The sequence below is a fragment of the Caulobacter sp. GW821-FHT09B08 genome (assembly GCF_059418225.1).
On sequence record NZ_JBWKPL010000002.1, the window covers coordinates 177,686 to 634,750 of the forward strand.

Consider the following 457,065-nt stretch of genomic DNA (forward strand, 5'->3'; position numbering starts at 1 on the left):
CACGGTGTGATCGCGCGGCACGGCGACGGCGGCCGGAGCGCTGATCAGCATGACGAGGGCGGCGACCGCGCCGCCGATCTTCAGGGCCTTCGAGAAATGGGTCATGTAGCCTCCAGGTTGTGACGCTGGAGGTTGCTGGCCGTCGTCGATTCTCGTCAAGCGATCCTGATGGCGGCAAGCTCGCCTTTTCGGATCTTGCCGTCCTAGCCGGCCGAGCGGTCGTTGCTGGCGGTCTCGCCGTCGATGCGGCGCCAGGTCTGGGCCTTGCAGATCAGGCCGCCCAGGACGCAGCCCTTGGCCTTCATGGTGCGCGAGTCGACGAATTCGGCCGTGCCGTTCAGGGTGACCTTCAGGGTCGGCACATAGACCTTGCCGCGCATGTTGCCGTGACCGGTCGGCTCGAAGTCGCGCAGCAGCTGCTGACCGACCAGGGTCTTCAGGCCGCTCTTGCGCGCGTCGGCCTCGGCCTTGGGGCTGGCATAGACCACCGTGCCGCAAGTGCTGTCGCCGCAGTCGCGGATCGCGACACGGACATTGTCCTTGGGACCGGTCCACACGCCGAGATCGGCGGCCTGGGCCGGAACGGACACAAGGGTGAACAGCGCCGCGAGCGCGGCGAAAGCAGCAGTGAACTTACGCATGACGAAAATACGACGCCTCCGATAGGCGCCATCTGATACCGGGCAAGTGGCCGATCAAGGGCGGTGCGGCATTTGGTTCCCGCTTTTGTTGCGATGCGACATTCAAAATCATCGGGTGAGGTATGATTGACACAGTCGGTGGGGCGGGGCAGGTCAGCCGCTAAAGATTGATGAAGGGGCTTAGTTTGCTCCTCGGGGAGGTTTTGGCGCATGGATTTCGCTCTCAGTGACGATCAGATTGCCATCCAGGACATGGCCTCGAGCTTCGCGGCGGAACGTCTTGCCCCCAAGTCCGCCGAATGGGACGAGAAGAAGCACTTTCCCGTCGATGTGCTGAGGGAAGCCGCCGCCCTGGGTTTCGCCGGCATCTATGTCCGGGACGACGTCGGGGGCAGCGCGCTGTCGCGCCTCGACGCCTCGATCATCTTCGAGGCGCTCAGCTACGGCGACGTGTCCAGCGCGGCCTTCGTCAGCATCCACAACATGGCCTCGTGGATGATCGACCGGTTCGGCTCCGACGACCTGCGCCAACGCTATCTGCCGCGCCTGACGACCATGGAGCTGATCGCCAGCTACTGCCTGACCGAACCGGGCGCTGGGTCGGATGCGGCCAACATGCGCACCACGGCCCGCCTGGACGGCGACCACTATGTGCTGAACGGCGGCAAGGCCTTCATCTCGGGCGGCGGGGTGTCGGACGCCTATGTCGTCATGGCCCGCACGGGCGGCGACGGCGCCAAGGGCGTCTCGGCCTTCGTGGTCGAGAAAGGCGCGCCGGGCCTCAGCTTCGGCGCCAACGAGCGCAAGATGGGCTGGAACAGCCAGCCGACCGCCCAGGTGAACTTCGACGACTGCCGGGTGCCGGTCGAAAACCGCATCGGCGACGAGGGCGACGGCTTCCGCTTCGCCATGATGGGCCTGGACGGTGGGCGGCTGAACATCGCTTCGTGCTCGCTGGGCGGGGCGGCCTTCGCGCTCGATACGGCCAAGGCGTATCTGGAGACCCGCAAGCAGTTCGGAAAGCCGCTGAAGGACTTCCAGGCCCTGCAATTCAAGCTGGCCGATATGGCCACCGAGCTGGAGGCCGCTCGCCTGATGGTGCGCCGCGCCGCCCACGCGCTGGACAACAAGGACCCGGCCGCCACCAAGCTCTGCGCCATGGCCAAGCGCTTCGCCACCGACGCCGGCTTCCAGATCGCCAACGACGCCTTGCAGCTGCACGGCGGCTACGGCTACCTGCAGGACTATCCGCTGGAGCGCATCGTGCGCGACCTGCGGGTGCACCAGATCCTGGAAGGCACCAACGAGATCATGCGTGTGATCATCGCGCGCGAGATGTTCCGGGCGTAGCAGCGTCGTGATAGTCTGACCATATGTGGTCAGAACGGGAGCCTTTCCATGCGTGAAGTCGGCGTGCTCGAAGCCAAAACCCATCTGTCGGCGCTGCTGGACGCTGTCGAGCGAGATGGGGAGACCGTAACCATCACCCGCCACGGGCGTGCGGTGGCCCGATTGTCGCCTACTCGGACGAGCAATGTCTCGCGGACCCATCGACGTTCGGGCAAGGACCTCGTGGCGGAATTCGAGCGTCTGCGCGCGAGCATAGCGGCTGAAAACCCCGAAACAAATGACCTGACCTGGGAAGAGCTGAAGCGCATGGCGCGCGAATGACCTCGGTCGTCCTTGACGCCTCTGTTGCTCTGGCTTGGATGCTCAAATCGCAATCAACACCCGCCGCGACGGCGTTTCTGAGCAATGGCGACGATCGAACGTTCCAGGTTCCCGCCATTTTCGAATGGGAAGTGCACAACGTCCTGCTTTCGCTGGAGCGCCGCGGCGCTTTGCCGGAGGCAGACTACCGACAGGCCCAATCGATCTATGATCGCTTGGACTTGAACTTCAACGAGCTAGCCATCGACCTGCGGGACCTTGCCGATTTGGCTCGAAGAGCGGGTCTCAGCCTGTTCGACGCCGCCTATCTGGCTTTGGCGCTTGACGAAAGATGGCCGCTTGCGTCTCGCGACGCAGCGCTTCTAAGAGCCGCCGCCTCGGCCGGTCTCGAATGTTTCGACCTGCGAGCAGGAAACTAGATGAACGACCAACCCGAAGTCCTCGTCCGCGTCGAGAAGAACGTCGGCCGCCTGACCCTCAACCGGCCCCAGGCGCTGCACGCCCTGACCCAGACCATGTGCGAGATCATGATCGGCGCCCTGCTGGACTGGCAGGAAGACCCCGAGATCTACATGGTCATCATCGACCACACCGGCGAACGCGGGTTCTGCGCGGGCGGCGACATCCGCATGCTGGCCCACAGCGGGGCGGGCGACGGCAAGGAGGCGCGGGCCTTCTTCCACACCGAATACCAGCTGAACCATCTGCTGTTCACCTACGACACTCCAGTGGTGGCGATCCTGGACGGCGTGGTGATGGGCGGCGGCGTGGGCATCTCGATGCCGGCCCACTACCGCATCGCCACCGAGCGCACGACCTTCGCCATGCCCGAGACCGGCATCGGCCTGTTTCCCGACGTCGGCGGCGGCTGGTACCTGCCGCGCCTGCCGGGCAAGGCGGGGCTGTGGCTGGCCCTGACGGGCGCGCGGATCAAGGGGGCGGACTGCCTGCGCCTGGGCATCGCCACCCACTTCGTCGAGTTCGGCGCCGTCGAGGGGCTGAAGAAGGCCATCGTCGCCGATCCGCGCCGCATCGAGGAAACCCTGAAGAAGTACCGCGCCGACGCCGGCAAGGCGCCGCTGGTCAGCTTCGAGCAGGATCTGAACCGCCTGTTCGTCGGCGAGAGCGTCGAGCAGATCTTCGAATTCCTGGAGGCCGACAGCAGCGACTGGGGCAAGGCCCAGCTGGCGACCATGAAGACCAAGTCGCCCCAGACCCTGAAGGTGGCCTTCCGTCAGCTGGAGGCCGGGGCGGCGATGACCGACTTCGCCGACAACATGACGATGGAGTACCGGATCGGCGCGCGGGTGGTTCAGAAGCACGATTTCATCGAGGGCGTGCGGGCCGTGATCATCGACAAGGACAACGCGCCCCGGTGGGATCCGGCCAAGCTTGAAGACGTTACGGACGCGATGCTGGACGAGATTTTCGCGCCTCTGCCGGCTGATCAGGAATGGTCGCCGCTGACGTAGCGTGATTGCTGCGCTAGCTTGCCGCCAACGAGAAGACGTCGTCGGAAGGATTATCATGCGTAAGCCGCTACTCAGCCTCGTCGCCGCGCTCGCCCTTGCGGGCTGCGCCACCACGCCGATGGGGCCCGTCGCGCCGCCGCCGCCTCCGCCGCCGTCCGATGCGCCTGCCGCGATTCCCGCCAACATCGCCGCGGCCCTGTCCGATCCGGCGCGTCCGGCCGCCGACATGGTGCGCGACGAGAACCGCCTGCCGGGCCAGACCCTGGCCTTCGCCGGCGTGAAGCCGGGCGCCAAGGTCGCCGACCTGATCCCGGGCAGCGGCTATTTCACCCGCATCTTCTCCAAGGCGGTGGGGCCCAAGGGCCACGTCTACGCCTATGTGCCGGATGAACTGACCAAGCTGGCCAAGCGCGAGCCGGCCGTGAAGGCCATCGCCGCCGACCCCAACTACAAGAACGTGTCGGTGATCCTGAACACCCTGCCCAACTTCACCGCCCCGGAGAAGCTGGACCTGGTGTTCACCGCCCAGAACTATCACGACATGCACGACAAGTTCATGGGCCCGGCCGACCTGTCGGTGGTCAACCGCCAGGTGTTCAAGGCCCTGAAGCCGGGCGGCGTCTATCTGGTGCTGGATCACTCGGCCGAGCCGGGTTCGGGCCTGCGCGACACCGAGACCCTGCACCGCATCGACGCCGAGGCCGTGAAGCGGGAAGTCACCGCCGCCGGCTTCATCTTCGAGGGTGAGAGCCGCGTGCTGCGCGATCCGTCCGACACCCGCAAACAGAGCGTCTTCGACCCGTCGATCCGCGGCAAGACCGACCAGTTCATCTTCAAGTTCCGCAAGCCGGCCGGGGCACGCTAAGACTGGGCGCATCGGGACAAAACAGATCGTAATCCCGGACCAGCGCGCCGCGCCCAGGTCCGGTAACGACCATAAGAGCCGCGCCCCACGAGGCGCGGTTCGCATTTTGGGAGCAGGGGCATGACCCGCATCGCCTTCATCGGCCTGGGCAACATGGGCGGCGGCATGGCCGCCAACCAGGCCAAGGCCCAGCACCATGTCAGCGCCTTCGACCTGTCGGCGGCGGCGGTCGAGAAGGCCGTGGCGGCGGGCTGCCACGCGGCGGCCTCGGTGGCCGAGGCGGTCAAGGACGCCGAAGTGGTGATCACCATGCTGCCGGCCGGTCCGCACGTGCGGAGCGTCTATGGCGAGCAGATCCTGGCCGCCGCGCCCAAGGACGCCCTGCTGATCGATTGCTCGACCATCGACGTGGAGAGCGCCCGGGCCGTGGCCGGGCAGGCGAGGGCGGCGGGCTTCCGCTTCGCCGACGCGCCGGTGTCGGGCGGCATTATGGCCGCCGAGGCTGGTACGCTGGCCTTCATGGTCGGCTGCGACGCGGACGATTTCGCGCAGGTCGAGGCGGCCCTGGCGCCGATGTCGCGCGTGACCATCCACGCCGGCGACCACGGGGCGGGGCAGGCGGCCAAGATCTGCAACAACATGCTGCTGGGCGTCTCGATGCTGGGCACGTGCGAGGCCTTCGCCCTGGCCGAGAAGCTGGGCCTGGGCGCCGACCGATTCTTCGAGATCGCCGGCAAGTCGTCGGGCCAGTGCTGGTCGGTCTCGACCTATTGCCCGGTGCCGGGCGTGGGACCCTCGACTCCCGCTGACCGGAACTACGAAGGCGGCTTCGCCACGGCGATGATGCTGAAAGATCTGAAACTGGCCCAGGAGGCGGCCGCCAAGGCCGGGGCCTCGACCCCGATGGGCGCACAGGCCGAGGCGCTCTACGCCCTGTTCGACGCCAACGGCTTTGGGAACAAGGACTTCTCGGCCGTTCTGCAACTACTGCGGGGCCGCATCGGCGAACTCAACTGATGCGTTCCAGGCGCGAACCGCTCGCAAGTGGCCGTGTTCATTGGCGAAGTCGGGGTGTCCGTTCGCGCGGATGGCGCCATTAGGTATACGCCCCTATGTGGACAGGGGGGCTGGTGAGTGCGAAAAGCCGAGCCTTGAGAAGGGAACCGATCGGACCCGTCCGGCCCGTCGGATAAAAAGACCATGGACTACAAAGCCGCGTTCCAGAGCGCCGTCGACCAGATCCGCGACGAAGGCCGCTACCGGGTGTTCGCCGATGTGAAGCGCCATCGCGGCGCCTTCCCGCGCGCCACCTGGACCCGTCCGGACGGCGGCGAGAGCGAGATCGTGGTCTGGTGCTCGAACGACTATCTGGGCCAGGGCCAGAACCCTGTGGTGCTGGACGCCATGCACCAGGCGATCGACGACCACGGCTCCGGCTCGGGCGGCACCCGCAACATCTCGGGCACCAATCACCACCATGTCGAGCTGGAGGCCGAGCTGGCCGACCTGCACGGCAAGGAAGCCGCGCTGCTGTTCACCTCGGGCTACGTTTCGAACGAGGCCAGCCTGTCGGCGCTGCAGAAGATCCTGCCAGGCCTGATCATCTTCTCCGACGCCCAGAACCATGCCTCGATGATCGCCGGCATCCGCAACGGCGGCTGCCAGCGGCACATCTTCAAGCACAACGACCTGGCGCACCTGGAAGAGCTGCTGATCGCCGCCCCGGCCGACGCGCCCAAGCTGATCGCCTTCGAGAGCGTCTATTCCATGGACGGCGACATCGCCGACATGGCCGGCACCGTGGCCCTGGCCAAGAAGTACGGCGCCATGACCTATCTGGACGAGGTCCACGCGGTCGGCATGTACGGCCCGCGCGGCGGCGGCGTCGCCGAGCGCGACGGCCTGATGGACCAGATCGACATCATCGAAGGCACGCTGGGCAAGGCCTTCGGCGTGATGGGCGGTTACATCACCGGCGACGCGGTGGTGGTGGACGCCATCCGCCTGGTGGCCTCGGGCTTCATCTTCACCACCTCGCTGCCGCCCGCCCTGACGGCCGGCGCCCTGGCTAGCGTGAAGTACCTCAAGCAGCACCCGGAGGTCCGCGAGGCCCATCAGGAACGCGCCGCGACCCTGAAGGCCATGATGAAGGCCGCCGGCCTGCCGGTCATGGAGAACGACAGCCACATCGTGCCGGTGCTGGTGGGCGATCCCGTGCACACCAAGCTGATCAGCGACATGTTGCTGGCCGACCATGGCGTCTATGTGCAGCCGATCAACTACCCCACCGTGCCCCGCGGCACCGAGCGCCTGCGCTTCACCCCCACGCCGTTCCATACCGACGACATGATGCGCAAGCTGGTCGGGGCGATGGAAAAGCTGTGGGCGCACTGCAATGTCGCCCGCATGGGCGGCCACGCGGCTTAGGTCGTTTCCTAAAGACTTGCCCCCACCTGGCGGCTGCGCCGCCTGTCCGCCCCCGTAGGGGGCGGAGTTCGCGCTAGATGGGCGGCCTCGCTGACGGAATTCTTCCCCCTATGGGGGAAGACGATCGCGAAGCGATCCGTAGGGGGCAAGTGGCAGTAAGCTACCGACCCCGCATCTTCCCCTTGCCCAGCCCGATCGACTTGGCGAAGTCCGAGCGCCGCTCGGCATAGGCCGGGGCCACCATCGGATAGTCGCCGGGCAGCGACCACTTCCGCCGGTATTCCTCGGGGCTCATGTCGTAGTGGGTGCGCAGGTAGCGCTTGAGCATCTTCAGCTTCTTGCCGTCTTCCAGGCAGACGATGTAGTCGCGCTGCACCGAGCGGGCGACCGGTACGGCCGGCTTGGCGCGCTCGGCGGCGGGCGCGGCCTCGGACGAACCCAGGGCCGACAGGGCGCCATGCACCGAGCGGATCAGGTCCGGAATGGCGGTGCGGGCCACGGTGTTCTGCGCCACATAGGCGGCCACGATGCTGGCGCTGAGACCCAGGATGTCGACGTCGTCTTCGGTTTCCGCCTCGCCGTACGCCATTGCCATGCCTGCTCCATCCATCCGTCGCTCGGCTTGGAAGTCACCAAGTCGGCCGGCGCGCCGGTCACACCGGCGCCGTTTCCAGCGCAACGCATCGTCCCGCCGCGTGGTTCCCGGATTGATCGTGGCGCGAAGGGGGGTAAAGAGAGCGCGACCGACTCCCGCCGAGTCCGACCCCATCAGTCTCCCAGCTCCAGGAGAGCGCCCATGACCGCACCGGCCAACAACATCACCGCCGACAAGAGCGCCTTCTTCGGCGCCGATCTGGCCGCCGCCGACCGCGACATCTTCGACCGCATCGGCCTGGAGCTGAACCGCCAGCAGAACCAGATCGAGCTGATCGCTTCGGAGAACATCGTCAGCCGCGCGGTGCTGGAGGCCCAGGGCTCGATCCTGACCAACAAGTACGCCGAGGGCTATCCGGGCAAGCGCTACTACGGCGGCTGCGAATATGTCGACGAGATCGAGACCATCGCCATCGAGCGCGCCAAGCAGCTGTTCGGCGCCGGCTTCGCCAACGTCCAGCCGCACTCGGGCTCGCAGGCCAACCAGTCGGTGTTCATGTCGCTGCTGCAGCCGGGCGACACCTTCCTGGGCATGGACCTGGCCGCCGGCGGCCACCTGACCCACGGCTCGCCCGCCAACCAATCGGGTAAGTGGTTCAAGCCGATCTCCTACACCGTGCGCCAGCAGGACCAGCTGATCGACTACGACGCGGTGGAAGAGATCGCCAAGGCCAACAAGCCCAAGCTGATCATCGCCGGCGGCAGCGCCTACAGCCGCCAGATCGACTTCGCCCGCTTCCGCCAGATCGCCGACGAGATCGGCGCCTATCTGATGGTCGACATGGCCCACTTCGCGGGCCTAGTGGCCGGCGGCGTGTTCCCCAGCCCCATCCCGCACGCCCACGTCGTGACCACCACCACCCACAAGACCCTGCGCGGTCCGCGCGGCGGCATGGTGCTGACCAACGACGAGGCCATCATCAAGAAGGTCAATTCGGCGGTGTTCCCCGGCCTGCAGGGCGGTCCGCTGGAGCACGTGATCGCCGCCAAGGCCGTGGCCTTCGGCGAGGCGCTGCAGCCGGCCTTCAAGGCCTATGCCCAGCAGATCATCGATAACGCCCAGGCGCTTTCGACCGCGCTGCAGACCCAGGGCGTCAACATCGTCTCGGGCGGCACCGACAGCCACCTGATGCTGGTGGACCTGCGTCCCAAGGGCGTGACCGGCCGCGACGCCGAGCACAGCCTCGAGCGCGCCCACATGACCTGCAACAAGAACGGCGTGCCGTTCGACACCGCGCCGTTCACCGTCACCTCGGGCATTCGCCTGGGCACCCCGGCGGGCACCACCCGCGGCTTCGGCACGGCCGAGTTCACTCGCGTGGGCCAGCTGATCGGCGAGGTCGTCAACGGCCTGGCCGCCAACGGCCCGGACGGCAACGCCGAGGTCGAGGCCAAGGTGCGCGAGGAAGTCCTGGCCTTGACGGCCCGGTTCCCGATCTACAACTAATAGGCCTGCATCAGGCGGGAGGGCCTAGATCATGCGCTGCCCGTTCTGCGGCCACATGGAAAGCCAGGTGAAGGACAGCCGCCCGTCGGAAGACGGGGCGGCCATCCGTCGTCGTCGGCTGTGCCCGGAGTGCGGCGGTCGCTTCACCACCTTCGAGCGGGTGCAGCTGCGCGAGCTGACCATCGTCAAGCGTTCGGGCCGGCGTTCGCCGTTCGACCGCGAGAAGCTGGTCCGCTCGATCTCGCTGGCCATGCAGAAGCGTCCGGTCGATTCCGAGCGCATCGAGCGCATGGTCAACGGCATCGTCCGCCAGCTGGAAAGCCAGGGCGAGACCGAGCTGCAGTCGTCCACCGTGGGCGAAATGGTGATGAAGGCGCTGAAGGCGCTCGATGACGTGGCCTATGTCCGCTACGCCTCGGTCTATCGCGATTTCCGGGAAACCAGCGATTTCGCGAAGTTTCTGGGGCAAGAAGGCTTGAGCGACGTCGCCGAAGACGAGCTATAGGCGCATTCTACGATTCGTTTTTGCGGCGCCGCTGTCCGGCGCCCAGTGACCGGCCCCGCCGGGGAGATTTCAAAGGACTATGGTGGAAGAGAAGATTCGCCTGCTGATCGTGGAGGCCCGACGCTATTCGGGGCTTTCCGACGCCTTGCTGCAAGGCGCGGCTCAGGCGATCGACGCCCAGGGCGCCGAGTACGACGTGATCACCGTGTCCGAGGCGATGCAGATCCCGACCGCCGTCGCCCTGGCCGAGGAGGCCGGTCACCGGCCCGTCGGCGTGCGCTACGATGGCTTCGTGGCGCTGGGCGTGATCATCAGCGGCGAGACCTATCACTCCCAGATCATGGCCAACGAGACCGCGCGCGGCCTCAACGACCTGTCTTTCGGCAAGCGCCTGGCCATTGGTTACGGCGTGGTGACGGTTGAAGAGGAAGATCAGGCCTGGGTCCGGGCTCGGCCGTCCGAGGGGGATCGCGGCGGCAAGGCCGCTCAGGAGTGTCTGGAGATCATCGGATTGAAGCGTCAACTGCTGGGGCAAGCGCGATGAGCCGGGGCGATCGCGTCCAGCCGCGCTCGGTGGCCCGCCTGGCCGCCGTGCAGGCCCTGTACCAGATGGAAGTGTCGGGCGTCGGCGTCGACGCCGTCGTGCGCGAGTTCTCCGAGCACCGCTTCGACCGCGACGTCGACGGTCCGGAAGGCGATCGCCTGGCCCAGGCCGACGAGACCTTCTTCGCCGAACTGGCCAAGGGCGTCGTCGCCCACCAGGCCGCCGTCGACCAGGCCATCGTCAAGCGCCTGGCCTCGGGCTGGAAGCTGGAGCGCCTGGACGCCACGGCCCGCGCCGTGCTGCGCGCCGGGGCCTACGAGCTGATGCATCGCCCCGACGTGCCCAAAGAGGTCGTGATCGACGAATATGTCGAGATCGCCAAATCCTTCTTCGAGGGGCCGGAATCCGGCTTCATCAACGGCGCCCTGGACGCCATCGCGCGTGACGCCAGAAGCTGACGACGACTGGTTCGACGACGAGCCGACGGCCGAAGCGCCGGCGGTCGACGACGCATGGTTCGACGAGGCCGCCACGCCCGCCGCCGCGCCGCCCGTCGACGAGTTCGGCCTGATCGAGCGCCTGCTGCGGCCGCTGACCCGCGACGACGACGCGGCGCTGAAGCTGCTGGACGACGCGGCCGTGCTGCCGTCGCGTCCGGGCTACGACCTGGTGATCACCAAGGACGCCATGGTGGCCGGGGTTCACTTCCTGGCCGGCGAGGACCTGGACGTGGTGGCCAAGCGGCTGCTGCGCACCAACCTGTCGGACCTGGCCGCCAAGGGCGCGGTTCCGTACGGCTACTTCCTGGCCGTGGGCTGGCCCTCGGGCACCACCCTGACCGACCGCGAGACCTTCGCCCAGGGCCTGGCCGAGGACGGCGAGCTCTACGACATCAGCCTGCTGGGCGGCGACACGGTCACCACCTCGGGCCCCATGGTGGTCTCTGGCACATTCCTGGGCTGGGTCCCCAGCGGCGACGCAGTGCTGCGCAAGGGCGCGCGGGCCGGCGACCGTCTGATGGTGTCGGGCACCATCGGCGACGGCTGGCTGGGCCTGCTGGCCCACTGGGGCGAGGTCGAGGATCCCGACGGTGGCCTGGTGCGCCGCTATCGCCTGCCGCCGCCGCGCCTGGCCATCCGCGACCCGCTGCGGGCCTATGCCCGCGCCGCCGCCGACGTGTCGGACGGCCTGCTGGCCGACGCCGGCCATATCGCCAAGGCCAGCGGCCTGCGGGTCAAGGTCGACCTGGACCGCCTGCCGCTGTCGCCTGGCGCCCGCAACTGGCTGGGCGCCCAGCCCGAAGCCGGCGAGGCGCGCATGTCGCTGGCCTCGGGCGGCGACGACTACGAGATTGTCTGCGCCATCGACCCGGGCGACGTCGCCGCCTTCCAGGCCGCTTCCGTGGCCGCGGGCGTGCCCGTGCGCGACATCGGCGAGTTCGTGGAAGGCGAGGGCGTCTGCGCCCTGTTCAAGGGCAAGGACATCACGCCCGAACGGCTGGGCTGGCTGCACGGGTAGGGTGTTTCTACGCTTCCTTGGGTTGAGTTTCTCGGTGGCTTCACAACTACGGTGAAGCTATACGAGCTTCATGAAACCGCCGATCATGTACAAGGCGCCGCGGCCTCCGTTGCTCTTGAAAAGCGCGCCTCGGTTCTCCGAAGTCTATTGGTGCGATTTCGCCATCTCGAACATCCTGCCGGAGTTCGATGATCGGCATCCCGCGATCATAGTCCGCTCAGGCGGCAAGCTGACCAATCCCCATATCGTCGTGCCGCTCACCAGTCGCGACCACGAAGGCGACGTTTTCGCGCACAGGCTTTCAGTCAATCCGATAACGGGTAGAGACGGCAAAGCCTCGTGGGCGATCTGCAATCATCTCTACACCGTGGCTAGCGAACGGTTGGCGCCCGTGATGCATCCGAAGCATCGCCATTCTGTCTATCCCAAGGTCGGGGCGGAGGACATGCGCGCGATCAGTCTGCTGGTACGCCGGGCGCTGCACACGCTCTTGCTTGCTGGTCTTTCGTGAACGCGCCGATCTACGGATTGTTGAAATTTCCACCTTTTCGAACTATCTACCTTCTACGGCCCTGAGGCCGCGGGACTTCGGTCCGCGCTCCCGAAAGGGAGCAAGTCATAAAAGCCGGGCACTTTCGGGTGCTCGGCTTTTTTGTTTCGGGCGACCTGACGATGTTGGTGCAGCCCGCCCCGGGGCCTGCCCGGAAACCAAACCTCAAGCCTTCTTGGTTAAAGGCTCGGGCATGACCCGTCCGTCGTCCATCGCTCGCCGCGCCGTTCTGGCCGCTTCGCTCGCCCTGCTGACGGCGACGCCCGCCTTCGCCGGTCACGGCAAGAAGGAAGGCGAGGGCGAGGCGAAGGCCGATCCGGTCATCAAGCTGCAGTCGATGGCTTTGCCGATCATCGCCGACGGCCAGTTGGTGAACTACGTCTTCGTGCAGTCGACCATCACCCTCAAGCCCGAGGTGCTGGTCACGGTGTTCGAGGGCAAGGAGCCCCTGCTGCGCGACGCCATCGTGCGCGAGGCCCACACCAAGCCGTTCGTCCGCCCCGACAGCTACGTCGCCCTGGACGAAGGGCGTCTGAAGGGCTCGATCCTGCGCGAGACCAACCGGCTGATCGGGCCGGGCAAGGTGGCCCTGGTGACGATCGTCAAGCAGACCCCGCGCAACTTCGTGCCGCCTCCGGCCAAGCCCGGGACGCAGGCGAGGCCGACGCCGCGGCCTCAGCCCGCCGGCGACGCCAACCTCGTTCCCTAGGCCTCAGCGCGCCTTTCGCCGCCGAAACTCGCTGAACGCCGTTCCCGCAAGCGGTTGACACCCTGCGGCCATTTGGCACTGTCGTCGTCTTGGCGCCGGTGTCGGCGTCATCAGGGAGCATCGAGGGGGCAAGAGGCCATAGGCCCGCCCGCCGTGCGCGGCTGGGGCCGGTCTTTCGCGACCGTATCCCGCCGAAACGGCGACCCTCTCGTGATGGAAACGCGAAAGAGGGCGAGATACCGATGAGTTCTTGGCTTTATGTGGCCATTGGGGCCGGGCTGCTGGCGGTGCTGTACGGCGCCGTGCAGACGGCGTCGTTGATGCGGGCGTCGCCCGGTAACGCGAAAATGCAAGAGATCGCCTCGGCGATCCAGGAAGGGGCCCAGGCCTATCTGAACCGCCAGTACACGACGATCGGCATCGTCGGCGTGGTGGTGATCGCCCTCCTGGGCTTCTTCTTCAAGTCGTGGGAACAGCCGGTCGGCTTCGCCCTGGGCGCGATCCTGTCGGGCGCGGCCGGCTTCGCGGGCATGCTGATCTCGGTGCGCGCCAACGTCCGCACCGCTCAGGCCTCGTCCGAGAGCCTGGGGGCGGGCCTGAAGATGGCCTTCACCTCCGGCGCCGTGACCGGCATGCTGGTGGCGGGCTTCGCCCTGATCGGCGTGGCCGGCTACTACGCCGTGCTGCTGCAGACCGGCCACGGCGGCACCGACCGCGTGGTGGTCGACTCGCTGGTGGCCCTGGGCTTCGGCGCCAGCTTGATCTCGATTTTCGCCCGGCTGGGCGGCGGCATCTTCACCAAGGGCGCCGACGTGGGCGGCGACCTGGTGGGCAAGGTGGAGGCCGGCATTCCCGAGGATGACCCCCGCAACGCCGCGACCATCGCCGACAACGTGGGCGACAACGTCGGCGACTGCGCCGGCATGGCCGCCGACCTGTTCGAGACCTATGCGGTGACCACGGTGGCCACCATGGTGCTGGCGGCGATCTTCTTCCGGGGCACCGAGGCGGTGACCTCGATGATGCTGCTGCCGCTGGCCATCTGCGCCGTCTGCATCGTGACCTCGATCATCGGCTCGTTCGCCGTGCGCCTGGGCAAGAAGCAGAACATCATGGGCGCCCTCTATCAGGGCCTGATCGTCACCGGCGTGCTGTCGATCCCGGCGGTCTATTTCGTGATCCACCAGCTGGTGCCGACCGCCGTGACGGTGGGAACGCGCACCTTCGACGCCAACAGCCTGTTCCACTGCGGTCTGGTGGGCCTGATCGTCACCGCCGCCATCGTGGTGATCACCGAGTACTACACCGGCACCAACTTCCGCCCGGTGAAGTCGGTGGCCCAGGCTTCGGTCTCGGGTCACGGCACCAACGTGATCCAGGGCCTGGCCATGTCGCTGGAGTCCACGGCCCTGCCGGCCCTGACCATCATCGTCGGCATCCTGGTGACCTATAACCTGGCGGGCCTGTTCGGCATCGCCATCGCCACCACCACCATGCTGTCCCTGGCCGGCTTCATCGTCGCCCTGGACGCCTTCGGCCCCGTCACCGACAACGCCGGCGGCATCGCCGAAATGGCCGGCTTGCCGCCGGAAGTCCGCGTCACCACCGACGCCCTGGACGCCGTGGGCAACACCACCAAGGCCGTCACCAAGGGCTACGCCATCGGTTCGGCCGGCCTGGGGGCTCTCGTGCTGTTCGCCGCCTATACCGAAGACCTGAAGTTCTTCTCGGCCCACGCCGAGCCGGGCAGCTTCTTCGACGGCATGGGCGCCGTGACCTTCGACCTGTCCAACCCCTATGTGGTGGTCGGCCTGCTGTTCGGGGGGCTGCTGCCCTTCCTGTTCGGCGGCATGTCGATGACGGCCGTGGGCCGGGCGGCCGAGTCGGTCGTGGCCGAGGTGCGCCGCCAGTTCCGCGAGAACCCGGGCATCATGACCTACCAGACCAAGCCCGAGTACGGCAAGGCCGTGGACATCCTGACCAAGGCCGCCATCCGCGAGATGATCGTGCCGTCGCTGCTGCCGGTGGTCTCGCCGGTGGTGCTGTTCTTCGTGATCCAGGCCATCGCCGGCAAGGTCGACGCGTTCGCCGCGCTGGGCGCCATGCTGATGGGCGTGATCGTCACCGGCCTGTTCGTCGCCATCTCGATGACCAGCGGCGGCGGCGCCTGGGACAACGCCAAGAAGGTGATCGAGGAAGGCTTCACCGACAAGGACGGCGTCCTGCACAAGAAGGGCGGCGACACCCACAAGGCCGCCGTGACCGGCGACACTGTCGGCGACCCCTACAAGGACACCTCGGGTCCCGCCGTGAACCCGATGATCAAGATCACCAACATCGTGGCCCTGCTGCTGCTGGCGGTCCTGGCCCACGGCTGATCCGGAAAGATCGGTCCAGACATGACGACGCCCCGGAGGTTTCCCTCCGGGGCGTTTTCATTTGTCGCGCTGTCGCGCCGCTTAGCTGCGGCGGCCGTCGCGGTGATCCCAGCGATCGTCACGGTCGTGGCGCTGGACTTGGATCTGGCGGCTCAGACGGTCGAAGCGGGCGTCCAGGTCGGCGCGCTCGCGCATCGACAGGCCGTTGGACCGGCGATAGCTGACCTCCAGGCGGGCGATCGAGCGGAACTCGGCGCGCAGGCGGGTGGCTTCGACGCGGGTCAGCGAGCCGTTGCGGACGCCCACGTCGATGCGGCGATCCAGGTTGGCCTGGCGCTGGTTGATCGACTGCCACGGGGCGGCCTGGGCGGCCAGGGGAGCGGCGGCGACGGTGGCCAGGGCGGCGATGGCGAGAAGAGTGCGTTTCATGTTCTTGGTCTCCGACGATAATCTGTCGGGCGCCCGACGCGTCCGATGGAGGCCATAAAGCGCCACCTCACCTGAACGTTCCCGGAGCGCGCGGTTATGTTCCGTTCATGTGGCGGGATGTCGCGGGCCCAGGAGGGAAGCGCGTGAACGGAACGGCGCCGTGGCCGTTCTCCCCCTGGGGCCAAGCTTGTCGGTCCCGAGGCGGGGAGCGACGGGTGACGCTGCAACAGGGACTGTCCTTTGGCCTGATCGGCGCGACCGTTCTGTGTTTCGTCTGGGGGCGGTGGCGCTACGACCTGATCGCCCTGGGCGCTCTGGCCGTGGGCGTGGTCTTCGGCCTGATCCCCATCAAGTCGGCCTTCGACGGCTTTTCCAACGACATCGTCATCATCATCGCCAGCGCCCTGGTGCTGAGCGCCGCCATCGCCCGCTCGGGCCTCGTCGACACCCTGATGGCGCCGCTGCTGCCCCACCTGAAGGACGAGCGCACCCAGGTTCCGGTGCTGTCCACCGTCACCACCGTGCTGTCGATGGCCACCAAGAACGTCGGGGCCCTGGCGCTCATGATGCCCTCGGCCCTGCGCATCGCCCGGCGGACCGGGGTGTCGCCCAGCCGCCTGCTGATGCCGATGTCGTTCGGCTCGCTGGTGGGCGGGCTGGCGGTGTTGGTCGGCACCTCGCCCAACATCATCGTCTCCGAAGTGCGGCAGGAGGCGCTGGGCAAGCCGTTCGCCATGTTCGACTTCATGCCGGTGGGCGGGACGCTGGCGGTTCTGGCGATCGTCTATCTGTCGTTCGCCTATCGCCTGCTGCCCAAGGGGCGGGCGGCGGCCATCGACATCGACGCGGCCCTGGCCGCCAACGCCTATGTCACCGAGGTCGAGATTCCCGAGGGCTGGGTGTTCGAAAGCTCGCGGGTCGCCGACCTTCAGAAGGCCGCCGAGGACATGGTGGCCGTCGTGGCCATACTGCGCGGCCGCCAGCGGATCGCCTCGCCTCATCCCAACCGCAAGATCCTGCCGGGCGACGTGTTGCTGCTGGAGGGACAGCAGCAGCGACTGAACGAACTGATCGTCAAGGCCCGCCTCAAGCTCAGCGACGCCCAGCGGCCGGTGGTCATGGACGAGCCGACCGACGAGGTGCGGGTGGTCGAGGCGGTGATCGGCGCGGAGTCCGACCTGATCGGCCAGACCGCCCGCAGCTTGGCGCTGAACCACACCTATGGCGTCAACCTGCTGGGCGTCAGCCGGGCCGGCTACCGCATGGCGGGCCGTCTGGCGACGGTGCGGATGAAGGCCGGCGATATCCTGGTGCTGCAGGGCGCCGAGCAGCAGCTGCCGAACGCCCTGCAGGCCCTAGGCTGTCTGCCCTTGGCCGAGCGGGAGGTGCGGTTGGGCGGCTTCCGTCACGTCCTGCTGCCGACGGCCATCCTGGCGGTGGCCATGCTGCTGGTGGCGTTCGGCGTCCTGCCGGTGGCGGGCGGCTTCTTCGCCGCCGCCGTGCTGGTGGTCGCCACCGGGGCGCTGCGGATGCGCGAGGCCTACGCCGCCCTCGACGCGCCGGTCCTGGTGCTGGTGGCGGCCCTGATCCCGGTCAGCGACACGATCCAGGCCAGCGGCGGCGCCGACCTGATCTCCGCCTGGCTTTCGGGTGTGTTCCACGGCCTGCCGCCGCTGCTGACCCTGACGGCGATGATGGCGGTGGCCATGGCCGCGACCCCGTTCCTCAACAACGCCGCCACGGTGCTGATCGTCGCGCCCATCGGCCTGGGTCTGGCCAAGCATTTGGGGCTGAGCCCCGATCCGTTCCTGATGGCCGTGGCGGTGGGGGCGGGGTGCGACTTCCTCACGCCCGTGGGCCACCAGTGCAACACGCTGGTGCTGGGACCGGGCGGCTATAGGTTCGGGGACTATGCGCGGCTGGGCGCGCCGCTGACCCTGCTGATCCTGCTGGTCGCGCCGGGCCTGATCGCCCTGGTCTGGCCCTTCGCGGGCCGCTGATCAGTAGACTTCCTCGGGATTGAAAGCGCCGTCGACCGCGTCCTCGGCGCCCCGGCGCTCTTCGCCCTGGTAGTCGTAGTCGATCCTGCGCCGGCGGCAGGGACCGAAATAGGCGCCGGCCCGGATGAAGTCGCGCGGATTGTTGATCACCTCGTTGAGGCGATGCAGCACGCCCTTGGCGGTCAGCGGCTTGGCCAGGAACTCGGTCACCCCGGCCATGCGGGCCTCGTCCAGGCTGGCGCGGGTGGCGTGGCCGGTGACCATGATGATCGGGGTGTAGGGATTGCTGCTGGCCGGCGAGGTGCGCACCCAGCGGATGAAGGCCAGGCCGTCGACCGGCTGCATCATCAGGTCGGTGAAGATGATGTCGACTTCGTTCTCGGTCACGGCCTTCAGGGCCGCGACGCCGTCGGCGGCCGTGAGGATTTTCCGCACGCCGAGCGATTTCAGGATGGTGCCGATGATTTCGCGCATGGGCGCGTTGTCGTCGATGATGAGCACCGTCAAGGGACGCAGATCGGGCGCGCTCAAAACTCAAGTCCCCCAAGCAAGCTTCACGCGCGGCGTTACGCCGCGACCACCTTGCCTGAGAGGTTGCACGAGTCGTCGTTGAGAAACCGTTGATACCACGCCAGATTGTCGCGGTATTTCAGGTGCTTATGTTTAACGCGCGGTACGGCTGCGCTTGAGCGCGGCCTAGCGGCGGTCCTGCGGACGGTTGCCCGGGACGTCTTCGTCGTTGTTGGGCAGCATGCCGCCGCGACCGACGTTGCCCAGCAGCTGCTCGAGGATGGTCATCTCGCGGCCGCGGGTCGGGGTCTCGTGGCCGTTATAGGCGATGACCTTGCCGTCCTTGAGCGTGTAGGTGTCGACCGAGGCGACCTTCTCGTCGGCCGGATTGAACTTGATGGCCACCACGTCGCGCTTGATCACGCGCGGCTTGTAGAAGGCCACGCGGTCGGTGGTCTGCGAGATGTAGTACCAGGCGTTCGTGTCGAAGGTGGAGGTGGCCGAGGGCGAGCCCAGCTTCTCGGTGACCGTCGACTTGCTGTCTTCGCCGATCTTCATGTCGGCGGGCTTGGCCTCGATGGCCTGGAAACCCGAATAGCTCGTCAGCGGCGTGCAGGCCCCCGTAACGGCGGCGAGGCCGATGACGACGGCGGCGAGAACGGCGGGACGAGACATTGAGGCTCCGAAACCTTGAGCAGGCTGACTTTGACCTATCGCCCGCGCGGGCTTAGTTCAATGGTCCGCGTGGATCGAAGGCGTAACTAGTTCCGTGTCGCGGCGAAATCGAGGCGAAGTGATGTTTCTGGACCGGCTGCTCAAACCCAGGCCCGCCAAGGCGGCGGGCGCGAAACTGTATGCCTCGGCGGTGGCCCAGGCCCGCTCGGAGGTCTTCTACGCCCGGATGGGCGCGCGCGACTCGATGGAGGGGCGGTTCGAGTTGTTCACCCTGCACGTGGCGCTGCTGCTGGAGCGGATGAAGGGGCAGGACGAGTCGGTGGCCGAGGTGGCCCAGGAAACCTTCAACGCCTATACGCGCGGCCTGGACGACGCCTTCCGCGAGATCGGCGTGTCCGACACGGCGGTCGGCAAGAAGATGAAGAAGCTGGTCGGCGCCTCCTATGGCCGCCTGAAGGCGTTCGACGAGGCGGCCAAGGCCCTGCCGGACCGGTCGGTGCTGAGCGCGGCCCTGGCCCGCACGGTGTTCGAGGAGCGCGAAGGCTGCGAGGTCGAGGCCCTGACCGACTATGTGGTGGCCGCCCGCGACGGCCTGGCGGCTCAGCCGCTGGAGAGCCTGATCCAAGGAGAGGTCCAATGGCCGAAGGCGTGATCGATTCCTGGCCCAGCGAGGTCTCCCTGGGACGGGTCAGCCGCGGTCCCGTGGACCTGCGGCTCGAGCCCGACGCGGCCGCCTTGGCGGCGATCGCCAAGCAACTGGGCCTGGTGGCGGTGGAATCCCTGACCGCCGAGATCTTCCTGCGCCCCTGGATGGACGGCGCGGAAGTCTCCGGCCTGATCCGCGCCCGCGTGACCCAGGTCTGCAGCGCCACGGCCGACGAGTTCGAGGAGCCGGTCGAATCGCGGTTCAGCGTCCGGGTCCTGCCCGCCGATAGCGAATACGCGCCTCAGGACGAGGACAGCGGCGGCGAGCTGGGCATCGATCCGGAGGGCGACGACCCGCCGGACGTGCTGGAGGGCGAGATCGTCGATGTCTCCGGCTATGTGATCGAGCACCTGGCCCTGGAGCTGGATCCGTTCCCGCGCAAGCCCGGCGCGGTGTTCGTCCAGCCGCCCGAGCCTGTGGAGCTTTCGCCCTTCGCCAAGCTCAAGAGCCTGAAGATCGTCCCCGAGGCCGGCGGGGAAGGGGGCTGAAATGGCCCTTTCGTTCCGCTTGCGCGATATTCTCGCGGCTGTATCGTCCCGCCGCCTTGCCAAGCACCCCCTCGAACGGGCGGTGCGCCGCTCCAGGAGCCGATAGCGCCTCGTGCCCCAACCCGTAGTCATTTCGATCGACGCCATGGGCGGAGATCACGGCCCGTCCGTGATCGTGCCGGCCGTGGCCATGGCGGCCAAGAGCCTGCCCGACGTCCGGTTTCTGCTGCACGGCGACGAAGCCCAGCTGAACGCCCAACTGGCCAAGCACCCCGGCGCCAAGGCCGTCAGCGAGGTGCGCCACACCGACAAGGCCATCTCCATGGAGGAGAAGCCCGCCCAGGCCATGCGCCGGGGCAAGGGCTCCAGCCTGTGGAACGCGGTCGAGTCGATCCGCGCCAACGAGGCCGCCGCCGTCGTTTCGGCCGGCAACACCGGCGCCCTGATGGCGATCTCCAAGCTGATCCTGCGCATGGGGGCCAATCTGGAGCGCCCGGCGATCGTGGCCAGCTGGCCGACCATGGCCGGCGTCTCGGCGGTGCTGGATGTCGGCGCCAATGTCGAGAGCGACGCCAAGCAGCTGATCGAGTTCGCGATCATGGGCGCGGCCTTCCACCACGCCGTGCACGGTTCGCACCGTCCGACCGTGGGCCTGCTGAACGTCGGCTCCGAGGACCAGAAGGGCCATGAGGAGGTGCGCGAGGCGCACGCCATCCTCAAGGAAGCCAAGCTGGACTTCGACTATCGCGGCTTCGTCGAGGGCACCGACATCGCCAAGGGCACGGTCGACGTGGTGGTCACCGACGGCTTCACCGGCAACGTGGCCCTGAAGACCGCCGAGGGCGTGGCCCGGTTCATCTCCGCCGAGATCAAGACCACCCTGACCTCCGGCCCCCTGGCCATGCTGGGGGCGGTGATCGCTTCGGGCGCGTTGAAGAAGATGCGCCGACGCCTGGATCCGGGCCGGGTCAACGGCGGTCCGCTGCTGGGTCTGAACGGCATCGTGGTCAAGAGTCACGGCGGCGCCGACGCTCTGGGCTACGCCTCGGCGATACGCGTGGCCGTCGATCTTGCGCGCAGCGATTTTTCGGCTGAGATCGACCGCAATCTGAAACGCCTGACCGAGACCGACCTTACGGCCGGCGCGGAGGGCAAGGCCGAAAGCGTGTCGGACGCCGAAGGCCAGGGAGCTTCCGAGTGAGCGTAATTCGTAGCGCCGTCACGGGCGTCGGGGCCTATCTGCCGGAAAACGTCGTCACCAACAGCCAGTTGGCCGAGACGGTGGACACCAGCGACGAGTGGATCGTCGAGCGCACCGGCATCCGTCAGCGTCACAAGGTGGCCGACGACCAGCCCGTTTCGGACCTGGCCTGGCGCGCCGCCGTCCAGGCGCTGGAGAAGGCCGGCAAGACCGCCGCCGATGTCGACCTGATCGTCGTGGCCACCACCACGCCGGACATGACCTTCCCGGCCACCGCCACCATCGTCCAGCGCAAGCTGGGCGCGCCCATCGGCATCGCCTTCGACGTCCAGGCCGTGTGCTCGGGCTTCGTCTATGCGCTGAGCGTCGCCGACGGCTTCGTGGCCCGGGGCCACGCCAAGTGCGCCCTGGTGATCGGGGCCGAGGCCATGACCCGGCTGATGGACTGGAACGACCGAGGCACCTGCGTGCTGTTCGGCGACGGCGCCGGGGCGGTGGTGCTGGAACCGCGCGAAGGGCAGGGGACCACGGCCGACCAGGGCATGCTGGGCTTCGCCTTGCGCGCCGACGGCACCAAGCAGGAGCTGCTCTATGTCGACGGCGGCCCGTCGACGACGGGCACGGTCGGCAAGCTGCGCATGCTGGGCAACCAGGTGTTCAAGCACGCGGTGGTCAACATATCCGAGGCCATCTTCTCGGCCGCGGCGGCGGCGGGCGTCACCGTGCCCGAGGTGGACTGGTTCATTCCCCACCAGGCCAACCAGCGTATCCTGGCCGGCGTGGCCCATCGCTGCGGCATCGACGAGCACAAGGTGATCTCGACGGTGGCCCAGCACGCCAACACCTCGGCCGCCTCGATCCCGCTGGCCTGGGCGCAGGGAATCGCCGACGGTCGCATCAAGCCGGGCCAGCTGTTGCTGCTCGAGGCGATGGGCGGCGGCCTGACCTGGGGCGCCTGCGTGGTGCGCCTTTAGGCCCAAGCTTGGCCGTTTTTGCCCGCTAGCTTGCGCTATCGTCTGAAGTCCTGCCGCTCAGCCTTTGACTCCATGCGATAATCGCGGCATGCAGGCTTGAGTTGATGAGAGCGCGTTGCAGAAACACGGGGCTCGACCCTGTCGGACGCGCGCGCTCTGGGGTTTGTCAATCCAGCGTAAGGGGGCGTCATGAAAGGCGCGACATTGACCCGGGCCGATCTCTGCGAGGCGGTCCACGAGGAAGTCGGTCTGACCCGCCAGGACTGCGCGGGTCTGGTGGAACGCACCCTGGATCTGGTGGCCGAGGCCCTGGAAAAGGGTGAAACGGTCAAGCTTTCCGGCTTCGGCGTCTTCCAGGTTCGCGACAAGCGGGCCCGGATGGGACGCAATCCCAAGACCGGCGAGCCGGCCGAGATCGAGCCCCGCCGAGTGATCGGCTTTAGGGCCTCGCAGGTCATGAAGGCGCGAATCGACCGCGCCCTCGGCGGCTAAGAAGGATTCGATGCGGTGGCGAAGGGGCCCAACGCCTTCCGCACGATTTCCGAAGCCGCCGAAGAGCTGGGCGTGCCGCAGCACGTCCTGCGTTTCTGGGAAACCAAGTTCTCGTTCATTCGCCCGATGAAGCGGGCCGGCGGGCGGCGGTTCTATCGCCCGCAGGACATCGCCGTACTCAGCGGCGTGCGCGCCCTGCTGCACGCCGAGGGCTACACCATCAAGGGCGTGCAGAAGCTGCATCGCGAGCAGGGGATCACCCACGTGATCGCCGCGGGCCTGGGCGACAACGGCTCGGCCTCGCTGGACGGTCTGGTCGCGGTCGATTCGTCCGTTCCCGTCGAGCTGGCCGACGAAGCGCGCGATCGCCTGGTCCTGGCGCTCGGCGATCTGCAGGCCGTAAAGGCCCGGCTGGACGGGCTTTTGCGGGGCGCCTGAGGGGCGCTCAAAAAGCCTCAGGAATCCCATTGCCCCCGGAGAAAGCCGCACCTATAAGGGCGCTCCTTCCGGATCGGAGCGTGGCGCAGCCTGGTAGCGCACTTGACTGGGGGTCAAGGGGTCGCAGGTTCAAATCCTGTCGCTCCGACCATTCCTCCTTCGCGGGGAAGACCGGAAGAAACGGAAAGGCCGCCCCTCGGGGCGGCCTTTTTCGTTTCCCTCCGCCCCCTACGGGGGCGGGCAGACCGCGAAGCGGTCAGGTGGGGGCAAGCAGGCGCGCTACCGCCCGACCGGCTTGTCCGCCTTGCCCATCCACGACATCAGCGGCATCAGCGGCAGGCCCCAGCCCATGCCGGCGATCACGAAATAGATCAGGTGCACCGCGCGGTTGTTAGGCAGGAAGTCGTAGAGGCTGGTGAAGATCCAGATCCAGGCGGCCAGGAACACCATGATGCCGATCCCGCCGATCAGCTTGCGGACGCGGGCGGGAATGAGGGGAGCGCTCAAGCGGGTCTCCGGAAGACGCTGGATACGATGCCGAGAACGGCCAGAAAGAAGATCGCGCCCACGCTGGAGACCAGCAGACTGCCCAGGAAGCCGTCGAACTGGAAGCCCAGGCGCTGGGCGATGAAGGTTCCGATGAACGAGCCGACGACGCCGATCAAGAGCTTGGTGAAAAGCGCGTGCCGACGGGCCAGCGCGACGTCGGCGATCCAGCCGGCCAGTATGCCTATGACGACGGCCACGAAGACGCCCACGCCGCTCATTTGAATCCGCTCCGCCCCCTCGGCGCCCCTGCGCCCACGACATCATCGCACGTGAGGCCTTACGCGTCATGACCCCATGGACGCGAGCGCCAGTCGGGCGTACGGCAAGGCTTCGCCGTATTTCGGCCCCCAACTGACGTTTTTACCGGCTGTCATGACGTCCTTCTTGCGTTCCGATCGTTCCAGGCCCGTGGCCATCTGGCTGTTCGCCGTGGCCTTCCTGGTGTTCTGCATGGTGGTGGTCGGGGGCGCGACGCGCCTGACCGACTCGGGCCTCTCCATCACCCAGTGGAAGCCGATCATGGGCGCGCTGCCGCCAATGTCGGAGGCCGCCTGGCAGGCCAATTTCGAGCTCTACAAGAAGATCCCGCAGTACAAGCTGGTCAATGCCGGCATGACGCTGGAGGCCTACAAGGGCATCTTCTGGTGGGAGTGGGCGCACCGGCTGCTGGGCCGTCTGGTCGGCATGGTGTTCGCCATTCCGTTCGTGTTCTTCCTGGTGCGCCGGATGATCCCGCGCCGCCTGATCTGGCGCTGCGCGGTGCTGTTCGGCCTGGGCGGCCTGCAGGGGCTGGTCGGCTGGTGGATGGTTTCGAGCGGCCTGTCCGAGCGGGTGTCGGTGGCCCCCGAGCGTCTGGCCACGCACCTGGGCCTGGCGCTGATCCTGTTCGTCGCCCTGGTCTGGACGGCGCTGGACGCCTGGTCCGGCTCGCCGCGCATCGAGGAGCGCACCGGCTGGCGCGGCTGGGCCCTGGCCTTCCTGGGGGCGGTGTTCTTCCAAAGCCTGCTGGGCGCCCTGGTGGCCGGCAACGACGCGGGGCTGGTCTACAACGACTGGCCGCTGATGAACGGCGCCCTGATCCCGGCCGAATACGCCGGCCACGGCTTCTGGGGCACCATCGCGCACAGCGCCGGAGCGGTGCAGCTGCATCACCGGCTGATGGCCTACGCCCTGTTCGTGGCGGCCATCGTGGTGGGCGTGGCCGCGACCCGTTCGCGCCGCCTGCCGCACGAGGCCAAGCTGACGGCCTATGCGCTGGTCGGCGTGGTCTTCGTGCAGGCGGGGCTGGGGATCTGGACCCTGATGGCCGTGGTGCCCCTGACCCTGGGCGTGCTGCACCAGGCTGGAGCGGCGGTCCTGCTGGCCACGGCGACGACGTTCGCCTGGCGGGTTCGCCGGCCCTAGCGGCTTTCGAGGCGGGCGCTCAAAGAACTGTCACGAAACGCCAGCACAGGACGTCGACCGTCCCAGCTGGAGCTTTCCGTGACCCGCGCCCCCCTGTTCCTCGCCGCCGCCCTCGTCGCCCTCTCGACCTCGGCGGTCGCCGCGCCCAAGCCCAAGGCCGCCGCCAAGCCCGTCGCGGCGACCGTGATCAACGCCGCGCCGGACGACGCCTATTTCAAGGCCGGGCAGGCGGCCCTGGCCAAGGCGCTGACGATCAATCCCCGCACCGGCAAGGCCAAGAACGTCATCCTGTTCCTGGGCGACGGCATGGGCATCTCGACCGTGGTGGCCAGCCGGATCTATGAAGGCCAGCAGCGCGGCGTCGACGGCGAGAGCAACAGCCTGGCCTTCGAGAAACTGCCCTGGACGGCGCTCTCCAAGACCTACAGCCACGACACCCAGGTCACCGACAGCGCCGCCGGCATCACCGCCATCACCACCGGCGTGAAGACCCGCAACAAGATCATCGGCCTGTCGGGCGCGGCCAAGCCCGAGAGCTGCGCCAGCGAGGCCGGCACGCACGTGGAGACCATCGCCGAACTGGCCAAGGCCCACGGCCTGTCGGCGGGCGCGGTGACCACCACCCGCATCACCCATGCCACCCCGGCCGGGACCTACGCCCACACCGCCTATCGCGACTGGGAAGGCGACGGCGACATGCCTACCGAGGCCCTGGCCGCCGGTTGCAAGGACATCGCCCGCCAACTGGTCGAGGCCCCCGCGGGCATCCGCCTGGACGTGGCGCTCGGGGGAGGGCGCTCGCGCTTCCTGCCCGAGGCCCAGTCGGGCAAGCGCGCCGACGGCCGCGACCTGACCGCCGAATGGCTGAAGGCCCCGAACGCGGCCTATGTGACCACCGACGCCGAGCTGGCGGCGCTGGACCCGGCCAAGACCGGCCCGGTGCTGGGCCTGTTCGCCAACGAACACCTGCCCTACGAGGTCGAGCGGCCGGTGCTGGGGCAGGGCGTGCCCACCCTGGCGGCCATGGCGACCAAGGCCGTCGACCTGCTGTCCAAGAACCCCAAGGGCTACTTCCTGCTGGTCGAGGGCGGCAAGATCGACATGGGCAGCCACCTGAACAACGCCAAGCGGACCCTGACCGAGACGGTCGAGTTCTCCAAGGCGGTGCAGGCGGTGATCGACAAGGTGAACCTGGACGAGACCCTGATCATCGTCACCGCCGACCACAGCCACGGCCTGGTGATCTCGGGCTACGCCGCCCGTAACGCCCCGATCCTGGGCCTGGCGGGCAACGAGGGCGACCCCATCGTGGCCGGCGACGGCAAGCCCTACACCGTGCTCAGCTTCGCCACCGGCCCCGGCGGCCCGGAAGGCGAGAACCTGCGCGCCGACCCGGCCCACGAGGACATTGACGACGTCGACTACCACCAGAACGCCACGGCCTATCTGGGCAGCTCGGCCCACTCGGGCGAGGACGTGGGCGTATTCGCCGACGGCCCGGGGGCGTACCTGGTGCGCGGCGTGGTCGAGGAGAGCTACCTCTACCAGGTGATGCGCCACGCCTACGGCTTCGACGCTCAATAAGGACCGTCATCCTCGGGCTCGTCCCGAGGATCCCTCTGTCCGCTTTCACATCGGTATCGGGATGGGGCGCTGCATTCGCGGCGCCCCTTTCTGCATTTCAAGGGCGGCCGAAATAGGGGTCCTCGGAACAAGTCCGAGGATGACGGGCACAAATGAGGTATTATGATACCTCATCGAGAAATCCCTTATCGTGTAAGGGTTTGCGGAGTTTCTTGCGCGTGCATTGTTGACAGGCCGCGAACCGTCCTGTACCTGCCGCCCCTCACGCAGACGGAGCCGCTTCCTTGGCCCCCGACGCACAAGGAATACGGATCAATCCCATGCAAAAGACCACGGCTTCCCTGAAGCCCGCCGAGGTCGAGAAGAAGTGGATCGTGGTCGACGCCCAGGACGCCGTTGTCGGCCGTCTGGCGACGTTCATCGCCATGCGTCTTCGCGGCAAGCATCGTGCTGACTACACCCCGAACGTCGACTGCGGCGACTTCGTCGTCGTGATCAACGCCGACAAGGTGAAGTTCACCGGCAAGAAGATGGACGACAAGGTCTACTATCGCCACACCGGTCACCCGGGCGGCGTCAAGTCGACCACCCCGCGCAAGCTGCTGGAAGGCCGCTTCCCGGAACGCGTCCTCGAAAAGGCCGTCGAGCGCATGCTGCCCAAGGAAAGCCCCCTGGCCCGCAAGCAACTGACCCATCTGCTCATCTACAACAACGGTGAGCACCCGCACCAAGCGCAAAGCCCGGAAGTCATCGACTTCGCTGGCCGCAACGCCAAGAACACCCGGAGCGCCTAAGTCATGTCCGAAGCTCAAGGCTTTGACGCGCTGGCCAGCCTGTCCAGCAACCCGGAAGCTGCCGCTCCCGCCGAACCCAAGATCGACGCCCAAGGCCGCGCCTATGCGACCGGCAAGCGCAAGAACGCGATCGCCCGCGTCTGGATCAAGCCCGGCAAGGGTTCGATCACGATCAACGGTCGTGACCAAGAGATCTACTTCGCTCGCCCCGTGCTGCGCATGATGATCGCCCAGCCCCTGCAGGTCACCGACCGCCTGGGCCAGTTCGACGTCGTCGTCACGGTCGAAGGCTCGGGCCTGTCGGGCCAAGCCGGCGCGATCCGTCACGGCCTGTCCAAGGCCCTGACCTATTACGAGCCCGGCCTGCGCACCGCGCTGAAGCCGCACGGCTTCCTGACCCGCGACAGCCGCGTCGTCGAGCGTAAGAAGTACGGCAAGGCCAAGGCCCGCCGCAGCTTCCAGTTCTCGAAGCGCTAAGCGCGTCTTCTACGCGTTTGGAAAAGGGCGCTTCGGTTTCGACCGGAGCGCCTTTTTTCTTGTCTTGTTTTTCTGGTCTTCTCGGCCTCCAAGCGCCGGATCCCTTGTGCGGATGTGATGTCCATGACCCCGAAAGTCTTCATCGACGGCGAAGCCGGCACCACGGGCCTGCAGATCCGCGAGCGCCTGGTCGGCCGCAAGGACCTGCAGCTGGTCTCGATCGATCCGGACAAGCGCAAGGACGCCGAAGCCCGCAAGGCGATGCTGAACAGCGCCGACGTGGTGATCCTGTGCCTGCCCGACGACGCGGCCAAGGAAGCCGTCACCCTGATCGAGGACCCCAAGGTCAAGGTGATCGACGCCTCGACGGCGCACCGCACCGCCGCCGGCTGGACCTACGGCTTCCCCGAGCTCGACCGTGAGCAGCGGGGCAAGGTGGCCTGGTCGACCCGCGTCTCGAACCCCGGCTGCTACGCCACCGGCGCCATCGCCCTGGTCCGTCCGCTGGTCACGGCCGACATCATCGCCGCCGACCTGCCGCTCTCGTTCAACGCCGTCTCGGGCTACACCGGCGGCGGCAAGGCGATGATCGCCGAGTTCGAGGACGAGACCTCGCCGAACTACACCAAGGTTCCGTACCGCATCTACGCGACGGGCCTGAACCACAAGCACCTGCCCGAGATCCAGGCTCACGGCGGCCTGCTGACCCGGCCGATCTTCACCCCGGCCGTGGGGCGCTATGCCCAGGGCATGCTGGTGGAGCTGCCTCTGCACCTGGGCATGCTGAACGGCAGCGTCTCGATGACCGAGATCCACGAGGCCCTGGCCGACCACTACGCGCGCGAGCACTTCGTGGAGGTGGCGTCGCTGAACGAGGCCAAGAGCCTGGCCACCCTCGATCCGGAAGGCCTGAACAACACCAACCGCCTGAAGCTGTTCGTGTTCGGCTCGGAAAACAGCGGCCAGGTCCGCCTGGTGGCCCTGCTCGACAACCTGGGCAAGGGCGCCTCGGGCGCGGCGGTCCAGAACTTGAACCTGATGCTGGGCCTGAAGGAAGGGGCGGGGCTTTAAGCGACAGATGCTCCCCCTTTGGGGGGAGCTGTCGCGGAGCGACTGAGGGGGCTGCGGCATAGGCCGCGCGACCCCCTCCGGCCCTCTGGGCCACCTCCCCCAAAGGGGGAGGATTTAGCGCGACTTCACGCCCGCCAGCGGTAGTGCCCCACCGCCGTGTGCAGCTTGAACATCCACAGCGGCTCCTCCCGCGCGCCCCAGCCGATATTGTGGACCACGCGCGGATGTTCCGGCCCCTGGCTGACAACGCCGATGTGCGGCCGGCCGCCCCAGACGCGCCAGGTCAGGACGTCGCCGGGACGCGGGTCGTCGAAGCGGTCGCCCGGAGTCTTGGCCGGCGCGCGCCCCAGCAGGGCGCGCTGGCGGGTCAGATAGGTCTCCAGGTTCAGCACCCGGCGATGGTCGATGTTGGAATCCGGGCCCTTCAGACCCCAGGCGCGGCGCGAGGGATAGGCGTCGAAGGCCAGGCTCATGTCCTCGTGGACGCGCTGCTGCAGGTCCACGCGCCAGGCGTCACGGGCGGCGCGCACCAGCACGTCGGCGCAGACCCCCGTCGAGCGCAGGACGTCGCCGTTGGGGTAGGGGATGGCGCGGTAGCTGGGATCGTAATCCTTGGTGACGCCCACCTGGGTGCGGGCCGCCTGGGCCAGGCGCTCGCCGCTCCCGGCCGGAAGCGCCCAGGCCAAGGCTTCGCGCGCGCCCAGCATTGGCGTCGCGACCAGCATCCCTAGCGCTGTCCGGCGGTCCAGTCCCATGGCCGCAAGCTTCACCACAATCCCGGCGGGTTTTGGGCGAACATGGGTCGGCGGCGTGACTAGGCGGCCGCGTCCGACCGCACCCGCACGAAACTGCCGGGGGCGTCCTCGATCGGCTTGAGCGGTCCCTTGGCCGGATCGCGGGCCGGGACCTGCTGGCCGGACTTGGCCTTCAGCCATTCGGCCCAGTGCGGCCACCAGGAGCCCGGATGCTCGACCGCGCCGGCGCGCCAGTCCTCGGGCGAGGGGGGCAGGGCCTGGTTGGTCCAGTGCTGGTACTTGTGGGCGTCCGGGTGGTTGATGACCCCGGCGATGTGGCCCGAGCCGGCCATGGTGAAGGTCACCGGCCCGCCGAAGGCCCGCGCGCCGCGATAGACGCTGGGATAGGGGGCGATGTGGTCGTCCTTGGACGACTGGACGTAGATGGGCGTCTTCACCTTCGACAGGTCCAGCTGCTCGCCGCCCAGGGTCAGATGGCCCTGGGTCAGGGCGTTGTCCTTGTAGAAGTTGCGCAGATAGAACAGATGCAGCGACTTGGGCATGCGCGTCTGGTCGGCGTTCCAGAACAACAGGTCGAACGGCCGGGGCTCCTTGCCCATCAGGTAGTTGCTGATGAAGAACGACCAGATCAGGTCGTTGCCGCGCAGGCTGTTGAAGGTGTCGGCCATCGACTGGCTGGAGAGATAGCCGCCCGAGCGGTCGATCTGCTCCTCGATGGTCTTGATCCAGGCTTCGTCGGTGAACAGCAAGAGGTCGCCGGCCTCGGCGAAGTCCTGCTGGGCGGCGAAGAAGGTGGCCGAGTTGATCCGCTTGTCGCCCCGGGCGGCCATGTGGGCCAGGGCGCAGGACAGCAGAGTGCCGCCGATGCAGTAGCCGACGGTGTTGACCTTATCGACGCCCGTCTGGGTCATGACCTGCTGGGTGGCGTCGTAGACGCCTTCCAGCATGTAGTCCTCGAAGGTCTTGCCGGCCTGGCGGCTGTCGGGATTGACCCACGAGGCGACGAACACCGTGAAGCCCTGGCCGGTCAGCCAGCGGATCATCGAGTTCTCCGGGCGCAGGTCCAGGATGTAGAACTTGTTGATCCACGGCGGGAAGATCAGCAGCGGGATCTCGTGCACGGTCTGCGTGGTGGGCGAGAACTGCAGGAGCTGCAGGATGTCGTTCTGATAGACCACCTTGCCCGGGGCGGTGGCGACGTTCTCGCCGACCTTGAACTTGGCCAGATCCGTCTGGCTGATGGCCAGCTGGCCGCCGCCGCGCTCGAGGTCCGCGGCGAAGTTCTGCATGCCGCGCACCAGGCTCTCGCCCTTGCTCTGCATCACCTCGCGCAGGGCGGCGGGGTTGGAGATCAGGAAGTTCGACGGCGAGAAGGCGTCGGTCAGCATCTTGGTGAAGAACTCGACCCGGCGCTTGGCGGCCGGATCCACGCCCTGGGCCTGCGAGACCAGCTCGTTCAGCCAGTTCGAGGAGAGCAGGTAGGACTGCTTCATCATGTCGAACATCGGGTTGCTGGCCCAGTCGGGGTCGCTGAACCGCTTGTCGCCGCTGGCCGGGGCCACCACGGGCGCGGTGACCTCGCCGCCCATCTTGCGGGCGGCCGACTGCCACAGGTCCATGTAGCGGCTGAAGAGATCGGCCTGGGCCCGCAGCAGGCGGTCGGGCTGGGCGGCCAGGCTGGTCATCACCTCGTTGAAGGCGGGGCCGACATGGAAGGGATCGGCGCTGAGGGCGGCGGGGCGGTCGGCCTGGCGCAGGGCGGCCTCGGCGATGGCCCCCTGGGCGGTGACGGCGGCGCGGGCCAGGTTCGCCGACAGGGTCTCCAGCATCTGGCGCTGGTCGGGCGACAGGAAGGCTTCGAAGTCCGGCATGGCGTCGGCGGGCGGCGGTTCGGAGCGCTTGGCCGATTCGGCGGCCTTGGCCTCTGGAGCCGAGGCGGGATCGGGCTTGGGGGGAACCTTCGGAGCGGCTTTGGACTTGGTCTTGGCGGCGGCGGGCGCCGCATCCGCCTTGGCGGCGGGCTTTTTGCGAGGTTTGGGGGCGGTTTCGGTCTTGGCCATCGGCGTCCTTCCACCTTCTTCTCTTGGGCCATCTCGCCTTGGCGGTTCGGATGGCCTTTCGCTTGCCGCGATCATCGCATAAGACCTGAGACAACATGAACGGCGAAACCGGTAAAATCGTACGCCCTGGCGTTCTCCTGCGTGGCGCGGCCCTGATCGGGCTGCTGTCGGGCGTGGCCGCCTGCGCCTCGCCGTTCACGCCGCCGCCGGCCGATCCGTCGTCGCCGGTGGCCGCCGCCGCCGACGCCGCGGCCAAGGACTCCCGACACGCCCGCAAGCCGACCTTCGCCGAGATCCCGGCCATTCCGACCGACGTGCGCAAGCCTGTCGAGTTCAAGAAGGCCGTGGGCGACGAGAAGCTGGCCGCCGACAAGCTGAAGCGCGACACCGCGCCCAGCACCTGGACCCTGTCGGACACCGAAGGCTACGCCGCCAAGAGCCGCAAAGCGGCCAAGGCTCCCGCGCCCGCGGCCCCCACCGAAGCCGACCGCGCCGCGACCGAAGCCTTCGCAAAGGCGGCGCGCGACCGAGCTACCGCGCCTCCGTCCAAGCCCCAATAGGGCGACGGAGGCATAAAATTCCCGTAACTGGCTTGGCTATACCCCGCTCGGGGTCTATCCATGCCCGACTTCCGCTCCCGGCGCGCCGCAGCGGCGCAATGAGCAATTCATGACCTCCGATTTCCACCGCATCCGCCGCCTTCCGCCCTACGTTTTCGAAGAGGTGAACAAGATCAAGGCGCGCCTGCGCGCCGAGGGCACGGACATCATCGACTTCGGCATGGGCAATCCCGACATGCCCACGCCCAAGCACATCGTCGACAAGCTGATCGAGACGGCGCGCGATCCCAAGGCCGGCCGCTATTCGGCGTCCAAGGGCATCGCCGGCCTGCGCAAGGCCATGGCGGGCTATTACGACCGTCGTTTCGGCGTGAAGCTGAACCCCGACACCGAGGTGATCGCCACCCTGGGCTCCAAGGAAGGCTTCGCCAACCTCGCCCAGGCCCTGACCGCGCCCGGCGACGTGATCATCTGTCCGAACCCGGCCTATCCGATCCACGCCTTCGGCTTCATCATGGCCGGCGGCGTGATCCGCCACGTGCCGGCGCTCAGCCCCGAACAGTACCTGTCCAACATCAGCCGCGCGGTGAAGCACTCGGTGCCGCCGCCTAGCGTGCTGATCCTGTCCTATCCGTCCAACCCCACCGCCCAGTCGGTGGACCTGGACTTCTACAAGGACGCCGTCGCCCTGGCGAAAAAGCACGACCTGCTGGTGATCAGCGACGTGGCCTATGGCGAGATCTATTTCGAGGACAACCCGCCGCCGTCGATCCTGCAGGTCGACGGCGCCAAGGACATCGCCGTCGAGGTCAACTCGCTGTCGAAAACCTACGCCATGGCCGGCTGGCGCGTGGGCATGGTGGTGGGCAACGCCCGCATCTGCTCGGCCCTGGCCCGGGTGAAGTCCTATCTGGACTACGGCGCCTACACCCCCGTGCAGGTGGCCGCCGCCGCCGCCCTGAACGGCCCGCAGGACTGCGTCGATGAGATCCGCGGCATCTACAAGAGCCGCCGCGACACCCTGATCAAGTCGATGAAGAGCGCGGGCTGGGACATCCCCAATCCGCCGGCCTCGATGTTCGCCTGGGCCAAAATCCCGCCGCAGTTCGAGGCGGCCGGCTCGATGCTGTTCTCGCGCCTGCTGATCGAGGAGGCCGGTGTCGCCGTCGCCCCGGGCATCGGCTTCGGCGAATACGGCGAGGGCTATGTGCGCATCGGCCTGGTCGAGAACGAGCAGCGGATCAAGCAGGCGGCCCGCAACGTCAAGAAGTTCATCGCCAACGCCGACACCATCCTGGCCAAGGCGCACAACAAGATGGAACAGGCCTGAGCCGCCGGCCCCACGGGGCGCGGCTCGGTCTCTCGAACTAGGAACGCAAGCATGACTCAGAAGACCTGGCGCGTCGGCGTCGCCGGCCTCGGCACCGTTGGCGGGGGTCTGCTGCAGTTCCTGGCCGAGCAGCCGGACTTTGCCCCGGCCGGCGAGCGGGCCGTGGTGACGGCGGTCTCGGCGCGTTCGAAGTCGAGGCCGCGCACGGTCGACATCTCGGGCCTGACCTGGTTCGACGATCCGGTGGCCCTGGCCTCGTCGCCGGACGTGGACCTGTTCGTCGAACTGGTGGGCGGCAGCGACGGTCCGGCGAAAGCCGCCGTCGAGGCGGCCCTGAAGCTGGGCAAGCCGGTGGTCACCGCCAACAAGGCCCTGATCGCCGAGCACGGCGCCGAGCTGGCCGCCCTGGCCGAGGCCAATGACGTGCCGTTGCTGTTCGAGGCCGCCGTCATGGGCGGCACCCCGGCGGTGAAGATGCTGCGCGAGGCCATGGTCGGTGACGAAGTCGTGGGCGTGGCCGGCATCCTCAACGGCACCTGCAACTTCATCCTCAGCGAGATGGAGAAGACCGGCCGCGCGTTCGCCGACGTGCTGCGCGAGGCCCAGGGCCTGGGCTATGCCGAGGCCGACCCGACCATGGACGTCGGCGGTTTCGACGCCGGCCACAAGATCAGCATCCTGGCGGCGCTCGCCTTTGGCTGCGCGCCCAACTACGACGCCGCCGAAATCGAGGGGATCAGCGAGGTCGAGCTGCTGGACATCAAGCTGGCCAAGGACCTGGGCTATCGGATCAAGCTGGTCGCCGGCGCGGCCAAGGCCGCCGACGGCGTGTCGGTGAAGGTCCATCCCTCGCTGGTGCCGCTGGAGCACCCGCTGGCCCAGGCGGGCGGGGCGCTGAACGCCCTGTTCATCGAGGGCAAGCGGATCGGCCGCATCTATATCCAGGGCCCCGGCGCGGGCGCCGGCCCGACCGCAGCCGCCGTGGCCGCCGACATCGCCGACGTCATGACCAAGGCCGTGCGTCCGGTGTTCCAGGCTCCGGCTGGCCGGCTGAAGTCGTTCGTGGCCGTCGATCCGTCCAAGTCGGTGGGCAAGGCCTATCTGCGGATCATGGTCCGCGACGAGCCCGGCGCCATCGCCGCCATTTCCGAAACCCTGGCCGAATGCGGGGTGTCGATCGACAGCTTCCTGCAAAAGCCGGTCGAGGGAGCGGGGGGCGTGCCGATCGTGCTCGTCACGCACGCGACTCCCGAATCCAATCTGCTGGATGCGATTAGCCGCATCGAAAAGCTGCACGCCGTGCTAGAGCGTCCCCGCCTTTTGCGCGTCGCGCGCATCTGAGAACCGCGCCAAGCGGTCGGAATTCAAGCCTCGCATAGGCTGGGAGACGTTGATGAGTTCGAAGACCCTGGACCGCGCGCTGGTCCTGGACGCGGTCCGCGTGACCGAAGCCGCCGCCATCGCCTCATGGACCCTGGTGGGGCGAGGCGACGAGAAGGCCGCCGACCAGGCCGCCGTCGACGCCATGCGCAACGCGCTGAACGAACTCAACATCGACGGCGAGATCGTGATCGGCGAGGGCGAGCGCGACGAGGCGCCGATGCTCTATATCGGCGAGAAGGTCGGCACGGGGCAGGGGCCCGCGATCGACATCGCCCTGGACCCGCTGGAAGGCACCACCCTGACGGCGAAAGCCATGCCCAACGCCCTGGCCGTGATGGCCTGGGCCCCCAAGGGCAGCCTGCTGAACGCCCCCGACACCTATATGGACAAGATCGCCTGCGGACCGGGCCTGCCGGCCGGGGTGATCGACCTGGACAAGTCGCCGGCCGACAACATCAAGGCCGTGGCGGCCGCCAAGGGCGTGGACCCCGAGCACATCACCGTCTGCGTGCTGGACCGCCCGCGTCACGCCGAGATCATCGCCAGCATCCGCTCGGTGGGCGCGCGCGTGAACCTGATCACCGACGGCGACGTGGCCGGGGTGATCGCCACCACCGACCCGACCACCGGCATCGACCTCTATGTCGGCTCCGGCGGCGCGCCCGAGGGCGTGCTGGCTTGCGCGGCGCTGAAGTGCGTCGGCGGCCAGTTCCAGGGGCGGCTGGTGTTCCGCAACGCCGACGAGAAGTCGCGCGCGGCCAAGTGGGGTATCACCGAGCTCGACAAGAAGTACGATCTGCACGAGATCGTCCGCGCCGACGCCATCTTCGCCGCCACCGGCGTCACCTGGGGCAACCTGCTGGACGGGGTGACCTACAAGGACGGCTTCGTTCACACCCATACGCTGGTCATGAACTCGTCGACCGGTACGGTGCGCGAAGTGCGCATGAAGCGCAGGGCCTGAGGGCCTCCGGCGAGAGGCGAATGTCGCCTCGTCGCCGGAAAATGCGTCACAACAACACTCTAGAGCCGGTCGCCGATCCGTTCGGATCGGCAATTGTCCCAGGCGTGGTCTAAGGTCGCGCCGAATCCTTTCGTCGCACGAGGCCCTTCGATGACCACCCTGACCGATCTCGCCGGATGGCTCGCTGACGAACCGGCGAGCGACGAGGTGAAGGCCGTCGTCACGGTGGTGGCCGGGGCCTGCGCCCAGATTAGCAAGGTGGTGGCGTCGGGCGCGATCTCCGGCAGCCTGGGCGCGGCCGGTCACGTCAACATCCAGGACGAAGAGCAGAAGAAGCTCGACATCATCACCAACGACATCCTGCGCGACGCCCTGAACGGCTGTCCGCTGGTGGCGGGCCTGGCCTCCGAGGAACTGGACGTGATCGAGACCACTGGGGCGGTGGGCGGTTATCTGGTGACCTTCGATCCGCTGGACGGCTCCAGCAACATCGACGTCAACGTCTCGGTCGGCACCATCTTCTCGGTCCTGCCCGCGCCGGCCGGCGTCGCGCCCAGCGAGGCCGACTTCCTGCTGCCCGGCCGCCAGCAGGCGGCGGCGGGCTATGCGGTCTACGGCCCGCAGACCATGCTGGTGCTGACCCTGTCGCGCGGCGTGGTCGGCTTCACCCTGGACGCCGACGGCGCCTGGCGCCTGACCCACGAGACCGTCGCCATCTCGCCCGACACGGCCGAGTTCGCGATCAACATGTCCAACCAGCGCCACTGGGCCCCGCCGGTGCGGGCCTATATCGACGGCTGCCTGGCGGGCAAGACCGGGCCTCGGGCCAAGAACTTCAACATGCGCTGGGTCGCCTCGATGGTGGCCGACGTCCACCGCATCCTGATGCGCGGCGGCATCTTCATGTACCCCTGGGACGCCCGCGAGCCCGATAAGCCCGGCAAGCTGCGCCTGCTCTACGAAGCCAATCCCATGTCGCTGATCGTCGAGCGCGCCGGCGGCAAGTCGACCGACGGCGTGAACCCGATCCTGGACATCCAGCCGACCAAGCTGCACCAGCGCGTGCCGGTGGTGCTGGGCTCGGCCAACGAGGTGACGCTGGTGGCGGAGCTGTCGGCTTAGGCCGGAGCGGCGTCCGCTCCTGACGCACCTGCGACCTATCTTCCAGCCTCGCGCCGCACGTGGAGCGAATCCGCCGAAGGGCGTAGGCTCGGGAGATGACCACGACAGCCAAGCTCCGCATTTTCAGCCGCTTTTTCGCCAGGAAGGGCTGAGCCATGGCTGACGGGAACCCTCCGCTCACGACCGGCCACTTCCTCGACGTCTCGCGCTCGATCAGCGGCCGGGCCTGGCGCGAGCGGCCGGGCGACGCGGCCGCCGCACGCAGCCACCAGCAGGTCCATGGCCTGTCCGAGCCCCTGGCCCGGGCCCTGGCCTCGCGGGGTGTGAGCGCGGACGCCGCCGAGCACTATCTGCGGCCCACCCTGAAGGCGCTGTTCCCTGACCCGTCCAGCTTCACGGACATGGACCGGGCCGCCGAGATCCTGATCGACGCTCTGGAGGCCGGCCGCCCGACCATGGTGTTCGCCGACTACGACGTCGACGGCGCCACCAGCGCCGCCCAGCTGGTGCGCTGGTTCCGCTACATGGGCGTGGAACTGCCCATCTACATCCCCGACCGCCTGACCGAGGGCTACGGCCCCAGTCCGGCGGCGTTCAGGACCATCCGCGACACCGGCGCAGAGCTGGTCGTCACCTTGGACTGCGGCGCGGCCGCCTATGACGCCATCGCCAGCGCCGCCACCATCGGATTGGAAGTGGTGGTGATCGACCACCACCTGATGCGCGAGGACCCGCCGGCCGCCGCCGCCGTGGTCAATCCCAACCGGCCGGGCTGCCAGAGCGGGCAGGGGGTGCTGGCCGCCGCCGGCGTGACCTTCGTCCTGCTGGCCGCTCTGAACCGCGAGGCCCGCAAGCGCGGCCTGTTCACCGACGAGCGTCCGCAGCCGGACCTGCGCCAGTGGTTGGATCTCGTCGCCATGGGCGAGGTCTGCGACGTCACCCAGCTGGTCGGCTTCAACCGCGCCCTGACCACCCTGGGCCTGCGCACCATGTCCAACTGGGGCAATCCGGGCCTGAAGGCCCTGTTCGAGGTGGGCAAGGGCTCCGGCCCCGCCAGCGTGTTCCACGCCGGCTTCATCCTGGGGCCGCGCATCAACGCCGGCGGCCGCATCGGTCGCTCCGATCTCGGCGCGCGCTTGCTGTCCACCGACGATCCCGAGGAAGCCCGTGTCCTGGCCGAGGAGCTGGACGGCCTCAACACCGAGCGCAAGGCCGTGGAAGCCGCCGTGGTCGAGGAGGCCGCCGCCATTCTCGAACGCGGCAGCAACTTCAACCCCGACGCCCCGGTGATCGTGGTGGCGGGCGAGGGGTGGCACCCCGGGGTGATCGGCATCGTCGCCGGCCGCCTGCGCGAGCGCTATCGCAAGCCGGTGGTGGTGATCGGCATCGACCGCGCCGCCAATGTCGGCAAGGGCTCGGGCCGGTCCCAGCCCGGCGTCAACCTCGGCGCGGCGATCCAGGCGGCCTATGAGGCCGGCCTGCTGATGGCCGGCGGCGGCCACGCCATGGCGGCGGGCCTGTCGATCCGCCCCGACTCGATTCCCGAGTTCCGCGCCTTCCTGGAGGAACGGCTGGCCGGCGAGATGGAAGCCGTGGGCGTCGAGGGGGTCGACATCGACGCCCTGGTCCAGCCCCGCGCCGCCAATCGCGCCCTGTGGACCGAGTTTCAGCAGCTGGCGCCGTTCGGCCCCGGCAATCCCGAGCCTATGTTCGCCCTGGCCGGCGTGCGCCCCGAGCGGATGATGGCGATGAAGGGCGGCCACGTGCGAGTCGACCTCGTCGGCCCCTCCGGCGACCGAATCAAGGCGATCTCCTGGCGCTCGGCCGAGACCTCGCTGGGCGAGCGCCTGCTGTCCGGCGGCGGCGCCCTGCACGTGGTGGGCCGTCTGAAACCGGACGATTACATGGGCCGGGAAGGGGTTCAGCTGGAGATCGAGGACGTCGCCGACCCCCGCATGCGCACGACCTGAAAAAACTGCTTTTCGTCGCTTGCGCCCCGGGGGGAAGCTTTGTATATCGCCTGCTCTTCGCGGCCACGTGGTCCCTTCGTCTATCGGTTAGGACGCCAGATTTTCATTCTGGAGAGAGGGGTTCGACTCCCCTAGGGACTACCACCGCGAAGCCTACTTAGACTTTACATGCGAATACCCGCCTAATGCAGGCGACCGTGGTCCCTTCGTCTATCGGTTAGGACGCCAGATTTTCATTCTGGAGAGAGGGGTTCGACTCCCCTAGGGACTACCACCCACCACGGCCATCAGGATTATTTCGGTCTTGTGACCGCGACGAAATGTCGCGGGACGCTGAACATGGCCGTTGTATGTCAATTGGTTATTGACGGCTCTCCTCTCGCGAGAACAGTGTTATTCTGTGGTGCTCGCCCCTTGGGCTGTCTGCCTTATGGGCTGGGGCGAGCCAGAGGGGCGGAATGTCTGGTTTCGATTTCGAGGACTCGGGGTCGCACGAAGAGTTCGTGCGGATCAGCGGTCGTGTGAAGTGGTTTGACACCGGGAAGGGCTACGGATTCATCGTGCCCGACGATCCCGGGCAGACCGGTTTGAAGGACGTGCTGCTGCACGTGACCTCGCTGCGCAACTGCGGGCGCGAGACGGCGCTGGAGGGGGCGACCATCGTCTGCGACGTGGTCAAGCGTCCCAAGGGCTGGCAGGTGTCCGAGGTGGTCGACCTGGACGAAAGCGCCGCCAGCGTGGCCCTGGAGCGCCCCAAGCGCGCGTTCGGCGACGGCGGCATGGGCCTGCGTCGTGACAACGGCTTCCGTTCTGGCATCGACAGCGGCCGCCAGGCCCTGGAGCCGGTCGGGCCGGCCGAGCGGGCCAAGGTCAAGTGGTTCAACCGCACCAAGGGCTACGGCTTCGTCGTGCGCGACAACCAGCCGGGCGACATCTTCGTGCACATCGAGACCCTGCGTCGCGGCGGGCTGGAGGATCTCCAGCCGGGCGACGACGTGATGGTGCGCTTCGCCGAAGGCCCAAAGGGCCTGGTGGTCGCCGAGATCACGCCCGGCGAGGATTGAACCGGCTTTCGCCGTCCGCCTTCGACGTCGTAGGATCGGTCGTCGCGCCTCATGACGAGGGCGACTGGCGGATGATGAGGCCTGCGTGACATTCATGACGACGATCGGTCGGCGCGCTCGAGGGCTGGCCCTGGCTTTGGTCGGCGCGGCCCTGCTCGCCGGAGGCCTCGCCGCGACGCCGGCCCAGGCCTGGCAGGCCAAGCCCAAGCCCGTCGCCGCCAATGCGTCGCTCAAGCTCGACACCGTCGAGATCGTCACCATGCGCGGCCGGGCCAAGTTCACCGTCGAACTGGCCGTGACCAAGGCCGAGCAGGCGAGGGGGCTGATGTTCCGCAAGTCGCTGGCGCCCGACCGCGGCATGCTCTTCCCCTACAAGCCGCCCCAGCGGGCCGCGTTCTGGATGAAGAACACCCTGATCCCGCTGGACATCATCTATATCGGTCCCGACGGCCGGGTGCTGTCGATCGCCCGCAACGCCGTGCCGCACGACGAGACCCCGATTCCCTCGGGCGGCCCGGTCGGCGGAGTGCTGGAGATCGCCGGTGGCCGCGCCGCCCAGCTGGGAATCCTGCCCGGCGACCGGGTGCTCAACAAAATCTTCCCGAAAGGCTGAATTCTTACAGGCCCATGGTCCCGTTCCGTTTGCCCCCGGCGCCGAAGCCCTGTAGAGCAGCCGCTCGGTGTTTCGGAGCGTAGCGCAGCCTGGTAGCGCATCTGGTTTGGGACCAGAGGGTCGCAGGTTCAAATCCTGCCGCTCCGACCACCCCGAAACGACCTGGAGAGGCTGCCTTCATGCTCGCGCGCATCTATCGCCCCGCCAAGACCGCCATGCAGTCCGGCAAGGCCAAGACCAAGGACTGGGTGCTGGAGTTCGAACCGGCCTCGGCCAGACGTCCCGACCCCCTGATGGGTTGGACCCAGTCGAGCGACATGAACGGCCAGGTGCGTCTGAACTTCGAGACCCGCGACGAGGCCGTGGCCTACGCCCAGCGCCACGAGATCTCGTTCCAGCTGTTCGAGCCCAAGACGCCCAAGCGGATCATCAAGGCCTATGCCGACAACTTCGCCGCCGGCCGCCGCCAACCCTGGACGCACTAGGCTTTCAGCCGCAAGCTTCCCAAGGAACCCTCGGGGTTCGCGCCCTTAGCTCAGCTGGATAGAGCACTCGCCTTCTAAGCGAGCGGTCGCTGGTTCGAATCCAGCAGGGCGCGCCACTGGCCTTTGCGGTCCAAAAGTCGTTGAAATACAAATGCTTGCGAGGTTCCGCCGTTTGTACGACTTGGTCTCGATTCTTGGTAAGTATCTGTAATTGCTATATTAAATGTGGTTCGAATCCCTCATGGTGAAATGCCACTAAATGCATCGCGATGCGGTATTAATATACCCATCCGCGCGAACGGTTTGTCCTTCTGTGACACCGTATTCGCTTCAAGGGCGATAAGTGGCAATGCAATGGTTGTGTGCCACGACAGCTATCGTGCCAGTTCCAACTTAGAGAAAAGCGCCTCGCGTCTATCGCTTGCGCCGGCGCGGCAAAGGTTCGAGTTTGATGATAAAGGAATAGGCGTCGTCATCGGTCCAATAGATTTCATTGGATCCAAGCGATGTCTTTTTCCAGACATGTTCTTCGTTGTTTCGTCGCCATCGGGAAAGGGCGGATAGACTCTTAAAGCCCATTCTGGCCGAGAGCGACGTCAGCGTTATGCCAGGTTCAGAATACCAATCTTCAATCATCGTAAAGCGGGCATGCTTCAAGAGATCCGAATAGCTCGTCGCTTCACTCTCCAAGCTTCGATGAAGTGTGCGCCGATTCATGGAAAGGCGCTTCGCCACCGCTTGCTCGGTGCAGAATCCTGACGGCAATAGCTCGACGATCAGCGCAAGTACTTTGGCGCTGAGGCTGTCTCGAGCATGGCTGCTCGAGCCTTTTCCAGCCTTGAGACTCATGATGTCGGCCTGCCAGAACGTCTCAATAGGTCATGCCGAACGTCTCAAATCGTCAAGTGTGACGGCCTGTGCGCAATCGCTCCTACCGCCGCCTCTTCATCGCCACGGCACTGGCGTTCTCCAGACCAGCATGGTCGCCGTGGTGCTCGGCCTGACGTCCCACGACCTGGCGGGAGCCGGTGTCGGTAAAAAAATTCTCAGCGCGGTGCTGCCGAGATGTTGGCCTATATCGGCGTGATTCCGTTCGTCTTAGCTTGGCGCTCCTCTGACCTTGGGAGAGTCCGCCTTTCGGGCCTTATCGCTACGCAACAACGCTTCAAAGGGCGTCTTCGGCCGCCCATGCGCCAAGGCAGCGCATGGGCGGCCGGAGTTTTACTCGGCGTTCCGGTTTAGAAGACCTTGCGCACGAGCGGTTCGCGCGCCCAGATGCGGCCGGCCTGCGCCGCCGCGATAAAGTCGTCGATCGAAGCCTTTGGCAGGTTGATCAAGCCGGCGTCGACGTCTGGATTGGCGTCCGAGAGCCCGCCCTTGACGAACAACGGGGCGGCCGATGGCAGGTAAGCGATGACCTTCAGGTGGCCGAAGGCGTCACGCACGAAGTTGACCGCCGTGGCTTCCAGCGCCAGGGCGGCGCCGCCCTCGTCGGAGGGCAACAGCACGACGGCGTCGAACAGCACGGAGGGCCCGCCGTCCACGCGGAAGTCGGCCGCGAGCAACTCGCCGCCCGCCGTGACCACGCCGGTGATCGTCGGCGCGACGATGGCCAGCTTGGCGCCGGCCGCCGTCACCGCCTCGCGGAGCTGCGCCAGCAAGGCGTCGTCCACGCCGTCGGTCACCAGGCAACCGACCTTGCGGCCGAGTAGCCCCGGCGCGGCCTTGGCCAGGATGCTGAGTGCGGGCGACAGCTCCATCTCGACGGCCGGGACCGAAGCCGGCGCTGGCGTGATCTCGCCGCGTCGGCCAAGGCCTGTCGCGACGCGCAGGGCCAGGGTTTCGTCGATGTTGGTGAGGCGTGACAGCATCGCCTCGCGAACTGCGGCCACCTGGCAGCGGCTCAGTTCGAAGATCAGGGCCGCGACGATGTGATCCCGCTCCGGTTCGGTCTGGCTGAAGAAGAACATCCGGGCCTGGGTGTAGTGGTCGGCGAAGGTCTCGGGGCGCAGGCGAAGCTGCTCGCCCGTCTCGACGCTCGGGAAGGTGTGGTAGCCGGTCTCGAGGGACTCCCGCGCCACGTCCGCGCCCAGGTTGGAAGGCTCGTAATTCACCTGACCCTTGGGCACGTTCATCTGCATGTGGCCGTCGCGTTGCAGGTTGTGGAACGGGCACTTGGGCTGGTTGATCGGGATCTGGTGGAAGTTGGGCGAGCCCAGGCGCTTGAGCTGAGTGTCCTGATACGAGAACAGCCGGCCCTGCAGCAGCGGGTCGTTGGTGAAGTCGATGCCGGGCACAACGTGCGAGGTGCAGTAGGCGACCTGTTCGGTCTCGGCGAAGAAGTTGTCGGGGTTGCGATCCAGGACCATGCGGCCGACCACCCTTAGCGGGATAACCTCTTCGGGAATGACCTTGGTCGCGTCGAGCACGTCGAAGGGCAGAGCGTCGGCTTGCTCCTGGGTGAAGGTCTGCAGGCAGAACTCCCACTCGGGGAAGTCGCCGGTGTCGATCGCTTCCCACAGGTCGCGACGGTGGAAATCGGGATCGGCGCCGTTGATCTTGACCGCTTCATCCCAGACCACGGACTGGGCGTTGAGCTTCGGGCGCCAGTGGAACTTCACGAAGGTCGACCCGCCCGCGGCGTTGACCAGCCGGAACGTGTGAACGCCGAACCCTTCCATCATCCGGTAGGAGCGGGGGATGGTGCGGTCCGACATGATCCACATGATCATGTGCATGCTCTCGGGCGTCAGCGAGATGTAGTCCCAGAAGGTGTCGTGCGCGGTCTGGGCTTGCGGGAACTCGCGATCGGGGTCGGGCTTGGCCGCGTGGATCAGGTCCGGGAACTTGATGGCGTCCTGGATGAAGAACACAGGGATGTTGTTGCCGACGAGATCGAAATTGCCCTGCTGGGTGTAGAACTTGACCGCGAAGCCGCGAACGTCGCGGGCCAGGTCGGACGAGCCCTTGTTGCCGGCCACGGTCGAAAAGCGGGTGAAGACGGGGATGCGCTCGCCGACCCGCTGCAGGAAGTCGGCGCTGGTGACGTCGGCGGCCGAGTCCAGGCATTCGAAGAAGCCGTGCGCGGCAGAGCCGCGGGCGTGGACCACGCGCTCGGGAATGCGCTCGTGGTCGAAGTGCATGATCTTTTCGCGCAGGATGAAGTCCTGCAGCAGCACCGGTCCCCGTGCGCCCGCCTTCAGCGAGTTCTGGTTATCGGCGATGGGCACACCTTGATTGGTGGTCAGCTGGGCGGCCGGCTCGCCGGCCTGCTGGTGCAGCTCGCCGCCCGGGGCGACCAGGGTTTCACCGAGCGCGCCGTTGCGCGCCTGGTCCTTGTTCACGGGTGTCTTGGAGGGAGTCTTCGAGGGGCTCTTGGCCATGGGGTGTCCTTCGAGCGCCAGGCTCGATGCAGAGGAAATTGGGGAAGTGGCCGTCAGGCCAGGATCGGCGGGGCGGCGAGAAGGCTCACCAGCTCGGCCTTGCGGGCCGCGAGCTTGGCGCCCAGGGCTTGCAGGTCGATCTTGGTTTCGCGCACCTCGGGGAAGAGCTCTTCCTCCTCCTCCTTGACGTGATGGCGGACCTGCTCGCCCAACACCTTGATCTTGGCGTCGTAGAGCGGCTGGCCGGGCGCGCCGGCCTCGATCTGCGCGATCAGGGTCTTGGCGCCCATGTGCTCGACGATGGCTTCGTCGATCAGGTCGCCGTCGCCGGTCTCCTCGCGGGCCGGCGGATAGAAGAATTCCTCCTCGATCTGGGCATGCACCTTCAGCGCCAGGCAGATCTGGTCGGCCAACGCCTTCTTGGCCGCGTCGTCGGTGAGGGTCTCGTACTGGTCGAAATAGTCGTCCACCTCGCGGTGATCGGCGATGAGCAGCGAGATCGCGTCCAGTCCGCGGGCCTTGGGCGCCGCCGCGGCCTTGGTCGCCGCGCGCGTCGAAGTCTTCCTGGCTTTGGTTTTAGCCGTGGTGGCCATGAGAGAAGTTCCGATTGGGGTGAGGCCTGTCCAACCGGTCGCCTCGTCGCCTGTTCCGAATTCATTCCGATATGCGGCGCCGTCCGGCGCTCAGCGACGGAGCTCAAGGCTAGAGATCTGGCTACAGAGGGGCGTTTTTCGCCCGTTGAGCGATTTAGCCGCCTGTATCCGCCTACATCGAGGCACGGCGCCGTCTTGAGCAAATTGCGGCGACGAGACAGACGTCCCATCAAATGATGCTGGTGCGGCGAGGCTTACGGGCGTCCTTGCAGTTCACCGGGCCGGCTCGGCGCACTCGCTTTCGTGGCCGATGGTCGCTGCGCCGTCGCGAGGGCGGCCGACGATGCGGGCGACCGCCAGATCCGTGGTGACGTTCCCGAGCGTCCGGAAGATGTCGGGGATCGTCTCGACCGCCAGCAGGACGGGCAGGGCGTCGAGCGGAACGCCCATGGCCAGGCAGACGGGACCGATGGTCGCGAAGAACGAGACCTGGGCCGGCAAGCCGACCGCCGCCAAGCTCACGGCCGCCGCGACCAGGACGCCGATCATCAGTGTGGCGGGCGACAGCACGACGCCGTGAAGGTGGGCCAGATAGATGGCCACGGCGATGTTGGCCGCCGCGCTCGCCGCCCGGAAGATCGACACCGAGAGCGGCAGAACGACTTCGGCGGCGCCGGGCGAGGTCCTCAATGCGCCCGTCGCGGTGATCATGGCCGGAAGGCAGGCCAGCGAAGATTGCGTGCCAAGGGCGACGACCTGAACGGGAAGGGCGGCCTTGGCGAAGGCGAGGGGAGAGATCCGTCCAACGAGCGCCGACAGGACGTAGGCTGACAGGGTGACGGCCAGGCAAGCGGCGGCGACGACCAGGACGTAGTGGACGAGCGTTCCCGCCGCGCCCAGGCCCATCTTGGCGCCGACGCCGAACCCGAGCGCCATGACGCCGATCGGGCCGACGAGCAGCACCCAGTGGACGATGACCAGCATCGTCGCCACCACGGCTTCGAAGAAGGTCGTCAGCGGCGCACGCAGATGGGTCTCGATCCGACTGGCCGCGAAACCGAAGAACAGCGCGAAGACCACCAGCGGAGCCATGCTCATCTCGGCGGCGGCCTTGACGGGATTGGCGGGGATGATGCCGCTGAACCAGGCTCCGGTCGCCGCCAGGACCGGCGGACCCGAGCTCGGCGCGCGCAGGGCCATGCTGCCGGCGGGGATCGGCGTCCAGGCCAAAATCGTGGTCGTCAGCACCGCGCTGAGCGCGCAAGCCGCGACCAGCAGGATGACGAACCAGAGCATCGCCCGGGCCGCCACGCCCCCCGCCTTGGCGCTGGAGGTCGCCGAGCCGACGCCCGTCACCAGGAGACCGAACACGAGCGGCACGACCGTCATCGTCAGGGCGTCGAGCCACAGCTGTCCGACCGGAGCGGCGAGGGCGGACAACAGATCGAGCGTCGCCGACGACCGACCGCTCAGCGCCGCACCCGCCAGCAGACCCACCGCCAGTCCCAGCAGGATGCGCATGGATAGGGTGTTCCATCGCCTGGCGGTCGAGCCTGGTGTCGGCGGGATCATCATCTTGCCCTCGGTGAGCAACGCAAACGGCGCGGCGGGACAATGGCTCCGTGGAGGGCTGCACGTCAGGACGACCGTGGGCGGGAGCGGCCGGTGGGCGAACTTCATGGGCCATAAGCTTCGCCGCGATGGCCGCCTTGCTGGCCGCCGCGCGCCGCAAGTCTTTCTCGTCGCGGCAGGAACACCTGTCCCCCCGAGCGGTTGTCAGCGGACAGGAGAACCACCCCATGTCCGACGAGACCATCGCCCGCGCGCTGGAAAGCGACGCGCCGCTGACTGCCGCCGTCCATCAGCGCGACGTCGCCCACGCGGTCGCCGAGGAGCACGACTGGCATGCCGCGGCCCTGGTTGGCCGCACCGTCACGATCAACCGGCCACGCGCCGAGCTCTATGCGTTCTGGCGCGACTTCCGGAACCTGGCCCTGTTCATGGAGAACGTCGAAAGCGTCACGCCCGGCGAGGGCGGTCGCTCGCACTGGGTGGTCAAGGCTCCGGCAGGCAAGACGGTCGAATGGGACAGCATTCTCACCGAGGAAGTCGAGAACGACACCCTGGCCTGGGAGTCGGCCGAGGGCGCCGACATCAAGAACGCCGGCCGCATCGAGTTTCGCGACGCACCTCCGGGGCGCGGCACCGAAGTGACCGCGACCATCGTCTACGAGCCGCCCGGCGGCGACCTGGGCAAGCTAATCGCCAAGCTCTTCCAGAAGGAGCCGAAGATCCAGGCTCGCCGGGAGCTTCGCCGCTTCAAGCAGCTGATGGAAACCGGCGAGATCTCCACCACGAAATCCCCCGAAGCCGCGCCGCAAGGCTGAGCCGAACCCTCATTTGATAAGACGGAGACGCCCATGCGCGCCCTGACCTGGCACGGAAAACACGACGTCCGCATGGACACCGTGCCCGACCCGAAGATCATCAATCCCCGCGACGCGATCATCAAGATCACCTCGACCGCCATCTGCGGCTCGGACCTGCACCTGTACGACAGCATGATCCCCTCGATGGAGCGGGGCGACATCCTGGGCCACGAGTTCATGGGCGAGGTCGTCGAGACCGGCCCAGGCTCGACCCTGCAGAAGGGCCAGCGGGTCGTGGTCCCGTTCGTGATCGCCTGCGGCAAGTGCTTCCATTGCGAGAAGCAGCAGTTCTCGGGCTGCGAGAACTCCAATCCGGCCGAGACCCAGGACCTGGGCGAGATCGCCTACGGTACGGCCATGACGGGGCTGTTCGGCTATTCGCACATGACCGGCGGCTATGCCGGCGGCCAGGCCGAGTATGTCCGCGTGCCCTATAGCGACGTCGGCCCGATCGTCATTCCCGACGGGCTGGAGGACGACAAGGTGCTGTTCTTGTCCGACATCCTGCCCACCGGCTGGATGGCGGCCGAGAACTGCCAGATCGAGCCGGGCGACACCGTGGCGGTCTGGGGCTGCGGCCCGGTCGGCCTGTTCGCGATCCAGAGCGCCCTGATCCAGGGCGCGCACAAGGTGATCGCCATCGATCACCATCCCCACCGGCTGGACCTGGCCAAGGGGATGGGCGCCCAGGTGATCAACTATCACGACGTCAAGGTGCGCGAGGCGCTGATGGCGATGACTGGCGGCATCGGTCCCGACGCCTGCATCGACGCGGTCGGCATGGAGAGCCACGGCTTCTCGATCGACAACGTGCTCGACGCGGTCAAGGTGGCCACGCGCCTGGGCACCGACCGGCCTCACGTGCTGCGCGAGGTGATGATGGCCTGCCGATCCGGCGGCCGGATTTCGGTGCCTGGCGTCTATGGCGGGATGGGCGACAAGATGCCGATCGGCGCGATGATGGAGAAGGGCCTGCAGATCAAGACCGGCCAGACCCATGTTCACAAGTACCTGCGGCCGCTGCTCGACCTGATTGGCGAGGATGTCATCGACACCACTTTCCTGATCAGCCACCGCCTGCCGCTGGAGAGCGCCCCGGACGGCTACAAGATGTTCAAGGAAAACCAGAACGAGGTGACCAAGGTTGTCCTCAAGCCCGACTGGCAGAAGGAAGCGGCGTGATGATCGAGGAACGTCGCCCCCTGGCCGTGGTGACGGGGGCCTCGTCCGGCATCGGCTATGAACTGGCCCGGCTCGCCGCCGAGGACGGTTATGACCTGATCATCGCGGCCGATGCGATGTCGATCGCCGAGGCCCAGGTCGGTCTCGAGCACCTCGGGACCCGTGTCGAGGCGCTGCAGGTCGACCTGTCGACCACCGACGGCGTCGACAAGCTGTTGGCGCTGATCGGGGAGCGGCCCGTCGACGCCCTGATGGCCAATGCGGGTCGCGGCCTGGGCCACGCTTTCCTCGACCAGGACTGGGACGAGGCCCGGTTCGTGGTCGACACCAACGTCACCGGCACGATCTACCTGCTGCACAGGGTCGGCCGCGCCATGCGCGAGCGCGACCGTGGCAAGATCCTGATCACCGGCTCGATCGCCGGCCTGATGCCAGGTTCGTTCCAGGCCGTCTACAACGGCACCAAGGCTTTCCTCGACAGCTTCTCGTTCGCGCTGCGCAACGAGCTGAAGGACACCAACGTCACGGTCAGCTGCCTGATGCCCGGTCCGACCGACACCGAGTTCTTCGAACGCGCCGACATGCTCGACACCAAGGTCGGCGCCGATCCTAAGAAGGCCGACCCCGCCGACGTGGCCAAGATTGGGTATCGCGCCATGCTGAAGGGCGAAGGCGATGTCGTGGCCGGCTTCAAGAACAAGCTGCAGGCGGCGATGGCGGCGGTGACGCCTCAAAGCGTGCTCGCCGAACAGCATCGCAAGATGGCCGAGCCGGGGTCCGGCGCCTGATCCGGCACCAGTCTGCGTCTGATCGCGGCAACGCTTGCCGTGACACGCGCGCGAGTCGAGTAATCGACAGTGCTTTCAATCAGGGTGCTCTACATCCGATGGGTCGCTGTTAGACGCGTCTAGCCACCAGATAAGACGCGCTTGTCACGACGTGGCCTGCTCGGCTCAACCCTATTCGCAGGCACCGCAACCATGTCGAGCTCGATGCGCGGCCTTTGGGATGACAAGCGCCTGCGCTCCGCCGTGAAAGCGGCGGGGGTCGCGCTCTGGTCCTGGAACGTCGACACCGACCAGCTTGATCTCGACGATCGGGCGTTCGAACTCTGGGATCTTCCGCCGAGCGATAAGGTCTGCTTCGAGGATCTTTCCGTCCGCATCCACCCCTCCGATCGCGATCGCGTCCGCGCGGCCTTCGCCACGACCAAGGCGATTGTCGGGGCTTACGATCTGGATTTTCGGATTCTGGTCGGCGACGAAGTCCGCTGGATCTCGGCGCGGGGCACGGGCGTCGAACGCAACGCCGTGGATCGCGTCGTTCTTGGCGTCTTCCTGGATGTCACCGGTCGGAAGCAGGCCGAGGAGGGCCATGAACTGCTGGCCGGCGAAATGAGCCATCGGGTGAAGAACCTGCTGAATATCGCCACGGGCCTTACCGCGATCACGGCTCGGTCAGCGAGCACCCCGGCCCAGATGGCCGAAGAGCTGATGGAGCGCCTGACCGCCTTGGGCCGCGCCCACGACTTGGTTCGTCCGATCCCGGGGCAGCAAGGCAAGGCGGCCCTGCTCGGGGATCTCGTGACCGTTCTCCTTGCGCCTTACAACGACCTCGGCGCGTTCAAGGGGCGCATCAGGGTGTCCGTCCCTCGCATGGGCGTCGGCAACAACGGGGCGACGGCCTTGGCGCTTGTCCTCCACGAACTAGCCACCAATTCGATGAAGTACGGCGCACTGTCGGGTCCTGCAGGTTCCCTGGATGTCTCTTGCGGCGCCTCTGGCGATGACCTGGTCATCATCTGGACCGAACGCGGCGGTCCGCGCGTGACGCCGCCCTCCGCCGAGGGCTTCGGAAGCTCTTTGATCGCGCGATCCATGTCTCGCCAGCTTGGCGGCTCGCTCGACTACGCCTGGGATCCGGATGGTCTCATTGTCACGGTGACGGTGAAGGCCAACCGTCTGGCGACCTAGGCCGAATGTCGAGGGCGGCGTTACCGCCGGGACGGTCAGGCCCGGCCCGAAGCCGCGCCCTCCCAGATCCTCCGCCCCCCATCGTCTCGGACGATGATGCGCAGGATCACGTTGGCGGAGGCGGAAAGGGCACGGTCGCGCAGGATTTCCGACAGTAACAACAGGGCTTGGCGCGCGGCGGCGGCGTCGTCGGCCGCTTCGACGACTTCGAGCGTCGGCTGAACCTCGCCCGAAATATCGAAGTGGTAGGTCTTCATCGCGACGCCTCGCGCGGTCCTATCCGCCCCTGATCAAGGTCCGCCACACGGCGCCGTTCCGGGCTCGCCGCCGATAGACGGCTCAATGGCTTTCTTTCAAGGACAGCCAAGGCGCTGACCGGTCGCGCTTGCGATCAATTGATCGGACCCTGCGCATTAATCTTCCTCTCGAGGACTTTGCGTCTGGCGAGCTGCGGTGATCACCGCCCATTCGGCGGGATCCTGCTGGGGGGCTAGTCGTCCGGCGTCGAAGTCCCCCAGCACCGCGAGCCCGTCCCAGTCGTCGATCTCCAGCACCCCGTTGCGCAGCGCGGCCAAGCCATCGTCGCGCAAGCCGCGCAGCACGCGGTGGATATGCACGACCGACAGGCCCAGGGCGTCGGCGATGTCGCCTTGCACCGCCGGGAAGTCGCAACGACCGTCCCGGGCCAACTGCAGCGCCTGCTGACGCCAATAGACCTCGCACAAGAGATTGGCCGTCCTGGCGGCCGCCGAGCGGCGCCCCAGGCCAACCATCCAGTTGCGCTGCCATTGGGCCTCGGTCAGGACGGCGCGGCACAGAGCGGACAAAAGGTTCGGGTGGGCGCGCACCATCGTCCGCAACTCATGGGGCGTCGTGCTGCGCACCTCGCAAGGTCCCAGAGCCTGGACCTCGTGATCGGCGCCGACGAATAGTCCCGCCAGGTCAATCAGGTCACCGGGCGTGGCCACGCCGAAAATCTGGCGCCCGCCGTCGGCCAAGACCTGTTGCTTCACCGCCAGGCCGCGGGCCAGCAAGCGCAAGTGCGATCGCTCGCCGGCGGCCAGGATGGCTTGGCCCGCTTCGAAGCGCTCGACTGTCTGGGAGCACGACATCAGACTATCCCGAACACTGTCGCGCAAGGGACCGAACCGGTCGAGGCTTGCGATCAGCAGGCGGCTCATGCCGGCCCCTTCTCGGCGGACGGCCATTGAACCCTGACTGTTCCGCCGCGTTCGGTAGATCTGGTCGACACAACCGCCTCCGTGATCGGCGCACCCTAGGAGGCGCGGCGGAGGCGGGCGTTGATCTAGGTTAGTTCGACCTATCATTTGATGTGCGATCGATCGGCCGACCATTCGGTCTTGACCCAGAGGGGGGACGCAGCGTCCCTGAGCGCCATGTCCTCATCACCGACGATCACGCCCCTGGTTCACAAGCTGGCGCGTCGCGACGCCCTCTCGAGCGCTGAGCGCGACGCGCTCGCGACGCTGCTCGGGCCCGAACGGCATGTGCCGGCCGGGGGCCTACTGGTCGAGCCGGGGGATCGCCCCAGCTTCAGCACCCTTCTGATCAGCGGCTTCTGCGCCCGTTACAGCCTGACCGTGGATGGCGGCCGGCAATTGACCGAGGTCAACGTCCCCGGCGACTTCGTCGACCTTCACAGCCTGCTGATGCGCCAGATGGATCACGGCGTGGTGGCGCTGGGCGACTGCGTCGTCGCGCCGGCCCCCCACGCCGACCTGCGACGGCTGACCGAAAACCATCCGCACCTGACGCGCTTGCTGTGGCTCGAGACCGTGGTCGACGGCGCGATCCATCGCCAATGGCTGGTGACCATGGGCCAGCAGAACGCGGCCAGCCGCTTGGCCCATCTGGCCTGCGAACTCTATTGCCGGCTGGAAGGCGCGGGATTGGCGCGAGATCACCAGTTCAGCAACCCGATGACCCAGGCCGATCTTGGCGACGTGCTGGGCCTGACGCCCGTGCACGTCAATCGCGTCCTGGCCGACCTGCGCCAGCAGGGGCTGCTAGAATGGAAGGCGGGGCTGGTCACCATTCCCGACTGGGACAGCCTGGTGAAGCTGGGACAGTTCGATCCGGCCTATCTGCGCTTGCAGAGCGACCCGGTCTGAGCAGGCGGTCAGGCGCCGGTTTGGCTGTCCGGCGCGGCGACGGGCTTGGACTCCGGCGAATTCTTCTGCCGCAGGACGATCGACAGCACGACCAGGGCGGCCGTCGACAGGAACTCGCTTTGCCAGTTCTGGAAGGACTCGAACCACAGCTGCGGATCGCCGAGATAGGCCAGTGTGGAAACCCCGGCCTGTCCATGCTCGGCCGCCTCCTGCGCCGCGGCCTTGGCGCTGAACGTCCAGTGCAGGACGAACGAGGCCAGGAACAGCAGGCCCAGGGCGATGCCGAGCGAATGGGCGTAGAGCCAGCCGGCCGCGCCGCCGACTTGCGCCAGGCGAGGGGCCTTGGGATCCCGGCTGGGAAGGCGATCACGCTCGGGCGTGTCGGGATCCTTCGACTCCGACGAGCCGCGCTGGATCAGGAAGGCGGTCAGCACGACATAGACCGCCATCTGCAGGAACTCGCTCTCCCAGTTTTCGAACACCGTCGAGATGAACATCGGGTCTGAGAGATAGGCCCAGGGGCCGATGACGGCCTGGCCATGGCGCTGCAGGTCCTCGACGGCCACGCGCCAGCCCGTCAGCCACTGGCCGACGAAGCTGGCGGCGAACATCAGCATCAGCACGACGGTGAGGCCGTTGTTCTTGAGCCATCGGGTCATGGTCACGCTCCGGCCAGGAGGCCGTCGTCGTCCATCGTCACCACGCCGGACGCGGTGGGCCACGGTCGGCTCCACACCGTCTGGCAGAAAGCCTCGATCTGCGAGAGGTAAGCCTCATGCCGCTCGAGAAAGCCCATGTGATTGGCCTCGGCGACGACGGACAACTGGCCGCCCGGCGTGGTTCGCGAAAGGACCTGGCTCGCTGATTTCAAGGTGACGATGTCCTGGTCGCCGGCGAGGATCAGGGTGGGGATCGTCATGGCTTGCAGCGCGCCGTCGGCGTCCCAGCCGAACATCGCCAGATTGCCGCGCGCCAGCAAGGCGGGCGGGTTGCGGGTCGCCAGCAGGGTGGTGTGCTCCAGCTGGCTGCGCGTGACATGCTTGGCGAAGCCCAGGCGGTTGGCCACGTGGGCCGAACCGCTCAGATAGCCTTGCCAAGCCAAGAGCCATGCCAGGGGCTGCAGCAAAATGGCGAGCCGCAGGATGGGCTCGAGGAAGGGCCAGCGCAGGGCCTGGGCCAACGGAGACAGCGCCATGGTCTTCAGAGGATTGGTGAAGGTGGTGTTGACCAGCACCACGCCGGCCATCTGTTGGGTCGAGGCGGGATGGTCGCGCACAAGGGTCTGGATGGTCATGCCGCCGATGCTGTGGCCGATCAGCACCGCGGGCGCTCCGGCGAAGGCCATGACCGCCTGCAGGTCGCGCGCGAAGTGGGACAGGTCCACCGCCCCCTTCGCGGCGTGAGAGCGCCCCAGTCCGGCCAAGTCCCAGACGATGACTCGGTAGCGTGTCGACAGCGCGCGGCGGAGATAGAACCAGATGGTGCCGTCCAGGCCCCAGCCGTGGGTCAGGATCACGGTCGGCCCGTCGGCTGGGCCATGGACCTCCACATAGAGCCGCGAGCCCGTCGGGCTGTCGAGGAACTGGCCGTCGCCGCGCTCGGCGCGGGTGGGGTCGGTATCGCGATGGGCCAGCAGCGCCGAGGCCACCAACCGGCCCAGGAACGACCAGGCCAGCAGGCCGACGCCCAGCCACAGCCGCCAGTCGTCACGGACATGGATGGCCTGGCCCGCGACGTCGAGCGTCCAGCGACCGCCGTACCAGGACCACAGCGCATAGCCGCCCGCCGCCAGGATACCGAGGGACAGCAGCGACAGCGCGATCCGCGCGAGGATGATCAAGGGCATTGCAGGCTTTCGGGACCACGCGTTTTGCGTGCGACCCTAACCGCTGGCCCCCATGGCTGTTCCGCTCGGGCAAGCGGTGGCCGGAGGGAACGCGGGGGCGAGCTTGGGCTTAAAGGGGCGCGGCGCGGGCCCTGGCCTCGCGCCTTGACGCTCGTGCAGCCCCAGGACGGGCGGCGCTGAGGCCGAACAATCGCCGGTGGCCCGCGTCCCCGGAGTATCAAAAGATGGGGTCGCGCAGTGCGAACCCGGGAGATCGCACTTGGAAAGATCATCGGCGCTTGGCGCCCTGCTGGCGGCGTTGGACGACCAGGGCTACGATTTCGTCACGCCCACGCCTTCCGTCTGTCGCCGCGCGGCGGAGCGGAAGCCGGCGCATGATGATCCGTTGCGGGACGCCCTGGGCTGGAGTCGGGCCTTCGATCGCCAGGACCTGGAACCGGAGCTCTTCAAGCTGCTGGCGGCGGGGCAGGTGCTGACGTTCGAGGGCGAGCGATTCAGAAGCCGGGTGCGGGTGTCTCGCTTGGACGGGATGCTGTTCCTGCACTCGGCCTTTCCGGCCACGGCCAGCGACGCGGTGTTCCTGGGGCCGGACTCCTACCGCTTCGCCCGCCTGATCGCCCAGGCCACCGCCGGAGACCGCGTGGCAAACATCGCCGAGATCGGCTGTGGCGCGGGCGTGGGCGGCCTGGCGGCCGCCAGGCGCTTCCCAGACGCGCGCCTCACGCTCGGCGACATCAATCCCCGCGCCCTGGACCTGGCCTCGATCAACGCGGCCCACGCCGGGGTCGCGTTCGAAGCCCGGCTCAGCGACGGCATGGCGGCCCTGGAGGGGCCCTATGACCTGATCGTCGCCAATCCTCCCTATGTCGCCGGAGAGTCCGGGCGGGCCTACAAGGACGGCGGCGACCTGCACGGCGCGCGCCTGGCCTTGGACTGGAGCGCCCAGGCCATGGAGCGCCTCGCTCCCGGCGGCAAGTTCGTGCTCTACACCGGCAGCGCCATCCTCGATGGCGGGGTCGATGCGTTCCGCGTGGCCCTCGAGGGCTTGGTGGCGGGCTCGCCCCACCAGCTGACATACGAAGAACTCGATCCCGACATCTTCGGCGGCGAACTGCGACGCGAGGCCTATGCCGATGTCGAGCGTATCGCCGCCGTGGGGGCCATCATCCGGCGCCTGGCCTAGGTCTGCGCCGGCATCGGCGCCTGCGGCTGGCCATGCGGACGTCGCGTCGTCAGGTTCAGACCGTCGCCGCTGGCCAGGACATGCAGGCGGACGTCGAACATCGACAGGGCCCGTTCGGCGCGAGCCTCGGCAATGTTCGAGGCGCTGACGCCCTCGGCGTCCACCACATAAACCGCGCCGCTGCCGATCACCTTGAAGTCGTCACCCTCGACCACGATGGCGGTGTCCTCGTCGATGCCGACGCCCAGCACGCGCGGGCTTTGGGCCACAGCGCCCAGCAGACGTCCGATCCGGCCGCGCTCGGCGAAGTGCTGGTCGATGATGGCGTCGCGCACCAGGCCCAACCCCGGCGCCATCTGCAGGTCGCCGATCCGGTGGGTCTCGGAACTGGCGCCGCGGACCATCATGGTGTCGCTCATCACCGAGGCGCCCGCCGAGGTGCCGGCCAGCACGCCGCCGGCCCGCCAGATCTCGCGAATCCGCGCCTCGATAGGGGTGTCGCCGATCTGGCTGCTGATCCGAAGCTGGTCGCCACCGGAGAAGAATACCCCGGCCGCCCCGTCCAGCAGGGCGAGCTTGCTGGCGTCGTGGGCCTCGGCCCGGTCGTCGACATAGAGCTCCACGAGGTCGGTGACGCCCAAGGGCTCGAAGGCCTTCCTGTAGGTCTCGAAATAGCCCTCCGGCGCATGGGACGCGATCGTGGCCAGCACTAGGCGCCCGCCCTTCAGCCGTTCGGCGACGGCCTTGAGGATGATCTTGTCGCCCTCCTTGTCCTCGTGCCCCCCGATGATGATCAGCGGGCCTTCGGCGGTGGGGGAGGCGGTCATGAGGGATCTTTCTGGACGTCTTGCGCCCGATTCACGAAGGCCTTGGCGGGATGTCCCGCGCGGGCGTGGGCGACGGCGAACTGGGGGCTGTTGTGGCCCCAATCGACGCGCCCGTCGGCGTCGATGACGATCAGGCCGGCTTCGCCGCCGACCTGCGCGAGGCGGACCAGGGCGGCGGCGATGGCCTCGCCCGGAGGCAGGGCCTCCAGGCTGTGCATCAGGCGCGCGGCCAGGATGGTGCGGATCAGGCTCTCGCCGTCGCCCGACAGCGACACACCGCCGACGGCGTTGTCGGCGTAGAGGCCGCAGCCGGGCAGGGGAGAGTCGCCGATCCGGCCTTGGTGACAGCCGGTCAGGCCGCCGGTCGAGGTGCCCGCCGCCACGTTGCCGTTCATGTCCAAGGCGACGCAGCCGACGGTGTCGCAGCCGGGATCGCCCGACCGCTCGACGACCAGATCGCCGGGTTCGCACAGCTCGCCGTCGTGCTCGCGGGCGAAGCACTCCGCGCCATGGCCGATCAGTAGCACCGGCGTCTCGGGCAGCATGAGGGCGGCGACCGAGATCGGATGGCGCAGACGCTGCACGGCGGCCACGCCGCCGACCGCGAGGGTCTGGCCGTCCATGATCGCCGCGTCGCACTCGACCTCGCCCTTGGCGTTCGGTACGGCGCCGTAGCCGGCGTTGAAGGTGTGGTCGTCTTCCAGGGCCCGCACGGCCATCTCCACGGCGTCCACCGCGCTGCCGCCGGCTTCAAGGATCGCCTGGCCGGCCGCCAGGGCCAGCAGGCAGCCGTCGCGATGCTCCTGTTCCTGCTCAGGCGGGATCGCCTTGGCCCCGCCGTGCAGGATGATCGCCCAGGACGAGGGCTCAGACATGGACGACATCCTGTTGCGGGTTTGGCGAGAGAGAGGCCTGCTCCGGTTGGAAGGTCACCACCTGGTTCCAGACCGCCTCGACGGCCGTGGGAAAGAGCAAGACCAGGTCGCCCGGCCGCGCCATGCGCAGGGCGGCGTCGACGGAGCGGGACTCGCTGGAGATGCGATGCAGGCGTTCGGCGGGGAAGCCGGCCTCCAGCGCCCCCTGGGTCAGCAGGGACAGCACCGATCCGGCCGGACGTCCGCGCCCGTCGGGCCGCTCGCGGAAGATCAGGTCGTCGAACATCTCCGCGGCGATCGCGCCCATCTCCAGGATGTCCTCGTCGCGGCGATCGCCGGGAATGCTGACCGCGCCGATCACCCGGCCGACCGAGGGCCGAAGCTGAGCCACCAACTGAGCCATCGCCCGCATGGCGCCGGGATTGTGGGCGTAATCGACGATGACCCGGAAGCCGTGCGCGTCGTGGACATTGAACCGACCAGGGTTTTCCGCATGCGAGGAGGTAAAGGCCCTGAGCGCCTTGGCCATGACCTCCGGCGTGGCGCCCAGGCCATGTCCGGCGGCGACCGCCGCCAGGGCGTTGGCGGTATTGAACCGGGCCTGGCCGTTCAAGGTGGCGGGGATCTCGTCGGCCCGCACGACCGGCCAGCGTCGACCCTTGTCGTAGACGACGATGTCACCGCCGCCGATGGACGGCTCCAGCGCGACCAGCAGCCCGCCCTCAGCCTGGTGCTTTTGCAGGAACGGACTCATCGCCGGCCCGCCTTCGAGGGTGAAATAGGCGATCCGTCCGCCGGCGTGCCGCGCCATGCGCAAGGTCAGCGGATCGTCGCCGTTGAGAACGCTGACGCCACGCCGCGAAACCGACTCCGTGACGATCGACTTGACTGCGGCCAAGTCTTCCAGCGTGTCCACGCCCTTCAGGCCCAGGTGGTCGGCCGTGACGTTCAGCACCACGCCGACATCGCAGCGGTCGAAGGCCAGGCCTTCGCGCAACATGCCGCCGCGCGCGGTTTCCAGCACGGCGACGTCGACGGTGGGGTCGCGCAGCACCATGCGGGCGCTCTTGGGGCCGCTGGCGTCGGCCTCGAGAATCTTCTCGTCGTTGACATAGACGCCGGTGGTGTTGGTCAGGCCGACCGTCTTGCCCATCTCGCGGCCGATGCGGGCGACCATGCGCACCACCGTCGATTTTCCATTGGTGCCGGTGACCGCGACGATCGGGATGCGGCTGCGGGCGCCCGGTGGGAAGAGGTCAGCGATGACCGCCTTGGCCACGTCGCGTGGCTGGCCCTGGGACGGCTCCAGGTGCATGCGAAAACCTGGAGCGGCGTTGATCTCGACGATGCCGCCGCCGGTTTCGCGGACCGAGCGGGCGATGTCTGGCGCCATGAAGTCGATCCCGGCCACGTCCAGGCCCACGGTCAGGGCCGCGCGGCGGGCGATGTTCAGATTGTCGGGATGGATCTCGTCGGTGCGGTCGATCGCCGTGCCGCCGGTCGACAGGTTGGCCGTGGCGCGAAGGACCACCATCGTTCCCTGTTCCGGGACGTCGTCCAGGCCAAGGCCGACGCGGGCGAGCATCTCGCGAACCTGATCGTCGATGACAATGCGGGTCATGACCTGCTCGTGGCCGACGCCTCGCCGAGGGTCCTGGTTCACAGTCGCGATCAAGTCCGCCACGGTGGCGCGACCGTCGCCGACGACGTGGGCTGGGACCCGCTCGGCCACGGCCACCACTTGGCCGCCGACCACGAGGATCCGGTAGTCGCGGCCGACATACTGTTCCTCGACGACGACGCGGCGCCCGTGCTTGATCGCCTGCTCGTAGCCCCAGCGCACCTGCTCGGCGGTCTCCAGGCCCAGGCTGACGCCGCGACCATGGTTGCCATCGAGGGGCTTGAGCACCACAGGTCCCTTGATCCGTTCGGCCTGTGTCAGGGCCTCGCCGAGCGTGCGCACGACGCCGCCTCGGGGCACGGGCACGCCGGCGGCGGCCAGCAGGGTCTTGGTCAGCGCCTTGTCGCCCGCGGTGACCACGGCGATGTGGCTGGTCTGGCCGGTGATGCTGGCCCGGATCAGCTTTCGGCGCGCACCCCAACCCAGCTGTATCAGGCTCTGCTCGTCCAGGCGCTGGACGGGGATGCCCCGGCGGTGAGCTTCCTGCACGAGCGATCGCGTGGTTGGCCCGAGCGTCTCGCGGCGCGCGATGAGCCGCAGTTGCTCCAGGGCGCGCCGCAGGTCGAACAGCGGCGGCGTCAGGTCGCCGAAGGGCGGGGCCGCGCGGTCGAGGCCCTCCACGCCTTGCAGGTCGCGCGGCAGGAGGCTGTGGACCAGTTCTATGGCGGCGCGGCCGGCGGCCCGGCCCAGGCCTTCGCCCTCGTAGGCATAGAGAATGTTGTAGACGCCCGGGCGTCCCTTGACCGAGCGGGTCTTGCCGCGCCCCACATCCGACCCCGACAGCTTCTGCAACTCCAGAGCCACGTGCTCGATCACGTGGCCGAGCCAGGTGCCTTCGCGCATCCTCAGCAGCAGGCCGCCATGCGACTTGTAGGAACAGCCGTGAGCTTCCAGGCCGGGCAGGGCGGCCATCAAATGATCGGTGAAGCCGGGTATCCGATTGGTCGGCCAGGCCTCCAGCGCGCCGAGATCGAGCTGGATGCGGACCATCGGGCGCGCGGCGTAGAGGTGAGGCCCGCGATAGGTCGCCGTCTCGAGGACACGCATCCTAGGCGGCCTTGGCCGAAAGCTGCGAAACCCAGCCCTGATCGGGAGTCACGACGTCCCGGATCACCAGGGCCGCCGCCAGCTTGCGCGTTGCGGCTAGGCCCTGTGCGCGCAATTGGCCGTCTTCATCGAACGTCCGCCAAAGCCAGGCGCCCGAGCCGGTCGGGGCGATCGAGAACCTCAACATCGGATAGTCGTACATGTCGTCACCTGCGAGAACGGGATGCAGGAACACGCCGCCCATGGGCCGGTTCCTGGCCCACCGATCGCCGCTTGTGGGGCCCATCGGATGATGGGTTGCGGAACCCGGATCGATCGATGCGTCTTAAGCGGCCATGACCAACGCCACCGCCCACGCCCTTCGCATCCGCCCCGCCAACGCATCGTCGACCAATGACGTCGGAGCCATTGATGCGACGCTCCAGCGCCGCCTGTCGCACTGGAACCATCGTCGGCTCGACCCCACCGTGCCGGACGCCGATTGGGAGGCCGATCTCGACGAAGAGCACGCCATGCGCCGCCTGGAAGGCGCCTTCGTCGAAAGCCAGCGCCTTCTGGTCGCTGATCGCGCCGCCGCCGCGCCCAGCGATGTCGAGGGCTTCATCGCCTGGTTCGAGGCGCTGAAGGAAAATGGTCCGGGCCAGGACGATCCCCTGTTTCCTTGGCTCGAGAAGATCGCCGATCTCGAAGAGACGCGCTGGTTTCTTGAGCAGGAAGTCGCGGGCGAGGCGGGCTTCGACGACCTCGTCGCCCTGACCCAGGTGAAGATGCCCGTGCCCGCCAAGCTGGAGCTGGCGCGCAACTACTGGGACGAGATGGGGCGCGGCGCGGAGGCAGGCATGCATGGGCCGATGCTGGACCAACTGGCCAAGGCCCTGGACCTTCGACCCACGATCGAAACAACCGAGCCGGCCTCTCTGGCCTTGGGCAACACTCTGGTCGCCTTTGCAACTACCCGGCGCTACGCCTACCACGCTGTCGGCGCGCTCGGCGCGGTGGAGCTGACGGCGCCCTGGCGCGCCGATCTCGTCGCCAAGGGCCTCAAGCGCCTGGGCGTGGGTAAGACGCGAAAGTACTTCGCGCTGCACGCCACGCTCGACATCGCCCATTCCGAAGCCTGGAACGCCGAGGTGCTGCGCCCGCTGGTGGCCGCCGATCCGAGTTGCGCGCACTTCATCGCCGAAGGAGCGCTGATGCGCTTGGAGGCGGGGCGTCGTTGCTATGAGGCGTATCGCGGCCGACTGTGTATGGCGCTGGCCGCTACGGGTTGAGGGCGCCCAGCTTCGTGTCCTGCCTCAGGGCGCTCAGTAGCCCGTCGATGCAATAGGGCTTGCCGAGTAGCTGGAAGCCGTGCGTGCTTCCTCGGCCAGCACCTCGCTGTAGCCGCTGGAAGGGGGGCTGTTCAGCGGTTCGCATCGGCCGCTGAATCGATGCTCCGTTTTGCCCCAGCCTCTGCGTTGGTGAGTTCGGCCCGATAGGCCTCGTCCCTAGCCCGCAGCGCATCGTGGCGCGCTTTCAATAAGGCTCTGGCTTCCTCCGCGAAGGATAAGGGGCGGCCAGCCACCTGGCGATCCGAGAGGTCGCTGGACATAGCGACATGCTCTTCTGAGGCGAGGCTGCTGATGCATACATGGGTGTCGCTGATGGCGCTGCTGGTCGCAACGTGATTGTCGCTGGTGGCCGTCCAGGTCGCGACATGGTTGTCCGATCGCCGCGTCCATTCCCGCACTTGCGCCGATCTCTCGAGTTCCGCCTCATTGGACAGGTTGACGAACCCGCCGCCGCCCGCCCTTGCGACCGCGGTCAGTTTGGCGGCCTCGCCCGACGGCAGGTTGAAGCCGATGACATTGACGATCGCCCGCGTGCGGCCGCCGTTGATCCGACGGGCGACGGCCACGGGATCACCGCCACAGGTCTCTTCCCCGTCCGACACGACATAGATGACCTGCTCCCCGGGCGTGGCGGAGGCGGCGAGCAGCGCCTCGGCGCGATCGAGCCCGGCGGCGAGCGGCGTCCAGCCGACCGCGCGGACCTGTCCCAGCGCGGTGCGCAGGCTCCCCCGGTTTGCCGACATCGGCGCGAGCACGTCGACGGCGGAGCAGGATTTCGCCTTACCGGCCTGGCTGTTGTTTCCCTGTTGGCCGAAGACCAGCAGAGACGTCTGCACCGACGCGGGCAGCCCGCCGACAAAGCCCAGCGCCGCCTCCCGCGCCAACTCGAGCTTGGTCCGACCGCCCATTCGTCCGGCCATCGAGCCGGACCCGTCGATCATCACGATCACGCGCGTCGGCGGGACCTGTGCGCCGATGGCCCCAGCGGGGCCTTTCAGCGTCGGCTGTTGAAGCGCCACACCCTTTTTGAAGCACGCCTCCGGGTCCTTCTTCGTGAACTGGGCGACATAGGCCCGAGCCTCCGCAGAAGCTGTTTGGGCTTTTCCCTCGGCCTTGACCGGGGCGCGGTCGGCTGCGGCGTTCTGATCGCTCGAGGGGCCTCCGCAGCCGATCAGCGTAAGGGCAAGCGTACAGCTCACAAGACTATGAACAGAAACAACTTTCATCTGCGTCGCCTCTCTCATCAGCACGCGGTCGGTAGTAGGCAAGGCCTTAATAAGGGCGATGCCAGTCTTCTCGACCTTGATGCTGAACGTCCGGTTCCTGGAAGCGGTCCTATGATCGCTTCTGGCGCGCACCAGCCGTCTTGCTGAATAGGCGGCTCCTCAGCGTCACACGCCAGGAGGTCGCCGGGCGTCTCAACGTTGGCAGCCGGCACTCCGGTCACCCGTTGGCATCATCCCTGGTGGCCGATGCACAGGGCTCCAATTGCAACCACGCTGCAGGCGGCGATACGGTAGGCGCTCAGACGCTCTTTCAGGAAGAAGCGGCCGATCAGCGCGGCGAAAACCACGCTGGTCTCGCGAAGCGCCGACACTGGGCCCATGGGTCCTCTCGACATGGCGAAAATCACGATCCCATAAGCCAGCAGCGACGCCAGACCGCCCGCCGCCGCCGTCAAGTTTTCTCGCCGCGATCGGATCAGGCCGCCCCAATCGCGCACGAGGACGTAGATCAGCGGCATCATCGCGTTGCCTAGAAGAGACATCCAGATCGTGTAGCCAACGGATGTGCCCGCAAGCCGCGCGCCGATCCCATCGGTGACGCTGTAGGCGCCGATGAAGCACCCTGTGCCCAAGGCGTAGGGCAGGGCGTCCAGTCCAAGCCTGCGGCCTTGGAAAGCCAGCGAGATAATGCCGCCAGATACCAGGACGATGCCGAGCATGTTGATCGGATCAGGCAGCTCCCTTGCGAACAGCGCCGCGCCTAGAGCAACCAGCAGGGGGGATGAGCCGCGCGCGATCGGGTAGGTCTGGCCCAGGTCCCCGCCGCGATAGGTGCGGACCAAAAACAGATTGTAGCCGACGTGGAGGAGGGCGGAGAGGACAACACAGCCCCAGCTTGCGCGGGCGGGAACCGGAACGACGAAGGTCAGGCCCCCGCAGATGAGCGCTACGGCGGCGGACATCATCGTCATCGACCATAGCCGATCCGCGCCGGCGCGCAGCAGGGCGTTCCAACTGGCGTGAAGCAGGGCGGCCAATAAGACGAGGAGAATGACGCCGAGAGTCATTCAGCAGTGCGCAGCCGGGACATCATCTTGTCGTTCTGCGAGCGCTAAGGGTTGCGAGCAAGGGCCATGGCGGCTCTGGGGCCGGAATATCGGCACCGAGCATGCCGCAAGGTCACTGCACCGCCAGCATTACATCAACGTTTTGCCGGGAGTGGCGCCCCTGGCTAGGGGCAGAAATCTGCTTACCGGAGCCGACCCAAATTCGGCTGATGGCGCCACCGCAACTGCCACCGGCTGCTCGAGGCCGATGTGGGAAACCTTACCTTCGCGTGGCGGAGGAGAGGGGAGAACAGTTTCATGATCCCTGGATTTGCAGCTAGCCAAGGAGATATAGCGTCGCCGCGCTTTTACAGCATCTTTTGAAGAAAAGCCGTCAGCACCTGCTTCAACACTGCGAAGGATTCCACGCCTAAAACCAATCCAAAATACCCCCGCACTTCTCGACCACTGATCGCGAAGTTGACGTAGATGAACAGCGCGACCTGGTCCTTATTGCCGGTAAAAACATCTTCGGGTTTAGACAGTGCGACAGTCGGAATTGTGACTTCGAATTGAACCTCCAGCAGCATTCCGACAGTGCTTAGGAAACCAAGCAGGAGGACGTTGCCAATTTCGCCAAGCGCGTCGTCGACTAAGGCGTCGATCTCGGCTTCAGCCATATCCGCGCCCAGGACTGCGTGAACGAGATCCTTGTAGCTTCCCTCTGGGAATACCAGCAGGGTCTCGCCGTGAAGCAGGCCAGAGAAGCTTTGCCTCACGGCCATGATGCTTGAAAGTCCCAGCGCCTCCATTGCAGTTGCGGCGTTGGCGCCATCAACCACCGAAACCGCAGGCACGGTGAGCTTGACCTCGGCGCCGACCATCGCCCGCAGACGCACGGCCGCGCCACTCACTGCTATATTGACCAGCTCGGTCAGCGCGTCGTTCTCAATTTCCGAAAACACGTCCATTCCCCATGGGCGCAGCCGGCCGATGCTTGGCTGCGGACGCATGTCGAAGCTTCTACGATGAACCTCGACCTATAGCGAGACGGCTAGCCGATCAGCGCAAGAGCGATCGTGCAGGCCACAAGATTACGAACTGGAACGGTCGTCATCTCTGCGTCGCCTCTATCACCAGCACGGGCCGGCTCGACATCAGCTGCCGAAGCCGGGGCCTTGAGGTGGCGCTCGGCGGCCGCTCGTGGCCAAGGTCCAGTAAGCGTCGATGCCGATCTTCTCGGCCCTGATGGTGAACGTCCAATGCCTGGAAGGGGTCCAAGGAGAGCAGTTGGCGCGCTGCAGCCAGACCGCTTGGCTTTCGTCAGGTTGTTTCAACGATGGATGTTACAAACAGAGCCAATCGATCCGGCGATCCGCAATCGAACAATACCGAGCGTCAGCTTAGGAACCGAGTTCAACGCCCGCGTCTTTCTCTCCCACCTCTGGGAGATCCAAGACATGATCAAGTCAATGATGGGCGTCGCGGCCGCCGCGATGCTGTTGGCCGCGTGCGACCAGAACAACGCTGACCACGACAAGGTTGAAGGTCCGGCCGTCTCGACCGCCGAAGCTCCGACCAATGTCGCGGTCGACACTAAGCCGACCACGCAGGAGAGCGGCCCCACGCCGGGCGCCAGCTCCTACACGGCCGACCAGGCTCGGGTGGCCATCGAGAAGGCCGGCTACACCGAGCTTGGCCCGCTCAACCAGAACGCCAACGGCGTCTGGCAGGGCAACGCCACCAAGGACGGCAAGAAGGTCAGCGTCTCGATCGACTACAAGGGCGCGATCACCGCGCTCTAATGCTCGACGACAGTATTCAATCACAAAAATTCGCGGGAACATCACCATGAGCAAGACGATCACCCGGCTGTTCGACAGCCACACCCAAGCCCTGGACGCCGTCTCCGATCTGGAAGCGCGCGGCATCGATCGCGACAAGATCAGCCTCGTCGCAAACAACGCCGACAACTGGCATGACGGCGGCCGGCGCGAGGGGCCGCTGGGCGACCGCAATGGCGACGGCGAGAACGACGTGGCCGACGGCGCCGGCAAGGGCGCGGCGACCGGCGGCCTGATCGGCGGCGGCGCGGGCTTGCTGGCGGGTCTGGGCATGCTGGCCATTCCGGGCCTGGGTCCGGTCGTGGCGGCCGGCTGGCTGGCGGCCACCGCCGTCGGCGCCGCGGTCGGCGCGGCGGCGGGCGGCGCGACGGGAGGGCTGCTCGGCGCTTTAAAGGAGGCTGGCCACAGCGACGAGGAGGCCAATGTCTATTCCGAGGGCGTGCGTCGCGGCGGGACCCTGGTCAGCGTCAAGGCCCACGACGACGAGATCGCCGCTGTCGAGGCCGTCCTCAATGAGCGTCGCGGCATTGATGCGACCGTGCGCGGCGACGCCTATCGCCAAACCGGCTGGACGGGCTTTGATCCTGCCGCCACGCCCTATAGCGCCGATGAAATCGTCCGTGAGCGGACGCTGTACGGCGAGGAGCGGGCGTTTACGCCGAGCGATGACGTTGCGATCACCGACGACGAGCTGCGCCACGGCGATCGTCCGGCCGTGCCGCCGACCGCCCGTCCTTACTGATGTTGTGGCGCGTCCCTGGCCTTGGCTGGGGATGCGCCCGCATTGGACGTTAAAAGGCCAGCTTCCTGGCGTCGATCCGTATCGTGACCACAAGGCCATCTGGGTCCCAGGCGTAGTCAAGCGAGCCGCCCAGCTGGCGTGACATTGACCGCGCCACCAGTGAGCTGCCAAAGCCCTTGGACGGCGGCGGCGAGACCTGGGGGCCGCCACGTTCGGCCCAGATAATCACCACCTCATCCCTAGGCGCGTCGCACGAAACATCCAGCGAGCCGGCGTCGCTGGACAGGGCGCCATATTTCATCGCGTTGGTCGCCAGCTCATGGATGACCAGCGCCAGAGCCGTGGCGGCGCCTTCGCCCACGCCCATGCGCGGCACGGCGACCCTAATGCGTCCCTTGAAGGGGCCGATTTCATCATAAGGGGCCAGCAACACCGTGAGCAGGTCTCCCAGCAAAGCGGCCTTGCCCTGATCGCCCGGGATGGGGCGTACAAGGTCGTGAGCCCGCCCCAGGGCGGTCAGCCGCGCCATCAAGTCCTCGGCCATCTGGGTGGTGGTGGAGGCCGATCGAGCGGTGATCGCGGTCAGGCCCGAGGCGATCGTCAGGAGGTTCTTGACCCGATGGCTCATCTCGCCGGCCAGCAGTTCGTGGCCTTCCTCGGCCTGTTTGCGGCCCGTGACATCGAGAAACACGCCCAACACGATCTTGTCGTCGGCATCCTTTTGAGGGCCTTGTCCGCGGGCCGAGATCCAGCGTACGTCGTCGTCGATCAGGACCCTGAAATCCAGCTCGTAGGGTCCGACGATGGCCTTAGTCGCGGCAAACGCGGCGCTGACCCGGTCACGGTCGGCCGGATGAATGCGGCTGGAAAGATCGGCGAACGCGACATTGTCGCAGACCGGCAGACCCCAAAGAAGAAACGCCATCGCGTCCAGGTCCAGCAAATCGCTCTCGACGTTCCAAGACCACAGCGCCACGCCTGCGGCCTCCACGGCCAGTCGCAGGCGGCGCTCATCCCAGGCGCTGTGCATCGGCTTAGAGAGAGCGTCGCGCGCGCCAGTGGAGCGTGCGTCGTCTCGTGGTCGGGGCCTGGTGGTTTCGGCCATGGTGGCCTTTCCGGAGCGATCGACTGGCTCGCGGTGCGAAAGCCGAACTCAACCTGGTGTCCGCGCCATGCCATAGCCGGCGGCGGGCTCGGCCGAACCTACCACAGTGTGCAAACGCGCGCCGAGTTTCCGACGACACCCTCACCTCGGGCTTACACGGAAACCTTTCGCCGCCGTGGCGTTAATCGGTCCAGCGCCGACTCTGGCGTTTGGCGCGGTGACCCGGTTCCGTGGAAGACACCTATACCTTCATCGGCGCGGAACTTGATGGGCGGGTGCTCTTCATGGATATCGCGTGCCTAGGTAGCGAAGCTGGCGCGATCCTGCATGCGAACGGCCTGATGGACTGGCACGCCGGCGGGGCGCTCGTGGAGATTTGGCGCGGCGCAGGGCTGGTTTCCAGCGTCCCTCGGCCTAAGCCGGCCCGCTGACGAGGGCTCCTTGCCTCGTTCCGGCCAGTGCCAAGCACTTCTCGCGGCTCACTGAACGACAGCCGTGTGAACATCGTTCCGGCGAGAAAAAGACAATTCTTTGATGAGCTTAGGGATGCAACGGCTTGTGAGGCGCGGCGTTGGATTTTTCCGCACTTCACAGAGTACGCCATGAGCGACGTCATCCAGCCGACCGTAACGCTACGCGGCGATCAACCTGCCGCGTCCACCGAGCAGGGACGGATTGATCGCAAGGAGCTGGCGTTCGTCGCGGTGGAGCGTACGCGCATGCCCATGGTCATCACCGATGCGCGGCATGGGGACCATCCTATCGTCTTGGCCAACCAAGCGTTCCTGGACCTGACCGGCTACGCCGCCGAGGAAGTCGTCGGGCGCAATTGCCGGTTCCTGCAGGGGCGAGAAACCTCGAACGAGGCCATCGCCAAGGTCCGGGTCGCGGTGGCGGCGGGCCAGGAATGCGACGTTGAAATTCTGAACTACCGCAAGGACGGATCGGCGTTCTGGAACCAGTTGCACATGAGCCCGGTCCATGACGAGACCGGCCAGTTGCTCTACGTCTTCGCCTCCCAGCGCGATGTCACCGCGTTTCGAAAGGTCAAGGGGCTGGAGGCCACCGAGCACCGCCTGCTGCGTGAAGTCGATCATCGGGCGATGAACGCCTTGGCCATTGTCGAGGGCATTGTCCGTCTCACCCGCGCTGATGATCCTTCGAGGTACGCCGAGGCGATCCAGCGCCGGGTCCAGGCCTTGGCCAGCGCCCACGCGCTTCTTGGACGGGAGGGATGGCGCGATATCCCTCTGGAGCGGTTGCTCCGCGCGCAGGTCGAGCCCTACGCGGGACAGCGCCTCACCTTGCAAGGTCCGCCGGTCGAGATTGGCGCGGCCCTGGTTCAGCCGCTGGCGCTTGTGCTGCACGAAATGGCGGCCAACGCGAGCCGACATGGCGCGCTGTCGGCGCCCGATGGCGAGCTCCAGCTTGGATGGACACAAGACCCTGACGGGCGCCTTGTTATTTCATGGACGGAGATCGGCGGGCCTGCGCCCGTGGACATCCGCCCGCGTGGCTTTGGCGCGACGATGATCTCGGCAATCATCGAACGGCAACTGCGAGGTCAGGCGATCCTGGACTGGCGGCCCGAAGGCCTGGTCGCGCGACTGGTCCTGCCGTGGCTTGATCGTGTCGACGGGTTCAGACTGTCGCCGGCCAATTGAGCGTAGCGCCCGCCGGCTTATCGCTTGTCTATTAAGCAGGGGTGCGGATGTCGCCCAAGGTCGTGGCTCGGCGCATGCGGAACAAGGCGCGCGGGCAGGGGTTTGAGGAGGGCCTTGCGATCACGCGGGCGTCAATCAACGGAAAACCTGTGATGAACGACCAAGTGACCGGCGTGGCGAACCAAGGCGTGGGACGTATCCAGGACGCTGTCGGCGGCCTGACCGGCAATGCCGAGCTCCAGGCCAAGGGCAAGATCAAGGAAGCCGTCGGCACCGTTCAGCAGGCCTTCGGCCAGGCCAAGGGCGGCGTGCAGGACGCGTTCGAGGAGACGCTGGAGAGCGTCCGCGGCCAGATCCATGAACAGCTCGACGCGGTCGAGACCTACGTGGTGTCCAAGCCCTTGCCGGCCGTGGCCATTGCAGGCGCGATCGGCATCGTACTCGGCCTCCTGCTGCGCGGGCGCAGCAAGACGATCTATCTTCGCGACGCGCGCTAAAAGCCTGGCGATAGCAAGGACTTCGCCCCCGGAACCCAGTTCCGGGGGCGTTTTTTATGGGGCGAGCGCCAAGAGCAGGCGTTCGACGAGGTCGCGCCGCTCGGCGTCGGTTTCGGTCGCCTCGGTGACCACGATCTTGCCCTCGTCCAGCGAGATCTCGGCGGCCTTGCCAGAGAGGCGCCTGGCGGCCGCCTTGGCCGCGATCGGCGTCAGGATCAGGGCGGCCCCCTTCGGACCGGCCCGCACCTGGCGCACATCGGCGGCGCGCGCGAGCGCCTGCAGGCGCGCCAGCGACAGGAGCGTGGTGACCTGATCGGGGATCGCGCCGAAGCGATCTTCCAACTCCTCCTCGAAAGCGTCGATCTCATCCAAAGTCGTCATGCGCGCCAGTCGGCCATAGAGGCCGATACGAGTCACCGCGTCGGGGACATAGTCGATCGGAATGGAGCCCGCTTCGCCCAGAGCCAGATCCGGCGTCCACTCGCCAGGTTCGATCTCGCCGCGCGCCACGCGCACCGCGCGCTCCAGAAGGCGCTGATAGAGCGCCGCGCCGATCATCTTGACGTGGCCGGCCTGATCCTCACCCACCAGATCGCCGCCCCCACGAAGGTCCAGATCCCGGGCGCTGATCGCCAGGCCCGAGCCCAGGCGGTCGAACGCCTCCAGCGTCGAGAGCCGGGCGCGCGTGGCCTCGGAGAGGTCGTCGTGGGGATCGGACAGCAGATAGGCGATGCCCTGGGCGCGCCCTCGGCCCACCCGGCCCCGCAACTGATGAAGTTGCGACAAGCCGAAGCGATCGGGGCGCCAGACGATCATGGTGTTGGCGCGCGGAACGTCCAGGCCGCTTTCGATGATGTTGGTCGCCAGCAGCACGTCGCCTTTGCCGTCGGCGAATTCCACCATGACCGCGTCGGCCTCCTCGGCGGACAAGCCGCCGTGGGCGATGCGGACGGAAAGCTCCGGGGTCATTTTTTCCAGGCGCTCGGCCAGGGGCGCTATGTCTTCGATGCGGGGAACCACCACGAAGCTCTGACCGTTCCGCCGCTTCTCGCGCAGCAGGGCGGTGCGCAGGCTGGCCGCATCGAACGGCGCCAGGAAGGTGCGGATCGGACGGCGGCGGGCCGGCGGACTGGCGATCACGCTGACGTCCTGGATGCCGACCATGGCGGCCTGCAGGGTGCGGGGGATGGGCGTGGCGGTCAGGGTCAGCAGGTGACCGTCGACGGCTAGGCCGCGCAGGTGCTCCTTGAGCGCCGCGCCGAACTTCTGTTCCTCGTCGATGATCATCAGGCCCAGATTGTCGAAGGTTACGTCCTTGCCGCCCAGCGCCTGGGTGCCGATGACGATCCGCACTTCGCCGCTCTCGAGGCCCTGCTTGACCGCTCGGGCCTCGGCCGGCGTGACCAGGCGTGAAAGATGGGCCACGCCGATGCCGGTTCCGGCAAACCGGCGCTTGAAGGTCTCGACGTGCTGGCGGGCCAGCACGGTGGTCGGCGCGGCCAAGGCGACCTGCCGGCCGCTCAGCGCCACGGCGGCGGCGGCGCGCAGGGCGACTTCGGTCTTGCCGAAGCCGACATCGCCGCACACCAGACGATCCATCGGCCGGCCGGAAGCCAGGTCGGCGAGCACGGCCTCGATGGCCGCCGACTGGTCGGGTGTCTCGGGGTAGGCGAAACGCGCCGAGAATTTGCCGTACGCAGCTTTGGGCGGGACGATCGGCTCACAGGTGCGCGCTTCCCGGGCCTTGGCTAGGGCGACCAGTTGCCCGGCGGCCTCGTCGACATGCCGGCTGACCTCGGCGCGCCGCTTGATCCAGCCGTCGCCCTTGAGCCGGTCGAGCGTCACGGCGCTGGCCTCGGCGCCGTAGCGCCAGATGCGCCCAATCTCTTCGATCGGAGCCAGGAGACTCCCGCCGCCGTAATAGTCCAGTTGCAGGGTGTCGCGTTCAAGGCCGTCGATCATGACAGTCTTCAAATCGCGCAGGACGCCGACGCCATGGTCTTCGTGCAGAACGACGTCGCCGATCCGCAGATCAGGCTCGACGACCAGGTCCTGAGCGCTCGAGCTCGAGCGCGCGATCCGTCCACCCAGCACGTCGCTGGCGGAGATCACCACCAGGCCGGCGGAGGGATCGATGAAGCCGGTGTCCAGGTCGACCAACAGGCTGACGACTTGGCCCAATTCGGCCGACAGCGCTGCATCCCAATCGGCGACCGGCTCAGGCTTCAGCGCCAAGCCGCGCGCGAGGGCCTTGGCGAGCGGGCGCTGCTCGTGCTTGAGGCCCGTCAGCACCACGCGACGATGGGCGTCGCGATGGACCTGGACGAAATCGCAGAACGCCCGTCCAGGATTGCGCTGGAGCGCCAAATTCGGGACTGACTCAATCGTGTCCAGATCCAATGTGATCGCTGTCCAGCCAGCCAAAGCGGCCTGAAGGTCGAGGCCCAGCAGGTAGAGCGCGGCCGGATCGGCGGCGACGGATCCGTCCAGGCCGCCCAGGCCGCGACGGGCTTCGAAGGCTTCAAGCACATGGTCTTCGACATCGGCCAGGCGCGCGGTCGTCTTCGGGTCGATCGATACGCGAGCCTTGGGCAGGATCTCGAACAGGGTTTCCAGCACGCCATAGTGCTCGGGAAGGCCGTGCTCGAAACCGGGCGATCGAGAGTGTTGGGCCTGGATCAGGTCCTCGTCCGTGTTGATCGGCGGCAGGATGACCTCGCTGGCGGGGCCGAGCGACAGACGTTCGATGTCGCCTTCGGAGCGCTGAGACAGCGGGTCATAGGTCCGCATCTCGTGAATGAGGTCTTCCTCGGCCAACACAATCCGGACTGGGCGAGCCGCGTCCGCCGGGAAGATGTCGATGACCTCGCCCAGCAAGGCGATCTCGCCCGGCTCGTCGATGCGATCGTCGGTGACATAGCCGGCGCGGGCCGCGAAACGGACCAGGGCGTCGCGGTCGAGCCGCTGGCCTCGTTCGAGCGGCAGGAAGGCGTCGCTGAGAACCTGGCGCGGCGGCAGCTTCTGGACCAGGGCCTCGGGCGAGGTGACCAATACGCAACCGGCCCCGCCGTCTCGCGCCAGGCGCTGCAGGACGCGCATGCGCCGGCCCATGATGTCTCGCGAGGGCGAGGCGCGGTCGTAGGGCAGGCAATCCCACGGCGGCAAGACCAGCACCTCGGCGCTGGACGACAGGCCCGCCAGGGCTCGACCGATCTCCTCGGCCCGCCGTTCGCTGGACGCCACGTGGACTCTTGGAAAGCTAGCCTCGAACGGGCGGGTCAAGGCCGCGGCGATCGCGGCCGCCGGGGCCTGGACCGGCGCGCGAAGTGTGGCGAGCTCCGGCGCCGCGCCCGGCGTCAGGACCTCGCCGACGATCAGGACTTCAGGCTCTTCCGCCGGGGCCATGCGAAACTCATTGGACTGGAACGACAAAAGGGGAGGCGGGATGAGATGCCCAGGCCAGAACTCGGCGTGGCCATGGAGGTTGCAGCGCATGGCGGGCGAAGGCGCAGACCCGCGCGCCGCCCGGATGACGGGAACAGTGAAGCGCCGGGTTCGTTCTCGTCATCCACGTCTCAAACTGAGCTGTGGCTGGGGGATTGGGCCATGGCGTCAAATGAAGCGGGCAGGGCAAAAAAGGCGCCGCGTCCGTCGGAGCGCGGACCGATCCTGACACGAACGCGCAATCTGAAAATGGCGCGTTCGGCCCACGCCTATGTTCGAGGTAGCACCGTCAGGTTCTATGAGTGGCTGGAGGCCAGCGGCGGCAAGCTTCCGAAGGGGCCGCCGATCTGGATCTGCGGTGACTGTCACTTGGGAAACATGGGGCCGCTGGCCGACGCCAAGGGGCGCGTCGACATCCAAATTCGCGATCTGGACCAGACCGTGATCGGCAACCCGGCCCACGACCTGATAAGGCTGGGCCTGTCCCTGGCCTCGGCCGCGCGCGGCTCTGACCTGCCAGGCGTCATCACCGCGCGGATGCTGGAGGGCCTTGTCGAGGGCTACGAGGCCGCGCTCGCCGAAGACTTCCAAGCCAAGTCGCGCCATCCGCCGATGATCGGCGCGGTCTTGGGCGAGGCGACGCGGCGGACTTGGAAGCATCTGGCGGCCGAGCGTCTCAACGGCGTCAAGCCGGAGATCCCCATTGGCAAACGCTTCTGGCCGGTCAGTCGCGCCGAGCGTAGGGCGCTGGAAGACCTTTGCCTGAGCCAGCCGATCCGCGACCTGGTGACCGGCCTGAAGTCGCGCGACAGGAAGGCCGAGATCCGGCTCCTGGACGCGGCCTACTGGATGAAGGGCTGCAGCTCGCTGGGCCGCTTGCGCTATGCGGTCCTGCTCGAGGTCAATGGCGACGGCGCGCCGGAGATCTGCTTCCTGGATCTGAAGGAGGCCGTAAAGGCCGCCGCGCCGCGCGAGCCTGGAGCCGACATGCCGCGCGACAACGCCGAGCGCATCCTGGCCGGCGCCCGGGCCCTGTCGCCAAACCTTGGCCAGCGCATGGCGGCGTGCCGGTTGTTGGGGAAGTCGGTGATCGTGCGCGAGTTGATGCCCCAGGACATGAAGATCGAGCTGGTAGGCCTCACCCCTGACGAAGCTATGGCCTCGGCCCAGTCTCTGGCTCGGGTGGTGGGCGACGCCCATGGACGCCAGATGGACGACGCCACGCGTCTGTCCTGGCTGAACGACTTGGCGCGCAACCGTTCCGGACTTCTGGATGCGCCATCTTGGCTATGGTCGAGTGTCGTCGAATTGATCGCCGCGCATGAGGCGGCCTACCTCGAACATTGCCGGCGTCACGCCCTGGGCCTTGACCTCTGAAATAGGCACGAAGCGTTTCAGTGCGTCGCGCCGTTAATCGAGAACGTGTCGCAAGTGGTTGAAAAGGTGGAACAACGAGTAGAGCGCGCCGTTGCTCTGCCGACAGTCTCCCTGGCTGTTCATGGAGACAAAGATCATGGCCACCGCCGCCCCCAAGCTCGACGCCGTCGCTCTGCTGAAAGCCGATCATCGCAAGGTCGAGGACCTGTTCACCCAGTTCGAGGCCGCCAGGGCCGACGGCAGGAAAAAGGCCTTGGCCGAGCAGATCTGCATGGAACTGACCGTCCACACCAAGATCGAGGAGGACATCTTCTACCCGGCCTGCGAGGGCAAGGTGGAAGAGGACCTGCTGAAGGAAGCCTATGTCGAGCACGACGGCGCCAAGGTCCTGATCGCCGAGATCGAGGCGGGCGGTCCCGACGACGAATTCTATGATGCCAAGGTCAAGGTTTTGTCCGAGATGATCGAACACCACGTCAAGGAAGAGGAGCAGCGCGTCGAAGGCATGTTCAGCCAGGCCCGTAAGGCCGGCCTGGACATGGACGCCCTAGGCGAGCAGATGGCGGCCGAGAAAAAGCAGCTGATCGCGAGCTACAAGGCCGGCGGCCTGCCGGTTCCCGAAACCCCGACCTTCGAAGGCACGACGCTCGCGGCGCATTGACGAGACGTCGTTCGCGACGTTGTCGATAACAGAAAGGCGACGGGGCGACCCGTCGCCTTTTATGCGGCCGCGACCGTGCCGCTAGCGTCGTAGGGGCGTGGGTCATTCGGATCGAGCGGCGGCGGATCGGCGGGTTCGATCTCCACGCCCGGTGGATCGACGATCTCGGGAGGGGCGCCCGCCGGGTCGATTTCCGGGGGTTGCGGATCGATGGGCGGCGGTGCGGTTGGATCGGTCATCGTGTGCCTCCGAGCGTGGGAGCGACAGAACGTGTGGGGAGTCGCATGGCTCCGCCCACTGAATCGCGAGTTTGATCAACGCGGACCGGCGCGATTTCGCGCCGGCAGGCAAGGCTCCGCCGCGCACTCATCGCCGATATCGTCGACTAGGCTACAGTGCCCTGCGACGCAGGACGCTAAGCCATAGCCCCGCAAGACCGATCACCGGCCTTGAGCGCGGCTGTGGGGGGATCTTGCCAAACGTTCGCAACAGCTTCCTGAGTCTGCTTGAAGGCGATGTCGCAGCAAGGTTCGCCGCGAGATTCTCGATGATCCAGACCGCACGGGGACAGGAACTTCAGCGACCAGGTGAAGCGCTCGATTGGGTGTATTTTCCCGAATCGGCCGTGCTGTCGACGGCGGCGGAAACTCGGCGCGGGGAGAGCCTGGACGTGGTGCTGGTCGGCGCCGAGGGGGTCGTTGGCGCCTTCGAGGCTTGCGGCAGCCGCCGAGCGACCTCACGGGTCACGACACTGATCGCGGGGAGGGTGTGTCGGCTTCCTGCCGCGAGCTATCGCGAACTGTTCGACCAAAGCGCCGCCCTGCGTACGGCGATCCACAAATATGTCGAGGTCCTGCTGTTCGAGGCCCGACAGCTGGTGGCCTGCAACGCGCTCCACACAGTCGAGGCGCGGCTGAGCCGGGTGCTCCTGGACGCCCTGGATCGCAGCCGCAGCGAGACCACAGTTCAGATCACCCAGGAAGCCCTCGCCCAGATGCTGGGTGTTCAGCGCACCACAGTGGCCGCCTCGATCGCGGCGCTGCAGCGGGCCGCCTTGATCCAGTCTGGACGCGGCGCGATCACCATCAGCAATCCGCCTGGCCTGGACCGGGTTTGCTGCCAGTGTCGCGGGGCGATCGCCGCGGCTCGGGCGGAGGTCTACTCGACCGGCGGCAAGGCCTGCGACGGTTGATCCAGCGCCTCGCGCGCCGCCGCCGCCAGGCGCTCGCTGGTTTCCAACGCCGCCTGTGGTGTCAGCGACAGTCCGGTGGGGCCGCTGTCCCCCGTAAGCACGACTTCCCCGTCGATTACCTGGACATTGAGGGGATGAGTATGGGCGCCAAGCTCGGTCATATCGCGTCTCCAGGGCTGCTCAACAACGAACCCTTTTAAACGTGGTTCCTGTCGCCTAGGCGACAGATCCGACGCTCTTTTTCGCTCACGATCAGTTGCGTGGAAACAAACCAGACCTTCACTTTCGTCTGTCGACGCCAGAATGCGACATCGAGCTACGTCGACGTCCAGGTCATGGCCGCCAAGGACACGCGCGAGCATGCGCGGCGCCTGCTGGCGGATCATCATAGCGCCGACGTCGTGGAAATTTGGTGCGAGCCGACCTTAGTGGATCGGATCGTGCGATGCCGGGGGACGCCTTCGAAACTGTCAGCCGGGTGATAGACACAGTTGTGCCAGACGGGACATCAGGTCGCGCGTCCTTGCGGGCGGGCACGCCGCGCCCGATTTGAAAACCATGTCAAAGCATCCCTTGTCCACGATCGGGTACGAACGCCAGACTCAAGCGCAGGTCATCGACCGACTGACGGCGGCCGGAATCGACACCCTGATCGACGTACGCGCCGTGGCTTCCTCTCGACGCGCGGGCTTTTCCAAATCCCTGCTGGCCGCGAGTCTGGCCGAGGCTGGCATCGAATACGTCCATCTGCGCCAGCTCGGCACGCCCAAGGCCGGGCGCGACGCGGCTCGCCACGGCCGTATCGGCGAGATGACCGCGATCTTCGAAGGGCATCTGGCTGAGCCTGCCGCCCAGATCGAACTGGCGAGGGCCGAAACCATGGCTCGGGATCGGAAGGTGGCCTTGCTGTGTTTCGAACACGAGGCCGCCTGCTGCCATCGGCGGATCGTCGCCGATCGGCTGCGGGAGCGTTTGTCCTGTGAGGTGGTGGACCTCTAGTGGTCTGTCGCGCGAGCTAGTTGATGGACGCGCCCCAAACCAAGGCGACCAGCAAGACGACGATCAGCGAGAACACGACGCGAGCCCATCCGTTTCGGACGCGCCAGGCGAACAGCTCACAGATCAGTCCGCCTCCGATCAGGAGCGCGGCCGCGAAGCCGAAATCAAGAGCCGTCCATCGCACCTCGTCGGTGAAGCGCATCGCGGCCGCGGGCGCGATGAGGGTCGCGGCGACGAGCAGCCAGCCGAGCGGTCGGGCTATGGCCCAAATGCGGTCCGCCGTCTGAGTTTTGGTCATCCTGGGGCTCCGAGGTCCTGACCCGATCATAGAGCCTCAAACTCGTGCAGAACGGATGCAGTACTCTTGCGACTTCGGTCACGAAGCTACTGCCCCGCGGAGTCGTTCTGCCTCAGCCCTGTCGAGCCGCCTGAGATAGAGCAAAGCGTTTCGGCGGCGCCCAATCACGGTCGAAGCCGGACTGCAGCTCAAACCCGCCCGTCTGGAGTCGATTCACGGTCTCGTCGTCCACACCGCTGATCCACAACAGATCCTCCCAGGCTCGGAAGGGGCCCCAGAACACCAGTTGGCGCGCGACATCGGCGCCGACGCCGGCGGCGGTGATATCCTCAAGGCGGGCGCGGTTGAGATCGCTCATGGCGAGGAAGCGGTCGGCTAAGGCAAAGGTTCCGCGTTCCGCTCCTACCACGGCGTTCTGATGTCAGGAGATTTTGCGGCGTCTGAGAAACCTTGGCTTTAGCTCGCGAGTTAATGGGGCCGGGCAGAGTGCGAAGGCGCTTGCCGGCGGGGCCTTGGGCCTCGCGCCATCAGTGCCAGGAGCGCGCATGCCGATCGATCCGACAGTCACCCCGGCCGAGCCGCGCGTCGCCACCGGGGTTCCCGGGCTTGACGAAATCCTGGGCGGCGGACTGACGCGTGATCGCATCTATCTGATCGAAGGCACGCCGGGTTCGGGCAAGACCACCCTGGCGCTGCAGTTCCTGCTCAAGGGCCGCGAGCTCGGCGAAAGCGGTCTCTACATCACCCTATCGGAGACCGAGACCGAACTGCGCGCCGCCGCCGCCAGCCACGGCTGGTCGCTCGACGGCATCGATCTCTTCGAGCTGGTCAGCGAAGAGGGCCTGGACCCCGACAGCGAACAATCGGTGTTGCACCCGTCCGACGTCGAGCTGGGCGAGACCACGCGCGGGGTCATGCGTCAGGTCGAGGAGACCAAGCCGCTGCGGGTGGTGTTCGACAGCCTCTCGGAAATGCGGCTTCTGGCCCAGAACCCGCTGCGCCATCGCCGGCAAATCCTGGCGCTCAAGCACTTCTTCGCCACGCGCAACTGTACGGTGCTGCTGCTGGACGACATGACCGCCGAAGACGGCGACCTGCAATTGCACAGCATCGCCCATGGCGTCATCAGCCTGCAGCGCACGCCGCAGGAATACGGCTCCCAACGTCGTCGGCTAGAGGTCGTGAAGATGCGCGGCGTCAAGTATCGCGGCGGCTTCCATGATTTCGAGCTCGACACGGGCGGCGTCACGGTCTTCGAGCGGCTCGTGGCCGCTCACCACCATGCAGACTACCTGCAAGAGGTGGTGTCGACCGGCACGCCGGGCCTGGACGCTCTGGTCGGCGGCGGCCTGTCACGCGGCACCAATACCCTGATCAGCGGGCCCTCCGGCGTGGGCAAGACCACCACGGCGGTGCGATGCGCTCTGGCCGCCCTAGAGCGCGGCGAAAAGGTCGCCTACTACCTGTTCGACGAGGGCCTGCCGACCCTGCTGACCCGCTCCAAGTCGCTGGGCATGGACCTGCAGCCTTTCCTCGGCAATGAACAGCTGATGATCCGGGCCATCGATCCGGCCGAGCTGTCGCCGGGCGAGTTCGCCTTTCACGTCCGCGACGCGGTCGAGCAGGTCGGCGCGACCCTGATCGTCATCGACAGCCTCAACGCCTACCTGCAGGCCATGCCCGGGCAGAAGTTCCTGCTGCTGCAGATGCACGAGCTGCTGACCTATCTGAACCAGCAGGGCGTGGTCACCTTGCTGATCCTGGGCCAGCACGGATTCATCGGCGAGGTCCGCAGCGACATCGATCTCAGCTATCTGTCCGACAGCATCCTGCTGTTTCGGTTCTTCGAAGCGGCCGGCGCAATCCGCACGGCGATCTCGGCCGTCAAGAGCCGCACCACCGAGCACGAGAAGACCATCCGCGAAATCCGCCTCACCCGGCAGGGCATCGAGGTGGGTGAAGCCCTGACCGACTTCCAAGGGGTGATGTCGGGTCTGCCGTCCTATGAAGGCAAGGTCGCGATGCTCGGCCAAGGCGATGAGCCGCGCGCACATGGATGAACGCATCCTGATCCTGGCTCCGCGGGGTAGGGACGGGCCGGTGATTGCCGAGACCTTGGCCAGTCTGGGCCATCGCACTCAAATCTGCCCCGACTTGTCGGCGCTCACGGAGGCGCTGCGAGAGGACGCGGGCGCGGCGATCCTCACCGAGGAGGCGTTGGCCGCGGACGCCACCGACACCCTAACCGCTTGGCTCGCGGCGCAGCCGACCTGGTCGGACTTTCCCTTCATCGTTCTGGTCACCAAGCAGCCCGGCAAACGCACCCAGGCCGATGCGTCCCGGCTGAGCGCGATCGGCAACATCGTATTGCTGGAGCGGCCGATCAACGCCGAGACCCTGATCAGCGCGGCGTCTTCGGCCGTGCGTGCGCGTCGCCGCCAGTATCTGGCCCGGGATCATCTGGACGAGCAGGCCAAGGCCGAGGAGAAACTTCGCTTCGCCCTGGACGCCGGCCAGCTCGGGGCCTGGGACCTTGATCTCGATAGTCGCGCGATGACGGTGTCACCGATGACCAAGGCTCACTTCGGGCGTGGACCGGACGCCGATTTGACCCTGGCCGAGGTCGAGGCGGCGGTCCATCGCGATGACGCTTCGCGGCGCCAGGTCGGTCTCGAGGCCTCGATCGAGCGGGGCGAGGACTACGGCGTGGAGTATCGGGTCACCTGGCCAGATGGCTCGGTGCACTGGCTTCAGGTGCGCGGCCGGCCAGCGCCAGGCCTGCCGCGGCGGCTGTCGGGCGTGACGCTCGACATCACCGAACGCAAGGCCGCCGAGGCGGCGCTGATGGCGATGAACGAAACGCTGGAGAAGCGGGTCGCCGAGAGCGTCCATGAGCTGCAGCGCTCCAACGAGCGGCTGCTCAACGAGATCGGCGAGCGCGAGCAAGCTCAGGCCGCCCTGGTGCAGGCGCAGAAGATGGACGCCATTGGCCAGCTTACCGGCGGTATCGCCCACGACTTCAACAACCTCCTCACCGCCATCGTTGGCAATATCGACATGATCGAGCGCCGCAGCGACGATGACCGGATCAAGCGCATGGCCGCCAACGCCCGGGAGGGCGTCGAGCGGGCCACCAAGCTGACCGCACAGCTCCTGGCCTTCTCGCGCAGTCAGCAGCTGGACCTGCAGGCCGTCGAGGTCGATGTGCTCATCCTGGGCATGAACGATTTGCTGACCCGCACCCTGGGCCATACGGTCGAGGTGAGAACGGACCTGCGCGCTGGCGCCGCGCGGGCAAACGCCGATCCCAACCAGTTGGAGCTGGCGATCCTCAACCTGGCGATCAACGCTCGCGACGCGATGGGAGACGGCGGAACGGTGACCGTTTCCAGCCGCCTGGCCGACGACTGGCACGAGGGCCTGCAGCCAGGCCATCACGCGGTCATCGCCGTCAGCGACACGGGTCATGGCATACCCGCCGAGTTGCTTCCCAAGGTTTTCGATCCCTTTTTCACCACCAAGAGCGTGGGCAAGGGCACGGGCCTGGGCCTCAGCCAAGTCTATGGGATCGCCACCCAATCCGGCGGAACGGTGCGCATCGACAGCACAGTGGGCGTGGGCACGACGATCGAGATCTGGCTACCCGTCAGCGACGCAGCCGAGCGCCTTAAGTCCAGTGAAATCCCCGCTGCGGAGACGCCTCTCAGCCAGGGCGAGCGCGTCTTGGTGGTGGACGATGATCCCGGTGTGCGGCGCTTCATTGTCCAATGTCTCAAATCGCTCGGCTATCACGTGACCGAGGCGTCCGGCGGTCAGGCCGGGCTGGATCGCGTCGTCGGCGATCGACCAGACCTGATGGTAGTGGATTTTGCGATGCCGGGCGTCAACGGCGCCCAGGTCGCGGTCCAGGCCCGGCAGATTCTTCCCGCGCTCGCCGTCCTCCTTGTCACCGGTTATGCGGACGCCCAGGCGATCAAGGATCTTGTTCGGTCCGAAGCCGTGCTTCGCAAGCCCTTCAAGGTTAGCGATCTGGCGCTCGCCGTTCGGCGCACGCTGGAGGAAAACGCGTTCGTCTCGAGCTAGGCGGCCTGCGGGGTGCAAATCCGGCCGATAGCTGACGTGACATCGGGACGCCGTTGGCTAAGGTTATGCAGGCCGGAGAGCGGTCAAACCGGTTCGAGGCGCGCACCGAATTTATGTCTCGGCCGCTTCTTGCCCTTATCGCGCCGTGGCGTACGAACGGGGGGAATATCGTAGAAATAGTTCTCACGCATGTCCAACAGGGGGCGCCAATACCGCCGAAACTACGATCCGGTACGCCAGGCCCGTCGAAACTACGATTGGAGGCCTCGAAATCGTAGGAAAGCGTACAAAAGGCGGCGATTTTGATCCTATGCTTGCGAGATTGCGGCCGATCTTCGGTCGCCCATCTGACTCTTCTCGGACGTTCGGAAGGGCCGCTGATCTTGGCGCAAGATCGAGTCGCACTCCCGGTTGGGGTGCCGCGAAGATCGCGTCTGATGGCACACCAGCGCCCACAACTGGCGCGGCGACGCAATTCGTCTGGAATTCGGCGAAGGCTGGACGTTGTTGCACGTCACCTCGTTGCAGCGGCTTGGGAAGAGACTGTTCGGCCCGCCAATTGGCGCGTCCAAGCTCAGGGCGTAACACTCCGCGTGGACGTGGGCGCGACAAGTCAGCTCGTGTGTGACTTCAGTCGCTTTTCCTCGCGCATGCTGAGCGCTTACTCGTGTTCCCGCCAAGTCCTAGGGGCGTCGCGACGCCCTTATGCGGGGTGGGGAACACAGCCCCCGCTCCCAATATCTGCAACGGGTCGTAGAGCGCCATTGGCTTAGGCAAGGTGGGTTCAAAAGAGTACCAAATCTCACCTCGACTTTGAGGGGCGTGAGCCTGTCATCGCGACAGGATCCATTTTCCAGGCTGGGCGACATAGCGGGTTTTGCCGGTCGGACTGAACGCCAACATCAGGTCGTTGGAACCCCAGAGCATCACTTTCAGATCCTCGCGGCTCCAACTGCTGAGCTTTGCCGCCGCGGACTTCGGGCCGCAACCCTTGGCCGTCACCACGCCGCTTTCGCCGTCGCGCGTCCGCTTGGCCGGGCCCAGAGTGATCTGGCATGGGCGCTGGCCTTGTTGGCCGATCGACCAGACGCCGACGAGTTCCGAGGCGGGCGGGAGGTGGTCGTATCCGGTGATGCGGGGGATCAGGTAGTATTTCGGCGCGATCAGGTCGGGGCTGCTGAGCAAGGCCGTCTCGTCCTCGATGAAACGGATTTGCGGCTTGCCGTTGGCGTCGATCAACTGGGTTTCCCCATCGTCGAGCTTCCAGCCCGCGACCCTGGCCATCGCCGGGATGCTCAGCTTGCAGGTCGGGCCGGGCAGGGCGGCCATGCCGTCGCCGATGCTCTGGATCTTGAGGTCGATCGGGCAGCCCGGGCGGCCGTCGGTCGGAAGCAGCGTCCACGGCCCGACCATCGCCTCCAGAATGCCGCGGTCGATCTGGGCGGTGGCGGGTTTGGACGCGAGCAGCGCGCCCAGCACCGATAAGGCGATTAGCCCTGCGCGCCTCACGGAAGCACCTTCGCGACGGCGATGGCGCGGTCCTTGCCGGTCTCGCCGCCGGGCAAGCCCATATAGTTGATCGACACGTAGCGGGTGTCGTCGATGAAGACCTGCAGGCCCTTGGTCGTGTCGCTCCACAGCGCCGCCTTGCCTAGGCCTGGCACGTCGATCGCGGGCGGCAGGGTTCCGTCGGCGGTTCGCGATTTCTCGATCGATTCCGGCGTCGCGTCCGCGAACGGCGCCTGGCGGGTCAGGAGCATCAGCTGGCCGCCATTGGCGAGCCTGAACGTGCACATCGAGAATGCCGCACTGGTCTCCGTGCCCGTCACGACGGGCGAAAGCTCGGTCGACGTCACCGGCGAGCCGCTGATCCTCGACGCGGCGTCCTGCCCAAGGGTCGCGCAGGCGTCGAGCGGATTCCAACCTGTCCTGGTGGCGGGGGCCGCGGTTCTGGCCTCCTCGTGCTTCGCGCTCGGCGCGGCCGGATTTCCGCACGCGGCGAGCGCCAGCAGCCCGCCCGCGCCGATCATGGCGATCCTTGGTCCGATCATCGTTTCACTCCTCGATCTTGATGGAAGCTCATTTCGCCCAGTCGACGGAAACGGCCCGGTTCGCGGACATCGTGACGATGCAGTCGCCGCCGTCGATCGCGCCCGGACAGCCGCGAAGGCCCCATTCGGCGGCGGTCGGCGCGGCGCCCTGGCCGGGCGGCGTGCGCGGCGATTCCGGTTGGCGCAGTGAAAGGACGATGCGCTCGCCCGCCTTGACCCAAGCCGCGCAACGGGTGACCGGCGTCTTCTCGTCGCAAACCAGCGCCACCGCCGGGTCGGTGCGGATGGAGACGCGCACGCCGCCCGAATTGGCGGAGGTGACCGTCAACAGCTTGCCCGCATTGGAGTCCGACCCGATCGTCGACTTGCCGTTCAACACCGTCACCTGCGCCACGGCCTGGGAGGTCGCCAGGGCCAGCGCCATGGCCAGCGCCCAGGGAGCTTGAATCATCTTCCGCATGGTCTTCCTCCCGAGGCGGCATTCATCCGGGAAGACGGACGGGCGGGACGGAAGCGGACAGGCGCTAAAATATTTCTTCGGCGGTGTCCGGTCAGGCGCGTAGTCTACGTCTGGTTGGGTTTGAGGGGTGTCATGCAGGCAGTCGGCGAGCCGGATCTGGCGTTGGTTCTTGAAGCGTTCGATGCGGTGGAGCCGCTCGGTCCTGGCGCTCGGCTGGAGGCGTTCGCGCGGCTGCCGCCGTCGATCGCTGAGCGCGTGATGGCGTTGATCGAGGCCTCGACGCGCCGGGGCGTCCTCGACGCGCCGGCCCCGGCGCTGGAAGACGCCCAGCCCATGGCGCGGGCCTCGCTCCCCCCTGGAAGTCGCGTGGGCGGCTTCGAGATCGAGGCGCTGGTCGGCCGCGGCGGCATGGGCGAGGTTTATCGCGCTCGGCGCGCCGACGTTGGTTTCGAGCAGCGTGTCGCCCTAAAGCTGCTGCGGGTCGACGCCGTGCCCAACGAGGGCCTGTTCGCGCGCGAGCGCCAGATGCTGGCGCGGCTGGATCATCCCGGCATCGCCCGCCTGATCGACGGCGGCGTCACACCGGACGGCCGTCCCTGGATGGCGATGGCGTTTGTCGAGGGCCAGCCGATCGACGCGTGGGCGCGGGACAGGCGCCCGCCCCTGGAAGCCCGGCTGCGGGCCTTCCGCGACGTGTGCGGCGCGGTCGCCTACGCCCATGCCAACCTGATCGTCCACCGCGACCTGAAGCCATCCAACATCCTCGTCGACGGCGAGGGCAGGGTGCACTTGCTCGATTTCGGCATCGCCAAGCTGGTCGCGGAGAGCGGCGACGCGGTGGCCGCCACGACGACCGCCCTGATGACGCCCGACTACGCCGCGCCCGAACAGCTCGGCAACGGCATAGTGACGGTGGCCACCGACGTGCACGCGCTGGGTCTGATCCTGTACGAACTGCTGGCCGGGGCGACGCCCTGGAGCGGCGACGGCGGCACGCTGTCGATGATCGTCCGCCGCGTCGCCCAGGAAGACCCCGCGCCCCCCAGCGCCGTCGCGGCCAGGCACAACGGCGCCATCGCGCCATCGCGCCTGCGCGGCGATCTGGACGCCATCGTGCTCAAGGCGCTGCGCAAGGATCCCGCCGCGCGCTACGGCTCGGCGCCGGAGCTCGCCGAGGATATCGAACGCTTCGAAGCCTCGTTGCCGGTGCGGGCGCGAGAGGGATCGCGGCGCTACCGGTTCGGCCGCTTGCTTCGCCGCAATCGCTGGACGATCGTCGCGGTGAGCGCCGTGGTGCTTGCGCTGGCCGCCGGCGCGGGCGGCATCGCCGTGCAGGCGCATCGCGCCCAGATCCAGCGCGACAACGCGCTAGCCGAGGCGCGGCGCTCCGACTCCATCGTCCAGACGCTGACCCTGATGTTCGGGCAGGCGGGCTATTCGCGCGACCTGACCCTGAAGCAGACCCTCGACGAGTCCGCGCTGCGGATGCTGGCCACGCTCGACCGCAGCCCGCGATCTGGCGCGGCGGTCAACGCGTTGAGCGATCTCTACATCAACCTGCAGGACGCCAAGGGCAGCTACAGCCTGCTCAAGAGCGCGCTCGAGCACGGCATTGGCGGCGACAGTCCGGAAGCCACCGCCAGGATGCAGTCCAACCTCGCCGACGCCGCGATCGCGATGGGCGCGCCGGACGACGTCGAGGCCTTGCTGACCTCGGCCCATCGCGTGTTCGCGCGAAATCCGGAGCGGCATGCCGCCGACCTGCAGCAGATCGTCACCAGCCGCGCGGCCATGGCGCGCCGAAAGCGAGACTACGACACCGCGATCGCACTGCTTACCGACAGCCTACCCAATGCCGAAGCCGCCTTCGCTGCCAACGACAGCGCTTTGCTGACGCTCTACAACAATCTCCTAGTCTATCTGATCGAAGCCAATCGACTCGACGAGTTGGGGCCGGTGTTCGCGCGGGTCGACAAGGTGCTGGCCAGGCCCGGCCAGCGCGACACCGTGCAGGCCTTGGGACTGGACCAACTGCGGGGCGCCTGGCTCCTGCGGCGGGGCGATGCGGCGGGGGCCGAGCGCGTTTCGATCAGCGTGGTCGATCGCCGCCGCCGCCTGTTCGGCGACACCCCGGGCTTAGCCACCGACTTGGCGCAGCTCGCCAAGGCGCAGATGGCCAATGGCCGTTTCGCCGAGGCGCGCGTGTCGCTGCTCGAGGCGCGGCCGATGGCGGTTCGCTTCCTGGGCGCGCGATCGATCCCGGTGATCGTGCTGGACCTGGCCCTGGTGCAGGCGCTGGCGGAGCTGGGCGAGACCCAGGCCGCCGCAGCTCAACTGGCTGAAACCCGCCCCGCGATCGACGCCTTGCCCACGCCCAACCCGCTCACGCCCCAGGTGGCGATGACCGAAGCGATCCTGGCGCTGAAGCAAGGAGACAACGCCCGCGCGTCCGAGGCGCTGGCCCGCGCCCGCGCAGGCTTCGCCGCGATGGGGCCGGCGGGCGCCTATGGCGTGCAGGCCGTCGCGAGGATCGCCGCGCGGATCCCGAGGGCGGGCTAGGCGGCGGAGGCCGTCATGCGGTCGTAGATCCAGGCGCGGGCCTTCGTCCACCAGCGGCGCACCGTGCGGTCGGTCACGCCCAGGACCTTGGCGGTCTCGACCTCGTCCAGGCCGATGAAGAAGCGGCAGTCGACGACCTGGGCCAGCGACGGGTCGTGCCGCGCCAGTTCGGCCAACGCGTCGCCAAGCTGCACCAATTGCTTGTCGTCGTTTACGCCGCCAGCGATCTCAGCGAGCGCGCCGGTCAGGCTTTCGCGGGCGCCGGATCGCTTGGCGGCCAGTCGGGCGCGCGCCGCATCGACCAGGACGTGGCGCATCGCCGTCGCCGCGCAGCCCAGGAAGTGGGACTTGCTCTGCCAGCCGGCTCGGTTCTGGATCTTCAGATAGACCTCACCGACCAACGCGGTCGGTTGGAGCGTCATGGGGCTGCCGGCCCGGCGATATTCGCGCCGGGCGATCTTGTGTAGTTCGCCGTAGAGCTGGCCGATCAAATCTTCCGAAGACGCGTGGAAATCGGCTGGGACCGCGTAACTCGTCATGTCGCCCTCTACGGGTAAACCTCCGGTAGCGTAGCATGCGAACGCCTCGCAGCAAGCCGGGAAACCAAGGGTCCGCGAACGCCGTGTCCGGCTTCGGGCCCGCCCGCCGTCTACCTCCGGAGCGCTTCGCTCGAGGAGACGGGTATGAAAACGATGCATTTGATCGGGGCCGCCGCCGCGGCGCTGGGGTTTTCGGGCGTTGCGCAGGCGCAGATACCGCCGGCCAAGCCGGGGCAGGGCGCACCGGCCGTCGATCCCTCGCGCATAGCCGTGAGCCCACGCCTCGCGATCTCCGCGCCTCCGCCGGGGCCGAACGAAGGGAAGGTCGAGGTGAAGATCCTCGGCGGGGGCAAGGTCCACTTCCTAAATCTGAGCTGCCAGGTGCAGGGGAGCGAGGTGCGCCAGACCTGCTCGCGCAATGCTCTGCGCAATGCAGCCGTGGCGCTGGTCGCGGAACCGCAGCCCGGCCACCAGTTCGCGGGATGGAGCGGGGATTGCGAGGCCTCCGGCGTCAAGAAGGCGTGCGATGTTCAAGTCGATAGCGCGCTGGTCTCGATCGGAGCGAGCTTCATCAAGACGACCGGGCCGATGGTCACCCTGACCGTACGCTACTGGAAGCCGCCGCTGATGGGGCTGCGCCTGACCTTGTCGCCGGATACCGAGCTTGTCTGCACCGGCGGCGGCAAGGACGCCTCCGGGGCCCAGAAGAGCAGCACCTGCACCGCCCAGTTCGAACAGGGCAGCACGATCACGCTCAAGGCCGAGGATTCCTTCGTCGGCGTCTCGCCCATCGATCCCAAACGCTGGGGCGAGGACTGCAAGGGCGTCCAGACCGCGATCTGCAAGCTGAGCATGAGCCAGAACCGCTCGGTCCGGATCGACTACTACCCCAGCCAGTGAGCAAACGGGGCCTAGTCGTTCGGGCGATGGTCGCCGCCCAAATTAAAATCGCGCCCGCCTGTCCGGTCCGCGCGATCCCTCTCGTCTTCCGCTTCGAGACTGGAATGGGCGGCGGCGGCGTCGAGCGCGCCTCCGTCCAAGGAACTGCATCGAAAAGAGGGATCCTATGACCGTCAATCGCACCACGCGCCGCAATTTGCGTATGTTCGCCACCGTTTCCGCGGGCGCGCTCGCGCTCGTCCTCGCAGCCGGAAAGGCCCAGGCGCAGAACGTCCAGTGCCGGGACGCCGGCAACGCCTTGGTCGGCACGCTGGCCGCCGGATCGGACGACAACGCCGTCTGCGGCGACGCCACTGTCAATGGCGACTCGAACGTCGCGATCGGCGAGCAGGCGACCGTGCAGGGGCCGGGCAACACGGCCGTGTTCGGGTCCGTGGCCATCGGCTATTCGGCCGACGCCACCAGCGGCACGGCGGTGGCGATAGGCGCGGTGGCGGAGGCGACCGGCTCCAGTTCGACGGCGGTCGGCTTCGGCGCGAACGCCTCGGGCACGGAGTCGCTCTCACTGGGCCTGGTGGCCCAGGCCTCCGGAAATCAATCGATCGCGATGGGCGCCACGAGCGTCGCCGCCGGCAACTCCTCGGTGGCGGTCGGTCGCGCGGCCAACGCCCAGGGCGCCTTCTCGATCGTCATGGGCGACAACGCCGCTTCGACCCTGGGAGACAGCATCATTCTGGGGCGCAACGCGCAAGGTTCGGACTACGGCGCGATCGCGCTGGGCTACGACACCGAGGCCGGCCATCAGGCGTTGGCGGTAGGCTTCGGGGCCTCCGCGACGGGTAACACCGCGTCGTCCTATGGCCTGTTCTCCACCGCCAGTGGCGAGTCCTCAACCGCGCTGGGTGTGCAGACCTTGGCGTCCGGACCGGCGGGAGTGGCCTTGGGCTATCATTCGTCCAGCACGGGATACGGCGCGATCGCGCTGGGCTCGGTCGTCTCCAGTTCCGCCACTTTTACGACCGCGAGCGGTGACAATAGTCTCGCGATCGGCGCGGCGACCACGTCCGGCGGCGAACGCTCTATCGCGATCGGTTCGGAGAGCACGGCGGCCGGCGGCACGTCGATCGCCTTCGGGGCCACGGCCTCGGCGAGCGGGATCGACAGCATCGCCTTTGGCCACGGGGCGATCGGCAATGTCAACGGAATCGCGATCGGGGCCTTCGCTACAGCCGCGCCTCAGGGCGGCGCGACGGCGGTGGGGACCGGCGCCTTTTCCAACAACGGCTTTACGACCGCCATCGGCTCCAACACCGAGGCCACGGGCCTCAACGGCACGGCGATCGGCGCCTTCGCGGGCGCCTTTACGGCCGACTCGACGGCGCTGGGGCAGCAGGCTCGCGTCGTCGGCACGGCCACGAACGCGGTGGCGCTGGGGGCGGGATCCGTCGCCGACCGCGCCAACACCGTGTCGGTCGGAACGACCGGCGGCGAGCGGCAGATCGCCAATGTCGCCGCCGGCTCCTTGGCCACCGACGCGGTGAACGTCACTCAGCTCAACGCGGTCGCCGCCACGGCGAACACCGCGCTGGCCAATGCGGCGACGGCGCAATCGACGGCGGACAACGCCCTGGCGGCGGCGACGTCGGGCGGGGGCACGGCGAACCAGGCGCTGCTGGCGGCCAACGGCGCGCAGGGAACCGCCAACACCGCGCTGGCCAACGCGGCGACCGCCCAAGGCACGGCGGACACCGCGCTCGCCACCGCCAACACAGCGGCGACCAATGGGGCCTATTTCCGCACCAACATGTCGGGCCCCGGACCGCAAGCGACGGGCGCCAACACGATCGCGGTAGGCGCCAACTCGCTGGCGGCCGGAGATTCCTCGGTCGCGATCGGTAACGGCGCCCAGGCGATCACGGGTCAGGCGGTGTCGATCGGCGCGGGCAACAGCGCCAGCGGCGACGGCGCGGTGGCCATCGGCGATCCCAATGTCGCCACCGGGCTGGGCGCGGTGGCCCTGGGCCGTAACAACACCGCCACGGGCCAGGGCGCGATCGCTCTGGGCAACCAGAGCACCGCCAACGGCGCCTCGGCTGTGGCGCTGGGTGACGGCGCCAACGCGGGAGCGGCGGGCAGCGTCGCGATCGGCCAGGGAGCCGTGGCCACGCGCGCGGGCCAGGTGGCGCTAGGCTCGAGCGGCTCGACCTACACGATGTCGGGCATCAACTCGGCGGCCAGCCGGGCCGCGCAACAGGGCGCCCTCAGCCTCGTGACCAGCGACGCCTCGGGCAATCTCGCGACCACCTCGTTCGATGTTTCCGAGCTCATCACGATGGGAAGCCGGATCGACACCGGCATGCGTCGCGCCAACGGCGGCGTGGCGGCGGCGATGGCCTTGTCGGGCACGACGATCCCCAGCGACATGAAGGTCGCCGTCTCGCTGAACCTCTCCACCTATCGCGGCGAGCAGGGCTTTTCGGGCTCGGCGGTCGCCAGGGTCAGCGATCACGTCTGGGTCAGCGGCGGGATCGCGGGCTCGACGGTTAAGGGGTCGACGGGCGGCCGCGTAGGCATGACCTTCGGCTGGTAGTTCGACGCCGATCGGGCGCGCAGGCTGGCGCGCCCGATCACCTTCGTCGTGCCTTTCCGCACAGATGCCGTCGCGTAGTGAATTGCCAGAAATTGGAGCGTTCCTTTGGTCTGCTTCTGGCGCGACCCGGCGCCGACCTATCCAACGCTCGTCCGATGGCGCTTTCCGAGCAATGCCCCAGAAACGGCGAAGACAAGCTTGCCAGCGATCGATAGGGCGATGGTGGAGCTGAAGAAGGTGGAAATCTGTGCGAACGGCAGCATCATGCCGAAATCTATCAGGACATACAGCCCGATCGTAGCGAATGCGAACGTCGTTGGACTTCTTCCGGGATGACGACGCGCCAGCCAATAGTTGAGCGCGAAGAAGAGTATCGGGCCGAGGATATAGGATGACCATGGCGCGATCCATTTGGCGGCATGATTATAGAACGACTGCGGGTGGCCCGGCTCGATGAAAGTGGCGTAAAGAAACACCATGGGAAAGCTTGCCGCGATGGTTAGGGCCATTACGATCAACCCCACGCACGCGGCCTTCAGGTAGTCTATCGGCTTCATAGGTCCCTCGAAGAGAAATCCGCCACAGACCCCCAACGTCAGACTGTAGTTCTATCTGGGCGGGGCTCGTTCAGGCGGGCTGGATGATCAATCGGAGCTGGCAAGACGACGCCAAGTCCATGAGATCGGGCGATCGCCATTGGGTCCCTCGATGGTCGCCTCCAATGTGTCGCCTGATCCGCGATAGCGAATCCGCGTCGGATAGGAATGGGTTCGGTTCTCGAACGTCACCGATCCATGCGTCGACTCGACCTGCCGGAAGGGCGTAGCTTTTCCGCCGGATGGCGCGGCCCAGTAAATTGGGACGCCGTCAGGCCCTTCGGTAATGCGAAGAAACTCGAAGGCCTTGGCCCCGTCTTTGTCGCCCGATCGATTCGTCCCCAGCATCATCCCGCCGCGAGGCGCCAGCCAGTGCTCCTCCACCCAGGCGCCGCCCTGGTGCGCACTCCAGTCGCCCGTCATCCAAGACAGGGCTTCGACGCCGGCGGGGGGGATCGGCTTGAGTGGGGGAAGCGCAAGCAAACAGAAAAAATACGAAGGCGGACTTGAGCAAGGTTCGCATGGCGGTTGGTCTCCTCCCGCCTCGGTACCAGCGCTGTGTTTCGGCAGACTTGAACAAACGCGACAACTCGCCAGACTATCGTGATGCGCTACGATGAAAGGCCTCCTTCGGTTGCTCTGGAGGGTCTGATCAAGACCTTCTGGCGTCTGGACGTCGCCGGCGGCGAAGAAGAGTGGCTTGAAAGCGACGCCACGCCGGATGGGTCGGTTGAGATTATAGAACGGGTGCGTGGGGAGTCGTTTTGGGCCCTCGCCCAGCCCCCGGTCTTCGCCGCTGGTCTCACGACCCGTCCCGCTCGTCTGAAGATGCGAGGCGATGCGACCTTCAGAGGCGTCCGCCTGTGGCCATGGACGTGGCGTATGCTGGGTGGCCTGCCGTGTGGCGAGTTCACCGACGAGTGGACAGCTTTAAGGCCAGGGTCGAAGGAGCGCGACGTCGCCGACAGCCTTGAGAATCCACAGGCGGTCGAAGACCTTATTCTGAGTACGGTCGCCCAGGCTCCGAATGGCGAGGTCGTTAGGGCGGTCGGGCGTGCGACTCTGCAATCCTCGAGCGTCACCGATGTGGCGAAACGAACGGGGCTGTCCCACCGATCTCTACAACGCTGGGCGAGAGCTTATGTTGGCCTGCCGCTACGCACCTATCTTCGCCTGCTCCAGTTTCAGTCCGCCCTCATCGATATTCAGAGCCATTCGGAAACCCTTGCGCAATCGGCCGCGACTAACGGATACGCTGACCAGGCGCATATGGCGCGTTCGTTTCGGGAGCTCGCTGGCGGACCTCCCCAAGTCACAAGGTCGAACGCAGTTGGTCCGTTCTTGAAGGATGATCAACAACGCCGGATCAACAGAGGTGTGTGAAGCGCGACGCGCTTGTGCGGGCGCCCATCACTTGCTGTGCCCCGGGCGACGGATCGCGTCGGCAAAAGGCCGGAACTCATCGCCGCCGATCCGGTCCAATGTAACCCTGCGTAGCGGGCTTTGAGACGGGTGTCTTGGCGAACGTCGCGTTTCTGGCGGCCAGCCAATGTCAGCTCATGGCGCGAAGCTCCATCTAGAGGATGGGGACGCCAACGGCGCCCCCATTTTCCGGCGTTCGGACGGGCTTCCTAGAAGCGGAATTGGCCGAACAGGCCGACTTCGTCGTAGGTGCCCTTGTCGGACCCGCCGATCGTGCCGTTCGAGGTGGCCAGGGCGCCGTTCTCGATGCTGTCGCGCTTATAGACCAGCGAGAAGTCGACGATCTTGGCCGGGCTGTAGGTCAGGCCGATGTTGTAGTAGTTGTCCTTCTTGTTATCGACCGTTTCCTTGTTGGGCTTGACGTAGTCGTAGCGGCCGAAGGCGCTGATCTTGTCGGTGAAGCTGTAGGAACCGAACACCGAGTAGCCGTCAGACTTGTCCGAGCCGGTGGTGGTGACGTTGTTCCAATCCTCGGCCGAGAAGTATTCCACACCCAGGCGGTACTGCTTGGTGGTGTAGGCGGCCAGGGCGTTGAAGCGGTTGGCGGTGTGATAGACGTTGGTCGCGCCCTGGGTGTCCTTGCCCAGCTTGCCGGAATAGCCGCCGATGGCCAGGGTCACGTGTTCGATCGGCACGACGCTGATGCGGCCTTCGATGTCCATGCCCTTCGAACGCAGCGGGGCCTTGTAGCCTGCGCCATCGATCACCGAGACGGCGTAGTTCACCTTGCCGTCCAGGAACTTACCCGACGCGTGCACGCCCCAGTCAGCCGAGGTGCCGAACTTGGTGCGGTCGATCAGGGTGTTTTCCACGTAGCGATAGCCGTAGATGTCCTCGGCGAAGGGCACCCAGGGAAGGTCGGCCGAGCCGAGCTTGACGACCAGGGCGTCGGAGACCTTGGCCTGCAGATAGGCCTTCTTGATGTAGAGCTCGGTGGCCGAAATCGCCGACGAGTACTGGAAGTCGGTGGTGACGTTGGCCGAGAACACGTCGTTGAACTTGTGGTCGACGCCCACATAGAAGCGCTTGATGTCGAAGCCCGTACCGCTGGGCGCGGTCTTCACGCCGTTGGACTTCTGGCTGACGCTGGACAGGTCGTAGTACATGCGGCCCGAGACCACGGTGTCGTCGGTCCACGATTTCCTGGGCTTCGGCGCGGCGGCGGCGACTTCCGTCTTCACCTGGGCGGGGATGGTTTGAATCTGGGCGGTGGTCTGGGTCTGGACCTGAGCGACCTGGTCGGTGGCGGCCTGGGCTTGGACTTGCGCTTGCTGCGCCTGGTTCTGGGTCTGGGCCGTGGCGGCTTCCTGAGCGTTGAGGCGCTCGGTCAGGGCTTGGACCTGGGCCTTCAGCGCGGCCAGTTCGGCGGCCTGCGAGCTGGTGGCGGCGGCGTGCTTCTTGACGGGCTTGGCGTCGGCCGGGGCGGCGACGCCCGAGACCAGCACGACGCCCAGAGCGGCGCCCGCCAGCAGCGACAGCTTGTTTTGCATTTTGGAGAAACCCCTTGTTCCGGCCCGCTTGGTTGCGTCGGGCTCTGGGGAGGGGTGTTAGGTGAAGTTTATGACAGTTGAATGTAAGTTGAATTTAACTTGTGGCGCTGCGACGTTCGACTGGCGGGCTGTCCGCATCCTGATCGACGGACTGCAGCACGCCCTCGATGCATCGGGGCGAGCGGCGGAAGATCAGGCCGATCCGGCGTGGCGACACGCCGGCCCGTCCGAGGCGCCGGATCTCGGCGACATCGTCCGGGGACAGGACTTCAAGGGCGGCCGGCGCGATGCGCCGAGGCACGGGCTTGTCGGTTCCGGCGAACACCCGTCCCAGCCAGGACATCAGCAGGCGTTCGGCGGAAGACGCGCCGATTTCGACGACTTCGCCTTTATCGTCAAAGGTTTCCAGGACGATGCCACGTGTGACCAGGTTCGACAGCAGGGCGGTCATGTCCTTGGCCGGCCCGCAGAACATGTCCAGCGAAGAGACGCAGACATGATCGCCGGGCGCCAGGGCTTCCAGCCGCTCGCTGATCCGGCGCCGCGCCGCATCGGTAGGGGTTTCCTCGATGGCGTAGTCATCGGGACGAAGCGGCATGACCCGCAGGACCTGAGCTTCCAGCGACGGAAAGCCGCCGCCGAGCTGAACATAGGCGAGACGCATGCCCGAAAGGCTGGCGACGTGACAGTCTTAAGTCAAGTTAAACTTACAATTGACGCCAGCGCCATGCCTTCGAGCCCATTCGTCATCGAATTGTCTCGCTCTTGTCGTAAAGGCGGGCTTTCAGCTGTCGGAGCGGGAACTTGCGGGAATTGCGATTGAGCCGGGCCGGCGCCTATGCCGCGACCGTGGGCTTGGTGCTGGTCGGCCTGGCGACGCGTTGGGCGCTGGATCCCGTCTTCGCGTCCAACCACGCCTATACGGTCTTCTATCCGATCGTCATCGTCACCGCCTACTTCCTGGGCGGGCGTCCGGCGATCCTGGCGGCGGCGCTTTCGGCGGCTATCGGCTACGGGCGGTTCGACCGGCCGGCCTACGCGCTGAAGACCGATCTGGACTCTCTGACCAGCCTGGCCTTCTTCGTCATGACGTCCAGCGTGGCGATCTACTTCATCACCGGCATGGCCCGCGCCGTGGCCGAGAAGGCCGCCGCCCAGGCCAAGGCCGAGCGCCTGGCCCAAAGCCACGCCACCCTGTTCGGCGAACTGAACGAGCGGGTCACCAACCACCTGCAACTGGTCGCGGCCCTGCTGCAGCTGCAGGCCAAGGACGAACCGGACAAGGCCGTGGCCCGCGCCCTGGCCGAGGCCTCGGCCCGCACCATGCTGATCTCCAAGACCCATCGCAGCCTGGCAACGGGGAGCCTGGCCGGGGAGGGGGGCGAACTGCTGGACTTCGACGCCTTCGCCCGCCAGCTGCTGGACGCCACCTTGTCGGCCCGCAAGCATCCGCCGGTGCGGATCGAGTTCGAGGACGGCGGGCTGTGGCTGTCGTCGGAGCAGGCCACCTCGGTGGCCATCGTCCTGCTGGAATGCCTGAACCTGCGGCTGGCGGCCGACGATCCGGGCCTGATGCGCATCGCCCTGCGCGGCGACCGGGGCATGGGCAAGCTGCGGATCACCGAGGTCGAGCGCGCGTTGGCTCCGGTGGGGATCGAGCGTGGCCGGGCCTCTTTGATCGAGGCCATGGTCGAGCAACTGCGCGGCCGCTTCAGTTCGCGGACCGCAGACGAAGGGCGTGTGTCGGAGCTGACCTTCCCCCTGGAAGCGGGCGCCCATGGCGTGCGCGGCGGCCCCGCGACGGTTCACTGATGGGCCGCCGATCGCGGCGGGTCATTGTAAGTTCAACTTTCCCGGCTAGATTCGCGCCCCGATGACCGAACGTTCACCGCCTTTCACCGCCCTACGCGCCGTCGAGGCCGCCAGCCGCCATCGCAGCTTCACCGCCGCGGCGCGCGAGCTACAGATCACCCATAGCGCCGTCAGTCAGTCGATCCGTCGGCTGGAGACCGAGCTGGGCGCGCGGCTGTTCGAACGCAAGGGCGGGGCCATGGAACCGTCGGAGGCGGCTCTGCGCCTGGCTCAGACCTATTCGGAAGCCGAGGAGGCGCTGAGCCGCACCTTGCGCGAGATCCTGGGAACGCAGGGCGCGACGGCCCTTTCGGTGGTCATGCCCGCCGCGTTCGGACGCCTGTGGTTCGCCGGCAAGATCGGCCGGTTGAACGAGGCCCTGCCGGACGTCGAGGTGCAGGTGCGCACCCAGGGCGACGATCCCGAAGCCGATATCCGGCTGGCCTGGTCGCCCAAGGGCGGCAAGGACAGCTTGTGCGAGCTGGTGCATCTGCCGTTGTGCGCGCCGGATCAGGCTGGCCGTTACGACTCGGCGGCCGCGATCGTCGGTGCGCCTCTGATCGCCGACAGCGCCGGCGGCTGGAGCGCCTGGGCGGGGCGTTGGGCGCCGGGCGTCAAGCCGCCGCGCGCCCACGTCTTCGACGATGCGGGCATGGCGCTGGACGCGGCCGCGCAAGGCGGGGGCGTGGTGTTGTCCAACATCTTCGCCGCCGAATCCTATCTGGCGTCCGGTCGGCTGACGGCGCTCGGTTTCGAGGCCCCGGCCGGCGAATGGCTGGACGTGCAGGCACGGTCCGCGCCGGGCGTCGCCGACGCGGCCGAGCGCTTCGTGCTGTGGCTGCGCCTGGAGATCCGGCGCAGCCTGGCGCTGGCCCAGGGGTTGGTGAAGCGGAGCTCCACAGCAACGTAAGTTGAACTTACGATTCGTCACGGCGCTGTTATATTTTCCGTCTAAGTCCTGTCTCGGGGGCAGCCACCGGTTGGCGCCCGAGGAGATGACTTATGCTGATGAAAATCTCGGCCGCCGCCGTCGGCGTGGCCCTTCTGGCCGGCACGGCCGCTCACGCCGGCGATATCTCGGGCGCCGGCGCCACCTTCCCCGCGCCGGTCTACGCCAAGTGGGCCGAGACCTATAAGGCGCAGACGGGCGTGGGTCTGAACTACCAGGCCATCGGCTCGGGCGGCGGCATCAAGCAGATCAAGGCCAAGACCGTGGCCTTCGGCGCCTCGGACAAGCCGCTGAAGCTGGAAGACCTGGACGCCGCCGGCCTGATGCAATTCCCGATGGTCATGGGCGGGGTGGTGCCGGTCGTGAACCTGCCGGGCGTCATGCCGGGCCAGCTGCACCTGCCGGGCGCCCTGCTGGCCGACATCTATCTGGGGGCGGTCACCAAGTGGAACGACCCGCGCATCGTGGCCGTCAACAAGGGCGTCAAGCTGCCCAACCTGCCGATCACCGTCGTGCACCGCTCGGACGGCTCGGGCACCTCGTTCCTGTTCACCTCGTACCTGTCGATGAAGAATCCGGCGTGGCAGTCGAAGGTCGGCGCCAGCGACTCCGTCGAATGGCCGACCGGCCTGGGCGGCAAGGGCAACGACGGCGTCTCTGCCTTCGTCAAGCAGACGATCGGCTCGATCGGCTATGTCGAATACGCCTACGCCAAGCAGAACAAGGCGACCTACGCCCTGGTGCAGAACAAGGCCGGCCAGTATCCGGCCCCGACCGCGGCCGACTTCGCCGCCGCCGCCGCGGGCGCCGACTGGAGCAAGGCTCCGGGCAACTACCTGCTGCTGCTGGACCAGCCGGGCGCTAAGTCGTGGCCGATCACCGGGGCGACCTTCATCCTGGTCTACAAGAAGCAGGACAACGCCGCCCAGGGCGCCGACGTCCTGAAGTTCTTCGACTGGGCCTACAAGAACGGCGACGCCGCCGCCAACACGCTGGACTACGTACCCATGCCCGCCGCCGTGAAGACCATGATGCGCAAGCAGTGGGCGGCCCAGGTGAAGGGCCCGGACGGCAAGCCGGTCTACGTTTCCAAGTAAACGTACGGAACCGAGACCAGCCAGGGCGGGAGCGTGTCTCCCGCCCGTTTTCCCTTGGCGGAGCCGATGTCCGACACTCTCCCGTCCGCGCCTTCGATGAGCGCTCGGCCCGCGTCGAGGGGCGCGTGGTTCGACCCGATCTTCCAGGCGGCCTGCCTGGGCGCGGCGACCCTGTTGCTGGCCGCCCTGGGCGGCATCGTCGTGGCCCTGGCCATCGGCGGATGGCCGGCCCTGCACAAGTTCGGGCTGGGCTTTTTCACCAGCACGACCTGGAATCCGGTGACCGAGGTCTACGGCGCGGCCGGACCGATCGCCGGCACCTTGATCACCTCGTTCCTGGCCCTGGTCCTGGCCCTGCCGGTCGCCCTGGGCGTTTCGGTGTTCCTGGTCGAGTTCTGCCCCAAGCGCCTGGCCCAGCCGATCGCCATCGCGGTGGAGCTGCTGGCCGGCATCCCGTCCATCGTCTACGGCATGTGGGGCCTGTTCGTGCTGGCGCCGTGGTTCGCCCTGCACGTCCAGCTGCCGCTGATGATGACCATCCCCACGGGTTCGATCTGGGAGAAGGTGTTCTACGGCGTGCCCAACGGGGCCAACATCTTCACCGCCTCGCTGATCCTGTCGATCATGATCCTGCCCTACATGGCGGCGGTGTTCCGCGAGCTGTTCCTGACCGTACCGACCCAGGTGCGCGAGAGCGCCTACGGCATCGGCTGCACGCCCTTCGAGGTCGTCCGTTCGGTCACCGTGCCCTATGTGCGCAGCGGCATGGTCGGGGTGGTCATGCTGGGCCTGGGCCGGGCCCTGGGCGAGACCATGGCCGTGACCTTCATCATCGGCAACGCCCACGGCCTGCCGCAGTCGCTGTTCGACAGCGGCTCGACCCTGGCCTCGACCATCGCCAACGAATTCACCGAAGCCACCGGCGAGATGCACACCGCGGCGCTTACGGCCCTGGGGCTGGTGTTGTTTGTCATCACCTTCAGCGTCCTGGCCATCGCCCGCGCGCTGCTGCTTCGCCAACGCCAGGACTAGGGGACGCGCATGGCTCTTTTCGACCGCCGCGCCCGCCGCCGCATCGCCAACACCGCCTTCGTGGCCCTGTGCGGCCTGGCCACCCTGCTGGCCCTGGCGGCCCTGGGCCTGATCATGGTCTCGCTGCTCAAGCAGGGCTTCGGCGGGCTGAACGTGGCGATCTTCACCAAGGACACGCCCGCGCCCGGTTCGCTGGGCGGACTGCGCAACGCCATCGTCGGCTCGGCCATGATGTGCGCCACGGCCATGGTGCTGGCGGTGATCGTCGGCCTGCTGGCGGGCACCTGGCTGGCCGAGTACGGCGGCGACACGCCCTACGGCCACGCGGTGCGGTTCCTCAACGACGTGCTGCTGTCGGCGCCGTCGATCCTGGTGGGCCTGTTCGTCTACGAGCTGGTGGTGCGGCCGCTCCACGGCTTCTCCGGGCTGGCCGGCGGCGTCGCCCTGGCCCTGATCGCCGCTCCGGTGGTCACCCGCACCACCGAGGACATCCTGCGCCTCCAGCCCAACGCCCTTCGCGAGGCCGGCGTGGCCCTGGGCGCGGCCCGCTGGGTGACGATCCGCAAGATCATCTGGCGCGGCGCGGGGGGAGGGCTCCTGACCGGCGGCCTGCTGGCCTTCGCCCGTATCAGCGGCGAGACCGCACCGCTACTGTTCACCGCCCTGAACAACCAGTTCTTCGCCCTGGACATGACCAAGCCGATGGCCAGCCTGCCGGCCGTCATCTTCCAGTACGCGCTCAGCGCCTATGACGACTGGCGCGCCCTGGCCTGGGCCGGCGCGCTGCTGATCGCCCTGACCGTGCTCTCGATCAACATCATTGGCCGCGTGATCGTCGCGCGGGGAAACACGCGCCCATGACCGCTCAAGCCGACCTGAAAGACCTCAAGCCCTTCATCGCCGAGCCGAGCGAAGGCGTGGCCTTGCGCGCCAAGGGCCTGGACTTCTTCTACGGCAAGAACCAGGCGCTGTTCGGCGTCGACCTGCCGATCGTCCGCAACCAGGTGACCGCCCTGATCGGTCCGTCGGGCTGTGGCAAGTCGACCCTGCTGCGCACGTTCAACCGGATGTACGACCTCTATCCCGGCCAGCGCGCCGTCGGGACGATCGACCACGAGGGCGAGAACCTGCTGGCGGTCAAGGACATCGCCAAGCTGCGCTCGCGCATCGGCATGGTCTTCCAGAAGCCGACGCCGTTCCCGATGTCGATCTACGACAACGTCGCCTTCGGCGTGCGCCTTTATGAGAGCAAGTCGCGCAAGGTGATGGACGAGGTGGTCGAGAAGGCCCTACGCCGCGCGGCCCTGTGGGACGAGGTCAAGGACAAGCTGCACGCTTCGGGCCTGTCGCTGTCGGGCGGCCAGCAGCAACGCCTGTGCGTGGCGCGCGGCATCGCCGTCGAACCCGAAATCCTGTTGCTGGACGAGCCGGCCTCGGCGCTCGACCCGATCTCGACCGCCAAGCTGGAGCAGACGATCAGCGAGCTGAAGAGCGACTTCACCATCGTCATCGTCACCCACAACCTGGGCCAGGCCGCGCGGATTTCCGACAACACCGGCTTCATGTTCATGGGCCGGATGGTCGAGTTCACCCCCACCGCCGACATGTTCATGAAGCCCCAGGTCCAGCAGACTCAGGACTATATCAGCGGGCGATTTGGGTAGACCGCTGCGGCGACAAGGTCTGGTTCCTGGCGTCATTCTTGAGTCCGCTTCGGGTGCATATCGGCCCCCAATTACGGCTGGGGTCTCGGGGCTGTCGACGCAGTTATCGTTGATCGTGATTTTGGTTGAGTACGCTATGTCACAGAGATAGGTATTTTCGATATAGTGTTCAAGAAGCTCACTGCGTACTTGCTTCAACAAATCCGAATAGGTTGCGCCCTCGGATTTGAGGCGGCGACAGAATGGATCGTCGATCAATTGAAAAGCGCTTCGCGGCCGCTTCCACGGAGCAATCTCCGGTCGGAAGGAGTTCTCGCAAAATCTCGCGTACTTGCGCTTTCATGGTGGAACGAATGGTCTTTCGAGACGGGTGTGGCGGGCTGGTGACCATGGCTGCCTTCGAGCTCAATATGTCCCGAAATATCAAGTCTGACGTCCCGAAATGTTAAGCGGCCGGTCGATCGACATCTTTGAGATGCGACCGCAGCTGGCGCTCAGAGCCGGAGCGGCCATCAACGATGAGTGTTCGCGACATCTTCATCTAAACTAGCTGTCGGCCGGCAGGGAGCAACGTAAAGCTGGCGGCATGGCGGGCGATCATGCTTTCCTCGTCGGTGGGAACGACGAGAGCCTTCAGGCGACTGGTCGGTGTGGTGATCAGGCCGTCGCTCCGTCCGTTGGCGTCGGGGTCCAGCACCGCGCCTATCCAGTTCAGACGCTCGATCACCTGGGCGCGGATGTCGGCGGCGTTCTCGCCGATCCCGGCCGTGAAGACCACGCCGTCCAGCCCGCCCATGGACGCCGCCAGCGCACCGATCTCGCGGACGATGCGGAAGACGAACAGGTCGATAGCGAGCTTGGCGTGGGGATCGTCGCTGGCGGTCAGCACTCGCATGTCGCTGGACACGCCCGACACGCCCAACAAGCCCGCGCGATTGTAGAGCAGGTCCTGGACCGCCTCCACACTCAGGCCCGCCTGCTGTTGCAGATAGAGGACGACGCCGGGATCGAGGTCGCCGCAGCGGGTGCCCATCACCAGACCGTCCAGGGCGGTGAAGCCCATGGTGGTGTCGACGCTGACGCCGCCCTTGATCGCGCACAGGCTGGCCCCGTTGCCCAGATGGGCGATGATCACGCGGCCTGACGCCAAGTCCGGATCCAGCATGCGCAGGCGGCCGGCGACGTATTCGTAGGACAGGCCATGGAAGCCGTAGCGGCGCACGCCCTGCTCATGCCAGGGCGGGGGGAGGGCCAGGTGGGTGACGACCTCGGCGTGGCCGGCATGGAAGGCGGTGTCGAAACAGGCGATCTGCGGCAGACTCGGTCGCGCGGCTTGGGCGGCGCGCACGGCGGCCAGGTTGTGCGGCTGATGCAGCGGGGCCAGCGGGACCAGGACGTCCAGCTGGCGCAGAACCCCGGCATCGATCAGCACGGGCTCGCGATAGGCCAGTCCGCCGTGCACGATGCGGTGGCCGATGGCGCGCAGCGTCGCGCCGTTCAGCTGTTGGTTCGCGAGGGTCAGGACGGGTTCGAGGAAGCCTTCGTGATCGAGACCGGCGTCGGCCGGCCAGCGATGCTCGGTCAGCACCGCGCCGGCCGCGTCCTTGGCGATCAGGTGCGGCGCCGATCCTATGCCCTCGACCTGGCCGTGAACGGTTTTGTTCATCTCGTCGCCGTCCTGAGCGAACAGCGCGAACTTCAGGCTGGAGGAGCCGGCGTTGAGGGTCAGGATCGCGGATGTCATGCCAAGGCGTCGGGCTTGGCTTCCAGCGCGGCGTTGGCCATTAGCACCGCCACCGCGCAGGACGCGATACGCGCCGCCTCGGAGTCGGCGCGGCTGGTCAGGATGATCGGCACGCGGGCGCCCACCACCACGCCGGCCGTGTCGGCTCCGGCCAGGAAGGTCAACTGCTTGGCCAGGATGTTGCCGGCCACCAGGTCGGGCACGATCACGATGTCGGCCTCGCCGGCCACAGGCGAGACGATGCCCTTTTCCTTGGCGGCCTGGCGGTTGATGGCGTTGTCGAAGGCCAGGGGACCGTCCAGCACCCCGCCGGTGATCTGGCCGCGATCGGCCATCTTGCAAAGGGCGGCGGCGTCCAGGGTCGACTGGATCTTGGAATTGACCGTCTCGACCGCCGACAGGATGGCCACCTTCGGCTCGGTGATCCCCAGGATCAGCGCCAGGTCGATGACGTTCTGGACGATGTCGCGCTTGTCCTCCAGCGAGGGCGTGATGTTGATAGCCGCGTCGCTGATCAGCAGCGGACGCGGATAGCGCGGCACGTCCATCAGATAGACGTGGCTGATCCGGCGCGCCGTGCGCAGGCCCGCGGTGGCGCTCATCACCGCGTGCATCAGCTCGTCGGTGTGCAGCGAGCCCTTCATCAGCATCCGGCCCTCGCCCGTCTTGGCCAGTTCGACGGCGCGCTCGGCCGCGGCGTGGCTGTGGGGCGTGGGCTCCAGGCGGAAGGCGCCGATGTCGAGCTTGGCGGCCTCGGCGGTCGCCCGGATCTTGGCTTCGGGACCCACCAGGATCGGCGTGATCAGGCCCAGGGCCTCAGCCTGGACCGCCGCCTCCAGCGCGACGGGTTCGCACGGATGGACCACGGCCGTCGGGATCGGCGGCAGTCCCTTGCAGCGGTCGAGAAGGGTTTGTCGCCAGCCGTGGGTGTGAGGCGTGTCCGATGCGGTCGTCATGGGTCCTCACGTTCCTTCGGCGGATGGGGGCGTCCAGGCGCCCTTGAACAGGGTCCCATAGAGCCGGGCCTTCAGGCCTTGCGGCCGATCAAGGCTTAAGCGGGCGAGAGCGGGGGCGGCGTCCGGAACGGCTTGCGTCAGGCCGCGCCACAGCACGTTCCCGAGCTGGACGGGCGAGGCTTGTGCGGCTTGCAGTTTCGCCAGGGCCGGCAGCATCGATTGCTCCAAGGCGTCGAAGTCCGTGCCGAACGGGAACAGCGGCGCCAGGCCCGTGTCCTTGGCGGGCTTGAGGGCGTCGGACAGGCGTTCGGGATGGTTGTCGCGATGGGCGGCTGGGATCTCATAGCCCGCCTCGATCTTGCCTGCGTCGCGGGCGGCCTTCAGCAGGTCCGGCTGGAAGCGGGAGTCGGCGACGGCCAGCAGGGCGACGATCACGTCGCGGTCGGTCTTGCCGCGCAGGTCGGCCACGCCGTACTCGGTGATCACCACGTCGCGCAGGTGGCGCGGGATCGTGCCATGGCCATAGCACCACAGGATGTTCGAAGTCGCCTTGCGGCCGGCGCCGCGCACCGCGTCCAGGGTGATGATCGAGCGGGCGCCCTCCAGGGCGAAGGCCTGGGCCACGAAGTTGTACTGGCCGCCCACCCCGCTGACCACGCGGCCGTCCTCCAGTCCGTCGGAGATCACGGCTCCCAGCAGGGTGGCCATCATGGCGGTGTTGATGAAGCGGCCGTCGCGCCGGGCGGCGCGCTTGGCGTCCTCGTCGCCGTAGAGTTCGTTGATGTAGGAGATGGCCTTCATCTGGAACTTCGCCCGTTCGGCCTCGGGCATGTCGCGCAAAGCGGCGTAGAAGGCGTTGGGGCCCAGGAAGAAGCCGCCGTGCAGCACCGCGCCGTCGACTTCGCGCTTCAGCACGCCGGCCCGATGGAGGTCCAGCAGGCAGTCGACGAACATCTCGGTGCAGGCATAGAGGCCGGTGTCGAACGGCTCGGCGTGGCGGACAGGCTGGCCTGGCGCCAGTTGTTCGAGCGTGGCCGTGAACGCCGTCGGTCGCTGGTGCCGGACGATCAGGCCCTGGGCGACGGCGTCGCTGATCGAGCCGATGCCCATCTGCAGCGTGCCGCCGTCGGGGATCAGGGCGGCGGCGTGGAAGCCGATGGCGTAGTGTGCGTCGGTGATCGGCTCCTTGGGCGGAGCGAACAGCGGGAACTGCGTGGCCGGCCCGTCGAGCACGTGGCTGAAGGCTTCGCCCGGCAGGTCGCCGTCGCCGGGCATGAACGGCAGCTGGTCGTTGACCTGGCCGACCAGCAGGAAGTCGGCCGCGCCGGCCGCCCGGGCGGTCAGCAGATCCAGGGTGATGTCGCTGTTGCCGCTGAGGCTGAAGCGATCGCCGCGCCGGGCCACAAGCTGGGCGACGACATTGACGCCCCGGTCCAGCAGGTAGCGCGCGGCATGGGTGTAGTTGGCCGAGATGTAGCTGCGCTGGGCGCTGCCGACCGCCAGGCGCGTGCCGGCTTGGAAGAAGAACTCGTCGACCTGGATGTTGCCGGGCAGGGCGTCTGCCTTCTGGACGGCGGCGTAGGCCAGGGCGGGATAGGCGCCGAGCAGCCGATCCAGCACCGGTCCCAGGAACCGCGCCTCCAGGTCCGATTTCGGCTTGGGCGGCTCCAGGGTCAGGGCCGTGAAGATGTGCAGGTTGATCGACGGGTCGGCCATCGCCCGGGCGAACAGGGCGTTGACCACGTGATTGGCCTTGCCCAGCCCAAGGGGAAGACCCAGCACGATCTTGCGGCCGACGGCGTCGATCACCGCCTGCGCCAGGGCGTCGGGATCGCTGAAGCCGGCGGGGCTGTTGCTCATGCCGGCAGGCTATCCCACCCGGCGTCGGGCTTGAAGCGCTCGCCATGCGCCCGGGCCAGGGCTTCGAGCTTGGCCTTGATGTCGGCCGCGCCGCGTTGCCTGGCATAGTGCAAGGGTCCGCCGCGGAAGGGCGCGAAGCCGGCTCCGAAGATCATCGCGCCGTCGATGACGTCGGCGTCGTCGCTGACCCCCTCGCGCAGCAAGGCGACGCAGGTATTGACCATCGGCAGCAGCAGGCGATCGGCCATGTCGGGGTCAGGGGCGGGCGCGCCCGGCGCCTTCACGGCCTTGCCTTCCTTCCAAACGTAGAGGCCCTCGCCGGTCTTTTTGCCCAGCTTCTTCTGCTCGACCTTGTCGCGCAGCCATTGCGGGGCGTCGGGCATGGCCCAGTTCAGCTCGCGCTTGAGCATGTCGGCCACGGCCAGGCAGATATCCAGCCCCACCTGGTCGGCCAGCTCGATCGGCCCCATCGGCATGCCGAAGTCCTCGGCGGCCTTGTCGATGGTCTCCTTGGTCACGCCCTCGTCGAGCATGGCCATGGCCTCGACCAAATAGGGCGTCAGGGCGCGGTTGACGATAAAGCCCGGCGCGCTCTTGATCGGGGCTGGCAGGCGGTCGATGGCGCCGACGAAGGCGCGGGCGGCCGCCTCGACCTCCGGGGCCAAGCCGTCGTGACGCACCACCTCGACCAGTTGCATGCGCGAGACCGGGTTGAAGAAGTGCAGCCCCACCAGCCGCTCGGGCCGCGCCAGACCCTCCCTTAGCTTTTCCAGCGGGATCGACGAGGTGTTGGTGGCCAGGATCGCGCCGGGCTTCATCAGCGGCTCGACCTTGGCGTAGAGCGACTGCTTCAGTTCGATCTTTTCCGGCGCGGCTTCGATCACCAGGTCGGCGTGGCGGGCGCCTTCGCCCTTCAGATCGGGGATCAGGCGGTCCAGGGCGTCGCGAACCTTCAGCCGGCTGTCGTGGCCGATCTTACCGTAGAGGGCGGCGGCGCGCTTGATCGCGCCGCCGATCGGTTCGGGCTTCACGTCGGTGACGGTGACCCTAAGGCCGCTCCAGGCGCACCAGGCGGCGATGTCGCCGCCCATGGCTCCGGCTCCGATCACGTGGACATGGTCGATCTTGGCCTCTCCCCCGGAAACGCCGGCCAGGCCCTTCATGGTCTCGCGCAGGAAGAACACCCGGATCAGGTTCTGGGCGGTGGCCGAGACCATCAGCCGGGCGAACGAGCCGATCTCGGCGGCCTTCATCGCCTCGAAGTCGCCGCCGTGCTGCTCCCACAGATCGATCAGGGCGAAGGGCGCCGGATAGTGCGCGTGCGGCGCCTGCTTGTCGGCCTCCTCGCGCATGCGCTTGGCGGCGAACTTGCGGGCTGGGCCGCTGTCCTTCAGGCGTTCGATAAGGCTCTGGCCGTCGCCCTTCAGCTGGCCCGCAATGGCCGCGCGAACCGCCGCCTTCACATGTCGCTCGGGAACGACCGCGTCGACCAAGCCCAGCGCTTTGGCCTTCCGCGCGGCGAGGCTCTTGCCGGTCAGCATCAGGCTCATGGCCTGCAGGGGATCGATCAGGCGCGTGAAGCGCGCGGTGCCGCCCAGGCCGGGATGCAGGCCCAACTGCACCTCGGGAAAGCCGAACCGGGCGCCGTCGACGGCGATGCGGGTGTGGCAAGCCAGGGCGATCTCCAGCCCGCCGCCCAGGGCGTAGCCGTGGACCACGGCGATGGTCGGGATCGTCAGGCCGTCCAGGCGGTCGGCCACGGCGTGAGCACGGGCCATCCGCTGCTCGACCTCGCCGACGTCGTCGGCGCCGCGGAATTCGTTGACGTCGGCCCCGGCGATGAAGCCCGCCGGCTTGGCCGAGCGGATCACGAGGCCCGTCGCGGGCTCCTGCTCCAGCCGGTCCAGGATCTGGTCCAGTTCAGCCAGCACATCCTCCGACAGGGTGTTGGCGCTGGCGCCGGCCTTGTCGAGCACGGCCCAGGCGACACCGTCGGCGTCCCGGCCCAATCGCCAGTGTTTGAGCGTGGGATCGGCGGCGGGCTTGGGACCCAGTTCGAGGTCGCGCGGGATCAGCAGGGCCAGGGCGGGGTCTTGGATGGTCATGGCTCAGACCCTCTCGATCAACATGGCGCCGCCTTGGCCGCCGCCGATGCATTCGGTGGCGATCCCGCGCTTGAGGCCCAGCCGCTCCAGGGCCGTGACCAGGTGCAGGACGATACGGTTGCCGCTGGCGCCCACCGGATGGCCCAGGCTGACCGCGCCGCCGTCGACGTTCAGCCGAGCGCGGTCTATCGCGCCCGCCGCGCCGGGCAGGCCCAGCACTTGACGGCAGAAAGCTTCGTCCTCCCAGGCGGCCAGGCAGGCCAGGACCTGGGCGGCGAAGGCCTCGTTCAGCTCCCACAGCTCCACATCGGCCAGCGACAGGCCCGCGCGCTGGAGCAGAGCCGTCGACGACAGCACTGGCCCCAGGCCCATGATCGACGGGTCCAACGCCGCCCACTCGCTATCGACCAGCACGGCGCGCGGCTTGAGGTCGTGTTTCTTCACGGCGTCTTCCGAGGCCAGGATCACCCAGGACGCGCCGTCGGTGATCTGCGAGCTGTTGCCGGCCGTGACCTTGCCGAACGGCTTTTCGAACACCGGCTTCAAGGTCGCGAGCTTCTCGGCCGAACTGTCGGGGCGCACGCCGTCGTCGTGGTCGAAGACCGTTCCGTCACGGGCGAAGGCGGGCTCGACCTCGCCCGTCAACCAGCCCTCGGCCTGCGCCTTGGCCAGGCGATGGTGGCTTTCCACAGCATAGGCGTCGGCCTCTTCGCGGCCGATGTCGAAGTCATGGGCCAAGATTTCCGCTGTTTGGCCCATGCCCAGGTCGGTGATCGGATCGGTCAGGCCGCGTTCCAGCCCGACCACCGGCTGCAGCATGCCGGGGCGGAAGGCCGAGGCGGCCTTGGCCTTGTCCAAGGTGTTCTTGGCGCCCTGCAGGGCCGCCAGCCACTCGACGGCCGATTGCTTCAGGACCAGCGGCGCATGGCTCAGCGCCTCGGCGCCGCCGGCCAGGATCAGGTCCGACGAGCCTTCGCGGATGTAGCGGAAGGCCGTGTCGATCGACTGCATGCCCGAGCCGCAATTAATCGCCACCGTAAAGGCCGTCATCGCAGGGCCGCAGCCCAGGCGTAGGGCGGCCACCCGGGCCGGGTTTTGCTCGTCGGCGATGACGTTGACGCAGCCCAGGATCACCTGGTCGAAGGCGTCGGGCGCGAACGGCTGGCGCAGCAGCAGAGGGCGGCCGCACTGCACGGCCAAGTCCACCGGTGTGAACGGCCCGGGCCCTGACCGCGCCTTGAGGAACGGCGTGCGCGCGCCGTCGATGATATAGACCGCGCGGCTCATCGCGCTCCTCGCGCGAGCGTCGTCAGACCGGCAAGGATGGGGCTTTGGGGCATGCGTTCGATCTCCTCAGCCCCCTAACGCGCGGTCGAGCTAAAGGGTCTTGAAGAAATCGCTTCGGGATCGGACGCGCGGAGTCCGCGCGTGGTGGAACAAACTGCGCCGTTTCGAATTTGATATCATGCTCAAGCTTGCTGACCCGTCGGCCAAGCTTGCCTTGGCGCGGCATTGAGCGTCTTCGTGTGACGGGCTTGAACTAGCTGGACTCGGTCCGGTCGGGTCGATGGTGTGGTGTAGGCGGCCCCGGTCGCTTGGGAGGGGGCGGCATGGCTCTGGTGAAGAAATCGACCTTGGCTTCGCGCGCGAAGACGCGAGCGCCGTCTGCCGCGAAAGCCGATGAGCCATCAAGTCCCGCCGTGGCGCGTCCGGCGGTTCGCAAGACCGTGTCTCGCCGCCAAAACGCCAGCGAGCGGATCGGTGCGGCGACCCTGGAATTGGCTGGCGGCCTTGCCGAGGCGTCCGGCGCCGTCGAGGAACTGCGGCGGGCCCTGGCCCAGATCGCTAGTGGCGCCGAGGAAGCGGCCGGAGCGGCCCATGAATCCCTGGCCGCCGTTACCGCCATGAGCGCGAGCTTCGGCCAAGCCCGCGAGCGGGCCGAGACGTCGCGGCAGCGCACCGAGGTGCTTCAAACTCTGCTCACCGAGTCCGGCGCCGCCATCGACGCTTCGGTCAAGGCTGTCGGCCTCAACGCCCAGCGGCAACTGGCCAGCGTGGCCGTGATCGAGGCCCTGGAACGCCATGCGGCGCGGATCGGCGAGATCACCAGGAGCGTCGCCGACATCGCCGACCAGACCAATCTGCTGGCGCTCAACGCCGCGATCGAAGCTGCCCGTGCAGGGGACGATGGGCGCGGCTTCGCGGTCGTCGCCGACGAGGTCCGGGCCCTGGCCGAAACCTCCGAGAAGCGGTCGCAGGACGTGCAAGGGCTGGCCGAGCGCATCGCCGGCTCGGTGCGCGATGCGGCCGATCGGCTGCGGCAGGCCGCGACGACCGCCGAGGCCGAGGCTTTGGCCGGCGCTCAAGTCGGCCAGATCCTGACCGCCGTGCGGCGCGAGATGACGACGCTGGGCGAAGACAGCCAAGTGATCCTGATCGCCGCCGTCGAGGCCTCGGGCGCCGCCAACGAGGCGCGGCGGGGCGCCGAAAGCGTGTCGAGCGCGGCCGAGGAGCAGGCCGCCGCCGCCGCCGAGGCCCAGCGCGCCGTGCAGCAGCAGGGCCAGTCCCTGGAGCAGAGCCAGACGGCGTCCGACGCCCTGGCCGAGATGATCGAGATGCTGGTCGGTGGCGAAGGCGGTTCGGCGGCCGCGGAAGAGGCGTCGGCCGCCGCCGAGGAGCTGTCGGCCACGGTGCAGGAGCTGTCCGGCGCGGCCGGCGAGATCCTGGTCGCCATCGACCAGATCAGCCGCGGCGCCCAGATCCAGGCGGCGGCGACCCAACAGGCCGGCGCGGCCATGGAGGAGATCGAGAAGGCGGCCCGGCAGTCCAGCGCCAATGCGATCGCCAGCGCCGAACGTGTCGCGACCATGCAGACCATGCTCGCGGAGGGCCAGGAGGCTGTCGCCAGGCTGGCGAAGGGCGTCGCGTCGTCCGTCGATGAAAACGAAGCGGTCCTGGAGACCGTCGAGGAACTCGAGGAACTGGCCGGTTCGATCGGCAAGATCGTCGATGGCTTGGGTCTGGTGGCCGTGCAGATCACCATGCTGGCGACCAGCGGCGCGGTGGAAGCCGCGAGGGCCGGCGAGGCGGGCAGGGGCTTCGCCGTGGTGTCGGGCGACATTCGCACCCTGGCGCGCGACGCCTCGCACAACGCCGATGCGGTCAAGGACCTGGTTTCCGCCATCGTTTCCCAGATCGCCAAGGTCCGGCGCGAGGTCGATCAAATCAACGGCCTGGCCGCCGTCGAGCTCGACAAGAACCGCGCCATCGAGGCGCGGCTCGTGCAGGTCGCTCTCGACACCGCCACGCTCAAGGCCGGATCGGACGACATCGCCAAGGGCGCGGAGGACATCCTCTCGGCCAGCGCCCAGGTGCTGTCGGGGATCAGTCAGATCGCCTCGGCCGCCGAGGAGGCCAGCAGCGCCGCCGCCCAGGCCGCCGCCGCCGCCCGCCAGCAGTCGCAGAGCGCCGAGGAACTGGCCGCCGCCATCGAGGAGATCGCGCTGCTGGCCGGCGAGTTGCAGCAAGCCGCGGCGGGCTGAGGTGGTGTCCCGAGACACCCAGCGGCTGACGGTTCGCGCCGGCGGCGCACGCGTGGCCATGGCCGCCGACGGGGTCGCCGAGGTGATCCGCGCCCCGCGCGTCACCCGCATGCCGCATGGCCCGCCTGGCCTGCTGGGCGTCACCCATCTGCGTGGCCTGGTGCTGCCGGTGGTGTCGCTGGGCGCCTTGTTGGGCGACGACGGTCGCACGGACGCGACGCGGGTGGTGGTGCTGCGCCGCGATCCGCCGATCGGCCTGGCGGTGGACTCCATCGAGGCCCTGAAGGTGTCGGAAAGCGACAGCCAGGCGGAGCTCCAGCACGGTCGCCTCATGCTGGACGACGCTGGCGGCGCGCGCTGGTTCGATCTGGACGCGGCCTTGCAGGACCGGTTCTCGGCTTTCCGCGCTGCGCGGCGAGCGCCAGAGCGCGAGGTCGCCGCCAGGCCGGCGGTCGCCGCCGCGCCGGACCTGGCCTTCTTGGGGTTCGTCCTGGCCGGACAGGACTACGCCCTGCCGCTGGACGCCGTGGCCGAGGTGATGGCGGCGCCGAAGGCGTTGGTGGCCCTGCCGCGCACCGAGGCGGTTCTGATCGGCGTCTTCGAGCTGCGCGACGAGGTCTTGCCCGTCGTCTCCCTCCGGGGCCTCCTGGGCCTGGCGGAGCGGAGCGTTCAGGATGATGACCGCATCGTCGTCGTGCGCATCGGCGGCCATCGCCTGGCGCTGCTGGTCGACCGGATCAGCGTCATCCTGCGCGCGTCGCGCGATGCGGTGGGACCCGCGCCCACCCTGTTCAATCGCGCCAACGGCGAGGCGCGGATCGACTCGGTGCTGCGGCTGCCGGACGGCCGGGGCCTGGTCTCGATCCTGGCCCCGGAACGGGTGCTCGCCGACGAGCGTGTCTCGCAGTTGCTCGCCGAGACGACCGACCAAAAGGATACGGCCATGGCCAGCACGACCTCGGCGACGGCGCGCGAGCGCTTTCTGGTCATCCGCCTGGGCGAGGAGACCTATGGCCTGCCCATCGCCGCCGTCGATGAAGTGGTGCGCTTGCCCGAGACCCTGACTCGCCTGCCCAAGGCGCCGGCCTATGTCCAGGGTGTGATGAACCTGCGGGGCCAGGTGATCCCCGTGATCGACCAGCGCCAGCGCTTTTCGGTCTCCGGCGAAGCGGGCGGCGAGGCGCGCCGCGTCGTGGTGGTCACCCTGGACGGGCTGCAGGCAGGCTTCGCGGTCGACGCCGTGGCCAGGATCCTCGAGGTGGAGGCCGACGACCTGATGCCCGCGCCGGAACTGTCGAGCGATGGCGACCGCCTGTTCGACCGCGCCGCGAAGGTGGAGCGCGAGGGCGACGTCATCCTGCTCATCGATCCGCGCGCCCTGCTGGAGCGCGCCGAAGCCGACCTGCTGCGCGACCTGACGGCGAGGTCGCCCGCCTCGTGACCCGTCTGCTGATCGTCGACGATTCCGCCTTGATGCGCCGCGTGTTGGGCGATGTCTTCCAGAACGAGCCGGGGTTCGAGGTCGCCTTCGCGCGCGACGGCGTCGAGGCGCTGGCCCAGGTCCACGCCTTCAAGCCAGACGTGATCACCCTGGACGTCCAGATGCCGCGCATGGACGGGCTGAGCTGCCTGGACCGGATCATGGTCGAGCGGCCCTGTCCGGTGGTGATGGTGTCGTCGCTGACGGGCGAGGGGGCGGACGCCACCCTAGAGGCCCTGGAGCTGGGCGCGGTCGATTTCGTCGTCAAGCCGGACGGGGCGGTGTCGCTGGCGATCGACGAGTTCGCGCCGATCCTGGTCGAGAAGGTCGTGACGGCCGCGGCGTCGCGGCTGCGCCGGTCGCATCGTCTGGCCGAGCGGTTGCGAGCCCGCCACGGCGCGGTCGCCCCGTCGCAGCCGCGCGGCAAGGCGGCCACGGCCTGGAAGCCGCTGCCCGCCGGCACGCCGCCGGGGGTGGTGATCATCGGAACCTCGACGGGCGGACCGCCGGCGCTCGACGCCGTACTCAGGGAGATTCCGGCCGACTTCCCCTGGCCGATCCTGGTGGCTCAACACATGCCGGCCGCGTTCACGTCGTCCCTGGCCCAGCGGCTGGACGGCCTGTGCGCCTTGCGGGTGATCGAGGTAGCGCGTCCCACGCCGCTTGTCCCGGGCTGCGTCTATGTCGCGCGGGGCGACGCCGACATGATCGTCAGCCGCCGGGCCGCCGGCCCCGTGGTGCTGTCGACCCCGTCCAGCGCCGAGCATCGCTGGCATCCCAGCGTCGACCGCCTGGTCGACAGCGTGGTCGCGGTCATGCCGCCGGAGCGGCTGTTGGGCGTGCTGATGACCGGCATGGGCGACGACGGGGCGCGCGCCATGACCAAGCTGAGGGCGGCCGGCGGGCGCACGATCGCCGAGGCCGAGGAGACCGCCGTCGTCTGGGGCATGCCGGGCGAGCTGGTGAAGGCCGGCGGCGCGGATGTGGTGGCGCCCCTGAACGCGATCGCGGGCGAGATTCTCGACATGGTTGGGGCAGGGTGAGCCGGACCCCCACGCCCGAGCAGGCGCATCTGAGCGCCGAGGACCTGAAGAAGGTTTGCGAGTTCCTGTATCGCCAGACCGGCATGCAGTTCGGCGAGAGCAAGCGCTACTACATCGAACGGCGACTGGCCGACCGGATCGTCGCCACCCACTGCCCCGACTTCGCGGCCTATTTCGGCCAACTTCGGGCCGATCCCGTCGAACGCGAGACGTTGATCAACGCCTTCACGGTCAACGAGACCTACTTCTATCGTGAAGAGCATCAGCTGGCCTGCCTGAGCCGCTCGCTGCTGCCGGACTTGATCACCTCGCGCCGTCCGGGCGACAAGATCAGGATCTGGTCGGCGCCGTGCTCGACGGGCGAGGAAGCCTATTCGATCGCGATCTGGCTGCTCGAGAACTGGCGCATGGTGGACGCCTACAATGTCGAGATCGTCGGTTCGGACATCGACACGCGCGCCCTGCACGCCGCGCATGAGGGGCTGTACGGCGAACGCGCGCTGTCGCGCTTGCCGCCCGAGGTCGTCGAGGCCTATTTCGAACCGAGCCGCCGGCATCGCCGCAAGCTGATCAACGACCTGCGCGAGTCGGTGACCTTCACCCAGGCCAATCTGGTGGATGGGCCGAGCCTGGCGGAGCAGGGGATGTTCGACGTCATCTTCTGCCGGAACGTGCTGATCTATTTCGACGACGCCTCGCGGCTGGTGGCCGCCAGGAACCTGTATGACCGGCTGAACCCCGGCGGCTATCTGTGCCTGGGCCACACCGAGTCCATGAGCCGCATCAGCGACCGGTTCCTGGTTCGCCGGTTCGAGGATGCGGTCGTCTTCCAGCGGCCGGGGGGCGTCGCATGACCGACGACCTGATGGTCCAGTTCCTGAGCGAAGGCCGCGAGTTGGTCGCCAGCGCCGAGCACGACCTGGCCAGCCTGGCGCGCCAACCCGACGACGTCGGCGCGCTGGATAGCTGTTTCCGGGCGATCCACACGCTGAAGGGTTCGGCGGGCCTGTTCGACCTGCGGCCCATGAGCCTGATGCTGCACGCGGCCGAGGACCTGCTGACCCTGCTGCGCGCCGAGCGCACCGGCGTGGCCGAGGATTTCGAAGCCCTGTTCAGCGTGGTGGACACCGTCGATCGCTGGTTGGACGCCCTGGAACACGCCGGGGTCCTGCCGGCCGACGCTGAACGGGCGGGCGAGACCGAGACGAAGCGGCTGCGGGCCCTGGTGGCCTCGGTAAGCGCCGCGACGGAGGTGGCGGCGCGACCGGCGCAAACGACCTGGCGACCGCCCGAGACCTTCGCCGGGAAGGGCGTGACGGCGGTCCGCTATACGCCGCGCGCCGACAGCTATTTTTCCGGCGACGATCCCGTCGCCATCATCGCGGCGATCCCGGGCCTGGCGGGTCTGAAGATATCGCCGCGCGAGCCTTGGGGCGGGCTCGAGGACTATGACCCCTACACCTGCAATCTGGTGCTGGAGGCGGTGTCGACCGCTGGCCGGGCGGAGGTCGAGGCGGTCTTCCGCTTCGTAGCCGACCAGGTCGAGTTCGCCGATCTTACGGTGGACGAGACGCCGATGGCGCCCGAACAGGGCGCACGCAAGACTTTGCGCATCGACGCCGAGCGGGTGGATCGCCTGGCCGCTCTGGCCGGGGACCTGGTGATCGCCAAGAACGGATTGGCGGATTTGGCCGAGCAGGCCGAAGCGCTTCCTGGCGGCCAAGCGTTGGGCCAGGCCCTGCGCGCGCGGCAGGTCCAACTGGACCGACTGGTCGGCGACCTGCACGCGACGGTGGGCAAGGTGCGGCTGGTGGCGCTGGGCCCGCTGTTCGCGCGATTCCACCGGCTGGCGCGGGAGATCGCCCGTTCGCTGGACAAGGTCGTGTCGCTCGAGGTTGAGGGCGGCGACGTCGAGGTCGACAAGACCCTCGTCGACGGCCTGTTCGAGCCCCTGCTGCACGTTCTGCGCAACGCGATCGACCACGGGATCGAGCCGGCGCAGGCGCGCGCGCGCGCCGGCAAGCCGGCTGCCGCCTCCGTCCGGTTCACGGCCAGGGCGGTGGCGGATCAGGTAGTGATCGAAGTGCGCGACGACGGCGCGGGCATCGATCCGGCTGGGATTCGCGCCTTGGCGATCCAGCGCGGTGTGCTGGATGACGAGGCGGCAGAGCGCCTGGACGACCAGGCGTCGATCGACCTGATCTTCACCCCGGGCTTCTCCTCGGCCAGCAAGATCAGCGCGGTGTCCGGACGGGGCGTCGGCATGGATGTAGTGCGGGACGCGGCCCAGAAGCTGGGCGGCAAGGTCGTCGTCGACAGCCGGATGGGCCAAGGCACGACCGTGAGGTTCATCCTGCCGGTCACCATGGTCCTGACCAAGGTGATGGTCGTGACCTGTGGCGAGGAACGCTACGGATTGGCGCTGGACACCGTGGTTGAGACCGTCCGGGTGCCGGCCGACCGCATCGTCCCCGTGCGGGCGGGCAGGGCGTTTCAGCTGCGCGACGCGGTCGTGCCGCTGGTGTCGCTCGGCGACCTGGTGGGGGCCGCCGTGTCCGAACGCCGATCGAGCGAACGGATTGTGGTGGCGCGGGCTCGCGGCGAGCTCGTGGGCTTCGCGGTCGACGCCATCGTCGACCGGATGGACGCGACCGTGCGACCCATGACCGGCTTGTTGGCCGGCGCGCCCGGCGTCATGGGCGCCACGCTGCTGGCGGATGGCGCGGTGCTGATGGTTCTGGATCCGACGGAGCTGGTCCTGTGACGGTTTCGCGCGAAGGTCCGGCCATTCGTCTGACGGGAGTCTGTCGGGTAGAGGACGCCGAGCCGCTAACGGCTCTGCTACAAGGCGTTTCAGACTCCACCTTGGACCTCTCGGCGTGCGAAGGTCTGCACGCGGCGGTGATCCAGGCGATCCTGGCCTTCCGTCCAAGGATTGTCGGAGCTCCCGATGATCCCTTCCTGCGCGACCGGCTGCTGCCCGCCCTGATCGGCGAGCGGTCATCCGAGGCACCAGGATCATAGTTTTTACGCCGCGCCTGTGCGCGGCGGTGCGAGGAGAAGTTCATGGGGACGACCGTTCTCATCGTCGACGACAGCAAGCTGGCGCGAATCGTCCTGGGCAAGACCATCGCGGCCTTGCAGCCCGACTGGACGCGGGTCGAGGCCGGCAACGCCGACGAGGCGATCGCCGCGATCGACGCCCAGGCGATCGACGTGGCCGTCCTCGACTACAACATGCCCGGCCGGGACGGCCTGGCCCTGGCCGAGGAACTGCGCGAGCGCTTCCCGACCATGCCGATCGCCGTGGCCACCGCCAATGTCCAGGACGAGATCATCAGCCGGGCGCGCGCGGCCAACGCCACCTTCATCGCCAAGCCGGTGACGGAGGAGGGCATGCGCGGCTTCCTGTCGGGCGCCGCGCTGCGGTTGCGATCGGCGGCGCGATGACCGCGCAAACCATCCTGCTCGACGACCTGGAGCGGGACGCCCTGACCGAGCTGGTCAATATCGGAGTCAGTCGCGCGGCCGCCAACCTTCGTAAGATGGTGGGCGAGCAGGTGCTGCTGTCGGTTCCGGCGGTCGAGGTGGTCACCCGCGAGGAGGCCACGACTCTGATCCGGGAGCGCGAGAGCGGCGAATTGGTCGCCGTCCGCCAGGATTTCGACGGCGTGTTCTCGGGCCGGGCCCTGCTGATCTTCCCCCAATCCAACAGCATGGCGCTGGTTCATGCTGTGACCGGCGGCGCGCTGTCGGCCGCCGACGCCGCCGACATGGAAGACGAGGCGCTGGCCGAGACCGGCAATGTGGTGCTCAACAGCTGCTTGGCGACCATGGCCAACATGTTGCAGCGGCCGCTGACGATGTCGCTGCCGGAAGTCGTGCGCGGCGACGGCTCCAAGCTGTTCCATCTGTCGCCCGACGCCGCTCCCGACGGGGGCGTGGTGCTGTTCCTGTACATCAACTTCGCCATCAACGACCGGGACATCCGCGGCTACATCGCCATGCTGATGGACCTGCCGTCGCTTCAGGCGCTGAAGGGGCTGATCGCCGACTTCATCGAGCGCGTGGTCGGCGACGCGTGACCAGGGGTGAACCTATTGCCAAGCTTGGCGTTAGGTTCGGGTCATGACCGAGGCCGACGCCGCGATACGTCACCAGGATTCCGAGGCGGGCCGGGCGCTGGAAGCGCTGCGTGCGCTCGCCGGTCCGCTGTTCGACGCCCTGGTGAAATCAGGCGTCGCGGTCACGGTGACCGATCCCCGGCGGGAGGACGATCCCATCGTCTATGTGAATGCGGCGTTCGAGGCCCTGACGGGCTATTCGGCGCGGGAGGCTGTCGGGCGCAACTGCCGCTTCTTGCAGGACCCAGCCACCGATCGCGAGGCCGTCGCCTTGATCGCCGAAGGCTTGCGGCGCGACGGCGCGGTCACCGTCGATCTCCTGAACCGTCGACGCGACGGGGCGCCGTTCTGGAACCGTCTCAACATCACCACCCTTCGCGACGCGGACGGGGCGGCGACCTATCGCTTCGCCACCCAGGCCGACGTCACGGGCGAGTATGCCGACGAGGTCGTGGTCGAACAGCTTCGTATCAGCCGCCAGCGGCTGGCCGAGGCGCAGGAGCGGCTTCGGGTCGCCCAGGCCATCTCGGGCGCGGCCGGCGCCTGGGAATGGGATATCCCGGCGGGCACGCTGGTCGCCGACGTCCGCTTCGCCAATCTGTACGGTCTCGATCCCGTGGTGGCCGCCCAGGGATTGCCGAGCTCGGCCTTCTTCGCGTCGGTTCACGCCGATGATCGGCTTCGGCTGAAGATCGCTGTGGCGGGCGCCCTGCATGGCGCGGAGGTCTTCACCCGCGACTATCGGATCGTGCGCGACGGCGTCGTCCACTGGGTGTCGGCCCGCGGACGCACCTATCTCGACGCCGACGACCGGCCCGTTCGATTCTCCGGCGTCCTGGCCGACATCACCGACCAGAAGCGGGTCGAGGAACAGCTGCTGGTGGCCCAGACCGCCGGCGGTGTCGGATCGTTTGAGTATCTCAGCGGCTACGGCACAGCCGACGTTTCCGAGCAGTTCTGTCAGCTGCTGGGCTTGCGGCCGGCGACCAGCCTTCCCGTCCGCACCATCAACGCCCTGGTGCATCGCGACGACCCGCCGCTTATCCAGGGGCGCGACGGACAGCACGCGTTCGGGCCCGCCTTCCACGAATTTCGAATCCATAGGGCCGATACCCACGAGGAGCGCTGGCTCGTGTCGCGGGGCGAGTATCGGCCGCATGGACCGGGCGGCGTCAGCTTCATCGGCGTGATCTACGACATCACCTCGACCAAGCGCTCGGAAGAGCAGCTGCGCATGCTGACCGAGACGCTGGAGGTCCGCGTCGCGGCGCGCACGCAGGAGCGTGACCGGGTCTGGAAGCTGTCTCGCGACCTTCTTCACGTGATCGGGCCGGAGGGCTTCTATCGCGCGGTCAATCCCGCCTGGAAGACCTTGCTGGGCTATGACGAGGCCGATCTCATCGGCATGCCCGCCGGCGGCCTGGTCCACCCGGACGACCACGACGCCGCCATGGAGCGCTTCGGAACTCTGTCGCGTGGCGAGGCCATCGGCGACTTCGATTGCCGCATGCGCGCCAAGGACGGGACCTATCTGTGGGTCAACTGGACAGCCATGCCGGAAGGTGACGCCATCTACGGGATCGGCCGCGACGTCACCCAGCGCAAGGCGCTGGAGGACCAGCTGCGCCAAAGCCAGAAGATGGAGGCCGTAGGCCAGTTGACCGGCGGCCTGGCGCACGACTTCAACAACATGCTCACGGGTATCCTGGGCGGCATCGACATGGTGCGTCGGCGCATCGCCGAGGGGCGGATGGCCGATGTCGACCGCTTCCTGGACGCGGCGACGCAATCGGGACAGCGCGCCGCGGCGCTGACGCACCGCCTGCTGGCCTTCTCGCGTCGCCAGACCCTGGACAGCCGCGCGCTGGACGTGGGAACGCTGGCGGCCTCCATGGAAGATCTGCTGCGGCGAACCTTGGGCGAGCAGGTGTCGCTGCGCATCGACATCGCGCCCGACTTGTGGCCGGCCGTCGCCGACGACAACCAGCTGGAAAGCGCCATCCTGAACCTGGGCATCAACGCCCGCGACGCCATGCCGGACGGCGGCGAATTGATCATCGCCGCGCGCAACGTCCATCTCACGGACCGCGAACTGGCCGACAGCGACCACGCCGAGGCGGGCGACTACGTGGCGATCAGCGTGACCGACACCGGCACGGGCATGCCGCCCGAAGTGCTTCAGAAGGTCTTCGATCCCTTCTACACCACCAAGCCGCTGGGGCAGGGGACGGGCCTGGGCCTGTCGATGATCTACGGCTTCATCCAGCAGTCCAGGGGCCACGTCGTCATCGACAGCGTCGAGGGGCAGGGCACCACCATCCAGCTCTTTCTGCCCCGCCATGTCGGCGCCGTAGACGCGGCGGTCGTGGCCGGCGAGGAGGTCGCGCCCATCGGCGCCGGCGAGACCGTGCTGGTCATCGAAGACGACGTGGCCGTGCGGCTGCTGGTGATGCAGGTGCTGGACGAGTTGGGCTACCAGGGCATCGAGACGGCCGACGGTCGCCAGGCCGTGCCGATCCTCGAATCCTCGCGGCACATCGATCTGCTCATCAGCGACGTCGGGCTGCCGGGCCTCAATGGCCGCCAACTGGCCGAGATCGCCCGCGAGCGGCGGCCGAACCTCCCGATCCTGTTCATGACCGGCTACGCCAGGCAGGCCGCCGATCAGGCCGCCTTCCTGGAAGAGGGGATGGAGATCATCGGCAAGCCGTTCGCTATCGAACAGCTTGGGCGCCGTATCGGCGAGATCCTGAGACGCGAAGCCGGCTGACCGCTTTTCCTCAATCCATTGAAACGATGAGAGGAAAAGCGGATGCGACAGGATTGAAGATGAGACAGCCGATCTCTAGGCGTCTTGGCGCAGGCGACGATGGATGTCGGTCGCTGCGATGGCGGCCTCTGCGCTGGCCACGGCGATCTGGTTCAGACCACGCACGACGTCGCCCGCCGCGTAGAGGCGATCGATGGAGGTCTCCTGGTGGGCATTGACCAAAAGATTGCCGCTCTCGTCATGCGCCGCGCCCCACAGTACGGCGAGACGGCTCTGCATCTCGCAGCCCAGGGCCAGATAGAGGCAGTCGAACCGTCGAGACATCCCCGAAGCCAGAGTCAGGTCGACAGTCTCCTGGTTCAGCGCAACTTGGTCGAGCCCGACATCGATCACCTCGACGCCGGCGCGCTGAAGGTCCAACCGCGAGGTGAGCGCCGAAGCCGCGCCGAGATGCAGCAGCGTCACGCGCCCTGAATAGGTGGTCATGAACAGCGCCTCGCGGCCGCCCAGGTCGCCGTCGCCGAGAATGGCTATGCGCCGGTCGATCGCTTCGTAGGCGTCGCAGATCGGGCAGATGCGGACCAGGGCTTTACGGATGGCCGCTTCGATACCGGCTAGATCGGGCATCCGATCGACCACGCCAGTCGCCATCAGCACGTAGCGCGCGGCTATCGACGTTGCGGCCTCGCCAGAAAGAACCAGTTCGAAGCCGTGCTCGGTCCGGTTCAGGGTCTCGGCGCGCGCGGTCCGGATCTCGGCGCCATAGAGGCTGGCCTGCTCGCGCAGGCGCGCCAGAAGCGTCGGGCCGCCGATGCCTTGCGGGAAACCGGGCGTGTTGTGGCTCTCGGGAATCCAGTCGGCGCGGGAAGGCCCGCCGTCCAGGACGAGGACCTTGCGGCGGAACCGCCCCAGATAGGTGGCCGCCGTCAGGCCGGCGGGACCGGCCCCGACAATTACGGCGTCGAACGGCTCCACGATGGGTTCGCCCTCGTCCTAGGCCAGCATCCGCACCTTCGGCTCCCGATCCCAGAACCGCTTTGCGGCCGCCGCGATGAAGTCGGCGCCCAGGCCGACAACACCCTCGTCCGGTTCCACGCCCGCCTTGTCCAACAACGGCTTGGCCGCGTCGGTGGCGCCGATCGCCTTCAAGTGCCCGAACGCGTCCATCACGAACTGCACGGCCGCCGCCTCCTTCAGAAGCGCCGCGCAACCGGTGTCGGACAGCACCAGCGCGATGGCGTCCACCGTCACCGACGGCGTTCCGGCCAGCTGGCCATCGGCCGGGATCAGCGTCCCGTCCGCACCCTTGGCCCCGCCGATCTTCGGCGCGATGACCTTGGCCAAGGCGCCGGCTTTCTTCACAGCCGCCTTCAGTTTGTCGACCACCGCAGCGTCCGAGCCGTCGGCCACCAGGATGCCGATCACATGGCCCTTGATGTCCTTGGGTTCGCGCGGACCGTTGACGATGCGCAGAGCGGGCGAGAGGTCCAGGTCCTGGACCGGGGCGGCTGTCTTCGACGCCTTGGGCACGGGCATGTTCAAGCCGGCGCCGACCCGCTTGGCCAAGTCCGGATCGACATTGACCAGGTTCCCCATCATCCGCGTCCGCACCGTCTCGATGGCAACCTTCGACAGCTCGAACACCAGGGCCGAGGCCAGATGGGCCTGTTCGGCCGGGTCCAGCGAGCGGAAGAACATCCGCGCCTGGCTGTAGTGGTCGGCGAAGCTTTCGGGACGGATCCGCAGCTTGTCGCCCTGCTCGTCGTCGCGCCCGACCTCGCCGAAGGTCTTGAAGCCGGTCATCGGGCATTCGCGCGGCCCTCCGATCTCGCCGGCGGTCTCGGCCAGACTGTTGGGTTCGTAGTTGGCGCGGCCCTTGGGCTGCTGCATCTGCATCATGCCGTCGCGCTGGAAGTTCATCACCGGGCACTTGGGCGCGTTGATCGGGATCTGGTGGAAGTTGGCCGTGCCCAGCCGGCTCTTCTGAGTGTCAAGGTAGCTGAACAGACGCCCCTGCAGCAGCGGATCGTTGGTGAAGTCGATGCCCGACGGCACGTTGGCCGGGCAATAGGCCACCTGCTCGGTCTCGGCGAAGAAGTTGTCCGGATAGCGATCCAGCACCATCCGCCCGACGATGCGGACCGGCAGCACTTCCTCCGGAATGATCTTGGTCGGGTCGAGCACGTCGAAGGGCAGGCTGTCGGCGAAGGCTTGGTCGAAGGTCTGGATGCCCAGCTCCCACTCAGGGAAGTCGCCGCGTTCGATGGCCTCGAACAGGTCGCGGCGCTGGAAGTCCGGATCGGCGCCGGCCAGCTTCACCGCCTCGTCCCAGAGCGTCGAGGCCACACCCTGCTTGGGCTTCCAGTGGAACTTGACGAAGGTCGACTTGCCGGCGGCGTTGATGAACCGAAAGGTGTGGATGCCGAAGCCTTCCATGGTGCGCAGGGAACGCGGGATGGTGCGATCGCTCATGGCCCACATGATCATGTGGGTGGCTTCCGGCATCAGGCTGATGAAGTCCCAGAAGGTGTCGTGGGCGCTGGCGGCCTGCGGATAGCCGCGATCGGCCTCCATCTTCACCGAGTGGATCAGGTCGGGGAACTTGATGGCGTCCTGGATGAAGAAGACCGGGATGTTGTTGCCCACGAGGTCCCAGTTGCCCTCCTTCGTATAGAACTTCACCGCGAAGCCGCGCACGTCGCGGGGCGTGTCGACGCTGCCCGCGCCCCCGGCCACGGTGGAGAAGCGGGTGAACAGCGGGGTCTTCTCGCCGGCCCGCTGAAAGATGTCGGCCTTGGTCAGGTCCGACAGCGACTCGTAGAGCTCGAAGAAGCCGTGGGCGGCCGAGCCGCGGGCGTGGACGATCCGCTCGGGGATCCGCTCGTGGTCGAAATGGAAGATCTTTTCGCGAAGGACGAAGTCCTCCAGCAGCACCGGCCCGCGCTCGCCGCTCTTCAGCTGGTTCTGGTTGTCGGAAACGCGGATGCCTTGGTTGGTGGTCAGGTGGGCCTCGGCGTCGTGAGGACCCTTTTCCGGCACGTGCTGGTGGGTTTCACCACCGGCGCCGAGGTCGGTGGTGAAGGTGTCTTTCGCCGTGGCCATTTCGCAGCTCCCGCTCGACCCAAGTTCGCTGTGGGCCAAACCCGCCGTTGGAACCCTTTGTTCCTCTCCTCGATCGGTTGTCGCGGCTCTAACCTCGTGCGGTCACGGACCCTTGAGCAAAGTCGGGGCCGCGTCGCCAGGATCGAGCCGACGCCCTGACGCTAGCGTGATGGGGCGTCGTACGGGCGCGGATCACTTGGATCGAGCGGTGGCGGATCGGTGGGTTCAATCTCCACGCCCGGCGGATCGACGATCTCGGGCGGTGCGCCATCCGGGTCGATTTCCGGCGGTTGCGGATCGGAGGGAGGCGGTGCGGTAGGGTCGGTCATCGCGTGTCTCCAGATGTGGGCCCGATACAACGTGCCGGGCCGCCCAAGGGCTCCGCGTCCTTGCGGTGCGTGAACATGTCATCACCTGGGCCGGCCCCGACGGTAAGGTCAGGCGATGCCCGCGCCACCGGTGACGCCATAGACTTCTCCGGTAATGAAGCTGGCCTCCTGCGAGGCGAGCAGGACATAGACGGGGGCGATCTCGACCGGCTGGCCAGGGCGGCCGAACTGGGAGTGTTCGCCAAAGTGCTGGACCTTTTCCTGGGTTTGGCCGCCGCTGGGCTGCAATACCGTCCAGAAGGGGCCTGGCGCCACGGCGTTGACCCGCACGCCGTGGCTGATCAACTGCTTGGCAAGCGCCTTGGTGAAGGCGACGATCCCGGCCTTGGTGGTGGCGTAGTCCAGCAGGTTCTCGGACGGATCGTAGGCCTGTACCGAGGCGGTGTTGATCACCGCCGCGCCAGGCCTCAGGTGCGGCTTGGCCGCCTGGGTGATCCAGAACATCGCATAGAGGTTGGTCTTCAGGGTTTGGTCGAACTGTTGGCTGTCGATGGCGGCGATGTCGGGGCGACTGACCTGCTTGCCGGCGTTGTTGACCAGGATGTCGAGCCCGCCCAGGCCCTCGACCGCCTTGGCCACGAGGTCGCGGCAGAAGGCCTCGTCCTTGATGTCGCCGGGCAGGGCGATGGCCTTGCGACCTTCGGCCTCGATCAGGCTGATGACCTCACGCGCGTCGCTCTCCTCGCTGGGCAGGTAGCCGATGGCGACATCGGCGCCTTCGCGGGCGTAGGCGATGGCCGCCGCTCGGCCGATGCCGGAGTCCGCGCCGGTGATCAGGGCCTTGCGGCCGACGAGCTTGCCCGCACCGCGATAGCTTTCTTCGCCGTGATCCGGCTGGGGATGCATCCTCGACGCCAGGCCCGGAGCCGTCTGCGGTTGAGCCGGGAAGGGCGGCTTGGGATATTGCTCGCGCGGGTCCTGCATACGCAGCCGGTCATCCTGACCCATGATCGTCTCCTCGTTGTGGGTCGCAGTCCAACGGCGCCCGGACGAAGGACGTTCCAAGGCGAGCCAGAGGTTCCGAAGGCGGCCGGGGCTCAACCTCGATAAAGGTCCGCGTCCGGATCCTGCCCGCCCCGGATCTCGGCCGAGACGATCTGCGAGGCGATGACCGAATAGGTGATGCCGTTGCCGCCGAACCCCATCACCGCCCAGGTGTGGTCCATGCCTTCGACCCTCTGGATCGACGGCAGGCCGGTCGTGCTGGAGCCGAATGCGCCGGCCCAGCCATAGTCGATCTCGAAGGCGACGCCGGGCAACAGGATTTCGAGCTTGGCGGTCAGGGCCGCACATTTGCGCTTGAGCTTGGCGCGATCCTCGTGGGCGTCGGCGGAGGCTTCGTCCTCGCCGCCGACGATGAGCCGGCCATCGCCGCCCATGCGGAGATAAAGGTAGGGATCGGACGCTTCCCAGACCAGCATGTCGCACAGCCAAGGCGGGCGGCGCTGACGGGGCTTGGACGCCATCGCCCAGGTCGAGACGATCTCCGCGCCCGGCGTCGGCACGCCCCTGGGAAATTCATAGCCGCAGCAGAACACGACCGAACCTGCCCGCACGGCGTGGCCCGTGTCGGTCAGCAGGGTGACGCCGTCAGGATCGCTGACCACCTGCGTCACCTCGACCGGCGACCAGATCTGGGCGCCATGGCCATGAGCCCGGCGCAGCAGTCCTGCCGCCAGCCTGGCCGGATCGCCGCTGGCCGAACCGCTTGAGACGATGGCGCCGGTTCGATCGATGCCGAAGGCCTCGCGCAACTGGGCCGGCCCAAGATAGCGGCTGTCGAGGCCGATTTTCGCGCGCGCCTCGGCTTCGGCGTCCAGGGCGCGGTGGCCGTAGGCGTCGCCGGCCAGATTAAAGTGAGGACTTGGCTTTCAGTCCGCAGACGATCCGCTCCTCCGCCACGATGCGCTGCAGATGGTCGACGGCGGACCGCGATCGCAGATAGGCGCGTCGGGCCTTGGCGGGACCGATCCGTTCGGCCAGCACCGTCAGGGGCAGATCGATCTCCCATTGCAGAAGGGCGGTCGAGGCCATGGTCGAGCCCGTCAACGGCGGGCGCCGATCAAGGACGGCGACAGAATGGTCCGTTGCTAGCGCATGCGCCATGAAGGCGCCGCTGATCCCGGCACCGACGATGGCGACATCGACGCTGACGGCCTTGTCCAGCGGATGCGCGGGCACACCCAAGCCCGGACTATCGGCCCAAAGGGATCGACCGGTCCGCAGGTCACGCTTCTTCGTCGCGCCGATCATTGAGACACCACCGGAGCGTTGCTTGGCTCTTGAGGCCGGGGCGACGGAAGGTTCAGGCGAATGGCTTACGCGCGGCGCGATAGAGCTTGTGCATATCGTCGCGCCGCATTCCGCCGAGTGCTGCCGCGACGCTGGCGGAGAAGGCGCTGGTCAGGGCGCCCAGGCCCAGGAAGAGCGACAGCTGAGCGCCAATGCGCGCGGCCCGTAGCGCTTCGGCCGGCGACAGGTCGCCTTGCGGCAAGGCCGGCGCGGCGGGCGCCATCAGCGCGCTTAGAACCAAAAGCCCCACGACGCTGGCCGCCCAGGCCAGAAGGCCATGCGCGGTGTCGCGGAAGTGGACTTCGTGATCATGGACATTCAGCCACTTGGTCCGCAGGCGTCCGGCCAGGTAGCCGCCGAACATGCTCCCCACCACCTGGACGGCGACGAAGGTCGCGCCGACGATGGGCGTGAAGTCCTGCACAGCGAGGCCCGTGGGCCAGCGAGGGGAGACTTTCAGGCCAAAGCCCGCGCTGAGCGAGAGGAGCACGAACATCAAGGCGATGCTCGCCGCCGCGCCCGCCAGGATCGCGTCCCAGCTGACGGCGGATTGGTTTTCTTCCGGAATGAGGTCCGGCGCCGGAACAAGGGCTTGATCAGTCATGGCGAGGCTCCAGACCTAAAAATGGCCGGAGCAAAACGCCAAAAGCACAATGATCGGCAGCGGCACGCCGAGAAGAACCAGGAGAATCGAGCGCATCTTTAAATGGTCCCTGCAGATGGGCCTGCGACTGGGTTCGGCCCGGTAGGGTCACAACGACGCCGCTTCGGGGCAGTTCCCGGCAAGGCCTCTGGACGCGGTTCGATCTTCGGGGCGGATCGCAGCCGGAAAGTGTCCCGCCGCGCGGGCGCCTCCTATTCGTCCCCACCATTGTCGTGATCGATCATGGCAGTTCTCCTGAGTTTGCAGGAATAATCTGGAAGTGGCGGGCGTTCCTGCCAGATTGGCGCGATCAAGCTGGTGGGCCAAACACTTGTCGCCGCGGGTGATCAATTTGGGTCAGCATCGTTTGCGACCTTTGTCGGCCCGTGCAGGCTTACGGAGTAGAATAGCGTACGCATAGCGGTCGTTTTCGTCCGACATGGCGCGCCACCGCTTCTCGCGCTGAATTATCTTCTATGGGCAATAATTTGACTGAAAATCGTTTCAATTGAAACGATATTGCGATTTGCTCTCTATCTGTAAGTATCTGGCGATGGGCGTCCAGAATCCGGCTGGCGTCCGGGAAGCTTGGGCAGGCCGCTTAAGGCCGGGCGAGGAACGCCGCCATTGCTCCGCTGAGCGCGTCCGCCTATATGCGACTGGCTCGCAAGTAGTCGGGCGCGTCTTGGATCAACCGCCGTATGGGCGACGCCGCCTCCCGCCTCTACGCCGAGCATCGCGCCGAACTGGTCGACTACGCCCGCCGCATCCTGGGCGACGCCACGGCGGCCGAGGACGTGGTCCAGGACGCCTGGCTGCGGATGCGGTCGCTGGACGCCGGGCGCGTCCTTGACGAGCCGCGGGGCTATTTCTATCGGATCATCCGCAATCTGGCGCTCGATCGCCTGCGCGTGGGCCAGCGCGAACGGCGGCGCGGGGAGACCGGGGCGGTCGTGCTCGAAGACCTGGCCGCCACCGCGCCGTCGCCCGAGCGCGAGGCCGCGGCGCGCGACGAGCTGCGCGTCGTGCTGGAGAGCCTCGCGGAACTGCCCGAGCGCACCCAGACGGCGCTGCGCATGCACCGCATCGAGGGGCGCAAGCTGAAGGACATCGCCGCGCACCTGGGCGTTTCGATCGCCCTGGCCCACGGGCTGGTGGCCGAGGGCATGGCCCACTGCGCGCGACGCCTGGAGCGCCGATGAGCTTTTTTCTGAAAAAGCGCGACGCCGGATCGTTGAGCTCATGACCGCCAAACCGCCGCAGGCCGGCTCCCCGGGAGACGAGATGTCCGCATCGCCGCCAGATCTCGATCCCCGCGCGCTCCAGGACGCCATCGACTGGATGATCCTGCTGGCCGAGGACGACGGCGAGGCGGACCAGGTCGGTGACGACTTCGACGCCTGGCTGGCGGCTTCGGACGCCCACGCGGCGGCCTGGGCGCATACGGTTCGAACCTCCGGCCTGATCGGACAGACCGCCAATGTCGTGGCCTTGCCGACCGCATCCGCTCGCCAGGTCCGCGCCGCCTGGCCGAGCCGCGCCTTCGCCGGCCTGGCCGTCGCGGCGGCGGTCGCCGCCGTCGCGGTCTTCGCGCCGGGCCTGTTCTCGCGCCTGACCGCCGACCACGTGACCGGGGTGGGGCAGGAGCGGGTGGTCAGCCTGGCCGACGGCAGCACCGCGCGTCTGGCGCCGGGCAGCGTCCTGGACGTGGCCTATCGCGACGGCGAGCGCCGGGTGCGGCTGAAGGCGGGCGAGGCGTTCTTCGAAGTGCGGCGCGACCCGTCTCGGCCGTTCCGGGTCGAAGCCGGCGACACCGACGTCACCGTCCTGGGCACGGGGTTCGACGTACGGCGAGGGCGGGAGGGCGACGAGGTCGGGGTCCGCCACGGTCGGGTGCGCGTGGAGCGAGCTGACGGGGTCTCGGCCGTGCTGGCCGCTGGCGACTGGATCCGCCTGGACGCCGACGGCGCCCGGCGCGGCCAGGTCTCGCCCTCGGTGATCGGCGCCTGGTCGGCCCGGAGAGTGGTGGCCGTCGACCGACCGCTGGGAGAGGTCGCCGAGGACCTGGACCGCTCGTTTCATGGACGGGTCCTGGTCGCCGACAAGGTCCTGGCCACGCGTAGCGTGACGGGGGTTTACGACGCCGGCCATCCGGTGGACGCGCTGCGCGCCTTGGCCCAGCCCCATCACGCGGTGGTGCGCCAGGTCACGCCGTGGCTGATCGTGATCTCGGCCGGCTGAGCCTGTTTTGATCCCGCGCCAACTTTCTTCTGAAAACTCCGCCGCCCGCGTCGTTGTCTCCAGGAAGCTGTTCATAATAAGTCGCATTAGCAACTTGAACGGCCTCTTGGATCAAGCGAACCGGAGAGCTGACGTGAAGATGGGGGCGACTTCCGCCAAGGGCCGCCACGCCCTGTTGGGCGTGCTGTTGATGACGAGCGCGATGAGCGCGATGGCGCATCCTGTTCTGGCCCAGGCGGTCCAGCCGGCGGTCGAGCCGTCGTTCGACATTCCGGCCCAGCCGCTGGACAGCGCTTTGGTGACTTTCGGCCTGCAATCGGGCTTGCAGGTCTCGACCGACGGCGTGGCCATCCGAAAGGCCCGCACGCGCGGCGTGTCGGGCGTCATGCCGGCCGCCCAGGCGCTGAGCCAGCTGCTGTCCGGCACCGGATTCACCTATCGCATCGACGGACGCGTGGTGACCCTGGAGCCGGCGCCGCGCGCCGAGGCCGGTGCGATCCAACTGGGCGCCCTGCGCGTCGAGGGCGCGGCCGGCGCCGGCGCGGGGCAGGGCGGCGACGCCTTCGGCCGCAGCGGCGCCCCGGCCGACCGTCCCTACGAGACGGCCGGCGCCACCAACTATGTCTCCGCCGAGCAGATCGCCCGCTTCGGCGGCGAGACGGCCGGCGACATCTTCAAGTCGACGCCCGGCGTGATCTCGGCGTCCAACCACAACGGCGTCTCGGTGGACGTCAACATCCGGGGCATGCAGGGCCAGGGCCGCGTGCGGGTGACCATCGACGGCGCCCAGCAGTCGACCACGACCTGGCGCGGCTACCAGGGCGCCGACGAGCGGGTCTATCTGGATCCCGACCTGATCAGCGGCGTCTCGATCGCCAAGGGGCCCAGCGGCGGCGCGGCCGGGGCCGGTGTGGTCGGCGGCGTGGTCGAGGTCAGCACCCTGACGGCGGCTGACGTGGTGGCCGACGGCCAAACCTATGGCTTTCGGGTGAAGGCCGGGGTCAGCGACAACGCCGTCTCGGCGGCCGCGCCGGCGACCCTGGACCAGCGCCGGGGCGGCGCGACGCTGCTGGATCACGAGAACGGCTCGATCAGCCTGGCCGGCGGGCGCCGCACCGACCGCTTCGATCTGGTCGGCGCCTTCGCCTATCGCAAGACCGGCAACTACATGGCCGGCAGCCATGGCGACACCACCTACCGCGTCGCCGGCAACAGCTACAACTGGCCCCTGTCGTTCACCAAGCCGGGCGAGGAGGTGTTCAACACCTCGCAGGAAACTTGGTCGGCCCTGGTCAAGGGCGTGGTCCGCTGGGGCGACACCCAGGCGCTGGAACTGGGCTACACCCACTACGACGCCAAGTTCGGCGAGACCATGCAGTCGGTGCTGTTCACCCAGGACAGCAGCTTTCGCCAGGTGAAGCTGTCGAAGGCCGCGACCGACACCTACACCAGCCGCTATCGCTGGAACCCCAGCGACCTGATCGACTTCAAGGCCAACCTCTGGACCTCGCGCGTGGACGCCACCACGCGCTCGGTGGGGCCGGCCTTCTACCTGGCGCCCTGGATCACCCCGGCCACCCGGCCGCCGGCCGACGACCCCCGGCTGTCGATCACCAACACCTATGGCGGCGACGTCAGCAACCACAGCCAACTGCAGACGCCCTACGGCGCGGTCGGGCTGCGCTACGGCGGCTCTTACCTGCTGGAGGACATGGACGGCAAAGCCTATTACAGCCGGATCTATGCCAGCGACGGCCCGGTGATCATGCGCCCCAGCGTCGGCACGCGCGAGATCGCCAGCCTGTTCGGCGACGGCGAATGGCAGGCCAGGCCGTGGCTGCGCCTGGCCGGGGCGCTGCGCTACGACGGCTATCGCATCAAGGAGAAGGGCCAGGGTTCGATCGTCGGGACCTATACCGACAAGGACGGCGGACGCCTGAACCCCTCGGCCAGCGCCACCCTGATCCCGGGCGGCGGTTGGCAGGTCTACGCCCAATATGCCGAGGGCGTGCGCCCGCCCAGCCTGCGCGAGACGATCGGCAGCGACTCCCTGCTGTATCCCAACCCCGGCCTGCGCTCGGAGGTGGCCCACAACTGGGAACTGGGCGTCAACTACAAGAAGGACGGCCTGCTGACGCCCAAGGACAAGGCGCGGCTGAAGCTGTCCTATTTCGACAACCGCTATTCGGACTACATCTCGCGGGTCTTCACCACGCCCAGCATGCCCACCAACGCGGTGTTCACGACCGCCAATCTGGAGCGGGTGCGGTTCGAGGGTTTCGAGCTTTCCGGCTCCTATGACGCGGGCCGCGTGTTCGCCGAGTGGGCGGGGACCTACTATTCCGACTTCGCGTTCTGCAGGACCAAGGCCACGTGCACGTCGCTGCCGATCGGGGCCGACTACGCGGTCAACCAGATGCCGCCGGAATACACCGCCAGTCTCACCCTGGGCGCGCGGGTGTTCAAGGACCGGCTGAGCTTCGGGGCGCGGGCCAACCGGGTGGGGCCGCGGCTGGCGCCGATCACCCCGACCGAGCGCATGCGCACCGGTTACTGGCTGCCCTACACCGTCGTCGACGCCTTCGCGACGGTGGCCGTGACCAAGATCCTCAGCCTCGACCTGCGGGCCGAGAACCTGACGGACGAGTACTATGTCGACGCCCTGGATGGCTGGACGCCCGCGCCCGGCCGAACCTTGCGCGCCAGCCTGACCGCAAAGTTCTAGCCTCTGGAGTTATCGTGACGGCGACCCTCGAGATCCAACAGCATCCGGACATGAGCCGGTCTAAGCGGCTGAAGGCCAGCACCTCGGCCACCCACGACCGGCTGGACCAGAAGATCATGGCGGGCGAGCCCTTCGCCGACCGCGATCGCTATGGCCTGTTCCTGGACCTGCAGTATCGCTTCCATCGCGACATCGAGGCGCTCTACCAGCGTCCCGAACTGCTGGCCCTGCTGCCGGATCTCGAGGAGCGGCGGCGGCTGGACCTGATCGCGGCCGATCGCGCGGATCTCGGCCGGCCCGTGCTGGCCGAGGCCGACGACCTGGCCTTCGCCCCGGCCCAGGCCGTCGACATGGCCACGGCGCTGGGCTGGCTCTATGTGGCCGAGGGCTCGAACCTGGGCGCGGCCTTCCTGTTCAAGGCCGCCGCCAAGCTGGGCCTGGACGCTACGTTCGGCGCCCGCCACCTGGCCGGTCATCCCGACGGCCGGGCGGCGCACTGGCGCGGCTTCACCGCCGCGCTCGACGCGGCCGTCCTGACCTCGGCCGACGAGGACCGGGTCGTGGCCGGGGCCACGGCCGCCTTCCAGACGGTGCAGCGCTATGTCGACGACGCCTTCGGGTCCTGAGTCGAGGCCGGGAAGCGCATGGGTTCGCATCGGCTATCTCGTGGCGGGCCTGGCGTTCCTGGTCCTGGGGGTGATCGGCGCGTTCCTGCCGGTCATGCCGACCACGGTGTTCGTGATCCTGGCGGCCTGGTGCTTCGGCCGTTCCTCGCCCCGGCTGGAGGCGTGGCTGCTGAACCATCCGCGCTTCGGCCCGACCCTGCGCGCCTGGCGGGCCAACGGGGCCATTCCGAGACGGGCCAAGATCCTGGCCTGCCTGGGCATGACCGCCAGCCTGGTGGCGTTCGAGGTGCTGGCCCATCCGCCGCTGTGGGCGGCGATCGCCGTGCCGGTCATCCTGCTGGCGGCGGCCGTCTTCGTGGTGTCGCGCCCGGCGCCGCCGTCCCAGGCGGCATGAGGCGAGGGCGGGCGTCGCGGTGGATCGCCGCGGCCGTTTCCCTGGGGCTGCATGGAGCGCTGGTCCTGGCGCTCGTGCTGCGGCTGGGCGCGCCGCCCGAGCCGCTGGCCGCCCCGCCGGCTCCGATCCTGCTGTCGCTGGAGACGCTGGCCGCGCCGCCCGCGCCGGCGCCCAGCCAGGAGCCGGACAAGACGCCGTCGCCGCCCCGGGCCGCCCCGCCCGAGCCGCCGCGCATTCAGCCGCGCACGCCCCGCGAGGTCGCGGACGCGCCCTTCACCCTGCCGCCGCCGCGAACCGCGCCACCCACGCCGCCGGCCGCGCCCAGCCCGTCGGTGTCAGAGGCCGCCCCGCCCCAACGCGCGCCCGCGCCGCCCGCCGCCGTGGCCTCGGGGGTCGTGGAGGCCACCTGGCAAGGTCTGGTCCTGGCCCGCCTGGAGGCGCAACGACGCTATCCGCGCCTGGCGCGCGAGCGGCGGGCCCAGGGCGTCGTTCACGTCCGCTTCCGCATGACCCGCGACGGCAAGGTGGTGTCCAGCGTCATAGCCCGATCGTCCGGTCAGGCGGACCTGGACCGCGAGGCCCTGGCGACGGTCGCCCGGGCCCAGCCCTTGCCGCCGCCGCCGCCGGAGATCGCCGGCGCGGTGCTGGAACTGGTGGTTCCGGTGGAGTTCTTCCTGCGCTGAGGCGCGGTCGAACGTTTCAGCTTCAGCATCCCGTGGCCTGGGGCGGATGTCCCGAAGTTGACGGTTCCGTCCTCGATTTTACAATGTCGGCGATCTCGCGCGTCCGAACGCGGGCTGACTTTGGAAAGACGGGGAGGGGCCATGGCCCGCGAGCAAGCACAGCAGGCGCTGGAAACCTGGCACGACTTGCTGGAAAAGCGCGAGTTCGACCGTCTTCGGCCGCTGGCGGCCGACAACGTGGTGTTCCGCTCCCCGGCCTTTTTCTCTCCCTATCCCGGCGTCGAGGCGCTGGTGCACATCATCGCCACGGTCAACACCATCTTCGAGGACTTCGCCTATCACCGCGAGTTCTGGACCGACGGGCACGAGGCCGTGGTGCTGGAGTTCAGCGCCCGCGTCGGCGACAAGAAGCTCAAGGGCATCGACATCATCTCCTTCGACGAGACCGGCAAGATCAAGGAGTTCGAGGTGATGATCCGTCCGGCCAACGCCGCCGTGGCGCTGGGCGAGGCGATGGCCGCCAAGGCGGGCCCGCGCCTCAAGGAACTGCTGGGCAAGCCTGCCTAGGCAGCCGCCTCCCGACCCGGGTGGACGACCTCGTGATTGTATTGCGCGGCGCCGGTCTGGGGCACCTGCTCGTTGTCGCGATCGCCGATCCGGTTCCATGAGGCCTGCACCTGCTCGGCCGCGTCCGGCCGGTCGCCGACATAGACCCCCCGGGTCATGGTGATGTGGGCCTGTTCGAAGGCGCCGGCGCCGGCCAGCAGGGTCGTCCGGGTGGGGGCGTCCTCGGCGGCCAGGGCGACGACGCCGGGGCTGACCAGATCGGTGGACAGGCCGCGGAGGTCTTCGGGCGTGTAGAGGTTCTCGGTCATCTGGGTGGCGGCGCTGGGGGCCAGGCAGTTGACGTGGATGCCGTGCCTGGCGCCTTCCAGCGACAGGGTCTGCATCAGTCCGACCAGGCCCAGCTTGGCGGCCGAATAGTTCGACTGGCCGAAATTGCCGTAGAGGCCCGAGGACGAGGTGGTGAAGATCACGCGGCCGTAGTTCTGGCGACGCATGTGCGGCCAGGCGGCCTTGGTCACGATCACCGAGCCCATCAGGTGGACGTTGATCACCGCCTCGAAGTCCTCGATCTCGAGATTGGCGAAGGTGCGGTCGCGCAGGATGCCGGCGTTGTTGACCAGGATGTCGATCGAGCCCCAGCGCTCGACGGCGGTCTCGATCATGGCGGCCACCGCCTGCTTGTCCGTGACGCTGCAGACATAGGGCAGGGCCTGGCCGCCCGCCGCGACGATCTCGTCGGCCACGGCGCGGGCGCCCGCCTCGGCCATGTCGTTGACGACGACGCGCGCGCCGTAGCGGGCCAGGGCCAGGGCGTGGCTGCGGCCCAGGCCCCCGCCGGCGCCGGTCACGATCGCCACGCGGCCGCTGAGATCGATGGTCATGGTTGTCTCTCCCCGAATGGAAGGTCCGGCGCTGTGGCCGGTCCCGTTGTCGGCGCAGAACCTGCCTTGGGCGGGTCGATAGGTCAATATTCACTCACCAGTGGGTGAGGATTGACGGGGTCGCCGAATGGCGCCACGGTGATGTTCGTGGCGCCGCCAGAGCGCCGGAGGAAACATTCCAAGAGGGGAACGACCATGAGGCGGAAACTCTGGTTATCGACGTCGGCGGCCGTGCTGTTGTGGACGAGCGCGGCGCAGGCTCAGGAAGCCGACAAATCCAAGCAGGAAGCGGCGTCCGAACCGGCGGTGCTGGGCGAGGTGGTGGTCACGGCCGAGCGGCGGACCACCAATCTTCAGACCACGGCCGTCGCGGCTACGGTGCTGAGCGGCGACGACCTGCGCAACAAGGCGGTGAGCTCGCTGGACCAGCTGCAGTTCGCCGCGCCGTCGGTGACGGTGCAGAACTTCGGCCAGGGCAACTTCTTCAACGTGCGCGGCATCGGCAAGTCCGAGGCCACCACGGCGGTCGGCGTGGGCGTGATCACCTATCGCGACGGCGTGGCCTCGTTCCCGGGCTATTTCCAGACCGAGCCCTATTACGACATCGCCAGCCTGGAAGTGCTGCGCGGCCCGCAAGGCACCTTCGCCGGCGCCAACGCCACGGGCGGCGCGGTGTTCATCCGCTCGCAGGATCCCAACTTCCGGGGCGTGAACGGCTACGCCCAGGTCCAGGCCGGCAACTACAACGACTTCAAGGCCCAGGGCGCGATCAACCTGCCGATCAGCGACACCCTGGCGGCGCGCGTGGCCTTCAACCACGAGACCCGCGACAGCTTCTGGGACATCACCGGCCCCTACAAGGGTCACCCCGGCGACATCGACACCAACAGCATCCGCCTGGGCCTGCTGTGGACGCCGACCGACGCCCTGAAGGTGACGCTGAAGACCGACTACAACGACATCGACCTGGGGGGCTATCCGTCCGACCCGGCGCTGTCGACGAACGACCCGTTCAAGATCACCAGCAACGGCCCCAACTCGGCGCTCGACACCTTCGTCCGCTCGTCGCTGAACGCCAGCTACACGTTCAAGAACGGCGTGATGTTGCGCTCGATCACCGGCTACCAGAACGGCACGGCCAAGTTCTCGACGGATCTGGACGGCACCAGCCTGCTGAACAACACCTTCTACGACACGGTCAAGGAAGAGGTCTGGTCGCAGGAGTTCAACCTGCTGTCGCCCAGCGACCAGCGCCTGACCTGGCTGCTGGGCGCCTATTATCAGTATGACGAGGTCGAGTTCCCGTCCTCGGTCTATCCGGCCGGCGACTACCACATCGGCTTCCCCGAGAACGTCCTGGACATCTACCTGTGGGGCAAGACGCCCAAGGAGACGACGGCGGCGTTCGGTCAGGTCAGCTACGACATCAGCGAGCGGTTCCAGGTGCAGGTGGGCGCGCGCTATGCCCACTCGGTCTCGACCAACGACGACGTCTACCAGACCTATCCGCAGTTCGGGATCGTGCTGCTGCAGAACTCCAAGGTCGAGGACAACAAGGTCACCGGCAAGGTCACGCTGAACTACAAGCTGGACGACAACAACTTCGTCTACGGCTTCGTCGCCACGGGCCACAAGATGGGCGGGCTGAACGGTCCCAACCTCTATCAGCCGGCCAAGGCGTTCGATCCCGAGAACGTCACCGACTACGAGGCGGGCTGGAAATCGACCCTGGCCGGTGGGCGCGTGCGCACCCAGCTGGGCGCGTACTACAACGTCTACAAGGGCTTCCAGGTCAACATCGGCGATCCGCAGTTCCCGCAGATCAGCCGCATCCAGAACGTCCTGGGCGACACCAAGTTGTACGGGGTCGAGGGCTCGGCCCAGGCCCTGCTGGGAGCTGCGGCCTTCGACGTGGCGGTCTCGGTCTCGCACTCCAAGCTGGGCGACTTCTACGCCGCCGATCCGCGCCTGGGCCGTACCGGGACCTGCGCTCCGGCGACCGGCCCGGCCAGCGCCAACTGCCAGCAGCTGGGCGGAAACCGCCAGGCCTACGCGCCCAGCTTCACCTTCCACGTGGGGGCGCAGTACACCTTCGACCTGAATGGCGGGGCCACGATCACGCCGCGGCTCGACTTCGCCCACATCGGTCCGGCCTACACCTCGATCTTCAACAACGAGGCCCTGGGCGACCGGCTGAAGTCGCGCGACATCGTCAACGCCCTGCTGACCTTCAAGAAGGGCGACTGGACGCTGGCGGGCTACGCCACCAACCTGACCAACCAGACCTACATCGCCGCGATCAATTCGGGCCTGCGCTACGCCGGGCCGCCCCGGCAGTACGGCCTGAACCTGACCCGGACTTTCTAGCCTTTACCTCCCCCCTGGGCGGCGGTTCGCCGCCGCCCGTCTTCTTCGTTCGACCTTCGGCGGTTCGCCGCCGCCCTTTTTCTTCTTCGCCGGTTCGCCGGCTTTGTAACTCGAGTGGACCCGCGCTTCAGGATGACCGGATCGCTTTTCAGCCCCATGCAGGACTACGCCCTGACGGTGGACCGTTTCCTGGAGCATGGCGCCAAGTGGCATGGCGGCGCCCGGGTCGTCACGGCGGGCGAAAGCGGAGACGAGGCGACCACCTACACCCAGCTGCGCGAGCGGGCGGGGCACCTGTCGGGCGCGCTGCTGGACCTGGGCCTGCGTCCCGGCGACCGCATCGCCACCCTGGCCTGGAACAGCGCCCGGCACATGGAGGTCTGGTACGGCGCCATGGGCGTGGGCCTGGTCTGCCACACCCTCAATCCGCGCCTGACGGTGGCCCAGCTAGCGGCCATGGCGACCAAGGCCGGCGACCGCCTGCTGGCGGTCAGCGCCGACCTGATCGGGCTAGGCGAGGCCGTGATGGCTGCCTGTCCGTGCCTGGAGCGACTGCTGGTTCTGGAAGACGCCCAGGCCGGCGGCCTGGCGCTGAACCTCGACATCCTGCTGGCCGAGCGCGGCCGGCCCGCGCCGTGGGGTCGCTTCGACGAGACGGCCCTGGCCGGGCTCTGCTTCACCTCCGGCACCACGGGCGACCCCAAGGGCGTTGCCTATACCCACCGCTCCAACTACCTGCACACGATCCGCTCGCTGCAGGCCGACGCCCTGGCCCTGACCGCGAGCGACGTGGTGCTGGCGGCCGTGCCGATGTTCCACGCCAACGCCTGGGGCCTGCCCTTCGCCGCGCCTGCCGTGGGAGCCAGCCTGGTGCTGCCGGGCCGGGCGCTGGACGGCGCCAGCCTGGCGCGGCTGATCAACGACCACGGCGTCACCGTCGCGGTCGGCGTGCCGACCGTCTGGATCGCATTGCTCGATCACCTGGACGCCACGGGCGGCGAGACGCCGAGCCTCGAGCGGGTGGTGATCGGCGGCTCCAGCTGTCCTGACGTCCTGCTGCAGCGGATGGAGCAGCGGCTGGGCGCCACCGTCCAGGCCACCTGGGGCATGACCGAGCTGTCGCCCCAGGGCACGCTGTCGCCGCCCACGCGCGAGCCGGGCGCCGCACGCGGCGCGGGCCGTCCGCCCATGGGGCTGGACCTGCTGCTGACCGACGCCGAAGGGACCCCGTTGCCCGAGCAGCGCAATGTCGTGGGTCACCTGAAGGTGAGGGGCCACAGCGTGGTCCAGCGCTACTACGGCGCCGAGGCCGACGCCCTGGACGCCGACGGCTGGTTCGACACCGGCGACCTGGCCTCGATCGACGATGCGGGCAACCTCACCCTGGCCGGCCGCTCCAAGGACCTGATCAAGTCTGGCGGCGAGTGGATCAATCCGGTGGAGATCGAGGAGATCGTCGGCGGCCTGCCCAGCGTCGGTCTAGTGGCGGTGATCGCCCGCGCCGATCCCAAGTGGGGCGAACGGCCGGTGATGGTGATCGAGCCCGCTCAGGGCCAGTCGGTCGACGAGGCGGGCCTGCGCTCGGCCCTGCGTGGCCGGGTGGCGGACTGGTGGATTCCGGACCGCATCGTGCGTGTCGAGGCCATGCCGTTGGCTGCCACGGGAAAGATCAACAAGATCAAGCTTCGCGCTCTTTATGGGGGCGCCTAGTATGACCGATGTATTCGCCGCCGAGTCGGCGCGCCATGCCGAGGTCTCAAGAATGTCCGCCACGCCCCCGAGCAAGCCGCGCCGCAAGGCCGAACAGCGCGCCGAGAGCCTGGAGCAGATCCTGGACGCGGCCGAGCAGCTGTTCTCGCAGCACGGCTTCTACGGCGTGACCATCAAGGACATCGCCGAGAAGGTCGGGGTCCACAAGTCGCTGGTCCACTACTACTTCAAGGACAAGCAGGACGTGTTCGACCGCGTCATGGCCCGCCGCGCGCCGGTCACCAGCGGCCGCCGGATGGACGCCCTGGACGCCTATGACGAGGCCGCCGGCGACCATCCCACCGTCGAAGGCGCCCTGCGCGCCTTCCTCGACACGGATCTGGACACCTATTCCACCGGTGGCGAGGGCTGGCGGCATTTCGGCGCGCTCAGCGCCCAGATCAACAACACCCCGGCCTGGGGCGCGGAGGTGATGGACCGCCTCTACGACCCCGTCGTGCTGCGCCTGATCGCCATCCTCAAGAAGGCCATGCCCGGCTGTCCGGACGAGGACATCTTCTGGGGCTACCACTTCGTGACCGGCGCCCTGACCCTGACCCTGGCCCGCACGGGCCGGATCGACCGCCTGTCCAGCGGCCTGTGCAAGTCCGACGACTTCGAGGCCATCAAGGTCCGCATGGCCGCCTTCATGGCCCACGGCTTCATCGGCCTCTGCGAAGAGCGCGCGGCCGAGCGGCGTAAGGCCGCGACCCAGTAGGGACTAGGCGGCGCAAGGCCGCGACCCGATAGTACGGAGAATTCCATGAGCGACGTCTTCATCGTTTCCGGCGTGCGCACCGCCGTCGGAACCTTCGGCGGCGCGCTCAAGGACGTTCCTCCCACCGACCTGGCGGCGCGGGTCACGCGCGAAGCCATCGCCCGAGCGGGCGTGGAGGCGTCGGCGGTCGGCCACGTCGTGTTCGGCCAGGTGATCCCCACCGAGCCGCGCGACGCCTATCTGGCCCGCTGGGCGGCGCTGGAGGGCGGCTGCCCGGTCGAGACGCCGGCCTTCGGCGTCAATCGCCTGTGCGGCTCGGGCCTGCAGGCGGTGGTTTCGGCGGCCCAGGCGGTGAAGCTGGGCGAGGCCGAGATCGCCGTGGCCGGCGGCGCGGAGTCGATGAGCCGCGCGCCCTATCTGGTACCCGCCGCCCGCTTCGGCGTGAAGATGGGCGACACCCCCATGATCGACGGCCTGACCGGGGCGCTGACCGATCCCTTCAACCGCTACCACATGGGCATGACCGCCGAGAACGTGGCCGAGCGCTACGCCATCGATCGCGCCGCCCAGGACGACGCCGCCTTGGAGAGCCACAGCCGCGCCGCCCGCGCGTGGCGCGAGGACCGCTTTGCCGGTCAAGTCCTGCCCATAGAGGTGCGGGCCAAGGGCAGGACCGTGGTCTTCGACCGCGACGAACACGTCCGCCACGACGCCGTCCGGAGCGACTTCGACGGCCTGCGGCCGGTGTTCAAGAAGGACGGCTCGGTCACGGCCGGCAACGCATCGGGCATCAATGACGGCGCCGCGGCCCTGGTGCTGGCCGGCGAGGCGGCCGTCCGCGAGCGGGGCCTGAAGCCGATGGCGCGGATCGTCGCCTGGGGGCATGCGGGAGTCGACCCGGCCTATATGGGTCTGGGGCCCATCCCGGCCGTGAAGGTGGCGCTGCAGCGCGCCGGCCTCACCGTCGCCGACATGGACGTCATCGAGTCCAACGAGGCCTTCGCCGCCCAGGCCTGCGCCGTGGCCCGCGACCTGGGTTTCGATCCGCAGAAGGTCAATCCGAACGGCAGCGGCATCTCTATCGGTCACCCGGTCGGGGCGACGGGCGCGATCAATACGGTGAAGGCGGCTTACGAGCTGAAGCGGACCGGTGGGCGCTACGCGTTGGTGACCATGTGCATCGGCGGCGGGCAGGGGATCGCGGCGGTGCTGGAGCGTTGCTGAAACCGTGTTATCCGATTTCGCGTAACAAGTTTTATAAGGTCGCTTTATAAGGCGTTGCGTAATTACTGGTTTCTTGTGCTAGGAAGGGCGCGATTGCGACCCAGCGCCAGGAAACGCGATGTCCCGTTCAGCTCCCGACGCCGCCAAGGCCGCGCAGACCAAGCTCCTGCGCCAGGAGGCGGGCCGCTGGCTCAAGTCCGTGCGCGAACAGGCCGGCCTGACCCAGGCCCAGCTCTCCGAGGCCGTGGGGCTGCGCTACTACACCTTCGTCTCGCAGGTCGAGAGCGGCGTCGGCCGCCTGCCGATCGAGACCCAGGCCTCCTGGGCCAAGGCCCTGGGCCTGGACGAGGCCGAGTTCGCCAAGACGCTGCTGGCCTATTACGAGCCCGAGCTGCACCGCTTGCTGTTCGAAGCCGGCGCCGCGGCCGATCAGGCGCGCGCCTAGGCCGCCTGAACGGATTCAAGGCGTGGGCACGATCTTCTCCCTGGCCAACTGGACCCGCGAGACCGGGCCCTGGACGTCGAGCGAGCGCGAGCGCCTGGAGGCGCTGCGGGACCAGCTGTCGAGCGACAATGACGACCTGCATCTGGTGTTCGGCTCGGCGGACGACGGCGCGCCATGGTGCGCGCTGCTGAACGAGGCGGGCGACGTCGTCGTGCACGTGGCCCGACTGGCCAATCAGTTCGTCGTGCACATGGTCGCCGAGGATGTCGTGTCGCAAGGGGCCAACCTGCGTACGGCCCTGGGCCCGTGGCTGCCGACCGAGGCGGACCGGCGCGGCGTGGTGGTGCCTTTCGAGCGGTTCGCCAAGGGCCTGGACACGCTGATCGTCGTGGCGCTGGCGGCTCTGCTGGACCATCAGCTGCAAGGCTTCGGCGCCCATGCGGCCGAGGTCACGGCCTGGCCCGATCACGACATGCACGGCGACGGACCCCAGGCCTCATCGACGGTCGTGCGCGAGGTCGGCGACGCCGCGTCGCAGGACGAACAGGCCCAGGACGCTCACCACCAGGCCGAGGCGCAGGCCCCGGCGGCGTCCACGTCTTCGTCGGCAGGAACCACGGAGGCGGTCGATCTGGCGGTCTCGGTGTCGTCGGCAGACGTCGGGCCGAACCGCCCCGCCGAGACCGCGCCGACGCACGCCGCCGAGGTCGCGCCCGAGCCCGCGGCGCACCATCCGACCGCTTCGGGAAGCGAACCCCCATTGGTGGAAACCGTCGAAACCCAGGGCGATGGTGAAAAGCCGGCCTTCCTGGCCCGCGAGATCTCGGGCGGCGGTGGCGACGACATCCTGGTGGGCGGCAGCGACGCCGAGCACCTGATGGGCGGGGCGGGCGACGACACGCTGATCGGCGGCGGCGGCGCCGACCGCCTGGAAGGCGGCGACGGAAACGACCGCATCTTCCTTTCCTCTGAGGCCCAGGCCTATGGCGGGGCAGGGGCCGACACCTTCGTGATCACCGCGCCTGAGACGATGAACAAGGCCGACACCCTGCTGGGGACGATCTTCGATTTCGACGTCCGGGAAGGCGATCGGCTGGCCGTGTTCCGGGACGACCATTTCATCTTCCCGGTCAACGACCACGTGACCGAGATCGTGTCGACGAACGAGGGACAGCGGGTGTTCGTCGACCTCGACGGCAACGGTGTCGCCGACGGCTATGTCCTGCTCGCGACGCCGGCGCATGAGGTCGACCATGCTCCCATGGTCGCCGCACCGCACCCCGCCGAGGCGGGCTGGATCGACATCATCGGCTGATCCGGGCGCTCCGTCCCCGGAGCGTCACTGATGTGTATAGTAATAACTAGACAAGTAAATTATATATGTCAGAAGGGATGGGCGTCGCCGCTCCCCCCCTCACCAGGCGGCGCGATCCCTAGCGAGAGCGCCCGGTTCCGATTTTCCGGGCGCTCTCGCTTTCAAGGCGGCGGCCGCCGGCCGACCGCGGTTTGGAACCGACCCCATGAATCTGCCCTGTGAATTCGACACGACCCCGCCGGCTGGCGTCCCGCGGGTGTCGGTGGTGATCTGTACCCTGGACGAACAAGACGCGATCGGCGGCGTGCTGGACGCGGTGAGCCAGGATTTGGCCGCCGTGCCCCACGAGATCATCGTCGTGGACGACTCCATCGACGATGCGACGGCCCGCGTCGTGCTGGATCGGGGACGAGACAACCTCGCGATCCGCCTGATCCGTCGCCATGGCGCGGGCGGACTGGCTTCGGCGGCGATCGCCGGCTGGGACGCGGCGCGGGGCGATCTGCTGGCGATCATGGATGGCGACGGCCAGCACGATCCCAAGCTGATCGGCCGGATGCTGGGCCGGATGAACCGCACGCCGGTCGATATCGTGGTCGCCAGCCGCTATCTGGCCGGCCGGGGATCGGGCCTGAGCGGCTTCCGCGACTGGGGCAGCCGGGGCGGCGTGTGGGTTTCGAGCCTGTTGCTGGGTCTGCGTCTGGCCGATCCGCTGAGCGGCTGCTTCATGATGAGCCGGGCGTGGTACGAGGGCGTTCGGCCGCGCCTGTCGGGCCTCGGCTTCAAGATCCTGATCGACGTCGTCGCCTCGGACCGCCGGCGTCCCACGCTGGCGCAGATCTCGACCAGCCTGCTGCCGCGCGTGGGCGGGGTGTCCAAGCTGGATCTGCGGGTGGCGTTCGACCTTCTGGCCCTGTTGGTCGAAAAGCGGTCGGGCGGCCTGCTGTCGGCGCGGATGACCCAGTTCCTGTTCGTCGGTCTGACCGGTCTGTTCGTCCATCTGGCGGTGCTGGGCGCGGGCGGCGCGCTGGGAGCCCCTTTCTGGCTGGGCCAGAGCGTGGCCATCTTCCTGGCGATGAGCTGGAATTTCGCGTTGAACAACAGCCTGACCTTCCGGGATCGGCGCCTGCACGGGCCGGCCCTCTGGCGGGGTCTCGCGAGCTTCTACCTCGCGTGCCTCGGCGGCGCGGCCGTCAGCGAGGCGGCGGGCGCGGGCCTGCACGCCGTGGGCGCGCCCTGGTACGTCGCCGGGACGACCGGCGCCCTGCTGGGGGCGGTCTGGAACTATCGCGCGGTGCAACGCCTCACCTGGCGTCCGGCCAAGGCGGTCCGCCGCGCCCGCGCGTTCCTCGCCACCCTGGCCGGGAAGCCCGCCCAATGATCGCGGGAAGGCTGGAAGGCCTCGGCGAGCGCGGACGTTGGACCCTGGCGGCCTTCGCGCTGCTGGCCGCCGCCTTCGCGATACGCGGCGCGCTGTTCGGCGATCCGCTGATCCACGTGGACGAGAACTTCTACTTGCTGGTCGGCGACCGCATGCTGCACGGGGCGCTGCCCTATGTGGACATCTGGGACCGCAAGCCGGTGGGCCTGTTCGTGCTGTTCGCCGGCATCCGGCTGCTGGGCGGCGACGGAATCGTCCAGTACCAGGTGGTGGCCACCCTGTTCGCCGCCGGCACGGCGCTGATCATCGCCCGCATGGCCGCGCCGATGGCCGGGTGGAAGGCCGCCGTCCTGGCGGGCGTGATCTATCTGCTGATGCTGAACCTGGTCGGCGGCGCCGGCGGCCAGGCGCCGGTGTTCTACAACCTGTTCGTGGCCGGCGCGGCCTGGGCGAGCTTGGTCGCGACCACCCGGCCGGGCGTCTCGGCAAGGCGGATCCGAGGGCTGGGCGTGCTGGCCATGGGTCTGGTCGGCGTGGCGATGCAGCTCAAATACACCGCCGTCTTCGAGGGCGTGTTCATGGGGCTGGCGCTGCTCTGGGCGTCGTGGCGGGCCAGCCGCAGTCCCACGCGTCTGCTCGTCGACGCGACGATCTGGATCGCCGCCGCCTGTGCGCCGACCCTGGCCGCCTTCACGGTCTATGCCTGGCTGGGCCATGCGGAGGCCTTCGTCTACGCCAACTTCCTGTCGATCGGCCATCGGGGCGGCGCGGCGGGCGGGGAGCTGGGCCGGCGGTTGGGCAAGGCCTGGCGGCTACTGCACGTGCCGGTGTTCGTGGTGCTGCTGGCCGTGGTTCTGGAACCCTGGAAGCGGTTCGCCGCCGGGCCGTCGACCTTCCGGTTCGCCCTGGGTTGGCTGCTGGCGGCGGTCGTCGGTTACCTGGCGTTCGGCACCTATTTCGATCACTACGCCTTGCCGCTGCTGGCCCCGCTGGCCCTGTGCTGCGCCCCGTTGTTCAGTCACCGGCCCCGCCGGATCGGGCTGATCGCCGCGAGCCTGCTGCTGACGGCCGGCGTGATCGCCAACGTCGTGGTCATCCACAAGATGCGCATCAAGCGCGGCGGCGAGGCCGAGATGGCGGCGATGGTCGAGGCGATCCGCCCTCGGTTGAAGGACTGCCTCTACGTCTGGAACGGCGATCCGATGCTGTACCACCTGACCGGCTCGTGCATGCCGACCCGCTATCCCTTCGCCGGCCACCTGAACCTGTTGCGCGAGAACGGCGCGATCGGCGTGGACCAGGCCGCGGAGGTGCGGCGCATCCTGGCCGGAAAGCCTCGGCTGATCGTCGACCGGCAGCCGACGGCGCGCGACTTCAACTTCGCGGTGGTGGCCATCGTCGACGCCGAGCTGAAGCGCGCCTACCGCCCGGTGAAGGTGGTGCGGCTGAAGAAGACGCGGCTGATCGTCTATGAGCGGGTTCCCGGTCGCTGACGCGGCAGGCGGCCGGCTAGCCTCCGCATGCCGTCGTCGGCGGGGGCAGGGGCGGCGAAGCCAGGCCGACGTTCCAGTTCCAGGCCAGGCCGCCGGCCGCGCGCCGGCGGCAGACCACGGCCTCGTTCAGGTCGAACATGCCGGGCATCAGGTTCTTCTCCACCTTCGGGACGTCGGCGAAGCGCACGTACGACCCGCCCGGCGTGTAGGCCGGCCAGGCCGGAGCCTTGGCGGCGGTCGGGCGGCCGTCGCGGGCGAAGCTGGTCCAGTAGTCGACCATGGCGTCCGACAGCGCCGCCTCGCCCGAGGTCTTGGGCAAGCGCGGCCACAGGGGTGGGGTGCGGTCGCGGTTGCCGAACACATAAGGCAGCTCGCTGGCGTGGAAGGCGTGCAGGCCGAAGGAGTCGGCGGCCGGATAGCCGTGATCGAACAGGTAGAGGTACGAGGGCTGACCGACAGCGGTCTGGCCGCGCGCCAGGCGCTCGGCCGTCCAGCCGTAGAGGGCGTCGCGGGTGGTGGCCAGGATGCTCTCGCGCGGGTCCGACTTGGGATAGAGCCGCAGGAAGTCGTCGGCCAGGTCGCCGTAGCGCTGGCGGATGGTCGTCTCGTAGGCCGCCGGGCTGGCCGGTTCGGGCGGGGCCAGGATCGTCAGCGAGCGGATCTCGCCGCTGTTGAAGCCCGCCAGGATCGGCACGCTTGCCTGCTTGCCCTGATCGAAGGTCTCGACCAGTTGGGCCGGCAGCACGACGCCGTCCACCGCGCCGAACGGCGAGAAGCCGGCCTTGGCCGAAGCGTCCGACAGGGCCTGGGCGGGCAGGGCGCGCAGGTCGGCCAGGGTGGGCGCCTTCAGGGCCGCGCCCAGATACAGGCCCGCCTGCTCGGCGGCCGGCGCGCCGTGGACGGCGGTCTTCAGGGCGGGGGTCGAGATCATGTAGGCGCTCTGGGCGATGGCCTTGGCGAACAGCCCCTTCGCCAGCGGCGAGGCCATCAGGTACATGACACTGAGCCCGCCGGCCGACTCTCCGGCGATGGTGACATTGGCCGGGTCGCCCCCGAACGCGGCGATGTTGGCCTGGACCCACTTCAGTGCCTCGACCTGGTCGAGCAGGCCGTAATTGCCCGAGACGCCCTTGTCGGACTCGGCGCTAAGCTCCGGATGGGCCAGCCAGCCGAAGACGCCCAGGCGGTAGTTGATCGACACCACCACCACGCCCCGTTCGGCCAGCTTGGCGCCGTCATAGAGCGGTTCCTTGCTGGATCCGCCCACCAGGGCGCCGCCGTGAATCCAGACCAGCACGGGCGCCTTGTCGGCCTTGGCCGGGGTCCAGACGTTGAGGGTCAGGCAATCCTCGCTCGTGACGCCCAGGTCGGTCGTATAGAGGTTGGGCTGGCCGCGCGTGGGCTGGATGCAGGCCGCGCCGAAGGCGGTGGCGGGGCGCACGCCGTCCCAGCGCGGGACCGGTTGCGGCGGTTTCCAGCGGTTGGGACCGATGGGGGCGGCGGCGTAGGGCACGCCTTTGAACACCTTCAGCCCGCCCTCGACGCGGCCTTGCAGAGCGCCGGCCGGTGGGATGGCCACGACGTCCTGGGCGATGGCCAACGCCGGAACGGTCAGGGCGGCGGCCGCGACGCCGACGGCCAGCAGGGTGCGGATCATCAGGCGGCTTCCTTCGCGGTCTCGCGCCGGCGCAGCAGGGCCGCCAGCCACAGGAACAGGGCGATCGCCAGGCCGTAGGCCGGGATCAGGGTGTAGAGCGCCATCTGCAGCGAGTTGTGCGGGTGGCTGGCGCGGAAAAAGTCGCTGGCCGCGCCCACATAGGTCGGCCCAAGGCCCAGGCCGATGAAGTTCATCACCAGCAGCAGCAGGGCGCCGGACATCACGCGCTGGTCGGGGCGCACCTCCTCCTGCACCAGGGCGACCGACGAGGAGAGGTAGAAGTAGTTCAGGAAGGTCGGGCCGATCAGGAAGGCCAGGGCCATCGGCCAGGTCGGGGCCCAGACGAAGGCCACGTAGAACGGCACGGCCAGGATCAGCGAGATCGCCGGGGCCAGGGCGTAGGCGCGCTTGGAGCGGCGGGTGAAGCGGTCGATCACCCGGCCCGAGACGAAGATGCCCGCGCTCATGCCAATCCCGACCACCAGGGCGTACCAGACGGCGACCTGGCTCAGGGTCATGCCCTTCTCGCGCATCAGGAACAGGGTGCTGAAATTGCCCAGGCCGTAGGTGACGAACTGGGTCGCGCCGCTGCCCAGGGCCGCCAGCATCAGGACGGGGTGGGAGAAGAACATCTTCATGGTCGACCAGAAGCCCGCCTTGGCGACGGTCTCGCCGACCGGCTTGAGATCCAGCGCGCCGCGCTGCGGCTCGCGCACGATCAGGATCACGGCGATGGCGGCCACGATCCCGATGCCGCCCAGGATCAAGAAGGCCCAGCGCCAGTTGAAGGCCGCGGCGATGGCGGCGCCGAAGGCGATGCCCAGGGCCGCGCCGACGGGCGGGCCCAGGTTGTAGAGGCCCAGGGCCGTGCCCCGGCGTCCGGGCGGGAAATAGTCGGAGATGATGGCGTAGGAGGGCGGCACGCCGCCGGCCTCGCCGAAGCCGACCGTCATCCGCGCGACGGCGAACTGGGCATAGCTGCCGGCCATGCCGCAGGCCACGGTCGCCGCGCTCCAGATCCCGCAGGCCAGGGACAGCACGGCCACCCGGTTGGTCCGGTCGGCCAGCCAGCCTACCGGGATGGCGATGAAGCAGTAGAAGAACGCGAAATAGAGGCCGCCGATCAGGCCCAGCTGGCCGTCTGTCACGTGCAGGGCGTCCTGGATCGGCTTGGCCAGGATCGACAGCAGCTGGCGGTCCAGGAAGTTCAGGACATAGACGAACCACAGCATGGCCAGGGCGACCCAGGCGCGGGCGCCGGCTTGGGATGGCGGCGGGGCGTGCGAGCCGTGCGAAGACGCGACGGCAGCGGGCTCTGGCATGTCCACCGGACTCCTCCCAATGTGTTCACCGGACGCTCGAGCGGCGCCTTTGATCGGATCATGCTCAGCATTCGCCGAGCACGTCAACATTCACTGTCTGGTGAGTGAATATTTTAGAAGGCGTTGGCCTTGGCGATCCGGCCCAGGTGCAGGGCGCTGGGGCGCGGGGTCCGCGCGAAGGTCCGGCGATCCACCGCCGCCAGGCCGAACGGCACGCCGTAGCCCGAGGTCCACTCGAAATTGTCGAGCAGCGACCAGTAGAGATAGCTATGGACCGGGATGCCGTCGTCCAGGCAACCGCGCAGGCCCTCCAGGGCTTGATCGATGAAGGCGATCCTGCGCGCGTCGTCGTTCACGGCCACGCCGTTTTCGGTCACGTACAGCGGCTTGCCGATCGCGCCATGAGCCCAGCGGATCACGTTGGCCAGGGCCTGCGGATAGAACTCGTAGCCCGACAAGGTCAGTTCGGCCCCTGGCGGCGGAGGGCGCAGGCCGGTCTCGTCGAACATGAAGCGGGTATAGGCCTGGATCCCGAAGAAGTCGGCGTGGGTGTTGGCGACCTCGATCCAGTCACCGTAGAGCCGGCCGCGATAGAGCTCGACCAGGGCCGGCGAGCCGGCCTGGATGTCCTGGGTGGTCAGGGTCAGGCCGACGGGCAGGGCGGGGCGCGCGGCCTTGATCGTGTCATAGGCCCGGCGATGGGCCTCGATCATGATCGGCGTGGCGACCTTGGGATTGGCATAGGCCAGGCGCGAGAAGCGGGGCGAGTCCGTGGCCTTGGCCGCCGCCGCGACAGCCGCCCGGACCGTCGGCAGGGCGGCGCTGAACTGCGGCATCAGGTCGACCAGCAGCCGGATGTTGGCCTCGTTGAAGGTGGTCACCGCATGCATCAAGCCGCCCAGCCGCTCGACCACCTTGCGGCAATAGCGCGCGAAGAGGGCGGGGGCGTCGGGCGCCTCGAAGCCGCCGCGCTGGGCGAACCACAGCGGCGTGGTGAAGTGGTTCAGGGTGACCATGGGCTTGAGGCCTCGCGCTCGACAGGCCTCCAGCATGCGGGCGTAGTGGTCGAGTTCGGCCTCGGAGAAGAAGCCCTCGCTGGGCTCGATCCGCGACCACTCCACGCCGAACCGGTGGCAGTTGAAGCCCAGACGCTGGGCCAGGGCGAAGTCCTGGTCGTAGCGGTGGTAGCTGTCGTTGGCGTCGCCCGAGCGTTCCTTGAACATGCTGGGCTGGAGGTTCTCCATCAGCCAGGCGTCGCTGTTGGTGTTACCGCCCTCGCTCTGATAGGCCGAGATCGCCGTTCCCCACAGGAAACCCGGCGGGGCCGGTTTGCGCGCCGTCCCCGCAGCGGCCGGCGATGCGGCCATGCTCGCGCCGGCTCCGGCCAGCCATTCCCGTCGCCCCAGGACCGGGCCTCTGCCGCCACTCATCACCACCTCCGCTCGACGCCTTCTGCTGGGCGATGGCGATATTGGCGAGGTTCGGGTGGTCGTCAATATTCACTGTCTGGCGAGTGAAATTCAGCCGCGCGCGAGGTTAGTCCATCCTGAACTGGAGCATTTCGAAGAGCTGGGCGACGCCCTGGTGGACCCGGGTCGTGGGCATGAGGCCGGCGGCGAACTGCCGGGTGTCCGGCGCCTGGCTGGTCAGGCGTCGAACCTCGAGTTGGGCGACGAAGAACGCCTCCCAGGCGCTGGGCGGACGCAGGAGGAGGCTGTCGGCCTGATACGCGGTGCGCAGGTCGATCGGGGTCTGGGGATCCAGGCCCTCGTGGGTCTTGATGGCCGCCAGGATTTCCTGGGCCATCACCGCATAGCCCAGGATCGTCGGGTGCATGCCGTCCAGGCCCATCAGCCCGCCGCGCCAGGGCAGGGGCAGGATCAGGGCTCCGGCCTGGAGCATGAGGTTGGAGATGGTCTTGCCGTCGAAGGAGACGGTCATGGCGCCGGGATCGGTCTTGAAGTTCCAGCGCTGGAAGATCTTGTCGATCGGCACGATGTGGATGCGCGGATCGCCGGCGGCCTGGTCGGCCATCAGCTGGTTGACCTGGGACACCAGGGCGTCGTTGGCCTTGGCCTGGGCGGCCGTAAGAGTGCCGTAGTCGAAGCCGAAGGCGTTCTCGTAGCGCGGATAATAGGCGCCCGGACCCGGCTTGTGCGTGTCGGAGGTGTTGGGCACCGGCATGAGGTCGGCGACGCAGCCGGGCAGCGGCATGGCGTTGACATAGATGTGCTGGATGTCGGCGGGCAGGGCCTTGAGCCGGTCGAAGAAGGTCTTCAGCTGCTGGAGATCCTGGGCGTCGAACGGACCGCTCTGGCCGCCGAGGCCGGTCGAGGCCGTCGCGTTGAAGCCCATTTCCCAGACGCCGTTGTTGTGGCCGATGCTCACGAGCAGGCGCTTGGGCTTGCGCGCGGCCACGATGTCCAGGGGCGAAAGCTTGGGCGTGGCGGGATCGCCGGTGGGGTTGAGCAGGAAGCGGGTGTTGAAGTCGAAGAACAGATCGGCGATGTGCGCGCCTGGCTGGCTGAACTTGGCGCCGAGCTGGGTGTGCAGCCTCTGGATGTCGGCGTCGGCCTTGCCCCAGTCGAAGTCGTAGAGGTGTTCGTAGCGGGCCGAGGCGATGGCGATGTTGTCGAAGGCCCGCAGGCTGGACTTGGGCTTGGCGTCCCAGAACAGGATGTTCTGCCTCAGGTCGTCCAGGGACGCGGTCACGAACGGGAAGTCGTGCAGCCACTGCTCGAAATTGATGACGACGTTGCGCGGGTAATCAGGGTTCGCGAACGGAACGCCCAGGGCGCGCGCGACCTGGGACGGAGCGCTCCAATGGGCCAGCTGTTGATTGATCGTCAGCGAGCGTACGCCGTTGAACAGCGAATCTCCGATCGCCATCATTTCAGGAGCAGACATCGCTTCCTCCGCTTTGTTCGGTGAAGGCTCACAACGAAATCCCCAGCGCCCGCTGGGTCAGCCAGACAGCCGCGATCGCCGCCACGGCCATCGAGCCGTAGGGCATGAGGCCCCCGCGATAGATCCGGCTGTCGCGCAGGCGCCAGGCCAGCGGCATGACCAGCAGGACGATGGCGATCTGCCCCAGTTCGACGCCCAGGTTGAAGCCGAACAGGGCGACCAGCAGGCTCGCCTGCGGCAGGTGGAGATCGCGCAGGATGTTGGCGAAGCCGAAGCCGTGGACCAGGCCGAACAGGAAGGCCACGATCCAGAGCCGGCGGGTCACCACCGGGCGCAGATTGTTCAGCGCCGCCAGCACGACCGAGAAGGCGATGGCCGACTCGGTTAGCCGCGCGGGCACGGTGACCAGGTTCAGGGCCGCCAGGCTCAGGGTGATCGAATGGGCCAGGGTGAAGGCGCTGACCACCTTCAGCACCTCGGCGACGGCCGCCTTCATGCGCGGCTGCCCCACCCATTGCCGGCCTTCGCGGGTCAGCACGGCGGGCAGCAGCAGCGAGATCAGGAACAGCAGATGGTCGAAGCCGGTCCAGATGTGCAGGACGCCGGTTCCGATGAACGCCACCAGGGCGCGGGCCTGGCCCCAGCCGGTCAGGGCCACCGTCTGGCGCGACTTGTCGCCGCCCAGCACCAGGGTCTCCTCGCGCCCCTCGGAGACGACGCGCAGCAGGCCGCGATGCTGGGGATCGAACTCGGAAAACAGGGAATAGTCGATGTCGAGGCTTTGGGGGGCGGCCTGGCAGGCGCCCTCCAGCCTCAGCACGGCATAGGCGCCGTCGCTGTGCTCGTCGATCAGGAGATCGGTGGCGCGCAGCGGGCAGGGCTTGCCGTCCTGGCCCAGCGCCAGGTGCGAGAGGGCCAGGGCCTCGATCGGCTTCTGCTGGGCCCTGACTTCGCCCCAGCGGATGGCACCGTCGCCGTCTCGATCCAGCGTCAGGGCGAAGTCGAGGTCGCGCAAGGCGATGTCCCACTGGCCACTGATGCGGGAGCCATCGAGGCGAAGCGTCAAATAGCTGTCGCTGGGCTTGTGAGCCCAGGCCGCGCCGCCACTCAGGGCGGTCAGGGTGACCGCCAGCAGGACGGCTTTTAGCGACGGCACAGCAGACAGGCGCCCAGCAGTCGTTCCCACCATTTGAGCAGGGGCGGCGGCGGATCGTCGGCGCGAGCGTCGGCCAGGATCACGTCGGCGGCCTTCTCGGCGATCATGTAGATGGAGCTGACGATGAAGAAGCCGGGGATGCGCGGGAACACCGAAGCATCGACCACGCGCAGGCCCTGGGCGCCGCGAACGCGGAAATTGCTGTCGAGCACCGCCATCGGATCGTGATCGCTGCCGATGGGGCAGGTGCACGAGGCGTGGTGGCCCCAGCTCTGGGTGCGGCCGAAATGCTTGAGGTCGGCGTCGGACTGCATGTTCAGGCCGGGCTGGATCTCGTCCTTGGCCAGGCCCAGCTTGTAGAGCGGGGCGGTGATCTCGCGCACGAAGCGCACGCCCGCCACCACCGAGTCCAGGTCCTGGGCGTGGTCGCCGGTGCCTTCCTCGAAATAACGGAAATTGATCTCCGGCCGCTCGCGAGGATTGTCCGAGCGCAGCTTCACGAAGCCGCCGCGATTGTTGGTGTGGGCCTTCAGCACGGCCCAGGTGAGGTGATTGCGGCTGTCGACCACTTTCTGCGAGTAGCCCGGGAAATAGCCGTAGAATTCCGAGAGGATCGCGAAGCAGAAGAGGTCGGGCAGGGGGCGCTCGGGCTTGGAGCGCAGGATCGTGGCCAGGATCGCGCCGTTGCCGGTGAACAGGCCTTCGCGCTCGGTCTTCCATTCCAGATAGTTCGGATCGTGGCGCGTGAAGGAGGCGCCCTTCAGGACCTCCCAGGTGGGGAAGGCCATCTCGTTGACGACGCAGACCTCGTAGCGGTCCTGCAGGTTGCCGCCCACGCCGGGCGCCTCGACCTTGACCGGGATCTTCAGGCGCTTGAGCTCGTCGCGCGGACCGATGCCCGACAGCATCAGCAGCTGCGGGGTGTTGAACGCGCCGCCGGACAGGATGACCTCGCGCCGGGCGCGGACACGGCGGCGCTCGCCCGGGGCGGTGCTGGGATGGCCGTGCGCCTGATAGAGCCGTTCGCCCTTCAGATACTCCACGCCGATGGCGCGATTGGTGTCGTCCAGCAGCACCTTGCTGACCAGGGCGTTGAGCTCGATGCGCAGCCGGTCGGGGAAGCGCGCCTGGACGTCCAGCACCCGCTCGCGGGTGGAGGTGCGCGCGGCCCTGGCGGTGGTCAGGGGCGGGTAGTGGATGCCGGTGGCGTTGTGCTTGACCAGGCGCCAGTCGTTGGGGTCCAGGCGCCCCAGAAGAAACCACCAGAGCCGCCGGAACTTGTCGGGCAGGGTCCAGAAGGCCTTCATGACGAAGAGCACGATCGACAGCGACAGGCGCTTGTCGTGCAGCAGGTCCCAGAGGGGCAGCGACTTCTCGGTCTGCAGCCAGCCGTCCCAGCCGTGGCGGGTGAAGTTGAGGCCGATCCGCGAGAGCCAGCGATAGGGCAGGTTGCGGTAGCGGCAGCGCTCCAGCCGCTCGAAATAGCGGCGCATGTGGCGGGCGTTCCAGGTGTCGTCGCCCGTCAGCTGGGCGATGTGATCCCAGTCGGCGTTGTGCGGATAGACCATGATCATGGCGTTGTGGGCGGTGCATCCGCCCAGGCAGCCCGCGCGCGGATAGAGGATGCCGTTCTCGGCGGCGACGAACTTGGCGTCCTCTTCCTGTGTCTTCTGGTCGCTGAAGTGGCGGACGTAATAGTCCCACTTCATCGCCTCGTTTTCAGTCGACAGCGCGTGATAGGTCGGCACGTCGTAGTCGTCGGGGAGGCGGTTCTCGCGGAACGGCCAGTCGCTGGTGTCGGTCCCGACCGGCGGGTTCTTGGGATCGGAGCCCGCCTCCAGCAGCAGCACCGAACAGCCGCCCTCGGCCAGGCGCGCGGCCAGCGTGCCCCCGCCCGCGCCGGACCCGACCACGATGTAGTCGAAAGTGTCGATGAAGGTCTCTTGGTCTTGGCTCATGCTCCCCCCCATCAGGAACTAGCGGTCTGGTCGTAAGGCTGCTGCTCGTAGTCCCCTGGCCGTCACATGGTCTTGAGGAAGGCGATAAGGGCGGTCTTGTCCTGGTCGCTCAGACCCTTGGACGGCGTTCCCGGCGGGGTCGGCAGATAGGACGTGCCGAAATAGTGCCCGCGGTTGACGATGTAGTCGGGACATTTGCTGGCCTTGATCAGGGACGGAACCGCCTTGCGGAAGGTCTCGGTGGCCTGGTCCGGAGGGGTGTCGTCGTGGATCTGGCGCAGGGTCCAGGTCAGGCGGATCAGGGTCTTGCCCAGGCCGAACAGATGCTTGGTCTGCGCCCAGAAGCCCGGCTGCTGGTCCAGGTCGAGATTGGAGAGCAGATTGACAGGCGTGCCGGCCGGGATCGGGCCGATCTGCAGGCCCTTGTCGGTGATGAAGTGGGTGCCGGCGAACCAGTTGAGGATGTTGGCGACGAACTTGGGCAGATAGCCGTTGGCCAGGCGGATATAGCTGACCCTGGTGGTCCTATCGACCTGGCCGGGCGCCAGCTTGCCCGACGCGGTCTGGAACATCACGTTGCCGCTCCGGGTCTCGGGCCACAGCATCTCGCGGATCGAGGCGTCGAACATTTCGACGCGGGCCGGGACCGACGGATTGTCGTCGTATTTGATTTCCGCGATGTCGCGGAAGGCGTCCTCGCCGACCGTATTGTTCTGCAGGTATGGGGCGGTGGACCAAAGGCTGATCAGCGAGGCCGGGCGGGTGTAGCCGCGACCGCCCGCGGGCAGGTCGACGGTCTTGGTGATCTTGCCCGTATACGGATCGTGCAGCGTCGCCTTGCCCGCCGACGGCAGCGACTTGTAGGACTCCGAGGAGAAGTTGTCCCAGATGTTGTCGCGGATGGCGTTGGTGGCGAGCGCCGAGCAGACGTTGGTTTCCAAGAGGTCGGCGGGAACGCGCTGGTCTGTGGACAGGAAGTTGTTGTCCAGGAAGTCCGGCTGGGCGACGATCTTGCGCATCTCGGTCTTGAAGTCGTCGCTGTTGGCGTAGCTCCAGTAGTTGTTCCAGCAGGTCTTGTAGTTGGCGTTGGCGCAGCCGTGATCGGGGAAGTAGCTGTAGGCCTTCTCCGGCAGCTTGCTGGAATGGCAGGAGGCGCAGTTCTCGGCGAACACCTCCTTGCCGCGCGGCAGCAGGGCCTGGTCCTTGGCGAGATAGGTCTGGCCGCCGGGCGCGTCGCGCAGGTGGTCGGGCTTGGCCGTGGCCAGGAAGAACATGGCCACGTTGGGCGTCTGGGATTCGTTGGCGACCCAGTAGGCCGAGTTCTTGCGGCCCACGTCGATGGGGATCGGCGAGATGCCCGACCCGCCGATCACCGGGGTGAAATGCGTGGTCCATTCGTCGCCGAACAGGCCGATGTTGATATAGACCCGGTTGAGCGAGCCCATCACGCCCACGGAGTCCGAGCCGTCCTTGAGCACGCGCGGCGTGAAGACCGTGTCCGGCTTCACATAGAGCGCGTTCAGGGGCGAGTTCGGGGGGACGTATTCGTTCAGCTGGCGATTGTTCTGCTCGGGGCCGCGGATCTTCTCCTTGCCCCACTTCTCGGCCATGTCGATGCGCGGACCCAGGGCGTAGATCGCGTTCATGGTGCGGGGGTTGTTGATGAAGTCGCTGGAAACCAGCGAGGTGTCGAGCGCCCCCGGCCGCGAGGTGTGGTACAGCTGGAAGATGTAGTTGCTGTAGTCCTGGTCGAACCCGAAGATGCGGTCGATCCAGAAGTACTGGGCCCCGGGGTTGGAGTTCAGGTTCGCCCAGGTCGGGTTTTCAGGATCCTTGGGCGGGTTGGTCGGATCCGGCCCGACGTGACAGAAGCCGCACGACATCCCCACGCGATAGGGACGAACCAGGTTCTTGTCGTTGTAGTAGGTCGGGTCGTTGTAATAGCGGAACCAGTCCCAACGAGCCTTGGCCTTCTCGTCGAAGTCGGGATTGGGGAACAGCCGCAGGCCGACCACGCCGGTGGCGTAGCCGTAGAGCGATCCCGTCGGCTGGGTCTTGCCGCGCGCCCCCAGCTCCACGCCCGGATACTTGGTCGTGTTCTCGAAGGGATCGGGCGGGCAGGACGGGTCCCGCTCGTCCAGATAAAGGCCGAAGCGGTCCTTGCGCGCGGTCTTGGCCTGGCGGAAGCAGGGCTCGTTGACCAGGCCGAGATATTTCCAGCGGTTGTAGCGGCCGAACTTGGTGCCCGGCGCGCTGGAGATGGTCTTCAGCAGGTCCACATTACCGAAGCTCTGGATCGCCAGCTGGTCCCAGAAGCGGTCGTTGCCGGCCGTCCAGACGATCCAGTTGTTGCGGCCGATCACGGCCGCGTTGCGGGCCTGTTCCGGCGTGATCCCCGGCACATAGGGCGCGAGGTCCTTGGCCAGGTTCGCGGGCGTCTTGGTCGCGCCGCGGTCCATGTCGGCGTAGTAGTCGTCGTCGGCCATCGCCCAGCGCGCGGCCACCAGCTCGGCGTCGGTCTGGCCCTTGGCCTTCTTCGGCGCCTTGCCGTTCTTGATCCGATAGGCGCAGACGGCCTCGTCGACGACCTTGCCGCTGCCGTGACCGCAGGCCTTGCGGAAAGCCGGCGTGCTCGACGGGGCGAAGAGCGGTCCGAAGATCGCCACGGCCAGCGCCGCGATCCCCACCCAGAGCAGCACCTTATCCAGAGACGCGCGCTTCATCTTCGACCTCCGGAACTAAAGGGTGCGCGCGGCGGCGGCGGCGCGTAGCCGCGCGCAGAGGCGTCGCCGATAGATGTGCAGAGCCAGGAGCAGGGTGGCGATCGCCACCAGCGGCCACAGCAGGTGAGCGCGGAACCAGGTCCACGGCGAACCGACGAAGGGCTGGGGGCGGTAGGGCCAGTGCTCGGCCAGATAGGGAAAGCTTGTCAGGAACGGCTTGTCGTTGACCGTGGCGCGCGGAAACGCCTTGGAGTCGATGTACGAGTTTTCCTGCAGCGGGCAGTCGCCGTAGTCGCAGGTGATCCTGGCGACGTCGTCCTCGAGCCGTCGGCCATTGGGGAAGCCCGGCGGCCGGTTCGTGGCGAAGATCATCACGTCGGGCGCGTAGTCGTAGCTGCGCAGCAGGAAACCGCTCAACTGGTTGAGGTTCGAGATCGGCCGAAGGACGTCCTTGAAGAAGTCCTGGAGCTTGATCCGCTGGGCCGTGACCTTGTTCAGCACCTTAACGTGAAGGCTGGGCGGTTGAGTGTTGAGCACGTCGAAGCGCGCCAGCTGCGTGCGGTTCGAGCGGCCGACATGGTCGATCTGCTTGCCGCTCTTGGCGAAGCGCGAGACGCCCCACAGCAGCCAGTCCTCGTCGGTGCTCAGGAAGGCCGACTTGGGCACGCTGACGATCATCGTGATGATGTTGGCGTTGAAGAACTTGGGGAAGATGAAGGGGTCGTCCCGCACGCCGGTATAGACGACGATGTCGTTGGCGTAGTTTCCCGGATACTGCTGCAATTGCCAGAGGTTGCGGTCGTTGAAGATATGGACCGGCAGATCCTTCAGGCCTTTGATGTGCAGCTTCTCCGGGACCAGGGTGGCGTCGTTTTCCAGTGCGAAGGTGATGGTAACGTCGGGCGAGATGCCGGACGGATTGGCGACCGTGCCGCCATAGCGCGCCAGGTTGCCGTTCAGCGTCTGAGGCGGGGTGGTCGGGCAGGGCGGCGACGTGGGCGGAGCGCTCTTGGCGGCTGGGGCGCTCTGGGCGCTCGGGGCGCCAGGCTCGCCGGGCGGGGCCGGCGGCGGGGCGGGGAAGCACACCGTCGAGTGCGTGTCGATATTGATGCTGTAGCTGTAGGGCTTGAGCTTGTAGGGCGGCGCCGCAGTCAGCGTGGGGCGCGTGTTCAGTATGGCGACATAGCGGTCGCCGACCGGGAAGAAGAACAGACCGGTGAGGTTGGCCTCCTGCCGGCTGTTCGAAATCCACGTCGGATCCGCGTGATCCGACGCAAGGCTGTTCCCCGCCGTGAAAACGGCGAGCGCCATCGTAATGCTGAACCAAGCCCCGCGCACTTTCGCCCCCCGACCCTCGACATCCCGTCTCCGCCGGCGCGAGATCGAAATCCGCGGGACGGTGCTAGACGCTCGACAACACGCGATTCACTCTACATATGGGTGTATTAACCGTGAGTGGTAGGATTTTTAACTGTGCTGTTCAAGTTGAATTTCTCCCGCTCGGCGATCAAAGTTCAGAGATTGTCGGAAAAGGTGTGCATGAATCGCCCCGTGCTGGTTTGTCTGCTGGTCGCGTTGGCCGGCGCCGCCCAGGCCGAGCCGCGAAAGCCGGCCCGTGACGACGAGGTCCTGGAGCGGACTCCGCGCGTGCTCGTCTCGGGACGGGCCAGGCTGGGTCTGGCCCAGATGTCGCGGTTCAACGCCCGAGGCGACCTCGACGGCGCCCTGGCCCTGGCCGACGCCTATATTCAGGCCGGCCGCCAGGATGCGGATCCCCGATTCTACGCCTATGCCGAGGGCGCGCTGGGCCGGTGGCTGCGCGCCAGCGACCCGCCGCCGGCCGTCCTCCTGCGCCGAGCCGCGATCCGGCAGTTCCGGCACGACTTCAGCGGCGCGCTCGACGATCTCGACGCCCTGATCGCCCAGGACTACGCCGACCCGCAGGTGTGGTTGCTCAAGGCGTCCATCCTGCGGGTGCAGGGGCGTTACGCCTCGGCCATGGAAAGCTGCGTGCGTCTTGGGGCGATGGCTGATCGGCTGGTGGCCCTGACCTGCGCCAGCGAGGTCCAGAGCCTCGGCGGTGACGGGCAGGCGGCCCTGCGCAACCTGTCAGACGCCGTGGCGCGCGCTTCGACGGGCGTGGTGGGCGAGAAGGCGGCCGACGGGGTCCTGCCTTGGAGCCAAGGGGTGCTGGCGGGAATCGCCGAGCGGGAGGGCCAGCCGGTCCTGGCCGAGCGGTGGTATCGCGCGGCCCTGGACGCCGATCCCGATCAGGCCTTCGTGCGTCTGGCCTATGCCGACTTCCTGCTCGACCGGCGGCGTCCGGATGAGGCCGCGCGGCTGGTCGAGGGACGCCAGGCCGGCGACGGCTTTTTGTTGCGCCTGGCCCTGGCCCGGAGGCAACAGGCGCCCGGCGCGGCCGCGACCCTGCTGCCGACGCTCCAGGGGCGGTTCGACGCGGCGCGGGCGCGGGGCGAGCGTCCGCATCTGGGCGACCAGGCACGTTTCGAGCTGCTTCTGCGCCAAAGGCCGAGGGCGGCCTATGATCTGGCCCTCGAAAACTGGAGCGCGCTGCGCGAGCCGCGCGACGCCCTGATCCTGGTGCAATGCGCCCTGGCGACCGGCGAGCCGGCCGTGGCCAAGACGACGCTGCGCGCGATCGACCGGCAGGACGTCAACGATCGGCGCCTGGCCAGCCTTCGGACGCAGTTGGCGGGCCTTGCCGCCCGCTAGGCGTGGGCGTCTTCGCCTTTCGACTGGTTTGATGCGTTTTGCGCATTGGCCGGGGCCCGTCCCGGCGGCCTAACCCAGAGGGGATGCAGGCAGGGGCGGGAGGCCACGTGACCAACCAGCAGGCCCGCGAGGCCTTGAGGGCGATGTTCGACGCCGCGGTGGCGGCCGCCTCGCCGGCGCTGTGCGTGCCGCCGCATCTGCCGGCGCCGCCCAAGGGACGGACGGTCGTCATCGGGGCCGGCAAGGCCGCCGCCGCCATGGCCGCGGCGGTCGAGGCCCACTGGGACGGACCGCTCGAGGGGCTGGTGATCACCCGCTACGGTCACGGCGTCGACTGCGAACGAATCGTCGTGGTCGAGGCGGCTCATCCCGTCGCCGACGAGGCCGGCATGGCGGCGACGGCGGCCATGGTCGAGCTGCTGCGCGACCTGACCCCCGACGACCTGGTGCTGTGCCTGCTGTCGGGCGGTGGCTCGGCCCTGTTGGCCGCGCCCGCGCCGGGGCTGACCCTGGGCGACAAGCAGCACGTGACCCGGGCCCTGCTGCGCAGCGGCGCGCCGATCGACGAGATCAACTGCGTTCGCAAGCATCTGTCGGCGGTCAAGGGCGGGCGGCTGGCCCAGCTGGCCGCGCCGGCCCGGGTGGTGACCTTGGCGATCTCGGACGTTCCCGGCGACGACGTGTCGGTGATCGCCTCGGGGCCGACCACGCCCGATTCCAGCACCCGCAGGCAGGCCCTGGCCATATTGGAGCGCCGGAAGATCGCCGTACCCGACCACGTCCGCTACTGGCTGGAGGATCCACGCAGCGAGACGCCGAAGACGGTTCCGCGCGGCGAGACCGTGCTGGTGGCCCGTCCGGGCGACGCGCTGGAGGCGGCGGCCCGCGAGGCGCGTCGGCGTGGCCTCAACCCCGTCGTGCTGGGCGACGCCATCGAGGGCGAGGCCTGCGTAGTGGCGGTCGAGCACGCGGCCCTGGCTCTGCAGATCGCCGAGGGGCGACGGGCGGTCGGCCTGCCGTGCGTGCTGCTGTCGGGCGGCGAGACCACGGTCACGGTGCGCGGGGGAGGGCGGGGCGGCCGCAACGCCGAATACCTGCTGGCCCTGGCTGTGTCGCTGCAGGGCGAGGCCGGCATCCACGCCCTGGCGGCCGACACCGACGGTGTCGATGGCTCGGAGGACAACGCCGGGGCCCTGCTGTCGCCCGACAGCCTGGCGCGCGCCGAAGCTTTGGGCGTGAACCCCGCCGAACGGCTGGCCGACAACGACGGCTACGGCTTTTTCGAAGCGCTGGGAGACCTGGTGATCACCGGTCCGACCCGCACCAACGTCAACGATTTCCGGGCGATCCTGATCGACGCCCCGCCTTCCTCGGAGCCTCTCGCATGACCAATCAACGCCAGTATCGGATCGCGGTGATCCCCGGCGACGGGATCGGCAAGGAGGTGGTGCCCGAGGGGCTGCGGGTGCTGGAGGCGGTCTCGGCGCGGTTCGGCTGTACGTTCGCGTTCGACCATTTCGACTTCGCCTCGTGCAACTATTATCTCGAGCACGGGACGATGATGCCGGCCGACTGGAAGGCCCGGATCGGCGGCCACGACGCCATCTTCTTCGGCGCGGTGGGCTGGCCAGAGACCGTGCCCGACCACGTCTCGCTGTGGGGCTCGCTGATCCAGTTCCGGCGCGAGTTCGACCAGTACGTCAACCTGCGCCCCGTCAAGCTGATGCCCGGCGTGCCCAGTCCGCTGGCGGGCCGCAAGCCCGGCGACATCGACTTCTACGTGGTGCGCGAGAACACCGAGGGGGAGTACTCCTCGATCGGCGGCAAGATCTTCCCCGACACCGAGCGCGAGGTGGTGATGCAGGAGACGGTGATGACCCGCGTGGGCGTCGACCGCATCCTGAAATACGCCTTCGACCTGGCCGCGCGGCGCGACAAGAAGCACCTGACCTCGGCCACCAAGTCGAACGGCATCTCGATCACCATGCCCTACTGGGACGAGCGGGTCGAAGCCATGGCGCCGAACTATCCGCAGGTGCGCTGGGACAAGTACCACATCGACATCCTGACGGCGCACTTCGTCCAGCATCCCGACTGGTTCGACGTGGTGGTGGCCTCCAATCTGTTCGGCGATATCCTGTCGGACCTGGGACCGGCCTGCACGGGCACCATCGGCATCGCCCCGGCCGGCAACATCAATCCCGAGCGGACCTTCCCCTCGCTGTTCGAACCCGTGCACGGCTCCGCGCCCGACATCGCGGGCCTGGGCGTGGCCAATCCGGTGGGGCAGATCTGGTCGGCGGCCCTGATGCTGGACCATCTGGGCGAGCCCGAGGCCGCCGCGGCGGTGGTCACGGCCATCGAGACCGTGCTGGCCCAGCCGGAGCTGCGCACCCGCGACCTCGGTGGCCCGCTGGGCACCGAGGCCTGCGGCCGGGCCATCGCAGAGGCGCTGGCCCAGGCGGGCTAGACGGCCCGAACCAGGCCCGCTTCGCGGAGAGAGGCGATGGTCGGATGGCCATCGACCGCCATCAGCAGGTCGGCCTCGGCCAGCAGGCACTTGAGCACGTGGGCCGCGCCCTCGGCGCCGTCCAGCGCCAGGCCGTAGGCGTAGGGCCTACCCACGCCGACGGCGCGGGCGCCCATGGCCAGCGCCTTGACGACGTCGGTCCCCGACCGGATCCCGGAGTCGAACAGCACCGGCGTGTCGCCGGCCGCCTCGACCACGCCCGGCAGCATGTCGATGGCGGCCAGGCCCCCGTTGGCTTGGCGTCCGCCGTGGTTGGAGCAGTAGATGCCGTCGGCGCCCAGGTCGATGGCGCGCCGGGCGTCGTCCGGATGGCAGATGCCCTTCAGGATGATCGGCAGCTTGGTCAGGCTGCGCAGCCAGGGCATGTCGTCCCAGGTCAGCACCTTGCCGAACACGCCGGTCCAGGCGCGCACGGCGGCGGCGGGATCCTCCTGCGGCGGCTTCTCCAGTAGCTTCCTGAAGGCGGGATCGGAGAAGTAGTTGGACAGCACGTGCCCGCGCAGCTGCGGGAAGTTGCCGGTGTTGAGGTCGCGCGGCCGCCAGCCGGTGACCCAGGTGTCCAGGGTGACGACGATGGCGCGATAGCCGGCCTTCTCGGCCCGGGAGACCAGGCTGGCGGCCACGTCGGGATCGCGCGGGGTGTAGAGCTGGAAGAAGCCGGGCTGGTCGCCCAGGGTCTGGGCCACCGTCTCCAGCGGGTCGTTGGACAGGGTCGAAAGGGTCAGGGGCACGCCGGTCGCCACGCTGGCCCGCGCCGCCGCCAGGTCGCCGTGCTGGTCCTGGGCGCAGATGCCGATGACGCCGATAGGGGCCATGAACAGCGGCGTCGGATAGCGGTGGCCGAAGAGCTCGATGGAGAGGTCGCGCTTGGCGCTGTCGACCATCATGCGCGGGACGATGCCCCAGCGGCCGAAGGCCTCGGTGTTGCGCCTCTGGGTCAGCTCGTCGCCGCAGCCGCCCTGGACATAGTCGCGGACATAGGAGGGCATGGCGGCGATGGCCCGCGCCTCCAGCCCGGCGGCGTCCACGGGCACCTTGGGGACCACGCCCGACAGGCCTCGGAAATAGATCTCGTTCTGATAGTCGCCGAAGGCCATGTTTCCACCCTTGTCATTTTCGGCGCAGTTCGGCGCCGTTCGCGCCGTCCCGCAAGGCTCATCGCAGCCTTGCAGATGATCAATGATAACTGAATTCGAAAATATTCAATTTGGGATGCAGAATTTCGGAGGGTGAGCTCCGGCGGGCGGCGTCTTGGGCGTATTGCAAGCGCTCGGATGTCCTGGGCGCGCGTCGCTAGGAGACATCGATGCGGCTTCTACCCATGGGCTCCCTGCTGGCCTTCCTGCCGCTGCTCGCCACGCCCGCCGTGGCCAAGGAGGAACGGGCCTGGTCGGGGAACATCGCCATCGGGGCCGGCATGCGGCCGGACTATCTCGGCTCGGAGGACCTGGAGGCCACCCCCTATGTCGCCGGCCGCATCAACTACGGCACGTTCTATCTCGACTTCCAGGGCGAGCAGGTCCGCCTCAACGTCTCGCCGTTCGAAGGGTTGGCCTTCGGTCCGATGATCGATGTGGAGAACAAGCGCGACGACGGGGTGAAGAACCCGCTGGTGGCCAAGCTGCCGGAGATCGACGACGCGCTGGAGGCCGGCGGCTTCGTGGCCTATTCGCGCCGCGCCGTCTTTTCCGACCGCGACGAACTGACGGTCATGGCCAACTACATGACCGACACGTCCGACACCTTCGACGGCGGGGTAGGGGCGGTCAGCATCAGCTACGGGCGTCGCCTGAACGGGCGCTGGTCGGTGGGCGGCTCGGCCAAGCTCGACATCGTCGACAAGAAATACGCCCAGACCTATTTCGGCGTCACGCCGTCCCAGTCGGCGGTCAGCGGCCTGCCGACCTACGACCTGAAGGGCGGGGTGCGCGACGTCGCCCTGAGCGTGAAGGTCGGCTACGCCCTGACCGACCATTGGAACCTGCAGGTCCTGGGCGGCTACAAGCGCCTGACCGGCGACTTCGCCGACAGTCCGCTGGTGAAGAACGGGGGCAGCGCCGACCAGTTCAGCGCCGCCATCGCCGTCGGCTACCGCTTTTAGGAAATCCCCGTGGAGCCGCAGAGCCTACAGCTCCACGTGGATCCGGACGGTGTCCGGAAGGCCGCTAGCCTCTTCCTCCCCCCGGAAGGGCTAGCGGCCGGTCGGCGATCAGTGCTTCCAGTTCAGGGTCACGCCGAAGGTGCGCGGCGGGTTGTAGGCCCCGAAGTTGGCGCCCAGGAAGACGGCCTGGTAGGTGCGGGTCGTCTCGTTGGAGAGGTTCTTGCCCCACAGCGAGACCGTCCAGTGATCGCCGGGCGCGGTGTAGACGGCCCGGGCGTCGTAGAAGCTGGTCGGGTCGCGGCGCTCGGGTCCGGTGTTGGAATTGTCGTCGAAGATCTTGCTTTCATAGCGATAATCGACGGCGAACCGGACGTCGCCGCCCTGGGGCAGGGCCAGGTCGTAGGACGGCGACAGCACCAGCTTGTGCTTGGGCGTGCGCGAGATGCGGTTGCCCGAGTAGTCGATGCCCGGTTCCGGCGAAAACTCGTCGAACTTGCCGTCGGTGTAGCCGTAGTTGACCACCAGGCGCGCGCCGCCGAACGGACGCCAGGCCAGGTAGCTCTCGTAACCCTTGATCGTGGCCTTGCCGGCGTTGTCGGTCACGACCGACAGGTCGGGCAGGGTGCGCCGGGTCTGCAGATCTTCGTACTTCATGACGTAGAGGGTGTTGTTCCAGACCAGCGTCCCGCCCAGGAAGGTGCTCTTCTGGCCCACCTCGTACTGGGTGGCGTATTCCGGATCGAAGCCGTCGGCGGCGTCGGCGGCGTTGCCGGGGGTGTCCTGGAAGCCGCCGCTCTTGAAGCCGCGCGAGATCATCCCGTAGAGCATGTGGTGATCGGCCGGCTTGAAGTCGAAGCCGGCGCGCCAGGTCCAGGCCTTGTAGGTGTCGGACACCGAGACGGCGAAGCGTTCGTCGCCGCGGAAGATCGAGTCGCCGGCCAGGTTGTCGACGCGGTAGTCCTTCTCGTCCTTCGAATAGCGCAGGCCGCCGATCAGCGAGAAGCGGTCGTTGACCGGAACCGTCACGTCGCCGAAGGCCGCGTAGCTCTTCAGGCCCGCCGACTGGGTGTAGACCTCCGTGCCCGCCCCGCCGATGTCGAGCACCAGGCTGTCGAGGCGATCGGTGTCGTTGCGGAAGGTGTAGAGGCCGGCCACCCAGCGCACCGGGCTGCTAGGCAGCGACGACAGGCGCAGTTCGTGGCTGGAGAAGTCGGACTTCTCGTCGTTGCCGCCGGAAATGCCGATGAAGTTGGTGGTCGGGTTGCCGCCGTCGAAGTCGTAGGCGGCGTGGTAGTCCAGGTCGCGGTACGAACCCAGATAGGTCAGGGTGGCGAACGACAGGTCCCAGTCGGCCTGGAAGCGCACGCCCCAGGTGTCCTTGTTCTGGTAGCCGTCGTCCGAGCCGGCGGTGTGCTTGCGGTCGCGGTCGATGGTCCAGAGCCCCGACATCGGGTCGCTGTCGTCCAGGTCCAGCACGTGTTGGGCGGGGCCGGTCTCGCGGCTGCGCGTGCCGTCCACCGTGGCCAGGAAGCGCACGCTCTCGGTCGGCTCGAACCGCAGCGACAGGCGGCCGCTGCGGGTGTCCTGGTCCTCGACGTCGTCGCCGGTGAAGGTGTTCTTCACATAGCCGTCGTGGGTGCGCCAGCTGCCGCTGGCCCGGATGGCCGCCTTGCCGTCGGCGAACGGGGCGTTGATCATGCCCGCGCCTTCCAGGCGGCTGTAGTTGCCGGCCGTCACCTCGGCGGCGGCGTCGAAACCACTCAGGCTGGGCTTGTACGAAACGACGTTGACGGCGCCGCCCACGACGTTGCGGCCGTACAGCGTGCCCTGCGGGCCCTTCAGCACCTCGATGCGCTCGACGTCGAACGCGTCGAACGATACGGCCGCCGGGCGGCCCAGATAGATTTCGTCGAGGAAGACTGCCGAGCTGGGATCGCCGGCCGCGCCGCGGTCGTACGAGCCGATGCCGCGGATCGCGATGCGCGGCTGCGAGGCGGGGAAGGCGTCGAAGCTCAGGCCGGGCGTCAGCCCCGCCACGTCGTCGATCTGCCGGATACGGGCTTCCTGGATCTGTTCGCCGCCGAAGGCCGTCACCGTGACGGGCACCTCCTGCAGGCTTTCACTGCGACGCTGCGCGGTGACGACGACTTCCTCGATCTGGACCGTTTCGGGCGCGGTTTGGGCGGGCGCGGTTTGGGCCAGCGCCGGAGCGGCCGCTAGCAGCGCCACCAGCGCCGGTCCACAGATCAAGGCTTTGCGGCTGACCGCCATGTTTCAACTCCCCATTTTCGTTCTTGCGGCAGCGATCAAGCCCTGCCGTGGAGAGACCTTAGGGGAGTTGGATCACATCCGTCAATAAACTGGATGCAATTGCGGTGGTGAATGGATGTGTCTATGAAGGCTCAAGGGAGGAACCTTCGCCGTCACCGCCGTATGGCGGCCGCGTGCAGACGGGTCCTGGTAGCTAGAACGTGGTCCGACATGAGACGCCCCGCCTCCAAACTGTCCTCGGCCAGGATCGCGGCCAGGATCTTCTCGTGATCGTCCTGCGATTGGAGGATGTGATCGGGCGGCGTGACGGGCACCTGGCGAAGGCGCGGCGGGACGCACGCGGCCACGGTCGGGCACAGACGCGCGGCGTCGCCGAACAGCGGATAGACCAGCGTCATGCGGATGGCGTTGCGCAGCACCGTGTTCTGCGCGGCGTGAAGGATCTGGGCGTGGAACTGACGGTTGATCGTGTACCACTCGCGCTCGATCGTTTCGGACCAGACGCCGGCGTCGGTGACGGCGCGGCCGGCGGCGGCCAGGCGCTTCAGATTGTCCAGCGCCTCCGGAGCCCAGCCCAGGTCCACCGAGGTTCGGGCTCCCAGGCCCTCCAGCGCCGCGCGGGTGTCGATCGAATCGAAGATGTCGCCCAGCGACATGGCGCGGACGGTGTAGCCGCGATTGACGCTGTAGCTGACCAGCCCCTCGGCCGACAGCACCGCCAGGGCGCTGCGGATCGGGGTGCGCGAGACGTTCATCTCGGTGGCCAGGGCCTCGGCCCGCAACCGGGCGTCGGGCGCGATCTCGCCGGTCACGATCCGCTCGCGCAGACTCGTCAGGGCCGTGTGAGTCGCCGGCTCGGTGTGGGGCGTGTCCAAGCCGCCCGCGCCGTGTTCCTGTTCCTGAGCCGTCGCCGCCGTCATGTCCGCCCTCTGATCGATATGCGCGCGCTCCCCGATGCGCGCCCCCTTCCTTACACCGGTCGCCCCGAGACCGCGCAAGTCACTCCATGCAACCGCCGCATCCGGACCTTCGCGTCCGCCCGGCCCATTCTGATCCCGGAGACCGCCTCGTGATCGACGTTCTGAGCCAGCCCGCCGTTCTCGGCCTGCTGATGGTCGTGACCTTCATGACCCTGATCATGACCAAGCGGATGTCGGCGGTCGCGGCCCTGCTGATCGTGCCGATCGTGTTCGGCCTGCTGGCGGGCGCGGGTCCCAAGCTGGGCGACATGATCCTGGATGGTGTGCTGCAGGTGGCGCCCACCACCCTGATGCTGTCGTTCGCGGTGCTCTACTTCGCTATCATGATGGACGCGGGCCTGTTCGAGCCCCTGGTCCGCAAGGTGCTGTCGATCGTCGGCGACGATCCGCTGCGGATCAGCCTGGGCACGGCGATCCTGGCCACCGCGGTGTCGCTGGACGGCGACGGCACGACCACGGCCCTGATCGTGATCACCGCCTTCCTGCCGGTCTATCGGCGCGTAGGCATGAACCCGCTGATCCTGGCCACCCTGCTGGGCCTGACCAACGCGCTGATGAACTACGTGCCGTGGGGCGGGCCGGCGGCGCGCGCGGCGGCGGCCACCCATGTGGACCTGGGCCAAGTGGTCGGGCCGATCCTGCCGGCGGCGGCGGTGGGCCTGCTGGCCGTCTTCGGCCTGGCCTGGATGTTCGGGCGCTCCGAGCGCAAGCGGCTGGCCGGTCGTACGGCTACCGCCAACGACGGTTTCGCCCCCAATCCCGCCCCGACCGACGGCGACGGCGTGCGCGCCATCCGCCGGCCCCGGCTCTTCTGGTTCAACCTGGCCCTGACCGTGGTGCTGATCGTGGGCATGGTCTCGGGCCTGGCGCCGCTGCCGGTGCTGATGATGTCGGCCTTCGCCATCGCCATCACCGTCAACTATCCGTCCCTGAAGGACCAGAAGGCGCGACTGGCGGCTCATGCCGACAACGTGGTCAACGTCGTGGTGCTGCTGTTCGCGGCCGGGGCCTTCACCGGTATCCTCAACGGGGCGGGCATGGCCGACGCCATGGCCAAGTCGGCCCTGTCGATCATTCCGCCGGAAGTCGGTCCGTATCTCGCGCCGATCACCGCCCTGGTCAGCATGCCCCTGACCTTCGTGATGTCCAACGACGCCTACTATTTCGGCGTGGTGCCCGTGGTGGCCCAGGCCGCGGCGGGCTTCGGCATCGAGCCGGCGGCTATCGCCCGCGCCTCGCTGATCGGCCAGCCGGTCCATGCGCTCAGCCCGTTGCTGGCTCCGATCTACCTGGCCTGCGGCCTGCTGGGCGTGGACGTCGCCGACGCCCAGCGCTTCAGCCTGAAGTGGGCGGTGCTGATCTGCCTGGTGGTGCTGGTCTCGGCGCTGGCCATGGGCGCGATCCCGCTGCGCGTCTGATTCCACTGCGCGCCTGACCGCGCGCCAATTTCCGTTCTGATTTCGAAGCGCGCCGTCGAAGGCGCGACGGTGAGGAAACATGCTTGGGCGAATGCAGGACTGGCCGCTGACGGTCGACAAGATCCTGGATCACGCGCGGACCTGGCACGGCGACCGCGAGGTGGTCTCGCGCTCGGTCGAGGGGCCGGTGGTGCGCACCACCTACGCCCAGATTCACGACCGGGCCCGGCGGCTGTCGTCGGCCCTGCTGGACTGGGGGATCGCTCCGGGCGACCGGGTGGCGACACTGGCCTGGAACACCGCCCGGCACGTGGAGGCCTGGTACGCGGTGATGGGCATCGGCGCGGTCTGCCACACGCTCAATCCACGCCTGTTCCCCGAGCAGCTGATCTACATCGTCAACCACGCCGGCGACCGGATCATCTTCGCCGACCTGACCTTCGCGCCGCTGCTCAAGGCGATCCTGCCGCACTGTCCCACCGTCGAGCGGGTGGTGATGCTGGCCGACGACGGGGCGGTCTTCGACATCGGTCCGACGACGGCCCATGCCTACGAGGCGGTGATCGCGGGCGCTTTCACCCCAGCCGTCTGGGGCGGTTTCGACGAGAACACCGCCTGCGCGCTCTGCTACACCTCCGGCACCACGGGCGATCCCAAGGGCGTGCTCTATTCGCACCGCTCCAACTTCCTGCACACCCTGATGGGGCTGCAGAGCACGGCCCTGGGCGCATCGCCGGCCGAGGTGATCCTGCCCATCGTGCCGATGTTCCACGCCAACGCCTGGGGCATCGCCTTCGCCGCGCCCGCCGCCGGGGCCAAGCTGGTGATGCCGGGTCCGAAGATGGACGGCGCCGCGATCCACGAACTGATCGAAGGCGAGGGGGTGACCTTCGCCGCCGCTGTCCCGACGGTGTGGCAGGGTCTGCTGGCCCACCTGCGGACCAACGGCCTGGGCGTGGCGACGCTGAAGCGGGTGCTGATCGGCGGCTCGGCCGTGCCCGAAAGCCTGATCCGCGCCTTCCATGACGAGTTCGGCGTCGAGGTCATCCAGGCCTGGGGCATGACCGAGACCTCTCCGATAGGAACCCTGTCCAACCCGCCCGCCGCCCTGGTGGGGCTGGGCCTCGACGCCCAGATGCCCTGGCGGCTGAAACAGGGCACGCCGACGTTGGGCGTGGAGCTGGCCGTCAAGGACGAGCACGGCGAGGTCCAGCCGCACGACGGGCGCAGCGTCGGCCGCCTGATGGTGCGCGGACCGGCGGTGGCGGCCAGCTACTTCGGGCGCGACGAAACGATTCTCGACGCCGACGGCTGGTTCGACACCGGCGACATCGCCACGGTCGACCCGATGGGGGTGATGCAGATCACCGACCGGGCCAAGGACGTGATCAAGTCCGGCGGCGAGTGGATCAGCTCCATCGAGATCGAGAACATAGCCACGGGTCACGCCGACTGCGCGGTCGCGGCGGTGATCGGCCTGCCGCACCCCAAGTGGGACGAGCGGCCGGTGTTGGTGGTCCAGCTCAAGCCCGGGGCGGGCCAGGACCGCGCCTCGCACCTGGCCTGGCTGGAAGGCAAGATCGCCAGGTGGTGGATGCCCGACGACGTGGTGTTCGTGGAGGCCATTCCGCTGGGCGCGACCGGCAAGGTCGACAAGCGCGGCCTGCGGACCTTGCTGGCCGATCACCGCCTTCCCGAGGCGCTGGGATGAGCCGGGCCGCCCCTGGCGAGACGCTGGCGGTGGGGGTCTCGATCGGAACGCTGTGCCGCCGCCTGGAGGTCACGCCGCGCACCCTGCGTCTCTACGAGGAGCGCGGCCTGGTCGTCGCGCGCCGCAGCCGGCGGGGCGACCGGGTCTATGACCCGGAGGAGGTGGCGCGCGTTTCCCTGGTCGTGGCCCTGCGGCAGCTGGGCTATGGCCTGTCGGAGATCGGCGGGCTGGTCGACCTGCCGGGCGAGGATCGCGACCGTATCGTGGCCGAGAAGCTGACCGAGCTCTGCCGCCGCAAGGGGCGGGAACTGGCCTATCTGATCGAGGTTCTCGAAGGGCTGCGGCAGGGGCGGGGCCTGAGCCAGAGGCTGTCGACCTTTCTGGACCGCGTCGACCCCGCCGAGCCCCTGGAAACCGGCCTGACGATCTGAATCCAAAATTGGATCCAATTTCTTGACATACTGCATCCTAAGATATTAGGTCTCTCGTGAAGCGGTCGACAGGGCCGCGCCCTTTCGTGGTGGAAGCGCATGTTGGCTGGTCCGATCAAAATCATAGTGCCGTGCGGTTCGCTCGGCGCGGGGGTCCATGAGGACGAGGTTCGCCGCGGTCTGGCGATGGGCGCCCATGCCATCGCCACCGACGCCGGCTCCACCGACAGCGGCGCGGCCTACCTGGCCCTGGGCATGTCGAAGAACAACCGCGCCTCGGTGAAGCACGACCTGGCCATTCTGATGAAGGCCGGCGCCGAGGCGGGCATCCCCGTCATCGTCGGCACCAGCGGCCAGGCCGGCGGCGACAAGAATGTCGACTGGACCCGCGACATCGCCCTGGAGATCGCCGCCGAGCAAGGGCTGAACCCCAAGATCGCGCTGCTCTATTCCGAGGTGGACAAGGCCTCGCTTAAGGCCCGCAACGCGGCCGGGCGGGTCAAGCCGCTGGCCCCGCTGGGCGCCCTGGACGACGCCACCATCGACTCGTGCGACCACATCGTGGCGGTGCTGGGCGCCGAGCCCTATGTCGCGGCCCTGGAGGCCGGCGCCGACCTGATCCTGGGCGGCCGCACCACCGACACGGCCGTGCTGTCCAGCTTCGCCCTGATGAAAGGCGCGCCGTGGGGACCGGCCTGGCACGCGGCCAAGGTCGCCGAATGCGGCAGCCAGTGCGCCGTCTACCGGACCAAGGGCGCGGGCGTGCTGATCACCATCGGCGCCGATGGTTTCGAGGTCGAGACCCTGAGCCTGGAGAACCGCTGCGACCCGCACAGCGTCTCGGCCCACATGCTGTACGAGAACGCCAACCCCTTCCGCCTGACCGAGCCGGGCGGCGTGCTGGACGTCACCCAGTCGCGCTACGTGGCGCTGGACGAGCGGCGGGTGGGCGTCACCGGCTCGGTGTGGGAGAAGACCCCCTACACCATGAAGCTCGAGGGCGCTGGGGCGGGCGGCTACCAGACGATCATGCTGGTGGGCATCCAGGATCCCGAGGTCCTGTCGCGCCTGGACGAGTTCCACGACAAGATGCTGGCCGCCCTGACCCATCGGGTGCACAGCACGATCGGCGCGGCCGCCGGGAACTTCCACATCTCGCTGCGCCTCTATGGCTGGAACGCCGTGTCGGGCGACAAGCCGCCCCCGGGCACGCCGGCCCCGCGCGAGGTGGGCGTGCTGTTCGTGGCCACCGCCGCGACCCAGGAAATGGCCACCCAGATCGCCAAGGCCTGCAACGCCTGGTTCTTCCACTTCCCGATCGTCGAGGACGAGGAACTGCCCAGCTACGGCTTCGCCTTCACCCCGGCCGACATCGAGCGCGGCGCCGTCTACGAGTTCAAGCTCAACCACGTGGTCGAGGTCGATGACCCAATGGAACTGGTCCGCACCACCTGGATCGACGTGAAGAAGAAGGAAGCGGCGTGATGACGACCGTCAAGGATGTCTGCCGCCACGTGCGGTCCAAGAACGCCGGCCCCTACTGGGTGACGTTCGACCTGTTCTTCGACGGGCCCGAGAGCTTCGAGAAGCACCACGCCAATCCGGCCCTGGGCCCGCAGCTGTTCCAGCGGCTGTTCGGCGCCGATCCGGCCCTGGTGCGCCACTATCCGGTGGCCGACCTCAACGTGGTCAAGATCTCCTACGCGCGCACCTCGCCCCAGGGCGGGGTGGTCGAGCGCGACATGCACTGTGGCCAGCAGTTCGTGCGCCTGCTCGACATCCAGCTCGACTAGCGCCCGCTTAAGGCCCGGGGGCGGCCGTTCCCGCGGCCGCCCTTCGTTTCGCCAGGACGCTCCATGCCTCTCACTTCCCGAGCGCCGCGCGGGGCGCTCCAGCCGCCTCCGGGGCCGCTGACCGACTATCCGGTGACGGTCCGGGTCGAGGACATCGACCACATGGGACACGTCAACAACGCCGTCTATCTGCAGTGGGTGCAGGCCGCCGTCATCGCCCATTGGGAGCGGATCGCCGACGCCGAGGCGGTGGCGCGGCACCTGTGGGTGGCCCTCAAGCACGAGATCACCTACCGCAGTCCCGCCTTCCTGACCGACGCCATCGTGGCCACCACGGGCATCGAGCGCGCGGCGGGCGTCAAGGCCCAGTTCCAGACCCTGATCCGTCGCGGCGACTGCCTGCTGGCCGAGGTGAACAGCCTGTGGTGCTGCATCGACCGCCAGAGCCACCGGCCGGTGCGATTGCCCAAGCCCACCCTGGCTCGCTTCGTCGCGCCGGCCTGAGGGGCGGGATCATGCTTTTACCCTTGATCGGCGACCTGGGACCGACCCTGGCCGCCTTCGCCCAGGTGCTGATGATCGACCTGGTCCTGGCGGGCGACAACGCCGTCGCCGTGGGCTTGGCGGCGGGCGGCCTGCCGGCCGAGCAGCGCCGCAAGGTGATCGTCTGCGGCCTGGCCGCCGCCGTGGCGCTGCGGATCGGCTTCGCCCTGGTCACCACCTGGCTTCTGGGCGTGGTGGGCCTCCTGCTGGCGGGCGGCCTGCTGTTGCTGTGGGTGTGCTGGAAGATGTGGCGCGACCTGCGCGCCGCCGAGGAGGAGGAAGCCGGCCACGTTGCTGGACCGGCCAAGACCTTCGGCTCGGCTTTCCTGCAGGTGCTGGTCGCCGATGTCTCCATGTCGCTGGATAACGTGCTGGCCGTGGCCGGTGCGGCGCTCGAGCATCCGGGCGTGCTGGCGTCGGGCCTGCTGCTGTCGATCGTCCTGATGGGCCTGGCCGCCAATGCGATCGCGGCCCTGCTGCGCCGCCATCGTTGGATCGGTTACGTCGGCCTCGCCATCGTGCTCTACGTGGCCGGGCACATGATCTGGCAGGGTCATCGCGACGTCGTCGCCGACCTGGGCTGGACCTCGGCCTACGACCGCTTGACGCCCCAGCCGCTCCACATCGGGGCGTCGGGACACGTGGGGCGATGAACCCGCGCGAGATCCTCCGACGCCCTTGGGCGCAGTGGGTGCTGCTGGTCGCCGCCACCGTGGCGGCCGACACGGTTCTGACCCTGGTCCACGCGCCGGCGGCCCTGCTGCTGGGGCCCCTGGTGACGGCCATCGGCTTTGGCGTGGCCGGAGCCACCCTGAAGCCGCCCGGGCCGTTGCGCTTGACCAGTTCGACCCTGATCGGCTGCCTTGTGGCCACCGCCCTCGGCCCCGCCCTGGGGCCGGACCTGCTGGGCCACCTGCCGACCTTCCTGCTGATCGCCGTCTCCACCCTGGCCATGAGCCTGGGCCTGGGCTGGCTCTTGGCGCGGCTGGGCTGGTTCGAGGGAGCGACGGCGGTCTGGGGCCTGTCGCCGGGCGGGGCGGCCAGCATGATCGCCCTGGCCCAGGAGATGGGCGCCGACGCCCGCACCGTGGCACTGATGCAGTATTTCCGAGTGCTGCTTGTGGCGGCCGCCGCCATCGGCCTGGCCCATGTGGCCGCGCCGGGCATGCACGCCGGACCCGCGAAGGCTTGGCTTGGGCCGGTCCACCTGTCAGGCCTAGCCGCGACGGCGGCGCTGGGCCTGGCCGGGGCGGCGCTGTCCAAGATGCTGAAGTTCCCGGCCGGCATCTTCCTGATCCCGGGCCTGTCGGGCGCGGTGCTGATGCGGCTGGGTTGGCTGCACCCCGAGGTGCCGCCGCTTCTCGGGGCCATGGCCTATGCGGTGGTCGGCTGGACCATTGGCCTCAGCTTCACCCCCGCCACCCTGGCCCACAGCGCCCGCGCACTGCCCAGGATCGTCGGCTCGACCCTGATCCTGATCGTCCTGTGCGGCCTCTCGGGCCTGATGATCAGCCTGGCCTGCGGCGTCGATCCGCTGACCGGCTATCTGTCGACCAGCCCCGGCGGCGTCGACTCCATCCTGATCATCGCCGCCTCCACCCACGTAGACCTGCCGTTCATCCTCTCAGCCCAGGTGGTGCGGGTGATCCTGGTGCTGGTCGCGGGACCCTGGGCGGCCGGCCAAGTCGCGCGCTGGACCAAGACGGACGAGACCTAGAACCGCGCCGACAGCCTCAGACCCACCGTCCGGGGCCGAAGCGGAGTCACCTCGGCGTCGGCGGGAGCGTTGAACGGATTACCGAAGGCGAAGCTGTCGGCGGTTCGGTCGAACAGGTTGTCGACATAGGCGCTCAGGGTCCAGCGCGGGGTTTCCAGTGACAGACTGGCCGAGCCCTCGACGAAGTCGGGCGCGGTCGGCTCGCTGGTAAGGCCGAGGATGGCGTGACCCACATAGCGCATGCGGCCCTTGGCGCGGACGGTCCGCTCGCCGTCCAGCGGATGGCGGTAGTCGAAACCGAGGCTGGCCGAGACGCCGTTGATCCCCGCCAGGGCCACGTCGACGCCGCCCAGCGCCGGATCGCGCCGTTTCAGGCTGGGGTCGCTGACCAGGGTCGCGCCGGTCAGGTCCAGGCGGGACGTGGCCCGCCAGACCGCCTCCAGCTCCAGCCCGCGATTGTGTCCCGCGCCGATATTGGCCGTGTAGGCCAGGCCGTCGGCCCGGTACTGGTCGCTCTGGATCGAGGTCCAGTCGGCCTGGAACAGCGCCATGCGCACCTGCAGCCGGTCGTCCAGCCACCGGCCCTTGGCGCCGATCTCGTAGTTCCACAGCTCGTCGGGGCGATAGCGGCGGGCGGGGGCGCCGGGCGCGTCGTAGGCCTGGCCCAGGCGTCCGGCCGTGTTGAACCCGCCAGCCCGGTAGCCCTCGGCCACCTGGGCGTAGACCAGCCAGTCGGGCGAGGGGGCGAAACTCAGCAGCAGCTTGGGCGAGAAGCCGTTCTCGTCGGCCTTGCCGGCGAAGGCGCGGACGCCTCCGGCCTGGGTCACCTGGGACTTGATGTCCAGGCCGTAGTCGAACCAGCGCAGCCCGGCCGTTAGCGACAGGCGCGGGGTGAGGGCGTAGGTCAGCTCGCCATAGACCGCCGCCTCGCGGATGTCGTCGTCCCGCGCCTCGGCATAGGCTGCGCCCGTCGAGACGTTGGCGGGGCCCAGGGCCGTGGCGGTGCGCGTATGGCCCGTCGATACGAAGGCGCCGGCCAGGCCCGTCAGCCGTCCGCCCTGCGGCGTGGCGTAGGTGACCTCGGCGACGGTAAGGTCGGTGCGCTTGGCCTCGTCGAAGGCGGCCGCACCGTCGGGCAGACCATACAGGGCCGCCGCCGGGCTGGCGTCGAAGCGGCTGGTGAAGTGGTGGCCCAGGCGCGAGGCGCTGGCGGTCAGCCGGCCCCACGACCCTTCGCCGGAGACGGTCAGCGAGCCCTGGTCGAAGCTGTTGTCGTGCGGCTCGCGCACGAGGTTGTCGCGCAGCAGCGGACCCAGGCGGCGCAGGCCGTACTGGGTGTCGTCGTTGTGGATCGATTGATGGGTCAGGACCAGGTCGGCCCGCCAGTCGCCGCCGAGCGCGGTGCGCAGGGCCAGGCGGCCGCCATGGCGGTCGGCGCGGTTGACCTTGTCCAGGCCTAGGGTGGTGTTGGCGATGTAGCCGTCCTGTCGTTCGCGATAGACGACCGCCCGCAGCGCCGCCTTGCCGGGGAGGAGCGGCAGGTTGGCCGCCGCCTCGACTTCGTCGCTCAGCCCGCCGCCGCGGGTGGCCGACAGTCCGGCCGTCAGGTCCAGCGAGGTCGCGTCGAAGTCGGGCTTGCGGGTGACGATGCGGACCACCCCGCCGATCGAGCCGCCGCCGTAGAGCGTGCCCTGTGGGCCGCGCAGCACCTCCACCCGCTCGATGTCGGCCAGGCGCAGGTCGGGATCGGGCGCGCTGTAGGTGATCGGCACCTCGTCCAGATAGAGGGCGACGATCGACTGGGTCTGGCCGGTGAAGGCGCCGTCCGACAGTCCGCGCAGCAGCACCTTGTCGCGGCCCGGACCCAGGTGGGTGGTGGTCAGGCCCGCCACCTCGCCGTCGAGGTCGCCCAGGCCGCCGATCCGGTCACGGCGCGCCCGCTCTCCCGACACCACCGACAGGGCGAAGGGCGTGCGGCCGGGCAGGTTCGGCTGGCGCTGGGCGGTGACGATCACCTCGCCGAGGGGCGGAGCCTGGGTGTCGGGAACCGGCGTCGAGGGCGAGGGCGGCGCCGGCTTGGGCGTGGCCCGTCGGATCAGGATCGTCTCGGCGTCGATCCGGCTCCAGCCGCAATGCGAGCCGGCCAGGATCCGATCCAGGGCCTGGTCCAGGCTCATCACGCCCGACAGGCGCGGGGCGCGGCCCCGACAGCCCTCCAGGTCGCCGCCCAGCGACACGCCGGCCTGCAGGGCCAGGTCCAGCAGGGCGGCGCGGACCGGCTTGGCGGACAGGTTCAGCCGAACCCTGGCCGGAGCGGCGGCTTCGGCTGGTGTCGCCGCCAGCACCGCGACGGCGACCACGCTCCAGCCCAGGTCAGCGCGCTTCAAGGATGACTTCATCGCGCGTGAATCGAGCCGTGACCGGGGCGAAGGCCTCCAGGCGGCGGATCATCGCCGTCTGGTCGTCCTGGGCGAACACGCCGGTCACCCGCACCGAGGCCGCGCCGGGGGCGACCCGCACCTTCAGTGGGCCGTAGCGGCTGAGATCGGCCGCCACCTCGGCCAGGGGCGTGTCGTCGTAATAGAGGCGGCCGCGCGTCCAGCCGAAGGCCCGGTCGGGATCGGTCGCGCGGACCGTCTGGTCGGCGCCGCCTTCCTGGTGCGATAGCTGCTGGCCCTTGGCCAGACGCACGGCATGGCCGTCGCGGGGATCGGTGACGGCCACCAGCCCGCGACGGACGGTGACCATCAGGCGGCCGGCGCGGCGGACGATATCGAACTCGGTGCCGATCACCCGCACGCGGCGGTCGCCGGCGGCCACCTCGAACGGACGGTCGGGCAGGTGGGCCACGTCGAAGGTCGAGGCTCCATCAATCAGCTCCACCTCGCGCAGGCGCGGCGCCAGGCGCACGCGCACGGTGGTGGCCGGACCCAGCACCAGCCGCGACCCGTCCTCGAGGGCGACAGTGCGCAGGTGGCCCGGCGGGGTGGCGTATTCCCGCCAGGGCTCGGCCGGAGGACGGGCGACCAGCACGGCGAGCACGATGGCGGCGGCCGCGGCCAGTCCGCCCAGCGACCAGGCGAAGGTGGCGCGCCGGGCAGGGCGGCGCGGTGCGAAGGGCAGGGGCGTGGGCGCGGCGACCGGCGCCGCCTCGATGTCCTCCCAGAAGGCCTCGATGGCGTCATAGGTTTCGCGATGGTCCGGCGAGGCGTCGAGCCAGGCGGTGAAGGCCTGCCAGTCGGCGACGTCCATCTCGCCGCGCACCCGGGCGCACCAGGCGGCGGCCTCCCGCTCGACGATGTTTCCTTGCGACCCGGTCATGCGCGCTCACCCGAGGTCCGGCGCCGGCAGGACGGCCGGCTCGGCCACAATGACGCCACCGACGGGCGGACACCCTCCGCGATCATCGCCCCACCTTCGCGTAGAGATGGGCCAGGGCCGCGCTCATGTGCTTTTCGACCGTCTTCATCGACAGCCCCAGGCGCTGGGCGGTCTGGGCGTAGGTCAGGCCCTCGAACTTGTGCAGGCGGAAGATCTCCTGGGTGCGGGACGGCAGGGCCAGCAGGGCCTTGGACAGCCGCTCCAGCCGCTGGCGGGCGATCAGGGTCGTTTCGGCGTCGGGCTGCTCGGTCACCTCGACGTTCCCGGAAGCGACGGTGGTGCTGGTCTGGCGCCAGGCGTCGTCCCGCGCGCGGGTCCGGCGGCCGCGCCGCAGCCAGTCCAGCATGTGGTTGTGGGCCAGGCGATAGAGGAAGGCGGCGGGATTGCGCACGTCCTGGTCCTCCAGCCCCCTGATCTTCACATAGAGATCCTGCACCAGGTCCTCGACGTCGGCCTGGGGACCCAGGCGCGCCCGGTAGAAACCGCGCAGCTCGTCGCGCCGCGCCAGATAGGTCTCCAGCATCAGGGCGGAGGCCGGCGAGGGCCGAGCGGGCGGGGGCTTTGCGTCGGTGGAGGACAAGTCTCGCGCACGATGTCGGGCCGCGCGCCCGGATGCGCGTTTCTTGCCTCAAGGTCGTGTTTGAATCAAGAATTGGATCCAAAATGAGGCAGTGTTGGATGTTTGTTTCACATCAACCCCAGAACTCGCCGCGACCGCACAGCCGCGACAGACGGTCCGGATCGAGGATGGCGATGCTGGCGTAGCCCAGGGAGACGACGCCCGCCGTCTCCAGCTTGCGCAGGCCCCGGTTCAGGGTCTGGCGGCTGACCCCCACCACGCTGGCCAGCTCGGCTTGGCGGATGGAGAGAGGCCCAGAGCCCGCCTCAGCGGCTGCCTTGGCCAGGGCGCGGGCCAGCCGCACGGCCATCGGCTGGGCCGCTCGCTGCTCGATATAGGCGAGAGCCGTGCGCTGGTTGGCGCAGACCAGCAGGCCCAGGTCGCGATAGAGGGCGGCGTTCTGTTCGCCCAGCCGCGTCACCGAGGCCGGCGACAGGTGCAGCATGGCGGCCGGGCCGAAGGCGACGGCGTCGTGCGGGCGCGGTCCGCCGTCCAGGGTGGAGAGCTCGCCGAACCAGGCACCGGGTCCCAGGATCCGCACCAGGATTTCCATGCCGCTGGCCGGATAGCCGATCAACCGCACCTGGCCCTCCAGCACCGCCCACAGGCCGTTGGGCGGATCGCCGGCGCCGTAGAGATGCGCGCCGTCGGAGACGGTAGCCACGCTGGCCTCGCCCAGGATCAGGTCGCGTCGCTCGGCGGGGAGGGCGGCGAACCAGCTCCCGGTCTCCAGCACGCGGCGATGGTCGGCGGTGGCGCGCACGATGGGCCTTTCGTCGAGATTGTCGCGGGCGCGACAATCTTCATTTCGACCCGGTGCTAGCCTTCGTCAAACCAAAACGGAGGAAGCGACTATGACGGCGGTCTTGAAAACGGTCCCTAGCGTGCGCGACCAGGTGTCGGCCGAGGAATGGGCCCTGCGGGTCGATCTGGCGGCGGCGTTCCGCCTGGCGGCGCTGAACGGCTGGGACGACCTGATCTTCACCCACATGTCGGTGCGGATCCCGGGTCCCGAGCACCACTTCCTGATCAATTCCTACACCAACATGTTCGAGGAGGTGACCGCCTCGAACCTGGTGAAGATCGACCTCAACGGCGACAAGGTCATGGATTGCGCCGGCCAGGTGATCCGCGCCGGCTTCGTGATCCATTCGGCGATCCACAGCGCTCGCGAGGACGGCAATGCGGTGATCCACCTGCACACCCCGCAGGGCCAGGCGGTGGCGGCCTCGGCTGACGGCCTGCTGCCGGTGACCCAGACGGCCATGATCATCCACCACGACGTCGCCTATCACGAGTCAGAAGGCATCGCCGAGGACATGAGCGAGCAGGACCGCATCGTCGCCGACCTGGGCGATAAGAACGCGATGATCCTGCGCAACCACGGCACCATGACCGTCGGGGCGACGATCCAGCAGGCCTATCTGCGCATGTACTTTCTGGAGCGTGCCTGCCAGGCCCAGGTGCTGATCCCGGGCGAGGTCCACCGCCCGCAGCAGGGCGTCGCCGAGGTGATCAAGAGCCAGGTCAGCGGCCCGGCCACCAAGATGGTCGCCGAGCACTTCGCCTGGCCGGCCCTGCTGCGGAAGCTCGACCGGATCGACCCCAGCTTCCGCGACTGAGCCGGAAGGGCCGGGTCGGCGATAGAAGTTCCGCATCGAACCATACCTGGTCCGGGCGCCGAAAATCGCCTGCGGGACAAGGGCTTGCGCTAGGTTCCGACCGTCTCTCTCGAGACATGAGCGTCGACCTCGTCGCGAAACTCGTCGAAGGCCCAGGGCGGCTCGGCCCGGGCGCGTCCGCACCCTGTGGCGCGCCCGGTCCCTTTTAGAGCGTATCGACGGTTGGGGCGGGTTCGGCGCGCTGCTTCAGGCGGCTCCAGAACGCTTCGGCCGCCGCGGTCTGGCGGGCGCGGGGACGGAACAGGCGGATGTCGATGGGCACGTCCCAGCTTTCGTCGCCGGCCCGCACCAGTCCGCCTTCCTCCAGGTCGCGCGCGATCAGGCTCATGGGCAGCCAGGCCAGGCCCCGGCCGGCCCGGGCCATGGCCGCCAGCACCGTCGCCACATGGGCGGTGAAGCTGGGCGACAGCCACATCGACGGCCCTTCCAGGGCGTGGGTCGAGGCCAGGATCCGACCCATGCCCGACACCTCGCTGAACGCCAGATACGGCACGGGCGCGCCCAGGCGTCCGGGCAGGGCGAAGCGCGGCTGGGTCGGATCATCCGTGGCCGGCGCGCTGACCGGGACCAGGGTGTCGCGCCCCACGTCCATGGAGGTGAAGTAGTTCGGCCGGAAGGACACCGGCGTCGACGGATGGTGATGGCACAGCAGGAACTGGGCCTGGCCCTGCAGCATCAGCCGCTCGCAGCCGGCCATGTTATCGGTCACCAGGCTGACGGTCGAGCTGAGCGGCACCTCGGCCTCGATCTCCTCCAGCCACTGCGGGAAGAAGGTGATCGACAGGGCGTGGGTCGAGGCGACGCGCAGGGTCGAGACGAAGCCCTGGGCCACCGCCCGCGTCTGTTCGCGCCCCAGATAGAGCCGGCGCAACAGGTCCTCGGCCGTGGGGCGCCATTGCTCACCCGCCGGGGTCAAGGCCACGCGGTGGGTGTCGCGGTTGAAGAGCGGCGCGCCCAGCCAGCCTTCCAGCAGCCGCACCCGGCGGCTGAAGGCCGGCTGCGAGATGTTGCGGGCCTCGGCGGCGCGTCCGAAATGCTGATGCTCGACCAGCGCCAGGAAGTCTTCGAGCCAGTCAAGCTCCATGGAACGCGGGCTCTTTCCTCGCCGGGACTCAGCGGCCGGGGCGACCGTCGGCGACCACACACTCCGGCGCGGGATCGCCACCGTCAAGAACGGCGACCACCGAGCGGGCGGCCACCATGTTGGTCCGGTCCAGGCCCTCGCGCGACGAGGCCCCCGAGTGCGGTTGCCCGACCACGTTGGGCAGGGCCAGCAGGGCCTGGGACACCGGCTTGTAGGCCGGATCGCTCTCGCTGACATAGACGTCCAGTCCCGCCCCGCCCAGGCGGCCCGCGCGCAGGGCGTCCAGCAGGTGAGCGTCCTCGACCAGCCCGCCGCGCGCCGTGTTGATCAGGATGGCGCCCGGCTTCATCGTCTCGATCGCGGCCGCGTCGATCATGAACTTCGTCTGGGGCGTCAGGGGCGCGTGCAGGGTGACGTAGTCGCTGCGCGCCAGCAGGTCCGCCAACTCGACATATTCCACCCCGTTGGCCTGGGCGTAGTCGGGATCGGGGCTGGGCGTGTGGACCAGCACCTTGCAGTCGAAGCCCGACAAGCGCTTGACCACGCTCTTGCCGATCCGGCCCAGGCCGACGACACCGACGGTCTTCTCGCACAGGTCCGAACCCATCAGGATCGACCAGTCGCCGTCCAGCATCCGTTGCTGGGACTCCCGGAAGCGGCGCCCGACCGCCAGCATCAGGCCGATCACGTGGTCGGCCACCGAGGCGTCGTTGCCGCCGGCGGCGATGGCCACCACCCGGCCCAGATCGCGCGCGGCCTCCAGGTCGACCCGCTCGTAGCCGACGCCGCGCCGCGAGATCACCTTCAGGTCCGGCAGGGCCTCCATCAGCGCCCGCGTCACCCGCGCGTGGCCCACGATCCAGCCCGAGGCGTCGCTCAGCAGTTCGACCAGGGTGTCGTGGTCCAGGTCGCCGTCGGCCTTGCCCGGGGGCAGGGGCGCGATCGCGACCTCGCAACCGTTGGCGCGAAGATAGTCCTGGGTGCGGTCGTCGAAGAAGCGCTGGGTGACGACGACCTTGCGGAGGGCGGACATGGAACGAAGACTTTCGACCTGAGAACTGACGGCCAAAAAAGCATGAGTTGGCCGCGCCGTCAGATCGTCGTGCGCATCGTTCAATCGAAATATCGGATCACAGCGTCGACAGAACGCCTCGTCACGCGTCGATGCGGTGGGCGTTCATGCGGCGCATCCAGCGGGTCAGGACCGGGTCGGGATGACCCGCCAGGATCTCGCGCAGCGACTGGTCGGACTCGTCCTGACCCAGCTTGAACTTGGCGGTCAGGCTGGTGACGTCCGCCTCGAACGCGATGATGGCTCGTTCCATCGCATCGTAGCGGTCGCCGACGTCGCGCGGCCGCCAGCCGGTCTGGTCGTCCATCACGCGGGTCAGGCGGTCCAGCGCCTCGTGGCCGAGGTCGGGGCGCAGGCGGATGTCGGCCTCGATCCGCACCTGGGCGTAGTTCCAGGTGGGGGCCCAGGTCGGGGTCGAGACCAGGCCGGGCGAGACATAGGCCTGCGGGCCGGCGAACAGCAGGGTGGCCTTGGGCTGATCCTCCAGCGCCGCCAACAGCGGATTGCGGCGGGCCATGTGCCCCAGCAGCGAGACGATCCGGCCCTCGGTGTCGAGATCGGCCAGCATCGGCAGCAGGGTCGCCACCTGGGCCGCGCGGTCGTCGCGCGGGGCTACCCAGGCCAGGGGGAATTCGCGGATCAGCGCGAGCACGTCGTCGGGGCCGCCCGCGAAACGGTCTGGGGCGCCGGACGGCGTCGACTCGGACATGCATGCCTCTCGGATCTTCGTCCGGCCTCGGATCTTGGTTCAGTAGGGCCGGCGCTGCTTTCCTGAGCACAATCTGGAACCGACTGGCGCCGAACAAGCACCAAGACTGACAGCGTCACGGGTCCAGCCGGGTCATTGCGGTCGCGCTGGCGTCGGCGCATGTTGGACCCATAAGAAGAAGACTTGTGATGAGTGGAGGGGGCCAATGGCGCGTCCGTGGAACATGGCGCTGGGCGAGGTGATCGACGCCTCCAAGCCGATGCCGCTCTATCTGCAGATCGTCCACGGCCTGATCCACGAGATCGAGCGCGGGCGGCTGACCTCGGGCGCCTACCTGCCCAGCAGCCGGGGCTTGGCCACCATGCTGGGCGTCAATCGCAAGACCGTGGTGCTGGCCTACGAGGACCTGATCGCCCAGGGCTGGCTGACCTCGCACGGCACGCGCGGGACCATGGTCTCGGACATCCTGCCCAAGTCGGCGCCGGCGCGTTCGGCCAAGCCCGAGGTCGCGCCCGAGATCGTCGACGCCAAGGCCCCGGCATACGCCTTCCACGCCCCGCCGGCCCGACCGCTGGCCCTGCCCAGCGACACCCGGATCCGCTTGGACGAAGGCTCGCCCGACGGACGGCTGTTTCCGGAGGAGGTGCTGGGTCGGGCGTATCGCTCGGCGATCCAGCGGGCCGCCCGCCACAACCGCATGCTCTACGGCGATCCGCGCGGCTCGATGGCGCTGCGGGAAGGCATCGCCGAGATGCTGCGGACCGAGCGCGGCCTGGCGGTGGGGGCGGAGAACATCTGCATCACGCGCGGCAGCCAGAACGCCATCTTCCTGGCGGCCCGCACCCTGATCTCGCCCGGCGACACGGTGCTGGTCGAGGCCCTGACCTACGAGCCGGCGGTGGCGGCCTTCCGCGCCTGCGGGGCCAAGGTCGAGGCGGTGGGGCTGGACGACCAGGGCGTCGATGTCGAGGACGTCGAACGCCGCTGCCGGGAAGGGGGCGTGAAGGCCATCTTCCTGACGCCGCACCACCAGTTCCCGACCACCGTCGCCCTGCGGCCCGAGCGGCGGCTGCGCCTGCTGCTGCTGGCCCGGCAGTTCAACTTCGCGATCATCGAGGACGACTACGACCACGAATTCCATTTCGAGTCGCAGCCGCTGCTGCCGATCGCCAGCTATGCGCCGTCCTACGTGATCTATGCCGGCTCGCTGTCCAAGCTGCTGCTGCCGGCGCTGCGGATCGGCTACATCGCGGCGCCCAAGGCCTTCATCGACGCGGTGGCCCACACGGTCTCGCTGACCGACGGCATGGGCAACGCCCTGACCGAGGACGCCGCCGCCGAGCTGATCGAGAGCGGCGAACTGCGCCGGCACGCCCGCAAGGCCACCCAGGTCTACGCCGTCCGGCGCCTGGCTTTCGCCGAGTCGATGACCGAGGCCTTCGGAGACCGTGTGCGGTTCAAGACCCCCGACGGCGGGCTGGCCTTCTGGCTGACCTTTCCCGACGAGGCCGACCTGGACCGCATCGAGACCAACGGGCCCGAACTGGGCGTGCGCGTGGCCTCGTCGCGGTCGTTCGCCAGCCGCGAGGGCGCGGGCCGGGGCCTGCGCATCGGCTTCGCCAGCCTGCGCGAGGAGGAGGCGCGCCGGGCGCTGAAAACCCTGGCCAAGGCCGCGGGACTCTAGGCCGAGTACCGCGCCTTTCCGCCGACGAAGGTGTGCAGCACCTTCACGTCCGGGATCTTCAGCGGATCGATGGTGGTCAGGTCCGCGTCCAGCACCGTCAGGTCGGCATAGTAGCCGGGCGCGATCTTGCCGGTGCGGTCGTCCATGAAGCCGGCGAAGGCGTTGCTGGCCGTGTAGGCGGTCAGGGCCTGTTCGACCGTGACCTTCTGTTCGGGCAGCCAGCCGTTTGGATTGGCTCCGTCGATGGTCCGGCGGGTCACCGCGCCATAGACGCCGGTCAGCGGGTCCAGCGGCGCCACCGGCCAGTCCGAGCCGAAGGTCACCGTGGCGCCGGCGTCCAGCAGCGACTTGAAGGCGTAGGTGCCCTTCAGCCGCTCGGCGCCGATGCGCTTGATGGCCCAGCGGCCGTCGTCGATGGCGTGGAAGGGCTGGACCGAGGCGATCACCCTCTGCTTGGCGAAGCGCGGGATGGCGGCCTGCGAAAGGTGCTGGGCGTGCTCGATCCGGAAGCGGCGGTCTTTCACGCCATTGGTCTTCTCGACCTCGGCATAGATGTCCAGAACGTCGTCATTGGCCTGGTCGCCGATGGCGTGGGTGGTGACGTGCAGGCCGCGGGCGTCGGCGGCCGTGATCCATTCGCGCAGATTGGCCAGGGTGGTCACGCGCACGCCGGCCTGGTCGGGGGCGTCGTCGTAGTGGTCGTGGAAGACGGCCGTGCGCGAGCCCAGCGAGCCGTCGGCCAGGGCCTTCAGCCCGCCCCAGCGCACCCAGTCGTCGCCTCGGCCTTCCTTGGCGACGATGGCGTCCATCTTCTCCCAGTCGGGCAGGGGGACGAAGGCGTAGAAGCGCATGTCGGTCTCGCCCTTGGCCCGCAGGCGGCGCAGGGACTCGTAGGTCTTCCAGTCCAGTTCCGGATTGTGGGCCTGGGCCACGCCCTTGCTGAGGCCGTGGGCGATGCCCAGCCGCATCACCGCGTCGGTCTCGGCCTCGGTCATCGGCGGGACCACCCGCTCGACCAGGGCCTTAGCGTTGTCCTTGACCACGCCGGTCGGTTCGCCCTGGGCGTCGCGAACGATGACGCCGCCCGGGGGATCGGGCGTGTCGCGGGTGATGCCGGCCAGCTTCAGGGCCACCTTGTTGAGCAGGTACATGTGCAGGTCGGTGCGCGGCACGGCGACGGGCGTGTCCGGCGTGACGTCGTCGATCCACTCGTGGGTCGGCAGGGCTCCGCCCAGGCGCTGTTCGTCCCACGAGCCGCCCAGGATCCATTTGCCCGGCCGGGCCTTGGCCACGGCGCCCACGCGGGCGGCGAAGTCGGCGCGGTCCTTGGCGCTGAGCAGGTCGGCCTGGGTCAGGGCGGTCGAGCCGGTCAGGAAGTGGGTGTGGTTGTCGGTGAAGGCGGGCATCAGGAAGGCGCCCTTCAGGTCGACGACCCGGGTCTTGCCGGTCGACAGCGCCTTGACCTGGTCGGCGCCCACGGCGGCGATCCGCTCGCCCAGCACGCCGACGGCCGACAGGCGGGGCGCGCCCGCGCCGGGCGTCCAGACGCGCGCATTGACCAGGGCCACGTCCAGGCCGCGCTCGGCCGCCAGGGCCTGCAGCGGCGTCAGCACCATAAGGCCCGCGCCGGCACGAAGAAGGCTGCGTCGATCGATCATGGACCCCTCGTTCTCTCTATCGGTCGGGCCAACCTGATCGCTTCGGTCAGGGGCCGGAACATCCAATCCGCGTCCGCCCACGGGTCCAGTGCGCTGTCGTTGGTCCCCTCGGCCTGCCGTTTTTGGATGTTTTTGCTCCGCCACGAAAGGACAAGCCTCAACCTCGCGGACCGCATGACGACCGCCGAGCATCGCGAACGAGGCGAGCCGGACGCCGGCGCCCGCAGGGGTTTTGAAACAGGACGCCGGTCATCTCGCCGGCGGCTCCGAAGAAGGGGATAGAGATATGCGCAAGACCACTCTTTTGAGCGCGACGTCGCTCTCGGCCTGCATGATCGCGGCCGGCCTGTCGATGGGCCTGGCCACGGCGGCCAACGCCCAGACCGCCGCCCAGCCGGTGACCGAGCTGGACACCCTGATCGTCACGGCGACCAAGCGTAACGAGAGCGCCCGCGACGTGGCCATCCCGATCAGCGCCATCAGCGGCGCCGACCTGCAGAAGTCCAACGCCAACAGCCTGGCCGACTACATCGTCCGCCTGCCGGGCGTGACCTTCAACGACTACCAGCCCGGCATCTCCGAGGTGGTGGTGCGCGGCATCGCGGCGACCACCTATCACGAGCAGGGCCAGACCACGACGGGCTACTATCTGAACGAAGTGGTGGTGGTCGAACCGGGCTTCCCGATCGGCATCCCCGACATGGACACCTTCGACCTGGACCGGGTGGAAGTGCTGCGCGGCCCGCAGGGCACGCTGTTCGGCTCCTCGACCCTGGGCGGCCTGGTCAACTACGTGGCCAAGACGGCCGATCCCAGCCGGTACGAGGGCGCGGTAGAGGGGCTGATCGGCACGACCAAGAACGCGGGCCAGGCCAACTACGCCGCCAAGGCGATGGTCAACATCCCGATCGTCACCGACAAGCTGGGCGTGCGCCTGGTCGGCCTGCAGCGCTTCGACGCCGGTTATCTGGACAACCCGGGCACCAAGGTCGACGGGGCCAACGACTACCGCACGCGCGGCCTGCGCGGCTCGGCGGTGCTGCAGGCCTCGGAAGGGACCAAGTTCACCCTGCTGTCGACCTATCAGGACACCCTGCTGGACGACCAGACCTACCTCTCGCACGACTATGTCCGCGACACGCCGCGCGCCGAGCCGCAGAAGACCGCCTTCTGGCTCAACAGCCTGCGCCTGGACCAGGACGTCGGCTTCGCGGACCTGACCGTGATCGGTTCGACCGACCACAAGACCAACACCACGATCTATTCCTATCCCTACGCCTACGTGACCGGCGTCACGACCGGGGCGGGCGCGGCCTACAGCAAGGGCGTGGCCAGGGCCAATCTCGACACCTTCGAGGCGCGCCTGTCCTCAAAGGAAGACGACCGCCTGAAGTGGCTGATCGGCGTCAGCTATCTGCACGCCGAGAAGGACAGCGCCGACCGCATCTACCAGGCCGGCGCGGCCGCCTATATCGACGCCCATCCGGCCGACTTCGGCAACAACAGCGGCTCGGTGCTGGCGCCGGGCGATGCGATCTACGGCTACATCTCCGACACCGTGAACAAGGACTTCGGCGTCTTCGGCGAACTGTCCTACAAGATCACCCCGCAGTGGGAGATCACCTTGGGCGGCCGCTACTACGACACCAAGAACACCGCCGCGATCACCAACGCCGCCGGCAGCCTGGGCGCGGGCAGCTATTCGCCGACCGCCTCGACGTTCGGCACGGTCCAGAAGGAAGACGGCTTCACGCCGAAGGTCACCCTGGCCTATCGCCCGGTGAAGGGCCTGATGGCCTACGCCACCTATTCGCGCGGCTTCCGCGTGGGCGGCCCGAACCCGAACGCCGCCATCCTGGCCGGCATTCCCACCAGCTACGGCAGCGACACGGTCGACAACTACGAGGCCGGCCTGAAGACGGGCCTATTCGACAATCGCCTGTCCCTGGACGTCTCGGTCTTCCACCTGAAGTGGAAGGACATCCAGGCCCGCCTGTTCACCGCCGCGCCGTACTACTACTCGTACGTGACCAACGCCGGCGGGGCCAAGGTCGACGGCGTCGAATTCTCGGGCGTGCTGAAGGTGAGCCAGCACATCAAGTTCAGCAACAACACCACCTATCAGGAAGCCAAGCTGACCAGCATGCTGCCCGACAGCTTCGCGGTCGGCGGCGGCTATGCCGCCGGCACGACCCTGCCGGGTTCGTCCAAGTTGTCGATGGCCAACACCCTGTCGTTCGAGTTCCCCGAAGTGAAGCTGCAGCCGACCTTCGAGGTCGCCCAACGCTACCTGTCCAAGGCGCCGGTGGCGTTCGGCAACCCGAACACCCGCGGCGACTTCACGATCATCGACCTGCGGGCCTCGGTCCAGCCTACCGACAAGGTCCGCGTGTTGGCCTTCGTCAACAACTTCACCAACGAGTACGGCATCCTCAACGCGCCGTTCACCGACCAGGCCGCGCCGGCCTATTCGGTCACCCGTCCTCGGACGGCGGGCGTGCGGGTGGACGTGTCCTTCTAGTGAGCACTATGCGGCGAACCCTTCCGATCCCCTCGAAAGCGGTTCGCCGCGCTATTGTCGCCGCCGCGCTCCTTGCTGCAACAGGGGCGGCCGCCCAGACGCCGGCGCCGGGCCTGAGCCTGGCGCCGGCGCGCACTCTGGACCTGTCGCTGAGCGAAGCCACCTGGATGCAGCCGGATGTCTCGCCGGACGGCAAGACGATCCTGTTCAACCTGCTGGGCGACATCTACGCGGTCGATGCGAACGGGGGTGAAGCCCGGCCGGTGCTGACGGGCCAGGCCTTCGAAACCGCGCCGGTCTACTCGCCCGACGGCAAGTCGATCGCTTTCGTCAGCGACCGTTCTGGCGTCACCAATCTGTGGGTCGCCAACGCTGACGGCTCCAACCCGCGCCAGATCAGCCGCGAGGACAAGCTCACCGTCTTCGCGGCGCCCGCCTGGGCCCCGGATGGCTCGGCCGTCTACGTCTCGCGCATGAAGCACCCGGTGCTGACCTTCGAGCTGTGGCGCTTCCCGCTGGACGGTTCCGAGGGCAAGGTCGTGGTCAAGGCCCAGCCGAACGGCGAGGACTGGGACAACCGCCTCAACGCCATGGGCGCGGTCTTCTCGCCCGACGGCCGCTACGTCTACTACGCCAAGAAGACCGGCCACATCTGGACCGAGAAGGCGCCGCCCACCTGGTCCATCGCCCGCCGGGACCTCAAGGCCGAGGTCGAGGACGTGATCGTTCAGGGGCAGGGCGGGGCGATGAGCCCGGCCCTGTCGCACGACGGCCGCTTCATCGCCTATGCCAGCCGCTGGGAGAACCAGGACGGCTTGCGCCTGCGCGACCTGTCGACCGGCGCCGACCGCTGGCTGGCCTTCCCGACCGACCGCGACGGCCAGGAGCAGGGCTACTATTACGGCCTGACGCCGCGCTTCGTGTTCACCGCCGACGACAAGGCCCTGATCGCTAGCGTCGACGGCAAGCTGCGTCGCATCGACGTGGCCACCGGCGCCTGGACGCCGATCCCGTTCACGGTCCACGCCAAGCTCGGCCTGGGGCCCCTGACCCGCGTCGACCAGGTCGAGGAAACCGGCCCGGTCCGCGTCCGCGTGATCCAGGCGCCCAGCGCCTCGCCGGACGGCAAGCGCTTCGCCTTCACGGGCCTGGGCGGCCTCTACGTCCAGGACCTGAAGCCAGGGAGCAAGCCCGCGAAAGTGAAGGGCGCGCCGGACAAGGCCTTCCAGCCGCGCTGGTCGCCGGACGGCAAGGCGCTGGTCTTCGTCACCTGGGATCCGCGCGAGGGCGGGGCGGTCTGGCGCGCGTCGGCGACGGGCGGCAAGGTCGTGCGGCTGACGAACGATGGCGCCTACTACACCGAGCCGACCTTCTCGCCGGACGGCGCATCGGTGGTGGCTCTGAAGTCCAGCCACTACGACCGCCTGCGCCGGATCAGCGAGATCGGGGCGGATTGGCCGACCGACATTGTCCGCCTGCCGGCCGCCGGCGGCGCGCAGCAGTTGGTCGCCCACACCTCGAGCGCGCGGCTGCTGGCCTTCGGCGCCGATCCCAAGCGCGTGCGGTTCTATTCGGGGGCGGGCGTCCAGTCGATCGCCCTCGACGGGACCGAGGCGCCCAAGCGCGAGCTCTCCGTCTTGGCGCGGGCCTGGTCGCAATATGTCGGCGTCCAGACCCCGGTCGAGGACGTCAAGCTGAACCCCGCTGGCGACAAGGCCGTGGTCCGTACGGCGTCGGAGCTCTATCTGGTCGACGTGCCGCCCGCCGTTGAAGGCAAGACGCCGGCCGTCAATCTGGAGACGGCGACGTCGGGCGTCATGAAGCTGACGCGGATCGGGGCCGACTTCTTCGACTGGGCCGACGACGGCCGGTCGATCGTCTGGTCGGTGGGCGCGACCCTGCGCAAGATCGCCCTGGCCGATGTCGACCGCGCCGCGCCCGGCGCCAGCGAGGCCAAGGCCCTGGTGGTTTCCGCGCCGATCGAGTTGCCGCGCGACGTGCCCGAGGGGGCGCTGGTCCTGCGCGGCGCCACGGTGGCGACCCTGCGTGGTGACGAGGTGATCCCTAACGCCGACGTGGTGATCTCCGGCAATCGCATCGTCTCGGTCGGCAAGGCCGGCGCCGCGCCGCTGCCCAAGGGGGCGGTGATCCGCGACGTTTCGGGCAAGGTGATCACCCCGGGCTTCATCGACGCCCACGCTCACTGGTTCGACATCCGCCGCCAGGTCCAGGACCCGCAGCCCTGGTCGTTCTTGGTCAGCTTGTCGTTCGGGATCACCAGCAGCCTGGACCCCCAGACCTTCACCAACGACCAGTTCGTCTACCAGGACATGGCCGACGCCGGCATGACCCTGGCGCCGCGCCTCTATTCGACCGGGCCGGGCGTGTTCACCGCCAGCCGCATCGACAGCCAGGCCGAGGCCGAGGACGTGCTGCGGCGCTATCGGGACTATTACCGGACCCGCAACATCAAGTCGTACATGGTCGGCGACCGCGCCCAGCGGCAGTACATGGTCGAGGCCGCCAAGGCCCTGGGCATGATGCCGACCACCGAGGGCGCCAGCGACCTGAACCTCGACCTGACCCACGCCCTGGACGGCTTCTCGGGCAACGAGCACGCCCTGCCGGTGTCGCCCCTGCGCGAGGACGTGGTGCAGTTGTTCGCCCAGTCGCGCACCAGCCTGGTGCCCACCTTGAACGTGCTCTACGGCGGCGAGCCGCCGCTGTTCGACCTGATCATCACCCGCCGGCCGCAGGACGAGCCGCGCCTGAAGCGCTTCATGCCGCCGGGGGCCTTGGCCGCCAAGCTGGGCGACCGTCATTGGACGCCGCCGGAGAACATGTCCTACGCGAGCTTCGCCAAGGACGCCCTGGCTATCCAGCGCGCCGGCGGCGTCGTGGGCCTGGGCAGCCACAGCGAGGTGCAGGGCCTGGGCTTCGCCTGGGAGATGCAGCTGTTCGCCTCGGGCGGCGCGACGCCGCTGGAGACGATCCGCGCGGCGACCATGGGTTCGGCCGAAGCCATCGGGCGCACGCACGACATCGGCAGCCTGGAGCCGGGCAAGTTCGCCGACCTTCTGATCTTCGACGCCGATCCGCTGGCCGACATCGCCAATGTCGAGAAGCTGGGCCAGGTGATGAAGAACGGCCGCCTGTACGAGGCCGCGACCCTGGACGAAGTCTGGCCGGTGAAGCGGCCTTTGCCCGCGCAGTGGTTCGATCAGGAGGCGCCCAAGCGGCCCTAGGCCGCGAGGTCCAGGCTGTTGGCGCGCCGCCACCGGCGGGGCGTGCTGCCGATCACCTGGTGGAAGGTGCGGCTCATGTGGGCCTGGTCGCAGAAGCCGGTGTCCAGGGCGATCTGGCACAGCGAGGCGGTGGTCTGGGTCATCAGGGCCTGGGCGCGCTCCAGGCGGCTGCGGACCACGTATTCGCGCGGCGACACCCCGAAGCTGCCCTTGAAGCCCCGCGCGAAGTGACTGACGCTGAGGCCCACCAGCGTGGCCATGTCCTGGTTGCTGATCGAGTCCGCCAGGTTCTCGGCGATGTATCGCGCGACCTTGCGCTCCTGCCAGGGCGCGAGCCCCGAGGGCGAGCGGTCGACGACCGGTTCGGCGGCGGGGCAGGGCGGCGACAGCAAGCGCGCGGCTTCGTCGATGAAGTGTCTGGCCTGACGTGGATCGCCGGCGAGGGCGCGTCCGGCGCGGCCCAGCATCTCCAGAACCGTCTGCATCGTGGCGCGGCTGGACGAGACATCCATCTTGCTCATGATCGTTACCCTCCGTTCGGCGAGCGATGTTCGTCGCCGTCTGACTGGCACCACGCAGCGGGACGGATTTTCCTCATCCCTGGCCGCCCTGTTTTGCGAAGAAATTTTTCTGGTGAGGGTTTTTCGAGAGCCTGCGTTCTGCCTTTCCGGAAGGCCGACGGCGCGCCCCGCTCGAGGGCTGTCGGAAGCCGTGGACAGGGATCGGAGTCTCTGATGGGAATGGCTCCAAGAGGGCTCATGACCGAAGCTGACGACGCCGCCGCGCGCGCAGACGCCTTCGCGCGCCAGGCGGCCGCGATGCGAGGACCCCTGGGCGCCTATTTCCGACGCCGGGTGCGCAACGCCTCGGAGGTGGACGACCTGGTGCAGGAGGTATTTCTGCGCCTGACGGTGCGGGGCACGCCCGACGATACCGACCACGCCAGCGCCTACATTTTCCAGACGGCCGCCAGCGTCCTGGCCGACCGCCATCGCCGCCGCACGGTTCGCCACGCCGACGAGCATGTCGTGCTGGACCCCGACCTGAGCGGCGACCAGGACTTCGACCCCGCTCGCATCTATGCCGGCAAGCAGGCCCTGAACGCGGCGGCCGCCGCTCTGATGACCATGCCGGAACGCACGCGGGCGATCTTCCTGCTGCGCCGGATCGACGGTCTCCGTCACCAGGCCATCGCCACCCAGCTGGGGCTGTCGGTGAGCGCCGTGGAGAAGCATATGGTTCGCGCCATCGAGCACCTGATGGCCCACGCGGGAGACGCCCGATGACCCGCGAGACCCTGACCCCGGCCCAGGCCGCGGCGCGCTGGCTGGCGCGCGAGGACCTGGACCAGTCCCCGCAGCGCGAGAACCTGGCGGCCTGGCTGGCCGAGAGCGAGGAAAACCAGGAGGCCTGGGCCAAGGCCCAGCGGATGTGGGACGTCTTCGACGACGGCGAGGACAGCGACCTGATCGCCGCCATGGCGCGCGCCGCCCGGCAGGCCAGGCCCGAGCCCGTCGCCAGGCCGGTCTGGCCCCAGCTGATCGCCGCCTCGGTCGCGGTGCTGGCGGTTTCGGCGACCTTGCTGGTCGGCGCCAACCGCGACTGGTTCGGTTCTTCCGGCGGTCCGGTCCAGGTCGCGACCAGCGAGGTCGCCTCGCTCACCGCCGTGGGCCGCGCCGACTACGTCACCGGCAAGGGCCAGAAGTCCATCGTCGACCTGCCGGACGGCACCCGCGTGACGCTGGACGTCGACAGCGCGGTCGACGTGGCCTTCGCCAACGGCCGAAGGGATGTGCGCCTGTTGAACGGCCGAGCCTTCTTCGACGTGGCCCATGACCCCGCTCATCCCTTCGCGGTCCAGGCCGCCGGGAGCGTCGTCACGGCCCTGGGCACCCGGTTCGACGTGCGGCTGATGCCGGGCGCGGTGCGGGTGGTGCTGGCCGAGGGCAGCGTGTCGGTCGTCTCGGCGCCGGGCGGTCCGGCCACGCCGCTGGTCAAGCTGACGCCCGGCCAGGCCTTCAACGCCCAGGACGGCGCGGCGGGACAGGTCTCGCCGGCCGACCTGGACGCGGCCCTGGCCTGGACCCAGGGGGTGGTCGAATTCCAGGACCGGCCGCTGTCCGAGGCGGTCGGCCTGATGAACCGCTACACGCGAGCCCAGATCGTCATCAAGGATCCCAAGGTCGCGGCTCTGCGCGTCACCGGCGTGTTCAAGACCGGCGACGTCAAGCGCTTCGGCCGTTCGGTGTCCCAGGTGCTGCCCGTGAAGCTGGTCGAGCGCGACGCCGACACCTACGAGCTGGTCTCGACGGGCCGATAGGCCTGTCGCCCAGATCTCCAGGCCCCGAAGTCTGAACAAAAAGGGAGCAAGGCCGATGGCCCTGCTCCCTAAAGCTTGGAATGAAGAATGTCCGGCGTCAGGGCTTGGGCGTGTCGGCGGCCTCGACATAGTCGGTGCTGGTCGGGCCGACGCCGGAGATGTAGACGACCGCGCCCTCGGCGCCCGTCATGGCGAAGTGCTCGACCTCGGCCGGCTCGCTGTAGAAGCTGCCCGGCGGCAGGGTCTTGACCAGTGCCTCGTCGGCCTTGCGCCCATAGCCAAACCGCCAGACGCCGGCCACGACCACGGCGGTGCGGTCGTCGCGGTGGCTGTGGGCGGCGATGCGGGTGTTGGGCGGGACCCGCAGGGCGATCGTGTACGGACCGGCCCGGGTCGGGTCGCCGTACAGCACCGTAGTGCGGATGCCGACGACGCCAGAGGTCCCGGCCGTGGCGCCGCCCTGGCTCAGGGCGGCGATGTCGGTCGGGGTCAGGCGCAGCAGCCGCTCCTGGGCCGAGGCGGCGCTCGAGAAGGCCAGGGCCGCGACGAGGATCGCGGCGCCGGCGGAGGCGAGACGGCGGCTCACGGCTGGGCGTCCAGGAAGCCGCGCACCAGGGTCACGGTGGCCTTGGGGTTCTCCTCCATGATCCAGTGACCGGAGTCGGGAACCACGCCCTCGGTGACGTCGCTGGCGGCGTAGCGCATGACGGTGGCCATCATCGGCCCGAACGACTTCTCGCCGCCCAGGGCCAGCACCGGCATGTTCAGCTTGCCCTGCGCCACGAAGGCCTTGTTATCGACGGCGTCCTGGTCGAAGGCCGCGAACTGCGAGAAGCCGCCGTGCATGGCGCCGGGCAGGGCGTAGAGCTTGGCGTAGTGCTCGCGCGAGGCCTCGGTGAAGCGGGCCGGGGTGGCCGAGAACTCGTTCCAGAAGCGGTCGAGATAGATCCGCTCGCGGCCGGCCACTAGGCGCTCCATGTCGGGGCCGCCGAACCGGAAGTGCCACAGCAGCGGGTTCTTGAGGATGTCCTCCCACGGCCCGACGCCCGGCAGCGGCGCGTCGATCAGCACGAAGCGGTGGACGCGGTCGCGGTGCTCGGCGGCGAAGGCGTAGCCGACCATGTTGCCGATGTCGTGAGTGACCAGGTCGACCTTGTCGATCTTCAGGGCGTCCAGCACCCCGGCCACGTCCTCGCCCTGGTTCTTCTTGTCGTAGCCGCCCGAGGCGGGCTTGGACGACAGCCCCAGGCCGCGCAGATCGGGCACGACGACGGTGTGGTCCTTGGCGAGGTCCGCGGCCAGCGGCTCCCACATGTCGCCGGTCTCGCCATAGCCGTGCAGCAGCACGACGGCCGGACCCTTGCCGCCCACGCGGACATGGATCGTCACGCCGTTGGTGGCGATCTCCTGGGTCTTGAAGCCGGCGGGGAAGGGTTTGACCTGCGCCAGGGCGGAAGTCGAAAACAACAGGGCCGCCAAGGCGACCGGGGCGAACTTGAGCATGGGCTGTCCTCCGGAGACGGACGCCCGTCGGGACGCCCTCAAAGGGGGAGAACGCAGGTTTTCCGAAAACCCTCACCTGATCGGCGATGTCTAAGTTGTAGTGATTTTTGGTCTGGTCCAGATTGTAGCGAGGCCGGGCGAGACCTGTCGGGGCCTTCGAAACCCGATCCCTATTCGAGGAGGATGTCCTTCCTTGATGCTTCGATGACATCGCCAGTACGGGTCTCGAAGCGACCATCGACGAATTCCCCCTCCACGAGCGGCGACTGTCACGCAGGTGTCGCCGCAAGCTGCTCTAAGCAATCTGGTTCATACCAGATGGGTCCAGGGGGAACACTCACATGTCCAAGCAGCATTCCGTTCGGACCGCGCGTCCGAGCCTCAAGAGCTTTTTGCTGGCCACCGTCGCGACCCTGGTCGCCGGGGCCGCTCCGACGGTCGTGCTCGCGCGGCAGGCCGCCGGCGAGCCGGTCTCGGCCAACCAGGTCGACGAGTTGGTCGTCACCGGCTACCGCAAGTCGCTTAGCGACGCGCGCGACATCAAGCGCGAGTCGGTCATCCAGAAGGACGCCATCGTCGCCGAGGACATGGCCAAGTTCCCGGAGCTGAACCTGGCCGAGTCGCTGCAGCGCCTGCCGGGCGTGCAGATCACCCGCGAGGCGGGGGAGGGGCGGCGCATCTCGCTGCGGGGCCTGGGTCCGGACTTCTCGCGCGTGCAGCTGAACGGCATGGAAGTGCTGGGCAACGTCGACTCCGCCCAGGACAGCCGTGGCCAGCGGTCGCGCGACCGCGCCTTCGACTTCAACATCTTCGCTTCGGAACTGTTCTCGAAGGTCGAGGTCGAGAAGACCTTCGAAGCGGCGCAGAAGGAGGGCGGCATGGCTGGCACGGTCGGCCTGTTCACCGGCAAGCCGTTCGACTATGCGGCCGGCGCCAAGGGCGCGATCTCGATCAAGGCGGGCACCAACCAATATACCAAGGACACCCAGCCGCGCATCGCCGCGCTGTACAGCTATAACTGGGACAACAAGTTCGGCGCCGCGTTCTCGGTGGCCTATGCCCGGCGCAGGACGACGGAGCAGGGCCACAACACCTACAACTACAGCCACCTTGGCGCGACCGACTACACCATCCCCGGCAATCCGCAGGGCGACGCCTATGACCTGGTCGCCGCGGGTCTGGATATCTCGCATCTGAGCGCCGACAAGCGGGCCAGGTTCCTGCAGGGCGACCTGTACTTCGCCGATGGCAACCGCATCTCGTCCTGGGACGCCAAGATGGAGCGCCTGGGCCTGACGGGCGCGCTGCAATGGCGGCCCGTGGACAACCTGCTGCTGACGCTCGACGTGCTGCACAGCGAGTTCACCACCCACCGCGACGAAATGCACCTGGCCACCCGGCCGATCGAGGGCCTGGGCTCGACCACCCTGGAAACCCCGGCCGGCTCGCCCTGGCCGGCCGCCTACCAGACGGGGTCGGTCCTCAACGACTTCACCGTGGACAAGGACGGCTACGTCACCCGAAGCGACGTCAGCAACACGACCTTCGGCAGCGAGCATCGCCGGTCGCTGAACGAAAGCCGCTTCAACCAGGTGGCGCTGACCGGCAAGTGGGAGGCGTCCGATCGCCTGACGATCGACGGCCACGTCGGCTACGAGAAGTCGACCTACAAGACCCCCTATGACGACAAGCTCTACATGCGCGCCAAGGGCAACCTGATCGCCGACTACGGCAGCGACGGGCAGTCGGCCTCGTTCCAGTATCCGGGCTGGGACACCACCAACCCGGCCAACTATGTGATGGACTCGTTCTACTACCGCGGCTTCAACAATGAATCGGAGCTGCAGGAGGGCGTGCTGAACGCGCGCTACGAACTGAGCGACACGCTGACGCTGCGGGCGGGCGTGGCCTACCACAAGTTCACCCAGGGCGGCATCGACCTGTTCTACGACGACAATGTCAACGGGACCCGGTCCAAGATGCGCGGCACGTCGGTCGCCGACGTCACTTCGGTGTTCACCAACAACTTCGGCTCGTGGCTGATCGGCGACTACGCCAAGGCTTTCGCCAAGTACAACGAGTACCACCGTTTCGGACCCAACAAGGACGGAACGGGCGGCGCGCTGCAGGACATCGAAAACGTCTACGAGACCTCGGAAAAGACCACCTCGGAATACGTTCAGCTGGACTGGGACCACGACCTGTTCGGCAAGCGCCTGCGCGGCAATATCGGCCTGCGCGGCTACCAGACCGACACCCACAGCACCGGCTGGATCCAGGGCGACAGCTACGCCTATCTGGGCACGACCGACGTGAAGGGCAGCTATGAAGGCGTGCTTCCGGCCCTGAACACGGTGCTGGAACTGACCCCCGAGGTGCTGGTGCGCTTCTCGGCCACCCAGAACCTGAACCGCCCCGGCCTGGGTTCGATGGCGGCCGAAGGCAACGCGTTCCAGGGCAACGAGACCTGCACCGTTCAGCCCAACGGCCAGAACGACTGCGACATCTCGGTGTATCGCGGCAACCCGAACCTGAAGCCGTACAAGGACACGACGCTGGACCTGTCGGTGGAGTACTACTTCGGCAAGGTGGGCCTGCTGTCGGCCAGCGTGTTCCAGAAGGACATCAAGAACTTCATCACGGCGCCGGAAGTCGACATGGTCTTCAGCGAGACCGGGGTTCCGATCTCCACGCTCCCGAACGCGACGGGCAACGAGATCGTCAAGTTCACGATGCCGATCAACAGCGCCGACAAGGTGAAGCTGACCGGCGTCGAAGTAGCGGCCCAGGCCCAGTTCTCGTTCCTGCCGGCGCCGTTCGACAACCTGGGCGCGGTGGCCAACTACACCTATGTCGACTCCAGCACCGACCTCACCGGTATCTCCAAGACCAGCTACAACGTCACGCTCTACTACGAGACTGATCGTTGGGGTGTCCGGGGTTCGCTGAGCCACCGCACCCGCTGGTACAGCGGCTACAACACCGACGTCATGGACGCCGGCACGCGCGGCTTCGAGGCCTCCACCTATGTGGACGCAGCGGCGTTTTTCAAGATCAACGACAAGCTGGAGCTCTCGCTGGACGGGGTCAATCTGACCAACCAGAAGGACACCCAGTTCTGGGGGCAGAACCGCTACCTCTATAACCAGAACCAGAGCGGTTCGACCTACATGGTCGGGCTCAGCTACAAGTTCTGACATGTAAGCACGGCAGACTGGGCGCCCGCCTCTCTTAGGAGGCGGGCGCTCTTTCCGTGTTCAGCAACATGATCGTTTCCCACCGCCATCGCTTCATCTTCGCCGCCGTGCCCAAGACCGGCACCCACGCCGTGCGGCAAGCCCTGCGCGAGCATCTGAGCGACGGCGACGTCGAGCAGGTCGGGCTGTTCGTCAACAAGCGCTTCCCGTGGGCGGACCTGGCGGCGATCCAGCACGGCCACCTGTCCCTGAGCCAGGTGCGGCCCTATCTCGGCGAGGAGGCCTTCGCCGGCTATTTCAAGTTCGCCTTCGTGCGCAATCCGTTCGACCGCTTCGTCTCGTATTGCGCCTTCATGCTGCGCGGCGGCGACGACTTCCAGCAGCGGCCGCGCGAGGTGATGCGCCACTTCCTCTTCCGGGAGCCGCCGGAGCATCACATCCTGTTCAGACCTCAAGCCTGGCTGCTGGTCGGCGACGACGGCGAGAGCCTGCTGACCGACGGGGTAGGGCGCGTCGAGGACATGCAGGGATCCTATGACGCCCTCTGCGCGCGCATAGGCATTCCTTCTCGTCCGCTGGATCGCATCAACGGCAGCCGGCGCGGCGACTATCGCGAGTACTACGACCAGGCTCTGATCGACGGCGTCGCCGCTCGCTACGCGCGGGACCTGGAGCTGTTCGGCTATACCTTCGAGGGCGTGCGATGAGCGCGCCGACCGCCAATCCTAGCAAGACCGCCGGCGTGCGCAAGCTCGGTCCGGTCGACATCGAGGCGCTGCGCGCGGCGGTGCTGGCGATCCCCGAGGCGGTCTGGGAGGGGGAGAACGCGGGCAAGCCCAATCGCTTCGAAGCGCTGGGCCAAACGCGCCACATCGTCTTCCGTTTCATCGACGGCCCTCGCGACTGGCGCGGTTCGCACGACCGCCCGGCCTGGTTGCAATGGCGCGGCCTACTGGAGCCGGTCATGGCGCGGGCCGTCCGCGACTACGGCTATGCGCGCGGCGTGTTTCCGCGGGTGATGCTGGCCAGAATGCCGCCGGGCGGGGTGATCCATCCCCATGTCGACGCCAACCCCGCGGCGAAGTGGCCGCACAAGATCCATGTGCCGCTGACCACTAATCCCGGCGTGGTCTGCTTCTTCGGCGGGGCCGAGCGCCACTTCCCGCCCGGCGAGGCTGTCGAGGTCGACAATCTCGGACCCCACTGGGTGCGCAACGGCGGCGACACCGACCGTATCCACCTGATCTTCGAGTATTACGACGCCGACCAGCCGGACCCGGACTGGCTGGAGCCGTTTCTGCTGTCGAGCGCGGCGCGGTGAACGCGCCGGCCGCCTTCGCCGATCGCGACGCCTTGCTGCAAGAGGCCAGGGAGCTGCGGGCGCGCCAGCGTGTCCGGGACGCGCTGATCGTGCTCGACCGTCTGCAGGCCGGCCACCCTCGCTTCAGCCGCCTCTACCAGGAGCGCGGCCATTGCCATGTCCTGCTCGGCGACGCCCCGGCCGCCATCGCGGCGTTGCGGGAGGCGGTGGGACTGAACCCGACCCTGCCGGTCAGCTGGGACATGCTGGAGCAACTGCATCGCATGCAGGGCGACACGGTCCAGGCGGCCGTGGCGGCGCGGCATTTGGACATGTTGAGGGGCCTGCCGCCGGAGCTGGTGGTCGCCAACAGCCTGTTCGCCGATGGGGATCTCGGCCCGGCCGAGGAAGCCGTCCGGGCCTATCTGCGCAAGGACGCCGACAACGTGGGCGCCCTGCGCCTGTTGGCGCGCATCCGCCAGGAAAGCGCCGCGCTCGACGAGGCCGAGGCGCTGCTGCGAGCGATGCTGGAGCGCGCGCCGGATTACCACGCCGCGCGTCTCGACTACGCGATGGTGCTGTTGCAGCGCCAGAAGCCGCTGGCGGCTCGGGAGGAGGCCGCGCGCCTGCTGGCGCACGACCCCAACGACCGCGACTATCTCAAGCAGTACGCCGCCGCCTGCGTGGCGCTGGGCGACCACGAGGCGGTGATCGAGCCCTATGCGCGCTTGCTGGCCGCGCTGCCGCCGTTCGGCGCCGAGGTCGCCGACCTGCGCCAGTGGCGGGCCAACGCCCTGAAGGTGGCGGGACGGCGGGAAGAGGCCGTCGCCGACTACCACGCCTCCCTGGCGGCGCGGCCCGACAACGGCGTAGCCTGGTTCGGCCTGGCCAACCTGAAAACCTATCGCTTCACAGACGACGAGGTCGCCCGCATGCAGGCGGCGGAAGCGCGGCCTGATATCCAGGAGATGGACCGCGTCTATCTGTGCTTCGCCCTGGGCAAGGCGTTGGAGGATCGGGGTGAATACGCCGCCTCCTGGCGATACTACGATCAGGGCAATACGGCGCGCCGGGCCGCCGGGCGCTATCGCCCTGATGTGGCGGAGGCCTGCGCCCGCCGCTTGAAGTCGGTGTTCACGCCGGAGTTCTTCGCCGCCCGGGCCGGCTGGGGCGCGGACGACGCGGCGCCGGTCTTCGTCGTCGGGCTGCCGCGTTCGGGCTCGACCCTGATCGAGCAGATCCTGGCGTCCCATTCCCAGGTGGAGGGCACCCAGGAACTGACCGAGATCGACCGCCTGGTCGGCGAGCTTTGCGGCCGTGATTCAGATTGCAGCCTGCCGATGCGCCCGGAGGCGTTGGAGCGCCTGACCGCCGGAGAGGCCCGCGCGCTGGGCGAACGGTTCCTGGCCGAGACCCGGGCCTATCGCCGACTAGGTCGGCCGTTCTTCATCGACAAGATGCCGAACAACTTCTGGCACATCGGCCTGATCCACCTGATTTTGCCCCGGGCCACGATCATCGACGTGCGGCGCGAGCCGATGGCCTGCTGCTTCAGCAACCTCAAGCAACTGTTCGGGACCTCCAACCAGGAATTCACCTACGGCGTCGACGACATGGCCCGGCACTACCGCGCCTATCTCGATCTAATGCGGCACTGGGACCAGGCGCTGCCGGGGCGGGTGCTGCGGGTGGAATACGAGGACGTGGTCGAGGATCTCGACGGGCAGGTGCGTCGCATGTTGGCCCATGTTGGCCTGGACTTCGAGCCGACCTGCCTGGCGTTCCACGAGACCCGCCGTAGCGTACGCACGCCCAGTTCCGAACAGGTGCGCCAGCCCATCGGGCGCGAGGGTCTGGACCAATGGCGTCGCTACGCGCCCTGGCTCGAGCCGCTGCGGGACGCGCTGGGCGACGCCGTGACCGACCGGAGGGCCTAATCCATGCGGCTGTCGCACCCCTTCTTCCAGCTTCCCGTGCTGTTCGACGCCGAACGCCTGAGGGCCGAGGTCTCGGCCCTGCCGCCCGAGGCCTGGGTGTCCCACCCGGACCAGCTGCCCGGCAACAGCGCCGCGCGGCTGATCAGCGCCGGCGGGGCCGAGACGGATTCCGTGCACGGACAGATGGCCCCGACGCCCTGGCTTGAGGCCATGCCCTATCTGCGTCAGGTCCTGGCGGGCTTCGGCGTGGTCTGGAGCCGCTCGCGCCTTATGTGCTTGGCTCCGGGCGCGGGCGTGCCCGAACACGCCGACATCAACTACCACTGGCACACGCGGGTGCGGGTGCATGTGCCGATCTTCACCCAGCCGGCGGTGCGTTTCCATTGCGACGGCCAGTCCGTCCACATGGGGGCGGGCGAGGCCTGGATCTTCGACAACTGGCGCCGGCATCATGTGGAGAACGGAGCCGACGAGCCGCGCATCCATCTGGTGGCCGACACCACCGGCACGGCGGCCTTCTGGCAGTTCGCCTGCGGACAGCCGCCGCCCCGCGACCAGTGGCGCACCATGACTTGGGATCCCAGTCTGGCGTCGGATCTGCTCACCGAGAGCGACCAGCGTTCGCCGGTGATGCCCGCCGCCGAAGTGCAGTGGCTGATCGACGATCTGCGCGCCGAACTGACGGTCGCCGCCGACACTGCCGAGGCCCAGGTGCGCGCTGCGCGGTTCGGCCTGCTGCTGGAGAGCTTTGTGCGCGACTGGCGTCAGCTCTGCGCGCTGCATGGCGTGAGCGGGCGCGGCCGGCCGGAGTTCCTGCGCCTGGCCGGCGCCGTGCACGCCGCCGTCCGGCCGTTGGCCCCAGGCCTGGTCATGCGCACCAACCAGGCCAGCGCGCTGCTGGTGCTGGAAAAGCGCGTGCTGCAGCACCTGGTCGGGGACGAGACTGCTTAGATCTTGCCGGCGCGGTCGATCAGGTCGCGCAATAGCGGGGCGTAGGTTTCGAAGTCCGCCACCTCGGCGTCCGGCGCCTTGCCGGCCTCGTCGTATCCGCGCAGGCGCAGGGCGGCCTGGGCCCAGGGATCGGCCAGGAACGTCTCGATCTCGTCGGGGCTCATAGGCCCGCCCTGCAAGGCCAGGCTCTGCAGCGAGGCCTTGCTGAGACGCGCGAGATAGTCGGGATCCACCGCCACCCGATAGCGCTTGGCGGCCACGTGCAGGCGGATCGGCTCGGTAACCTCGGGACCGAAGGCGCGCGCCAGATAGCCGGCGCTGATCTGTTCGTGGCGGGTGTCGATCCCCCGGTCGGCGGCGTCCTCGCCGGCCTTCTGCATCATATGGCCGACGTCGTGCAGCAGGGCGGCGGCGACCAGCTCGGGCGGTGCGCCGTCCAGCTTGGCGTGATGCGCCGTCTGCACGGCGTGCTCCAGCTGGGTGACGTCCTCGCCGTAGTGCAGGCCGCCCAGGCGGGCGAAGAGGTCGGCGAGTTCGGCCACGAAAGCGTCGGCCGGGGTACGGGAAATCATGAAATGTCCGAGCTGGGCGTGAAATCTGAACAGGTGTCGACGGTGGTCGTCACAGGCGCATGCGCCCGATGCCGGGGTCGGTGCGGCTGGCTCGCCCGGTCTCCAGGTGGCCGGCCAGGCGCTGGATGAAGGCCGGGTCATCGGCCAGGGTCAGGGTCAGGTCGTACCAGTGGTCGCTGCCGCGCAGGTCCCAGACCGAGCGGGCGACGCCCTTGGCCGGCAGCCTCAGGTCGCGGCGGGCCTCGCCTTCCGACAGCGGATAGTCGTCGGCCATGCGCAGGGTGGCGAGGCCCGCGCCCGCCAGACTGATGACCAGGCGCGCACGGGCGTCGGTCGCAATGGTCACGATCGGCTGTGGCCGCGACGTGTCGCCGGCGAAACGGCGGTAGAAGCCGTTCGGACCATGGACGGTCAGATCGTACGGTCCGGGAGGGCGGCTGGGCTTGTTCCAGTGTTCCGCCGCGTACTTGCGGCCGGCCGCCAGGGTGAAGCGCCAGGGGCCGTCACGGTCGGTGTTGTCGAACACCTGGAACACCGCGCCCGTCCGCCCGGCGTTGACCAGGTCGATCCAGAGCTGGCCGTCACGGACCCGGGCGTCGACCGACAACGCGTAGGGCAGGGCGCGCGCCCCGCGCTGCGGACCTTCCTGGGTCGAGGGGCCCTGCGTCTCCGGAATGCGCAGGGTGGGTGCGGCCTTGGAGCGGGCCACGCGCTGCATGTAGTCGGCGGTGGCCGGCAGGGTCAGGGCGGTCCAGTCCTGGTTCGGCGTGGCGAAGTCGAAGGCCGAGGTCAGGTCGCCGCAGACGGCCCGTCGCCAGTCGCTGATATTGTCCTCGCGCACGCCGAAGCGCTTTTCCAGGAACTGGAGGGTCGAGGTGTGGTCGAACACCTCCGAGCAGACGAAGCCGCCCCGGCTCCAGGGCGAGACCACGATGGCCGGTACCCGGATGCCCAGGCCCAGCGGATAGGTCCCCTTGTTGGCGCCTTCCGCGTCGTCGCCATAGTGCTTGGCCTCGCCGGCGACCGACACCGAGCTCCAGCCCTGTTCCGGCGTCAGCGGCGGCATGGGCGGCTGCATGTGGTCGTAGAAGCCGCCGGCCTCGTCGTAATTGACGATGAAGACGGTCTTGGCGAACACCTCGGGGTTGTCGACCAGAGCCTTGATCAACTCGGCGCAGACATGCTCGCCCTTCGAGGGCTCGGCCTGGGGGTGTTCGGAAAGGTCGGCGGCGGTGACGATCCACGACACCTGCGGCAGGCGGTCGGCGGCGACGTCGGCTCGGAAGGCCTCGACCAGTTGAACGCCGTCCGAGCGCTTGCGGTCGGGATCGGCCTTGCCTTCGCCCACCCACGAACGGCCCCGCGCATAGAGTTCGGAGTTCCTGTCGCAAGGGCGGAAGGTCTTGAACACCGACAGGATGTTGTCGCCGAAATTGTCGTACTCCTGGTAGACTTTCCAGCTGACCCCGGCGACCTGCAGGCGCTCGGCATAGGTGGTCCAATCGTGCGGCCCGTGGGCCATGACCTTGTCCTCGGCCATGTCGGCGCTGGGGGTCTCGTCCTCGCCGTAGTTGCTCATCTCCGGATCGCCGCCGACCTTGCCGCCGCCGTTGCAGCCCGTCCACAGGTGCAGGCGGTTCGGATAGGTCTGGGTCAGGGTCGAGCAGTGATAGGCGTCGCAGACCGTGAAGGCGCTGGCCAGGGCGTGATAGAACGGCAGGTCCGAGGCCTTGTAATAGACCATCCGCTTGTGCAGCTCGCCCGAGTGGCCCCACTGGTCGTAGCGGCCGCCGTTGACGATGGTGATCGCCGCCTGGTGTCCCTGGTCCGACCCGTCGACCGTGTAGGCGTTGGTCGCCGAGGCGTCGCCGTGGAAGGGGGCGACGAAACCGTCGGGGTGCTCCTTGCTGGGCTGGCGCCACACCGAGCCGCCGCCGGGCAGGCGCTGTGGACGCGGATCGCCCAGGCCCCGCACCCCGTTCAGCGCCCCGAAATAGTGATCGAACGCGCGGTTCTCCTGCATGAAGATCACCACGTGCTCGACGTCCATGATCGTGCCGGTGCGGTGACGCGCGGGGATGGCCATGGCCTGGCGGACGGTGGCCGGCAGCAGGCCCAGGGCGGCGCTCGCGGTGAGGCCACCGGCGGCGGCCCGCAGCAACGAACGGCGGTCGGTGGTCATGGTTCGACTCCAATTTCGCCATTGGTATAGACCAGATTGCGAGCGCGTTCGGCGAAACTTTCATGAAACCTCGCCCTGGTGCGCGGACGGTCGTCAGTGGTCTGATCCAGTTGCTTGACCCGGCGGGAGGGGGCTTCCATCCTCGCGCCGTGGCGGGATTCGACCGCTGGTCAGGTCGTCCGATGCAGCAGCCCGAGAGTCTCCAATATCTGGGCGTGCGCGACGACATCGCCGCGCGCATCTCGGCGGGCGACCTCAAGGCGGGCGAGCGCCTGCCGTCCGAGCGCCAGCTGCAGGCCGGCGGCGGGGTGGCTCGGGGCACCATCCGCGAGGCCCTGTTCCAGCTGGAAGCCGAGGGCGTGATCTACCGTAAGGACCGCAGCGGCTGGTACGTGTCGCCGCCGCCGGTGGTCTACGACCCCACCCGCTGGGAAGGCTTCATGTCCTATGTCGAGGCGCAGGGGCGGCGGCCGGAGACCGAGACGCTGAGCAAGGTCGAGATCGCCTGCGACGCCATGCTGTCCCAGATCTTTTCGCGCCCCATCGGCGCGCCGATGTACTGGATCCGCCGCCGGCGCTCGATCGACGGCCGGGCCGTGCTGATCGAGAGCATCATCGTCGATGCGTCCGTCGCGCCGGGCGTGATCGAGCACGACCTGGACGGCTCGCTGACCAGCGTCCTGAAGACGGTCTACGGCATCGGCGTGGCGCGCAACAAGGTCGACATGCAGCCCTGCGCCCTGACCCGCGACGAGGCAGAAGCCCTGCGGGTCAAGTCGGGCCTGCCGGGTCTCAGCGTGATCCGCACCTGCTACGACGCCCAGGGGCGGGTGATCGAGTTCGACCGCGAATACTGGCGTCACGACGCCCTGAAGATCAGCGTCGACATCCGCGTGCGCTAGCCTCAGGGCAGGGTGCGCCTTGCGCTCGACGGCGTCATCCGACTGTCGCGGACGTGGTATAGACCAAAACGCTCCATAAGGGGGCGTTCTCATGACATCGGGTGTTCGGCGCGGGCTGGAGCGGGCCAATCCGCTGGCCTTCATCCTGTTCGCGGGCCTGGCCGGCTTCTGCGCCTACTTCTCGATGTACGCCTTCCGCAAGCCGTTCGCGGCGGCGACCTTCGGCGCCGTCGAGGGCTGGGGTTTCGTCCTCGACTACAAGATCGCCTTGGTTCTGGCCCAAGTCGCCGGCTACGCGGCCTCGAAGATGATCGGGGTCAAGGTGATCTCCGAGATCGCGCCCGGACGGCGCGGCGCGGCCATACTGGGGCTGATCGGCTTTTCGTGGTTGGCCCTGCTGGCCTTCGCGGTGGTCCCCGCGCCGTGGAACGTCGCGGCCCTGTTCCTGAACGGCCTGCCGCTGGGCATGATCTGGGGGCTGGTGTTCGGCTACATGGAGGGGCGGCGCACGTCCGAGGTGCTGGGCGCGATCCTCTGCGCCAGCTTCATCCTGTCGTCGGGCATGGTGAAGTCGGTCGGCAAGTGGCTGATGGTCGACCTGCATGTCTCGCCGTTCTGGATGCCGGCCGCGGTGGGCGTGCTGTTCATGCCGCTGCTGGCGATCTCGGTCTGGGCCCTGACCCAGCTGCCGCCGCCCAGCGCCGCCGACGAGGCCGCCCGCGTGCGCCGCCAGCCGATGGACCGCGCCCAGCGCCGGGCCTTCCTGGCCGCCTACGCGCCAGGTGTCGTGCTGCTGGTCCTGGCCTATGTGCTGCTGACCGCCTTGCGCGACTTCCGCGACAACTTCGCCGCCGAGATCTGGGCCGCCCTGGGCTTCGGCGAAGCGTCCGACGTCTTCACCGCCAGCGAACTGCCCGTCGCCGCGATCGCGCTGGTGGTGTTGGGGGCGGTGATGCTGGTCCGAAACAATCTGCGGGCGCTCTTGGTGATGCACGGCGTGATCCTGGCCGGCTTCGCGGTGCTGGGCCTGTCGACCCTGGCGTTCCAGGCCCACATGCTGAGCCCCCTGACCTGGATGATCCTGACCGGGGCGGGCGTCTACATGGCCTACACTCCGTTCAACGCCATGCTGTTCGACCGCATGATCGCCTTCAGCGGCCAGATCGGTACGGCCGGTTTTCTGATCTACGTAGCCGACGCCTCGGGCTACCTGGGCAGCGTCGCCCTGCTGGTCTGGCGCAATTTCGGCGTGCTCCAGCTGGACTGGCTGAGCTTCTTCGTCGCCTGCGCCTACGCCACCAGCGTGGTGGGCGCGGTCTGCACGGTCCTGGCCGGGATTTATTTCCTGCGTCGCCGCCCGGCGGGCGACGTGGAGGTCGCCCAGGCGGAAAGCGCGGCGGCCTAACCGCCTAGGACGGTTGATCCATCAGCGCCTTGCCGCCCATGGCCGGATCGCTGATTGAATCCACGCCCGTCTCCAGCCGTCCGGCCAGCCGGCGCAGATAGCCGTCGGTCTGGATCGACAGGTCGTACCAGCCGCCGGTGGCTTTCACGCTCAGGTCCTTGTCGACTGCGCGCGCGGGCGTCAGCGTCGCTTTCCAGGAACGGACGGCCGTCGCGTAGGCGTTGGGCGTGGCGGCCAGCGTCCTGGCCCGACCACCCGGATTGCGCAGGCTCAGGCCCAGCAGGACCTGGGTCGGAGACGCCGAAACCTTCAAGATCGGGTCCTCGCCGGGAGCGGCGCCGACATAGTGACGGTGGAAGCCGTTGGGACCCAGCACCCACAGGTCGTAGGGGCCGGCCGGCCAGGCGTCGTCGAGCTGCTTGCCGGGCTCGACCGTGTAGCGGCGCGGCGCCTGGTCCAGGCGCAGGCGGTCGTAGACGTGGAACACCGTCGTCTGCCCGCCGTCGTTGGCGAAGGTCAGGGTCAGGCGGCCGTCGCGCGCGCCTTCGTCCACGCGCGGGGCGTAGGGCAGGGCGCGCGAGGGGCGGGGACCGGTCGCCTGGACCGGGACCGCCGGCATGGCTGGGGTCGGCGGCGTGGTGGTGTCCTTCAGCGCCGCGGCGCGGTCGGCCAGGGCCTTGGTGGCGGGCAGGGCCTGGGCGAAGGGGGCGTCGTTCGGGGTCTTGAAGTCGAACGCGGTGGTCAGGTCGCCGCAGACCGCCCGCCGCCACGGCGAGATGTTGGGCTCTTCCACTCCGAACCGCGTCTCCAGGAAGCGGATCACCGAGGTGTGGTCGAAGACATGCGAATTGACCCAGCCGCCCCGGCTCCAGGGCGACAGCACGTAGAGCGGCACCCGGGGACCCAGGCCGTAGGGGCGGCCCATGTATTCGTCGCGCTCGGCCGAGGCCTCGGTGGGATTGCGCACCAGGTGGTATTCGCCGGCGGTGTCGACCGTCGAGCCGCCCAGCAGCGCGCCGTCCGCCGCCTTCGACGGCGCGGCCGGCGGCGGGACGTGGTCGAAGAAGCCGTCGTTCTCGTCGAACATCACCAGCAGCACCGTGCGCGCCCAGACCTTGGGATCGGCCGTCAGGGCGTCGATGACGCGGGCGGTGTAGTCCGCGCCCTGGGCGGGGCTGGACGGGCCCGGGTGTTCGGAGTCGGCGGCGGGGGAGACGATGTAGGACACCTGGGGCAGGGTTCCGGCCAGCACGTCCTCGCGCAGGCCGTCCAGTTCGCGGGTCGAGGTCGCCAGGGCTTTCAGGCGGGGATCGGATCCCGGCAGGTCGGCGTGGCTGTCGCGATAGGCCTTGAAGCCGACAAGGGGGTTGTCGGTGAAGTTGTCGGCCATGTTCTGGTAGATGCGCCAGGTCACGCCGGCCGCCAGCAGCCGTTCGGCATAGGTTGTCCAGCGATAGGGATCGGCCGCCCCGCCGTCGGCCACGAAGCTGTCGTGGCTGTTGGAGATCGACGGTCCGCCCAGCTTGCCGGTCGGCTCGTTCGTGCCGGTCCACAGGAACAGCCGGTTGGTGTTGGTGCCGGTCTGGGTCGAGCAGTGATAGGCGTCGCACAAGGTGAAGGCGTCGGCCATCGCATACTGGAACGGGATGTCCTCACGGCGGTAGTAGCCCATGGTTCGTTCGGTCTTGGCGACCGGCCAGCGGTTCATACGGCCTTCGTTCCAGGCCGCCTGGGCGTCGGACCAGCTGTGCGGCGTGCCCTCGACCCGCATGTGGGCGAAGGTGGCGATGGTGTCGAGCGGGAAGGGCGAGATCAGCGGTGGGCCGCCCTTGCCGGTGTCGTTGACCTGGGTCCAGACCGTCTTGCGGCTCAGGCCCTCGCTGTCGGGCACGGGGATCGGGAAGCGGTCGCCGAAGCCCCGCACGCCGTTCATCACGCCGAAATAGTGATCGAAGGCCCGGTTCTCCTGCATCAGGATCACTACGTGCTCGACGTCCTTGAGCGTGCCGGTGCGCACATCGGCGTCGATGGCGGCGGCCTTGGCGACGGCGGGGGGCAGGGCCAGGGCGGCGGTCGCCGAAAGCAGGAAGGCGCGACGATCGAGGACGGGCATGGGCAATCCGACGGCTCAGGGGATGTCGCTGTCTAGCCGCGCTGGATGACAGTTCGGCCTTCCTGCGGCGCACGACTGTCACAGAACGCCCATAAAGGCTCCCTCCGGTTCATCGGAGAGATCTCACCATGCTGCATCTGCTGTTGCTCCTGGCCGCCGCCGAGCCGAGCGCCGCCGCCGCGCCGCGCATGAACGACATCCTCGCAGTGGGCACCCACAATTCCTACAAGGCGCCGGTTCCGGCCGAGGAGATGGCGGCCATGGTCGCCGCCGCCGGCCCGGGCGCGCTGGGCCTCGACTACGGCCACCGCCCCCTGGCCGAGGAGCTGGACGCCGGCGCCCGCCAGCTGGAGCTGGACGTGGTGCGAGACCCCAAGGGCGGCCGGTTCGCCAAGCCGAAGACGGCGCTGGGCAAGGGCATCGTCCCGACGCCGGCCTGGGCGGCGGCCATGGCCAGGCCGGGCTACAAGGTCTTGCACATGCAGGACGTCGACTTCCGCTCGACCTGCTGGACCTTCGTGGCGTGCCTCACCGAAATCCGGACCTGGTCCAAGGCCCATCCCGACCACGCGCCGATCCTGATCCTGCTGAACGCCAAGGAAGGACCGTCCACCGCGCCCAAGGGCGTGGCGGCCTTGCCCTATGACGAAAAGGCGTTCGACGCGCTGGACGCCGAGATCCGTTCGGTGTTCGCCGAGGCCGAGCTAATCACGCCGGACCAGGTCCAGGGCGCGGCGCCGACCCTGCGCGAAGCCGTGCTGGCCGGCGGCTGGCCCAGCCTGCAGGCGGCGCGGGGCAAGGTCTTCTTCGCCCTCGATGAAAGCCCGGAGAAGGTCGCGGTCTATCGCGGCGGGCGCAAGTCGCTGGAAGGTCGGGCCATGTTCGTCAACACCGACGAGGCCTCGCCGGCGGCGGCCTATCTGACCCTCAACGATCCGATCGGCCAGCGCGAGCGGATCGCCGCCGCCGTGAAGGCCGGGTTCATCGTCCGCACCCGGGCCGACGCCGATACGGTCCAGGCGCGAAGGAACGACGTCTCGATGCGCAGCGCGGCCCTGTCCAGCGGCGCGCAGTACGTCTCGACCGACTATCTGTGGGCCGATCCGCGTTTCCCGGGCGGCTACACCGTGCGCCTGACGGGCGGGGAGGCGGCGACCTGTAATCCGGTGCGCCTGGCCAAGGGCTGCGAGGCGCCGTTCGAGAGCCTGCCCGGCGCGCCGGTCCAGGGGTATCTGAACCCGGACCAGCGTCCGGACCTGACCAAGACCCTGGCCGCTCCGCCGCCGCCGGGCTCGCCGCGCGCGGTCGCCGACGCGGCCATCTTCGATCAGAGCCGCAGCCTCAAGGACAGCCCGCGCTGGCAGCGGGCGACCGACGACGTGGACGGGACCACTTACGAGCATTTCACCGAGGCCTTGGGCGTGAAGATCGATCCGGCTCAGGCCCCGATCTTGACGGCGCTGCTGGAACGCGCCGGCGACGATCGCTCGGTGGTCAGCCTGGCCAAGACCTACTGGGGGACCAAGCGGCCCTATATCGGAAAGCCCGACGCGCCGGTCTGCGAGGCCAAGAGCGACCACCTGACCGGCAATCCCGACTATCCGTCGGGCCACTCGGCCTTCGGCATGCACGTGGCGATGATCCTGGCCGAGCTGGCGCCCAGCCGCGCCGACGCGCTGTACGCTCGCGGCCGCGACTACGCCGAGAGCCGCTGGATCTGCGGTTCGCACACCGTCAGCGCCACCGAGGCCGGCATGCAGTCCGGGGAGACGATCTACGGCGCCGAGCATGTCTCGCCGTACTTCCGTCGCGACATGGAAGCGGCCCGCGCCGAGCTGGACGCGATCCTGGCCAAGGCGACCCCACCGGCCCGGCCGTGAAGTTTTGATGAAATCCGCATCTCGCCGCTGAGGGGCCGTCCGGAGGCGTCGTTGAAGCCGTCGGAGGCGTCGGCCGGGCCACAGGGTCCGGTTCCTCCCGCTGTCGCAACAACGACCTGGGGATATCGCGGATGATCGGACTGAACACGAAAAGCGGCCGCACGCGCCGCATGGCCTGGCTGATGACCAGCTGCGCCGGCATCGGCCTGTTCGCCGCGACGGGCGCCCACGCCCAGGCGGCGCCGGCTCCGCAGGCCGACACCGTCGAGGAGGTGGTCGTCACCGGCAGCTACGCCCGCAGCCTGCAGAAGGCCGTGGACATGAAGCGCGACACCATCGGCTTCTCGGACTCGATCGTGGCCACCGACGTCGCCAACTTCCCCGAGCAGAACCTGGCCGAGGCGCTGCAGCGCATGCCCGGCGTGACCATCGAGCGCAACAAGGGCCTGGGCGGCCGGGTCAGCGTTCGCGGCCTGCCCAGCGAGTTCACCTTCGTCACCATCAACAACCTGGCCACGGCCTCGGGCAGCGGCGGCCGCGACGTCGAGTTCGACATCTTCGCCTCGGAAATCATCCAGCAGGTGACGGTGCAGAAGTCGCCGCGCGCCGCGGACGAGGAAGGCGGCATCGCCGGCGCCATCAACATCTCCACCGCCCGTCCGTTCGACTACAACAGCCGCAAGCTGGTGGCCTCGGCCGAGGGCGCCTATAACTCGATCTCCGAAAAGGCCGACCCGAAGGTCTCGTTCCTGGCCAGCGACACCTGGGGTGACTGGGGCGGTCTGGTGTCGTTCTCGGCCGCGCGCCGCACCAACCGCACCGACTCCAACTCGGGCATCAACTTCCGCCCGATGTTCCGCTTCCTGGAAGCGGGCGGCACGCGCGCCTCGCAGGCCGCCGCCGTCCTGGCCCGCGACGCCGGCGTCATCGTGCAGAGCAACACCAACCGCAACGAGACCGGCCGGATCATCTTCCAGGACAAGGTCGGCGACCGCGCCTATCTGAACACCCAGGACCAGTGGGGCGGCACCGTCTCCCTGCAGTACAAGCCCTCGGCCAATTTCGACGTGGCCTTCGACGCCATGCTGGGCGGTTACGACTCCACCGAGGACCAGTACGACGCGGCCGCCTATTCGGCCTCGAGCCGCAGCACGCTGGAGACCATCCACGAGTACGATAAGGACACCCTGTCCGAGTACGGCATGGTCGTCCTGCGCGACGTCTCCTACACCGCCACCCAGCACGAGATGCTCAGCAAGGAGCAGATCAACAAGACCGACTACGCCCAGTTCGGCACCGAGCTGAACTGGCGCGGCGAGACCTGGAAGCTGCACGGCCTGGCCGGCTATTCGGGCGCCGAGAAGACGCTGGACTACTCCAACCTCAAGCACGTGGCCTACGCCCCGTCGCGCACCCGCTGGACGGCCGATGGCGGCGAGACGGTCAAGAGCGCCAACCCGGCCTCGATCGACATGTACAACTCGCCGTCGCGGTACCTGTTCGAGGCCTATGAGACGACCCTCGAGAAGATCTCGGACGACAAGTACGCCGCCCAGGTCGACTACACCAAGGAGTTCAGCCTAGGCTTCTTCCCGGCGCTGAAGACTATCCAGGTCGGCGCGCGCTATACCGACAAGTCCAAGGAGCGCAAGTACGGCGCCTTGAACATCCAGGGGCCGACCGCCGGCAGCACCGCCTGGCTCAACACCCGCACCATGGCCGACAGCCCGCTGACCCCGATCGGCGACCTGGTGCCCGGCGGCGACTACACCGTGCGCGACATCACCTGGAGCCAGATCTCCGACGACTATGCGCGCAAGACCTTCCGCTACGCCGGCTTCGTCACGCCGTTCACGCCGGGCGACTTCTACAAGGTGACCGAAGAGGTCACGAGCCTCTACGCCATGGCCGATCTCGGCTTCGACGTGGGCCCGGTGCCGGTGGCGATCAACGGCGGCGTCCGCTACGTGGACACCTCGATCACCTCGTCGGGCTACCACCAGATCCAGACCCCGACCGGCGGCACGACCTACACCCCCGAGCCGGTGTCCAGCGACGGCAGCTACAATAAGCTGCTGCCCAGCCTGAACTTCACCGCCGACATCACAGACAGCATCGTGCTGCGCGCGGCGGCGTCCAAGACCCTGATGCGTCCGGCCCTGACGGACCTGGCCTACAAGCGCACGGCCAGCTGGAACTCGTTCCGCTTCACTGACGGCAACCCGAACCTGAAGCCGACCTTCGCCGAGCAGTGGGAAGTGGGCCTGGAGAAGTACCTGCCCGAGGGCGGCCTGCTGGCCGCGTCGTACTTCAAGAAGAAGATCCAGGGCGTCGTCCGCCAGGCCCTGACCGGCACGGTGAAGAACGTCACCAAGTACAACGCCAACGGCAGCATCGACGGCGTCTACGACTTCGACGTCTACCAGCCGGTCAACGCCGCGGGCTCCTACGACGTCGACGGCGTCGAGCTGGTGGCCATCGTGCCGTTCGGCCTCCTCTGGGAGCCGGCCAAGGGCTTCGGCGTCAACGCCAACTACACGATCCTGGACAGCTCGCTGACGGGCCAGTCGATCATCGGCATCCCGACCCCGCCGGTGGGCCTGGCCGACAAGGCCTACAACGTCACCCTCTACTACGAGAACGACCGCTTCCAGGCGCGTGTGTCCTATAACTACAAGGACAAGTACGTCGAAGGCATCGGCTACGAGATGTACCCCATCTGGCGCAGCGGCTACGGCCAGACCGACATGTCGGTCAGCTATAATCTGAGCGACCAGATCCAGCTCAGCCTGGAAGGGATCAACATCACCGACGAGGTGACCAAGGGCTACACGATGGATCCGTCCTTCCCGACCATGTACGAAAAGTCGGGACGGCGCTTCACGCTCGGCCTGCGGATGAACTTCTGAGCCCGCTGGACGTCATCACCGGTCGCGCTCCTCCCTTCATCGGGGGGAGCGCTTCCGCGCGACCGCAGAAGGGGAGCGGCATGTCGGGGCTGCGCGCCGAACTCGTCGCTTTCCTGCAGCGTCGCGGCCAGGCGCTGGAGGACGCCGAGGACATCGTCCAGGAGACCTTCGCGCGCTTCCACCGGGCCGGGCACGATATCGGCCAGATGGATGCGCGGCCGCTGCTGTTCGCAATCGCCAAGAACCTCCTGAAAGACCACTGGAAACAGGCCAATCGCGAGCGCGCCCGCACGCTCTGGCTCGACAATGACGACACCACCGTCGCCTGGGAGCGCGCGCCCAGCGAGGAGCCGGGGGCCGACCGGCGCTCCATCGCCCGCCAGGACCTGGCCGAGATCGCCGCCGCCATCCGCGACCTGCCGCCCCGCTGCCGCGAAGCCTTCCTGCTGCATCGCTTCGAGGATTTCAGCTATCGCCAGATCGCCGACCGCCTGGGCGTGTCGGTCAGCATGGTGGAAAAGCACCTGGCCGAGGCGCTACGACGGCTCAAATCCGTGCGGGGGACCTGAGGTGTTCGGCTTCGTGGTCGTTGAGAACGGTGGGCGGCTCGCGCCCCGGTCTGTTGGGAAGGCTTGATCCGCCAAGATGTTCGCTCGTTTCGTCGCCCTGTTCGAACCCCGGCCGCGCACCGCGGAGGCGTGGGTCGTGCGCCTGGGGCGACCGACCGTTTCGCGTTCGACCCTGGCGGCGTTCTCCGACTGGCTGTCGGCTGACCCCGGCAATCTCGCCGACTACGAGGCGGCCAAGGGGTTGCTGCGCGATCTGCGCGACCTGCGCGGCGAATTCGTGGGCGAGTTGAACCTGATCCCGGCGGCGTCGAAAGCGCGGTCGCGCCGGCCCGCGACGGGCTGGTCGCCGATGGCCTTGGCCGGGGCCGTGGCGGCCGGCGTCCTAGTCGCCGCGATCACGCCGACCCTCTGGACCCGCCTGTCCGACCCGCTGTCGGGCGCGACGACCTATTCGACGCAGGTTGGCGAAATCCGCGACGTGGCCCTGGCCGACGGCTCGGTCGTCACCCTGGACACCGCCACGACCTTGCGCGCCAAGGTCGATGGCCGCGTGCGCCAGCTGTCGCTGGACAAGGGCGCGGCCTATTTCGCGGTCGCCCATGACAAGGCCCATCCGTTCCAGGTGGCCCTGGCCGACCGCCAGGTCGTGGTCACGGGCACCCACTTCGCCACCACCCTTCGCGATGGCCGCGCGCGCGTCGAACTGCTGGAAGGCTCGGTGGAGGTCGCTCGGCCGAATGCGCCGGACGCGACCGTGCGCCTGAAGCCCGGCGATCAAATCTCCTACCAGGCCGGCGGCGATGTGCGTCGCGAGGCGCGGATCGATCCCGAGCAGGCCGTGGCCTGGCGCCAGCGCCGGCTGGTGTTCCAGGACGCGGACCTGTCGCACGTGTTGACCGAGCTGGGCCGCTACACCCAGGTGCGCATCCGCCTGGCCGATCCGGCCCTGGGCCACAAGCGCGTGACGGCCATGTTGCCCCTGGAAGGCAGCGGCTCGGTGATCGATCGCGCCGGCAAGGTGCTGCCGGTGACGTTGACCCGCACCGGCGCCAACGAGGTGACGGCGGCGGCGCGCTAAGGCCGCGCTTTTCGCGAGTCTGTCACGAAGCCACGTTACCAGACCCTGGGCGCCCTGCCGCGCCGGGGGTCCTTGTCAGTCGTCCGATGTCTTTCCGCCGCGTGTCCGCTCTGTCGATCGCGGCCTTGGCGCTGGCTTCGCCGTTTTCCGTGCAGGCGGCCGCGTCGAGCTTCGACATTCCCGCCCAGGACGCCCGCGCCGCCCTGATGGCGCTGTGCACGAAGGCCGGCTGCGCCTTCGCCCTGTCGACCGAGCCGGGGCGGACCTATCGCGCCAACGCCGTCTCGGGCGCCATGCCCTGGCGCGAGGCGCTGCGGCGCATGCTGGCCGGCACGGGCCTGCGCTACGAGATCGTCGACCAAACCTCGGTGCGGGTCTGGGCCGAGGCCGCGCCGCCGCGCCGGATCGAGCCAGTCCCCGAGGCGCCGGCCGATCTGGAGGCGGTCACGGTGACCGCGCCCTTCAGCGCCGGCATTGAAGACGCCCTGGTCCGCAAGCGGCGGGCCGACTCCATCATCGACGTGGTTTCGGCCGGCCGCATGGGCGAGCTGCCGGCGGCCAATCTGGCCGAGGCCCTGCAGCGGGTGCCCGGCGTCGCCATCGAGCGCGAGGTGGGGGAGGGGCAGTTCGTCAGCGTCCGGGGGCTGGGTCCGCTGTTCCAGTCGGTGACGCTGAACGGCGCGCCGGTGGCGTTCAACGAGAATATCCGCAACTCCACCCAGAGCGGCCGCCAGTTCCGTTTCCGGGCGCTCTCGGCCGATCTGTTGGCGGGGGCGACGGTGGCCAAGTCGGCGACGGCCGATCTCGTCGACGGCGGCATCGGCTCGAACATCGACATCCGCACCGTGAGGGGGCTGGAAGGGCCGTCCTACCTGTCGGTCCGCGCGGACGCCCACATGGAGGCGCGCTCGGAGGCGGTGTCGCCGGACCTTGCGGTGTCCGGTCGCTGGCGTCGGGCGGACGACCGGTTGGGCCTGGTCGGCGGCGTGTCTACAGAGCGGCGCGAGGTGCAGTACGACCGCTTCCAGATCCAGCGCTATCGCGACGTCGTCATCGCCGGCCGGTCGCTGGCCGTGCCCGACGACGTACGCACCACGGTCGAACAGGAGCAGCGCGCCCGGGCCACCGCCTTCGTCGGGCTGGAGTGGCGGGTCGCGCCCAATGTCGACCTCTATGTCGACGCCCTGGCCTCGCGCTTCGACAACGCCATCCGCGAGGACCGGGTCGTCTATGCCATCGGCGACCACGTCGCCCAGATTCTGGCGACCGGCGAAGCGCGCATCGAGAACGGCGCCCTGGCGGGCGGCACGGTCCGGGCCGGCCAGATCAGCGACAATCTGGAGGTCTCGGACCAAACCCACGACAACGCCTCCCTGAGCCTGGCCCTGAAAGCCGAGGCCGGCGGCTGGAGTCTGGAGCCGCGCCTCAGCCTCTCGAGCGCCCGCTCCAATCTCGACACGCCCTTGCAACGGATCGGCGCCGTGAGCCCGCTGGGCGTGACCTACGCCTTCGACCTCGGCCCGGACCTGATCGGAACCCGCAAGGCGCCGCGACTGTGGACCGACTTCGACCTTACCGATCCCGCCGGCCTGACCCTTTCGCGTTACGGCGTGCGCGCCACTCAGGTCGAGGATCACGACGTCACCGCCCTGATCGCCGCCGGCCGGTCGATCGACTGGACCGTGGGACCGCTGCGGTTCGAGCGCCTGCGCCTGGGCAGCCAGGTCAGCGACCGGGGGCGCGACTATCAGCGGCGCGACCGCGAGGCCGCGCCGCGTCCGGGCGTGATCGTGGACGCCGGCTTCTTCGGCGCACGGTCGCCCGACGGCGCCTTCGACCGCCTGATCGCCGACCGACCGCCGGCCTGGGCCGCCGCCGACTTCGCGGCGTTCCGCGCCGCCTTCGTCCTGCCGGGAGAGGCTGACGGAGTGATCGTCGACGCCGGCGACCTGAAGCCCAACGGCGCCGACCTGCAGGGGTCCTACAAGGTGGGCGAGCGGATCCTGGCGGCCTACGGACGGTTGGACTTCTCGACGACCGTGCTGGGCCTGCCCGCCACCGGCAATGTCGGGGTCCGGACCGCCCGGACCCGCACGGCGGTGGACGGCTCCTTGCTGGGCGTGGGGCCGACGGGCCAACTGGACGTCCAGCCGATGCGCTACGCCGGCGCCCACGCGGTGGCCCTTCCCAGCGCCAACCTGGCCGTGGACCTCGACGACCACTGGCGTCTGCGCCTGGCGGTGTCGCGCAGCATCACGCGGCCGTCCCTGGCCGACCTGCGCTCGGCGACCGTGCCGGCCAGCAGTCTGGTCTCGATCCTCTACGACCGGGGGCAGGCCGAGGTGGATCACCCTTCGCCCGGCACGCTGTTCTCGGGCGTCGGCGGCAATCCGGCCCTGAAGCCCTATAGGGCGACCAATTACGACCTGTCGCTGGAGCGCGAGTTCGAGGGCTTCGGCGGCGTCAGCGTGGCGGTGTTCCACAAGGCCATCGACGACTTCATCGTCGTTTCGACGCGGCCCGAGCGCCTGGCCTTCGCCACCCGCGCGGGGGCGCCCGTGACCGCCACGGTGATGATGTCCCGGCCCCGCAACGCGGGCGAGGCCAAGGTCACCGGGGTCGAGGCGGCCTTCAGCCGTCGCTTTCCCGGCGGATTCGGGGTCTGGACTAGCGCCACCCTGGTCGATGCCTGGAGCCGCAACACCGACACCGGCCAGCGCGGCCGGTTGAACGGCGTCTCGCGCCTGTCCTATTCGATCAGCCCCTTCGTCGAGCGCGGGCCGCTGCACGCCCACCTGTCCTGGACCTGGCGCTCGCCGTTCGGGTCGGAGGCCGACATGCAGGGCGGCGGGGTGTCGAGCTTCATGGTCGCCTCCGCCGGCTATCTGGACGCCGCCGGCTCCTACGACCTCAGCCCCCGCGTCTCGCTGTTCGTCGAGGCCAGCAACATCACCGACACCCTCGAAGCGGCCTACGAGCGCGACAGGAGCCGCCCCCTGCAGATCGGCCGCTCGGGTCGGTCGTTCGGCCTGGGCGTCCGGATGAGGATTTGAAGCGGCGCCTATTGTGTGTGCAGTTTCACCTTCGCGCGCCGCATCCGAAGGCGGTCGCTCCCCATCCGGGCCGTAACCCACTAGGGCAGGCTCATGCGCGTCCTGGTCATCGATCCCGATCCTGTCCGAGCCGCCCTCGTCGCCGAGGGGCTGGAGGGCGTGCAGCCGCTCGAGGTGCGCCGCGCCGCGACCTATGACGAGGCTGAGGCGACCGCCTTCGCGCCCGACGTGGTGGTGATCGCCGCCGACAGCCCCGACCGCGACACCATCGACAGCCTGGAGCGCAGCAGCCAGGGCCGGCCGGTGGTGATGTTCGTCGACCGCTCCGAGCCAGGGCTGGCCGAGCAGGCCGTGCGCGCGGGCGTGGCGGCCTATGTGGTCGACGGGCTGGCGCCGGGGCGGGTAAGATCGATCCTCGACGTGGCCATGAGCCGCTTCGCCTTGACCCAGCAGCTGCGCGGCGATCTGGCCAAGGCCAAGGCGGACCTGGAATCGCGTAAGACCGTCGAGCGGGCCAAGGGCCTGCTGATGAAGGAGCGTGGGTTGGACGAGGACGGCGCCTACCGTCTGTTGCGCAAGCTGGCCATGGATCGGGGCAAGCCGATCGGGTCGGTGGCCGCCGACCTGCTGGCCTTCGCCGGGGTGCTGAAGGGCGACGCCTCGTGAACGGACGCGCCGACCTGACCCTGGGCTTCATCCCCCTGACCGACTGCGCGCCGCTGATCGTGGCCAAGGCGCGCGGCTTCTTCGCCGAGGAGGGGCTGGAGGTGACTCTGAGCCGCGAGGCCTCGTGGGCGACCGTCCGCGACAAGGTCTCGGTCGGCGCGCTGGACGGCGCCCACATGCTGGCGCCGATGGTGCTGTCGACGCCGTCCATGCTGGCGCCCATGGCCCTGAACCAGAACGGCAGCGCCATCACCGTCTCCACTCGGCTGGCGGCCATGCTGCGCGAGGTCGATCCCGAGGGGATGGCCGAGTCGCTGATCACCGCCAGGCCGCTGGCGCGCCTGGTCGAGCGCCTGGCCGGGCAGGGGGCGCCCCCCCTGGTCTTCGCTATGGTCTTCCCGCAGTCGATGCACAACTACGCCCTGCGCTACTGGCTGGCCCAGGCGGGGATCGATCCCGATCGCGACGTGCGCCTGGTCGTCACCCCGCCGCCGCGCATGGTCGAGCACCTGCGCTCGGGCGCCATCGACGGCTTCTGCGTCGGCGCGCCGTGGAACGCGGTGGCGGTGGACGAGGGGCTGGGCGAGGCGCTGATCAAGGCCTCGCAGCTGTGGCCCGGCAGTCCGGACAAGGTGTTCGGCGTCACCGAGGCCTGGACCCAGGCGCATCCCGGCGATCTGCGCGCCGTGCTACGGGCCCTGATCCGCGCCGCCGCCTGGGCCGACGAGCCGGGCAACCACGCCGAGCTGGTGGCGCTGCTGTCGCGTCCCGACCATGTGGGCGTCGAGCCCGAGGCCGTGGCGCGGGCTCTTCGGTCGGAGATCGTCTTCCACCGCGACGCCGCCGGCCTGCCGCGTCGCGAGCACGCCCTGTGGTTCCTGTCGCAGATGGTCCGCTGGGGGCAGGTGGAGGCGGACGCCGATCTGGAGGCGATCGCCGACCGAGCCTATCGCCCGGACCTGTTCCGAGAATCGGCGCTGTCGCTGGGGCCGGTGCTGGATCCGGCCCAGGTGTTCGAGGACGCCGCGCCGGCGCCGGCGGCGCTGTTCGACGGGCCGGCCTTCGATCCGGCGGACGCGCGCGGCTATGCGGCGTCGTTCGCGATCGGGCGAGTCTCGTCTGACGCCTGACGGTAATTGCTCATCTCGCGTGCAATGCTCCTGCTCAAATGCCGAGCAATCGCACGAACGCGCCCTGGACCGCGCTGCGGCGCAACATGTCGCGTGACTCCCGCAGCCTTCTGATTTTCCCCTAGGGTCAGGCCTTCGGACAACGGCGTTCGTGGCTGCCAGAGACGACCGCTCGGATGCGGTCACCCGCCCGGGGCGCTCAGCGCCTTGCTCTCGCAGACACGCAACATCCGAGGCATTCCATGCTCTCCCGCGATTTCCTGAAGGCCGGCCACGCACCGACCCTGTTCGCCGCGTTCCTGTATTTCGACCTCAGCTTCATGGTCTGGGTGATCCTGGGCCCGCTGGGCGTGGCCATCGCCAAGGAGTTCCACCTCGACCCCGCCCAGAAGGGTCTGATGGTCGCCATCCCTGTCCTGGCTGGCGCTGTGCTGCGCTTGGTCAACGGCGTGCTGGTCGACCGGATCGGCCCCAAGAAGACCGGGATCATCAGCCAGGTGATCGTGCTGGCGGGCCTGAGCATCGCCTGGCTGTTGGGCATCCATAACTATCATCAGGTCCTGGCCCTGGGCGTCGTGCTCGGCGTGGCCGGCGCCTCGTTCGCGGTGGCCCTGCCGCTGGCCTCGCGCTGGTATCCGCAGGAGCACCAGGGCCTGGCGCTGGGCATCGCCGGAGCCGGCAACAGCGGCACGGCCCTGGCCGCCCTGTTCGCCCCGATCCTGGCCAAGCACTTCGGCTGGCAGAACGTGATCGGCCTGGCCGCCATCCCCCTGGCCCTGGCCTTCGTGGTCTATCTGCTGCTGGCCAAGGACGCCCCCGAGCAGCCCGCGCCCAAGAAGCTGGCCGAATATCTGGACGTGCTGAAGGTTCCGGACGCCTGGTGGCTGATGCTGCTCTACGCCGTCACCTTCGGCGGCTTCGTGGGTCTGGCTTCGTCCCTGACCATCTACTTCAACTCCGAATACGGCCTGACCCCGGTGATCGCCGGCTTCTTCACCGCCGCCTGCGTGTTCGCCGGATCGTTCATCCGGCCGGTGGGCGGGGCCCTGGCTGACCGCTTCGGCGGGGTGCGCACCCTGACGGTGGTCTTCGCCCTGGCCGCCGTGGGCCTGGCCACGGCCAGCTTCCAGATGCCCTCGGCCTGGACGGCCCTGGCGGTGCTGATGTTCTCGATGCTGGCCTTGGGCGCGGGCAACGGGGCGGTGTTCCAGCTGGCGCCCCAGCGGTTCCGCAAGGAGATCGGCGTCATGACCGGCCTGATCGGCATGACCGGCGGCATCGGCGGCTTCTACCTGGCCTCGACCTTGGGCATGGCCAAGAAGATGACTGGTTCCTACCAGGTCGGCTTCCTGGGCTTCGCGGCCCTGGCGGTGTTCGCCCTGGTGGCCCTGCACGGCCTGAAGGCCCGCTGGCGCGCGGTCTGGCCGACCCTGCACGGCGCCGACACCAAGCCCGTTCGCGTCTGATCCTTCCTCTTCAACGAGTACAAGCCATGACCAAGGAAAAGCTGGTCGTCATCGGCAACGGCATGGCCGGTTGCCGGGCGGTCGAGGAAGTCCTCAAGCGCGATCCCGACCGCTACGAGATCGCCATCTTCGGGACCGAGCCGCGGGTGAACTACAACCGCATCATGCTGTCGCCGGTGCTGGCGGGGGAGAAGTCCTTCGCCGACATCGTGATCAACGACCAGGCCTGGTACGACGACAACGCCATCGCCCTGCACGCGGGGCGGGCCGTCATCGCCATCGACCTGGAAGGCCGCAAGGTGGTCGCCGAGGGCGGGCTGGAGGTCGCTTACGACAAGTTGATCCTGGCCACGGGCTCGGACCCCTTCCGCCTGCCGCTGCCGGGCATCGACCTGAAGGGCGTGGTCACCTTCCGCGACCTGGACGATGTCGAGGCCATGGTCGCGGCCTCCGGCAAGCCGGGCGCCAAGGCCGTGGTGATCGGCGGCGGCCTGCTGGGGCTGGAGGCCGCCTATGGCCTGGCCCGGCGCGGCATGGGCGCCACCGTTGTCCACCTGATGGACGTGTTGATGGAACGCCAGCTGGACGAGAGCGCCGGCTTCCTGCTGCGCGAGGCTCTGGCCGAACGCGGCGTGGAGACGGTGCTGGGCGCCCATTCCGAGGAGATCGTCGGCGAGAACGGCCAGGTCGCCGGCCTGAAGCTGAAGGACGGTCGCGTCCTGCCGTGCGACCTGCTGGTCATGGCCGTGGGCATCCGTCCCAATTCGACCCTGGCCAAGGCGGCGGGCCTGGCGGTCAATCGCGGCGTGGTCGTCGACGACGCCATGCGCACCTCCGACCCGGCGGTGTTCGCCGTGGGCGAATGCGCCGAGCACCGGGGCAATTGCTACGGCCTCGTCGCGCCTATCTGGGACATGTGCCGCGCGCTGGCCGAGTCCATGACCGACGGTGAGGGGGCCTATGAAGGCTCCGTCCTGTCGACCCGCCTGAAGGTCTCGGGCGTGGACGTGTTCTCGGCCGGCAAGTTCGCCGGCGGCGAGGGCTGCGAGGACATCGTGTTCCGCGACGCCGGGCGTGGGGTCTACAAGCGCGTGGTCATCGAGGACGGCAAGGTGGCCGGGGCGGTGCTGTTCGGCGACGCGGCCGACGGCGGCTGGTACTTCGACCTGATGCGGGCTGGGACGTCGGTCACCGACATCCGCGAGACCCTGATCTTCGGCCAGGCCATCACGGAGGGGCTCTCCGGCCTGGACCCTAACGCCGCCGTTGCGGCCATGCCCGACACGCAGGAAATCTGCGGCTGCAACGGCGTCTGCAAGGGTTCGATCGTCTCGGCCATCACGGCCCAGGGCCTGACGACGCTGGACGACGTGCGGGCGGTGACCAAGGCCTCGGCCTCGTGCGGCTCGTGCACGCCGCTGGTCGAACAGGTGCTGAAGCTGACCCTGGGCGACGGCTTCCAGGCCCAGACCGGGCCTAAGCCGATGTGCAAGTGTACGCACCACCCGCACTCGGACGTCCGCACGGCCATCGTCGCCCAGGGCCTGAAGTCGATGCCCGCCGTCATGCAGGCCATGGAGTGGACCACGCCTGACGGCTGCGCCTCGTGCCGACCGGCCCTCAACTACTATCTGCTATGCGCCTGGCCGTCGGAATATCGCGACGACAAGCAGTCGCGCTTCATCAACGAGCGGGTCCACGCCAACATCCAGAAGGACGGCACCTATTCCGTCGTGCCGCGTATGTGGGGCGGCATGACCACGCCCGACGAACTGCGGGCCATCGCCGACGTCGCCGACAAGTTCGCCATCCCGGCGGTCAAGGTCACGGGTGGCCAGCGCATCGATCTGCTGGGCGTCAAGAAGGACGACCTGCCGGCCGTCTGGGCCGACCTCAACGCCGCCGGCATGGTCAGCGGCCACGCCTACGCCAAGGGGCTGCGCACGGTGAAGACCTGCGTCGGCAGCGACTGGTGCCGGTTCGGAACTCAGGATTCCACCGGCCTGGGCATCCGACTTGAGAAGTTCCTCTGGGGCTCATGGGCGCCGGCCAAGGTCAAGCTGGCGGTGTCGGGCTGCCCGCGCAACTGCGCCGAAGCTACCTGCAAGGACTTCGGCGTGGTCTGCGTCGACAGCGGCTACGAGATCCACATCGGCGGCGCGGCCGGCCTGCACATCCAGGGCACCCAGGTGCTGACCCGGGTAGCGACTGAGGATGAGGCCGTCTGGGTGATCGCCGCGGCCATGCAGCTGTACCGCGAGGAGGGCTGGTACCTGGAGCGGGTCTACAAGTGGATGGCGCGCGTGGGGCTGGAAACGATCCAGGCCCAGGTCACCGATCCGGAGACGCGCAAGGCCCTCTACGACCGCTTCGTGTTCTCGCAGCGCTTTGCCCGTCTCGACCCCTGGGCCGAGCGCGTGGCCGGTCGCCACACCGAGGAATTCACCCCCATGAGCCGCCGGATGGAGTTCGCCCCCGCATGAACGCTCACGTTCCTGTTCCCGTGTGGATCGACGTCGGCGCCGTCACCGACGTGCCCCGTCGCGGCGCGCGCCGGGTCCCCAGCCCGCGCGGCGACATCGCCATCTTCCGCACCGGCGACGGCGAGGTCTTCGCCCTGATGGACGCCTGTCCGCACAAGGGCGGGCCGCTCAGCCAGGGCATTGTCCATGGCCGGGCGGTGACCTGCCCGCTGCATAGCTGGAACATCGACCTGGCCTCGGGCGAGGCCATGGGCGCCGACAAGGGCAAGGGCTGCACGCCGGTCGTGCCGCTAGAGGTGCGCGATGGGCGTCTGCTGCTGAGCTTCGACGCCCATGGCTGACGGCGCGACCGCCCCGATCGTCAAGACGACCTGTCCTTATTGCGGGGTGGGTTGCGGCGTGTCGGGCGCGGTCGGCGAGAGCAGGGCCGTGGCGGTGAGCGGCGACAAGGCCCACCCCGCCAACCTCGGTCGGCTGTGCTCCAAGGGCACGGCGCTGGGGGCGACGGTCGGGCTGCAGGGCCGGCTGTTGGAGCCGACCATCGGCGGCAAGCTAGCCACGTGGGGCGATGCGACGGCCCTGGTCGCCAAGAAGTTCAAGGACACCATCGCCAAACACGGCCCTGACAGCGTGGCCTTCTACGTCTCGGGCCAATTGCTGACCGAGGACTATTACGTCGCCAACAAGCTGATGAAGGGCTTCATCGGCTCGGGCAATATCGACACCAACAGCCGGCTTTGCATGGCCAGCGCCGTGGCGGCCCACAAGCAGGCCTTCGGCGCCGATCTGGTCCCTGGCTGCTACGAGGACCTGGACCTGGCGGACCTGGTGGTGTTCAGCGGTCACAACGCCGCCTGGACCCATCCGGTGCTGTTCCGGCGCATGGAGGCGGCCCGGGCGCGCGGCCAGAAGCACGTGGTCATCGACCCGCGCCGCACCGACACCGCCGAGGGCGCGGACCTGCATCTAGCCATCGCCCCGCAGAGCGACGTGCGGCTGTGGAACGGCCTGCTGGCCGAGCTGATCCGGCGCGGCGCGATCGACCGCGACTATATCGACGCGTATGTGAACGGTTTCGCGGAAGTCGCTGCCGCGCTTGAGGAATTGGATCAATCCTCCAGCGCCGTCGCTGCCGATTGCGGGATCGCCGTGGCCGATCTGGAGGCCTTCTACGATTTGTTCGCGGCGCATGCGCGGACGGTCAGCCTGTTCTCGATGGGCGCCAACCAGTCGGCCCAGGGCACGGCCAAGGGGCTGTCGATCCTCAACGTGCACCTGGCCACCGGGCGGATCGGCAAGCCGGGCGCCTGCCCGTTCTCGATCACCGGCCAGCCCAACGCCATGGGTGGGCGCGAGACCGGCGGCATGGCCAACACCCTGGCGGGCCACATGGACTTCGCCCCCGCCGACCGCGACCGCGTGGCTCGCTTCTGGGGCGCGCCGGACACCGCCCGCGCGCCCGGCCTGAAGGCCGTCGAGATGTTCGAGGCCATCCATGCGGGCAAGATCAAGGCGGTGTGGGTAATGGCCACCAACCCCGCCGTCAGCCTGCCGAACGCCAGCCGCGTGCGCGAGGCGCTGGAGCGCTGTCCGTTCGTGGTGGTGTCCGACTGCGTGGACACCGACACCACGGCCTTCGCCGACGTCAAACTGCCGGCCCTGGCCTGGGGCGAGAAGGACGGCACGGTGACCAATTCCGAACGCCGCATCTCGCGCCAGCGGGCGATCTTCCCGCCACCGGGCCAGGCCCGCGCCGACTGGCGGATCATGGCTGATGTCGCCAAGGCCATGGGTTTCGACGGCTTCGGTTGGGGTTCACAGGCCAGCGTTTTCCGCGAATGGGCGCGGCTGACGGCCTATGAGAACGCTGATCGTATTCTGAACCTGTCCGGGCTTTCGGCTTTGGCGCCAGAGGCTTACGCCGATCTCCTGCCGGTCCAGTGGCCGGTGAAGGCGGACGGACAGGGCACACCGCGCCTGTTCGTCGACGGTCGCTTCCAGACCCTCGACGGCCGCGCCCGCATGGTCCCGACCCGGCCCAAGGGGCCCGCCGACGCGGTCGACGCCGCCTTCCCGCTGTCGCTGAACACCGGCCGCATCCGCGACCAGTGGCACACCATGACCCGCACGGGCCTGGCCCCCGACCTGTGCCGCCATGCGCCCGAACCGTTCGTCGAAGTCCACCCCGCCGACGCGGAAGCCCAGGGCCTGAAGGACGGCGCCCTGGCCCGGGTAATCACCGCGCGGGGCGAGGCCGTGGCCCTGACCAAGGTCACCGACCGCCAACGGCCCGGCGGGCTGTTCATGCCCATGCACTGGACCGGCACCTTCGCGCCGTCGGGCCGCGCCAACCCGCTGGTGGCGCCAAACCTCGACCCCACCTCCGGCCAGCCGGAGTTCAAGCACACCCCCGCCCGGATCCGCGCCTATCGCGAGACCTGGAAGGGCTTCTTCCTCACGCGGTTCGGCCTCGCATCCCCCTCAGGGCTGGACCTCGTCTGGCGGCGCATTCCCCATGACGCCTGCCAGCAACACGAGTTCGCCGGCCGGGGCGACGAGGTCGAGCGCGCCGCCCTGCGCAAGGCCCTGACCCGGGGCCTAGCCGGCGAACTCGTGACCTATGAAGACGCCGCCACCGGCGCGCGCCGCGACGCCTGGCTCGACGCCGACGGCCGGCTGGTGGCGGTGCTGTACGTCACCCTGACCGGCCGCCTGCCGCCGCGCGATTGGCTGGCCGAGTTGTTCGCCAAACCAGCCCTGACCATCGAAGCCCGCTCGGCCCTGCTGGTCGGCCGCCCGCCCGGCGCGCCGGTCGACAAGGGACCGCTGGTCTGCGCCTGCCTGAAGGTGGGCGCCAAGGCCGTGCAGGCCGCCATCGTCGCCGGCGCGGCCAGTCCCGACGCGGTCGGCGTGGCCACCGGGGCCGGAACCAACTGCGGCTCGTGCCGTCCCGAGATCGCCCGAATGATCGCCGCTTCCGCCCCTATCAAGGAGCCCGCCCATGCCCAATGATGCACGAAGTGCTCAAGTGCTGCTCGTCGGCGCCGGTCCCGGTCCGATCGACCTGATGACCGTGAGGGCCGTGCGCGCCGTCGAGGGCGCCCAGGCGCTGCTCTACGACGCCCTGGTCTCCGACGAAGCGGTCGCCCTGGCGCCACCCGGCTGCGTGCGCATCCAGACCGGCAAGCGGTCGGGCAAGCTCAGCATGAAGCAGGACGAGATCAATCGCCTGATGCTGCGCCTGGCCCGCAAGGGGCTGCGGGTGGTCCGGCTGAAGGGCGGCGATCCCTCGATCTTCGGCCGGGTGGGCGAGGAGGCGCAGTTCCTGCGCGGCCATGGCGTCTCGGTCGAGGTGGTGCCCGGCGTCACCGCCGCCTGCGCCGCCGCCGCCCAGTTCGGCTTCCCCCTGACTCATCGCGGCGAGGCCCGGCGCGTGGTCTTCACCACGGCGCGGCTGGAGGCCGGGGCGCTGTCGGGCGACTGGAACGCCGCGTCCGATCCCCAGGCGACCCTGGCGATCTACATGGGCGGCGAGGTGGCGGGCGATTTGGCCCGGCGGGTAATGGACGCCGGCCGGCCGGCCGATACCCCGGTGGTGGCCGTGGAGAAGGCCGGCGGCGCCGATGCGCGGCTCTATCCGGCCACGCTGGAGACCCTGGCCGAACGCGTCGCCCAGGCCGGGGACGGGCCGCTGCTGATCGTGGTGGGCGAGGTCGCGGCGGCCGCGACCGCCGGCGCGATCCAGGCCGCATGGAGGGCGGTGGGATGAGCGACTGTTTCGAACGGGCGGGAACGCCGGCCGATGCGCGCGCGGTGACGGACCGAGACGCCATCTTCGCCTTCGAGCAGGACTTCGCGGGCAGCCTGCGCTGCATTCCGATGATCGTGCGCTTCAAGCTCGATTTGGCGGGGGTGAAGCTGTCGCTTCGGCAGTGGAGCCGGTTCGACCATCCCACGCGGACGGCGCTCGTCCGCGATCCGTGCGACACCGCCGAGGATATCGCCGCCTACAGGGACGCCCTGGTCGGCTACATCGAGCGCCAGACCGACGAGCCGGCGAAACTGTTCAGCCCTGATCTGGCTCCCGCCTGGGCCGAGACGGTGCGGACCGCCGAGACCGTGACGGCCTGGGCCGAGGGCCTGGCGGTCGCCGCGCCCACCGACGCCCAGTGGCGCGGGCTTTCGGACCTACAGCGCTTCACCCTGATCAAGCTGACGCGGGCCGGGCACGACAACGATAACTTCTACCCCGCCCTGGTCGAGTTCGGACTGGCCTAGGCCCTAGGGCGCCCTGCAGTGACGGGCGATGAAATCGGCGTGGAAGGGCGCGTCCCGTGCGATGCGGTCCACGTCTTGGCGGATGTTGGCCGCCAGGGTGCGGAGGCTGTCCAGGGTGACGGCGTCGGCGTTCGGGTCGTAGGCGCGGGGGACCACGTCCATGCCGGTCATCACGCACAGCCAGCTGGGCTCGTGGAAGCTGTCCCAATCGTACTGGGCCAGCTTTCCGGAGGCCCGGAACAGCTCGATCTTATGAGCCAAGGTGTCGGGCAGGGGCTCTTCGCGGCAGTGCTTCCACAGAGGCTGGTCGCCCCGCCGATTGGCCCAATAGTGCAGGATGATGAAGTCGCGGATCCGCTCGAATTCCAGGGTCGAGATCCGATTGTACTCGGCCCGCAGTTCCGGCGCGCAGTCGGCGCGGGGGAAGAACTCCAGCAGCTTGTCGATGCCCGCCTGGATCAGGGTGATGCTGGTCGACTCCAGCGGCTCCAGGAAGCCGGCCGCCAGGCCGATGGCCACGCAGTTGCGCTCCCAGAACCGCTCGACATGGCCTGGGCGGAAACGGACGAAATTGGCCGAGGCCAGGGCCTGGCCTTCGAGGCCGGCGCGCAGGTGCGCCTCGGCCGCGTCGTCGCTGAGCAGGGCGGAGCTGTAGACATAGCCGTTGCCCACCCGGTGCTGCAGCGGGATGCGCCAGGTCCAGCCGGCCTCCTCGGCGCGCGAGCGGGTGAAGGGGGTGATGCTCCTGGCGTCGGCATGGGCGCAGGGTAGGGCGACGGCGCGGTCGCACGGCAGCCAACGGCTCCAGTCGCGGAACGGCACACCCAGCGTCTGTTGCGTCAGCAGGCTGCGGAAGCCCGAACAGTCAACGAAGAGGTCGGCCGCGACCTCGGCGCCGGTGTCCAGGGCGACCTTGTCGATGAAGCCGGTCTCCGGGTTCAGCGTCACCTCGGTGACCTTGGCGTCGATCCGACGCACGCCCCGCGCCTCGGCGAAGCGCCGTAGGTGCTGGGCGAAGAGGCTGGCGTCGAAGTGGATGGCCCAGTCGTAGATCGCGAAGTCGGGTTGGTCGGGGCTGGGCGGCGGGGGCAGGGCGAAGCGGCCCTCGCGCGCCAGGGCGTCGCCCAGGCTGTAGTCGCCCAGCGGGGTGCGGTCGCCGGCCTCGCGCAGGCGCGCCCAAAGATGGTGGAAGCCCAGCGCCCCGGCGGCAACGCCGTAGCGGCCGAAGGGGTGGAGGAAGCGGTGGCCCGGTTCCAGCCAGTCGTCGAAGGCGATGGCCAGCTTGAACGTGCCGTTGGTGGCCTTGAGGGCGTCGAACACGTCCATGTTCAGCGACTGGAAATAGCGCCGGATCGCCGGGACGGTGGCCTCGCCGACCCCGACCGTGCCGATGGCCGAGGACTCCACCAGGGTGATCGAGACGCCGCGCGGCCCAAGAGCATGGATCAGCGAGGCGGCGGTCATCCAGCCGGCCGTGCCGCCGCCGACGATCGCGATGGATTTGACGGGATCGCTCATGGTCTTTCGATCCCTCTAGGCGGCCGCGACGGCCTGTATCATGCGAGCGACGTAGTCCTGGTGCGAGGGCAGCCCGGCGGCGGCGCGGGCGAAGCCGGTGCGCAGGTCGTCCATGTAGGCGGCGAGGTTCTGGGGATCGAGGCCTCGGGCCAGGGGCGAGGCGGCGCGGGGCAGAATGCCTTGGCCGATCAGCACCTGCACCCAGTTGTCGGCCAGGAACAGGTCGCCCTGCTCGATGAGCAGATGGCCGTTTTCGCGGAAGTATTCGATCTTGCCGGCCAAGCTGTCGGGCACGGCCATGTCGCGGCAATGGCGCCAGAACGGCGTGTCGTCGCGCCGCGTGGCCTTGTAGTGCAACACCAGGAAGTCGCGGATCAGCTCGTACTCGTGGGCCGTGGCGCGGTTGTACTCGGCGACGGTTCCGGGGGCGAAGCGCTTGTCGGGGAAGACCTTCAGGAACCGGGTCATGCCCGACTGCACCAGGTGGATGCTGGTCGATTCCAGCGGCTCCATGAAGCCGGCCGCCAGGCCCAGGGCCAGGCAGTTCCTGACCCAGCTGGCGCGCCGGCGGCCGGTGACGAACCGCAGGGGGCGTGGATCGGCCAGGGGCGGGCCGTCCAGATTGTCCATCAGGACCCGCGTGGCCTCGTCCTCGGTCGTGAAGGCGCTGCAGAAGACGTGGCCGTTGCCGATGCGGTGCTGCAGCGGGATGCGCCATTGCCAGCCGGCGTCGCGGGCGGTGGCCCGGGTATAGGGCAGGAGAGGGCCCGACGAGGCGCAGGGCACGGCCATGGCGCGGTCGCAAGGCAGGAAATCCGACCAGTCGTCGTAGCCGGCCTGCAGCGCGCCTTCGATCAACACGCCCCGGAAGCCCGAGCAGTCGATGAAGAGGTCGCCGGCCACCGTGCCGCCGTCGGCCAGGGTCACGCTCTCAATGAAGCCGTCCTCGGCGCGCAGCGACACGTCGACGATGCGGCCCTCGCGCCGGATCACCCCGCGCGCCTCGCAGCGGCGGCGCAGATAGCCGGCCAGCAGTCCGGCGTCGAAGTGCAGGGCGTAGGTCAGGCTGGGCGCGGTCGAGCCGGGAGCGGGCTCGGCATGGGCGAAGCGGGCGCCCTGGCAGGCCAGCTGGGCGAGGCTGAAGTCCCAGAGCGAGGGCGCGTCGCCGGCCAGCTTGCGGGCCAGCCAGGCCTGGTAGAAGGGCGTCAGGCCGATGTCGCGGCCGAGGCCGCCGAAGGCGTGGGTGTAGGTCTCGCCCTTCGCCGACCAGTCGACGAACTCGATGCCCAGCTTGTAGGTCCCCTGGACGGCCGCCATCAGCTCGGGCTCGTTCAGGCCCAGGGCGCTGAACAGCGTCACCAGCGGCGGGATCGTGGCCTCGCCGACGCCGACGATGCCGATCTCCTCGGACTCCACGAGCACGATCTCGACCGTCTTGCCCAGCACGGCCGACATCATCGACGCGCTCAGCCAGCCGGCCGTTCCTCCGCCCACGACGACGACGCGCTTGATCAGGTCCTGGTCCATCGACGACTCCCTATCGCCTGGCCGCAACGAAAACGCCCGCCCGCTGGGGGACGGGCGGGCGTTCCGTGGGACGCTTTGCTTACCAGCGGTAGCTGACGCCCAGCTGGTAGGTCGACCCATACTTCTCGTAGCGGTCGATCGTGGTCGTCGAGCCGGTCTTTGTATAGGTGTAGAACGGCTCGTTGGTCAGGTTCTGGCCGGCCAGGGAGATGGTCAGGTTCTTGAGCGGGCCGTTCTGGAACATGTAGCCGATCTGAGCGTCGACGACGGACTCGCTGTGCACCAGCTTGTTGCCCAGCGCGTTGGTGTAGTCCGGAACCTCGCCCAGGAAGTCGTCGCGATAGCGATTGCTGACCCGGGCCGAGAAGCCGGCTTTCTCGTAGTAGAGCGTCGTGTTGACGATCTTCTTCGACAGGCCGGGAACGTCGACCTCGCCCGTGCCCAGCGGATCGACCGAGCTGTCGTTCAGCGTGCCGCTGACGATCAGGCCGAAGCCGTCGAGCGGCGCCCACAGCGCTTCGCCCGGCATCGAGAAGGTCAGTTCCACGCCGCGGATGTAGCCGCCCTGAGCGTTCTGCATGACCGACAGCTTGCCGGTGCGGTTGGCGTTGGCGTTGGCGCAGACCCACTCCATCAGGCCGGTGTCCTGGTTGCGGCCCATCAGCGGAACCAGCTTGGTCTGCGGGTCCACGTAGCAGGCCGTGCCCGGCAGCGGCGTGCTCGAGAAGTCCTTCAGGACGTTCATCGAGTAGACGTAGTTCTTCAGGTCCTTGTAGAAGACCGCGGCCGAAATATAGCCCTTGGTGCCGAAGTACTTTTCGACCGACAGGTCGAAGTTGTTGGCCTTCCACGGACGCAGGTTCGGGTTGCCGCCGCTCTCCGACCAGTAGACGCCCTGGTTGCCGACCATGATCGGCTGCTGGCCCAGGACCTGGACGCTGTAGCCGCTGCCCGAGGCCATGTCGTCCATGCGCGGGCGGGCCAGGGTGGTGCCGGCGCCAAAGCGGACGGTGACGTCATCGGCCACCTGCCAGTTCAGGTTCAGGGTCGGCAGGGTGTTGGTGTACTTGGCGCCGCCGGTCTGGTCGGTGACCGCCGTGCCGTCGGTGTAGAACGCCTTCGAGCGCTGGTCGGCGTGGACGATCTGGACGCCGATGTTACCCGTCAGGCCGCGACCCAGCAGGGTGGTGTCGATGTCGCCGCGCAGGAAGTAGGTCGAGATCTTTTCCTTGACGCTCCAGGTGCGCTTGGTGGCTTCCGAACCGGTCTCTTCCAGGAAGTCGAAGTAGCCGCTCTCGTACAGGCCCAGGGCGTCGTAGTTGATCATGCCCTTGGCGTTGCCGAGGAACGCCGAGTTGATCACGCCGCGACGGAAGGCTTCCGGCACCTTCTCCTGGGCGGCGTTCTTCAGCTCCAGATAGCCCTCGGTGGCGTCCTTGTCCTTGGTGTGTTCGGTGTAGTTGAAGCCGGCCGTGACGCCCGACAGGAAGGTGTCCAGGTGACGGGTGGCCTGCAGCTTGATGGCCTTGATCTCGTCCTTGGTGGTGGGCAGGCGCAGGTAGCCGGCGCGGTTGTGGATCGCGGCCGGGCCGCCCCAGCCGCCCGGGTCGGTCAGGTAGACGGTGTCGAAGTTGGAATAGTCGTAGTTCGACTTGATCTGGGTGATGCCGTTCTCGTCGGTGGTGAAGCCGACGGTGTCGGTGGCGCCGCTGCCGTTGACGCCGGTGCCGGCGGTGGACTCAACCTGGGTGTCCTTGCGCTTGACGCGCGAGAAGCTGCCGTCGGCCACGAACGACCAGTCGTCGCCCAGGTCGTAGGCCAGGTTCAGGCCCACCGAGTCCAGCTTGGCCTTGCGCTGGTTGATGTAGTTCTCCAGCACCGTGTTGACGTCGGTGAAGGTGCCCGAGGTGATGCGGTCGCTGCTGGCGGTGTAGCCCGGCTGCAGGTGGTTGGCGCCCCAGGCGAGCGGGAACTCCATCCGCGCGATGCGCTGCAGTTCCTTGAAGTCGGAGTGGTAGGCGTCCAGCGTGGCGTGGAAGTTGTCGGTGGGCGCGAATTCCAGAACGCCCAGATAGCCGTCGCGCTTGAGGACGCCGGCGTTGATCGCGTCCTTCTCGCCGCCCGAGATCAGCTTGGTGTTGTCGGCCGCGCAGACCGCCGCCGAGCAGGTGGGGAAGCCCCAGGTCTCCTTCTTCAGCGTCTGGTAGGGCGAATTGGTGTGGGCGTAGCCCAGGGCCAGGCCGACCTTGCCGTCGGCGAACTGGTCGATATAGGTCAGCGAATAGCGCTCGCCCTTGTTGCTCATGCCGGGGATAGCTGAGTCTTCGCTGTTCATTTCCTTGCGGAAGTTGGCGGCGAGGGTGCGGCGGCCGTAGGCCAGCGGGCGGATGGTCTGCAGGTCGGCGGTGCCGGCCAGGCCCTGGGCCACCATGCCGGCGTTGGGGGTCTTGTAGACCACGACCTGGCTGATCAGTTCCGACGGATACTGGTCGAACTCGACCGAGCGGTTGTCGTTGGTCGAGACCTGCTCGCGGCCGTTCAGGGTGGTGAGGGTGTAGTCGGGGCCCAGGCCCCGGATGCTCAGCGTCTGGGCGCGGCCGTTGACGCGCTGGGCGGCGATGCCGGGCAGGCGGCTGATCGACTCGGCGATCGACACGTCCGGCAGCTTGCCGATGTCTTCGGCCGAGACGGCTTCGACGATCTGCGACGAGGTCTTCTTGGCGACGATGGCGTCCTGGATGCCCTTGCGGATGCCGGTGACGACCACCTCCTCGACGGTGCCGGCGTCCTGCGCGGCGGCGGGGGCGGCGTCCTGGGCGTGGGCCTGTCCGGCGGTGAAGAACAGCGCCATGCCCGTGGCCGCGCCGCTCATCAGCGCGCGGCGATATTTCATGCTGGTGGTCACGTCGTTTCCCTCCCGTGTGCAGGCTCCCGCGCTTTGGCCGCGGTGAGTCCGTCCTTGCTTGCGCAAATTACTGCAAAGAACCGCAAGCAATGCAACTGCAAAAATGGACAAATTGTCATGTGTGGCTTTCGAGCCAATTCCGTCGCGTGAGATTGTGGGCGAAATTGCCGTTTCCCCGTGTTTCAAAGGCTTTCAGCGTGAAATTCGGCGGATTGACAGAGTGGGGCGGCTTTTGCAAATCTATGCAAACAAATGAGCATGGTCTCGCCGAAGCGGCGCCATTGCGTGAAAAGGGAGGCGAGGCTGGTGCGGGGAAGGGGTGCGGAACGACGCTTTGCGCTCGGCGCGGCCGCTGTCCTGGCCGGCGTTCTGGCCACGTCGGGTGTGTGCGCCCAGGCCTTGCGCGACCGTCTCCCGTCCGACGAAATTATCTATTTCGCCCTGCCTGACCGCTTCGCCGACGGCGATCCCGTCAACAACAAGGGCGGGCTGGCCGGCGATCGGCTGAAGACGGGTTACGACCCGACCGACGCGGGCTTCTATCACGGCGGCGACCTGGCCGGCCTGACCGCGCGGCTGGACTATGTCCAAGGGCTGGGCGCCACGGCGATCTGGCTGGGGCCGATCTACCGGAACAAGCCGGTGCAGGGCGCGGCGGGTCACGAGTCGGCCGGCTATCACGGCTACTGGATCGTCGACTTCACCGACGTCGATCCGCATTTCGGGACCAAGGCCGACCTCAAGGCCTTGGTCGACGCGGCCCATGCGCGGGGGATGAAGGTCTATCTGGACATCATCACCAATCACACGGCTGACGTGATCCAGTACCGCGACTGCCCGGCCAGCAGCTGCGCCTATCGCGGCAAGGCCGACTATCCCTATGCGCGGAAGGGCGGCGTCGGCGGGGCGGCGATCAACGACGGCTTCCTGGGCGACGGCGCGGCGAACCAGACGGCGGCGAATTTCGCTAGGCTCAAGCGGTCGGACTACGCCTACGAGACGGTGATCCCGCCGGGCGAGGCCCACGCCAAGACGCCCGACTGGCTCAACGACCCGATCTACTATCACAATCGCGGTGACAGCCGCTGGTCGGGCGAAAGCATGACCTATGGCGATTTCGCCGGGCTGGACGACCTGTTCACCGAGAACCCCCGGGTCGTTCAGCGCTTTATCGACATCTACGGCGCCTGGATCGACCAGTTCGGGATCGACGGTTTCCGCATCGACACCGCCCGCCACGTCAATCCGGAGTTCTGGCAGACCTTCGTGCCGGCCATGCTGGCCCGGGCCAAGGCGCGGGGCGTTCCGAACTTCCACATCTTCGGCGAGGTTTCCGACTTCGAGCCCGCCGAGCTGGCGCGCTTCACCCGGGTGGACGGCTATCCGGCCGTGCTGGACTTCGCCTTCCAGCGCGCGGTGACCGACGCGGTCAACGGCAAGGGCGGGACCGACACACTGGCCCGTCTGTTCGCCGCCGACGCCCTGTACGAGGGCGGCAAGAAGGCTGGACTGCAGCTGCCGACGTTCCTGGGCAATCACGACATGGGCCGCATCGGCGGCTTCATCGCCAAGGCCCATCCGCAGGCGTCCGGCGACGAGCTCCTGGCGCGCGATACGCTGGCCCACGCCATGTTGATGTTCCTGCGTGGCGTGCCGGTGATCTATTACGGCGACGAGCAGGGCTTCGTCAGCGACGGCGACGATCGCAATGCCCGCGAGGACATGTTCGCCAGCCGCGTGGCCGTCTACAACGACAACCGCCTGATCGGCGGCGGCGTCAGCGGCTCGGCCGATCGCTACGACACCGGCGCGTCCCTCTACCGGCGGATCGCCGCCATGGCCAAGGTCCGCACCGACAACGCCGTGCTGCGCCAGGGTCTCCAGGTGGTGCGCGCCGCCGGCGACAAGCCCGGCCTGTTCGCCGTCTCCCGCCGCCTTGACGGTCGCGAGGCCCTGATCGCCTTCAACACCAGCGACGCCGCCGTCGAAGCCCAGGTCGAGGTCGACGCGACCTCCCGGACTTGGCGCGCGCTGCAAGGATCCTGTCCGTCGGCGCCGTTCGCGCCCGGCAGCTACACGGTGCGTCTGGCGCCGTTTCAATACATGGTTTGCGTCTCGGAGGGTTCGCGGTGACGGTCGAAAGTGCTCAGAAGGTCGCCGTCGCGCCTGCTTCTGAAGGTGAGTGGTGGCGCGGCGCGGTGATCTATCAGGTCTATCCGCGCAGCTTCGCCGACTCCAACGACGACGGCGTGGGCGACCTGCCGGGCGTCACTGCCCATCTGGAGCACATCGCCTCGCTGGGCGTGGACGCCATCTGGCTGTCCCCGTTCTTCGCCTCGCCGATGAAGGACTTCGGCTACGACGTCTCCGACTACCAGGACGTGGACCCGATCTTCGGGACCCTGGCCGATTTCGACGCCCTGATCGCCAAGGCCCATCGCCTGGGCCTGAAGATCATCATCGACCTGGTGTTCTCGCACACCTCCGACGAGCACGCCTGGTTCAAGGCCAGCCGCCAGGACCGCGCCAATCCGCATGCTGACTGGTACGTCTGGGCCGACGCCAAACCGGACGGCTCACCGCCCAGCAACTGGCAGTCGGTGTTCGGCGGCCCGGCCTGGACCTGGGACGCGCGCCGGGGCCAGTACTACATGCACAACTTCCTGGCCTCGCAGCCGCAGCTGAACGTGCACAATCCGGATGTCCAGGACGCCCTGCTGGCCACCACGCGTTTCTGGCTGGAGCGCGGCGTCGACGGCTTCCGCTTCGACGCCATCAACTTCGCCATGCACAATCCGGCCCTGACCGACAACCCGCCGTTCCCGCCGGGACAAGGCAAGCGTACGCGGCCGTTCGACTTCCAGGACAAGGTCCACAACCAGGGCCACTCCGACATCCCCAAGTTCCTGGGTCGTCTGCGGGCCCTGACCGACAGCTATGGCGGCCGCTTCTCGGTGGCCGAGGTGGGTGGCGACCGGGCCGACGAAGAGATGAAGCTGTTCACCAAGGGCGACGACCGCCTGAACAGCGCCTACAGCTTCCTCTACCTCTATGCCGACGAGCTGAAGGCCGAGCTGATCGGCCTGGGCGAGGCCGGCTGGCCGGGTTCGGACGGCGAGGGCTGGCCGTCCTGGACCTTCTCCAACCACGACGCGCCGCGCGCGGTGTCGCGCTGGGTCCAGGGGCGCGACCGCAAGGCCTTCGCCGAGATGGCCCTGCTGCTGCTGCTGTGCCTGCGCGGCAACGTCTTCATCTACCAGGGCGAGGAGCTGGGTCTGCCCCAGGCCGAGGTGCCCTATCACCGGCTGCAGGATCCCGAGGCCATCGCCAACTGGCCCCAGACCCTGGGCCGCGACGGCGCCCGCACGCCGATCCCCTGGGTGGCGGTGGCGGCCCATGCGGGCTTCTCGAAGGCCGAGCCGTGGCTGCCGATCGATCCCGAACACATCGACCTGGCCGTCGACCGTCAGGAGCGCGATCCGGACTCCACGCTGAACACCGCTCGCCGCCTGATCGCCCTGCGTCACGCTCACGCCGCGCTGCGGACCGGCGCCCTGACCCTGCTCGACGCGCCGGAGGGCGTGGTGGCGTTCCAGCGCGGGGAGGGCGGCGAGGCCTTGCTCTGCGCCTTCAACCTCGGCTTCGAGCCCGCGTCTTGGACCTTGCCGGCGGGGTGGCGCGTCGTTGAGGGCGTGAACTTGGGCGCCGCCGGCCAGCTTCCGCCGATGGCGGCCCTGGTCGCGGCGCGCGGGTAGGGGGCGTCAGCCCCCGCAGGATTCCCGGATGATCAGGTCGGTCGGCACGCGTTCCGACCGGCCAACGCCCTGGCCGCTGCCGTCCAGCAGCTTGGAAACCATCAGGCGCCCGGCCTTGGCCGTGTCCTGCGAGATGGTCGAGAGGGCGGGGCGGGAATAGCGGCTGAACGGCACGTTGTCGTAGCCGATCACCGAGACGTCGCCGGGCACCGACAGGCCCGCGTGCAACAGGGCGCGGATGGCGCCCAGGCCGATCAGGTCGGACGCGGCCACCACGCCGTCGAACTTCACGCCGCGCTGGATCAGGGAGTCGACGGCGGCCTCGGCCGACTCGACCTCGAAGTGGGCCGGCACGATCAGGTCGGGATCCACGCCCAGGCCGAACTGCTCGATGCCGTCCAGATAGCCGCGATGGCGCTGCATCGCCTCGGGCGCCTCGGTGTCGCCGAGGAAGACGATGCGCTTGCGGCCCAGGCGCGCCAGGTGAAGCGTGGCGCGCTTGCCGCCCAGCAGGTTGTCCGAGCCGATCGAGCAATAGTTCTGGTCGGGCAGCTGGGCGCCCCAGACCACGAAGCGGCCGTCGGTCTCGGCCAGGCGGTTGAAGGCGGTGTGCAGCCAGCTCTGGCCCAGGAAAATCACGCCGTCGGCGCGGCTGGTGGTCATGGCCGCCGACAGGTCGTCGAACGAGGTGGGAGCCACGTGGCTGACCAGGATGTCGCAGCCGCGCTCGCGGGCGGCCTCGCCGACCCCGGCCAGCAGTTCCAGAAAGAAGGGGTCCGACATGCCGCCCTCGCGGCCCTGCGGACGGGGCACCACGATGGCGACCGTGCCTTCGGCGCCGATAGGGCCGGCCGGCATGTAGCGGCGGAACGGATAGTCCATCTCGCGCGCCAGCTTCCAGATCAGCTGCTTGGTGCGCTGGTTGACGGCGGGGCTGTCGTTGAGGGCGCGCGAGGCCGTCGAGATCGAGACGCCCGCCAGCTTGGCCAGGTCCTCCAGTCGCGTGACGCCCTTGCTCAACGAACCCACCCCTTTTGCGTACTTTGTCGCAAATTTTGCCGCAAAGTTTTTCAGCCTGTCTTAGGCGCGCCGTCCGGCGCTTGGCAAGGCCCGGGCCGGCGGCGCGCCGGCGTCGCTACGCCGGTTCGCCAGTATTGCAAAAAATTGGAAACTTTACGAACCGAAACTCACGATATGCCGCCGCTTCTCCTGATGTCTGCTGGACGTTCAAGGCGAAATCACCTGTCTATAGCCTTGAAAAGTTGGAAATCACGGTTGCCTCGTCGAAAGGCGCATGCCCTAATGGCGTTCGAAAAGCGCTATGAAAAAAATGCGCATGGATTGGCGAGTGCGCGCCGATGGGGAGTGGAATGACCAAGGCGCGGCTGAGTTTTCCGCAAATCTGGAACATGTGCTTCGGGTTCTTCGGAATCCAGATCGGCTTCGGCCTGCAGAACGCCAACACCAGCCGAATCTTCCAGTCGCTCGGCGTCGAGGTGAACCACCTGGCGATCCTGTGGATCGCCGCGCCGGCCACCGGCCTCTTGGTCCAGCCCATCATCGGCTATCTCAGCGACAAGACCTGGGGGCGGCTGGGGCGTCGCCGGCCGTATTTCCTGATCGGTGCGCTTCTGACCAGCGCGGCCCTGGTGGTCATGCCCAACGCGCCCGTCCTGTGGATCGCCGCGGCGGCGCTCTGGATCATGGACGCCTCTATCAACATCACCATGGAGCCGTTCCGCGCCTTCGTCGGCGACAACCTGCCCGACGAGCAGCGCGCGACCGGCTACGCCATGCAGAGCTTCTTCATCGGCCTGGGCGCGGTGCTGGCCTCGGCCTTGCCGTGGATGCTGACCCACTGGTTCTCGGTCAGCAACGTGGCCGAGACCGGCGGTGTCCCGCCCTCGGTGCATGCGGCCTTCTATGTCGGCGCGGCGGGTCTGTTGCTGTCGGTGCTGTGGACCGTGTTCACCACCCGCGAATACAGCCCCGAACAAGTGGCCGCCTTCGAGGCCGCCGAAAAGGCGTTGAAGGGCGAAGAGGCCATGGAGGCCGAGCCTCCGACCCGCGCGGTTCGTGCCTATCTGGTCGCCGGCGGCGTCTGGGCCCTGGCCGGAGCGACGCTGGCCGCCGGGGTCTTCGCGCTGAAACTCGAGAAGGAAGTCTACGTCCTGGCCGGCCTGGTCGGCGGGTTCGGCCTGGCCCAGCTGGTCGCGGGCGCTCTGCGCGGCGCGGGCAAGACGGCCAACGGCTTCTCCGAAGTGGTCGAGGACCTCTTCCGCATGCCGGCCACCATGAAGCAGTTGGCGGTCGTGCAGTTCTTCTCGTGGTTCGGCCTCTTCTCCATGTGGATCTACACCACCCCCGCCGTGGCGGCCGTCCACTTCCACGCCGCCGACACCGTCTCGAAGGCCTATAACGACGGCGCCGACTGGGTGGGCGTGCTGTTCGCGATCTATAACGGCGTGGCCGCCCTGGCCGCCCTGGTCATCCCGCTGATCGCCCGCGCCGCTGGCCGCAAGGCCAGTCACGCCCTGTGCCTGGTGCTGGGCGCGGCGGGCCTGGCCGCCTTCCATCTGATCCGCGAGCCCAGCCTGCTGTGGTTGCCGATGATCGGCGTCGGCTTCGCCTGGTCGTCGATCCTGTCGGCCCCGTACTCGATCCTGTCGGGCGCGCTGCCGGCGCGGAAGATGGGCGTCTACATGGGCATCTTCAACTTCTTCATCGTGATCCCCCAACTGCTGGCCGCCACCCTGCTTGGCGCGCTGCTGAAGACCTTCTTCGGCGGCGAGGCGATCTGGGCCCTCGCCCTCGGAGCGGCCGCCTTCCTGGCCGCCGCCGCCAGCGTTTTCTTTGTCAGCGACCCTGGCGAGCCTAAGGCGCTCGCCAAGGCCGCAGCCTGAACTTTCGAGAGGCTCGCATGCGCACTTTCAAGACCCCCATTGGCAAGACCCTCGCCCTGACCTCGGCCGCCGCCCTGCTGACGGCCGGCGCCGCCCAGGCCGCCGAGCCGACCACCACCTGGGCCTATTCGGCCAAGACCGGCGTCGGCGCGTCTTACGAGGCCTATGTCGACGGCGCCTACAAGGACGGCGGTCCGACGGGCGCGGTGTCCAAGGTCTGGTTCTCGATCGCCGACGGCGTGCTGACCGAGACCATGTACGGCCTGATCCACCAGGCCCAGATCAAGCAGATGCGGGTGGCCGTCCAGACCCCCACGGGCCTGGCCGTCGAGGGGCGCGACACCACCACCCGCACCGAATATCTGCACGTCGATAAGGCCGGTCGCCCCCTGTCGCCGGCCTACAAGGTGACGACGACCGACAGGGACGGCCGCTTCGAGATCGAGAAGCGGATCTTCACCGACCCGGACCGCAACAGCCTGTTCGTCCGCGTGACGGTGCGCGCCCTGAAGGGGCCGATCACCCCGTTCCTGGTGCTGGAGCCGCACATGGCCAACACCGGGACCAACGACGTGGGCTCCGCCGGCACGGCCCTGACCGCCCACGAAGGCAAGTTCTTCCTCAGCCTCAAGGGGCGGACCTCGTTCGTGAAGGGCGCCGCCGCCACGCTGAAGGACGGCGACGCCCTGGCGATCTTCGACAAGGACGGGGCCCTGAACGGCGGTTCCGAGGCCAAGGGCGCCATCGTCCTGGCCGGCCAGTTGCCGACCCAAGCCTCGGGCGAGGCGACCTACGACTTCGCCATCGGCTTCGGCGACAGCATCGCCGCCGCCGACAAGACCGCTTCGGCCACCCTGAGCACCGGCTATGCCGAGGTGCTGGCCCGCTACAACGGCGAGGGCGCCCGCGTGGGCTGGGAAGATTACCTGGCCTCGCTGACCGAGCTGCCGCGCCTGCGCAAGGCCGCGACCGACGGCGGTAAGCTGGTCCAGGCCAGCGCCCTGATGCTGAAGGTGCAGGAGGACCGCACCTATGCCGGCGCCCTGATCGCCTCGCTGTCCAATCCCTGGGGCGACACGGTCGACGCCTCCAAGCCCTCGACCGGCTACAAGGCCGTCTGGCCGCGCGACTTCTACCAGTGCGCCATGGCCCTGGCGGCTCTAGGCGACAAGCAGACGCCGCTGGCGGCCTTCCACTACCTGCCCACCGTCCAGGTCGGGCCGAAGACCCCTGGCAACAAGGGCGCGGGCGGCTGGTTCCTGCAGAAGTCCGAGGTGGATGGCACGCCCGAGTGGGTGGGCGTCCAGCTGGACCAGACGGCCATGCCGATCATGCTGGGCTGGAAGCTGTGGAAGCTGGGCTGGCTGTCGGAAGACGACCTGAAGGGCTGGTACGGCAAGATGCTCAAGCCCGCCGCCGACTTCCTGGTGGACGGCGGCAAGGTCGACCTGGGCTGGAACCATTCGACAATCACCCCGCCCTTCACCCAGCAGGAGCGCTGGGAAGAGCAGGGCGGCTATTCGCCCTCGACCACGGCGGCGGTGATCGCGGGCCTGGTGACCGCCGGCGACATCGCCGCGCTGTCGGGCGACGCGGCCGGCGCCGAGCGCTATCGCAAGACGGCCGACGACTATTCGTCCAAGGTCGAGGCCCGCATGGTCACGACCACCGGCAAGTACGGCGACGGCAAGTACTATCTGCGTCTCAACAGCGACCAGGACCCCGACAACAAGAGCCCGGTCGAGAGCCGCAACGGCCAGATCGATGCGCCCGAGGACCAGATGCTGGACGCCGGCTTCCTGGAGCTGGTGCGCTACGGCGTGCGCCGCGCCGACGATCCGGCCATCCTCGCCACCCTGCCCAAGCTGGACGACCAGTCGATGCAGGACCTCTATCGCGTGCGCTACGACTTCACCTTCCCGGGCCACAAGGGGACCTTCCCGGGCTGGCGGCGCTATGGCGTCGACGGCTATGGCGAGGACGCGACCACGGGCGCCAACTATGGCGTCGGCGGCCAGATGACCCCCGGTCAGCGCGGCCGCGTGTGGCCGATCTTCACCGGCGAGCGCGGCCACTACGAACTGGCGGTCGCGGGCCTGAAGGGCAAGCCGTCGGCCAAGGACGTCAAGCGCATCCGCGAGACCTATGTGACGGCCATGGAGCTGTTCGCCAACGACGGCCTGCTGATCCCCGAACAGGTCTGGGACGGCGTCGGCAAGGACAGTCCGCACGGCTACACGCGTGGTGAAGGCACCGACTCCGCCACGCCCCTGGCCTGGTCGCACGCCGAGTACGTCAAGCTGCTGCGCTCGGTCAGCGACGGGGTGGTCTGGGACAGCTACGCCCCGGTCAAGGCGCGCTACGTCAATCCCTGATCGGTCAGAAGCGGTACTGGACGATGGCCATGGCGAAGTTCACGTCCTGGCCGCCTTGCGCGGTCACCGCCGCGCCGGCGTCCTGATGGACGGCCTCGAATTGTAGCTTCAGGTTACGGTCCACCTGCCAGGCGGCGTCCAGCTGCAGCGCGCCGCCGACGGCCTTGGAGCCGCCCGCCGACGCCGGCGTCAGGGCCGTCGAGGGCTGCAGATAGATGGCGTCGTCGGCGGTCTGCAGCCGCCGGGCCATGTAGCTGACCTCGACGGTCACGTCGCGGCGCGGCGCCAGGCCCAGGCTGGGGCGCAGGGCGACCAAGTTGCTCCAGCTGGTCAGGGCCGTTTCGTTGAAATAGGCGCCCTTCGGGAACAGCGGATTGAAGGTGCCCAGCTTGCCGTCGTTTGGATCCGTGTCGCCCGATCCGGCGTCCAGCCGCAGGCCCAGGCGCGGCGACCAGGGGCGCGGGAGCGTATAGCCGCCGCCGAGGCTGCCGCCCCAGGCGCGGATGTCGCGGCCGGCGAACCGGCCGCTCTGGACCATGCCCTCCAGTTCGTAGTCGACCGCGCCGCGCCGGCCGGCCAGGCGTGCGCCGAAACTGCTCCGCCGCTCGTCGCCCCGCGTCGCTCCGAACCGCACGCCATCGCGGTCGAGTCCGAAGGCGTAGAGGTCCAGCGACACGGCCTTGCTCAGGGTCTTGGCGGCGTAGATCCCATAGAACCGCTGCTGGCGGTTGCTGCTGTCGTCGAAGCCGCCGGTCTGGATGGTCACCGGATGGACGAAGAAGGCGTCCAGCCGCAGGCCGGCGGTTTGGCGGGTGACGCGCACGCCGTCGAAGCTTTGCCGGATGTTGGGGCTCTCGCGCACCGAGACGAACCGCTGGGTGGGGTTCAGCGACAGCTCCTGCCGGCCCAGGCGCAGCCGCCAGCGGCGGTCGGCGTCGGGCGTCACGTCCAGGAAGGCCACCTGGGCGTCCAGGCCGTCGCGGTCGCTGACGGCCGGGGGATCCTTCTTGCCGATGTCGCGGTGCACGCCCAGCTCGCCGTACAACCGTACCCGCGATCCCAGGTGCAGGTCGGCGCTGAAGAGGGCGCGGGCGAGGCCGTAGGTGTCGGCTTGCTCGCCCGCGATACCGAAGCGCGGCGCGTCGAATGCATCCACCCGCAACCGCGCCTCGCCGCCGAGGGACAGATAGACATCCGGATCGTCGTTCAGCGGGATGTAGCGCAGTCGGTCGCCGGGCGAGGCGGCCGGCTGGTCGGCCAGATAGCGATAGGTCTCGTCGGAGCGGATCAGCTTGAACGCCGGCGGCTCGGCCGCCTGGGCCAGGCCCGAAGCGCCCAGCGTCGCGGCCAGGGCGACCCAGGCGGCGCGCGGCTTCACGCCTTGGCCTCGGCCGCGGGATTGAACACCAGCATGGCCAGGATCGCGGCCACGCCGGCCAGGACGCACCAGAAACCCGCGAAGACGAAGCCCACGCCGCCGGCGATCGCGCCGACCGCGAAGGCCAGCACTGGCGGTAGCATCTTGCGGATGCGGGGCAGCGCTTCCTCGACGTGCGGACCGCGCTCGCTCAGGCTGACCAGGTCCAGGACGATCTGGGTGACGTTGCCGGTCATCACCGTGGTCGGCGACAGGTGGGCGAAGACGGTGCGCGAGGCCGCGTTCTGCACCCCCATGGCCAACACCCCGATCAGGCCGGTCAGGATGGCGACCGGCTGATCGCCGCCGGTGAACGGCGCCAGGGTCAGGCCGGCGACCATGAAGGCCGTCAGGAGCAGCGCCTGCACCACCAGCAGCGCCCGGGCGCCCGGGCGATGGGTCTTTCGGCAATGGCGCAGAAACAGGCTGACCAGGGCGACGGCGACGATGAAGGTCGGCAGGGCCAGCAGCTTGGCGATGATCCCCGAATGATGGGTGGCCAGCGCCGCGCCGATCAGCACGAAGTTGCCGGTGACGTGGGCGGTGAACAGGCCGAACAGCCCCACGAACCCCACCGTGTCGATGAAGCCGCCGTTGAACGCGGCCAGGATGGCGGTGGCGGTCCCGCCTTTCGGAGGCGGCGGGGTCATGCGCTTCTCCGATCGCGCTCGAGCAGCACGGCCGCCAGCACGAAGCCGCCGATCAGGCCGATGTGCTCCAGGAAGGTGTTGAGGGCGTGGAAGCGCTCCATGGGGTCGACCACGGTCCAGAAGGGATGAGCGATCAGGGTGGCGAGCGCCGTGAACACGCCGAGCGCGCCCGCGCCCAGCCAGCCGGCGCGGCCCAGGATCACCGCCACCGAGCCGCCCAGCTGGACCAGGACGGTGGCGGCCATCACCAGCCAGGCCGGCTTCAGGCCGAAATGAGCGGCCTCGGCCTGGGCGCCGGAGAGGTCGGCAAGCTTCGACAGGCCGCTCCACCAATAGGGCAGGGTCAGCAGCACCCGTCCCAGGATCGACAGGGCGGGGGCTTTCAGCAGGGCCGCGACGGGCTTGGGCGTGGCCATGCTCATACCGCCCAGCAGCCGCAGCCCAGGGCGCCCCAGAACGAGCGCGCGTCGGCGGTCGGCGCTTCGGCGCCCAGGGCGGCGGCGTGGTCGTGGCCGTGGACGCCGCAGCCGCTGGCGCAGCCGCAGGCCGAGGCCAGGGCCTTGGCGTGCGAACGCGAGCGATCCTGATAGCCGCCGAAGGTGCGCACCGGCGACCAGTCGGGCATCGGCGGGGGCAGGGCGGGCGCCAGCTTGGAATAGTCGCCTTCGCCGTGCACCACCTTGCCGCCCAGCAGGGTCAGGACCGAACCCAGGTGCGGTATCTCGTCCTCGGGCACGCGCAGATAGTCGTCGGAGAGCACGGCCAGATCGGCCAACTGGCCGACGGCGATCTGGCCCTTCTTGCCTTCCTCGTTCGAGAACCAGGTGTTGGCCGTGGTCCACAGGCGCAACGCCTCCTCGCGGTCCAGGCGGTTGGTCGGCGGATAGAGGCGCGTGCCGCCCACCGTCTTGCCGGTGACCAGCCAGTTCAGCGAGACCCAGGGATTGTAGCTGGCCACGCGGGTGGCGTCGGTGCCGGCGCCGACCGGGATCCCGGCCTTCAGCATCTTGTCGATCGGCGGGGTGCGCTCGGCGGCCTTGGCGCCATAGCGCTCGATGAAATATTCGCCCTGATAGGCCATGCGGTGCTGCACGGCGATGCCGCCGCCCAGGGCCGCGATGCGGTCGATGTTGCGCTCGCTGATCGTCTCGGCGTGGTCGAAGAACCAGTGCAGGCCGTCGAAGGGGACGTCCTTGTTGACCTTTTCGAAGACGTCCAGCGCCCGGTCGATGGTCTGGTCGTAGGTGGCGTGCAGTCGCCAGGGCCAGCGCTGCTCGGCTAGCAGGCGGATCACCGGCTCCAGGTCGCTCTCCATGTTGGCCGGCATCTCGGGCCGCTCGACGCGGAAGTCTTCGAAGTCGGCGGCGCTGTAGACCAGCATCTCGCCCGCGCCGTTGTGGCGATAGGTGTCGTCGCCCTGGCCGGGCTTGACCTGCTTGGACCAGCCGGCGAAGTCGGCCAGCTCGCCCTTCGGCTTCTGGGTGAAGAGGTTGTAGCTGATGCGCAGGGTCAGCTGGTCGTCGGCGTGTAGTTTCTCGACGATCTCGTAGTCGTCTGGATAGTTCTGGAAGCCGCCGCCCGCGTCGATCACGCCCGTCACGCCCAGGCGGTTCATCTCGCGCATGAAGTGGCGAGTGGAATTGAATTGATACTCAGGGGGAAGCTTCGGCCCCTTCGCCAGGGTCGCGTACAGGATCGTGGCGTTGGGCTGGGCCAGCAGCAGGCCCGTGGGATTACCGGCCGCGTCTCGGACGATCTCGCCGCCGGGCGGGTTGGGCGTGTCCTTGGTGTAGCCGACGGCGCGCAGGGCGGCGGCGTTCAGCAGAGCGCGGTCGTAGAGGTGGAGGATGAACACCGGCGTCTCGGGCGCGGCGGCGTTGATCTCGTCCAGGGTCGGCAGGCGCTTTTCGACGAACTGGTGCTCGGTGAAGCCGCCCACGACGCGCACCCATTGCGGCGGCGGGGTGTTGGCGGCTTGCTTCTTCAGCATGGCCATGGCGTCGGCCAGGGTCGGCACGCCGTCCCAACGCAGTTCCATGTTGTAGTTCAGCCCGCCCCGGATGATGTGCATGTGGCTGTCGATCAGGCCCGGGATCACCCGCCGGCCGCCGGCGTCGATCACCTGGACGTCGGCCCGGGCCGCGGCGCGGACGTCGCCCTCCTGGCCGACGGCGACGAACCGCCCGTCGCGGATCAGCGCCGCCGAGGCCTGCGGATTGCCCCGGTCCAGGGTGGTGATCTTGGCGTTGACGAGCAGAAGGTCGGACATCGGGCGCCTTTCGGGCAAAGCGGTACTGGGGAGAAGGGCTGCGCCGAGCGCCTGGCTCAGGGTCTGGCGGCGCGTCTGGCTCACGCTTGGTCCTTCGCGGTCTCGACGTCCGGCGCGGGGGCCGCCTGGGGGCCCAGGATGTGCGCGGCGCAGTCGGTCTTGATGTAGGCCAGGACGGGCGCGCCCGAGGCCAGGCGCTTGACGATCGGCACGGCCTGCTCACCGATCAGCATGCCCATCAGGCCCAGCAGGGCGATGGCCGGCGGCGCGGGCGAGCGCACGCCCATCAGCGCATAGAGCACGCCGACCAGCAGGCCGGCGCCGAGCGAGAGGAGATAGGGCTTCATGGGGTCACTCCACGCGGAACGGTAGTGGCGGGACCCGGAGGTCCCGCCGGGCCGGAGCTAGGCCGCGTGGGCGCCTTCGGAGGCGCCGAACATGGTCTTGGCGTAGATGATCCCCAGGCCGTAGCCGCCGCCGAACTTGCGGGCGATGCCCGTCGTCAGGTCGTACGTCTCGCCGCGCGCCCAGTCGCGCTGCAGTTCCAACATGTACTGCAGCGAGGTCAGCGGCCGGGCGCCGGCCTGGATCATCCGCTCGACCGCGCGCTGGTGCGCCTCGGCCGACACGTCGCCGCAGCAGTCGCTGATGAAATAGACTTCGAAGCCCTGGGCGATGGCCGACAGGGCCGGGCCGACGATGCAGACGCTGGTCCACAGGCCGGCCAGCACGATGCGGTCCTTGCCGATGGCGTTGACGCGCTTGATGACGTTGGCGTCTTCCCAGCTGTTCATCGTGGTGCGGTCGGTGACCTCGGCCGTGGGGAAGGCGTCCTTGATCTCGTCGAACACCGGGCCCGAGAAGCTCTTTTCGGCCACCGAGGTGATGATGGTCGAGACGCCAAAGCCGGCGGCGGCGTGGGCGACCAGGGCGGCGTTGGTGCGCAGCAGGGTGGCGTCGATCGAGTGGGTGGCGAAGGCCATCTGCGACTGGTGATCGATCATGATCAGGGTGTGATCGGTCGGGGTCAGCAGCTGGGGGCCGGCGGCCGGCGTGGCGAGGATGGTCATGGGATCGTCCCTAAAATAGAATGGGCGGACAGAATGGGGGCGGACCGCCCGGTCGGCGGATCAGCCTGGCCACTCTAGGCGGCGGGACGCCGGGGCTCTTTTCGTGAACGACGGTGCTTTGAACGAACGCGCCTCGAACTGGCTTCGGGTCGGAAATGTCATTTTGCCGTCAGCATGCCGACCATCTGGACTGGGCAAAGTGGCTGCGTTCCCGGCATGGTGACGGACGCGGGGGCGCCTTATCTTGTCGGCCCGGGACGTCGCGTTCCGGTTTGCCGCCCGTGGAACGCCGGACCATGAAGATCCTGATCGTGGAGGACGAGCCCAAGACCGTCGCCTACCTGCGCAAGGGGCTGACGGAGCAGGGCTATGCGGTCGACTTCGTAGCCAATGGCGAGGACGGGCTGCATTTGGCCGAGACCCTGGACTACGACGCGATCGTACTGGACGGCATGCTGCCGGGGCTCGACGGGGTGGAGGTGCTGGAGCGGCTGCGCCAGAGCCGCCAGACGCCGGTGATCATGCTGACCGCCCGCGACAGCGTCGACGACCGCCTCAAGGGCCTGGGCGCGGGCGCGGACGACTATCTGGTCAAGCCGTTCTCGTTCCTGGAATTGCTGGCGCGGCTGCAGGCCATCACCCGCCGGGGCCGCAGCGAGTCGACGACCATCACGGTGGGCGACCTGCACCTGGACCTGCTGGCCCGGCGCGCCACGCGGGCGGGCAAGCGGTTGAACCTGACGGCCAAGGAGTTCGCCCTGCTGGCCGTTCTGGGTCGGCGCCAGTCGCAGATCGTCTCCAAGACGATCATCACCGAGCTGGTCTGGGACATCAATTTCGACACCAACACCAATGTGGTCGAGGTCGCCATCAAGCGCCTGCGGGCCAAGATCGACGGCATGTTCGAGACCAAGCTGCTGCACACCGTGCGCGGCATGGGCTATGTGCTCGAGCATCGTCCGGAGGGAACGCCGTGACCGTGACCCCGACCTCCATCGCCGGCCGCCTGGCCCTGATGTTCGCCATCGCCACCAGCCTGGTCTCGGTGCTGGCGGGGGTGGCGATCTTCGGTTTCCAGAGCCTGGAGCTGAAGCGCCACCAGTCCGAGGAGCTGAGCGCGCGCGCGGAGATCATCGAGGCGATGATCCATCGCCTGGAGGATCCGACCCGCTGGCCGCTGATGACCGACAAGCTGAAGTCGTTCACCCCGGCCGACGGCAGCATCCGCTACCGGATCGAGTCGGCCGATCCACGCTTTCAGTTCATGCCGGGCAAGGCGCTGGAGCCGGCGCGCGATGGCTTCGGCGTCATCCACGCGGACGGCAAGCAGTTCATGACCTTGGCGCGCAAGGTGCCGGCCTATGGCCGGCGTCCCGACGTGCGCCTGGTGATCGCCGCCGACACCGCGCCGTTCGACGCCTCGCGCCTTGTCCTGGGCGTCGGGGTGCTGGCCGTGTCGGTCGTGACCATCGCCCTGGTCAGTCTGCTGGGCTGGTGGATCGCCCGCCGAGGCCTGGCGCCGGTCGACCGGCTGTCGCACCGCGCCGGCGCGCTGAACCCCGCCGACCTTTCCCTGCGAATGCCGACCCAGGACCTGCCGGCTGAGCTGGTGGGGCTGATGAGCGCCTTCAACGGCGCCCTCGACCGTCTGCAGGGCGCCTACGAGCGGCTGGCCGCCTTCAACGCCGACGTGGCGCACGAACTGCGCACGCCGCTGGGCAACCTGATCGGCCAGACCCAGGTGGCCCTGTCGCGCCAGCGCCCCGCCGACGAACTGGAAGAGGTGATGCACTCCAACCTGGAAGAGCTGGAGCGGCTGCGCACCATCATCAACGACATGCTGTTCATGGCCCGCGCCGACCAGGGCGCCCTGGCGGCCAATCTCGCGCCGCTGTCCCTGGCCGCCCTGACCCACAAGACCGCCGACTTCCTGGATGTGCTGTTCGATGACGCCGACGTGAAGCTGGAAGTGCGCGGCGACGCCGTGGTGGTCGCCGACGCCTCGCTGTTGGGACGGGCCGTGACCAACCTGCTCGACAACGCCATCCGCCACGGCGTCGACTGCCGGAAGGTGCGGGTGACCATCGAGGCGCAGGACAAGGCGGTGTGCCTGTCGGTGCGCAATCGCGGCGGTCCGATCCCGGACGCGCATCTGGCGCGGCTGTTCGACCGCTTCTACCGCCTGGACCGCGCCCGCGAGCACAGCGGCGAGGTCCATGGCCTGGGTCTGGCCGTGGTCAAGGCCATCGTTATCATGCACGGCGGTTCGGTCTTCGCGCGATGCGAGGGCGGCGAAGTGCTGATCGGCTTTCTGCTGCCGCGCCCCGACGCGACCACGCCCGACGACCGGACTGCGCGCGCGACGGCCGCCGCGCCGGAGCCCGAAGCCGCCTAGCCGGTCCGGCCGTCCCAGCCGCCGCCCAGGGCGCGGATCAGGTCCACGCTGGCCGCCAGGCGGCGGGTGCGCAGGTCCAGGGCGCCGCGTCGCGCGTCCAATTCGGCGGTCTGGGCGGTGACCACGTCCAGATAGCTGGCCGCGCCTTCGCGATAGCGGGTGGTGGCCAGGGCGCTGGTGTGGGCGGCGGCGGCCACGGCCTCGTCCTGCCGCTCCTGGGCGGAGGCCAGGCGGTTGGACAGCACCATCTGGTCCTCGACCTCGCGGAAGGCGTCCAGCACGGTCTGGCGATAGCCGGCCGCGGTCTCGTCGAACACCGCCCGGCTGCGGGCGGCCTCGGCCTTGCGCGCGCCGCCATCGAACAGTGGCAGGGCGGCCGACAGCGGGCCCAGGGCCCAGACGCGGTTGGCCGCCGTCAGCAGTTCGCCGCCCGTGGACTGGTAGCCGCCGGCGGCGGCCAGGGTCACGCTTGGGAACCAGGCGGCGCGGGCCACGCCCACGCGGGCGTTGGCCCCCGCCATCCGGCGCTCGGCGGCCGCGATGTCGGGACGACGCTGGAGCAGGGCGGACGGCGCGCTGACCGGCGTGGTCGGGGCGTCGAGCAGTTCGGACGCGGAGGCCACGGTGAAGGTCGAGGCCGGTTCGCCGACCAGGACGGCGATGGCGTGCTCTAGCAGGGCGCGGTCGGCGACCGCCTGTTCGTACTGAGCCTGCGTCGCCGCCAGCTGGGTCCGCGCGCGTCCGGTGTCCAGAGCGCTGGCCGCGCCGCCGGTCTGGCGGCGGTTGGTCAGGTCCAAGGCCTGGCGATAGGCCTCGACCGTCGAGTTCAGCACCGCGATCTGGGCGTCGGCTCCACGCAGGGCGAAATAGGTGTCGGCCAACTGGGCCTGCAGGCTGAGGCGCACGCCGGCCAGGTCGGCGGCGCTGGCCTGGGCGTCGGCGCGGCCGGCGGCCACCAGGCCACGCACCCGGCCCCAGAGGTCCAGCTCGTAGGCGGCGCCGGCGGTCACGGTCGTGGTGTCGAACCGGCCATTGGCCGGGGTGCGCTGGCGCTCGACGCTTCCCTCGACGCCGAGGCTGGGCCACAGGGCGCTGGAGGCTTGGCGCGACAGGGCGCGAGCCTGGTCGTAGCGAGCCACGGCGGCGGCGAGGTCGGCGCTGCCCGCGTCCAGGCGGCGCTCCAGCCCGTCCAGCACCGGATCGCCGAACGCCGCCCACCAGGCGCCGGACGCGGCCGGGGCGGTCGAGCCCGGCGTCCAGGGTCCGGTGTCGCGGAAGGCGGCGGGCGTGGCCAGCGTCGGGGGCGTGTAGGCCGGGGTCGTCGAGCAGGCGGCGAGGGCCAAAAGCAGGAGCGGGGAGAGGTTAGCCGCGCGCACCGGCGCCTCCCTTGGGGCGGACCGCACGGACCTTGTCGCCGTCGGCGATGGCGTCGGGCGGGCTGGTGACCACCCAGTCGGACGCGGCGACGCCGGCGGCCAGTTCAAGGTCCGATCCATAGTCGCGGGCGATGCGCACGGGACGAATTCGCACGGTGTCGCTGCGGTCGACGACGGCCACGGCCGTGCCTTCCTTGCGGAAGAGCAGGGCGTTGGCGGGCACCCGCACGGCCGCGGTCTGCATGTCGCCCGCGCCCTTCAGGTCCAGACTGACCTGGGCATAGGCGCCCGGCTTCAGCTGGCCGCCGGCATTGTCGACCTCCAGCTGGACCAGCATGGCGCCGGACTGGGCGTCCACCGCGTCGGCCGAGCGCACCAGGCGGGCCGCGAAGGTCTGGCCGGGCAGCTCGGGCGTCGTGAAATTGGCCGTCATGCCCGGACGGATCTGGCCGGCCAGGTTCTGCGGCACGCTGACATAGAGGCGCAGCTTGCGGGTGTCGGACACGGTGAACAGCGGCGAGGGGCTGCCGCCGCCGGCGCTGATCAGGGCGCCCTGGTCGGTGTCGCGGCTGGTCACCACCCCGTCGAACGGGGCGACGATGCGCTTGAAGGCGGTCAGGGATTCCAGTCGGCGGACATTGGCGAAGGCCTCGTTGCGCATGGCCTCGCGGGCGGCCAGGTCGCCCTGGCGCTCGTCGGCCTCCTGCTGCGAGACGGCGTTTTCGCCGACCAGGCGCTTCCAGCGGGCGGCCGTGGTGGCGGCGAGATCCCGCTGGGCCGAGGCCGTGGCCAGGGCCGCGCGGGCGGCGACCAGCTGCTGGTCGACTTCGGGCGCGTCGATCTCGGCCAGGACCTGGCCGGCCTTCACCGGCTGGCCGATATCGACGTACCAGCGGCGCAGATAGCCGTCGGTGCGGGCATAGACCGGCGCCTCGGCCCAGGCCTGCAGGCGGCCGGGCAGCACCAGGGCCGCATCCTCGCCGCCGCCGGGCTGGACGACGTTGACCGTGGCCACCGCGCCGGCCTGGCTGGTCTTCTTCAAGTCCTGGCCGGCCATCAGCCGCGAGGCCGTTCCGCCCGCCAGGATCAGGACGAAGCCCGCCGCGCCGATCAGGGCGATGCGTCGCAACTGCCGGGGGCTGGTCTTGGGCAGGGTGTTGTCAGGCATGGGCGATACCCTCGGGCGAAGCGGTTTCCGTCTTGGGACGGCGGCCGTGGACGATGGAGAAGATGGTGGGGACGAACAGCAGCGAGGCGCAGGTGGCGAAGATCAGCCCGCCGACGACCGCGCGGCCCAGCGGCGCGTTCTGCTCGGCGCCTTCGCCCAGGGCGAGAGCCATGGGACCCATGCCGATGATCATGGCCAGGGCCGTCATCAGCACCGGGCGGAAGCGGGTGACCCCGGCCTCGAAGGCGGCCTGGACCGCGTCGCCCGTGGCCGCCAGCCGCTCGCGGGCGAAGCTGATCACCAGGATCGAGTTGGCCGTCGCCACGCCCATGCACATGATCGCGCCGGTCAGGGCCGGCACCGACAGCGGCGTGCCGGTGGCGAACAGCATCCAGGCGATGCCGGCCAGGGCGGCGGGCAGGGCCGAGATGATCACGAACGGGTCCAGCCAGGACTGGAAGTTGATGACGATCAGCAGATAGATCATCACGACCGCGCCCAGCAGGCCCCAGCCCATGCCCGAGAAGGCGGTGTTCATGGTCTGGTACTGGCCGCGCAGGGTGACGTGGACCTTGGCGGGCTTGTCCTTCTCCAGCGCCTTGAGAACCTTCTGGATGTCGGCGGCCACGCCGCCCAGGTCGCGGCCCTGGGTGGCGGCGAAGACGTTGATCATCGGCTGGATGTTGTACTGCGAGATCACGGCGGCCGTGGAACCGCGCTCCAGGTCGCCCAGGCCGCCCAGAACCTGCGGCGCCTGGCCGGGCACGCGGGCGCCGCTGACCGGGATCGAGCGCAGCTTGTCCAGGCTGTCGAGCATGTATTCCGGCGTCTGGGCCACGACGGGGTAGGAGACGCCGTTGGCCGGGTTCAGCCAGAACACCGGCGCGCTCTGGGCGCTGCCGGCCACGGCGCCGGCCAGGCTGGCGGTGACGTCGCGCTCGTCCAGGCCCAGGGCGTGGATGCGGGTGCGGTCGGCGTCGAAGCGCAGCTCCGGCGAGGCCACGGGTTGCTGGATCCGCACGTCGGCGATGCCCTTGATGCCCCGAATGGCGCGCAGAATCTTCTGGGCGTAGGCTTGGTTGGTCGCCATGTCGCCGCCGGCCACCTGGATGTCGATGGGCGAGGGGCTGCCGAAGTTCAGGATCTGGCTGGTCACGTCGGCCGGCAGGAACGAGAAGGTCGCCGACGGGAAGGCCTTGGGCAGTTCCTCGCGCAGGGCGCGGACGTAGTCCTCGGTCGGGCGGTGGCCCTTCTTCAGGCTGATCAGGATGTCGCCGTCCTGCGGACCGATGGTGCCCGAGGCGTTGTAGGTGACGTTGATGCCGCTGCTGCTGAGGCCGATGTTGTCGACCACGGTGTCGAGTTCTTCGGCCGGGATGACCATGCGCACCTGGCGCTGAATGCGGTCGAACAGCGCCGCGGACTCCTCGATCCGCGTGCCGGTGGGCGCCCGCACGTGCATGGCGATGGAGCCGGAATCCACCGCCGGGAAGAAGTTGCGGCCCAGGAACGGCACGAGCAGCAGGCTGAGCAGCGCGAAGGCCAGGAAGCCGGCGACGAACAGGCCGCGCGCGTCCAGGGCCGCGCCCAGCAGGCCGGCATAGCCATCGCGCACCTTGGAGAAGCCGCGCTCGAACCCGCGCTGGAAGCGGACCAGCCGGTTGGTCGACGGCGCTTCCTGGTCATGAGGGACGTGCGGCTTCAGCAGGTAGGCGGCCATGGTCGGCACCAGGGTCCGCGACAGCAGGAACGAGGCGATCATGGCGAACACGACCGACAACGCCATGGGCACGAACAGGAAGCCCGAGACGCCCGGCAGGAAGAACATCGGCACGAAGACGATGCAGATGCACAGCAGCGAGACGAAGGCCGGGGTCACGATCTGGGCCGCGCCGTCCAGGATCGACGTCTTGACGTCCTTGCCGTGCTCCAGGTGCCAGTTGATGTTCTCGATGGTGACAGTGGCGTCGTCGACCAGGATGCCGACGGCCAGGGCCAGGCCCCCCAGGGTCATGACGTTCAGGGTCTGGCCGAACGCCGCCAGGGCCGCGATGGCCGCCAGCACGGCCAGCGGGATCGAGACGGCGATGATCACGGTCGAGCGCCACGAGCCCAGGAACAGCAGGATCATCAGCGAGGTCAGCACGGCGGCCAGGGCGCCTTCGTGGACCACGCCGTCGACCGCCGCCTTCACGAAGGTCGACTGATCGTTCAGGGGGCGGATGGTCAGTTCGGGCGGCAGCTGGGCCTTCAGGTCCGGCAGGGCGGCCTTGACCCCGTCGACGATGGCGATGGTCGAGGTCGAGCCCGACTTCAGCACGGTCATCAGAACCGAGCGCTGGCCGTCGACGTGGACGATGTTCTGCTGCGGGGCCGAGCCGTCGCGCACGTGGGCGACGTCGCCGATGCGGATGGTCGCGCCGTTGACGGTTTTGACCGGCAGGGCGTTCAGCTCGTCCACCGTGCCGGGCGCGTTGTTCAGGCGCAGGCTGTACTGGAACTCGCCGATCTTGACGAAGCCGGCCGGGGTGATCTGGGTCTGGGCCGCGATGGCCGCCCCAACGTCGGTGGCCGATAACCCCTTGGACAGCAGGGCCTGCGGGTCGATGTCGACCTGGATCTGGCGGGTCTTGCCGCCGAACGGGAACGGCACGGCGGCGCCCGGCACGGTGACCAGGCGCGTGCGGATGAAGTTGACGCCGTAGTCGAACAGCTGCTGCTCGGAGAGGCCCTGGCCTGACAGCGCCAGCTGCACGATCGGCACGGTGGAGGCGTTGTAGTTCAGGATCAGGGGCGGGGTGGTGCCGGACGGCAGCTGGCGCAGCAGCGTCTGGGAGACGGCGGTGATCTGGGCGTTGGCCAGGCGCACGTCGGCGCCCGGCTGGAAGTAGATCTTCACCACGCCGATGCCCTGCAGCGAGGTCGCCTCGATGTGGTCGATGTCGTTGACCGTGGTGGTCAGGGCCCGCTGGTAGGGCGTCAGGACGCGGCCGGACATGTCGGACGGCGACAGGCCGTTATAGGTCCAGGCCACCGCGACCACGGGGACGCGGATGTTCGGAAAGATGTCGGTCGGCGTACGCAGGATCGCCAGGACGCCGACGATCAGGATCATCGCGGCCATCACGACGAAGGTATAGGGACGCGCCAAGGCCGTCCGCACGAGCGAGATCATCGGCAGTTCCGTCGTTGCGGAGGGGGAGGTTGGTAGCGGTGTATCAAGGTCAGCGGGTCGGCAGCCTGACGGCTGCCTGACAAGACGGTCAGCAAAGGCCGACCGTCGCCGCCGGGGCGTTGGATCAGACCCGCAGCAGGGTCTTGATCGCCCGTCGCTCGTCCATCGCGCGATAGCCTTCGGCCACGTCGGCGAGGGGCAGTTGCAGGTCGAAGACCTTGCCCGGATTGATCTTTCTATCGAGCACCAGCCGCATCAGGTCCGGCAGGAAGCGACGGACCGGCGCGGGGCCGCCCAGCAGCGAGCGCTGGGCGAAGAACAGCTTCTGGCCGTCGAATTCCACGCCGTGGGGCACGCCGACGAAGCCGATCGTGCCGCCCGGGCGGGCGCAGTTCAGGGCCTGGTCCATCGATTCCTGGGTGCCGACGCATTCCAGCACCGACTCGGCGCCGACGCCGTCGGTCAGTTCCTTGACCCGGGCGATCCCCTCGTCGCCGCGCTCGGAGACGATATCGGTGGCGCCGAACTCCAGGGCCAGGTCCTGGCGGGTCTTGTGGCGGCTCATGGCGATGATGCGGTCCGCGCCCATCTGCTTGGCGGCCAGCACGCCCATCAGCCCGACCGCGCCGTCGCCGACCACCACCACGGTGGAGCCCGCCCGGACACGCGCGGCGTCGGCCGCGTACCAGCCCGTGCCCAGCACGTCGGAGACGGCCAGCAGGCTGGGGATCAGGTCGTCGTCGGGCAGGGATTCGGTCGCCACCAGCGAGCCGTCCGCCAGCGGCACGCGGGCCAGCGGCGCCTGGGCGCCGGTCATGAACTGGCGCTGCTCGCACGAGGACTGGAAGCCGAACCGGCAGTGCGGGCAGGTGTTGTCGGACAGGGCGAACGAGCCGACCACGAATTGGCCGGGCCGTACCGTCTTCACCGCGCTGCCGACCTCCTCGACGACGCCGCAGTATTCGTGACCCATGGCCAGGGGCGCGGTGACGTCGTTGAGGCCGCGATAGGGCCACAGGTCCGAACCGCAGATGCAGGTCGCCGAGAGGCGGATGATCGCGTCCGTGGGCGCGAGGATCTTCGGCTCGGGAACCTCCTCGTAACGCACGTCGCCGGGGCCGTAGAGCATCGTCGCCAGCATGGACCGTTCTCCTAGTCGTTCGAAAACCCCCTCCGACACGTGGGGCGGGCTCTAACTAGGGCGGGGACATTCCGACGATTAGTCGCTAAAGCCGGGATGAACCTATGTGTGGAGTTCATCAATGCGGCGCGAAGACCTGGGCGACCTGATGGCCTTTCTGGCTGTCGCCGACGAGCGCAGCTTCACGCGCGCGGCCGCCAAGCTCGGCACCTCGCAGTCTGCGCTGAGCCATACGATACGTCGCCTGGAAACGCAGTTGGGGCTGAGGCTCCTGACCCGCACCACCCGCAGCGTCGCGCCCACCGAGGCGGGTGAGCGCCTGGTCGAGACACTCCGGCCGGCGCTGGACGACATCGACCGCAAGCTGGCCAGCCTGACCGAACTGCGGGAGAAGCCGGCGGGCCTCGTCCGCCTGACGACCAGCGGCCACGCCGCCGAAACGCTCCTGTGGCCCGTGATGTCACGGTTCCTGGTCGACTATCCCGACATCAAGGTCGAGCTGACCATGGACAGCACCCTGACCGACATCGTCGCCGAGCGTTACGACGCCGGGGTGCGGCTGGGCGAATCCATCGCCAAGGACATGATCGCCGTGCCGATCGGCCCGCCTCAGCGCATGATCGTGGTCGGCTCGCCGGCGTATTTCGCGCGCAAGGGCGCCGAGCCCCAGACCCCGCACGAGCTCACCGACCACAGCTGCATCAACCTGCGCATGCTGACCCTGGGCGGCCTCTATGCCTGGGAGTTCGAGAAGGACGGCCATGCCCTGCGGGTGCGGGTCGACGGCCAGTTGACGATGAACGACACCCGGATGATCGCCCAGGCGGCGGTCGACGGCTTCGGCCTGGCGTTCCTGATGCAGGACATGGTCCAGACCTATCTGGACGACGGGCGACTGGTGCAGGTGCTGGCCGACTGGTGCGAACCCTTCGCGGGCTATCACCTCTATTATCCCAGCCGCCGCCAGCCGACCCCGGCCTTCGCCGCGCTCGTGGAGGCGTTGCGCTATCGGCCCGGCCGCCACTCATGAATGCGCGGCATAGACGCATGCCGATCCATGCGGCTAATCGCCGGAGCGTCTTCGTCCTAACCTGACGTCCTGCGTGACGGCGGCGATACGGCCTCGTCGACAACGAGGACGGACGATGACGCCTTCGAGTTTGATCGGCCTGCTCGCCATGGTCGCCGCGCCTCACGCGGAGATGCAGCAAGGAGCGAGCATGGAAATCCAGCGCAACGGCGCCAAGCCTTCGGTCGCGGGGCCGGCCGATTATTTCACCGGCAGGGTCCGTATCGACACCCCGTTCCAGGCCAAGCCGCCGGCGCGGGCCGGCGGCGCCCTGGTCACCTTCGAGCCCGGCGCGCGCACCAACTGGCACACCCATCCGCTGGGACAGGTCCTGATCGTCACTTCGGGCGTGGGCTGGACCCAGTGCGAGGGCGAGGCGGTGGTCGAGATCCGTCCGGGCGACGTGATCTGGTGCCCGCCGGGACACCGTCACTGGCACGGCGCTACCCCCACCAGCGCCATGAGCCACATCGCCATCGCCGAGACGTTCGAGGGGCGGGCCGTCGACTGGCTGGAGCCCGTCACCGACGCGCAGTACCTGGCCGGAAACGGCGACGGGGAGGTCTCGCGATGAAGATGCTCGCCGCCGCCATGGCCGCCGCCGCCGTCGCTTCGCCCGCCGACGATCAGGGCGGCGGTCGGTCTCGACCCAGCGTCGCGCCGCCGGCCGTTCACGCCGTGGCGCCGCAACTGGCGGCCTATACCGACGACGTGCTGTTCGGCGACCTCTGGGAGCGCAAGGACCTCACGCCTCGCGACCGCAGCTTCGTCACGGTCTGCGCCCTGGTGGCCGGCGGCCATGTCGAGCAGATGCCCGGGCACTTCAAGCGCGCGCTCGACAACGGCGTCACGCCCGCCGAATTGTCGGGGATCATCACCCACATGGCCTTCTACGCCGGCTGGCCCAGGGCCATGTCGGCCGTGAGCGTGGCCAACACGGTGCTGGGCGAGCGCGGCCTGGCGCCGGTCACGCCGCCCCAAGCCCGCCTGCCGTTCGATCCGGCCGCCGACGCGCCGCGCGCCCGGGCGGTCGAGACCGGCGTCGGCGCGGTCTCGCCGGCCCTGGCGGACTACACCAACAAGGTCCTGTTCGAGGACCTGTGGCTGCGGACCGACCTGTCGCCGCGCGACCGCAGCCTGGCGACGGTGGTCGCCCTGGTCGCCAACGGCCAGGCCGAGCAACTGCCGTTCCACCTCGGCCGGGCCATGGACAACGGCCTCAGCCGCGACCAGGTCGGGGCGGTGCTGACCCATCTGGCCTTCTATGCGGGCTGGCCCAGGGCTATGTCTGCGGTGTCCGTCGCCGACAAGGTCCTCAAGGCCCGCTGACCGGGGCGTCGAGGTCCGACGGGCGGCGTTCACGCCGCCCGTCGTCCTTGATCAGGCCTGCGGCGTGCGCGACCGGTAGGTCAGCCTGTAGAGCGCCGGCAGCACCAACAGGGTCAGCAGGGTGGACGAGACGATCCCCCCGATGACCACGGTGGCCAGGGGCCGCTGCACCTCGGCGCCGGCCCCGACGTTGAAGGCCATGGGCACGAAGCCGAGGCTGGCCACCAGGGCCGTCATCAGCACGGGCCGCAGGCGCGTCAGGGCGCCTTCGCGGATGGCGTGGTCCAGGTCCGCGCCTTCCCGCTGGAGCGCGCGGATGAAGCTGACCATCACCACCCCGTTCAGCACCGCCACCCCCGACAGGGCGATGAAGCCCACCCCCGCCGAGATCGACAGCGGCAGGCCTCGCAGCAGCAGCGCCGCCACCCCGCCGGTCAGGGCCAGGGGCACGCCCGAGAAGACGATGGCCGCGTCCTTCACCGAGCGGAACAGCGCGTAGAGCAGGCCGAAGATCAGCAGCAAGGTCGCGGGCACGACCAATTGCAGCCGCTTAGCCGCCGAGATCAGTTGCTCGAACGTGCCGCCATAGGTGATCCAGTAGCCGGGCGGCAGTTCGACCTCGGCCCCGACTCTCTCGCGGACCTGCGCGATGAACGAGCCCAGGTCGCGGTCCCGCACGTTGGCGGTGACCACGACGCGGCGCTTGCCGTCCTCGCGGCTGATCTGGTTGGGACCGATGATGGTCTCGATCCGGGCCACGTCCTGCAGGGGCACGAAGCCCCGGGGCTGGTCGAGGCTGCCGGGCAGGGGAATGCGCAGCCGGCCGATCTCGTCGACCTTGCCGCGCACGTCCTCGGGCAGACGCACGACGACGTCGAAGCGCCGGTCGCCCTCGAACACCTGCCCCGTCACCGTGCCCCCGATGGCGGTGGCGACCACCGACTGCACGTCGTCGACGTTCAGGCCCAGGCGCGCCAGGGCCGCCCGGTCGGGGGTGATCTGCAGAACCGGCAGGCCGGTGACCTGCTCGACCCCGACGTCTTGAGCGCCTTGGACGCCTTCGACGACGGCCCCGATCCGCTCGCCGATCTCCAGCAGCCGGTCCAGGTCGTCGCCGTGGACCTTGACCGCCACGTCGGCCCGCACGCCGGACAGCAGCTCGTTGAACCGCATCTGGATCGGCTGAGTGAACTCGTAATTGTTGCCCGGGACCTGGGCGACCAAGGCCTGGAGCTCGGCCACCAGCTTGGCCTTCGGCTTGCCGGGATCGGGCCAGTCCTTGCGGTCCTTCAGCATGATGAAGGTGTCGGCGACCGAGGGCGGCATCGGGTCGGTGGCGACCTCGGCGGTGCCGATCTTGGCCACGACGCGATCCACCTCCGGCAGAGTCTTGATCCGGGCCTCCAGCGCTGTCTGCATGGCGACGGCCTGGGAGAGGCTGGTCCCGGGTATGCGCAGGGCGTGCATGGCGATATCGCCCTCGTCGAGATTGGGCACGAACTCCGAGCCCATCCGCGAGGCGGCGAACGCCGCGACCGCCACCAGCACGACCGCCCCGGCGACGACGACCACCCGCAGGCGCAGGGCCGCCTCCAGGGCCGGTTCGTAGAGCCGGCGCGCGCCGCGCATGATCGGGTTGTCCTTCTCCTCGACCTTGCCGGTGACGAACAGGGCCACGGCGGCGGGGACGAAGGTCAGGGACAACACCAGGGCGGCGGTCAGGGCGATGACCACGGTGATGGCCATCGGGTGGAACATCTTTCCCTCCACGCCCGTGAGCGCGAAGATCGGCACATAGACCAGGGTGATGATCAGCACGCCAAACAGCGAGGGGCGGATGACCTCGCCGGCCGCGCCGGCCACCAGGGCGAAGCGCTCGTCGCGCGAGAGGAGACGGCCCTCGCGATGCTGGGCCTCCCCCAGGCGTCGCAGGCAGTTCTCGACGATGATCACCGCCCCGTCGACGATCAGGCCGAAGTCCAGCGCGCCCAGGCTCATCAGATTGCCAGAGACCCTAGACTGGACCATGCCGGTGATGGTCATCAGCATGGCCAGCGGAATGACCGCCGCCGTGATCAGGGCCGCCCGGATGTTGCCCAGCAGCAGGAACAGCACGACGATCACCAGGATCGCGCCCTCGACCAGGTTCTTCTCGACCGTGGCGATGGCTCGATCGACCAAGTGTGTGCGGTCGTAGATCGGTTTGGCCGTCACGCCCGGCGGCAGGGCCTTGGCGGCCTGTTCCAAGCGCTCGGCGGTCGCACGGGCCACCGTGCGGCTGTTCTCGCCGACCAGCATGAAGACCGTGCCCAGCACCACCTCCTTGCCGTCCTCGGTCGCCGCGCCGGTGCGGAGCTCCTGACCCAGGCCTACGTCGGCCAGATCAGCGACCCGGATGGGCGCACCGTTGCGGCTGGCGACGATCACCGCCCGCAGGTCCTCGACGCCGGTAGCCTGGCCGGGAACGCGAACCAGATACTGCTCGCCGTAACGCTCCACATAGCCGGCGCCGACATTGGCGTTGTTCCGCTCCAGCGCCGCGACGATGTCGCCCATCGCCAGGCCATAGGCCGAAAGGCGGTCGGGCAGGGGCGTGACGTGGTACTGCCGCTCGTAGCCGCCGATGGTGTTGACCTCGGTGACGCCGGGCGTGTTGCGCAACTGGGGCCGGATCACCCAGTCCTGCAGGGTGCGCAGATCCTCGGGCGTCCAGGCCTTGCCGTCGGGACGGCGCGCGCCCGGCTTGGCCTCGACCGTGTACATGAAGATCTCGCCCAGGCCCGTGGAGATCGGTCCGAGCTCGGGGTTCAGGCCGGCCGGCAACTGGGAGCGAGCCGACTGCAGCCGTTCGCCGACCAGCTGGCGGGCGAAATAGAGGTCGGTCCCATCCTTGAAGACGACCGTCACCTGCGAGAGGCCGTAGCGCGAGATCGAGCGCGTGTACTGCAGGCCCGGCAGGCCGGCGATGGCGGTCTCGACCGGGAAGGTGATCCGCTGCTCGGCCTCTAGGGGCGAGAAGCCGGGAGCCTCGGTGTTGATCTGGACCTGGACATTGGTGATGTCGGGCGTGGCGTCGATGGGCAGGCGCTGGAAGCTCCAGACCCCGACGGCCGCGGCGACGGCGACGAGCGCCAGCACGATCCAGCGAAGCCGGATCGAAGCGGCGATGATGCGTTCGAGCATGGTTCGCCTCCCTAGTGGTCGTGGCTCGCGCCGGACTTCTCGATGTCCGCGCGGATCAGGAAGGCGCCGTCGGTGACGTATTCGGCGCCGGGTTCGAGGCCGGACAGCACCTGGGTCCATTCGGGTGTCTGGCGGCCGAGTTCCAGCATCCGCACTTCGTAGGTGTCGCCGACCTTGACGAACACCACCTGGAAATCGCGGAAGCGCTGGATCGCCCTGGTCCGCACCGCCAGCGGCGCGGCCTGGGCGCCGACCTGGAACGCGCCCTCCACGCCCATGCCGGGCCGGAAGGCGCTGTCGGCGCCGCCGGGCAGGTGGACGTGGGCGACCAGGGTCTGGCTGACCAGGTCGGCGGTGGGCAGGACCGCCTCGACCTTGGCCGTCAGGCGGGTTCCGCCAGAGAGGCTGCGCACCTCCACGGGCTGGCCCACCCGCACCTTTTCGGCGTCGCGGGGATAGACCAGGAACTCGGCGTGCAGCTGGGTCGGGTCGGCGATCACGAAGATCGCCCGTTCGCCGGCCACGTCGCCGACGTTGAGGTTCTTCTCGACGATCACGCCGCTGATCGGGGCAGGGATGGAATAGGTCTGCAGGCTTTCGCTGGACTCCACGCGGGCCAGGATCTGGCCCTTGCGGACCTGCGTGCCCAGCTCGCCGCGCAGGCTCATGATCCGGCCCGGATACCAGGCGCGGACCTCGCCCTTGCCTTCGGGGGTAATCTCGACGCGTCCGGCCATGTCGACCAGCTCGGCGATAGGCGCGGCGCCGGCGATCTCGGTCTTCACGCCGCCGGCCTGGGCGGCCGAGGCCGAGATCGTGGTGCGGCCCTCGTACGATGGATAGGCCCACTGGTGCGTGCGGCCCTGATAGGCGGCCGACACCTTCACGTCGAAGGAGTGCGGCTCGCGCACCACGCCCGAGCCGCGCAGATAGTCCTCGGAGGGCGCGAAGGCGAAGCGGTCCGCCTGGCCGCCCAGGCGCGTCAGCGTGATCGACAGGTTCACGTCCTTGGGCGCGACCGGCTTGTCCTTGCGATAGGCGTAGACGCGGAACTCGGGCTCCACCCCGTCTTCGAAGATCGTGACCTCCAGGGCGAAGTCGCCGTCGCGGAGCATGCGGCCGCGATGCGGGCCGCGTTCGTATTCGCCGGCGGTTTCGGCGTGGCTTTCGGTTTCGGCAGGCTTGGGGCGCTCGCCGCAGGCCGACAGGGCGAGGGTTCCGGCCAGGGCCAGGACCAGGGGCTTATGAAGGCGGATCATCGGGCGGTCTCCGAGGCGGGAACCAGGCTCGCGCGGGCGCCGGTCAGGCGGTCGAGCTGGGCGCGGTCGATCTGGAAAGATTTGAGGGTGGCCAGGCGGCGGGCCCGGGCGTCGATCAGGGCCTTCTGAGCCTCCAGGACGTCGAGATAGCTGAAACCGCCACGATTGAAGCCGACGCGGACCAGATCGACGGTCCGGGCGTTGGCCGGCACGACCTCGTCCTGGATCCGGCGAGCCTCGCCGGCCTTGCGGGCGAGCGAGGCCTGGACGGCGGCGATCCTGCGCTCCAGCACGGTCCTGGCGCCGGCCAGGTCGAGCTCGGCGGCCGTGCGGGCCGCGCGGGCCTGGGCGACGGCGTTCCGATTGGTGTCGTAGCGCCCCAACGGGATGGAGCCCCCGACCACGGCGGCGACATCGCCGCCGTCGTTCAGATAGCGCAGGCCCGCGCGCCAGGTCGGGTCCCGGACGGTCTTGCTCTCCTCCACGCGGACCTTGGCGGTCGCGACCTCGCGTTGGGCGTCCAGCAGGGCCAAGTCGACCGCCGAGGGCGGACCGGCGACCTGTCGGGCGGCCGACAGGTCTTCCAGAGCGTTGGGATCGATCTCGACCTCACCGCCGCCCCAGAAGGCCGCCAGGGCGCGCCGGGCGTCGGCGGCCTGGGTCTGGGCCTGGGCCAGGGCGATCCGGGCCTCGGCCAGTTGGGCGTCGGCGCGGGCGCCGGCGAACAGGGGATCGCGGGCGGCTCGCACGCGGTGGTCGACCTCGGTCCGGGCGCGTTCGGCCAGGGCCACGCGGTCGGCGGCCAGCCGCGCCTCGGCCTCGGCGGCGGCGGCCTCGATCCAGGCCAGGTCCACCTCGTGCAGGACGTCCAGCATCCGGACGTCGTCGCGCAGGCGGGTCAGGGCGATGTCGCCGCGAGCCAGGGCGGTGCGGGCGGCGCGCTTGCCGCCGCGTTCCCGGCTCTGTTCGTAATAGACCGTCGCCTGGGCGCGATCGATCAGGGAGTAGGGGCCCGTGCCGGCGAGGTCTTCGACCTCGACGCCGACCACGGGATTGGGGCGGACGGCGGCTTGCCGGGCGCCGGCCTCGGCGGCGGTCAGCCGCAGGGCCAGCGCCGGACGGTTGGGATCGCCCTGGGCGGCGCGGCTCAGGGCGTCGGGCAGGGTCAGGGGCTCCGCATAGGCGGAGAGAGGCGCGGCCAGGGCGAACGCCGTGGCCAGCAGCCAGGACCGCGAGGCGCGGCCTGGGAGAAGAGCAGACATGAAAGGTCCTCGAACGTGCGAAGGCGCGGCTCAAGGCCGCGCGGGTCAGGCGACGTGTGCGAGGAGGGGTTTGGGCGGACGGTCCTGCCCGGGGGCGTCGAGGCCCTGACGTAGATCGTGATCCAACCGGAATGGCGCGGCCGATGACGACCAGGCGACCGGCAGGCTCAGGTCGCCGGCCAGGTCGTAGGCGGAGGGGCCGTCGTGGTGGTGGTGGTTCTGCCCGTGCGTGACGGGTTCGGGCGAGGCGTCGTCCTCGACGGCCGCGACCGCCGAGGCCTGGTCGTGCTCGGGAAGATCGACGACCGCGCCCACGAAGGCGTTGGCGGCATGGGCGTGGCCGAAATCGTGCAGCAGCCGATCGACGGTGGCGATCGGCGAGTGGACGACGAGCAGAGTCACGAGCACGGCGGCGAAGGCCGCCATGGCTCGACTCAACAGGTTGTCCGGGCGCGCGTTCACAAGCTTCCTCGGGGCGACGACACGCCAGGGTGTGGGCAGCGGAGGGCGGCCTGTCAACCGTCAGGCTTGCGTAAGGGGCAGGGCGTGATCCGAACCATCACCACGCCGTGCGACGGCGTCGTGGCCGTGAACCGCCTCGTCTTCTTGCCCAGGGAGGCCTTGGTCCAGAGGTCGCGGACCTCGGCCTTCAGCGTGGCGGGATAGCCGATCTCGGTCCAGTCGACCGAAATCGGCTGGGCCTCGGCGCTCCGGTTGAACAGGATCACCGCGCGGCCGCCGTCCGCCAGCGGCTTGGACCACACCTCAAGGTCGCCATCGTCGCGGACGCGGCGTCCCTGGGCGCCCAGCCGGTCCTGGTTGACCGCGATGACCTCCTTGTTGAGCAGGATTTCACGCGTGGCCTGGTCCATGTTGGCGATGTCGTTGCCGGCGATCAGCGGGGCGGCCATCAGGGCCCACAGGCTGAAGTGCGAGCGGTACTCGGTGGTGGTCAGTCCGCCGTTGCCGACCTCCAGCATGTCCGGGTCGTTCCAGTGGCCGGGACCGGCATAAGGGTAGAGCGGCTCGTTGGCGTCGAGGATGGGCAGGACGCCCAGGGAATAGTCGTGCTTGCCGTCCCACTTGTCGGTGATGTCGCCGGTGGTGCGCCACAGGTTGCCGATGGTCTGGGCCCACAGCCACGGCTTGGCCGTGCCCCACTCGCACATGGAGAAGACGATGTCGCGGCCGCTTTCCCGCAGGGCGTCGGCCATCAGGGTATAGGCTTCCTCGGCGTTGCGAGTTCCGGTCGAGCACCAGTCGTACTTGAGGTAGTCCACGCCCCAATCGGCATAGGTCTTGGCGTCCTGGTACTCGTGGCCCTGGCTGCCCGGACGGCCGCCGCAGGTCAGGCGGCCGGCGTCGGAATAGATGCCGAACTTCAGGCCCTTGGAATGCACATAGTCCGACAGCGCCTTGATCCCGCTGGGGAAACGCTTGGCGTCGTAGGTGATGAAGCCGCCGGCGTCGCGCGGGCCGTGCCAGCAGTCGTCGATCACCACATATTCGTAGCCGGCCTCCTTCATGCCGTTCGAGGCCATGGCGTCGGCGATGCGCCGGACGGTCGCCTCGTCGATGTTGCAGGCGAACTTGTTCCAGCTGTTCCAGCCCATGGGCGGGGTCTTGGCCAGGCCGTTGGCGACGCGGGGCGGCGGGTCCTTGTCGGCGGCCAGGGCGACCGGCGCGCCGGTGGTGGCCAGGGTCAGGGCGCCGGCCATCAGCCAGGCGGCGGAGCGCTTGAACATGGGAGTCTCTTTCGGACGACTGGAGGAGGGCGCTCTAGGCGACTTCCCGGTTGGGGAAGCGTTCGAGCACGCGAGCGTGGGCGGGCATCTTCTCGACGATCTGCTGATAGGCGCCGCGCATGTGCTCCAGCGCGTTGTAGAGCGCGCGCTCGTCCATCAGGTCGGCCAGCGGGTCGTAGCCTTCCGGCGTCGGCGCCTGGCCCATCATGATCGCCAGCCAGTTGGGCTCCTGGAAGATGCTCTGGTTGGGGAAGGTGGTCAGGCCCCGGGTGCGGAACAGCTCCATCTTCTCGCGCAGCGAGTCCGGGATGGGCATGTGGCGCACATAGTCCCACAGCGGTTCGCCGACCCGGCCGTTGACGTGGTAGTGGAAGACGAGGAAGTCGCGGATCTGCTCCATCTCCTCGCCCATCATCCGGTTGTAGAGATCGGCCGCGGCGGGGTCGTTCCTGCCCAGCGGGAAGGTGGCCGCCAGCTTGATCAGGCCGTGCTGGATCAGGTGGATCGAGGTCGATTCCAGGGGCTCCAGAAAGCCGCTCGACAGGCCGATGGCCGCGCAGTTCTTGAAGCGCGACTGCTTGCGGCGTCCGGTCTTGAACCGCAGGAAGCGCGGATCGGCCTGGGGCGTGTTGTGGGGATGCTCGCGCGCCAGGCTGGCCAGCAGGTCGTCGGCGGCCGCGTCGTCGCCGATGTGGTCGCTGGCATAGACGTAGCCGTTGCCGGTGCGGTGCTGCAGCGGGATACGCCATTGCCAGCCGGCGGGGCGGGCGGTGGCGCGGGTGTAGGGCACGGGATCCTCGAAGCGGGCCGAGGGCAGGGCGACCGCTCGGTCGGCCGGCAGCAGGGCCGACCAGTCGTCGTGGCCGACTCCCAGGGCGCCTTCGATCAGCAGGGCGCGGAAGCCCGAGCAGTCGATGAAGAAGTCGCCTTCCAGGGTCTGGCCGTCGTCGAGCAGCAGCGAAGCGATCGTGCCGTCCTGAGGGTCGAGGTTCACCAGGCGGATGGTGCGTTCCAGGCGTCGCACGCCGCGCCCCTCGGCCACGCCCCGCAGGAGCTTGGCATAGAGCGAGGCGTCGAAATGGTAGGCGTGCGCCATGGTCGTGCGCGGGTCGCGCGGATCGTCCACGCGCCAGTCGAAGCGGCCCTTCTTGGCCGCCAGGGCGCTCAGAGAGAATTCGGAGATGTCGGGTCGGTAGCCCAGTTTCTTGGCCCGCAGCCAATAGGCATGGAACGACACGCCGTTGATGGGCGCGCCGTAGGAGCCGAACGGGTGGAGGTAGCGGTGGTCGGGCTCGCGCCAGCCGACGAACTCGATGCCCAGCTTGAAGCTGCCCTGGGTGGCCGAGAGCATCTGGGCCTCGTCCACGCCCACGATCTGGTTGAAGAAGGTGATCGGCGGAATGGTCGCCTCGCCGACGCCGATCGTGCCGATCTCGGCCGACTCCACCAGGGTGATCCGCATCTGGTGCGGGGCGAAGAGCTTGGAGAAGAAGGCCGCGGCCATCCATCCGGCGGTGCCGCCGCCGGCGATCACGAGGTGGGAGATCTTACCGGGATTTTCCATGCCGCATTCTTCGCATGCATTTCAAAAAAAGCCCCGTCGGCATGACGCCGACGGGGTCGCTTGGTCGGTGGAGGAGCCGACTAGAAGGTTCCGCGGATGATGAACGAGATGCGGCGGTCGCTCACCGTCCAGCTGTGGGTCTGGACCAGGGACTTGGAGAAGTTGCCCTGGGTGCCGAGGTACCAGGAATCCCGCTGGTCCATTTCCAGCTCGTACTTGGAGTTCAGCAGGTTGACCCCCTGGACCCCGATCTTCACCTGCGGCGTGACCGAGTACATCACCGAGCCGTCCAGCTGGCCGAACGCCTTGGCGTAGACCGGCACCATCAGGTTCGAGGCCGAGGCGCTCATCAGGTAACGCGACCGCCAGTTATAGGCCAGGCGGGCGTCGATGCCGTACTTCGTGTAGAGCAGCGTCGCGTTGTAGGTGTAGCGCGACAGCTGCTCCAGCGGCAGGTCCAGCTTCGAGGCGGTGATCTGCGAGGAGTCCGTGGTGCTGCTGGACACGTTGCGCGTGCCCTTGCTGTCCAGGATCGTCGCGTTGAATTCCGTGCCCAGGCCGCCGAAGGCGCCGGGCAGGAAGTCGTAGTACTGCTGGTACTGGAACTCGGCGCCGTAGATTTCGCCGTGGCCCATGTTCTGGGGCACGGTGCCGATGGCCTGGACCGTGCTGCCGTTGGAGGTGGTGATGTTCACCAGGGTCGGCGTCGACTGGATGTAGTCGTAGACGTCCTTCTTGAACACGCCCAGGGCCGTCATGCCGCCGTGGAAGTACCACTCGCCCGACAGGTCGAACGAATTGGCCCGCATCGGCTTGAGGTTCGGATTGCCGCCGGAGAAGCTGAAGGCGACGTCGGTGTGGTAGTTCACCGCCGAGCCGTTGTTCGCCGCGGCGGTCAGTTCGGCCTGGGTGTAGGGCTGGCCGGTCTGCTGGTTGATGAGGCCGTCGGCGACCGTGGCCGGGCGCGATTGCAGCGTGCCCGACACCGTCATCGACGGATCCAGCTGGTTGAAGTCCGGACGGACGATGTTCTTGGACGCCGCGAAGCGGAAGAACACGTTATTGCGGGCCTTCAGGCGCAGGTTCAGGCTGGGCAGGACATCGGTGTATTCGGTGCCGCCCGTCGCGGTGAAGGCCCGGCCGTCGGCATAGGTGATCTTCGTCGCGGCGGTGGGCGAGGCGAACATCCTCTGGCTCTGGTCGATCAGGTTGATCGTGCCGAAGCCTTCGCCGTCGGTCTTGGTGTGGACGACGCGCAGGCCGAAGTTGCCGTCCCAGCTCATGCCCTCGTCGCCCCACGACATGGGCAGGTCGCCGCCGAAGCGGGCCTTGCCGTAGAACGCGGCGGTGTCTTCGTACTGGCGATTGACGCCGCGGCCGCCCAAGTTGGTGAAGCTGGTGCTCACATTGCCCAACGGCTGCCAGTAGCTGATGCTGCCGGTCGGCGCGGCCCAGATGGGCGTGTAGCTCATCAGGGTGCCCTGGGTGAACGGGCTGTAGTTGCCGGCGTAGGGCGCCCAGTCCGGAATCTTTCCGTTGCCGCTGTTCGGGCCGTAATAGCCGTACATGCTGTTGTCGTAGGCCGGGCCGCCGCCGGGGATCGGACCGTTCCAGACCACCTTGTTCAGGTAGTCGTAGAGCACCGTCGGGCTCTTGGCCAAGTCGAACGCCGGCATGATCAGTCCGGGGACCGACAGGTCGCCCTTGAAGAAGTTGTCGAAGCTGACGACGTCCTGGTGCTGGGTGTATTTGTCCGCCGTGGCGGTCACGCCCGACGAGGCCCAGGGCGCCGAGATCAGGTTCCAGTTGTAGGCCGTGTCGCGCGAGGTGGCGTCGCGCGAGGTGGCGCGCACGCCCAGCTTGATGTCCTTGATCAGCTTGTCGTCGTCGAAGGCGTAGGTGACGTCGAACTTGCCCGCGTATTCCCGGGCGTCGTTGTCGTCGATGTGGTCCATCGCGGCGTAGAGGTTGAACGCCGACGGGGTGTTGGTGACGTTGCTCATGGTGATCTTCGGCAGGTCGCCGGTGAGATCCAGGCCGAAGCCGCCCTGCAGGGTGACGGTGTTGTAGACCGTCAGGTCGGTGCTCTCGCGATGCGAATAGACATATTGCAGGTCGCCGGTGACGGTCCAGCGGTCGTTCTGCCACTTGAAGCCGGCCGAGACGTCGTTGGTGTTGTCCTTCACCTCGCCGTAGCGGGTGCCCAGGTTCAGCAGGAACGAGTTGGCCACGCCGTTGCCGCCGCCGCCGCCATCGACCAGCTGGCCCTTCAGGAAGTTGCCGTCCTCGTCGAAGGTGAAGGTGGTGCCGGCCGCCGGGCCCACCACGAACGACTGGTTGTTGGTCGCCGAGCAGCAGGCCGAGGTCTGGGCGAAGCGGTCCTTGAAGGTCTGCTTGGCCTCGGTGCGGAACAGGGTGGTGAAGAATTCGAGGTTGTCGTTCGGACGGTACTGGAACGCGGCGTAGTAGCCCTTGCGGTTCCGGTCCTGATCGTTGTCGCGGTACTGGATGCCGACCGGCACGAAGACGCGGCTCAGCGGCTGGCCGGCGATCGAGTTGTCGCCGTTGAAGTTGTACGTCAGGCCGCCGTCATAGGACGACTGCACGCCCACGCCGTGGGCGTTGTACGGGTCGACGGCGATGGTGTTGACGGCCGTCTTCAGCTCGGAGTTGGAGTAGCTGAGCAGCACGCCGAACTCGCCGCCGTCCGGCGTGTCGAAGCGGTCGCTGAGCAGCAGGCTGCCCGAGGGGGTGGCTTCCTTGCGCAGGTCGCCGCGCGTGTAGTCGGCCGAGAAGGCGATCTGGCGACCCTTCTGGTCGAACGGCATGCGCGTGCGCAGGTTCACCGTGCCGCCCAGGCCGCCTTCGACGATATCGGCCGAGGGGTTCTTGTAGACGTCGACGCCGGCGAACAGCTCGGGGGTCACGTCTTCCCACGAGATCGAGCGGCCGCCGCGAGCCGAGAACATGTCGCGGCCATTCAGTTCGGAGCGGACCCAGGTCAGGCCGCGGATCTGGATGCCCGAGCCTTCGGCGTTCAGGCGGTCCACGTCGCGGGGCTGGGTGGTGCGGCCGATGGTGACGCCCGGAACGCGCTGCAGCGCTTCGGTGATCGACCGGTCGGGCAGGCCGCCGATGTCCACGGCGGTGATCGAGTCGACGATCTGTTCGGAGTTCTTCTTCAGCTCCTGGGCCGACTGAATCGCCTTGCGCTGGCCGACCACGACGACTTCGGAGACTTCGCCGCCGTCTTGCTTCGCCGGTTCGGCGGTTTGGGCGTGAGCGGCCGTGACCAAGAGACCCGACGCCCAGGCCGCCATGGCGGTGGACGCAAGCAACGTGTTCTTTTTGTTGAGTAGTTTCATCTTCCCTCTCCCTAAGTTTTGCACTTGGGACCCCCGATTTCGGTCCGGTGCTTTGCCGAACGCCCCAAAGTCGATCCGTAGATCGATGCCCCGTGACGTCGGCATTTTTTAATTAAGTTCATTTTATTTAACCGGGTCGCATTTATCGTACAAGCTCAAATTCGCAGCCGCCGGTTGCGAGCTAGACGGGAGTGGGCGAACGCCGGTCGGCTTCACCTCAGCGTTGCGCCCATGCGAACGGCTCGCCGCCCTGGCAGGGCGACGAGCGCGTGTTTTCGGGGGTTTTCGGACTGGTGTGGCGCCGCCGCATCGCCGCGGCGGTTTCGCCGGACGGCGGCTAGAACACCGCCTGCAGGAACAGCGCCGGGCCCTTGAACTTGTAGGCCATCTCGCCCTGCCAGTGTTTCTTGTCGATATTCAGGTCGTAGTCGACATAGCGATAGGCCGCGCCGACGGCGACGTGGTCGATCAGGCGGTAGCTGAGTCGGGCCTCGGTATTGACCAGTCGGCCGTCATAGTCGCCGACCTTCAGCGACAGGTAGTCCACGCGTCCGCCGACCAGCAGGCGAGGGGTGATCTGGTAGGCGCCGTAGAGGCCCAGGGTCGGCAGCGGCGCCAGGGCGTCGCGCTTGCGCAGCTCGGTCTGGACGGCGGCGTTGCCGATGTGGCCCTCGCCCGAGATCGACAGCTTGAACTGGGTGACGTGCAGCCCCAGCGAGGCGCCCAGCTCGCCCTTGTCGCCCTTGAGGAAGGCGTAGCCGACGGCGATCCGATAGACGTCTGTGTCGAAGCCGCTCGAAACGGTCGCGCCGGACGAATAGGTGACGTCGTCGAAATTGATGTCGCGATTGATGCTGGCCGAGCCGCCACGGTCGAGGCCGTAATATTCGCCGACCACCGACCAGCGCTCGCCGATCCTGGCGCCGGCCTGGAAGGCCGGCAGGCTCTTGCGGTCCGACAGGTCCAGGTCCGATTCCAGGTCGATGCTGGTGCCGACCAGGCCGTTCGGGCCGGCCACGCTGACTCGGGTGTCGACATCGGGCCAATAGGCCTGGGCCTCGATCCAGTAGCGGTCGTCGATCGTCTGGGCGTGGGCCGAGCCGGCCAGGGCGCAGCTCCCCAGAATCGTGGCCGTCGCCACCGCCCTGAGCGGAAATCCCATCATCTTGTCGTCCTCCGCGATCCGGGCGCGTCGCGGCTACGCTGATCGCGTTGGGCGAGGGAACCAATCGGGGGAAACCCCTGCCGTTGGAGGGATTTGCACCAGGGGTTCGCCGCGAGGTCGCCGAGGGTTCCAGCCGATTGGCGTCGCCGATTCCGAAGCGTTTCCTGGGCGCATCCAAGGCAGACGAGGAGCGCCGCCGTGCGTCTGGCAGATCAGCACCATGTCTTTCACCTGGCCAAGCTGGCGCTCGTCGTGGCCGTGGTGCTGCTGAGCGGTCACGCCGGACCCGGCTGAAGTCTTCGCGGGGGAAGTGGCCGAACATTGATCCGTGGCTGAGCGCCTGGATCAAGGCGATGAGACAGATCAGAAGTCGCGAGACCAGGGATACGCCGTCCGCTTGCTGAGCATGTTCAGGTCGCGCGGTAAATCGTAGCGTGCATTGACAATGCATCCGATCCTGGCGCGCGGGCGGAAGATTTTCGCGAAGATTTGTGTATGAATTGCCGGACAATCCGCGGCGTCGGAAACCGAGTGCGTTTGCCAGGCATGATCTCGTACAACGAAGTCGAACGACTTGAGGCCTTGCGATCCTACGGCGTGCTCGACACCCCGCCGGATCCGGCCTTCGACCGGTTGACGGCGCTGGCCGGCGACCTCTTCGACACGCCCATTACGCTGATGTCCCTGATCGACGCGGATCGGCAGTGGTTCAAGTCCCGCCAGGGGCTGGACACGGTCTCGACGCCCCGGGACCAGGCGTTCTGCGATCACGCGATCCGCCTGGACCCGGGCGCGGTGATGGTGGTGGAGGATGCGCGGCTGGACGCGCGCTTCTCGGCCAATCCCCTGGTCACCGGCGGGCCGAACATCCGCTTCTATGCCGGCGCGGTGCTGACCACGGCCGAGGGGCACAACCTGGGCACGCTGTGCGTGATCGACACCGAGCCGCGTCCCCGTCCGGCCGAGCGCGATCTGGAAAGACTGCGCAAGCTGGCCCAGATGGCGGTCACCGAGATGGAGCGGTTGCGCCGCGAGCAGGTGGTGTCCGAACAGAAGACGCTGCTGAACCTGGCCGAGACCCTGGCGGGCGTCGGTCACTGGCGCCTCGACGTCGCCACGGGCCGCGTCACCTGGTCGGACCTGGTCTACGCCATCCACGGGATCGAGCCGGGCGCGTTCGATCCCAATGTCGACGAAGCCATCGCCCTCTATCACCCCGACGACCGCGACCAGGTCGCCGGCCATATCGCGACCGCCATCGCGACCAAGGGCGTCTATCAGTTCCAGCTGCGGGCGGTGCGGCCCGACGGCGAGGTGCGGGACGTGATCTCGCGGGCCGGCTGCGAGCTGGACGCCAAGGGCGAGGTCTCGGCGCTGGTCGGCCTGTTCCAGGACGTCACCGAGCAGAAGCGCGGCCTGGCGGCGCTGCGCGACAGCGAGGCCCGGCACCGGTTCCTGGCCGACAACACGTCCGACATCATCGTCCGGGCCAAGCTGGACGGCACGTTCCTGTTCGTCTCGGCGGGGATCCGGGCGCTGGGGCACGACCCCGAGGCGCTGATCGGAACCTCGACCTTCGACCTGGTCCATCCCGACGACATGGAGCGCTTCTCGGCCAATTCGGCGGCGCTGTTCGCGGGCGAGCCCATCGATCCGGCGGTCGACCGGGCTCACCGCTATCGCACCGGCTGGGGCGACTGGGTGTGGATGGAGGGCAGCCCCCAGGTCATCCGCGACGAGACCGGCCGTCCGATCGAGATCGTCAACATCTTCCGCAACGTCACCGAGCGACGGGCCCTGCACGAGCAGGCCGAGCGGATGACGGGCCTGATGCTGCTGGGCGAAGAGGTCGCCGGCATCGGCTACTGGCGGTTCGACGTGGCCACCCAGGCGGTGGAGACCTCCAAGCAGGTCGGGGCGCTCTACGGCATGGCCGAGGGCGAAAAGCCGACCATGTCCAACTTCCTGAACTTCCTGCATCCCGACGACGTGGCCGAGACGCGGCGGCGCTTCACCCTGGCCCTCGAGCAGGGCGTGGACTGGCGTCGCGCGGCCTCGCGTGTCGTGCTGCCGGGCGGCGAGCTGCGCTATCTCGAGGGCTCGGGCATCTGCCAGCGCGACCGCGACGGCGCGGTGATCGCGGTGTTCGGCACGGTGATGGACATCACCGAACGCGTGCTGGAGGAAACCCTGCGCGCCCAGGAGCGGGAGCGTTTCCAGCGCCTGTCCGAACGCGCTCTGCTGGCCGCCCAAGCCGGCGAGGTGGGCATCTGGGAGCACGACCTGCGGACCGGCGGACTGGTCTGGGACGCGCGGATGCGCGAGATCTACGGCCTGGACGCCGACGCCGAGCCGCGCTTCGAGACCTTCATGCAGGCCGTCCATCCCGAGGATCGCGACCGGCTGGCCGCCCAGTTCCGCGCGGAGCTGGAGGACGACGCGCCGCTCGACACCGAATTCCGGGTCGTGAAGGCTGACGGCGCCGTCATCGCGATCCGGGCCATGGGGCGTCTGACCCGGGACGCCGACGGCGCGCCTCTGCGGATCGTCGGCACCAACTGGGACGTCACCGAGGTGCGGGCCCTGGAGGCGTCGCTGCGCGCCAGCGAGGCTCGCTATCGCCTGATCGCCGAGAACACCACCGACATTATCGTCACCACCGACCTGAACGGCCGGACCATGTTCGTGGCGTCTTCCTGCGAGCCGGCGACGGGCTACACGGTCGAGAACCTGTACGATCTTCGGCCCATCGACCTGACCTATGCCGAGGACCTGCCCAAGGTGATGGCGGTCTATCGCACCCTGCTCAAGGGCGGGGGCAGCCAGAAAGTGCGCTGGCGCATACGGCACAAGGCCAGCGGCAAGCTGGTCTGGCTGGAATCGCGCCCGTCGCTGCTGCGCGATCCCGTCACCCAGGACCTGATCGGCTTCCTGGACGTGGTGCGCGATGTCCAGGCCGAGGTCGACCAGGAGGAAGCCCTGGCCCTGGCGCGCGCGCAGGCCGAGGCCGCCGCCGCGGTGAAGGGCGAGTTCCTGGCCAATATGAGCCACGAGATCCGGACGCCGCTGACGGCGGTGATCGGCTTCTCGAACCTCCTGGCCCAGCGGCCCGAGCTGGACGAGACCTCGCGGGGCTTCGTCCATCGCGTCACCTCGGCCGGGCGGGCCCTGATGTCGATCGTCAACGACGTGCTCGACTTCTCCAAGCTCGAGGCCGGACAGGTCGAGGTCATGGCGCGTCCGACATCTCCCGAAACCCTGGCGCGGGACGCCCTGGCCATGTTCGAGCCCCAGGCGGGCGCCAAGGGGCTGGACCTGGAGTTCGTGGCCGAGGGCGAACTGCCGCCATACGTGTCGGTCGACGCCGAACGCCTGACCCAGGTGCTGCTCAATCTGATCGGCAATGCGGTGAAGTTCACCGACCGGGGCCTGGTGCGCGTGGTGCTGGCCTACGACATGGCAAACACCTGCCTGCGCGTGAGGGTGGAGGACACCGGCCCGGGCATGACCCCGGCCCAGGCGGCCCAGCTCTTCCAGCGCTTCGCCCAGGTCGACGCCTCGGCCACCCGGCGTCACGGCGGCACGGGCCTGGGCCTGGCGATCTGCAAGGGGCTGACCGAGGCCATGGGCGGCGGCATCGGGGTCGAGGGCCGCCCTGGCGAGGGCGCGGCGTTCTTCTTCCACGTCCATGCGCCGCCGGCCATCGCGCCCGAGATCATTTCGGAGGGCGCGTTCGACACGACCCTGCTGGACGGCGCTCGGATCCTGGTGGTGGACGACAATCCGATGAACCGCGAACTGGCGCGGATCGTCCTGGAGCAGGTCGGCGCCGGCGTCCTCGAGGCCGACGGCGGGGCCGCGTGCCTGGACCGGATCGCGCGAGAGCCGCTGGACGCGATCCTGTTGGACCTGCGCATGCCGGGGCTTTCCGGGCGCGACGTGTTGATGAGGATACGCGAGGGAGGCGGGCCGGCGCGGTCGTTGCCGATCCTGGCGTTCACCGCTGACGAGGATCACGAGCCGGAGGGCGCGCTGGCGGCCTTCGACGGCGTGGTCCGCAAGCCGATGGACGCCCTGGCCCTGATCGTGGCGCTGTGTACGGTCCTGGCGCAGCCCGCTCGCGCGCGGGCGCTCAGCTAGCGGTCTTCCATCCGGCGGAAGATGTCGGCCAGCGGCCGGCCCGGCTTGGCCGACAGGACCGCCTCGACATTGTAGGCCTTGAACAGGCCGGCATGGGCGGATTCCACGTCTTCGTTGGCGGGCACGCGCCGTTCGATGACCGACGGCGCGGCGACGGCTTGGGCGACCGCCTGAATGGCGCTGTCGGTCACGGGCGCGCGGTCCTCGAAGACGCGATAGGGCAGGTCGGACTGGTTGATCATCGAAAACAGACGCTGGATGTCACCGGGCATGACACGACTCCGCCGCGCTCGACGCGGTCCGTTAGTGGCCTCTCGCCACCGGGAAAATCCACGGCTGGTAAGGGGTTAAGCGATATTCATAACCATACCGCAGAGTCGGGATTCTGACCTTTGGACATATTGACACAGCACTCCGTCGCCTGGGGACGGATCTAGCTGCGGTGTTCGAAGACCAGGGGGCGGGCCTTGGGATCGCGGCAAGTCGTCAGGCGGCCCGGGCTGCCCTGTTCCGACAACCAGGCCCCGTAGGCCCCGGCCAGGACCTCGGCCATCAGGCCGGGCCAGAGGCCCTCCTTGTCGTCGGCCAGCACATTGGGGCAGGCGCCGTGGGTGATGACGATCGCGGCGCCGGCGTCGTCCAGCTGGGTCCAGCCCCAGTCCATGATGTCCAGCACCGCGTTGATCCCCAGCTCCAGCTCTTCCAGCGTCTCCAGCTTGCCCAGAGGATGGCGCCGCGCCACGCGGGCGCCGGTCGCCCGCATGAAGGCGGCCGTGCCGGCCTCGTCGGCCACGGCGCTCAGCTCGGCGGCCAGGGCGGCCAGGAAGGGCGCCCACTGGGCATGGGCATGACGGCGTTGGAGATAGGCCAGCTCCAGGTCGTCATGATCTTGGTCGTGACTTGGGCCGGGCGTGGTCATCGCTTGTCTCCGTCGCCCAGGCTCTGACGAACGCTGACGCTGATCGAGGTTTCGTTGTAGTCGCCAAAGGTGTTGAACCGCAGGACGCCGCCCATCTGGGTGCCGGGCCGGAACTGGTAATCGGCCGCCACGCCGCCGGCGATGCCGAAGCCGCTGGCGCTCTGGGGCAGGTAGCGGGCGAAGACGTCGGTGTCCTGGGCGGCCAGGGCGTTCAGCTCGGTCTGCAGGACCGTGTCCTGCGGGAAGTAGGCCGCGCCGGCCTGGCTGTAGGTCTGGTAGCCGGGCGCGAGATCGCCCTTGAGCCGCCAGGCGCCCCACTTGCCCGTGAGGCCGACCGGAGCGGTCAGGCTGGTGAACGACTTGGGGCTGAAATAGCCGCCGTGGCCCAGGCTGAAGAAGTTCTGGTTGTTGTCGTAACCCTGCTGGTTGAGGTTGAAGCCCACCTGCAGTTCGGTGTCGCCTTGGCGATAGGGGCGCACATAGCCGCCCAGATTGACCTGGTAGCTTTCATTGTCGCCGACGTGGCGGCCTTCGTAGCGAGAATAGCTGGCGTCGCCGTACAGCCCCGAGGCGCCGTCATCGTAGGACAGGCTGATCCCGCCGCCGGTGCGCATCACCTGGCCCCAGCGCTGGCCGGTCAGGGGATCGCGGCTGCCGGCATAGGCGATCACGCTGTCGGTCACCGGGCGGCGCTCGATCCAGGCCTTGCCCTGGCCGGACCGGCCCAGGCGGGGCGACCAGGCCAAGCCGCCGACGGCCTTGATGGTGTCGAAGCCGATCGGTGTCGTGCCGACATCGACGGTCATTTGGCCGACCTGCATGGCCAGGTTCACCGCCGGGCCGGCCGCGCTCTGGGCGTCGGGCGCGGGATAGACGGGGGCGAAGGCCCCGACGATGGCGCGGGCGTTGACGATCTGGTTGGCGCCGAACCGCTGGAGGCCATCGCCCGCGGGCGTGCCGGAATCGAGGCTGACCGGCGAGACCGAGGCCGTCAGCCGCACCTCGCCCAGCGAGCCGGCGATGGAGGCCTTGGCCGACAGCTCGTCCAGCTTGCTGAGGCCTTCCTCGCCCGAACGCGTGCGGACCGTGGCCGAGCCCGACAGTTCGGCGGCCGTCCGGGCGGTCAGTTCGGCGATCTGCCGGTCGATGTCATCGACGGCGGGATCGCCGGACGCGGGTGGCGCGGCGAAGGGGTTGGTCGAGGCCTGTGCCGTGTAGACCGGCGCGGGTCTGGTCGGCTGGGTGCGTTCGTCGCCGCGTCCGGTGATCGGGAAGGCCACGCCGGCATAGGGCGACACGCCGCCCGTGTTCGCGGCCGGAGCCGCCGTCGGGGCGGGACCGGTCATGTCCAGGCGGATGGGTTCCGGACGGGAGACCGGAAGGCTGGTTTGACGACGGACGAACGGGTTGGGGCCGAGGCCGACCGTTCCGCCGCTTGCCGCGCCGGGCGCCAGGACGGCGTCCAGCCCCCCGGTTCCACCCGTCGCGAACAGGGGCTGCTGACGCAGGGCGCGGGCCTGGCGCAGGGCGGCCAGGGCGGCCTTCTCGTCGCCGGCCTGGCGCTCGACGCGGGCCGACAGCAGATAGAGGTCGGCGTCGCGGGGCGAGGCGGCCAGGGCCTGGGCCACGGCGCGACGGGCGCCGGCCAGGTCACCCTTGGCGGCCGAGGCGTCGGCCAAGCCCACCAGGCCTTCCTTGTCGCCCGGCTTGGCCCGCAACAGGGCCTCGTAGGCGCCGATGGCCTGATCGTACAGCCGGCCGTCCTGATAGACCCGGCCCAGCGGGGCCAGCAGGCGCGTGCTCCGGGGCGCGACAGCATAGGCGGCCGACAGGACCTCGAAGGCGTTGGCCAGGTCGCCGGACCGGCGCAGGCGGTCGGCCCGCTCGGCGCCCAGCGAGGCGGTCAGGTCGGCCACGTCTTGCAGGCCCTGGGGCGTCGAGCCCGACCGCGCCGCGACCTGGCGGATCAGGGCGGCGGCCTCGGCGTCGTGACCGGCCCGGGCCAGCACCGTGACCGCCCCGTCATAGCTGGCGGCCGGCTCCGTGGCGCCCGCGACCAGGCTCTGCTGGGCCAGGGCCAAGGCCGTCTGCGGATCGCCCAGGTCGTAGAGCGCCAGGGCCACCTGGCCCGAGGCCTCGGCCGACAGGTCGGAACCGGCCGCCACCGCTCTAAGGGCGCCGACGTCGCCGGTCTGCCGGGCCTGGTCGATGGCGGCGTCGACCCGCAGCTTCGAGCGCAGCGCCGCGACGGCGGGCGTGGCCTGGCCCGGCGGCAGGCGGTCGACCAGGGCCAGGGCCTCGGCCGGTCGGCCTTGTTGCTGAGCGAATAGGGCGGCGGCTTGGATCTGCTCGGGATCGCTTCCGGCGGCCACCGGCGCCATCAGGCCCTGTGCGGCGGCGGTCTCGCCCTGGGCGGCCAGGAAGCGGGCGAAGTCCAGGCGCACCCACGGATCGGCGGGCGCGGCGGCCAGGGCGGCCTCGAAGGCGCCGTTGGCCCCCGACAGGTCGCCGTTGGTCCACAGCTGCTTGGCGCGCTCGTGCTCGACCCGGCCCCGGGCGGCGTTCTGGCCGGTCGCGCCCGGCTGCAGGGCGGGCGAGCGGGCGGTGAGGGCCTGGGCTTCGGCGATGCGGTTCTGGTCGAGCAGAGCCTGGACCAGGCCCTGCTGCGCCTCGGCCTGGGCGGGATCGGCGGCGAGGATCTGGCGATAGACCGCCTCGGCCTCGGCGGCCTTGCCCTGGCGACGCAGGGCCTCGGCCAGCAGACCTTGCGACAGGGCGCGGTCGGCGACGGTCGCCCCGCTCAGGCCGCGCAGCGTCCGTTCGGCGTCGGCGGGCCGGTCCTGGTCGAGGGCGGCCTGACCTTGCTGGAGGCCCGCATAGAACCGGGCGCTGGCCAGGGCTTCCTTCCAGCGTCCGGCGGTGGACGGACTGGCGCGTCCGGCCCGGGCCAGCAGGTCGGCGGCGTCGGCGAAGCGCTGGCCGCGCAGGCGCACCAGGCCGAGGCCCCCCAGGGCGTCGGCATCGGTGGCGCGGCGGGCGAGGGCGGCCTGGAAACGCTCCTCGGCCTCGGAGAGCTCGCCGCGCTCCAGCGCCGCGAAGCCTTCCGCGCGGGTTTTGGTCGAGGGATCGACGGCCGGGCCGGCGACGGTCTTGGGCGGCTGATTGGCGGCGGCCAGCTTGCGCGCGATCTCGGCGTCGCCGGGGCGGGCGGCCAGGTAGTCGGAGAACAGGCCGGCGTTGCGGGCGGAGTCGTCCATCCAATCCAGGGCCTGGCGCCAGGCCGTCGCCGCGCGGGGGGCGACGGCGTTTCCGCCCGACGCCAGCCTGGCCAGCAAGGTCACGCCCTCGCGCCGGGTGCCTTCGCGATAGGTCAGGGCCTGGCCCAGCGCCAGTTGGGCCTCGCCGTCGCCCGGACGCTTGGCCGCCAGGCTACGCAGCCCCGCCTGGGCCTGGGCGAGGCCGCCCGGCGCGCCGGCCAGGGTCTGGTAGTATTCCAGCGCCACGCTGTCGGGCGGGGTCGCGCCGCCGAAGGCCTGGCGGTAGGCGGCCGCGGCGGCGGCGTTGTCGCCGCGTTTGACGAGCGCCCGGGCCTGGGTCAGATCGGCGCCCTGGGTCTTGGCCGGCGCGGCCGCCGGGGCGTCCAGATTGGCCAGGCCCCGGCGTGCGGCGGCGTTGCCGGGCTCGACCGCCAGGGCGCGGCGATAGGCGTCGGCGGCCAGGTCCTTGCGGCCCTTCTGGCTCCAGAAGTCGCCCTGACGCACCAGGGCCGTGACCGCCGGGTTGTCGGCCGCCTGGGCAAGGCTTGGCGCGCTGCTGGCCAGCACGGCGGCGGCCAGCAGCCATTCGACGCGACGCCGGGTCATTGGGCGCCGCCTTTCAGCCGCCGGCGAGCCACGGCCTGCAGCGCGGCGATGATCGGAACCGACAGCACCAGGCCCGCGCCGAAGATCGCCAGGGCCAGGATCAGCGGGCGCTGGCTGAGCCACCACATGGCGAACACCGGCCAGGGCAGGTCGCCGGCCTGGAAGCTCTTGCCCAGCTTGAAGCTGGAGAAGCCGGTCTCGGTGACGATGGCCAGGTCGCCCTGCATCTGGGCGTTCTGGACCGGGTCGTCGAGGCGGGCGAGGATCGTCGGCAGCCGGTCGGGATCGCTGGACAGGATCGCCACCACGGCGCGGTCGCCATCGTAGGGCGAGGGGAAGCTGACCACGCCGTCGAACCGGTCGTCGGCCACCAGCAGTTCGTCGGCGTGACGCCGCGCGGCGGCGGCCTCGCCGTCGGCCATCAGGAAGACCCGCTGGATCGGCGAGCTGACCTTCAGCCGCGCCACGTCGCCGTCCAGCTGGAACGGAGAGGCGGCGAACAGGTCGCCGAACCGCTGGGCCATGCCCACCCGGCCCAGCAGCAGGACGTCGCGCCCCTTCAGGGCTGCCTTGTCGGCGTTGCGGGTCACGTTCAGCCGGGTGACGGGCGCGCCGGTCACGTCGCCGAACCGGCCCATCAGGTTGAGGAAGGCTTCGATGTCGGCCGGGCCGATATTGGGCTCGACCACCACCACCGTCCGGTCGAGGTCGGCGTTGCGGGTGAACGGGAATCCGGCGCTGGCGAAGAAGGCCAGGTTGGGCAGGCTGGCGAAGTGGCGACCGCTGGTCAGGTCGATGGTGGTGTCCGGGTCGATGCCGCTATGGACGTTGCTGGGCGTCTGGCCCTGGCAGGCGCCGGTCTTGTTGGCCTTGATGTCGAAATAGAACTCCAGCTGGCTGGCCCCGAACAGCAGGTAGGGCGGTAGCTGCAGCTCATGCTCGTTGCGGGCGAAGCGGTTGAAGAAGCCGCGCACCTCGGCCGTGCGGTCCTGCGGGCTGAGACGATAGGCCCGCAGCCACTGGCCGTTCAGCGACACGTCCAGCCGCGACTGGGCGCGGTCGAACCAGGGGCCCTTGGGATAGCGGTAGCGCACATTCAGCGGCGCGCCCTGGGCGGGCCAGAGGAAGAGGTCGGGGGCGACGCGGAACGGCACCTTGACCGGGGCGGGCGACAGGCCGGGCGCCATCAGGCTGGACGGCTCGACCAGATCGCCCATCCGCACCGGGCGGTCCATGGCCAGCCAGCGGGGGGCGTCATAGGCCGGGCGAGGAGCGATCAGGGCGGTGTCGACCTGGCGGGTCGGGCCAGCCAGTCCGCCTTGCGACAGGCTCAGCGCCAGGGCCGCGCGGCGGGCTTCGGCCGTGTCGCGGCCCATCACCAGAAGCAGCCGGCGATCCGGCGCGGCCGGATTGGCGACCACGGCCAGGGTCGGGCCGGCCACCTGGGGCAGGACCAGCGTTCCGATGGCCTGGCCGGAGGTTCCGAACACCACGCCTTCGCCGCTGGGCAGACTTCCGATCAGGGCGGGGAAGGCGAAGCCCCGATAGCTGGCCTTCATGCCGAAATACGAGGCCGTGGCGGCCGCGGCCCGTAGGATATCGTCGCCGGGCGGCTGGGCGAACACGAACGGCAGGGTCAGCTTGCCGCCGCCGGGATCGAAGAAGGGCGCGGGCAGGGCGGCCAGGTCCGGGTTGGTCGGCAGGCGGGCGACGGTCAACTCCAGCCGCGAGCGCTTGTTGCTGAGGGTCATCCACAGCGACGAATGCTGCGGGTCCTCGCAGCCCCGGGTGTAGTGGCCGATGAAGCGTAGGTTCAGCTGGTTGTCGCGGACGAACAGGGCGGGATCGAGCGGGATCGACCACTCCGTGCCGCCGGCCCGATCCGGCGTCAGGGGTACGGCGCCGGCCGGCTCGCCGTTGACGCTGATCGCCAGCTGGCTGAGCTCGCCCAGCAGCGAGGGCGAAAAGGCTCCGACCACGACCAGGCGCGCGCCGGTGACCACCTCGTCGCGCCGCAGGGTGAACGGCGCGCCGGCCTCGCCCTGCACGCCGCGCAGATTGAGCGGCTGGGCGAAGCCGAGGTCCTTGAGGGTCAGCACTCGCACGCTAGTCGAAGCGGCGGGGACGGGCGTCAGGGGCAGGGCGTCGGGCGCCTGGGCCTTGGCCTGTCCCGCCAGGGCCAGACCGCCGGCCAGGATCAGGGCGGCGAGGCCGGGCAGGATCCGTCCGCCGGCTGGGGCTTCCTCCGGCGGCTTCACGCGCGGCGTAAGGGACACGGGCTTGGCCGCGCGCCACCAGAACAGGATGCTGGCGCTGGCCCGGACCAGGCCCGCCAGGGCGCGAAGGGGACTGACCGGCGCCCAGTGGCCGTTGGGCTGCCAGGCGTCGACCCGGCCCAATACGTTGCGCACCAGGTCGCGGCGGTCGGCATAGTTCAGCGGCATGAACTGCACGCGCAGCACCCCTTTGTCGAAGGTGACGGTCCGGGCGGCGAACCGCCGGCGCCGGTCGTCCTGGTCGAATTCGATGGAGTCCAGGTGGCGCTCGGGACCCCACATGCCGTCCGGCACCACGGCCGACAGCCCGCCCATCGAGACGTCGCGGGTCTCCACCGTCAGGGCCTCGCCATTGGTCAGATGCAGCCGGGCCCCCAGGCGAGCGTCCACGCGCACGTAGTTGCGGATCTGGCGGGTCTCGCGGCCCACGGCGATGGCGGTCAGCAACACCAGCAGGCTGAAGGTGGTCCACAGGATGTTCAGCGCGATGGTCGCGGACTGGACCTTGTCGGTCTGGCCGTCGATCACCCGCCAGACGCCCAGGCCCATGCCCAGGATCAGCAGGCAGGCCACCAGCACGTGCGGCCACATCAGCGGCCAGTCGAAATAGCCCTTCTCCAGCTGGCCGCCCTTGTCGGTGACGTTGAACTTGCCGCGCTTGGGATCGATCAGCGTCAGGAGGGTGGGGCCCACTAGGTGGAAGGCCAGCAGGGTCTCGTAGATCTCGCCCCAGAACGCCATGCGCTCCTCGCCCTGCATGCGGTTGTTGGTGACGATCGAATGGACGAGGTGGGGCAGGGCGTAGGCCAGGATCACGGGGGCCGAGGCGCTGATGATGTTGAAGCCGCCCAGCAGGAAAGCCAGGGGCGAGGTCAGGAACACGATGCGCGGCAGCGGAAACTGGAAGTGCAGCATGGCGTTCAGGTAGCAAAGCCGCTGGGGCCAGCTGAGCCCCTTGCCCATCAGCGGATTGTCGATCCGGAAGATCTGGGTCATGCCGCGCGCCCAGCGGATGCGCTGGCCGATGTGCAGGGCCAGGCGCTCGGTCGCCAGGCCCGCGGCCAGGCGGATCTCCAGGAAGGCGGTGTTCCAGCCCATCCGCTGCATCTTCAGCGCGGTGTGGGCGTCCTCGGTGACGGTCTGGTGGGCGAAGCCGTCGGTCTGGTCCAGGGCCGCGCGCCGGATCACCGCGCAGGAGCCGCAGAAGAAGGCGGCGTTCCACAGGTCGTTGCCCGGCTGGACCACGCCGTAGAACAGGTCGCCCTCGCCGGGGATGTCGCGCACCGTCTGCAGGTTCCGCTGCACCGGATCGGGCGAATAGAAGTGGTGCGGCGTCTGCAGCAGGGCCAGGCGATCGTCCTGCTGGAACCAGCCCACCGTCATCTGCAGGAAGGCGCGGGTGGGGATGTGGTCGCAGTCGAAGATGCAGACCAGCTCGGCGTCGGTCCGCGCCAGGGCGTGGTTCAGATTGCCGGCCTTGGCGCCCTTGTTGTCCGGACGGGTGATGTAGGCGACGCCGGCCCGTTCGGCGAAGTCGCGGAAGGTCGGCCGCTTGCCGTCGTCCAGCAGATAGACCGTGAAGCGGTCGCGGGGATAGTCCATGCTCATGGCCGCCAGGACGGTGTCCTGAACGATCTCGAGGCTCTCGTTGTAGGTGGGAATGTAGACGTCCACCCGTGGCCAGGTCTCGATAGGCCCTTCCAGCGGACGCACCGGGCGGTGCAGGGGCCAGGCGGTCTGCAGATAGCCCAGCAGCAGGATCAGCCAGGCATAGACCTCGGCCATATACAGGCCCACGCCGAAGAACATCTCGCCGGGCGAACGGAAGTGCAGGGTCTCGGTCGTGCGCCACCACAGGTACCGGGTGCTGACGATCACCGACACCACGCACAGGGCTATGGTCAGGTGCCTGGACGCCGAGGCGCGGTTGGAGACGATCACGAAGACGATCGTGGTCGCGGCGAACGCGACCTGGGCCTCGAAGCTGAGCGGCACGGTGATGGCGACGAGCGCGATGGCGATCATCCCGGCCACGCCCACGGTCCAGGCCGCTCGCGACGTCAGGCGCCCCAGCGTAGAGCTGTCGGTCATGACGTACCGAGAGGGGGTGACATGCGAGAACTGCCTCCGGAACCGTGGGTCGATTAGGTCCGGGCCGACGCGGGAGCGCCATCCCCGAAAACGGAAGTCGCAGCTAGGGATTCACCCCATTTCCGACGGGGCCGTCCGACGGCCGCATGGAGCGCTCATCGCGCCATGCGGTCGATGTGGCATTTTGTTCCACTGGAGAGAGAGCGGTCGCGCGGGCGGTTTCGTTCAAGACGCTTCGCGGCGCTTCGGCGCCGATGGCGGCCGTGATCGGGTCACGGTTGTGCTGGACAAGAGGCTCGGGCCGGGTCTCGATCCGACGGCCCGAGCGGCGACGTCTGAAAGGGAGGAACGGCATGAAAATCGGCTTGATCGGCCTTGGCCGCATGGGCGCCAACATCGTGCGCCGGCTGCTGCGCGGCGGGCACGAGGTGGTGGTCTACAACCGCTCGCCCGAACCGGTGGAAGAGCTGGCCAAGGAAGGCGCGATCGCCGCCTCCAGCCTGGAGGACATGCACGACAAGCTGGGCGAGACGGCGATCTACTGGATCATGCTGCCGGCCGGCCAGATCACCGAGCAGTTCGTCGAAACCTTCATGGGCCTGGCCAAGCCGGGCGACATCGTCATCGACGGCGGCAACAGCCACTACAAGGACGACATCCGCCGGGCCAAGGTGCTGCGCGAAAAGGGCCTGCACTATGTGGACGTCGGCACCTCGGGCGGGGTCTGGGGGCTGGAGCGCGGCTACTGCATGATGATCGGCGGCGACGAGGCGGTGGTCCGCCACCTGGACCCGATCTTCGCGACCCTGGCGCCCGGCTATGGCGCGATCCCCCGCACGCCCGGCCGCGACCCGGCCGACGACCGCGCCGAGCGCGGCTACATCCATGCCGGCCCGGCCGGCGCGGGCCACTTCGTCAAGATGATCCACAACGGCATCGAGTACGGCCTGATGCAGGCCTATGCCGAGGGCTTCGACGTTCTCAAGAACAAGGCCTCCGAGCGCCTGCCCGAGGACGAGCGCTTCGAGCTGAACCTGCCCGACATCGCCGAGGTCTGGCGGCGCGGCAGCGTGATCAGCTCGTGGCTGCTGGACCTGTCGGCCATCGCCCTGGCCAAGGACGGCGACCTGGCGACCTTCAGCGGCAAGGTGGCCGACAGCGGCGAGGGCCAGTGGACCATCGAGGCGGCCATGGAGGAGGCCGTGCCGGCCCACGTGCTGTCGGCGGCCCTCTACGCCCGCTACCGCTCGCGGGTCGACAACACCTTCGGCGAGAAGCTGCTGTCGGCCATGCGCTTCGGCTTCGGCGGCCACGTCGAACCGAAATAGGCGCCGGGACGGGCGGGGCGGTCGTCTGGAAACGGCGCGCGAAAGGGCGCCGGACCTGCCCGCAGCCCGTTTTTGGTGCACGCTTGCGGGGCAGGGCGGCCAAGGTCGGGCTTGCTTCAATTATTACGATTGCGCCAGATCGTAATATGCAGAACCTGGGTTCCAGCGAATTTCGAGGGAGCCCGTTCATGAGTGCCTTGTTCACCCGCAAGCGTTTTCTCGCGGCCATGGCCGCGTCGTGCCTGGCGCTGGCCTCGTGCGGACCCAAGCCCGCCGACAAGCCGGCGTCGGCCCCGGCCGCGGCCGCCGCCAAGACCAGCTACAAGATCGGCTGGACCATCTATGCCGGCTGGATGCCCTGGGCCTACGCTCAGCAGTCGGGCATCGTGAAGAAGTGGTCCGACAAGTACGGCGTCGACATCGAGCTGGTGCAGATCAACGACTACGTGGAGTCGCTGAACCAGTTCTCTGCCGGCAAGCTGGACGGCGTGACCGCCACCAACATGGACGCCCTGACGGTGCCGGCCGCCGCCGGCAAGGACACCACCGTCCTGATGATCGGCGACTATTCCAACGGCAACGACGGTGTGATCCTGAAGAACGGGACCACCCTGGCCCAGATCAAGGACCGACCGGTGAACCTGGTCGAGCTGTCGGTCTCGCACTACCTGCTGGCCCGCGCGCTGGAGAAGGCCGGGCTGAAGATGGCCGACGTCAAGACGGTCAACACCTCCGACGCCGACATCGTGGCCGCCTACAGCGCCGCCGACACCAAGGCCCTGGTCACCTGGAACCCGCAGCTGTCGGAAGTGAAGAAGATGCCGGGCGCCACCGAGGTGTTCGACAGCTCCAAGATCCCGGGCGAGATCCTGGACGGCCTGATGGTCAGCACCGACGCGCTGAAGGCCAACCCCAACCTCGGCAAGGCCCTGACCGGCATCTGGTACGAGGTCACGGCCCTGACCGTGGCCCAGACCCCGGAAGGCAAGGCCGCCCGCGAGGCGATGGCCAAGCTGTCGGGTTCGGACCTGGCCAGCTTCGAGAGCCAGCTGAAGACCACCTACCTCTACGCCGAGCCGAAGGCGGCCCTGGCCGCCACGGTCAGCCCGGACCTGGTCACCGCCAACGACCGGGTGCGCAAGTTCAGCTTCAGCATGGGTCTGTTCGGCCAGGGCGCGAAGTCGGTGGACGACATCGGCATCAGCTTCCCGGGCGGCAAGACCCTGGGCGATCCGGCCAACGTCAAGCTGCGCTTCGATCCGACCTATGTGCAGCAGGCGGCGGACGGCAAGCTCTAGCCTGAATCCCGACCGCTTCGTCCCGATCCGGGGGCGGAGCGGTCGATCCACGAGGACAAGGATCCGACCCGCTTCATGCGTCGCTTGTTGAACGTCAGACCGAGGGGCGGCCTTAGCGTCCTGCTGGGCCTCGTGCCGCTGCTGGCGGTGGCCCTGGTCTATCTGATGGCCTCGCAGGCCCGCCACGCCGAGAACCCGCGCGACAAGCTGCTGCCCACCCCGACCGCCATGGTCGAGGCGGTGCAGATGATGGCCAAGGTCGATCCCCTGACCGGCGAGGCGCCGCTGGTGGTCGACACCGCGGCCAGTATCAAGCGGATCGGCGTGGCCCTGACGATCGCGACAGGCGTTTCGCTGGTGCTGGGTCTCGGTCTCGGACTGCTGCCGCTGCTGCGGGCCAAGTTCGGACGGCTGGTGGCGGCCATAGCGGTGGTGCCGCCCATCGCCGTGCTGCCGATCCTGTTCATCGTCTTCGGCCTGGGCGAGACGGCCAAGATCGCCCTGATCGTCATCGGCATCACCCCGGTCATGGTCCGCGACCTGGCCGGCCAGGTGGCCGCCATCCCCGAGGAGCAGCTGGTCAAGGCCCAGACCCTGGGCGCCAGCACCTGGCAATTGGCCCTGCGCGTGGCGCTGCCCCAGGCCATGCCTCGGCTGATCGATTCCTTGCGCCTGTCGCTGTGCCCGGCCTGGGTCTACCTGATCTCGGCCGAGGCCATCGCCGCCGACGTGGGCCTGGGCTACCGGATCTTCCTGGTCCGCCGCTATCTCTCCATGGACATCATCCTGCCCTACGTCGTCTGGATCTCGATCCTGGCCGTGCTGATGGACGTGGCCCTGAAGCTGGTCAGCCGCCGCTTCTATCCCTGGGCCCACCCGGCGAGAGGGCGCTAGCATGGACCTGCTGACCTTCCGCAATGTCTGGGTGGAGTACGGCGACAAGGTCGTGCTCGAGAACGTCGACCTGTCGATCAAGCAGGGCAGTTTCGTCTCCATCGTCGGCCCGTCCGGCGCCGGCAAGAGCACCTTCCTGCGCCTGGCCCTGGGCCAGGAGGCGCCGAGCAAGGGCGCCATCGACCTGGACGGCAGGAAGCTGCGCGCCGAGCCCGGCCCCGACCGGGGCGTGGTGTTCCAGAAGTACTCGGTGTTCCCGCACCTGAGCGCCCGCGACAACGTGGTGTTCGGCCTGGACTGCGAAGGCTCGATGTTCCGCGGCCGGCTGTCGGGCGCGCGGCGTCGCGCGGCCCTGGAGCAGGCCGACGCCATGCTGGCCGCCGTGGGCTTGGGCGACAGCGGCGAGGTCTATCCGGCCCAGATGTCGGGCGGCATGCAGCAGCGCCTGGCCATCGCCCAGGCCCTGATCAAGAAGCCCCGCATCCTGCTGCTGGACGAACCGTTCGGCGCCCTGGACCCGGGCGTGCGCCTGGACATGCACGAACTGATCACGGGCCTTTGGCGCGAGCACGGCCTGACCATCATGATGGTCACCCACGACATCAAGGAGGCCTTCAAGCTGGGCACCCGGGTGCTGGCCTTCGACAAGCGCCGCCGCGATCCGCAGGCGCCGCATCGCTACGGCTCCACGGCGGTCTACGACTTCCCGCTGGACAAGCCGGGCGCGGTCGGGCCGGAGGCGTTGGCGGGGCTGGGCGGCTAGGCCGACGCCGCCGCCAACTCGGCCTCGAATTCCGGATTGGCCGGGAGCGTCAGGAACTCATGGGGCTCGACGCGGTCGTTGGCCGTCTTGAGATAGCGGGCGCCGGTGCGGCTGTTGAGGGCCTCGACCTTCACCTCGACCCCGTCGATCGTCACGAAGAACCGCCACTTGCCGCCGTCCAGCAGCTTGATGGCTTCCTTGATCGTCAGCGACCAGGGCTTGGGCGACGCGCCGCCGACGTGGGTGATGCGCTCGTAGGTGCTGTGGCGGCCGTTCTGAGCGATCCAGGTGATTTCGGCGCGTTTGATCATCGTACTTCCGGTCCGGGCAGGGCGCGCGCGATGACCGGGCCAGGCGACGGATCGCGTGGTCGGAACGTCGAGACGATTGTCTGCTGATGCGAAGGCGCTGACGTCAGCGCCTTCGTCAGTGTAGCAGCTTTCCGTCGATTCCGGGGGAAATGCTTGAAACGCGTCCCGATCAGCCCGCCAGGGACGCGATATAGGCCCGCCAGCCGCCCAGGGCGGTGATGTCGGTGGCCCCGTCCAGGGCGCGGGGTTCGGCGACGAAGCCCTTCACCGACGTGCCGTCCTCCAGGGTCACCGTGCCGATGGCCAGCGGGGCGGGGACTTCGGCGGTGAAGCTGCCGAAGGCCTCGAAGTCCAGCTCGTAGACCTCGACCAGGATAGAGCTTCCGCCCCCTTCTTCATTGGCGCCCACATGGATCAGCGCCGGCTTGGGCGGGATGGTCTCGGCCATGGCGTAGAGCTTGTAGGCCGGCGCGGTCTTGGTGGCGCTGACCAGCCGGGCCTCGCGCGAGGTCAGCTGCCAGTGCAGGGGCATGCCGGCCAGGTGGGCGCCGACCACGGCCAGCTTCACCCCCGGCTTGCGCGGGGTCAGGTCGAGGGGAGGCGTGTCGGCCATGGGGAAGGTCTCCAGGTAGCGCTCGGCCAGGGCCAGCAGCGCGCGGTCGGCGAAGGCCGGTCCGATCAGGGTGACGCCGAAGCCGGTGCCGTTCTCACGGAAGCCGGCCGGGACGGCGAGGGCGCTCATGTCGAGCAGGTTCACGAAGTTGGTGTAGAGGCCGAAATTGGCGTTCAGGGCGATGGGCTCGGCCAGCATCTCCTTCAGGCGATAGATGGTCGGCGATGTCGGCAGCAGCATGACGTCGACCGCGTCCCAGATCGCCTCGGCCGACCGCTTGTAGGCCTCCAGGGCGTAGAGGCCCTTGAAGGTCTCGACGGCGGTGACGGCCAGGCCGCCCTGGACGATGTTGCGGACCGTGGGATTGATCACGCCGGGCGTGTCGCGCAGCAGATGTTCGACGGCGGCGGTGCGCTCGGCCACCCAGGGGCCGCTGTAGAGCAGCTTGGCGCAGTCGAGCAGCGGGGCGATGTCGATCTCGACGGGCGTGCCGCCGGCGGCGGTCAGGCGTTCGACGGCGGCGGCGTAGAGGGCGGCCGATTGTTCGTCGCCCATGAACAGGCGCTGGTCGGGCTTGGGCACGCCGAAGGTGAAGGCGCCTTCGGGAGCGGCGGGCGGCGAGGCCGGCGCGCGCCGCGAATAGTCGTCCTCGGCGTCGAACGCCGTCAGCACCTCGTCGACCAGGGCCGCGCCGGCCAGGTCGGCGGCGAACACGCTGATGCAGTCCAGCGAGCGGCAGGCCGGAACCAGGCCCCGCGTGCTCCAGCGACCCTTGGAGGGCTTCAGCCCGATCAGGTGGTTGAACGCCGCCGGCACCCGGCCCGAGCCGGCGGTGTCGGTGCCCAGCGAGAAGGCCACCAGCCCGGCCGCCACGGCCACGGCCGAGCCGGAGCTGGAGCCGCCGCTGACATAGTCCTGGTCGAACACGCACAGCGGCGCGCCATAGGGGCTGCGCACCCCGACCAGGCCGGTGGCGAACTGGTCCAGGTTCGTCTTGCCGATCAGCACCGCCCCGGCCGCGACAAGCCGCTCGACCACCGTGGCCGAGCGCTCGGGCGTGTAGGCGAAGGCCGGGCAGGCGGCGCTGGTGGGCCAGCCGGCGACGTCGATATTGTCCTTCACCGCGAACGGGACGCCGGCCAGGGGCAGGGTCTCGCCGGCCGCGATCCGGGCGTCGACGGTCCGGGCCTGGGCCAGGACGGCCTCGGCGGGCAGGCGCAGGATCCAGGCCTGGGGCTGGATCAGGTCGTAGGCGGCCACGGCGTCGAGCGCGGCCTGGGCGACGGCGACGGCGCTGGCGCCGCCCCCCTTCTCCTGAGCATTGACCGCTTCGGCGATGGTCGTGACGGACAGGCGTTCGAAGTCGCTCATGCGGCCTTCTCCAGATCGGGGGCGATGGCGACGATCGGCGCGCCGGCGGCGATGGCCTGGGCGGGCTGGGCGTAGACGGCGGTGACGGTCCCGGCGGTGGGGCTGTTGACGTCGACCTCGGCCTTCATGGCCTCGATCACGGCGATCACCGCGCCGGCCTCGACCCGCTGGCCGGGCTCGACCAGCACCTTCCAGACATTGCCGCCCAGCGGGGCCTCGACCAGGTCGCTGCCGTCGGGAATGGTGATGGCCTTGGCCTCACCCTGGTCGTCGGCGACGCCGGACAGCGCCTCGACCCGCGCGAACTCGCCCTTGGCCTCCCAATCGGCGCGCTCGGCGTCGAAGGCGGCCTGGCGCGTAGCCTGGAAGCCGGCGATGCTGTCGGCGTTCTCGGCCAGCATCTTGCGATAGTCGGAGAGCTTGAACGTCTCCTCCTCGATGCGGATCTGGCGGCGGCCCAGCGGGAAGTCGCGCCGCCACTCGACCAGCTCCTCGGCGCTGACCGGGAAGAAGCGGATTTGGTCGAAGAACCGCAGCAGCCAGGGCTTGCCATCGACGAAGGCGTCGGTCTGGCGCCAGGTGTTCCACACTTGGATCGTGCGCCCGAACAGCTGGTAGCCGCCCGGTCCCTCCATGCCGTAGATGCACATATAGGCCCCGCCGATGCCGACCACGTTGGGCGGGGTCCAGGTGCGGGCGGGGTTGTATTTGGTGGTCACCAGGCGGTGGCGCGGATCGACCGGCGTGGCCACCGGCGCGCCGAGGTAGACGTCGCCCAGGCCCATCACCAGGTAGCGGGCGTCGAAGACGATCTTCTGGACGTCGTCGATGCTTTCGAGCCCGTTGACCCGGCGGATGAACTCGATGTTGTCGGGGCACCAGGGCGCGTCGTCGCGGACGGCCTGCATGTACTTGTCGATGGTCTGGTAGATCGCGGGATCCTTCCAGCTCAGCGGCAGGTGGACCACGCGGGACGGGATCTCGAAGTCGTCGAGACCGCCCAGCCGCTCCTCGGCCGCGACCAGGGCGGCCAGCAGCTGGCCTTGCGTCAGACGGCGGCTGTCATAGTGCACCTGCAACGAGCGGATGCCGGGGGTCAGGTCGATGACGCCGGGCAGGGCCAGGCCCCGCAGGTCCAGGTACAGGGCGTGGATGCGCAGGCGCAGTTCCAGGTCCAGCACGATGGGGCCGTACTCGACCAGCAGGTGCTGGTCGCCCTGGCGGCGGTAGGTGACGTGCGGGCGGTGGCCGTCCTGCGGCAGCTCGCGAAGGATCGGGCTGGTCTGTTCGTCCACGGGCGGCCGGGCGGGCTCCGGCGTCGCCGCGAGGTCGGCGACCAGCGCCTCCTGGGCCTCCAGCGCAGCGGCGGCCGTCGCGTCGTCGACCACGTCAAACCGCACCGTATCTCCCGGCGCCAGCTGCCCGGCCTTCCAGAGGTCGGCCTGGATGATCACGAACGGGCACACGAACCCGCCCAGCGACGGTCCGTCGGGCCCCAGGATGATCGGCATGTCGCCGGTGAAGTCGACGGCCCCAATGGCGTAGGCGTTGTCGTGGATGTTGGACGGATGCAGCCCGGCCTCGCCGCCGTCGCGCCGCGCCCATTTGGGCTTGGGGCCGACCAACCGCACGCCGGTGCGGTTGGAGTTGTAGTGCACCTTCCAGTCGGTGCCGCCGATCATGGCGACGTCGGCCGGGGTGAAGAAGTCCGGCGCGCCGTGTGGGCCGGGTAGGACGCGGATGGTCCAGGCCTTGGTGGTGGCGGGGCGCAGCTCCGGGGGCAGGGGCGAGGTAGGGGACACACGCATGCGTGTGTCCCCATCCGTAGCCAACCGCAGCACGTCGCCGGCCGTGAGGTTGCGCCCGGCATGGCCGCCGAAGCCACCGAGGGTGAAGGTCGAGCGGCTGCCGAGATAGACCGGCACGTCCAGCCCGCCCTGGAACAGCAGGTATCCGCGCAGGCCCGCGCCGACCACGCGGCCGATCTTCAGCGTTTGACCCGCGGCGATCGCGACAGGCGCATAGGCCTCGACCGCCACGCCGTCGAGCTTGGCGTCGAACGCCGCGCCGGTCAGGCAGACGACGGCGGCGCGGTTGAACTTCAGGGTCGGGCCGAGCGCGGTGATCTCCAGCCCCGCCGCGTCCTCGCCGTTGCCGAGCAGGCGGTTGCCCAGTCGGAAGGCGAAGGCGTCCATCGGGCCGGAGGGCGGCACGCCGACGTCCCAGTAGCCCTGGCGACCGGGCCAGTCCTGCACCGTGGTGGCCGGGCCGCCGCTGAGCATCTGGATGGTGTCGGGCGACCAGGCCACGCTCTCCAACGCCCGCGTCGAGACCTCGCCGGTCACGAAGGCCTCGGAGCGGACGACGGTGCGCAGCCAGTCCAGATTGGTCTCGATCCCGGCCAGGCGGGTGTCGTCCAGCGCCGCCTGCAAGGCCGCGACGGCGGCGGGGCGGTCAGCGGCGGTGACGATCAGCTTGGCCAGCAGCGGGTCGTAGAAGGCGCTGACCTCTGTCCCGTCCACCACCCAGCCGTCGGCGCGGACGCCCAGCGGGAACGAGACCTGGGTCAGCACGCCGGAGCTGGGGCGGTAGTCCTGAGCCGGGTCCTCGGCATAGAGCCGCACTTGGATCGATGCGCCCTTCGCCTCGGGCGGCGCCGCGTCGAGGAAGGCGAAATCGCCGGCCGCGCCGCGCACCATCCACTCCACCAGGTCCACGCCCGTCACCTGCTCGGTGACGCCGTGCTCGACCTGCAGCCGAGTGTTGACCTCCAGGAAGAAGAAGTCGTCGCGCTCGGCGTCGTAGAGGAACTCCACCGTGCCGGCCGAGCGGTAGTGGGCCGCCGAGGCCAGGCGCACGGCGGCGTCCAGCAGGGCCGCGCGGGTGGCGGGGGGTAGGCCGGGGGCGGGGGTCTCCTCGACGACCTTCTGGTTGCGGCGCTGGAGCGAGCAGTCGCGCTCGCCCAGGGCCAGCACCTTGCCGGCCCCGTCGCCGAACACCTGCACCTCGACGTGGCGGGCCTTGCGGACATAGCGCTCGAGGAACACCCCGCCGTCGCTGAAATTGCCGGTCGCCAGGCGTTGGACGGCGGCGAAGGCCTCGCTGACCGCCTCGGCCGTCTCGCAGACCCGCATGCCGATGCCGCCGCCGCCGGCCGTGGCCTTCAGGATCACCGGGAAGCCGATGCGCTGGGCCGCCTCCAGGGCCGCCGCCGGATCGACCAGCAGGTCGGTGCCCGGCGCCAGCGGCACGCCGTGGGCCTGGGCGAGATCGCGGGCGGTGTGCTTGAGGCCGAAGGCGCGGATGTTGTCCGCCGTCGGGCCGACGAAGGCGATCCCGGCCGCCTCGCAGGCCTCGGCGAAGGCGGCGTTCTCGCTGAGGAAGCCGTAGCCCGGATGGATGGCTTGGGCGCCGGTCGCCTTGGCGGCGGCCAGGATCAGGTCGGCCCGCAGGTAGCTCTCGGCGGCCGGGGCCGGTCCGATCCGCACCGCCTCGTCGGCCAGGCTGACGTGCAGCGAGCCGGCGTCGGCGTCGCTGAACACCGCCACGGACTTCACACCCATGGCCTTCAGGGTGCGGATGATCCGGCAGGCGATGGCGCCGCGATTGGCGATCAGGACCTTGTCGAACATGGGGGACCTATTCGGCGACGATCATGCGCACGGGCGTCGGGTTGAAGCCGTTGCAGGGGTTGTTGATCTGCGGGCAGTTGGAGACCACCACCACCACGTCCATCTCGGCCCGCAGGTCGACATAGAGGCCCGGCGCGGAGATGCCGTCGACGATGCCCAGGGCGCCATCCGCCTCGACCGGCACGTTCATGAACCAGTTGACGTTGCTGACCATGTCGCGCTTGCCGCGCCCCTGGCGGGCGTTGGCGACCAGGAAGTTCTCGACGCAGGCGTGCTGGGCCTTGGTGTGGTGGCCGTAGCGCAGGGTGTTGCTCTCGCACGAGCAGGCCCCGCCGATGGTGTCGTGATAGGCCACGGCCGTGGCCGTGACGGTCATCATCGGCGCGCCCTCGTTGGACAGCAGCACCGAGCCCTCGCGCAGGAAGACGTTGCCCTGGGCGGCGATGGTGTCCTGGGCGCTGTAGCGTTCGGCGTCGTCGGCGGCGCTGTAGGCCAGGAAGTCGACGGCCTGGTTGCCCTCCAGATCGACGATCCGCAGGGTCTGGCCGGCCTTGACCGTATGCAGCCAGGGGGCGCGGGCGGGCACGACCTCGTCATGGACGATGGTCCCGAGGGGCGGGGCGGAAACGGTCATGGCGCTCACCGACGGTAATGGTCTTCGACGTTCAGGAAGGCGCGCAGGCCTTCCGGCGTCGCGTTGCGGATCGGGTCGGTTTCCGGCGTGACCGGGCCGCGCCAGGCGGTCGCCCGCAGCGGCGTGACGGCATAGGTCGGGCGCGGGTCCAGCACGTGCGGGCAGTTGGCCAGCACCACGATCAGGTCCATTTCGGCCCGCAGGGTGACGAAGCGGCCGGGCGGGTAGGGACCGACGTCGATCACCGTCTCGCCGCCCTGGGCCACGCGCACCTCCTTGAAGAGGTTCAGGCACGGGTGGATGTCCTTCCGCCCCAGACCGAACTTGGCTACGCCCAGCGAGAAGCGGTCGCGGGCGTTCGGATGGGCGCCGTGGTTGAAGCCGTCGCCGTACTTGCGGGCGTTGCTGGCCTGGTTGGACGCGCCGCAGAAGGCGTCGTGGGTCCCGGCGGTGTCCTCCACCAGGCTGGCCAGCACCCGGCCCATGTCCGACAACAGCAGGCGGCCCTGGCCCAGATAGCCGTTCCACTGGACCTTCAGGGTGTCGGCGATGTTCAGCCGCTCGACCGGGCGCTCGGCGTTGAACAGCAGCAGCGACGGGCTGGCGTCGCCGGAGAGATCCGTCAGGCGCAGGCGGGTCCCGCGGGCGATCTGGCGGCTGGCGTAGCCGCCCGGCGCGATCGTCTCGTCCCAGACGACGTCGGCGGCTGCGACGCCCTCCGGCAGGTCGACGGCGTCGGTGGCTGGGACGGTGGGCATGGCCTCGGCGCGGGTTCCGGCCTGGGCGCGGGCGTGGGCCTGGGCGGCGTAGGGATTGGCGGTGTCGCTCATGCTCATTCCTCGCCGTGGGCGTGCAGTGGCGGCAGCAGGGCCGTGGTGGTGACCAGCTTGATCTGCTGCACGCCGCGCACCTTGCGCAGGTCGTCGCACAACTGCTGCAGGCGCTCGAACGGGCCCTGGACCAGCAGGACCTCCATGGCCTGGTCATCTTCCAGGAAGACGTTCTGGGCCGAGATCACCTCTTTCACGTAGCCCAGCTGGGTCTGGGCCAGGGCGTGGCGCACCCGGCCGCTCTCGGCGCGGTAGATCAGGGTGATGGTGCCGGCGAGGACGGCGTCGGGCCGCTCGGCGCTGTGCTCGGCCAGTTCGTGGCGGATCAGCTCGGCGATCATCTGCGAGCGGCTGGGCAGGCCGCGTTCGGCGACCATGGTGTCCAGCTGTTCGAGCAGCTCGGCCGGCAGGCTGACGCTCAGGCGGGCGAGGGAAGGGGAGGTCGGATCCATGCCGGCACCTAGGCAAGGTATTACGTAAATCGCAATACGTAATATTTCGGAGCCGGCCTCGCCGACAAGAATGCCCGGATTTTGGGCGGTGTCGGCGACAAGACAGTGCGCCTCGCGCTCGACGCGGGATGGCCGGCCGATTCTCGGCCTGGCTGGTGAGGCAGTGGCTTTTGGTCGCCCAAAGCGACATGGCCAGTTGCCTGAATCCCGGCGTGTTCACCCCAGTTAAAGGCGTCCTTGGGCCCAAATTTCCCTTTCGAGGAAGGCGTTTGCGCGCCTCTGGTCTTGCCTGTCGCGGGTTTGGCCTGACCATGTCCAGCGGGTCATTGGATAATTGGCATTACCAATCGTTGACACCATTCCTGATTGGTCGGATAAGTCACCGCATAAGGGCGCCCTGACAAATGCCCGGGGGAGGTAATCCATGAACTTTGCTCGCAACACCCTGATCCCGCGCGCCGCGCTGCTGGCCTCGTGCGCCGCCGTGGCCCTGGGAACGGCCGCCCAGGCCCAGACGACTCCGGCTTCGGCCGGTCAGCCGGCGGCCGAGGACAGCACCGTCGAAACTGTCGTGGTAACCGGTTTCCGCGCCGCCTACGCCAACGCCATCGCCACCAAGCGCGACACCCTGCAGGTGTCGGACGGCATCTCGTCGGACGGCCTGGGCCGCTTCCCCGACCTGAACGTCGGCGAGGCCATCCAGCGCATCCCCGGCATCCAGATCAACCGCGAGGCCGACAGCCGTAACGCCACCATCAGCCTGCGCGGCCTGCCGGGCACCTTCGCGCGCACCACGCTGAACGGCGGCGCCTTCGCCGACCCGATCCTGAACGGCTCGACCCCGCTGGGCGCGTTCAACTCCGACATCTTCACGGCCATCACCGTGATCAAGACGCCGATGGCGTCGGACCTGGCCGGCGGCCTGTCGGGCAATATCGACCTGCGCATCGCGCCCGCCCTGGGCCGCAAGGACGGCGGCTTCGCCAAGCTGTCCTACGAGTACAACGACCTGGGGAACCTCGGCAGCCCGCTGGCCTCGATGGGCTACAACAAGCACCTGACCGACGACTTCGCCGTGTTCGGCGTGGTGGCCTGGAAGGACGAGAAGTTCCGCCGCGACTCCATCACGGTGAACTCGTGGGCCAACAAGCTGGGCTCGATCCAGCTGGGCAACCAGGCTGTCCCGGGTTCGAACCCGATGTACGACGCCCTGATCGCGCAGTATCCGGGCGGGGTCTACTATCCCAGCCAGACCCGCCAACTGGTCAAGTTCAACCGCGGCACCACCCTTTCGGGCGCGACCGGTTTCGAGTGGCGGATCAACGAGAACTGGAAGCTGGGCGCCAACGGCTTCATCACCCGGCGCAAGCTGGATGAGGCCACCAACAACCTGCTCTACATCGACGCGGGCGGCGGCAACGGCACCAACACGGCCCTGACGGCGACCTCGGCCGTCGCCCACATCACCGCCGTCGGCACGCCGTATGTGGTGCAGACGCCCAACGGTCCGCGCGCCTACATCAACTCGTTCTCGGCCGAGAACATCAACACCTTCGACTCGATCCGCTCCGAGCCGGCCCTGAACCAGACCTGGGCCATCAACCCGACGCTGTCGTTCGACAACGACGAGTGGAAGGCCACGGCCAATCTGACGGTCTCGCGCGCCAAGGCCCAGGCCAACCAGATCGAGTTCGACATCGTCCAGAACCCGTACCGCAACCTCGGCGCGGGCGGCCTGAACGGCATCTCGACCACCGTGGCGCTGGGCGGCACGGACCTGTCGAACTACATGGCCACCCTGGTCACGCCGCACGCCACCCACCTGGCGACGACGCCGTACAACATCCCCGCCGCCGCCAGCGCCGCCACCCAGGCCGGCGCCCAGATGCCCGGCCAGTCGGCGACCACGGCGGCCGACCGCTTCGGCATCACCGGCACCAACGGCCTGGCCAAGAACGACCTGGACTCGGTCCAGCTCGACCTGGAACGCAAGTTTGAGGACACCGCATTCCTGACCGCGATCCAGTTCGGCGGCCGGGCCGAGCGCCTGAAGTTCACCTCGTCGGGCTCGCGCAACACCTCGCTGGGCGCCCAGACCCAGAACATCACCCCGGCCATGGCTTCGCAGCTGAGCTACGCCAACGATTTCTTCGGCGGCAAGGCCTCGGGCGCGACCTCCAACTGGATGGGCGTGGACGTCCAGCAGATGCTGTCGATCCTGACCCCGGTGAACACCGCGCCGCGCAGCACCACCAATCCCAACGGCCTGCCAGACCAGTTCGCCTTCGGCGCGCCCGGCGTGTTCCTGACGCCCTACGGCTTCGTGAACAACTACTGGGACGGCAACTACTGGAACAACAACTTCAGCAACCAGAACGACGTCTACGCGGCCTATGCAACGGCCAAGTTCAAGACCGACGTCTTCAGCATCCCGGTGCGCGGCGCCCTGGGCGTACGCTATGAGTATACCGACAACAAGATCGTCGCCCTGAACTGCACCAACTGCTCCAGCGCCCAGTCGGTGGTGGCCGGCGCCGTCAATCACGGCCTGACCACCAAGACCACGACCAAGAGCTACGACTACTGGCTGCCGTCGCTGATCCTGGCGGCCGACCTGCGCGAAGACCTGATCCTGCGCGTGGCGGCCTATTCGACCTATGTGCGGCCCCAGCCGCGTGACATCGTGCCGACCACCTACGTCCAGACCCCGGTCGACCTGACCCCGCCGGTCGATCCGGTCTACACCGTGACCATCGGCGCGACGGGCCTGAAGCCCTACACCTCCGACTCCCTGGACATGTCGCTGGAGTGGTACAACCGGCCGGGCGGCCTGATCTCGCTGGCGGCCTACCGCAAGAAGATCAGCGGCTATATCGGCCCGATCACCGACCCGGCCATCCTGTGCCCGGCCAACGGCCAGATCCCCGGCCTGGACGTGAACCTGGGCACGCTGACCATCGACAATTCCAGCGGCACGCCCAAGTGCATGAGCTCCAACACCTTCACCGGGGCCGGCGGCGGGCAGAAGAACGCCCAGGTCAACATCAGCGGCCAGACCAATCAGAACGACATGACCGTCACGGGCGTGGAGTTCAACATCCAGCAGAACTTCGACTTCCTGCCGGGCTTCTGGCGCAACTTCGGCGGCGCGTTCAACTACTCGTACGTCAACATCGACGGCAAGGACACGGCGGGCAAGGCCATCACCCTGCCCAGCGTGTCGGAGAACAACCTCAACCTCATCGGCTATTACGAGGGCGAGAAGCTGGGCGTGCGCCTGGTCTACAACTGGCGCGACAAGTACGACCTGGCGGCCGGCAACTCGTTCGTCGGCGACGCCCGCACCGTCAAGGCGCGCAGCCAGCTGGACGCCTCGGCCTCGTACAAGTTCACCGACAGCCTGACGGTCTCGGTCGACGCCTTCAACCTGACCGACGCCACCCGGTCCGAGTATGAAAACGACCCGATGCTGCCGCGCCGGATCGACTACGACGGCCGCACTTATCAGGTGACCCTGCGGGCCACCTTCTAGGATCCAAGTTCCCCTCCTGCGGGGCCGGGCTCGCCGCCCGGCCCCTTTTTCTTTGGTGCGAGACGCGTGACATGAAGATCCTGCTGACCGGCGCGGCCTGCGCCCTGGCCCTGATGGCGTCGCCGGCGCTTGCGGCGGACTACGCGACCCTCGGTCCGGCCTACGGCAAGGACGCGGCCCAGGCCCCTGCTGCCCAGGAGTCCATCGCCAAGGCCAAGGCCGCTCTGACCCGTCCGCCCGGCGCGATCCCCAAGCTGCACACGGAGGGCACCCTGCCGGGCAAGGGCATCCGCGAGATCAGCCTGAAGGCCAAGGAAGACCAGCCCATCGTGCTGAACCTGGCCCTGGCCTGGCGACTGACCGGGGATCGGGCCTATCTCGACCAGGCCGGCCGCTATCTGGAGGCGTGGGCCGACATCTACGAGCCGTCGTTCAACCCGATCGACGAGACCGGCTTCGACGCCCTGCTGATGGCCTACGACCTGACCGAGGCCGACCTGCCGGCCGCGACCCGCGCCAAGGTCGACAAGATGTGGCGCGGCATGGCGGCGGGCTATCTCGACGCCATGGACGGCAAGCCCAAGAACAGCGAGACCAACTGGCAGAGCCATCGCGTCAAGCTGGCGACCATGGCCGCCTTCCAGACCGGCGACGCCAAGCTGATCGACCGAGCGCGGGCGGCTTTTCGCGCCCAGGTGACGGCCAATCTCCAGGCCGACGGCACGGTGTGGGACTTCCACGAACGCGACGCCATCCACTACGTCACCTACGACCTGGACCCGCTGATGATGGCGGCCCTGTCGGCCAGGGCGCATGGCGAGGACTGGTTCGGGTGGAAGAGCCCGGCGGGCGCCAGTCTGCCCGGGGCGCTGGATTGGCTGGCGCCCTATGCGAAGGGCGAGAAGACCCACATCGAATTCGCCAATTCCAAGATCCAGTTCGACCGCGACCGGGCCGCCGCCGGCCAGAAGGAGTATGCACCCCATCCGTGGGACGTGAGCAACGGCGTGGGGACCTTCGCCTTGGCCAGCCTGATGGACCCGCGCTACCGCGCCCTGCGCGACGATCTCGTCCAGCGCACCGGCAAGCGACCGGCGGGGTGGATCCAGCTGCACGAGCGGTTCGCGGCCAGGCCCTAAAGCGCGGCGGCTGTCCGTCGCTGGCTTTTTCCGCTACGCCGTTATGCGAGCGTGGAGGACAGGGCAGGCATGGCGGCGACACGGCGCAGGATCGGCGATCTGCTGGTGTCGCGCGGGCTGATCTCCGAGCGTGATCGGGCGGCCGCCCTGACCCTGCAGCAGGAGATCGGCGGCCTGCTGGGCCAGATCCTGATCCGGATCGGCGCGGTGTCGGAAGGCGACCTGCTGCGGGCGCTGGCCGAGCAGCTGGGCGTGCCCGTCCTGCGCGGCGACGAGCGTCCGGCCCCGGGCGAGATCGCGGCCCTGTTCGCCGAGGTGCGAGCGCCGACCGCCTGGTGGATGGACCGGGGCGCGGTGGCCTGGCGCAGCGGCGAGGCGGTGATCTGCGCGGCGACCCAGCCGCTGGACGCCGCCCTGGTGGAGCGCCTGTCCCAGGCCTTGGATCAGGATGTCGCCTACCGTCTGGCCTCGCGCGCCGAGGTCTCGGGGCTGCTGGCCGATCTGGCCCAGGGCGCGCGCGAGACGGTGGAGACCCGCGGTCCGGTCGAGGCCGCGCGCCTGCGGGAACTGGCCCAGGAGACGCCCGTCGTCGAGTTCGTCAACGGCCTGTTCGCCGAGGCCCTGGCCCGGCGGGCCTCCGATGTTCACCTGGAGCCGTTCGAGGACCGGTTCGTCGTTCGCCTGCGGGTGGACGGCATGCTGACCACCGTCCGTACCGGCGCGCGGACCGATTTCGACGCCGTCTGCTCGCGCATCAAGCTGTTGTCCGGCATGGACATCGGCGAGCGCCGCCTGCCGCAGGACGGTCGCCAGTCGATCCGCGCGGCGGGCCAGGACCTGGACCTGCGGGTCTCGACCCTGCCGTCCGCCTGGGGCGAGTCAGTGGTGCTGCGCCTGCTGGGCAAGTCCAGCCGCCTGCCGCAGCTGACCGAGCTGGGCCTGGGCGAGGATCAGGCCGACGATCTCCTCAGCCTGGTGGCCAAGCCCAATGGCGTGGTTCTGGTCACCGGGCCGACGGGCTCGGGCAAGACCACCACCATCTACCGGCTGCTGGCCCATCTGAACGACGGGGTGCGCAAGATCGTCACCGTTGAGGACCCTATCGAGTTCGATCTGCCGGGCGTAGTCCAGGTGCGAGCCCGCACCGACATCGGGCTGAGCTTCGCGGCGGGGCTGCGGGCCATACTGCGCCAGGATCCCGACGTGATCATGGTGGGCGAGATCCGCGATCCCGAGACGGCCCGCATCGCCGTCCAGGCGGCCCTGACCGGGCACCTGGTGATCTCGACCGTCCACACCAACGCCGCCTTGGGGGCGGTGACCCGCCTGGGCGACCTGGGCGTGGAGCCGTTCCTGCTGGCCGACGTGCTGCGGGGGCTGGTGGGCCAGCGGCTGGTGCGGCGGCTCTGCCCGCACTGCGCTCGGCCCAGCACGCCGGCCGAGGCCGCGACGCACGAGCGCGAAAGCGGGGGCGGGAAGGGCAAGGGCCATTGGCATGAACCTGTCGGCTGCGAGGCCTGCGGCGGTTCGGGCTATCTGGGCCGCCTGGGGCTCTACGAGATCGCCCGCTGCGACGCGGCCCTGGAGGGGCAGGTGCGGGATCGCGCCAGCCCCGCCAAGCTGGAGCGCGCCGCGCGCGCCAACGGCTTTTCCAGCCTCGTCGAGGACGGTTGGCGCAAGGCGCGGGCCGGCCTGACCACCCTGGCCGAAGTGCGTCGGGGCGTGGGCGCCGACGCGGCCCTGGCGGAGCCGGGCGGATGAGCGGCGGAGACGCTTCGGGCCTGGTCTTTCGCTATCGCGCCGTGGGCCGCGACGGCCGCGCGGTCAGCGACGTCGTGCGCGCCGAGGATCCGGCCGCCGCCCTGCGCCAGCTGGCCGCCGAGGGCCTGACCGTCACCGAGATCAAGGCCGCCTCGGCCACGGCCGCCACTGGCGCGGACCGCGATCTGCGCCTGGCCGAGCGGGTGCTGGTGATGCGCCAGCTGGCGATGATGCGGAAGGCGGGCGTGCCGCTTCTGGAAGCGCTGGAGACCGTGTCCGAAGGCCTGCAGGCCGCGCGGGGGCGGGCGCAGTTCGCCGCCGTGGTCCAGGCGCTCAAACAGGGCGAGCCGTTCGCCGACGCCTTGGCCGCCCACGCGCTGGGCTTTCCGTCCTATGTCTACGCCATGGTCCGGGTCGGCGAGGCGTCCGGACGGGGCGCGGAGGTGCTGGCCGACGCCGCCAGCCAGATGGCCTACGAGGACCGGCTGCGGCGCGACGTGGTCAACGCCCTGACCTATCCCGCCTTTCTGGCCTTCGCCGGAGTGTCGGCCGTGTCGTTCATCTTTGTCGAGATCGTGCCGCGCTTCGCGACCATGATCGGGCCGGATCGGGCGAGCACGCCGTGGGTGTCGCGCGCCGTGCTGGCGACGGGCGCCTTCGTCAACGCCCATGTCGTGCTGCTGGGTGTGATCCTGGCGGTCCTGGTCGCCGCCGGCGTCCTGGCCGCCTCGCGTCCGGAGGGGCGGGCGGCCCTCTATCGCGCGGCGCGCGGCGCGCCCCTGGTCGGCGGCGTGCTGCGCGCGCGGGAGATCAGCCTGTGGGCGCGGCTGATCGGCCTGGCCCTGGGCAATGGGGTGGCGCTGCTGCCCGCCGCCGCCCTGGCTCGGGCGGGTGCGCCCCGGGGCGCCTTCTCCGACGGCCTGGCCGCCGTGGAGGACGACCTGCGGGCCGGCCAGTCGATCGACGCGGCCCTGGGTCGCCACACCGGCCTGACGGCCATGGACCTCAGCCTGCTGCGCGCCGGCCAGCGCTCGGGCGCCCTGGCGGCGATGTTCGGCTATATGGCCGACGCCTATGACGAGCGGCTGAAGGACGACGTCAAGCGCATCACCGCCCTGATCGAGCCCCTGGCCGTGGCCGTGATCGCGGGCGTCGTCGGGGTGGTGGCCCTGGCCCTGGTCATGGCCTTGGCCAGCGTCTACGAGACCGTCTATTGAGCGCGGCCCTGGTGGCCGTCGCGATCCTGGCCGTGGCGGCCTTGGTCGCGGGCCTGGTCCCCGGACGGCTGATGCGCGAGGCGACGGACGGAGCCTGGACCCGGGGCGACGGGCTGCGCGTGGCGGGCACGGCGCTGGGCGTCGGCTTGCTGGTCCTGGCGGGGCTGAAGGGGCAGGCGACCTGGCCCGTGGCCTGCGCCGTCGCCGGGGGCGGCGTGGTGCTGACCGCCGTCGCGATCCTCGACGCCAAGGCCCTGGTCGTCGCCGACCTGCATGTCGTGATCCTGCTGGTCCTGGCCGTCGTCGGACCGCTGGCCCAGCCTTGGACCACGGCGCTGGCCGGGGCGGCCGTGGGCGGCGGCCTGCTGTGGGGCGTGCGCTGGGCCTTTCGGCGGGCGCGGGGCGTGGAGGGCCTGGGCCTGGGCGACGTGAAGCTGATGATCGCCCTGGGGGCGTTGGTGGGACCCGAGCGGGTGCTGTGGATCATCGTGGCCGGCGCATTGCTGGGCCTGGCCTGGGCGCTGCTTCGGCGCGGCGGGGAGGGCGCGGCCGTCGTTCCCCTGGCCGCCGCCTCGGCGCCGCCAGCCCTGGCGGTGTTGCTGCTGGGCGTGCTCCGGCCATGAGCGCCAAGCGCGGCTTCAGCCTGGTCGAGGCGCTGATCGCCCTGATCGTCGCGGCCATGGTGCTGATGGCGATCTTCGAGCTGCAGCGCCAGCTGTCTCACGACCAGGCGCGCTACGAACAGGCCATCGCCGCCGCCGAGCGCCGCCGCAACGCCCTGGTCCTGCTGCGCGACATCAATCCCACCGAGCGGCCCAGCGGCGCCTTGCCCCTGAGCGGTGGACGCGTGGTCCGCTGGTCGGCCGCGCCCCTGACCCGGCCCCGGATCAACGCCGACTATCCGACCGGCCAGGGCGACTACGAGATGCGGCTGTGGCGCCTGAGCGTACGGATCGAAGGGCCTCGGGGCGAGGCCCTGGACGTCTTCGACCTGGACCGCCTGGGCTGGCGACGGATCAGCGGGCCGCTTCCGGCCTCGCCTTCGAGAGGTCCAGTCCGCCCTTGAACGGCGTCAGGGTGTAGGACCAGCCGCGTCCGACCCGGAACGCCGCGTCCATCTCGCCGCCGTAGCGGCCGGCCCAGCGGTTCATCTCGTCGGCGTCGCGCAGGATGTAGGGGGTGACCAGCATCACCAGCTCGGTCTTGCCGCCGTTCAGGGTGTCGGCGCGGAACAGGGTGCCCAGCACGGGCACGTCCTTGAGGAACGGCACGCCGCTGTTGCCCTTGGTGTAGCTGTCGTCGATCAGCCCGCCCAGCACCGCCGTCGCGCCTTCGGCCAGGGACAGCTGGGTGGTGATGTTGCGGTTCAGGATCAGCGGGCTGCCGATGGCGGCGTTGGAATTGGCCTGCTGGCTGGAGACCTCCTGGCTGATCTCCAGGTCGATGCGGTCGTCGCCGTAGACGATAGGACGGATCTGCAGGATCACGCCGGTCTGGCGGTACTGGATGGTCTGCAGGATGTCGGTGCTGCCGCCGGTCTGGGTGGAGCTGTTGGCGCGCGAGGTGATGATCGGCACGTCGGTGCCGACCTGGATCTTGGCCTCGCCGCCGCTGCGCGCCACCAGGCGGGGGCGCGACAGGATGTTGACCTTGTTGTTCGAGGCGAAGGCGTTGAAGGCCGCGCGCAGGTCCGGGCCGTTGAAGTTCAGCGTCAGGCCGCCGGTCGCCAGGCCCAGATTGCCCAGGGTGCCGCCGCTGGTGGTGCCGTTCGACGAGGAATGGGTGAAGAACCATTCCAGCCCCACGCGGGTCTCGTCGGTCAGGGTGACCTCGGCGATGGTCACCTCGACCAGCACCTCGCGGGCGGGGGTGTCGAGGCTGGCCAGCAGGCTGCGCAGCTGGGTGAACTCGTCGGCCTGGCCGGTGAACAGAATGCGGTTGCCGCCCTGGTCGACGATGATCCGTCCGCTCAGGAAGCCAGCGCCGCTGCCGCCGGTGAAGCCCGTCGCACCGGCGCCGCCGCCGTTGTTGAACGCCGCCACGGCGGCCGGGGCCGCGCCGGGCGCGCCTGGCGGCAGGCCGGCCAGCGTCGCGCTCGCGCTGCTGTTGCTGGTCCCGACCATGGCGGCCAGCGACTGGGCGTCGGTGTTGCGCACCTGGTAGATGAAGGTGGAGGGCCGGTCGCCCACGGCGGCGGGTTGGTCCAGCTTGGCGGCCCACACCCGGGCCCGCTCCAGCACGGCCGGATCGCGGGCAAAGACCAGCACCGTGTTGGCCGAGGCGAACGGCACCACCAGCATCGAGCGGGGCGCGCCCGGAGCGTCGGCGCCGGCGGCGAAGCCTTCACCCTCCAGGCTGTCGGACAGCGACCGCGCCAGGCTGTCGGCCGACCAGTAGGTGGGCTCGACCCGGAACACGCCCACGCCCGAGAAGCGCGGCTGGTCCAGTTGGCGCAGGGTCTCCTGCACGGCCGCGACGTCGCGCGCCCCGCCGCTGAGGGTGATGGTGTTGGCGGCCGGATCGGGGGTGAACTGCACCCGGCGGGCCTGGGGCAGGACGGCCTGAGTCAGCGAGGCCAGGGCGTCGACGGCGATGGCGTTGACCTGGACGAATTGGGTGACCGGGCGGGCGGACTCCGGCGTGTCTGGTTCGGACCGGCCGCGCAGGGCGATGGACGGCGAGGCCGCGCCGGCGGCGGGCAGGGCGTTGACCACCCCCTGACGCAGCTCCAGCCGCACGCCGTAGGTCTTCAGGGCCGTCTCGGTCAGGCGGAAGAAGTCGCGCCGGCTCATGCCGGGTGCGCCGCGCAGGGTGACGATGTCGGTGCGGGCGGCCACCTCGGGGGCCATCACGAACGGCACGCCCAGCAGGTCGCCGAAGGCGGTGTTGATCAGCTGCGGCAGGGGCTGCGGCGGCAGGGAGACGTTGATCGACCCGGGCTGCACCAGGTTCGCCAACGCTTCGTCGGTCACCACGCCGCCGTTGGGCAGGGCGGCGACCGTGGCGCCGGTCGGGGGCGGCAGGTTCAGGGGACGGGGCGCGGCGCTCTCGCGCCCGCCGCCCGCCGCGGCCTCGCGCGCCGCGTCGCCGTGCAGCACCGTGCGCATGGAGCCATAGGAGGCGCAGCCGGTCAGCAGCAGCGAAAGGGCGGTCACGCCCAAACCGCGCGTCGCTTTCCTGGGCGCGACCTTTCCGGCCGTCGTCATCGACAAGTTGCTCAAAGGTCCGACGCTCCGGCCACAGGGCCATAGAAGGACACGCGACGGGTCTGGCGTCCATCCCGCAGCACCGCGGCGCTGGAGGTCAGCTCGACCAGCCGCCAGCGGCCCTCGAAGATATCGCCCGGCCGCAGCAGCCGCGTGCCTCGGCCTTCCTGCGACGGATCGGACACCAGGGCCGCCAGCCCGGACGGGCCCTGGTCGACGATGGCGGCGAGGCGATGGCGGAAGACCAGCGCGACGTCGGGGGGAGGCGGTGGCGGCGGGGGAGGCGGCGCGGCCTCCGTCTCCGGCGTCGGAAGCGGATCGCCTTCCGACGCGCTGAGCGGGCCGCCGACCAGACCGCCGTTGGCGACCAAGTCGATCTGGAAGCCGTCCAGGGCGGCGCTGGTGGTCTCGTTGGGACGAACCAGCTGACGCGACGCCGCCGCGTGCGGAAAGCGGCTAAGCCCCAGGGGCTGCTCCGGCGCGCCGGGCGCGCGGTAGCCGACCAGGAAGGCGGTCAGGATCGCGAAGACCAGGGCCAGGGCGGCGGGACTGGTCACGACCCACGCTCCGGAACCACCTCGACCGGATACAGCAGCGACAGCCGATACTCGGCCGTGTCGGCGCCGCTGACGGAGAGGCGGTCCACGACCATGGCCCGGCGGTCGGCGGAAAGATTCTTCAGCAGGGCCGCGAAGGTCGAGGCGACGTAGGGCCCGCTGACCTCGACCCGCACCAGCGGCAGGGCGGGATCGCCTTCCAGCCCCTCGGCCACGCGGATCTCGGGATCGGGCGCGCCGGCCTGGGCGGCGGCGTTGGCGATGGCTTGCTCCAGCTGGATGCGGGCCAGCCAGATGTTGCGGTCGCGGGTGGTCCAGTCCGACAGGGTGGCCAGCTGGGCGCGCTGGAGGGTGTCGTTACCGCTACGGGCGGTCTGGCGCAGCTCGCGGGCCAGCAGCAGGTCGGCCTGGGCGGCGGCGTAGCGGTCGCGCTGGTTCTGGCTCCAGCCCTGGGCCGAGACGGCGGCAACGGCCAGGGCCACCAGGCCCATCAGGGCGGCCAGCAGACGTTCACGGGCGGACAGACCGGTCCAGGCCTCGCGGGCGCGGGCGAAGAGGTCCCCGCCCTGGAAGCCGGTCGGCCTCGCGATTTCGCCTTTCGCCGCCAATCGGCCTTCTCCCCGTGGGATAACGATGAAATGTATAGTCGGCCGTTCGGCGCGAGCGAGCTAAAAAGCGCGGCGCGGGACGAACCGGTGTCGGCGCGGCGTGAATTGGGGATCTGGATGATGCGCGAGAAGCCAAGGCGCGGGGCGCTGCGGGCCAAGGCGGGCTACAGCCTGCTGGAGATCCTCATCGTCCTGACGATCATCGCGCTGATCGCCGCCCTGGTGGGGCCGCGCCTGTTCGCTCAGCTGGACCGGTCCAAGGTGACGACGGCGCGGGTGCAGGTGCGGGCGCTGGAGACGGCCCTGGGCGCCATGCGGCTGGACCTGGGGCGCGACCCCACCCAAACCGAGGGCCTGGAGCTGCTGGTCAAGGCCGACCGCAACGCCGTTGCCGGCTGGTCCGGTCCCTATCTGAGCGGCGGCCTGCCGTTGGATCCCTGGGGCCATCCCTATGTGTATCAGGCGCCGACCGACGACCAGCAATCGCCCAAGGTGATCAGCCTGGGTTCGGACGGGAAGGTGGGCGGAACGGGCAATGCGGCCGACATCCAGAACCAGGCCGGGGTCTGACGTCTCGCGCCTGAGGTCGCGGGCCGGCTATTCGGTGCTCGAAATGCTGGTGGTGCTGGCGATCATGGCCCTGGCCGTGGCGCTGGTCATGCCGCGTGGAACGCTGATGATCGACCGGATGACCGCCCACGCGGTGTTCTTCGACTTCCAGCGCCGGGTGCTGGACCTGCGCCGCGAGGCCTATGCCGAGCAGGAGCCCGTCGTGCTCTATGACGACGCCGAGGCGGCGGGGCGCGATCCGCATGGCCGGGTTCTGAGCCTGCGCGCCGAGTGGACCTATCGCCTGGCCCAACCGGTGCGGATCAGCGAGGGCGGCGCCTGCAGGAGCGACGCGGTCGAGATCCTGAAGTCCGGCCGGCCCGTCATGCGGTTGACGCCCGGCGGGGGCGAATGCCGGTTCATCCGTCTGGATTGAGCGCCGCGCCGGTTTCCGCACGTCCGGTCAGACGCATGCGCAGCCGCAGGGTGTGGTCGGCGGCGTTGGTGACGGGGCGCACGTCGGTGAAGACGCCGCTGGCCTCCATCTCGCGGGCGATGCGGTCCACCCCGTTGATCGCCGAATAGGGCACGGTCAGGTCCAGGGTGTCGCCCTGGGCGTCCACGCCCTCGATGCCGACGCCGTAGAGCTGCAGGATGCGCGTCGCCACGCCGAGAGACGCCACGAGGTTGGGGCGGTCCGACAGGGCGGCGAAGGCGGCCAGTCGGCGCACGGGTGTGGCCGGTTGCCCCCGGGCGGCGGACGGAGTCGGCGCGGCCTGGCGCTCCAGGGCGGCGACCTTTTCCATCTCCTGGGCGTCTGACCGCAGCTTCAGCCCCTGGCCCAGCCAGAAGGCCGTGGCGGTCAGCAGCAGCACCACGACCGCGGCCGGGGCGGCGCGCAGCAACTGGTCGGAGTCGACGCCGACCCGGCCGCGCGGGAAGGGCGCGCGGAAGCCCGTCACGGGCGCCGGCGGCTCGGCGGGCGCGTCGCCGCGCTCGGGCTGGACACGGACGAAGGCGTCCCAGGCCTGGGCGTCGAACGGCGCGCGCCGCCAGCTGGACGCCGCCAGGGCGCCGTCGCGCCACAGCTGGGCCTCGACCCCGTCGCTCAGGCGCAGCACCCGCCAGCCGTCGCCGGCCGGGGCGACGAAGATCTCGGGGGCCAGGGCGGGCGTCTGATCGGCGAAGCGTTCAGCCAGGGCGGGCGCGACGCGGGCGCGGTCCCACCACCAGATCGAAAAGCCGCGTCCGCTTCTGGCCACCAGGCTGTCGGCGTCCAGGAAGGGCGCGGCCGAGCGGGCGTGCAGCCGCGCCGCCGCCCAGGCGGTCGAGCCCCGCGCCGCGCCGGGATCGAAGAACTGATAGGCGCAGAGCGACCGGGCCAGCCAGACGTCGGGGCGGCCTTGAGCCAGGCCGCCGCCGGCCTCAACCGGCTCGAAGCGGCCGTCCGGGGTCAGGAGCAGCTGGGGCGGGGTCAGGAAAGACAGGCGCATCCGAGAGCCGTTCCGCCTTTCCTTTGGCCGGCGTGAGGGACAGGGCGGCGCCCTCGATCCAGACCGGGCGCTCCCGGTCCTTGGGCGTGAGGACGATCCGCGCGCGATAGGCCAGACCCGCCCCCGGAGCGGCGATCTTTACGGCAAATCGCCCGTTGGGAAAGCCGTAAACCCGTTCGGCGTCGCCGCTCATGCGCACGCCCGCCGCCCGGCCCAGGTCCTCCAGCCCGGTGAAGGCCGCCACGCGACGGCGCTCGGCCACCGCGGCCAGCTGGGCGTCGTCGAAGCCGAACAGCACCTTGAGGGTTCGTGGCGTGGCGGTGTTGGCGTTGAAGGCCGTCGCGGTGGGATCGGCGGTCAGGTCCTCGCGGACGGCCCGCCAGCGCTCGCGCGGCACGGCGTCCTTCCAGCCCAGCACGCCCAGCACCTGGTCGACGTCGCGCAGCGGCGCGTTGGGCGGCGGCGACAGGCCCTGGTCGCGATAGGCCGAGGCTTCCGCGCCGTCGACGCGGGGCAGGTCGTCGGCGTCGACGAAATCGCTGAAGCGGTCGATCAGGGCGCGGCGGCGGTCGACCGGCGCGCCCAGTTCGGCGATCAGCCGGTCGATCGATCCTTGCGACAGGGCGTCCAGATTGATCAGGCCCGCTTCGTCCTGCAGGGCGACCCTGATCAGCGGCGCGCCGGCGGGGCGGTAGGGCGAGCCGTCGGCGGTCAGGCGCGGATCGGCGCGGCGGTCCAGGTCCGGAACCTCCAGGCCCCTGGCGAACGGCGCGCCGACGGCGGCGACATAGGCGGCGTGGGCCTCCAGGCTGAGGGCCTGGGTCTCGAAGCGGCTCAGGGCCACGGCGCGGCGCGTCTGGTCGGCCAGGCTGTCCAGGGCCAGTATGGCGACCAGGAACACCAGGGTGACGATGGCGGTCACCGCCAGCACGGCGGGGAGGGCGAAGCCTCGCTTGTCGGCGACCAGGCTCATAGCGCCGGCGCTCGGCCCGATGGGGCGGGGGTGGCGGGCGCGGCCGCCGTCAGCTCGGGACGGCCGGAGGTGGCGCGCTCGACGATCTCGATCCTCCCGTCGTCGCTGGCCAGCCGGATATAGACGGCCCGTTCGCGAGGCGGCTGGCCGCCGGCCAGGCCGGGTTCGTCGCGCCAGGTCTCGCGCCATCGCGCGCCGTCGTCGGAATAGCTGAAGCGAACGCGGCGGGAGCGCAGGTCCAGCAGCTGGATCGCCGGTCCGCCGTCGGCCTGGCAGGTCACCACGTCGCCCGAGGCGTCGCCGGCCAGGGCGATGGTCACCCGCGCCAAGGGGCCCGAGCCGGCGCAGGGCGTGGCGGCGGCCAGCACGGCCGCGCCGCTGAAGCCGCGCGGGCCGCCGGTCAGCTCGGGCTGGTCGGATGTCGCGCGGGCGTTGGCGGGACGCACCGCCAGGCCGCGAACCACGCCGCGCAGGGCGTCGGCGGCCAGCTGGCGGTCGGCGACGTCGAGCGCGCGGCGGCCCAGGCGGAAGGCGATGTCGGTGGAGCGCAGCCCGACCGAGAAGATCAGCATCAGGGCCGCGCCGGCCACGGCCAGCACGATCAGGGCCTCGATCAGCGAGAAGCCCCGCCGCCGCGCGAGGGGCGAGCGCCTGGGGTCCGGGCTGGCCACGGGGCGGGTCATGGCTCCTTGATAGCCCAGTGGCGAACCCTGGCAATGGCGGGGCGAGGCTTGACCGGATCGCCGAACCGTCCGCCCTTGGACGATCTTTCCAAGTCAGATCACGGACGAACCCCTCGATGAGCGCCGACACCGCCGCACCCGCAGGCAAGCCCGGCCCCGTCGCCCGAGCCCTGGCCGCCGCGCCGCCGTGGGCCTTCGCGCTCTATGGCGGGCTGGCGGCCTTCGCGGCCTATTTCTCGATGTTCGCCTATCGCAAGCCGTTCACGGCGGCCCATTTCGAGCACGTGGCCGGCTGGCCGGCGGCCATCGACTTCAAGGTGGCCCTGGTGATCGCCCAGGTGGCCGGCTACGCGGTGTCCAAGATCATCGGCATCAAGGTGATCTCCGAGATGCGGCCCGAGCGCCGCTGGATCGCGATCTTGGTCCTGATCGGCGGGGCCGAGCTGTCGTTGCTGGGGCTAGGCGGCGGACCCGCCCTGGTCGGTCCGCTGGTGCTGTTCGTCAACGGCCTGTGCCTGGGGATGATCTGGGGGCTGGTGTTCGGCTTCGTCGAGGGGCGGCGGCTGTCGGAGGTGCTGGGCGCGATGCTGTGCGCCAGCTTCATCCTGGCCTCGGGCGTGGTGAAGTCGGTCGGCATGAGCCTGCTGCTGGCGGGCGTCGACGAGCGCTGGATGCCGGCCTTGGCGGGTCTGTTGTTCACCCCGCTGCTGCTGGTGGCCGTGGCGGCCCTGACCCAGTTGCCGCCGCCGTCGCCGGCCGACGAGGCCGCCCGCGTGCGCCGCGCGCCGATGGACGCCAAGGCCCGCGCCGCCCTGTTTGCCGCCCACGCGCCGGCCCTGGTGCTGCTGGTGGCGGTCTATGTGATGCTGACGGCCCTGCGCGACTTCCGCGACAACTTCGCCGCCGAGATCTGGGCCGAGTTGGGGTTCAAGAACGCCGCCGCCATCTTCTCGCTGTCGGAGATTCCGGTGGCGGTCATCGTGCTGGTGGGCCTGGGCCTGCTGATGCTGGTGCGCGACAACCGGCGGGCGGTCGGATTCAACCTGGGTTTCGTCGCCCTGGGCTTCGCTGTGCTAGGCTTGGCGACCCTGGCGCATCAACTGGGCCTGCTGGGGCCGGTGGCCTGGATGGTCCTGACCGGGGCGGGAATCTACATGGCCTATACGCCGTTCAACGGGATGCTGTTCGACCGGCTGATCGCCGCCACCGGGAAGGTCGGCACGGCCGGTTTCCTGATCTATGTGGCCGACTCGTTCGGCTATATCGGCAGCGTCTCGCTGTTGCTGGCCCGCAACTTCGCGCACCTGACCCTGGCCTGGAGCGGTTTCCTGGCCGGCGCGGCCTATGCGACGTGCGTGATCGGCCTGGTCGGGACGGGGCTGGCGTGGCGGTTGCTGAAGCTTCCCCGGTCCGCCTGACGAAAAATTCGCCCTTCGATTGTGGATCGCGTCGAGTTCGCGCAAGCTTGGCCTCTCGCAGAGTCCTCGCCGGAGCCGCCATGTCCACGATTCAGGCCATTCAGATCGTCGTCGATCCCACCTCGATGGTCGCCCTCAAGGAGCAGGGCTATGCCCTCTATGTCCTGCGGGCGCTCACCGCCAACAACGCCGGCGCCAAGGCGCTGGTCTGGTGGACCATGACCGACTTCGACCAGATCGTCCGTATCGAACTGGCCTCGGACTATCAGGCCTACATGAAGATGGAGGGCGGCGGCACGGTCGTCACGATATCGTACTCCGTCGATGTGGCCCTGGGCGACGTGATGACCGTCGTCTCCGGTTCCCAGCCGACCGTGACGCCGGGCGGCTACCCGCAGGGGGTGACGGTGCTCAACGGCACGAGCGATCCGCTGACGGCGGGGCTGGCCGCGGGCCAGGCGGGCGGTCTCATGTCGCCGTTCGTCTCCGCGCCGCTCTACGGCCTGGGCGGCGACATCTTCGCGCCTCAGGACAGTTTCCTGGTCACCTTCTCGACGGCGGGCTTGCGTCCGGGCGACGTAATGAACAGCTCGGCGACGCAAAGCCTGCTGGTCGACATGACCGACCTGACCGAGGTCGAGGCCAGTTTCGACATCAACAAGGGCTGGAACTACGGCGGCGCGGCCTGGGGGCAGGTGGTCGCGGCCGGCTCCAACCTGCAGAAGGTGCTGGTCAAGACCATGCCCCTGAGCCGGCGCGCACCCTAGTCGCCGAGCATCGCCTCAACCGCCAGGACCGTCGTCCACGGCCGGCCGGTGATGCGCGCGCCCAGGGTCTTTTCGACCAGGCCGTTGGTCAGTTTCGAGCCGCCGATCCCGTCGGGATAGACGGCGTACAGTTGCCGGCTTTCGGCCCGCACCTGCTCGCGGCCGCGAATGGCGGCGCGCAGGGCGCCGACGGCCTTCTTGTCGGGCGTTTCCTTCAGGAACAGGGTCATCAGCCAGCCCGGATCCTGGGCCGCGAACTCGGGGAACGGATTGGCGGCCACCATGGCGCGCCAGGCGTCGGCTGTGCGGACATAGACGTCGGTGCGCAGCGCGAAGCGCTCCATCAGGGCGGTCTCGACCTGGGCCTGCAGCTCCGCGCCGGTCTGGCCGCCGCTGACGAACACCAGGTCGCCGACCTTGGGGCCGGCGCGGACCCCCGCGTGGCCCAGTTCGGTCAGCAGGGCGGTCAGCTCGTCGGCCGTGACCTGGCGATTGCCGGCGGCATTGACGCCGCGCAGCAGGGCGATGTGGAGGGACATGGGCGGGCCTTTCGAACGAGGCGGCTGTTTAGACCCTCGCGGCCGCCCCGTCTCGGGCCGATTTAGGCGGCGGCCAGGGCCGTGAACCCGCGTTCCAGGTCGGTCTTCAGGTCGGCCACGCTCTCCAGTCCCACGTGCAGGCGCAGCAGCGGGCCTTCCAGCTTCACCGGCACGGTGCGGTTCTTCAGCTGCGGGTCGCAGTGGATGGCCAGGCTTTCGTAGCCGCCCCACGAGAAGCCCAGGCCGAACAGGTCCAGGGCGTCGAGGAAGGCGTGGACGGCTTTCTGCGAGCAGGGCTTCAGCACCACGCCGAACAGGCCGCAGGCGCCGGTGAAATCGCGCTTCCACAGGGCGTGGCCGGGATCGGTCTCCAGGGCCGGGTGCAGCACGCGGGCCACCTCGGGCCGGTCCTGCAGCCAGCGGGCGATCTCCAGCCCGGCGGCCTGGTGGGCGGGCAGGCGGGTGGCCAGGGTGCGCAGGCCGCGCAGCACGGTGTAGGCGTCGTCGGGCGACACCGACCAGCCGATGTCCCACATGGCGTCGCCCAACTGGTTGCCGATGACGTTGTCGGCCGTGGCGGCGCTGCCCATGAAGACGTCGGAGTGGCCACCCACATATTTGGTCAGGGCCTGGACGCTGATGGTCACCCCGTGCGCCAGGGGCTTGAAGTAGAAGCTGGCCGCCCAGGTGTTGTCGATCAGGGTCAGCACCCCGCGCGCGTTGGCGGCGGCGGCGATGGCAGGGATGTCCTGCATCTCGAAGGTCAGGGAGCCGGGGGCTTCCAGCAGGATCATCCGCGTGGCCGGGCCGCACAGATCCATCAGGGCGTCGGGCGACAGGGCCGGGTCGTAGTAGGTGGTCTTGACCCCGAAGCGGGTCAGCACGCGGTCGCAGAACCGGCGGGTGGGCTTGTAGGCGCTGTCGACCACCAGGATCTCGTCGCCCGCCTTCAGCAGGGCCAGCATGACGCCGGTGATCGCCGCCAGGCCCGACGGGTACAGCGTGACGTCCGGCGAGCCCTCCAGCTCGGCCAGGGCCAGTTGCAGGTTGGCGGGCGAGGAGAGGCCCGTGATGCCGTAGGTCAGCTGATTGTCGTCGTACAACGATGCGGCGTTGGGCATCAGCACCGTCGAGCCGCGCTGCACCGGCGGGTTGACCGTGCGGGCCAGCACCGTGCCCTCCCGGGGCGGGGCGCCCTTGCGGACCAGGCGGGTTTCTTCATCCAGGGGCATGACGGACTCGGCGCGACTGCAGGCCCTGGTGGTTTAGGGCTTGGGAGTAAGCCGGTTCAAGGCAGGAAATCGGCGCGTGGGCGGAGAGAGTCTCCGAACCGGCCCCTAGGCCTTCACCCCCAGACCGGCCAGCAGACGCGTGGCGTCAGCGATCAAGGCGCGGCGGCGCTGGACGTCGGCGGCGTAGGCGGCCTCCGACTGGGCGACGTCGGCCTGGCAGTGCGGACAGGCGGTCTCGTGCGGCCAGATGTAGTTGTCGCATGACCGGCAGGGCTTGAGGCTGGGCGGCACGGCGCCGCCGGCGGCCGAGCGCTGGCGGATGGGCACGTGCACGGCCGCCGGATCGCGCGCCGGCATCGGCGTGACCTCGGCGCCCGGGATCGGTTCGGTGACCAGGGCGAACTCGCCGATCGCGAAGCTTTCGGCCGGGGCGTCCTTGATCTTGACCACCCGCTCGCGCAGGCCGTGACTGGCCAGGTCCAGCACGCGGTGGTGGCAGTAGGGATTGTTGCCGCGCTTGCCCAGCAGCGACTCCGAGGTCCAGGTGCAGCCGGCCCGGCAGATGTCGGCGTAGTAGCAGGTGCGGCAGTAGCCCCACAGCTCCTCGACGTCGCGCAGGCGGCCGAAGCTCATCCGTTCGCTGTGACGCCAGATGTCGCCGACGCTCATCTCGCGGACATTGCCGGCGGCGTAGAGCGAGGTGGCCAGGGAAGGACAGCCCTTGATGGTGCCGTCGGCCTCGATGCCGATGCCGGTCTGGCCGGCCGAGCAGCCGTTCCAGTGATCGGTCTCGTCGCCCAGGCCGCGCCAGATGTGCTCGTAGGGGCCGAAATAGCCGATGTTGTTGCCCACCACCATCAGCAGGCCCCGGGCCTCGCCTTCGCGATACAGCCGGGCCAGCAGGGGCATGACCTCCAGCAGCTGGTAGGGCTGGAGCAGCAGTTCGGGATTGTCGACCGCGTTGCCCATGGCGACGGTCAGCTGGATCTGCCAGTGGGTGGCGCCGGCCTCGATGATGCGGTCCATCAGCTCGGGCAGATGCCGGGCCGTCTCGGCGCCGATCTGGGTGTTGACCGACACGGCCATGCCCCGGGCCTTGGCTCGCTGGAGGGCGCCGATGGCCTGGTCGTAGGAGCCGACCACGCCGCGCACCCGGTCGTGCAGGTCGGGCAGGCCGTCGATCGACACGCCGACGCCTTGCAGGCCGGCTTCGGCCGCCTCGTCCAGGCGCTTGTCGGTCAGGTTGCGGGCGCCGGTCTGGATGGCGGTGCGGATGCCGTGGGCGCGGCTGCGGCGGATCAGCTCGATCCAGTCGCGGCGCAGATAGGCCTCGCCGCCGATCAGGGTCAGCTCGCGCGTACCCAGCTGCGCCAGATGGTCGATCAGCTCCAGGGCCTCGGCGGTGTTCAGTTCGTCCGAACGCGGCCGACCGGCCCGCGAGCCGCAATGCTGGCACTTGAGATTGCAGGCCAGGGTCACTTCCCAGACCACGTGCACGGGCACCAGCTCGGTATAGTCGCGCTCGAGCCGGTAGCGCACAGGCTTGCCGACCAGGGTGTCGGAACCAAGGTCCAAGCTCGAAGGGAACGAAAGCGTATCCGTCATGCGGGTCGGGTCCTCGGATGGGCTCGCCGCCGCGCGAAGAGACGGCGAAGAGGTCGCGCGCGGAGACAGACCGCGCCCGGACGCCGGCTGACCGGCGCCGGACGCGGCGAGGGGGTCAGTACTTGCCGCCCGCTTCCAGCTTGGCGATCTCGACCTTGAGGATCGCCAGCAGGGTGGGGATATCGCCGTACTGTTCCAGATGGGCTTCGGCCTCGGATTCCAGGCGCTGAAGCTCGCTCAGGTCGCTGGCGGCGATGCCCTGGGCCATGGCCACACCGTAGAGAATTCTCATGGTCTGGTTCCTTTCCGGGATGTGAGCCGGGACGGGCGCCTCAGCGCCCGCCTTCCAGCTTGGAAATCTCGACCTTCAGCAGGGCCAGCAGGGTGGGGACGTCGCCGTACTGCTTCAGGTGGGCTTCGGCGGCGGCCTCGACTTCCTTCAGCTTGGCCAGGTCGCCGGACGTGATGGCTTCGGTGATGGCGACGCCATAGGGCATGATGCTCATGGGATGTTCCTCCGTGGACCGCCTTGGAAACGGCGGCTTGGTTGTCGATGGGTTTCGAGGCCGAACTCAGCGGGCCTGGGCGCGGGCGATCTCGACCTTCAGCTGGGCCAGGAGGGTGGCGATGTCGCCGTGCTCCTCCAGGTGGGCCTCGGCCAGGCTCTGCAGCTTGCGCAGCTCGGCCACATCGCCCTTGGCGATGCCTTCGGTGATGGCGACGGCGTAGAGCGGGATATGTGCCATTGGGATCTCCAGAAACGATTGCGACTGAAGCGGGGGGCGACCCGGCACGAACCGATCGCCGCGAGGGCGTCGGGCGGGCCGAGGTCCGTTTGCAAAGGCGTTTCGTCGGGGCCGATCACGCCACGACGGCGGGCGAAGATCGCGATCCTTCCCCCTGGCGCGGAGGTTGAAGCGAAAGTCGAAGTGTTGTCAACTCATGAGTGTGTTCACGTCATGATGAAATCATGACGTTCATCCGTGCCCGGAAAGCGAGAGGTCCAGATGACCCAGGTCGCCCTGAAAGACGCGCCGGATCAGGTGCCCGCTCGGCGCCTGATCGCGGCCGTAGACGCTTCGGACGGACCGATCGACGACGCGGCGATGGATGCGGCCCTGGGCCTGCGGATCGTGGCCGTGGAGGATCGGCTGGACACCCTGTCGCTGCTGGATCGCCACGGCGTGCAGCGCTTCGACCAGGGCGACCTGACCTACAGGATCGTGCGGAGCTTCTATCGGGCGCTTGAGCCCGAGCGGCCCAACCTCAGGATCCTGGACCTGGGCAGCGGCTATGGGCGCTTCGGCCTCTACGGCGCCCTGCGGGGGCTGATCGCCTGGCACGGCATCGAACTGGTGCCGGAGCGGACGGCCGAGGCCGAGCGCGCGGCCCGCGCCCTGGGCCTTTCCGGCCTGTCGTTCCAGTCGGGCGACCTGCTGAGCGCCGATTGGCCGCCCGCCGAGGTCTATTGCATGATGAACGCGGTGCTGCCGCGCCTGCTGGCGCCCGTGGTGGAACGTCTGGAGGCCGAGGCGCGGCGTCGGCGCATCGTGGTCGCTTCGGTCTCGACCAGCAACAAGGCCTTCGACGCCGCGCCCTGGCTGCGCGAACTGGAGATGAAGACCGCCGGATCGGGCGCCGACCGGCTACGGATGTGGGAGTCGGTCCTGGCCGCCGGCTAGACCGGCGCGGCCTGGCCCGTCGCCACCGGCACGTCGTCGCGGCCGCCCCATTCGGTCCACGAGCCGTCATAGACCGCCGCCCGGGGCTTGCCGAGGCGCGCCAGGGCCAGGGAGACCGCGGCGGCGGTGATGCCCGAGCCGCAGGTGGTGGCGATGGGCTTGTTGATGTCGACCCCGGCGGCCTCGAACACGGCGGCCAGTTTGTCGGCCGGCAGCATGGTCCCGTCCGGCGCCAGGATGGCCGACAGCGGCACGTTGCGCGAACCGGGGATGTGGCCGCCGCGCAGGCCGGCGCGGGGCTCGGGATCGCGGCCCTCGAAGCGACCAGCGGCGCGGGCGTCGATCACCTGCTCGCGGCCGGTTTCGAGATTGCGCTTCATCTGGTCGACCGAGCGGACGATGTCGGCCTGGAAGCGCGGGGTGAAGTGGCGTTCCTGCGGCGCGACGGCCAGATCGTCGACTGGGCGGCCCTCGGCGATCCACTTGGGCAGGCCGCCGTCCAGCACCACCACGTCCTCGTGGCCCATGGTCCGGAATTCCCACCAGACACGGGCGGCGGGCAGGATGCCGCTGGTGTCGTAGACCACGATGCGCGAGCCGTCGCCCAGGCCCAGCTTCTTGACCCGCGAGGCGAACTTGATCGGCGAAGGCAGCATGTGGGGCAGGGGCGAGGTTTCGTCGGAAATCTCGTCGATGTCGAAGAACACCGCGCCGGGGATGTGGACCAGGTCGTACTCGGCCTTGGGATCGCGGTTGGCGGCCGGCATGTGCCACGACCCGTCGACGACGCGGACGTCCGGCGCGTCCAGATGCTCGGCCAGCCAGGCGGTCGAGACGAGCGGATCGGTGTGGGTCATGACGAAGCCTTTCGGGGTCTGACTCGCCCCTTGGAGAAGGCGGGCAAGATCACGCGATCGGCGATGTGGGGCAAGCCGGCTTAGGCCCGTTCAGGGATGAGCTTCGGCCGGGGAATGCTCGCCGGCCTCCTGCACGATCTTGTCCTGCACCCGCTGGATGACCTCCAGCTTCTTGACGTTCTTGCCGGGGCAGGCGTGGGTGGTGGCCGGGTCCTCGCGGTGCAGGCGCATGCTGGCCGGGTCCAGCCCCAGCACCGCCGACAGGGTGGCCATGGCCGCCACGGCGTTGTCGCGCACCAGGGCGCCGCGGCCGGTGTCGAAGGCGTCCTTGTCGTAGTCGCCCAGCATTTCGATCCCCAGGGCGATGCTGTTCCAACTGGGCGAATGCACCCCGGCCACGGTCAGGGGGGTGAAGACCCAGATCTGCTTGTCGTCGATGAACAGGTGCGGCCCCGCGCTCCACTTCTGCTGGTCGCGATAATAGCCTTCGAGATTGGCGATGTGGGTCTGGGTGAAACCCTGCGGTCGTTGCGAGAGGTTGGGCACGCCGGTGTTGTGGAGCGCGATGAAGTTCGGCCGCCACGCCGACCACGTCAGAGCTTCACAATAGGTTTCGAACGCTTCCGGCGTGAAACTCTTGCCGACAATACCTTTCCAAGCCATCAGGCCCTCCCGGTGCGACTTGGAGTGATCCTGCACCGGGTGGTTGAATTCTGCAACCTATTGGAATGTTTCGGCGAGGCGCCCGCATGGCGAGCTTGGCCGGTCGGCCTACATCCACGGCGGCGTGGGCAAGCCCTTCTCGGCCAGGAAGGCGGGGTTGAAGAGCTTGCTCTGGTAGCGCGAGCCGTGGTCGCAGAGGATGGTCACGATGGTGTGGCCCGGGCCCATGGCCTTGGCCATCCGCACCGCGCCGGCCACGTTGATGCCGGTCGAGCCGCCCAGGCACAGGCCTTCATGCTGCACCAGGTCGAAGACCTGCTTCATCATCTCCTCGTCGGTCACTCGGAAGGGGTAGTCGACGGTCAGGCCCTCGAGATTGGCGGTCACGCGGCCTTGGCCGATGCCTTCGCTGATCGAGGTCCCCTCGGCCTTCAGCTCGCCCTCGGCGTACCAGCTGTAGAGCGAGGCGCCGCCCGGGTCGGCCAGGCCGATCTTCACGTCGGGCTTGCGGGCCCGTAGGGCGGTGGCGACGCCGGCCAGGGTGCCGCCCGAGCCGACCGCGCAGATGAAGCCGTCGACCTTGCCGCCCGTCTGCTCGAAGATCTCCGGACCGGTGGTGTCGATGTGGGCCTGGCGGTTGGCGACGTTGTCGAACTGGTTGGCCCAGATCGCGCCGTTCGGATCGGTCTTGGCCAGTTCCTCGGCCAGGCGGCCCGAATAGCGGACGTAGTTGTCGGGGTTGGAGTAGGGGACGGCGTCCACCTCGACCAGCTCGGCGCCCAGCAGGCGGATGGCGTCCTTCTTCTCCTGGCTCTGGGTGCGCGGGATGACGATGGTGGTCTTGTAGCCGAGCGCGGAAGCGACCATGGCCAGGCCGATGCCGGTGTTGCCGGCGGTGCCCTCGACGATGCGGCCGCCGGGACGCAGCAAACCTCGCGCCTCGGCGTCGCGGATGATGCCCAGGGCGGCGCGGTCCTTGACCGACTGGCCGGGGTTCATGAACTCGGCCTTGCCGAGAATCTCACAGCCGGTCGCGTCGCTGGCGCGGTTGAGGCGGATCAGGGGCGTGTCGCCGATCGCGTCGAGTACGCTGGTCTTTACGGTCATGTCTTCAAATCCGGCCGTGCGAAGTCGGGATGGTAGATCGTGATGCGCGCTCCTGAAGCAAGGCCAGTTTTCCTGAAGGCGCAACGATCGCCTTGAGCATTTCCAAAACCGGGCTCAGTCGATCCGCTGGGTGATGATGACGTTGAGCAGGGCCAGGTTTCCCTCGACCGAGGCCGCCGCGCACCAGGCGCCGTGAAGGCCTTCCACCTCGACCAGATGGTTCTCGATGGCGTCGACCATGATCCCCTCGGCGACCGGGAACGAGGCGTCGCCCAGCAGCTGTTCCTCCTCCAGTTCGCGGCACCAGGCGGCGACGGCGTCGGTGGGCGTGCCGGCCTCGAACTGGGTGATGTAGGTGCCGCCGTGGAAGTCCAGGACCAGGGTGTAGAGGTTCATCGGGCCGACCTCGGGCGCGGGTTCGCGCGGTGTTTGCATACCCAAGGTCGGGATGCGCGAACCCGTTTGCTAGGGGCCGGCGCCGCTAAATCCTGGACAGGCCCAGCTGGATGACATTGGTCCGTTCGGCGCGAAACCCCGCCTCGCAATAGCTGAGATAGAACCGCCACAGCCGCCGGAACCGCTCGTCGAAGCCCTGGCCCTTGATGTCGTCCCAGGCCGCCTCGAAGCGCGCGGCCCATTCGGCCAGGGTGTCGGCGTAGTTTTGGCCGAAACGCGTGATCCCGGTCCAGGCCAGGCCCGCCGCGGCGGTCTCCTGGCGCAGCCGCGCCTCGCTGGGCAGCATGCCGCCCGGGAAGACGTAGCGCTGGATGAAGTCGGTGTGGCCGCGATAGCGGGCGAACAGCTCGTCGCGGATGGTGATGATCTGCAGGCCCGCCCGGCCGCCCGGCGACAGCACCTCGCGGATCTTGCCGAAATAGGTGGGCCAGTACTCCTCGCCGACCGCCTCGAACATCTCGATGGAGGCCACGCTGTCGAAACGGCCCTCGATGTCGCGATAGTCGATCAGGCGGATATCGGCCTTCTCGGCCAGGCCCTGGTCGAACAGGCGCTGGCGGGCGAAGTCGTGCTGGGCCTGGGAGATGGTGACGCCGGTCACCTTGGCGCCCACCTCCTTGGCGGCGAACTCGGCGAAACCGCCCCAGCCGCAGCCGATCTCCAGCACGTGCTGGCCGGGCCGCAGGTCGATGGAGCGGGCCAGGGCCGCGTACTTGGCCCGCTGGGCCTGGTCCAGGGGCTGGGCCGGGCTTTCGTACAGGGCCGAGGAATAGGTCATGCTGGGGTCCAGCCAGCGCGAGTAGAAGCCGTTGCCCAGGTCGTAATGGGCGTGGATGTTGCGCTTGGAGCCCTGCCGGTCGTTGCGGTGGAACAGGTGATAGAGCCCGTTGACCGCCTGCATCAGCGGATTGCCGCGCACCAGGGCCGTCAGCCGGTCGAAGTTGCGCGAGAAGGCCTCCAGCGCCGTCGACAGGTCGGGCGTGTCCCACTCGCCGGCCATGTAGCCCTCGGCGAAACCGATGGCGCCGGAGGCCAGGACCCGCCGCATGAAGCGGTAGTCGTGGACGCGGATCACCGCGTCGGGACCGGGCGTCTTGCCCACGATCCGCAGCGGCTTGCCCGATGGAAGCACGAAGGTCAGGGTGCCGACCGCCCAGTTCTCGATCGCCACCCGAAGGGCGGTGCGGAAAGCTGCCGGCGCGCGGCGAAGTTCGGGGTCGCGCGCGGTGGCGGGCCAGGTGGCAGGCAGGATATCGGTCATCGACGCTCCCATCCCTCGACTTGAGGAGAAATTAAGAACTCCCGAAACCGAGCTGTAAATGGGGTTACTACCTAGCCGCGCAGGCTAATCGCCCTTGAGGCCGCGATAGGCCTCCAGCGCCCGTTCGCGCGCCGCCGCATGCCCCACCATCGGTTCTCCATAGATACGCTTGGCGGCGGGGCTGAGTTGCGTCGGGACCTTCCAGGGCTCGTGGATCGCCGCATCGGGCAGGTTGGCCAGCTCCGGAACCCAGCGGCGGACATAGGTCCCGGCCGGATCGAACTTCTGGCCCTGGGCGATGGGGTTGAAGATCCGGAAGTAGGGGGCGGCGTCGGCGCCGCTGCCGGCGACCCACTGCCAGTTGCCGACATTGTTGGCGAGATCGGCGTCGACCAGCGTGTCCCAGAACCAGGCCTCGCCCTGGCGCCAGTCGATCAGCAGGTGCTTGATCAGGAACGAGGCGACGATCATCCGCACCCGATTGTGCATGAAGCCCGTGACCCAAAGCTCGCGCAGGCCGGCGTCGACGATGGGATAGCCGGTCTGGCCCCGGCTCCAGGCCTCGAAGGCCGCGTCGTCGCGAACCCATGGAAAGCCGTCGAACTCGGGTCGGAAGTTGGCCTTGGGCAGGTCGGGCCAATGGAACAGGATCGAATGGTTGAACTCCCGCCAGCCGATCTCCGACAGGAACTTCTCGACCTGTCCGGCGGGCGCGTCGCCGGCCTCGGCGGCGGTTCGGGCGGCGACGAAGACCTGGCGCGGGCCGATCTCGCCGAAGTGCAGATGCGGCGACAGGCGCGAGGTCGCCTCCACGCCCGGCAGGTCGCGCTTGCGGTCGTAGTCCTCGACCGGGCCCGTCAGGAAGTCGTCCAGCCGCTCCACCGCCCCGGCCTCGCCGGGCGTCCAAAGGTCGAAGCCCTTGGACCAGTCGGGCTTGGTCGGGTGCAGCTTCCAGCCATCTAGCGCCTCGGTGCGCGGCCAGTGCTCGGGGGCGGGCAGGGTCTTGGGCGCGGGCTCGACATGGACGTGGTGCAGTTGGTCGCGCGCCGCGCGCCAATAGGGGGTGAAGACCTTGTAGGGCTGGCCCGAGCCGTTCTTCACGGTCCAGGGCTCATTTAGCAGGCCGGCGTTGAAGCTCTCGCAGGCGATCCCGTCGTCCTTCAGCCAGGTCTTGATCCGGCTGTCGCGTTCGATGGAAGCCGCGTCGTAGAGCCGGTTCCAGACCACGGCGGCGGGCTTGGCGTGGGCGACCACGTCTTCCAGAACCGCGCGCGCCGGGCCGCGACGCAGGATCAGCCTGGAGCCGATTTCCCCAAGCGCTTCAGCAAGCTTGGCCAGGGACTTGTCCAGCCACCACAGCGATGCGCCTCCCATCGGCCGAACATCCGGCGTCTCGTCCAGGATGTAGAGCGGGATCACCGGGCGGCCGGTGGCGGCCGCCGCGAGCAGCGCGGGATTGTCGGCCAGGCGCAGGTCCTTCCGCAGCCAGACGAGGATGGGGCCTTCCCGTTCGATCTTCACGTTCGCTCCGACGCCCGAGCCAATACCTTGCTCCCATCGCCCCCTGTGCCATAACGCGGCTCATGTCCAGACGCGTCATCCTCGTCACCGGCGGCGCCGGTTTCATCGGCTCCAACATCGTCGCCAAGCTGTGCGAGGACGACAGCCTCGACGTCGTGGTCTGCGACTGGCTGGGCGAGGCGGCCGAGAACAAGTGGAAGAACCTGGCCAAGTCAGCCATCGCCGACTTCGTGGCGCCGGAGGACCTGTTCGACTGGCTGGCCGAGCGCGGCGACGAGGTCGAGCTGGTGATCCACATGGGCGCGGTCTCGTCCACCACCGAGCCGGACGCCGACCTGATCGTGCAGTCCAATTTCGTGTTGTCGCGCGATCTCTGGCGCTGGTGCGCCCAGCATCAGCGGCGGCTGATTTATGCTTCCTCGGCGGCCACTTACGGCGATGGCCTGCAAGGTTTCGACGGCAAGGACGACCTCGAAAGCCTCAAGGCCCTGCGGCCGCTGAACGCCTATGGCTGGTCCAAGGCCCTGTTCGACATCTACGCCGTCCGCGAGGCCGCCCGCGGCCATGCGCCGACCCAGTGGGTGGGGCTGAAGTTCTTCAACGTCTACGGCCCCAACGAGGACCACAAGGGCGGCATGAAGTCGGTGGTCTGCCAGATCTGGCCCAAGGTGGCGGCGGGCGAGGGCGTGCGGCTGTTCAAGTCGCATCACCCCGACTACGAGGACGGCGGCCAGCTGCGCGACTTCGTCTATGTGCGCGACGTGGCCGACGTGGTCGCCTGGCTGGCCAAGAGCCCACACGTCAGCGGCGTCTACAACCTCGGCTCGGGCAAGGCGCGCTCGTTCAAGGACCTGGCCGAGGCGACGTTCCGCGCCGTCGGCCAGGAACCCGACATCGCCTATTTCGACATGCCCGAGGTGCTGCGCGGCAAGTACCAGTACTTCACGCAGGCCGACATGAGCCGCCTGCGCGCCGCCGGCTACAACGCGCCGATGACTTCGCTGGAGGACGGCGTCGAAGACTATGTGGCTGGGTTCCTGAATACAGACGACCCTTACCGGTAAAACGACCGGGTCGCTGACGTCAGGGCACGCTTGCCGACCCTTTCCGCGGGCGTAAGCTGATCGCCGATAACGCGCCGGGACAGGCGCAGATCGGGAGTGGAACATGGTCGGCATCGCCGCCTGGGGCGCCTATGCGCCGCGTCTTCGGCTCAGCCGCAAGGCGGTCACGGAGGCCAACGCCTGGGTCGCGCCGAACCTGCGGGCCAAGGCCAAGGGCGAGCGCTCGATGGCCAACTGGGACGAGGACGCCCTGACCATGGCGGTGGAAGCCGCCCGCGACGCCCTGGGTCCGGACGACGACCGCTCCGACATCGACGCCCTCTATTTCGCCTCGACCACGGCGCCGTTCGCCGACCGCCTGAACGCCGGCATCGTCTCGGCCGCCCTGACGCTGGAGAAGGCCGTCGCCTCGGCCGACGTGACCGGTTCGCAGCGCTGCGGGCTCACGGCGCTTGGACAGGCCCTGGCGGCGGTGCAGGGCGGGTCGGTCAAGCGCGCCCTGGTGGCCAGCGGCGAGCATCGCCGGTCCCGCGCGGCCTCGAGCCAGGAGCTGGACAACGGCGACGGCGCGGCGGCCTTCGTGGTCTCGGCCGACGCCGGCGTGGCGGAGTTCCTGGGGCGCGGCAGTGTTACCGACGACTTCGTCGATCACTTCCGGGGCGCCGACGCCGAGTTCGACTATGGCTGGGAAGAGCGCTGGATCCGCGACGAGGGCGTCGTCAAGCTGGTCCCGCCGGCGATCCGAAAGGCGCTCGAAGTTTCCGGGGTAAGCGCCTCGGAAATCTCGCACTTCTGCTTCCCGTCTGTGTTCTCGGGCATGGCGGCCAGCTTGGCCAAGACCGTCGGGATCGCGCCCGAGGCGGTGCGCGACAACCTGGCCCTGACCCTGGGCGAAGCGGGCTGCGCCCACGGCCCGCTGATGCTGGCCCACGCCCTGGAACAGGCCAAGCTGGGCGACATCGTCCTGGTCGCCCAGTTCGGCCAGGGGGCCGAGGCCCTGGTGTTCCGGGTCACCGAGGCGGCTATCGAGGCTCGTCCCGCGCGGGGCGTCACGGGCGCGCTGGCCGATCGGAAGGCCGAGGACAACTACATGAAGTTTCTCGCCTTCAACGGCCTGGTCGACTGGGACAAGGGCATGCGGGCCGAGAAGGACAACAAGACGGCCCTGACCACCCTCTATCGCAACCAGGACCAGATCCTGGGCCTGGTCGGGGGGCGCTGCCGCGAGACAGGCGTCGTGCAGTTTCCCCGCACCCGCATCTCGGTGGCCCCCAACAATCCGGCCGTGGACACCCAGGAGCCGTACGGCTTCGCCGAGCGTCGCGCCTCGGTGCTCAGCTACTCGGCCGACTACCTGACCTTCTCGATGAGCCCGCCCAACCACTACGGCATGATCGTCTTCGAGGGTGGCGGCCGGATCATGATGGACATCACCGACGTCGAACCCGGCGAGGTCGACAGCGGCCTGCCGGTCAAGATGGTGTTCCGCATCAAGGACGTCGACGAGAAGCGCGGCTTTACCCGCTACTTCTGGAAGGCCGCGCCGGACCGCGCGGCGATGGCGTCCCAGGCCGCCGTGGCGGCGGAATAGCCCATGTCAGATCGCGCGCTTCACATCGGTGGCGGCGAAGTCCTCGCCCTTGAACAGCAGCGGCAGGTCGCGGGATTTGGCCAGGGCGTAGCTGAAGCAGTCGCCGTAGTTCAGGCCGTGACGGCCTCGGCCGTAGGCTTCGTAGGCCGACAAGGCAATTTTCAGCTGTTCAGGGTCGAACATCGCGATCGAAACTTCCAGATCACTCACGAGGCGTTCGGCGTTGTCCGCCTCATGGGGACCTTTGCGCCGAAGACAAACAATCTGCAGCTCCAATCGGGTCGCTGCGGACATCAGCAAGCCGCTGGCTCGGCTGACGATGTTTTTGAACGTGTCGGCCTCTGGCTCCGCCCAAAGCATGGCCAGCACGGCGGAGGTGTCCAAGACCATCACTTCGGAAGGCCGTCCTCGTCGTACAGCATCTCTTCCGGCGTGCGGGGGTCAAGTACGGGAAGGGCGGCCGACCGTCGCTGGATTTCCGCTATGAAGGCCATCTTCTCTTCAAACGTTCGCGGCTTTGCCGGAGCCTTCGGCAAGGTGCGCTCGGCTTCAGCCCGAATGGCGCGCGTGACGATCTCATCCAGGCTTTCGCCGGTCTGCTCCGCCATCTGGTGGGCGAGGCGGTCTGCTTCGTCGGTGAGGATGAGACGCGTCATGTCTTCAAATCTACACCCGATCCATACGGCCACCAAGCCGAGCCAAGCTTAGGGAAAAACCACCATGGCCAAGGGCATCCGCGACAAGGTCGCCATCCTGGGGATGGGCTGCAGCAAGTTCGGCGAGCGCTGGGACGCCGGGCCCGATGACCTGATGGTCGAGGCCTATGTCGAAGCCATGCAGGACGCCGGCATCGAGCCCAGCCAGCTGGATGCGGCCTGGTTCTCCACCCACGTGGACGAGCTGGGTACGGGCAAGGGCGGCACGCCGCTGTCCATCGCGCTGCGCCTGCCCAACATCGCCGTCACCCGAGTGGAGAACTTCTGCGCCTCGGGTTCGGAGGCCTTCCGGGGTGCGGTCTATGCCGTGGCGGCCGGGGCGGCCGACATCGCCATCGCCGTGGGCGTGGAGAAGCTGAAGGACACCGGCTATGGCGGCCTGCCGGTCGGCAATCCCGGCACGCTGGCGCCACAGATCATCCCCAACGGTTCCGCGCCCGGCAACTTCGCCCAGCTGGCCAGCGCCTATCGCGCCAAGCATGGCGTCTCGCGCGAGGACCTCAAGCGCGCCATCGCTCACGTCTCGGTCAAGAGCCACGCCAACGGCGCCAAGAACAAGAAGGCCCACCTGCAGAAGGCCGTCACCGTCGAGCAGGTGCTGAACGCCCCGATGATCGCCGAGCCACTCGGCCTGTTTGATTGCTGCGGCGTGTCGGACGGGGCGGCCGCCGCCATCGTCACCACGCCCGAGATCGCCCGCGCCCTGGGCAAGCGCGACCTCGTCACCGTCAAGGCCCTGCAGCTGTCGGTCTCCAACGGCTACGAGAGCCAGTACAACGGCTGGGACGGCAGCCACTTCCACACCGCCCGCATCGCCGCCGGCAAGGCCTATCGCGAGGCCGGGATCGAGCGGCCGCGCGAGCAGATCTCGATGATGGAGGTGCACGACTGCTTCTCGATCACCGAGCTGGTGACGATGGAGGACCTCTATATCTCGCCCGAGGGCCAGGGCTGGCGCGACGTGCTGGACGGCTTCTACGACGCCGACGGCGGCCTGCCGTGTCAGATCGACGGCGGGCTGAAGTGCTTCGGCCATCCCATCGGCGCCTCGGGCCTGCGCATGCTCTACGAGATGTATCTCCAGCTCCAGGGCCGGGCCGGCGAGCGCCAGCTGAAGGACCCGGTGTTCGGCATGACCCACAATCTGGGCGGCGCGCCGGCCAGCAATGTCTGCTCGGTCGCGATCATCGGACAGGAAGGCGCGTAAGGCCTTCCGGGCCGTCTCGCGCGCCGGTCCGGCTTGGTGTAACCAGGGCTCATGGCCGACCGGTTCAAGGGTTTCAAGCGCTGGATCTTCACGGGGGCGGTGCTGTTCCTGGCGCTGGTCGTGGCGGCGGTGTTCTACTGGCGCTACGACATCCTGCGCACCACCCTGGACCCCAAGGTCCCGTTCCAAACCTACGAGCCGCCGCCGGCGCCGAACTACGCCGAAGGCAAGGCCTGGGCGCTGCGGCCGCCCGTCGGCGCGGCGGCCCGCGAGCCGGCTGATGTCTTCTTCGTGCACCCCACCAGCTATGATGGCGGGCGCGACTGGAACGCGCCCTACGACCAGCCCAAGGCCGAGCGGTTCCTGGCCCGGGTGCTGCTGCCCAACTACGCCGCGCCGTTCGCCCGAGTGGGACGGATTTTCGCGCCGCGCTACCGCCAGGCCAGCCTCTACACCTTCCTGACCCTGCGCGACGACGCCCGGGACGCCCGGCGCTTCGCCTATGACGACGTCCGCACGGCCTTTCGCTACTACCTCCAGCACGACAATGGCGGGCGACCGGTCATACTGGTCGGGGTGGAGCAGGGCGGTATCCTGGCCGCGCGTCTGCTGGCCGAGGAGATCGCGCCCGATCCGGCCCTGCATGGGCGGCTGGCCGGGGTCTATCTGATCGAGACCGTGGTGCCGGCCGACGAATACGGTCCTGCGGCCGCTGTGCCGGCCTGCACCAGTCGAAGCCAGGCCGGTTGCGTGGCGGCCTGGGCCTCGTTGGTGGACGGCGACTTCCAGCAGGTCCAGGAGTTCAACAATCGCTCGCTGGTCTGGCGCGGCGGCGACGAGCTGGTCACGCTGGACGGCCGCACGCCGCTCTGCGTCAACCCGTTGCTGGGCGAGCGCAGTGAGATCCGGGCGCCGGCCAAGCTGAACCTGGGCGCGGCCAACGCCACGGGCCTGGAATGGGGTTCGCGGCCGGCCCTGCTCAAGCGCCAGGTCTGGGCCCAGTGCCAGGACGGCCTGCTGCACACGGGGCGTCCGAAGTCGACCTCGCTGCGCGACAGCGGCTCGTGGACCGACCGCCGCAAGGTCGACGGCTTCAACCTGTTCTGGGCCGACATCGAGGCCGACGCCCAGGCGCGGCTGGCGGCGCTGAAGGCGCGCGGGGCGGTTAGTCCCGCAACGCCGCCAGCCCCGAATAGCTCGGCTGGTCGATAGCGATCTGATCGGCGACGCTGGCCTTCAGGTGGGCGAGCACGGCCGGATCCAGCGGGGCGAGGCGGCCGTCGCGCAGGCGGTCGCAGAGCTCGGCGTTCAGGGCCTCGAAGTCGCCGTCCACGCCCAGCAGCGCGCGCAGTCGCTCGACCGCCGCGACCTCGGCCGCCGGCCAGAGGGCGGCTTCGCGATCCAGCGTAGCACGGGCGTTGTCGGCCACGCGGGCGATGAAGGCGGCGCGGGCGTCGCCGGGCGGGCCGGTCTCGACGGCGGCCAGGGCTTCGGACAGTTCTGCGGCGGTGGGATGGGTGATCATGCGGCCCGCTCCATCAGCAGCACCAGATCGATCTCGGTCTCGCTGGCCCGGCGGCCGATCATGGCGCGCTCGATCGAGCGGTCGGCGCCGCTGGCGAAGCTGGCGTACATCATCAGGCACATGACGCCCCATTTCAGCGAGCCCAGGGCCTGCCAGAACAGCAGTCGCTCCAGCGACACCGGTGCGCCGCCGGCCGCCGCGTGGCCGTCCAGCAGATCCTGGTAGTCGCCGAACCCGCCGACCGGTTTGCGCCACTCGCCAAACCGCCAGGAATTGACGCAGATCCAGCCCAGGTCCTCGGCCGGGTCGCCCAGGTGGGCCAGCTCCCAGTCCAGCACCCCGACCAGGCCTGCTTCCGGCGAGATCATCAGATTGCCGTTGCGAAAATCGCCGTGCACCAGCACCGGCTGCTCCAGCGGCGGGGCGCGGTCGGCGAGCCAGCGGAAGGCGGCTTCGAATACCGGACGCCGGGCGCCCGACTGGCGATAGACCGCCTCGTAGCGGGCCAGTTCGCTGGCGGCGTCCGAGGTCGCCAGCGGCGGCAGGCCGTCCAGCGGCGTGGCGTGGATCGCCGCCAGCACCTCGCCGCAACGCCGCGCCAGGCGCGGCCGGACGCCGGCGAAGGCGTCGTCGCGCACGATGCGCTTGCCCAGGGTCTCGCCCTCCAGCCGGCGCATGACATAGGCCTCGCCCAGGCCGTCGGCGGGTTCGCAGACCCGCAGGACTTCGGGTACCGGCGCGCCTTGGGGAGCGACGGCGGCCAGCAGGGCGGCTTCGGTCGACAGCGGCAGGGCGGCCTCGCTCATCGATCCGCCGTCCGGACGCCGGCGCAGGATCAGCGGCGTCCCGTCGTCGAGGTCGAAGGTCCAGGTCTCCAGGCTGGCGCCGCCCGATAACCGGCGGGCATTGATGGCCGTCGTCGCGCCGGGCGACAGGCGCGGGGCCAGGGCGGAGAGGGCGGCGGGCACGTCCATGTGGCCAGCCTCCTTCGGCTCACCCAGCGTCAGGCAAGGCGGCTTCTTCCAGCACGTCCGCGAAGGTCTTCGCGAAGGCGTGGGCGTCGCCTGGCCAGCGGGCCGAGACGTAAGCCCCGTCGCGGACCACGAAGGCCGGGGCGCTGTCGGCGGCGGTGTCGCGGTCGAGGCCCGAGGTCTTGCGCTTGCGGTCCGGGGCGTCGCCCGGGACGTCGAGAAAGTCCTCCGGGCGGGCCAGGGCGCGGGTCACCTCGGCCTGGACCGACATGTAGCCGGCCGGCTGGCCCGGCGCCTCGACATAGGTGCGGTAGTAGTCGCGGTCCCAGGGGCGGAACAGGTGGGCCAGGGCGCTGGCCGAGCGTTCGAGCGGCCAGGTCAGGGCCGTGGTCCTGCGGCCGTGCAGCACCGAGCGGCCGGTGGCGGGGTCGAGGCTGCGGGCCGCCAGCAGCACGCCGTGGCAGATGGCGGCGACGGGCTTGCCGGCCGCGAACGCGTGCACGACGGCCGCCTGTAGCAGCGGGCTTTCCAGATAGTCCCGCATCCCTCGCGCTCGGTGGCCGCCGGGCAGCAGCAGGCCGTCGAAGTCGCCCAGGGCGTCCCAGCGGCGCGGCGCCTGGAAGGCCGGATCGGCCAGCATCTGGCCATAGGCCGCGCGAGCCTCGGCGTTGGCGCGCAGCAGACCGCCGACCAGGGGCAGACCCTTGCCGGTCAGCATGATGTCGTCGGCCGCGCCGGGCCGCCCGTCGGGCGTGGCGAACACCACCCGGTGGCCGCGCCCGGTCAGGACCTTCCAGGGCACGGCCACCTCGGTGGGATCGAAGTCGCGGGCAGGAAGCGGGATCAGGACGGTGGCCATGGCGTCACCCCGCGTCGTTCAGGGGCGAGGCGGCCTTCCAGTCAAACAGCTCCTGCAGCATCCGCACGGCCTGGCCGCGCGGGCTGGTCAGGTCGGGATCGCGGGCCAGGATCAGGCGGGCGTCGTCGGCGGCCACGGCGATCAGGTCGCGATGGGCCACCGGGTCGGCCAGCTTGTAGGCCGGGAAGCCGCTCTGCTTGAGGCCTAGCGGGTCGCCGCCGCCGCGCAGCTCCAGGTCCTTCTCGGCGATCTCGAAGCCGTCGTCGCTGCGGCGCAGGATGTCCAGCCGCTGCTGGGCGGTCTCCGACAGCGGCGGGTCGTAGAGCAGGACGCACGAGCTCTCGCGGGCGCCCCGACCGACGCGGCCGCGCAGCTGGTGCAACTGGGCCAGGCCGAAGCGGTCGGCGTGCTCGATCACCATGATGCTGGCGTTGGGCACGTTCACCCCGACCTCCACCACGGTGGTGGCGACCAGGATCGAGACCTCGCCGTCGACGAAGGCCTGCATCACCGCATCCTTCTCGGCGGCGGGCATCTGGCCGTGCACCAGCCCGACCTTGGGGCCGATGGCCTGGCGCAGGGAGGCGGCGCGCATCTCGGCGTCGCGCAGGTCGATCTTGTCGGACTCCGAAACCAGCGGGCAGATCCAGAAGGCCTGGGCGCCGGCCTCCGACGCCGCCCGCAGCCGTTCGATGATCTCGGGAATACGCGGCGTGGGCGAGGCGCGGGTGGCGACCGGCGTGCGGCCCGGCGGCTTCTCGTCGATCCGCGAGACGTCCAGGTCGCCGAAGACCGTCAGTTCCAGGGTGCGCGGGATCGGGGTGGCCGACATCGCCACGAGATGCGCGCCTTCACCCTTGTCCTGGAGGCGCTTGCGTTCGTTGACGCCGAAGCGGTGCTGCTCGTCGATGATCGTCAGGCCCAGGGCCTTGAAGGCCACGTCGTCCTGGAACAGGGCGTGGGTGCCCACGGCCACGGCGGCCGAACCGTCGGCCAGCTTGGCGAGTTTCGAGGCCCGGACCGAGCCCTTGTCGCGGCCGGTCAGCAGGATCACGGCCAAGCCTTGGGCCTCCAGCGGCGGGGCCAGGGTCTCGTAGTGCTGGCGGGCCAGGATCTCGGTGGGGGCCATCAGGGCCGACTGCAGGCCGGACGCGGCGGCGTCGGCCATGGCCAGCATGGCCACCACGGTCTTGCCCGAGCCGACGTCGCCCTGCAGCAGCCGGCCCATCCGCTCGCCGCTGGCCATGTCGCCGCGCACCTCCGAAAGCGCCCGGATCTGGGCGCCGGTCAGCTTGAAGGGCAGGGCTTTCTCGACCGCGTCCGACAGCTCGCCGGCCTGGATTCGCGGGGCGGGATGCGAGCGCTTGCCGGCCTTGCGCTGGCCCAGGGCCAGCTGGTGGGCCAGCAGCTCGTCATAAGCCAGGCGCCGCCGGGCCACCGACATCGGCGACAGATCGATCTCGGCCTGCGGGTTGTGGACCAGGGCCAGGGCCTCGCGCCAGGCCGGGAAGCCGCTCTTGGCCAGCCAGGCCGGGTCCTGCCACTCGGGCAGGGCGGCGGCGCGCTCCAGGGCCTCGTGGGCGAACTTGCGAAAGGTGCGCGAGGGCAGGCCGGCGGTGGCGGGATAGACCGGCTCGACGGCCGGGATGTCGCCGGCCTTGTCGGCGTCCAGCAGGTAGTCGGGGTGGGCGATCTGGATTTCGCTGCCGTAGCGCTCGACCTTGCCGCTGACGGCGCGCCTGGCCCCGACCGGATGCTGGCGTTCGAGGTGTGGGCCGTGGCCCTTGAACCAGGTCAGGGTGACGGCGCCGTGGTCGTCCGACGCCCGGATCCGCCAGGGCTGCCCTCCGCGTTGCGGCGGCAGATGAGTCTCGATGGTGACCAGGAACGTCTGGACCTGGCCGTCGACGGCGTGGTCCGAGGTGGTGGCCGTGCGCCGGATCAGGCCGTTGGGCGTGGCGAACAGCACGTCGCGCACGATCGGCCCCGCCAGCCGCTCGACCAGCGGCGCGACGCGCGGCCCCACGCCCTTGAGCGTGGAGACCGGCGTGAACAGCGGAAAGAGAATCTCGGGGCGCATGGGGCGCCACCATAGCGAAGCCTGCGTCGGAAGTGGACGCAGGGCGTAAGGGCTATTCGCCCTTGTTCATCACAGGCTTCACGGCCGCCAGGATGTCTTGCAGTTCCTCGCTGCGCGAGGCGCCCGAAACGTTCAGGCGGGTATAGAGGTACTCGGCCTTGTGCTTCTGGGCGGCCTCGGGGAAGCGGTTGGTCGCCCCGTGCAGATTGTTGGCCTCGCCGGCGAAGACGATGGTCCCCACCGCGTCGACGAAGACGAAATTGCCAGCGATCGTCGTCCGGGGATCGCGATCCTCGGCGAGCTTGTAACGGTAGACAGCGCCCGATGCGCCTTGCAGATCGATATAGGGTTTCACAGGACCTCGCCTCACAGCACACGGCGTCGGCGGAGAGGAGGTGAGGGGCGCCGGGGGCCAAATTATGACCTTAGGCCGCTCACCTTGCTGAGGAATCGCCGCGTGCGCTCTTCCTTAGGCGAACCAAGCACTTCTGCGGAAGGGCCTTGTTCAAGAATAACGCCGTCATCCATGAACAGCGTCCGATCGGCCACATCGCGCGCGAAATCCATCTGGTGTGTCACGATCACCATGGTGCGCTTCTCGGCGGCCAGGTCGCGGATCACCATCAGCACCTCGCCGACCAGTTCGGGGTCGAGCGCCGAGGTCGGTTCGTCGAACAGGATGACCTCGGGGTCCATGGCCAGGGCCCGGGCGATGGCGCAGCGCTGCTGCTGGCCGCCGGACAACTCGCGCGGATAGGCGTCGACCCGGTGGGCCAGGCCTACCTTGGTCAGCAGGGCGCGGGCCTTGTCGTAGGCGGCCTCCGGCTTGACGCCGCGCACGACGATCAGGCCCTCGGCGACGTTCTGCAGGGCCGTGCGGTGCGGGAACAGGTTGAAGCTCTGGAACACGAAGCCGACGCGGCCCTTCAGAGCGCGGGCCAGGGGCGTCTTGCCGCCCGCCGTCACGCCGGCCACGGTCAGGGTTCCGCCGTCGATCGTCTCCAGCCCGCCCAGGCAGCGCAGCAGCGTGCTCTTGCCCGAGCCGCTGGGGCCGATCACCGCCACCACCTCGCCGGGGGCGACGGTCAGGTCGACGCCGCCCAGCACTTTGGTCGGGCCGAAGTGTTTGACCAGGCCCTTGGCTTCGATGGCGCTCATCGGCGCCCCTCCGCCTGGCGTTCAAGTCGGGTCTGGACCAGGGCCAGCAGGCTGGACAGGACCCAGTAGACGGCGGCGGCCGCCAGATACATGGCGAAGATCTCGTAGGTGCGGGCGGTGATCAGCTGGGCCTGGCGGAACAACTCGGGCACCTGGATGGTGGCGGCCAGGGACGTGTCCTTGACCAGGCTGATGAAGCTGTTGGACAGGGGCGCGACGGCGGTGCGGGCGGCCTGGGGCAGGATCACCCGGCGCAGGGCCTGGCCGCGGCTCATGCCCAGAACGCTGGCGGCCTCCCACTGGCCCTTGTCGACGGCGGCGATGGCGCTGCGCAGGATCTCGCCGGCATAGGCGCCGATGTTGATCGAAAAGCCGATGCCGGCCGCCAGCAGGGGCGGCAGCTGCACGCCCAGCTGCGGCAGGCCGTAATAGATCAGGAACAGCTGCACCAGGAGCGGCGTGCCCCGGATGGCCGAGACGTAGACGGCCGCCGGCCAGCGCAGCAGCGGGCTGCGCGACAGCCGCATCAGGGCCAGGCCGAAGCCGATCACCAGGCCCACGCCCATGCCGATCAGGCTGAGCAGCACGGTGTAGCCCGCGCCCTTCAGCAGCAGCGGCGCGGACTGGGCGACGAGGTCGAGCGCGGGGGTCATGCCCGTCTCATTTCGTCACGTCCTGGCCGAACCACTTGTTCGAGATTTCGGCCAGCTTGCCGCTGGCGCGCAGGGTGTCGATGGCCTGGTCGATGGTCACCTTCAGGGCGGGGTCGCGCAGCATGGCCACGCCCATGCCCTGGCTGGCGAACGGCGCGCCCGAAGCCACGAAGTCGGGCGAGGTCTTGACGAAGTCGGCGGCCACCAGCCGGTCGTTCAGCACCGCGTCGATGCGGCCGGCCTTGAGGTCCTGGTACTTGGTGGGGTCGTCGTCATAGGTGCGCACGATCGCGCCGGGCACGTTGGCGCGCAGCCAGCTTTCGTAGTTGGTGCCCAGGCCCACCCCGACCTTCTTGCCCTTGAGGTCGGCCGGCGCGGCGATGTCGGTCTGGCCCTTGCGGGTGATGATCTGGATGCCCGAGATCGTGTAGGGGCGCGAGAAGTCGTACTTGGCGGCGCGCTCGGGCGTGATGGTGATCTGGTTGATGACCACGTCGATGCGCTGGGATTCCAACGCGCCCAGCAAGCCGGCGAAGGGCGAGGGATGGAACTCGGCCTTGACCTTCATCTGCTCGGCCAGGGCCTTGGCGAAGTCGACCTCGAACCCGGCCAGCTGGCCGTCCTTGTCCTGGAAGTTGAACGGCGGATAGGTGCCTTCCAGGCCGATTCGCAGGACCTTGGTGGCCTCGACGCGCTTGAGACCGGTCTCGGCGACATTGCCGGTCTTGCCGCCGCAGCCGGCCAGCGCCAGGGCGCCCAGGGCAAGGCCTGCCAGGAGTTCACGACGGGCGGGGAATCGCATGCGGGCCTCGAAAGGAAAAATCAGGGGCGTATTTCTATACGCCCTGCGCGCCGCCGCCAGTGCCAAGCGTCGCAGCCGGACCGGGCCATCGAACCTGACCGCGAATTAACCTGACGCCCCGGTCCGCCTCTGGCTTTCTGGCGCGCTAAGAGTTGATTTGGGGGACCTTCCTTGGCGCTTCTGTTCGATCCCGCCGCCGCCACGGCGGCCTATCTTGCGCAACTGCCGCCCGAGGCTCATGCCAAGGCGACGGCCTACACCCAGGGCGGCCACTGGCTGCTGCTGTGGGGTTTCCTGGTCTCGGTGCTGGTCTCGTTTCTGATCGTGCGCAGCGAGGTGCTGGTGGGCCTCCGCCGCCGGCTGGAGCGGCGCAAGCCCAAGCCCGTGCTGGTCAGCCTGGTGGTGGGGATCGTCTATCTGCTGATCGACAGCCTGCTGAGCCTGCCCTGGTCGGCCTATGCCGGCTGGTGGCGGCAAAAGCAGTACGGCCTGACCAGCCAGGCCTTCACCGGCTGGCTGGGCGAGGGGCTGATCGCCATGGCCATCAACGCGCTGCTGTTCGGCCTCTTCCTGGTTGCGCTGTACGCCCTGATCCGCAAGGCGCAGCGCACCTGGTGGCTGTGGGCGGGCGCGCTGACGGCGGTGTTCTTCGCCACCGTGCAGATCTTGGCCCCGGTCTACATCATGCCGATCTTCAACAAGTATACGCCCGCCCCGGAAGGCCCCGTGCGCGAGGAGGTGGTGGCGATGGCCAAGGCCAACGGCATCCCCAGCGACAAGATCTTCGTCTACGACGGCTCCAAGCAGTCCAACGCCTACACCGCCAATGTCGCGGGCCTGTTCGGCACGGCGCGGGTGGCGATGAGCGACACCATGTTCAAGCAGGGCGCGGACATCTCGGAAGTGCGCGGCGTGGTCGGCCACGAGATGGGCCACTACGCCCACCAGCACGCCCTGTGGATCGCGGGCGGGCTCAGCGTGCTGGCGGTGATCGCCTTCTTCCTGATCGACCGGCTGTTCAACCCCGTCGCGGCCTTGCTGGGCGCCGAGACGGTCAAGGGCGTGGCCGATCCGGCCGGCCTGCCGGTGCTGGCGGTGATCCTGGCGGTGATCGGCCTGCTGGGCCAGCCCCTGACCAACAGCCTGATCCGCATCGCCGAGAGCGACGCCGACAACTACAGCCTCCAGCACTTCAACGAGCCGGACGGCCTGGCCAAGGCCCTGGTCAAGACCATCGAATACCGCGCGGCGACGCCGGGCGTCGTCGAGGAGGTGCTGTTCTACGACCACCCGGCCGTGGGGCGACGCATCCGCAACGCCATGGACTGGAAGGCGACGCATCCGAAGGCGCAATAGGGGCGGGCGGCTGTCGCCAAGACCCGCTTCGCCGAGGGACAGCGTCAAGCGGTTAGGCTAGGCTCGGTTCACCCTCAGGAGAGCCGGGCCATGCTGACGCGTCGAATGCTGCTGGCCGCGGGGGTATCCCTTGCCGCGCCCCTGCCTGGCGCGGCCGCGCCGATCACGGTTCCCGAGATCGACCGGCTGGCGTTGACCCTGCTGGCCGACAGCACGGTTTCCAGCTTCGCCACGCCCGTCGAGCGGCCCGGCCTGAAGATCCTGCCGCCGGAGCGCGCGGCCTCGTCCTATCGGCTAACCCTGCGCGGCGAGTGGGGCTATTCGGTGCTGGCGGACGCCGTCGGCGCGGGCGGCGCGCGTCACCGCGTGCTGATCGACTTCGGCTACACGCCCGAGACCCTGGCTTCGAACATGGCGCTGCTGGGCGTGGATCCGGCGACGATCGAAGCCATGGTGCTCAGCCATGGCCACTATGACCACTTCGGCGGGTTGGCCGCCGTGGTCGGCCGGGTCAAGCGCGGAACGCCGCTCTATGTCGGCGGCGAAGAGGTCTTCTGCGCCCGCCTGCGCGGCGTCTCGCCCGATGGGCCCAGCTTCGGCCAGTTGGAGAAGGCCGATCTGGTCGCGGCGGGGATCGATCTGCGCGTGACGTCCACGCCCCAGGACCTGGCCGACATCGGCTTCACCACGGGCCGGATCCCGTTCGTGTCGCCCGAGAAGCCCAAGGTGCCGACGTCGATGCTGCCGGGCCAGGGCTGTCGTCGCGCCGAGCTGGACGCCGACCGACGCGATCTGGACTTCTTCGTCGACGACGCTGTCCACGAACTGGGCACGGCTTTTCACCTCAAGGGCAAGGGTCTGGTTGTCATCGGCTCGTGCAGCCATCGGGGCATCATCAACACCGTGCGCGCCGCGCAGGCCGCCTCGGGCGTCGACAAGATCCACGCGATCATGGGCGGCTTCCACCTGGTGCCGCCCCAGACGCAGCAGCAGGCGCTGCAGACCCTGGCGCTGATGCAGGCTCTGAAGCCGGACTACATCCTGCCCGGGCACTGCACGGGCGAGGCGTTCATCGCGCCGGCTATCGCCCAGATGCCGGACCAGGTGTTCCGCACCGTGGTCGGCAGCCGAGTCATCTTTGGCTGAGCGCCCTAGCGCTTCCTGACGAACACCGTGCCGGCCGAGTAACCCGCGCCGAAGCTGCAGATCAGGCCCGTCTCGCCAGCCGCGAAGTCGTCGTTGGCCGAGTGGAAGGCGATGATCGAGCCGGCCGAGCTGGTGTTGGCGTAGGTGTCCAGGATGATCACGTTCTCGCCGGGCTCGGGATCGCGGCCCAGCACCTTGCGGCCGATCATCTCGTTCATGTTGATGTTGGCCTGGTGCAGCCACAGGCGCTTGAGGCCGGTCGGATCCACGCCGATGTCGCTGGCGTGCTCGACGATCATCTGGCTGACCATCGGCACCACTTCGCGGAACACCTTGCGGCCTTCCTGGACGAACAGCTTGTCCTTGGCGCCGATCCCTTCGGGGGCCGTGCGGTTCAGGAAGCCGAAGTTGTTGCGGATGTTGTTGGAGAACTCGGTCTTCAGGCGCGTGCCCAGGATCTCCCAGCCACCGGTCGCCTGGGATTCCTCCTCCAGGATCACGGCCGTGGCCACGTCGCCGAAGATGAAGTGGCTGTCGCGGTCGGTGAAGTTCAGGTGCCCCGAGCAGATCTCGGGATTGACCATCAGCACGGCCTTGGCGCTGCCGGTGGCGATGAAGTCGGCGGCGGTCTTGATGCCGAAGGTGGCCGACGAGCAGGCCACGTTCATGTCGAAGGCGAAGCCGTCGATGCCCAGGGCCTGCTGCACCTCGATGGCCATGGCCGGATAGGCGCGCTGCATGTTCGAGGCCGCGCAGATCACCGCGCCGATCTCGGAGACGGGCTTGCCCCAGCGGGCGATGGCCTGCCTGGCGGCCTCGACGGCCATTTCGGCCAGGATCGAGATTTCCTCGTTCGGGCGCTCGGGCAGGATCGGGCACATGACCTCGGGGTCGACGATCCCGGCCTTGTTCATCACGTAGCGGGCCTTGATGCCCGAGGCCTTCTCGATGAACTCGGGCGACGAGGGCGCCAGGGCCACGATCTCGCCGGCCGCGATGGCCTCGGCGTTGGCGGCGTTGAAGCGCTCGACATAGGTGTTGAAGGCTTCGACCAGTTCGGTGTTCGAAACGCTGAACGGCGGGGTGTACAGCCCCGTGGCGACGATGACGGCTTTATGCAAGGCGGCGGTCCCGGTGACGCTGGGCGCGCCTAACGGGCGCGTCTCGGATTTTGACTTGGCGGATCAATAGCACGCCTGACGCCGTCGTCACCTTTCCGCGACGCGACCTTGAAGCCACACCCCGTGGTTTTCGGCCCAAACCTGGAACGATTCCGAACCGCCACAATCGCCACGGACGTGTCGCATCCGACACGCAATGGCCCAGAACGGGTCCCGCCAGGGTCCAATCGCCGCCCCATGGGGCGCCTATCCAGGGCAGGCCGAGGCGCTCCCCATGCCTCGCCAGTACCAAGGAGTACAACAATGAAAACTCTCATGTCGGCGGCCGCTTTGGTCGCCCTGTCGGTCGCCGCCGTTCCCGCCCTGTCGCACGCCCAGGAGGTCTACGGGACCCTCGGCTATGCCGGATCCCGCGCCGACGGCGCCGACACCGGCGCGGTCCAGGGCCGTCTGGGCGCCAAGCTGACGCCGCACTTCGGCGTCGAGGGCGAGCTGTCCGGCGGCGTCAAGGACGACAACATCGACACCAACGGCGTCCGCTCCAGCCTCGAGCAGACCCACTCGGCCGCCGTCTATGGCGTGGGCTTCCTGCCGGTCTCGCCCAATATCGACCTGATCGGTCGGGTCGGCTACGGCAACACCCAGTTCAAGAACACCCTGGCGGGCGTCGAGAACAAGTTCGACGCCGACAGCGTCAACTATGGCGTCGGCGCCCAGTACAAGTTCGACGACAAGAACGGCCTGCGCGTCGACTACACGCGCCAGCAGTTCCGCGACAACGACGCGTCCGACGCCAATGTGGTGTCGGTGGGCTATGCGCGGAAGTTCTAGAACCGCGACGTCCTGAAACGAAGGAAGCGCGCCCCAGCCGGGGGCCCGCTTCTTTGATTCCGGTCGCGATGACGGCGTCTAGCTGAAGACGGCCGCGGTGTCCGACGTCGAATCGCCCTTGGGGTCGGGGCCGTATTTGTTGGGGCCGGGCGTGCCGGGCAGCACGTTGAAGATGAACAGCACCAGCCAGCCGATCAGCGGGATAATGCCGATCAGGATCCACCAGGCCGAGCGATTGGTGTCGTGCAGGCGGCGGAAGCCCACGGCCAGGCTGGGAACCAGAATGGCCAGCGAGAACAGCATGTTGATGATCCCGATCGGATCCATCCGGCCGCTTTCCAGCGACTCCATGCCGCCCGTCGCGATACGCAGGATGGTGAAGACCATGCCGACGACGAAGCAGAAGAGCGAGAACAGCCAGTATTCGCTGCGGCGGGCGCGCCCCTGGAAATCGGCGTACTTCTTCAGCGGCTGGAACATCAACGACATCTCGGACTCCTGAGTTGCCCGCCCCGTGGCGGCGGCTCAACCTTGAGCAGTTGGCCTCCGGTGTAAACAGGGAAGTGCGGCCTGAAGACCGCGACGGGTGACCCGACGTCGCTCTTGACCCCCGAAGCCCAAAGCGTGACGCTGGCGTCAAGATCAAGGGAGGAAGCGTCGCTTGGATAAGGCGCAATTGATCCAGTTGCTGGGCTCGGTCGTCGCCGTGGCCCTGATGGTGGCCGTCGCGGCCTGGGCGCGGATCGCGCGTCCGACCCCTCGGCTGGACGAGGCGGGCGCCCGCGCGCTGCTGGATATCGAGTTCCCCGACGACCACATCGAGGCCCTGTGGATCGCCGACGACGGCGCCGGGGTGGTGGCCCGCTCGGGCGACCAGGCCCTGGTGCTGTGGCGCAAGGGCGACGGCTACGTGGCCCGCCAGACCGCCTGGCGAGACCTGTTGGCCGCCACCGTCGTCGACGGCCGGTTGAAGCTCAGGACCGCCGACGGCGCGCCCCGCCTTTCCGTGACGGGCCCCTGGCCGCCCGCCCAGTTCGGTTCGCGCGAGTTCGCCGCATGAAGACCCTCGATCCCGTCCAGCTGGCGATTCCCTTCTTCGTGCTGGCCATCGTCCTGGAGATCGCCTTGGCCCGCCTGGGCAAGGCCGACGCCCGCTACGAGGCCAAGGACACGGCCATGTCGCTGACCATGGGCCTGGGCAGCACCATCGCCGGCCTGGTCACCGGCGGGGTGGTGTTCGCCGCCACCCTGTGGGTCTATCAGCACCGTCTTTTCACCATCCCGATGACCGCCGTCTGGGCCTGGGTCGTGCTCTTCTTCGCCGAGGACCTGACCTACTACTGGTTCCACCGCATCGCCCACGAGCGGCGCGTCTGGTGGGCCAGCCACGTCAACCACCACACCTCCACCCACTACAACCTGTCCACCGCCCTGCGGCAGACCTGGACGGGCGGGGTGGCCGGCACGTGGCTGCTGTGGCTGCCGTTGTCGTTCCTGGGCTTCCCGCCGGCCATGGTGGCGATCCAGAAGGGGATCAGCCTCGTCTACCAGTTCTGGATCCACACCGAGGCGATCAAGCGCATGCCGGCCTGGTTCGAGGCGGTGTTCAACACGCCCTCGCACCACCGGGTGCACCACGCCCGCAACGCCCGCTATCTGGACGCCAACTACGCCGGCATCCTGATCATCTGGGACCGGATGTTCGGCACCTTCATCCCGGAGACGGATGAGGAGAAGATCCGCTACGGCACGGTCAAGAACCTGCCCAGCTTCAACCTCTTCACCAACGTGTTCCACGAGTGGATCGGCATCGGCAAGGACGTGGCGGCCCATCCGCGCCACGCCCTGGGCTACATCTTCGGCCCGCCCGGCTGGAGCCACGACGGCTCGCGCGACACCTCCCACACCCTGAAGGCCAAGTGGCGGGCGCGGATGGAGGCGGCGGAAGCCGCCGAGTCGCGGAACGACACGGCGGCTTGAAGTCGGGGCCTAGTCGATCTTCACGAACGGGGTCGAGCCGCCGGTCACCTTGGGCAGCTCGCCGTTCCACTTCTCGATGGCCTGCTGTTGCAGCACCTGGGGATTGGCGCGCAGGGCCTCGCCCTTGATGCGTATGGACTCGGCCTCGCCTCGGGCCTTGGCGATGGCGGCGTTGGCCAGGGCCGTTTCCTTGGCCTCCAAGGCCTTGGCGGCTAGGGCTTCCTGCTCCAGCTGGGTCTTGTTCTGCATCTGCTGGATGATGGCGTCCGGATAGCGGATCGAGCCGATCCAATCCATCTGGCTGACCGTGACGCCGTGGCGGGCCCACTTGCCCGACACCCGGGCGAAGGCGCGCTGCATCACCGCCTGGCGGCCGCCGCTGTACAGGGTCTCGACCCCCACCTTCTCGGCCTCGGCCGCCACGGCCGAGCGCACGTCGTTGCGGATCGGCCCGTCCAGCAGCTGGTCGAACGACAGGCGATAGGTCTGGTAGAGGTTGGGCGCCGAGGCCGGGTTCACCTGCAGGGTCACCGACACGTCGGCGGTCATCGGCAGGCCGGTGTTGTCGGAGAAGGTGATCTCCTCGTTCTCGTTGCCGCGCTCGTCCTTCTCGCGGGTGTAGCTGTAGGTGCGCTGGATCACCGGATACTGGATGATCCGCTCGCCGATGCCCCGGAAGTACCAGCGGGCGGGCAGGGGCTCGGGCGAGACGCCGGCGCCGGAGCCCAGGGTCTTGATCTTCACGCCTACGTTGCCCGGCTCGACCGTGGTGCTGTGCGAGGCCACGCTGCACGACCCCAGCAACAGGACCACCACGCTGACAAAGCCGATGCCGAGGTTGCGGCCGGTGCTCTTGAAGCGCGAGCGGGCCTTGGCCGCCTTGGTCTGGAAGTCTTCGGTCATTCCCCGGTGTCCCCGTTGGTCGATTGACGCATCTTGTCGATGTCCCTGAGCATGATCGACGCCAGCTTGGCCAGGGCGATGACGCCCAGGCCAAAAGCGATGGGCGCGGCGATCAGGCCGATGTCGGTGGCCGATCCCCACAGCGGGCCGACGACAACCCGCATCAGGACGATCGCCAGCGACACCCAGGCGACGAGATAGGCCGCGGCCTTCGCGTAGATCATGACGCCCTCCGCCGAGGCCTCGCTCGGCTGGCGGCAGATTGGCAAGTCCGGTCGCCCTAGGCACGTGAAACCTTGTCCATAAGGCCGCATAAAAACCTTATTCCCCTCGCTGCCGGCCTGGTTCCTCAACGAAATCAACGCACCGAAGTCGTCTATCCCCCACCTGCCAGGCTCCCGTACAATGACCGGACTTCAAGGCGATGGGGAGGGCGCTAAGGCCTGCGACCTTCGCGGCCTTGGGGTGCGGTCGAGCGGGCGCGCTCGTCGGCGGCGGTTCCGCGAGGGGCCGCGACCTTGTCCATCTGGTGCCGGCCGGGCCTCGAAAATAAACGGCGTTGGACGAAGGGCCGATGAGGGCGACAGGCTTGCGGCGACGCAAGCGTTCCGGGACCGGGCGACGCAAGCCCGGCCCGCCCGTCGGGGGCTAAGACCGGCGCGGTTCCAACAGGACCGGACGCCGGGCGCTCCCGGATAATGATCGCGCGGAGCGTCGGTCCAAGTCGAAACGGTATTTCTCCAAACAGCTTCCGGGCCTGGCCCGGCGCTCCGCAGCCTTCCCCGAATAGCTCAGCGGCCCGCCGCGTGAGGCGGCCAGGTCGTGTCTGCTTCAAAGGAGATTTTCATGCCCCGATCCAAGACCCGAGCCCGCATCCGAGCGGCCCAGCCACCCCACGACAGCACCGATCCCATGAACGACGACAGCGGCCGCACGGCCGAGCGGATGAGCTTTATTCGCCGCGACCTTCGTCGACGGCTGAAGCAGGCCGCGGCGATGCGTGAGGCCCGATTGAAACCGCGTGAAGACGCCTAGGTATGACGAGGCCCGCGACCTCACTGGCAGAGGTCGCTCCACTTCTGGTCCACGACGTCGCTGCCGTCGATCTCCTCAAGGGTCAGGACGCCCTCCGACCAGACAAAGCGTTCCGGGCCCTCGAAGTTGTCCTGTTCCTCGATGATGTCGACCTCGCCACAGACCGAAGGGATCTCGCCGTCCCAGTGGACGAAGACCTTGCCGAAGTTGACGGCTTGAGCCTCGGGCAGGCGACCGGTGACGGCGATCCGTGCGCCCTCGATGGCCTGGGCGTCGTCGGCGGTGTGGTCCACCGCCTCGGCATGGCTGTCGCGCAGGACGTACAGCGTCAGGCCTACGCCCAGGCCGGCCAGGACCAGGGCCGCCACGGCGCCGGCGATCAGTTGCGTGCGGGAAGGTTTCGCCATCTCGGCGAGCAGCCTAGTCGCGAAGCAGCGGCAGGCTCAAGCCCATGGCCGGTCGCGCGGCCAGGATCTCGCGGCGGAAGCGGAACAGTTCGGCGGGACGGCCGCCGGTGTCGGCGTCCTGGCGGCCCAGGCCCTCGACCAGATCCTCGCGCTCGACCACGCGGCGGAAGTTCTGCTTGTGCAGCGGCACGCCGGCGATGGCCTCGACCGTGCGCTGCAGGGCCGAAAGGGTGAATTCCGGCGGCATCAGCTCGAACACCACGGGGCGATACTTGATCTTGCCCCGGATGCGCGAGAGCGCCGTCGCGAGAATGCGGCGGTGATCCGAGATCATCGGTTCGCCCAGGGCGGCCGAGAGGGCGACGGGCTCGGCCGGGTCGTGCCCCTCGGCCCGGGCGCGGTCGCGGGCGGCCTCGGGGGCCAGGCCCGCCTCGTAGAGCAGCTCGTAGCGCTCCAGCACGCGCTCCTCGTTCCAGGCCGCGCCGTCCAGGGCGAAGGCCAGGCGGGCGCGCGACCACTTGCCCCCGTCCTCGCCGGCCCAGCGGCGCAGGGCCGGGGCGATGGCCTCGTCCAGCAGGGCGGGGCGACCGTGACGCCAGTCCTCCCAGGGGAAGAAGGCCGACCACGGCGCCCAGGCGGTGTCGGGGGCGCGGGTCTCCACGGCCGTGGGGGTCAGGCCCAGATAGCCGACGGAAACGATGCGCGCCGCGCCGGCGCCCATCTCGGCGCGGGGAGCGTCGCGGCCCTCGTCTCCGAAGGTGTAGAGCTGCTCCACATAGCCCAGCTGGAACCGGGTCTGCTCGGTGACGAAGGCGCGCAGGCCCAGCTCGAAGGTGCGGTGGCCGGCGGGGTCGAACGGGCCGAACGGCAGGCCGGGCAGGGGGCTGGCGATGTCGGTGACCGCGTCGTGCGGCCGGACGGTCAGCACCACGGCCTCGCCGTCGCGGATGGCCACGACCACCGCCGACAGGCCGATGACGACCGATGTGGGCGAGCCCGTCATTCCGTCTCGAACGCCGCGCCGGGCGCGCTTTCGAAACCGGCGGCGCGGGACAGCACATGGAAGCGCTGAACGTATCGGGCCTGGGCCTCGAACGGGGGCAACGGCAGGATTTTCAGGTCGTAGCCGGCCGGCGGGGCGCCGAAGATGGCCAGGGACTCGGCATGCTCGAACCCGGCCAACTGGGTGGCTTCGAAGAAGGCGCAGGCCCGGTCGGCCTGCTTGATCAGCTTCTTGATCGCCGGCGGGGTCTTCACCGGCAGGCCGAAGCGGATGTGGATGGCGTCCTCCAGCCGGGCCTCGAAGTCCTTGTAGCCGATGCCCAGGGCCGCCTTGAACGGGCTGATCATGTCGCCGATCACGTATTCGGAGGCGTCGTGCAGCAGGGCGGCCAGGCGCCACTTGGGCTCCAGGTCCGGCTTGATGTGGGTGGCGATCTCCTCGACCACCACGCTGTGCTGGGCCACCGAGAAGCCGTGGTCGCCCGTGGTCTGGCCGTTCCACCGCGCCACCCGGGCCAGGCCGTGGGCGATGTCCTCGATCTCGATGTCCATGGGCGAGGGGTCCAGCAGGTCCAGCCTGCGCCCCGACAGCATGCGCTGCCAGGCCCTGGGGGGAGTTTTATGCAGCCCTTTGGCCACGAGATCGTTCCTTACGGTGAAGGTGGTAGGCCTTACCCGGACTGGACTGGCCCATCGATTGACAAAGATCAATGAGGAGGCCGCCGTTGCCTGTGGAAATGCCTCAGCCGTTCGGAATGCTTGGCCCCCCAAAAAGAGCGGAAATGGGAGAACGATCATGAGCTGGGCGAGAATCATGGCGCCGCTGGCCGGGGCGCCGGCCGACAGAGGGCTTCTGGAATCGGCCAAGATCCTGGCCGAGGGCTTCGACGCCGAGCTGGCCTGCGTCCATGCGCCGGCCGACATGGCCGACCTGATGCCGTGGATGGGCGAGGGGTTCATGGGCGGGGTGCAGGTCACCGCGCTGGAAAGCCTGAAGGAAGCCGCCGTCGAGGGCCATGCCGCCGTCGAGACGCTGGTCCGCGAGATCGGCTACGCCAAGACCACCACCGTGACCCTGGAGTCGCCCGTCTGGGCGGGGCTGGCCATGGAGGGGCGGCTGTCGGACGTGATCGTCTTCGACAGCGGCGCGGCGCGCGGCAAGGGACCGCTGGCCGAGTCCTTCCAGCAGATGATCGCCGACGAGCAGCGCCCCGTGGTGGTGGCCCGCCCGGGCCTGAAGGTCGGCGGGACCGTGATGGTGGCCTGGGACGGCGGCAAGGAGGCCAGCCGCGCCATGCGCACCTCGCTGCCCCTGCTGCAGAAGGCGTCCAGCGTGGTCCTGGCCGGCGCGCCCGGCGCCTCGTCGCGCAATTTCGAACTGGAGCGCCTGGTCGCCTTCCTGGCGGCGCGGGGCGTGGCGGCCACGACCTGGGTGCTGGACGGCTCGGGCGACGCGGCCAGCCTGCTGCTGGGCGCCGCCAAGGATGTCGGGGCCGATTTCCTGGTGGCCGGCGCCTTTGGCCATCCGCGCCTGCAGGAGTTCATCTTCGGCGGCACGACCCGCAACCTGCTGAACAACGACGGCCCGTCGCTGTTCCTGTCGCACTGAGTTCGTTTCCCAAGAAGAAGGAGGACTTTCAATGTCCCTGTCTCGCATCGTCATGCGGCTGGCCCGCAATCCCGGCACCGAGTTCGCGGGCGGCGACGACCATCGGGGCTACGCCCTGACCGCGCCCCTGACCGAGGACGGCCTGCTGGACGCGGCCGCCTACGCCAAGGCCAAGGACGAGTGCGTGGTCCGCCGCTTCGCCCCCGACGAGGACGCCGCCGACGGCCGCCTGAACCGGCGGGGCGAGCGCTGGTTCTTCGACTATGACGAGGGCGAGGACATCGACGACGAGCCCGTCCACCGCCTGGGCCAGCACCGCTTCGCCCTGGGCGAATACGTCACCGTCACCGACGAGGACGGCCGGCCTCTCACCTACAAGGTGATGGAGGTGACGCCGGTCTAGAGGCGCTATCCACCGACGTTGTGGCGCACCAGGGTCTTCATGTCCTCGAAGACGTCGTGGTCGCTGCCGTTGCGGGCCTTGGCCTTGACGGTGGCGACCGCCAGCGGGCCGCCCTTGGGGCCGCGGGCCTCGTAGCCCACCACGCGATAGCCGCTGGAGGCCTTGTCGCTGGCCAGGATCAGGGTGGCGCGCACGCCGTCGCCGCTCTTGCGCTGGCGGATCTGGGCGCCGTCGTCATTGGCGTGGATGTCGATGTCGCCGTCTTCCTCGTCGGTCGTCTTGACGCTGACGTTGGAATTGCCGCCGCTGGTGCGCTCGGTCACCCGCTTGGTCGTGCCGTCGTCGCGGATGGTGACGTTCTTGGCCACCTTGACCTCGGCGGCGTCGTCATTGGCGTTGATGGTCAGACCGCCGATCTTGATGTCGGCGCCCTTGTCGTGAGCGTCGATCTTGATGCCGGGCAGGCGCACATGCGCCGTGCCGCCGTCGGAATGGCCGGGCGGAGGCGGCGGGGTGGGGGTCTTCATGGCCGGCATCAGGGTCTTCAGGTCGGCCTCGATCGGCGCCAGGGCCGCTTCGGCGTCGCCGCCGTTCAGGGGCACGAGACGCAGGGTCACCTCGGCGTTGGCGCCCTGGTAGCCGCAGCTCTGGCCGTCGGCCGCCACGCTGATCCGCGTCAGCTCGCCCTGCTTTTCGGGGCAGTCCAGCTTGCTGATCACGCGCAGAGGCTCGCGCTTGCCGGGCAGCTTGGGCTGGTCATGCGGCGCGTCGGTCTTGGGCGAGCAGGCGCAGAGCAGGGCCAGGCTGGCCCCGGCGGCGAGCAGCGTCAGGTGTCGCATCAAGGAATCCTCCCGTTCGGCGCGAACGTGATCTGGCGGCGCGGGGAAATCCAATGAAATCGCAGTAACGCCGATTACTGGCCTGGCCGGGCGCCCGAACCCTCGCGGCGGGCCAGGAAGGCCAGGCGCTCGAACAGGTGGACGTCCTGCTCGTTCTTCAGCAGGGCGCCGTGCAGCGGCGGGATCAGCTTGGTCGGATCCTTTTCGCGCAGGATCGCCTCGTCGATGTCCTCGACCAGCAGCAGCTTCAGCCAGTCCAGCAGCTCGGACGTGGAGGGCTTCTTCTTCAGGCCCGGCACCTTGCGCATGTCGTAGAAGATGCGCAGGGCCTCGGCGACCAGCTTCTGCTTGATGCCCGGGAAGTGCACGTCGACGATGGCCTGCATCGTCGCCTCCTCGGGGAAGCGGATGTAGTGGAAGAAGCAGCGGCGCAGGAAGGCGTCCGGCAGTTCCTTCTCGTTGTTGGAGGTGATGATGATGATCGGCCGGACCTTGGCGCTGATCGTCTCGTTGGTCTCGTAGACGTAGAACTCGTTGCGATCGAGCTCCTGCAGCAGGTCGTTGGGGAACTCGATGTCGGCCTTGTCGATCTCGTCGATCAGCAGAACGGGGCGCACGGGCGACTCGAAGGCCTCCCACAGCTTGCCTTTCTTGATGTAGTTGCGGACGTCCTTGACCTTCTCGTCGCCCAGCTGGCTGTCGCGCAGGCGGCTGACGGCGTCGTATTCGTAGAGGCCCTGCTGGGCCTTGGTCGTGGACTTGATGTGCCAGGTCAGCAGGGGCGCGCCCATGGCCTTGGCCACTTCATAGGCCAGCACGGTCTTGCCGGTGCCGGGCTCGCCCTTGATCAGCAGGGGCCGTTCCAGCGCCACGGCGGCGTTGACGGCGACCTTCAGGTCATCGGTGGCGACGTAGTCGGCGGTGCCTTCGAAGCGCGAGCTCATGCGGTTTCCTGACGGCGTCTTCAATCCGGACGCCTCGAACAGTTGTTCAAATCGAGGAATAACCTACAGAGCAACGGTCGCCAGGATCAAGCGGCCTTATCAGTCCTCGCTATCGACATCGCCGGGATGGTGCGGTGGGGCGCGATGACGGCGGGCGACCGACGGCGGATCGCTGGCCGGAAAGCTGTCTTCCAGGCCTTCCTCGAGCTGTTCCTCGAGGTATTCGGGCTGATCCTCGGGCTTGGTCTCGGGCATGGCGGCTCTCCTGTCGCCGGAACACTGAACCGCGAACCGGCCATGTTCAATCGTGGCCGTCTTGAAGGTCTCAGCTGTTTTTGGCGTAGCCCAGCGCCTCGATGTCGTCGTCGGCCAGCCGGGTCGACTCGAAGTCGGCGGCGCTGTCGTCGTCGTCCGAGATCGAATCCTCCAGGTCCTCGTCGTCGCCGGCGATGGCGGCCAGCGGCTCGCGCTCTACGTCCAGGCCTTCATCGTCGCGTACGCCTTCGAGTTCGTCGTCGATGTCTTCGAGGTCTTCGTCATCCAGCAGGTCGTCGACGTCTTCCTCGTCTTCGTCCTCGTCGCCTTCGGCCTGGGTCACGTCGTAGACGTCGTCGATCTCGTCGAAATTGGCGATGTCCTCGCCGTCGTCGGTGAGGTTGGTCTCGTCGAGGACTTCCGCGGTGTCCTGGGCGTCGTAGTCGGTGTCGGTGGGCATGGGGAACTCCTCGGACCTGGCGGGACATGCGCCCCGTCGCCCGGAATCAACCCGTCGCCCGTGAGGATCGTTCCCCCGATTTTCAGTCCGAGGGCAGGGCGTAGCCCTTGGCCAGCAGGCGCTGGGCCATCTCGTCCCGGCGAGGCGGCCAATCTTCCGCCAGCAGCCCCAGCCCGACCACGTCGGCAGGCGCGCCGTCCTTGATCACGTGCCGGCGGAACAGCGCCTCGCGCTGGAAGCCGTAACGCTCGTGCAGCTTCCAGACACTCTCGTTGGACAGCAGGACCTCGCACCACAGCTTGTCGAATCCCATGGCGCCGAACACGTGCTCGATCATCCAGAACTCGATGTACGAGCCCACGCCCAGACCGCGCACCGAGGGGCTGGCCAGGTAGTAGGCCCAGGCGCAGCGGCGGTTGCGCGGGTCGATGTCGGCCAGGTTGGCCAGGCCCACCGGCTCGCCGTCGACCTCGATCACCCAGTAGCGCCGCCGCGCGTCGGCGGCCATGCCGTCGAACCAGCGGTCGTGCTCGGCCTGGCCGATCTTGTGGTCAGTGTACATGTAGGCGGCGACTTCGGGGCTGTTGCGCCAGTCCAGCAGCCGTTGGCGGTCATCCTCTGCGACGTCGCGCAGCACCACCGTGTGCGAGGCCTGGTCGGTCATAGGCGGCGATCTCCCCCCAGCTGGGCCAGGTCGGGCCGCTTGGCGACGAAGGCGCGCACGTCGTCGGAGGTGAAGGCCGGATTGGCGGCGTAGAGGCCGTCATAGACCGCGCGGACGAATTCCAGGTCGTCAGGGCGATCGACGGTCCAGCGCACCTCGCCCTCGTCGGCGGCCTGTTCCAGGCCCTCGATCCGGAAGCGCCCCGGATTGCGATAGAGGAAGGGGGTCACGTGCTCGTGGTCGTAGGGATCGTCGCTCTCGGCGGCCGCCACGCGCAGGGCCACGCTTTCGAACACCTCGACGTCCAGCCCCTTGGGATAGCTGCGGCGGGCCGGGGTGTTGGAGGTGTAGTCGGCGCCGGAGCGCAGGTGCAGGGCCAGGGTGGCGTCGATCAGGACGGGGTCGGCCAGCGGGCAGTCGGCGGTCAGGCGGACCACGGTGCGCACCGGCCCGAAGGCCTCGATGGCGCCCATGAAACGGTCCAGCACATCGTCGAGCGAGCCCCGGAACACCGGCACGCCCGCCGCGTCCAGGCAATCGGCCAGCGGATCGTCGCTGGACTGGTCGGAGGTGGCCACCACGATGCGGTTCAGGCGCGTGGCGCGCTTCAGCCGCTCGATCTGGCGCAGGATCATCGGTGCGCCGGCCACGTCGGCCAGCACCTTGCCCGGAAGCCGGGTCGACGACATGCGGGCCTGGAGTATGGCGAGCGGCAAGGATTTCCCCCGGCGGCGGACAGGGTCTCGAAGCCCCGGTCCTGTGATCATCTACACCGAAACGCGGTTTGGTCTAGCCGGTGGGAAAGCGCTCCCGCAGGGCCGCGGCGACCTCCTGCATGGCCGGGTTCCAGTCGTTGTAGTCCTGGGTGATGAAGCAGCGCGTCTGCGGGTACCAGGGCCAGTTGGGCGAGCCCAGCCGTGTCCAGGACGACGAACCCGTCAGCATCCAGATCGGCGCGCCGGTGGCGCCGGCCAGGTTGGTGGTGGCGTTGGAGAAGCCGACGATCAGGTCCATGGCGCAGGAAAGGGCGGCCACGTCGTCCAGGTCCTGTTTCAGGTCGATGCCCGGCGGTTGCCAGATGTCGACGCCGAACTCCTCCTTGGCCAGGGCGATCTCCTCGCTGCAGTCGCCGTACTGCAGGTTCACGAAGGTGATCCCCGGAACCTCGAACACGGGGCGCCACAGCAGGAAGGGCGAAAACTGCCGGGCGCGCTCGCCGTTCAGTTTCAGGCTCTTCCAAAGCAGGCCGACCTTCGGACCCTTGGGAGCCTTTTCCAGTTCGGCCTTCCAGTGCGCCACCCGGACCGTATCGGGTTCCAGGAAGCGCGGACGGTTCGGGAACGACGCGACGCTGGGGCGGAAGACTTCCAGCAGGGCGGCCATCGGCGCCCAGAAGTCGATGCCGCTCCAGTCCTGGATCTCGGGCGCGCCGCGATAGACCCGGCCCTCGTAGGAGACGGTGCGGTGCGGCACGACGGTCGCCTTGGGGAAGGAGCGCTGGAAGAGGGGGATCAACCGGCGCTCGACCGCCAGGGTCAGCTTGCCGTCGCGACCCAGGGCCTCGATCACGTCGGGCAGGACGTTGCCGAACATCACTTCGTCGCCCAGGCCCTGTTCGGCGCAGATCATCAGCGACTTGCCGGCCAGGTCCATGCCCGGCGACCAGCGCTCGGCCTCGATGGTGAAGCGGGGGGCCTCGACCAGGGCCGGCGAGAACCGGGCCTCGTAGGTCTTCCAGCCTTCCTCCACCCGGCCCAGGCACAGCAGGATGGTGGCCCGGCCGAACTGCATGGTGGCCAGGTCCTCGGCGTGCTCGGCCAGGGCGATGGCCGACTCGCAGTCGGCCAGGGCGCCCTCGACGTCGCCCAGGTCCAGCTTGGCGTAGGCGCGGTTGTGGTAGGCCTTGCCGAAGTCGGGGGCCAGTCGCAGGGTCTCGTCGAAGAAGGTCACGGCCGTCTTGCCGTCGCCCAGGCTGCACATCACCGTGCCCAGGGTGTTCCACAGCAGGGGTTGTTCGGGATGGGCCTGGATCGCCGGCCGCAGAACGTCGATGGCCTCCTCGCAGCGATTGAGGTCGCGCAGGGCGCAGGCCAGGTTGTTGATGCCCTCCAGGTCGCCGGGCTTGGCCTTGAGATAGTGGGCGAAGAACTGGGCGGCGATTTCCGGCATTTCCATGCGGAAGGCCAGGCGACCCAGGTCGCCGGCCACCGGACCGTGGTCGGCCAACAGCTTCAGGGCCGCGTCGTAGCAGCGCATCGAGCCGGCGAAGTCGCCGATCTTCTCGCGGGCGATGCCCAGGACGTGCCAGGCCACGCCCAGCTTGTCGTCGCGTTCCAGCGCCTCGAGCGCCAGCTTTTCGCCCTTGGCGAAGTCGCGGGCGTGCATGGCCTGGATCGAGCGGGCCAGCAGCTGGGCGATTTCGGCGTTGCGGACTTCCTGGGTCTGGCGGTTCAGGCGGGCCAGGGCCTCGGCCGAGGCCGCGTCACCGACGGCGGCGGACTGGAAGCCCAGGTTAACGGCCTGGGCGACCGCCTCCTGGGCGACGGCCAGGGCGCTGGCCGAGATCTGGGTGTCGCGATCGCGGGACATCTGTTGTGGGCCTTGGCGGTTGGAGAGAGTCATCCTCTGGGTCAGTATGCTTAATTGTATCCTAAGCTGCGTCTCACGGTCGCAGGCTTGGCAAGGGGACGTTAACCGCCTCCGCCTAGCTTCTGGTTCGAAACCGCCATCTCGGCGACATGGGGCGACACGGCAATGCAAGAGGGAGCGGCCTTGTGCCATTGAAGCTGTCGCTGAAACCCGGCGAGAAGTTCGTGCTGAACGGCGCGGTCGTGCAGAACGGCGACCGTCGCGGCGTGCTGGTCCTGCAGAACAAGGCCTCGGTGCTGCGTGAGAAGGACATCATGCAGCCGGACGAGGCCACGACGCCGGCGCGGCGCATCTATTTCCCGGTCATGATGATGTACCTGGATGAAGCCAACGCCGAGCGCCAGTACGAGGAATTCGCCACCCGCCTGACCGAGTTCATGGGCGTGGTGCGCAATCCCGACGTGCTGACCGACTGCATCGCCATCTCCAAGCACGTGATGGCGCGCGAGTACTACAAGGCGCTCATGCTGAGCCGTAAGCTCATCGAATACGAAGATCAGAGGTTGGGGCATGTCTCTTAGGGCCTATCAGCAGGCGGCGACGCGGACGGAAAATCCGCGCGAGATGGAGTACCGTCTGTTCGGGCAGGTGACGCGCGCCCTGATGGCCGCGTCGGAAGCTCCGGCCGACGACATCGCCACGCGCATCGACGCCCTGGACTGGAATCGCCGGGTCTGGTCGGCCCTGGCGACCGACTGCTCGCTGCCCGAGAACACCCTGCCGGTGCAGCTGCGCGCCAGCATCATCTCGCTCAGCCTCTGGGTCGGCCGTCACTCCAGCGCCGTGATGCGCAAGGAGGAGGATTTCGAGCCCCTGATCGAGATCAACCGCATGATCATGCAAGGCCTGGCCGGTCGCGCCGACGCGGCCTGATCCAGGCGGGGAGGGCGGTTACGCCCCTCCGGCAAACCTTTCCGGTAAAACCTGCCGCCCGGCGAATTCTGCATTCGCCGGGCGGTTTCGTATCCGGCTTGTTGTAGAAAATTACCAAACAAAATCAGATAGTTATAAATCTTCACCGTGTGGCGCCGAGTGGCCCGCCGCTTGCGATGGGTTCCGTGGGCAAAACGTCCGACCGGCAAAACGCCGGGGCAATCCTCCCAAAATGGCGAGAACCACACCATGATGAACTCGATCAACACCAATGCCGGCGCCATGATCGCGCTGCAAAACCTGAACGCCACCAACTCGGAGCTTCAAACCACTCAGCAACGCATCAACACCGGCAAGAAGATCTCGAACGCCAAGGACAACGGCGCGATCTGGTCGATGGCCAAGATGCAAAGCACCACCTCCAACTCGCTGAATGCCGTGAAGGACTCCCTCCAGCGCGGTCAGTCGACGATCGATGTGGGCCTTGCCGCTGGCGACACCATCACCGACCTGCTCGGCAAGATGAAGGAAAAGGCCCTGGCCGCTTCCGACACCTCGCTGAACACCGCCTCGTTCAACGCCCTGGTTTCCGATTTCACCTCGCTGCGTGACCAGATCACCAAGGCTGTCACCAACGCCAAGTTCAACGGCGTCAGCCTCGTGGACGGCACCACTTCCAAGCTGCAGTTCCTCAGCAACTCGGATGGCACCGCCTACACGGTGAACGCGAAGACCCTGTCGCTGGTCGGCCTGGGTCTGAGCTCGACGTCCAGCTTCACTTCGGCCGCGGCCGCCAAGACCATGATCGCCACCATGACCACGGCGATGACGACCGCGACGAACAAGTTGGCCAACCTGGGCACCAGCTCTGTCGGCCTGGACATGCACCTGACCTTCACGGGTAAGCTGCAAGACAGCCTCGACGCCGGTGTGGGCAACCTCATCGACGCCGACCTGGCCAAGGAAAGCGCGAAGCTGCAGTCGCTGCAGACGAAGCAGCAACTGGGGGTGCAAGCCCTGTCGATCGCGAACCAGACGCCTCAGACGATCCTTTCGCTGTTCAAGTGATCGGCGTCTAAAGCTCAAGAAGCGATCAAAGCCGGACGGTCCAAGGGCCGTCCGGCATTTCTTTTTTAGAGACCTGGGTTCGTCGAGATCATCCGGCCCAGACATATTTTTGCCCGGCAAAATCTGCCCACGACATGTCGACGCAGGCAAAATCTGCCGGGCCGGATCGTGGTAAATGAATATATAACGCAGCTATTTCAAGTTGTTGGAGCTTTCTGCCTAGTGGGCAGATTTGGCCCGATACTTGCTGCCTAGCGGGGTGAGCAAAATGCTCCCGGCAGTCAAAATGACGTCGGACACCTTGAATAGGACCTGTCGAGATGCCGCTGAATAGCATCAACACGAACGCCGGCGCGATGATCGCCCTGCAAAACCTGAACGCCACCAACTCGGAGCTTCAGGTCACTCAACAACGGATCAATACCGGCAAGAAGGTCGGTAACGCCAAGGACAACGGCGCGATCTGGGCGATGGCCAAGAACCAGTCGACCACCGCCAACTCCTTGAACGCCGTGAAGGACTCGCTGCAACGCGGCCAGTCGACCATCGACGTGGCCTTGGCCGCCGGCGACACCGTGACGGACCTGCTCGGCAAGATGAAGGAAAAGGCCCTGGCCGCTTCCGACACCTCGCTGAACACCGCTTCGTTCAACGCCCTGAAGTCGGACTTCGACAGCCTGCGCGACCAGATCACCAAGGCGGTCACCAACGCCAAGTTCAACGGTGTCAGCATCGCCGACGGCACGACCACCAAGCTGGCGTTCCTCGCCAACTCGGACGGCTCGCAGTTCACCGTCAGCGCCAAGACGCTGTCGCTGGTGGGCCTGGGCCTGAGCTCGACCTCGTCGTTCACCTCGGCCGCCGCGGCCAAGTCGATGATCACCTCGGTCTCGACCGCCCTGGGCACCGCCACCAACAAGCTGGCCTCGCTGGGCACCAGCTCGACGGGTCTGGACACCCACCTGACCTTCGTCGGCAAGCTGCAAGACAGCCTGGACGCCGGCGTGGGCAACCTGGTCGACGCCGACCTGGCCAAGGAAAGCGCCAAGCTGCAGTCGCTGCAAACCAAGCAGCAGCTGGGCATTCAGGCGCTGTCCATCGCCAACCAGTCGTCTTCGTCGATCCTGAGCCTGTTCCGCTAGACGGAATGAGAGGAGGCGGGTCTCGCGGCCCGCCTCCGCCTTTCCTTCGGGCGCTGGCGCGAGGGGAAGGATCACCAGAGGAGCCGTCGCGAACCGGCGGCCATAGGAGTCATGGAAAACAAAGTCGCGTTGACGCCCATCATACCCGAGCCGTCCACGCCCTCGCTGAACACTGCCTCCACCGTCCCGGGCTATCCCGTGGGCGGCGTTTCCGCTTCGGCGCCCAAGGAAGCCGCCCCTGTGGAAAAGCCCGCCGCGGCCTCCGGTCCCCAGCCGGGTGACCTGCGCCTGGTGATCGAGCAGGACAGCACGACCGGCACCTATGTCTACAAGACCGTGGACCGCCGGACGGGCGACATCCTGCAGCAGTTTCCGCGCGAGGACGTTCTGCGCTTCAAGCAGGCGGAACATTATGATCCGGGCGAGGTCTTCGACGGCCTGACCTGACGGTCGCGCCGCCTCTAAAGCCGTGATCGCCGCGACCTGGCGTCGCAGGCGAAACATGGTTTACGCGCGTTAACCATATTCTTACTCCCTGAGCCGCACTTTCACGGTCGACCTGCTCGGCCGCCGAATCGCGTTTCGAGCCCCACTGGCAAGAATCGCCGTTCGGAGACCGTGATGACGCTGAGCGTGAACACCAATCAGCCCGCGCTGATCGCCCTGCAAAATCTGAACAAGACCAACGACGAGATGTCGGGCGTGCAGACCCGCATCAACACCGGTCTGTCGATCTCCAGCGCCAAGGACAACGCCGCCGTCTGGTCGATCGCCCAGGACCAGCGCGCCGATCGCTCGGCCCTGTCGGCCGTCAAGATGAGCCTGGACCGCGCGACCTCGATCACCGACGTCGCCCTGGCGGCCGGTGAATCGGTCTCCGACCTGCTGACCCAGATGCGCGAGAAGGTGGTCGCGGCCAAGGACACCTCGCTGTCGACCTCGTCGCGCAAGGCCCTGAACGCCGACTTCCAGAGCCTGCTGAAGAACATGTCGCAGGTGATCAACAGCGCGACCTTCGACGGCGCCAACATCCTGAACGGCAGCGAGCCGAGCAACATCACGTTCCTGGCCGACGCCGACGCGTCCACGGTCATCACGCTGAACCTGCAGAACCTGTCGCTGAGCGGCTCGATCAACACGCTGACCGCCACCGACAACATCAACACCCAGACCCTGGCGGCCGGCGTGCTGACCCGTCTGGACGCGACCATCGCCTCGGTGAACCAGGCCGTCGGCTCGATCGGCTCGCAAGCCAAGCAGATCGACGCGCACAACACCTTCGTCGCCAAGCTGAACGACGTGCTGGAAACCGGTGTGGGCAACCTCGTCGACGCCGACATGGCCAAGGAAAGCGCGCGGCTCCAGGCCCTGCAGGTCAAGCAACAGCTCGGCGCCCAGGCGCTTTCGATCGCCAACCAGGCGCCGCAGATCATCCTGTCGCTCTTCAACGGCGGCGGCTAGGCCTGAGGTCGGGCTGAGGGTAGACTTCCCGTTACAGTGTTAGGGGGAATCGACTCGGTATGATCGAGCTTCGCGATTTGACGGACAGCGACGAGGCGGTCCTGTTCCAATGGCGGGGCGAGCCCGAGGTCGATCGCTGGATGTCCGACGCGGCCTTCCCCAGCCGAGACGCCCACGCCGCCTGGTTCCAGGCGCTGCGCGACGATCCCGACATGCGCGGCTGGATGATCGTGCGGTCGGGCGAGCCCTCTGGGCTCCTGACCCTGACGGGCCTGCTCAGCCATCATCGCCGCGCCGGCTGGAACTGGTTCCTCGGTTCAGCCGAGGCGCGGGGCAGGGGCGTCGGCCGCGCCGCCCAGGTGCTGGGCCTGGACCGGGCGTTCGGCGAGCTGGGCCTGCACAAGGTGTTCGCCGAGGTCATGGCCGACAACGACGCGGCCCTGAAGGCGCAAGCCGCCTCCGGCTTCCGTCGCGAGGGCTATCTGCGCGGTCACGTGCTGAAGAACGGCCAGCCGCGCGACGTGGTCCTGCTGGGCATACTGGCCGAGGAGTGGCGCGAGCTGCGCGGAACGGTCCGTCGGTCGCTGACCGACGCCAACCTGATCGCGGCCTGAAATTTACACGTCTTAACGAAACGTCAGCGTTCCTCGCCGACAATCGAATCGTGGGGCGTAGTGCGTCCCGTTGGGACCTGCTGTGATCACTTTCGATTCCAGTCTGCTGCTCGGATACTACCAGGCCAAGTCCGCCGGCCAGGCTGCGGGTACGGCTGCGTCCGGCGCCTCGTCCTTCACCTCGACCTCCTCCACCGCCAAGGGCGTGCCCAGCGCGCCTTGGACGGCGATGACCACCGAGCCCAGCGACCTGGTCAAGGCGGCCCTGAACGGCCGCAAGTTCGTCGACGAGAGCGCCGCCGTGGCGGCCGCCCCGACGATCACCGGCGACTACAAGAAGCTGTTCGCCGCCTACCAGGCGCTCAACACCCTTTCGGCGATCGCCAACCGTTCGTCCGAGAAGGGCGTCACCGACAGCGAGATCAAGCGCCTGCAGGCCGTGTTCAGCAAGGGGCTGAACGAGGTCAACGGCTACGTCCAGAACCTCAGCACCGACGGCATGCGCCTGACCACCGGCACGGTCATGACCAGCGACAAGTCGACCGTCGGCGTGCCCAAGAGCAACTACGAATACGTCACCAGCAAGATCTACAGCGGCCAGGTCGACGACGAGGTGCCCACGTTCCAGGGCAATGTCAGCTTCACGATGTCGGTCAAGAAGTTCGGTGTCTCCACCGACGTGACCATGGACCTGTCGGAGATGGGCTCGACGCCCCGGACGATGGCCAACGTCGTGACCTTCTTCAACGACAAGCTGGCCGACGCGGGCTTCGACACCCAGTTCGCCGTCGAGCGCACCGTGGGCGAGGAACGCACCACCACCGTCAACGGCCAGACCGTCAAGCTGCCGCCCACCGGCGACGACTTCGCCCTGCGGGTGAAGGGTGACCTGACCGAGACCCTGACCTTCTCGGCTCCCGCCGCCAAGCCGGCGGTCTACATCACCACGGCCGCCGGCAATCCGGATCCGGACAAGGATTCCACCACCGACGACGCGGTGATCGAGAACACCCTGACCAAGTATGGCCCCGGCACGGCCGGCACGCCGGGCACCAAGGTGTTCTCCGACACGCTGGAAGGCACGATCAGCACCGTCCACAAGACCATGACCGGTCCCGACGGCTCGCTCTATGTCCTGGCCGATGTCGACGGCACGACCAGCAGCCAGACGATCAAGGGCGACCAGGACGTCGCTCTCTTGAAGTACGACTCGTCGGGCAAGCTGCTCTATGCCCGCACCCTGGGGGCCACCAACACCGCCACCGGCTACAACATGGCCATTTCCGACGACGGCCAGGTGGCCATCGCCGGGTCGGTCTCGGGCGCCCTGGCCGGGGCGACCAACGGGCCGATCAATTCCGATTCCGCCGGCACCGTGACCGACAGCTTCGTCACCCTCTACGACGCGAACGGCGACGAGACCTGGACGGTGCGCCGGGGCGGCATGCTGGAGGACGAAGCCACCGCCGTGGCCTTCGGCGAGGACGGCGTGGTCTATGTGGGCGGCCGCACCAAGTCGGACATCCCTGGCTCGGCCACCGGCGCGACGGAAGGCGGCTACGACAGCTACCTGACCGCCTTCGCCACCGACATCTCCGGCACGCCCAAGGCGCTGTTCACCACCCACTTCGGCAGCGAGAACGACGACACGGTCGCCGGCATCGTCGTCAACGGTTCGCAGGTGGTGGTCGCCAGCAAGGAAGGCAGCGAGGCGATGCTTCGCAGCTTCGACGTCTCGACCAGCATCGTGACCGAGCCGCGCACCTATCTGAACGACAAGGAAGTGTGGGTCACCGAGCCGACCACCTACACCAAGGCGGCCACCTTCACGACCGGCGCGACGCGCGACCTGGGCACGCTGAAGGGCGGCAACATCGCCGGCCTGACCATCGACAACGGCCAGCTCTACATCGGCGGCTCCACCACCAACGGCGCGCTCGACGTCGATAACCAGACCAAGGCCGCGTCCGGCGGTTCGGACGGTTTCGTGGCTCGCCTGTCGCTGGACCTGACCGACAAGAGCGCCGACAGCCTGGCCTATTACGGCGGCACGGGCGACGACACGGTCACCGGCATGGCGGTCTCCAACGGCCAGGTCTGGCTGGTGGGCGCGGCCGGCAAGGACCTGGCGGGCCAGCCGACCGTCGGCGACAAGGACGGCTATGTCGCCCAGATCGACATGGCCACCGGCAACGCCACCTGGGAACAGCGGCTGACCGGCAAGGACGGCTACGCCACCCCGACCTCGATCGCGGTCGACGCCTCGGGTTCCAGCGCTCTGGACATCTTCGGCATCCCGCGCGGCGAGATGCAGTTCAAGCAGACCGACAAGATCGTCTCGGCGACCTCGGCGCGGGAAGGAGACACCTTCCAGGTCCGCACCCGGGCGCGCGGCACCCTGACGACGATCAAGATCGACGCCGACGACACGCTCGACACCCTGGCCGACAAGATCCGCAAGGCCACCGGCTACGCGGCCAAGGTCGAGTTCGGGACCAGCGGCAACAACCGCGTGCTGCGGATCAGCCCGTCCCAGACCACCTCGACGGTCGAGATCCTGCCCGGCAAGGGCGGCACCGACGTGCTGGAATCGCTGGGCCTGAAGCCGGGCATCGTGCGCAACACCAAGGTCGATCACGGCGAAACCGTCTCGGCCGACGGCAAGGGTCCGATCTACGGCTTCTCGCTGGACACTACCCTGAACCTCTCCGACGACAACGGCCGCAAGCTGGCGGTGTCGGCGTTGAGCAAGGCGGTGGCGGCCGTGCGTCTGGCCTATCGCGAGATGGCCGACAAGGCCAACGGCGTGGTCAAGGACACCAGCACCACCACCTCCGGCAAGACCGGCGGCACGGTGCCGGCCTACCTGACCAACCAGATCGCAAACTACCAGGCGGCGCTGAATCGCCTGACCGGCGGCTCCTAGAGCTTTTCCCGGACGCGACCTGGCGGGGCGGACTTGAAAGCGTCATCACCGCGTCGTAGCCAGGGAACATGGAACTTCTCAAAGATCGTCGCGTGTTGCTGGGCGGCGGGGCCGCCCTGGCCCTGCTCGCGGGCCTCGGCATCGCCCTCACCGTGATGCACGGCGCCAAGTCGCCCACCGACGATCCGCCGGCCTCGCGCGCCGGCCTGGTGGTCGAGACCGGCCGGCCGGACGACAACAAGCTGGACGCCAACCGTCCGCTGCGCTGCTTCGTGGGCGGCCAGTTCGTGGGCGAGACCACCCTAGCCGAATGCGCCAAGAAGAACGGCGTGGCCACCGGCGCCCTGGACGTCGGCGTCGACGAGACCGGGGCCCTGGCCGCCGCCGACCAGGCCGGCACGGTGCTGACCCCGCTGCCGCCGCCCGCCGAGACTCCCACCGTGTCGGCCCCCGCCGCCACGCCCGCCGCGCCGGCCCCGATCGCCGTCTCGGGCGCGCCCCTGGCGGTCTGCCAGCGCTATTCGGGCGGAGAGTGGCGCAAGCTGCCCGGCGAGATCACCCTGAACGCCTGCGCCCAGCAGATTTCGGGCGGCAAGTGCGAGAAGCCCGGCGGCGCCAGCTACGGCCGCTGGGGCGAGGAAACCCTGCGCATCGTGCCGGGCCGGGTGGAATCCTCGTCCGACAACCGCACCTTCCATTCGGTCATCGAGCTGGGGTCCAGCTGCACCATCCCCTCCGCCTAGAGAGTCCCGCCATGCGTCTTCCCGTCGTCGCCCTCGCGCTCCTTGCCGTCGCCGCCACGGGCCTGACCGCGTGCGAGAAACAGACCAAGGCGCCGTTCGAGCAGGGCGTGTGCATGCACGTGATCGAGCAGAAGGACGGGACGCTGAAGTTCAATCCCGTGGCCCAGAACGTGGCGAGCCTGGAGCTGTGCGCGGCCGAGCTGGAAGGCATGCGCATCCGCTTCGTGCGGATGGGCAGCCCCAATCGCGAGCTGACCGGCGCCTATCAGGGCAAGTTCATCTTCGTGCAGAAGGAAGGCATCTATCTGGGCGACACCTACGAGGGCGCCCGGTTCATGTCCCTGGTCCGCACGGGCGACGGCCGCCTGGCCGTGCCGGGCGCCATCCGCGAAGTTCCGGCGCAATAAGGACCTCTCAAACCCGGGGATAACCCGGGTGGTCCACAGGAACATTTTAAGAACAAAGCTTGCGTGGCGCCGTAAGGAGTCGTTAACGTCCGCCTTAGATGCCGGCGCGTTGGGTCGCCGGGCGTGAACAGGAAACTTCCCCCATGGCGGGCAGCGTCAACAAGGTCATTCTCGTCGGCAACCTCGGAGCCGATCCCGAAATCCGCTCGCTGGGCTCGGGCGACCGCGTCGCCAACCTGCGCATCGCCACCTCGGAAAGCTGGCGCGACCGCACTTCGGGCGAGCGCAAGGAAAAGACCGAGTGGCACCGCGTGGTGATCTTCAACGACAACCTGGTGAAGGTGGCCGAGAGCTATCTGCGCAAGGGCTCGACCGTCTACATCGAGGGCTCGATCCAGACCCGCAAATGGACCGACCAGTCGGGCCAGGAAAAGTATTCCACCGAGATCGTCCTGCAGAAGTTCCGCGGTGAACTGACCATGCTGGGCGGCCGTGGCGACGGCGCTGGCGCTTCGTCGGGCGGCGGCTATGACGAGGGCTATTCGGGCGGCGGCGGCGGTGGCGGCGGCAACTACGGCGGCGGCGCGCCCCGCAGCCAGCCCAGCGGTCCGCGCGAGAGCTTCTCAGCCGACCTGGACGACGAAATCCCGTTCTAGAGCCGAACAAGGTTCGGAGCCTGAAAGCAAAACGGCCGGTTCCTCGGGAACCGGCCGTTTCTTGTATGGGCTGTTGGCCGTGGGGCGCTTACGGACGCAGGGCTTCGAGCGTGGCCGTGTAGCTGGCGCTCATGCCGTTGCCGGCCAGGGGCGTGGCCGGGCCGCCGGGCGCGCCGCCGCCGGGACCGCCGGGGCCGCCCATGCCCGGACCGCCCGGACCGCCGGGACCGCCGGGGCCGCCAGGACCGCCCGGGCCGCCCGGGCCGCCGCCTTCGCCGCCGCCGCGACGGCCGGTCTCGCCGGTCCGCACCGTGGCGTTCATCCAGTACATGCCCGCGTCCGGGAAGGTCACCTTGAAGGCCCCGTCGGCGCCGGTCTTGACCTTGAAGTCACCCGGCGCGGCGCGGTAGCGCGAGCCGCCCGGCGCGAAGGTCACTTCCAGGTCGGCGGCGGGCTTGCCGTCGAGCAGGAACTTGAAGGTCGCCGCTTCGCCGGCCACCAGGTCGTTGGGGTGGGTCACCGGAACCAGTTCCAGACCCTTGCCGGTGGGCGCGAACACCGTGGTCGTGGGCGCGTCGCGGGTGACGAAGGTCTCGTTGCGGCTGGAGCTCTTGATGGTCTTCAGGTCGGCGGCGTCGGCCGGAACCTGCTTGGCGAAGTCCTCGGCCGAACCGCGGAACCGCTTGACCTCGCCGTTCTGCGTCCAGCTGGCCATGATCGTGTTGGAGGCCGTGCCGATCTTGTAGGTGCCCGGCTTGGACAGCTGGACGTCGAAGGTCGAACGGTACTTGCCGGTGGCGGCGTTCTGGATCTTCTCGATCGAGCCGTCCGGCGCGGTGACGATCACGCCGTCGGTGCGCATGGCGTTATGGTCGGCGTAGAACAGCTCGTTGGAGACCGCCGCGTCGACGCCGACCCAGGCGCTGTCGCCCGCCAGCACGGTGGCGGAGGGCAGCAGCCAGCCGCGGTGGGCGTGGGCCGTCAGGGGCAGGGCCAGGACCATGCCCATGGCCGCCACGGCGAGAAGTCGCTTCTTGAAGGTCATCTGCGGGTCTCTCTTGCTTACTTGACGGCGACGGTGACGGCGCCGACCTCGGTCGAGCCGCTGACGGTGACGGGCTTGCCGGCTTTGCCCCAGGTGAAGGGCACGCGGACGGCTTCCTGACCGCCCACTTCGCGAGCGGCCTCGACCACCAGGTTGTACTGGCCCGGCTTCAGATCCTTCAGCGCGCCCTTGGCGCCGCTGAACACCACCTTCTGCGGGCCGGGCGCGCGGGTCGCGCCGCTGACGCCGTCGGCGGGGAGGGTCATGCTGCGGCCGGCCTTGCGCCACCACTGGCGCATGTCCTTCAGCCACTTGACCCCTTTGTCTTCGCGGGAGTCGAAATCGTACCAGACCGCCAGGGTGCCGGCGGCGGTAGCGTCGGCCGGGTTCTCGATCCAGATCGCCACATAGGGCTTGTGATATTCGGCCACGTTCAGGCGCGGCACTTCGACGGTGACGTCGAGGTCGGCGGCCAGGGCAGGCGTCGCGATGGCCGCGCCGGCGCCGAGGGCCGAGAAGGTCAGGAGAACGGAGGAGGTTTTCACGATGAAGGCCTTCGGACAGAGCGGCGGAACCAAGCTCGGCAACGGAGCGTCGCCTTGGTATTGATAATTATTCTCAGATTCAAGCGGCCGATGATATTTCACGTCGATCCCCGTCTTAACGCCTCGCGCATGAGCGGGGGCAGGGCGCCCCGAGGGGACACGTTGGGGCGACGAATATGTCTCCCGGGTGTCAGTTTCTCTCAAGTTGCGAACAATTCTGAATAGCGCTTGCAATCTGCGGCGACGCAGTTAAGAACGCCTCGCAATTTGAAAAAGCTGGGCCGTGCGGGAGCGCGGCGTTCGGCTTCGTGCAGTGGCGTTTCATTTCCTGACGCGGGGGTAACTCATGAATAGCGATCGTAAAGGCGGGATCCGGAGCATTAAGCGGTCGGTCCAACTGTCGATGGGCGTGGCGCTTGCCGCCGTCAGCGCCCATCACGTGGCGGCCCAGGAGACCAACTCCGTGGATTCGGTGACGGTCAACGGCAAGCGGGACACGGTCCAGTCGACTAAGTTCACCCAGAAGCTGATCGACACGCCTCAGACGATCCAGGTGATCTCCAAGGACCTGTTCAACCAGCAGGGCGCGACCTCGCTGTCCGAGGCGCTGCGCAACAGCCCCGGCGTGGGGACGTTCAGCGTCGGCGAGAACGGCAACACCCGGACCGGCGACGCCATCTTCATGCGTGGCTTCGACACCTCCAGCAACATCTACGTCGACGGCGCCCGCGATCTCGGCTCGATCTCTCGCGACATCTTCAACACCGAACAGGTTGAGGTCCAAAAGGGACCGGCCGGGACCGATAACGGTCGCGGCGCCCCGTCGGGCTCGATCAACATGGTCAGCAAGCAGGCCGGCGGCGTGGACGCCATCTCGGGCCTCGCCTCGTTCGGCGTTGATGGTCAGAAGCGCGTGACCGCCGACATGAACCAGGCGCTGGACGCCATTCCCAACGCCGCCTTCCGCCTCAACGTCCTGTGGCAGGACAGCGACGTGCCGGGCCGCGATCACGTCAACAACAAGCGCTTCGGTATCGCGCCCTCGCTGGGCCTGGGTGTCGGCACCGCGACGCGTGCCTGGGCCAACCTGCTCTATGTGAAGCAGGACAACATCCCGGACGGCGGCGTGTCCATCGTCGGCGTGCCGGGCTGGCGGCCGATCGGCACCGCCGCGGGCCTGACCTATTTCGTCGATAACCCGGTGTCGACGTCCAACTTCTACGGCACGCACGTCGACCACGACGACGTGGAAGCCTATATGGGCACGCTGCGCTTCGAGCACGACTTCTCCGACACGCTGAAGCTCACCAACGTCGCGCGCTACGGCAAGACGACGCAGGACTACATGATCACCTCGTTCATGCAGCCGGTGACCAACGGCTCGACCGATCCGTCGAACTACACGGTGGCGCGCACCAGCAACCGTCAGGACAGCGAAAACGAGATCTGGACCGATCAGCTCAGCCTGCGCGCCGACTTCGCCACGGGCGTGGTCACGCACAACCTGGTCGCGGGCGTCGAGTTCATTCGCGAGCGCCAGATCAACTACAACAACCTGACGGCCGGAACGCGGCCCGTCGCCAACCTGCTGAACCCCAACTGGAACGACACCGATCCGTTCGTCGTGTACCGCAACGGCCAGGCTCCGGTCCTGAACCGCGGGCAGACCGACACCCAGGCCTTCTACCTGTTCGACACCGCCAAGTTCTTCGACGGCAAGGTGCTGGTGACCGGCGGCATCCGGTTCGACCACTACAAGACCACCTACTGGGCGGTGGCCGCGTGCAACAACACCACGCTCTCGTGCGGCACGCTGCCGGTCGGTAACTTCGTCACCTCGACGGATCTCTCCACCAAGGACACCCTGTTCAACTGGAAGCTCGGCACGGTCTACAAGCCGGCTGAAAACCTGAGCTTCTACGCCAACTACGCCATTTCCCAGCAGCCTCCGGGCGGCTCGGCCTTCACGCTCACCTCCACCGCCGGCGCCAACAGCACCAGCTTCGACCCGCAGGTGGCCAAGACCAGCGAAGCGGGCGTGAAGTGGGCCACGCTGGGCCAGCGCCTGACCCTGAACGCCGCTATCTTCAAGACGGTCAACGAAAACGAGTCCTTCGCCGACCCGCTTGATCCCACCGATCTGCAGGCGGGCGAGCGGCGCGTGAAGGGCGTCGAGCTGTCGGCCGCGGGGTCGATCACCGACGCGTGGACGATCTCGGCCGGCTATACCCACCTGGACGCCAACATCATCGTCGGCAACACCACCACCGCCGATGGGACGTCGAGCCTGATCTACACGCCCGGCGATTCCGCCACGCTGTGGACCGTCTACACCTTGCCCTTCGGCCTCGAGCTCGGTGGCGGCGCTCGCTACAACGCCGGTCTGCACAAGCAGAACGACGGCGCGGACGCCAACGGCACGCCGGCCACGACCAAGGGCTATACGGTGATCGACGCGACCCTGGCCTATCCGCTGACCAAGAACGTGCGGCTGCGGATGAACGCCACGAACCTGTTCGACAAAGAGTACATCGCGTCGATCAACAAGAGCGGCTACCGCTACAACCCCGGACAACCCCGGACGGTCATGTTCACGGCCGACGTTCGCTTCTGATCTCAATCAAAGCTAAGTGGATGTGGCGGGGGCTAGTCTCCCGCCACATCTGTTTCGGCGTTGGAAAACGACATGTTGCTGCATATCCCCCAGGTGCTCACGGCGCAGGAGGTGGCGGAGTTTCGCCGCAGGCTGGACGCCGCCGACTGGACGGACGGCCGGGAAACGGTCGGGTCCCTGGGAGCCAAGGTCAAACGCAACGAACAGCTGCCCGACGCTTCGCCGCTGAAAGACGAGCTGGGGCGGGCCCTTCTCACGGCGCTGCGGCTCAATCCGCTGTTCTTTCCCGCGGCGCTTCCGCACAAGATCCTTCCGCCGCGCTTCAACCGCTATTCGGGCGGCGGCGAATACGGCTTTCACATCGACGGCGCGGTGATGGGCTTCGGCGACGGAGACCAGATGCGTTCGGACGTATCCTGCACCGTGTTCCTCAACGACCCGGACGATTACGACGGCGGCGGGCTGATCATCAGCGACACCTATGGCGAGCACGAGGTGCTGCTGCCGGCCGGCGACGCCATCCTCTATCCTTCGAGCAGCCTGCACCGCGTGACGCCCGTGACGCGCGGCGCGCGGCTGGCGTCCTTCTTCTGGGTGCAGAGCCTGGTGCGGGACGACGGCCGACGCCGGATGCTGTTCGATCTCGACGCCTCCATCCAGCGTCTGACCGCCACCAACGCCGATGCCGACGCCGTCCTGCAGCTGACCAATATCTATCACAACCTCCTGAGAAGCTGGGCGGAGACCTAGGGCGAAGGCGGGCTTTCTTGATCTGCGACAATGGCCGGCGTTTCGACGTCGGCCATTTTGCTTTATGGGCCTGGGATGTGATTTTCGTCCGTTCACCGCGCGCGCGGATTGAAATTCGAAGGTCGCGGCGCCAAGTCGGGGCGCTTGAAGGCGAGTGGGCGTGAGGATCAGGTGGCAGCAACCGTGAAGGACGAGGGGAGCTTTCTCCGCCAGGCGCATGGCCTGACGGTGGACCTGTCGACGCCCAGCCCCGCGATCTACTGGACCGATCTCCTGCTGACGGCGGCGCTCGCCTGGGGCGGCCTGGCGGTCACGGCGACGACGCACAGCCTGCCGGTGGCCCTCGCGGCCGGGCTGGTGGGCCTGCTGGCGCTCTATCGCGGCCTCAGCTTCATCCACGAGATCAGCCATCTGCGACCCAAGGACGTGCCTGGCTTCCGCCTGGGCTGGAACCTGCTGGTCGGCGTGCCGCTGATGACGCCATCGATGATGTACGAGGGCGTCCACACCCTGCACCACGCCAAGCAGCGCTTCGGCACGGCCCGCGATCCAGAATACCTGCCGCTGGAGCGCTATTCGCCGTTCAAGCTGGCCCTGTTCGCGGCGATCTCGCTGCTGGCCCCGCTGGGCGTGATCCTGCGCTCGGGAATCCTGACGCCGCTGTCGTTCGTGCTGCCCGGCGTGCGCCGCTTCGTGCGCACCAAGCTGTCGGCCCTGGTGATCAATCCGGACTTCGTGCGCGAGGACAACGACAAGATCCGTCCCGACTGGCTGGCCCAGGAAGTGGCCTGCTGGCTGTGGTGCTGGGGCGTGGCCGCCGCCACGGTCGCCGGCTTCGTGCCGGTGCGCGTGGTGCTGACCTGGTTCGCCCTGTTCTCGCTGGCGACGTTCGTGAACCAGCTGCGCACCCTGGTGGCCCACTACTGGCACAACGACGGCGAGCAGATGAGCTTCGAGGCGCAGTTCCTGGACTCGGTCAACGTGCCGCCGCCGGCCGTGCTGCCGTTCCTGTGGGCGCCGGTCGGTCTGCGCTATCACGCCCTGCACCACCTGCTGCCGCGCCTGCCGTACCACAACCTGGGCAAGGCCCACGCCCGCCTGTCGGCCAAGCTGGCGGAGAGCTCGCCCTATCACCGGGTGGAGGAGACGGGGCTGTTCTCGGCCCTGGCCAAGCTATTCCGCCGCGCGGGCGTCGCCGCTCCCGTGGTCGAGGCCGATCCGGTCGAACGCCAGAGCGCGTGACGGCGGCGCGGGCAGCGCCGTCCTCAGGGCCCAGGCCGCCCCGGTGATCGCCGTCGCCACCGCCAACATCGTCCATTCCAGCTGGCTGTCCGGCGCGGCCATCACGCGCGGGATGTGCAGCATGACGACGAAACAGCCCATCATCGTCGCCAGCAGGGTCGCCGCCAGGCGGGGGACCACGCCCAGCAGGATCGCCAGCCCCGCCGCCAGATGGCAGGCGCCGGTGGCGTAGGCCCAGAACAGCGGCTGGGGGATCCAGCCCGGCACCATCTTGGCCGTGAAGGCGGCATAGGCGAAGTGGCTGAGGCCGAACACCAGCGGGCACAGGCCGTACAGCAGCCGGACGGACAGGCTCAGCCGTGGGCTCGGCGCCGCGGCCATCGTGGCGAACAGCGCCAGGCCCCCGACTGACAACGACAGAGTCTCGGCCACGCCCAGCCACGCGCCGACGCTGGCGGGCTCGGCCAGGACGGCCGGGCCGTGCAGAGCCACCCAGCCGACATAGGCCACCGACAGGCCCGCCGCCGCCGGCCGCGCCGTGCGTCGCCACAGCACCGCCAGGCCCAGCACCAGCATGGACGCGGCGCTGAACAGGGCCAGGGCGTGATGGGCCGGCAGGTCCTTGGGGACCGGCTGCCATTGCAGGGCGAAGTCGGCGAAGGTCAGGCCCACCAGGCCCAGCATGATCGCCCCCAGACCATAGATCGCGCCGTCGCGGTTCATGAACCCTCCTGTCTCATGGAGGGCGAGCGTGGCGTGGGGGCGGCGGTCTGGCTTGGGGTTTGTTGCTTCCGACGGCGAGCGGGGGTCTACTTCGCGCCTTAGCTGGATGGAGGCGCGTGCGTGTTCCGAGTCGAGATCGACGGTCCCGCCTTGCCCGCCCGGGCGCCGCTGTACGGCGCGGGCGAGGCGCGCTGCGCCACCCGTGCGCCCATGGCCGTCGAGAAATGCTACGCCGGGCCGGTGATCGGGGTCGTGGTGGACGGGTCCTTCGACTATCGCGCCCGCCAGGGACGGACCCGCGCCACGCCCGGCGCGATCCTGCTGGGCAACGCTGGCGAGACCTTCGAGTGCCGCCACCTGGACGCCGACGGCAATCGCCGCGCGATCATCGCCCTGCATCCGGCGCTGCTGGCCGAGGTGGCCAACGACTGCGGCCTGGACGACGCCGACTTCGCCGTCTGCGCCCTGGCCCCGTCGCGCGAAGCCGCGCCGCTGTACGGGGCCGTGCGCCGCGCGGCCGGCGGCCTGGCCCTGCACGACGAGGCGGTGATCGACCTGGCCAGCCAGGCCCTGACCCTGGGCCGCCGCGCCAGCCAGGTCCCGCCGACGGCGGCCGAGCGGCGGCGGATCCTCGACGTGGTCCGACACCTGGACACCGCCTATTCCGAACCCTGCGGCCTGGACGATCTGGCGGCCATGGGCCAGGTCAGCCGCTTTCACTTCATCCGGCTGTTCCGCGCTGTGACCGGCGAGAGCCCGCGCCAGTACCTGATCGGCGCCCGCCTGCGCGCCGCCGCCGACCGCCTGACAGACACTGCCGAACCCGTCACCCACATCGCCTTCGACATCGGCTTCAACGACATCTCGCACTTCAACGCCACGTTCCGGCGGGCGTTCGGCCTATCGCCGACGGCTTGGCGGAAGACGGCCTAGTTATTGGGCCGAGCACGCTTGGGTATCGTTTCATCGCTTCGCGGGATGTGATCGCATGTGGCCTTTTCGAAAACGAGCAGCACCGGCGATCTCGTGGTTCAGCGGTGAGAGCGCGGAGATGAACGCCGCCATCGCCGAAGCCCAGGCGGGTCTTCAGCGGTTCAAGGCGGCGGTCGCTGGAGAAGGCGGCGGCCCGGCGATCGAGGTCGCGCTGATCAAATATGGCTTCGCGGCCAAGGCCAAGGCCAAGGGCGCGGAGGTGGAGCACGTCTTCCTTGGGGATGTTCATGCCAAGGACGGCGTGCTGTGGGGCGTGGTCAATGCGGACCCGGTCTATACCGACGAAGTGTCGGAGGGCGACACGGTCATGATCGAGGACGCCCGTGTCTCCGACTGGCTCTACGTCATCGATGGCAGGGGCGTCGGCGGCTTCACGTTCAAGCTGATGTGGAAGACGTTCTCGCCACAGGAAAAGGCCGCCTACGGCGCCCAGCCTCCTTTCGTGTGGCTGGCGCACCAGCTTTCCGACTAGGGGCGTCTAGTCGCTCAACTCGCTCACCACCCTCTCGCACAGCCGATGGGTCTCCAGCGCGTCCAGCGCCGACAGCCGCCGCCCTTCGCGCACCGCGTCCAGGAACGTGTCGCACATCGCCTCGAAGCCGCGCTGGCGGCCGACCGAAGTCCAGTTGCCGCGCCGGGTCATGGCTTCCGTCGCGCCCTGGTCGACGACCTGGTCGATGTCGATGACCTTGCGTTTGCGGCCATCGCCGGAGACCTCCAGGACCTCCTCGCTGGCTCCGCTGACCCGGTTCATGATCCCGATGGCGTCGCGGCCGGCGCCCGACAGCGACAGCGCCACATGCTCCATCCGCCCGTCGCGGACTCGGCCGCGCACGATGGCGTCGTTCGCGCCAGGGGCCAGGAAGCGCAGGGTGTCGACCACGTGGATGTAGTCGTCGAACACCGCCCGGCGCACATCGTCCAGCGGGCCGGGACGGTTCTTCTGCAGCAGCGCCAAGGGCAGGTTCAGGGCGGCGGCGTCGCGATAGGCCGGGGCGTAGCGACGGTTGAAGCCGACCATCAGGGAGACGCCGCGCGTCTCGGCCAGATCGACAAGGGCCGCACTCTCGTCGGCGGTGTCGGCGATGGGCTTGTCGACCAGGGTCGGCACGCCGGCCTCCAGCAGGCGGCGCACGATGTCCGGATGGGCCGAGGTCGCCGCGTGGACGAAGGCGCCGTCCAGCCCCTCCGCCAAGGCGGCGTCGAGGTCGGCGTGCAGCCGCTCCACCCGCCAGGCCGCGCCCAGTTCGGCCAAGGCCGTGGCGTTCCGGGTGACGAAGGTCAGCTGGATATCCGCGCGCGGGCCGAGAACGGGCAGGTAGGCCTTCCGGGCGATGTCGCCCAGCCCGATCGTCGCGATGCGGAGAGGGGCGATGCGCAGGGTCATGGGGCGCGGAGGTCCGTCAGCAGGTGGTCGGCGAGATCGCCAGCGTCCCAGGATTCCCCACGCGGTGCGAGGAACAGCGGCGCGCCGTCAAGGAAGGGCTTCAAGACGTCGGCCGTCTGGAGCAGATCGGGCGCGTCGAGACTCTCGCTCATCACCACGGCCGCGACCCGGGCCTTGGCGGCGCGCAGGGCGACGAGGGCGGTCAGGACGTGGCTGATCGTGCCGAGATAAGAACCCGCCACCAGCAGCACCGGCGCGCCCAAGGCGGCGATCATGTCGAGATTGGTGTCGGTGTCGGTCAGGGGCGACATCACCCCGCCGGCGCCTTCGACCAGTAGCAGGCCGTCGCGCAGCTCGGCCGTGCGGGCCACCGCGTCGATGACCAGGTCATCGAGGATCAGGGTGTCGCCCTCCAGCCGCGCGGCGATGTTGGGCGACAGGGGCGCGAGGTAGCGGCGCGGGGCGATGCGGAACACGCCGCCGGGATCGCCCAGGGCCGCCGCCAGCCGGGCCGGGTCGCTGGCCGCCGCGTCCTTGGGATCGAAGCCGCTGACCACGGGCTTGAAGGCGTCGACGGCCGCGCCCTTGGCCTTCAGGGCGCGGATCAGGGCGCAGCTGACATAGGTCTTGCCGATGTCGGTGCCCGTGCCGGTGACGAACAGAGCGGGCATCAGGCTTGTGCCTTGACGTAGGGCTTCACCAGTTCGGCCAGCCGGGCGATCTCGGTGTCAGGATGGTCGGCGCTGAAGGCGATGCGCAGGCGAGCCATGCCGGCGGGCACGGTGGGCGGGCGGATGGCCACGACCAGGAAGCCCTCGGCCTCCAAGGTTCGCGAGGCGTCCAGGGCGTCCTGGGCCTCGCCGATGATCACCGGCACGATGGGGCTGGCGGCGTCAGGCAGTCCGACCGCGCGGGTGAAGGCGCGGGCCTTGGCCAGGGGCAGGGCGGTCAGGGCCGGATCGGCCTCGATGATGTCGAGCGCGGCGATGGCGGCGGCGGCGGCGGCGGGCGGCAGGCCCGTCGTGTAGACCAGGGTGCGGGCCCGGGTCTTGATCAGGTCGATCACCGCCTGGGAGCCGCAGACATAACCGCCGTACGAACCGAGGGCCTTGGACAGGGTGCCCATCTGGAACGGGATCACGGCCTCGGGGAACAGGGCCGCCGAGCCCTTGCCCTCGGTCAGCACGCCCACGCCATGGGCGTCGTCCGACAGCAGCCAGGCGTCGTTGGCCTCGCAGACCGCCGACAGCCAGTCCAGCGGGGCGATGTCGCCGTCCATCGAGAACACCCCGTCGGTGGCGACGATGGCATGGCGATAGCCGGCGCGATGCTCGGCCAGGAGTTCGGCCAGGTGATCAGTGTCGTTGTGGGCGAAGGGGATGATCCTGGCGCCCGACAGCTGGGCCCCGGCCCAGATGCAGGCATGGGCCAGCTCGTCGACGAAGATGACGTCACCCTTGCCGGCGAAGGTGGGGATGATGCCGGTGTTGGCCAGGTAGCCCGAGCCGAACACGGCGCAGGCCTCGGTCCCCTTCAGCCGAGCCAGCCGACCCTCCAGCTCAGAGAGCAGGGGCGTGTCGCCCGTCACCAGCCGCGAGGCGCCGGAGCCCGCGCCATGGGTCTCGATGGCGGCCTGGGCGGCGGCCTTGACCTTCGGATGCTGCGACAGGCCCAGATAGTCGTTGCAGGAGAAGGACAGCAGCTTGCGGCCGTCGCGCTCGACCACGGCGCCGGCGGTGCGCCGCGTGGGTTTCAGGCGGCGCAGCAGGCTGGCGGCTTCGAGGCGCTGGACCTTGTCGGCCGCGTAGGTGTCGAGACTGTGCATCAAGCTTCCTGTTTGCCCCCGGCAGCGGGAGGGCATAGGCAGTGCGCCCCTGCGAGGCAATGAAGGATCGCTCTATGGCCGATCAGACTCCGCGATGGCTGGCCGAAGGCGCGCCCCATGTCTGGCGGCCCTATTGCCAGATGAAGACCGCCCGGCCGCCGCTGCCGGTGGTTTCCACGCGCGGATCGCGGCTGATTCTGGATGACGGGCGCGAACTGGTGGACGGCCTGGCCTCGTGGTGGACGGCCTGCCATGGCTACAACCATCCTCATATCGCCCAGGCGGTGCGCGAGCAGATGGAGCGCATGCCGCACGTGATGTTCGGCGGCCTGGCGCACGAGCCGGCCTATCGCCTGGCCAAGCGGCTGGCCGACGTCCTGCCCGGCGACCTGAACCACGCCTTCTTCGCCGAGTCCGGTTCGGTGGCGGTCGAGATCGCCATGAAGATGGCGCTGCAGTTCCACATCAATCGCGGCGACAAGGGGCGCACGCGGTTCCTGTCGTTCCGGGGCGGCTATCACGGTGACACCCTGGCGACGATGACGGTCTGCGACCCGGAGGAGGGCATGCACAGCCTGTTCTCCGGCGTCATGCCCAGCCAGGTGATCGCCGACCTGCCGGTGGACGCGGCTTCGGAAGCCGCCCTCGACGCCTTGCTCGCCGAGCGGGGCGGGGAGATCGCCGCCATCCTGACCGAGCCGCTGGTGCAGGGCGCGGGCGGCATGCTGTTCCACGGGCCTGAAGTGCTGCGCGCCCTGCGCCGCCTGGCCGACAAGCACGGCGTGCTGCTGATCTTCGACGAAATCTTCACCGGCTTCGGCCGCACGGGCGAGCTCTTCGCCATGCAGGCGGCGGGGATCGAGCCCGACATCGTCACCCTGTCCAAGGCCCTGACCGGCGGGACTCTGCCGCTGTCGGCGGCCGTGGCCTCGACCAAGGTGTTCGAGGCCTTCTGGTCGGACGACGCCGGGGCGGCCCTGATGCACGGCCCCACCTACATGGGCAACGCTCTGGCCTGCGCGGCCGCCAACGCCTCGCTGGACCTGTTCGAGGACGGCGCCTGGCGGGCGGACGTGGCGCGGGTTTCGGCGGCCTTGGCGCAGGGGCTGGAGCCGGTGCGGACCGCGCCGGGCGTGGTCGACGTGCGGGTGCTGGGCGCCATCGGGGTGGTGGAGTTCGCCCAGCCGGTGGCCGTAGGCGCCCTGTGCGACGCCTTCGCCGCCGAGGGCGCGTGGATCCGGCCGATGGGCAAGACGGTCTATCTGACGCCGTCGTTCACGACGCCGGACGAGGACCTGGAGGTTCTGTTCGGCGCGATCCGCAAGGTGATCGGTGCAGGCGGGGTTGAAGGATCGGGCGGGGTCTGATCCAAGCGGGGCCATGTCTTCCACCTCGCCCCTGACCACCTTGGAACGCCTGGCTATCGCCGCGATCATCCTGGTGTGGGGCCTGAACAACTGCGCGGCCAAGGTGGCGACCTCGCACCTGCCGCCGATCATGGTGGGCGCGCTGCGGTTCGCCCTGGCCCTGGCCTTCCTGTTCCCGTTTCTGAAGCCGCCGTTCCCGTGGTCCAAGCGGCTTGTGGCCATCTGCCTGCTGACCGGGCCGGTGCACTTCGGTCTGATCTATCTGGCGTTCGGCATGGCCCAAGCGCTGAGCCCGCTGGTGGTGGCCAGTCAGCTGTGGATCCCGTTCACGGCCCTGTTCGCCTGGAAGATGCTGGGCGAGAGCATGAAGGCTCCGGCGGTGGCGGGGCTGGTCGTGGCTTTCGTGGGCGTGGCCTGGATGACGCTGGACCCGCACGGCGCCGCCGACCTGCCGGCCATCGTCCTGGCCGTGGTGGCCAGCGCCTGCTGGGCCGTGGCCACGGTGCTGGTGCGCCAGACCCCGGCGCTCAAGCCGTTGAAGCTGCAGGCTATGACGGCCGTGGTCGCCGCGCCGGCCCTGATGGCCATGTCATTCGGCTTCGAGCGCGATGTGGTGGAACGGGTGACGACGGCTCCGTCCATCGCCTGGGCCTGCGTGGGCTTCGCCGGCATCGTCTCGACCATCGGGGCCAGCGCCCTGCTGTTCTGGCTGGTCCAGCGGCGCGAGGCGGGCCGGGTGACGCCCTATTTCCTGCTGACGCCGCTGGTGTCGTGCACCATCGGGGTGCTGTTCATGGGCGACGCCCTGTCGCCGCAACTGGTGATCGGCGCGGCCGCCACCATGGGCGGCGTGGCCCTGGTGGCCCTGACGGCGAAGAAGGCCGCCCCGCCCGAGGGCGAGGCGACCTAGGCGTAGAGAGGCGGACTAGCGGCCGCGAGCGGCTATGCTACCGTCAGGCATGGCGCTTTCATTCGACGACAGTCAGCTTCGGCCAGCGGAGACCCTCTTCATCGCCTTCACGGGCGTGCATCATGGCCTTGGCGGCATACCCTTCGAATTCCATCGCAGCCTGCGCGGCGCGGCCTGCGCCACCCTGTTCGTCAGGGATCCCGACCAGAGTTGGTACCAGTACGACGAGGCCACCGTAGCCGAGCTGACCAGCCTGGTTCGACGTGCGGTCGCCCAGACGGGAGCGTCCCGCGTCGTGACCTTAGGCAATTCGATGGGCGGGTTCGGAGCCTTGCTCTTCGGCGCTCTGTGCGGCGCGCAGGAGGTCGTGGCCTTCGCCGCGCAGACCGCGATCGGTCTCGAGGCGACGGCGGCGCTGGGCGATGGTCGTTGGCGGGACTTTCAGGCGCGGATCACCGCCTATCCATTTCCCGACTTGACGCTGTTGCCGCCACCGGACGCCGTGATGACCCTGGTCTGTGGCGCCGATGACGCTCTGGACCTGCCTCACGCGGCGCATCTGGCGTCGGCCTGGCCGATCCAAATTCGCACAGTCGAAGGCGCTGGGCACGACGTGGCCGCCGTTCTGAGGGAGCGCGATCAGTTGGCGAGCCTGCTGGAAGCGGCGGGCGCCGTGCGAACGGCGCAACCCAGTTCTATGGAAGCCCAGGCGTTCGCCCCGCCGAGTTGAGCGGCGGGGCGAACGAGGTCTACTTCACCACCCCGCACGCCACCCGGGCGCCGGCGCCGCCGATGGGCTGGGTCTTGTAGTCGTCGGGGCTGGCGTGGATGACGATGGACGAGCCGTCGGCGTCCAGCAGGGCGGGGCGGCCGCCCGCGCCGTTCAGCGACACCAGGGGCGAGAAGACCTCGGTCACGGCCGAACCGTCGGCGGCGGCGTAGAGGTTGGGCAGGTCGCCGTTGTCGTTGCCGTCCGGGTTCAGCAGGCCGTGGACCACGCTGGTGGTGGTGTGGACGTGGGCGCCGGCCGACTTGAAGTCCGGCGTCCCGCAGTCGCCCTTCTCGTGGAAGTGCAGGCCGTGCCAGCCCGGCGTCAGGCCTTTGGCCTCGACGCGCAGCAGGACGCCGTGCGGCGCCTCGGTCAGAGTGGCGGTTCCGAGGGTCTTGCCGTCGGCGCCCTTGAGCTCGGCGGTGGCGGCGTGGGCCGTGGAGGCGGCGGCCAGCAGGCCGAAGGACAGGGCAAGGGCGGTCAAACGCATCGGAAACTCCCGGAAAGCCCCCAGGAATCCTAGGGGGACAGTTGGCGGTCAGGGCCGCGAAGGTGGCGTCTTGGCTAGGGGAATGCTAACTGTTTTTGACGGTTCCGTGTTCGATTCTGACGGCGAAAAATTCCCTTGAGCGACGATCAAAACACTATCCCGGGTTCCGCAGGCGGGCCGGGGTCCCGAGGGGACGTTTCCCCCATCAATATCGAGGACGAACTGCGTCGTTCGTATCTCGACTATGCGATGAGCGTGATCGTCAGCCGCGCCCTGCCGGACGCGCGCGACGGCCTGAAACCCGTGCACCGCCGGGTGCTGTTCTCGATGCACGAGCAGGGCCAGACGCCCGAGCGGCCCTATGTGAAGTCGGCCCGCGTGGTCGGTGACGTGATGGGTAAGTACCACCCGCACGGTGACGCCTCGATCTACTTCACCCTGGTCCGCATGACCCAGTCGTTCTCGATGGGCCTGGTGCTGATCGACGGCCAGGGCAACTTCGGTTCGGTGGACGGCGATATGCCCGCCGCCATGCGATACACCGAGTGCCGCATGGCCCCGCCGGCCATGTCGCTGCTGGCCGATCTGGACAAGGACACGGTCGACTTCCAGGACAACTACGACGGCAAGGAGCAGGAACCCGTCGTCCTGCCGTCGCGGATCCCCAACCTGCTGGTCAACGGCGCCGGCGGCATCGCCGTCGGCATGGCCACGAACATCCCGCCCCATAACCTGGGCGAGGTGATCGACGCCTGTCTGCTGCTGATCGACCAGCCGGACGTCACCACCGACCAGCTGCTGGATCTGGTGCCCGGTCCCGACTTCCCGACCGGTGGCGAGATCATCGGCCGCGCGGGTCCGCGCCAGGCGCTGCTGACCGGGCGCGGCTCGGTGATCATGCGGGGCCTGGCCACGGTGGAGGAGATCCGCCAGGGCCGCGAAGCCATCATCATCACGGCCATCCCGTACCAGGTGAACAAGGCCAACCTGGTCGAGTACATCGCCGAGATGGTGCGCGACAAACGCCTGGAAGGCGTGGCCGACATCCGCGACGAGTCCAACCGCGACGGCATGCGCATCGTGGTCGAGCTGAAGCGCGACGCTTCGGGCGAGGTGATCCTCAACCAGCTTTACCGCTTCACCGCGCTGCAAAGCTCGTTCGGCGTCAACATGCTGGCCCTGAACCGGGGGCGTCCCGAGCAGATGGGCCTGCGCCAGCTGATCGAGATCTTCGTGCAGTTCCGCGAAGAGGTCGTGGTCCGGCGCACCAAGTTCGAGCTGGGCAAGGCGCGCGACCGCGGCCACGTGCTGGTCGGTCTGACCATCGCCGTCGCCAATATCGACGAGTTCATCCACATCATCCGCTCGTCCAAGGACCCGACCGAGGCTCGCGAGCGGCTGGTGGCCAAGTCCTGGCCCGCCGGCGACATGCTGCCGCTGGTGGAACTGATCGCCGACCCGCGCACCGTGCAGGAAGACGGCGGCCTGATCCGCCTGACCGACGAGCAGGCCCGCGCCATCCTGGCCCTGACCCTGTCGCGCCTGACCGGCCTGGGCCGCGACGAGATCGGCAACGAAGCCGCCGCTCTGGCCGAGGCCATCCGCGGCTATCTCGACCTGCTGTCGGACCGCGCCAACATCATGGCCGTGGTCCGCGAGGAGCTGGTCGAGGTGCGCGACAAGTTCGCCATCCCGCGCCGCTGCCAGATCGTCGACGGCGACGCCGACGTGGAAGACGAGGACCTGATCGCCCGCGAGGAGATGGTGATCACCGTCACCCTGGGCGGCTACGTCAAGCGCACCCCTCTGGCCGCCTATCGCACCCAGCACCGGGGCGGCAAGGGCAAGGCCGGCATGGCCACCAAGAACGAGGACGCCGTCACCCGCGTGTTCTCGGCCTCGACCCACGCGCCGCTGCTGTTCTTCACCTCGGGCGGCAAGGTCTACAAGATGAAGGTCTGGCGCCTGCCGCTGGGCGTGGCCAACAGCCGGGGCAAGGCGTTCGTCAACCTGCTGCCGATCGAGCCGGGCGAGACGATCACCTCGATCCTGACCCTGCCGGAGGACGAGGCCACCTGGAGCGGCCTGGACGTGATGTTCGCCACCCGCTCGGGCAGCGTGCGTCGCAACAAGCTGTCGGACTTCGTGGACGTGCGCCGCAACGGCAAGATCGCCATGAAGCTGGACGAGGGCGACGGCATCGTCGGCGTGGCCGTCTGCGACAGCCAGAAGGACATCCTGCTCAACACCGCCTCGGGCCGCTGCATCCGCTTCTCGGCCGACGAGGTGCGCGTGTTCGCCAGCCGCGATTCGACCGGCGTGCGAGGCGTTCGCCTGGCCGACGGCGACACCGTCATCTCGATGAGCGTGCTGCGCAACGTCGATGCCACCCCGGCCGAACGCGCCGCCTATCTCAAGCACCAGCGGGCCTTGCTGCGCGCCATGGGCGAAGAGGGCGAAGAAGCCGCCGCGCCGGAAGAGGGCGAAGAGGAGGGCGGCGAGGCCAGCCTGACTCCGGAACGCATCGCCGAACTGGGCGCCGCCGAGGAAACCCTGCTGACCGTGTCGTCGGAAGGCTTCGGCAAGCGCACCAGCGCCTACGATTATCGCCGCACCGGCCGCGGCGGCCAGGGCCTGACGGCCCAGGATCTGAGCAAGCGCGGCGGCAAGCTGGTGGGCTCGTTCCCCGTCGAGGAAGGCGACCAGATTCTGCTGGTCACCGACCAAGGCCAGATGATCCGCGTGCCCGTCTCGCAAATTCGTGTTGCGGCGCGGAATACTCAAGGCGTAACCATCTTCCGCACGGCCGCCGACGAACATGTCGTCAGCGTCGAGCGTCTCGCCGAATCCGGCGGCGACGACAACACGGGCGATGAAAACGAGGCGGACGAGACCTCGTAAGCGACCCACCAAGAAGGGGCAGCGGGCTTAGGCCCGGGTGAGGGAAAAGCATGCGGATCGGGCTTTATCCGGGGACGTTTGACCCGGTCACCAACGGCCACCTCGACATCATCGGTCGGGCGGTCAAGCTGGTCGACAAGCTGGTGATCGGGGTGGCGGTGAACATCGGCAAGGGACCGCTGTTCACCCTGGAGGAGCGGGTCGCGATTCTGCAGCGCGAAACGGCCCACCTGACCAAGATCGCCGAGATCGAGGTGCGGCCGTTCGACAGCCTGCTGATGCACTTCGCCCGCGAGGTGAACGCCCAGATGATCGTGCGCGGCCTGCGGGCCGTGGCCGACTTCGAATACGAATTCCAGATGACGGCCATGAACCAGCAGCTCGACCGCGAGATCGAGACGGTGTTCCTGATGGCCGACCCGCGCCACCAGGCCATCGCCTCGCGGCTGGTCAAGGAAATCGCGGCCCTGGGCGGCGACGTCCACAAGTTCGTGCCGCCCGGCGTGGCCGATCAACTGCTGGCCAAGCTGAAGAAGTAGCCTGGCTCAGGCGATCGCCAGCACGCTGCGATGGACGAAGCGCACTAGGTCCGCCTGGCCGCGCGCGCCGGTCTTGGCGTAGATGCGCTTGGAATAGGTCCGCGCCGACTCCACGCTCAAGCCCAGCTCGGCGGCCGCCTCGGCGATCGACATGCCCCGGCTGAGGGCCAGGGCCAGGCCCGCCTGGCGCGGCGTCAGGTCGAACAGCTGGCCCAGCTGCTCGCAGCGGTCGGCCGAACTCCATTGGTCTGAATGCACATAGGCCACCAGGGTCGGCATCGGCCGCGTCGCCCCGGCGCCCACCTTGGCGGCCTTGACCAGCAGCATGTCCAGCCACGGCTCGCGGCTCAGCACGATGGCGCGCGGCCGCGCGTGGGGATCGGCGACCAGCGCCTTGACGGCGGCGGCGATGTCTCGGCCCACCGCCGGGACCCGGGCGGCCAGCCGGTCATCGCGCCCGCGCAAAAGCACGGCTCCGTCCTGCAGCATCGCTTGGATATGGGCGTCCATGTCGAGCACGCGGCCTTCGACATCCAGGGTCAGCCAGCCGAAGCTCATGCGCCGCACGGCCTCGGTGGCGACCGACGCGGTCGTCCGCTCGCGCTCCAGGGCGACATAGCTGGCCAGGGCCGCTCGCAGATAGGGGGCGAGCGCGGCCATCAGCAGGCCGTCCTCGGGGGCGAAGTCATCCGCCTGGCGCGAGAGGGTGAGCCAAGCGCTGACCCCGCTGGCTTCGGTTACGCGCATGATGCGCAGCACATTCATGCCGCTGGGCGACAGCAACTGCTCGCGATAGGCCTCGTGCCGGGGATCGCCGTCTCGCAGCAATTCCGTCAGGGCGTAGACCCGGCCGTCGGCCATGTCGTGATAGGGCAGGGGGTCGCTCTTGTGCAGGCTGTCGCGATAGAGCTGGGCGACAACCGGCGGTGACTGGCGGCCCGAAGCCAGGTGCACCACGCGGTTGGTCGCGCCCAGGGGGCGGAAGATCAGGCTGGCGTAGTCCGCCCTGGCCCGCCGCCGCAGGCGCTGGATAAAGGTAGACCACGGCGGGTCCTCCACCATGCCCGCGATCAGCGGTTCGATCAGATTGGCCGCGTCGTCGCCGCTCAGCACTTCGATATCCCCAAACGGGAATGCCCGCCGGGAATGTCTAGCCGCGATCCGCCCTTTCCTCAAATCCAGGCGACGTTATCCGCAGGCCGCACCAGGCCGTGGGGCTGCACGATCCCCAGGTCGAGATGAGTCACCACGCCCGGCGCGGCCTCGCAGACCGCCGGCAAGGCCGTGGCGCCCAGCAGGCCCGTCCAGGGCAGGCCCAGGAACGGCCGCACGCCATCGGGGCCGGGCTTGGCCATCAGCCGCACCTCCAGCGCCGGATCGCCCTCGATCACCACCTGATAGCGGCTGTCGATGTCCCACTGGGGTTCGATGTCCGGGCCCATCGACCAGTAGAAGTGATAGGTGATCAGGGGCTTGCCCTCGCACCAAGCGGTCCATTCGTAATGCTGGCCGCCCACCGTGCCCTCGCGGATCACCCCGCCGCCGGTGCGGCCCTCGCCCAGGGTGTAGGGGATGTCCTTCGTGGCCTTGGCGACCTCCAGCTTGGTGGTGACCTTCTCGATGGTCTTGCCCAGCCCCTCGGCCAGCAGGGCCATAGACTGGGCGAAGGCGAACGGCGCCTCGGGCGAGCGGCTGGGCTTGGCCAGCAGGGCCTCCGGATCGCGGCCGAACCCCATCATCTCGGTATAGATCATCGGGTTCTTCACCTTGTCGATGAACTCGTAGATCTGGATGTGGTCGATGCGGTTCATCAGCCGGGTCAGGGTCAGGGGCAGGATGTCGCCCGAGAAGCCGGGGTGGATGCCGCAGGCGTGGTACGAGGCGCCGCCCTCGCGGCAGGCCGCCTCGATCTTCTCGAAATGGGCCGGATAGTGCTGGGGCGAGAAGGGGCCGCCCACCGAGGCGACGTTCTTGCCGGACCGGAGCAGGCGGCAGATCGTGTCGACATCGGCCACCAGCGGGGCGTAGTGCACGCAGTCGGCGTCCAGGGCCAGGATCGCCTCGACATCGTCGGTGGCCAAGACGCCGGTCGGACCCAGCCCGGCCAGGTCGCCGGCGTCCTTGCCCACCTTGTCCGGATTGGTGACCAGCACGCCGACCAGTTCGAAGACCGGGTTCTGGATGAAGTGCGTCAGCGCCGCCTTGCCGACCACGCCGGTGGCCCACTGGATGACGCGATAGGTCTTGTCGGACATGGGAGTTCTCCTCGTTCTTGGGTTCAGACCACCGAGCGGACCTGGCCGCCGTCGACGCGATAGTTCGAGCCGGTGACGTAGCCCAGGATCGGGCTGGCCAGGGTGCAGGCGACCATGGCCACCTCCTGCGGAGTGCCCAGGCGGCCGGCGGGCGGCAGGTCGAACACCCTCTCGGCGGCCAGGCGCTGGGTCAGCTCCTCGATCGACAGGTCGGGAGCGTTGTAGCGAGCGCGGCCGTAGCGGATCAGGCCGTCCACCATGATTACGCCCGGGGTGACGGTGTTGACGGTCACTCCGACCCCCTTCAGCGACCCGGCCAGGCTGACGGTGAAGTTGTTCAGAGCGGCCTTGGCGGCCGAATAGTCCGTACCAAGATTGTTCGGCTGGATGGCCACGGCGCTGGAGACCTGGATCACCCGTCCGAACCGCGCGGCCACCATGTCGGGCACGGCCAGCAGCACCAGTCGCACCGAGGCCAGGGTGTTGGCGTTGTAGTTCGAAATCCAGTCGGCCGCGCCGATGTCGAGCGGCGGCTTGGAGGTGTTGCCGGTGGAACTGCCGCCGGCGTTGTTGATCAGGATCTCGACGGACCCGCCCAGGGCGGCCTTGGCCTGGTCGTGGACGGCGGCGGCGCCTTCGTCCGTGGACAGATCGCCGATGGCCACGCCGGCCGCGCCGATCTCGGCGGCGATCTTCTCGGCGCGCTCGCGGTTGCGGCCGTGCACCACCACCTGGGCGCCCTCCTGGGCCAGCAGACGGGCTATGGCCTCGCCGATCCCGCTGCTGCTGCCGGTGACGAGCGCGCGCCGGCCTTCGAGCCCCAGATCCATCCCGTTCCTCCCATCGTCGCGCCGCTGGTCGCGAGCGTCTTGTGCGTGGCCGGGTCGAAAGATCACGGGCGGGGCGGCTAGGGATATTCCCATTTGGGAACACGGCGTCGACGACCCCAAACTCGCCGGAATCGTCGGTTCTAAAGCGGCGCCACTTGTCGTACGCGCGGCGGCGTTCTACGCCGTCGGTTCTGTTCTATCGGGGATCTCCATGAAGCTTGCGTCCATCGCCGCCGTCCTGGCGCTTACCGCGGCCTCCGCCGCCAGCGCGCAGCAGGCCTCCGACTGGCGTACGCCCGATCCCGACAACGTCCTGGTGATCGAGACCAACAAGGGCCGGATCATCGCCGAGCTGACGCCCGAGGCCGCGCCCAACCACGTGGCCCGCGTGCGCGAGCTGGCCAAGGCCCACTTCTACGACGGCCTGACCTTCTTCCGCGTCATCGACAGCTTCATGGCCCAGACGGGCGATCCCAAGAACGACGGCACCGGCGGTTCGGACCAGCCGGACGTCAAGGCCGAGTTCACCTTCCGCCGGGGCGTCGGCTACGCGCCGCAGGGCAAGGCGGGCGCGGTCGAGATGGGCTTCGTCGGCGCCTTGCCGGTCTACAGCCAGAACAGCGCCCTGGCGGCCATGACGGTCGACGGCAAGGTCTCGGCCTGGGGCGCCTTCTGTCCCGGCGTCCTGGGCATGGCCCGGGCCGGCGATCCCGACAGCGCCAACAGCCAGTTCTTCTTCATGCGTCAGCACGTGGCGTCGCTGGAAAAGACCTACACCGCCTTCGGCCGCGCCCTGACGGGGCTGGACGTCATCCGCTCGATCAAGACCGGCGAGCCGGTGCCCAATCCGCAGGACAAGATGATCACCGTGCGGCTGCTGTCCGACATCCCCGCCGCCCAGCGGCCCAGCATCCAGGTGATGGACACCCGCTCGGCCGCCTTCACGGCGCTGGTCGAGAAGAAGCGCGCGGCCATGGGCAGTGCGTTCGGTCCTTGCGACATCGACGTTCCGGTACAGGTGAAATGACCCGCGCCGCGATCACCGCCGCCGCCCTCCTGCTGGCCCTGACCGGCACGGCCCAGGCCGCGTCCAAGCCCGCCGCGCCGCGCGAGACGGACTGGCGCGTGCCGCCCGCCCAGGACGTGGTGGTGATCGACACCAACAAGGGGCGCATCGTCCTGGAGCTGATCCCCGAGGTCGCGCCCAACCACGTGGCGCGCTTCCAGGAACTGACCCGCGAGGGCGTCTATGACGGTCGTACCTTCTTCCGCGTCATCGACAAGTTCATGGCCCAGACCGGCGATCCGGACGACACGGGGGAGGGCGGCACCAAGAAACCCAACCTGAAGTCCGAGTTCACCTTCCGGCGCGTAGCCGACACGCCGTTCGCGGCGGTGGCCGCGCCGGCCGGGACCGAGGTGGGCTTCGTGCGCTCGCTGCCGGTCATCAGCCAGGCCTGGAGCTTCGCCGACATGACGCCGGACAAGCGGGTGTCGGCCTGGGGCACCTATTGCCCCGGCGTGTTGGGCGAGGCGCGCGACGAGGACGTCAACTCGGCCAACAGCCAGTTCTTCCTGATGCGCCAGCCCTATCCGTCGCTGGACAAGCGCTACACCGCCTACGGCCGGGTGCTGTCGGGCCTGGACGTGGTGCGGGCGATCAAGACCGGCGAGCCGGTGGAGAAGCCCCAGGACCAGATGATCAAGGTGCGGCTCCTGGCCGACATCCCCGAGGCCGAGCGTCCCGTCGTCCGCGTGGCCGACACCAAGAGCGCCTGGTTCAAGAAAGAAGTCGCCCGGGTGCGCAAGGACCGCGGGGCCGATTTCTCGGTCTGCGACGTCAACCTGGCGGTCGATATCCGCTAGGTTGCAGGCCGGCCCGCAAGCTGGGCTGTGACAAATGATCCGCCCTCGGGATCCATCGGGGCGGTTTCCCCCTTCTGGAAAGCGGGATAGAAGCCTTCCCGACTCTTCAAACCTCTCCTTTTCAAGCTTCAAGGGATGACCATGTCGGCCGACCTCGAAAACACCCTGATCCTGACGCTCGAGTCCGGGACCGTCACGATCAAGCTGCGTCCCGACCTGGCTCCGGGCCACGTCGAACGCATCAAGGAACTGGTCCGCGAGGGCTTCTATGACGGCGTGGTGTTCCACCGCGTGATCCCGGGCTTCATGGCCCAGGGCGGCGACCCGACCGGCACCGGCCGCGGCGGTTCGGCCAAGCCGGACATCAAGGCCGAGTTCTCGGCCGAACCCCACGTGCGCGGCGTCTGCTCGATGGCCCGCACGCCCGACCCGAACTCGGCCAACAGCCAGTTCTTCATCGTCTTCGACGACGCCACGTTCCTGGACAACCAGTACACCGTCTGGGGCCAGGTGGTGGAAGGCATGGAACATGTCGACGCCCTGCCCAAGGGCGAGCCGCCGCGCGAGCCGGGCAAGATCGTCAGCGCCAAGATCGCCGCCGACGCCTGAGGCTTTCAGGTCTGCCGAATGTGAGAAGGCCCCGGGAAACCGGGGCCTTTTTGCTGCACGCTCAGCGGGCCAGGGTGACCACGACGGGCCTGTGGTCCGACCCCAGGCTGGGGCCGCGCTCGACCTTGACCGTCTTCCAGGCCTTGCCGGCATAGACGTGATCGATCGGCAGGATCGGGAAGGGGGCGCTGGTCACGCGCGAGAACGGACCTGTCGGCCAGCTGGCCAGGGCTCGCGTGCGGCGCTCCAGGCCCAGGGCCTTGTCCTGCCGGCGCAGGCTCCACGACCAGGGCGTGGAGTTGAAGTCGCCGGTGATGATCAGGCTGTCCTTGGGAAACCGCGCGACCTTGGCCTGCAGCAGCTTGCTCTGGCGCTGCCAGCGGCCGGGCGGGATGGGCCAGACGAAGTGGTTGCCCACCACCGTGAAGTCGCCGCGCGGATGGCGCAGCGTCGCCCAGGCGCCGACCAGGCCGTCGCCGTCTTCGTAGAAGCCGTGCTGATCGACGATCGGCCAGCGGCTGTAAATCCGGGTGTCGCAGCCGAACTTCGAACGGCAAGCGATGGCGTAGGGATAGGCCTTCTTGAGCGCGCGCAGGACCGGCCAGGCGCTGCTGCCGGATTCCTCGGTGATCACGATGTCGGCGTTCTGCTTGAGGATCCAGGCCGCGGTCTCGTCCGGAGCATGGTTGTCGGCCCACAGGTTGAACTGGACCAGCTTGAGCGTCTGCGCGTCCTTGGCGGGCTTCTCGGGGCGGTGGAAGGTCGACAGCAACTCGGGCGCCATCAGCACGATCAGGGCGGCGATGCCCACGGTCGCCAGGCTGGTAAGAGCCTGGCGCTCCTGGTCCCGCGAGACGGCGACGGTCAGGATCAGGCCCACGAGTCCGCAGATCAGCCAGACCGGCGCCCAGTGGGTGAGGGCGTCCAGCGCGGGGCTGATCGCGCCGCCCAGGCACGCCAGGCCGACGACGGCGCTGACCAGGCACAGCATCAGCGCCGTGCCGCGCAGGAAGAGATCGACCAGGTGCTGGATCAGGCGCATGCCCTGGCCTTAGCACGGCGCCATGACGCTCGCGCCAGCCTTAATCGCCGCCGAAGTACATGAAGCTGATCTTGCGGAATTGTTGGTCGCCGACCGAAAGATCACCCTTGAGCACCGGCTTGGGCTCGCCAGGCCCCTCGGCCTTGGCGGCGGTCAGCACTGGCAGATCGAAGACGCCGGTGAAGGTCACCTGGCCCAGGCGCGGGTCCACGCCGTGGAAGGCGACCTCCTGGCCGTCCACCCTGTAGGCGGTCGGCATCACCCGCAGCGAGACCGTGTGATAGATCTGCCCCAGCTCGTTCTCGGCCGTGGGACTGGTGACGTCCTCGAACTCCAGGAAGATCGGGGCGTAGGTGGCCAGCCGCTTGCCTGCCTCCCAGTCGGCGAAGTCGCTGGCCTGGCCGATGTTCAGCGAGGTCAGTTTCAGATTGCCCGAGCGCACCTCGGCGTCGGCGAAGTAGTAGCCGAAGCCGTCCAGCTTGGGATCGTGCGAGAAGGTCACCGGCGCGGGCGGCTGGGCGGCCGGGGCCGTGGACGGCGCGGGCGCGGTCTCGGCCTTCTTGGTCTCGGTGGCGGGCTGGCAGGCGGCCAGCGCCGCGCAGGCGAAAAGAGCCGGCCAGAGGCCGATGGCGACGTTCATGGTTCCCCCCGGATCGCGTCGCGGGCAGGATGGCGAGGTTCGACCCGGTTTGTCCAGCTTGCCCCGCGACGCCTCGGCGCTTGACCCGAGGCGGCCGTCGTGGCCTTGAAGCCGCCCCATGCGCCTTTCCGACTTCGATTTCCATCTGCCCGACACGGCGATCGCCCTGCGGCCGGCCGAGCCGCGGGATTCCGCGCGCCTGCTGGTCGTCACGCCGGGCCAGGGGCTGGACGACCGCATCGTCCGCGACCTGCCCGATTTCCTGCGTCCCGGCGACGCCCTGGTGTTCAACGACACGCGGGTGATCCCCGCGCGGTTGATGGGTCTGCGGGCCGGGCGCGAGACCGGCGGCGGCGACGGATCGCCCGTGGCCGTCGAGGCCACCCTGCACAAGCGCGCCGCGCCTGATCGCTGGATCGCCTTCATGCGCCCCGGCAAGCGCTTGAAGGAAGGCGACCGTATCGCCTTCGGCCATGACCAGGACCGCGCCTGCCAGGCCGGCATGCTGGACGCCACCGTGGTCGCCAAGCACGAGGGTGGCGAGATCGAGCTGGCCTTCGACTTTTCCGGCGTCGACCTGGATCTGGCCGTGGCCGCCCACGGCGAGATGCCGCTGCCGCCCTATATCGCCGCCAAGCGCGCCGAGGACGACCGCGACCGCGCCGACTACCAGACCGTCTACGCCCGCGAGGACGGCTCGGTGGCCGCGCCCACCGCCGGCCTGCACTTCACGCCGGACCTGCTGGAGGCGCTGAAGGCGAGGGGCGTTTCCCTTCACTTCGTCACCCTGCACGTTGGCGCCGGCACCTTCCTGCCGGTCAAGACCGACGACGTCTCCGAGCACCGGATGCACGCCGAGTTCGGCGAGGTGACGGCCGAGATCGCCGACGCCCTGAACGCCGTCCGCGCCGCCGGCGGCCGGATCGTCTGCGTGGGCACCACCTCCCTGCGCCTGCTTGAAAGCGCCACCGGTGAGGACGGGATCGTCAGGCCGTTCGCCGACGAGACCGCGATCTTCATCACCCCCGGCTACCGCTTCCGCGCCGCCGATGTGCTGATGACCAACTTCCACCTGCCCAAGTCGACCCTGTTCATGCTGGTCAGCGCCTTCGCGGGTCGCGCCACCATGAAGGCGGCCTATGAGCATGCGATCGCCACGGGCTATCGCTTCTATTCCTATGGCGACGGCAGCCTGCTGTTCCGCGCCGATCCCGAGACCGTCTGATGGCCGCTTTCCCGTTCGAAATCTCCGCAACCGACGGCGCGGCCCGCACCGGTTTGCTGAAGACCCCGCGCGGCGACATCCGCACGCCGGCCTTCATGCCCGTGGGCACGGCCGCGACGGTCAAGGCCCTGACCGTCGACCAGGTCAAGGACACCGGCGCGGACATCATCCTGGGCAACACCTACCACCTGATGCTGCGCCCCACGGCCGAGCGGGTGAAGCGCCTGGGCGGCCTGCACAAGTTCATGCGCTGGGACAAGCCGATCCTGACCGACAGCGGCGGCTTCCAGGTGATGAGCCTGTCGGGCATCTCCAAGGTCACGGAAGAAGCCGTCACCTTCTCCAGCCACATCGACGGCTCCAAGCACGTGCTCAGCCCCGAGCGGTCGATGGAGATCCAGGCTGACTTGCTGGGCAGCGACATCGTCATGCAGCTGGACGAGTGCGTGGCCTGGCCGGCCGAGGAGAAGCGGGCCCGCGAGGGCATGGAACTCTCGGCCCGCTGGGCCAAGCGCTCCAAGGCCGCCTTCGGAACGCGCGACAGCCAGGTCCTGTTCGGCATCCAGCAGGGCTCGACCTTCCGCAACCTGCGCCAGGAATCGTCCGAACGGCTGCAGGAGATCGGCTTCGACGGCTATGCCCTGGGCGGGCTGGCGGTCGGGGAGGGGCACGAGGCCATGTGCGAGGTGCTGGACTATGCCCCCGCCATGCTGCCCGCTGATCGGCCGCGCTACCTGATGGGCGTGGGCAAGCCCATCGACCTAGTGGAGGCGGTCTATCGGGGCGTCGACATGTTCGACTGCGTCCTGCCCACCCGCTCGGGCCGCCACGGCCAGGCCTGGACCTGGGACGGGGCGATCAACATCAAGAACGCCCGCTACGCCGAGGACGAGGACCCGCTGGACCCCACCAGCGACTGCCCGGCCAGCCGCGACTATTCCAAGGCCTATCTGCGCCACCTGTTCAAGGCCGAGGAGATCCTGGGCCAGGTGCTGCTGTCCTGGCACAACATCGCCTTCTTCCAGGCCCTGACGGCCGCCATGCGCGACGCCATCGCCGAAGGTCGGTTCGAACAGTTCCGCCGCGACTTCCGCGCGCGGCACCAGGGCGGCTAAAGCGTTTTCGAGCGAAGTGGATGCCGGTTCGCGTGAAGAAAACGCGCAAAAGCAAAGAGATCTAGGCCAGGCTCACGGCGGTCTGGATGCCCGCCAGGAGGCTGGCGGCGGTGATCGGCTTGGCGACGTGCAGGTCGGCGCCCGCGGCCAGGGCCTCGGCCTGATGCTCGGTCATGGCGTTGGCGCTCAGCATGATGATGGGCGTGGGCGTCGCGCCGTGTTCGGTCTCGAAGATGCGGATGGCGCGGGTCGCGCTCAGGCCGTCCAGGCGCGGCATCTGCATGTCCATCAGCACCACGTCGAACGGACCGTCCTCGAAGGCGCGGATCGCCGCCTCGCCGTCGTCGACCGTGACCAGATCGACGTTCTGGTCCGCCAGGATCAGCTGAACCACGCGCTGGTTCGTCGGATGATCCTCGGCCAGCAGCACCCGCAGCGGACGCTCGCCCAGGCTCATGACCGGGGTGGTCTCGGTGTCCCGCGCATCGTAGTCGGCCAGACTCTCGACCCGCGCCAGCGGCAGCGACACGACGAATCGGCTGCCGATCCCGGGTTCGGACGTGGCGCTGATCTCGCCGCCCATCAACTGGGCCAGCGACCGGCAGATCGACAGGCCCAGTCCCGTGCCGCCGAAGCGTCGGCTGATGGTCTCGTCGGCCTGGCTGAACCGGTTGAACAGGCGCTCGGCCTGCTGGGCGTCGAAGCCGACGCCGGTGTCTTCGACGGCCAGGTTTAGCAGCGAGGCATCGGCCGTTTCCGTCAGATCGACGCGCAGGGTGACCTGGCCTTTTTCGGTGAACTTCACCGCGTTGGACAGCAGGTTGCCGACGATCTGGACGATGCGCGTGGCGTCGCCCAGGAAGCGTCCCCGGGCGTTGGGCGCGCATTCGACCGCGAAGGCCAGCCCCCTGTCCTCGGCGCGATAGCGCTTGCCCTCGATGCAGGGCGCCAGCGCCTCGTCCAGGTCGAAGGGCCGCATGTCGAGCAGAAGCTGGCCGGCCTCGATCTTGGAGACGTCCAGGACGTCCGACACCAGGCGCTCCAGCGTGACGCCGGACGCGCGGATCAGGGCGACCATTTCGGCCTGCTCGTCGCTCAGGGGCGTACGCGACAGGGCGTCCACGATGCCGATGACGCCGTTCAGGGGCGTGCGGATTTCGTGGCTCATATTGGCCAGGAATTCGGACTTGGCGCGGTTCGCCGCCTCGGCCGCGGCCTTGGCTTCGCGCAACTCGCGCTCGGCCGCGACCCGATAGGTGACATCCCGGGCCACGCCGTAGATCCGGTCGCCGAACCTCTGGGCGCGCCATTCCAGGGTGCGATAGGAGCCGTCCTTGTGGCGATAGCGATTGATGAAGCCCAGGACCGGATCGCCGTCCCTGCGGCTCTCCACCTCGATCACGCTCTCCTGCGTGCCGGAAAGGTCGTCGGGATGCACCAAGCGCAGAAGGGGGCTGCCCTCCATCTCCTCGGGACGATAGCCAAGGTTGGCGTGCCAGGACGGACTGGCCTTGAGAACGCAACCTTCGAGGTCGCGGATGATCAGAAGATCCAGCGATACGTTGAAAAACGTATCCATGTCCTGAATTGGTTCAACTTGAGGCGGTAATTCTTGAAATGACCCTGTAACGACAAAAGGCGCTTGGGTCATGACTGCACTATCCTCGAAAGCACGCGGCGATCATTCGAGGCTACGCGGTTAAGGTTAAGTCGGTATTGCGGCTGTGTTTATCCGGAACGTCCAAGCCGCGAGCGGGGCGGTCTCACCAAACCTTGTAGAACGGCTTTTTCTTCTTGGCCGGAGGCGGCTGTGGCGGCGGCGCCGGCTGTGCTGGAGGCGCGTCCACGGCCGGCGGCGCTTCGGCGTCCGGGGTCTCGACCACGGGGGCGGTTTCCGACGCCGGTTGGTCCTTCTGCCAGGGGAAGCGCTTTTCGACCACCGGGGCGGCCGGCTTGGCCAGATGCTGGGGCGTGGCCGGCGGGTTGCAGCCGCGCGCCTCGCCCAGGCCCTTCAGATAGGCCCTGCGGATCGCGCCCGAGGCCATGGCGTGCTGCACCAGCTTGTCGTGTTTCTCGGCGCCGCTGAGTTTGCGCACCCAGCCGCGCATCGGGATCAGGTCCTGGGCGGCGCTGGCCACGGCGCCGAACGCCGCGCCGCCGGCCATGCGCTTGCCGCGATCCAGCAGGTCCTCGTCGTCCTCCGGCGGACGCCGGTCGACGTCCTCGCCCAGGGCCAGGTCCAGCGGGGCGACCAGCATGATCAGGGTGTCGCAGGTGATCTTCTTGCCCGGCGGCCGGGCATAGGGATCGGCCATGGCCTCCAGCAGCACCGGCGGGATCTTGGTGCGCACCAGGTTCATGTCGCGCAGGGGCGCCTGGGCCGCGCCGCCGATGCCGTCCTTGTTGGCGTCGGAGGTGGTCTGGATCTTCTGCGGCGGCGGTTCCGCACCGGACGCGCAGGCGGCCAACACGGGAAGCACGACGGCGAGAAGCAACAGACGGCGCATGGCGCGAGCCTAACGCCAGTCAGGCGCGTTCGTCATCGTCATTCGCGATCTGGATCGGCGTACGAAAGCGCGCTTGCGGCCCGAGCGCCCCCCGACTATGTTCCGCGCCGCTTCCACCGGCCACCCGCCGTGTCGATGCGGGCCGGTAGCTCAGTGGTAGAGCATTCGACTTTTAATCGAATGGTCCTGGGTTCGAATCCCAGCCGGCCCACCAATCCTTCCTGTTGAAATCATTGCGAAAGTCGCCGCCTTGGCGGCCCCGGACTTTGCGACGTCCGCGCGGGCGGGCATGATGTCCATGGTCGCGGGCGCGACGCGCGGCGGCGGTTCGGCCCGCTCCCGGCTCGAATCGTCCGGCGTGGCGCACGGATCGAAATCGTGGGCGCGCGCGAGAGGATGGCGACACCGAAAGTTGAATCGCGTAGCACTGGGATTGGGCAGTCGGGAGTAGGCGTTTGACGGCGGGGGCTGGGATCGATCGCGGCGCGGCGACGTCGGACGCTTTCGCGCGGGCCCACGCGACCCTGCTGCGCGACAAGTCCCTGCAATTCGACCCAACGACGCCGCCCAAGCCGCCCAACGCGCCCGACTGGCTGATCGCCGTCGGCAAGGCCCTGGGCGCGGCCGCGCCGTTCCTGACCTACGTCTTCTGGGGCCTGCTGATCCTGGGCGCTGCCCTGATCCTCTATTTCCTGGCGCGCGAGCTTCTGGCCACCCGCTGGCCGGCGTTCAAGCGCCACAAGGGCCCGACCCTAGGCGCCGAGGAGTGGCGGCCCTCCGCGGCCAAGGCCCGCACCCTGCTGGAGGACGCCGACAAGCTGGCCGCCGCCGGCCTGTTCGCCGAGGCGGTCCACCTGATCCTGTTCCGCAGCATCGAGGACATCGAGGGCAAGCGCCCGGACCTGATCTCGCCGGCCCTGACCAGCCGCGACATCGCCGGACTGGAGGGCATGCCCGAGCGGGTGCGCGCCACCTTCAGCGGCATCGCCGCCGTGGTCGAGCGCAGCTTCTTCGGCGGCCGCCCGGTCGGGGCCGAGGAGTTCGCCGCCTGCCGGACCGCCTATGAGGGCTTCGCCTTCGCGGAGGCCTGGCGATGAGCGACACCGTCCCTCCGATCGACGCGACTTCGGACGAGAAGCTGCTGTTCTCGCCCAAGGTGGTGCTGGGCATGGTGCTGGCCGGGGTGTTCGCCTTCTCGGCCTTCGTGGTGCTGTCGACCTACGCCCCGGACCTGCAGTCGGGCGACAACGGCCGAGCCCACGCCCTGTCGAAGTCGGCGGTGGGCTATGGCGGCATGGTGCGGCTGCTGCGCGAGCTGGGCGAACCGGTGCTGGTGGCCAGACGCGACCTGAGCCAGGAAGAGCCGGCGCTGATCATCTTCACCCCGGCCGGCAACGTCTCGCGAGACAGCTATGCCAAGGCCGCGCAGCTGACCTCGCGCACCCTGGTGGTCCTGCCCAAGTGGCATGGACGCGACGATCCGCGCCATTCCGGCTGGGTGGGCGAGCTTCGCCCCATCGACCCCAGCGACCAGGCCGACTTCCTCAAGGCCGTGGGTCTGCCCAAGGCGACGACCGCCGTGGCCAAGGGCGCCGTGCCCCTGCGGCTGACCGGCGCGCCGGGCGGGCTGGCCGAGGGCATGTCGGTGGAGACCGGCTCGATCCGGAACCTGCAGACCCTGTCGGGACCGGGCCTGGAGCCGGTGCTGACCGACGCCCAGGGGCGGATCGTGCTGGCGCGGCGCATGCCGACCGAGACCTATTTCCTGTCCGACCCCGACCTGATCAACACCATGGGGCTGAAGGACGTCCGCACCGCCAAGGCCGGGGCGGGCATCATCCGCCTTCTGCGCGACGACGCGGTGGCCAACGGCGGGCGCCGGTATCGCGAGAGCGTGGGGCGCACCATCGCCTTCGACGTGACGCTGAACGGCTTCGCCCGTTCGCAGAGCGTCCTGAAGCTGGCTTTCGAGCCGCCGTTCGTGGGGGCGACCCTGTGCCTGGTGGCCGCCGCCGTGCTGATGGGGCTGCACGCCGCCGCCCGCTTCCGGGCCGTGCGGCGCGGCGCGCGCGCCCTGGCCCTGGGCAAGGAAGCCCTGATCGACAACTCCGCCGGCCTGATCCGCATGGCCGGTCGCGAGCCCGCCCTGGCCCCGCGCTACGCCGAGCTGCAGCGGGCGGCGGCGATCAAGGCCCTGGGCGGCGAAACGCGCGGGGGCGCGCGCCTGGAGGGCCAGGCCCTGACCGATTTCCTGGACCGCCAGGGCGAGCGCTTCGGCGCCGCCGACAGCGCGTCCGGACTGGACGAGCAGACCCGCGCGGTCCGCTCCTTGGGCGATCTGATGAAGGTCGCCGGCAAATGGCATCAGTGGAGACTGGAGATGACCCGTGAACGTCGCTGAGGTGCAGGCGCTCGCCGGCAGGATCCGTGAGCAGACGGCCAAGGCCGTGGTCGGCCAGGATGACACCATCGACCTGATGCTGACGGCCCTGTTCGCCGGCGGCCACGTGCTGCTGGAAGGTCCGCCCGGCACGGCCAAGACCTTCCTGGCCCAATGCTTCGCCAAGGCGGTGAACCTGCAGTTCGGCCGTATCCAGTTCACGCCCGACCTGATGCCGGGCGACATCCTGGGCGCCAACCTGTTCAACTTCCAGACCAGCGCCTTCACCCTGGTGAAGGGGCCGATCTTCTGCGAGCTGTTGCTGGCCGACGAGATCAACCGCACCCCGCCCAAGACCCAGGCGGCCCTGCTGGAAGCCATGCAGGAGCGCAACGTCACCCTGGACGGCGAGCGCCATCCGCTGGGCGACCGGTTCATGGTGGTGGCCACCCAGAACCCGCTGGAGCAGCAAGGCACCTATCCGCTGCCCGAAGCCCAGCTGGACCGCTTCCTGTTCAAGCACGTGCTGGCCTATCCGAGCCTGGCCGAGGAGACCGCCATCGTCGCCGGTCATGGCGGCCGCACGGGCCAGCCTTCGCCCGAGGCGTTTGGCGTCGAGGCGGCCGCCGACGCGGCTGTGATCGCCGAGGCCGTGGCGGCCGTGGGCGACGTGCGCCTGGCCGACGAGATCGTCGGCTATGTGGTCGGGCTGGTGCGGGCCACGCGCGAGACGGGCGAGCTGTCGGGCGGGGCCTCGCCGCGCTGCGCGGCCATGCTGGCCGTGGCCGCCCGGGCCCGCGCAGCGTTGGAGGGGCGCGACTACGTGATCCCCGACGACGTCAAGGCCTTGGCCCTGCCGGCCCTGCGCCACCGCGTGATCCTGTCGCCCGCCGCCGAGATCGAAGGCCGCAAGGTCGACGACGTGGTGCGCGGCCTGGTCGACCAGGTCGAGGCGCCGCGATGAGCCTTTCGGTCTAGGACGGGGCCTTGCGGATCTATCCCACCGCGCGAGCGATCTTCCTGATGGTCCTGGGCGCGCCCCTGGCCCTGGCGACGGCGCTCGTCTCGGCCCAGCTGTGGCTGGTGGGACCGGCCTGGATCGCCCTGGTCGCGGCGCTGCTGTTCATCGACGCCCTGCTGGCCCCGGGCCGGCGCAAGATGCGGCTGGACCTGACCGCTCCCGGCTCGATGCCCAGCGGTGCGACCCGGCCCGCCGTGCTGCAGGCGTCGTTCCCGCGCGGCGCGCCGGGCATGGTGGAGTTCGCCGTCGACCTGGACGACCGCATCGTCGCCGAGCCCGCCCACGGCCGCGCCCGGGTCCATGAGCGCCTGGCGCGCCTGACGCTGACCCTGACCGCGGCGCGGCGGGGCGAGGGCAGGGTGCATCGCGTCTCGGCCCGCTGGCGCGGTCCGCTGGGCCTGATGTGGAAGCAGCGCGACGACGCGCTCGACAAGGTCATCCCCGTCACCCTCGACATCGCCGGGGTCAAGGACGAGGCCCTGCGGCTGTTCTCGCGCGAGGCCTCGATCGGCCATCGGGTGCAGCTGGACCTGGGCGGCGGCAGCGAGTTCCACGCCCTAGCCGACTTCCGTCCCGGCATGAACCGTCGGGCCATCGACTGGAAGCAGTCGGCCCGCCACGGCGCGCTGCTGGCCAAGGAATTCCACGTCGAGCGCAACCACCACATCATGGCCGCCATCGACACCGGCCGGCTGATGAGCCAGCCGCTGCTGGGCCGTCCGCGCCTGGACCACGCGCTGAACGCCACCCTGCTGCTGGCCTATGTGGGTCTGAAGATGGGCGACAAGGTCGGGTTGTTCGGCTTCGACGCCCGGCCCAACGTGATGAGCGGCGTCACTTCCGGCCCCAACGCCTTTCCGGCCCTGCAGGGTCTGGCCGCCAAGATCGACTACTCGACCGAGGAAACCAACTACACCCTGGGCCTGACCCAGCTGTCGGGCCAGCTCTCGCGCCGCTCGCTGATCGTGGTCTTCACCGACATCGCCGACTCCACCAGCGCCGAGCTGATGCTGGAGAACGTGGGCCGCCTGCTGCGCCAGCACCTGGTGCTGTTCGTGATGATGCGCGACGCCGAGCTGGAGGACATCGAGCGCAAGGCGCCCGAGACCGGCGAGGACGTCTCTCGCGCCGTGGTCGCCGCCTCCCTGCTGCGCGAGCGCGAGGTGGTGACCACCCGCCTGCGCCGCATGGGCGTGGAGATCGTCGAGGCCCCCGCCGACCAGGTGGGGCCGGCCCTGCTGGCCAGCTATCTGGACCTCAAGCGCAGGGACCTGCTCTGATGGCCGAGTTGCACCTGAAGAGCTATCGCTTCCGCGCCGAGCGCGAGGACGACTGGCGACGGCTGGAGCGGCTGCTGACCAAGGTCGGCAAGGGCTCGCCCAAATCGCTCAGCGACGAGGAACTGCTGGCCCTGCCGGTGCTGTATCGCCAGGCCCTGTCGTCGCTGTCGGTGGCCCGCGCCACCTCGCTGGACCAGAGCCTGGTCGACTATCTGGAGAGCCTCAGCGCCCGGGCCTATTTCCTGGTCTACGGCGTGCGCTCCAGCTTCTTCGAGCGGGCGGCCGGCTTCTTCGCCAACGCCTGGCCGGCGGCGGCCAAGGCCCTGTGGCGCGAGACCCTGGTCAGTTTCCTGCTGACCCTGGCCGGCGTGCTGGCGGCCTATTTCCTGACCCTGCACGATCCGGACTGGTTCAGCGCCTTCGTGCCCGACGGCCTGGCCAACGGGCGCGGGCCGACCGCCTCGGTCGAGTCCATGCGCTCCACGCTCTACGACCACGGCGACCACAAGGGGCTGTCGATCTTCGCCGCCTCGCTGTTCACCCACAATTCGGGCGTGGCGATCTTTGCCTTCGCCCTGGGGTTCGCCTTCTGCCTGCCGACCGCGATGCTGATGGCCTATAACGGCGCCATGCTGGGGGCCTTCCTGGCGGCGTTCGGATCCAAGGGGCTGGGCTTCGAGGCCGGCGGCTGGCTGATCATCCACGGGGCCACCGAGCTGTCGGCGGTCGTGCTGGCCGGGGCGGCGGGCCTGCGGATCGGCTGGACCCTGGCCTTCCCCGGCGACCTCAGCCGTCCCGCCGCCATGGCCCAGGCCGGACGCCAGGCCGCGACCCTGATGGGCGGGGTGGTGGTGATGCTGTTCTGCGCCGGCATCCTGGAAGGCGTCGGCCGGCAGGTGATCCAGAACGACTTCGTCCGCTACGGCATCGGCCTGGCCACCCTGGTCGCCTGGCCGGCCTATCTCTACCTGCCGCGCAAGGCCGGGAGCGCGCCATGAAGAAGGCCAAGGTCGCCACGGCGCCGGGCTCGCCGCCCGTCGAGGACCGCCGCGAGCGCTCGCTGGTCACCCCCGAGGGCGTGGACCTGCGCGTGCGCCTGGGCGACGCCGGCGAGCGGGCCAGCGCCCTGATGATCGACCTGGCCATCATGGCCGGGGTGCTGATCGCCTTTTCCCTGCTGACCCTGCTGGCTTTCATCGGCTCGAAGGGGAAGGGCGGCGAGGTCATCGGCACGGCCTGGGTGCTGGTGTTCTTCGTGCTGCGGAACCTCTATTTCACCCTGTTCGAACTGACCCCGGGCGCGGCGACACCGGGCAAGCGGGCCATGGGTCTGCGCGTGGCGGCCCGCAACGGCGGCCGCCTGACCGCCGACGCCATCTTCGCCCGCAACGCCATGCGCGAGATCGAGCTCTACCTGCCGCTCAGTTTCCTGGTGAGCCAGGGCGACCAGATCGGCGCCCTGGTCAGCCTGGCCGGGCTGGTCTGGTGCGGGGTGTTCCTGCTGTTCCCGCTGTTCAACCGCGACCGCCTGCGGGTTGGCGACCTGGTGGCCGGCACCTGGGTGGTCAAGGCGCCGGTCCGCAAGCTGGTCCCCGACCTGGTGCAGTCCACCCACGCGCCGACCGGGCGCTTCAAGTTCACCATGGCCCAGTTGGACGCCTACGGGGTCAAGGAGCTGCACGTGCTGGAGGATGTGTTGCGCCGCTTCGAGATGAAGACGGTGATGCTGGTGGCCGCGCGCATCCGCCTGAAGATCGGCTGGAAGGCCGCACCCGACGAGTCGGACGGCGACTTCCTGGCCGCCTACTACGCCGCCCTGCGCGGCCGGCTTGAGTCGCGCCTGCTGCTGGGCAAGCGGCGCAAGGACAAGTTCGACAAGAGCTAATCGAAGATCGCCTTGAGGTCGTCCTGTCGCTCGCCCTCCTGGGACCAGCGCAGCTCGTCATAGACCGCCACGGCCAGGGCCGCGTTGACGAGAGCCCATGCGGCTTGCACGGCGGGGTCCGCGATCAAGTTGACGATGGTGTTGTCGATGGCGGCGACGATCAGCTGGACCAGCCAGGAGAACAGCGCCCCGGCCAGGCTGGCGCCGAACCACAGGCCGAAGATGGCGGCTCGGGCGTTGCCGGTCAGGGTATTGCTGCGGCGGATCGCGCCCAGGACGCCGAGGCGTTCGGTGATCATGGCGGGCGTGACCACGAACCAGGCCAGGGACAGGATGATGCCTGGGATGATCAGCAGCGCGAAGCCGGCTAGAATGCCCAGTGCCGTGACCAGACCCAGGGCGACGAGATCGAAAGTCAGGCTGGCGACGTCTCGGCTGTCCTTGTCGCCGATGGTCTGTCGTTTTTTCTCGAAGCGCAGGGTGATGACAGCCTGCAGCGCGACCGAACTGAGGATTTCCACCAGCATGGACACGGCCAGCGCGAACCAGGCGTTGGGATCGGCGAAGCCCGAGCCGGAGGGGGTGAAATAGGCCGTGGCATAGGTCGTGGCCGCGTAGGGCAAGCCGACCAGCAGGACCGACAGCGGCACGAGCATGAGGGCGTCTTGCTTGAGGATGTCGCGCGTCAGCCGGATCGTTCGGCCGGAGTCGAAGTTCATGTGGCGGCTCTACTCGAACACCGAGGCAAGGGCTTCGGCCCCCACGCCTTCGCGCGCGCCGCGCAGTTCGGAATAGAGCACCGCGCCGCCGGCCGTGCTGAACAGGGTGGTGACGGTGGCGATGATCGGCGTGGCGATCAGCTGCATCGCGTTGACCGACTGCATCAGGCCCTCGGCTCCGCTGCCCGTGTCTGCAAGGTCCTTGAACAGGGTGAAGGGCGAGACGGCGGCCATGACGATCATCTCCAGGATCCAGGCGGCCACCACATAGATCAGCAGCAGGCCGAAGATCGGCCAGCGGCGGCCTCGGGTCAGGGCGCTGCTGCGCGAGAAGGCCTCGGTCACGCCGATTTTCTCGGTCACCTTGGCCGGCACGGCGACCGACCACATCACCAGCAGGATCACGCCGGGCACGACCAGCAGGAGGAAGCCCAGCATCAGGCCCAGCCCCAGAAGGACGCCCAGGCCGAACAGGGGCAGGCAGTGGCGCAGGCCGGCCTTCAGGCTGTCGCCGATCGACGCGCGACGGCCGTTGAGGTCGGCGATGCTGGCATGGGTGACGGCGGCCTGGAGCACGAAGGCCGCGATCAGGGCGACCACGATGCTGACGATCCACCCGCCGAACATGGCCGGGGAAAAGTCCGCGCCGGCCTGGACCCCGCCGATGAAGCGCAGCTGGGTCAGGGTCAGCAGCGCCCGGGGCAGGCCGGCCAGCAGCACCGCCAGGGCGATGAACGGCAGGAAGTTGCGGCCGATGACGCCGAAGGTCCCCGATATGACCCGGCCCACTTCGAACCCATGCGAACGCACGCCGGTGTCACTCATAATCATACGCCCCCAAAGCTACGCTTGATGTTCAACCATGCGACGAGCGGCGTGTCTATGAGGCGGGGCGGGTGGGATCGTCTCCTCCCCCGTGAAACGGGGGAGGTGTCCGCGTAGCGGACGGAGGGGGCGTCGTGCGGTGGCCTGACGCCCCCTCCGTCACGATGCGTATTCGCATCGCGCCACCTCCCCCGCGTCGCGGGAGAGGAGGGGAGGCGTGTCTATCCTCGGCGGATAGCGAGCGGACTTCAGCGATTTCAATCGCTTGAAGTTTTTCGAGCTAAGTTATCCCCACTATCCGGGCCTCCCGTATCCTGTCTTCACCTGAAAGCATGGGAAGGGCGTCCGGCCGGCGACCGAACGGCTTTCAGGGGTGGTCGAGCGGGAAGCGCTCGTCGGTGGTCTTTAGTGGCGCCTTCGCGGCGGTCCAGGGCAGGTGCTCTTAGTGAGACGAAGCCCTGGCGGCGAAGGGATCGGCGGACGCGGCAGGCAGGGGCTGAAATCGCCTCTGCGGTCCGGGATGCAGCCAGCATCCCGCCCGTCGGGGGCCTCTATCGGAGCGGGTTAAAAATCCGCGATCCGAAGGCTTCCGGATAACGCTCCACGCGAAGCGCTCGTCTTCGTCGAAACGGTACTCAAAACTGCAAATCATCCGGGCGAGGCCCGGGCGCTTCGCACCCTTCCCACCCCATCGCAGCTTCGGCGCGTGAGCGTGAAGTCGTGTCCGCCGTAGACCCCCTCAGTCGCTCCGCGACAGCTCCCCCAGAGGGGGAGCATCTCGCCGGCAAATCCTCCCCCTCTGGGGGAGGTGGCCCAGAGGGCCGGAGGGGGTCTTGCCGAGCCCACAGTTTTTCTGGGCCCCACCTTCGACGAACTCAATTGACCCCACTGGCCGGGTAGGGATTTAAGCCGGTGCAGCTTCACCGCGCGCCTTGCCGTTTTGGCGGCTTGGCGCGTTGTTGTTTTCATGGCTCCGTTGCGGAGCCCGACGCCGGATATTGGACGACGATCACCTGATGACCGCCGAAACACTCTCCGCGCCGCTCGCCAAGCCGCCTCGACGTTCGCTGTTTCGTCGCCGCTCGGCCATTCCGGGCTTCGGCCTGACGCTGGGCGTGACCCTGACGATCCTGTCGCTGATCGTGCTGATCCCGCTGTCTGCGGTGGCCCTGAAGGCGGCCGAGCTGTCGCCGGCCCAATTCGTGGCCGCGGCTTTTTCCGAGCGCGCCATCGCCTCGTATCGACTGACCTTCGGCGCGGCCTTCGTGGCGGCGGTGATCAACGGCGTCTTCGGCGTCCTGACGGCCTGGTGCCTGGTCCGCTACGAGTTTCCGGGCAAGACCGTGGTCAACGCCCTGGTCGACCTGCCGTTCGCCCTGCCCACCGCCGTGGCCGGCATCGCCCTGGCGACGCTCTACGCCCCCAACGGCTGGGTCGGGCAGTATCTGACGCCCCTGGGGATCAAGGCCGCCTACAATCCCGTCGGGGTGGTCATCGCCCTGACCTTCATCGGTCTGCCGTTCGTGGTCCGCACCCTGGAGCCGGTGATGCGCGACCTGTCGGCCGACGTCGAGGAAGCCGCCGCCAGCCTGGGCGCCGGCCGCATCGCCACCATCGCCCGCGTCATCCTGCCGGCCCTGGGTCCGGCCTGGCTGACCGGCTTCGCCCTGGCCTTCGCGAGAGGGGTGGGCGAGTACGGCTCGGTGATCTTCATCGCCGGCAACATGCCCTACAAGTCCGAGATCGCCCCCCTGCTGATCATCATCCAGCTGGAGCAGTACGAGTACGCCAACGCCGCGGCCATCGCCCTGGTCATGCTGGGGGTCTCGTTCCTGATGCTGCTGGTCATCAACGCCATCCAGGCCTGGTCGCGGAGGTTCGTCTGATGGCCGTTTCGGCTCGAGCCAAGCAGGCTCGCCACCCCACCGACGATCCGGTCTGGGCCAAGGTCCTGGTGATCGGCGTGGTCATGACCTTCCTGGCCCTGGTGCTGGTGGTGCCGCTGGTCGCCGTCTTCGCCGAGGCCCTGCGCAAGGGCCTGGGGCCGGCGCTGGAGGCGATCGCCGATCCCGACACCCTGTCGTCGGTGAAGCTGACCCTGCTGACCGCCGCCATCACCGTGCCGTTCAACGCCGTGTTCGGCCTGTGCGCGGCCTGGGCCATCGCCAAGCACGACTTCCCGGGCAAGCCGTTCCTGATCACCCTGATCGACCTGCCGTTCTCGGTCTCGCCCGTGGTGGCCGGCCTGATCTACATGCTGGTCTTCGGTCTGCAGGGCTGGTTCGGCGAGAGCCTGATCGACAACGACATCAAGATCGTCTTCGCCGTGCCGGGCATCGTGCTGGCCACGATCTTCGTGACCTTCCCGTTCATCGCCCGCGAGCTGATCCCGCTGATGCAGGAGCAGGGCGTTTCGGAGGAGGAGGCGGCCGTTTCGATGGGGGCTTCGGGCCTCTACACCTTCTGGCGGGTGACCGCGCCCAACGTGCGCTGGGGCCTGCTGTACGGCGTGCTGCTGTGCAACGCCCGGGCCATGGGCGAGTTCGGCGCCGTCTCGGTGGTCAGCGGCCACGTGCGCGGCCTGACCAACACCATGCCGCTGCATGTGGAAGTGCTCTACAACGAATACAATTTCGTCGCCGCTTTCGCGGTGGCCGCCCTGCTGTGCCTGCTGGCGGTCGTGACCCTTGTCCTGAAGACCGCGCTCGAGGTCGCCCAGCCGGGCGTCAAGCGCGGCGGCGGCCACTAGATCGGAACGAAGATCCTCTCATGACCATCTCCATCCGTTCCGTCGAAAAGAAGTTCGGCCGCTATCCGGCCCTGAACCATGTCGACCTCGAGATCGCCGACGGCGAGCTGGTGGCCCTGCTGGGTCCGTCGGGCTCGGGCAAGACGACCTTGCTGCGCACCATTGCCGGCCTGGAATTCCCCGACAGCGGCCAGGTGCTGTTCGGCGGCGAGGACGTGACCTTCGCCTCGGCCGCGGCGCGCCGCGTGGGCTTCGTGTTCCAGCAGTATGCGCTCTTCAAGCACATGACCGTGGCCAAGAACATCGCGTTCGGCCTGGACGTTCGGAAGGGCGCCGAGAAGCCCTCCAAGGCCGAGATCGCCAAGCGGGTCGACGACCTGCTGAAGCTGGTCGAGCTGGACGGCCTGGGCAAGCGATACCCCTCGCAGCTGTCGGGCGGCCAGCGCCAGCGCGTGGCCCTATCGCGAGCCTTGGCGGTGCAGCCCAGCGTGCTGCTGCTGGACGAGCCCTTCGGCGCCCTGGACGCCACGGTCCGCAAGTCGCTGCGCAAGGAACTGCGCCGGGTGCACGACGCCACCGGCGTCACCACCATCTTCGTCACCCACGATCAGGAAGAAGCCCTGGAGCTGGCCGACCGCGTGGCGATCCTCAACGCCGGCAAGATCGAGCAGATCGGCACGCCCGACCAGGTGCACGACAATCCGGCGACGCCCTTCGTCTGCGGCTTCGTGGGCGAGGCCAACCGCTTCGAGGGGACGGTGTCGGGCCAGCGCTTCACGGCCGGTCCGGTGACCCTGCCGGCTCCCGGCGCCAAGGACGGCGCCGCCGTCGGCTTCGTGCGGCCTCACGATCTGGTGCTGGACGCCGCAGGCTTCCCGGCCAAGGTCGAGCGCGTGGCGGTGCAGGGGCCGCTGGCCAATGTCGACGCCTCGCTGGCCGACGGTCGCCGCATCGAGATCCGCGTGGCCCGCGACGAGGCGGCCAGGTTCACCGGCGAGATCAAGCTGACGGCCCGCACGGCCCACGTGTTCGCGGCCTGAGCCGATCCAAGCTCAGCCGATAGACAGTTTTCGAGGCAGGTGACATCCTATGCGATAGCTCTTGGGGAGGGCTATCGTCATGACCGCGAGATTCATGTTTCGATTTGTGCAGTGCGCTTCGGTCGTCATTGCCGGGGGCTGGGCTGTCTATACGTACTTCTATCCCTCTCCGGCCATGAAGGCGGCGTCCGCCGCGCCGTCCGCCTCCGCCCCGCCGCCTGCGGCGGGGTTGCCCGAACGGCGCCCCGGACCGGTGTCCGCGCCCATGGACGACGTCGCCCGAAGGTTCTCGCCCAGCTTCGATTGCCGGAAAGCCAGAACCTATTCGGAAAAGCTGGTTTGCGACGATGAAGAGCTGTCCACGCTCGATCGCGAGCTTCAGAGGCGCTACCGGACGGCTCTCGGCGGCGACCCGACCGGAGGCGTGCGTCGCGAAGCGCTCGCCGCCCTGCGGACCAGGCAGCAGTGCGACACCCGAGATTGCGTGAAGGACTGGTACGCCCAGCGCATCGAGACGCTGCCGGCGTCCTGACCTACTGCTGTTGCTGCTGCTGTTGGCGCTGCTGCTGCTCGCGGATGGCGTCGGCGCTGGCGCGGCGGCGGTTGCCCGAGCCGAACGGCGCGGAGGGGCGGGGCAGGCGTAGGAATTCCGGCTCGGCCACGGCCGCCCGGGCTCGGCGCACCGAGACCCCCACCGCCAGGTGGCTCTCGGCGTCGCCCTTGTAGACCCCACGCGAGGGGGTGACGTCGCCATAGTCGCGGCCCACCGCCACGGCCACGTGCCGCTCTCCGGTCATGACATTGTTGGTCGGGTCGAAGCCCACCCAGCGGTAGCTGGGCAGGAACACCTCGACCCAGGCATGGGTGGCGTCGGGGTCGGAGCGATCGCCGGCCTCGCGGTCGGTGAACAGGTAACCGGAGACGTAGCGCGCCGGGATGCCCCACGAGCGGCAGACGGCCAGCATGATGTGGGCGAAGTCCTGGCAGACGCCCCGGCCGGCGCTCAGCGCCAGGTCGATGGGGCTGTCGGCGTCGGTGACCCCGGGCTGGTACTCGAAGGCCTTGTAGATCGTGTCGCACAGGGCCTGGACCGCCGAGAAGGGGTCCTTGCGGCGCAGACCGTCGATATCGTGCTCGGTGATGAAGGTTTCCAGCGCGCCGGTCATCTGGACGAAGCCGTGGGGCCGCAGATAGTCGAAGCACTCGCCCTTCACGAAGGCGCTCTTCAGCCGCTCCCACTCGCCCATGTCCAGCGGCAGGGGCCATTCGTGCACCGGCTCGGTCTCAACCGCCGAGCGGGCGATGATCGTCAGGCCGTCGTGCGGCTGGGGCACGTCGAAGTGATAGACGGCGTTGCCGAAGCTGTCGGCGTAGGAGAACACCTGGGCGGCCGGCTCGATGTCCAGTTCGAAGCTGACCAGCCGCTGGCGCGCGCCCTTCTGGGGCTGCATCCACAGCTCCATCAGGCTTTCGCGGACCGGCCGCTCGTAGTGGTACTGGGTGACGTGGCGGATTTCGAGCAACACGAGGGATCGTCCTAAGCGGGGAGGCGCATTTCCAGGGGGTAGGCGACGAACGTCTCGTAGATCGCCTGGTGGATGCGGGCGCATTCGTTGGCCACGGTGGTCAGCAGTTCGCCGGCGCCCTGGCTTTCCAGCTCGCCGACGTCGGCGAATTCCAGCCGGGCTTTCAGACGGCCGGCCAGACGTTCCGGCGCGGCGCGGCCGGTGGCCTCGACGTGGCGGGCCAGTTCGCTGAGGTGCTTCTCGATCTGGCTGGTGGCGAACCGGATCGAACGCGGGAAGTCCTCGTCGAAGACCAGGAACTCCAGGATGTGCCGGGGCTCGATCTCGGCGGTGTAGACCCGAAGATACGGCTCCAGCGCGCAGCCCATCCGCAGCAGGCTGACCAGGGCCAGGTGGTCGTTGACCTTGGGGCTGTCCTCCGAGAAGCAGGCCTCCAGGAGGCTGGCGATCAGCTGGGCGCGCTCCAGATAGATGCCCACCATCATGAACCGCCAGCTTTCGCCATGGCTCATGGTGGTGTCGGCCGCGCCCTTGAACAGATGCACGTCGGCGATGATGTCGTGCAGGAAGGCCACCGAATTGTCGGCGAACTCGCGGCCGGCGTTGCGATCGATGACCTTCAGATAGAGCAGGTTCAGCCGCTCCCAGGTCTCGGTCGTGATTTGGTCGCGGACCTGCCGGGCGTTCTCCCGGGCTCGCGACAGCGACGAGACCACCGAGGCGGGGTCGGCGCGGTCCAGAACCAGGCTGTTCGCCGCCTCGAAGGCGCCCGTCGTCAGGTCGTTCTCGCCCACCGCCGACAGGGCGATCCGCACGGCCTCGACGCCGGTGTCGGTCTGGTCGAGCGTGGCGTTGAGCATCACCGTCGACAGGCGCGACAGGTGCTCGGCCCGTTCGATGTAGCGGCCCAGCCAGTAGAGGCTGTCGGCGACGCGGGCGAGCATCATTGGGCGGCTCCTTTGTCGCCGTTGGCGCCGTTCTCCTCGGCCAGCACCCAGGTGTCCTTCGACCCGCCGCCCTGGCTGGAATTGACCACCAGGGAGCCGCGCTTCAGCGCCACGCGGGTCAGGGCGCCGGGGGTGACCACGGTCTTTTCGCCCGACAGGATGAAGGGGCGCAGGTCGACGTGGCGGGGCTCGATCCGGCCGTCGACCAGGCAGGGCGCGGTCGACAGCTGGATGGTGGGCTGGGCGATGTAGTTGGCCGGATCGGCTTTGAGGGCGTCGGCGAAGTCCGAGCGCTCCTTGGCCGAGGCGTGCGGTCCCACCAGCATGCCGTAGCCGCCCGACGCGCCCACCGCCTTGACCACCAGCTTGTCCAGATTGTCGAGCACGTGGCTCAGCTGGGCCGGCTCGCGGCAGAGGAAGGTCTCGATGTTGGGCAGGATGGCGTCCTCGCCGAGATAGTAGCGGATGATGTCCGGCACGAAGGCGTAGACGGCCTTGTCGTCGGCCACCCCGGTGCCCGGCGCGTTGCACATCACCACGTTGCCGGCGCGATAGGCGTTGAACAGGCCCGCGGCCCCCAGCGACGAATCGCGGCGGAAGGCGAGGGGGTCGATGAAGTCGTCGTCGACCCGTCGATAGATCACGTCCACCCGGCGAAGGCCCGTGGTGGTGCGCATGTAGACCATGTTGTCATGGACCACGAGGTCGCGGCCTTCGACCAGCGGCACGCCCATCAGGCGGGCCAGGTAGGCGTGCTCGTAATAGGCCGAATTGTAGACGCCCGGGGTCAGCACAACGACCTGCGGGTTAGGCCGCCAGTCGGCGCTCATGCTCTTGAGCGTGGCCAGCAGCAGGTCGGGATAGCGCTCGACCGGCCGCACGCCGGCTTCGCGATATGCGCCAGGGAAGGTCCGCTTGGAGGCGTCGCGGTTGGCCAGCATGTAGGACACGCCAGACGGCACCCGCAGATTGTCCTCCAGCACGGCGAATTCGCCGTCCTGGCCCCGGATCAGGTCGCTGCCGCAGACATTGGCGTAGGCCTTGTGGGGCACGTAGACGTTCTGCATCTCGCGCCGGTACGACGGCGCGCCCAGCACCAGCTCGCGCGGCACGACCCCGTCCATCAGGATCTGCTGCTCGCCGTAGATGTCGGCCAGGAACATGTTCAGCGCCTGAAGACGCTGGGTCAGGCCCGCCTCGATCTTGGCCCATTCCTGGGCCGGCAGGATGCGGGGGAACAGGTCGGTCGGGATGATCCGTTCGGTGGCGCTGTCGGCGCCGTAGACGGTGAAGGTGATGCCCTGCAGCAGGAACGAGCGCTCCAGCATCCGCTGGCGGTCGGCTAGCTCGCCGGCGGCCAGGGTGGAGATTCGGCTCTGCAGCGCCGCGTAGTGGGCGCGGACGTCGCCGCCCTGGGCGATCATCTCGTCATAGGCGACGCCGGGCAGGTACGCCGCCCCGGTCATCGGCAGGCTGGGAGTATCGTCGATGTCCTGGATTTTCGCCGCCACGCCTGTGTCCACTTTGGTCCGCCCTAGACGCCGCATTGGGGCGGCGTATCCCGATCCAGCCTAGAACGCGCGAAGTGTGGAAGCGGCGCTTTTCGCGCCCCACGGAAATGATGTGCAGGAGTGCTCAACATTTGGGCGCCAATATCGCCAAGAGGGAAGCCCCGCTCGAAGCGTTCCGTCACATTTCACTGCGTGACAGTCGGCGGGGTGGCGACTACAGGGGTTCGGGGGCGCTCCGCGCGGGGACTGGAAGGCTTGGTGCGTAAGAGATTTGCCCTTGGCGTGACTGCGGCGGCCCTGTTGGGCGCCGGCCATGTCCTTGCGGCTGAACCCGCGGCCACCATCACCGGCGTCGAGGACCGCGCGCTCCGCGAAGCCATTCAGCGCGCCATGACCGAAACCAAGGCGCCGCCCCGCAGCCGGTCGGAAGCTCGCCGACGGGCCCGCGAGGCCGGCGACGACGCGGTCGAGGTGCTGCGCTCCGAAGGCTACTACGCCTATGTGGTCGAGCCGGACGTCTCCGAATCGGATCCGCCGCGTCCCGTCCTGAAGATCACTCCGGGTCCGGTGTTCGTCATCGCCGACCCGCAGCTGGCCTGGGCGGGGCCCGAGCCCGACGACGGCGTGGCGCAGCGCGCCCACGACGTGATCCGCCTGACCCCGGGCGAGCCTGGCCGCGCCGCCGACGTCCTGGCGGCCGAGGGGCGCGTCGTCTCCCAGGTACAGCAGCTAGGTTATGCCGATGCGGCGGCCGAGCCGCGGGAGGTGGTGGTCGATCACGCCGACCATACCGTCCGGCCCACCTTCAAGATCGCGGCCGGCGAACTGACCCATGTCGACGGCGTCGAGGTGATCACCCAGGGGCGCTCGAACCCGGCCTGGGTCCAGCACCTGGCGCCCTGGAAGTCGGGCGACGTCTACGAGCCCGACGACATCGCCGAACTGGAGCGCCGCCTGCGCGACACCGGGGTGTACGACACCATCGGCGTCTCCCTGGCCCCCAAAGAAAAGGCCCGTCCCGACGGCCTGCGGCCCGTGGTCGTGACCCTGGCCGACCGCAAGTCGCGCACGCTGGAACTGGGCGCCGGCTATTCGAGCACCGACGGTCCCGGCGTCGACGTCAAATGGATCCGCTACAACCGCCTGCGCCGCGCCGACACCACCACCTTCACCGCGCGCCTGGCCAAGCTGGACAGCCGGATCGAGGCCGAGCTGGCCCTGCCGCACTGGCGGCGCGCCCAGCAGACGCTCAAGCTGAACACCGCCATATTCCGGGACGACACCGACGCCTATACCGAAACGGGCGCGCACCTGGGGGCCGACCTGACCCGGCGCCTGCGTCCGACGGTCTATCGGACCTACGGCGTCTCGCTGGACCTGTCGCAGATCGATTCGCCGACCACGGAAAACGGCGTCACCACCGACATCCGGCAGAACTTCGCCACCTTCACCCTGCTGGGCGCCCAGGCCTGGGACCGCTCCGACAGCGTGCTGGACCCCACCAAGGGCTGGCGGCTGGAACTGCGGGGCGAGCCGACCGCGATCACCGGCGACCTGACCATGGCCTTCTTCAAGGTCCAGGCGCAGAGCACCGCCTATCTGCCGTTCGGCCAGGGCGCGCGAACGGTGCTGGCCGGCCGCCTGAAGGCCGGGCAGATCCTGGGCGGAACCATGCCCGAGGTGCCGGCTTCCAACCGCTTCTATGCCGGCGGCGGCGGTTCGGTGCGCGGCTATTCCTACCAGGCCATCGGCCCCCGCATCGACGGCACCACCACGCCTCAGGGCGGCCTGTCGCTGCTGGAAAGCTCGGTGGAGCTGCGCCACAAGTTCACCGACAAGTGGGGCGGGGTGCTGTTCGTCGACGCGGGCGCGGTCGGGGTCGACAAGTGGCCCAACGGCGATGATTTCGGGGTCGGCGTGGGCGTCGGCGTGCGCTACGACCTGGGCTTCGGGCCGATCCGCGCCGACTTCGCCATGCCGATCAGCAAGCGCGAAGGCGATCCGGCTTTCCAGGTCTATATCAGCATCGGGCAGAGCTTTTGACGGACGTCCCGCCGCCACCGCCTGAGGACATCCCCGAAGCCGTCGCCCAGACGGCCACCAAGGTCGCGCGCAAGATCGGCTGGCCCGGTCTGGTGATCATCGTCTCGGTGAGCCTGGTCCTGGTGGTCGCGCTGTTGCTCGGCGGCGTGCGCTTCGGCGCGATCACCCCGCAGGGCCGCGCCTTCCTCGAAGCCCGGACCAGCGGCCTGAAGCTGGGCCGGATCGGCAAGCTGAAGATCGAGGGGCTGACCGGCGATATCTGGAGCGTCTTCGGCGTTCGCCGCCTGACGATCAGCGACGAGAAGGGCGTCTGGCTGGAGGCGGCCGACCTTCGCGTCGACTGGCGGCCCGCCGAGCTGTTCTACCGCCGCTTCCACGCCGACGACATCACCGCCCGCCAGGTGACGGTGCTGCGTCGCCCGACCCTGACACCGAAGGGAAAGTCCAGCGCCGCGCCGGTGTCGGTGGACCTGGACCATGTGGCCCTGCGCCTGATCACCCGGCCGGAGTTCAGCCGCCGGGCCGGCGATTTCGACCTCAACGGCGAATACGAGATGGCCCGTCTTGGCGGGCAGAAGGGCGCGTTGTCGGTTCTGAGCCGTCTGCACGCGGGCGACCACCTCAAGCTCGTGTTCGACCTGGGACGCGACAAGACCCTACTGCTGGACGCCGAGGCCTGGGAGGCCAACGGCGGGGCGCTGGCGGGGGCGATGGGACTGGCAGCCGACCGGCCCTTCCAGCTGAACGCCAAGGCGCACGGCACCGTCAGCCAGGGCGCCTTCACGGTCCTGGCTCGCTCGGGCAAGGCCACGCCGCTGAAGGCGGGCGGGGCCTGGACGCCGCAGGGCGGCTCGGCCGCCGGCGACGTCGATCTTTCGGCCTCGACCCTGACCGACCGCGAGGAGCGGATGTTCGGCGCCGACGCCCGCTTCTCGATCGTCGGTCGCAAGGTCGGCGCCTTCAGCGACCTGGACCTGAAGGTCGACAGTCAGAATCTGGATCTCGTCGCCCATGGTCCGGCCGATCTCGGCAAGCGGATCACGGCGCCGGCCGGGCTGGCCTTCCACGCCAAGGTCGCCAACCTCTCGCGCCTAACCCCGCTGCCGACCCTGGGCGCGGGCGTTGCCGACGGCGTCTTCCACCTGAACGGCGACGGCTTCCAGATTGACGGCAAGGTCGATGTGCGCGACCTGTCCTGGCTGGGCTACCGCCTGGCGCGGGCCAAGGGGCCGGCCAGCGTGGGCTGGAAGCGCGGCGAGCTGACGATCAAGGCCGAGGCGACCACCGAGGGCGGCGGCGGCCAGGGGCTACTGGCCGTGCTGGGCAAGTCGCCTTCGGCCCAGTTCGAGGGCGCACGGCTGAAGGACGGCCGTTTCCTGATCCGCTCGGCCAAGGTCCAGGCGCCGAACCTGAAGGTCGACGCCCAGGGCGAGCGCGGCGTGTTCGGCGGACTGTCGTTCAAGGGCGACGCCAAGGTGGCCTCCCTGGCGCCGGTGCGGCCCGGCATGGCCGGGCAGGCGACGGCCAAGTGGTCGGCCAGCCAGGGCGTCGGCAAGCCCTGGATGCTGAACGTCGATGCGCGCGGCGCCAATTTCGCGACCGGCCTTTCCGAGCTGGACCGCCTGCTGGGCAAGACCCCGCGGTTCAACGCTCGAGGCGCCTGGAACGACGGCAAGCTGTCGGTCGCCGACGGCAAGCTGGACGGAACCTCCGCCTCGGTGCGCGGCTCCGGCGTGCTGGGTCCGGGCACGGCGCTGGGCTTCAAGCTGGACTGGACGGCCGAGGGACCGTTCACGGCCGGTCCCGTCGAGGTGTCGGGCAAGGCCAAGGGCACGGGCGCGGTGACCGGAACCCTGGCCGCGCCCAAGGCCGACCTGGTCGCCGACTTCGACTCCATCGCCGTGCCGCGCCTGCCGTTGAAGGACGCCCACGTCTTGCTGTCCTTCGCCCGGGGCGCCAACGGGACCGACGGCACGGCCTCGGTCGAGGCGGGCAGCCAGTACGGCCCAGCCAGGGGGCGCACCGCCTTCCGGTTCGCGCCGGGCGGCCTGGAGTTGTCGGACCTCGACGTCGACGCGGGCGGAGCCAAGGCCAAGGGCGCGGTCTCGTTGCGCGACAACCGGCCGGCGACCGCCGATCTGGTGGTGGCGATCGGTCCCGGCGCCTTCCTGCCCCAAGGACGGGTCGCCGGCACGGCCAAGATCGTCGACGGCGCGGCGGGCCCGACGGCGCAGCTCGACCTGACCGCCGGCGATATCGTCAGCGGCGCGTGGAAGGTACGGCGGGCGGCGATCAAGGCGAACGGGCCGATGGCGCGCCTGCCGCTGACGGTGGACGCCCTGGGCGAGGCGCCGTCCGGGCGCTGGAAGCTGGGCGGCTCGGGCGTTCTGACGCCCACCGGCGAGACCTATCTGCTGACGCTGGACGCGGCCGGAACCATGGCGCGCACCGAGATCAAGACCCGCGAGACGGCCGAGATCCGCTTCGGAGGGCCGCGCACGGCCGCTCGCCTGCGTCTTTCGGTCGGGGACGGCGCGGCCGACCTGGACGCCGACGTCGGCGGCGATCTGGCCAATCTGCGAGCGCAGCTCACCGGCGTCAGCCTGACGGCCATCAATCCCGACATGGCCGGCAAGATCGACGCCCACGCAACGCTGTCCGGTTCAGGCTCGAACCTGATCGGCGACTTCGACGCCAACCTGATCGGGGCGCGCGAGCGAGGCACCAATCCGAACCGCTCGCTGGACGCCAAGATCAAGGGCGCGCTGCGCGACAACCTCATGACCATCAGCGCCACCAGTTCCAACACCCAGGGACTGCAGGCTCAGGCCGAGGTGACCCTGCCGACCGAGGCGTCGGCCAAGCCCTTCCGGCTGGCCATCGACCGCACCCGCCAGGTGCGCGGCCAGTTCACGGCCAAGGGCGAGGTCAAGCCGCTGTGGGACCTGCTGGGCAGCTCCGAACGCAGCGTGTCGGGCATGATCGACGCCGAAGGGCAGCTGGCCGGGACCCTGGCCGATCCGCGCCTGACCGGCCGCGCCAGCTTCGAGAACGGCCGGGTCGACGACGGCCAGACGGGTCTCAGCCTGCGCGACGTCGTCGTGCGCGTGGCCCTGGCCGACAACGCCATCGACGTCAGCCAGGTGTCCGGCGGCGACGGGCAGGGCGGCACGATGTCGGGCTCGGGCCGCATCAGCTTGGCGCGCGACGGCTTGGGCAGTTTCAAGCTGGACCTGAAGGGCTTCCGAGTCATCGACAACGACCTGGCCTCGGCCACCGCCAGCGGCCAGACGACGATCAACCGGGGCGCGGACGGCAAGGTTAAGCTGACCGGGGCCCTGACCATCGACCGCGCCGACGTCTCGGCCCAGACCAAGACCCCCGCCGGCGTCGTCTCGATGGACGTCGTCGAACGCAATCGTCCCGAGGACATGGACCAGGGCGTCGAAGCGCGAAAGGTGGTTCCGGGCAGCGGCATGCTGCTGGACGTGACCCTGACCGCGCCCCGGCGGGTCTTCGTGCGTGGCCGGGGCCTGGACGTGGAGCTGTCGCTGAACGCCCATGTCGGCGGCTCGACCAATAGTCCGCAGCTCAGCGGCGAGGCCCGGATGGTGCGCGGCGAATACGACTTCGCGGGCAAGCGGTTCGAGTTCGACCAGAACGGCACGGTGCGCCTGGCCACCCAGCTGGATCGCATCCGGTTGGACCTGACGGCGACGCGCGAGGACACCACCCTGACCGCCGTGGTGCGGGTGCAGGGCACGGCCGCCAAGCCGGAAATCACCCTGACCTCCAAGCCCGAACTGCCGCAGGACGAGGTGCTCTCGCAGGTGCTGTTCGGATCGTCGGCCGCCAACCTGACGCCCATCGAGGCCGCCCAGCTGGCCTCGGCCCTGGCCGCCTTGGCGGGCGGCGGCGGCTTCGACGTGATCGGCAACCTGCGCAGCTTCGCGGGTCTGGACCGGCTGTCCTTCGCCGAGAGCGCCACGGGCATGACCGTGGCGGGCGGCAAGTACGTGACCGACGACGTCTATATCGAGATCATCGGCGGTGGCCGGGAAGGGCCCTCGGCCCAGGTCGAGTGGCGGGTCCGCCGGGCGCTGTCGCTGGTCTCCAAGATCGGCAGCCAGGGCGACACCCAGCTTTCGGTGCGCTGGAGAAAGGACTACAACTGACCCGCTTCCACTTGGCGCTGGCCCGGAAGCACGCGGTAACCGATCCGAATTCCGACCCGGCCTCGACAACGGTCGGCGGCTGTTCGGAGCAAGGCTGTTGCGTGGACGCCCGGTTTCCTCACCGCAGGAAGCACGAAACGTCCGCGGCCCTTGGTTTAGTTTGAACTGAGGGAGACAGTGGATTCATGCGACTCAACGACGATGATCGCGCCGTTCTGCATCATCTGGCCGGCCAAGGCGCCCTGATCATCGATCGCGCGGTCGCTTGGTGCGGCATCAACTCCGGCAGCCGTCACCTGGCGGGGCTGGAGCGCCAGCGGCAAGTTTTGCTCGACGCCTTTAGCGTGCTGCCCGCCGCGCCGACCGATATTCCCTTGGCCGCTTCGCCCGAGGTGGCATCCGACGGCAAGGTCGGCGAGCAGGCCCATCCGGCCGCCATCGCCGTGGTGGTTCGGCCCGAGGCGCCGGTGCAGGTGGTGCTGACCGGCCACTACGACACCGTCTATCCCGAGACCTCCGGCTTCCAGACCGTCACCACCCGTCCGGACGGCGCCCTGCATGGGCCGGGCATCGCCGACATGAAGGGTGGCATCTCGGTGATGTTGGCCGCGCTGGAGGCCTTCGAGCGCCATCCGCTGGCCGCGCGCGTCGGCTATCGCGTGCTGCTGTCGCCAGACGAGGAGATCGGCTCGGTCGCCTCGGCGCCGGTCCTGGCCGAGTTCGCGCGGCTGGGCCATGTGGGCCTGACCTACGAGCCGGCCCTGGCCGACGGGGCCTTGGCCAGCGCCCGCAAGGGCTCGGGCAATTTCCACATCGTGGTCCACGGCAAGGCGGCCCACGCCGGTCGCGACTTCGCCGCCGGCCGCAACGCGGTTATGGAGGCCGCGCGCATCGCCCAGGCCCTGCACGCCCTGAACGGCCAGCGCGAGGGCGTGACCTGCAACATCGCCAAGATCGACGGCGGCTCTCCGCTGAACATGGTGCCGGACGTGGCCGTGGTGCGCTTCAATGTCCGCTTCCCCGCCGCCGCCGACGCGGCCTGGTTCGAGGGCGAGGTCGAGAAGATCGTGGCTTCGACCGGCGAAGGTCTCCACGCCCATCTGCACGGCCGCATCACCCGCGGCGCCAAGCCGTTCAACGCCGCCCAGCAGCGCCTGTTCGGCGCGGTGAAGGAGGCCGGCGCCCTGCTGGGCCAGGACATCGCCTGGAAGCCTTCCGGCGGGGTCTGCGAGGGCAACAACCTGTTCGCCTCGGGCCTGCCCAATGTCGACACCCTGGGGGTGCGCGGCGGCGATATCCACAGCGAGGCCGAACACGCCTGGCCCGACAGCTTCGTCGAGCGCGCCCAGCTCTCGGCCCTGATCCTGATGAAACTGGCCAGCGGCGAGATCGACGGTCCCGCCTTGCGCGCGGCCATGACCGACCTGGTGGAGACCGTTTAGAATGCTCGTCGTACGTCCCGCGATGCCTGCCGACTTCGACAGCCTGATGGAACTGGCGGTCCTGTCGGGTCGCGGTTTCACCAGCCTGCCGGAAGACGAGCAGACCCTGCGCGCCCGGCTGAACCTGTCGCAGAAGAGCTTCCATTCCGAGGTCGCCGCCCCGGAGGCCTGGTACACCCTGATGCTGGAAGACCTGGCCGAGGGCGACGTCGTGGGCGTGGCCGGGGTCAAGGCGGGCGTGGGTCTGAAGCGGCCGCATTTCTCGTTCCGCGTCGTGACCTTGGCGCAATCTTCTCCCACGCTGGACAAGCGCTTCGACCACCGGGCCCTGGTGCTGGTCAACGAATGCGCCGGCTGGTCCGAGGTCGGCTCGCTGTTCCTCAAGCCCGAGCGCCGCAAGGGCGGGGCGGGGCGCTTGCTGGCCCAGTCGCGCTACATGCTGATCGGCCTGGAGCCCCAGCGTTTCGCCGAGATGGTGCTGGCCGAGTTGCGCGGTTGGTTCGACGAGGACGGCGGCTGTCCGTTCTGGGAGCACGTGGCCAGCAAGTTTTTCCGGCTGGAGTTCGACGAGGCCGACATGATGAGCGCCTCGACCGACGGCCAGTTCATCCTGGACCTGGCACCCCGCCACCCGATCTATGCCGAGCTCTTGCCCCAGGCCGCCGCCCAGACCATCGGCCGCGTGCACCGCGAGGGCGAGGCGGCGCGGGCCATGCTGGAGACCGAAGGTTTCCGGTTCTCGGGCCTGATCGACATCTTCGACGCCGGCCCGACGGTCGCGGCGCGGCGCGACGACATCAAGACGGTGCGCGAAGGCCGCCGCCTGCGGGTGCGGCTGGGCGAGGACGCCTATGGCGAGGAGGCCCTGATCTGCTCGGGCGCGGTGGCGCGGTTCCGGGCCGTACGGGCGCCGGTGCTGGTCGACGGCGAGAGCGCGATCATCGGACGGGACGCCGCGGCGGCCCTGGGCGTGAAGGACGGCGAAATGGTGCGGGTGAAGGCATGAGCGGCGGCGTGTTCATCGATGGCGTGTGGCGCGCGGGCGCCGGGCCTCAGGCGACTTCGATCGATCCGACGACCGGCGACGTCATCTGGCGTCAGTCCACCGCCGGCGTCGCCGACGTGGCGGCGGCCGTCGAGGCCGCGCGCAAGGCCTTCCCGGGCTGGTCGGACCGGTCGCGCGAGGAGCGGATCGCGATCCTGCGGCGCTACAAGGACGTGCTGGTGGCCCGCACGGCCACCTTCGCCGAATCCCTGAGCCGCGAGACCGGCAAGGCGCTGTGGGAGACCAAGGCCGAGCTGGGCTCGATGGCCGGCAAGGTCGAGGCCTCGATCAAGGCCTATGACGAACGCACCGGCGAGCACGCCAGCGACATGGCGTTCGGCCGCGCCGTTCTGCGCCACAAGGCCCACGGCGTGATGGCGGTGCTGGGGCCGTTCAACTTCCCGGGCCACCTGCCCAACGGCCACATCGTGCCGGCGCTGCTGGCCGGCGACACCGTGGTGTTCAAGCCTTCGGAAGAGACGCCCCTGGCCGGCCAACTGCTGGTCCAAGCGTTGGAGGAGGCCGGCCTGCCGCCCGGCGTCGTCAATCTGGTGCAGGGCGGCCGCGAGGTCGGCCAGGCCCTGATCGACCAGGAGATCGACGGCCTGCTGTTCACCGGCTCGGCCGCCGCCGGCGCCTTCTTCCGCCGCCACTTCGCCGATCGGCCCGACGTGATCCTGGCTCTGGAGCTGGGCGGCAACAATCCGCTGGTGGTCTGGGACGCGGGCGACGTCGAGGCCGTCGCGGCCCTGGTCGTGCAGTCGGCCTTCATCACCACCGGCCAGCGCTGCTCGTGCGCCCGGCGGCTCATCGTTTCCGACGATGCGGCGGGGCAGGCGGTGATCGACGCCGTGGCGGCCCTGTCCGACCGCCTGTCCATCGGCCCGTGGAACGGGCGGGAAGAGGTCTTCATGGGCCCCCTGATCTCGGACCGCGCCGCCGCTATGGCCCTGGCCGGCGCCAAGGCTATGCCGGGCAAGACCGTGCGCGCCATGTCGGGCGTCGAAGGGCTGAGCGGCGCGTTCGTCTCGCCGGGTTTGGTCGACGTCACCGGCCAGACCGTGCCGGACGAGGAGCTGTTCGCGCCGCTGCTGCAGGTGCGCCGCGTTGGCTCGTTCGACGAAGCCATCGCCGCCGCCAACGCCACGCGCTACGGCTTGTCTGCAGGGCTTGTCTCCAATGAAACGGCGCGTTGGGAGCATTTCCTCAAGCGCATCCGGGCCGGGGTGGTGAACTGGAACCGTCCGACCACCGGCGCTGCGGGCACCATGCCGTTCGGCGGTCTCGGTTCGTCGGGCAATCACCGTCCCAGCGCCTACTACGCCGCCGACTATTGCGCCTATCCCGTCGCCAGTTTCGAGGCTTCGGCGGTGGCCAACACCCTGGGCGATATCAAGGGACTGCGCGAATGACCTCACGGGCGGTCGAGGCCAATTGCGACGGCCTGGTCGGGCCGACCCATTCCTATGTCGGCCTGTCGCCAGGCAACATCGCCAGCCAGGCCAACGCCGGCGAGGTCTCCAACCCGCGCGCCGCGGTGCTGGAAGGTCTTACCAAGATGCGCAAACTGGCCGACTGGGGCGTGCCGCAGTTCGTGCTGCCTCCGCACGAGCGGCCGGACCTGGCGTTGCTGCGGTCCATCGGCTTTTCAGGCTCCGACGCCCAGGTCGTCGAGAAGGCCTGGAAGGACGCGCCGGCCATGGCGGCCGCCGCCTATTCGGCCTCGCCGATGTGGGCCGCCAACGCCGCCACGGTCACGCCCAGCGCCGACACGGCCGACGGCCGCGTGCACTTCACCCCGGCCAACCTGCTGACCAACCTGCACCGTAGCCTGGAGGGCGAGCAGACGACACGGTCGCTGCGCCGCCTCTTCCCCGACCGCGACCGCTTCGCCGTCCACGAACCGCTGCCCGCCCAGCCGCACTTCGCCGACGAGGGCGCGGCCAATCACGTGCGGCTGTGCGCCGACCATGGCGAGGCCGGGGTCAATCTGTTCGTCTGGGGACGCGAGGCCTGGGAGCGCTGGGACGGCCGCTATCCCGCCCGCCAGACCCGCGAGGCCTTCGAGGCGGTCGAGCGTCGGCACGGCGCGGCGCGAGGCGTCTTCGCCCGGCAGGGTCGGGACGCGATCAACGGCGGGGCGTTCCACAACGACGTGGTCTGCGTGGGGACGCGCGAGTGCCTGCTGTTCCACGAGCGCGCCTTCGAGGACCGTGCGGCGATAGAGGCGGATGTCCGCCGGGCCGCCGAGGGGCTATTCGAACCGGCCTTCGTCGAGATCAGCGAAGCCGACCTGCCAATGGACGATCTGGTGAAGAGCTATCTCTTCAACTCCCAGCTTCTGGTGCTGCCCGGTGAGGACCGCCTGGTGCTGCTGGCCCCCGGCGAGACCCGCGACAACCCGCGCGCCCATGCCGCCGCACAAGGCTTGGCCAGCTCCAACGGACCCATCGGCCGCGTCGAGTATGTCGACGTTCGCCAGAGCATGCGCAACGGCGGCGGCCCGGCCTGCCTGCGCCTGCGGGTGGTGCTGACCGACGCGGAGCTGACGGCGACGAACCCGGGGCAACGGTTCGACGCGACCTTGCATGCCCACCTGAACGCCTGGGCCGAGCATCGCTATCGCGACCGCTTGGCGCCCGCCGACCTGGCCGATCCGTCGCTGATCGTCGAAGGACGGGAGGCGCTGGACGAGTTGACGGTGATCCTGGGGCTGGGCGGCGACTTCTACCCGTTCCAGCGGGCCGCCTTACGATGACCCGCTTCGAGGTCCGTCCGGCCAGGCCCGACGACGCGGCCGGCATCCTGGCCCTGCACCGCAAGGTCGCGGCGCTGCCAGGCGGCTTGGCGCGGGTCCCGGAGGAGGTCACCGCCGACTACGTCGCCCACGCCATGGCGGCTTCGGCCGACGGCGGGGTCAATCTGGTCGCGGTCGCCGCCGACGGGATCCTGTGCGGCGAACTGCATGTCGAGCGCATGAAGATCGCGCTGTTCCGCCACGTTCTGACGGACCTGACCGTGGCGGTCGATCCGGACTGGCAGGGCAGGGGCGTCGGCACAGCCCTGTTTCAGGTCCTGATCGACACGGCGCGTGGCATGACCCCGTCGGTCGGGCGGATCGAGTTGGGCACAGGCGCGAACAATCTCGGCGCCCAGCGGCTCTACCAGCGGCTGGGCTTCAAGATCGAGGGCCGCTTGCCCGGACGTGGCCGCCACCCCGACGGCAGCGTCGAGGACGACATCGTCATGGGTCTGCTGCTGGACTAGCCGCGCAGGGCGGCCAGGGCTTGCGGGAACCGGCGCGACAACGGCGCTTCGGTCTCGCCGAGTTCGACTGCGTAGTCGCCCGAACCCTCGGGACGCAGGCCGGTGACGCGGGCGGGATTGACCAGCCATGAGCGATGGGTGCGGACGAAGCCATGGGCGGCCAGATCCTGCTCCAACGCGCCGAGGGACGAGCGCATCAGCGGCCGGCGTCCGTCGGCCAGGAGGAATTCGGCATAGTTGCCAGCCGAGCGCACGGCCAGGATCTCGTTGACCGGAACTCGCAGCAGCCGCGCGCCATCGCGGATGTCGAAACTGGCCGCGCCCGCCGGCGGCGGAGCGGCCTTGGCCGCTTCCTGCGCGCTGCGTCGGAGCGACAGATAATAGATGGTCGAGGCCAGGCCGTAGGCCAGCAGGTCTTTGCGGAACTCGTAGGGGAACTCGCTGGAGAGCGGGCCGTAGCCGTAGGGCTCGTGCATCACCAGGGCGTAGGCCAGATGACGCAGGGCCAGGAAGCCCGAGACGTGGAGCACCGAATAGATCAGGACCGCGACGAGGTGGACGGGCGCGGCCTTCCACCAACGCGGCGCGGTCCGGAACGACCACAGCGCCACCACGGCCGGGATCGCGAAGATGACCATGGTCACCAGGGCGCTGCTGACTTCCCAGATGACCGGCGGCCATACGCCTTCCTGCGGCGCGTCGTGCTGGATGGTCAGGATATTGACTAGGCAGATGCTGGAGATCAGCGCGGCGCCCAGCAGCCAGGCCCGCCAGAGGCCTTGACGCTCTTCGCCGTTCATCCCGAAAACCGCGCCGCTGGTCCCTGGAGGTTTGCCGCTTGTCCCTGCCGGCGGCCGCTGATCCCCCGGCGCTTGGCCGGATGAGGAGGCTCGGGTCACGACGGTCTCATCGTTTTTCACCCGGACGCTTCTCCATGACCACGACTGCTTCGCCGGACCGCCGCTACGACCTCGACTGGATTCGGGTCGGGGCGTTCTTCCTGCTGATCCTCTATCACGTCGGCATGTTCTACGTGCCCTGGGAATGGCACGTGAAGACGCCTCATCCGGTGGAAGCCCTCGAGCCGTTCATGCTGCTGACCAATCCGTGGCGGCTGACCCTGTTGTTCCTGGTTTCGGGCGCGGCGACGCGGTTCATGGCCGACAAGGTCTCGGTCGGAAAACTAACCGGCGCGCGGGTGGCGCGTCTGCTGCCGCCGCTGCTGTTCGCCATGTTCGTGGTCGTGCCGCCGCAGTCCTACTATCAGATCGTCGAATACTTGGCGGCTCATCCGGGCGCCCCGACGAACTTCGCCTCCTACGGCGATTTCTGGATCAAGTACGTGACCGGTTCGGGCCGCTGGTGCTCGCCCGACGGCTGCGTGACCACCCCGACCTGGAACCACATGTGGTTCGTGGCCTATCTGCTGTTCTACACTCTGGTCCTGGCCGTGCTGCTGCTGATCTGGAAGCGGCTGGGCGCGTACATCCAGGCGGCCCTGGAGACGGTGCTGCGCGGGCCGGGCCTCATCGTTTGGCCGGTCCTGTATCTCGGCGTCGCTCGCGTTCTGCTGATCCGGTTCGGCGAGACCCACGCCCTGGTCGGCGACCACTATGTGCACGCCGTGTCGTTTGCCGCCTTCCTGGTGGGCTTCGGCCTGGCCAAGTCCGAGGTGCTGCGCGAGCGCCTGATCGCCGCCCGTTGGCCCGCCCTGGGCCTGGCCGTCGCGGCCTATGCCGGCTGGGCGATCTATGCCTGGGCCTATCGCGCCGATGACGCCAACCCGCCCGAGGCCCTGCGGTTCGTCATGCGCTTCGTCTATGCGACCGACACCTGGTGCGCCATCGCGGCCATCCTCGGCTTCGGGGCCAAGCATCTGAACCGCGAGACGCCGGCCCTGCGCTACCTGACCCTGGGCGTCTTCCCGTTCTACCTGGTTCACCAGACCCTGATCGTGGTGGCCGCCCATCACTTGGCCAAACTGGCCCTGCCGCAGCCGTTGGAGGCCGTGATCCTGATCGCCGCCACCTTCGCCGGCTGCTTCGCGACCTACGAGATCGTCCGCCGCATTCCCGGCGTGCGCTTGCTGTTCGGCCTGAAAGGTCAGCCGGCCGGGACGGCCAACCGCCCGCCGGCGTTCGCATAGGCCTGGGACCCGGCGGTGATCACCCGATCGCCGCCGGTGATCTCGGCGATGCCCAGGTCGCTGGCCCCGGCCAACCGCTCGTAGAGCGCCCCGAAGTCGCGCAGGGTGACCTCCTGCAGGGTCTGGATCGACGGGATGACGAAATAGACCTGCTGGAAGTCGTCGATCCGATACGGCGTGCGCATCACCCGCTCCAGCTCGAAGCCGATCCGGTTGGGGGAGGGGTCTTCGAGGGCGAACAGGGATTCGGTGCGCGAGGAGACGATGCCCGCGCCGTAGATGCGCAGGCCGGCTTTGGTCTCCATCAGGCCGAACTCCACGGTGTACCAGTAGAGGCGCGCCAGATTGGCCAGCCGCCCCAGGCCCAGCGCCCTCTGACCGCCCTTGCCGTAGGCCTGCATGTAGTCGGCGAAGGTGGGATCGGTCAGCATCGGCACATGGCCGAAGACGTCGTGGAAGGTGTCGGGTTCCTGCAGGTAGTCCAGCTCGTGCGGCTTGCGGATGAACTGGCCGGCGGGAAAGCGGCGGTTGGCCAGGTGATCGAAGAACACGTCATCGGGCACCAGGCCCGGCACGGCCACCACGCTCCAGCCGGTCAGGCGCTGAAGCTCCTCGTTGATCCGCTTGAAGTCGGGAATGCCCGAGCGATGCAGGTCCAGGGCGTCGAGCCCGCGCAGGAACTCGTCGCAGGCCCGGCCCGGAAGCAAGGCGGTCTGGCGTTCATAGAGGGTGATCCAGACGTCGTGCTCGGCCTGGGAATAGTTCTCCCAACCTTGGTCGATCGTCCAATCGGCGGCCGCGCCGGGGGGCGGGCCGTTGCTGAAACCGTCTGCGCTCATGCGACGACGTTACGCCCGGGCGGAGGCAAAGTTCGTTCGAACTTTGCGCCAAACCCGAGGCTTGCCGGAGAGACGTTGCGCCTAGTGCGAGATCCGAGGACGAAGCTTGTAGGCTCCGTGGTCGAAGCTCTCGAAGATCACCTGAGTCTGCGGATGACCGACCGGCTCGCCGGTTTCGTCCGCCAGCAGGTTCTGTTCGGAAACATAGGCGACGTAGGTGTTGTCGTCGTTCTCGGCCAGCAGGTGATAGAACGGCTGGTCCTTGGTCGGCCGGATGTCCTCGGGAATGGAGTTCCACCATTCCTCGGTGTTGGCGAACACCGGGTCGACGTCGAACACCACGCCCCGGAAGGGGAACACACGGTGCTTGACCACCTGGCCGATCGCGAATTTGGCGAGTCTCGAATTCATGTCGAGCAGCCTACACGAGTCTCCTGACTAGAACCTGAACGTAGAGTTCCGTCCCCGGATAACAAGGCGACGCCTTCCGGCGGGGGAATCTGGTTGCTATGCTCGCTCCCGAAGTGAGGCGGTTCGGCATGAATCGCCTGCGAGACAAGGTGGAAAGACCATGTCGGAGGCGCCGCGAGCGCCCGGCGCGCCTCGACCCTCGGGTTCGGGCCGGCGCCGGCCGGCGGGCGAGCAGTCGTGCTATGCGGCGCTCGACCTGGGTACGAACAACTGCCGCCTGCTGGTGGCGACGCCGTCTCCGCGCGGGTTCCGCGTGGTCGAGGCCTATTCCCGCATCGTCCGCCTGGGCGAGGGGCTTTCCCAGACCGGGCAGCTTTCCGACGAGGCCATGGACCGCTCGATGGCGGCCCTGAAGGTCTGCGCCGAGAAGATCCGCCGCCGCAAGGTGGTGCGGGTCAAGGCCGTGGCCACCCAGGCCTGCCGTGGTGCGGCCAATGGTCCCGACTTCGTGCGTCGCGTGGCCGAGGAGACCGGCCTGCGCCTGCAGATCATCACGCCGAAGGAAGAGGCCCAGCTGTCGGTGGCCGGTTGCATGAGCCTGTTCGACCGCGAAGCCGAGGCGGCCCTGGTGGTCGATGTGGGCGGCGGATCGACCGAACTGTCGTGGGTGGACCTCAAGGGCGGCGGGTTGGACGCCAAGCCCAGGCAGTTCGCGGCCTGGAGGCTGCCGATCAAGGCCTGGTTGTCGATCCCCATCGGGGTGGTCACCCTGGCAGAGCGCTTCCCCGAGGGCGAGCGGGCCGAAGCGGGTTGGTTCCGGGCCATGGTCGATGAGGTCAAGGCGCGGATCGAGGCCTTCCCGCACGCCGAGCCGATGCGTCAGCTGTTCGAGGGCGGTCGCGCCCACATGGTCGGCACCTCGGGCGCGATCACCAGCCTGGCCGGCCTGCATCTGGGCCTGCCACGCTACGACCGCAACATCGTCGATGGCCTGTGGATGCAGCGCCACGAGTGCGAGGCGGCGGCCGAGCGGCTGCTGACCCTGACCGCCAAGGAGCGGGCGCTGGAGCCCTGCATCGGCGCCGACCGCGCCGACCTGGTGCTGGCGGGCGCGGCCATTTTGCAGGCCGTTCAGGAGCTTTGGCCGTGTTCGCGCGTGCGTGTCGCCGATCGGGGGCTTAGAGAGGGGCTCCTGATGTCCCTGATGTCCGATCAGCAACAGAAGCCGCGCCGGCGTCGGCGAGGCGGCGCTGGTCGGTCGTCCCGTCCCGCCACGGTGAACGCATGAACGACGAACCTCCCCGCAAGCGCATGGTCAAGCCGCCGGCCGGCGGCAACGAAAGCGGCCGCGCCAAGCCCGCGCGCCTGAAGACCGCCTTCGGCCGCACGCCCAGCCAGCAGGCCTGGCTGGAGCGCCAGATCAACGACCCGTTCTCGGCCAAGGCCCGGGCTATGGGCTATCGCAGCCGCGCGGCCTTCAAGATCAGCGAGATCGACGAGAAGTTCCATTTCTTCCGCAAGGGCGCGCGGGTGATCGACCTGGGTTGCGCGCCGGGCGGATGGCTGCAGATCGCGGTCGAACGCGGCGTGACCCAGCTGGTCGGCGTCGACCTTCTGCCGGTCGATCCGGTCGCGCCGGCCCACATTCTGGAGATGGATTTCACCGACCCGACCTGTCCGCCCAAGCTGATCGAGCTCTTGGGCGGCGCGCCGGACCTGGTGATGTCGGACATGGCGCCCAACACCGTGGGTCACCGCGAAACCGACCACCTGCGCATCGTCGGCCTGATCGAGATCGGCGCGGAGTTCGCCATCGAGGTGCTCAAGCCCGGCGGCGCGTTCGTGGCCAAGGCCTTCCAAGGCGGCGAGACCGCCGAGGTGATCGCGCGCCTGAAGAAGCACTTCGAGAAGGTCGTCCACTTCAAGCCCAAGGCCAGCCGCCAGGACAGCTCCGAGGTCTTCCTGGTCGCGACGGGGTTCAAGGGACGGTAGGGCAGAGCCGCGTCTCGTGGTCCATCGATCGACGGTCGTCGTTCGGCGAATTCATCCCCATTTATGCCGCCAAGCGGGTCGACACGGACGGCCTCCGTAGGTATACGCGGCTCGCAAAATGGAGACTCCAATGGAGATTCGCGAAGGGCTCACCTTCGACGACGTTTTGCTCGAACCCGGTCCGTCAGACGTCATGCCCACCCAGGTGACGACCGAGACCAAGTTTACGCGTGAAATCAGTCTGAACATCCCGCTCGTGTCCGCGGCCATGGACACGGTGACCGAAAGCCGCCTCGCCATCGCCATGGCCCAGGCCGGCGGTCTGGGCATCCTGCACCGCAACCTCACCAACGAGGAGCAGGCCGACCAGGTACGCGAGGTCAAGCGCTACGAAAGCGGCATGGTCATCAATCCGCTGACCATCCATCCCGACACCACTCTGGCCGAGGTCCGCGAGATCAAGGCCCGCCGCAAGATCTCGGGCTTCCCGGTGGTCGAGCGCGACACGGGCAAGCTGGTCGGCATCCTGACCAACCGCGACATGCGTTTCGAGGGCGACGACAACGTCCCGGCCTCGGCGATCATGACCCGCGAGAACCTGATCACCGTCTCCGAGGGCGTCGACAGCCGCGAGGCGCGCGAGCTGCTGCGCAAGCACAAGATCGAACGCCTGATCGTCGTCGACGAGGCCTATCGCGCCGTCGGCCTGATCACGGTGAAGGACATCGAGAAGGCCCAGGCCCACCCTCTGGCCGCCAAGGACGACAAGGGCCGGCTGCTGGTCGGCGCGGCCTCGACCGTCGGCGACGCCGGTTTCGAGCGCTCGATGGGCCTGGTGGACGCTGGCGTCGACGTCGTCGTCATCGACACCGCCCACGGCCACTCCAGCCAGGTCGCCATGGCGGTCTCGCGCCTTAAGCGCGAAGCCAACCGCGTGCAGATCGTGGCCGGCAACATCGCCACCTACGACGCAGCCCGCGCCCTGATCGACGCCGGCGCCGACGCGGTGAAGGTGGGCATCGGCCCCGGCAGCATCTGCACCACCCGCATCGTCGCCGGTGTGGGTGTGCCGCAACTGACCGCGATCTCCGAAGCCGTTCGGGCCGCGCGCGACACCGGAACCCCGGTGATCGCCGACGGCGGTATCAAGTACTCGGGCGACCTGGCCAAGGCCATCGCGGCCGGGGCCTCGACCGCCATGATGGGCTCGATGTTCGCCGGCACCGAAGAGGCGCCGGGCGAGGTGTTCCTGTACCAGGGCCGCTCTTACAAGAGCTATCGCGGCATGGGTTCGGTGGGCGCCATGGCCCGGGGCTCGGCCGACCGCTACTTCCAGAAGGAAGTGACGGACAGCTTCAAGCTGGTGCCGGAAGGCATCGAGGGGCAGACGCCTTTCAAGGGCCCGATCGCCCCGGTGCTGCACCAGCTGGTCGGCGGCCTGCGGGCGGCCATGGGCTATGTCGGCGCCCCCACCATCGCCGAACTGCAGAAGCGCGCGCGCTTCGTGCGGATCACCGGCGCGGGCCTGCGTGAGAGCCACGTCCACGACGTGATGATCACCCGGGAAGCGCCGAACTATCCGAGCGCGGTCTAGGGCCGTGCGGATGGCGTTCGAACTTCAGATGCTGGGCGTGGCCGTCGTGATCGGCCTCGTCCACCTGCTCTGGGCGGCCGCGGCCGCCCAGCCGCAGCGCGGCCTGAAGTGGAACGTCGGTTCGCGCGACACGCCGGTGGTCCTGACGGGCATGGCGGGGCGCCTGGAACGCGCCTTCGCCAACTTCCGCGAGACCTTCCCGCTCTTCGCCGCCGCTGTGCTGGTCGCCTATCTGGGCGGCCGGCTCGGCATGCTCTCGGCGCATGGAGCGCTGCTCTATGTCGGGGCGCGGGCGATCTACATCTTTCTCTATGCCTTCGGCGTGCCGTATGCGCGGTCGCTGGTATGGCTCGCTTCCCTGATCGGCATAGGCCTGATCCTGGCGGCCTTGGTGATCTGAAAACACAATGCGTGACGGCGGCAGACTAGCAGCGGCGATCGAGGTTCTCACCGAGATCGAGACGCGTCATTTCCCCGTACGGATGGCGCTGAAGCGCTGGGGCGAGGGCGCGCGCTACGCGGGTTCGAAAGACCGCGCCTTCGTGTCGGGCCTGGCCCTGGACGCCCTGCGCCGCAAGCGCTCCCTGGGCTGGATGATGGGCGACGACAGCGCGCGCGGCGTCGTGCTGGGCGTGCTGGCCTTCGACTGGAAGTGGTCGCTGGACCGCGTCGCCGAGGCCGCCGCCGAGGAGCACGGCCCGGGCGCCCTGACCGACGCTGAGCGCGAGCGGCTGGCCTCACCCCGTTCGCTGGCCGAGGCTCCCGCGCCGGTGGCCGGCGACTATGCCGACTGGATGCAGCCGTCCCTGACCCGCGCCCTGGGCCAGGACCAGGCCGCCGAGATGGCCGCCTTGGCCGAGCGGGCTCCGGTCGATCTGCGCATTAACCTGCTCAAGACCGATGTCGAGCGCGGCGCCAAGGCCGTGGCCCTGATCGGCGCCGAGCCGGCGGGCGTGCTGGACACCGCCTTCCGCATCCCGGCGCCGGGCGCGGCCGACCGCACGCCGTCGGTGGAGGCCGTGCCGGCCTTCTCCAAGGGCTGGTTCGAGGTTCAGGACCTGGGCTCGCAGATCGCCGCCGCCGTGGCCGGCGACGTCAAGGGCAAGCAGGTGCTGGACTTCTGCGCCGGAGGCGGGGGCAAGACCCTGGCCCTGGCCGCCGCCATGGACAATCGCGGCCAGATCTACGCTCACGACAGCGACGCCCGCCGCCTGGCCGACACCATCCGGCGCGGCCAGCGGGCAGGGGTCCGTAACCTGCAGATCCGCTCGCCGATCGAGGGCGCACCGCTGAAGGGCCTGGAAGGCAAGCTGGACCTCGTCTTCGTCGACGCCCCGTGCACGGGCTCGGGCACCTGGCGCCGCCACCCCGACGCCAAGTGGCGCCTTTCGTCCGATCAGTTGGCCAAGCGCCAGATCGAGCAGGACGCCGTCCTGGCCGACGCCTCCGACTTTGTGAAGCCGGGCGGCCGACTGATCTATGTCACCTGCTCGCTGCTGACCGAGGAGAACGAGGACCGCGTATCGGCCTTCGTCGAGCGCCATCCGGGCTTCTCGGTCAAGCCGATCACCCTGAAGGGCGTCGAGCAGCACCTGACACCCGAAGGCTATCTGCGTCTGACCCCCCATCGCGCCGGGACCGACGGCTTCTTCGCCGCCGTGATCGAGCGCGGGTCCTACGCGCCCTGAACACTGACCCCGCGAGGGGATCGAACCGAAACGACACGCTGGAGATATTGAGATGACGACCGAAACCCACCACCAGCGCGTTCTGATCGTCGATTTCGGCAGCCAGGTCACCCAGCTGATCGCCCGCCGGGTGCGCGAGGCCGGCGTCTATTGCGAGATCCACCCGTTCGACAAGGCCGAGGCCCTAGTCGACGACTACAAGCCCAGCGCCATCATCCTCTCGGGCGGCCCGGCCAGTGTGCTGGAGACCGACAGCCCCCGCATCGGGACCAAGCTGTTCGACCTGGGCGTGCCGATGCTGTGCGTCTGTTATGGCGAGCAACTGCTGTGCGACGTGCTGGGCGGCAAGGTCGAGGGCGGCCACGCCGGCGAGTTCGGCCGGGCCGAACTGACCATCGGCAAGGACAGTCCGCTGTTCGAAGGCCTGGCCGGCGTCGGCGGCCTGGAAACGGTCTGGATGAGCCACGGCGACCGCGTCACCGCCATTCCGGAAGGCTTCGAGGTGATCGCCACCTCGACCGGCGCCCCGTTCGCGGCCGTCGCCAACGACGCCCGCAAGATCTACGGCGTGCAGTTCCACCCCGAGGTGGTTCACACCGTCAACGGCGCCAGGATCTACAAGAACTTCCTGTTCAACATCGCCGGCCTGAAGGGCGACTGGACCATGGCCTCGTTCCGCCAGGAGATGGTCCAGAAGATCCGGGCCCAGGTTGGCGACGGCAAGGTGATCTGCGGCCTGTCGGGCGGCGTCGACAGCTCGGTGGCCGCCGTGCTGATCCACGAGGCCATCGGCGAGCAGCTGACCTGCGTGTTCGTCGACACCGGCCTGCTGCGCAAGAACGAGGCCGATCAGGTCGTGACCCTGTTCCGCGACCACTACAACATCCCGCTGGTTCACGTGGACGCCGGCGACCTGTTCCTGGGCGAACTGGCCGGGGTCAGCGACCCGGAGACCAAGCGCAAGACCATCGGCAAGCTGTTCATCGACGTCTTCGACAAGGAAGCCGCCAAGATCGAAGGCGCGGCGTTCCTGGCCCAGGGCACGCTCTATCCCGACGTGGTCGAGAGCGTCTCGGCGCGCGGCGGCCCCTCGGCGGTGATCAAGAGCCACCACAATGTGGGCGGTCTGCCGGACTACATGAAGCTGAAGCTGGTCGAGCCGCTGCGCGAGCTCTTCAAGGACGAGGTTCGCGCCCTAGGCGTCGAGCTGGGCCTGGCTCCCGCTTTTGTCGGCCGCCATCCATTCCCCGGCCCGGGCCTGGCCATCCGCATCCCGGGCGACATCACGCCCGAAAAGGTCAAAGTCCTGCAGGACGCCGACGCCATCTATCTGGAAGAGATCCGCAACGCCGGTCTCTACGACAAGATCTGGCAGGCCTTCGCCGTGCTCCTGCCGGTGAAGACGGTGGGCGTCATGGGCGACGCCCGCACCTACGAGAACGTCCTGGCCCTGCGCGCGGTCACCTCGACCGACGGCATGACCGCCGACTTCTTCGAGTTCCCCTGGGACGTCCTGGGCAAGACCGCCACCCGGATCATCAACGAAGTCCGGGGCGTCAACCGCGTCGTCTACGACGTGACCAGCAAGCCGCCTGGCACGATCGAATGGGAGTAGTCCTCACTCTCGTCTTCGGGTGGAGACAACCGGCCGAACCGCGTTAGCATTCCCTCCGGCCCGCCGATGAAGCGGCCGGATGTGGGGAAGTCGATGCGTCGAATGTTGTTGAGGGCTGTCGCGGGCCTGGCGATCGGAGCGGCGGCCGGCGTCGCGGCGGCCCAGCCCACCCAGGCGCAGCTGGACGGGTTCGCCGCCGGTCTCAAGGTCGGCTACCAGGTTCTCGACAATCGCCCCGATCCGGCGACTTGCGCCCCGGCCCATAACTGCATGCGGGCTGTCATGACCCTGGCCGCGCCCCAGGCGCCCGAGGCCGGCTGGTCGCTGTACTTCAGCAGCGTCGACCGCATCCTCGAGGCCGAGGGCGACGGGTTCGCCTTGACCCACATCAACGGCGACCTCTACCGCCTGACTCCGACGGCCGCCTTCGCCGGTTTCGCCGCCGGTCCGATCCGCATCCCCCTGAAGCTCGAAGGCCACCAGCTGTCCGAGCTCTATCCGATGCCGAACTACTATGCGGCGGTCGACGGCCTGGCGGCGCGGACCATCGACAGCACGCGTCCGGTCATCGATCTGGAGACGGGCCTCGAGAGCCTGGCCTTCGTCGCGCCCTTCACCGACGAGGCGCGGCTGGCGGGGGCTTCGGCGGCCGACACGACGGTCTGGGCGACGGCGCCGCGTGTCTACGCGGTGAACGCGGCCGCGGGAACGAGCCTCCAGGCCGTACCGGCGACGGCGATCCTGCCCACGCCCTCGAAGGTCCGACCCGACCCGGGCGGCGGACGGCTGGACCTGTCGCGTGGGGTGACTGTCTCGCTGAGCGGCATCCGGCGCGCCGACCTGGCGCCGGCCCTGGCGCATCTGGCCTCGCGCGGTGCGACTGAGGGCAAGGGCGGCGTGCGGCTGGCGATCAAGCTCGCCCCGTCGCGACAGCTGGCCCTGGGCGGCTACAGCCTGGCCGTGAAGACCGGATCGATCGAGATCCTGGCCTCCGATCCCGAAGGCGCGGCCAACGCTCTGGCCTCGCTGAGCCAGTTGATCGACGCCCAGCGCGCGGTTCCGCTGGTGACGGTGGACGACGCGCCGCGCTTCGACTTCCGGGGGCTGCACATCGACGTGGCTCGCAACTTCCATTCCAAGTCCGAAATCCTGGCGATCCTGGACCAGATGGCGGCCTACAAGCTGAACCGCTTGCATCTGCACTTGGCCGACGACGAGGGCTGGCGGGTCGAGATCGCCGGCCTGCCGGAGCTGACCCAGGTCGGCTCGCGCCGCTGCCACGACCCGGCCGAGCGGACCTGCCTGCTGCCGCAGCTGGGCTCGGGGCCCGATCCCTCGACGCCGGTCAACGGCTTTTTCTCGCGGGCCGGCTACGTCGAGATCGTCCGGGCCGCCCAAGCGCGCCACATTCAGGTGATCCCATCGTTCGACATGCCGGGCCATTCCCGCGCGGCGATCAAGTCGATGGAGGCCCGCGCGGCGCGTCTGCGGGCCGAGGGTAAGCCTGAAGCCGAGGCTGGGCGCTACCTCCTGAGTGAACCCGCCAACGCCTCGGTCTACAGCAGCATTCAGCACTACACCGACAACACCATCAACGTCTGCCTGGACAGCAGCTACGTCTTCCTCGGCAAGGTGGTGGACGAGATGGCCCGGCTGCACGCCGAGGCCGGCCAGCCGCTGACGCGCTACCACATCGGGGCCGACGAGACGCCGGGCGCGTGGACGGCTTCGCCGGCCTGCGCAGCCTACGAGGCCAAGACGGGCATCAAGCCGGTGAATCTGGGCGGTCATTTCATCGAGAAGGTGTCGGCCATGCTGGCGGCCAAGGGGGTGATGGTGGCCGGCTGGAGCGATGGCATGGGTCATGCCAGGGCCGACCAGATGCCGGCCAAGGCGCACTCCAATGCCTGGGGCGCTCTGGGCGGCGACGGTCCCGCCAGCGCGCACAAGCAGGCCAACCAGGGCTGGGAGGTGGTGATCTCCATCCCCGAGGTGATGTACTTCGACAGCCCGCAGGCCGCCGATCCCAAGGAGCGGGGCTACGACTGGCCCTCGCGCGCCACCGACACCCGCAAGGTGTTCGACTTCATGCCCGAGAACCTGCCCGCTCATGCCGAGCTGTGGAACGACCTGCGTGGCAAGCCCCAGAGCCAGAAGGACGACGCACCGCTGGAGCCCGGTGTCCGGTTCGCCGGCCTGCAGGGGCAGCTCTGGAGCGAAACGGTCCGCTCGGACGCCCAGGTGGACTACATGCTCTATCCCCGCTTGCTGGCCCTGGCCGAGCGCGCCTGGCACGGCGCGAACTGGGAAGTCCCCTATGTGGCGGGGGCCGCCTACACCCCGACCACCGGCGCGTTCACCGCCGAGATGCGGGCGCGGCGCGACGCCGACTGGAACGCCTTCGCCAACCTGCTGGGCGGTCGCGAACTGGCGCGGCTGGACGCGGCGGGCGTGGCCTACCGCGTGCCGACGGTCGGGGCGGTGATCGAGGACGGCGAGTTGAAGGCCAATGTCGAGTTTCCCGGACTGGCCATCGAGTACCGCCCCGAGGGCGGCGCCTGGCGGCCCTATGTCGAGGGCGCAGCGGTCTCGGGAGCGGTCGAGGTGCGCGCCCGGTCGGCCGACGGGCGGCGGGCCGGGCGCAGCTTGACGGTCAAGCCGGACTAGCTGGGCTTGCGGGCGTCCGCGGCCAGCCGGTCGGCCTGGCGTTCCAGGTTGTCGGCCTGGCCGGGCAGGCGATTGGCCAGGTCGCGCAACTCGGCGTCGGTGACGACATTGCCGCGCGCCTTGTTCTCGGCGATCTGCTTGGCGCGGTAGGCCGGATCGCGCAGGCGGGCCGCCTCGGCCCGCATCTGCTGGGCGCCCTGGCGCATCTGGACCGCGCCCTCGGCCATCTGGGCGTGGACCCGCACCATCTGCCGCGCGACCTCGGCCCGGGCCTGCTCGCCGGCGCGGCGGGCGATCTCGCCGTCGGCCCGGGCGCGAGCGGCGTCGACCTTGGCCTGTTCGGCCGCCTGACGGGCGATGTCGACGCGGACGCGCTCCACATCGACCTGGCGACGAGCCTCGACGGCGGCGGCGCGGGCGATCTCGGCCGCATTACGCGCGGTCTCGGCGATGGCGCGGGCCGCCTCGGCGCGAGCGTGGGCTTCGATGGCTTGTTGCTGTTCGGCGGGCGAGCCCGGCAGGAAGTAGCCGTAGCGGAACACCTTGGGCGGCGGGGGCGGGGGCTCGGGCGGAGCCGGGGGCTCGGGCGGTTCGGGCGGGGGCGGAGGCTCCGGGAGCTCGGCCAGTTCAGGCGGCGGCGGTGGCGGGGCGGGCGGAGCCGGGGGCGCGGGAGAAGCAGGCGGCACGGGCGGCGCGGGCGGCTCCGACTGGACCCAGTCCTGGCGCGTGACGCCTAGGGCCGCCAGGGGCGTGGCCACGGCGGCCAGGGCGACAACGGTGGCGGCGACCACGATCGGGCGGCGGCGGGCGGAAGAGTTCGTCATGATGCAGGCGATCCTTGTCTTCAGCGTTCGGGCGTCGGCGGCCATGGCGGTGGCGACACGCGGGAGTTGGGGATGAGGGCGGGGTTGGGAGGCCAGGCGCACCAGCGTTCGGGCGTAGAGTGTGCGGTCTATGGTTTCGAGCGCGATGGCGTCGGCGGCTTCTTCGGAGCGTTCGGCCAGGACGACATGCAGCCGCCAGACCAAGGGGTTGAACCAGAAGATCGCCAGGGCCAGTCGCGACACGATCAGGAACAGCCAGTCGTGGCGGCGCAGGTGGGCCAGTTCGTGGGCCAGGATGGCGGGGGCGGCGTGGCGTTCGGAAAGGCTCTCCGGATCGACGACGATGAAGCCGGGCCAGACGCCCCAGCTGAGCGGGCCTTTGACCCGGTCGGTGGAGGCGAGGTGAGGGCGATCCACGGGCGCCAATCTCTCCAGCGGCGCGAGCCAGCCGGGGCAGCGCACCGGGCCGCCCTTGCGAGTCCAGCGCTCCAGGGTGATGACGCCCAGCAGAAGTTGGCCGGCGATGACGACGGCGCCGAAGGCCCAGACGCCGCCGATCAGCTTGACGGGCGGCGGCCAGGTCAGGAGCGCGTGTCCGGCATCCTGCGCACCGCTCAGCTTGGCCTGGGCGAGTTGGAGCGCCGGGACAGTCTCGGGCGCTGAGGCCGGCAGCAGGGCCAGGTTCAGCGCCGGCAGGACGTTCATGATCACCGGCAGGGCCACCAGCAGGCAAACCGTGGCGCGCAGGATGTCCACACGGTCGACCGGACGGTGGGCCAGCCAGCGGGCGCAGACCAGGCCGGCGCCGGCGACGATGCTGGACTTGAGCATCAGCGAGGCGAGCAGGACCCAGGTCATGGCTTGCGCTCCACGGCCTGGTCGATGGCCCGCTCCAGGGCGGCGGCCTCCTCGGGGGACAGCCTCTGGCCCAGGCCTAGCAGGGCGGTCGCGGCGCTGGCCGCCGAGCCGGCGAAGAAGGTGTCGATCATCCGCCGAAGGGCGTCGGCGGCGACGGTTTCGGTGCGTTGGGCGGGGCTATAGACGAAGCCGTCCGGCCCGGACGAGCGCTCCACCAGCCCCTTGGCCTCCAGCCGCGACAGCAGGGTGCGCACGGCCGAGTCGCTGAGGGGATCGGACAGCGCGCTACGAACCCCGGCGGCGGTGCTGGTCTCCAGGCGGCACAGGGTCTCGAAGACCTCGCGCTCGCGTCGGGGCAGGGACTCGATCATGGGGACTCCGCCAGATGTGACGCTACATCTGTAGCGCCACATTTGTAGCGGCGTAAGCCCGTTCCGGATGAATTCGCCGTAACCTAGGCTTCGTGCCTCGGCAGGGTCCTCATCGCTTCCGCGTGCCGGTCACCGGGAAGGTCCCGAACGGGCCTGTCTTGGTCGTGCCGGTAAAGGTGTCGCCATCCAGCACGACGTCGAACTCCAGCTTGATCGGGAACGGCTTGGTCGCCTTGCCCGACCAGACGCCGTGGGCGCCGTCGACCGTGCCCTTGAGATCGACCGATCCCTGCGAGGAGAACTGGCGGCCGGTGATGACATTGCCCTGCACCGTGAATTCGCCGGTGGCGGGCTGCTTGCCGGCGGGCGAGTCGATGACGACCTCCCAGGTTCCCGCGAACGATCCCACGGCGCCGCCCTTGGCCTTGGCGGCGGCCGGAACCTTGGGGACCTCGTTCAGCTGGTGACCACGCAGACGCAGGTACTGGCGGATGGCCTCGATGTCGGCGTCGGGCATTTCCGGGAAAGCCGGCATGCCGTTTTCGACCAGGGCGCCCTTCACCGCGGCGTGGAAGGCCTCGCGGTTGGCCGGATAGAGCGAGGTGCGCAGGTCAGGCGCCGCGCCGCCGCCCACCGCGTTCCAGCCGTGGCAGACCAGGCAGCCGGACATGCCGAAGGCGGTCGCGCCCTTTTCCTCGAGCGCCGCGTTGGGCTTGTAGTCCGGATCGTCGGGCGCCTTCAGTGGGGCCGGCTTCTCGATCGGCGGCAGTTGGTCCTTGCCGTCCAGGGCGAAGGTCAGCACGCGGCGGGGCATGTGGTAGTCGGTGCGGTACTGGGCGTTGCCGCTGGACAGAATGCCGCCGCCCGAGGCGCCGCTGCCGGTGATCACCGTGACGTACTGCTTGCCGTTCACGCTGTAGGAGATCGGCGGAGCGACCACGGGCGCGCCGGTCTGGAAGGCCCAGACCTCCTTGCCGGTGCGGGCGTCATAGGCGACCAGATTGCCGTCGATCCGCCCCTGGAAGACCAGGTCGCCGGCCGTGGCCATGACACCGCCGGGCCAGTTGCCGGGCAACTGCACGCTCCATTTCGCGGTCTGGGTGACCGGATCCCAGGCCTTCAGGAAGCTGCGGCGCGAGCCCGGCAGGTCGGGATCGGGCACCATGTTGACGGCCAGGCCGCCCAGCTTGGGCTGATGCTTGAAGTCCACGCCCTCGTCGCCGATGAACGAGGCCCCCTCGATCACCGGCACATAGGTCAGGCCCGTGCGCGGGCTGTAGGCCTGAGGCAGCCAGCTGTGCGCGCCGCGCGCGCCGGGCCACAACTCGAACAGGCCGGGCTTGCCGTTGTAGCGGATGCCCGGATCCTCGACCGGGCGGCCGGTCTTCATGTCGATGCTCTTGGCCCAGGTGACCTTGGCGAAGGGCTTGGCCGACAGGAGTTCTCCCGTGGCCCGGTCCAGCACGTAGAAGAAGCCGTTCTTGGGCGCCTGCATCAGCACCTTGCGCGGCTTGCCGTCGATCTTCAGCGTCGCCAGCGACATGTCCTGGGTGGCGTTGCAGTCCCACTGCTCGCCCGGGCAGACCTGATAGTGCCAGACGTACTTTCCGGTGTCGGCCTTCACCGCCACGATGGAGGCCAGGAACAGGTTGTCGCCGCCGCCGGGGCTACGGACCGTCTGGTTGTAGGGGAAGCCGTTGCCGACGCCGATGTAGAACATCTTCAGCTCGGGATCGTAGCTGAAGGCGTTCCAGGCCGTGCCGCCGCCGCCCTGTTTCCACCACTCGCCCTTCCAGGTCTTGGCGGCCATGGCCATGGCGTCGTTCTCGAAACCCTTGGCGGGATCGCCGGGCACGGTATGGAAGCGCCACAGCTGCTTGCCGCTCATGGCGTCGTAGGCGGTGACATAGCCCCGAATGGCGCTGACGTCGGCGCCGCCGTGGCCGATGATCAGCTTGCCGTCGAACACGCGGGGCGGACCGTTGATGTAGCGCATCTCGCCGACGGGAAAGTCCCGCGTTTCCCAGGCGACCTTGCCGGTATTGGCGTCCAGCGCGATCACGCGGCCGTCCTGGGTGGCCAGGAACACGCGACGGTTCCAGTAGGCGATGCCCTTGGGGCCCCAACCCATGCGCAACAGGATTCCCGACTGCTCGCGGGTCTTGGAGTCGTACTCCCACAGCAGCTTGCCGGTCGCCGCCTCGAAGGCGCGGATGTAGCTGTGGCCCGTGGTCACGAACAGCTTGCCGTCGGCCGCGACCGGTCCGGTCAGGGTGTTCTCGGACGGCAGGTCGTAGTGCCAGGCCAGCTTCAGCTTATCGACCGAGCGGACGCTGATCTGCTTGAGGGGGCTGTAGTGCTGCTCGCCGCCGGTGCGGCCGAACGACGGCCAGTTGTCCGGATCGGAGACGGCGCTCGGCTCCTGGGGCGGGGATCCGGCGCCGCAGGACGCCAGGGCGGCCGCGCCGATGATCGTCAGGGCGATATGTCCGATCAGCCGCGTCCTGCGCGCGATGTTCCCCAGAGAAAACAGCATCAAATCCCCTCCAAAGCGCCCGGTCCGCACAAGGACCCGAGCCACGTCCGCGAGCCAGAAGGACGGTTGCTCCCGTCGCTGCTTCGCGGCTAGTTATAAGTCACCGTGTCTCATAACTCTGGAGGGGAAACAACATGCATATGACCGGAGAGCAGCGGATCGCCGCCTCGCGTCAGCGCGTGTGGGAAGCCCTGAACGACCCCGCCGTCCTGAAGGCCTGCATCCCCGGCTGCCAGTCGCTGGAGCGCGACGGCGCCGACCGGCTGAAGGCGACCGTTGAGGTCAAGATCGGGCCCATCGGAGCGCGGTTCGAGGGCGCCGTGAGCTTCTCCGACCTCGATCCGCCCAACGGCTACACGCTGAACGGCGAGGGCAGCGGCGGCATCGCCGGCTTCGCCAAGGGCGGGGCCAAGGTGAGGCTGTCCGACGATGGCGGTGGCACGCTGCTGACCTATGAGGTCGACGCGCAGGTGGGCGGGCGACTGGCTCAACTGGGTGGGCCGATCATCGACGCCACCGCCAAGCAGCTGGCAGGCAAGTTCTTCGCGCAATTGGGCGAGGCGATAGCGGGGCCTGGCGCGGCTCCCGCAACGGCGGGCGCCAAACCCGTCGTCGGCGCGGCTCCTGCGCTGTCTGCCCCTGCGCCGAGAGCGAGCGGCCTGCCCGTCGCCTGGATCCTGGCCGTGGCGGTCGCCGCCCTGGTCGGCTTCCTGGTCGGGCGAGGGCAGGGCGACGGTTCGGACTGGATGGGCCTGTCCATCGGCCTGTTGGTGGTGATCGTCGCGGCGGCGGGCTTCGAGTTCGGCCGCCGCTCGGCGCCGATGGTGACGTTGGACGCGGCCCTGCTGGCGAAGCTGGTGGAAGGGGCGCGGCGATGAAGCCCGCGCCGTTCGACTACGTCGCGCCCGACACCGTCGAGGAGGTCTGCGCCGTGCTGGCCGAAGCCGGCGGCGGGGCCACGGTGCTGGCCGGCGGCCAGACCCTGATGCCGCTCTTGGCCCTGCGCATGAGCCAGCCCTTCATCCTGGTCGACATCAATCGCGTCGCCGCCCTGAAAGGCGTGAGCCGGACGGGCGGCGGCACGCGGATCGGGCCAGCGATGCGCCAGAACCAGGTCATCGCCGATCCGACCCTGGGCCGCGTCCTGCCGGGACTGGTCACGGCCACCCGCCATGTCGGCCATCACCAGACCCGCAACCGGGGCACCATCGGGGGCTCCATCGCCCTGGGAGAGCCGGCGGCCGAGTTGCCGGCCACCGCGGTGGCGCTGGGGGCGTCCGTCGAGGTCCGCTCGGCGCGCGGCGTCCGCTCGGTCGCGGCGGCCGACCTCTATCTCGGCCCCTACATGACCACACTGGAGCCGGACGAGCTGGTCACCGCCCTCGACTTTCCCGACTGGCCGGACGGTACGATCACCGTGTTCCGGGAGGTGGCCCAGCGTCCCGGCGACTTCGCCCTGGTCGGCCTGACCGGCGCCCTGACGGTGGAGAACGGCAGGATCGCGCGGGCCGGCCTGGCCTGGTTCGGCATGGGGCCGACGCCGATCAAGGCGCGCCAGGCCGAGGCGGCGTTGGTTGGACAGGCCGTCGCCGGGATCGACGCGCGGGCCGTCGCGCAACTGGCCGTCGCCGACACCGACCCCTTCGACGACCACCACGCCACCGCCCGCTATCGGCGCACGGTGGGCGAGCGGATCCTCGCCCGCACCTTGAATGAGGCCCTGAACGGAAAGCAGGCGGCATGAGCGAGCACCGGATCAAGGTCACGATCAACGGACGCGACCACCAGGCCACCGTCGAGGGACGCCTGACCCTGGCTGACTTCCTGCGAGTCGACGCGGGCTATACGGGCGTCCACCTGGGCTGCGAGCATGGGGTGTGCGGGGCCTGCACGGTGATCGTCGATGGCCAGGCCGTCCGGGCTTGCCTGCAGTTGGCGGTGCAGGCCGACGGCGCCGCCGTCACCACGGTCGAGGGCCTGGCGGCCGCCGACGGAACCCTGCACCCGGTGCAACAGGCACTGCGCGACGAGCACGGCCTGCAGTGCGGCTTCTGCACGCCGGGCGTGGCCATGACCCTGGCCGCCCTGACCGACGCTCCAGGCCAGCCGACCGGCGACCAGCTGATCGACGCCCTGTCCGGACACCTGTGCCGCTGCACCGGCTACCAGGGCATGCGCCGCGCCGCCCGCCGGCTGGCCGGCGAGACCTCGGGAGAGCCGGCATGAGCGCGCCCATCGCCGCCGGACGCTTCATCGGTCAACGCATGCCGCGCAAGGAGGACGCCCGGCTGCTGACCGGCCGGGGCATGTTCGTGGACGACGTCGTGCTGCCCGGCATGCTGCACGTGGCCTTCGTGCGCAGCCCCATCGCGCGCGGCCGGATCAAGTCGATCGACACCGCCATGGCCCGGGGCATGCCCGGCGTCCACGCGATCCTGACCGCCCAGGACCTGGCGCGGTTCAAGATCGACATGCTGAGCTTCTACCTGACGGCGCCCACGGTGCGGATCGCGCCGCTGGCCGAGGACCGCGTGGCCTATGTGGGCGACCCCGTGGCCATGGTGATCGCCCAGGACCGCTACCTGGCCGAGGACGCCGCCAGCCTGGTGACGGTGGACTACGTCGAGGAAGACCCCGTCGTCACCCTGGACGACGCCAAGCACGGCCCGCTGGTCCATCCCGACTCCGATTCCAACGTCGCCGCCTCCGTGGGTATCGACGAGCCGGACGAGGACCTGGAAGCGGCCCTGGCCGCCGCACCACATCTGGTGGAGGCCAGGTTCACTCACCAGCGGATCGCCCAGGCGCCGATGGAGACGCGAGGCGTCGTGGTCTCCAAGCAAGGCGAGGAGGAGCTGACCGTCTATCTGGCCTGCCAGAGCCCGCAGATGGCGGCCCGTTATTTCTCCCAGGCCTTTGGCCTGCCCCAGACCAGCGTCCGGGTGATCGCCAAGGACGTCGGCGGCTCTTTCGGCCTCAAGGTCCAGCCCTGGCGCGAGGAGGTGGCCGTGGTCGCCGCCGGCCTGATCCTGGGGCGGCCGATCAAGTGGATCGAGGACCGGCTGGAGAACCTGACCGCCGCCAACCAGGCGCGCGAACAGGAGATGACCCTGCGCGCCGCGTTCGACAAGGACGGCCGTCTGCTGGCCTCGCACGCCGACTACGGCATCAATAACGGCGCCTATCCACACGGAGCCGACGCCAACATCGCGGTCATGATGTTCCTGTGGGCCGCCTACAAGATGCCCCAGTTCAGCTTCCTGACGCGGGGCTGGTACAGCAACACGGCCGGGCTGGCGGCCTATCGCGGGCCGTGGGCGATGGAGTCCCTGGCGCGGGAAGTCCTGCTCGACATGGCCGCCCGCCAGATCGGCATCGACCCCGTCGAGATTCGGCGGCGAAACCTCGTCACCCTGGCCGACCAGCCCTGCACCAATCCGATGGGCGTCGCCCTGGAGGACGTCACCCCGGCCGAGTGCCTGGAGAAGCTGCTGGAGGTGGTCGACGTGGCCGCCTTCCGTGTCGAGCAGGCCAAGGCGCGGGAGCAGGGGCGCTATCTGGGCCTGGGCCTGGCGGCCTATATCGAGCCGACCGCCGGCAGCACCGGGGTGGCCGTGCTGGCCAGCGACGTGGCCCAGATCCGCATCGAGCCCACCGGCAAGGTCACCGCCGTGCTCAGCACCCACTCCCAAGGCCACGGCACCCAGACCACCATGGCCCAGATCATCGCCGAGCGTCTGGGCGTGCCCTACGAGGACGTGTCGGTGTTCGAGGACGACAGTTCGCGCGGCGGCTTCGGGGCCGGGGCGGCGGGCAGTCGCCAGGCCGTGGCCGGGGGCGGGGCCTCGATCCGGGCGTCGGACCTGCTGGTCGACAAGATCAAGCGCGTTGCCGCCCACCTGCTGAACGCCAATCCCAACGACGTGCGCATCGAGGACGGCATGGTGCGCGTCGAGGGCGTCGAGGAAATGACCCGCAGCCTGCGCGAGGTGGCCGAGGTGGCCTATGGCGATCCCGACCGCCTGCCGCCGGGCGTCGAGCCGGGGCTGGAGGCCCAGTATCGCTACAAGCCGCCGCCCATCACCTTCGCCAGCGCCGCCCACGCTTGCATCGTCGAGGTCGACGCCGAGACCGGCTTCGTTTCGATCAAGCGCTGGGTCTCCAGCGAGGACTGCGGCGTGATGATCAATCCGGCCGTCGTCGAGGGTCAGATCGCCGGCGGCCTGGCCCAGGCCATCGGCACGGTTCTGCTGGAGGAGGTCGCCTACGACGCGCGCGGCAATCCGACGGCGGTGACGTTCAAGGACTACATGCTGCCGGCGATCTCCGATGTGCCGGACTTCGAATATGTCCACGCCTCGACCCCGTCCAAGGCCGAAGGCGGGTTCCGCGGGGTGGGCGAGGGCGGGGCCATCGTCGGGCCGCCGACCCTGGTCAACGCCATCGCCGACGCCTTGTCGCCGTTCGGGGCCAAGTGCCTGGACCTGCCGCTGACGCCGTCCCGGATCCTGGACCTGATCGAGGGTCGCTCGACCACGCGGGAGGTGACGGCCAAGAGCTTCGAGGCGCCGCCGGCGCCCGTCACTGAAATCGCGGCTTCAGATACACCTGTCGCAGCGCCGGTCGCCGCCTCACCGCCTTCCGCCGCGACCGTGGTCGACGGCATGTGGAAGATGGTCCTGGCCACGCCCGTCGGTCCGCAGGAGATGACCGGCAAGTTCGTGACGGACGGGAACGTGCTGACCGGCACCCTCTACGCCCAGATGGACTCGCAGGACTTCGCCGGCACGGTCTCGGGCGACACGCTGAAGTGGGACCTGAAGGTCACCAAGCCCATGTCCCTGACCTTGAAGTACGACGTGAAGATCACCGGCGACAAGCTGACCGGCCAGGTAAAGATGGGCTTCTTCGGCAACGCCAAGCTGACGGGCGAGCGGATGTAGAGTGGCCTTACTGGCCAGGACAGTCGGCGCGATATCGCAAGGCTAGGCGGGAAATTCGGGTGATCGCCGCCGCGATGTCTGGGTTCGCGCTATTTCCTTGCTGAATTGGCCTGACCAATATGGCGGCGCAACTCGAGAGGCGCTGACATGTGGATCGACGGTACGAACCTTCGCCGGACGGCGGCCCTTCTCCTGGCCGGTTCGCTTCTTGCGATAGGTGCTGAAGCTCAGGCCGCCGAGACGAAGGTCGATCCCGCGTCGCTGCCGGCCGTCGGCAAGGTCGATCCGCGTTTCCAGTCCTACAATGTCGAGATGGTCGAGGTGATCGGCGGCCGCTTCTGGGCGCCGTATCCGAAAGCGGGCCAGCCGCTCGTCGCGCTCGACAGCAAGGTCAGCAACGAAGCGGCCCTGGCCGCCATGTTCCGCAAGCGCGAGCCACTGGACCTGAAGCATGAGCACCGCCTGCGCGTCTTGGCCAAGGCGCTTGGGCCGGCCTATGTCCGCGTCGGCGGAGCCTGGGCCAATTCGGTCTATTTCCAGGACGACGACGCGCCGGCCTTGACGACGCCGCCGAAGGGCTACACCGGGGTGCTGACCCGCGCCCAATGGGCCGGCGTGGTCGACTTCGCCAAGGCGGCCGACGCCGAGATCGTGACCTCGTTCGGCGTCAGCGACGGCCCGCGCGACGCCGACGGGGTCTGGAACCCGGATCAGGCCCGGCGCCTCCTGGCCTATACCCACGCGCTGGGCGGCCGCGTCTATGCCGCTGAACTGATCAATGAGCCCAATGTCGGCCCCAGGGTCGGCTTGCCCAAGACCTACAACGCCGTGGCCTTCGCCAAGGACCAGGCCGTCTTCCGCGCGCTGGTGAAAAGCGACGCCCCGACGATGAAGACCGTCGGTCCGGGCTCGACGGGCGAGGTGGGTTTCATGATCTTTCCAGGCATGCAGGCCGAGCTGTCCAGCCAGGCCCTGATGAGCGCCGAGCCCCGCGTCTCGTTCGACGTCTTCTCCTACCACTTCTACGGGACGGTTTCGCGGCGCTGCTCGGCGATGGGGCCGAACGCCGGGATCTCGCCGGACCAGGCGCTGTCCGAGGCCTGGCTGGCGCGGGCCGACGTGACCTTCGACTATTACAAGGCCCTGCGGGACCGCTTCACCCCGGGCGCGCCGATCTGGGTGACCGAGATGGCGCAGTCGGCCTGCGGCGGCGACGCCTGGGCGGCGACCTTCCTCGACACCTTCCGCTATGTCGACCAACTGGGGCGGTTGGCCAAGCGCGGGGCGGCGGCGATCTTCCACAACACCCTGTCGGCCAGCGACTATGCGCTGATCGACGACGTCACGCTGGAGCCGCGCCCCAGCTATTGGGCCGCCGTGCTCTGGCGTGACCTGATGGGCGAGACGGTGCTGGATGCGGGGGCGAACGCCTCGGACCTGCACCTCTACGCCCACTGCCTGCGCGATCGGCCCGGCGGCGTAGGCCTGGTGGCGATCAACCTCAGCCGCACGGACGGGGCGACGCTGGACGCGCCGAAGGGCGCGGAGCGCTACACCCTGACCGCCGATGAGCTGACCAGCGGCGTGGTGAAGCTGAACGGCCAGGCGCTGGCGATGGGGCCGAACGACCGGATGCCGACGCTGAAACCGGTCAAGGCCGCCGGACGGCTGGAACTGGCGCCGGCCAGCATCACCTTCCTGGCCATGCCCAAGGCGGCCAATCCCGCCTGCCGCGCCTAGGCGTCTGTCTTCGGCAGGATCGGGGCCCAGGCCTCGACCAGCAGGCCCGGCACGGCGCTGTTGAATGAGATGTGGCCGCTGACGAACTCCAGTCGCAGGCGCATGCCGGCCAGGCCGACGCCGGCGGTCGACAGGGCGTTGTCCGGCAGTCCCACCCCATAGTCGCGGATCGACAGCAGGGCCATCTCGCCGGCCCGCCGCAGGCTGATGGTGGCGCGGGGGCTGCCCGAATGGCGATGCACATTGGCCAGGGCTTCCTGGGCCACGCGATAGAGCGCGATCTCGGTCGGCCGGCCGATCTTCGGGAAGTCGTCGGCGATGTCGATGTTGAGGGCCAGGCCGGTCCGGCGGGCGAACCCCTCGGCCATCTGGCGGATGGCCGGCCCCAGGCCCAGATCCTCCAGGGCGGGCGGATGCAGCACATAGGACAGGCTGCGGATTTCCTCCAGAGCGTTGGCCAGCAGGGATTCGACCTCGCCCCGGATCTTCTCGGCGCGGGCGTCGCCTTTCAGGGCCCCGAGCATCAGCTTGGCGCCGGTCAGATATTGCGCGGTGCCGTCGTGGAGTTCGCGGGCGATCCTCCGGCGTTCGTCGTCCTCGGCGTGCAGCAGGGCCGCCGTCGCGCGACCAAGGGCGGCCTGGGCGTGACGCTGCACAGTGATGTCCTCGTGCGCGACGATCAGCAGGGGCTTGCCCTGGACGTCCAGTCGCCTGGCCGTCATCCGAAACCACATGGCTCCGACGGGCAAGGGGACCTCGTACTCGATCCGGAAGGGTTCGGTCTCACCGTCCAGCAAAGCGCGCAGCCCCTCGGCGACCGAGGTCGCGGCCGGCGAATTCAGGCTTTCGCAAAAAGAAATATAGTCGATCCCGAGACCGAAGTTCTCCATCGAAAGCCCATTGGCGTCAGCGAACAAAACCCAAGCGTCGTTGACTCCGATGACCTTCCCCTCGCCATTCAGGACCGCGACATTGGCCGCGATGGCGTCGAGTATGGATTCATGCAGACTTGAATTGGACCATTCGCTCATCTCGTGAGCCGTAAGCATCTGGGACTTCACCCTATATTTTGATCAGGCGTGTCGCGCTGGGCCGTTCTCTACCCGTTTGCCCCAAGCCGACCGGAAAGATCATGCACTCTAAAGCGTCGAGGATCGGTTTTCGATTGCACGATCATTGGCCGACGCGCCGATCGTCGCGATTGAACGCCTACTGAACATCGTCACCAAATGCTGGTCTGAAACGCGCGTTCCATTCCCATGGCGCTCCAGCAGCAGAATGTGGGCGAGCGCGCTAGGGCTCCAATCCGTTATACACGGGCGACCCCGCGCCGCCGGGCTGGCGCATGACCTGCTGGCGCATCCTGGGGTCGAAGCTGATGTGCACGCAGCGGTTCTTTTCATAGATCAGCTGGTCGAACTTCAGGCCGGAGTCGCGGATGCGCTTGGCGGCGGCCAGGTCGGCAAGGCCGTCGACGTGAAAGTCGGCCGCATAGCCCAGGGCGTGGGCGGACGTCGGCACCCCGCCGACCGCGGCGTTCACCTGGGGATTGCGGTAGGCGCTGGTGATTTCGATGGGGATGTTGAACAGCGCGCGCACGGATTCCATGTGCTGTGCGAGCTTCTTCAGGTTTTCCAGATGCGCGGGCGTCGGATCGTTCTTGACGCCCATCGACAGGGCCTTGCTGGAGATGGTGAATTCCTCGAGCGAGAAATGCGCGCTGAGTTTCATGACGTCCCTCCATTTGTCGTGGAAGGTTAGCGTTTCGGTTGCGCAATCCAAGCGCGAATTTCAGAACCGTTATTGGATGTGGCCGTAGTGCCTGGCGATATAGGAAACCAGGTACGCCAGGGCCGCCAAGGCGAAGGCGGCGTGGAAACGACTATCGCGCACCCGGCAGCCGATCAGGCACAGCGCCGACATCACGGCGATGCGGATCGGATACTCAAGGCCCAGAACCGCGAAATGTTGCGAGCCTTTCAGACGGGTGTCCACGAGATCCAGGAGCAGGCTGAGGATCAGTAGACTGAAGAACCAGGCTCGCCGGGACATGAAGTAGTCGGCATAGCCTTGATATTCGCCGATCTGGGTGGGGAAGATCACGCTGCACAGCAAAAACAGCAGGGCCGCTTCGGCGATCAGGAAGATGTAGGTCTCGAAGCTCAGCGTGCGCAGTTCGTTCAGCTGGAACTGCCACCACCAGAACGCGGTGACCGTCACCAGCATGTAGAGCACCCAGCACAGGTGCGGCCACCACAGGTGTTCCTTCTTCGGGTGCTGGATCAGTCCGGCCACGCCGTTCAGCAGCCGGGCGATGCTGAGCCCCAGGATGATGCTGATCACGGTGCGGGCGTGCACCAGGAGATCGTGGCTGAGCGGGGCGGCTTGCATGGCGGCAGGATGACCCTGGACGAGGGGCCGCGCCAGCCTGGAGAAGCAGGGGTCCTTGGCGCGACCGCCTGAATCCGCGCAGGATGCGAGGGTGTCCGACCAATTTTCCCTCTTCGATGCGCCGCCGGCCAACGACCGGCTGTTCTTCGCCGTCTTTCCCGACGCTGTAACCGCCGCCGCCATCGCCGAGCGAGCCGAAGGCCTGCGGGCGCTGCATGGCCTGAGCGGGCGACCGCTGGCCCCCGACCGGTTCCACATCACGCTCCACCACCTGGGCGACCACGAGGGCGTGCGCCGCGACATCGTGGCCATGGCCGGCGAGGCGGCCGAGAGCCTGGCGACGTCGCGCTTCCAAGTGACGTTTGACCGGGCCGGCAGCTTTCACAACGGTGGCAATAACCCGTTCGTCCTGCGGTGCGGCGAGGGGGCCGAAGCCTTGGCGGCGTTCCAGCACGACCTGGGCCTGGCCATGGCCAGGGCCGGCCTGGGCCGTCTGGTCGACAAGAGTTTCACGCCGCACGTGACCCTGCTCTACGACCGGAGTCTGGCGCCCGAGGCACCGATTGAGCCCCTGACCTGGACCGTCGGCGGCTTCGCGCTGATCCATAGCCGCCTGGGAAAGACGGAGCACATTCCGCTGGCCACCTGGGCCTTGCGGTAAAAATCGACGCGGACGAGAAAATATTCGGCCGCCAAGCTGAA

Annotated in this window: 397 protein-coding genes, 6 tRNA genes and 2 pseudogenes (1 of these 405 running past the window's edge); 226 read left to right on the top strand and 179 right to left on the bottom strand. The window is 68.7% G+C overall.

Annotated features, from left to right (window positions below):
* A protein-coding gene (locus AC07OA_RS07205) for a DUF6289 family protein (RefSeq protein WP_494663108.1) crosses the window boundary here: on the bottom strand, nt 1–105 show its 5' portion. The gene continues 147 nt to the left of window position 1, outside the view; the window shows 105 of its 252 coding nt (coding positions 1–105); the start codon lies at nt 103–105; its stop codon lies beyond the left edge, outside the window.
* A 98-nt stretch (nt 106–203) separates the two neighbouring features.
* A complete protein-coding gene (locus AC07OA_RS07210; RefSeq protein WP_494663109.1) occupies nt 204–641 on the bottom strand; it encodes a DUF2147 domain-containing protein in 438 nt (145 codons plus the stop codon).
* Between the two features lie 210 nt (nt 642–851).
* Between AC07OA_RS07210 and AC07OA_RS07215 the strand changes: the two genes are divergently transcribed.
* The 7 genes from AC07OA_RS07215 to hemA all read left to right on the top strand — a co-directional run bounded on the left by AC07OA_RS07215 (nt 852) and on the right by hemA (nt 7,076).
* Nucleotides 852–1,991, top strand: coding sequence for an isobutyryl-CoA dehydrogenase (locus AC07OA_RS07215; protein ID WP_494663110.1), 1,140 nt, complete (start codon nt 852–854; stop codon nt 1,989–1,991).
* A 48-nt stretch (nt 1,992–2,039) separates the two neighbouring features.
* Nucleotides 2,040–2,312: a type II toxin-antitoxin system Phd/YefM family antitoxin gene (locus tag AC07OA_RS07220; protein ID WP_494663111.1), complete on the top strand. Its 273-nt coding sequence runs from the start codon at nt 2,040–2,042 to the stop codon at nt 2,310–2,312.
* The gene (locus AC07OA_RS07225; protein WP_494663112.1) at nt 2,309–2,731 is read left to right on the top strand and encodes a type II toxin-antitoxin system VapC family toxin; all 423 of its coding nucleotides are present in this window, start codon (nt 2,309–2,311) and stop codon (nt 2,729–2,731) included. Before AC07OA_RS07220 ends, AC07OA_RS07225 begins: the two co-directional genes overlap by 4 nt.
* Nucleotides 2,732–3,784, top strand: coding sequence for an enoyl-CoA hydratase/isomerase family protein (locus AC07OA_RS07230; RefSeq protein ID WP_494663113.1), 1,053 nt, complete (start codon nt 2,732–2,734; stop codon nt 3,782–3,784).
* A 55-nt stretch (nt 3,785–3,839) separates the two neighbouring features.
* Nucleotides 3,840–4,649, top strand: coding sequence for a class I SAM-dependent methyltransferase (locus AC07OA_RS07235; RefSeq protein WP_494663114.1), 810 nt, complete (start codon nt 3,840–3,842; stop codon nt 4,647–4,649).
* 120 nt (nt 4,650–4,769) lie between these two features.
* Nucleotides 4,770–5,666 carry a 3-hydroxyisobutyrate dehydrogenase gene (mmsB, locus tag AC07OA_RS07240; protein WP_494663115.1) on the top strand — a complete coding sequence of 299 codons (897 nt, stop codon included), beginning with the start codon at nt 4,770–4,772 and terminating at the stop codon, nt 5,664–5,666.
* 183 nt (nt 5,667–5,849) lie between these two features.
* Nucleotides 5,850–7,076 carry a 5-aminolevulinate synthase gene (hemA, locus tag AC07OA_RS07245; RefSeq protein ID WP_494663116.1) on the top strand — a complete coding sequence of 409 codons (1,227 nt, stop codon included), beginning with the start codon at nt 5,850–5,852 and terminating at the stop codon, nt 7,074–7,076.
* Nucleotides 7,077–7,236: 160 nt separating this feature from the next.
* On the opposite strand, the gene AC07OA_RS07250 is transcribed toward hemA, so the two are convergent.
* Nucleotides 7,237–7,671 carry a Ros/MucR family transcriptional regulator gene (locus AC07OA_RS07250; protein WP_494663117.1) on the bottom strand — a complete coding sequence of 145 codons (435 nt, stop codon included), beginning with the start codon at nt 7,669–7,671 and terminating at the stop codon, nt 7,237–7,239.
* Between the two features lie 201 nt (nt 7,672–7,872).
* On the opposite strand from AC07OA_RS07250, the gene glyA reads away from it, so the two are divergent.
* The 8 genes from glyA (at nt 7,873) to AC07OA_RS07290 (ending at nt 15,381) form a co-directional block, all read left to right on the top strand.
* Entirely contained in the window at nt 7,873–9,177 is a 1,305-nt protein-coding gene (gene glyA, locus AC07OA_RS07255) for a serine hydroxymethyltransferase (RefSeq protein ID WP_494663118.1), read from the top strand.
* Between the two features lie 31 nt (nt 9,178–9,208).
* On the top strand, nt 9,209–9,682 hold the full coding sequence (nrdR, locus tag AC07OA_RS07260; RefSeq protein WP_494663119.1) for a transcriptional regulator NrdR: 474 nt from the start codon (nt 9,209–9,211) through the stop codon (nt 9,680–9,682).
* A 79-nt stretch (nt 9,683–9,761) separates the two neighbouring features.
* Nucleotides 9,762–10,226, top strand: coding sequence for a 6,7-dimethyl-8-ribityllumazine synthase (locus AC07OA_RS07265; RefSeq protein ID WP_494663120.1), 465 nt, complete (start codon nt 9,762–9,764; stop codon nt 10,224–10,226).
* Entirely contained in the window at nt 10,223–10,684 is a 462-nt protein-coding gene (gene nusB, locus AC07OA_RS07270) for a transcription antitermination factor NusB (RefSeq protein ID WP_494663121.1), read from the top strand. Before AC07OA_RS07265 ends, nusB begins: the two co-directional genes overlap by 4 nt.
* Nucleotides 10,593–11,744: a thiamine-phosphate kinase gene (gene thiL, locus AC07OA_RS07275; RefSeq protein WP_494663122.1), complete on the top strand. Its 1,152-nt coding sequence runs from the start codon at nt 10,593–10,595 to the stop codon at nt 11,742–11,744. Before nusB ends, thiL begins: the two co-directional genes overlap by 92 nt.
* 70 nt (nt 11,745–11,814) lie before the next feature.
* Nucleotides 11,815–12,255 (top strand): type II toxin-antitoxin system PemK/MazF family toxin, encoded by a 441-nt coding sequence (locus AC07OA_RS07280; protein WP_494663123.1) that lies wholly within the window; start codon nt 11,815–11,817, stop codon nt 12,253–12,255.
* Nucleotides 12,256–12,487: 232 nt separating this feature from the next.
* On the top strand, nt 12,488–13,003 hold the full coding sequence (locus AC07OA_RS07285) for a hypothetical protein (RefSeq protein ID WP_494663124.1): 516 nt from the start codon (nt 12,488–12,490) through the stop codon (nt 13,001–13,003).
* Between the two features lie 242 nt (nt 13,004–13,245).
* Complete coding sequence (locus AC07OA_RS07290; RefSeq protein WP_494663125.1) at nt 13,246–15,381, top strand: sodium-translocating pyrophosphatase; 2,136 nt, start codon at nt 13,246–13,248, stop codon at nt 15,379–15,381.
* 81 nt (nt 15,382–15,462) lie between these two features.
* Here AC07OA_RS07290 and AC07OA_RS07295 read toward each other — a convergent pair whose 3' ends face one another.
* Nucleotides 15,463–15,810, bottom strand: a complete 348-nt coding sequence (locus AC07OA_RS07295; protein WP_494663126.1) for a hypothetical protein — start codon at nt 15,808–15,810, stop codon at nt 15,463–15,465.
* A gap of 215 nt (nt 15,811–16,025) precedes the next feature.
* Here AC07OA_RS07295 and AC07OA_RS07300 point away from each other — a divergent pair, with 215 nt between their 5' ends.
* Nucleotides 16,026–17,810 carry an SLC13 family permease gene (locus tag AC07OA_RS07300; protein WP_494663127.1) on the top strand — a complete coding sequence of 595 codons (1,785 nt, stop codon included), beginning with the start codon at nt 16,026–16,028 and terminating at the stop codon, nt 17,808–17,810.
* On the opposite strand, the gene AC07OA_RS07305 is transcribed toward AC07OA_RS07300, so the two are convergent.
* The gene (locus AC07OA_RS07305; protein WP_494663128.1) at nt 17,811–18,317 is read right to left on the bottom strand and encodes a response regulator; all 507 of its coding nucleotides are present in this window, start codon (nt 18,315–18,317) and stop codon (nt 17,811–17,813) included.
* A gap of 189 nt (nt 18,318–18,506) precedes the next feature.
* On the bottom strand, nt 18,507–18,995 hold the full coding sequence (locus AC07OA_RS07310; RefSeq protein ID WP_494663129.1) for an outer membrane protein assembly factor BamE: 489 nt from the start codon (nt 18,993–18,995) through the stop codon (nt 18,507–18,509).
* A gap of 121 nt (nt 18,996–19,116) precedes the next feature.
* On the opposite strand from AC07OA_RS07310, the gene AC07OA_RS07315 reads away from it, so the two are divergent.
* The 7 genes from AC07OA_RS07315 (at nt 19,117) to AC07OA_RS07345 (ending at nt 23,445) form a co-directional block, all read left to right on the top strand.
* On the top strand, nt 19,117–19,647 hold the full coding sequence (locus AC07OA_RS07315) for a ubiquinol-cytochrome C chaperone family protein (RefSeq protein WP_494663130.1): 531 nt from the start codon (nt 19,117–19,119) through the stop codon (nt 19,645–19,647).
* Nucleotides 19,632–20,189: a DUF177 domain-containing protein gene (locus AC07OA_RS07320; protein WP_494663131.1), complete on the top strand. Its 558-nt coding sequence runs from the start codon at nt 19,632–19,634 to the stop codon at nt 20,187–20,189. Before AC07OA_RS07315 ends, AC07OA_RS07320 begins: the two co-directional genes overlap by 16 nt.
* A 112-nt stretch (nt 20,190–20,301) precedes the next feature.
* Nucleotides 20,302–21,390: a phosphate acyltransferase PlsX gene (gene plsX / locus AC07OA_RS07325; protein WP_494663132.1), complete on the top strand. Its 1,089-nt coding sequence runs from the start codon at nt 20,302–20,304 to the stop codon at nt 21,388–21,390.
* The gene (locus AC07OA_RS07330) at nt 21,387–22,364 is read left to right on the top strand and encodes a beta-ketoacyl-ACP synthase III (protein ID WP_494663133.1); all 978 of its coding nucleotides are present in this window, start codon (nt 21,387–21,389) and stop codon (nt 22,362–22,364) included. Before plsX ends, AC07OA_RS07330 begins: the two co-directional genes overlap by 4 nt.
* Before the next feature lie 189 nt (nt 22,365–22,553).
* Nucleotides 22,554–22,856, top strand: a complete 303-nt coding sequence (locus AC07OA_RS07335) for an integration host factor subunit alpha (RefSeq protein WP_012287059.1) — start codon at nt 22,554–22,556, stop codon at nt 22,854–22,856.
* 15 nt (nt 22,857–22,871) lie between these two features.
* Nucleotides 22,872–23,294: a MerR family transcriptional regulator gene (locus AC07OA_RS07340; RefSeq protein WP_494663134.1), complete on the top strand. Its 423-nt coding sequence runs from the start codon at nt 22,872–22,874 to the stop codon at nt 23,292–23,294.
* A 74-nt stretch (nt 23,295–23,368) separates the two neighbouring features.
* Nucleotides 23,369–23,445, top strand: a tRNA-Pro gene (locus AC07OA_RS07345).
* Nucleotides 23,446–23,573: 128 nt separating this feature from the next.
* Here AC07OA_RS07345 and AC07OA_RS07350 read toward each other — a convergent pair.
* Both AC07OA_RS07350 and AC07OA_RS07355 read right to left on the bottom strand, forming a co-directional pair.
* Entirely contained in the window at nt 23,574–23,801 is a 228-nt protein-coding gene (locus AC07OA_RS07350; protein ID WP_494663135.1) for a DUF2842 domain-containing protein, read from the bottom strand.
* Entirely contained in the window at nt 23,798–24,061 is a 264-nt protein-coding gene (locus AC07OA_RS07355; RefSeq protein ID WP_494663136.1) for a GlsB/YeaQ/YmgE family stress response membrane protein, read from the bottom strand. Before AC07OA_RS07355 ends, AC07OA_RS07350 begins: the two co-directional genes overlap by 4 nt.
* 154 nt (nt 24,062–24,215) lie before the next feature.
* Between AC07OA_RS07355 and AC07OA_RS07360 the strand changes: the two genes are divergently transcribed.
* The 5 genes from AC07OA_RS07360 to argC all read left to right on the top strand — a co-directional run bounded on the left by AC07OA_RS07360 (nt 24,216) and on the right by argC (nt 29,173).
* Nucleotides 24,216–25,247, top strand: coding sequence for a COX15/CtaA family protein (locus tag AC07OA_RS07360; RefSeq protein ID WP_494663137.1), 1,032 nt, complete (start codon nt 24,216–24,218; stop codon nt 25,245–25,247).
* A 78-nt stretch (nt 25,248–25,325) separates the two neighbouring features.
* Nucleotides 25,326–26,831, top strand: coding sequence for an alkaline phosphatase (locus AC07OA_RS07365; RefSeq protein ID WP_494663138.1), 1,506 nt, complete (start codon nt 25,326–25,328; stop codon nt 26,829–26,831).
* A 320-nt stretch (nt 26,832–27,151) separates the two neighbouring features.
* Nucleotides 27,152–27,625, top strand: a complete 474-nt coding sequence (rplM, locus tag AC07OA_RS07370; RefSeq protein WP_494663139.1) for a 50S ribosomal protein L13 — start codon at nt 27,152–27,154, stop codon at nt 27,623–27,625.
* A 3-nt stretch (nt 27,626–27,628) separates the two neighbouring features.
* Nucleotides 27,629–28,102 (top strand): 30S ribosomal protein S9, encoded by a 474-nt coding sequence (gene rpsI, locus AC07OA_RS07375; RefSeq protein ID WP_494663140.1) that lies wholly within the window; start codon nt 27,629–27,631, stop codon nt 28,100–28,102.
* Between the two features lie 117 nt (nt 28,103–28,219).
* Complete coding sequence (gene argC / locus AC07OA_RS07380) at nt 28,220–29,173, top strand: N-acetyl-gamma-glutamyl-phosphate reductase (protein WP_494663141.1); 954 nt, start codon at nt 28,220–28,222, stop codon at nt 29,171–29,173.
* Between the two features lie 125 nt (nt 29,174–29,298).
* On the opposite strand, the gene AC07OA_RS07385 is transcribed toward argC, so the two are convergent.
* A complete protein-coding gene (locus AC07OA_RS07385; protein WP_494663142.1) occupies nt 29,299–29,898 on the bottom strand; it encodes a DUF1287 domain-containing protein in 600 nt (199 codons plus the stop codon).
* Nucleotides 29,899–29,987: 89 nt separating this feature from the next.
* Nucleotides 29,988–31,988 carry a class I poly(R)-hydroxyalkanoic acid synthase gene (locus tag AC07OA_RS07390; RefSeq protein WP_494663143.1) on the bottom strand — a complete coding sequence of 667 codons (2,001 nt, stop codon included), beginning with the start codon at nt 31,986–31,988 and terminating at the stop codon, nt 29,988–29,990.
* Between the two features lie 95 nt (nt 31,989–32,083).
* Between AC07OA_RS07390 and AC07OA_RS07395 the strand changes: the two genes are divergently transcribed.
* From AC07OA_RS07395 to AC07OA_RS07455, 13 genes are all read left to right on the top strand, one after another.
* Complete coding sequence (locus AC07OA_RS07395) at nt 32,084–32,548, top strand: hypothetical protein (protein WP_494663144.1); 465 nt, start codon at nt 32,084–32,086, stop codon at nt 32,546–32,548.
* A 109-nt stretch (nt 32,549–32,657) separates the two neighbouring features.
* Nucleotides 32,658–33,878, top strand: coding sequence for an LL-diaminopimelate aminotransferase (locus AC07OA_RS07400; RefSeq protein WP_494663145.1), 1,221 nt, complete (start codon nt 32,658–32,660; stop codon nt 33,876–33,878).
* A gap of 51 nt (nt 33,879–33,929) precedes the next feature.
* On the top strand, nt 33,930–35,219 hold the full coding sequence (locus AC07OA_RS07405; protein ID WP_494663146.1) for a homoserine dehydrogenase: 1,290 nt from the start codon (nt 33,930–33,932) through the stop codon (nt 35,217–35,219).
* A 52-nt stretch (nt 35,220–35,271) separates the two neighbouring features.
* Nucleotides 35,272–36,225 (top strand): class II fructose-bisphosphatase, encoded by a 954-nt coding sequence (glpX, locus tag AC07OA_RS07410; RefSeq protein ID WP_494663147.1) that lies wholly within the window; start codon nt 35,272–35,274, stop codon nt 36,223–36,225.
* Between the two features lie 150 nt (nt 36,226–36,375).
* The gene (locus tag AC07OA_RS07415; RefSeq protein ID WP_494663148.1) at nt 36,376–37,347 is read left to right on the top strand and encodes a class 1 fructose-bisphosphatase; all 972 of its coding nucleotides are present in this window, start codon (nt 36,376–36,378) and stop codon (nt 37,345–37,347) included.
* Between the two features lie 155 nt (nt 37,348–37,502).
* A complete protein-coding gene (gene recJ / locus AC07OA_RS07420; protein ID WP_494663149.1) occupies nt 37,503–39,317 on the top strand; it encodes a single-stranded-DNA-specific exonuclease RecJ in 1,815 nt (604 codons plus the stop codon).
* A 69-nt stretch (nt 39,318–39,386) separates the two neighbouring features.
* Nucleotides 39,387–39,461, top strand: a tRNA-Glu gene (locus AC07OA_RS07425).
* Between the two features lie 55 nt (nt 39,462–39,516).
* Nucleotides 39,517–39,591: transfer RNA gene (locus AC07OA_RS07430), tRNA-Glu, on the top strand.
* Between the two features lie 184 nt (nt 39,592–39,775).
* Nucleotides 39,776–40,381 carry a stationary phase survival cold shock domain protein CspD gene (gene cspD / locus AC07OA_RS07435; RefSeq protein WP_494663150.1) on the top strand — a complete coding sequence of 202 codons (606 nt, stop codon included), beginning with the start codon at nt 39,776–39,778 and terminating at the stop codon, nt 40,379–40,381.
* A 94-nt stretch (nt 40,382–40,475) separates the two neighbouring features.
* Complete coding sequence (locus tag AC07OA_RS07440; RefSeq protein ID WP_494663151.1) at nt 40,476–40,994, top strand: DUF192 domain-containing protein; 519 nt, start codon at nt 40,476–40,478, stop codon at nt 40,992–40,994.
* Between the two features lie 73 nt (nt 40,995–41,067).
* Nucleotides 41,068–41,144, top strand: a tRNA-Pro gene (locus AC07OA_RS07445).
* Between the two features lie 29 nt (nt 41,145–41,173).
* Nucleotides 41,174–41,479, top strand: coding sequence for an ETC complex I subunit (locus AC07OA_RS07450; protein ID WP_165187923.1), 306 nt, complete (start codon nt 41,174–41,176; stop codon nt 41,477–41,479).
* Nucleotides 41,480–41,518: 39 nt separating this feature from the next.
* Nucleotides 41,519–41,595: transfer RNA gene (locus tag AC07OA_RS07455), tRNA-Arg, on the top strand.
* Nucleotides 41,596–41,893: 298 nt separating this feature from the next.
* On the opposite strand, the gene AC07OA_RS07460 is transcribed toward AC07OA_RS07455, so the two are convergent.
* The 4 genes from AC07OA_RS07460 to AC07OA_RS07475 form a co-directional block, all read right to left on the bottom strand.
* Complete coding sequence (locus AC07OA_RS07460) at nt 41,894–42,328, bottom strand: hypothetical protein (protein WP_494663152.1); 435 nt, start codon at nt 42,326–42,328, stop codon at nt 41,894–41,896.
* Between the two features lie 389 nt (nt 42,329–42,717).
* Complete coding sequence (locus AC07OA_RS07465; RefSeq protein WP_494663153.1) at nt 42,718–44,862, bottom strand: catalase; 2,145 nt, start codon at nt 44,860–44,862, stop codon at nt 42,718–42,720.
* Between the two features lie 53 nt (nt 44,863–44,915).
* Nucleotides 44,916–45,455, bottom strand: coding sequence for a hemerythrin domain-containing protein (locus AC07OA_RS07470; protein WP_494663154.1), 540 nt, complete (start codon nt 45,453–45,455; stop codon nt 44,916–44,918).
* A gap of 273 nt (nt 45,456–45,728) precedes the next feature.
* The gene (locus tag AC07OA_RS07475) at nt 45,729–46,976 is read right to left on the bottom strand and encodes a dicarboxylate/amino acid:cation symporter (RefSeq protein WP_494663155.1); all 1,248 of its coding nucleotides are present in this window, start codon (nt 46,974–46,976) and stop codon (nt 45,729–45,731) included.
* 278 nt (nt 46,977–47,254) lie between these two features.
* Here AC07OA_RS07475 and AC07OA_RS07480 point away from each other — a divergent pair, with 278 nt between their 5' ends.
* The 4 genes from AC07OA_RS07480 (at nt 47,255) to AC07OA_RS07495 (ending at nt 51,039) form a co-directional block, all read left to right on the top strand.
* A complete protein-coding gene (locus AC07OA_RS07480; RefSeq protein ID WP_494663156.1) occupies nt 47,255–47,842 on the top strand; it encodes an SRPBCC family protein in 588 nt (195 codons plus the stop codon).
* Between the two features lie 33 nt (nt 47,843–47,875).
* A complete protein-coding gene (locus tag AC07OA_RS07485; protein WP_494663157.1) occupies nt 47,876–49,066 on the top strand; it encodes a zinc-dependent alcohol dehydrogenase in 1,191 nt (396 codons plus the stop codon).
* Complete coding sequence (locus AC07OA_RS07490) at nt 49,066–49,854, top strand: SDR family NAD(P)-dependent oxidoreductase (RefSeq protein ID WP_494663158.1); 789 nt, start codon at nt 49,066–49,068, stop codon at nt 49,852–49,854. The genes AC07OA_RS07485 and AC07OA_RS07490 overlap by 1 nt, the downstream gene beginning before the upstream one ends.
* A gap of 192 nt (nt 49,855–50,046) precedes the next feature.
* Nucleotides 50,047–51,039: a sensor histidine kinase gene (locus AC07OA_RS07495; RefSeq protein WP_494663159.1), complete on the top strand. Its 993-nt coding sequence runs from the start codon at nt 50,047–50,049 to the stop codon at nt 51,037–51,039.
* A 35-nt stretch (nt 51,040–51,074) separates the two neighbouring features.
* Here AC07OA_RS07495 and AC07OA_RS07500 read toward each other — a convergent pair whose 3' ends face one another.
* Both AC07OA_RS07500 and AC07OA_RS07505 read right to left on the bottom strand, forming a co-directional pair.
* A complete protein-coding gene (locus tag AC07OA_RS07500) occupies nt 51,075–51,296 on the bottom strand; it encodes a DUF6894 family protein (RefSeq protein WP_494663160.1) in 222 nt (73 codons plus the stop codon).
* Between the two features lie 156 nt (nt 51,297–51,452).
* Complete coding sequence (locus AC07OA_RS07505) at nt 51,453–52,220, bottom strand: Crp/Fnr family transcriptional regulator (protein WP_494663161.1); 768 nt, start codon at nt 52,218–52,220, stop codon at nt 51,453–51,455.
* Between the two features lie 216 nt (nt 52,221–52,436).
* Between AC07OA_RS07505 and AC07OA_RS07510 the strand changes: the two genes are divergently transcribed.
* Nucleotides 52,437–53,171 carry a Crp/Fnr family transcriptional regulator gene (locus AC07OA_RS07510; protein WP_494663162.1) on the top strand — a complete coding sequence of 245 codons (735 nt, stop codon included), beginning with the start codon at nt 52,437–52,439 and terminating at the stop codon, nt 53,169–53,171.
* An 8-nt stretch (nt 53,172–53,179) separates the two neighbouring features.
* Here AC07OA_RS07510 and AC07OA_RS07515 read toward each other — a convergent pair whose 3' ends face one another.
* Both AC07OA_RS07515 and AC07OA_RS07520 read right to left on the bottom strand, forming a co-directional pair.
* Nucleotides 53,180–53,830 carry a DUF6766 family protein gene (locus tag AC07OA_RS07515; RefSeq protein WP_494663163.1) on the bottom strand — a complete coding sequence of 217 codons (651 nt, stop codon included), beginning with the start codon at nt 53,828–53,830 and terminating at the stop codon, nt 53,180–53,182.
* Nucleotides 53,831–53,832: 2 nt separating this feature from the next.
* Nucleotides 53,833–55,017, bottom strand: a complete 1,185-nt coding sequence (locus tag AC07OA_RS07520; protein WP_494663164.1) for an alpha/beta fold hydrolase — start codon at nt 55,015–55,017, stop codon at nt 53,833–53,835.
* Nucleotides 55,018–55,276: 259 nt separating this feature from the next.
* Between AC07OA_RS07520 and AC07OA_RS07525 the strand changes: the two genes are divergently transcribed.
* Nucleotides 55,277–56,200 (top strand): methyltransferase, encoded by a 924-nt coding sequence (locus tag AC07OA_RS07525; protein ID WP_494663165.1) that lies wholly within the window; start codon nt 55,277–55,279, stop codon nt 56,198–56,200.
* On the opposite strand, the gene AC07OA_RS07530 is transcribed toward AC07OA_RS07525, so the two are convergent.
* The 4 genes from AC07OA_RS07530 to AC07OA_RS07545 are packed head-to-tail and all read right to left on the bottom strand — an operon-like array spanning nt 56,197 to nt 60,874.
* Nucleotides 56,197–57,027 (bottom strand): cyanophycinase, encoded by an 831-nt coding sequence (locus tag AC07OA_RS07530; RefSeq protein ID WP_494663166.1) that lies wholly within the window; start codon nt 57,025–57,027, stop codon nt 56,197–56,199. The two genes, AC07OA_RS07525 and AC07OA_RS07530, sit on opposite strands and share 4 nt — an antisense overlap.
* The gene (locus AC07OA_RS07535; RefSeq protein ID WP_494663167.1) at nt 57,024–57,902 is read right to left on the bottom strand and encodes an isoaspartyl peptidase/L-asparaginase family protein; all 879 of its coding nucleotides are present in this window, start codon (nt 57,900–57,902) and stop codon (nt 57,024–57,026) included. Before AC07OA_RS07535 ends, AC07OA_RS07530 begins: the two co-directional genes overlap by 4 nt.
* Nucleotides 57,895–60,630 (bottom strand): cyanophycin synthetase, encoded by a 2,736-nt coding sequence (gene cphA / locus AC07OA_RS07540; RefSeq protein ID WP_494663168.1) that lies wholly within the window; start codon nt 60,628–60,630, stop codon nt 57,895–57,897. Before cphA ends, AC07OA_RS07535 begins: the two co-directional genes overlap by 8 nt.
* Nucleotide 60,631: 1 nt before the next feature.
* The gene (locus AC07OA_RS07545) at nt 60,632–60,874 is read right to left on the bottom strand and encodes a hypothetical protein (RefSeq protein WP_494663169.1); all 243 of its coding nucleotides are present in this window, start codon (nt 60,872–60,874) and stop codon (nt 60,632–60,634) included.
* A gap of 91 nt (nt 60,875–60,965) precedes the next feature.
* Here AC07OA_RS07545 and AC07OA_RS07550 point away from each other — a divergent pair, with 91 nt between their 5' ends.
* Nucleotides 60,966–61,901, top strand: a complete 936-nt coding sequence (locus AC07OA_RS07550; protein ID WP_494663170.1) for an iron-containing redox enzyme family protein — start codon at nt 60,966–60,968, stop codon at nt 61,899–61,901.
* A 131-nt stretch (nt 61,902–62,032) separates the two neighbouring features.
* Here AC07OA_RS07550 and AC07OA_RS07555 read toward each other — a convergent pair whose 3' ends face one another.
* From AC07OA_RS07555 to AC07OA_RS07565, 3 genes are all read right to left on the bottom strand, one after another.
* Nucleotides 62,033–63,319: a VWA domain-containing protein gene (locus tag AC07OA_RS07555; protein ID WP_494663171.1), complete on the bottom strand. Its 1,287-nt coding sequence runs from the start codon at nt 63,317–63,319 to the stop codon at nt 62,033–62,035.
* A gap of 98 nt (nt 63,320–63,417) precedes the next feature.
* Nucleotides 63,418–64,254: a DMT family transporter gene (locus tag AC07OA_RS07560; RefSeq protein WP_494663172.1), complete on the bottom strand. Its 837-nt coding sequence runs from the start codon at nt 64,252–64,254 to the stop codon at nt 63,418–63,420.
* 347 nt (nt 64,255–64,601) lie between these two features.
* Nucleotides 64,602–65,246, bottom strand: coding sequence for a chemotaxis protein CheX (locus AC07OA_RS07565; protein WP_494663173.1), 645 nt, complete (start codon nt 65,244–65,246; stop codon nt 64,602–64,604).
* A gap of 447 nt (nt 65,247–65,693) precedes the next feature.
* Here AC07OA_RS07565 and AC07OA_RS07570 point away from each other — a divergent pair, with 447 nt between their 5' ends.
* Together AC07OA_RS07570 and AC07OA_RS07575 are read left to right on the top strand one after the other, a co-directional pair.
* Nucleotides 65,694–66,038 carry a hypothetical protein gene (locus AC07OA_RS07570; RefSeq protein WP_494663174.1) on the top strand — a complete coding sequence of 115 codons (345 nt, stop codon included), beginning with the start codon at nt 65,694–65,696 and terminating at the stop codon, nt 66,036–66,038.
* A gap of 46 nt (nt 66,039–66,084) precedes the next feature.
* Complete coding sequence (locus AC07OA_RS07575) at nt 66,085–66,819, top strand: hypothetical protein (RefSeq protein WP_494663175.1); 735 nt, start codon at nt 66,085–66,087, stop codon at nt 66,817–66,819.
* 49 nt (nt 66,820–66,868) lie between these two features.
* Here the strand turns inward: AC07OA_RS07575 and AC07OA_RS07580 are convergent, their stop codons facing one another.
* Complete coding sequence (locus AC07OA_RS07580) at nt 66,869–67,924, bottom strand: sensor histidine kinase (RefSeq protein WP_494663176.1); 1,056 nt, start codon at nt 67,922–67,924, stop codon at nt 66,869–66,871.
* Between the two features lie 230 nt (nt 67,925–68,154).
* Here AC07OA_RS07580 and AC07OA_RS07585 point away from each other — a divergent pair, with 230 nt between their 5' ends.
* The 3 genes from AC07OA_RS07585 (at nt 68,155) to AC07OA_RS07595 (ending at nt 70,085) form a co-directional block, all read left to right on the top strand.
* Nucleotides 68,155–68,355, top strand: coding sequence for a hypothetical protein (locus AC07OA_RS07585; protein WP_494663177.1), 201 nt, complete (start codon nt 68,155–68,157; stop codon nt 68,353–68,355).
* Nucleotides 68,356–68,526: 171 nt separating this feature from the next.
* Nucleotides 68,527–69,588 (top strand): blue-light-activated histidine kinase, encoded by a 1,062-nt coding sequence (gene lov / locus AC07OA_RS07590; RefSeq protein ID WP_494663178.1) that lies wholly within the window; start codon nt 68,527–68,529, stop codon nt 69,586–69,588.
* A 47-nt stretch (nt 69,589–69,635) separates the two neighbouring features.
* Nucleotides 69,636–70,085, top strand: a complete 450-nt coding sequence (locus tag AC07OA_RS07595) for a CsbD family protein (RefSeq protein WP_494663179.1) — start codon at nt 69,636–69,638, stop codon at nt 70,083–70,085.
* A gap of 54 nt (nt 70,086–70,139) precedes the next feature.
* Here the strand turns inward: AC07OA_RS07595 and AC07OA_RS07600 are convergent, their stop codons facing one another.
* Nucleotides 70,140–73,490, bottom strand: a complete 3,351-nt coding sequence (locus tag AC07OA_RS07600; RefSeq protein WP_494663180.1) for a helicase-related protein — start codon at nt 73,488–73,490, stop codon at nt 70,140–70,142.
* 45 nt (nt 73,491–73,535) lie between these two features.
* On the opposite strand from AC07OA_RS07600, the gene AC07OA_RS07605 reads away from it, so the two are divergent.
* Nucleotides 73,536–74,906, top strand: coding sequence for a DUF2252 family protein (locus AC07OA_RS07605; RefSeq protein ID WP_494663181.1), 1,371 nt, complete (start codon nt 73,536–73,538; stop codon nt 74,904–74,906).
* Between the two features lie 136 nt (nt 74,907–75,042).
* On the top strand, nt 75,043–75,567 hold the full coding sequence (locus tag AC07OA_RS07610) for a hemerythrin domain-containing protein (RefSeq protein ID WP_494663182.1): 525 nt from the start codon (nt 75,043–75,045) through the stop codon (nt 75,565–75,567).
* A 59-nt stretch (nt 75,568–75,626) separates the two neighbouring features.
* Here the strand turns inward: AC07OA_RS07610 and AC07OA_RS07615 are convergent, their stop codons facing one another.
* The gene (locus tag AC07OA_RS07615) at nt 75,627–75,806 is read right to left on the bottom strand and encodes a hypothetical protein (protein WP_494663183.1); all 180 of its coding nucleotides are present in this window, start codon (nt 75,804–75,806) and stop codon (nt 75,627–75,629) included.
* Between the two features lie 308 nt (nt 75,807–76,114).
* Between AC07OA_RS07615 and AC07OA_RS07620 the strand changes: the two genes are divergently transcribed.
* Entirely contained in the window at nt 76,115–76,759 is a 645-nt protein-coding gene (locus AC07OA_RS07620) for a Crp/Fnr family transcriptional regulator (protein ID WP_494663184.1), read from the top strand.
* On the opposite strand, the gene AC07OA_RS07625 is transcribed toward AC07OA_RS07620, so the two are convergent.
* Entirely contained in the window at nt 76,726–77,148 is a 423-nt protein-coding gene (locus AC07OA_RS07625) for a hypothetical protein (RefSeq protein ID WP_494663185.1), read from the bottom strand. The genes AC07OA_RS07620 and AC07OA_RS07625 overlap by 34 nt on opposite strands.
* Nucleotides 77,149–77,317: 169 nt before the next feature.
* Here AC07OA_RS07625 and AC07OA_RS07630 point away from each other — a divergent pair, with 169 nt between their 5' ends.
* Nucleotides 77,318–77,758: a DUF488 domain-containing protein gene (locus AC07OA_RS07630; protein ID WP_494663186.1), complete on the top strand. Its 441-nt coding sequence runs from the start codon at nt 77,318–77,320 to the stop codon at nt 77,756–77,758.
* A gap of 16 nt (nt 77,759–77,774) precedes the next feature.
* Here AC07OA_RS07630 and AC07OA_RS07635 read toward each other — a convergent pair whose 3' ends face one another.
* Together AC07OA_RS07635 and AC07OA_RS07640 are read right to left on the bottom strand one after the other, a co-directional pair.
* On the bottom strand, nt 77,775–78,056 hold the full coding sequence (locus AC07OA_RS07635) for a hypothetical protein (RefSeq protein ID WP_494663187.1): 282 nt from the start codon (nt 78,054–78,056) through the stop codon (nt 77,775–77,777).
* A 112-nt stretch (nt 78,057–78,168) separates the two neighbouring features.
* Nucleotides 78,169–78,414 (bottom strand): ComEA family DNA-binding protein, encoded by a 246-nt coding sequence (locus AC07OA_RS07640; protein WP_494663188.1) that lies wholly within the window; start codon nt 78,412–78,414, stop codon nt 78,169–78,171.
* Nucleotides 78,415–78,601: 187 nt separating this feature from the next.
* Between AC07OA_RS07640 and AC07OA_RS07645 the strand changes: the two genes are divergently transcribed.
* Both AC07OA_RS07645 and AC07OA_RS07650 read left to right on the top strand, forming a co-directional pair.
* Entirely contained in the window at nt 78,602–80,116 is a 1,515-nt protein-coding gene (locus AC07OA_RS07645; RefSeq protein WP_494663189.1) for an ATPase domain-containing protein, read from the top strand.
* The gene (locus AC07OA_RS07650) at nt 80,109–82,139 is read left to right on the top strand and encodes an ATP-binding protein (protein ID WP_494663190.1); all 2,031 of its coding nucleotides are present in this window, start codon (nt 80,109–80,111) and stop codon (nt 82,137–82,139) included. Before AC07OA_RS07645 ends, AC07OA_RS07650 begins: the two co-directional genes overlap by 8 nt.
* A gap of 831 nt (nt 82,140–82,970) precedes the next feature.
* Here AC07OA_RS07650 and AC07OA_RS07655 read toward each other — a convergent pair.
* Genes AC07OA_RS07655 through AC07OA_RS07665 form a run of 3 tightly spaced genes read right to left on the bottom strand, consistent with a single transcriptional unit; the run spans nt 82,971 to nt 84,614 of the window.
* Nucleotides 82,971–83,618 carry an AprI/Inh family metalloprotease inhibitor gene (locus AC07OA_RS07655; protein ID WP_494663191.1) on the bottom strand — a complete coding sequence of 216 codons (648 nt, stop codon included), beginning with the start codon at nt 83,616–83,618 and terminating at the stop codon, nt 82,971–82,973.
* Between the two features lie 26 nt (nt 83,619–83,644).
* Entirely contained in the window at nt 83,645–84,190 is a 546-nt protein-coding gene (locus tag AC07OA_RS07660) for a hypothetical protein (RefSeq protein ID WP_494663192.1), read from the bottom strand.
* A gap of 28 nt (nt 84,191–84,218) precedes the next feature.
* A complete protein-coding gene (locus AC07OA_RS07665) occupies nt 84,219–84,614 on the bottom strand; it encodes a hypothetical protein (protein WP_494663193.1) in 396 nt (131 codons plus the stop codon).
* Between the two features lie 168 nt (nt 84,615–84,782).
* Between AC07OA_RS07665 and AC07OA_RS07670 the strand changes: the two genes are divergently transcribed.
* Nucleotides 84,783–87,209, top strand: a complete 2,427-nt coding sequence (locus AC07OA_RS07670; RefSeq protein WP_494663194.1) for a serine/threonine-protein kinase — start codon at nt 84,783–84,785, stop codon at nt 87,207–87,209.
* Here the strand turns inward: AC07OA_RS07670 and AC07OA_RS07675 are convergent.
* The gene (locus AC07OA_RS07675) at nt 87,206–87,748 is read right to left on the bottom strand and encodes an ECF-type sigma factor (RefSeq protein WP_494663195.1); all 543 of its coding nucleotides are present in this window, start codon (nt 87,746–87,748) and stop codon (nt 87,206–87,208) included. The two genes, AC07OA_RS07670 and AC07OA_RS07675, sit on opposite strands and share 4 nt — an antisense overlap.
* Before the next feature lie 144 nt (nt 87,749–87,892).
* On the opposite strand from AC07OA_RS07675, the gene AC07OA_RS07680 reads away from it, so the two are divergent.
* Nucleotides 87,893–88,648, top strand: coding sequence for an InlB B-repeat-containing protein (locus AC07OA_RS07680; protein ID WP_494663196.1), 756 nt, complete (start codon nt 87,893–87,895; stop codon nt 88,646–88,648).
* Between the two features lie 166 nt (nt 88,649–88,814).
* Entirely contained in the window at nt 88,815–91,238 is a 2,424-nt protein-coding gene (locus AC07OA_RS07685; RefSeq protein ID WP_494663197.1) for a YadA family autotransporter adhesin, read from the top strand.
* Nucleotides 91,239–91,375: 137 nt separating this feature from the next.
* Here AC07OA_RS07685 and AC07OA_RS07690 read toward each other — a convergent pair whose 3' ends face one another.
* Both AC07OA_RS07690 and AC07OA_RS07695 read right to left on the bottom strand, forming a co-directional pair.
* On the bottom strand, nt 91,376–91,795 hold the full coding sequence (locus AC07OA_RS07690) for a hypothetical protein (RefSeq protein ID WP_494663198.1): 420 nt from the start codon (nt 91,793–91,795) through the stop codon (nt 91,376–91,378).
* 87 nt (nt 91,796–91,882) lie between these two features.
* Nucleotides 91,883–92,257: a DUF6265 family protein gene (locus AC07OA_RS07695; RefSeq protein WP_494663199.1), complete on the bottom strand. Its 375-nt coding sequence runs from the start codon at nt 92,255–92,257 to the stop codon at nt 91,883–91,885.
* Between the two features lie 183 nt (nt 92,258–92,440).
* On the opposite strand from AC07OA_RS07695, the gene AC07OA_RS07700 reads away from it, so the two are divergent.
* Nucleotides 92,441–93,217 carry a helix-turn-helix domain-containing protein gene (locus tag AC07OA_RS07700; protein WP_494663200.1) on the top strand — a complete coding sequence of 259 codons (777 nt, stop codon included), beginning with the start codon at nt 92,441–92,443 and terminating at the stop codon, nt 93,215–93,217.
* A gap of 248 nt (nt 93,218–93,465) precedes the next feature.
* Here AC07OA_RS07700 and AC07OA_RS07705 read toward each other — a convergent pair whose 3' ends face one another.
* Both AC07OA_RS07705 and AC07OA_RS07710 read right to left on the bottom strand, forming a co-directional pair.
* The gene (locus AC07OA_RS07705) at nt 93,466–94,806 is read right to left on the bottom strand and encodes a porin family protein (protein WP_494663201.1); all 1,341 of its coding nucleotides are present in this window, start codon (nt 94,804–94,806) and stop codon (nt 93,466–93,468) included.
* 94 nt (nt 94,807–94,900) lie between these two features.
* Nucleotides 94,901–95,470 carry a hypothetical protein gene (locus tag AC07OA_RS07710; RefSeq protein WP_494663202.1) on the bottom strand — a complete coding sequence of 190 codons (570 nt, stop codon included), beginning with the start codon at nt 95,468–95,470 and terminating at the stop codon, nt 94,901–94,903.
* Between the two features lie 155 nt (nt 95,471–95,625).
* Between AC07OA_RS07710 and AC07OA_RS07715 the strand changes: the two genes are divergently transcribed.
* From AC07OA_RS07715 to pstB, 6 genes are all read left to right on the top strand, one after another.
* Nucleotides 95,626–96,618, top strand: a complete 993-nt coding sequence (locus AC07OA_RS07715; protein ID WP_494663203.1) for a DUF4118 domain-containing protein — start codon at nt 95,626–95,628, stop codon at nt 96,616–96,618.
* Between the two features lie 61 nt (nt 96,619–96,679).
* Nucleotides 96,680–97,567, top strand: coding sequence for a LysR family transcriptional regulator (locus AC07OA_RS07720; protein WP_494663204.1), 888 nt, complete (start codon nt 96,680–96,682; stop codon nt 97,565–97,567).
* A 92-nt stretch (nt 97,568–97,659) separates the two neighbouring features.
* Nucleotides 97,660–98,703 (top strand): phosphate ABC transporter substrate-binding protein PstS, encoded by a 1,044-nt coding sequence (gene pstS / locus AC07OA_RS07725; protein WP_494663205.1) that lies wholly within the window; start codon nt 97,660–97,662, stop codon nt 98,701–98,703.
* Nucleotides 98,704–98,769: 66 nt separating this feature from the next.
* On the top strand, nt 98,770–99,735 hold the full coding sequence (gene pstC / locus AC07OA_RS07730; protein ID WP_494663206.1) for a phosphate ABC transporter permease subunit PstC: 966 nt from the start codon (nt 98,770–98,772) through the stop codon (nt 99,733–99,735).
* 9 nt (nt 99,736–99,744) lie between these two features.
* A complete protein-coding gene (gene pstA / locus AC07OA_RS07735; protein WP_494663207.1) occupies nt 99,745–100,596 on the top strand; it encodes a phosphate ABC transporter permease PstA in 852 nt (283 codons plus the stop codon).
* Nucleotides 100,593–101,399 (top strand): phosphate ABC transporter ATP-binding protein PstB, encoded by an 807-nt coding sequence (pstB, locus tag AC07OA_RS07740; protein WP_494663208.1) that lies wholly within the window; start codon nt 100,593–100,595, stop codon nt 101,397–101,399. The genes pstA and pstB overlap by 4 nt, the downstream gene beginning before the upstream one ends.
* 541 nt (nt 101,400–101,940) lie before the next feature.
* On the opposite strand, the gene AC07OA_RS07745 is transcribed toward pstB, so the two are convergent.
* The 5 genes from AC07OA_RS07745 to AC07OA_RS07765 are packed head-to-tail and all read right to left on the bottom strand — an operon-like array spanning nt 101,941 to nt 109,351.
* A complete protein-coding gene (locus AC07OA_RS07745; RefSeq protein ID WP_494663209.1) occupies nt 101,941–103,143 on the bottom strand; it encodes an acetate/propionate family kinase in 1,203 nt (400 codons plus the stop codon).
* Entirely contained in the window at nt 103,140–104,099 is a 960-nt protein-coding gene (locus tag AC07OA_RS07750; RefSeq protein WP_494663210.1) for a bifunctional enoyl-CoA hydratase/phosphate acetyltransferase, read from the bottom strand. The genes AC07OA_RS07745 and AC07OA_RS07750 overlap by 4 nt, the downstream gene beginning before the upstream one ends.
* 6 nt (nt 104,100–104,105) lie before the next feature.
* Nucleotides 104,106–105,959 carry an acetyl-CoA hydrolase/transferase C-terminal domain-containing protein gene (locus AC07OA_RS07755; protein WP_494663211.1) on the bottom strand — a complete coding sequence of 618 codons (1,854 nt, stop codon included), beginning with the start codon at nt 105,957–105,959 and terminating at the stop codon, nt 104,106–104,108.
* Nucleotides 105,956–108,064, bottom strand: coding sequence for a 3-hydroxyacyl-CoA dehydrogenase NAD-binding domain-containing protein (locus AC07OA_RS07760; RefSeq protein ID WP_494663212.1), 2,109 nt, complete (start codon nt 108,062–108,064; stop codon nt 105,956–105,958). The genes AC07OA_RS07755 and AC07OA_RS07760 overlap by 4 nt, the downstream gene beginning before the upstream one ends.
* A 3-nt stretch (nt 108,065–108,067) precedes the next feature.
* Nucleotides 108,068–109,351: an acetyl-CoA C-acetyltransferase gene (locus tag AC07OA_RS07765; RefSeq protein ID WP_494663213.1), complete on the bottom strand. Its 1,284-nt coding sequence runs from the start codon at nt 109,349–109,351 to the stop codon at nt 108,068–108,070.
* 617 nt (nt 109,352–109,968) lie between these two features.
* On the opposite strand from AC07OA_RS07765, the pseudogene AC07OA_RS07770 reads away from it, so the two are divergent.
* The 9 genes and pseudogenes from AC07OA_RS07770 to AC07OA_RS07810 form a co-directional block, all read left to right on the top strand.
* Nucleotides 109,969–110,418: pseudogene (locus AC07OA_RS07770) on the top strand (methyl-accepting chemotaxis protein); the annotation flags it as partial.
* A gap of 45 nt (nt 110,419–110,463) precedes the next feature.
* A complete protein-coding gene (locus AC07OA_RS07775; protein WP_494663741.1) occupies nt 110,464–111,606 on the top strand; it encodes a methyl-accepting chemotaxis protein in 1,143 nt (380 codons plus the stop codon).
* A 4-nt stretch (nt 111,607–111,610) separates the two neighbouring features.
* Nucleotides 111,611–113,047 carry a chemotaxis protein CheW gene (locus AC07OA_RS07780; protein WP_494663214.1) on the top strand — a complete coding sequence of 479 codons (1,437 nt, stop codon included), beginning with the start codon at nt 111,611–111,613 and terminating at the stop codon, nt 113,045–113,047.
* The gene (locus tag AC07OA_RS07785) at nt 113,044–114,129 is read left to right on the top strand and encodes a protein-glutamate methylesterase/protein-glutamine glutaminase (protein WP_494663215.1); all 1,086 of its coding nucleotides are present in this window, start codon (nt 113,044–113,046) and stop codon (nt 114,127–114,129) included. Before AC07OA_RS07780 ends, AC07OA_RS07785 begins: the two co-directional genes overlap by 4 nt.
* Complete coding sequence (locus AC07OA_RS07790; RefSeq protein WP_494663216.1) at nt 114,126–114,983, top strand: CheR family methyltransferase; 858 nt, start codon at nt 114,126–114,128, stop codon at nt 114,981–114,983. The genes AC07OA_RS07785 and AC07OA_RS07790 overlap by 4 nt, the downstream gene beginning before the upstream one ends.
* Nucleotides 114,980–116,893, top strand: a complete 1,914-nt coding sequence (locus tag AC07OA_RS07795; RefSeq protein WP_494663217.1) for a chemotaxis protein CheA — start codon at nt 114,980–114,982, stop codon at nt 116,891–116,893. The genes AC07OA_RS07790 and AC07OA_RS07795 overlap by 4 nt, the downstream gene beginning before the upstream one ends.
* A 302-nt stretch (nt 116,894–117,195) precedes the next feature.
* Nucleotides 117,196–117,579, top strand: coding sequence for a response regulator transcription factor (locus AC07OA_RS07800; RefSeq protein WP_494663218.1), 384 nt, complete (start codon nt 117,196–117,198; stop codon nt 117,577–117,579).
* Complete coding sequence (locus AC07OA_RS07805; RefSeq protein ID WP_494663219.1) at nt 117,576–118,214, top strand: chemotaxis protein CheX; 639 nt, start codon at nt 117,576–117,578, stop codon at nt 118,212–118,214. The genes AC07OA_RS07800 and AC07OA_RS07805 overlap by 4 nt, the downstream gene beginning before the upstream one ends.
* Before the next feature lie 43 nt (nt 118,215–118,257).
* Nucleotides 118,258–121,023: a PAS domain S-box protein gene (locus AC07OA_RS07810; RefSeq protein ID WP_494663220.1), complete on the top strand. Its 2,766-nt coding sequence runs from the start codon at nt 118,258–118,260 to the stop codon at nt 121,021–121,023.
* A 75-nt stretch (nt 121,024–121,098) separates the two neighbouring features.
* Here the strand turns inward: AC07OA_RS07810 and AC07OA_RS07815 are convergent, their stop codons facing one another.
* The 7 genes from AC07OA_RS07815 to AC07OA_RS07845 form a co-directional block, all read right to left on the bottom strand.
* Nucleotides 121,099–121,998, bottom strand: a complete 900-nt coding sequence (locus AC07OA_RS07815; RefSeq protein ID WP_494663221.1) for an NAD(P)/FAD-dependent oxidoreductase — start codon at nt 121,996–121,998, stop codon at nt 121,099–121,101.
* A gap of 18 nt (nt 121,999–122,016) precedes the next feature.
* On the bottom strand, nt 122,017–124,125 hold the full coding sequence (locus AC07OA_RS07820) for a catalase (RefSeq protein WP_494663222.1): 2,109 nt from the start codon (nt 124,123–124,125) through the stop codon (nt 122,017–122,019).
* A 161-nt stretch (nt 124,126–124,286) separates the two neighbouring features.
* Entirely contained in the window at nt 124,287–124,454 is a 168-nt protein-coding gene (locus tag AC07OA_RS07825) for a hypothetical protein (RefSeq protein ID WP_494663223.1), read from the bottom strand.
* Nucleotides 124,455–124,562: 108 nt separating this feature from the next.
* On the bottom strand, nt 124,563–125,462 hold the full coding sequence (locus tag AC07OA_RS07830; protein ID WP_494663224.1) for an SDR family oxidoreductase: 900 nt from the start codon (nt 125,460–125,462) through the stop codon (nt 124,563–124,565).
* Between the two features lie 89 nt (nt 125,463–125,551).
* Nucleotides 125,552–126,364: an NAD(P)/FAD-dependent oxidoreductase gene (locus AC07OA_RS07835; RefSeq protein ID WP_494663742.1), complete on the bottom strand. Its 813-nt coding sequence runs from the start codon at nt 126,362–126,364 to the stop codon at nt 125,552–125,554.
* Between the two features lies 1 nt (nt 126,365).
* The gene (locus AC07OA_RS07840) at nt 126,366–126,767 is read right to left on the bottom strand and encodes an FAD-dependent oxidoreductase (RefSeq protein ID WP_494663225.1); all 402 of its coding nucleotides are present in this window, start codon (nt 126,765–126,767) and stop codon (nt 126,366–126,368) included.
* A gap of 52 nt (nt 126,768–126,819) precedes the next feature.
* Complete coding sequence (locus AC07OA_RS07845; RefSeq protein WP_494663226.1) at nt 126,820–127,410, bottom strand: hypothetical protein; 591 nt, start codon at nt 127,408–127,410, stop codon at nt 126,820–126,822.
* 740 nt (nt 127,411–128,150) lie between these two features.
* On the opposite strand from AC07OA_RS07845, the gene AC07OA_RS07850 reads away from it, so the two are divergent.
* From AC07OA_RS07850 to AC07OA_RS07880, 7 genes are all read left to right on the top strand, one after another.
* Nucleotides 128,151–128,651 (top strand): sigma-70 family RNA polymerase sigma factor, encoded by a 501-nt coding sequence (locus AC07OA_RS07850; protein ID WP_494663227.1) that lies wholly within the window; start codon nt 128,151–128,153, stop codon nt 128,649–128,651.
* A gap of 82 nt (nt 128,652–128,733) precedes the next feature.
* Nucleotides 128,734–129,690 (top strand): FecR family protein, encoded by a 957-nt coding sequence (locus AC07OA_RS07855; RefSeq protein WP_494663228.1) that lies wholly within the window; start codon nt 128,734–128,736, stop codon nt 129,688–129,690.
* Nucleotides 129,691–129,829: 139 nt separating this feature from the next.
* Nucleotides 129,830–132,415 (top strand): TonB-dependent receptor, encoded by a 2,586-nt coding sequence (locus tag AC07OA_RS07860; protein WP_494663229.1) that lies wholly within the window; start codon nt 129,830–129,832, stop codon nt 132,413–132,415.
* A gap of 14 nt (nt 132,416–132,429) precedes the next feature.
* Entirely contained in the window at nt 132,430–133,041 is a 612-nt protein-coding gene (locus AC07OA_RS07865; protein ID WP_494663230.1) for a biliverdin-producing heme oxygenase, read from the top strand.
* The gene (locus AC07OA_RS07870) at nt 133,016–133,435 is read left to right on the top strand and encodes a YbaN family protein (protein WP_494663231.1); all 420 of its coding nucleotides are present in this window, start codon (nt 133,016–133,018) and stop codon (nt 133,433–133,435) included. Before AC07OA_RS07865 ends, AC07OA_RS07870 begins: the two co-directional genes overlap by 26 nt.
* Complete coding sequence (locus tag AC07OA_RS07875) at nt 133,432–134,118, top strand: energy transducer TonB (protein ID WP_494663232.1); 687 nt, start codon at nt 133,432–133,434, stop codon at nt 134,116–134,118. Before AC07OA_RS07870 ends, AC07OA_RS07875 begins: the two co-directional genes overlap by 4 nt.
* Nucleotides 134,119–134,259: 141 nt before the next feature.
* Nucleotides 134,260–134,685, top strand: coding sequence for a nuclear transport factor 2 family protein (locus AC07OA_RS07880; RefSeq protein WP_494663233.1), 426 nt, complete (start codon nt 134,260–134,262; stop codon nt 134,683–134,685).
* Here AC07OA_RS07880 and AC07OA_RS07885 read toward each other — a convergent pair.
* A complete protein-coding gene (locus AC07OA_RS07885; protein ID WP_494663234.1) occupies nt 134,682–135,566 on the bottom strand; it encodes an SDR family NAD(P)-dependent oxidoreductase in 885 nt (294 codons plus the stop codon). The genes AC07OA_RS07880 and AC07OA_RS07885 overlap by 4 nt on opposite strands.
* Before the next feature lie 195 nt (nt 135,567–135,761).
* Between AC07OA_RS07885 and AC07OA_RS07890 the strand changes: the two genes are divergently transcribed.
* The 8 genes from AC07OA_RS07890 to AC07OA_RS07925 all read left to right on the top strand — a co-directional run bounded on the left by AC07OA_RS07890 (nt 135,762) and on the right by AC07OA_RS07925 (nt 146,258).
* Nucleotides 135,762–137,933, top strand: a complete 2,172-nt coding sequence (locus AC07OA_RS07890) for a TonB-dependent receptor (protein ID WP_494663235.1) — start codon at nt 135,762–135,764, stop codon at nt 137,931–137,933.
* Between the two features lie 132 nt (nt 137,934–138,065).
* Complete coding sequence (locus tag AC07OA_RS07895; protein ID WP_494663236.1) at nt 138,066–139,643, top strand: AMP-binding protein; 1,578 nt, start codon at nt 138,066–138,068, stop codon at nt 139,641–139,643.
* A 52-nt stretch (nt 139,644–139,695) separates the two neighbouring features.
* The gene (locus AC07OA_RS07900; protein ID WP_494663237.1) at nt 139,696–140,400 is read left to right on the top strand and encodes a TetR/AcrR family transcriptional regulator; all 705 of its coding nucleotides are present in this window, start codon (nt 139,696–139,698) and stop codon (nt 140,398–140,400) included.
* 45 nt (nt 140,401–140,445) lie between these two features.
* Nucleotides 140,446–141,624 carry a beta-ketothiolase BktB gene (bktB, locus tag AC07OA_RS07905; RefSeq protein ID WP_494663238.1) on the top strand — a complete coding sequence of 393 codons (1,179 nt, stop codon included), beginning with the start codon at nt 140,446–140,448 and terminating at the stop codon, nt 141,622–141,624.
* A gap of 118 nt (nt 141,625–141,742) precedes the next feature.
* Nucleotides 141,743–142,069: a helix-turn-helix domain-containing protein gene (locus AC07OA_RS07910; RefSeq protein WP_494663239.1), complete on the top strand. Its 327-nt coding sequence runs from the start codon at nt 141,743–141,745 to the stop codon at nt 142,067–142,069.
* A 22-nt stretch (nt 142,070–142,091) separates the two neighbouring features.
* The gene (locus tag AC07OA_RS07915) at nt 142,092–143,384 is read left to right on the top strand and encodes a calcium-binding protein (protein ID WP_494663240.1); all 1,293 of its coding nucleotides are present in this window, start codon (nt 142,092–142,094) and stop codon (nt 143,382–143,384) included.
* A gap of 205 nt (nt 143,385–143,589) precedes the next feature.
* Nucleotides 143,590–144,765, top strand: a complete 1,176-nt coding sequence (locus AC07OA_RS07920) for a glycosyltransferase (RefSeq protein WP_494663241.1) — start codon at nt 143,590–143,592, stop codon at nt 144,763–144,765.
* The gene (locus tag AC07OA_RS07925; RefSeq protein ID WP_494663242.1) at nt 144,762–146,258 is read left to right on the top strand and encodes an ArnT family glycosyltransferase; all 1,497 of its coding nucleotides are present in this window, start codon (nt 144,762–144,764) and stop codon (nt 146,256–146,258) included. Before AC07OA_RS07920 ends, AC07OA_RS07925 begins: the two co-directional genes overlap by 4 nt.
* 16 nt (nt 146,259–146,274) lie before the next feature.
* Here AC07OA_RS07925 and AC07OA_RS07930 read toward each other — a convergent pair whose 3' ends face one another.
* The 8 genes from AC07OA_RS07930 to AC07OA_RS07965 form a co-directional block, all read right to left on the bottom strand.
* Nucleotides 146,275–147,915 (bottom strand): carboxylesterase/lipase family protein, encoded by a 1,641-nt coding sequence (locus tag AC07OA_RS07930; RefSeq protein ID WP_494663243.1) that lies wholly within the window; start codon nt 147,913–147,915, stop codon nt 146,275–146,277.
* Nucleotides 147,915–149,237 (bottom strand): spinster family MFS transporter, encoded by a 1,323-nt coding sequence (locus tag AC07OA_RS07935; RefSeq protein ID WP_494663244.1) that lies wholly within the window; start codon nt 149,235–149,237, stop codon nt 147,915–147,917. The genes AC07OA_RS07930 and AC07OA_RS07935 overlap by 1 nt, the downstream gene beginning before the upstream one ends.
* A gap of 113 nt (nt 149,238–149,350) precedes the next feature.
* The gene (locus AC07OA_RS07940; RefSeq protein ID WP_494663245.1) at nt 149,351–150,604 is read right to left on the bottom strand and encodes a glycoside hydrolase family 1 protein; all 1,254 of its coding nucleotides are present in this window, start codon (nt 150,602–150,604) and stop codon (nt 149,351–149,353) included.
* A 169-nt stretch (nt 150,605–150,773) separates the two neighbouring features.
* Nucleotides 150,774–152,144 carry an SGNH/GDSL hydrolase family protein gene (locus AC07OA_RS07945; RefSeq protein ID WP_494663246.1) on the bottom strand — a complete coding sequence of 457 codons (1,371 nt, stop codon included), beginning with the start codon at nt 152,142–152,144 and terminating at the stop codon, nt 150,774–150,776.
* Nucleotides 152,145–152,172: 28 nt separating this feature from the next.
* Nucleotides 152,173–153,300, bottom strand: a complete 1,128-nt coding sequence (locus AC07OA_RS07950) for a HupE/UreJ family protein (protein ID WP_494663247.1) — start codon at nt 153,298–153,300, stop codon at nt 152,173–152,175.
* Entirely contained in the window at nt 153,288–155,258 is a 1,971-nt protein-coding gene (locus tag AC07OA_RS07955) for a GMC family oxidoreductase (protein WP_494663248.1), read from the bottom strand. Before AC07OA_RS07955 ends, AC07OA_RS07950 begins: the two co-directional genes overlap by 13 nt.
* A gap of 62 nt (nt 155,259–155,320) precedes the next feature.
* Complete coding sequence (locus AC07OA_RS07960; protein WP_494663249.1) at nt 155,321–157,981, bottom strand: c-type cytochrome; 2,661 nt, start codon at nt 157,979–157,981, stop codon at nt 155,321–155,323.
* A 15-nt stretch (nt 157,982–157,996) separates the two neighbouring features.
* Nucleotides 157,997–159,292 carry a DUF4331 family protein gene (locus tag AC07OA_RS07965; protein ID WP_494663250.1) on the bottom strand — a complete coding sequence of 432 codons (1,296 nt, stop codon included), beginning with the start codon at nt 159,290–159,292 and terminating at the stop codon, nt 157,997–157,999.
* A 228-nt stretch (nt 159,293–159,520) separates the two neighbouring features.
* Here AC07OA_RS07965 and AC07OA_RS07970 point away from each other — a divergent pair, with 228 nt between their 5' ends.
* The 3 genes from AC07OA_RS07970 to AC07OA_RS07980 all read left to right on the top strand — a co-directional run bounded on the left by AC07OA_RS07970 (nt 159,521) and on the right by AC07OA_RS07980 (nt 163,184).
* Nucleotides 159,521–160,714 carry a hypothetical protein gene (locus AC07OA_RS07970; protein WP_494663251.1) on the top strand — a complete coding sequence of 398 codons (1,194 nt, stop codon included), beginning with the start codon at nt 159,521–159,523 and terminating at the stop codon, nt 160,712–160,714.
* Between the two features lie 107 nt (nt 160,715–160,821).
* Nucleotides 160,822–162,102: a glycerate kinase type-2 family protein gene (locus tag AC07OA_RS07975; RefSeq protein WP_494663252.1), complete on the top strand. Its 1,281-nt coding sequence runs from the start codon at nt 160,822–160,824 to the stop codon at nt 162,100–162,102.
* On the top strand, nt 162,099–163,184 hold the full coding sequence (locus AC07OA_RS07980) for a tartrate dehydrogenase (RefSeq protein ID WP_494663253.1): 1,086 nt from the start codon (nt 162,099–162,101) through the stop codon (nt 163,182–163,184). Before AC07OA_RS07975 ends, AC07OA_RS07980 begins: the two co-directional genes overlap by 4 nt.
* On the opposite strand, the gene AC07OA_RS07985 is transcribed toward AC07OA_RS07980, so the two are convergent.
* On the bottom strand, nt 163,181–164,341 hold the full coding sequence (locus AC07OA_RS07985; protein WP_494663254.1) for a lactate 2-monooxygenase: 1,161 nt from the start codon (nt 164,339–164,341) through the stop codon (nt 163,181–163,183). The genes AC07OA_RS07980 and AC07OA_RS07985 overlap by 4 nt on opposite strands.
* Nucleotides 164,342–164,550: 209 nt before the next feature.
* On the opposite strand from AC07OA_RS07985, the gene AC07OA_RS07990 reads away from it, so the two are divergent.
* On the top strand, nt 164,551–165,345 hold the full coding sequence (locus AC07OA_RS07990) for a MipA/OmpV family protein (RefSeq protein ID WP_494663255.1): 795 nt from the start codon (nt 164,551–164,553) through the stop codon (nt 165,343–165,345).
* 108 nt (nt 165,346–165,453) lie between these two features.
* Here AC07OA_RS07990 and AC07OA_RS07995 read toward each other — a convergent pair whose 3' ends face one another.
* Complete coding sequence (locus tag AC07OA_RS07995; protein WP_494663256.1) at nt 165,454–167,616, bottom strand: TonB-dependent receptor; 2,163 nt, start codon at nt 167,614–167,616, stop codon at nt 165,454–165,456.
* A 152-nt stretch (nt 167,617–167,768) separates the two neighbouring features.
* Nucleotides 167,769–168,536, bottom strand: coding sequence for a GntR family transcriptional regulator (locus AC07OA_RS08000; RefSeq protein ID WP_494663257.1), 768 nt, complete (start codon nt 168,534–168,536; stop codon nt 167,769–167,771).
* Nucleotides 168,537–168,685: 149 nt separating this feature from the next.
* Between AC07OA_RS08000 and AC07OA_RS08005 the strand changes: the two genes are divergently transcribed.
* The 8 genes from AC07OA_RS08005 to AC07OA_RS08040 all read left to right on the top strand — a co-directional run bounded on the left by AC07OA_RS08005 (nt 168,686) and on the right by AC07OA_RS08040 (nt 176,209).
* Nucleotides 168,686–170,014, top strand: a complete 1,329-nt coding sequence (locus tag AC07OA_RS08005) for a CitMHS family transporter (RefSeq protein WP_494663258.1) — start codon at nt 168,686–168,688, stop codon at nt 170,012–170,014.
* A 79-nt stretch (nt 170,015–170,093) separates the two neighbouring features.
* A complete protein-coding gene (locus tag AC07OA_RS08010; protein ID WP_494663259.1) occupies nt 170,094–171,725 on the top strand; it encodes a long-chain-fatty-acid--CoA ligase in 1,632 nt (543 codons plus the stop codon).
* A complete protein-coding gene (locus tag AC07OA_RS08015) occupies nt 171,722–172,156 on the top strand; it encodes a MerR family transcriptional regulator (RefSeq protein ID WP_494663260.1) in 435 nt (144 codons plus the stop codon). The genes AC07OA_RS08010 and AC07OA_RS08015 overlap by 4 nt, the downstream gene beginning before the upstream one ends.
* A gap of 186 nt (nt 172,157–172,342) precedes the next feature.
* Complete coding sequence (locus tag AC07OA_RS08020) at nt 172,343–173,641, top strand: acyclic terpene utilization AtuA family protein (protein WP_494663261.1); 1,299 nt, start codon at nt 172,343–172,345, stop codon at nt 173,639–173,641.
* The gene (locus tag AC07OA_RS08025; protein ID WP_494663262.1) at nt 173,641–173,949 is read left to right on the top strand and encodes a DUF4387 domain-containing protein; all 309 of its coding nucleotides are present in this window, start codon (nt 173,641–173,643) and stop codon (nt 173,947–173,949) included. The genes AC07OA_RS08020 and AC07OA_RS08025 overlap by 1 nt, the downstream gene beginning before the upstream one ends.
* A 63-nt stretch (nt 173,950–174,012) precedes the next feature.
* Entirely contained in the window at nt 174,013–174,453 is a 441-nt protein-coding gene (locus AC07OA_RS08030) for an acyl-CoA thioesterase (RefSeq protein ID WP_494663263.1), read from the top strand.
* An 11-nt stretch (nt 174,454–174,464) separates the two neighbouring features.
* Nucleotides 174,465–175,145, top strand: a complete 681-nt coding sequence (locus AC07OA_RS08035; protein WP_494663264.1) for a TerC family protein — start codon at nt 174,465–174,467, stop codon at nt 175,143–175,145.
* Nucleotides 175,142–176,209 (top strand): AbrB family transcriptional regulator, encoded by a 1,068-nt coding sequence (locus tag AC07OA_RS08040; RefSeq protein ID WP_494663265.1) that lies wholly within the window; start codon nt 175,142–175,144, stop codon nt 176,207–176,209. The genes AC07OA_RS08035 and AC07OA_RS08040 overlap by 4 nt, the downstream gene beginning before the upstream one ends.
* Here the strand turns inward: AC07OA_RS08040 and AC07OA_RS08045 are convergent.
* From AC07OA_RS08045 to AC07OA_RS08060, 4 genes are all read right to left on the bottom strand, one after another.
* Complete coding sequence (locus AC07OA_RS08045; protein WP_494663266.1) at nt 176,206–178,596, bottom strand: TonB-dependent receptor; 2,391 nt, start codon at nt 178,594–178,596, stop codon at nt 176,206–176,208. The two genes, AC07OA_RS08040 and AC07OA_RS08045, sit on opposite strands and share 4 nt — an antisense overlap.
* On the bottom strand, nt 178,583–179,530 hold the full coding sequence (locus AC07OA_RS08050; protein ID WP_494663267.1) for a FecR family protein: 948 nt from the start codon (nt 179,528–179,530) through the stop codon (nt 178,583–178,585). Before AC07OA_RS08050 ends, AC07OA_RS08045 begins: the two co-directional genes overlap by 14 nt.
* 82 nt (nt 179,531–179,612) lie before the next feature.
* Entirely contained in the window at nt 179,613–180,170 is a 558-nt protein-coding gene (locus AC07OA_RS08055; RefSeq protein WP_494663268.1) for an RNA polymerase sigma factor, read from the bottom strand.
* 112 nt (nt 180,171–180,282) lie between these two features.
* On the bottom strand, nt 180,283–180,972 hold the full coding sequence (locus tag AC07OA_RS08060; protein ID WP_494663269.1) for a Crp/Fnr family transcriptional regulator: 690 nt from the start codon (nt 180,970–180,972) through the stop codon (nt 180,283–180,285).
* Between the two features lie 103 nt (nt 180,973–181,075).
* On the opposite strand from AC07OA_RS08060, the gene AC07OA_RS08065 reads away from it, so the two are divergent.
* Entirely contained in the window at nt 181,076–181,831 is a 756-nt protein-coding gene (locus AC07OA_RS08065) for a class II aldolase/adducin family protein (protein WP_494663270.1), read from the top strand.
* A 205-nt stretch (nt 181,832–182,036) separates the two neighbouring features.
* Here the strand turns inward: AC07OA_RS08065 and AC07OA_RS08070 are convergent, their stop codons facing one another.
* From AC07OA_RS08070 to AC07OA_RS08080, 3 genes are all read right to left on the bottom strand, one after another.
* The gene (locus tag AC07OA_RS08070; protein ID WP_494663271.1) at nt 182,037–182,975 is read right to left on the bottom strand and encodes a LysR family transcriptional regulator; all 939 of its coding nucleotides are present in this window, start codon (nt 182,973–182,975) and stop codon (nt 182,037–182,039) included.
* Between the two features lie 28 nt (nt 182,976–183,003).
* Nucleotides 183,004–184,008 carry a phosphoglycerate dehydrogenase gene (locus tag AC07OA_RS08075; RefSeq protein ID WP_494663272.1) on the bottom strand — a complete coding sequence of 335 codons (1,005 nt, stop codon included), beginning with the start codon at nt 184,006–184,008 and terminating at the stop codon, nt 183,004–183,006.
* A gap of 121 nt (nt 184,009–184,129) precedes the next feature.
* Entirely contained in the window at nt 184,130–184,756 is a 627-nt protein-coding gene (locus AC07OA_RS08080; RefSeq protein WP_494663273.1) for an FMN-binding negative transcriptional regulator, read from the bottom strand.
* Between the two features lie 205 nt (nt 184,757–184,961).
* Here AC07OA_RS08080 and pdxR point away from each other — a divergent pair, with 205 nt between their 5' ends.
* On the top strand, nt 184,962–186,440 hold the full coding sequence (gene pdxR / locus AC07OA_RS08085) for a MocR-like pyridoxine biosynthesis transcription factor PdxR (RefSeq protein ID WP_494663274.1): 1,479 nt from the start codon (nt 184,962–184,964) through the stop codon (nt 186,438–186,440).
* Here the strand turns inward: pdxR and AC07OA_RS08090 are convergent.
* Nucleotides 186,437–188,098: an amidohydrolase gene (locus AC07OA_RS08090; RefSeq protein WP_494663275.1), complete on the bottom strand. Its 1,662-nt coding sequence runs from the start codon at nt 188,096–188,098 to the stop codon at nt 186,437–186,439. The two genes, pdxR and AC07OA_RS08090, sit on opposite strands and share 4 nt — an antisense overlap.
* Nucleotides 188,099–188,384: 286 nt before the next feature.
* Here AC07OA_RS08090 and AC07OA_RS08095 point away from each other — a divergent pair, with 286 nt between their 5' ends.
* Both AC07OA_RS08095 and AC07OA_RS08100 read left to right on the top strand, forming a co-directional pair.
* Complete coding sequence (locus AC07OA_RS08095; protein WP_494663276.1) at nt 188,385–190,619, top strand: TonB-dependent receptor; 2,235 nt, start codon at nt 188,385–188,387, stop codon at nt 190,617–190,619.
* 8 nt (nt 190,620–190,627) lie between these two features.
* Complete coding sequence (locus AC07OA_RS08100; RefSeq protein ID WP_494663277.1) at nt 190,628–193,864, top strand: amidohydrolase family protein; 3,237 nt, start codon at nt 190,628–190,630, stop codon at nt 193,862–193,864.
* On the opposite strand, the gene AC07OA_RS08105 is transcribed toward AC07OA_RS08100, so the two are convergent.
* Nucleotides 193,861–194,385 (bottom strand): helix-turn-helix domain-containing protein, encoded by a 525-nt coding sequence (locus tag AC07OA_RS08105; protein ID WP_494663278.1) that lies wholly within the window; start codon nt 194,383–194,385, stop codon nt 193,861–193,863. The two genes, AC07OA_RS08100 and AC07OA_RS08105, sit on opposite strands and share 4 nt — an antisense overlap.
* A 237-nt stretch (nt 194,386–194,622) precedes the next feature.
* Here AC07OA_RS08105 and AC07OA_RS08110 point away from each other — a divergent pair, with 237 nt between their 5' ends.
* Together AC07OA_RS08110 and AC07OA_RS08115 are read left to right on the top strand one after the other, a co-directional pair.
* A complete protein-coding gene (locus AC07OA_RS08110; protein ID WP_494663279.1) occupies nt 194,623–195,150 on the top strand; it encodes an RNA polymerase sigma factor in 528 nt (175 codons plus the stop codon).
* The gene (locus AC07OA_RS08115; protein ID WP_494663280.1) at nt 195,147–196,184 is read left to right on the top strand and encodes a FecR family protein; all 1,038 of its coding nucleotides are present in this window, start codon (nt 195,147–195,149) and stop codon (nt 196,182–196,184) included. The genes AC07OA_RS08110 and AC07OA_RS08115 overlap by 4 nt, the downstream gene beginning before the upstream one ends.
* A 97-nt stretch (nt 196,185–196,281) precedes the next feature.
* Here AC07OA_RS08115 and AC07OA_RS08120 read toward each other — a convergent pair whose 3' ends face one another.
* Together AC07OA_RS08120 and AC07OA_RS08125 are read right to left on the bottom strand one after the other, a co-directional pair.
* Entirely contained in the window at nt 196,282–196,770 is a 489-nt protein-coding gene (locus tag AC07OA_RS08120) for a cupin domain-containing protein (protein WP_494663281.1), read from the bottom strand.
* On the bottom strand, nt 196,767–197,687 hold the full coding sequence (locus AC07OA_RS08125) for an alpha/beta fold hydrolase (protein WP_494663282.1): 921 nt from the start codon (nt 197,685–197,687) through the stop codon (nt 196,767–196,769). Before AC07OA_RS08125 ends, AC07OA_RS08120 begins: the two co-directional genes overlap by 4 nt.
* A gap of 341 nt (nt 197,688–198,028) precedes the next feature.
* On the opposite strand from AC07OA_RS08125, the gene AC07OA_RS08130 reads away from it, so the two are divergent.
* The 5 genes from AC07OA_RS08130 (at nt 198,029) to AC07OA_RS08150 (ending at nt 205,072) form a co-directional block, all read left to right on the top strand.
* Nucleotides 198,029–200,884, top strand: a complete 2,856-nt coding sequence (locus AC07OA_RS08130) for a TonB-dependent receptor (protein WP_494663283.1) — start codon at nt 198,029–198,031, stop codon at nt 200,882–200,884.
* A 68-nt stretch (nt 200,885–200,952) separates the two neighbouring features.
* Complete coding sequence (locus AC07OA_RS08135; RefSeq protein WP_494663743.1) at nt 200,953–201,591, top strand: sulfotransferase family 2 domain-containing protein; 639 nt, start codon at nt 200,953–200,955, stop codon at nt 201,589–201,591.
* Complete coding sequence (locus AC07OA_RS08140) at nt 201,588–202,205, top strand: aspartyl/asparaginyl beta-hydroxylase domain-containing protein (protein WP_494663284.1); 618 nt, start codon at nt 201,588–201,590, stop codon at nt 202,203–202,205. Before AC07OA_RS08135 ends, AC07OA_RS08140 begins: the two co-directional genes overlap by 4 nt.
* A complete protein-coding gene (locus AC07OA_RS08145) occupies nt 202,202–204,121 on the top strand; it encodes a tetratricopeptide repeat-containing sulfotransferase family protein (protein ID WP_494663285.1) in 1,920 nt (639 codons plus the stop codon). Before AC07OA_RS08140 ends, AC07OA_RS08145 begins: the two co-directional genes overlap by 4 nt.
* 3 nt (nt 204,122–204,124) lie before the next feature.
* The gene (locus tag AC07OA_RS08150) at nt 204,125–205,072 is read left to right on the top strand and encodes an aspartyl/asparaginyl beta-hydroxylase domain-containing protein (protein ID WP_494663286.1); all 948 of its coding nucleotides are present in this window, start codon (nt 204,125–204,127) and stop codon (nt 205,070–205,072) included.
* Here the strand turns inward: AC07OA_RS08150 and AC07OA_RS08155 are convergent.
* Together AC07OA_RS08155 and AC07OA_RS08160 are read right to left on the bottom strand one after the other, a co-directional pair.
* Nucleotides 205,069–205,644 carry an HD domain-containing protein gene (locus AC07OA_RS08155; protein WP_494663287.1) on the bottom strand — a complete coding sequence of 192 codons (576 nt, stop codon included), beginning with the start codon at nt 205,642–205,644 and terminating at the stop codon, nt 205,069–205,071. The genes AC07OA_RS08150 and AC07OA_RS08155 overlap by 4 nt on opposite strands.
* A gap of 49 nt (nt 205,645–205,693) precedes the next feature.
* On the bottom strand, nt 205,694–207,826 hold the full coding sequence (locus AC07OA_RS08160; RefSeq protein ID WP_494663288.1) for a phosphocholine-specific phospholipase C: 2,133 nt from the start codon (nt 207,824–207,826) through the stop codon (nt 205,694–205,696).
* A 182-nt stretch (nt 207,827–208,008) separates the two neighbouring features.
* On the opposite strand from AC07OA_RS08160, the gene AC07OA_RS08165 reads away from it, so the two are divergent.
* Entirely contained in the window at nt 208,009–208,728 is a 720-nt protein-coding gene (locus AC07OA_RS08165; protein WP_494663289.1) for a UTRA domain-containing protein, read from the top strand.
* A 91-nt stretch (nt 208,729–208,819) separates the two neighbouring features.
* Nucleotides 208,820–210,133: a DUF5690 family protein gene (locus AC07OA_RS08170; protein ID WP_494663290.1), complete on the top strand. Its 1,314-nt coding sequence runs from the start codon at nt 208,820–208,822 to the stop codon at nt 210,131–210,133.
* A gap of 4 nt (nt 210,134–210,137) precedes the next feature.
* Here the strand turns inward: AC07OA_RS08170 and AC07OA_RS08175 are convergent, their stop codons facing one another.
* The gene (locus AC07OA_RS08175) at nt 210,138–212,246 is read right to left on the bottom strand and encodes a phosphocholine-specific phospholipase C (protein WP_494663291.1); all 2,109 of its coding nucleotides are present in this window, start codon (nt 212,244–212,246) and stop codon (nt 210,138–210,140) included.
* A 128-nt stretch (nt 212,247–212,374) separates the two neighbouring features.
* Here AC07OA_RS08175 and AC07OA_RS08180 point away from each other — a divergent pair, with 128 nt between their 5' ends.
* The 13 genes from AC07OA_RS08180 (at nt 212,375) to AC07OA_RS08240 (ending at nt 231,758) form a co-directional block, all read left to right on the top strand.
* Nucleotides 212,375–214,126 carry a Ca2+-dependent phosphoinositide-specific phospholipase C gene (locus tag AC07OA_RS08180; protein ID WP_494663292.1) on the top strand — a complete coding sequence of 584 codons (1,752 nt, stop codon included), beginning with the start codon at nt 212,375–212,377 and terminating at the stop codon, nt 214,124–214,126.
* A 131-nt stretch (nt 214,127–214,257) separates the two neighbouring features.
* Entirely contained in the window at nt 214,258–217,035 is a 2,778-nt protein-coding gene (locus tag AC07OA_RS08185) for a TonB-dependent receptor (RefSeq protein ID WP_494663293.1), read from the top strand.
* Nucleotides 217,036–217,115: 80 nt separating this feature from the next.
* Entirely contained in the window at nt 217,116–217,604 is a 489-nt protein-coding gene (locus AC07OA_RS08190) for an RNA polymerase sigma factor (RefSeq protein WP_494663294.1), read from the top strand.
* Between the two features lie 76 nt (nt 217,605–217,680).
* Nucleotides 217,681–218,682, top strand: a complete 1,002-nt coding sequence (locus AC07OA_RS08195; RefSeq protein WP_494663295.1) for a FecR family protein — start codon at nt 217,681–217,683, stop codon at nt 218,680–218,682.
* A gap of 101 nt (nt 218,683–218,783) precedes the next feature.
* Complete coding sequence (locus AC07OA_RS08200; RefSeq protein ID WP_494663296.1) at nt 218,784–221,735, top strand: TonB-dependent receptor; 2,952 nt, start codon at nt 218,784–218,786, stop codon at nt 221,733–221,735.
* 93 nt (nt 221,736–221,828) lie between these two features.
* A complete protein-coding gene (locus tag AC07OA_RS08205; RefSeq protein WP_494663297.1) occupies nt 221,829–222,401 on the top strand; it encodes an ANTAR domain-containing response regulator in 573 nt (190 codons plus the stop codon).
* A complete protein-coding gene (locus AC07OA_RS08210) occupies nt 222,398–223,531 on the top strand; it encodes a CmpA/NrtA family ABC transporter substrate-binding protein (RefSeq protein ID WP_494663298.1) in 1,134 nt (377 codons plus the stop codon). The genes AC07OA_RS08205 and AC07OA_RS08210 overlap by 4 nt, the downstream gene beginning before the upstream one ends.
* 242 nt (nt 223,532–223,773) lie before the next feature.
* Nucleotides 223,774–224,997 (top strand): nitrate/nitrite transporter, encoded by a 1,224-nt coding sequence (locus tag AC07OA_RS08215; protein ID WP_494663299.1) that lies wholly within the window; start codon nt 223,774–223,776, stop codon nt 224,995–224,997.
* A gap of 26 nt (nt 224,998–225,023) precedes the next feature.
* A complete protein-coding gene (gene nirB, locus AC07OA_RS08220) occupies nt 225,024–227,480 on the top strand; it encodes a nitrite reductase large subunit NirB (protein WP_494663300.1) in 2,457 nt (818 codons plus the stop codon).
* On the top strand, nt 227,477–227,821 hold the full coding sequence (gene nirD, locus AC07OA_RS08225; protein ID WP_494663301.1) for a nitrite reductase small subunit NirD: 345 nt from the start codon (nt 227,477–227,479) through the stop codon (nt 227,819–227,821). Before nirB ends, nirD begins: the two co-directional genes overlap by 4 nt.
* On the top strand, nt 227,814–230,492 hold the full coding sequence (locus AC07OA_RS08230; protein WP_494663302.1) for a nitrate reductase: 2,679 nt from the start codon (nt 227,814–227,816) through the stop codon (nt 230,490–230,492). Before nirD ends, AC07OA_RS08230 begins: the two co-directional genes overlap by 8 nt.
* Nucleotides 230,482–231,249: a uroporphyrinogen-III C-methyltransferase gene (gene cobA, locus AC07OA_RS08235; RefSeq protein WP_494663303.1), complete on the top strand. Its 768-nt coding sequence runs from the start codon at nt 230,482–230,484 to the stop codon at nt 231,247–231,249. The genes AC07OA_RS08230 and cobA overlap by 11 nt, the downstream gene beginning before the upstream one ends.
* On the top strand, nt 231,246–231,758 hold the full coding sequence (locus AC07OA_RS08240; protein WP_494663304.1) for a nitrate reductase associated protein: 513 nt from the start codon (nt 231,246–231,248) through the stop codon (nt 231,756–231,758). The genes cobA and AC07OA_RS08240 overlap by 4 nt, the downstream gene beginning before the upstream one ends.
* Before the next feature lie 3 nt (nt 231,759–231,761).
* Here AC07OA_RS08240 and AC07OA_RS08245 read toward each other — a convergent pair whose 3' ends face one another.
* The 3 genes from AC07OA_RS08245 to AC07OA_RS08255 all read right to left on the bottom strand — a co-directional run bounded on the left by AC07OA_RS08245 (nt 231,762) and on the right by AC07OA_RS08255 (nt 237,708).
* A complete protein-coding gene (locus AC07OA_RS08245; RefSeq protein WP_494663305.1) occupies nt 231,762–233,276 on the bottom strand; it encodes a tryptophan halogenase family protein in 1,515 nt (504 codons plus the stop codon).
* A 15-nt stretch (nt 233,277–233,291) separates the two neighbouring features.
* The gene (locus tag AC07OA_RS08250) at nt 233,292–234,803 is read right to left on the bottom strand and encodes a tryptophan halogenase family protein (protein WP_494663306.1); all 1,512 of its coding nucleotides are present in this window, start codon (nt 234,801–234,803) and stop codon (nt 233,292–233,294) included.
* A gap of 79 nt (nt 234,804–234,882) precedes the next feature.
* On the bottom strand, nt 234,883–237,708 hold the full coding sequence (locus AC07OA_RS08255; RefSeq protein ID WP_494663307.1) for a TonB-dependent receptor: 2,826 nt from the start codon (nt 237,706–237,708) through the stop codon (nt 234,883–234,885).
* A gap of 258 nt (nt 237,709–237,966) precedes the next feature.
* Here AC07OA_RS08255 and AC07OA_RS08260 point away from each other — a divergent pair, with 258 nt between their 5' ends.
* Both AC07OA_RS08260 and AC07OA_RS08265 read left to right on the top strand, forming a co-directional pair.
* On the top strand, nt 237,967–239,841 hold the full coding sequence (locus tag AC07OA_RS08260) for an alpha-amylase family glycosyl hydrolase (protein ID WP_494663308.1): 1,875 nt from the start codon (nt 237,967–237,969) through the stop codon (nt 239,839–239,841).
* A complete protein-coding gene (locus AC07OA_RS08265; RefSeq protein WP_494663309.1) occupies nt 239,817–241,463 on the top strand; it encodes an alpha-amylase family glycosyl hydrolase in 1,647 nt (548 codons plus the stop codon). The genes AC07OA_RS08260 and AC07OA_RS08265 overlap by 25 nt, the downstream gene beginning before the upstream one ends.
* 6 nt (nt 241,464–241,469) lie before the next feature.
* Here AC07OA_RS08265 and AC07OA_RS08270 read toward each other — a convergent pair.
* Nucleotides 241,470–242,517 (bottom strand): annotated as a pseudogene (locus AC07OA_RS08270) (LacI family DNA-binding transcriptional regulator).
* A 316-nt stretch (nt 242,518–242,833) separates the two neighbouring features.
* On the opposite strand from AC07OA_RS08270, the gene AC07OA_RS08275 reads away from it, so the two are divergent.
* Nucleotides 242,834–244,366: an MFS transporter gene (locus tag AC07OA_RS08275; protein ID WP_494663310.1), complete on the top strand. Its 1,533-nt coding sequence runs from the start codon at nt 242,834–242,836 to the stop codon at nt 244,364–244,366.
* Between the two features lie 17 nt (nt 244,367–244,383).
* On the top strand, nt 244,384–246,741 hold the full coding sequence (locus AC07OA_RS08280; RefSeq protein ID WP_494663311.1) for a glucan 1,4-alpha-glucosidase: 2,358 nt from the start codon (nt 244,384–244,386) through the stop codon (nt 246,739–246,741).
* A gap of 4 nt (nt 246,742–246,745) precedes the next feature.
* Here the strand turns inward: AC07OA_RS08280 and AC07OA_RS08285 are convergent, their stop codons facing one another.
* The 6 genes from AC07OA_RS08285 to AC07OA_RS08310 all read right to left on the bottom strand — a co-directional run bounded on the left by AC07OA_RS08285 (nt 246,746) and on the right by AC07OA_RS08310 (nt 252,147).
* On the bottom strand, nt 246,746–248,119 hold the full coding sequence (locus AC07OA_RS08285; RefSeq protein WP_494663312.1) for an alginate export family protein: 1,374 nt from the start codon (nt 248,117–248,119) through the stop codon (nt 246,746–246,748).
* Nucleotides 248,116–248,808 (bottom strand): YoaK family protein, encoded by a 693-nt coding sequence (locus AC07OA_RS08290; protein WP_494663313.1) that lies wholly within the window; start codon nt 248,806–248,808, stop codon nt 248,116–248,118. The genes AC07OA_RS08285 and AC07OA_RS08290 overlap by 4 nt, the downstream gene beginning before the upstream one ends.
* Entirely contained in the window at nt 248,805–249,224 is a 420-nt protein-coding gene (locus tag AC07OA_RS08295) for a DoxX family protein (RefSeq protein ID WP_494663314.1), read from the bottom strand. The genes AC07OA_RS08290 and AC07OA_RS08295 overlap by 4 nt, the downstream gene beginning before the upstream one ends.
* 2 nt (nt 249,225–249,226) lie before the next feature.
* On the bottom strand, nt 249,227–251,077 hold the full coding sequence (locus tag AC07OA_RS08300) for an amidohydrolase (protein WP_494663315.1): 1,851 nt from the start codon (nt 251,075–251,077) through the stop codon (nt 249,227–249,229).
* Nucleotides 251,078–251,157: 80 nt separating this feature from the next.
* Nucleotides 251,158–251,424, bottom strand: coding sequence for a XapX domain-containing protein (locus AC07OA_RS08305; RefSeq protein ID WP_494663316.1), 267 nt, complete (start codon nt 251,422–251,424; stop codon nt 251,158–251,160).
* A gap of 57 nt (nt 251,425–251,481) precedes the next feature.
* The gene (locus tag AC07OA_RS08310; RefSeq protein ID WP_494663317.1) at nt 251,482–252,147 is read right to left on the bottom strand and encodes a hydrolase; all 666 of its coding nucleotides are present in this window, start codon (nt 252,145–252,147) and stop codon (nt 251,482–251,484) included.
* Between the two features lie 296 nt (nt 252,148–252,443).
* Here AC07OA_RS08310 and AC07OA_RS08315 point away from each other — a divergent pair, with 296 nt between their 5' ends.
* Together AC07OA_RS08315 and AC07OA_RS08320 are read left to right on the top strand one after the other, a co-directional pair.
* Nucleotides 252,444–253,124, top strand: coding sequence for a heavy metal response regulator transcription factor (locus AC07OA_RS08315; protein ID WP_494663318.1), 681 nt, complete (start codon nt 252,444–252,446; stop codon nt 253,122–253,124).
* Nucleotides 253,121–254,542 carry a heavy metal sensor histidine kinase gene (locus AC07OA_RS08320; protein ID WP_494663319.1) on the top strand — a complete coding sequence of 474 codons (1,422 nt, stop codon included), beginning with the start codon at nt 253,121–253,123 and terminating at the stop codon, nt 254,540–254,542. The genes AC07OA_RS08315 and AC07OA_RS08320 overlap by 4 nt, the downstream gene beginning before the upstream one ends.
* Here the strand turns inward: AC07OA_RS08320 and AC07OA_RS08325 are convergent.
* The 4 genes from AC07OA_RS08325 to AC07OA_RS08340 all read right to left on the bottom strand — a co-directional run bounded on the left by AC07OA_RS08325 (nt 254,539) and on the right by AC07OA_RS08340 (nt 261,402).
* On the bottom strand, nt 254,539–255,918 hold the full coding sequence (locus AC07OA_RS08325; protein ID WP_494663320.1) for an efflux transporter outer membrane subunit: 1,380 nt from the start codon (nt 255,916–255,918) through the stop codon (nt 254,539–254,541). The two genes, AC07OA_RS08320 and AC07OA_RS08325, sit on opposite strands and share 4 nt — an antisense overlap.
* Nucleotides 255,905–257,086, bottom strand: a complete 1,182-nt coding sequence (locus AC07OA_RS08330) for an efflux RND transporter periplasmic adaptor subunit (RefSeq protein WP_494663321.1) — start codon at nt 257,084–257,086, stop codon at nt 255,905–255,907. The genes AC07OA_RS08325 and AC07OA_RS08330 overlap by 14 nt, the downstream gene beginning before the upstream one ends.
* Nucleotides 257,079–260,261 carry an efflux RND transporter permease subunit gene (locus AC07OA_RS08335; protein ID WP_494663322.1) on the bottom strand — a complete coding sequence of 1,061 codons (3,183 nt, stop codon included), beginning with the start codon at nt 260,259–260,261 and terminating at the stop codon, nt 257,079–257,081. Before AC07OA_RS08335 ends, AC07OA_RS08330 begins: the two co-directional genes overlap by 8 nt.
* Nucleotides 260,262–260,385: 124 nt before the next feature.
* Nucleotides 260,386–261,402, bottom strand: coding sequence for a zinc-dependent alcohol dehydrogenase family protein (locus tag AC07OA_RS08340; protein ID WP_494663323.1), 1,017 nt, complete (start codon nt 261,400–261,402; stop codon nt 260,386–260,388).
* Between the two features lie 121 nt (nt 261,403–261,523).
* Here AC07OA_RS08340 and AC07OA_RS08345 point away from each other — a divergent pair, with 121 nt between their 5' ends.
* The 3 genes from AC07OA_RS08345 (at nt 261,524) to AC07OA_RS08355 (ending at nt 263,800) form a co-directional block, all read left to right on the top strand.
* Nucleotides 261,524–262,432, top strand: a complete 909-nt coding sequence (locus tag AC07OA_RS08345; protein ID WP_494663324.1) for a LysR family transcriptional regulator — start codon at nt 261,524–261,526, stop codon at nt 262,430–262,432.
* 190 nt (nt 262,433–262,622) lie between these two features.
* Nucleotides 262,623–263,045 carry a (R)-mandelonitrile lyase gene (locus AC07OA_RS08350; protein ID WP_494663325.1) on the top strand — a complete coding sequence of 141 codons (423 nt, stop codon included), beginning with the start codon at nt 262,623–262,625 and terminating at the stop codon, nt 263,043–263,045.
* A complete protein-coding gene (locus AC07OA_RS08355; protein WP_494663326.1) occupies nt 263,042–263,800 on the top strand; it encodes a carboxymuconolactone decarboxylase family protein in 759 nt (252 codons plus the stop codon). Before AC07OA_RS08350 ends, AC07OA_RS08355 begins: the two co-directional genes overlap by 4 nt.
* Before the next feature lie 51 nt (nt 263,801–263,851).
* On the opposite strand, the gene AC07OA_RS08360 is transcribed toward AC07OA_RS08355, so the two are convergent.
* The 8 genes from AC07OA_RS08360 to AC07OA_RS08395 all read right to left on the bottom strand — a co-directional run bounded on the left by AC07OA_RS08360 (nt 263,852) and on the right by AC07OA_RS08395 (nt 277,343).
* Nucleotides 263,852–266,983: an efflux RND transporter permease subunit gene (locus AC07OA_RS08360; protein ID WP_494663327.1), complete on the bottom strand. Its 3,132-nt coding sequence runs from the start codon at nt 266,981–266,983 to the stop codon at nt 263,852–263,854.
* A gap of 11 nt (nt 266,984–266,994) precedes the next feature.
* Nucleotides 266,995–268,242 carry an efflux RND transporter periplasmic adaptor subunit gene (locus tag AC07OA_RS08365; RefSeq protein WP_494663328.1) on the bottom strand — a complete coding sequence of 416 codons (1,248 nt, stop codon included), beginning with the start codon at nt 268,240–268,242 and terminating at the stop codon, nt 266,995–266,997.
* Complete coding sequence (locus AC07OA_RS08370; protein ID WP_494663329.1) at nt 268,239–269,504, bottom strand: TolC family protein; 1,266 nt, start codon at nt 269,502–269,504, stop codon at nt 268,239–268,241. The genes AC07OA_RS08365 and AC07OA_RS08370 overlap by 4 nt, the downstream gene beginning before the upstream one ends.
* A gap of 45 nt (nt 269,505–269,549) precedes the next feature.
* Entirely contained in the window at nt 269,550–269,930 is a 381-nt protein-coding gene (locus AC07OA_RS08375) for a hypothetical protein (protein WP_494663330.1), read from the bottom strand.
* 89 nt (nt 269,931–270,019) lie between these two features.
* A complete protein-coding gene (locus tag AC07OA_RS08380; RefSeq protein WP_494663331.1) occupies nt 270,020–271,249 on the bottom strand; it encodes a glycoside hydrolase family 27 protein in 1,230 nt (409 codons plus the stop codon).
* Nucleotides 271,250–271,283: 34 nt separating this feature from the next.
* Nucleotides 271,284–272,813, bottom strand: coding sequence for a tryptophan halogenase family protein (locus AC07OA_RS08385; RefSeq protein WP_494663332.1), 1,530 nt, complete (start codon nt 272,811–272,813; stop codon nt 271,284–271,286).
* Between the two features lie 80 nt (nt 272,814–272,893).
* Nucleotides 272,894–276,178: a TonB-dependent receptor gene (locus AC07OA_RS08390; RefSeq protein WP_494663333.1), complete on the bottom strand. Its 3,285-nt coding sequence runs from the start codon at nt 276,176–276,178 to the stop codon at nt 272,894–272,896.
* A 337-nt stretch (nt 276,179–276,515) separates the two neighbouring features.
* A complete protein-coding gene (locus tag AC07OA_RS08395) occupies nt 276,516–277,343 on the bottom strand; it encodes an outer membrane beta-barrel protein (protein WP_494663334.1) in 828 nt (275 codons plus the stop codon).
* 531 nt (nt 277,344–277,874) lie between these two features.
* Here AC07OA_RS08395 and AC07OA_RS08400 point away from each other — a divergent pair.
* Entirely contained in the window at nt 277,875–281,483 is a 3,609-nt protein-coding gene (locus tag AC07OA_RS08400) for a PAS domain-containing protein (RefSeq protein WP_494663335.1), read from the top strand.
* On the opposite strand, the gene AC07OA_RS08405 is transcribed toward AC07OA_RS08400, so the two are convergent.
* The 4 genes from AC07OA_RS08405 to bcsA all read right to left on the bottom strand — a co-directional run bounded on the left by AC07OA_RS08405 (nt 281,480) and on the right by bcsA (nt 290,632).
* Nucleotides 281,480–281,755 carry a hypothetical protein gene (locus AC07OA_RS08405; protein ID WP_494663336.1) on the bottom strand — a complete coding sequence of 92 codons (276 nt, stop codon included), beginning with the start codon at nt 281,753–281,755 and terminating at the stop codon, nt 281,480–281,482. The two genes, AC07OA_RS08400 and AC07OA_RS08405, sit on opposite strands and share 4 nt — an antisense overlap.
* A 161-nt stretch (nt 281,756–281,916) precedes the next feature.
* Nucleotides 281,917–282,402 (bottom strand): cellulose biosynthesis protein BcsD, encoded by a 486-nt coding sequence (gene bcsD, locus AC07OA_RS08410; protein ID WP_494663337.1) that lies wholly within the window; start codon nt 282,400–282,402, stop codon nt 281,917–281,919.
* The gene (locus tag AC07OA_RS08415; protein ID WP_494663338.1) at nt 282,399–286,265 is read right to left on the bottom strand and encodes a cellulose synthase subunit BcsC-related outer membrane protein; all 3,867 of its coding nucleotides are present in this window, start codon (nt 286,263–286,265) and stop codon (nt 282,399–282,401) included. The genes bcsD and AC07OA_RS08415 overlap by 4 nt, the downstream gene beginning before the upstream one ends.
* A complete protein-coding gene (gene bcsA, locus AC07OA_RS08420; protein WP_494663339.1) occupies nt 286,262–290,632 on the bottom strand; it encodes a UDP-forming cellulose synthase catalytic subunit in 4,371 nt (1,456 codons plus the stop codon). Before bcsA ends, AC07OA_RS08415 begins: the two co-directional genes overlap by 4 nt.
* 254 nt (nt 290,633–290,886) lie before the next feature.
* Here bcsA and gnd point away from each other — a divergent pair, with 254 nt between their 5' ends.
* The 4 genes from gnd (at nt 290,887) to AC07OA_RS08440 (ending at nt 294,915) form a co-directional block, all read left to right on the top strand.
* Entirely contained in the window at nt 290,887–291,960 is a 1,074-nt protein-coding gene (gene gnd / locus AC07OA_RS08425) for a phosphogluconate dehydrogenase (NAD(+)-dependent, decarboxylating) (protein ID WP_494663340.1), read from the top strand.
* Nucleotides 291,961–292,148: 188 nt separating this feature from the next.
* A complete protein-coding gene (locus AC07OA_RS08430; RefSeq protein WP_494663341.1) occupies nt 292,149–293,258 on the top strand; it encodes a putative urea ABC transporter substrate-binding protein in 1,110 nt (369 codons plus the stop codon).
* Nucleotides 293,259–293,333: 75 nt separating this feature from the next.
* The gene (locus AC07OA_RS08435; RefSeq protein ID WP_494663342.1) at nt 293,334–294,152 is read left to right on the top strand and encodes an ABC transporter permease; all 819 of its coding nucleotides are present in this window, start codon (nt 293,334–293,336) and stop codon (nt 294,150–294,152) included.
* A gap of 1 nt (nt 294,153) precedes the next feature.
* Nucleotides 294,154–294,915, top strand: coding sequence for an ABC transporter ATP-binding protein (locus AC07OA_RS08440; RefSeq protein WP_494663343.1), 762 nt, complete (start codon nt 294,154–294,156; stop codon nt 294,913–294,915).
* Here AC07OA_RS08440 and AC07OA_RS08445 read toward each other — a convergent pair.
* The 6 genes from AC07OA_RS08445 to AC07OA_RS08470 form a co-directional block, all read right to left on the bottom strand.
* Nucleotides 294,912–295,226: a DUF3892 domain-containing protein gene (locus AC07OA_RS08445; protein ID WP_494663344.1), complete on the bottom strand. Its 315-nt coding sequence runs from the start codon at nt 295,224–295,226 to the stop codon at nt 294,912–294,914. The two genes, AC07OA_RS08440 and AC07OA_RS08445, sit on opposite strands and share 4 nt — an antisense overlap.
* A 169-nt stretch (nt 295,227–295,395) precedes the next feature.
* Entirely contained in the window at nt 295,396–297,210 is a 1,815-nt protein-coding gene (gene atzF / locus AC07OA_RS08450; protein WP_494663345.1) for an allophanate hydrolase, read from the bottom strand.
* Nucleotides 297,207–300,842 (bottom strand): urea carboxylase, encoded by a 3,636-nt coding sequence (gene uca / locus AC07OA_RS08455; protein ID WP_494663346.1) that lies wholly within the window; start codon nt 300,840–300,842, stop codon nt 297,207–297,209. The genes atzF and uca overlap by 4 nt, the downstream gene beginning before the upstream one ends.
* 7 nt (nt 300,843–300,849) lie before the next feature.
* Nucleotides 300,850–301,476, bottom strand: coding sequence for an urea amidolyase associated protein UAAP2 (locus tag AC07OA_RS08460; protein WP_494663347.1), 627 nt, complete (start codon nt 301,474–301,476; stop codon nt 300,850–300,852).
* A gap of 5 nt (nt 301,477–301,481) precedes the next feature.
* Nucleotides 301,482–302,312 (bottom strand): urea amidolyase associated protein UAAP1, encoded by an 831-nt coding sequence (locus AC07OA_RS08465; RefSeq protein ID WP_494663348.1) that lies wholly within the window; start codon nt 302,310–302,312, stop codon nt 301,482–301,484.
* Complete coding sequence (locus AC07OA_RS08470) at nt 302,309–302,758, bottom strand: CopG family ribbon-helix-helix protein (protein ID WP_494663349.1); 450 nt, start codon at nt 302,756–302,758, stop codon at nt 302,309–302,311. Before AC07OA_RS08470 ends, AC07OA_RS08465 begins: the two co-directional genes overlap by 4 nt.
* Nucleotides 302,759–303,182: 424 nt before the next feature.
* Here AC07OA_RS08470 and AC07OA_RS08475 point away from each other — a divergent pair, with 424 nt between their 5' ends.
* The 6 genes from AC07OA_RS08475 to AC07OA_RS08500 all read left to right on the top strand — a co-directional run bounded on the left by AC07OA_RS08475 (nt 303,183) and on the right by AC07OA_RS08500 (nt 311,473).
* Nucleotides 303,183–306,290 (top strand): TonB-dependent receptor, encoded by a 3,108-nt coding sequence (locus AC07OA_RS08475; protein WP_494663350.1) that lies wholly within the window; start codon nt 303,183–303,185, stop codon nt 306,288–306,290.
* A gap of 71 nt (nt 306,291–306,361) precedes the next feature.
* Nucleotides 306,362–307,429 (top strand): alginate lyase family protein, encoded by a 1,068-nt coding sequence (locus AC07OA_RS08480; protein ID WP_494663351.1) that lies wholly within the window; start codon nt 306,362–306,364, stop codon nt 307,427–307,429.
* 69 nt (nt 307,430–307,498) lie between these two features.
* Nucleotides 307,499–309,190: a GspE/PulE family protein gene (locus tag AC07OA_RS08485; protein WP_494663352.1), complete on the top strand. Its 1,692-nt coding sequence runs from the start codon at nt 307,499–307,501 to the stop codon at nt 309,188–309,190.
* The gene (locus tag AC07OA_RS08490) at nt 309,187–310,407 is read left to right on the top strand and encodes a type II secretion system F family protein (RefSeq protein ID WP_494663353.1); all 1,221 of its coding nucleotides are present in this window, start codon (nt 309,187–309,189) and stop codon (nt 310,405–310,407) included. Before AC07OA_RS08485 ends, AC07OA_RS08490 begins: the two co-directional genes overlap by 4 nt.
* Nucleotides 310,404–311,030 (top strand): prepilin peptidase, encoded by a 627-nt coding sequence (locus tag AC07OA_RS08495; protein WP_494663354.1) that lies wholly within the window; start codon nt 310,404–310,406, stop codon nt 311,028–311,030. The genes AC07OA_RS08490 and AC07OA_RS08495 overlap by 4 nt, the downstream gene beginning before the upstream one ends.
* Complete coding sequence (locus AC07OA_RS08500; protein WP_494663355.1) at nt 311,027–311,473, top strand: type IV pilus modification PilV family protein; 447 nt, start codon at nt 311,027–311,029, stop codon at nt 311,471–311,473. Before AC07OA_RS08495 ends, AC07OA_RS08500 begins: the two co-directional genes overlap by 4 nt.
* Here AC07OA_RS08500 and AC07OA_RS08505 read toward each other — a convergent pair.
* The 3 genes from AC07OA_RS08505 to AC07OA_RS08515 all read right to left on the bottom strand — a co-directional run bounded on the left by AC07OA_RS08505 (nt 311,424) and on the right by AC07OA_RS08515 (nt 314,778).
* Nucleotides 311,424–313,562, bottom strand: a complete 2,139-nt coding sequence (locus AC07OA_RS08505) for a secretin GspD/PilQ domain-containing protein (RefSeq protein WP_494663356.1) — start codon at nt 313,560–313,562, stop codon at nt 311,424–311,426. The genes AC07OA_RS08500 and AC07OA_RS08505 overlap by 50 nt on opposite strands.
* Nucleotides 313,563–313,624: 62 nt before the next feature.
* Complete coding sequence (locus AC07OA_RS08510; RefSeq protein ID WP_494663357.1) at nt 313,625–314,170, bottom strand: hypothetical protein; 546 nt, start codon at nt 314,168–314,170, stop codon at nt 313,625–313,627.
* Nucleotides 314,167–314,778: a hypothetical protein gene (locus AC07OA_RS08515; RefSeq protein WP_494663358.1), complete on the bottom strand. Its 612-nt coding sequence runs from the start codon at nt 314,776–314,778 to the stop codon at nt 314,167–314,169. Before AC07OA_RS08515 ends, AC07OA_RS08510 begins: the two co-directional genes overlap by 4 nt.
* A 117-nt stretch (nt 314,779–314,895) precedes the next feature.
* On the opposite strand from AC07OA_RS08515, the gene gspG reads away from it, so the two are divergent.
* Nucleotides 314,896–315,348, top strand: a complete 453-nt coding sequence (gspG, locus tag AC07OA_RS08520) for a type II secretion system major pseudopilin GspG (RefSeq protein WP_494663359.1) — start codon at nt 314,896–314,898, stop codon at nt 315,346–315,348.
* Complete coding sequence (locus AC07OA_RS08525; protein ID WP_494663360.1) at nt 315,314–315,763, top strand: pilus assembly FimT family protein; 450 nt, start codon at nt 315,314–315,316, stop codon at nt 315,761–315,763. Before gspG ends, AC07OA_RS08525 begins: the two co-directional genes overlap by 35 nt.
* On the opposite strand, the gene AC07OA_RS08530 is transcribed toward AC07OA_RS08525, so the two are convergent.
* From AC07OA_RS08530 to AC07OA_RS08540, 3 genes are read right to left on the bottom strand one after another with little or no spacing between them, the layout of a single operon-like run.
* The gene (locus AC07OA_RS08530) at nt 315,747–316,820 is read right to left on the bottom strand and encodes a hypothetical protein (RefSeq protein ID WP_494663361.1); all 1,074 of its coding nucleotides are present in this window, start codon (nt 316,818–316,820) and stop codon (nt 315,747–315,749) included. The two genes, AC07OA_RS08525 and AC07OA_RS08530, sit on opposite strands and share 17 nt — an antisense overlap.
* Nucleotides 316,753–317,793, bottom strand: a complete 1,041-nt coding sequence (locus AC07OA_RS08535) for a type II secretion system minor pseudopilin (protein WP_494663362.1) — start codon at nt 317,791–317,793, stop codon at nt 316,753–316,755. Before AC07OA_RS08535 ends, AC07OA_RS08530 begins: the two co-directional genes overlap by 68 nt.
* A complete protein-coding gene (locus AC07OA_RS08540) occupies nt 317,790–318,476 on the bottom strand; it encodes a type II secretion system protein (protein WP_494663363.1) in 687 nt (228 codons plus the stop codon). The genes AC07OA_RS08535 and AC07OA_RS08540 overlap by 4 nt, the downstream gene beginning before the upstream one ends.
* Nucleotides 318,477–318,592: 116 nt before the next feature.
* Here AC07OA_RS08540 and AC07OA_RS08545 point away from each other — a divergent pair, with 116 nt between their 5' ends.
* A complete protein-coding gene (locus AC07OA_RS08545) occupies nt 318,593–319,894 on the top strand; it encodes a DUF5690 family protein (protein WP_494663364.1) in 1,302 nt (433 codons plus the stop codon).
* An 80-nt stretch (nt 319,895–319,974) separates the two neighbouring features.
* Nucleotides 319,975–320,661 (top strand): hypothetical protein, encoded by a 687-nt coding sequence (locus AC07OA_RS08550; protein WP_494663365.1) that lies wholly within the window; start codon nt 319,975–319,977, stop codon nt 320,659–320,661.
* On the opposite strand, the gene AC07OA_RS08555 is transcribed toward AC07OA_RS08550, so the two are convergent.
* The 6 genes from AC07OA_RS08555 to AC07OA_RS08580 form a co-directional block, all read right to left on the bottom strand.
* The gene (locus AC07OA_RS08555) at nt 320,658–321,200 is read right to left on the bottom strand and encodes a DUF1697 domain-containing protein (RefSeq protein ID WP_494663366.1); all 543 of its coding nucleotides are present in this window, start codon (nt 321,198–321,200) and stop codon (nt 320,658–320,660) included. The two genes, AC07OA_RS08550 and AC07OA_RS08555, sit on opposite strands and share 4 nt — an antisense overlap.
* A 62-nt stretch (nt 321,201–321,262) precedes the next feature.
* Nucleotides 321,263–322,426: a cystathionine beta-lyase gene (gene metC / locus AC07OA_RS08560; protein ID WP_494663744.1), complete on the bottom strand. Its 1,164-nt coding sequence runs from the start codon at nt 322,424–322,426 to the stop codon at nt 321,263–321,265.
* Nucleotides 322,427–322,537: 111 nt separating this feature from the next.
* Nucleotides 322,538–324,037, bottom strand: coding sequence for a GDL motif peptide-associated radical SAM/SPASM maturase (locus tag AC07OA_RS08565; RefSeq protein WP_494663367.1), 1,500 nt, complete (start codon nt 324,035–324,037; stop codon nt 322,538–322,540).
* A 115-nt stretch (nt 324,038–324,152) separates the two neighbouring features.
* Complete coding sequence (locus AC07OA_RS08570; RefSeq protein WP_494663368.1) at nt 324,153–324,329, bottom strand: DUF1843 domain-containing protein; 177 nt, start codon at nt 324,327–324,329, stop codon at nt 324,153–324,155.
* Between the two features lie 40 nt (nt 324,330–324,369).
* Nucleotides 324,370–324,543: a DUF1843 domain-containing protein gene (locus AC07OA_RS08575; protein ID WP_494663369.1), complete on the bottom strand. Its 174-nt coding sequence runs from the start codon at nt 324,541–324,543 to the stop codon at nt 324,370–324,372.
* 66 nt (nt 324,544–324,609) lie between these two features.
* Nucleotides 324,610–324,783 carry a DUF1843 domain-containing protein gene (locus AC07OA_RS08580; RefSeq protein ID WP_494663370.1) on the bottom strand — a complete coding sequence of 58 codons (174 nt, stop codon included), beginning with the start codon at nt 324,781–324,783 and terminating at the stop codon, nt 324,610–324,612.
* A gap of 261 nt (nt 324,784–325,044) precedes the next feature.
* Here AC07OA_RS08580 and AC07OA_RS08585 point away from each other — a divergent pair, with 261 nt between their 5' ends.
* Entirely contained in the window at nt 325,045–325,719 is a 675-nt protein-coding gene (locus AC07OA_RS08585; protein WP_494663371.1) for a hypothetical protein, read from the top strand.
* Here the strand turns inward: AC07OA_RS08585 and sseA are convergent.
* The 6 genes from sseA to AC07OA_RS08615 all read right to left on the bottom strand — a co-directional run bounded on the left by sseA (nt 325,716) and on the right by AC07OA_RS08615 (nt 331,584).
* On the bottom strand, nt 325,716–326,576 hold the full coding sequence (gene sseA / locus AC07OA_RS08590; RefSeq protein ID WP_494663372.1) for a 3-mercaptopyruvate sulfurtransferase: 861 nt from the start codon (nt 326,574–326,576) through the stop codon (nt 325,716–325,718). The two genes, AC07OA_RS08585 and sseA, sit on opposite strands and share 4 nt — an antisense overlap.
* Nucleotides 326,577–326,666: 90 nt before the next feature.
* Complete coding sequence (locus AC07OA_RS08595; RefSeq protein ID WP_494663373.1) at nt 326,667–327,239, bottom strand: N-acetylmuramoyl-L-alanine amidase; 573 nt, start codon at nt 327,237–327,239, stop codon at nt 326,667–326,669.
* A 108-nt stretch (nt 327,240–327,347) separates the two neighbouring features.
* Complete coding sequence (locus AC07OA_RS08600; RefSeq protein ID WP_494663374.1) at nt 327,348–328,346, bottom strand: cysteine synthase A; 999 nt, start codon at nt 328,344–328,346, stop codon at nt 327,348–327,350.
* Between the two features lie 114 nt (nt 328,347–328,460).
* A complete protein-coding gene (locus AC07OA_RS08605) occupies nt 328,461–328,781 on the bottom strand; it encodes a hypothetical protein (RefSeq protein WP_494663375.1) in 321 nt (106 codons plus the stop codon).
* Between the two features lie 46 nt (nt 328,782–328,827).
* Entirely contained in the window at nt 328,828–330,063 is a 1,236-nt protein-coding gene (locus AC07OA_RS08610) for a class I SAM-dependent methyltransferase (protein ID WP_494663376.1), read from the bottom strand.
* Nucleotides 330,064–330,147: 84 nt separating this feature from the next.
* Nucleotides 330,148–331,584: a cryptochrome/photolyase family protein gene (locus AC07OA_RS08615; RefSeq protein WP_494663377.1), complete on the bottom strand. Its 1,437-nt coding sequence runs from the start codon at nt 331,582–331,584 to the stop codon at nt 330,148–330,150.
* Nucleotides 331,585–331,646: 62 nt separating this feature from the next.
* Here AC07OA_RS08615 and rfaD point away from each other — a divergent pair, with 62 nt between their 5' ends.
* Both rfaD and AC07OA_RS08625 read left to right on the top strand, forming a co-directional pair.
* On the top strand, nt 331,647–332,648 hold the full coding sequence (rfaD, locus tag AC07OA_RS08620; protein WP_494663378.1) for an ADP-glyceromanno-heptose 6-epimerase: 1,002 nt from the start codon (nt 331,647–331,649) through the stop codon (nt 332,646–332,648).
* Nucleotides 332,649–332,751: 103 nt separating this feature from the next.
* Nucleotides 332,752–334,239: a hydroxymethylglutaryl-CoA synthase family protein gene (locus AC07OA_RS08625; protein WP_494663379.1), complete on the top strand. Its 1,488-nt coding sequence runs from the start codon at nt 332,752–332,754 to the stop codon at nt 334,237–334,239.
* A 6-nt stretch (nt 334,240–334,245) separates the two neighbouring features.
* Here the strand turns inward: AC07OA_RS08625 and AC07OA_RS08630 are convergent, their stop codons facing one another.
* Together AC07OA_RS08630 and AC07OA_RS08635 are read right to left on the bottom strand one after the other, a co-directional pair.
* Nucleotides 334,246–334,623 (bottom strand): type II toxin-antitoxin system VapC family toxin, encoded by a 378-nt coding sequence (locus tag AC07OA_RS08630; protein WP_494663380.1) that lies wholly within the window; start codon nt 334,621–334,623, stop codon nt 334,246–334,248.
* A 5-nt stretch (nt 334,624–334,628) separates the two neighbouring features.
* Nucleotides 334,629–334,895 (bottom strand): type II toxin-antitoxin system VapB family antitoxin, encoded by a 267-nt coding sequence (locus AC07OA_RS08635; protein WP_494663381.1) that lies wholly within the window; start codon nt 334,893–334,895, stop codon nt 334,629–334,631.
* A 64-nt stretch (nt 334,896–334,959) separates the two neighbouring features.
* On the opposite strand from AC07OA_RS08635, the gene AC07OA_RS08640 reads away from it, so the two are divergent.
* Entirely contained in the window at nt 334,960–336,162 is a 1,203-nt protein-coding gene (locus tag AC07OA_RS08640) for an acetyl-CoA acetyltransferase (protein WP_494663382.1), read from the top strand.
* Nucleotides 336,163–336,213: 51 nt separating this feature from the next.
* Nucleotides 336,214–337,374, top strand: coding sequence for a DUF3089 domain-containing protein (locus tag AC07OA_RS08645; RefSeq protein ID WP_494663383.1), 1,161 nt, complete (start codon nt 336,214–336,216; stop codon nt 337,372–337,374).
* Here the strand turns inward: AC07OA_RS08645 and AC07OA_RS08650 are convergent.
* From AC07OA_RS08650 to tcyJ, 8 genes are all read right to left on the bottom strand, one after another.
* A complete protein-coding gene (locus AC07OA_RS08650) occupies nt 337,328–337,687 on the bottom strand; it encodes a DUF6285 domain-containing protein (RefSeq protein ID WP_494663384.1) in 360 nt (119 codons plus the stop codon). The genes AC07OA_RS08645 and AC07OA_RS08650 overlap by 47 nt on opposite strands.
* Nucleotides 337,684–338,661, bottom strand: coding sequence for a phosphotransferase family protein (locus tag AC07OA_RS08655; RefSeq protein WP_494663385.1), 978 nt, complete (start codon nt 338,659–338,661; stop codon nt 337,684–337,686). Before AC07OA_RS08655 ends, AC07OA_RS08650 begins: the two co-directional genes overlap by 4 nt.
* Before the next feature lie 19 nt (nt 338,662–338,680).
* Nucleotides 338,681–339,517: a type 1 glutamine amidotransferase domain-containing protein gene (locus AC07OA_RS08660; RefSeq protein ID WP_494663386.1), complete on the bottom strand. Its 837-nt coding sequence runs from the start codon at nt 339,515–339,517 to the stop codon at nt 338,681–338,683.
* Between the two features lie 4 nt (nt 339,518–339,521).
* Nucleotides 339,522–341,597, bottom strand: coding sequence for an ATP-dependent DNA helicase RecG (gene recG / locus AC07OA_RS08665; RefSeq protein WP_494663387.1), 2,076 nt, complete (start codon nt 341,595–341,597; stop codon nt 339,522–339,524).
* A 52-nt stretch (nt 341,598–341,649) separates the two neighbouring features.
* Nucleotides 341,650–341,952 carry a hypothetical protein gene (locus tag AC07OA_RS08670; protein ID WP_494663388.1) on the bottom strand — a complete coding sequence of 101 codons (303 nt, stop codon included), beginning with the start codon at nt 341,950–341,952 and terminating at the stop codon, nt 341,650–341,652.
* A 62-nt stretch (nt 341,953–342,014) separates the two neighbouring features.
* Nucleotides 342,015–342,755, bottom strand: a complete 741-nt coding sequence (locus AC07OA_RS08675) for an amino acid ABC transporter ATP-binding protein (protein ID WP_494663389.1) — start codon at nt 342,753–342,755, stop codon at nt 342,015–342,017.
* Nucleotides 342,752–343,408, bottom strand: coding sequence for a cystine ABC transporter permease (gene tcyL, locus AC07OA_RS08680; RefSeq protein ID WP_494663390.1), 657 nt, complete (start codon nt 343,406–343,408; stop codon nt 342,752–342,754). The genes AC07OA_RS08675 and tcyL overlap by 4 nt, the downstream gene beginning before the upstream one ends.
* 7 nt (nt 343,409–343,415) lie before the next feature.
* Nucleotides 343,416–344,210 carry a cystine ABC transporter substrate-binding protein gene (tcyJ, locus tag AC07OA_RS08685; protein ID WP_494663391.1) on the bottom strand — a complete coding sequence of 265 codons (795 nt, stop codon included), beginning with the start codon at nt 344,208–344,210 and terminating at the stop codon, nt 343,416–343,418.
* 171 nt (nt 344,211–344,381) lie between these two features.
* Here tcyJ and AC07OA_RS08690 point away from each other — a divergent pair, with 171 nt between their 5' ends.
* The gene (locus tag AC07OA_RS08690) at nt 344,382–345,566 is read left to right on the top strand and encodes a M48 family metallopeptidase (protein ID WP_494663392.1); all 1,185 of its coding nucleotides are present in this window, start codon (nt 344,382–344,384) and stop codon (nt 345,564–345,566) included.
* Between the two features lie 90 nt (nt 345,567–345,656).
* Nucleotides 345,657–346,712, top strand: a complete 1,056-nt coding sequence (locus tag AC07OA_RS08695) for an MBL fold metallo-hydrolase (RefSeq protein ID WP_494663393.1) — start codon at nt 345,657–345,659, stop codon at nt 346,710–346,712.
* A gap of 5 nt (nt 346,713–346,717) precedes the next feature.
* On the opposite strand, the gene AC07OA_RS08700 is transcribed toward AC07OA_RS08695, so the two are convergent.
* Complete coding sequence (locus tag AC07OA_RS08700; RefSeq protein ID WP_494663394.1) at nt 346,718–347,833, bottom strand: beta-ketoacyl-ACP synthase III; 1,116 nt, start codon at nt 347,831–347,833, stop codon at nt 346,718–346,720.
* Nucleotides 347,834–348,136: 303 nt separating this feature from the next.
* Here AC07OA_RS08700 and AC07OA_RS08705 point away from each other — a divergent pair, with 303 nt between their 5' ends.
* Entirely contained in the window at nt 348,137–348,664 is a 528-nt protein-coding gene (locus AC07OA_RS08705; protein WP_494663395.1) for a porin family protein, read from the top strand.
* 78 nt (nt 348,665–348,742) lie between these two features.
* On the opposite strand, the gene AC07OA_RS08710 is transcribed toward AC07OA_RS08705, so the two are convergent.
* Nucleotides 348,743–349,153: a DUF805 domain-containing protein gene (locus tag AC07OA_RS08710; RefSeq protein WP_494663396.1), complete on the bottom strand. Its 411-nt coding sequence runs from the start codon at nt 349,151–349,153 to the stop codon at nt 348,743–348,745.
* 172 nt (nt 349,154–349,325) lie between these two features.
* On the opposite strand from AC07OA_RS08710, the gene AC07OA_RS08715 reads away from it, so the two are divergent.
* Nucleotides 349,326–349,724: a hypothetical protein gene (locus AC07OA_RS08715; protein WP_494663397.1), complete on the top strand. Its 399-nt coding sequence runs from the start codon at nt 349,326–349,328 to the stop codon at nt 349,722–349,724.
* On the top strand, nt 349,721–350,644 hold the full coding sequence (locus AC07OA_RS08720; RefSeq protein WP_494663398.1) for a sterol desaturase family protein: 924 nt from the start codon (nt 349,721–349,723) through the stop codon (nt 350,642–350,644). Before AC07OA_RS08715 ends, AC07OA_RS08720 begins: the two co-directional genes overlap by 4 nt.
* A gap of 9 nt (nt 350,645–350,653) precedes the next feature.
* Here the strand turns inward: AC07OA_RS08720 and AC07OA_RS08725 are convergent, their stop codons facing one another.
* Both AC07OA_RS08725 and AC07OA_RS08730 read right to left on the bottom strand, forming a co-directional pair.
* On the bottom strand, nt 350,654–351,547 hold the full coding sequence (locus AC07OA_RS08725; protein WP_494663399.1) for an SPFH domain-containing protein: 894 nt from the start codon (nt 351,545–351,547) through the stop codon (nt 350,654–350,656).
* Nucleotides 351,544–351,771, bottom strand: coding sequence for a hypothetical protein (locus tag AC07OA_RS08730; protein WP_494663400.1), 228 nt, complete (start codon nt 351,769–351,771; stop codon nt 351,544–351,546). The genes AC07OA_RS08725 and AC07OA_RS08730 overlap by 4 nt, the downstream gene beginning before the upstream one ends.
* 622 nt (nt 351,772–352,393) lie before the next feature.
* Between AC07OA_RS08730 and AC07OA_RS08735 the strand changes: the two genes are divergently transcribed.
* Nucleotides 352,394–352,582, top strand: coding sequence for a hypothetical protein (locus AC07OA_RS08735; protein WP_494663401.1), 189 nt, complete (start codon nt 352,394–352,396; stop codon nt 352,580–352,582).
* A gap of 20 nt (nt 352,583–352,602) precedes the next feature.
* Here the strand turns inward: AC07OA_RS08735 and AC07OA_RS08740 are convergent, their stop codons facing one another.
* Genes AC07OA_RS08740 through AC07OA_RS08750 form a run of 3 tightly spaced genes read right to left on the bottom strand, consistent with a single transcriptional unit; the run spans nt 352,603 to nt 354,630 of the window.
* Nucleotides 352,603–352,989, bottom strand: a complete 387-nt coding sequence (locus AC07OA_RS08740) for a hypothetical protein (protein WP_494663402.1) — start codon at nt 352,987–352,989, stop codon at nt 352,603–352,605.
* Between the two features lie 13 nt (nt 352,990–353,002).
* Nucleotides 353,003–353,992 (bottom strand): NUDIX hydrolase, encoded by a 990-nt coding sequence (locus tag AC07OA_RS08745; RefSeq protein ID WP_494663403.1) that lies wholly within the window; start codon nt 353,990–353,992, stop codon nt 353,003–353,005.
* Nucleotides 353,989–354,630: an HD domain-containing protein gene (locus AC07OA_RS08750; RefSeq protein ID WP_494663404.1), complete on the bottom strand. Its 642-nt coding sequence runs from the start codon at nt 354,628–354,630 to the stop codon at nt 353,989–353,991. Before AC07OA_RS08750 ends, AC07OA_RS08745 begins: the two co-directional genes overlap by 4 nt.
* A 157-nt stretch (nt 354,631–354,787) precedes the next feature.
* Here AC07OA_RS08750 and AC07OA_RS08755 point away from each other — a divergent pair, with 157 nt between their 5' ends.
* Both AC07OA_RS08755 and AC07OA_RS08760 read left to right on the top strand, forming a co-directional pair.
* A complete protein-coding gene (locus AC07OA_RS08755; protein ID WP_494663405.1) occupies nt 354,788–355,600 on the top strand; it encodes a universal stress protein in 813 nt (270 codons plus the stop codon).
* Between the two features lie 31 nt (nt 355,601–355,631).
* Nucleotides 355,632–356,003, top strand: a complete 372-nt coding sequence (locus AC07OA_RS08760; RefSeq protein WP_494663406.1) for a hypothetical protein — start codon at nt 355,632–355,634, stop codon at nt 356,001–356,003.
* A 5-nt stretch (nt 356,004–356,008) separates the two neighbouring features.
* On the opposite strand, the gene AC07OA_RS08765 is transcribed toward AC07OA_RS08760, so the two are convergent.
* From AC07OA_RS08765 to AC07OA_RS08795, 7 genes are all read right to left on the bottom strand, one after another.
* Entirely contained in the window at nt 356,009–356,842 is an 834-nt protein-coding gene (locus AC07OA_RS08765; RefSeq protein ID WP_494663407.1) for a hypothetical protein, read from the bottom strand.
* A 74-nt stretch (nt 356,843–356,916) separates the two neighbouring features.
* A complete protein-coding gene (locus tag AC07OA_RS08770; protein ID WP_494663408.1) occupies nt 356,917–357,786 on the bottom strand; it encodes an AAA family ATPase in 870 nt (289 codons plus the stop codon).
* A gap of 99 nt (nt 357,787–357,885) precedes the next feature.
* Nucleotides 357,886–358,041 (bottom strand): hypothetical protein, encoded by a 156-nt coding sequence (locus AC07OA_RS08775; RefSeq protein ID WP_494663409.1) that lies wholly within the window; start codon nt 358,039–358,041, stop codon nt 357,886–357,888.
* Nucleotides 358,042–358,111: 70 nt separating this feature from the next.
* Nucleotides 358,112–358,501 (bottom strand): primosomal protein, encoded by a 390-nt coding sequence (locus AC07OA_RS08780; protein ID WP_494663410.1) that lies wholly within the window; start codon nt 358,499–358,501, stop codon nt 358,112–358,114.
* Nucleotides 358,502–358,583: 82 nt separating this feature from the next.
* Nucleotides 358,584–359,165: a UDP-4-amino-4,6-dideoxy-N-acetyl-beta-L-altrosamine N-acetyltransferase gene (gene pseH / locus AC07OA_RS08785; RefSeq protein ID WP_494663411.1), complete on the bottom strand. Its 582-nt coding sequence runs from the start codon at nt 359,163–359,165 to the stop codon at nt 358,584–358,586.
* Nucleotides 359,162–359,881: a cytidylyltransferase domain-containing protein gene (locus AC07OA_RS08790; RefSeq protein ID WP_494663412.1), complete on the bottom strand. Its 720-nt coding sequence runs from the start codon at nt 359,879–359,881 to the stop codon at nt 359,162–359,164. Before AC07OA_RS08790 ends, pseH (AC07OA_RS08785) begins: the two co-directional genes overlap by 4 nt.
* Before the next feature lie 73 nt (nt 359,882–359,954).
* The gene (locus AC07OA_RS08795; RefSeq protein WP_494663413.1) at nt 359,955–361,754 is read right to left on the bottom strand and encodes a tetratricopeptide repeat protein; all 1,800 of its coding nucleotides are present in this window, start codon (nt 361,752–361,754) and stop codon (nt 359,955–359,957) included.
* A 185-nt stretch (nt 361,755–361,939) separates the two neighbouring features.
* Between AC07OA_RS08795 and flbT the strand changes: the two genes are divergently transcribed.
* The 11 genes from flbT (at nt 361,940) to ssb (ending at nt 371,704) form a co-directional block, all read left to right on the top strand.
* Nucleotides 361,940–362,335, top strand: coding sequence for a flagellar biosynthesis repressor FlbT (flbT, locus tag AC07OA_RS08800; RefSeq protein ID WP_494663414.1), 396 nt, complete (start codon nt 361,940–361,942; stop codon nt 362,333–362,335).
* Nucleotides 362,325–362,687: a flagellar biosynthesis regulator FlaF gene (flaF, locus tag AC07OA_RS08805; RefSeq protein ID WP_026176421.1), complete on the top strand. Its 363-nt coding sequence runs from the start codon at nt 362,325–362,327 to the stop codon at nt 362,685–362,687. Before flbT ends, flaF begins: the two co-directional genes overlap by 11 nt.
* 249 nt (nt 362,688–362,936) lie before the next feature.
* Nucleotides 362,937–363,755: a flagellin gene (locus AC07OA_RS08810; protein ID WP_494663415.1), complete on the top strand. Its 819-nt coding sequence runs from the start codon at nt 362,937–362,939 to the stop codon at nt 363,753–363,755.
* Nucleotides 363,756–364,075: 320 nt separating this feature from the next.
* The gene (locus AC07OA_RS08815; RefSeq protein ID WP_494663416.1) at nt 364,076–364,897 is read left to right on the top strand and encodes a flagellin; all 822 of its coding nucleotides are present in this window, start codon (nt 364,076–364,078) and stop codon (nt 364,895–364,897) included.
* A gap of 111 nt (nt 364,898–365,008) precedes the next feature.
* Nucleotides 365,009–365,344 carry a hypothetical protein gene (locus AC07OA_RS08820; protein ID WP_494663417.1) on the top strand — a complete coding sequence of 112 codons (336 nt, stop codon included), beginning with the start codon at nt 365,009–365,011 and terminating at the stop codon, nt 365,342–365,344.
* A 174-nt stretch (nt 365,345–365,518) separates the two neighbouring features.
* Nucleotides 365,519–366,358, top strand: a complete 840-nt coding sequence (locus AC07OA_RS08825; RefSeq protein ID WP_494663418.1) for a flagellin — start codon at nt 365,519–365,521, stop codon at nt 366,356–366,358.
* Nucleotides 366,359–366,417: 59 nt separating this feature from the next.
* Nucleotides 366,418–366,972, top strand: a complete 555-nt coding sequence (gene pseH / locus AC07OA_RS08830) for a UDP-4-amino-4,6-dideoxy-N-acetyl-beta-L-altrosamine N-acetyltransferase (RefSeq protein ID WP_494663419.1) — start codon at nt 366,418–366,420, stop codon at nt 366,970–366,972.
* A gap of 82 nt (nt 366,973–367,054) precedes the next feature.
* Nucleotides 367,055–369,898: a hypothetical protein gene (locus tag AC07OA_RS08835; protein ID WP_494663420.1), complete on the top strand. Its 2,844-nt coding sequence runs from the start codon at nt 367,055–367,057 to the stop codon at nt 369,896–369,898.
* 68 nt (nt 369,899–369,966) lie between these two features.
* Entirely contained in the window at nt 369,967–370,641 is a 675-nt protein-coding gene (locus tag AC07OA_RS08840) for a hypothetical protein (RefSeq protein WP_494663421.1), read from the top strand.
* An 11-nt stretch (nt 370,642–370,652) separates the two neighbouring features.
* Complete coding sequence (locus AC07OA_RS08845; RefSeq protein ID WP_494663422.1) at nt 370,653–371,048, top strand: hypothetical protein; 396 nt, start codon at nt 370,653–370,655, stop codon at nt 371,046–371,048.
* Nucleotides 371,049–371,191: 143 nt separating this feature from the next.
* Nucleotides 371,192–371,704, top strand: a complete 513-nt coding sequence (gene ssb / locus AC07OA_RS08850; RefSeq protein ID WP_494663423.1) for a single-stranded DNA-binding protein — start codon at nt 371,192–371,194, stop codon at nt 371,702–371,704.
* A gap of 88 nt (nt 371,705–371,792) precedes the next feature.
* Here the strand turns inward: ssb and AC07OA_RS08855 are convergent, their stop codons facing one another.
* Both AC07OA_RS08855 and AC07OA_RS08860 read right to left on the bottom strand, forming a co-directional pair.
* A complete protein-coding gene (locus AC07OA_RS08855; protein ID WP_494663424.1) occupies nt 371,793–372,749 on the bottom strand; it encodes a DUF4198 domain-containing protein in 957 nt (318 codons plus the stop codon).
* Between the two features lie 17 nt (nt 372,750–372,766).
* A complete protein-coding gene (locus tag AC07OA_RS08860; protein WP_494663425.1) occupies nt 372,767–373,294 on the bottom strand; it encodes a DUF2271 domain-containing protein in 528 nt (175 codons plus the stop codon).
* A gap of 409 nt (nt 373,295–373,703) precedes the next feature.
* On the opposite strand from AC07OA_RS08860, the gene AC07OA_RS08865 reads away from it, so the two are divergent.
* The 3 genes from AC07OA_RS08865 to AC07OA_RS08875 all read left to right on the top strand — a co-directional run bounded on the left by AC07OA_RS08865 (nt 373,704) and on the right by AC07OA_RS08875 (nt 377,900).
* Entirely contained in the window at nt 373,704–375,908 is a 2,205-nt protein-coding gene (locus AC07OA_RS08865; protein ID WP_494663426.1) for a catecholate siderophore receptor Fiu, read from the top strand.
* A 72-nt stretch (nt 375,909–375,980) separates the two neighbouring features.
* Nucleotides 375,981–376,658, top strand: coding sequence for a Fe2+-dependent dioxygenase (locus AC07OA_RS08870; protein WP_494663427.1), 678 nt, complete (start codon nt 375,981–375,983; stop codon nt 376,656–376,658).
* Between the two features lie 171 nt (nt 376,659–376,829).
* Entirely contained in the window at nt 376,830–377,900 is a 1,071-nt protein-coding gene (locus tag AC07OA_RS08875) for a fatty acid desaturase family protein (protein WP_494663428.1), read from the top strand.
* Here the strand turns inward: AC07OA_RS08875 and AC07OA_RS08880 are convergent.
* Complete coding sequence (locus tag AC07OA_RS08880; RefSeq protein WP_494663429.1) at nt 377,832–378,623, bottom strand: DoxX-related protein; 792 nt, start codon at nt 378,621–378,623, stop codon at nt 377,832–377,834. The genes AC07OA_RS08875 and AC07OA_RS08880 overlap by 69 nt on opposite strands.
* 120 nt (nt 378,624–378,743) lie before the next feature.
* Between AC07OA_RS08880 and AC07OA_RS08885 the strand changes: the two genes are divergently transcribed.
* The gene (locus tag AC07OA_RS08885) at nt 378,744–379,556 is read left to right on the top strand and encodes a helix-turn-helix transcriptional regulator (RefSeq protein ID WP_494663430.1); all 813 of its coding nucleotides are present in this window, start codon (nt 378,744–378,746) and stop codon (nt 379,554–379,556) included.
* 118 nt (nt 379,557–379,674) lie between these two features.
* Nucleotides 379,675–380,088, top strand: a complete 414-nt coding sequence (locus tag AC07OA_RS08890) for a DUF2314 domain-containing protein (RefSeq protein ID WP_494663431.1) — start codon at nt 379,675–379,677, stop codon at nt 380,086–380,088.
* Between the two features lie 6 nt (nt 380,089–380,094).
* Here AC07OA_RS08890 and AC07OA_RS08895 read toward each other — a convergent pair whose 3' ends face one another.
* The 3 genes from AC07OA_RS08895 to bioF are packed head-to-tail and all read right to left on the bottom strand — an operon-like array spanning nt 380,095 to nt 382,828.
* Nucleotides 380,095–381,003, bottom strand: coding sequence for a Gfo/Idh/MocA family protein (locus tag AC07OA_RS08895; protein WP_494663432.1), 909 nt, complete (start codon nt 381,001–381,003; stop codon nt 380,095–380,097).
* Nucleotides 381,000–381,674, bottom strand: coding sequence for a dethiobiotin synthase (bioD, locus tag AC07OA_RS08900; protein ID WP_494663433.1), 675 nt, complete (start codon nt 381,672–381,674; stop codon nt 381,000–381,002). The genes AC07OA_RS08895 and bioD overlap by 4 nt, the downstream gene beginning before the upstream one ends.
* On the bottom strand, nt 381,674–382,828 hold the full coding sequence (bioF, locus tag AC07OA_RS08905; protein WP_494663434.1) for an 8-amino-7-oxononanoate synthase: 1,155 nt from the start codon (nt 382,826–382,828) through the stop codon (nt 381,674–381,676). The genes bioD and bioF overlap by 1 nt, the downstream gene beginning before the upstream one ends.
* Nucleotides 382,829–382,902: 74 nt before the next feature.
* Between bioF and AC07OA_RS08910 the strand changes: the two genes are divergently transcribed.
* From AC07OA_RS08910 to AC07OA_RS08920, 3 genes are read left to right on the top strand one after another with little or no spacing between them, the layout of a single operon-like run.
* Nucleotides 382,903–384,195, top strand: coding sequence for an adenosylmethionine--8-amino-7-oxononanoate transaminase (locus AC07OA_RS08910; protein WP_494663435.1), 1,293 nt, complete (start codon nt 382,903–382,905; stop codon nt 384,193–384,195).
* A gap of 13 nt (nt 384,196–384,208) precedes the next feature.
* The gene (locus AC07OA_RS08915) at nt 384,209–385,105 is read left to right on the top strand and encodes a DMT family transporter (RefSeq protein ID WP_494663436.1); all 897 of its coding nucleotides are present in this window, start codon (nt 384,209–384,211) and stop codon (nt 385,103–385,105) included.
* A 49-nt stretch (nt 385,106–385,154) separates the two neighbouring features.
* Entirely contained in the window at nt 385,155–385,835 is a 681-nt protein-coding gene (locus AC07OA_RS08920; RefSeq protein WP_494663437.1) for an alpha/beta fold hydrolase, read from the top strand.
* Nucleotides 385,836–385,854: 19 nt separating this feature from the next.
* Here the strand turns inward: AC07OA_RS08920 and sodC are convergent, their stop codons facing one another.
* A complete protein-coding gene (gene sodC / locus AC07OA_RS08925) occupies nt 385,855–386,364 on the bottom strand; it encodes a superoxide dismutase[Cu-Zn] (protein ID WP_494663438.1) in 510 nt (169 codons plus the stop codon).
* A gap of 135 nt (nt 386,365–386,499) precedes the next feature.
* Here sodC and gyrA point away from each other — a divergent pair, with 135 nt between their 5' ends.
* Together gyrA and coaD are read left to right on the top strand one after the other, a co-directional pair.
* Nucleotides 386,500–389,265, top strand: coding sequence for a DNA gyrase subunit A (gene gyrA, locus AC07OA_RS08930; protein WP_494663439.1), 2,766 nt, complete (start codon nt 386,500–386,502; stop codon nt 389,263–389,265).
* A gap of 50 nt (nt 389,266–389,315) precedes the next feature.
* Nucleotides 389,316–389,804, top strand: coding sequence for a pantetheine-phosphate adenylyltransferase (gene coaD, locus AC07OA_RS08935; RefSeq protein WP_494663440.1), 489 nt, complete (start codon nt 389,316–389,318; stop codon nt 389,802–389,804).
* 6 nt (nt 389,805–389,810) lie between these two features.
* Here the strand turns inward: coaD and AC07OA_RS08940 are convergent, their stop codons facing one another.
* Genes AC07OA_RS08940 through AC07OA_RS08950 form a run of 3 tightly spaced genes read right to left on the bottom strand, consistent with a single transcriptional unit; the run spans nt 389,811 to nt 392,889 of the window.
* Nucleotides 389,811–390,917: a helix-turn-helix transcriptional regulator gene (locus tag AC07OA_RS08940; protein WP_494663441.1), complete on the bottom strand. Its 1,107-nt coding sequence runs from the start codon at nt 390,915–390,917 to the stop codon at nt 389,811–389,813.
* 59 nt (nt 390,918–390,976) lie between these two features.
* On the bottom strand, nt 390,977–392,059 hold the full coding sequence (locus tag AC07OA_RS08945; protein WP_494663442.1) for an NAD(P)H-dependent amine dehydrogenase family protein: 1,083 nt from the start codon (nt 392,057–392,059) through the stop codon (nt 390,977–390,979).
* A gap of 23 nt (nt 392,060–392,082) precedes the next feature.
* Nucleotides 392,083–392,889 carry an SDR family NAD(P)-dependent oxidoreductase gene (locus AC07OA_RS08950; RefSeq protein ID WP_494663443.1) on the bottom strand — a complete coding sequence of 269 codons (807 nt, stop codon included), beginning with the start codon at nt 392,887–392,889 and terminating at the stop codon, nt 392,083–392,085.
* 211 nt (nt 392,890–393,100) lie between these two features.
* Between AC07OA_RS08950 and AC07OA_RS08955 the strand changes: the two genes are divergently transcribed.
* The 3 genes from AC07OA_RS08955 (at nt 393,101) to AC07OA_RS08965 (ending at nt 395,364) form a co-directional block, all read left to right on the top strand.
* Entirely contained in the window at nt 393,101–393,916 is an 816-nt protein-coding gene (locus AC07OA_RS08955; protein ID WP_494663444.1) for a peptidylprolyl isomerase, read from the top strand.
* Entirely contained in the window at nt 393,913–394,755 is an 843-nt protein-coding gene (locus AC07OA_RS08960; RefSeq protein WP_494663445.1) for a peptidylprolyl isomerase, read from the top strand. Before AC07OA_RS08955 ends, AC07OA_RS08960 begins: the two co-directional genes overlap by 4 nt.
* 141 nt (nt 394,756–394,896) lie before the next feature.
* Nucleotides 394,897–395,364, top strand: coding sequence for a peptidylprolyl isomerase (locus AC07OA_RS08965; protein ID WP_494663446.1), 468 nt, complete (start codon nt 394,897–394,899; stop codon nt 395,362–395,364).
* A gap of 61 nt (nt 395,365–395,425) precedes the next feature.
* Here AC07OA_RS08965 and AC07OA_RS08970 read toward each other — a convergent pair whose 3' ends face one another.
* Entirely contained in the window at nt 395,426–396,406 is a 981-nt protein-coding gene (locus tag AC07OA_RS08970; protein ID WP_494663447.1) for an endonuclease/exonuclease/phosphatase family protein, read from the bottom strand.
* Nucleotides 396,407–396,446: 40 nt separating this feature from the next.
* Complete coding sequence (locus tag AC07OA_RS08975; protein ID WP_494663448.1) at nt 396,447–397,046, bottom strand: hypothetical protein; 600 nt, start codon at nt 397,044–397,046, stop codon at nt 396,447–396,449.
* Between the two features lie 118 nt (nt 397,047–397,164).
* Between AC07OA_RS08975 and queA the strand changes: the two genes are divergently transcribed.
* Together queA and tgt are read left to right on the top strand one after the other, a co-directional pair.
* A complete protein-coding gene (gene queA / locus AC07OA_RS08980; RefSeq protein WP_494663449.1) occupies nt 397,165–398,271 on the top strand; it encodes a tRNA preQ1(34) S-adenosylmethionine ribosyltransferase-isomerase QueA in 1,107 nt (368 codons plus the stop codon).
* On the top strand, nt 398,271–399,386 hold the full coding sequence (tgt, locus tag AC07OA_RS08985; RefSeq protein WP_494663450.1) for a tRNA guanosine(34) transglycosylase Tgt: 1,116 nt from the start codon (nt 398,271–398,273) through the stop codon (nt 399,384–399,386). The genes queA and tgt overlap by 1 nt, the downstream gene beginning before the upstream one ends.
* Nucleotides 399,387–399,447: 61 nt before the next feature.
* On the opposite strand, the gene AC07OA_RS08990 is transcribed toward tgt, so the two are convergent.
* On the bottom strand, nt 399,448–400,965 hold the full coding sequence (locus AC07OA_RS08990) for an ATP-binding protein (protein ID WP_494663451.1): 1,518 nt from the start codon (nt 400,963–400,965) through the stop codon (nt 399,448–399,450).
* Nucleotides 400,966–401,149: 184 nt separating this feature from the next.
* A complete protein-coding gene (locus tag AC07OA_RS08995) occupies nt 401,150–401,893 on the bottom strand; it encodes a hypothetical protein (RefSeq protein ID WP_494663452.1) in 744 nt (247 codons plus the stop codon).
* A 139-nt stretch (nt 401,894–402,032) separates the two neighbouring features.
* Here AC07OA_RS08995 and AC07OA_RS09000 point away from each other — a divergent pair.
* The 7 genes from AC07OA_RS09000 (at nt 402,033) to AC07OA_RS09030 (ending at nt 408,459) form a co-directional block, all read left to right on the top strand.
* Nucleotides 402,033–402,107 (top strand) — tRNA-Lys (locus AC07OA_RS09000).
* A 241-nt stretch (nt 402,108–402,348) separates the two neighbouring features.
* Entirely contained in the window at nt 402,349–402,990 is a 642-nt protein-coding gene (locus AC07OA_RS09005; RefSeq protein ID WP_494663453.1) for a hypothetical protein, read from the top strand.
* Nucleotides 402,987–404,294, top strand: coding sequence for a hypothetical protein (locus tag AC07OA_RS09010; RefSeq protein WP_494663454.1), 1,308 nt, complete (start codon nt 402,987–402,989; stop codon nt 404,292–404,294). Before AC07OA_RS09005 ends, AC07OA_RS09010 begins: the two co-directional genes overlap by 4 nt.
* Nucleotides 404,281–405,237 (top strand): AAA family ATPase, encoded by a 957-nt coding sequence (locus AC07OA_RS09015; RefSeq protein WP_494663455.1) that lies wholly within the window; start codon nt 404,281–404,283, stop codon nt 405,235–405,237. Before AC07OA_RS09010 ends, AC07OA_RS09015 begins: the two co-directional genes overlap by 14 nt.
* Nucleotides 405,238–405,260: 23 nt before the next feature.
* A complete protein-coding gene (locus AC07OA_RS09020) occupies nt 405,261–406,574 on the top strand; it encodes a DUF58 domain-containing protein (RefSeq protein ID WP_494663456.1) in 1,314 nt (437 codons plus the stop codon).
* Complete coding sequence (locus AC07OA_RS09025; RefSeq protein ID WP_494663457.1) at nt 406,574–407,572, top strand: stage II sporulation protein M; 999 nt, start codon at nt 406,574–406,576, stop codon at nt 407,570–407,572. Before AC07OA_RS09020 ends, AC07OA_RS09025 begins: the two co-directional genes overlap by 1 nt.
* Nucleotides 407,569–408,459 (top strand): RDD family protein, encoded by an 891-nt coding sequence (locus tag AC07OA_RS09030; RefSeq protein WP_494663458.1) that lies wholly within the window; start codon nt 407,569–407,571, stop codon nt 408,457–408,459. The genes AC07OA_RS09025 and AC07OA_RS09030 overlap by 4 nt, the downstream gene beginning before the upstream one ends.
* On the opposite strand, the gene AC07OA_RS09035 is transcribed toward AC07OA_RS09030, so the two are convergent.
* Both AC07OA_RS09035 and AC07OA_RS09040 read right to left on the bottom strand, forming a co-directional pair.
* Nucleotides 408,456–409,178: a YciC family protein gene (locus AC07OA_RS09035; RefSeq protein ID WP_494663459.1), complete on the bottom strand. Its 723-nt coding sequence runs from the start codon at nt 409,176–409,178 to the stop codon at nt 408,456–408,458. The genes AC07OA_RS09030 and AC07OA_RS09035 overlap by 4 nt on opposite strands.
* 9 nt (nt 409,179–409,187) lie before the next feature.
* A complete protein-coding gene (locus AC07OA_RS09040; protein WP_494663460.1) occupies nt 409,188–410,003 on the bottom strand; it encodes a DUF7847 domain-containing protein in 816 nt (271 codons plus the stop codon).
* Nucleotides 410,004–411,019: 1,016 nt separating this feature from the next.
* Here AC07OA_RS09040 and cysT point away from each other — a divergent pair.
* From cysT to AC07OA_RS09060, 4 genes are all read left to right on the top strand, one after another.
* Nucleotides 411,020–411,889: a sulfate ABC transporter permease subunit CysT gene (cysT, locus tag AC07OA_RS09045; protein WP_494663461.1), complete on the top strand. Its 870-nt coding sequence runs from the start codon at nt 411,020–411,022 to the stop codon at nt 411,887–411,889.
* A complete protein-coding gene (cysW, locus tag AC07OA_RS09050) occupies nt 411,889–412,752 on the top strand; it encodes a sulfate ABC transporter permease subunit CysW (RefSeq protein ID WP_494663462.1) in 864 nt (287 codons plus the stop codon). Before cysT ends, cysW begins: the two co-directional genes overlap by 1 nt.
* 20 nt (nt 412,753–412,772) lie before the next feature.
* Nucleotides 412,773–413,792, top strand: a complete 1,020-nt coding sequence (locus tag AC07OA_RS09055; RefSeq protein WP_494663463.1) for a sulfate/molybdate ABC transporter ATP-binding protein — start codon at nt 412,773–412,775, stop codon at nt 413,790–413,792.
* A 79-nt stretch (nt 413,793–413,871) separates the two neighbouring features.
* Nucleotides 413,872–414,324 (top strand): lysozyme inhibitor LprI family protein, encoded by a 453-nt coding sequence (locus tag AC07OA_RS09060; protein ID WP_494663464.1) that lies wholly within the window; start codon nt 413,872–413,874, stop codon nt 414,322–414,324.
* 1 nt (nt 414,325) lies between these two features.
* Here the strand turns inward: AC07OA_RS09060 and AC07OA_RS09065 are convergent, their stop codons facing one another.
* The 3 genes from AC07OA_RS09065 to AC07OA_RS09075 are packed head-to-tail and all read right to left on the bottom strand — an operon-like array spanning nt 414,326 to nt 417,776.
* Nucleotides 414,326–415,318 (bottom strand): transglutaminase family protein, encoded by a 993-nt coding sequence (locus AC07OA_RS09065; protein WP_494663465.1) that lies wholly within the window; start codon nt 415,316–415,318, stop codon nt 414,326–414,328.
* An 11-nt stretch (nt 415,319–415,329) separates the two neighbouring features.
* Nucleotides 415,330–416,265: an alpha-E domain-containing protein gene (locus tag AC07OA_RS09070; protein ID WP_494663466.1), complete on the bottom strand. Its 936-nt coding sequence runs from the start codon at nt 416,263–416,265 to the stop codon at nt 415,330–415,332.
* Entirely contained in the window at nt 416,262–417,776 is a 1,515-nt protein-coding gene (locus AC07OA_RS09075; protein WP_494663467.1) for a circularly permuted type 2 ATP-grasp protein, read from the bottom strand. Before AC07OA_RS09075 ends, AC07OA_RS09070 begins: the two co-directional genes overlap by 4 nt.
* A 258-nt stretch (nt 417,777–418,034) precedes the next feature.
* Between AC07OA_RS09075 and AC07OA_RS09080 the strand changes: the two genes are divergently transcribed.
* The 7 genes from AC07OA_RS09080 (at nt 418,035) to AC07OA_RS09110 (ending at nt 429,748) form a co-directional block, all read left to right on the top strand.
* Entirely contained in the window at nt 418,035–419,819 is a 1,785-nt protein-coding gene (locus tag AC07OA_RS09080) for an autotransporter assembly complex protein TamA (RefSeq protein ID WP_494663468.1), read from the top strand.
* On the top strand, nt 419,816–423,994 hold the full coding sequence (locus tag AC07OA_RS09085) for a translocation/assembly module TamB domain-containing protein (protein ID WP_494663469.1): 4,179 nt from the start codon (nt 419,816–419,818) through the stop codon (nt 423,992–423,994). The genes AC07OA_RS09080 and AC07OA_RS09085 overlap by 4 nt, the downstream gene beginning before the upstream one ends.
* Nucleotides 423,995–424,179: 185 nt before the next feature.
* Complete coding sequence (locus AC07OA_RS09090; protein ID WP_494663470.1) at nt 424,180–425,436, top strand: hydrolase; 1,257 nt, start codon at nt 424,180–424,182, stop codon at nt 425,434–425,436.
* A gap of 1 nt (nt 425,437) precedes the next feature.
* Nucleotides 425,438–426,442, top strand: a complete 1,005-nt coding sequence (locus tag AC07OA_RS09095) for an arginine N-succinyltransferase (protein ID WP_494663471.1) — start codon at nt 425,438–425,440, stop codon at nt 426,440–426,442.
* The gene (gene astD / locus AC07OA_RS09100; protein WP_494663472.1) at nt 426,439–427,893 is read left to right on the top strand and encodes a succinylglutamate-semialdehyde dehydrogenase; all 1,455 of its coding nucleotides are present in this window, start codon (nt 426,439–426,441) and stop codon (nt 427,891–427,893) included. The genes AC07OA_RS09095 and astD overlap by 4 nt, the downstream gene beginning before the upstream one ends.
* Nucleotides 427,890–429,239: an N-succinylarginine dihydrolase gene (gene astB, locus AC07OA_RS09105; RefSeq protein ID WP_494663473.1), complete on the top strand. Its 1,350-nt coding sequence runs from the start codon at nt 427,890–427,892 to the stop codon at nt 429,237–429,239. The genes astD and astB overlap by 4 nt, the downstream gene beginning before the upstream one ends.
* Nucleotides 429,236–429,748 (top strand): GNAT family N-acetyltransferase, encoded by a 513-nt coding sequence (locus AC07OA_RS09110; protein ID WP_494663474.1) that lies wholly within the window; start codon nt 429,236–429,238, stop codon nt 429,746–429,748. The genes astB and AC07OA_RS09110 overlap by 4 nt, the downstream gene beginning before the upstream one ends.
* Here the strand turns inward: AC07OA_RS09110 and AC07OA_RS09115 are convergent.
* A complete protein-coding gene (locus tag AC07OA_RS09115) occupies nt 429,745–430,548 on the bottom strand; it encodes a LytTR family DNA-binding domain-containing protein (RefSeq protein WP_494663475.1) in 804 nt (267 codons plus the stop codon). The two genes, AC07OA_RS09110 and AC07OA_RS09115, sit on opposite strands and share 4 nt — an antisense overlap.
* A gap of 134 nt (nt 430,549–430,682) precedes the next feature.
* Between AC07OA_RS09115 and AC07OA_RS09120 the strand changes: the two genes are divergently transcribed.
* On the top strand, nt 430,683–431,894 hold the full coding sequence (locus tag AC07OA_RS09120) for an acyltransferase family protein (protein WP_494663476.1): 1,212 nt from the start codon (nt 430,683–430,685) through the stop codon (nt 431,892–431,894).
* Here AC07OA_RS09120 and phhA read toward each other — a convergent pair.
* Together phhA and hspQ are read right to left on the bottom strand one after the other, a co-directional pair.
* Nucleotides 431,852–432,733, bottom strand: a complete 882-nt coding sequence (phhA, locus tag AC07OA_RS09125) for a phenylalanine 4-monooxygenase (protein WP_494663477.1) — start codon at nt 432,731–432,733, stop codon at nt 431,852–431,854. The two genes, AC07OA_RS09120 and phhA, sit on opposite strands and share 43 nt — an antisense overlap.
* Nucleotides 432,734–432,814: 81 nt before the next feature.
* A complete protein-coding gene (gene hspQ / locus AC07OA_RS09130; RefSeq protein ID WP_494663478.1) occupies nt 432,815–433,144 on the bottom strand; it encodes a heat shock protein HspQ in 330 nt (109 codons plus the stop codon).
* A gap of 160 nt (nt 433,145–433,304) precedes the next feature.
* Here hspQ and AC07OA_RS09135 point away from each other — a divergent pair, with 160 nt between their 5' ends.
* The 7 genes from AC07OA_RS09135 to AC07OA_RS09165 all read left to right on the top strand — a co-directional run bounded on the left by AC07OA_RS09135 (nt 433,305) and on the right by AC07OA_RS09165 (nt 442,700).
* Nucleotides 433,305–434,432 (top strand): Ppx/GppA phosphatase family protein, encoded by a 1,128-nt coding sequence (locus AC07OA_RS09135; RefSeq protein WP_494663479.1) that lies wholly within the window; start codon nt 433,305–433,307, stop codon nt 434,430–434,432.
* Nucleotides 434,429–435,136 carry an RlmE family RNA methyltransferase gene (locus tag AC07OA_RS09140; RefSeq protein ID WP_494663480.1) on the top strand — a complete coding sequence of 236 codons (708 nt, stop codon included), beginning with the start codon at nt 434,429–434,431 and terminating at the stop codon, nt 435,134–435,136. The genes AC07OA_RS09135 and AC07OA_RS09140 overlap by 4 nt, the downstream gene beginning before the upstream one ends.
* Nucleotides 435,137–435,266: 130 nt before the next feature.
* Nucleotides 435,267–436,730, top strand: coding sequence for an IMP dehydrogenase (gene guaB / locus AC07OA_RS09145; protein ID WP_494663481.1), 1,464 nt, complete (start codon nt 435,267–435,269; stop codon nt 436,728–436,730).
* A gap of 4 nt (nt 436,731–436,734) precedes the next feature.
* The gene (locus AC07OA_RS09150; protein WP_494663482.1) at nt 436,735–437,130 is read left to right on the top strand and encodes an MAPEG family protein; all 396 of its coding nucleotides are present in this window, start codon (nt 436,735–436,737) and stop codon (nt 437,128–437,130) included.
* A 7-nt stretch (nt 437,131–437,137) separates the two neighbouring features.
* A complete protein-coding gene (locus tag AC07OA_RS09155; protein WP_494663483.1) occupies nt 437,138–438,418 on the top strand; it encodes an RsmB/NOP family class I SAM-dependent RNA methyltransferase in 1,281 nt (426 codons plus the stop codon).
* A gap of 52 nt (nt 438,419–438,470) precedes the next feature.
* Nucleotides 438,471–440,033 carry a glutamine-hydrolyzing GMP synthase gene (gene guaA, locus AC07OA_RS09160; RefSeq protein WP_494663484.1) on the top strand — a complete coding sequence of 521 codons (1,563 nt, stop codon included), beginning with the start codon at nt 438,471–438,473 and terminating at the stop codon, nt 440,031–440,033.
* Between the two features lie 102 nt (nt 440,034–440,135).
* Complete coding sequence (locus tag AC07OA_RS09165; protein ID WP_494663485.1) at nt 440,136–442,700, top strand: beta-N-acetylhexosaminidase; 2,565 nt, start codon at nt 440,136–440,138, stop codon at nt 442,698–442,700.
* On the opposite strand, the gene AC07OA_RS09170 is transcribed toward AC07OA_RS09165, so the two are convergent.
* From AC07OA_RS09170 to AC07OA_RS09180, 3 genes are all read right to left on the bottom strand, one after another.
* Nucleotides 442,697–444,382 (bottom strand): M56 family metallopeptidase, encoded by a 1,686-nt coding sequence (locus tag AC07OA_RS09170; protein ID WP_494663486.1) that lies wholly within the window; start codon nt 444,380–444,382, stop codon nt 442,697–442,699. The two genes, AC07OA_RS09165 and AC07OA_RS09170, sit on opposite strands and share 4 nt — an antisense overlap.
* Nucleotides 444,379–444,753 (bottom strand): BlaI/MecI/CopY family transcriptional regulator, encoded by a 375-nt coding sequence (locus tag AC07OA_RS09175; RefSeq protein WP_494663487.1) that lies wholly within the window; start codon nt 444,751–444,753, stop codon nt 444,379–444,381. Before AC07OA_RS09175 ends, AC07OA_RS09170 begins: the two co-directional genes overlap by 4 nt.
* Before the next feature lie 109 nt (nt 444,754–444,862).
* Nucleotides 444,863–447,289: a PQQ-dependent dehydrogenase, methanol/ethanol family gene (locus AC07OA_RS09180; protein ID WP_494663488.1), complete on the bottom strand. Its 2,427-nt coding sequence runs from the start codon at nt 447,287–447,289 to the stop codon at nt 444,863–444,865.
* Between the two features lie 134 nt (nt 447,290–447,423).
* Between AC07OA_RS09180 and AC07OA_RS09185 the strand changes: the two genes are divergently transcribed.
* The 5 genes from AC07OA_RS09185 (at nt 447,424) to AC07OA_RS09205 (ending at nt 453,972) form a co-directional block, all read left to right on the top strand.
* Entirely contained in the window at nt 447,424–448,167 is a 744-nt protein-coding gene (locus AC07OA_RS09185) for an SRPBCC family protein (RefSeq protein ID WP_494663489.1), read from the top strand.
* Nucleotides 448,164–449,033 (top strand): FAD binding domain-containing protein, encoded by an 870-nt coding sequence (locus tag AC07OA_RS09190; RefSeq protein ID WP_494663490.1) that lies wholly within the window; start codon nt 448,164–448,166, stop codon nt 449,031–449,033. Before AC07OA_RS09185 ends, AC07OA_RS09190 begins: the two co-directional genes overlap by 4 nt.
* Nucleotides 449,030–449,515 carry a (2Fe-2S)-binding protein gene (locus AC07OA_RS09195; protein ID WP_494663491.1) on the top strand — a complete coding sequence of 162 codons (486 nt, stop codon included), beginning with the start codon at nt 449,030–449,032 and terminating at the stop codon, nt 449,513–449,515. The genes AC07OA_RS09190 and AC07OA_RS09195 overlap by 4 nt, the downstream gene beginning before the upstream one ends.
* Nucleotides 449,512–452,232: a xanthine dehydrogenase family protein molybdopterin-binding subunit gene (locus AC07OA_RS09200; RefSeq protein ID WP_494663492.1), complete on the top strand. Its 2,721-nt coding sequence runs from the start codon at nt 449,512–449,514 to the stop codon at nt 452,230–452,232. The genes AC07OA_RS09195 and AC07OA_RS09200 overlap by 4 nt, the downstream gene beginning before the upstream one ends.
* Nucleotides 452,233–452,379: 147 nt before the next feature.
* Nucleotides 452,380–453,972, top strand: a complete 1,593-nt coding sequence (locus AC07OA_RS09205; RefSeq protein WP_494663493.1) for a glycosyl hydrolase family 79 N-terminal domain-containing protein — start codon at nt 452,380–452,382, stop codon at nt 453,970–453,972.
* Here AC07OA_RS09205 and AC07OA_RS09210 read toward each other — a convergent pair.
* The 3 genes from AC07OA_RS09210 to AC07OA_RS09220 all read right to left on the bottom strand — a co-directional run bounded on the left by AC07OA_RS09210 (nt 453,969) and on the right by AC07OA_RS09220 (nt 456,363).
* Nucleotides 453,969–455,021, bottom strand: a complete 1,053-nt coding sequence (locus tag AC07OA_RS09210) for a PAS domain-containing sensor histidine kinase (protein WP_494663494.1) — start codon at nt 455,019–455,021, stop codon at nt 453,969–453,971. The genes AC07OA_RS09205 and AC07OA_RS09210 overlap by 4 nt on opposite strands.
* A 244-nt stretch (nt 455,022–455,265) precedes the next feature.
* Nucleotides 455,266–455,703 (bottom strand): D-Ala-D-Ala carboxypeptidase family metallohydrolase, encoded by a 438-nt coding sequence (locus AC07OA_RS09215; RefSeq protein WP_494663495.1) that lies wholly within the window; start codon nt 455,701–455,703, stop codon nt 455,266–455,268.
* Nucleotides 455,704–455,772: 69 nt separating this feature from the next.
* Complete coding sequence (locus AC07OA_RS09220; protein ID WP_494663496.1) at nt 455,773–456,363, bottom strand: hypothetical protein; 591 nt, start codon at nt 456,361–456,363, stop codon at nt 455,773–455,775.
* 91 nt (nt 456,364–456,454) lie between these two features.
* On the opposite strand from AC07OA_RS09220, the gene AC07OA_RS09225 reads away from it, so the two are divergent.
* On the top strand, nt 456,455–457,024 hold the full coding sequence (locus AC07OA_RS09225; RefSeq protein WP_494663497.1) for a 2'-5' RNA ligase family protein: 570 nt from the start codon (nt 456,455–456,457) through the stop codon (nt 457,022–457,024).
* The last annotated feature ends 41 nt before the right edge of the window (nt 457,025–457,065 follow it).

Coding starts and splice junctions, on each gene's coding strand:
- AC07OA_RS07210 (WP_494663109.1), bottom strand. CDS start 641: ATGCGTAAGTTCACTGCTGCTTTCGCCGCGCTCGCGGCGCTGTTCACC.
- AC07OA_RS07215 (WP_494663110.1), top strand. CDS start 852: ATGGATTTCGCTCTCAGTGACGATCAGATTGCCATCCAGGACATGGCC.
- AC07OA_RS07220 (WP_494663111.1), top strand. CDS start 2,040: ATGCGTGAAGTCGGCGTGCTCGAAGCCAAAACCCATCTGTCGGCGCTG.
- AC07OA_RS07225 (WP_494663112.1), top strand. CDS start 2,309: ATGACCTCGGTCGTCCTTGACGCCTCTGTTGCTCTGGCTTGGATGCTC.
- AC07OA_RS07230 (WP_494663113.1), top strand. CDS start 2,732: ATGAACGACCAACCCGAAGTCCTCGTCCGCGTCGAGAAGAACGTCGGC.
- AC07OA_RS07235 (WP_494663114.1), top strand. CDS start 3,840: ATGCGTAAGCCGCTACTCAGCCTCGTCGCCGCGCTCGCCCTTGCGGGC.
- mmsB (WP_494663115.1), top strand. CDS start 4,770: ATGACCCGCATCGCCTTCATCGGCCTGGGCAACATGGGCGGCGGCATG.
- hemA (WP_494663116.1), top strand. CDS start 5,850: ATGGACTACAAAGCCGCGTTCCAGAGCGCCGTCGACCAGATCCGCGAC.
- AC07OA_RS07250 (WP_494663117.1), bottom strand. CDS start 7,671: ATGGCAATGGCGTACGGCGAGGCGGAAACCGAAGACGACGTCGACATC.
- glyA (WP_494663118.1), top strand. CDS start 7,873: ATGACCGCACCGGCCAACAACATCACCGCCGACAAGAGCGCCTTCTTC.
- nrdR (WP_494663119.1), top strand. CDS start 9,209: ATGCGCTGCCCGTTCTGCGGCCACATGGAAAGCCAGGTGAAGGACAGC.
- AC07OA_RS07265 (WP_494663120.1), top strand. CDS start 9,762: ATGGTGGAAGAGAAGATTCGCCTGCTGATCGTGGAGGCCCGACGCTAT.
- nusB (WP_494663121.1), top strand. CDS start 10,223: ATGAGCCGGGGCGATCGCGTCCAGCCGCGCTCGGTGGCCCGCCTGGCC.
- thiL (WP_494663122.1), top strand. CDS start 10,593: ATGTCGAGATCGCCAAATCCTTCTTCGAGGGGCCGGAATCCGGCTTCA.
- AC07OA_RS07280 (WP_494663123.1), top strand. CDS start 11,815: ATGAAACCGCCGATCATGTACAAGGCGCCGCGGCCTCCGTTGCTCTTG.
- AC07OA_RS07285 (WP_494663124.1), top strand. CDS start 12,488: ATGACCCGTCCGTCGTCCATCGCTCGCCGCGCCGTTCTGGCCGCTTCG.
- AC07OA_RS07290 (WP_494663125.1), top strand. CDS start 13,246: ATGAGTTCTTGGCTTTATGTGGCCATTGGGGCCGGGCTGCTGGCGGTG.
- AC07OA_RS07295 (WP_494663126.1), bottom strand. CDS start 15,810: ATGAAACGCACTCTTCTCGCCATCGCCGCCCTGGCCACCGTCGCCGCC.
- AC07OA_RS07310 (WP_494663129.1), bottom strand. CDS start 18,995: ATGTCTCGTCCCGCCGTTCTCGCCGCCGTCGTCATCGGCCTCGCCGCC.
- AC07OA_RS07315 (WP_494663130.1), top strand. CDS start 19,117: ATGTTTCTGGACCGGCTGCTCAAACCCAGGCCCGCCAAGGCGGCGGGC.
- AC07OA_RS07320 (WP_494663131.1), top strand. CDS start 19,632: ATGGCCGAAGGCGTGATCGATTCCTGGCCCAGCGAGGTCTCCCTGGGA.
- AC07OA_RS07335 (WP_012287059.1), top strand. CDS start 22,554: ATGAAAGGCGCGACATTGACCCGGGCCGATCTCTGCGAGGCGGTCCAC.
- AC07OA_RS07355 (WP_494663136.1), bottom strand. CDS start 24,061: ATGAGCGGCGTGGGCGTCTTCGTGGCCGTCGTCATAGGCATACTGGCC.
- AC07OA_RS07360 (WP_494663137.1), top strand. CDS start 24,216: ATGACGTCCTTCTTGCGTTCCGATCGTTCCAGGCCCGTGGCCATCTGG.
- rplM (WP_494663139.1), top strand. CDS start 27,152: ATGCAAAAGACCACGGCTTCCCTGAAGCCCGCCGAGGTCGAGAAGAAG.
- rpsI (WP_494663140.1), top strand. CDS start 27,629: ATGTCCGAAGCTCAAGGCTTTGACGCGCTGGCCAGCCTGTCCAGCAAC.
- argC (WP_494663141.1), top strand. CDS start 28,220: ATGTCCATGACCCCGAAAGTCTTCATCGACGGCGAAGCCGGCACCACG.
- AC07OA_RS07385 (WP_494663142.1), bottom strand. CDS start 29,898: ATGCTGGTCGCGACGCCAATGCTGGGCGCGCGCGAAGCCTTGGCCTGG.
- AC07OA_RS07390 (WP_494663143.1), bottom strand. CDS start 31,988: ATGGCCAAGACCGAAACCGCCCCCAAACCTCGCAAAAAGCCCGCCGCC.
- AC07OA_RS07395 (WP_494663144.1), top strand. CDS start 32,084: ATGAACGGCGAAACCGGTAAAATCGTACGCCCTGGCGTTCTCCTGCGT.
- AC07OA_RS07400 (WP_494663145.1), top strand. CDS start 32,658: ATGACCTCCGATTTCCACCGCATCCGCCGCCTTCCGCCCTACGTTTTC.
- AC07OA_RS07405 (WP_494663146.1), top strand. CDS start 33,930: ATGACTCAGAAGACCTGGCGCGTCGGCGTCGCCGGCCTCGGCACCGTT.
- glpX (WP_494663147.1), top strand. CDS start 35,272: ATGAGTTCGAAGACCCTGGACCGCGCGCTGGTCCTGGACGCGGTCCGC.
- AC07OA_RS07415 (WP_494663148.1), top strand. CDS start 36,376: ATGACCACCCTGACCGATCTCGCCGGATGGCTCGCTGACGAACCGGCG.
- recJ (WP_494663149.1), top strand. CDS start 37,503: ATGGCTGACGGGAACCCTCCGCTCACGACCGGCCACTTCCTCGACGTC.
- cspD (WP_494663150.1), top strand. CDS start 39,776: ATGTCTGGTTTCGATTTCGAGGACTCGGGGTCGCACGAAGAGTTCGTG.
- AC07OA_RS07440 (WP_494663151.1), top strand. CDS start 40,476: ATGACGACGATCGGTCGGCGCGCTCGAGGGCTGGCCCTGGCTTTGGTC.
- AC07OA_RS07450 (WP_165187923.1), top strand. CDS start 41,174: ATGCTCGCGCGCATCTATCGCCCCGCCAAGACCGCCATGCAGTCCGGC.
- AC07OA_RS07460 (WP_494663152.1), bottom strand. CDS start 42,328: ATGAGTCTCAAGGCTGGAAAAGGCTCGAGCAGCCATGCTCGAGACAGC.
- AC07OA_RS07465 (WP_494663153.1), bottom strand. CDS start 44,862: ATGGCCAAGAGCCCCTCGAAGACTCCCTCCAAGACACCCGTGAACAAG.
- AC07OA_RS07470 (WP_494663154.1), bottom strand. CDS start 45,455: ATGGCCACCACGGCTAAAACCAAAGCCAGGAAGACTTCGACGCGCGCG.
- AC07OA_RS07475 (WP_494663155.1), bottom strand. CDS start 46,976: ATGCGCATCCTGCTGGGACTGGCGGTGGGTCTGCTGGCGGGTGCGGCG.
- AC07OA_RS07480 (WP_494663156.1), top strand. CDS start 47,255: ATGTCCGACGAGACCATCGCCCGCGCGCTGGAAAGCGACGCGCCGCTG.
- AC07OA_RS07485 (WP_494663157.1), top strand. CDS start 47,876: ATGCGCGCCCTGACCTGGCACGGAAAACACGACGTCCGCATGGACACC.
- AC07OA_RS07490 (WP_494663158.1), top strand. CDS start 49,066: ATGATCGAGGAACGTCGCCCCCTGGCCGTGGTGACGGGGGCCTCGTCC.
- AC07OA_RS07495 (WP_494663159.1), top strand. CDS start 50,047: ATGTCGAGCTCGATGCGCGGCCTTTGGGATGACAAGCGCCTGCGCTCC.
- AC07OA_RS07500 (WP_494663160.1), bottom strand. CDS start 51,296: ATGAAGACCTACCACTTCGATATTTCGGGCGAGGTTCAGCCGACGCTC.
- AC07OA_RS07505 (WP_494663161.1), bottom strand. CDS start 52,220: ATGAGCCGCCTGCTGATCGCAAGCCTCGACCGGTTCGGTCCCTTGCGC.
- AC07OA_RS07510 (WP_494663162.1), top strand. CDS start 52,437: ATGTCCTCATCACCGACGATCACGCCCCTGGTTCACAAGCTGGCGCGT.
- AC07OA_RS07515 (WP_494663163.1), bottom strand. CDS start 53,830: ATGACCCGATGGCTCAAGAACAACGGCCTCACCGTCGTGCTGATGCTG.
- AC07OA_RS07520 (WP_494663164.1), bottom strand. CDS start 55,017: ATGCCCTTGATCATCCTCGCGCGGATCGCGCTGTCGCTGCTGTCCCTC.
- AC07OA_RS07530 (WP_494663166.1), bottom strand. CDS start 57,027: ATGACCGCCTCCCCCACCGCCGAAGGCCCGCTGATCATCATCGGGGGG.
- AC07OA_RS07535 (WP_494663167.1), bottom strand. CDS start 57,902: ATGTCTGAGCCCTCGTCCTGGGCGATCATCCTGCACGGCGGGGCCAAG.
- cphA (WP_494663168.1), bottom strand. CDS start 60,630: ATGCGTGTCCTCGAGACGGCGACCTATCGCGGGCCTCACCTCTACGCC.
- AC07OA_RS07545 (WP_494663169.1), bottom strand. CDS start 60,874: ATGGGCGGCGTGTTCCTGCATCCCGTTCTCGCAGGTGACGACATGTAC.
- AC07OA_RS07550 (WP_494663170.1), top strand. CDS start 60,966: ATGACCAACGCCACCGCCCACGCCCTTCGCATCCGCCCCGCCAACGCA.
- AC07OA_RS07560 (WP_494663172.1), bottom strand. CDS start 64,254: ATGACTCTCGGCGTCATTCTCCTCGTCTTATTGGCCGCCCTGCTTCAC.
- AC07OA_RS07565 (WP_494663173.1), bottom strand. CDS start 65,246: ATGCGTCCGCAGCCAAGCATCGGCCGGCTGCGCCCATGGGGAATGGAC.
- AC07OA_RS07570 (WP_494663174.1), top strand. CDS start 65,694: ATGATCAAGTCAATGATGGGCGTCGCGGCCGCCGCGATGCTGTTGGCC.
- AC07OA_RS07575 (WP_494663175.1), top strand. CDS start 66,085: ATGAGCAAGACGATCACCCGGCTGTTCGACAGCCACACCCAAGCCCTG.
- AC07OA_RS07580 (WP_494663176.1), bottom strand. CDS start 67,924: ATGGCCGAAACCACCAGGCCCCGACCACGAGACGACGCACGCTCCACT.
- lov (WP_494663178.1), top strand. CDS start 68,527: ATGAGCGACGTCATCCAGCCGACCGTAACGCTACGCGGCGATCAACCT.
- AC07OA_RS07595 (WP_494663179.1), top strand. CDS start 69,636: ATGTCGCCCAAGGTCGTGGCTCGGCGCATGCGGAACAAGGCGCGCGGG.
- AC07OA_RS07600 (WP_494663180.1), bottom strand. CDS start 73,490: ATGGCCCCGGCGGAAGAGCCTGAAGTCCTGATCGTCGGCGAGGTCCTG.
- AC07OA_RS07605 (WP_494663181.1), top strand. CDS start 73,536: ATGCCCAGGCCAGAACTCGGCGTGGCCATGGAGGTTGCAGCGCATGGC.
- AC07OA_RS07610 (WP_494663182.1), top strand. CDS start 75,043: ATGGCCACCGCCGCCCCCAAGCTCGACGCCGTCGCTCTGCTGAAAGCC.
- AC07OA_RS07615 (WP_494663183.1), bottom strand. CDS start 75,806: ATGACCGATCCAACCGCACCGCCGCCCATCGATCCGCAACCCCCGGAA.
- AC07OA_RS07620 (WP_494663184.1), top strand. CDS start 76,115: ATGATCCAGACCGCACGGGGACAGGAACTTCAGCGACCAGGTGAAGCG.
- AC07OA_RS07625 (WP_494663185.1), bottom strand. CDS start 77,148: ATGATGATCCGCCAGCAGGCGCCGCGCATGCTCGCGCGTGTCCTTGGC.
- AC07OA_RS07630 (WP_494663186.1), top strand. CDS start 77,318: ATGTCAAAGCATCCCTTGTCCACGATCGGGTACGAACGCCAGACTCAA.
- AC07OA_RS07635 (WP_494663187.1), bottom strand. CDS start 78,056: ATGACCAAAACTCAGACGGCGGACCGCATTTGGGCCATAGCCCGACCG.
- AC07OA_RS07640 (WP_494663188.1), bottom strand. CDS start 78,414: ATGAGCGATCTCAACCGCGCCCGCCTTGAGGATATCACCGCCGCCGGC.
- AC07OA_RS07645 (WP_494663189.1), top strand. CDS start 78,602: ATGCCGATCGATCCGACAGTCACCCCGGCCGAGCCGCGCGTCGCCACC.
- AC07OA_RS07650 (WP_494663190.1), top strand. CDS start 80,109: ATGGATGAACGCATCCTGATCCTGGCTCCGCGGGGTAGGGACGGGCCG.
- AC07OA_RS07660 (WP_494663192.1), bottom strand. CDS start 84,190: ATGATCGGACCAAGGATCGCCATGATCGGCGCGGGCGGGCTGCTGGCG.
- AC07OA_RS07665 (WP_494663193.1), bottom strand. CDS start 84,614: ATGGCGCTGGCCCTGGCGACCTCCCAGGCCGTGGCGCAGGTGACGGTG.
- AC07OA_RS07670 (WP_494663194.1), top strand. CDS start 84,783: ATGCAGGCAGTCGGCGAGCCGGATCTGGCGTTGGTTCTTGAAGCGTTC.
- AC07OA_RS07675 (WP_494663195.1), bottom strand. CDS start 87,748: ATGACGAGTTACGCGGTCCCAGCCGATTTCCACGCGTCTTCGGAAGAT.
- AC07OA_RS07680 (WP_494663196.1), top strand. CDS start 87,893: ATGAAAACGATGCATTTGATCGGGGCCGCCGCCGCGGCGCTGGGGTTT.
- AC07OA_RS07685 (WP_494663197.1), top strand. CDS start 88,815: ATGACCGTCAATCGCACCACGCGCCGCAATTTGCGTATGTTCGCCACC.
- AC07OA_RS07690 (WP_494663198.1), bottom strand. CDS start 91,795: ATGAAGCCGATAGACTACCTGAAGGCCGCGTGCGTGGGGTTGATCGTA.
- AC07OA_RS07695 (WP_494663199.1), bottom strand. CDS start 92,257: ATGACGGGCGACTGGAGTGCGCACCAGGGCGGCGCCTGGGTGGAGGAG.
- AC07OA_RS07700 (WP_494663200.1), top strand. CDS start 92,441: ATGCGCTACGATGAAAGGCCTCCTTCGGTTGCTCTGGAGGGTCTGATC.
- AC07OA_RS07705 (WP_494663201.1), bottom strand. CDS start 94,806: ATGCAAAACAAGCTGTCGCTGCTGGCGGGCGCCGCTCTGGGCGTCGTG.
- AC07OA_RS07710 (WP_494663202.1), bottom strand. CDS start 95,470: ATGCGTCTCGCCTATGTTCAGCTCGGCGGCGGCTTTCCGTCGCTGGAA.
- AC07OA_RS07720 (WP_494663204.1), top strand. CDS start 96,680: ATGACCGAACGTTCACCGCCTTTCACCGCCCTACGCGCCGTCGAGGCC.
- pstS (WP_494663205.1), top strand. CDS start 97,660: ATGCTGATGAAAATCTCGGCCGCCGCCGTCGGCGTGGCCCTTCTGGCC.
- pstC (WP_494663206.1), top strand. CDS start 98,770: ATGTCCGACACTCTCCCGTCCGCGCCTTCGATGAGCGCTCGGCCCGCG.
- pstA (WP_494663207.1), top strand. CDS start 99,745: ATGGCTCTTTTCGACCGCCGCGCCCGCCGCCGCATCGCCAACACCGCC.
- pstB (WP_494663208.1), top strand. CDS start 100,593: ATGACCGCTCAAGCCGACCTGAAAGACCTCAAGCCCTTCATCGCCGAG.
- AC07OA_RS07745 (WP_494663209.1), bottom strand. CDS start 103,143: ATGACATCCGCGATCCTGACCCTCAACGCCGGCTCCTCCAGCCTGAAG.
- AC07OA_RS07750 (WP_494663210.1), bottom strand. CDS start 104,099: ATGACGACCGCATCGGACACGCCTCACACCCACGGCTGGCGACAAACC.
- AC07OA_RS07755 (WP_494663211.1), bottom strand. CDS start 105,959: ATGAGCAACAGCCCCGCCGGCTTCAGCGATCCCGACGCCCTGGCGCAG.
- AC07OA_RS07760 (WP_494663212.1), bottom strand. CDS start 108,064: ATGACCATCCAAGACCCCGCCCTGGCCCTGCTGATCCCGCGCGACCTC.
- AC07OA_RS07765 (WP_494663213.1), bottom strand. CDS start 109,351: ATGAGCCGCGCGGTCTATATCATCGACGGCGCGCGCACGCCGTTCCTC.
- AC07OA_RS07775 (WP_494663741.1), top strand. CDS start 110,464: ATGACGACGCTGGGCGAAGACAGCCAAGTGATCCTGATCGCCGCCGTC.
- AC07OA_RS07795 (WP_494663217.1), top strand. CDS start 114,980: ATGACCGACGACCTGATGGTCCAGTTCCTGAGCGAAGGCCGCGAGTTG.
- AC07OA_RS07800 (WP_494663218.1), top strand. CDS start 117,196: ATGGGGACGACCGTTCTCATCGTCGACGACAGCAAGCTGGCGCGAATC.
- AC07OA_RS07805 (WP_494663219.1), top strand. CDS start 117,576: ATGACCGCGCAAACCATCCTGCTCGACGACCTGGAGCGGGACGCCCTG.
- AC07OA_RS07810 (WP_494663220.1), top strand. CDS start 118,258: ATGACCGAGGCCGACGCCGCGATACGTCACCAGGATTCCGAGGCGGGC.
- AC07OA_RS07820 (WP_494663222.1), bottom strand. CDS start 124,125: ATGGCCACGGCGAAAGACACCTTCACCACCGACCTCGGCGCCGGTGGT.
- AC07OA_RS07825 (WP_494663223.1), bottom strand. CDS start 124,454: ATGACCGACCCTACCGCACCGCCTCCCTCCGATCCGCAACCGCCGGAA.
- AC07OA_RS07830 (WP_494663224.1), bottom strand. CDS start 125,462: ATGGGTCAGGATGACCGGCTGCGTATGCAGGACCCGCGCGAGCAATAT.
- AC07OA_RS07840 (WP_494663225.1), bottom strand. CDS start 126,767: ATGATCGGCGCGACGAAGAAGCGTGACCTGCGGACCGGTCGATCCCTT.
- AC07OA_RS07845 (WP_494663226.1), bottom strand. CDS start 127,410: ATGACTGATCAAGCCCTTGTTCCGGCGCCGGACCTCATTCCGGAAGAA.
- AC07OA_RS07850 (WP_494663227.1), top strand. CDS start 128,151: ATGGGCGACGCCGCCTCCCGCCTCTACGCCGAGCATCGCGCCGAACTG.
- AC07OA_RS07855 (WP_494663228.1), top strand. CDS start 128,734: ATGTCCGCATCGCCGCCAGATCTCGATCCCCGCGCGCTCCAGGACGCC.
- AC07OA_RS07860 (WP_494663229.1), top strand. CDS start 129,830: ATGGGGGCGACTTCCGCCAAGGGCCGCCACGCCCTGTTGGGCGTGCTG.
- AC07OA_RS07870 (WP_494663231.1), top strand. CDS start 133,016: ATGTCGACGACGCCTTCGGGTCCTGAGTCGAGGCCGGGAAGCGCATGG.
- AC07OA_RS07875 (WP_494663232.1), top strand. CDS start 133,432: ATGAGGCGAGGGCGGGCGTCGCGGTGGATCGCCGCGGCCGTTTCCCTG.
- AC07OA_RS07880 (WP_494663233.1), top strand. CDS start 134,260: ATGGCCCGCGAGCAAGCACAGCAGGCGCTGGAAACCTGGCACGACTTG.
- AC07OA_RS07885 (WP_494663234.1), bottom strand. CDS start 135,566: ATGACCATCGATCTCAGCGGCCGCGTGGCGATCGTGACCGGCGCCGGC.
- AC07OA_RS07890 (WP_494663235.1), top strand. CDS start 135,762: ATGAGGCGGAAACTCTGGTTATCGACGTCGGCGGCCGTGCTGTTGTGG.
- AC07OA_RS07895 (WP_494663236.1), top strand. CDS start 138,066: ATGACCGGATCGCTTTTCAGCCCCATGCAGGACTACGCCCTGACGGTG.
- AC07OA_RS07900 (WP_494663237.1), top strand. CDS start 139,696: ATGTCCGCCACGCCCCCGAGCAAGCCGCGCCGCAAGGCCGAACAGCGC.
- bktB (WP_494663238.1), top strand. CDS start 140,446: ATGAGCGACGTCTTCATCGTTTCCGGCGTGCGCACCGCCGTCGGAACC.
- AC07OA_RS07910 (WP_494663239.1), top strand. CDS start 141,743: ATGTCCCGTTCAGCTCCCGACGCCGCCAAGGCCGCGCAGACCAAGCTC.
- AC07OA_RS07920 (WP_494663241.1), top strand. CDS start 143,590: ATGAATCTGCCCTGTGAATTCGACACGACCCCGCCGGCTGGCGTCCCG.
- AC07OA_RS07925 (WP_494663242.1), top strand. CDS start 144,762: ATGATCGCGGGAAGGCTGGAAGGCCTCGGCGAGCGCGGACGTTGGACC.
- AC07OA_RS07930 (WP_494663243.1), bottom strand. CDS start 147,915: ATGATCCGCACCCTGCTGGCCGTCGGCGTCGCGGCCGCCGCCCTGACC.
- AC07OA_RS07935 (WP_494663244.1), bottom strand. CDS start 149,237: ATGCCAGAGCCCGCTGCCGTCGCGTCTTCGCACGGCTCGCACGCCCCG.
- AC07OA_RS07940 (WP_494663245.1), bottom strand. CDS start 150,604: ATGGCCGCATCGCCGGCCGCTGCGGGGACGGCGCGCAAACCGGCCCCG.
- AC07OA_RS07945 (WP_494663246.1), bottom strand. CDS start 152,144: ATGTCTGCTCCTGAAATGATGGCGATCGGAGATTCGCTGTTCAACGGC.
- AC07OA_RS07955 (WP_494663248.1), bottom strand. CDS start 155,258: ATGAGCCAAGACCAAGAGACCTTCATCGACACTTTCGACTACATCGTG.
- AC07OA_RS07960 (WP_494663249.1), bottom strand. CDS start 157,981: ATGAAGCGCGCGTCTCTGGATAAGGTGCTGCTCTGGGTGGGGATCGCG.
- AC07OA_RS07965 (WP_494663250.1), bottom strand. CDS start 159,292: ATGGCGCTCGCCGTTTTCACGGCGGGGAACAGCCTTGCGTCGGATCAC.
- AC07OA_RS07970 (WP_494663251.1), top strand. CDS start 159,521: ATGAATCGCCCCGTGCTGGTTTGTCTGCTGGTCGCGTTGGCCGGCGCC.
- AC07OA_RS07980 (WP_494663253.1), top strand. CDS start 162,099: ATGACCAATCAACGCCAGTATCGGATCGCGGTGATCCCCGGCGACGGG.
- AC07OA_RS07985 (WP_494663254.1), bottom strand. CDS start 164,341: ATGGCCTTCGGCGACTATCAGAACGAGATCTATTTCCGAGGCCTGTCG.
- AC07OA_RS07990 (WP_494663255.1), top strand. CDS start 164,551: ATGCGGCTTCTACCCATGGGCTCCCTGCTGGCCTTCCTGCCGCTGCTC.
- AC07OA_RS07995 (WP_494663256.1), bottom strand. CDS start 167,616: ATGGCGGTCAGCCGCAAAGCCTTGATCTGTGGACCGGCGCTGGTGGCG.
- AC07OA_RS08000 (WP_494663257.1), bottom strand. CDS start 168,536: ATGACGGCGGCGACGGCTCAGGAACAGGAACACGGCGCGGGCGGCTTG.
- AC07OA_RS08010 (WP_494663259.1), top strand. CDS start 170,094: ATGCTTGGGCGAATGCAGGACTGGCCGCTGACGGTCGACAAGATCCTG.
- AC07OA_RS08015 (WP_494663260.1), top strand. CDS start 171,722: ATGAGCCGGGCCGCCCCTGGCGAGACGCTGGCGGTGGGGGTCTCGATC.
- AC07OA_RS08020 (WP_494663261.1), top strand. CDS start 172,343: ATGGGCGCCCATGCCATCGCCACCGACGCCGGCTCCACCGACAGCGGC.
- AC07OA_RS08025 (WP_494663262.1), top strand. CDS start 173,641: ATGACGACCGTCAAGGATGTCTGCCGCCACGTGCGGTCCAAGAACGCC.
- AC07OA_RS08030 (WP_494663263.1), top strand. CDS start 174,013: ATGCCTCTCACTTCCCGAGCGCCGCGCGGGGCGCTCCAGCCGCCTCCG.
- AC07OA_RS08035 (WP_494663264.1), top strand. CDS start 174,465: ATGCTTTTACCCTTGATCGGCGACCTGGGACCGACCCTGGCCGCCTTC.
- AC07OA_RS08040 (WP_494663265.1), top strand. CDS start 175,142: ATGAACCCGCGCGAGATCCTCCGACGCCCTTGGGCGCAGTGGGTGCTG.
- AC07OA_RS08050 (WP_494663267.1), bottom strand. CDS start 179,530: ATGACCGGGTCGCAAGGAAACATCGTCGAGCGGGAGGCCGCCGCCTGG.
- AC07OA_RS08070 (WP_494663271.1), bottom strand. CDS start 182,975: ATGGAGCTTGACTGGCTCGAAGACTTCCTGGCGCTGGTCGAGCATCAG.
- AC07OA_RS08075 (WP_494663272.1), bottom strand. CDS start 184,008: ATGTCCGCCCTCCGCAAGGTCGTCGTCACCCAGCGCTTCTTCGACGAC.
- AC07OA_RS08080 (WP_494663273.1), bottom strand. CDS start 184,756: ATGTCCGAGTCGACGCCGTCCGGCGCCCCAGACCGTTTCGCGGGCGGC.
- pdxR (WP_494663274.1), top strand. CDS start 184,962: ATGGCGCGTCCGTGGAACATGGCGCTGGGCGAGGTGATCGACGCCTCC.
- AC07OA_RS08090 (WP_494663275.1), bottom strand. CDS start 188,098: ATGATCGATCGACGCAGCCTTCTTCGTGCCGGCGCGGGCCTTATGGTG.
- AC07OA_RS08095 (WP_494663276.1), top strand. CDS start 188,385: ATGCGCAAGACCACTCTTTTGAGCGCGACGTCGCTCTCGGCCTGCATG.
- AC07OA_RS08100 (WP_494663277.1), top strand. CDS start 190,628: ATGCGGCGAACCCTTCCGATCCCCTCGAAAGCGGTTCGCCGCGCTATT.
- AC07OA_RS08105 (WP_494663278.1), bottom strand. CDS start 194,385: ATGAGCAAGATGGATGTCTCGTCCAGCCGCGCCACGATGCAGACGGTT.
- AC07OA_RS08110 (WP_494663279.1), top strand. CDS start 194,623: ATGACCGAAGCTGACGACGCCGCCGCGCGCGCAGACGCCTTCGCGCGC.
- AC07OA_RS08115 (WP_494663280.1), top strand. CDS start 195,147: ATGACCCGCGAGACCCTGACCCCGGCCCAGGCCGCGGCGCGCTGGCTG.
- AC07OA_RS08125 (WP_494663282.1), bottom strand. CDS start 197,687: ATGCTCAAGTTCGCCCCGGTCGCCTTGGCGGCCCTGTTGTTTTCGACT.
- AC07OA_RS08130 (WP_494663283.1), top strand. CDS start 198,029: ATGTCCAAGCAGCATTCCGTTCGGACCGCGCGTCCGAGCCTCAAGAGC.
- AC07OA_RS08135 (WP_494663743.1), top strand. CDS start 200,953: ATGATCGTTTCCCACCGCCATCGCTTCATCTTCGCCGCCGTGCCCAAG.
- AC07OA_RS08140 (WP_494663284.1), top strand. CDS start 201,588: ATGAGCGCGCCGACCGCCAATCCTAGCAAGACCGCCGGCGTGCGCAAG.
- AC07OA_RS08150 (WP_494663286.1), top strand. CDS start 204,125: ATGCGGCTGTCGCACCCCTTCTTCCAGCTTCCCGTGCTGTTCGACGCC.
- AC07OA_RS08155 (WP_494663287.1), bottom strand. CDS start 205,644: ATGATTTCCCGTACCCCGGCCGACGCTTTCGTGGCCGAACTCGCCGAC.
- AC07OA_RS08160 (WP_494663288.1), bottom strand. CDS start 207,826: ATGACCACCGACCGCCGTTCGTTGCTGCGGGCCGCCGCCGGTGGCCTC.
- AC07OA_RS08165 (WP_494663289.1), top strand. CDS start 208,009: ATGCAGCAGCCCGAGAGTCTCCAATATCTGGGCGTGCGCGACGACATC.
- AC07OA_RS08170 (WP_494663290.1), top strand. CDS start 208,820: ATGACATCGGGTGTTCGGCGCGGGCTGGAGCGGGCCAATCCGCTGGCC.
- AC07OA_RS08175 (WP_494663291.1), bottom strand. CDS start 212,246: ATGCCCGTCCTCGATCGTCGCGCCTTCCTGCTTTCGGCGACCGCCGCC.
- AC07OA_RS08180 (WP_494663292.1), top strand. CDS start 212,375: ATGCTGCATCTGCTGTTGCTCCTGGCCGCCGCCGAGCCGAGCGCCGCC.
- AC07OA_RS08185 (WP_494663293.1), top strand. CDS start 214,258: ATGATCGGACTGAACACGAAAAGCGGCCGCACGCGCCGCATGGCCTGG.
- AC07OA_RS08190 (WP_494663294.1), top strand. CDS start 217,116: ATGTCGGGGCTGCGCGCCGAACTCGTCGCTTTCCTGCAGCGTCGCGGC.
- AC07OA_RS08195 (WP_494663295.1), top strand. CDS start 217,681: ATGTTCGCTCGTTTCGTCGCCCTGTTCGAACCCCGGCCGCGCACCGCG.
- AC07OA_RS08205 (WP_494663297.1), top strand. CDS start 221,829: ATGCGCGTCCTGGTCATCGATCCCGATCCTGTCCGAGCCGCCCTCGTC.
- AC07OA_RS08215 (WP_494663299.1), top strand. CDS start 223,774: ATGCTCTCCCGCGATTTCCTGAAGGCCGGCCACGCACCGACCCTGTTC.
- nirB (WP_494663300.1), top strand. CDS start 225,024: ATGACCAAGGAAAAGCTGGTCGTCATCGGCAACGGCATGGCCGGTTGC.
- nirD (WP_494663301.1), top strand. CDS start 227,477: ATGAACGCTCACGTTCCTGTTCCCGTGTGGATCGACGTCGGCGCCGTC.
- AC07OA_RS08230 (WP_494663302.1), top strand. CDS start 227,814: ATGGCTGACGGCGCGACCGCCCCGATCGTCAAGACGACCTGTCCTTAT.
- cobA (WP_494663303.1), top strand. CDS start 230,482: ATGCCCAATGATGCACGAAGTGCTCAAGTGCTGCTCGTCGGCGCCGGT.
- AC07OA_RS08240 (WP_494663304.1), top strand. CDS start 231,246: ATGAGCGACTGTTTCGAACGGGCGGGAACGCCGGCCGATGCGCGCGCG.
- AC07OA_RS08245 (WP_494663305.1), bottom strand. CDS start 233,276: ATGAGCGATCCCGTCAAATCCATCGCGATCGTCGGCGGCGGCACGGCC.
- AC07OA_RS08250 (WP_494663306.1), bottom strand. CDS start 234,803: ATGGACCAGGACCTGATCAAGCGCGTCGTCGTCGTGGGCGGAGGAACG.
- AC07OA_RS08260 (WP_494663308.1), top strand. CDS start 237,967: ATGGTCTCGCCGAAGCGGCGCCATTGCGTGAAAAGGGAGGCGAGGCTG.
- AC07OA_RS08275 (WP_494663310.1), top strand. CDS start 242,834: ATGACCAAGGCGCGGCTGAGTTTTCCGCAAATCTGGAACATGTGCTTC.
- AC07OA_RS08280 (WP_494663311.1), top strand. CDS start 244,384: ATGCGCACTTTCAAGACCCCCATTGGCAAGACCCTCGCCCTGACCTCG.
- AC07OA_RS08290 (WP_494663313.1), bottom strand. CDS start 248,808: ATGACCCCGCCGCCTCCGAAAGGCGGGACCGCCACCGCCATCCTGGCC.
- AC07OA_RS08295 (WP_494663314.1), bottom strand. CDS start 249,224: ATGGCCACGCCCAAGCCCGTCGCGGCCCTGCTGAAAGCCCCCGCCCTG.
- AC07OA_RS08300 (WP_494663315.1), bottom strand. CDS start 251,077: ATGTCCGACCTTCTGCTCGTCAACGCCAAGATCACCACCCTGGACCGG.
- AC07OA_RS08305 (WP_494663316.1), bottom strand. CDS start 251,424: ATGAAGCCCTATCTCCTCTCGCTCGGCGCCGGCCTGCTGGTCGGCGTG.
- AC07OA_RS08310 (WP_494663317.1), bottom strand. CDS start 252,147: ATGACCATCCTCGCCACGCCGGCCGCCGGCCCCCAGCTGCTGACCCCG.
- AC07OA_RS08315 (WP_494663318.1), top strand. CDS start 252,444: ATGAAGATCCTGATCGTGGAGGACGAGCCCAAGACCGTCGCCTACCTG.
- AC07OA_RS08330 (WP_494663321.1), bottom strand. CDS start 257,086: ATGCCTGACAACACCCTGCCCAAGACCAGCCCCCGGCAGTTGCGACGC.
- AC07OA_RS08335 (WP_494663322.1), bottom strand. CDS start 260,261: ATGATCTCGCTCGTGCGGACGGCCTTGGCGCGTCCCTATACCTTCGTC.
- AC07OA_RS08340 (WP_494663323.1), bottom strand. CDS start 261,402: ATGCTGGCGACGATGCTCTACGGCCCCGGCGACGTGCGTTACGAGGAG.
- AC07OA_RS08345 (WP_494663324.1), top strand. CDS start 261,524: ATGCGGCGCGAAGACCTGGGCGACCTGATGGCCTTTCTGGCTGTCGCC.
- AC07OA_RS08350 (WP_494663325.1), top strand. CDS start 262,623: ATGGAAATCCAGCGCAACGGCGCCAAGCCTTCGGTCGCGGGGCCGGCC.
- AC07OA_RS08355 (WP_494663326.1), top strand. CDS start 263,042: ATGAAGATGCTCGCCGCCGCCATGGCCGCCGCCGCCGTCGCTTCGCCC.
- AC07OA_RS08360 (WP_494663327.1), bottom strand. CDS start 266,983: ATGCTCGAACGCATCATCGCCGCTTCGATCCGGCTTCGCTGGATCGTG.
- AC07OA_RS08365 (WP_494663328.1), bottom strand. CDS start 268,242: ATGATCCGCCTTCATAAGCCCCTGGTCCTGGCCCTGGCCGGAACCCTC.
- AC07OA_RS08370 (WP_494663329.1), bottom strand. CDS start 269,504: ATGTCTGCTCTTCTCCCAGGCCGCGCCTCGCGGTCCTGGCTGCTGGCC.
- AC07OA_RS08375 (WP_494663330.1), bottom strand. CDS start 269,930: ATGGCGGCCTTCGCCGCCGTGCTCGTGACTCTGCTCGTCGTCCACTCG.
- AC07OA_RS08380 (WP_494663331.1), bottom strand. CDS start 271,249: ATGTTCAAGCGCTCCGCCGCCTGGCTGATGGCCGGCGCCCTGACCCTG.
- AC07OA_RS08385 (WP_494663332.1), bottom strand. CDS start 272,813: ATGGAAAATCCCGGTAAGATCTCCCACCTCGTGATCGCCGGCGGCGGC.
- AC07OA_RS08390 (WP_494663333.1), bottom strand. CDS start 276,178: ATGAAACTACTCAACAAAAAGAACACGTTGCTTGCGTCCACCGCCATG.
- AC07OA_RS08395 (WP_494663334.1), bottom strand. CDS start 277,343: ATGATGGGATTTCCGCTCAGGGCGGTGGCGACGGCCACGATTCTGGGG.
- AC07OA_RS08405 (WP_494663336.1), bottom strand. CDS start 281,755: ATGCCCGGTGACATCCAGCGTCTGTTTTCGATGATCAACCAGTCCGAC.
- bcsD (WP_494663337.1), bottom strand. CDS start 282,402: ATGACCACGCCCGGCCCAAGTCACGACCAAGATCATGACGACCTGGAG.
- AC07OA_RS08415 (WP_494663338.1), bottom strand. CDS start 286,265: ATGACCCGGCGTCGCGTCGAATGGCTGCTGGCCGCCGCCGTGCTGGCC.
- bcsA (WP_494663339.1), bottom strand. CDS start 290,632: ATGACCGACAGCTCTACGCTGGGGCGCCTGACGTCGCGAGCGGCCTGG.
- gnd (WP_494663340.1), top strand. CDS start 290,887: ATGGCGGCCGTGATCGGGTCACGGTTGTGCTGGACAAGAGGCTCGGGC.
- AC07OA_RS08430 (WP_494663341.1), top strand. CDS start 292,149: ATGAGTGCCTTGTTCACCCGCAAGCGTTTTCTCGCGGCCATGGCCGCG.
- AC07OA_RS08435 (WP_494663342.1), top strand. CDS start 293,334: ATGCGTCGCTTGTTGAACGTCAGACCGAGGGGCGGCCTTAGCGTCCTG.
- AC07OA_RS08440 (WP_494663343.1), top strand. CDS start 294,154: ATGGACCTGCTGACCTTCCGCAATGTCTGGGTGGAGTACGGCGACAAG.
- AC07OA_RS08445 (WP_494663344.1), bottom strand. CDS start 295,226: ATGATCAAACGCGCCGAAATCACCTGGATCGCTCAGAACGGCCGCCAC.
- atzF (WP_494663345.1), bottom strand. CDS start 297,210: ATGAGCGACTTCGAACGCCTGTCCGTCACGACCATCGCCGAAGCGGTC.
- uca (WP_494663346.1), bottom strand. CDS start 300,842: ATGTTCGACAAGGTCCTGATCGCCAATCGCGGCGCCATCGCCTGCCGG.
- AC07OA_RS08460 (WP_494663347.1), bottom strand. CDS start 301,476: ATGACCGTTTCCGCCCCGCCCCTCGGGACCATCGTCCATGACGAGGTC.
- AC07OA_RS08465 (WP_494663348.1), bottom strand. CDS start 302,312: ATGAGCATGAGCGACACCGCCAATCCCTACGCCGCCCAGGCCCACGCC.
- AC07OA_RS08470 (WP_494663349.1), bottom strand. CDS start 302,758: ATGGATCCGACCTCCCCTTCCCTCGCCCGCCTGAGCGTCAGCCTGCCG.
- AC07OA_RS08475 (WP_494663350.1), top strand. CDS start 303,183: ATGAACTTTGCTCGCAACACCCTGATCCCGCGCGCCGCGCTGCTGGCC.
- AC07OA_RS08480 (WP_494663351.1), top strand. CDS start 306,362: ATGAAGATCCTGCTGACCGGCGCGGCCTGCGCCCTGGCCCTGATGGCG.
- AC07OA_RS08485 (WP_494663352.1), top strand. CDS start 307,499: ATGGCGGCGACACGGCGCAGGATCGGCGATCTGCTGGTGTCGCGCGGG.
- AC07OA_RS08490 (WP_494663353.1), top strand. CDS start 309,187: ATGAGCGGCGGAGACGCTTCGGGCCTGGTCTTTCGCTATCGCGCCGTG.
- AC07OA_RS08500 (WP_494663355.1), top strand. CDS start 311,027: ATGAGCGCCAAGCGCGGCTTCAGCCTGGTCGAGGCGCTGATCGCCCTG.
- gspG (WP_494663359.1), top strand. CDS start 314,896: ATGATGCGCGAGAAGCCAAGGCGCGGGGCGCTGCGGGCCAAGGCGGGC.
- AC07OA_RS08525 (WP_494663360.1), top strand. CDS start 315,314: ATGCGGCCGACATCCAGAACCAGGCCGGGGTCTGACGTCTCGCGCCTG.
- AC07OA_RS08530 (WP_494663361.1), bottom strand. CDS start 316,820: ATGCGCCTGTCTTTCCTGACCCCGCCCCAGCTGCTCCTGACCCCGGAC.
- AC07OA_RS08535 (WP_494663362.1), bottom strand. CDS start 317,793: ATGAGCCTGGTCGCCGACAAGCGAGGCTTCGCCCTCCCCGCCGTGCTG.
- AC07OA_RS08540 (WP_494663363.1), bottom strand. CDS start 318,476: ATGACCCGCCCCGTGGCCAGCCCGGACCCCAGGCGCTCGCCCCTCGCG.
- AC07OA_RS08545 (WP_494663364.1), top strand. CDS start 318,593: ATGAGCGCCGACACCGCCGCACCCGCAGGCAAGCCCGGCCCCGTCGCC.
- AC07OA_RS08550 (WP_494663365.1), top strand. CDS start 319,975: ATGTCCACGATTCAGGCCATTCAGATCGTCGTCGATCCCACCTCGATG.
- AC07OA_RS08555 (WP_494663366.1), bottom strand. CDS start 321,200: ATGTCCCTCCACATCGCCCTGCTGCGCGGCGTCAATGCCGCCGGCAAT.
- AC07OA_RS08565 (WP_494663367.1), bottom strand. CDS start 324,037: ATGACGGATACGCTTTCGTTCCCTTCGAGCTTGGACCTTGGTTCCGAC.
- AC07OA_RS08570 (WP_494663368.1), bottom strand. CDS start 324,329: ATGAGAATTCTCTACGGTGTGGCCATGGCCCAGGGCATCGCCGCCAGC.
- AC07OA_RS08575 (WP_494663369.1), bottom strand. CDS start 324,543: ATGAGCATCATGCCCTATGGCGTCGCCATCACCGAAGCCATCACGTCC.
- AC07OA_RS08580 (WP_494663370.1), bottom strand. CDS start 324,783: ATGGCACATATCCCGCTCTACGCCGTCGCCATCACCGAAGGCATCGCC.
- AC07OA_RS08585 (WP_494663371.1), top strand. CDS start 325,045: ATGACCCAGGTCGCCCTGAAAGACGCGCCGGATCAGGTGCCCGCTCGG.
- sseA (WP_494663372.1), bottom strand. CDS start 326,576: ATGACCCACACCGATCCGCTCGTCTCGACCGCCTGGCTGGCCGAGCAT.
- AC07OA_RS08595 (WP_494663373.1), bottom strand. CDS start 327,239: ATGGCTTGGAAAGGTATTGTCGGCAAGAGTTTCACGCCGGAAGCGTTC.
- AC07OA_RS08600 (WP_494663374.1), bottom strand. CDS start 328,346: ATGACCGTAAAGACCAGCGTACTCGACGCGATCGGCGACACGCCCCTG.
- AC07OA_RS08605 (WP_494663375.1), bottom strand. CDS start 328,781: ATGCAAACACCGCGCGAACCCGCGCCCGAGGTCGGCCCGATGAACCTC.
- AC07OA_RS08610 (WP_494663376.1), bottom strand. CDS start 330,063: ATGACCGATATCCTGCCTGCCACCTGGCCCGCCACCGCGCGCGACCCC.
- rfaD (WP_494663378.1), top strand. CDS start 331,647: ATGTCCAGACGCGTCATCCTCGTCACCGGCGGCGCCGGTTTCATCGGC.
- AC07OA_RS08625 (WP_494663379.1), top strand. CDS start 332,752: ATGGTCGGCATCGCCGCCTGGGGCGCCTATGCGCCGCGTCTTCGGCTC.
- AC07OA_RS08635 (WP_494663381.1), bottom strand. CDS start 334,895: ATGACGCGTCTCATCCTCACCGACGAAGCAGACCGCCTCGCCCACCAG.
- AC07OA_RS08640 (WP_494663382.1), top strand. CDS start 334,960: ATGGCCAAGGGCATCCGCGACAAGGTCGCCATCCTGGGGATGGGCTGC.
- AC07OA_RS08645 (WP_494663383.1), top strand. CDS start 336,214: ATGGCCGACCGGTTCAAGGGTTTCAAGCGCTGGATCTTCACGGGGGCG.
- AC07OA_RS08650 (WP_494663384.1), bottom strand. CDS start 337,687: ATGATCACCCATCCCACCGCCGCAGAACTGTCCGAAGCCCTGGCCGCC.
- AC07OA_RS08655 (WP_494663385.1), bottom strand. CDS start 338,661: ATGGACGTGCCCGCCGCCCTCTCCGCCCTGGCCCCGCGCCTGTCGCCC.
- AC07OA_RS08660 (WP_494663386.1), bottom strand. CDS start 339,517: ATGGCCACCGTCCTGATCCCGCTTCCTGCCCGCGACTTCGATCCCACC.
- recG (WP_494663387.1), bottom strand. CDS start 341,597: ATGCGCCCCGAGATTCTCTTTCCGCTGTTCACGCCGGTCTCCACGCTC.
- AC07OA_RS08675 (WP_494663389.1), bottom strand. CDS start 342,755: ATGAGCGCCATCGAAGCCAAGGGCCTGGTCAAACACTTCGGCCCGACC.
- tcyL (WP_494663390.1), bottom strand. CDS start 343,408: ATGACCCCCGCGCTCGACCTCGTCGCCCAGTCCGCGCCGCTGCTGCTG.
- tcyJ (WP_494663391.1), bottom strand. CDS start 344,210: ATGCGATTCCCCGCCCGTCGTGAACTCCTGGCAGGCCTTGCCCTGGGC.
- AC07OA_RS08695 (WP_494663393.1), top strand. CDS start 345,657: ATGCTGACGCGTCGAATGCTGCTGGCCGCGGGGGTATCCCTTGCCGCG.
- AC07OA_RS08705 (WP_494663395.1), top strand. CDS start 348,137: ATGAAAACTCTCATGTCGGCGGCCGCTTTGGTCGCCCTGTCGGTCGCC.
- AC07OA_RS08710 (WP_494663396.1), bottom strand. CDS start 349,153: ATGTCGTTGATGTTCCAGCCGCTGAAGAAGTACGCCGATTTCCAGGGG.
- AC07OA_RS08720 (WP_494663398.1), top strand. CDS start 349,721: ATGAAGACCCTCGATCCCGTCCAGCTGGCGATTCCCTTCTTCGTGCTG.
- AC07OA_RS08725 (WP_494663399.1), bottom strand. CDS start 351,547: ATGACCGAAGACTTCCAGACCAAGGCGGCCAAGGCCCGCTCGCGCTTC.
- AC07OA_RS08730 (WP_494663400.1), bottom strand. CDS start 351,771: ATGATCTACGCGAAGGCCGCGGCCTATCTCGTCGCCTGGGTGTCGCTG.
- AC07OA_RS08735 (WP_494663401.1), top strand. CDS start 352,394: ATGCCCCGATCCAAGACCCGAGCCCGCATCCGAGCGGCCCAGCCACCC.
- AC07OA_RS08740 (WP_494663402.1), bottom strand. CDS start 352,989: ATGGCGAAACCTTCCCGCACGCAACTGATCGCCGGCGCCGTGGCGGCC.
- AC07OA_RS08745 (WP_494663403.1), bottom strand. CDS start 353,992: ATGACGGGCTCGCCCACATCGGTCGTCATCGGCCTGTCGGCGGTGGTC.
- AC07OA_RS08755 (WP_494663405.1), top strand. CDS start 354,788: ATGAGCTGGGCGAGAATCATGGCGCCGCTGGCCGGGGCGCCGGCCGAC.
- AC07OA_RS08760 (WP_494663406.1), top strand. CDS start 355,632: ATGTCCCTGTCTCGCATCGTCATGCGGCTGGCCCGCAATCCCGGCACC.
- AC07OA_RS08765 (WP_494663407.1), bottom strand. CDS start 356,842: ATGCGACACCTGACGCTGCTCGCCGCCGGGGCCAGCCTGGCCCTGCTC.
- AC07OA_RS08770 (WP_494663408.1), bottom strand. CDS start 357,786: ATGAGCTCGCGCTTCGAAGGCACCGCCGACTACGTCGCCACCGATGAC.
- AC07OA_RS08775 (WP_494663409.1), bottom strand. CDS start 358,041: ATGCCCGAGACCAAGCCCGAGGATCAGCCCGAATACCTCGAGGAACAG.
- AC07OA_RS08780 (WP_494663410.1), bottom strand. CDS start 358,501: ATGCCCACCGACACCGACTACGACGCCCAGGACACCGCGGAAGTCCTC.
- pseH (WP_494663411.1), bottom strand. CDS start 359,165: ATGACCGACCAGGCCTCGCACACGGTGGTGCTGCGCGACGTCGCAGAG.
- AC07OA_RS08795 (WP_494663413.1), bottom strand. CDS start 361,754: ATGTCCCGCGATCGCGACACCCAGATCTCGGCCAGCGCCCTGGCCGTC.
- flaF (WP_026176421.1), top strand. CDS start 362,325: ATGTCTCTTAGGGCCTATCAGCAGGCGGCGACGCGGACGGAAAATCCG.
- AC07OA_RS08810 (WP_494663415.1), top strand. CDS start 362,937: ATGATGAACTCGATCAACACCAATGCCGGCGCCATGATCGCGCTGCAA.
- AC07OA_RS08815 (WP_494663416.1), top strand. CDS start 364,076: ATGCCGCTGAATAGCATCAACACGAACGCCGGCGCGATGATCGCCCTG.
- AC07OA_RS08820 (WP_494663417.1), top strand. CDS start 365,009: ATGGAAAACAAAGTCGCGTTGACGCCCATCATACCCGAGCCGTCCACG.
- AC07OA_RS08825 (WP_494663418.1), top strand. CDS start 365,519: ATGACGCTGAGCGTGAACACCAATCAGCCCGCGCTGATCGCCCTGCAA.
- pseH (WP_494663419.1), top strand. CDS start 366,418: ATGATCGAGCTTCGCGATTTGACGGACAGCGACGAGGCGGTCCTGTTC.
- AC07OA_RS08840 (WP_494663421.1), top strand. CDS start 369,967: ATGGAACTTCTCAAAGATCGTCGCGTGTTGCTGGGCGGCGGGGCCGCC.
- AC07OA_RS08845 (WP_494663422.1), top strand. CDS start 370,653: ATGCGTCTTCCCGTCGTCGCCCTCGCGCTCCTTGCCGTCGCCGCCACG.
- ssb (WP_494663423.1), top strand. CDS start 371,192: ATGGCGGGCAGCGTCAACAAGGTCATTCTCGTCGGCAACCTCGGAGCC.
- AC07OA_RS08855 (WP_494663424.1), bottom strand. CDS start 372,749: ATGACCTTCAAGAAGCGACTTCTCGCCGTGGCGGCCATGGGCATGGTC.
- AC07OA_RS08870 (WP_494663427.1), top strand. CDS start 375,981: ATGTTGCTGCATATCCCCCAGGTGCTCACGGCGCAGGAGGTGGCGGAG.
- AC07OA_RS08880 (WP_494663429.1), bottom strand. CDS start 378,623: ATGAACCGCGACGGCGCGATCTATGGTCTGGGGGCGATCATGCTGGGC.
- AC07OA_RS08890 (WP_494663431.1), top strand. CDS start 379,675: ATGAACGCCGCCATCGCCGAAGCCCAGGCGGGTCTTCAGCGGTTCAAG.
- AC07OA_RS08895 (WP_494663432.1), bottom strand. CDS start 381,003: ATGACCCTGCGCATCGCCCCTCTCCGCATCGCGACGATCGGGCTGGGC.
- bioD (WP_494663433.1), bottom strand. CDS start 381,674: ATGCCCGCTCTGTTCGTCACCGGCACGGGCACCGACATCGGCAAGACC.
- bioF (WP_494663434.1), bottom strand. CDS start 382,828: ATGCACAGTCTCGACACCTACGCGGCCGACAAGGTCCAGCGCCTCGAA.
- AC07OA_RS08910 (WP_494663435.1), top strand. CDS start 382,903: ATGGCCGATCAGACTCCGCGATGGCTGGCCGAAGGCGCGCCCCATGTC.
- AC07OA_RS08915 (WP_494663436.1), top strand. CDS start 384,209: ATGTCTTCCACCTCGCCCCTGACCACCTTGGAACGCCTGGCTATCGCC.
- AC07OA_RS08920 (WP_494663437.1), top strand. CDS start 385,155: ATGGCGCTTTCATTCGACGACAGTCAGCTTCGGCCAGCGGAGACCCTC.
- sodC (WP_494663438.1), bottom strand. CDS start 386,364: ATGCGTTTGACCGCCCTTGCCCTGTCCTTCGGCCTGCTGGCCGCCGCC.
- coaD (WP_494663440.1), top strand. CDS start 389,316: ATGCGGATCGGGCTTTATCCGGGGACGTTTGACCCGGTCACCAACGGC.
- AC07OA_RS08945 (WP_494663442.1), bottom strand. CDS start 392,059: ATGTCCGACAAGACCTATCGCGTCATCCAGTGGGCCACCGGCGTGGTC.
- AC07OA_RS08950 (WP_494663443.1), bottom strand. CDS start 392,889: ATGGATCTGGGGCTCGAAGGCCGGCGCGCGCTCGTCACCGGCAGCAGC.
- AC07OA_RS08955 (WP_494663444.1), top strand. CDS start 393,101: ATGAAGCTTGCGTCCATCGCCGCCGTCCTGGCGCTTACCGCGGCCTCC.
- AC07OA_RS08960 (WP_494663445.1), top strand. CDS start 393,913: ATGACCCGCGCCGCGATCACCGCCGCCGCCCTCCTGCTGGCCCTGACC.
- AC07OA_RS08965 (WP_494663446.1), top strand. CDS start 394,897: ATGTCGGCCGACCTCGAAAACACCCTGATCCTGACGCTCGAGTCCGGG.
- AC07OA_RS08970 (WP_494663447.1), bottom strand. CDS start 396,406: ATGCGCCTGATCCAGCACCTGGTCGATCTCTTCCTGCGCGGCACGGCG.
- AC07OA_RS08975 (WP_494663448.1), bottom strand. CDS start 397,046: ATGAACGTCGCCATCGGCCTCTGGCCGGCTCTTTTCGCCTGCGCGGCG.
- queA (WP_494663449.1), top strand. CDS start 397,165: ATGCGCCTTTCCGACTTCGATTTCCATCTGCCCGACACGGCGATCGCC.
- tgt (WP_494663450.1), top strand. CDS start 398,271: ATGGCCGCTTTCCCGTTCGAAATCTCCGCAACCGACGGCGCGGCCCGC.
- AC07OA_RS08990 (WP_494663451.1), bottom strand. CDS start 400,965: ATGGATACGTTTTTCAACGTATCGCTGGATCTTCTGATCATCCGCGAC.
- AC07OA_RS08995 (WP_494663452.1), bottom strand. CDS start 401,893: ATGCGCCGTCTGTTGCTTCTCGCCGTCGTGCTTCCCGTGTTGGCCGCC.
- AC07OA_RS09010 (WP_494663454.1), top strand. CDS start 402,987: ATGAGCGACACCGTCCCTCCGATCGACGCGACTTCGGACGAGAAGCTG.
- AC07OA_RS09025 (WP_494663457.1), top strand. CDS start 406,574: ATGGCCGAGTTGCACCTGAAGAGCTATCGCTTCCGCGCCGAGCGCGAG.
- AC07OA_RS09030 (WP_494663458.1), top strand. CDS start 407,569: ATGAAGAAGGCCAAGGTCGCCACGGCGCCGGGCTCGCCGCCCGTCGAG.
- AC07OA_RS09035 (WP_494663459.1), bottom strand. CDS start 409,178: ATGAACTTCGACTCCGGCCGAACGATCCGGCTGACGCGCGACATCCTC.
- AC07OA_RS09040 (WP_494663460.1), bottom strand. CDS start 410,003: ATGAGTGACACCGGCGTGCGTTCGCATGGGTTCGAAGTGGGCCGGGTC.
- cysT (WP_494663461.1), top strand. CDS start 411,020: ATGACCGCCGAAACACTCTCCGCGCCGCTCGCCAAGCCGCCTCGACGT.
- cysW (WP_494663462.1), top strand. CDS start 411,889: ATGGCCGTTTCGGCTCGAGCCAAGCAGGCTCGCCACCCCACCGACGAT.
- AC07OA_RS09055 (WP_494663463.1), top strand. CDS start 412,773: ATGACCATCTCCATCCGTTCCGTCGAAAAGAAGTTCGGCCGCTATCCG.
- AC07OA_RS09060 (WP_494663464.1), top strand. CDS start 413,872: ATGACCGCGAGATTCATGTTTCGATTTGTGCAGTGCGCTTCGGTCGTC.
- AC07OA_RS09070 (WP_494663466.1), bottom strand. CDS start 416,265: ATGATGCTCGCCCGCGTCGCCGACAGCCTCTACTGGCTGGGCCGCTAC.
- AC07OA_RS09090 (WP_494663470.1), top strand. CDS start 424,180: ATGCGACTCAACGACGATGATCGCGCCGTTCTGCATCATCTGGCCGGC.
- AC07OA_RS09095 (WP_494663471.1), top strand. CDS start 425,438: ATGCTCGTCGTACGTCCCGCGATGCCTGCCGACTTCGACAGCCTGATG.
- astD (WP_494663472.1), top strand. CDS start 426,439: ATGAGCGGCGGCGTGTTCATCGATGGCGTGTGGCGCGCGGGCGCCGGG.
- astB (WP_494663473.1), top strand. CDS start 427,890: ATGACCTCACGGGCGGTCGAGGCCAATTGCGACGGCCTGGTCGGGCCG.
- AC07OA_RS09110 (WP_494663474.1), top strand. CDS start 429,236: ATGACCCGCTTCGAGGTCCGTCCGGCCAGGCCCGACGACGCGGCCGGC.
- AC07OA_RS09115 (WP_494663475.1), bottom strand. CDS start 430,548: ATGAACGGCGAAGAGCGTCAAGGCCTCTGGCGGGCCTGGCTGCTGGGC.
- AC07OA_RS09120 (WP_494663476.1), top strand. CDS start 430,683: ATGACCACGACTGCTTCGCCGGACCGCCGCTACGACCTCGACTGGATT.
- phhA (WP_494663477.1), bottom strand. CDS start 432,733: ATGAGCGCAGACGGTTTCAGCAACGGCCCGCCCCCCGGCGCGGCCGCC.
- hspQ (WP_494663478.1), bottom strand. CDS start 433,144: ATGAATTCGAGACTCGCCAAATTCGCGATCGGCCAGGTGGTCAAGCAC.
- AC07OA_RS09135 (WP_494663479.1), top strand. CDS start 433,305: ATGTCGGAGGCGCCGCGAGCGCCCGGCGCGCCTCGACCCTCGGGTTCG.
- AC07OA_RS09140 (WP_494663480.1), top strand. CDS start 434,429: ATGAACGACGAACCTCCCCGCAAGCGCATGGTCAAGCCGCCGGCCGGC.
- guaB (WP_494663481.1), top strand. CDS start 435,267: ATGGAGATTCGCGAAGGGCTCACCTTCGACGACGTTTTGCTCGAACCC.
- AC07OA_RS09155 (WP_494663483.1), top strand. CDS start 437,138: ATGCGTGACGGCGGCAGACTAGCAGCGGCGATCGAGGTTCTCACCGAG.
- guaA (WP_494663484.1), top strand. CDS start 438,471: ATGACGACCGAAACCCACCACCAGCGCGTTCTGATCGTCGATTTCGGC.
- AC07OA_RS09165 (WP_494663485.1), top strand. CDS start 440,136: ATGTTGTTGAGGGCTGTCGCGGGCCTGGCGATCGGAGCGGCGGCCGGC.
- AC07OA_RS09170 (WP_494663486.1), bottom strand. CDS start 444,382: ATGACCTGGGTCCTGCTCGCCTCGCTGATGCTCAAGTCCAGCATCGTC.
- AC07OA_RS09175 (WP_494663487.1), bottom strand. CDS start 444,753: ATGATCGAGTCCCTGCCCCGACGCGAGCGCGAGGTCTTCGAGACCCTG.
- AC07OA_RS09180 (WP_494663488.1), bottom strand. CDS start 447,289: ATGCTGTTTTCTCTGGGGAACATCGCGCGCAGGACGCGGCTGATCGGA.
- AC07OA_RS09185 (WP_494663489.1), top strand. CDS start 447,424: ATGCATATGACCGGAGAGCAGCGGATCGCCGCCTCGCGTCAGCGCGTG.
- AC07OA_RS09190 (WP_494663490.1), top strand. CDS start 448,164: ATGAAGCCCGCGCCGTTCGACTACGTCGCGCCCGACACCGTCGAGGAG.
- AC07OA_RS09195 (WP_494663491.1), top strand. CDS start 449,030: ATGAGCGAGCACCGGATCAAGGTCACGATCAACGGACGCGACCACCAG.
- AC07OA_RS09200 (WP_494663492.1), top strand. CDS start 449,512: ATGAGCGCGCCCATCGCCGCCGGACGCTTCATCGGTCAACGCATGCCG.
- AC07OA_RS09205 (WP_494663493.1), top strand. CDS start 452,380: ATGTGGATCGACGGTACGAACCTTCGCCGGACGGCGGCCCTTCTCCTG.
- AC07OA_RS09210 (WP_494663494.1), bottom strand. CDS start 455,021: ATGCTTACGGCTCACGAGATGAGCGAATGGTCCAATTCAAGTCTGCAT.
- AC07OA_RS09215 (WP_494663495.1), bottom strand. CDS start 455,703: ATGAAACTCAGCGCGCATTTCTCGCTCGAGGAATTCACCATCTCCAGC.
- AC07OA_RS09220 (WP_494663496.1), bottom strand. CDS start 456,363: ATGCAAGCCGCCCCGCTCAGCCACGATCTCCTGGTGCACGCCCGCACC.